The organism is Amycolatopsis sp. VS8301801F10 (assembly GCF_046195355.1).
In the GTDB taxonomy this organism is placed as follows: Bacteria; Actinomycetota; Actinomycetes; order Mycobacteriales; family Pseudonocardiaceae; genus Amycolatopsis.
In genome coordinates this window covers 4,082,352-4,528,266 of the sequence record NZ_CP176065.1, presented here as the reverse complement: position 1 = coordinate 4,528,266, position 445,915 = coordinate 4,082,352, and the positions used below count along the sequence as shown (strand labels likewise).

The window sequence follows — 445,915 nt, the reverse complement described above, 5'->3', positions numbered from 1 at the left end:
GCGCGGCGCTGGTGGTCGCCCCGATGCCCGATCCGATCGGATTCGCCCAGCACGACCGCGAGCGCTTCCCTGCGCACGCTGGCCGCGTCCTGGCCGCCTTCGAGCAGCACCACACGGACCTGATCAAGGCGGTCCTCGGCCTCCTTCTTCCGCTCCGCGAGCAGCGCCACCTCTCCGGCCAGCCCCATGCCCGCGCCGTCCTCGACGTTCGGGCCGAGCGCATCGTCGAGGATTCGATCGACGTTGAACCGGATCTTCTCGGCGTCCCGCAGCTTCGCCTCTGCGGCATCAGCGCGGGCGGTTGCGTCCTTCAACTGCTGCAGGGCGTAGGACAGCTCCATCTGATGGTGCTCACCAGCAATCGCCGCTCGGATTGCCGTTTCCTGGCCCGCATTCGGCCGCTCGCTGGCGTTCCCGGGCTGGTCAGGCATCTGATGTCCCTTCGGGGTTTCGGGGCTCCTGGCGGAGCTGGTCGGCGTCGAGAGTGGCGCGGCGCAACAGGTTCGGGGCGAGGTGCGGTTTGCACACGAGGCACGGGACGGCGGGGTCGGCGTCGCGGTCGAGCCATCCGTTGCGGCAGCGCGGGTCGTGGCCGTCCTCGTCGATCGGTTCGCCGGTGCGGTCGAGGCACCCGCTCACGACGACCCGCCTCGCCAGGCGTCGACCGCGTCGGTGACGAGCGCGATCCGCCGCGGCCCCATGCCGGACAGCTGCGACAGCGTCGAGCTGGACACGGTCGCGCGGTGCTCGTCGACCAGCTGCGCGACCGCTTCGGCGGTGTCGTGGCCGGCGGCCCGCAGAGGCGCGGTCTGGTGGAACGTGAGGCCGTGCTGGTGCAGCACGGTGATCGGGGTGGTCATGAATCCTCCCGGGCGATGTAGCGGGCGTGGTCGAGGGTGTGGTGGTCGCGCAGGTGGCGGTCGACAGCGGTGATGACGCGGGCGAACGGCGGGACGAACGCGCTACCGCGTCCGCGGTTCGACCACCACGACGCGCGGCCTCCCGTGTCGCAGCACGGGCAGTGCCAACGCCATCCGTCAGCACGTCCCCAACGGAGCCCGTTGGGGTTTCCGGGGCTGCGCCGGACACGGATGCGGCTCATGACGCCACGACCATCGGCCTGTGGTCGCAGGGGCCGATCGTGCCGCGGTGCTTCCCGGCCGGGTCCCAGCGCTGGCCTTCGCCGTCGCACAGGCGGCAGGCGCGGATCCGGGCGGCGTTCTCGCGGTCCCACTCGGTGCGAGCACGGCGGGCGTCCGCGCAGCGGCCGCACGGCGGCGGGCGTTCCTCGGTTGCGTGCTCGGAGCATCGGTCGAGGGGGCGTTTCGCGGACGCGCGCGTTGCCTTGGTGACCTCCCCTCCCAAGTCTCCCAAAGGGGTGTGGGTGAGGGTGAGGGTGAGGGAGTCGTGAACGTTCGCCGAACCTTCGGGCTCGGTTTGCGCGAACGTTCGCTCACTGTTCGGGCGAACACGACCCGCACGCACACGGGCCATACGGTCCTTGGCCTTGCGTTTCTCGTCCTCAATAGACGAACGAGACCTCTGGTAGCCCTCCCAATCGTGGAAGCGGAAACCCGGAGTACCGTCGCGCTGCTCCTCGACCCATAGCCCGACTTCGACCAATTTTTTCGCGAGTTTTTTGCCGCTACTCCAGCTTTGGACGTAGTGCAACGGCACCCAACCGTCCGTCAGATGGGCCGGGTTCATGCACCACGAACCGGCCGCCGTCCACAGTCCGAACGCGGCAAGCCCGGCGGCGCGCAGCTTCGGATGCTCGGAGGCGGTATCCGAGACGCGGAAGTCCGGCATGGGGTCTTTCCTTTCAGGTGGTGCACGGGCCCGGCCGTATCGGGAACGACCGGGCCCGCGGGATCAGGCGTCGGAGCGGGCGAGAGAGAAGACGGTCCGCAGCTCCGATGCGCGGACGCCGAGCTTCGCCAGCTCGGTCGGCGTGACCGTCTCGTCGGTGATCAGTTCGAGCGCCGAGCGAATGATCTGGAGATCGGCGCTCACGCCCTTCGGGCAGTCGCCGGGGTGCCTGGCGTCGAACGTGGTCCGGTGCCCGTACTCGGAGGTGGGAACGTCGTCGCGCGTGATCGGCTTGCCCGCTCGGACCTTGCGGCTGATCAGCCGCGCGGCCTGCGCCCACTGCTCGGAGTACTTCGTGACCCAGTTAGCCAGGTCGTTGTTGTACCGGGCAACGGCTTCGTCGTAGTACTTCTGGGCCACTACACGTTCGGCGGCGATCGCCTTGTCGGTAGCCTCGCGGAGCTTCTGAACGTCGTATCTCACTTGCTCTGTCCTTCCTGGACGGTGGTGGCGGCAGGGTGGCCGTCATCTTTTGCGGACACCGCATCGGCGGGCTCGTACGTCTCGGCGAAGATGTCGGGCTTGCACGGGTAGAACTCGCCATGGACGCCGCGGATGACCCAGTCGCCGGGGTTGACGGCCATGTCACCCTCAAGCGTGTGGATCTTGAAAGCGCAGTCGAAGGTGTGCAGCGGGTCCGTGAGCTTGCCGCCATTGCGGTCGACCCAGGCGGCGACGTCGTAGACCTGGTTGAGGTCGTCGAGCACCTGCATGGCCTCGATCTCGACAGGTTTCTTCCGGAAGATCTGCGGTGCAGGCACGGTGTTCTCCAGGGGTAGCGGGATCTGATTGGGGTCGACCGGGTGCGGGTCGTCGTGCAGCCAGCCGAGGCCGTGCACGCGGACGATGGTCCGCACGGGCTTCGGCGGCAGCGGGCCGAACTCGCGCTGGTAGCAGACCGGCCCGTAGCCGAGGCGCACGCTCTCGGCGTCCTTGAGCGGCCGGTGGCACTTCTCGCATTCGGGCTTGGTCATGACGCCCCCGGAAGGTCGAACAGCGCCAACGGCGGCAGCTCGGTCTCGGCGGTGAGCGGCCCGTCGTGGGCGAGCAGGTCCGGCCACTGCCGGACCGGGCTCACCCCGTGCCGGCGATACCAGAACAGACCGCCTTCGCTGCGCCCGTACAGAGCACCGGACGCGCCCCGGACCTGCCGCACCTCGTCGTTCGGCGGCTCCGGGTCACCCGCTTCCCAGCGGCGAGTCACGCCGACCTCCGCAGCGCGCGGTCGATCGCGTCCGGGCTCACGCCGAACCGTTGCGCCACCGCTTCCGGGCTGTCGGTTTCCAGCAGCCACCGCAGATCCTCGACCGGTGGGACCTTCCCGGACCGCCGCAGCGCAGCGCTGCGTTCGCGGTCCCGGACACGCTGCTCGCGCTTCTTGATCCGCTGGTACTCGCGTTCGCCCTCGACCACCCACGGCAGGCGGCTCCCACCCGAGTAGGCGGCGTGCGCGCGGCGCAGGTACCGGGTCAGCGGCGGCACCGACAGGTCGACCGGCAGCGGCATCGCCGCGGGGAGCTTCCCCGCCGGGCGAACCGGGTCACCGCCAGCGACAGCGGCGGCGAGCACGCCCAGCACCTCGACCACACGCGCCGGGTTCTCCCGCGCCTGCGCGACGAGCCCGGTGACGTGCCGGCCGAACCCGCCGTCCGCGGCCAGCTGCACGAGCACCCCGGCCTGGCGGCGCGCGGCTGCGCTGAACGTCATCGCTGCACCCGCTTCCGCTTGTTGCGCGAGGTCTGGACCCACGTGTGGTCAGGCGCGACGAGCCCGAGCATCTGCAGGATCTCGACCGCCTCGGCCGGACTGCGGGACTCCAGCTTCACCCGGCGGACACAGGCATCGACCTCCGCCTTGCTGCTCTTCGGGATCGGGCCTTCGAGCAGCGCCCGGGCCTGCTGGGTCGGGGTCGCCAGCTGCCCGGTGCGGCCGCTCACTCGACACCTGCCGGGGCCAGGACCGGGAGACCGACGACGTTGTGCCGCCGGTACTGCTCGACCTCGGCCAGCAGCACGCTTCCGTGCAGCGCGGCGCGGCGCATCCGCTCCCCGTCGCTGGTGACGTACACGTGCAGGACGTGCCCGGACATCAGGTGGCCGTGCGCGTGCAGCACACCCAACGTGCGGGCAGGGCTGGCGGACGCGGTGATGAGCGCGCCGTCGAGATGCCGCACCCAGTCGGCGAACAGGCCCAGGTCATGGTCCGGGAGCGTCAGGTTCGCCTGTGCCGCGGTGACGTCGAACTGCTTGAACCGGTCGCCGACCCGCCACCTCTTGGCGTGCTCGACGACGTGCAGCAGCATGTCCAGGTTCGTGATCATGCTGTCTGTCCTTTCTGGACGATGTGGATGACGCCGTCGTTCCCGAGCAGCACCCGGCCCCAGTTCGGGTAGTCCTCGACCGGCACGGCCGCCGGGTCTTCCTCGCGCGGCACGGTCCAGCCGGCCGCGGTCGCCTCGGTCGGGTTCTGGTGGATCCACCGGTGGCACGCCTGGCAGGTGTGCAGGCCGTTGGCGGGGTTCCACTCCCCGCCCTGCGAGCGGGCTTTCCGGTGCTGCCACTCGGCGGCACGGCCCTCGCACACGCCGAGGACCCGGACCTCGCAGGTGCCGCCCGAACGGGCGCGCACCACCGCGCGCCCGTTCGCCTCGCTCCACCCCGAACGCTGCTCGGCCTTCGTCCGACCGCGCGCCCGCTTCATCGGCGTGCGGGCCAGGGCGGCGTCGCGGGCGAGGAACCCGCGACGCTGCAACGGAGTCCGTCTAAGCATCGGCGTTGCCGCGCTTCTGCAGGTGCTGCTGGAACTCCTCCAGCACCTCGGCAGGGGCTGTGCGGAACTCCCGCTCGCCGCGGCACCATTCGTGGAACGCGCCCGCGATGTCGGCCAGCTTCATCTGCTTTTTCTTGCCGATGACGAGGATCAGGTTCCGCAGTTCCGCGGCCCTCTCCTCGGGCGACAAACCTCGAGGTTTCTCCGCGGACGCGGGCTCGGCGCGGGCGACGGTGTCGGCCGGCTCCTTCTTCCACAGGTCCAGCGCCACCCCGACCCGCATCGCGGCGTTGCGGATCGCGTCGCCGATCAGCTCCTTCACCGCCGCGCGTTTGCCGGGCGCGTCGCCGTAGCCGATCACGGTCTTCCCGCCGACGGTCATCCGGATCCACAGGCCGTTGCTGGCGTCGAGGGCGGGCAGGCCGCGCTCGTCGAGCGCGAACGGTTCCCACGACCAATCCGGGTCCACCTCGAGCAGCCGCTCGGTGACGTGCGCGTGCCCGACGTAGTCGAGGTGGATGTGCTTGCCCAGGAACCCTTTGCACACCCGGCACGTCGAGGGCTTGTGCTCGCCGCACGCCCGGTCCGAGCAGGGCTTGCAGGTGACGCGCGGCAGCTTCCCGATCTGGCTGTCCTCGAACGGGGCGCGGAGCTTGGCCAGCATCTCCGGAGTCACGCGGCATCACCGCCCGCCTCGATCGCGGCGACCGGCCGGGCGAGCAGTTCGAGCAGCGCCGCGTCCGCGCGCACCAGCTCGACCACCGACTGCCAACCGCCGTCGGCCGGGAGGCAGGACACGACCCCGTCCGGGTCGTCGACCGCCACCCCCGGAACGTCGACCTCCCCGCCCGGCCCGGTCGGGACGCCGGTCGCCGCGGACATCCGCTCGACCCGCTTCCGCAGGTCCCGCGACACCACCGTCACCGACTTCACCAGGTGCGGCGCGTGCGTGTACAGCGCCTCGTGCACCTCCTGCTCCGACCCGACGATCCGGAACGCGTACTCGGTGTCGTCCGGATAGTTCGCCGCAGCCCACGCGCCGAACGCGTTCTCATCAGCGATCCGAGCCCGCACTTTCGGCTCCGATTTGGACACCGTCCCGAGCTTCACCCCGTCCAACGGGGACACCACCGGCCAGCGCGCGCCCTTCGGCATCGCCTCGGCCTGCTCCGCGCGAGCCGCGTTGTACGCGTCGTCGATCCGATCCTTCAAGTGCTTGAGCGCCGCGACCCGCAGCGCCACCGTGTTCGGGTCGCTCACTCGGTCACCGCCGGGGCCTTCTCGTGCGGCATCGGCGTCTTCGACCAGTGCTCGACCTCGGCCAACTGCTCCTTGGTCAGGAACCCGGCGACGTTGTCGATCTTCTTGCCGGTCGCCTTCTCGTAGTCCTCGGTCCTGCACTGCAAGCGCAGCGACAGCGGGCCCATGACGGTCTCGACGTCGGAGAAGCGTTCCCCGTCGCTGTGCACGGCGTGCTCGACCTCCGCCTCGAAGAGCCCCGCGAAGCTGTCGAGCGCCGCGGCTTTCTCTCCGTTGAGGTGCTGGCCGATGCCCGGGCCCATGTACCACCCAGCGATCTCCGGGTGGGCGTCCACCATGTTCGCCAGCACGCGCAGCGCGGCGGCGAACTCTTTCGGGTCGGTGCTCACAGGGTTCCTCCGATAGATCCGGCTCCGTCGCGCGCGCCGACGAGCCTCAGGTAGATGGTTTTGAACTCGGCGGCGGTCGAAGCGCACGCCGCGGTGACCGCGTCCACGAACTCCGCGGAGCTGACATACGGCTCGTCGGCAGGTGCCCGCGCGGTGATCCCGGCGTAGAAGTCCTCGACCCGGTGCACGAATATGTTCCGCCGGTCGATCTCCGCCAGCTGCTCGCGGACCGCAGCCTCGTCGGCGGTCACCGCAGCAGCTCCGCCGCCGCGTCCTGCAGCGAGGCGCGGTACCCCTCCAGCATCGCGATCGTCATCTCGAGCGGGGCCAGCGACTCGCCCAGCCCGGTCAGCGCCTCGGAACCGGCCTGCTGCAGGCGGCTGTTCATCGGCGAATCCCCGAGCACCTGCCCGACCATCGCGACGGAGTCCGACTGCATCTGGTGCGCCTCCTGAACGAGCGCATGCACCTGCTTCGCCAAGGCCACAGGCACTTTCCCGCCGATCTCCATCAGCTGGGCGGCGAGGTCCTGAAGGTTGCTCATGATCAGTTCGTTCCTTCCGAAGAATGAGAGCGCGCGGTCATCGCGCGGTAGCGAAGAGGAGATAGGGCTGGGTGAAGCAGACGAGCGCTGTCATCAAGCAGCCGGCAACGACCGCGGCGACAGTCGCGCGCACCAGCGCGCGGCGGAGGACGCTCACCGGATCGGCACCGAGTCGACGTCGGCACGCCACGCCCGCAGCGCCGCGCCGAGGTCGTCCTCGGCGGCGAGCGCACGGTCGACCTCGTCCCGGACGCGGTAGGCGCGCCAGGCGAGCAGGAAAGCCGTGTAGGCCAACGCGATCAGCCCGCCTGCGACCGCGAGCAGCGTCCCGTCAGACGCCAACCGGAAGCTGTGCCCCGGGCCGGTCTGTTCGACCAGCGCCGCCGGGGCGACATAGACGAGCACGGCGAGCGTGATCACGAGCAGCGCGGCGGCCGCGCGGCGCTTCACTCGGCACCGTCCTCGACGACCATGGCCGTGATCGAAAGGTCTGACACCGGGAAGGAGTGGTCACCGGAATCTATGGATTCGCGGGCGGCCTCGTGAGTCGAGAACGCGCAGACGGCACCGAAGTCCTTGGCCTCGACGATGTAGACGATCTGCGGGTCGCTCATCGCTGCACCGCCCCGTCGCCCGGGCACCGCTGGTTGCCGTCGTACTGGCACTGGTAGTCCCGCGCGTCCGCGTCCTCCTGGTACGGGGCCCGCGGCGAAGGAGAACCGGCGACCGGCTTGCACCCGACCAGACCCACGACCGCAGCGACCGCGGTGACGGCGACGATCCCGGCGAAACCGATCCGCTCGCCGAGCGCCTGCAGCTTCCCCGACGTGCCGCCCTTGCCGCTCTCCTTGTTGTCCTGCTTCGGCTTCGCGGGCTTCTTGGGCTTCTTCTCCGGGCGCGGGGCTTCGAGATCACTGATCTCGTCGATCCACATCGACGCCTCGCGGATCTTCTTCAGCCACGGCATCACTCGCTCACCTCCGCAGCGGTCGCCGCTTCGCATTCGCCGACAAGGCGCTGCAGATCAGCGAGTTCCATCTGGAGCTGCTCGATTCGCTTCTGGCGTTCCTGGCACCGCTCGCACTTCGCCATCACTCGCACACCTCGATCACGACAAGCCGGTACGGACCGGCCTCGATCAGCGCCTGCCGCACCGCTCCGGTGCGCGGGTTGACCGCACAGCCGTGGCAGACCTCGACCGACCGCAGCGGGTTCAGGTGCTCCCGCTCCGGGGCCGGGTCCCCGAACACGCGGACCGTCGCCAGCGCGGGCCGGTCCGGCTTGCACCAGGTGCAGTCGCCCGGCGTGAAATGCGGATCGACCAGCACCCGCAACGGGCCGTGCATCTCCTCGGCGACCGCCTCGATCTCCGCGATCCGCTCGTCCCTCGACGGCATCCGCCAGCTCGCCGGGGTCGGCTCGACCGGGCGACGACAGCCGTGCAGCCACGCGCCAAGCGCGCGTCGGCATCTCTGGCCGGTAGTCTGTGCTGCGATCATGAGAGCCCTTCCTCTCGTGGTTGAGCCCGTTCCGGTGCCCTGCACGGCGCCGGGGCGGGCGTTCTTCTTTGGTGGGGATCCGGCGGGCCGAGGTGCTGGGGTCACCCGGCCCGCCGGAAGATCAGGCAGCCTGGGCTTTCGCGAGCCGGGCCTTGATCAGCTCGATGCCGCGCGCGGTCACGCGCAGCGTGTAGTGCGAGCACGTGCCGAACGTGTGGTTGACGACCGTTTCCTTCGCCACGAAGTGGTGCGCGTGCTGCGCGTAGAAGTCGTAGGAGACGTCCCCGCACGCCGCGTGCTTCGGGAAGATCAGCCGCTCGTTCACGAGGAACCGGCGCAGCTCGCCCTCTCGCATCCCGAGCAGCTTCGCAACCTCACGCACCAGACGCGTGCTGCCGTCCGCGATGAGGAAGGTGTCCGCCAGATCCGCCTTCGGCTCCAGCTCCGCGACCTTCGCCTCCGCCGCGTCCGCGCGGTCCTCGGCGTCGAGCGCCATCTGCAGGATCTCCCGCCGCGTCAGCTCCGGCGCGGTCTCCGCGCGCCGGGTCTGGACCGCGAAGTACTGCTGCGCCGCGGCGACCTGGGACTTGCGGGGGTCGCCGTTCATCGCGACCAGGTAAGCGGCGTAACGGGTCAGCTCGACGTCCTCCGCCGGACGACCGCCCGTGGACTTTTCGGTGACGCCAACGAAAAGCCCGGTGACGTCGGCACCAGTGTTCTCTGCCGCCAGGCGAGCGCGTTCGATCGCGTCGCGCATGTTGCGCCAGTCGACGTAGCCCATCAAGCTCTGCAGGCTGCGCGCCGACCAAAACTCTGATCCGTCGGCGCGAACCTGCTTGATCGCGTCGAACGGCGATGTCGCCGCGGCGGTGAAGATGTCCAACTCAGACACGATGATCCCCTGTCGACTCAAGCGGCGGCGTTCCGCCGACGGCGACGTGCTTCCACGCCTTTCCTGGAGAGCTCCAGGAAGTAGGCCTTCTTCGCGTACTCGGCCCGCTTCGCTCGTTCGACCGGATCAAGGACGCCTTCGGGGTCAACCTGGATCTCGAACCTGTTCGCCGCTGCCGCGCGGGCCGAGGCCGTCATCTCGGTCCGGTCTTCCCGAGCGAGCCGCGAGTACATGCCTGCCCGACCTGCCCTTGACCGCTGTTCCGGTGTCATGCCGCTGCTCCAGCAGCGCGCTTCGGGCCTTTTGTCGGCTCACGGTCCTGGCGCCTGGGCGGAGCAACGCGCTCGATCTTCGGCTCGGGCTTCTTCTCTGGCTGCTTTCCGGGCTCGACCGCAACGTCGAGAAGGTCATCGACAGGGATTCCGTAGAACCGCTCAGCGCGATATGCGAGAGCGAGAGAGACGGGTTTGACATTGGTTTCGATCTGCCGCAACGAGCCGCCCGCGATACCGAGCACCTGTGCGGCCTGGTCGGAAGTGATGCCCATCTTGGCGCGGCAGCGCCTCCAGGCGGTTCCGTTCGGTCGTGGCATGAGTTGATGGTGCACGATGGTGCACGATCTGTCAATGCATCATCTTGCAATGGTGCGCCATGGTGCACTAAGGTGCGTAGACGTGAGAGCTAACTACGCCTGCCTGGTGCGCCACAGGCGCCTTCAGCGACGTCGAGCCCACTGCGGGCCCGGGCCGCACACAGTGGTGCGCTATGGTGCACGGGTGGACGCCACTCGACCCCACACGAAGCAGTACGAAGAGTCCGCACGGGTCCGACTCGGGAAAGCGATCGCGCGCGGACGAGAAGCCGCCGGCCATCAGTGGCGCCCATCTTTCGCGGAAGAGGCTCACATCAGCGTGCGCAGCCTCGTCAAGCTGGAGCAGGGCAAGCCGGTCGGACCTCAGGTATACGAAGCGGTCGCCCGCGCGCTCCCGGGATGGAGCGAAGACACGCCACAAGAAATTCTCGAAGGCGGCCCCATTCCCGCCTCGCCAGAGCCGGCCGAGCCGCGCAAGCCCGTCAAGGAATTCCCGATCGAAGAGGGCGTCGTGTTCACCGTCACCAGGCAGGACCAGGAACGGTGGCGACGAATGACGCGCGAGGAGATCGCCGAAGAGGCTGCGATGCTCGGCCGGACGATAGGCCTGCGCGCGCAGGAGGCGTATCTGCGGGCCGCGATCGACGCGCGGGACGGCAGGCTAGACGGTGACGGCGCGTAGTTACAAACTGCGTGACACATCCGCAATCGTGCATGTCACACACATGGCGCAACTTCGACATAATGCCTGCTAGGCAGGTAACGGTGCCCCCGTTCGGACGGAAACACATGTGCGAACGTTTCTCTACCTGCCCGAACTGGGGGAACAGGAGTCACCGAATGACTACGCAGCGCATGGGAGCTAGCCGCTTCCCATCGTCTGATGCACCAACCGTCGCCCTCGTCTGTACGGCGACGATCCTGACCATCGCGAGCGCGGTGCTCTCGGTCGCCGCGTTCCGCAATGATTGGCCGCCATCGCTAGTCAACTTCACCCTGGCGTTGATGGTTCTCGCCTGGATCGTTGCGCTCGAAAGGCGGCGGACCGCCGCCAAGAAGCGGGATCAGCGGACAGCTGCCGATCAGATCGACCAACTGGAACGCTACCTGTGGAACAACCGATGATCCACTTTGGACGGTTGGCCGCTTCCCCCGGTCGGCCGCGACCGTCCTCGTAAAACTGCGGGGGGGGGGGCGTCCTTGCGCTTTTCCCCCGCCCCCGCCCACTACAGAAGCCGGTCGGTCAGGTTGGTCTTGCGGTGCGCATCGCGCGCGCGTTCGTCAGCGGCCGAGGCTCCATAGCGAGCGAGCATCTGGCGCGACTTCCAGCCGGCCAGTCGCATGAGGTCTTGCTCTTGCCCACCGTCCGCGAGCCATCGGTGCGAGAACGTGTGCCGGAACAGGTGCGGATGGATCGAGGGCACCCCGGCATCGGCAGCTCGACGGTTCAGCATCTGTCGGATTCCGAACTCGGTCAACGGGCCTTGACGCCCGACCCACGCCCTATTGGTCTTCGATCCATATTTGTGGCGAGCACGAGCACGGAAGTACCGGCGCAGCGCTTCTCCGGTTGTCGCGCCGAATGGCATCGCGCGAGCACGCCTTCCTTTGCCCATCACGTTGACCACCGCGGCATCGAAATCGAAATCGTCGACGTCCACAGGGGCGACCTCGCCCAGGCGGCTCGGAGTATCGACGAACAGCAACATGATCGCGCGGTCTCGTACGTTCTCGAAGGTTCGCCCCTCGGTCGTCGCCAATAGGTCGCGCAACTGGTTCTCTGTCAGCACTGGGACAGGCTGTTCCGGGACGTCGGGTGGAGAGGTCTTGACCATCGGCGACACGTCTACGACCTGTTCGGTCTCCGCGAGCCATCTCCAGAACTGCTGAAGGGATCGGTAGTGCTTGGCTACGTAAGCTGCGGACAAAGCCTTCCCGGTGCGGTGGTGTGTCCGCGTCTGCAGCTTGACGAAGTACTCCTCGATCACGCGGTAGTCGACATCCGGGGCCTCCGTCGATCGACCATCCTCGACGAGCCAGTCGACAAACTCTCCGGCGATCTTGCAGTAGGACTCGACAGTGTTCGGTGCCTTGTTTCGGGCCGTCAGATGCCGCCTGAAGTCCGACAGAAGGTCGCGAAGGTCATCCAGTCCGGCGGCTGCAGTTCGTGCGTTCTGGGCGCTCATGACGACCCACACTAATCACAGAATCCCTTACATCTCAACCGCTGCGAGGGACTGGAAAACTGAGTTTTGCCTGGTAGTGGGCCGGGTCGGGCTCGAACCGACGGCCAAGGGATTATGAGTCCCCTGCTCTAACCAACTGAGCTACCGGCCCCTGGGTTCGCTTCCGCAGGTCGATCCCCCCAGTTCTGGTCAACTTAGCACAGGCCCCGCGCGGACCGGGGGCGTAGGCCGATCGGGTCGGGGGGTCTCGCGGGGGCCGCCGGTCGCCTAGATTGCTGAGGGGGCGGGTCCCGAGAGGAGGCGGCCATGACCGTTCCGGGACGGGTTTCGCTCGCGGTTCTCGACGCGCTCGCCGCCGGGCTCGGGCTGGGTTATCTCGCTCGCGACTATCGTGACACGTTGCTTTCGCACGGGCCGGTTCTGTCGATCGCGACCGTTCTCGGGATTGCGGCAATCGTGGTGGGATATCGCAGTTACCGCGTGCTTCGGAGTGCGAACAGCCGGCTGGAGGCGATAATCGCGGACGAGTTGTCCCGGCGTAAGCCCTCGCCTCGGCCTCGGCGGTGAATGCCGGATCAGCTGCCCAGTTCGACAATGGCGCCGGACAAGCCCGGGGTGAGCACCGCGGCCAGGCCGCCTGGCGGGACCGTTTCGCGCAGAAGGTGCAGCCAGGCGAAAACTGAGCCGAGCAGCATCGCGTGCACTGCGGGCAGTTCGGGTCGCCGGGCCAGTTCGCCGCGGGCGATCGCGCGGTCCAGCACTTCGGTCAGGTAGGCGCGTTCGCGCACCAGGAACAGTTCGCCGAGCCGGGCGGCGGGCTGGTCTTCGGCGCGGAGGTCGGCGAGCAAGCCCGGCAGGGCGTTTCGCACTCGCGGTCCGTCCAAAGCGGACTGAATGTCGGCGAGAACAGCCGCGACGTCGCCGCGCAGGGTGCCGGTGTCGGGGGGCGCGGCGAGGGCGTCGTCGTGCACGACCGCGGCGAAGACGAGTTCCGACTTGGACTTCCAGCGCCGGTACAGCGCCGCCTTGCCGACCCCGGCGCGCGCGGCGATCGCGTCGACCGTGCAGCGCTGGTAGCCGACCTCCTCCAGCAGGTCGTTGACCGCGGTCCGCACCGCCGCGTCGATCCCCTGTTCCCGCGGCCGTCCGCGCCGGTTGTGCGTCATGGAGCACAGTTTACGAGACTGCCAGTTCCGTATATGTTCGGGGCATGACCTGGGACAGAACCTCCGTCCGCACCCTCGGCGTCGACCCGGCCGCGCTGTGGGACGTCCTCGCCGACGTCGAGAACTGGCCGCGCTGGGACCCCGACGTCGCGCGGGTCGTGCTGCACGGGCCGGCCGCGACGGGTTCGACCGGATTCCTGTACCCCAGCGGCAGATTCCGCGGCGGCGTGCACGGGAAAATCGCGGAGGACTTCACCTTCACGAGCTGGCGGCCCGGCCACGGGCTCGCGCTCTGCCAACCCGTTCCGCTCGGGCGGATGGACCTCAGCCTGAGCGTCGCGGCCGACCCCGGCGGGGCCGAGCTGACCCAGCGCATCGTGCTCGACACTCCCCTGCGGGCGGTCATGGTGCGGATCATCGGCGCGGACCTCGTGGCCAATTTCGGCCGGAAATGCGCCGCGCTGACCCGGCTCGCCGCCGCGAAAACGGGCTGACCGCCCTCGCGGCCCAGGCCGGACCGCGAGGACGGACCGGGCTAGTTCCGGTACCGGAACAAGATCCGGCCCCGGTCGAGGTCGTACGGGCTCAGCTCCACCAGAACCCGGTCGAACGGCACGATCTTGATGAAGTTCTTCCTGATCTTGCCGCTGATGTGGGCCAGCACGCGGTGCCCGTTCGCCAGTTCGACGGTGAACCGGGCGTCGCGCAGGCACTCGACCACGGTTCCCTCGGCTTCGATCCCGCCCTTACCGGCCATCGCGCATCAGCTCCACGTTGCTGTTCGCCCGCCGGGCGCCGATGCCCTCGAACAGCGCCGTCGCCGCATCGTTGGCCTCGTTCACCTCGGCCGCCGCGATCGGGATTCCCGCTCGGTGCAGGACGCCGAGCGTGTGGACCAGCAACGCGCGAGCGATGCCGCGGCGTTGCCGGTCAGCCCGGACCGCGAGGAGCCCGAGCCGGGGAAGGCGCGTCGCCTGAATCACCCGGAGCAGACCCACGTACTCGCCGTCCTCGACAGCGACGGCGTACTTCGACGGGTCCACGACGGTGTCTCCAGCCGGGCGCGGCAGCACCTCGGCGGGCATCTCCGACCAGCCAATGCTCGCCTCGACTTCGGCACGGAGGACGCGGTCCAGCTCGCGCAGCGGAGCCTCGGCCGCGGCTCCCACGGGCACGATCGTGACGCCCGGCGGCAGCCCGACCGGCCCGGTGACCTGCGGGTCCGTGGGCACGACGTACTCCCACTCGCGCCGCCGCACGGTGAGACCGGCCCGTCGCCAGCCGTCCAGCAGTTCGCGGTCGGTTTCGTCGACCACGGTGTGGAGGGGATCCGGCAGCGCGGCCAGCATCTCGCGGGCGAGCTGGTCGAAGACCGAGCGGTGCCAGGCGTCGACGCTCAGGAAGACCCGTCCGTCCGGCCGTGTGGTGGCTTCGCCGCGACCGGCGAGCCGGCCGTCGTCCCAAGCCTCCCAGAGTCCAGGTGCGACCCGGGTGATGCTCACCGCGGGTTCGCCCGCGGTGAAACGCACAGTGTCCATGATGGTCACCTTTCGGAGTGCCTTCGCTCACGGCGCTCCTGGCAACCCTCCGTCAGCCGCCCGACCGTGACGACACGGGGAGCACCCACATCGAAACAGCGTTCATGGGTCTCACCTCCGGGCGTCGAGTCACGGTCGAGGCGAACGATAGCGGCGCGGTCCGAACCGGGTCCACCGATTTAACGCGGCTCAGCCGATCCGCAGCACCACCTTGCCGCGACCGTGTCCGGCGGCCGTCTCGCGATGGGTGCTGGCGGCGAGCGGGTACTCCTTCCGCACGGCCACCCGGAATTCTCCCAGCGCGCACAGGTCGAGCAGTTCGCGGAGCCGCGGGGAGGACCGGTCGCTGGTGATCCGCTGTCCGCCGAGTTCAGCAGCCAACGCCGGCTCCACAATGGACCCGATCCGGCTGCGATCCGCTGGACGACCGTCCCGGCGAACTCGTTGCCCGGAATCCGCGGGAATTCGACGGTCGCGCCCGGCGATGTCCCGTCCAGAACCACGGACAGAGCACGTCGGCCCACACCCGCAGGGTCGTATCCGGCACAAGATCCCCTTCGTCCGCCAAGCGGTGCTTACAGTGGACTTCATCAAGCGGACTTGAGGTCAAGCACGGAAAGAGCTGCCATGCCCCAGATCACGCGCGAGGTCGTCTGGCTGAAGCCGGGACAGATCGCCGAACGCGCCGGTGTGAGCGTTCCGACGCTGCACTACTACGAGAGCCGCGGACTGATTTCGAGCCGCCGCACGAGCGGCAACCGGCGCGAGTACCGGCGCGACACGCTGCGCATGATCGCCTTCATCCGTACCGCGCAGCGCGTCGGGGTTTCGCTGGAAGAGATCAAGGAAGCGCTCGCCGAACTGCCGGAGCAGCGCGTCCCGACCAAACGCGACTGGGCGCGCATCTCCCGCCGCTGGCACGACCGGCTCACCGCGCGGATCGAGGAGCTGACCGCGCTGCGCGACCGGTTCACCGGCTGCATCGGCTGCGGATGCCTGTCGCTGAAAGCCTGCCCGTACTCGAATCCGGACGACATTCTCGGCCAGGGCGGCGCGGGGGCGCGCCGGTTTCCGCATTAGCCGCCGCTGGCCGGGAGGGGAACCCTGCCGGAGTCGGAGTCCGCGAAGGCGGCCCCGGGCGGCTAACCGCTGAGGGCGGCCCGGAAGTACCGGCCCGTCGCGCCGTCGTGCTCGGCGAGTCCCTTCGGCGTGCCGGTGTAGAGCACCTGGCCGCCGTTCTCGCCCGCGCCGGGGCCGAGGTCGAGCACCCAGTCCGCGGCGGCGACCACGTGCGGCGAATGCTCGACCACGACGAGCGTCCGGCCCTCGTCGACGAGCCGGTCCAGCAGCGCGACCATCCGCGAGGCGTCGCTGGGGTGCAGGCCCGCGGTGGGTTCGTCGACGAGCAGGTCGTCGCTGGTCGAGTCGAGCTGACGGGCGAGTTTCAGCCGTTGCCGCTCGCCGCCGGAGAGCGTGTCGAGCGGGCGGCCGCTCGCCAGGTGCCCGAGCCCCAGTTCGCCGAGCAGCGCGGCGAGCCGGACGACGTCCGGATGCGGCACGTACCGGGCCAGCGCCGACACCGGCGTGTCCAGCACCTCGAGCACCGTCCGCCCCTCGAGCCGCGTTCGCAGTGCCTCGGCGCGGAATCCGGTCGCGCCGCACTCCTCGCACGGCGTGTCGACGTCCTCCAGGAACGCCAGGTCGGTCCGCCGCACGCCGGTGCCGCGGCAGGCCGGGCAGCCGCCCTGCGAACGCGGGTTGAACAGCTTCGGCGACTCGCCGCTCACCTCGGCGAACGCGCGCTGCACCGGGTCGGCCAGGCCGAGCCAGGTGCCGACTGTCGACCGCCCCGTCGCGACGATCTGGCTCTGGTCCACGACGGTGAACCGCGGGTGCCGTTCGGCGAGTTCGCCCGCCAGCGTCGACTTCCCGGACCCGGCCACCCCGGTGATCACCGTGAGCACGCCCGTCGGCACGTCGACGTCGATGTCGCGCAGCGTGTGCCGGTCCAGCCCGCGCAACGGCAGCCAGCCGGCGGGTTCCCGCACCGTGTCCTTGAGCCGGACGCCGGTCCGCAAGGCCCGCGCGGTGGTCGTGTCCGCCTTCCGCAGCTTCTCGGGCGGACCGTGGAACACCACGCGCCCGCCCGCTTCCCCGGCTCCCGGCCCCAGGTCGATCACGTGGTCCGCGGCCAGCATCACCGCTTCGTGGTGATCCACCACCAGGACCGTGTTGCCATGGTCACGCAGCCGCCGTAGTACATCAACCAGGGACGCGACGTCGGCGGGATGCAGCCCGTCCGTCGGTTCGTCCAGGACGTAGGTGAGGTCGGTGAGGCTCGAACCCAGGTGCCGCACCAGTTTCAGCCGCTGCGATTCGCCGCCGGACAGCGTCGGCGTCGCGCGGTAGCAGTGCAGGTGCCCGAGGCCGAGCGTGATCATCGACTCCAGCCGCAACCGCAGCGCCGCCACGAGCGGACGCGCCCACTCGTGGTCCAGTCCGGCGCAGAATTCCAGCAGCCCGGCCGCGTCGCGGTACCCGAGGTCCACAATGGACACCCCGTTGATCCGGCTCTCCCGCGCGGCCGGCGCGAGCCTGCTGCCGTCGCATTCGGGGCACGGCCGCTGCCGGGTCACCTCCGCCAGCGCCGCCCGCACCGCCGGTCCCATCTTGGCTTCGCGCTCGACGAGCAGCCGCCGGATCCGCGGCACCATCGACTGGTACTTCGCGCTGGCCGGAAACCGCGGCAACGGGTTCGGCGGCTTCTGCGTGGGCCCGTGCAGCAGGAACTGCACCAGTTCTTCGGGCCATTCCCGCAGCGGCAGATCGTTGTCGAAGAATCCCGAGTAGACATAGCGCTTCCAGATCCAGCTGCCGACCGCGAAACTCGGGAAGACCATCGCGCCGTCGTTGAGCGAACGGCTGCGGTCGATCATCCGCTCGCCGTCGATGTCGGTGACCGTGCCGAGCCCCGCGCACGCCGGGCACATGCCGGAAGGGTCGTTGAACGAGTAGGCCGGCGAGTAGCCCGCGGACGGTTCGCCCAGGCGGGAGAACAACATCCGCAGCATGGTCCACACCTCGGTGGCGGTGCCGACCGTCGACCGGGAATTCGTCCCGAGCGGCCGCTGGTCCACCACGACGACGGTCGTCAGCCCGCTCAGCGAACTGGCCTCCGGAGCCGGATCGTGCGGCAGTTTGGTGCGGACGAACGCGGGCATGGTCGAGTACAACTGCCGCCGCGACTCGGCCGCGAGCGTCGCGAACGCCAGCGACGACTTGCCGGACCCCGAAACGCCGGTGACCGCGACCAGCTGGTGCTTCGGGATGTCCACGTCCACGTCGGCCAGGTTGTGAGTGCGCACACCGCGGAGGCTGATCACGTTCGACGGCATGCCTTGCAGCCTACGTCCCGGCCGGGGTGCTGTCGGGTCGGGTTGAGGCGGGCCGGGGTTCTGGCTGAGCCGGGCCGGGGCTCTGGCCGAGCCGGGCCGGGGCTCTGGCCGAGCCGGGCCGGGGCTCTGGCCGAGCCGGGCCGGGGCTCTGGCTGAGCCGGGTGGGCGGCGGGGTGGCGGGAAGTGGTTGGCGGGTAAGGGAAGTCGGGCTTTTCGGGGTGGATTATTCGGTGCGGAACATTCGGCTCGGGCTGCGGCGGCTCGTGGTGGTTGTTTGCTGATGCCGAGGTTTTCGGCAGGCTCGCGATGGACCGGGATCGTTTGTCGATGTCGGATTGTGCCGGTGCAGTGCGCTCGCTAGCACCGCATCGAGCGCGCGTCGGCTTGCTCCTATGCAGCCCCCGACTCCGCCAACGTCGATTTCCTCAGCGCGGCCCGATCCCCCAGCCGCCTCGGCCGAGGTCGGCTTGTGCCCGCCGCATCGCTCGAGCCGGCCCGTGGCGAACGGGTCGAGCGGTGCTTCCCCCTGAGTGCCGAACGCATCCGGGCGCCGTCCGCTGATTTTTGGACTTGCTGGTCCATTTTTCCGCGGGCACCCTGGCCGAGCCAGGCGGGGACGGCCCCGCGCGTGTTTCGGGAACGGAGCGAGGACCCCGATGTCTCTTGACCAGTACTACCTGCTCGGCCGGTCCGGATTGCGGGTCAGCCGGCTCGCGCTCGGCACGATGAACTTCGGCGTCGACGGGTTCCACGCCGCCTACGGGAAGTCCGAGGAGCAGGCGCGGCCGATCTTCCACAAGTACGTCGAGGAGGGCGGCAACTTCGTCGACACCGCGGGTTTCTACACCGCGGGCGAGAGCGAGCGGCTGCTCGGCAAGTTCATCGCCGAGACGGGCGGCCGGGAGCGGCTCGTGCTGGCGTCGAAGTTCACCAACAGCGTCGGCCCGGGCGATCCGAACGCGGGCGGCAACGGCCGCAAGCACATGATCCGGTCGGTGGAGGCGTCGCTGCGCCGGCTGGGCACCGAGTATCTCGACCTGTTCCTGCTGCACACGTGGGACCGGATCACGCCGGTCGAGGAGGTGCTGCGCACGTTCGACGACCTGGTGCGGGCGGGAAAGATCCGGTACGCCGGGCTGTCCGACGTGCCTGCCTGGTACGCGAGCCGCGCGCAGACGCTCGCCGACGCGCATTCGCTGCCGCCGATGATCAGCCTGCAGCTGCCCTATTCGCTGATCGAGCGGACGATCGAAACCGAGCACGTCCCGGCGGGTCTGGAGCTGGGGATGGGAATCACCGCGTGGAGCCCGCTCGGCAGCGGATTCCTGAGCGGCAAGTACCGCAGCTCGGCGGCCGGACTCACCGGCGAGGGACGGCTGACCGGGGAGGGCACCGCCGGGAACTGGACCACGCGCCAGTGGGAGCTGCTGAAAACGCTCGAGACGGTCGCCGGCGAGCTGGACGTGACGATGGCGCAGGTCGCGATCAACTGGGTGGCGACACAACCGGGCGTCGCGTCGGCGATCGTCGGGGCGAGCAGCGCGGAGCAACTGGACGCGACGATGCACGCGCTCGACTTCACCCTGCCCGCGGAGGCGCGCGACGCACTCGACCGCGCGAGCGAGGTGCCTCCGGCGGGGCCGTACCGGATGTTCACGCCGGAGTACCAGTCGTGGCTGGTCAACTCCGGGGCGAAGGTGGGCGACAAACCGGAGGGCTACCGGCCGGTGGTGCGGAACTGGGCGTCGGCGAAGCAGCCGTGAACCGCGCGGGATTCCGCGCTGGGTAAGAAATGATTTCCTCCGCCCTTTTCAAGATATAGCGCACCCCGGGGCTTGCCGCAAGCCCCGGGGGATGGCGCAGAATCGCTGCTCGATCGGGAAATCGAGCTGTCGGGGGCGGGCGTGCGGTTGGTGCGGGCGGGAGCAGGGCTGGGGGCGTGCGGGATTGTCGGGCGGGCAAGGGTTTTGCGGCGCGATCGTCGGAAGCCCATCGGGGCGTGGCACGACCTCGCTACGAATGCCTTGGTGTGGCACGTGATCGCTGCGGCGTTGCGGACCGGTGCGCTGGTTGCGCCGCTGGTCCACAGCGGCACGAGAGATCGCGCTCCGCCGGTATCGACGGTTGGCGGCCGGCATGCGCGCGGTTCGTTGTGCGCCCATGCGCGGGCCCGGTCGTTCGCCGCCCGGCTGGTCTCGTCGGTTTCGCTCTTGGTCGGCTTCCACGGCAGCACCGCACGCGAGTCTGCGGCTGGTTCGCGTGTTTCCGGCACCTTGAGGCTGGTTCTGGGTGCGACAGCGCGGCTTTTCGACACTGGCCACACCGCTGACGCCGTCGCGAGCCGGACGGACCCCGATCTGCGGCCCGTCCCGCGACGCCGCGTCAGGTCGGCAGGCTCGATCGCCAGACGATGCCAATCCGCCCGGTTCGACCCGCGCCCGGTTCGACCCGCGCCCTGTTCGGCTCCGCGCTCGCCTCCGCCCGGCCCGATTCGCGCAGCCGTCCGCGACGGCCCAGCCCGTTCGGCATTGCTTAGCCCATCGCCGGTAGGCGCGCCGCGCCAGGGGTTCGCCAGCCACAGCTGAACGCTCGCCCTTGGCCGAAGCCCGCTGCGCCACGGCACGGCACGGCACGGTCGTGGTGCACCACGGACTCGGCTCGGCCGCAAAGCTCGCCAGGTACGCCGCACCACCGCCTGGCACACGCACCGGCTCGGTTTTGCCCGCCGTTGCCTGACCTCCCCGCCCGACGAATCCAGTCTGCGCCTGGGCTCGGCTCGGCTCGGCTCGGCTCGGCTCGGCTCGGCTCGGCTCGGCTCGGCTCGGCTCGGCTCGGCTCGGCTCGGCTCGGCTCGGCTCGGCTCGGCTCGGCTCGGCTCGGCTCGGCTCGGCTCGGCTCGGCTCGGCTCGGCTCGGCTCGGCTCGGCTCGGCTCGGGAGAGCGTGCCACGCAACCCGCCGACCCACGCAACCCGCCGACCCACGCAACCCGCCGACCCACGCAACCCGCCGACCCACGCAACCCGCCGACCCACGCAACCCGCCGACCCACGCAACCCGCCGACCGTCGCCGCTCCAGGCCGGAAGCCGGAATAGCCGCCAAAGCCGCCAGAAAACAACCAGTCCACGCAGCCACTTGACAGAAGGTGGACAATAAAAAATCGACGCGTCTTCACCAGGCAATCAGAAGTTCGCGCCGAATCTGGTTTCAGATTAACACCAGCGAGGGGCACTTGTCAACTCAGGGGTACGAAGAAGAACTGCGGTCCGAACAGGACTACGTCGCCGGCCTGTACCGGCGGCTCGACGGAGAGCGCGAGCGGGTCAAGGAGCGCTACACCGCTGCCCTCAAACGAAACGACGAGACTCCGGGCGAGCGCGACGTCGAGGTGCGCGCGCTCGCTCGCGAAACGCGGCGGTTGTCGGTCGCGGACTCCGGGTTGTGTTTCGGGCGGCTCGACCCGCTCGACGGCGAGCATTTCTACATCGGCCGGATCGGGCTTTTCGACGAGGACGACGAGTACAAACCCGTCCTTCTCGACTGGCGTGCTCCGGCGTCCAGTGCGTTTTACACCGCGACCGCGGCCACGCCGGAGAACATGCGGCGGCGGCGGCAGTTCCACACGCGCGGCCGCCGCATCACCTCGTTCACCGACGAGGTTTTCGGGCAGCCTGGCGCCGGCGAGGTGAACGACGCCCTGCTGGCCGCGGTCAACGCGCCCCGCGGCGAGGGGATGCGGGACATCGTCGCGACGATCCAGGCCGAGCAGGACCGCATCATCCGGCTCGACCACCCGGGCGTCCTGGTCATTGAGGGAGGGCCAGGAACCGGGAAAACCGTCGTGGCGCTCCACCGCGTCGCGTATCTGCTCTACACGCAGCGCGAGCGGATGGAGCGCCACGGCGTGCTCGTCCTCGGGCCGAATCCGGCGTTCCTGAACCACATCGGCCGCGTGCTGCCGTCGCTCGGCGAGTCCGACGTGGTGTTCACCACCCCGGGCGGGCTGCTTCCGGGGCTGCACGCGCACGCCGAGGACGAGCCGGAAGCCGCGCGGTTCAAGGGATCTCTGCGGATGCTCGACGTGCTCGACGCGGCGATAGCGGACCGGCAGGAGCTGCCCGAGGAACCCATTCTCATCGAATTGCGCGACACCACCGTCCGGATCGACGCGGCCACCGCCGAGTGGGCCCGCGACGAGGCGCGGCAGAGCGGGCGGCCGCACAACGAGGCGCGGGCGGTGTTCGTCGAGATCGTCACGTACGTGCTCACCGAACGCGCCATGTCGCGCATCGGGCGCGGTTGGCTCACGCGCGACGACAAGGAGGAATGGGAGGACCTCCGTTCCACGCTCGTCAACGAACTCCTCGCCGACCCGGCCTTCGTCAAGGCTATCGACCGTCTCTGGCCCGTCCTGACCCCGGAAAGCCTCCTCACCACGCTGTACTCCTCCCCCGCTCGGCTCGACGCGGCCGGCGCCAGCCCGGCGCTGCTGCGCGAACCGGGCGCGCCCTGGACGGTGTCGGACGTCCCGCTCCTGGACGAGCTGATCGACCTCCTCGGCAAGGCGCCGGGCCGGGCGAAACAGCGCGAGGACCAGGCCGAACGCGAGGCGGAGGCCGAGTACGCGGCCGGCGTGCTGGACATCATGCGGCTCGACCGCGAGGAGATGGACGAGGACATCGGCCTGTCCGCGGAGCACCTGCTCTACGACACCGATCTGGCCGAGCGCTTCGTCGAGTCCGACACCCGCGACCTCGCCGAACGCGCCGCGGCGGACCGCGACTGGACCTACCGGCACGTCGTGGTCGACGAGGCGCAGGAACTGTCCGAAATGGACTGGCGGGCGCTGATGCGACGGTGCCCGAGCCGGTCGTTCACCGTGGTCGGCGACCTGGCGCAGCGGCGGTCGGCGGCGGGTGCGACGGACTGGGGCACGATGCTGGATCCATACGTCCCGGGCCGCTGGGCCTACCGTTCGCTCACCGTCAACTACCGCACCCCGGCGGAAATCATGGCCGTCGCGGGCGCGGTGCTGGCGGAGTTCGCGCCCGGGGTCGAGCCGCCGGAATCGGTGCGCGCGTGCGGGGTGCGGCCGTGGTCGCGGAAGGTCGCCGAGGACGAACTGCCCGCGGCGGTCGAGGAATTCGTCCGGGACGAGGCGGGGCGCGAGGGGACGAGCGTCGTCATCGGGCCGCCGGACGTGCCGGGTGCGGTGCCGCCGTCGGAGACGAAGGGGCTGGAGTACGACGCCGTGCTTCTCGTGGACCCGGACTGGATCCTGGCGGACGGACCGCGCGGCGCGGCTGAGCTGTACGTCGCGCTGACCCGGGCGACGCAACGGCTCGGCGTGCTGCACCGCCGCGCGTTGCCGCCGGTGCTGAACGGGCTGGAGGAACGGAGCTAACCGCCGACGGCACAGCTCTATCGCGACACCGGACGGCTCGCGGGCAGACCAAGCGACGCATCGCCGCTGCTCAGCGGGCTCGAGGAACGCCGAGCTAACCGCCGAGGGCACAGCTCTATCGCGACACCGGACGGCTCGCGGGCAGACCAAACGACGCACTGCCGCTGCTCAGCGGGCTCGAGGAACGCGGGCAACCGCCGTAGGCACAACTCGCGGACGGGCCGTTGCGTCGCACTCAACCCCGCGACGCAACGGTCCGGCGTACTGCACCGCCGCGCGTCGCCACCGTGCTGAACCAGGCTGAAAACGCAGGCAACCGTCAGGAGCGCAGCTCCGGCGCGAGAACGCTGCTGCGCTTCAACGCCTTCAGCACCACCCCGGTATGCACCGAATCCGCCTGCCTGGACCAGCCGGAGCTGCCGACGAACTCGTGCAACGCGGCGATGTCGGGCAAGGTCACGTCAGCCAGCAGCTGATACTCGCCGGTCATCGCCGCCGCGTAGCGCACGTAGCGCGAGCCCAGCAGGGCGCGGCCGATGTCGTCTACGTAGTGCGGGCGGCAGCGGATCCACAGCAGCGCCTCGACCGGCAGCCCGAGCACGGCTGGCTCCACGACTGCCCGGATGAACACCTTTTCCTCGCGCCGCAACGCTTCCAGCCGACGGCGGACGGTCGATTCCGAGATACCGGCGGCGCGGGCGAGTTCCTCGTGGCTTCGGCGGCCGTCCTCGCGCAGCGCGCGCACGATGGCGCGTTCGTCGCTGCTGAAGGCCACCCCGTCCGGCTGCCGGGGCTGCGGGGTCGGCTGCGGCAGCGACGAGATCGCCGTCGTTTCGGCTGGGCTGAGCAGGCCGGGCTGCCATTCGTGGATCGTGCGGTAGTAGCGCGTGACGGTATCGGCCGTCAGATCGTGCAGGCCGGGGATTGCGGCCATTTCGTCGAACATGAACGTCGGCAGCCGGTTGCGGTCGCAGAAGACCTCGGCGACCAGTTCGCCCTGTCCGGTGATGAGGTAGCAGAAGCTCGTCTCCGGCCGTCCGGCGAGCGCGGTGCCCGCGGGACGGCCGAGTCCGGCCCGGCAGCGGCCGCGCACCAGCAGCGGGACGCCGTGCGGCGAAACGGCGACCACCGTCACGACGCCGGTGCGCAGCAGGTGCGTCCCGCGCCGCGCCACCGTGCGTTCCGGTGCGTCCAGGACCTCGGCGATCCGCCGCCAGGACGCGCGGCCGTCGACTTGCAGCGCGCCGGCGATTCGGCGGTCGAGCGGGTCCAGCGTTGCCGTCATCAGCCAATACTCTGGCTGATTCCGTCATTTGTCGAGCAGGTCTTGTCCGAGGCCAGCACCAGGCGCGAAGCTGACGTCTCGAACGGACACCAGCGGCAGGAGAGGGAAAGCCCGTGAGCGCTGAGGAGATCTGCTACTTGCCCGCCCGCGAGCTGGCCCGGCGGCTGCGCGTCCGCGAGCTGTCCGCGCGGGAGGTGCTGCAGGCGCATCTCGACCGGATCGAGCAGGTCAACCCGCAGATCAACGCGATCGTCACGCTCACCGCCGAGCGCGCGCTGCGCGAGGCCGCGGCTGCCGACGAACGGCTCGCGCACGGCGAGGAAGCCGGTCCGCTGCACGGGATTCCGGTGGCGCACAAGGACACGCACGACGTCGCCGGCGTCCGCACCACCTACGGCTCCCCCATTTTCGCCGACCACGTGCCGGACAGCGACACGCTCGTCGTCGAACGGATCCGGAACGCGGGCGCGATCACGCTCGGCAAGACGAACGTGCCGGAGTTCGGGGCCGGTTCGCACACGATGAATCCGGTCTTCGGGGCAACGCGCAACCCGTACCGGCGGGAGCTGTCCGCGGGCGGCAGCAGCGGCGGGGCGGCGGCCGCGCTGGCCGCGGGCCTGCAGCCGCTCGCCGAGGGCAGCGACATGGGCGGTTCGCTGCGCAATCCGGCGTCGTTCTGCAACGTCGTCGGCTTGCGTCCGTCGCCCGGCCGCGTGCCGACCTGGCCGGCGACGCTGCCCTGGGAAGCGCTGGGCGTGCAGGGGCCGATGGGGCGGACGGTCGGCGACGTCGCGCTGTTGCTGTCCGTGATCGCCGGGTACGACGAGCGCAACCCGATCGCGCTCGACCAGCCCGCGGCGCCCTTCGCCGGGTCTCTCGAAGCCGACCTGACCAGCCTGCGCGTGGCGTGGTCGCCGGATTTGGGCGGCCTGCCGGTCGACCCGGCGGTCACCGCGGTGCTGGAACCGGCGGTGAAGGTGTTCGCCGACCTCGGCTGCCTCGTCGAACCAGCCTGCCCGGACCTCGCCGCGGCCGACGAGGTGTTCCGCACCCTGCGCGGATGGCTTTTCCACGCGGGATTCGGGAGACTGCTCGAACAACATCCGGACAAGATGAAGCAGACACTCGCCGGCAACATCGCTTTCGGCGCAACGCTTTCCGGGGCCGACCTCGCGAACGCGCAGACGCGGCAGCTGCAGCTCATCACCGGGATGCGCGAGTTTTTCACCCAGTACGACCTGCTGCTCGCGCCGGTGAGCCAGCTGCCGCCGTTCCCGGTGGAATGGGAGTACCCGGAAACCGTTGCCGGGCAACCGATGCACGACTATCTGGAGTGGATGCGCTCGGCGTACTCGATCTCGGCGACCGGCTGCCCGGCGCTGTCGGTGCCCGCCGGGTTCACCGGCGACGGCCGCCCGGTCGGGTTGCAGATCATCGCGCCGCTGCGAGGCGAGCTAGGGCTGCTGCGGGCCGCGCATGCTTTCGAGCAGGCTACCGGGTACGGCAGCCAGCGGCCGGTCTTCTGAGGACCCCCGTTCGCCGCCCGCGCGGAACTCGGCCGCGAACTCCGCCGCGCCGAGGATCTCGCTCGCGCGGGCGGTGATCCGGTCCACGTCTCCCCGCTCCGCCGCGGGCAGCGGGGCTCCGACCCCGGCCCGGCAGGCCGCGGCCGCGCCCAGCAGACGCGCGGCTTCGCGAGCCGCGCCGGCCAGTGCGTGCGCTCCCGCCAAACCCTCCAACGCCAACGCGATCGCGCGCGGATCCTCCGTCCGGCGGGCGATCTCGTAGCCTTCCCGCTGCCGCCGCAACGCGGTCTCCGGATCGCCGCGCAATTCGGCGACAAAACCGAGTTCGGCGAGGATCAACGTGTTGCCCGGCTCGAAATCGACCTGCTTGTTCCATTCGAGCAGCGTGCGCAAATGCTTCTCGGCGAGATCGAGGTCGCCCTCGCGCCGGGCGCCGAGGGCCAGCCCGGTCAGCGCATACATCTCCCCCGGCGTGAAGCCGTGCTCGGCGGCCACCTCGCGCGCCCGTTCGTGCAGTTCGCGGGCTGCGGGGAAATCCTTGCGCAGCAACGCGACCCGCCCCAGCCACGACAACTGGTACGACGCCTCCGGCCACAAGCCCAATTCCTCGGCGATCCGCAGTCCTTCGGTGTAGCCAGCCTCGGCTCGCGCGTAATCCCCGGAAAGCGTCCCTAAAATGCCTTGCGCGAAAATCGCCTGCAGCTGACCCCATTTGTCGCCGATTTCAGCGAACAGTTCCGCGCAGCGATCCGCGTACCGCCGCGCTCCCGCGACGTCGCCTCTCGCCAGAACCTGGCTCGCCCGGTCGCCGCTGGCCGAGGCGATCCCCCATCGGTCGTCGGCGGCTTCGAAGGCGGCGAGCGCGTCCAGGGTGAGCGGTTCGGCGCCGGGCAGATCGGCCACTGTGGACAGTGCGTAGCCGAGGAACCACTTGGCCCGTGCGCTCATCGGCTGCTCGGCCACGGGACGCCAGTCGGGCCGGTCGCCCGCGAGGACGCCGAGCGCGGTGAGCGTCGCCTGCGCTTCCGTGCGCAGGTCCGGGTCGCCGCCGGGCAGGCTGAGCGCGGCGCGCAGGGAACGCATCGCTTCGGCCATCCGGCCGCGCAGGAAGCGGTACCAGGCCAGCCGGTTCGCCAGCCGCAACGCGTCGTCGGCGCTCCCCCACCCGGCCAGATTCTCCGCCGCGGCACGCAGATTCGGCAGGTCCGCGTCAAGCCGCTGCAGCCATCGCCGCTGGTCCCGGCCGCGGAGACCGGCGTCCGCCGCCCCGGCGAGCTGGACGTAGTGCTCCGCGTGCCGTCGCCGCGTGTGCTCGGCTTCCCCCGCTTCGCGCAGCCGCTCCAGGCCGTATGCCGCCACCGATTCGAGCAGCCGGTACCGCGGCACGCCGGTGCTCGCGGGCACGACCAGCGAGCGGTCGACGAGCTTCGCCAGCAGACCGAGAACCTCGCCTTCCGCGACTCCGCCGCCCGCGCAGACCGCCTCGGCCGCGTCCAGCGAGCAGTCTTCGGTGTGCACCGACAACCGTTGCAGCACAAGGCGTTCCGGTTCGCTCAGGAGTTCCCAGCTCCAGTCGATCATCGCGCGCAGCGTCTGCTGCCGGGCGGGCACTCCGCGGCGAGTGGTGTCCAGCAGACGGAACCGGTCGTCCAGCCGGCGCAGCAGCTCCGGTACGCCCAGCGCGCGCACGCGGGTGGCGGCGAGTTCGAGCGCGAGCGGCAATCCGTCCAGCTTCCGGCAAATCTCGGCGACCGCGGCCGCATCGGAACTGTCCACAGTGTACCCAGTGTCGGCAACCCTGGCGATGAACAGCTGCGCGGCACTGTCGTGGTCCAGCGGCGGCACCGGGAACTGCGTTTCCCCGGCGAGCCCGAGCGGTTCCCGGCTGGTGGCGAGAATCCGCAGCCCGGGCGCGGCGGCCAGCAGCCGCCCGGCGGTCGCGGCGACCGGCTCGATCAGCTGCTCGCAGTTGTCCAGCACGATCAGGGTTTCCTTGCCGCGCAAGGATTCGGCCAGCCGTTCGGCCGGATCCGCCGGGGCGGGCGCCGCCGCGTCCCGGATCCCCAGCGTCGCGGCGATCGCCTCCACCACCCACTCGACCGGCGGGCACTGGCTCAGCGCGCATTCGTGGCGGTCCATGCCGGTCAGCTCCACGAGCCAGGCGCCCGCGGCGAACTCTCCGCCGAGCCGGTGCGCGGTCTCCAGCGCGAGCCGGGTCTTGCCGACGCCGCCGGGCCCGGTGAGCGTCACCAGGCGGGATTCGCGGACGAGCGTGCTGACCGCGCGGACCGCGGCGGTCCGGCCGACCAGTTCGGTCAGCGGCACCGGAAGCTGCGGGGCGACCGCGGTCAGAGCCGGATCCTGCGCCAGGATCGACCGGTGCAGCGCGGTCAGCTCGGGACCGGGATCGAGGCCCAGCTCGTCGGCGAGCCGGCGGCGGAGTTCGTCGTAGGAGGCCAGCGCTTCGCTCTGCCGTCCGGCCGCATACAGCGCGCGCAGCTGGAGAGCCCGCAGGCGTTCCCGCAGCGGATGCTGCCGGACGAGGTCGGCGAGTTCCGCGGTCAGCGCGGCATGTTCGCCCAACGCGAGCCGCGCGTCGGCGAGGTTTTCTTGCGCGACAAGGCGATCCTCCTCGAGGCGCTGGATCACCGGCTGCGCGAAGGCTTCGTCGGCGAACTCGGCGAGCGCCGGGCCCCGCCACAACGCCAACGCCTCGGTGAGCAGCTCGACCTTCGACCGCGGGTCGTCCGCCGCGCCCGCGTCGGCGAGCAACGCACGGAACCGGCCGGCGTCGACCGCCTCCGGGTCGAGCCGGAGGACGTACCCGGGCGGTTGATATGCCAGCGCGCGGCCGGAGCCGGGTTCGGCGCGCTCCAGCGCCCGGCGCAGCTGCGAGACCTTCGTCTGCAGGGTGTTGACCGGGTTGCCGGGCAGCTGCTCGCCCCACAGGTCGTCCGCCAGCCGGTCCGCGGACACCGGACGGCCCTCGTGCACGAGCAGGACCGCGAGCAGGGTCCGGACCTTGGCCTCGGGTACCCGCACCGGCCGTCCGTCGTCGCTGCTCACGGCCAAGGGCCCCAGGATGCCGAATCGCACGGATCCACCGTAACCGCCTCCGTGCGCGGACCCCCAGCGAACCGTGCGCGGCGCCCGGCACCGTGGTCGGCAGAGCGACGAACGGGAGGGACGACATGTCCGGGAACACGGCCTCGGCGACCGTGCTGGGGCTCGGGGCGATGGGCAGCGCGCTGGCCGGTGCGCTGCTGGGAGCGGGACGGCCGGTGACGGTCTGGAACCGCTCGGCGGACAAGGCGAAACCGCTGGTGGAGCGGGGTGCGGCGGCGGCGGGGTCGGCCGCGGAGGCGATCGCGGCGAACGAGCTGACGATCGTCTGCCTGCTGGACGACGCGTCGGTGCGCGAGGTGCTCGAGACGGCCTCGCTCGCGGGCCGGACGGTGGTGAACCTGACCAACGGCACCCCTCGGCAGGCCCGCGAACTGGGCGAATGGGTGGCGGAGCGGGGCGGGAAGTTCCTCGACGGCGGCATCATGGCGGTGCCGCCGATGATCGGGCAGCCGGGCGCGTTCGTGTTCTACAGCGGGCCCAAAGACGTGTTCGACGCGCACCGCGACGCGTTCGACACGTTCGGCGGCAGCAACTACGTCGGCGAAGACCCTGGGTTGGCCGCGTTGCACGACCTCGCGCTGCTGTCCGGGATGTACGGCCAGTTCATCGGCATCTTGCAGGCCTACGCGCTGATCCGCAGCGAGGGGCTCTCGGCGGTCGAATTCGCGCCGCTGCTGAGCGGATGGCTGACCGCGATGGGCAGCTTCGCCGAAACCGCCGCGGCGGAGATCGACAGCGGCGACTACACCCAGAACGTCGTGTCGAACCTGGGGATGCAGGCCGCCGGGTTCGAAAACCTGCCGCTGGCCGCCGCCGACCAGGGGGTCAGCGCCGAACTGCTCGCGCCGCTGCACCAGCTGCTCCTGCGCCGGGCCGCCGACGGCCACGGCGCGGAAAACCTCACGAGCGTCATCGAACTGCTGAAGAACTGAGGAGAATCCGGTGAATGTGACGATGATCGGCCTCGGCCCGATGGGCCAGGCGATGGTGCGAGCCTACCTGGCGGCGGGCCACGAGGTGACGGTGTGGAACCGCACCGCGAGCCGCGCCGACGGGCTGGTGGCCGAGGGCGCGAAGCACGCGGCGACCGTCTCCGAGGCACTGGCGGCGAACGAACTGGTGCTGCTGAGCCTCACCGATTACCAGGCGATGTACGACATTCTCGCGCCGACTGAGGACGCGCTGCGCGGGAAGATCGTGGTGAATCTCAGCTCGGACACGCCGGAGCGGACCCGCGTCGCCGCGGAATGGCTGGCCGCGCGCGGAGCGGAGATGATCGCGGGCGGGATCATGGTGCCCGCGCCGGTCGTCGGCACCGAGGGCTCGTTCGTGTTCTACAGCGGCGCGCAGCAGACGTTCGAGCGGGTCGAACCGGCCCTGCGCGTCATCGGACGGCCGGACTACCGGGGCGCGGACCCGGGCCTGGCGCAGCTGTACTACCAGTCGCTGCTGGACCTGTTCCTCACCACGCTGTCGGCGTTCCTGCACTCCGCCGCGCTCGCCGGCACGGCCGGGGTGTCCGCCGCGACGCTCGTGCCGTACGCGACGGAACTGCTGACGCTGGTGCAGACGTCGCTGGACGAGGCGGCGAAGAACGTCGACGGCGGCAGCCACCCCGGCGACCGGGCGAACGCCAAGATGATGGGCGCGACGGCCGACCACGTCCTCGCCGCGAGCCGGGACGCGGGCATCGACGTGGCCCTGCCGGCGGCGGTGAAGGAACACTACGACCGCGCCGTCGCCGCCGGGCACGGGCGGGACAGCTGGACCAGCCTGTTCGAGGTGCTGCGCAGCAAGGCGTGACCCCTTCGCGGTCTGGGAGCCCGCCAGTGGGGGCTTCCCAGGCCGCGATCCCGCACGCAGAGCCGCGCTGGGAAGGGCGTTTCCGCGGCCCGGTCGTCCGCCAAGATGGCGACCGTCCTGGTGGGCACCGGAGAACTGCACCTGCCGATCGGCACGGCGTCGCCGAGCGTCACGGGACGGGCGCTCCGGTTGCGGAGCAGTGCGGGTTCCTGCCCGGCTTGCCCAGTCCTATCCAGCCGCACCGGGCAAGCCGGGCAGCAGCTTGTCGAGCGTGATGGGCAGCTCGCGCACCCGGACCCCGGTCGCGTGGTGGACCGCGTTCGCGATCGCCGCCGCGGTTCCGACGATGCCGATTTCGCCGATTCCCTTGCTGCCCATGGGATTGAGGTGCGGGTCGGTTTCGTCGAGCCAGTGCGCCCGCAGGTCTTCGACGTCGGCGTTCGTCGCGATGTGGTACTCGGCGAGGTCGTGGTTGACGACGTGCCCGAACCGCGGGTCGAGGACGCTGTTTTCGTGCAGCGCCATCGACAGGCCCATGGTCATGCCGCCGAGCAGCTGCGAACGCGCGGTGACCGGGTTGACGATCCGGCCGACGGCGAACGTGCCGTGCAGCCGTGAAACCCGGACCTCGCCGGTGTCGGCGTCGACCCGCACCTCGGCGAACTGCGCGCCGAAGCCGTACATGGAGTACTGCTTCTCGGCCGGGTTTTCCGGGGTTTCCGCCTGTGCTTCGTCGCCGTCGCCGGGGTCGGAGCCGTACTTTTCCCGGAACGCCCGCGCGGCCGCGACCACGGCCGAGCCCCACGACGCGGTCCCGGTCGAGCCGCCGGCCACGGTGGCTTTCGGGTAAGCGGTGTCGCCGATCCGGAGGTCGATCGACTCGACGGGCACGTCCAGTGCATCCGCCGCGATCTGCGGCAGGATCGTCCACGCGCCCGTCCCCAGGTCAGCCGCGCCGATTTCGACGGCGTAGCGGCCCTTCTCGCAGCGGATCGTCGCGCTGGACCCGCGCATCCGCTTCGCCGGGTACACCGAGGCCGCGACGCCGCTGCCGACCAGCCACGGCCCGTCGCGGCGGACGCCCGGCCGCGGGTCGCGCTCGTTCCAGCCGAAGCGTCCGGCTCCGGTGCGCAGGCATTCGACCAGGTTCCGGCTGGAGAACGGGAGACCTGTCTCGGGATCGCGCTCCGGTTCGTTGCGCACCCGCAGCTCGATCGGGTCGAGTCCGAGCGCCTCGGCGAGTTCGTCCATCGCCACTTCCGGGCCGAACATCCCCGGGCACTCCCCCGGCGCGCGCATCCACGACGGCACCGGCACGTCGAGCCGGGCGAGCCGGTGGCTGGTGGCCCGGTTCCGCGCGGCGTACATCATCCGGGCGGGAGCCGCGGTCTGCTCGGCGAATTCCTTGATCCGCGAGGTCTGCTCGACGACATCCATGCGCAGCGACTCCAGCCGTCCGTCGCGGGCGGCGCCGAGGCGGACCCGCTGGATCGTCGGCGTGCGGTACCCGGCCAGGCTGAACATCTGCTGCCGGGTCAGCGCGAGCTTCACCGGGCGGCCGGGCACGGTCCGGGCGGCGAGCGCGGCGAGCACCACGTTGGCGTGCGGCAGGCCCTTCGAACCGAAGCCCCCGCCGAGATACGGGCAGATCACCCGGACTTGCTCGGCGGGCAGGCCGAACACCTTCGCGAGCGTGGACCGCACCGAGTGCACGCTCTGGGTGGAATCCCACAGCGTCAGCACGCCGTCGTCCCACAATGCCGTCGTCGTGTGCGGTTCGAGCGGGTTGTTGTGGTACATCGCCGTGGTGTAGGTCTGGTCCACGGACACGGCGGACCCGGCCTCGACGTCGCCCTCGCTCGTGTCGGTCGGGAAGCTCGGGTTGACCTTGTCCGGCTGGTACAGGTCCGGAGCGTCGGCCGCGAGCTGGACGGTGAAGGGATCGGTCTCGTACTCGACGTCGACGAGTTCCGCCGCGTGCCGCGCGGTCTCGGAGGATTCGGCGAGGACGAGCCCGATCACCCGGCCGCGGAACGGGATTTCGCAGTCCTGCAGCACCGCGAGTTCCGCGTCGTCGGTGTCGGCGAGCCGCTCGGCGGTGAAGGGAGTGATCAAGCTCTGGACGCCGTCGAGCGCTTCGGCTTCGACCGCGCTGATCCGCAGGCAGCGGCCGCGTGCGACGGTCGCCTGGATCGGATGGCAGTACAGCGGCGCCTCGACGGGGACTTCGTAAGCGTACGGCGCGGTTCCGGTGACCTTCGCCGGGCCGTCCCGGCGGGTGAGCCCGCGTCCGATCGCGCGCGGTTCCAGCAGTCCGGTCATCGGTCGCGCTCCTCGGCGGTCAGGTCGCGCAGCACCGCGGCCAGGGTGCGCGCGGCGAGCGGGATCTTGAACGCGTTGCCTCCGTCGAGACCGTCCAACGCCTTGGCCTCGGCGAGTTCGGCGTCGGCGGCCGCGCGGAAGACGTCGGCGCTGGGCCGGGCACCGCGGAGGACTTCCTCGGCCCGCCGAGCGCGCCACGGTTTGTGCGCCACGCCGCCGAACGCGATCCCGACGTCTTCGATTTCTCCATCCTTAATGGACAGTCCAACTGCGACAGAGACCAGCGCGAAAGCGTAGGAGGCCCGGTCGCGCACCTTGCGGTAGGCCGAGCGACGCGACCACGGGGTGGCGGGCAGCGTGATGTCGGTGATCAGTTCGCCGTGTTCGAGCACGGTGTCGCGCTCTGGGTGTTCGCCGGGCAGCCGGTGCAGTTCCGGGAACGGCACCGCCCGCTCCCCCGACGGGCCGATGACCTGGACCCGCGCGTCGAGCATCGCCATGGCCACCGCCATGTCCGAAGGATGCGTCGCGACGCACTGGTCGGACGCGCCGAGGATCGCGTGGTGGCGCGTGTAGCCGCCGAGGGCTGAGCAGCCGGAGCCGGGCGAACGCTTGTTGCACGGGGTCGTGACGTCCTGGAAGTAGACGCATCGGGTGCGCTGCAACGGGTTCCCGCCGACAGTGGCCATGTTCCGCAACTGCGGCGACGCCCCGGACAGCAGAGCCTCGGCCAGCGCCGGATACCGCTCCCGGACCCGCTGGTCGGCGGCGAGGTCGCTGTTGCGGACTCCCGCGCCGATCACCAGCCCGCCGTCTTCCTCTCGGATCTCGGTCGACAGCAGGCCGGTCAGGTCCACGAGCCGGTCCGGCCGGGCGACCCCGAGCTTCAAGTGGTCGACAAGATTGGTGCCGCCAGCGAGAAACATCGCCGACGGCTCGGCCGCCACGGCCAGCACCGCTTCGGCCGCCGTCGCGGGTTTGCCGTAGGAGAACGGTTTCATCGCTGTTCACCCGCCTCGCGGACCGCCGCGAGGATGCCCGCGTAGGCACCGCACCGGCAAAGGTTTCCGCTCATCCGTTCGGAAATCTCCTCGTCAGTCCACTGCGGAGAGTCAGCGACCGGCTTGGTGACGTGGCTGGGCGCGCCGCTGGCGAACTCGGTCAGCAACCCGGCGGCCGAACAGATCTGGCCCGGTGTGCAGTAGCCGCATTGGAACCCGTCGTGGTCCAGGAAGGACTGTTGCAGAGAATGCAGTTCGCTGTCCTGGGCCAGGCCAGCGGCGGTGGTCACCTCGGCGCCGTCGCAGGTCAGCGCGAGCGTGAGGCAGGACAGCACTCTGCGGCCGTCGAGGAGGACGGTGCACGCCCCGCACTGGCCGTGGTCGCAGCCCTTCTTGGGGCTGTAGTCGCCGATCTGCTCGCGCAGCAGGTCCAGCAGCGTGCGGCGCGGATCGACGGTGAGTCGATGCTCGGTCCCGTCGACGCGCAGCACTATCGCCCGGACCGCACCGGCGGCTTCCGGCCTGGTCTCCGTCTCGCCCGGTCGCATACCGCCGCCATACCCGCTCTTCCCGGCCCCAAACCTCCGCCTGGTCGCCCGGGGGTCGCCCGCCGGCGCCCGCTCATCGGCGGATCGCGGGCGGCAGCAGGAACGGGTAAGGACGACGGCGCACGGTGCGCTGCCAAAACCGGTCCGCCTTGCGCAGCCGCTGCACCAGCGCCCACATCCGGGCGTCGCCGGCGTAGTAGCGGGCCACTTCGCGGCTGCTCAGCGGATTGTCGAGGACCTCGTTCGCCTGCTCCAGGAAGACCGGCACCAGCGGCTCGAGCCGGTCCTTGTGCAGGTTTCCGAGGAAGTCGAGCACGATTCCGCGCGTCGAGTAGTACTTGTCGGTAGCGGCCTTGAGCAGGCACGCCTTGACCGCGCCGCGCAGGATCCACGGCAACGACGTGAGCAGCAAATCCACGTCGACCTGCTCGCGGCCGCGGCTGTCTCGCAGGAAGGGGGTGGTGACGTCGACGAACACGAGTTCGCCGTCGAGGTCGAACCAGTTGCTGGCCTGGGCGTCCAGTCCCAGCGTGGGGCCGGCCGCTCGCTCGATCGTGGTCAGGTATCGCGCGAAGAAGGACTTGGCCCAGCCGAGATCGCGGGTGTGCAGAAGGTTCGAGCAAAGCCGCGCTGGTGGGAGCGCTTCCTGCACGCAGTACGCCACGCCGCCGCTTCGGCCGTGCGGCAGGTAGCGCAACTCGGTCGGTGCCACCGTGATGCCGTGGGCGCGCAGGCGTCGGACGTAGTCGGCGAGTGTGTCTTGATACCGCTGGAACCGTTCGTAGTCCGGGAACGGCGGGAGCCGCTTGCAGGCGAAGGTTCCTTCCCCGGTGCGGACTTTGAGGACCAGCGTGTCCTCGCCGTGGCCGAGAACGTCGAAGTCGCGGTAATCGCCGGACCGCAAGGCGGCCTGCACCTGGCTTTCCAAGGCATCGAGATCGCGAGCCGCGAGCGCTAGGGACACGACGGTTCTCCCTTCTCCACCACAGCACGAAGGGCCGCGAGTTCGGCGCGGACGGCGTGCAGCACGCGAGGCCTGGCCGCGCCGGCGAGAAAGAAATGCCCGCCGGAGAACTCGCGGACCACCAGGGATCCCTCCGTGTAGGACCGCCAAGCCTCGACATGCGCGGCAGTGGCAAGCGGATCGTCGCTTCCGCGGAACGCGGTGACCGGGCAGCACAACGGTCGGCGCGGCGTCCATGCATAGCTGTCGCAGACGGCGAGATCGGCCCGCAGCACGGCGCTTGCGCAGCCCCCAGTGTCCAGAGCGAACAGTCGAGCGTCGGTGCCGTACAGATGCGGGGCCCGGCTGCCGGAGACGAAGAGATGCAGAGGTTCGGCGTGGCCTCGATCGCGCAAGCGGCAACTGAGTTCGTAGGCGAGCAACGCGCCCATGCTGTGGCCGAAAAGCGCGTACCGGTCGGCGAGCCCGTGTTCGATCAGTGTCGTGGCCAAGTCAGATACCAACGGTTCGAGGTTGGTATACGGACGGGCCGGGCGGTGGCGCCCGCGGCCTGGCAGCAGGACCGGAACGACTTGCGCGACCTCCGCCAGCGGTCGTTGCCAGCCCTCGTAGGTCGACGCCGTTCCCCCGGCATGGTGCAGGCAGACGAGCCGCACGGCGGCGTCCGTCTTTCCGCTGAAACCGGGCAGCCACGGGGACACCGGGCTCTCGCTATCGCTTGACGTGTCGCCGCCCCTCTTCCGACTGGAGCCAGTCGATCGTGCGCCGCATGCCCTCCTCGAAGCTCACCTCGCCGGGCAAGCCGAAGTCGCGCCGCGCGCTGTCGATCGGGAACAACTGGTTCCGTTCGAACAGATGCACCGCGTGCCGGGTCAGCATCGGGCGGCCATTCAGCCGAAGCGCACCGTAAACGGCTTCGAAGGCCAGCGCGAGCCCCGTGGCGACCGGCGCGGGCAGGTTCAGTTTCGGCTCGCCGACCCCCAATCCGCCGGCGAGCACCCGGAGGTACTCGCGCCAGGTGGTCTCCTCCCGGTCCCGCAGGTTGTAGACCCGGCCGGCCGCGGATCCGGCGGCCGCGGCGGCGATCATCGCGTCGGCCACGTTGTCCACATACGCCAGGCCAGCCGGCGCCCGGCCGCCGCGGACATACATCATTTGCCCCCGCAGCAACAGATTCGCGACCTCGATGACGAAGTCTTTGCTGCCCGGGCCGTACACCGACACCGGCCGCACGATCGTCAACGGCACGTCGCCCTCTTCAGCTGCCCGGCGCACTTCTCGTTCGCCCAGCAGTTTGCTGCGGTTGTACGGCAGCCCGACGTCCCGCGGCGGCGTGGTCTCGGCGCAGGGCCGCTTCGGATAGCCGTAGACATCGGTGGTGCTGACGTGCACGAAGCGGCGCACGGTACCGGAACGGGCGGCGGCCCGGACGAGGTTCGCCGCGCCTTCGACGTTGACCTCGCGGAACTCGCTCCACGCACCCCAGTCCGCGGATTTCCCGGCGCAGTTGTACACGCACTGGACCCCGTCCGCCGCCTCGGCCAGTGCGTCCACATCGGACAGTGCACCGACGTGGAACTCGACCGGCAGGTCCGCCAGCTGCCGCCGATCGCTGTGCTCCCGGACCAACGCGCGCACGCGATGCCCGCGTCCGGCGAGCCGGCGGGCCAAGCGGCCGCCGATGAATCCGCTCGCGCCGGCCACCAAGACGGTCTCGCCGGTCACTGCCGGGCTCCCGCCGCGCGCATGGCCTCGACCAGCCGGTCGAGGGAGTGCTCCAGGTCGTCCTCGCTGTGGTCGGCGTTGACGAAGAACCGCAGCCGGCACTGGTCGCGGTCGACCGCCGGATACCCGATCGGCATGGCGTTCACCCCCAGGGCGAGCAGTGCGTTCGACACCGCGATCGCCGTTTCCCACGCGCCGAGGAGCACCGGGATCACGGCCGATTCGCGGGACACCCCGATGTCCAGCCCCCGCGCTCTCGCCCCGGCCCGGAACAGCTCCGCGAGTTCCCGCACCCGGGCGACCCGCTCCGGTTCGTCCTTCACGACCCGGATGGCCTCCAGCGCCGCCCCGGCGTTGGCGGGCGAAATCCCGGTGCTGAAGATGTAGAGCGGCGCGGTGTGTTCGAGGTATTCGATCAGCGGCGCCCGGCCGGCGACGTATCCGCCGAGGCTGCCGAGCGCTTTGCTCAGCGTGCCCATCCAGAGGTCGACGTCGGTCCGGTCGACGCCGAAGTGCTCGCCGACGCCCGCGCCGGTGGCGCCGAGAACGCCGATCGAATGCGCCTCGTCGACCATGAGCAGCGAATCGTGCCGCTTGGCGACCTCGATGAACCGCGGCAGGTCGGGAATGTCCCCGTCCTGGCTGTACGCGCCTTCCAGCACGATCAGGGCCCGGCGGTGGCGATGGCGCGCCGCGCGCAGCCGGTCGTCGAGCGAAGCCCAGTCGTTGTGCGGGAACGGCTGCCGCTGCGCTCCGGACAGCAGGCAGCCGCGCACGACGCTGTCGTGGATCCAGCGGTCGTGCAGGACGAGGTCCGGCGGGCCGAACAGATGCCCGACGATGGCCACGTTCGCCGAGTGGCCGCCGGAGAAGACCATCGCGTTCTCGGTGCCGAGGAACGCGGCAATTTCGGCCGCGAGTTCCCGGTGCAGCGGCGTCTGGCCGCACAGCAGCGGCGTCGCCGACGCCGAGGTCCCGTAGCGGTCGACGGCGGCTTTGGCCGCTTCGCGGACCCGAGGGTGGTGCGAAAGGGCCAGGTAGTTGAACGCCGCGAAGTTGACCGTGCGCTTGCCGTCGATCGTCGCGTGCCCGGAATTGCCGCCGTCGTGGAGCCGGGCGTAGGGATTCGGGCCGCCGAGTTCGACCTGGCGCCGGCGTTGCCGCAGCGCGACGTACTCCGGCCACTGCTCGAATTCGGTCCGCTCCGCGGGAGATTCCGGCGGCTCGTCCTCGCCCGCCTCCAGGAGATCCGCCAGCTGCTCCACCGTCGGGTCTTCGGCCAGCGCTTGCCGCACCTGCTCGGCCTGACGCTCGGACAACGGGCTGAAGTGCCGCCGCAGCTCGGTCACCATCAGCGAGTCGAACCCGAGGTCCGCGCCCAGCCGGGCGTGCGGCGGGATCTGGTCGGGGGCGAATCCGGACACCCGGGCGAGGTGGTGCAGGAGTCTTCGCCGGGTCAGGACGGGGACCGCGGTCGCCGGATCGTGCCCGGCGGCGGGCTCCCGGGGCTCCCCCGGCGGTTCGCCCGCGGTGGCCGTCTCGAACCAGCAGGACTGCGGTTCGTAAACGGAATACGGGACGTCGACGGGTACGCGGATCCGATGCCGGTCGAGCGCCGCCCAGTCCACACTGCCGTCGGAGCAGTGCAGCCGTGCCAGCGAACGCAGCAGGGTCTCCCACTCGCGTCCCGGCCGCAGCGACGGCAGCCAGAGCGCTTCGGCCGGGTCGGAGGTCATTGCGCGGCCCAGCGCGAGCAATGCCGAATTCGGCCCGATTTCGGCGAAAGCGTCGCAGCCGAGCCGCTGCAACGCGGCGAATCCGTCCGCGAACAACACCGGGCTGAGCAGGTGGTCCGCCCAGTAGTTCTCGTCGACGCTGCCGACCGCTTCGCCGGTCAGGTCGCTGATCCACGGGGTCGTCGGCGCGGAGAAAGCCACCTTCTTGGCGGCATCGCGCAGAAGCGGAGCCGCTCCGGCCATCATCGGCGAGTGGAACGCGTGCGACACGCGCAAGGGCCGCACGTCCACCGAACGCGCTTCGAGTTCGCGCCGGACGGAGGCGAGCTGCGCGGCCGGTCCGGCCAGCACCAGACGACCGGGCGCGTTGACCGCCGCGACGACGACCTCGGGCCGCTGGAGCGCGATCGCCCGGACGACCTCCGCGTCGCCGAGGCAGGAGAGCATCCCGCCGCTCCCGCTTTGCGCCTCCATGTACTGCGCGCGCAAGGCGACGAGGGCGAGCACGTCGTCGAACTGGACCGCGCCGGAAACACACGCGGCGCTGTAGGCCCCGACGCTGTGTCCCAGCACAGCCTCCGGGCGCACTCCGGCGGACATCCACAGCCGGGCGAGCGCGACCTCCAACGCGACGAGAGCCGGTTGGCAGTACCGCGTCCGCGTCAGCCGGTCCTCGTCCGGCTCGGAGAACAGCAGTTCCGGGAGCGGGCAGCCGAGCAACGGCCGCAGCACCAGGTCCGCCTGGTCGATGGTCTCGCAGAACAACGGATGCGCCTGGTAAAGCTCGCGTCCCATTCCGGCGTACTGCGCTCCCTGCCCGCTGAACACGAACGCGACTTTCCGGCGCTCGGCCCGGTCGACATCCCGCACCACCGCGGTCGAGGGGGTGTTCGCGGCGAGGGCGGCCAGCGCGGCGTCGAGGTCTTCCGCGGCGGAACCGACTGCCGCACCGCGATAGCGCAACCACGCGCGTCCGGTGTTCGCGGCGCGGCACAGGTCGCCCAGCTTGGTCTCCGGGTTCGCGGCCAGGTACCGGCGGTAGTCGCCGGCCAGCGTCCGCAGCGCGGTGGGCGTGTGCCCGGAGAGGCACAGCACGTGCGCGGCCCGTTCCGGAGCCGGGTCGGCGGGCTCTCCCCGCGGGGCTTGTTCGAGGACCACGTGCGCGTTCGCGCCGCCGAATCCGAACGAGCTGACCGCGGCCCGGGCGGGGCCGCGGTTGAGCAGCTCGGTCCGCTCGGTGGACACGGTCAGTCCCGATCCGGCCCAGGCCAGCCGGGTGCTGGGGGTTTTCAGGTGCAGCTGCGGCGGCACCTCGCCGTGGTGCACGACCAGGGCGGCCTTGATCAAGCCGGCCACGCCCGCGGCGGCCTCCAGATGCCCGATGTTGGCTTTGACCGAGCCGACCAGGCAGGGCTTGTCCTCGGCGCGGCCGGTTCCGTAGACCGCGGCCAGCGTCTCCCATTCGACCAGATCCCCGAGTTTCGTCGCGGTGCCGTGTGCTTCGACGTAGTCGATCTCCTCGGCCGAGACTCCCGCCTTGTCCAGCGCGCGCCGGATCACCTGCCGTTGCGCGAGACCGCTCGGCGCGGTGAGCCCGTTGGTGCGGCCCCCGTGCGCGACGGCGGATCCGTTGATCGTCGCGTAAACGCGGTCGCCGTCCGCTATCGCCTGCGACAACGGTTTCAAGCACACGAGCCCGGCGCCCTCGCCGCGGACGTAGCCCTCGGCGTCGTCGTCGAACACCCGGCAACGGCCTTGCGGGGCAAGCATTTGCCCCTGCGCGAAGGCGATCGACGGCATCGGGGACAGCATGAGGTTGACGCCGCCCGCGAGCGCGAGACCGCATTCGCGCTCGCGCAGGCTTCGGCAAGCCAGATGCACCGCGACCAGCGACGAGGAGCAGGCGGTGTCGAGGGCCAGGCTGGGGCCTCGCAGGTCGAGCAGATAGGACAGCCGGTTGGCCGCGATCGCGTGCGCGTTGCCGGTCGCGGTGTACAGATCGGGAGCGTCCGGCCGGGCCGAACGCAGCGTCGCGTAATCGTTGCTGCTGATGCCGACGAACACCCCGACGTCGCGGCCGGCCAGGCTGGTCGGAGCGATGCCCGCGTCCTCGACGCACTGCCACGCGATCTCGAGCAGCAGGCGCTGCTGAGGGTCCATCTGCTGCGCTTCGCGGGCGGAAATGCCGAAAAACCGGGCGTCGAACTGGTCCGCGCCGTCGATGAACCCGCCGAAACCGGGGGCCGGGCACGACTCCGCGTCCCAGCGCTGCGCGGGCACTTCGGTGACGGCGTCCCGCCCGTCCAGCAGCAGTTTCCAGTAGGACCGCGCGTCGGCCGCGCCGGGCAGCTTGCAGCCGATCCCCACGATCGCGACCGGTTCCTCGCCGCGAGGATCCGCCGCGCGCTCCGGCGGCGCCGCTGGAGCCGGGCGGCCGAGCCGCTGCGCCAGCTCCCGGATCGTCGGATGGTCGAACACCGTGCCCGGCGTCACCTCGCAGCCGAGCCACGAGCCCAGCTCGTCGACGAGCGCGACCAGCTGCTGCGAGCCCACCCCGAGTTCGGCCAGCGGCAGCGCCGGGTCGATCGCCGCCGCCGGGAGGCCGAGCTGGTCGCCGATCCGCGCTCGCAGCCACTGCTGGAGTTCGGCCGGGGTCGCGCCGGCGCGCTGCTGCCGCCGACGGCACAAGGCGAGCAGAGTGTCCGTCCGGGGATCGACCAGGAGCGGCCCGATCGGCACGGCGATGCCCCATCGCGTTTCGATGGTCCGGACCAGTTCGACGAGCTGGGGGTACTCGAGGCCGAGTTCGGCGAAGCCGCGGCCCGCTACGTCGGTTCGGCCCGCCGCCTCGGCGAGCGCTTGGAGCACGGCCGGCGGGGCCGGCGGGACCGCGTCGGCGCGCGGGGCGGAAGTCCGCGTCACGCTCGCCGCCGAAACGGCCAGGCCGAAGCTCCGGAACGCCCGGCCGCACGCCTGTCTTCGCAGTTTCCCGCTCGTCGTCTTCAGCAGGCCGCCCGGCCGGAGCACGACGACGGCGTGCGGGGAAACCGCGTGTTCGGCTCCGATGCGAGAGCGGACCGTCGCGAGCAGACTGTCCAAGTCGTCGCCCGGCCGTCCGGCTGCTTCGAGGGCCACGACCATCTGCTCCGCGCCGTCGATCTCGGCGGAGAACGCCGCGACGCTGTTCGCTCTCGCCGCGCCGACCGCGTTCTCCACGGTCAGCTCGATGTCCTGCGGATAGTGGTTGGTCCCTTGCACGACCATGACGTCCTTGGCCCGGCCCACGACGAACAGTTCGTCCTGGTGCTGGAAGCCGAGATCTCCGGTGCGCAGGAAGGAAGCGCCCGGCTCGTCCGCGACGGCGGCCGCGAAGACCCGGGCGTTCTCCTCGTCCTTGCCCCAATATCCTCTCGCCACGCTCGGCCCGGCGACCCAGATTTCCCCTACCCGACCGGAAACCACCCGCTTCCGGGTTTCCGGGTCGACGATCGCGACAGTGACCCCGTCCGCGGCCGGACCGCACCCGACGAGCCGGGCAGTGCGGCCGGAGCGGCCGGTCGGCGGCGCGGGATTCCCCTCGGCCACCGTGCTCGCGTCGAAGGCGCGCCGCACCGGCTCGGCCGCCGAATCGGTGGCGGTCACCATCAGGGTCGCCTCGGCGAGGCCGTAACACGGAGAGAACGCGCGCCGGTCGAAACCGCACGGCGCGAAAAACTCGGCGAACCGTTCCAGAGTCTCGGATCGGATCGGTTCCGCGCCGTTGACGGCCACCCGCCACCGCGAAAGGTCGAGGGTGTCCCGCTGCTGCTCGGTGATCTTGCGCAAGCAGTGCTCGTAGCCGAAATTGGGGCCGCCCGAGGTGGTGGCTCCGGTCGCGGACAGCGTTTCCAGCCACAGCATCGGCCGCCGGGCGAACGCCAGCGGCGGCAGGAAATGCAGCGGTATCCCGGCGTAGAGGGCGGTCAGCACGCATCCGATGAGGCCGAGATCGTGATAGAGCGGGAGCCACGAGACGATCGCCGAGTTCTCGTCGTGCCCGAGCCGGCGATGGATCGCGGCGAGATTGTGCAGCACGTTGCCGTTGCTGACCATGACGCCCTTCGGCGCCGCGGTCGAACCCGACGTGTACTGCAGGAAAGCGAGCGAATCCGCGCCGGTTCCCGGATCGTCCCAGTCCCCGGCGAGCGCGGGGTCCACCTCGTCGGCGACCAGCCACCGGAGCGCGCCGAGTCCCGGTGCGGCATCGCGATTTCCGTTGCGCTCGACCAGATCCGCGGTCGTCAGCGCGTGCGTTGCCGAGCAGTCCGCGGCCATCAGCGCCAGCCGCCGCAGCGAATGGGCGGACCGGGCGGTGTCCGGCGGATACGCCGGCACCGCGATCGCACCCGCGTACTGGCAGCCGAGAAAACTGCCGACGTAGTCCAGTCCCGGCCGGTGCACCAGCAGCACCGGCTTGCCGCGCAATCCCTCCTGCCGCAGGCGAACCGCGACCGCGCGCGCGTACCGGTCGAGTTGCCGGTACGTCCAGGCTTCGCTCGCGTCCGAACCGGTGACGAACCGGTAGGCGAGTTCGTCCGGTCCGCACGCGAACCGGTCTCGCAGCAAAGCCGCCAGCGTCGCGGGCGAACCCGGACGCGCTTCGGTCGTCCTCGAATCCCGGCCCATGGCCGCTACCTCCCCCAAGGCGATCTGGACAAGCGGCGGCGAAAACGGGCGGGCGAGCCCGCGGACCGGCCCGCCGCACCGCGGGGCGGACCCCGCACACCATCCGGCTCCGTTGCGGAAAAGCTATCCCGGACGGCTCACCGCGACGAATTCGGCAATAGTGGCGGCAGCGCTGTCACGAATGCACTCGGACAAGGCGACCCCCCTTGAGTGGAACGGAACCGCGATCCGGCGCCGGCCGGGCGGATTCCCGTCACGCTAAGTCTCGTTCACCTGCCCGACAAGCCGAATTCGCCGCAGTTCACTCGAACAGTCCAGCACCGCGAAAACCCGTGGTGCGAACAGCCGGAAACGTTTCGCCCGAACGGTCGCGAAGCATGCGCTCGGTCAGCGGTCGCCGATTACCCGGCGTTCCTCTTCGAATCCCCTCCGGCAGCAGCTCGAAGGTCCACAGAGGACACTCGACCGCCGGGATTGTCGTTGAAGGACAATGGCGACAAAACACCTGCGCAGCCAATCTTCACCTGACCGGGCCGCACGCGTGTTACCTTCGCTCGATGGGCGAATATCAGCGCGCGCTCGTCACCGGAGCGTCCGCGGGAATCGGCGAGAGCTTCGCCGAGGAACTTGCGTCACGTGGATGTTCCCTCGTTTTAGTGGCCCGGCGCGGCGCCTTGCTGGAAGCCGTCGCCGAGCGCATCCGGGAGCGCCACCGGGTCGAGGTCGAAGTCCTGGTCGCCGACCTCGCCGATCCCGCCCGGCTCGAACTCGTGGAGAACCGGCTGGCCGACGACCGCAACCCGGTCGATCTCCTGGTCAACAACGCGGGCGTCGGCGAGACCGAGCCGTTCGCCGACTGCCCGGTCGACAGCGAGCAGCGGACCTTGCTGGTCAACGCGCTCGCGCCGACCCGGCTGTGCCACGCGGCGCTCGCATCGATGACGAAACGCGACCGGGGCGGGATACTCAACATCTCCTCGCTGGCGGGCCAGCTCCCGGCTTTCCGCAACAGCGCGACTTACGGCGCGACCAAAGCGTATCTCTGCTCGCTCAGCGAAAGCATCCGGCTCGAATTGAAGGCGAGGAATTCCCGGGTCGCGGTCACCGTGGTGTGTCCCGGCTATGTGCCCACCGACCTGACCGCCGGGATAACCTTGCCGAGAATCGCGTGGGTGAGCCGGGAAAAGGTGGTCCGGGATTCGCTGCGCGGACTGTCCCGGAACAAACCGCTGGTGATCCCGGGAACTCTTTACAAGCTGGCGGCCATCGGCTCCCGGACCCTGCCCCGGGCGCTCGTCCGGCCGTTCGCCGCGGATTCCCCGAAAGACGCCGATGCGGTATCGAAGACCAGCCGAGGGTGACCGCCCGCGCGGGGAGCCCATGAATTCCGCGCGGCGGCGCTGCACCCTGATCGCGGTGTCGCTCGCGACCTTCATGGCCTACCTCGACAACAACATCGTCAACGTGGCGCTGCCGTCGATCCAGGAAGACCTCCGGTTTTCCGTGTCCGGCCTGGAATGGGTGGTCAGCGCCTACATCCTGGTTTTCGGAACCTTCCTGCTCTTCGGCGGACGGCTGGGCGACATCCACGGCTGGCGGCCGCTGTTCCTGATCGGCCTCGGCCTCTTCACCCTGTCTTCGCTCGTGGCCGGCCTGGCCGCCAGCCCGGGAATGCTGGTGGCCGGACGAGCTTGCCAGGGCCTGGGCGCCGCCGCGGTCACGCCGACGACCCTGGCGATCATCTCGGCCGCGTACCCGGACGAACGCCAGCGGGCCAACGCGGTCGGCGTGTGGAACGCCGTCGGGGCCCTCGCGCTCGCGGTCGGCCCGCTGCTCGGCGGAGTGCTCAGCCAGCACCTCTCCTGGGGCTGGATCTTCTTCGTCAACGTCCCGGTCGGCGTCGCCACGCTCGCCCTCGGCGCTTGGGCGATCCGCCTGCCGAAGCCTGCCGGGCGGAAACCGCCGCTGGACGTCGCCGGAACGCTCGCGTCCGGCGGCGCGTTGTTCGCATTGACGTTCTCTCTGATCGAAGGACACGATTCCGGCTGGGGCTCCCCGGCGATCGTCGGCGGATTCGTCGCGGCCGTGCTGCTGGCCGCGGTCTTCGCCGTGGTCGAAACCCGGGTCGCGCATCCGATGCTGAACATCGGCCTGCTGGGAGAACGGGTTTTCGGCGGCGGCGTCGCCACGATGTTCATCTGGGCTTTCGGATTGTTCGGGATTTTCTTCTTCACTTCCCTTTACCTGCAAGACGTCCTGCGGTTCTCGCCGACCGAAGCCGGGCTCGCCTTCGTGCCGATGGCCGTGCTCATGATCGCCGGCTCGGTGCTCAGCGGCTGGGCGGCCGCGCGGTTCGGCGCGCACCGCTCGGTGTCGGGCGCGATGGCGCTGATCGCCGCCGGCATCGCGGGCGCCGCACTGCTCGACGCGAACGCGACCTTCGCCGAGGTGATGCCGCCGTTGCTGGTGATCGGCATCGGCGGAGGATTCACCACGTCGCTGACCGCGACCGTGCTGGCCGCCATGCCCGGCCGCCAGGCCGGAGTGGCCACGGCCGTCTTCAGCACCGTCCGCCAGATCGGCGGATTGCTGGGCGTCACCGTCATCGGAGCCGTGCTCACCGCGCGGCAAACGGCGGAAGCGCACCGCGGAGCCCCGTTCCGCGAAGCGTTCCTCAGCGGTTACCACCAAGCGTTGCTCGTGGCGGCCGTTCTGGTGGCAGTGGGCGCGGTTATCGCCAACTTCGCTTTGCGCGCCCGGCTTCCGGGAAACGATCCTCGGCCATTCAGCACCGAGGACTGAGGGGAATCCGCGCCGGAGCACGAGCACCCCGCTATTGGCCGTCCGCCAGTCCCGGCCGGAGCGCCTCGCGGCGACCCGTTCGCCCTGGTCACCGGCTTCTTCCGGGAAATTTCCGAGAAACTTCGGCCGAGCACGGTCCCTGTCCGGCGGTCGCGGTGGTTCTCCCGGTGACACTGTCCGAAGGGAGACCCCGGTGCCGATCGACCACCTTGAGACCGACTATGTGCGCATTCCCCGGCCGCGTAGCATCGCCCGGATGCTGCTCGATTTCCTGCGGGTCCGCGCGGACGTCGCGGCGCGCGCGATACGGGGCGAGACGATCGTTTCGGTCACCGAGACCTTGAGCGCCTCGGGGTGCTCGGGCCGGATCGCGAGCCGGGAGCCGGGAGGCGAGTGGTCGGTGACGGTCGTCCCGGCCGCGGCGGGCGGGCTGCCCGAAGCGCGGTGACCGACGGCCCCGATCCGCTGCGGGTGTTCTACGAGCGGCACCAGCACCGGGTCCTCAGGTATCTGCGCCGGATGCTGCCCTCGGCCGAGGCGGCCGAGGACGTCGCCCAGGAGGTCTTCCGGGTGCTGTGCGCGAAATGGCTGCAGGAGGACGGGGAGATGCACGAGCCGGAGAACTTCCTGTTCCAGCTCGCGCACCACCGGATGTGCAACTGGCTGCGGCAGCACTCCCGGCGCCGCGAGCAGATCACCGACTTCCTGTACCCGGGCAAGGAAACGGCCGAGGCGCTGGTCCGGCACTCCGGCGAGTTCGCCGACCGGACGGCAAGCGTCGTCGACCTGGCCCGCGCCCTCGCCGCGCTGCCCGTCCGCCAGCGCCAGGTGGTGGTCTTGCGGTTCTACGCCGGGCTGACCCTCGAGGAGGCGGCGGCGGTGATGTGCATGTCGCCGTCGGGGGCGAAAAAGGCGACCGCGGCGGGCATCGAGACGCTGCAGAAATCACCCCTGCTGACCGGTTACCCCCGGACGGAGGTGCGCGAGTGATGACCAGCCCCTACGGCACTCCCCCCGCCCTGGACTACGCCGCGGTCCTGGCCTCGGTCGCCTCGGCCGGCGACGGCGAACGCGCCCGCTTGCAGGCGATCGCCGACGAGTCCGAACTCGCGCACGACGCCTACACCCTCGGCGTCGACCATCTGCAGCGCGAAGACTTCCCCGCCGCGTTGCGCCGGCTGCGGATCGCCCTGCGGCACGGCCGCGACGACGTCCTGCCGCTGGTGGAGCACTGCGAGCGGCGCATCGCCGAAGACGAACGCGCCGCGGCGGCCGTCCAGGCGCCGCACGAGGAACCACAGGTCGCCGCGGCACCGGCGGTTCCGCACCGCCTTCCCGCGCGGACGACCGGGCCGGGAAGCGTTTCGGCCGACTCGCTCCGAGCCGGGGTCGCGCTCCAGGACTCGCACACGAGCCTCGCCTACGGAGCCGTCTCCTCGGTGCCCGGCACGCTGTTCGCGCTCGCCCTCACCGGCGGCTACGCGAGGGGGCCCGGGGAAAACCACCGGATCCTGTTCGGCCGCAACCGGCCCGAGGTGCACGTGTGCATCGGCGAGGACGACCCGCGGGTCAGCAGGCAGCAGGGCATCCTGGAGCACCACGCCGGCCGGTGGTTCGTGCGGAACACCGGCCGGGTCCCGCTGCGGGTGGGCGAGCTGCTGCTGTTCCCGGACGAGGACCCCCTGCCGCTCGGGAACGGCTTCACCCAGGTGTTCGTCCAGACTCCGCGGCGGCTGCACCTGATCGAGGTCTACGTCACCGGCCCGGGGAACGAACGGCCCGCCCCCCGGCACGAGGAACCGACCCAGGCGCCGAAGCGCTGGGCGCTCTCCCCCGCGGAGCGGCTGGCCCTGGTCGTGCTCGCGCAGCGGTATCTGGCGTCCGAATCGCAACCGCGACCGCTGACCATGCGCGCGGCCGCGGGTCAGCTCGCCGAACTGCAGCCGGAGGAGCGGTGGACGCCCAAGAAGGTCGAGCACCTGGTCACCGCCGTCCGGACCCGGCTGGCCCGTTCCGGCGTGGAGCGGCTGACCCGCGAGGAGGTCGGCGACCCGGTGGGCAACACCCTCAACCACAACCTGATCCAGGAGCTGATGATGTCGACCACCCTCATTCCCCGGGACCTCGCGTTGCTGGAGGACGGCTGCCTCAGCCCGGACCCCCGCTGACCGGCGGCGGCGCGGTCACAGCAGGGTCCCCAGCGGGCCCAGGTCGAGGTTCAGGTCCGCCGCGGAAAGCCCGTACCGGTCGCGGAGTTCGGTCAGCCGGTCTTCGAGCAGCATCAGGGTGAGCCCGAGCCGTTCCTCCTGCGCCTCGGTCAGCCCGCCCTCCTCGACGCGGCGCAGGGCCTGGCGTTCCATCAGCTGCCGGAGCAGTTCGACGACGGTCAGGACCAGCTTCATCAGGTCGCGTTCGACCGTGTCCGCGTCGGTTTCGAGGCGGGTGGGCAGCACGCCGGCCGCTGCTCCGAGCAGGCGTTCGGCCTCGTTCATCGTGGCTCCTTTCCCCAGGGCGCCGGGCGGTCTTCGCGGACCGAGGTGATCAGGGCGCGCAGGGAAATGTGCACCAGGTCGACCTCGGCGACCGACAGCACGAGGTCGCCGGTCAGCACCACGCCGCCGGCGAGCAGCCGGTCCAGCAGGTCGACCAGGGCGAGCCGGTCGGTTTCCTGCGCCGCGGCCGTCACGAGGTCCCCGCGAAGGAGTACGGCGCCCACGGGCCGGTGACCTCGACCTCGATGCCGGCGACGTCCGATCGCCGCAGGTCCGCGAGCCGGGCCAGGAACCGGTCCCGGCCGGTGTCGGGCACCAGGCAGGCCAGGTTGAGGATGTTGCGGTCGGCGCGGCCGGTCAGGGCGGGATCCTGGGTGCGGTGCCGGTGGACGTCCGCGGACAGCTGCGCGAGTTCCTTTTCGATGCGCTCGGCGACCTCGGCCGCTTCGGTGGCCCGGGCTTCTCGCGTCTGGCGTTGGCGAAGCCGCTGGCGCAAATAGGAACGTCCGTCCGCGGGCGCCTCGGCGGGAGTTTCCGGCGCCGGGGGACCGCCGAGCGAGGCGAAGACTTTCACCCCCCATTCGGCATGGCCCCGGACCCGGCGCAACGCCTCCGCGAACGACGCGGAATGCTCGGCGAGCATTTCCCGCACCCGCTGCTCGTCCTGGTAGATCGTCGCCATCCGCAGCGGAAGCACGCCGGTCCGGCGGCTCGCCTCGGCCACGACGGCGTGGTGCGCGCGGGCGATTTCCTCCAGCCACGGAAGGCTTTCCAGATTCTCCCGCAGCGCGGTTTCGGCGAACTCCTCGTCCGGGACCGGGCTGGCCAGCGCGGTCAGCCCGGTCCCGGAAATGGCGGAGACGGGAGAGCCGCGCAGCCCGGAAATGCCTTCCGCCGGGTTTTCCGCCGCGAATTCGGCGACCGCGTAGCAATACCAGCTCACTGTTCCGCTCGCTCTCCCCGCGCGAGTGCGAGTTGCGCGCGCAGTCGTTCGTTCTCCTCCAGCAGATTCTCGCGCCGCGTGCCGGACGACAGGGACGGATCGTGCTCCCACCAGTCGATGCCCATTTCCTTGGCGCGCTCGACCGACGCGACCAGCAACCGGACCTTGACGGTCAGCAGCTCGATGTCGAGCAGGTTGACCTGGATGTCCCCGGCGATCACGATGCCCTTGTCCAGCACCCGTTCCAGGATGTCGGCGAGGTTCGCGCCGCCGCCGGAGCCCGCCGGGCGGGACACTCCGGCCGGCCTCCCGGCGGACAGGCTGGACTCGCTCATCTGCTGCCTCCTCGTCACCGGGCCGCGACGGCCCGGCGGCTCCGCGGACGTTCGTCCTCGGGCTCGTCGTCGTCCTCTTCGTCCTCTTCTTCCTCGTCGAAGTCCTCGTCTTCGTCTTCCTCGGGAAGCTCCTCGTCCTCGGGCTCTTCGTTCTCGGGCTCTTCGTTCTCGGGCTCTTCGTTCTCGGGCTCGTCGTTCTCGGGCTCGTCGTTTTCGGGCTCGGGCCCGTCCTCGTCTTCGCGCACCTGCTCCGGGGTGCGCACGACCTCGCCGTCGCGGATCTCGCCGCGCCAGCCGTCGCCCGACGCCTCGCCCGCCATCGTGACGAACCGGCGGAAGTGCTTGAGGTCCAGCCGCGCCCGGCGGCCCTGCGCCCGCCAGATGTTGCCGGTCTTCTCGAACAGCCCGGCCGGGTAGTACTCGATGACCAGCAGGACCTTCGTCAGGTTCGGGGCGAGTTCGTGGAAGGTCACCACGCCTTTGATCGTGCCCTTCGCCCCGTCGGTGGTCCACGCGATCCTTTCGTCCGGGATCTGCTCGGTGACCGTGGCCTTCATCGACCGGTTCGACCAGAAGATCTTGAACCGCCACTGCGAGGTCGTGTCGCCGGTCTGCTCCGCGCTGACGACGCCCTTGGCGAAACTGCTGAACTTCTGGAATTCGGTCCACTGGTCGTAGGCCTCGCGGACCGGCACGCCGACGTCGATGTCCTCGACGATGTTGATGATCTTCTTGCCGCCGGAACCGCGTTTGCCGAACAGGCCGGACACGGAATTCTTGATCGCTTTTCCGCCCGCCTCGACCGCCGCCCGGACCGGAGACTTCCCTTCGGCGATCTTTTCGCCCGCGCTGAACAATCCCTTCAGCGAGCCGCTGCCGCCCGCGTCGGCCAGCCGCCGGGACGCTTCCCCGAGTTTGGAACCCGCCGAGGCCATCATCTGTTCGGCTTTCGCCTGCGCGTACTCCTCGCCGGCGTGCAGCAGCTGCTCCGCCGCGGGATTGCGCGAAGCCAGTTCCCGAAGTTTCGCCAGGGGACCGATTTCGTCGCTGTCAGAACGGGTTTCAGCCACGATTCACCCCCGCGGCACCGGAGGAACGCTTCTGCGTACGGCCTCCCGAGGAGGCCCGTTTCCGCGTCGTTGAGCTGCCGGAGGTCTTGCGCGCGGGCTTGCGCTCCCCTTGCGAAGTGCTGCGCGGCTTCTTGCGCGCGCGAGCCGGGGCGTCGCTTTCTTCCGCGCCGCTGTCCTCGGCGTCGTCGGGCTCGTCCGGTTCCTCTTCGTCCTTTTCGGACTTCTGGCCGGTGACCGCCGACGGAAGACCAGCGGCCTTGTCCCGCAGGTGGCCGGTGTGCTCCTGCAGCGAACCGGCCAGCCGCCCCGCCTGGTGGGCCAGGATGTCCGCGGCCAGGGTCTTGCCCGCGCCCAGCACCTCGTCCCGCACCTGATCGCGGACCCCGGCCAGCTCGGGCGACGAGGCCAGCTCGCGCGTGACGTCCGACAGCAGCTTCTTCGGGTCCAGGTTCAGTTTCTTCCCGACGAGCCAGGCGCCCATGGTGATGGCGAGTTTCGCCTTTTTCCGTCTCCCGAGCACGTAACCGCCGACCACGGCGGCGGCGATCTTCATTCCCGGTGTCATCTGTTCGCTCCGTTCATCCGGCAGCCCCCCGGTCGAATTCTTCGAGCAGATCGAGTATTTCGTCTTCCCTGCGGTCGAACTCCTCCTCGCTGATGCCGCCGGCCACCAGTTCTTTTTCCAGGGCGGCCAGCTCCCGCTGCAGCTGCGCGATCTGCTCCTGTTCGGCGGCCTCGACGACGTGCCCGGTGACCCAGGCGACGGCCCGCACCGGCGCCAGCGGAAGCAGAAGCAGTTCGCCGAGCAGTCCCACTATTGGTCCTCGGCAAAGCTGTAGGGCGGCAACGGTCCCTGTGCGCGGACCTCCGCCACTTCTTCGACCAGGGTCGTGAGCCGCTGCGCGGCGTCCTGGAATTCGGTCAGTTTCTCCTTGGGCACCAGGAATGAGCAGTTGAAGAAACACCCGTCGACCCGCGGGCCCGGGGAATGCTCGGCCGCCAGCGGAAGCAGGTAGCCGAGAATCGCGTCGGCATCCTCGCGCTCGCGCTGCTCCAGCCGACCGGCGACCAGTTCGCCGAACCGGACCTGTTCCGCCTGCCCCCGGCCGGCGTCCTCGCGCAAGGTCGCGGCCAGATTCCGGATTTCCTCGTCCCCCGCGAGAATCTGCCCCAGGACGACGTCTTCCCGGTGCGAGGCTTTGACGTTCATCTCCACGTGCCCGCGAACGCGTTGCAGAACAGCGGTGTAGACATCGGCTTTGGCCGCGATCTCTTCCGCCACCGCGGTATCGTCCTCTGCGACGACACCGAACCGCATCGGCAAGGTCGGGCCTTCTTCGCACAACGCCTGCAGGATCTCCTGGTGGGCAAGAAGATCCCGGCGTTTCGCCCGCAGTTCGCCGTCGACGTCGCCGACCACGGCGCGGAGCTTGTCCCCGGCGGGGAGCACCCGCGCGGGCGCCGCCGACGGTCCGACGCCGCGCAGCCCGCTCACCTCGGCGGGATGGTCGGCGAACGTGATGCCGTAAAGGTAAGTGCTCATTCGCTCGACCTCGCGGTGCTGCGGCGGCTGCGGCTGCGCGGCTTTTCCTCAGCCTCTTCGCCGTCCTTGTCGCTGGACTTCTGGAACTGCTCGGCGAACGTCTCGACCGCACCGGTCAGCGCGCCTTTGGACTTCCCTTTGGCGCCTTTCTCGGTCACCTCGCCCAGCAGGTCGGGCAGCGTCGTGGCGCTCGAAGCCCGGGTGAGGTCCAGCCGGTTGCACGCCTCGGCGAACCGCAGGTAAGTGTCCACACTGGCCACCACGATCCGCGCGTCCACGGTGAGCAGTTCGATGCCCACCAGCGAAACCCGGACGAACGCGTCGATCACCAGTCCCTTGTCCAGGATCAGTTCGAGAATGTCGTACAGGTTGCCGGTGCCCGGCCCGCGTTGCAGCTGACCGTTCGCACCGGACCGTCCCGTCGCCATGGTCATGAAATCGCCTTCCCTTCCTACACGTCGACCTGGCCGCGCGCGTACCGCCGGACCTGCTCGTAGCCGAGGAAGCCGCCCTGTGCGTCGACCCGCACGCAGTACGTGGCCATCAGGCTGGTGGTGTCCGGAACCCGTTCCAGCTCAAGCACTTCCACCAGCAGCTTCCATCCGTCGCCGTCCTTGGTGAACGCCGACACGGACTCGATGTCCTTTTCGGTCAGCTCTTCGAACACCGCGCGCGCCTCGCGCATCAGCCCGGCGGGCGATCGGCTCTCGTCAGCCATCGCGCCTCCGGCCGTCGTCGCGTCCGCTCTCATCAGGCCGAGGAAACATGTGGGGTCGGCTACCCGGGCCGCACCGGCCAAAACTGGCTACTCGTCAGGAAAATCGAAAATTGGGCCGAACAGCGCAATGCCGCCCCGCCAGACAGCGCAGGCGGCGAACCCTCAGTAGCCGACCGCTCGCGAAGCGCTTCGCCCCCAACGGAAGCGTCGTCCGTCCATTGAGGACTCAAGCGTCCTCAGTGGACGAATCACCAGCGCCACCGCATTCCGTGAATTCCCGGCCCCTGCCCGGTCCGGATCACGTGCGCCGGCACCCCGGGCCGCACCCGCGCCTCGGCGGTCTCCAGCTCGGGCCCGGTCGGCGATTCCTGCCGGTACGACACGCATTCCGCGGGCATCGCGGCCGGATCGAAGCGCACTTCCAGCAGGTGTTCCGCGATCGGCAGCCGGAAGCGCCGGTCGTAGCGCGAATCGGGCTCCTCGTCGCGGAACGCGAACCGGTACTCCACGATCCCCGTCTCGCCGGGAGCCAGCGGATGGTCCAGCACCAGCTCCGTCACCGAAAACGCCTGCTCCGGCGCCGTCCGCACGCAGCCGGGCCGGCAATAGCGCGCCGACACCAGTTCCGGCGACCGCCCCGGGGTGAACCCCCGCAGGGCCACGATGCGCACGAACGCCGGTTCGTCCAGCGCCCGCAGCACTTCCCGCACCCGCAGGCTGCGCATCCGTCCTCCGGCGTCGACGTGCAGAGTCTCGTGCACGCTGACCGATTCCGGCGAAGAGTCCTCGAACGAGTTCAGCACCATCGGCAGCAGGCTGCGGTTCTCCCACAACCGGTCCCAGCGCGCCGCGCGCGGGACTGGAGCGCTGGTGCGCGGCAGGTCAAGCAGCGCCCGCAGCGCGCCCGGCGGCACGTCCAGCACCGGTTCCAGCAAAGCCAGCGCCCGCAACGATTCCGGCCGTTCCGGACGGCTGCGGCCGGTGCGCCACGAGCTGAGCGTGGTCGTGCTGACCGGCACGCCGGAGGCCGCGAGCCGTTCGCGCAGCCGTGCCAGGCCGAGGCCGCTGCGCTCGATCGCGAGCGTGAGGGCGCGCTCGAAGGGCCCTTCGGCCAGCGCCTGGGCCAGCCGCTCCCCGCCCGGAGCCGGGGCGAACAACCGCATTGCGCTCTCCTGGAAAAAACGGACCGGTCTCGTCGGATTCTCGGCACCCGTTCACCGGTTGGCAACCCGCCGAAAGTCGCGTCGGCGCCGCTTGCCCGCTACGGGCGGTTCGGCGGATTCCGCCGCCCGTCCGCGCTGCTTACGTTCGAAAACGTCCCCATCGACACCACTTCCCCAAGGAGCGACATGCGCGCACTCACCCGGGCCCTCGCCGTGCTGACCGGTTCCTGCGCGGTGCTCGGCGCGTTCGCCGTGCCCCCCGCGTCCGCGAGCCCCTCGGCCCCCGAGGCCCAGCCTTCGATCATCGGCGGCAGCACCGCGCAGAACCCCGGCTACATCACGCGGTTCAACGGGCACGCGAACGGCTACACCTTCTTCTGCACCAGCACGCTGATCGGCAGCCGCTGGGTCCTCACCGCGAAACACTGCATGTACGACAACAACGGGCAGCGGCTGACCGACATCGACCTGTACATCGGCTCCAACAGCGCCAGCGGCGGCGTGCACGCCAAGGCCGCCTCCACCTATGTCTACTCCGGCGGCGACCTGGCGCTGATCGAGCTGAACACCGACGGCGGCAGCACGTTCGCCCGCCTCGCCAGCAGCTCCAACGACGCGCAGGAAGGAGACAGCGCGACTGTCTACGGCTGGGGTGCGACGCAGAGCACCGACGAGGGCCACCACCAGTCGAGCGTGCTGAAGAAGGCCGACGTCACCATCACGAACACCCAGGACAGCGACAACGCGGGCGGCCCCGCGATCACGGCGAGCACCCCGAACGGCGCGGTGGCCGGCGGCGACTCGGGCGGCCCGATGGTCGACAACGGCGTCCAGGTCGGCGTGTGCTCGACGAGCGACCGCTCCAGCGTCACGACCTACGGCAGCGTCGCCGCCGGGCGGGACTGGATCCAGCAGGTCTCCGGGGTCTGATCAAGCCGGCGGGTGCCGGAGGGGTAGTGCGCATCCCTCCGGCACTCAGCCTCAACCGAGCCTCTCCAACGCCTTCTCCGCCGACCCGGCGTCCTTCCCCATCTCCCGCCACGGATCGGCCTTGCGCGCCAGCCTCCGGTGCAGCTTCTCCGGCCCCCAGCCGTCCGGCTCGGCCTTGCCGAGTTCCGTCCAGTCCAGCGGGGTCGCCGAGGCCGCCCCGGGGCGGGCGCGCAGGGAGTACGGGGCCACGAAGGTCTGGGCGTAGCCGTTGCGGTTCGCGTCGACGAAAATCCGGTCGCCGCGCTGGTCTTTGCGCTGGGCGGTCGTCAGGCGGTCCGGGTCGGCGGAGGCGACGCGGTCGGCCAAGACGCGCGAGAGTTCCAGGACCACGTCCGTGGCCGCCGTGGCGTCGAGGGGGGCCACCACGTGGAAGCCGCGACCGCCGGTGGCCTGCAGATACGCGGCGAGACCGGCGTCGGCGCAGTGGTCCCGGACGCGGCGGGCCGCGGCGCGCAGGTCGGCGACGTCGGTGCCGTCCGGCGGGTCCAGGTCGAGCACCAGCAGGTCCGGCTTCTCTGGAGCGTCCACAGTGGACAGCCAGACGTGGAACTCCACGGTGCCCTGGCCGGCCAGGTACAGCAGGGAATCCTCGTCGTCGCACACGACGTAGTCGTCAGTGCCGCCGCCCCGGCGCGGCACGCGTGCGGTGCGCAGCCACGACGGGAAGTGCTCGCCCGGATGCTTCTGGAACCAGCCCTGCGCGTCGATGCCGTCCGGATACCGCCGCAGCGTGAGCGGACGGCCGCGCAGATGGGGCAGCATCGCGGGCGCGACCGTGCGGTAATGCTCGGCGACATCGCCCTTGGTGAGGCCGTCGCCGGGATAGAAAACCTTGTCGGGACGGGAAATCTTCACGGCTGCTCCCGGATCACGTCGGCCGGTTTCTTGTCCTCGCGCAGGCCGGCGAACCTCGGATGGCGCAACCGGCCGTCGCGCGTCCATTCGGAAAACCCGATCTGGGCGACCAGTTCGGGCCGCACCCAGTGCGCCCCCGGCTCGCGCACCGGATCGGCGAACGGCGAGCGGCCGGTTTCGCGCCGGGTCAGCTCGGCGTGCAGCGAGGTCAGCAGCCGGCGGTCGAAGCCGGTGCCGACCTTGCCCGCGTACCGCAGCCGCCCCTTTTCGTGGTAGCCCAGCAACAACGCGCCGAAGCCGATCCGGCTGCCCCGCGGAGCGGTGAACCCGCCGATGACCATCTCCTGTCCCTGCTGGCATTTGAACTTCAGCCAGTCCGGCGAGCGGCCATGGCGATACGGCGCGTCGGCGCGTTTCGCGATCACGCCCTCCCAGCCGCGACGGCACGCCTCCTCGAAGTACTTCTCCCCCTCGGTGTTGCGGTGCGAGGACAGGCGGAGCGGGTCTTTGAAAGCGAAGGCGGTGCGCAGGATCGACTTGCGTTCGCGCAGCGGGAGCGGCGTGGTGTCCTGCCCGTCGTAGTACAGCAGGTCGAAGAGGTAGTAATACACGCGCACGCCGGTCGCCCGGGCTCGCTCCGGATCGGTGAGGTGGATACGGGGCTGGAGCGCGGCGAAACTGGTCTGGTCGCCGTCGAACGCGACGATCTCTCCGTCCGCGACGAACCGCGGTCCGCCTTGCGCGGCAAGGGCTTCCACGATCTCCGGGTAAGCGTTGTCCATCGCCTTCTGGTTGCGGGAGTACAGCGTCGGGGTGCCGCCGTCGCGCACGCAGACCGCGCGCACCCCGTCGAGCTTGCGCTCGTAAATCCAGCCTTCGGCGGAAAACCGGCGGTCGGTGAGCGTGGCGAGGGTCGGCTCGCGCCAGCCGGGGCCGGTCATTCGAGGTCCTTCGAGGACATCCCACCACCTCCGCTCGCCCGGGTGCCCGCGCACCCGCGGCGCGAAACGTGATTGACGGCTCGCCGCCGGGGTAAGCGGACGGTTCCCGGCAGGCAGGAGCGACCCATGGCCCCCCTCGCGGACGACCTCGTCCTCGCGACCCGCACCGGCGACCTCGACGAGGTAGTCCGGCTGCTGGGCGAACTCGACGCCCTTCCCACACGGCAGCGAGTGCTGCGCGGCCTGGTGCACCGCTGCGCCGCGGCGGTCCATGACCGGTTCGGCCCGCGGCCCGACAAGGCGGTGTTCACCGCCGTCGCGGTGGGCGCTGACGTGGACGACCTCGCCCCCGGCGTGCGGGCGGCGTTGCGTGCGGTGCTGGCGGAGTTGAACGGCGACCTCGAGGCCCGCGAAGTACAGCTCAGCCTCGCCGCGCGGGAACCGCGGCTCACCGGGGTGGTGCACTGCCTGCTCTGGGCCGCCGACCTCCCGTGAACCCCGCGCTTCACCGCACGGTGAACCCGCCGTGCTCGCCGACGACCAGCACCCGGCCGTCCAGCTCGTCGGAGCTGGCCTGATCGAGGAACACCCGGGCGCCGGTCTCGTCGTCGGTCAGCACCGTGTCCGTCTCCGTGGCCAGCGCGGACACCGAGGTCGCCAAGTCCGCGGAACCTTCGCGGGCAGTGATGCGCAGCCCGCCCTCCGGCGCGACGCCCTGTTCGGTCGCGAGGCGCTGGATGGTCCGGGCCGCGTCGGGATCGATTTTCAGCATGGCCTCCGGGTTACCCGCCCGGTCCGCGGCTACCCGGGCCGTCCGTTTACCGCGCCGGGCAGCGGGTAAGCGGATTCCCGACCCCGATTCCGAGCAGTCCTGAGATGTGAGCGCTCCGATGACCGGATTTTTCCCGCCCGGGCAGGGAAACAGCCCGTTCGACCAGTTCCTGGCGCAGTTCTTCGGCCAGGCCGCGCCCGGCCGCCGCGGCTATTCGGTCGACGTGTCGCGGCTGCTCAACGACCCGGCGCGCGGGCTCGTCGCCGAGGCGGCGGACCGCGCGGGCTCCTGGGGCGGGCGGCACGTCGACACCCAGCACCTGCTGTGGGCCGCGACCCGGCTGCCCGCCACCGCGCGGGCGCTGACCCGCGCCGGGGTCGACCCGGCCAAGGTCGCCGAGCGCATCGAACGCGACCACGCCGCGACCGGCGAGACCACCGCTTCCGCGCTGGCCCCGGGCGCGAAACGAACGCTGATCGACGCCCACCAGCTCGCCCGCGGCCTCGGCTCTCCCTTCATCGGCCCCGAGCACCTGCTCGCCGCGCTCGCCGCCAACGAGGAGTCCGAAGCGGGCCGCATCCTGCGCGAAGAGGGCGTCACCCTCGACCGCCTCCGGCAGGATTCCCCCGCGGACAGTCCGGCGGCGACCCCGCTGCAGGACACCCCGACGCTCGCGCAGTACGGCGAGGACCTCACCGCCCGCGCCCGCGAAGGCCGGATCGACCCGGTCATCGGCCGGGACGACGAGATCGAACAGACCGTCGAGGTGCTTTCCCGCCGCACGAAGAACAACCCCGTGCTGATCGGCGAGGCGGGCGTCGGCAAGACCGCGATCGTGGAGGGCCTCGCGCAGCGGCTCGCCGACGACGACGTGCCCGACCTCCTCAGCGGCCGCCACGTCGTGCAGCTCGACCTCACCGCGATGGTCGCCGGCACGCGCTACCGCGGCGATTTCGAGGAGCGGATGTCCGCGCTGCTCAAGGAGATCCGCGAGCACCGCGACCAGCTGATCGTGTTCGTCGACGAGCTGCACGCGATCGTCGGCGCGGGCGCCAGCGAGGGCAGCGGCGGCCAAGGCGCGGGGAACATGCTGAAACCTGCGCTCGCCCGCGGCGAGCTGCACATCGTCGGCGCGACCACGCTCGACGAGTACCGCACCGGCATCGAACGCGATCCGGCGCTGGAACGCCGGTTCCAGCCGATCCTGGTGCCCGAGCCGACCGTCGAGGACGCCGTGTCGATCCTGCACGGCCTCCGCGACCGCTACGAGGCCCACCACCAGGTCCACTACACCGACGACGCGCTGCGAGCGGCCGTCGACCTGTCCGACCGCTACCTGACCGAGCGCTTCCTGCCGGACAAGGCGATCGACCTGATCGACCAGGCCGGAGCCCGCGTCCGGCTGCGCGCGCGGACCAAGCCCGACGGCCAGCGCGAACTGCAGAGCAGGCTCGACCAGCTGTTGCGCGAGAAGGACCAGGCGGTCGCCGAAGAGGACTTCGAACGCGCGTCCTCGCTTCGCGACGAGGTCGCCGAGCTGCGGGAACGCCTCGGACAACCCGTCGAGCGGCCGGGCGGCCCGGTCGAGGTCACCGACGCGGACATCGCCGAGGTCGTCTCCCGGCTGACCGGCGTGCCCGCCGCCCGGCTCACCGAAACCGAACGGGAACGCCTCCTCGGTTTGGAAGAGCACCTGCACGAGCGCGTGATCGGCCAGGACGACGCCGTGCGCGCGGTCGCCGAAGCGGTGCGGCGGTCCCGCGCCGGGCTCGCCGAGCCGGACCGGCCGTTCGGCAGCTTCCTGTTCCTCGGCCCCACCGGCGTCGGCAAGACCGAACTCGCGCGGGCGCTGGCCGAAGCGCTGTTCGGCGACCAGGACAGCATGGTCCGCATCGACATGAGCGAGTACTCCGAGCGCCACACCGTCAGCAGGCTGATCGGCTCGCCGCCGGGGTATGTCGGATACGAGGACGCCGGCCAGCTCACCGAGGCCGTGCGGCGCCGCCCGTACTCCGTGGTGCTGCTGGACGAGGTCGAAAAGGCGCATCCGGACCTGTTCAACGTGCTGCTGCAGGTCCTCGACGACGGCCGCCTCACCGACGGCCGCGGCCGCACGGTCAACTTCGCCAACACCGTGCTCATCATGACCAGCAACCTGGGCTCGGACCTGGTCGGCAGCTCGACGCACGGCGCGCTCGGCTTCGTCCAGCCCGCCGACGGCGACGGCGACCAGCTGCGCGAACGCCTGATGCGGCGGTTGCGCGAATCGTTCCGGCCGGAGTTCCTGAACCGGATCGACGAGATCGTCGTCTTCCGCCGCCTGGAAGCAGGCCAGCTCGACCGGATCACCGAACTGCTGCTGGAGCGCACGAAACGGCGGGCGCACGCCCAGGGCCTCACCGTCGAATTCACCCCGGAGGCGGTGCGGCGGATCAGCGAACTGGGCTACGAACCGCAGTTCGGCGCGCGGCCGCTGCGGCGGGCGATCCAGCGATACGTGGACAACCCGCTGTCGAGCAAGCTGCTGTCCGGCGACGTCGCGCCCGGCACCGTGGTGCGCGTGGACGCGGGCGGCGACGGCCTTCGCTTCGATCCGTCGGCGGCCGCCTGAGGTGCCGGCTCTCCCGGTTCTGTTCGGCGTAGCCGGACTCCTCGCGCTCGCCGCGGCGGTACTGCCGAAACTCGTCGCCGACCGGCCGTTCTCGACCCCTCTGGTGATGCTGCTCGCCGGGCTGCTGCTCGGCCTGCTGCCGCTGCCGTACCTCGGCGGCTGGGCCTCCCCCGCCGAGCACGAGGGCGTGGTGGAATCCTTCACCCAGCTCGGCATCGTGCTCGCGCTCGCGGGCGCCGGCCTGTCCGTGGACCGGCCGTTCGGGCTGCGCGGATGGATGTCGCCGTGGCGGCTGCTGTTCGTCGCGATGCCGCTGTCGATCGCGGCGGTCGCGCTGCTCGGCTGGTGGTGGCTCGGGCTCGCCCCCGCCGCCGCGCTGCTGCTGGGTTCCGCGCTGTCCCCGACCGACCCGGTGCTGGCCGGCGACGTCGGAGTCCCCGACCCCGGCGCGGAGCCGGATCTGGCGCGGGACAACGAGATCCGTTTCACCCTCACCACCGAAGCGGGCCTCAACGACGGCCTCGCCATGCCGTTCGTCCTCGTCGCGCTGCTGCTGGCCGGCACGCCCGTGTCGATTGGCGCCGACGTCCTGCTGCCGCTGCCGATCGGCGTCGTGGCCGGGCTCGTCGTCGGCAGGCTGCTGGCGTGGGCGTTCTTCCGCATCCCGTCGTCGCGTTTCCGCCTGGCCGAATACTCCGACGGGCTGGTCCTGCTGGCATTGGCCTTCCTGCCGTTCGCGGTCGCGGAACTGCTGCACGGCAACGGTTTCCTCGCCGTGTTCACCGCCGCGGTGTGCGTGCGGACCAGCGAGCGCTCGCACGGCTACCACGAGGTCCTGCACACCTTCGGCCGCCAGCTCGAACGGCTTTTCGTCGCCATCACGCTGCTGGGGCTGGGTTTCGCTCTCGGGGACGGCCTGCTGCGCGGCGTCACGCTCCCCGAAATCCTGTTCGCGGCCGTCGCCGTGTTCGTCGTCCGGCCGCTGACCGGCATCGGCTCGCTCCTCCGCTCCCCGGCCCGCGGACGCGCCGCGCTGGCGATCGCGTTCTTCGGCGTGCGCGGGATCGGAACGCTCTACTACCTCGCCTACGGACTCCACCAGGCCGGCCTGCCCGGAGCCGGGCGGCTGTGGCGGGTGGGCGCGCTGGCCGTGGCGCTGTCCGTGCTGATCCACGGGATCCTGGCCGCGCCGGTCATGCGCCGGGTCGAGGAGCAGGGAGCGCACGTGCCCCGGCGCCTCCCCGGGGAATCGGGTCATTGAACGAGCGGTAATGCGAAAGAATATTCCGCCGGACTTTTCCCGCGCGTCACCACATCGGGCGGGAATGGGGCGGGAGAAACCGGGAATCCAGTGCGGTGAAACCGGACCCGGTTTCGCTCGAAGAGTCCAGAAAGGAAGTCCACTATGAACAGGACTGTGCGCCGGATGCTCGCCGCCGGAGCAATCGCCCTCCCGCTGACGCTGGGAGCCGCCGGAATCGCCTCGGCCGACACGTACGCCGACAGCACAGCGGCGGCGGGCCCGTACGGCGCCTTCCACAGCGCGACCTACGCCTCGACCCACGGTTCGGCTGACGGCGACGAGGACTACGGCCAAGGCTCCGCCGCGGTCTATTACGAGGAAAACGCCGCCGCGACCGAGGACGGCTCGAGCAGCGACTACACCTACGCCGATTCGGATCACCGCGGCGGCGTCCGCTACGTCCACGGCGAACACGCCGCCGGACCGGAGGGTGCGTATTCGTCCCACGTCAGCGCGAACGCGGGCGGCGAGCACCATCACCACCATAGTCCGGGCCTGGTCGGAGACCGGGAACGGTAACCCCCCGCTCCGCGCCTGAGGCCGGCCGGCGGCGCCCCTCCCCGAAGGGGCGCCGCCGGATTCCCCCAGGCCGTTCCGGGAGCGAGCCCTGCGCCGTCCTCTCCTCGAGGGGCGGCGCAGGGCTTTTCGCCGTGGATTCTCATTGCCGGACAAGGAAAACCGCCAGCGCTCCCCCCATCGGGTTACGGAAATCCCGGTCAGGGAATCGCGACCCGACACGATGGTGGAACGAAGTGGAAACCGATTGCCTTCCGCCGCTAGGTTTCTCGACGCACCCGGGCGGACGGCACGCCCCGTTCGCCTGACGCGATCCTCACTTCCCCAAGGAGAACCACCCCATGCTGAAGAAAATCGGCTTCGCCGCGGGCGCGGTCGCGGCCGGCCTCCTGCTCGCCGGCGGAACCGCCTCGGCCGAGGACCCCGGCCCCCACGGCGGGGACGGCCAGGCCGGCCTCCTGAACCTGGACAACACCGACGTGCTGCACAACGTCAACGCCACCCTCGGCCTGTGCGGCAACGACGTGAACGTGCTCGGCGTCCAGGTCCCGGTCCGCCACTCGCTGAACGGCATCGGCGTCCCGATCCTGTCGCCGGGCGGCAACACCGCGGCCGGCGAGACCCCGTACAACTGCGCCGCGGGCGCGGTCGTCGACGGCGGCAGCGTCCAGCACCACTGAGCCTTCGCGCCCCGGCCCGCCCGCGGAAGCGGCCCGGGGGCGCGAAGTCCGGCGGTTCGCCGCACGCGTCGTGCGGGCCCGCCCGGGCCGGGAACGTGTCCGACATTCCCGGGCCTGGCCCAGGGAGGCCGCGACGCGCGGCGACCCCGGCACGGCGGGGCCGGTGCGCACTTGCCCAGGGGCGCACCGGCCCCGCCCGGATCACCCGTTTCCGCTGTCTCCGGCCGCCGCGCCCAATCCGCGACGGCCGTTCCCTTTCTTCCCGCCGAAGCGCGGCGGGTTGTTGTCGGCAAGGAGTTTCACCAGTGATCAAGCAGCTCGGTTTCGTCGCCGCGGCCCTCGCCGCGGGGATGGCCATCGCCGGCGGGACGGCTTCCGCCTCCGGGGTCGCCGTGTCGGACCACCCGGGCGTCGACGACGGCCAGGCCGGTCTCGCCAACGTGCAGAACCTGGACGCGGTGCACAACCTGAACCTCGTCGGCGGGGTGTGCGACAACGACGTGAACGTGCTCGGCGTGCAGGTTCCGGTGCGCCACGTCGCGGACGGCGTCAACGTGCCGGTGCTCTCCCCCGGCGAGAACGAGGCCGAGGGCAAGACGCCGCACAACTGCGCCTCGGGCACCATCGTCGACGGCGGTTCGGCGCAAGGCCACTGACGGCCGCGTGACCGCGGCCGCCGCAGGGAGCACCTGCCCGCGGCGGCCGCTTCGCTGGCATGCCTGGCTCCGGCATCGTGCGCCGGGGCCTTTTCGTTGTGCGCACTGGAGGATTCGGTGAACCTGCCACCGGCAGAGGCGCGCGGCCGCCTGTCCGTCGGTGTCGAGTACGAGCCGTCGGCCGTGACGCTGACCGCCGCGGGCGAAGTGGACCGGCTCACCGCCTCGACGTGGCGGGAAGCGTGGGACGGCTTGCGGCACGCCGGAGTTTCCGCGCCGGTCGTGCTCGCGGACCTCACCCGCGTCACCTTTTTCGGCTCGAGCGGAACCCGCGTGCTGCGGGAAGTGCTGGAGGAAAACCGGAAACTCGGCCGGACGCTGACGGTCGCAGCATCCCGCCCGGTGCGACGGTCGGCACAGATCGCCGGAATCGCCACACGGCTCACGCTGTGCGAGACGCTGGCCGAAGCACGCGCCCGCACCGGGGCGCCCCCGGCCGGAAAGCCGGGCAAAGACCCGGCAGACCTCGTCCGGTGCCTCCGCGCGGAAAACCAGCAGCTGCGCGAAGCACTGGAGAGCCGCGCGGTGCTGGAACAGGCCAAAGGCATCGTGATGGCCCGCCAGCAGGTCTCGCCGGACGAAGCGTTCGAGCTGCTGCGCCAGCTTTCCCAGCACACCAACGTCAAGCTCCGGGAACTCGCCGCGCAAGTGGTCAAGTCCGCCGCCTGCGCCAAGGTGCCCCCGGCCTACCTCAACCGAGCTGCGGCACGCCGCCAGGAAAACTGACCGGCAGCCAACAGAAACCGCGAGCCTCACGGCCGCCGTTGAAGCAGATGCCGCACGATGCTCGAACAAGCCAAAGGCATCGCGGTGGCCCGACAGCAAGTCCCACCGGACGAGGCCTCCGAGCTGCTACGCCAGTCTTCCCAGCACACCAACGTCAAACTCCGCCGCCCACACCAAAGCGCCCCCGGCCTACCTCAACCGAGCCGCGGCACGCCGCCGGGGAAACTGACCGGCAGCCAATAGAAACCGCGAGCCTGACGGCGGCCGTTGAAGCAGACGCCGCGCGATGCTCGAACAAGCCAAAGCCATCGCGGCGGCCCGACAGCAAGTCCCACCGGACGAGGCCTTCCAGCTGCTACGCCGCCCTTCCCAGCACACCAACGCCAAACTCCGCCGCCCACACCAAAGCGCCCCCGGCCTACCTCAACCGAGCCGCGGCACGCCGCCGGGGAAACTGACCGGCAGCCGATAAAGACCACGAGCCTGACGGCCGCCGTTGAGCCAGCCGTGGAAGTAGATGTTGCCGTCGACGACGTCGGCCCCGCCCGGTCCCTCGACGGCGCCGCCGAGGCGTTCGGTGGACAGGAACGGGGCGTCGGCCTTGACGAACGCGCCCGCGAGGGTCGGCGCCGTGGCGTAACCGGTGTGGTAGCCGGAGCTCTGGAACGTGTCGGCGGAGTAGAACAGCACATACCGGGACGGGGTCCGCACCATCGCGGGCGCCTCGACCACGTTCTTCTCCGAGCCGAGGTCGGCGCGCAGGAGTTCCGTGCGCGGGCCGGACAGCGACCGACCGTCCGGGCTCAGCTTCTGCGACCAGATCGCCGCCGGCGGGCCGGAGGCCGACCCGTTCGCCTTGTACAGCAAATACCGGGTGCCGTCGGAGTCCAGGAATACCTGCGGGTCGATGTCGCCCTGGTCCTCGGGCACGCAGACGAGCGGCTCCTCGCCGTCCGGCCGGTACGGGCCGGACGGCTGTGCGGACGTCGCCGTGCCGACGCACATCGGGCCGTTCGGCAGGCGGGTCGCGGCGAAGTACAGCACGAAGGTCCCGTCCGCCGCCGCGGCGACGTCGGGAGCCCAGAACCCGCCGTCCGGCTTCGCCCACTTCGGCACGGAGGCGAGTGCGTCGCCGACGACCCGCCACGGCCCCTCCGGCGCGGGCGCGCTCGCCATCGGGATCTTCCCGGAACCGGTGCTCGTCGAGAAGGCGAGGTATCCCGAGCCCGTCTTGACGACGTCGGGATCCGGGAAGTCCTGTCCCAGCAGGAGCTGCGGCGCGCTGGCCGCCGACGCGGCCGGGCAGTGGGCGAAGTTCAGGAGAACGGCGGCGAGCACGGCGCCGGCCCGGCGTAGCGAACACATGTCCTCGATTGTCTTTGCCCGCTAACGCCATCGCCCGCCGGCGCCGAGGTTGCCACTGGGAAGGGTGTACGCGGCGAATCCCGATCCGGTGAACCGCGGGGAAAAGCCCGTCACCCTGGCGGGAAAGCCGGTTTACCTTGCCGGGACAAGAGATTCCCAGGTGGACTCCGGTTTTTCGGTGCTGCCGGAAGGAACCGGCAGCACCCGGGCGGGCGGATCGCTTTCCGCGGGCGGCAATTCGGGCCCGGACCGGGGTAACGTCGATCCGGCCGTGCTAGCGCTCGTTCGCGACACCGCGTCTTTCACTTCGGGCGCTTTCCCCCTTCGGAAAGGAAACGAACTGTCATGTCGATGAAACGGACGTTGCTGTCCGGGTTGGTCCTCGCTCCGCTGTGCCTCGTCCTGCCCGGCACCGCCTCGGCCGCCGACGGCCGGGGCGAGCCGCTGCCGCTCACCACCGGCTGGTGGCCCGGCCACTCCAGCAGCGAGGAGGAGTCGGCCGTGTTCGCGGGCATCGGCGGCGCGGGCGTGCTCCACCGCGAGTCCGGCGTCGACGAGTGGGGCAACCGGTGGAGCGAGCACGACGGCAGCCTCGCGGGCATCGGCGGCGCCGCCGTGCTGCACGGCTCGCAGGAAACGAGCGGGGTCACCGCATGGCCCGCGCACGACACCTTGCGAAGCCAGGACGTGACCCCGGCTTCGCCCGTCGTCCACGCGGCGGCCCCGGCTGCCGCCTCGGCCCCCAAGGCCCCCGAGGCTCCCAAGGCCGCCAAGGCTCCGGAAGCCGCCAAAGCCGCGGCGCCGGTGAAGGCCGCCCCGGTGCCGCAGGCCAAGAAAGCGGCCGGGCGGACGCCTGAGGCGGTCCCGGTGCGCACGGTCGGCCATCCCACCGACGACTCGGAGTCGTCGTATCACGCCGGGGCGACTTCAGCCGGTCCGGAAGGGGCGACCTCGGCGCAGGTGAACAGCCACGCGGGCCGCGACCACGCCTGGTACAGCGCTTCGGCGCTCTCGGCGGGCCCGGACGGCGCGGCCTCGGCCGGAATCGCCGCGCTTTCGATCCCCGGCGCAGCGGGATACCGGGCCTGGGAGGTCGGGGCCGGTCCCGCCGGCGCCTACAGCCACTCGACCTCGGCCGCGGCGGACGTCCGCGATTCCGACCTCGACTGATCCGGGGAGCACGACCGGGAAATCGCCGCGGAGGGCTGGTGCGCTCGCACCAGCCCTCTGTCGTGCGCCGGGGCATTCGTTTGTTCCCCGGCCCGCGAACCGCCGAAACTCCCGATGCCACAGGTTCACCGTGCGCCGCGGCGCGGTCCGCTGCCGACGGACGGACGACCGAGCGGCAATCGCGATTGTCACCCACAGTAACCATGCATCGGACAAGCAGGACACCGGAAACCTCCGATCGTGAGGTTTGCCCACACCGGATCTGGGTAATCAGAGCCATTTCCTGAGGCGAAAAAAAGACACCCTTCGGAATGCATTTCCGGAAATCGAGTGCTTTTCGCCGGGCCGCTCGCTATTCTGGGGCGGCCGGGAGCGAACCGACCCCGAACCGGTTCGCTCCCGGCACTGGGGATGCGAACCCTGCCGCGCCGGAAAGCCCCGGCGGGCCATTCACCGGGACACTCTCGGCTCAGAGGAGATCGTGGTTCAGAATTGCGGCGCACTTCCCGCTGATTTCTCCGGATCCGGCGGCCACCGTGGCCCACTTCGACGTTTTCCGCAGCCGGGAGCGCTGCTGCCCGAAGCCGCGGCACTCCTTCCGGACGCCGGTTTTCCGTGCGCCGGGCCGGATTCCGCCGGATGCGGCGCGGCCGTACTATCGGCAGCGGTTCAGCCAGGAGCCGCGGAAGGACGCACCCGTGCGGTGCGGTCGCCCCCGGCCGTCCTTCCTCAGTAATGCCCAGCATTGTTCGCGCGGGCGGACGCCTCGAGCGTCCGGCCGCGGACTCGGGGGAGGAATGGACAGTCATCTGATGACCGGCGCCCCGGGCGCCACGTACACCCCGCGCCTGGTGGCCGTCACCGGCGACCGGCTCATCCACCCGGCCGATCCGCGCAACGACGTCGCGCGCATCGTGGTGCGCTGGGCGCGGGCGTGGGTCCCGGAAACGTGGGCCGCCCGGCAATACTTCGCCGCCCTTGGCATCGGCGACGACGAAGCGCCGCGCTACACCGACCAGGACGTCACCGGCTGGCTGCTGCTCCAGCCGCAGCCGGGTTCGCTGGCCGCGCGGGTGCGCTCGAGCGAGCTGGACGTCGCCACGGCGCTCGCGGCGGAAGCGGAGGCCTGGCCCGGGTAGCCGCCACGCTTTCCGGAAAGCCCTGCGCCGCCGCCCAAGCGGCGCAGGGTTCTTCGGCGTGCGTGGAATATTCCCCGTTCCCCGGGAATCTGAATATTCCACTCGGCGGCGTCGTGACCGGCCGGGAATCAGCGAGCGCTGTTGTTGTCGCCAATACAACAACGGGGCGGGAATAACCCGAAAGTGATCCCGGAGCCCGGTCAGAGAATCGGCGCCCGACACGATGGTGGACAGCGGTGGAAATAGTCCCCGATCGTCAGTACGTTTTGCTCATCCGGTCGCGGAGCACACACCTTCATTGCCGCGGCCGCTGGCGCAATCGTCAGAGTCGCGACCGGCCCCTCGCCGGTCGCCGAAATCCCAGAGGAGTTCTGAATGCTGAAGAAGATCGGTCTCGTGTCCGGCGCGATGGCGGCCGGCGCGTTCCTGTTCGGCGGCATCGCGTCCGCCACCCCGGCGGACGGCCACCAGCACGGGCACCACCACAGCGGCCCCGACCAGGTCGGCTTGGTGAACCTGAACAACACCGACGTGCTGCACAACGTCAACGCCACCCTCGGCCTGTGCGGCAACGACGTGAACGTCCTCGGCGTCCAGGTCCCGATCCGCCACTCGCTGAACGGCATCGGCATCCCGATCCTGTCGCCGGGCGAGAACACCGCGGCCGGCCAGACCCCGTACAACTGCGCCTCGGGCGCGGTCGTCGACGGCGGCAGCGTCCAGGGCGGCTGAGTCTCCTGCCGCGGCCGCCCGCTGTGTGTGCGGAAAGCCGGCCGGGGCATGAGGTCCGACGGTTCGCGCCAGCGTACTGAGGTGCACCCGGAGCGCGGAGAGAGCTGCACACTCCTGCTCCGCGCCCCCGGGTGCATCCGACGCCCAGCGACGTCGGCACGGGTGGGATCGGCGGCCTGGCCTGGATACCTCTGCCGGTCCCACCCGGCGTGCTCGACACCGTAACCCACTTCCGCCGTCCCGGCGACTGCTGCCCGGGGCGGCGTTCTTGCGTGCTCGGCACCGCTTTCCGGCGGCGGACCCGCTAGCCGCGCCGGTTCCCCGGGCATTCCCGCGTCTCTGCGAGCAGCATTGCCCGCGCCTTGCGCAGCGGCGCATGCCTTTTCGACTGCGCATCTCGCCGCGGCAATCCCGGTTCGGGAAGACTTCGCTCAGGACGCCGCGACAACCCACGCCTGCGCCCGGCAGACCTTGCCGTCCGCCTGAACCGGCGACGCACCGCCAGGATCAGACCGGTTGAGCTGCGCGAGATAAGTGTTCGACAGCCCGAAAGTCTGCTGCATCATCACCGGCGCGGGCGCCCCGGCGGCGGGACAGCCGACATGACCGTGGCCGAGCGCGTGCCCGACCTCGTGGTTGACGGCGTAGCGCCGATAACCCGGCAGATCGCCGTCGTAGGAATGCGCGCCGCGGACCCAGCGCGCCAGATTGATGACCACGCGCCCGCGTTTCGTGAGGTTGCACGAAGTGTCGTACGGGATCGCGAATCCGCAGAGGTCCGGACGGCGGCTGGTGCCCGGGCTGGTCAGGCTGACCCGGAAGTCCGGCTCCGCGCCGGGGTCGCCGAGCCTGCGCAGCGACACCTTGCCGAGCCCGGTCCAGCTGCGCGGATCCGCGAGAATCGTGTCGACCGCAGCGGCGAACGACGCGTCGTCGGCGGTCGGCTGGATGCCGTCCTCGACCTCGACGGTGTAGGTCAACAGCTTGGGCCCGGCGCCCGCCGTCGTCCCGCTCGCGCCGGGGACCACGTGCCAGGTTCCCGCGCCCGAAACGGCGAAGGGCACGCCGTCAGGCAGCGCCGCCGAGTCGACGGGGGCCGGAGGCGGCGGCCGATAAGCCGCAGCCGTCGGGCCGGCTTTGCCCGGCGCTCGCGGCGGGGACGGTGGCGCGGTCGGGATCAGCAGCACCGAACAGGACAGGGCCAAGGCGGACGCGACCGCGCACAACGGACGCCAAGCCACGGTTTGCGCCCGCAGCGCGGGAGGCACCGTCGCTCGACGCGGCCGGACAGGTTCAGTAGACAAGGGAAATCTTCGCGTAAGCGGGAGCGAGGGTCGCTTCTGAACGCGGATAGGAGACCACCGCCGGATCGCCGTCGGAGGTGTAGCGGTGCCCGGACGGCGAGGCGAGTTCGTCCAGCCAGTGCGCGGAACCGTAGTCCGCGTCCTTGCCCGTCGACTGCGAGCGGATCCGCGGGATCGAACCCGCGTCGAACCGGCTGGAATACGGCGACGGCGCGGGGCCGGCGCCGACGAGCAGGACGCCGGTGTAAGAGTAGCCGTCGCCGTGCTGCGCGAGGCCGTCTTGCCGAGGGTGCCTGCCGTACGGCAGCGCGAGAGTGGCGGGGACGTATCCGGGAACTGCCTTCTGGATCAGAGCGGCCTCGCCGCGGATCGCTTCCTGCACTGCCGCGGCGGAAACCGTGCGGAGATTGGTGTGCTCCAGCGTGTGGTTGCCGATTTCGAAGCCGTGCTGGTGCAGCCAGCCGAGCGTGCGGGCGCCGTCGGGGTCGCCGAACGGCCGCTGGTTGACGTACAGGCTCGCCACCGGCCGGAAACCGGGATGCCGGGCCGCGACCTCCAGCAGGATCCCGATCGCGGAGCCGGGCGCCGGATCGCCTTGCGGCGTCAGCGTGAACACGCTGGGGTCGCCGTCGTCGAAGGTGAGGACCACCGGGTGCGTGCCCGCGGGGAGGTCGAGCCTGCGGGCGGTCAGGTCTGCCGTGGTGACGGGGACGTAGCGTTCGCGGGCCAGCCGCTCCAGCTCCGCGGCGAAGTCGGCCGGGGTGCGCTCGTAGACCGACTTCGGGTTCGCGGAAAGCCGGTGGTACATCAGCACCGGGACCCGGCCGAGTTCGTCGGCGCCGGTCTTCCGCGCTTCGTCGGCGGTCAGCCGGGGGCGCGCCGCCGCCGGTTGCACCGCCGGGGACGGAGGCGGAACGGGATCGGCCGCCGGGGCTCCGCAGGCGGCGAGACCGGCGAGGGCGGTGAACACGGCCCCGAACCGCAGAAGTGCGCGCATCGCCCGATTCTGCTGCCGGAACGCGCTCGTCGCGAGCCGGTTGCGCCGGTCGGGTGAACGCGATTTCGTTGGCACACCGGGAAAAACCCCGTTGTCACAGGTAGGAGGCGCGCGCCCGCGGACCGCCCGGGCACGATGTGGTGATCGTCGGGAATCGCGTTTGTTCCGGCGCTGCGGGGGAACTCCTGCGCATGCTTCCGAATTCGGCCGCGCCGCGCCGGATCGCCCCTCGAAGGAGCCTGGATGCCCGACGCCCGGATGACCCGCCGAGCCGTACTCGCCCTCGCGGTCGCCGGTCTCGGCGCGAGCGCCTGCGGCGGTCCGTCGGCCGCGCAGATGCTCGCGCCGCCCGCGGCCGCCAAAGCCGCGAGCGCACCGCCGCCGCGCCCGCCGAACGCGCTCGCCACGAGCAGGCTGATCGGCTTCTGCGGAGCGCCCGGCAGCCGGGCCCTGGGAGAAATGACCGGCGATCTCCAAGCCGCGGGCCGGAAACTCGCCCGGCAAATCCAGGCCTTCCCTCAGGACCGCCCGATGACGCCGGTAGTAGAACTCGTCGCCACCACCGCGCATCCGTCCCCCGGCGCCGACGGGATGTACCGCAGCCGTTGCGCGGACCAGACCGTGCGGGACTATCTCGACGAGGCTCGTGCGCTGAAAGGCATGCTGCTGCTGAACATCCAGCCCGGCCGGGCCGACTTCCTGCCCGAGGTGCAGGCCTACGAGCACTGGCTGACCGAACCGGACGTCGGCGTCGCACTGGACCCGGAATGGGCCGTCGAGCCCGGCGACGTGCCCGGCCGGAAATTCGGCCGCACGACCGGAACCGAACTGGACGGCGTCGCCGCGTACCTCGGCAGCCTCGCCCAGCGCGCGCACCTTCCGGACAAAGTCATGGTCTACCACCAGGTCGCCGCGTCAGTCGTGCGCGATGAAGCGAGCCTGCGGCCGCATCCCGGCGTGTCGGTCGTGAAGGTCGTCGACGGAATCGGCAGCGCCGCGGCGAAAACCGCGACCTGGAAGACGCTGATGAAAACCAAACCGGTCCACGTGCTGCCCGGGTTCAAACTGTTCTTCCACGAGGACACCCGCCGCGGCAATCCTTTGATGACCCCGGCCGAGGTACTCGCGCTGACTCCTACACCGGCTTACGTCGTCTACGAATGAGCAGTACTGTTTTCCTTAAGCGACGCCGCCCGCCGGACGTGGCACTGCAGCAAACCCCCGCTCACGGTTTCCCTTCCCGCAGAACCACATTCCGGCACCGAAGGCGACGACGTCCGACGGCACGCCGCTCACCGGCGTCAGCGATCAGGCGAAGATGCGCCGCCCGCCACACCGAGCAACGCACCCGGCCGAACAACCGCCGGGCGGAGCACGTGCGGCAGAACCCGCGCTCGTCGGGCTCGTGCGCGGCCAGCAGGTCCCGCCATGCGCTGGTCAGCTGGGGTATCACGGTATCGGCCAAGGTGGACTTCGACGGGTCGTCGGCCTGGTCCACGAGAACGTCCAGATAGTCCAGGCGTTCCCGCACCGCCGCGCGCAGCGCCGAGTCCGGAACCTCGTCCACGGTCGTCCTCCTCGTCCTGGGTGCCCGAACTCGGCCGCGCCGGCGCCCCGGGCGGCGCCGGCGCGAGCGTGGCGGACTGCCGATCGCGATCCCCGGCGGCACCCCGCACCCGGTCCTCACGCCCCCGGCGGATTACGCCGCGGCCCGGCGGGCGGATACGTGTTGGCGGGCGGCGTCTGCTGCTCCGGAGCGGCCGGATACCCCGCCATCGCGCCCGGTTTGGGACCGCGCCGGGCGAGACCCGCGAGACCGACGAGGCCGAGCAATCCGAGCAGACCCCACAACCCGTTGTTGCCGTTGTCGTGGTCGTCGTTGTGGTTATTGTTGTTTCCGTTGTCGCCGTTGTTCTGCGTCTGCACCGGTTGCGCGGAGCCGGGCGCCGGAACAGCGGCGTCGGCGGCCCCGGCCGTCAGCAGCGGAATCACGACTGCGGCGCAAAGAGCACCGACCTGGCGGCGTACGTGGGCGGTCATCGGGAATTCCCCTTTCGGAAGATACGAGTGAGCGGCCCGCGGCGGTACTGGACCGTCCGCGCGACCAGGCGCCGAGCCGTCTCGCTCAGCCGCCGGCCGGGACTCCTTTCTTGCTGGGCGGGAGTGCTGGATTGCCCGGGAGGTTCTTTCTGGGGCAAATCGCTGGTCAAGGCCCCCGCTTTCCCAGGATCGTCGGGCTGAGCCGTTCGGTCCGGTGGCCTTTCCTGCGGAACAGTCGCGGTGTGGGAATCCCGATCGGGCCGCTCTTGATCCGGAGATTCGGGAATCTCCTGCGACAGGTCGCCGGTCAAGGCCCCGGCCTCGTGGTGCCCGGGGAACGACTCCGTCGCGCCCGCTTTCCGCACCGCCGAGGGCCGAGCCACTTGCCGTGAAACAGCCTGGGACGCAACGCTTTCGGACTTCTCCTCCGGCACCTCCGGTTGCCGGGAGGAAACGAGACCGGACCGCGATTCGGGCACCGCCATGGGTTGTGTCTCCGGCCCGTCGGGCGATGTCTCCTTCACCGCACCAGGCCGCCGCAAACGCCCCGCGGACGGCGGCGCCTGCGGACGGATCCCCGCAGCTGCTCGAACCGGACTGTCATGATCACCGGCCCGGGCCCGCGGAACGACCCCCGGAAGAGCCTCCGAACCGGCCCGAGGCAGCTCCTGCCCGCCGTCGCGGTGAAGCATCTCCGGCGTGACCCGGGGCGTCATCAAGGGGGTGTGCGCCGCGTCGGCGTTCGGAACCGCGGGTTCGCGCGCGACCGGATACCGAGCGAGCGGGTCCCGCCCAGCCGAGGCCCGAGCCCGGAGCAGGCCGAGAATCCCGGGCAGTCCGACCAGGCCCACCAGTCCCCACCAGGCAGTCATGGCGCCCTCGCTTTCCTCGCGTCAACCGGTCCGCGCTCGGATAACCGATCGACGCGCGGACAACCGCGAGACCACCTGGACGTGTGACACCGGAAATCTTCTCGGCACGACAGAACTGCGCAGAACACCAGGCCTGGGTAGCCGGGCAAAGAGAATTCACCGAATGCCTGGACCGCGGCGGAACCGGACGCAGACAACCAACGCTGCACCCGCTGATCAGACTCGCGAGTCCTACCCGGATTCGCGAGAAAGCTCAGCAAGCTTCCCCAGAAGCTCAGCCCCGTCCCCCAGCGAGTCGCGGTCCACCGGCGAGATGCGCCACCACACCACTCCCGAAACGACCCGGCTCGGCGGAAGAACCACAAGCTCTCCCGGCGCGACCACCTCCACCCCGGGCACCGGGTCATGGTCCCCGCAGGAGCCAGGCTCGACGAACAAGAACGCTCCGTGCGGCGACAACGCCATCGGACCGAGCGGGTGGCCGCCGTCGAACGCGGCGAGCACCCGTCCGCCGAGGCGCGTCGGAGCGCGCACGACGTCGAAGGCCCCGCCGACCGGTGCGAGGATCGTCTGCCGATGCACCGCCCACCACTCCGCGACAACGCGGCGGTCGACGGTGGCGTCGGCCGGGGACACCGTCGGCTCCCGGCCGCCCAGCAGCTCGAAGGTGACCGGATGCCAGGCCGTCAGCCCGTCGCACACCGGACCCGGCAGCACCGCCCAGCCCAGCTCGGCGTAATGCTCGGCGGCCGCGCGCAACGAGCGCAGCGCAGCCCCATGATCCCTGGCCAAGCAACGCGAACGGCTTCCGCGCGCAACAGCGGTCATCGCAAGAGTCCCTTCCGAGAGACAGCTCCGTCCGCGCAGGTCAAGCAACGACAGACGATGCGGGAATCGGCAGCCGGGGTACCGCCCGACCACCATGCGACGCCGCCGCGTCCCAGACCAGCCAGCGAACCGCCCGTGAACCGGGCGGAAACCGGCAGCGCGTCTCGCCGTTGCGCAGGGTGACGGCGGGTCTGGCTATGCCGCCGGATCTAGCTGAAAAGAGTGCTTCTCCCCTGCCGGTATTTGCCTCGCCGTGACAGTGCTGGAGGCTGATCGGGTGGCACCAGCAAGCAGCCGGAAAGCGATTCAGCCGAAAGCCCGACCACTGCGAGGATCAGCCTCCGCCAGCACCACGGCCCCCGCCACCCGGATCTGGTTGCGCCCGTTCCGCTTCGCCCGCAGCAGCGCGCCGTCCGCGGACATGAGCAGCTGATCGACGGAAGCCCCGTTCTCCGGATACGACGCGACCCCCATCGAGGTGCTCACCCCAGGCAGGGTGCGGGGCTGCCCGTCGGTGGTAGCGGTGAGCACCACCGGCGTGTGCAAGAGACGCGTGCGGATCCGTTCCGCGACGGCCAGCAGCTGGCCGGGATCGAGGCCTGGCACCAGGATCGCCAGTTCGTCCCCGCCGTAGCGGGCGACGAGGTCCTCGGACCGGACTTCGGCCCGGACGAGGTCGGCGACGGCGCGGATGGCCTGGTCGCCCGCGGGGTGCCCGTAGGTGTCGTTGACGGCTTTGAACTTGTCGACGTCCAGGAACACCACGCCGAGCCTGGTCTGGCTGAGTTTCGCGCGGTCGAGGGCCGCGGTGACGACGTCGGCCCAGTACGCCGGGGCCGCCAGTCCGGTTTTCTGGTCGGTCCGGGACGCGCGCAGGTACTGGGGCAGCAGCAGATCGCGGTGCACGCACAGCACGGCGATCATCGGAGCCGGCAGCGCCCACGGTTCGCGGACCAGCAGGACGGCCATCGTCGCGCCGAGTCCCAGCGCCGACGCGACGACCAGCTGGTCGCCCGGATGTCCCAAGGCCTGCCGCACCGGGAGTTTCTCGTGCGTGGACAAGCAGATCGCGACCACGACCAAGGCGTAGTTGACCAGCCACCACACGGCGGCCGCGGCGGCCACGAGCAGCAGCGACCACAGATCGTGCGGCAGCCGGGCGCCGGGGGAAACGTTGTTCAGGACAGCGGAGGCGGCGGCCGACGCGAGCACGAACGTGGCGGCGGAGTAGACCTTGCGGAACAGAATGGTCGGCCCGTAAACCCGGTACCAGCAATACGCGTAGGACACCGCGGTCAGGGCGAGGACGAGCGGCAGCGGCAGCACCAGCAGCGCGGCGAACACCCACAGGCTCTTGAGATTCGTGTACGGCGCTTTCTTCGACGCCTGCTCGCGGCGGCGTTCGATGGTGCGGACCGCCTCGAGATGCGCGACCGCGGCCGCGGCGAGGACGGCGAACCAAAGCCACTGCGTCCGGGTAATCTCGGCGGAGATCGACGAAAACACTCCGATCCCGACCGCGCCGGCGTCGACCGCGAGCACCAGGCACAGCGCGGGGCGCGGCAGGGACCGCAGCCCTTGCTTCGCCGTGCGTCCGCCACCCTCGCCAGTCACGCTGGTACCTGCCCCTGTCAACGAAGAGTAATCACGGTAACCGCAGCGGCGCCGGCCGTCGATACGCCGGTCGGACCAACCGCCCTTCGAGAAAGGCACCGCCATGAACAACGCACCCGGCAACGAATGGACCCGTTTCGGCCGCGGCAACGAGTGGACCCGCTGCCAGGGCAACGAGTGGGACCGCCTCCGCGGAAACGAGTGGGCCCGCTGATCCGCTACCCCGGTTCCGCGGCACGGCGGGCGCGGTTCCAAGCCGCGCCCGCCGCGAGCGCGGCCAGCACGCCGAGTGCCCCGCAGCAGGCGAGGACCGCGCTCGGGCTCGCCGCGGTCGCCGCGAGGCCGGCCACCGCGATCCCGGCGCCCTGGCTGGTCGTCAACGCGGTCGCGGCCAGACCGTAAGCCTGCGCCCGCCGGCTGTCGGGAACCGCCAGCGTGAACGCCGCCGACGCCGGCAGGTGATACGCGCTCGCCATTCCCGAAAGCCCCCACAGGACAGCCGTCACGGCCAGCCCGGGCTGAACCGCGCACACCACCAGCGGAACGCTGGCGGCCACCGCGAGCGGGCCGAGCAACCGCATCCGCACCCGCGACGGCAGCCGGGACACGATCAGCATCCCGAGGACCGTCCCGGCCGGACTCGCCGCGAGCAGCACCCCCACCGCCTGCGCGGACCCGCCGATCGACTCCGCATACGGCGCCGCCAGCCCCTCGACCGTGACGTAAAACCCGGCCGCACAAGCCAAACCCACCAGAGAACGCAGCCGCGGCGTCCGCGCGACCAGCACCGTCCCGGCGCGCAGATCGGCCCACCACCGCCCCGCCCGCGTCCCGGTCCCCGGGTCCGGCACGCCCGGCGCAGGCCGCGCCCGGATCCCGAACCGCACCGCCGCCGCGGACGCCACGAACGTCACGCCGTCCGCGACCAGTGCTTGGCCCGGACCGAAGAACGCGACCAGCGTCCCGCCCGTGGCGAACCCGGCCACCTGCGCCAGCTGGACCACCATGTCCAGCACGCCCTTGCCCAGCACGAACTCCTCGCCCGGCAGAACCGCCGCGGCGGTCGCCGCCCGGGCGGCGTTGCCCGGCGCCCCAGCCGCCTGCACCACGACCAGCAGCCCCGCGACGACCGGCAGCGGCAGCGCGGGAATCGCCATGACCGCGACCAGCACCGCGCGCAGCAGGTCAGCGGCCACCATGACGCGCCGCCGCGGCCACCGGTCCGCGAGCCCCGACAGCAACGGACCGGCGAAAATCGACGGCACGTAGGTCAGCGCGTAAACCCCGGCGGTCCAGCCCGCCGAGCGCGTCCGGTCGAACACCAGCAGCGACAACGCCACCCGGGCGAACTGGTCGCCCGCGACCGAAACCACCATGCTCGCGAACAGCGCCCGGAACTCCGGCCTGCCGAACACCTGCCGATACGTCGCCACCCGCCCAGCTTGGCCGATCATCGCCGCTCCGGCACACCCCCGCAGGTACGGGAAGCGGACTCCGGATCCGGCGGGGTTTTCTTCTCCGGTCAAGGCACCGTGCGGATTTCGCGGTGTCGCCCCGGGAGGGGTGCCTCCCGCAGCGCGAGGAATCGTTCGAGAATCTCTCTGCCGCGCGGCATTTCCGTACGAAGCTCCGCCCGAGTCGGAGATCCGAAACATCATCAGGCAGCGCGAGAAGTAGACCCCTGCCCCACCAGAACTGCCGCGCACCCGAACTGGACACCCGCTGAACGCCCACTGGACCACCCCCCACCCCATCTTGCGGCCCCGCCGGAGAGCCAAGAGATTGGGAGCACACGAAAACCAGGGGGTCGTCATGCTGAGAACCGGCGCACTCACAGCCGTCACAGCGGGATTGCTCGCCGCTGTCCCGTCCGGCACCGGCGTGGCGGCGGAAAGGCACGGGTGCTGGTCCACCGCACCCATCGAGCTGGTCAACGAAGGAGCATGGAAATACTCCAACCGGATCTCGTGGTGTGTGCAGAGCGCGAAAATCACGTCAGTCGAGCTGGCCATCACCCACCAGGTGCTCAACCAAGCCTGCCGTTGGGTGCGCGTCGTCGAGGAATACCGCGCCCCCGCGAAGGACGGCACCGGCCAGACGATCTACGACCGGGGCGAGTTCGCCTGCCAGGGGACGGACGGGGTGAACCCTTGGCTGGCCGTCACCGTCGAACCGGACGGCGCCTACACGGTGGACAAGAGCGGCATCCGCTGGTGAATCACTCGCCCCGGCTCAGCCGGGAAAGGAGCGCCAACGTTCGCGTCTCCCCCGGCCCGTGGCCCGTTTCCCGGTGCACCGCAAGCGCATTGCGGGCGTGCTCGGCGGCGGCCCCGGGTTCGCCGCGGGCGAGCAGGGCTCCGGCCAGCGCCGTCAAGGCCTGGCCCCGCAACGCCCGGTAGCCCGCTCCCTCGGCGAGCGCGAGCGCCTGCCGGGCCGGCTCCGGATCCGAGGTGACCGTCGCCAGGCCGATCAGCGCGTCGGTTTCCGGGTAGCGGTCTCCGGTTTCGCGGATGAGGTCGAGGGCCTGTTCGTACCGCCGGGTCGCCTCCGGCCGGTCGCCGAAACGGGCGAGCACGGCCGCCAGCGCGGCCAGCGCCTCCGCCTCGGTTCGCGGGTCGCCCGCCTCCCGGGCGAGCGCGAGCCCCGCGCCGGCGCATTCCAGCGCCATGGCCCGGTGGCCGCGCTCGCCGTGCGCCAAGGCCAGCCGGCTGCGGGTTTCCGCTTCGCCGCCCCGGTTTCCCGCCTCGCACTGCAGGTCCAGCGACTGGCAGAGCAGCTCCACCGCCTCAGCCGTCCGGCCGCGAGCGTGCTGTGCCTGCCCCAGGTTGGCGAGGCTGATCGCTTCGCCGTAGCGGGACCCGATCCGGCGGTACCGGCGCAGCGCCTGGGTGTAGTGCTCGGCGGCTTCGGCGAGCCGGCCCATTTCCCAGTGGACCAGCCCGAGGTTGCCGAACGCGACCGCCTCGCCGGCCGGCTGGCCGATGCGTCTGCTGAGGGTCAGTCCGCGGCCGAACCGGGACGCGGCGTCGGCCAGCCGCCCGGACTGCCAGTAGACGCACCCCAGATTGCCGAGCACCGCGGCCTGCGCCTCGGCCCAGCCGGCCCGGCGCGCGAGCAGCAGCGATGCCGTGTACTGCCGGACGGCCTGCCGGTACCAGCCCTGGCGGAAGTACAAGTCCGCAAGGCTGAGCCGGGCGACGGCCCGCGCACGAGGATCCCCGTCCGCATCGGCGGCGCGCAGGGCGGCTTCGGCGACCGCGAGCCACTCGACGCGGCGCATGCACATCCAGAAGTACCCGCGCAACGCGTCGGCCAGCCGCCACGCCATGGGCCGCGGCCCGACCTCGACCGCGAACCGCACGGCAGCGACGAGATTGCCGCGTTCGGTGTCCAGCCACGCCGACGCCTCGCCCAGCCCGGCGAACTCGGCTGGCACCGCGGAGCCCGGCAGCCGCAGCATGTGCGGGTACAGAAGGCGCGCGGCACCGTCCACCGATGCCAGGTACCAGTCATACAAGCGGCGCAGCGCCTGCTCGCGGGCCGCGGCGGACTCCAGCTGCCCGGCTTGCTCGGCGGCGTACCGGCGAAGCAGGTCGTGGAAGCGGTACCGGCCCGACGCGTGTTCGACCAGGTGTGCGGCGGCGAGCCGGTCCAGCAGGGCGACCGCCCGCGTCGTCTCGGCACCGGTCAGCGCGGCCACCGCCTCGGCGCCGAAATCCGCCCCGGGAACCGGTCCTCGTACGAGTCGATCGCGGAGGAACTGCTGCCGTTCGCGCGATCGGCGGGAGTCGCCGACCCGGACGAGGTGGCGCGCCGATTGGGCCGCGTGGTCATGGTCCACACCCTGGGCGCGGTGATGACCTCGGCGGGCAGCGCCGACGCGATCCGCGAGGAGATGGCCGGCATCCGGCAGGTCGTCCGCGACGTGATCATGTCCTCGGGCGCCGGTCAGCCCGGCTGATCCATCGCTGCCCGCTGGCGAGGACAGCGTCGCGATCACGGCCGGGGATCGGCGCCGGCCGCGGCCCGGCGCGTAGCCGGTGCTGGGCCCGGGGCCGCCGGCTGATTTCGGCCTGCCGCACCGAGGTCCGCATCGCCTCCGGCCGGACCCGGAGCCGGGCCGCGATCGGCTCGGCCGGGCCCGCCGGACGGAGCTGGCCCGCGCTGACCCGCGGCGAGACGGGTCAGCCGCCCGGCCCTCAGCCGCGGACGTCCCGGACGGGGATGCCGAAACTGCTGATGTCCAGCACCGATCCGGTCACCGTCTTCGACTGTGCCGGTGCGGCCAGCAATACGTAGGCGCCCACGTAGTCTTCCGGCGTGGGGGCGAAGCGGAGCGCGGAGCGCTGTTCCATGACCTGGCCAAGGGGAAACGCTTCCCCGATCGAGGTCCGCGAGAGGCCCAGCGATGCCGGGCCGCGCAGATCGGTCTCCATGCCCCCAGGCGCGACCCCGTTGACGCGGACGCGGGGGGCCAGCTCATAGGCGAGCTGCTTGACCAACCCGGCCCCCGCGTGCTTGGAGGCCACGTAGAGCGCACCGCCGCCGGCGGGATAGAAAGCGGCGTTGGACAGCGTGAGGATGATGGACCCGCCGGTGTCGCGCAGCGCGGCGAGCGCGGCCCGCGCACCCAGCAGGTACCCCTTGACGTTCACGGCGAAAAGTTCGTCGAACCCTGAAGACAGGCTGTCGGTCGAGGACTCCTCGAGCGTGCGGTTGAAGTCCCACAGGCCGGCGTTGCCCACGAAAGTGTCAAGCCGGCCGAAGGCCTCGACCGCGAGTGCGCAGGCGCGCTCGTTGTCCTTGCCGCTGCGAACGTCGCCGGCGAACGTGGCGACCTTTTCGCCGTGCTGGCCGCGCACCTCTCGGAGTTTCTCCTCGGATTTGTCGAAGGCGACTACGTTCGCGCCCTCGGCGACGAAGCGAGTGACGATCGCTCGCCCGAGGCCCGATCCGGCCCCGGTCACGAGGGCCGCCCGGTGGTCGAGCCAACCCATGGCTTTCACTCCTTGGTCAGGTAGGTGTCGGGAAGGGCGACGTAGACGTCGTCGCCGATCGCCGTTGCGGGATGGACCGCCACGGGGGCCGTAGCGGGAGGACCGGACGGGGCGCCCGTTCGGAGGTCGAACCGAGCGAGGTGGAGCGAGCACTCCACAACGCCGTCTCCCGCCCAGCCGTCGGTAAGGGGATAGGACGCGTGCGTGCAGCTGTCGTCGAGGCAGAAGTACTCGCCCTCGGAGGTGAAGACGGCGACCGGGGGCAGCGTGCCCAGGCGCAATCCCTCGTCTTCGAGGACGTCCTGGACGCGACAAGCCCTCCGCCAGGTGCGGCCCTCGTGGGTTTCGAGCTCCTCGGCGAGATCGTCCGGCTTCGCGCTCATAGCATGACGGAGATGCTCGGCGCCAGCAGAGTCGTCTGCTCCAGCACGATCTTGCGCGCGGCGATCAGGAACGGGTGCCCGGTGCTGTCTTCCGCGACGGGGCGCAGAACGTCGAAGCGCTCCCCGATGAACCAGTCCTGATGGCGTTCGAGCCGGCTGCGGTAGACGGAAAAGTTCGACGCGACGCCAAGCGAGTCGTCCTCGTTTCGCGTGACCCGGACGTTGGTGATGAGTCGCCGCGTGCGCGAGGGCGGCTCCTCGGCGAGGGAGACGCCGGAGGTCAAGCGACGGACGCGACCGCGGAGGAAACCGATGTCGTCGTCGAAGAACGCGGTCTCGTTGCCCGCCGCGACCTCCTTGTCCCGCTCGCGATGGGTCAGCGTGCGGCGCGTCGGCGCCCAGTAGCGGACGTCTTCGGAGAAGAGCGTGATCCACTCGTCGTACCGGTGCTCGTCGAGCAGTTGCGCCTCGGCGAAGAGAAACTGCTCGACTTGGTGCTGGGTTGCCACGTCCACCGGTCGGCGGGAGGCATGGCTGGCGATCGGCGCCCCCGGCCGGTGGCCTGGGGCGTCCGGGCGGGCGGTGGTCATGCTTTCTGCACCTCTCGTGGCAGGGCGGCGGGTTCGCCGGCGCGCCGGGCGGCCTCGCGCTCGCCGATCTCGGCCCAGGTGAGGCCGGACATCAACTCCAGCCATCGCTGGTAGAAGCCGCGGGCGGCCGTCTCGCTGTACACGTCGTTGGACAGCCCTGGAAGCCCGTGGCTGTCGCGCTCTTCATAGCCCAGGCCCATCTGGACGTTGAACGTGGTGGTTCGGGCCTTGTAGCCCCGCAGGACCAGCTGGATCTCGGTCCAGTTCTCGCCGTCGTCGGTCTCGAAGACGCCTGCCGGGCTGAATTGCCGCTGCGCGACGCGCCGGATCAGATCCTTGATGCGGTCGGGGGCGCCTGCCGGCACATAGGTCCATGCCCAGACCTCGATCTGTCCTGGTCCGCGCGGATGCCACACCCGCATCGTCGGGGTGAGCCCGAGCCAGGAGAAGTTCGGGAAAATCGTGTTGTGGGCAAGGACTTTGTCCGGGCGGTCGGCGCCCAGGTTGCGGTGGATCTCGTCCTGGTTGGCGGCCAGCCAGTCCCGGTACTCCGGCCCGAAGCTGAACTCGGCGTGCTCGAGATGCGACCTCCAGAAGCCGCCCGAGCCGTGTCCGTTGCCGGCGAACTGCCGCCCCGGAGCCTCGTCGGGAGGGTCGCCCGCGGCCCACGCCCGGGGATCCTCGCTGAGCGCGATCATCGCCGAGGCGTGGGAGATGGGCACGTGGTACATGTCGCTGGCGAACTGTTCGGAGGCGAACTTCCAGTTGGTGTCGATGACCCACTTGGCGGTGCCGCCGACGAACTCCAGCCCGTCGTCCCACGCGCCCGCGACGGCGTCGAAGTAGTACGCCATGTCGCCCAGGTAGTCCTCGAACTCCGGCACGTCGTCGGACCAGGTGCCGAAGTAGAAGCCCTTGTGCTCGGCGATTCTCGGGACCTTGAGGGCGCCCCACCGGGTCTTGTCGATCTCGTCGCGGTACGCGCGGCTCTCCTTGGGCACGTGGACGAGATTTCCCTCGAGGTCGTAGCCCCAGCCGTGATAGCTGCAGGTGAAGGTCTTGCTCACTCCCTGGTCGCTGCGGCAGATCCGCATCCCGCGGTGCCGGCACTGGTTGAGGAACGCCTTGACCGACCCGTCGCGCTGGCGGACCACCAGCACCGGGTCCTCGCCCATGTAGGTCTGCACGAAGCTGCCGGCCCGGGGCAGCTGGGAACGGTGCGCCAGGAACAGCCACGAGCGGCCGAAGACCAGCTCCAGCTCCTTCTGGTAGATCGCCGGATCGGTGTAGATGACCGGGTTCACGTAGCCGCGGTCCGGCTCGACCAGCTGCTGGAGCCCGCCCGGGACCGCCACGCCGGAGGACATCACCGGCCCCCTTCCGGCGCCGCGAGCCGCCGCGGCTCGGCGTCCGGCGGAGTGAGGTGGTGGCCCCAGACGCTCATCGCGTCGTGATGGGCGACCTTCCAGGTGGCGTCGTCGACGAGCAGCCCGTCGAATCCGTACTCGACGGCGAAGCCCGACGGGGTCTGGACGTAGAACGACGTCATCTTGTCGTTCGAGTGCTCGCCGATGCTCATCTGCACGGGATAGGGGCTGCGCTCGGCGAGGTCGAGGGCCCGGCCCACGTCCTCGAGGGACCGGACTTCCAGCATCAGGTGCCCCAGGCCCGCGGGGACGGAAGGCACCGCTGCGAAAGCGACGGTGTGATGGCGCGGATTGCAATGCAGGAAGATGCCGGCGTCCTCGCCGAAGGCGATGGTGTCGCTGAGCCGGAAGCCCAGCGCCTCCTGGTAGAAGGACGCCGAAGACGCCGGGTCGTCCGCGAAGAAGAACGCGTGCCCGACGCCCAGGTCTCCGCACACGAACCGGACGCCCCGCGGCGAGACGAAAGGCGTCGCGCTGACTTCCTGACCGACGCAGGCTTCGATCGTGTTGCCCGCGTTGTCGGCGAACTTCAGCAGCCGCCGCACTCGTCTGGTCTCGGCGAGCCCCGGGTCTTCGGCCACCGCGATCCCGCGGTCGCCCAGCCGGGCGGCCAGGGCGTCGAGCTCGGCGTCGTTCCTGACCTCGAAGCCGAGCGCGACGAGGGCATCCGGCCCAGGAGCGCCGTCCTCCACCATCAGCCGCGCGGCGCGGTCGTCGGTGCGGAAGATCGCCGTCGACGGGTCCTCGCCCTCGGCCAGTTGCGCGCCGAGCACCTCGGCGCCGAACGTTTTCCACTCTTCTACCGGGCCCCGGACGACCAGGTAGCCCAAGGCGGTGATCTCGCTCATCTGCCTTCTCCTTCGCGGTCGGGGACGAGCCGTCCCCGTGCCGAGGATGTACGGGCGCCCGCCGGGGAGCCGAAGAACGTTCCGGTCGCCGGAACCAGCGGTCAGGCCGAGGCCGGCGCGCCGCCGCGCGAGGGCGGATTCGCGGTTCCGGCGACCGGAACATCCGCTCACCCCGGTCCTCGGATGTCACCCACATTGAGCGCATGACCGTTTCCGAAACCAGCGTCGTCGCCGACCGCTACGCCGACGTTCCGCACTTCCGCGTCCACTACCTCGAGGCGGGCAGCGGCCACCCCCTCGTCCTCCTCCACGGCAGCGGGCCCGGGGCGACCGCCGCGACGAACTTCACGCCCAACATCGCGCCGCTCGCCGCCCGCTTCCGCGTGATCGCGCCCGACATGCCGGGGTGGGGCGAGAGCGACACGCAAACCGACGAGACCGGCCGCGACCATGCCGGCACGCTGATCGCGCTGCTCGACAAGCTCGGCATCGAGAAGGCCGCCCTCGTGGGCAACTCGATGGGCGGGATGACCGCGATCACGGCCGCCGTCCGGTACCCGGACCGGGTTTCCCATCTGGTCACCATGGGCGTCCCCTCGCCTTTCCCGCCGCTCTTCTCCGCGGCCGGCCACTCGGAGGGCCTGGCGATCCTGATGCGGGCCTACCGCGAGCCCACGGCGGAGAACATGAAGCGCCTGGTCCAGGTGATGTGCTTCGACCAGGCACGGGCCACCGACGAACTCGCCCAGGCCCGCTCGGCTGCCGCGCTGGCGCGTCCGGAGCACCTGGACAGCTGGAACGCCCAGTTCGCCGACGAGGGAACGCTCCCGCCGTACTTCCAGCTCGGCGACGCGGTCTCCCGGGTGACCGCGCCCATGCTGGCCATCCACGGCCGGGACGACCGCGTCGTGCACTACGAGCACAGTCTCCAGCTCGTCACCCGGATCCCCGACAGCCGCCTGGTCCTGCTCAACCGGTGCGGGCACTGGGCGCAGATCGAACACGCCGAGGAGTTCAACAGCTTGGTGACGTGGTTCGTCGGGTCGGAAGAAACCCGTGCCCGCCCCCGGGCCTGACGCGCGTCCCCGGTCCCACCCCCCGACATCGTCAGCTACCGCGCAGGAGGAACAAGTCGTGAGCACCCTCGTCATCCGCAAGGTCGTCTCCCAGATCGAGGAGACCAGGAGCGCCGCCGGGCGCGGCGACGACGGCGGCCCGCTGCGCAAGGTCGCAGTGTGCGCGGTCGTCGCCAACCCGTTCGCCGGCCGGGGATACGTCGAGGACCTGTCGCCGATCATCAACGCCTCCGGCGAGATCGGCGCCTTCCTGGGCAAGGAGGCGCTTCGGCTGCTCGGCGCCGAAGCCGCGAGCTACGGCAAGGCGGCCTTGGCCGGCACCGCCGGCGAGCAGGAACACGCCAACGCCGCGATCACCTCCGTGTACGGCAACGCGTTCCGCGACGCGATCGGGGGCGGCAAGGCCTGGATCACTTCGGTCACCAAAGTCTCCGCCGGCGACGCGGTGATCGACGTGCCGCTGGCCTACAAAGACGAAATCTGGGTGCGCAGCCACTACGACGCCCTCACCGTGCACGTGCCCGACGCGCCCCGCCCCGACGAGCTGGTCGTGATCGCCGCGGTGACGAACCGAGGCCGGATCAACGCCCGGGTGGGCGGCAAGACCGTCGCCGATGCCGCCGGGGACGCGTCGTGACCGGCAGCATCGCGGTGGTCGGCGCGGGCGTCGTCCTCTCCGGCGACCACACCGCGCCGGTCGTCGACGGCGCCGACACCGTCGTCGCCAAGGACGGGCTGATCACCGCCGTCGGCCGGGCCGGCGATCTCGCCGCCGAGGTCGCCGCGGCCGAGGTCGTCGTCGAGGCCCGGGGCACGACGGTCGCGCCCGGCCTGATCGACTCGCACTGCCACGTCGTGCTCGGCGACTACACGCCGCGGCAGAAGACCGTCGACTTCCTGGCCAGCTATGTGCACGGCGGCATCACCAGCGTCGTCTCACCCGGCGAGATCCACGCCCAGGGCCGGCCGCACGACGCGACCGGAGTGAAGGCGCTCGCCATCGCCGCCCGGTCCTGCTTCCGGAACTTCCGCCCGGGCGGCATGACCGTGCACGCCGGCTCGGTGGTGCTCGAGCCGAGCCTGACCGAGCCGGACTTCGCCGAGCTCGCGGCCGCCGGCGTGCACCTGGCGAAGTTCGGCTTCGGGCTCTACGCCGACCCCGCCGACGGCTACGACCAGGTCAAGTGGGCCCAGCGGCACGGCATCACGGTCATGTGCCACTCCGGCGGCGCGAGCATCCCGGGCAGCAAGCCGATCACCCCCGAGCATCTGCTCCATCTCGGCCCGGACGTCTGCGGTCACCTCAACGGCGGGCCCACCTCGCTCCCCGGCTCCGGGGTCGACCGGATCATCGAGGAGACCGCCATGGCGGTCCAGCTGGTGCAGGCGGGCAACCTGCGTTCCGCCGTGCGCATTCTGCGCAAGTGCGACGCCGAGGGCCGCTTCGACCGGGTCGTCCTCGGCTCCGACACCCCCACCGGCACCGGCGTGATGCCGCTCGGCGTGCTCAAAACCGTGGCCGAGCTCTCCTCCTGGTCGGGCATCGACCCGGCCCGCGTATGGGCCGCCGCCACCGGCAACAACGCCCGCACGTGGGGCCTGCCCGCCGGGTTTGTCCGCGTCGGCGCGGCGGCCGATCTGGTCGTCATGGACGCGCCGTGGGGCTCCACCGCCGACGACGCCGTCGGCGCCCTCGCCATCGGAGACATCCCCGGCATCACCGCCGTGGTCACCGGCGGCGAGCTCCGCGCCCTCACCAGCCGCAACACCCCCCGCGCCGCGCGCCTTGCCGAGGTCGTCCCCGCGATGCCGCACCTCGCCGCGGCCGGTCATTGAGGAGGCCGAGATGTCCTACGCAGTGCTGTTCGAGCCGGAGAAATGCCAGGGCTACGCGAACTGCCTCATCGAGGCGCCCCAAATCTGGGATTTCGACGAGGACGAGAACCGCGCCGTGCTGCGCGTCGCGGGCCCCGGCGACGCGCTCCGCCCCAAGGCGGAGGCGTCGGCCCGCTGCTGCCCCGCGCAGGCGATCCGGATCGAGGAGCCGTCGTGAAGCGCGTCGTCGTGGTGGGAGCCTCGCTCGCGGGAGTCAGCGCGGTCGAGGAGCTGCGCCGCCGTGGGTACGACGGCGAGCTGACGCTGGTCGGCGCCGAGCCGGGGCTGCCCTACGACCGGCCGCCGCTCTCCAAAACCGCGCTGGCCAGGATGCTCGCCGGGGACGAGCCGGACGACCTGCTGCTGCGCTCCGCGGACTGGTACGACGAGCACGGGGTCGCCTTGCGCCTCGGCACGCCGGCGAGCGGACTCGACGTCACCGGGCGCGCCGTGCGGCTCGGGGACGGCCGGCGGGTGCCCTACGACGGACTCGTCGTCGCGACCGGGTCGGCCCCGCGGCCGAGCCCGCTGGCGCGTGCGCTGCCCCCGGCGCACGAGCTGCGGACCGACGCGGACGCCCGGCGGCTCGCCGGAGCCCTTCGCTCCGGCGGCCACCTGGTCGTGGTCGGCGCGGGCTTCGTCGGCATGGAGGTCGCCGCCACGGCCGTCGAGCACGGTCTCGACGTCACCGTCGTCGACGTCGCCCCCGTCCCGATGAGCCGGGTGTTCGGCACGACCCTCGGCGACTGGTTCCGGGACAGGCACGAGAGTCGCGGCGTGCGCGTGCTCTGTTCCTCGGGCGTGGCCCGCGCGGAGACCCGGGGCGAGCGCACCGTCCTCGAACTGGCCGACGGCGAGCGGCTCACCGCGGACACCGTGCTCGTGGGAGTGGGGACCGTCCCGGCCACCGGCTGGCTCGAGGGTTCGGGCCTCGCCCTCGGCGACGGCGTCCGGTGCGAACCGAGCCTGGCCACGGCCGCCCCCGGCGTCGTCGCCGCGGGCGACGTCGCCCGCTGGGAACATCCGCTGCTCGGCGACCTCCGCGTCGAGCACTGGACCAACGCTGTCGAGCAGGGCCGCCACGCGGCCGCCACGCTGCTCGGGGACGCGACGCCGTTCGCGACCGTCCCGATGTTCTGGACCGACCAGCACGACGCGAAGGTGCGGTGCCTCGGCCGCCCCTGCGCCACCGACGACCTGGCCGTCCTCACCCTGACCGCGTCCTCCGTCGTCGCGGTCACCTCCCGCGACGGCGTGGTCCGCGGTGCGGTCTGCGTCAACGCCCCCCGCCAGCTCGCCCGGCTCCGCCAGGCGATCGCCGACCGCCGGCGGGTCGAGGACCTGCTCGCCGACCACGCCGTCGCCTCCTGACCGACCCGCCTCTCCGAGAGCCGAAGGACCCGACATGACCCAGACCGACAACGACGCGAACGCCGAGAACCGGGACGCGCTGTCCGTGATCGAGCTCTTCCCGCAGAACGAGGACTGGTCGCTGCAGACCATGCGGCTGCTGGCCCAGGTGGCTGTCGGCGGCGCCGACCTGTTCGAGTGCGCCCGGACCGCCGCCCGGATCGGCCGCACCACCACCGACGGGGAAACCTGGCAGGCCGAGTGGAGCCGGACGGCGAAGGAGGTCGCCGCGGCCGGCGAGGCGGCCCTCGAGCGCGGGGAGACCACCACCGCGCGCCGCGCGCTGCAACGCTCCTGCAGCTATTGGCGGCACTCCGAATTCTTCCTCGGCACGGACGACCCCCGGCGCGAGGAGGCGTACCGGGCCGGCACCGCGAACTTCCAGCGCGCCGCCCAGCTCTCCGGCGGCACTGTCGAGCGGATCCACGTCCCGTTCGAGGGCACCACAATGGACGGGTACGTCGTACGCCCCGACGATTCCGGCGCCGCCCGCCCGACCGTGGTGTTCCTCGGCGGCGCCGACTCCTGGGCCGAGGAGCTCTACTTCCTCGGCGGCACGGAATTCCCGGCGCGCGGGATGAACGTCGTCATGGTCGACACCCCCGGCCGCGGCAGTTCGCTGCGGTTCAAGAACCTCTACAGCCGCCCCGACTACGAGGTGCCGGTCGCGGCGGTGCTGGACCACCTCGCGCGGCGGCCCGACGTGGACATCGACCGGATCGGCCTGGCCGGCGTCAGCTTCGGCGGCTACTACGCCCCGCGCGCCGCGGCCTTCGAACCGCGGGTCAAGGCGGTCGCCGCCTGGTGCGGCACCTGGAGCATCCTCACCGACTTCTACGAGTTCTACCCGCCGCTCCAGAAACAGCTGCAATGGCTGTCGGGCTCCAAGGACGACGCGGAAGCGCGGGAGAAGCTCGCCGCGTTCACGCTCGACGGCGTCGCCGACCGGATCGACGTCCCGGTCTACGTCATGCACGGCACCGACGACATCATCATGGACGTCAAGGGCGCCCGCCGGTTCGCCGAGGCGCTCACGACCGACGACGTGACCGTCGACATCTACGACGGCGCCGGGTCCCTGCACTGCAGCTACGACTACTTCTCGGTGGCCACCGCGCGGCTCGCGGACTGGTTCGTCCGCAAGCTCGGCTGACGCCGTGTACGAGCTGCACCGCCTGCTCTGGGACGTGCGCCGGCACCCCGGCGTCAAGGACCGCTACCTCGCCGACCCCGACTCGGTGCTCGACGAGTACGGCGTCGGAGGCGAATTCCGCGCGTGGATGCGGGACCTCGACTTCAGATCTCTCCACGAGCACGGCATCAACCCCTACCTCCTGTACTTCTGCGCGATCCAGCTCCAGGTGGACCGCACGGAGTACTACGCGCGGATCCGAGGAGAGCTCTCATGACGGGCAACGGCCAGGTCGTCGGCGCCTTCGCCGCCTCGCACTCGCCCGGCATCACCGGCTGGCCCGAGCGGGCCGAGGAGAAAAGCCGGATCGCGGTCGAGTCGGCGTTCGGCGAGGTGCGGCGTCGCATCGAGTCGCTGCGTCCCGACGCCGTCGTCGCGGTGTCGGTGGAGCACTTCACGAACTTCCACCTGGGCAACCTGCCGGCGTTCGCGATCGCCACCGGCGAGGACTACCTCGGCCCGGTGACGCCGGAGATGGCGCGATTCCTCGGCGTGCGGCAGCGGCGCCATCCCGGGGCCGCCGCGCTCGGGCGGCACCTCTACCAGACCGCTCTGGAGTCGGAGTTCGACCCGGCGCTGGTCGAGGGCGGACTGGAGTTCGACGAGAACTTCTGCGTCCCGCTCAAGCACCTCGACCCCCAGGCGCGGCTGCCGCTGGCGCCGGTGATCGTCAACGGCGTCAACCCGCCGTGGCCGACGCCGCGGCGCTGCTACGACTTCGGCCGGATGGTCCGGCGGGCCGTGGAGACCCAGACGGAGTTCGAGCGGGTCGTGGTGCTGGCCACCGGCGGGCTCTCCCATTGGGTCGGCCTGCCGGAGTCCGGCGACATCAACGAAAAGTTCGACCGGGACTTCCTGGACCGGCTGGCCGACGGCGACCCCGGCAGGCTGACCGGCTACTCGCGCGACGAAATCGACGCCGCGGGCAACGGCGCCCACGAGATCCGGACCTGGCTGATCGCCGCCGGCGCGGCGGGCACCGGATTCGACGTCCTCGCCTACGAACCGGTGCGCGCCTGGCTCACCGGCACCGCCGTCGCCGCCGCCCGGCTGTGACGGCGACAACCCACCCACTACGAGGAGCACGACACACCATGAGCAACCGTCCCAAGGTCACCGGCCGCGACCTGCGCGGGGTCATGGCCTACCCGCCCACCCCCGCCCTTCCCGGCGCCGAGCGGGTCGACGCCGTCGACACCGTCGACCTCGCCGAGACCGAGCGGATGATCCGCGCCCTGATCTCCGACGGCGTCGACGCGATCGCGCTCAACGGCACTCTCGGCGAGTGCGCGACGCTGACGCTGGACGAGTGGAAGGCCTTCGCCGGCTGCGTCGCGGAAACGGTGAAGTCGGCCGACCCGGACTTCCCGGTCTTCATCGGCGCCACCACCCTCAACACCCGCGACACCGTCGCGCGCATGAAGTTCCTCTCCGGCCTCGGCGTCACCGGGACCCTGCTGGGCCGCCCGATGTGGGGCGAGATGGTCGCGCCGGTCATGGAGCGCTTCTACCGCGACGTCGCCGAGGCAGTGCCGGACCTCGCGATCGTCGTCTACGACAACACCGCCGCCTTCCGCGGCGTCATCCCCCGCCGGGTCTACCAGACCCTCGTCGAGCTGCCCCAGGTCGTCGCCGTCAAGTACGCCGGCGGCGCGTCGGTCGGCTTCCGCTACCACAACGACATGGCCCGCACCGGCACCAGCTTCCCCCTCATGCCGATCGAGACCGACTGGTATCCCGCGTGGGAGATGTACGGCGAGGAGCTCGTCGGCATGGCCTGGTCCTCGACCACCGCGATGGGCCCCGGCCCGGTGCTCGAGCTGCGCGACGCGCTCCAGCAGGGCCGGACGGACGACGCCCGCTGGCTCACCGAGCGCCTGCGCTGGGCGCACGAGCCGTTCCTGGTGGGCCAGGACTTCACGGAGTTCGCGAAGTACAACATCCCGCTGGAGAAGATCCGGGTGAACGGCGCGGGCTACCTCGACGTCGGCAAGTGCCGGCCGCCCTACACCGAGGATCTGGTGCCCGCCGAGCACGTGGCGAGCACGGCCGAGCACGTCGCCCGCTACGACCAGGTCAAGAGCGAGGTCGCGTCCCGGTTCGGCGCCCGCGCCCCGAAGCTGTCCCAGGCGTGACGCGATGAGCACGCCACCGGACACCGATCCCCTCGCCGCCTGGGTGGACCGGACCCGCGAGGGGATCGGCGAAGGGCGGTTCCCCGCCCGGGCGTTCAACGACCCCGCGGTGCACGCCCTCGAGCAAGAGCGGCTGTTCTCCCGGGCGTGGTGTTTCCTCGCGCACGAAAGCGAAATCCCGGAACCGGGCGACTACGTCACGCGGTACCTCGGCAACAACAACCTCATCGTCGCCCGCGACGAGGAGGGCGCCGTGCACGCGCACCTCAACATGTGCCGCCACCGCGGCAACGTGATGTGCAAAGCCGAGATGGGCAACGCCTCCCACTTCCGGTGCAGTTATCACGGCTGGACCTACAAGAACTCCGGCGAGCTGATCGGGGTGCCCTACCTGAAGGAGGGCTACCAGGAACGGCTGAAGCGCAAGGACTGGGGTCTGGTCCGGGTCAGGGTCGCGTCCTACGAGGGGCTCGTCTTCGGCTGCCTCGCCCCGGACGCGCCCTCGCTCGAGGAGTACCTCGGCGACTTCACGTTCTACCTCGACCTGTATCTCAAGCACGGCTCCGGCGGCGTCGAGGTGCACGGTCCGCCGGACCATTGGACGGCCGAGACGGACTGGAAGATCTGCGCCGAGAACTTCGCCGGCGACGGCTACCACACGCCGGTCGCGCACCAGTGGGGTTTCAACCTCGGGTACTTCCCGTCCTCCGGCTCCACCCACAGCCAGGGCTGGGCGGTCAGCATCCCCGGCCGGGGCCACGGCATCGGGCTGGGCCACAGCCCGGCCTTCCCGCCGTTCGGAGGGTTCCCCGACGACCTGGTCGAGGACATGAAGCGGACTCTCAGCCCCGAGCAGGCCGAGGTCTTCGCCCGCACCCGCACCGCGGTCGGCACGGTCTTCCCCAACCTCTCCTTCCTGATGCAGCCGTTCAGCCTGGTCCCCGGCGAGCCCGGGGTGCGGTTCGTGACCATGCGGCTCTACCACCCCGCGGGCCCGGGCCGGATGGAGATGTACTCGTGGTGCCTGGTGCCCAGGGACGCCAGTCAGGAGTACAAGGACCAGGCCTACCGCGCGTACACGCTGGCGTTCGGGCAGGCGGGAACGTTCGAGCAGGACGACTTCGAGAACTGGACGAAGGTCACCCGGTCCGCGGCGTCCACGATGGTCCGCGACGTCGACTTCCCCTACGTCATGGGGATGGGAAGCGATCCGGACCGGGACTTCCCGGGACCCGGGCACGCCGTCGTCCCCTACGTCAACGACACCAACTTCCGGAACCTGTGGAGCCGCTGGGGCGACTACCTGGCCGGGGAGGCCTGATGACCACGACACCTGCCGGCCAAGCCGGTCGCGTCGACCGGGACACCGCCGGCGAGATCGAGGAGTTCCTGTACCGCGAAGCGCGGGCGCTCGACGAGCGCCGGTTCCGCGACTGGCTGGCGATGCTGGCCGACGACGTCCGCTACGAGGTTCCGGTCCGGGTGACCCGCGAGGGCCTCGCCGAGTGGGAGCTCTCGCCGACGTCGCGGATCTTCGACGACGACCGGGAGACCCTCGAGGTGCGGATCCGCCGCCTGGAGACGGACTTCGCGTGGGCCGAGCAGCCGCCCTCGCGGACCCGGCACTACGTCGCCAACGTGATCGTCGACCCCGGCGAGGTCGCCGGCGAGTACGCCGTGGCCTCGAACTGCTTCGTCTACCGCAGCCGCGGCGACAGTCCCACGCCGAGCCTCTACTCGCTCGACCGCAAGGACATCGTGCGCCGCACGCCGGACGGCTGGCGGCTGGCCCGCCGCTGGGCGGCGTTCGACCAGTCGCTGATCAACGCCCACAACCTGTCCGTCTTCGTCTGACCCGGGAGGCGTCATGCAGATCCCCGAGCCCGTCGTCGAGGAGCCTCCGGCGGGGGACATCCCGGAGTACCCCTCGGCGTCGGCCGACGGCCCGATCGTGGTCGCGAACGAGTTCGTCGACGTCGTCGTGCGACGCGTCGGGACCCGCAACGGGATGCGGCTCGACATCTGGTCGCCGCGCCGGGGCACCCGGGTGCTCCTCGACGCGGTCGCCCTCGACTGCCTGAGTTATCAGGAGCCGGGGCTGATCACCGAGCTGCTGGCCCGGCGGCCGGCGCCGTGACCCGGCTGGCCGGACGGTCCGCGCTGGTGGTCGGAGGGGGGTCGGGCATCGGCCGGGCCGCCGCCCTTGCCTACCTGGGCGCCGGGGCCCGCGTCACGGTGGTGGAGCGTTCGGCCGAACTCGCCGCCGCCCTGCGGAAGGAGACCGACGACCGGGTCACCGTGGTCGTGGGCGACGGCACGAGGCCCGACGTCCTCGCCGCGGGCGTAGCGTCGGCCGGCGGCGGAGGCGGTCTGGACCACCTGACCTGCTGCGTCGGGGTCTTCGATCACTACGCGTCGCTCCGCCAGCTCGACACCGCGCAGCTGCTCGCCGCGGCCGAGGAGACCTGGCGGCTCAACGTGCTCAGCGCCCTGCTCGCCGCCCACGCCGCCTGGCCGGCTCTCCGCGAGACCGGCGGCTCGATCACCCTCACCCTGTCCGAATCGGCGTTCCGCCCGGTCGGAGGCGGCGTCCTCTACGGCAGCTCGAAGTGGGCGCTGCGCGGCGTAGTGCAGCACCTCGCCGCCGATTTCGCCCCTGCCGTACGCGTCAACGGAGTCGCGCCCGGCGGGACGACCGACACCCGTTTCTCCGGTCTGGACGCACTGGGACAGTCCGCTCGCTCAGTCGCCGACAGCGTCGGCCGGGCGGATCGGATCGCCGCGGGCACCCTGCTGGGGACGGCCCCTACCCCGGCCGACCACGCGGCTGCCTTCCTCCACCTCGCCGACCCCGTCGCGGCCCGCGTCGTCACCGGCCAGGTACTGCTCGTCGACGGTGGCCGGACGCCGTCCTGAGCCGCTGTCCGGCAGAGATGGGCCGACGCCGCATCGGCCGTCGGTGACGCCGCGGCGAGCGCGCCGGGGTTCCGGCGTTTTCTCGCCGCAGCGCGAGGACAGCGCACCCGGCCCGGGCCGGGACCTGGAGAGGTCTGTGCGGGAGGGTGCGCCGGTAATCTGAGCGAGTGACTCGCAACCCTGGCGATGGCGTCGCTCTTCCCCTGGAGGACGGTTTCCACCTCATGCGGCGCGTGCTGCAGGAGCACGCGGCGGAGTGGCAGGCTCGCGTGCCGGAGCTGACCAAGCCCCAGTTCGCGATTCTGAGCGTGATCGCCAGGGATCCGGGCGTCGACCAGGCCACCGCGGGCGAGCGGGCCGCCATCGACAAGTCCACCCTGGCCGCGATGCTGCGCCGGCTGGAGGAGCGCGGCCTGGTCGCCCGCAGCGTCGACCCCCAGGATCGCAGGCGCCAGTTGCTGGAGCTGACCGAGCACGGGACCTCCGCCCTGCACGCGGCCTCGCCGCTGGTCCGGGAGGCCGAGGAGCGGATGCTGTCGCGGTTGTCCGCCTCCGAGCGGCAGCGGTTGTACGCCTTGCTGCGCAAACTCAGCGCCGGGTGACGGCTCTCACTCTGACGGGCGAAGCCCGCGGCCTGGTAATTTAGTTCGTGTACACACTTTCCGTAGACGAACTAACTGGCGGGCCGAGGCCGGCCAGCACAGAAAAGAGGCGGCGATCGTGATCGAGCCGTATCGGGTCACCGGACTGGTGCCGACGTACTGGGCCGTCCATGACAGGTCCGAGATCCGGAAAAATCTGGACCACATCGAAGAATTGAGCCACACCGCACTGTGGCTGTCCGGTTTGGACATTCCGGTGCGGCTGCTGGCCGTCCCCGAAGGCGCTCTCCAGGGGTTCACCGACGAGATCGAGGACGTCGACCACTCCGACTACGCCCGCCACTGCGCGATCGACATCCCGGGCCCGGAGACCGACCGCCTCGGCGCGCTCGCCCGCAAGCACCAGGTTTACGTGATGGCACAAGCCAAAGCACGGCACCCGGACTGGAAAAACCTGTTCTTCAACGTCGCCTTCCTCATCGACCCCGACGGCGAAATCCTGCTCAAGCACCACAAACTGAACTCGTTGCTGCCCTCGGAACGGTCGGTCTCCCCGCACGACATCCTCGACTGGTGGATCGACAAGCACGGGCGCACGCTCGACGCCTTCTGGCCGGTCGCCGACACCAAGATCGGCCGCATCGGCGCCATGATCGCCATGGAGGGCAATTTCCCGGAGAACGGCCGCGGCCTGGCTCTGAACGGCGCCGAGGTGGTCTACCGCCCGTCGCTGCCGTCCGCGTTCACCGCCAACGACGTCTTCGAGATTTCCAACCGGGCCCGCGCGCTGGAGAACAACTTCTACGTGGTGGCGCCGAACATCGGCGGCGGCTGGAACTCGGGCAGCACGGCGGCCGTCGACACCGGCGGCGGCCGGTCGATGATCGTGGACTACCAGGGAGCGGTCGTCGGCAAACAGTTCGACACCAACGGTTCCGCCTACGTGTCCGGCGTGATCGACATCGAGGCGCTTCGCCACCACCGCTCGGCGGCGTCGGTGACCAACTGGCTCAAAGACGTGCGCACCGAACTCGCGCAGATCGCCTACGAACAGCCGATCTACCCGAAAAACCGTTATCTGGAGCGGATTCCGGGCAACCACGCCGAGTTCCGCACGCAGGTCCTCGAGCGGCAGATCGCCCTCATGCAGGAGCGTGGCGTCTACCAGCGACCGTCCCGGTAGCCCGACCGCGCCGACTCCCCGGCGCCCGGCCGCGGGAAGGTTTCCCGGAACGGCGCGGCACGGGCGTCGAGGACCGGCTGCTCGGACGTGGCGCCCGCGGTTCGGGCGCCACGTCCGTCCGGAACGCGGGAAAACCGCGCCAGACAAGGATTTGCCCGCCCCGCTCCCCTGCCGCGCTCGCCGGCGGCGGTTCGCCCCGGGAGGGCGAGGACGACCTGGGTGACGTGGTGCGCGGCTAGACAGCCGGCGAGATCGGTGTGGTGGAAGGCATCCCAGGAGTACTCGGTGACCGTCTTGTCTCCGGGCCGCCGGTTGAGCTGCGGCAGCAGATCGGTCCATCCGTCGGGGAACTCGTGGCCGCCGCCCCGTTCCGTGCGGCCGGGTGGGCTGGCGGCGTCAACGGCGGTGACGGGCACGGTGTTCTCCGGGTTCGGTTTCGTGCGGATCGGACCCGCGGCGGGCGCGCTCGGTTTTCGGGCGGGCGAACGAGATCAGGACCAGCACGACACTGATCCCGATCATGATCCAGGCGATGAGGCGGACTCCGCGGTCTGTGACGTCGGTGTGGAAGACGACACCGGTGACGGCGGAAGAGGCGATGGAGCCGACGTAGCCGAAGGTGCGCAGCAGTCCGGACGCGGTGCCGAGCTGCTCGGCGGGCGCCTGGGCGTAGAGCGCCGTTTGGTTGCCCGCGCCGGCGAGTCCCATGGCTGCCCCGATGACGACCGTGATCGCGACGACCCAGCCGATCCACGCCGAGCCGTTCAGCAGCAGGACGCCGGCGGAGCCGGCCAGGCAGGCGAGGGCGGCCGCGACGATCGGGCCGCGGACCAGATTGCGGCGCGAGACCGGCAGGATGACCAGGCCGCTGACCAGAGTCATGGGCAGCAGCAGCAATCCGGCCCCGGTTTCGCTGAGCCCCCGCACGGCCTCGACCCACTGCGTGATCCCGTACAGCACCAGGTACGCGCACAGTTGCACGAGGCCGAAGCGGAAGTAGGCGGCGGTCAGCGGCTTGTTCGAAACGAGCAGCCGGACGTCGAGGAAGGGGCTGCGGGCGCGCAGTTCCCAGGCCACGAGCCCGGCCCAGATCAGGGCCGAGACGCCCAGCAGGCCCCACTTCGGTTCGGGCAGGCCGAACAGGAACAGCAGCAGCGTCGCCATCGCGGCGGCAAATCCCGCGATCCCGCCCAGGTCGAGGTCGGAGGCGATTTCGCGCGGGCGCCGCGAGCGGTCGAGCGGCCCGTCGGGCGGGACCCAGGCCAGCGTGGCGGCGAGGGCGAGCAGCGCGACGGGGACGTTGACCAGGAAGACCGACCGCCAGCCGAGCGCACCGACCAGGACCCCGCCGACGGGCAGTCCCAGGGAGGCCGCGGCGATGCCCGCGATCTGCAGGCCGCCGAGCACGCCGCCGGGCGGGTGGTCCAGGCCCGCCTCCCGGGCGCGGCGGCGGACCATCAGCATCGCCGTCGGATAGGCGCACGAGGTGCCCAGGCCGATCAGCACCCGGCTGGCCAGCAAGGCGCCCAGCTCCTGAGCGACACCGCCGACGAGCCCGCCGACGGCCACGAGCACGATCCCGGCCAGGAACACCCGGCGCGCGCCGAACACCTCGGCGGCTTTGCCCGCGGTCGGCTGCGCGACGGCACAGGCCAGGTAGAGCGCGATCACCAGCGCCGCGGTCCGCCCCAGCGGCACACCGAGCCCCGTGGCGATGGGCAACAGCGCCGTCGCCAGCAGCGAGCTGTTGATCGGGTTGAGGGCGGAGCCGACGAACAACGGCGCGGTGAAGCGCCAGTCGAACGGCCGGCTGGGCGCCGTCGAAGGGTTGCCAGACATGGAAGTCCTCCGGACCCGCACGCGGGCGTGCGCTATCGCGCCGGCGCCGCGGCCGGCGAGTTCAGGGGTGCGAGGACTGGCGGGTCAGAGCAGCTGGGCGAGCCGTTCGAGCAGGGCCGCGCCTTCGCGGAGGGCAGCGACTTCTTCCGCGGTGAAATGCTCGTCCATCAGCTTCGCGTACCGCTCGGTCACCTCGTCGCGGACGCTGCGCACGAGGTGCGTCCCGGCGTCGGTCAACGACAGCAGCTGCCTGCGTTTGTCGGCCGGGTCCGGCGAGCGCCGCACGAGCCCGCGGGCCTCCAGCGCGGCGACCGTCGTCCCCATCGCCTGGGGCGTGATCTGCTCCCAGCGGGCCAGCCCGGCGATGGTGTCCATGCCGTTGCGGTCCAGCCGCGACAGCACCGACGCCTCGGGAAGGCTGAGCCCGGAGGAGGAGCTGTCGTGGGTGCGGCGCTTGACCAAGCTCACCGCGTTGCGCACCGCGGTGGCGGTCGCCAGGAGATCACTCTCGCCAGTCACAATGAGAAGACTAGACTTGCAAACCTAAGTTTGCAAGGTTGCCTTTCTATTCTGGTGCTGGGCAGTGCGTCCTGCGGGCCGCGGAAGACGACACGCACGTATGACAAGGTTGTTGGACGACCGCCCCTGACCAGGGGATAATCCCCGCATGGTGAGTGCAGCGGCCGAGCCGCCCCTGTCGGTAGTCGACCGCGTCGCCGCGGAGCTGCGGGAGCGGATCAAACGAGGCGAGTTCGTCGGCGGCCAGCGGCTCTTCGAGGCCGAGCTGACCAGCGACCTGGGCGTCAGCCGCGGTCCGGTGCGGGAAGCCCTCGGCCGGCTGGCGAGCGAGGGGCTGGTGGTCGTCGAGGCCAATCGCGGCGCGTTCGTGCGCCGGTTGCGGGCCAAGGACATCGTCGACCTCTACGAGGCGCGCGCGGCGATCGAGGGCCAGGCCGCCGCGCTGGCGGCCCGCCGCGCCGCGGACTGCGATCAGCGGGAGCTGCGGGAACTGCGGGAACTGCTGCGGGAGAACGAGGAATTCCTGCGCGGCGGGGAGTTCGCTCCCCATCTGCGGGTCAGCGAGCGGTTCCACCATCTCGTGCTGGAGCTGGCCGACAGCGCGATCCTGGACCGGCTCGGCCGCCAGCTGCACGTGCTGGCCCACCACCTCCAGACCACCAGGATCGTGCGCAGCACCCTGTCCGAACCCCAGCTCTCGGTCGCCGCCACCGCCCGGTGGCACCACGAGATCGGCACTGCCGTGCTGCGCGGGGACGACGACGAGGCCGGCCGCCTCATGCGGGCGCACCTGTTCGAGACCCGGGACGGGTTCCTCGCCTTGGACGGCCCGAAAGCCGGAGGGCAAAGCTGACCGCGGCGCCGTTCCGGCAGCCGCGAACCCTTGCCGGGCAAGGCAAGCGCGCCGTGGCTCGTGCCGGGTTCCAGCGGCACTGACCTGGTCTTGGCGACATCCGGCACCGGCGGGAGGCCGTCGATCGGCGCCGGGCTTTCCAGCTGTCCGCGAGCGTCGGTCGACGTCGCCATGGCGGCCGCCGGACCGGCGGGGGCCCGCGGGCGAACCCGAGTACGCGGGTGGTCCGCCCGCGGGCAGCCGTGAACCTGAGCCGCCGTCCGCCGGGGCATCCCCTGGCCGCATCGGCGGAAGTCCCGGCCGGTCGGCGTCGGTCAGCAAACCCGAAGGCCGCACCCGGGTCTACGAGCAACGCGGGTACCGCGAACGCGGCCGCCGCGGTACCGGGCGGGGAGCGCACCGGTTCATCCCGTCTCCGCAAGTCCGAGGAATCTGCCCCGGTGGAAGATCAGCGGATCCCCGTCGCGGCGTTCGGCGGCGACCACCCGGCCGACGAAGGCCGTGTGGTCCCCGAGATCCTGCGCGGTCTCGGTAACGCACTCGAACCGGGCCACCGTGTCGACGAGCAGCGGCGCGCCGGTGAGCCCGGCGCCGTAGCCCACGCCCGCGAACTTGTCGTCGCGCTTCCCGGCGAAGGTCGCGCAGATCTCGCGCGCCGCCGCGGTGTCCGGCAGGACATTGATCGCGAACAGCCCCGCCGCCGCGATCATGGGACGGGTCGACGAGGTACGGCCCAGGCAGGCCATCATCAGCGGCGGGTCCAGGCTCACGCTCATCACGGCGTTGACCACGCAGCCGTACGGCGTGTCGTCGAGGACGGTGGTGATCACCGTGACCCCGGTCGCGAACTCCGCCGCGGTCTTGCGCAACCTGGGCCCGTCGACGGCCCCAGGCGGGAAAGCAAGCGTCATCAGGCGTCCTCCTCACCAGGCAGTGATGCCGCCGTCGGCCACGACCGTGGCTCCGGTGACGAGGCTCGCGTCGTCGCTCGCCAGGAACAGGCACAGCGGAACCACCTCCTGCGCCTCGCCCAGCCGCCCCAGCATCGAACTGCGCGCCAGCTCCGACATCACCGCCTCCTTGCCGGGATGGTCCCGCAGGAGCTGGTGGGGCATCTGCGTGTCCAAGGGGCCGGGGCACACCACGTTGACCCGGCAGCGCGGGGCGAGTTCGGCAGCCGCCACCTTGGTGAAGGCGACCAAGCCGGCCTTGGAAACGCTGTAGGCCGACCACCCGGCACCTCCGCGAAGCGCGACCGAGGACGACACGTTGACCACTGCGGCGCCGTCGCCGAGCAGCGGCGCCAGGGCCTTGGTGAGCAGGAATGCGCCTCGGAGGTTGACCCCCAGCACTCGGTCCCATTCTTCGACGCTTGTATCGGCGATGGACGCCTGCTGGATGATTCCGGCCGCGTTGATCAGGACATCGACCCGGTCGAGCGTCCGGGCGAAGGCGGTGACCGCGCCGGGATCGGCGATGTCCACGCGCTCGAACGAGAAGGGCTTCCCCGCCGAGCGGGTCTCGGTCCGCAGCCGCTCCCCTGCCGCCCCGTCGACATCGATCCCGACGACGGTCGCCTTCTCGTCGAGCAGGGCATGGCACAGTCGCCGCCCGAGGTCCCCGGCGGCCCCGGCGACCACGGCGGTCTTCCCGGCGAACCGGGTCCCGGCGGTTCCTTCCGCGTTCTCGTGCGCCCGGTTCACGCGGTGGCCAGGCTGGGGCCGAGCGGTCGCCGGACTCCCGCGAGTTCGAGTGCGGGCAGGACCTCGGCGATGAACCGCGGAAGACCGGTCTCGTAGTTCATCCAGGTCAAGGCCACCCCGTCGACGCCCGCCGCGGCGAGGTCGGCGAGCTGTGCGGCGATCGTCGAGGAGCTGCCGATCAGCGGGTAACCGCCCATCGTCGCCGCGACCGACCGCTTGAGTTCGGCGCGCTGATCGGGCGCCAGATGCGCACCGCCCATGGTCCAGTCGAGGGCGTTGCGCACCGCGTCCTCGTCGGCGTCGACAGTGGCGTAGCGCTCGGCGAGGCGGCGCGCCTCCCCGTCGGTGTCCGCGCAGACGACCGAGCCAGTGACCCACACCGACAGCTCGCGGCCGTGCCCCGCGGCGAGTTCCTGGATCTGCCGCACCTTTTTCCCGGTCGCCGTCAGGTCGGTCGTCGCGACGAAGGCGATGTCGGCGTAACGGGCCGCCAGCTGGTGGCCGCGCGGCGAGAACGCGGCGTTCATCAGCGGCGGATGCGGCGCCTGGACGGGCTTGGGGCTGCTGTAGCCGCCGTTCATGGTCAGCCACCGGCCGTGGTAGTCGAAGTCCTCGGGCTCGCCCCAGAGCCGCAGCACGATGTCGAGCCATTCCTCGGAGTAGCCGTACCGGGCGTCGTGGTCGAGCGTCTCGACGCCGAACATGCGCAGTTCCTTCTCGAACCAGCCCGCGACGACGTTCAATCCGACGCGCCCTTGGGACACCGCGTCGATCGTGGCGATCTGTTTAGCCGCCATGACCGGCGGCACGGTGAGGCAGTGCGAGGTCGTGAAGACCGTGATCCGGCTGGTGCGCGCCGCCAATGCGGCAGCCCAGGTGTAGGGCTCGAAGCTGCTGCCCCACGGATTGGTGCGGCCCTCGAACCCGCGCCAGCGCGAGTACGGGATCACCGCTTCGAAACCCGCGTCCTCGGCCAGCCGGACCAGCCGGAGGTTCTGCTCCCAGCCGATCTCGTGGCGGTCCGGGAACGCCGTCACCCCGCCCGCCGAGGTGACGTTGATGCCGAACAATCCGAGCTTGAGCCCGGTATCGGCGAAGAGCGGCCCGGAATTGTTCCTGGGCACGGAAAAAGGGGCTTCTGGCACGGGGTCTCCTTCGACGGGGGATGCGCTCAAGCCGGCTTCAGGCAAGACGAGGTCCGGCGCGGGAAAGGATCGGGGAGGCCCCCGGCGCCAGGCCGGTCCCGCCGCGGTCGTCCGAGCCCGCGAACCACCTCGGCGGCGGTGCGCACCCGGCTGATGCCCGGCAGGATCTGTGTCAGCGAGAAGTCGTGGTGGGCGGCGGAAACACTGGACGTGGCATCGGACACCACCACGACCCCGAACCCGCGGGCCGCCGCTTCGCGGGCCGTTCCCTCGACCCCGAAGTTGGTGGCCACCCCGGCGAGCACGATCGTCTCGATCCCGCGCTCCCGCAGCAGCGCCTCGAGACCGGTGGACGAGAACGCGCCCCACCCCGCTTTGACGACACGGAGGTCGCCCTCTTCCGCGACCCCTTCGACGATCTGATCCCAACCCGGGGGCTGCACCTCGGGCATCGGCGGCCCTGGCGCGTCCACCGCCGGACCGCCGGAACCGGGAAACGCCACGGTCACAAGCACGACGGGCACTCCCGCCAGCCGCGCCCGCGCCGCCAGCTCGCGGGCGGCCGCCGCTACTTCATCCCCTGACAGCGGCGCGAGCGGCATCCCGAGCACCCCCGCCTGGAGGTCGACGAGAACGAGCGCCGTCGTCCCCGGGTCGAGGTCGAGCGGCGCGGTCACGACACGACCTCGTCTCGGCGCGAAGCGGCCTGGCCAGCGGACTTCGTCTGCATGTATTGTCCTACCATGTTGTAGGACAATATCAGCTTGGTCGAACTCGTCAACCCGTCGGACGCGCGTCAGCGCTCCCACCGCACGGCAGTCGGCCCCCAGGAAAGCCACTCGGCAACCTGCTCACAGTCCACAACAGACAGTCGACGCGCTCCGCACCCCGGCGAGGCGAAGTCCGTTGAGCGACCGAGGCGCGATCTTCGAGATGCGGTTCGCGAATTCCTCAGACGCCCGTGAGCCTTCGGCGAAGGCGGTCGCGGTGGTCCTGTCCGGAAGAGGGAGAGCAGCGGAAGGTTCTCGTCGGGTGCTGGCTAGCGGACCAGCACCCGCGGCGATCATGCGGCACGGCAACCCATATCGCGCGCCGACGCCCGCCAGTCTGCCCGGAATTTCGTCGGGCGCCGACAAGGGCTTACCAGGTTCAAGCAGCCGCTGGCGGTTTCGCGACTCGTCGAAGACTCCCAGCAGTGCGGCGGAGTTTTCCGGGACTTGGCCTGCGCAGACACGCTCGGCGCCTTTCGCTCACGAACCCGCCTGACCACTCGCTAGCAGGGGCGATCGCGCTCCGCCGCCGCTGGCCTTCGGCGAGTGTAGTGAAATGGGCGCATGCGGCTTCAGAAATGGCGCGGGGCAGGCGCGGCGGCGGCTACTGTCCTGGTGCTCGGCGCGGTGGTGTGGTTCTTCGGCGTGCCGGTGCCCGAATGGGCGGTCGGGCCGGCGGAAGGCCTGACCCGGCAAGAGTGGCTGACCGCGGTCGGCAACGCCAGATCCAGTCTGCTGACGGGGTTGAGCGTCGCCGCGGGGATCGTGACGGCCGGCCTCGGCGTGCGGCGGTATTTCCAGGATCGGGACAAGCAGCGGCTGGAAGAAGACAAACATCTCACCAGCCAGTTCGACGCCGCTTGGACCCGGCTGGCGTCCGAAGACCCGCTGATCCGCGCCAACGCGGTGCGCACCCTTTTCCGGCTGATGATCCGCTCGGAGCAAGACCGGCCGCTCGTCCTGCGATCGGTGTGCGACCTGCTGCGGCAGCGCGTCGGCGACGACGCTGATCTTTCCCGGCCCGCACCCGATGTGACCGCCGCGGTAGACGCCTTGCGCGAGCGGGCCCCGCGGGCGGAACCGGATCCTCTTGACCTGACCGGCGTGCGCCTGCCCGGCACGGACTTTCGCGGCGCTTCCCTGCGCGGAGCACGGTTCGGCCGGACAGCCGTCCTGTCGGAGGCCGACCTGACCGGAGCCGATCTTCGCGAGGCGACCTCGTCCGGGCTCGTCCTCAAGGACGCCGCTCTGCCGTCAGCGCTCTTGAGCCACGCTGCTCTGGACCGAGCCGACTTCCGGCACGCGAATCTGCGCGACGCCGACGCCCGTGCCGGAAACTTCGCCGAGGCGGATTTCCGAAACGCCGATCTCTCGGGTGCCGACTTCCGCGGCGCGGCTCTTCGCCGCGCCCGGTTCTCCGGCGCGAAGCTCGACCGAGCCGCCCTCGCCGGCGCCGACCTCACCGACACCGATCTCAGCGGCGTCGACCTGACCACGACGACGGGGCTCACTCGCGAAACCCTCTCCCGCGCAGTCGTCAAAGACGCGGTTCTGCCCGGCTATCTCGAGAAATGACCACCCCGACAGTGGTCGTCGCAGTGCACGACGGCTACTACGGCTGCGGCACCGGCGCCGGCTACGCGAACTACGGCTTTCTCAGCACTCTCGCCACCGTGCTTCCGTCGGACGTGCGGCTCGTCGTGCTCCCTCTCCGGCTGGCTCCCGGCAGTCCAGAACACCATCCTCGCTGGTACCGCCGCGCGCGGAAACTGCTGCGACGAGCCGCAATCCTGCCCGTCGACAACGGCACCGCCGGGCAGGACCGCTGGGGCACTCTCGACAACTTCCGCGCGCTCGTCGGCAGCACAGCCGACCGGCTGCGCGAGCTCCGCAAGACAGCCGGCCCTTTGCTCATCCTCGCGTTCGACGCACCGTTCCTCGGGCTCGGCGCCGCGCTGCCGCGCGACCTTCTGCCAAGCCTGGTGCTGGTGCCCCGTTCGAGCGCGAAAATCCACGCACCGCACGACATCGAACGGGTCCGGTGGGAACGGGACGGGTTGCTCGCCGCCGCGGCCGGCGGGGCACGAATAGCGACGATCTCCCCGTTTTTGGCTGAGCACCTGCGAAACGACTACCACGTCCCGGACGAATCGCTCGCGACCCTGCGCGACGGACTCGTGCCCGACGACTGGGCAAGGCTCCAGCCGGCGAGGGCTGCCGATCTCCCGCCGTTCGTACTCGCGATGGGCCGGGCCGAACCGTACAAAGGATTCGAAGACCTTCTCGACGCTTGGGAAATCCTGCGGCGCGCCGACGTCGCGCTGCCCCGGCTCGTCCTCGCCGCCACCAGCGAACAACCCGAACCGACGCCGTATCAGAGAAAGCTGCGGCGCCGAGCCGAGCGCCTCGGCGCCCCGGTCAGCTTGCCGACTCGCTTCACTCCGCGAGTGGCCCGACTCTTGGGACACCGAAACCTCATGGCCGTCGTGGTCCCCTCGCGCGCGGAACCTTTCGGACGGATCCCCATGGAGTCCTTCGCCGCGGGAGCCGCACCTGTGATCACCACGACACAGCACGGCCTCGCCGGGCAGATCATCGACGGCAGCACCGGCTTCCGCAGTGACACAGCGTCACCGCGGGCGTTGGCCACTGCCCTGCATCGCGCGCTGTCCCTCGGTTCCGACCAGCGCGCCGCCATGCGCAACCGAGCTCGCCAAGTCGCATTGCGTGACTATGACCATCCGGCTGCCGTGCGCGCCTTCCTCGACCGCCACGCGCCGTGGCTCGCGCTTCCCAACCCGGACGATCGGTTACGGTGGCTCAACGCCGCCGCCCCCACCCCGAGGAGCCCCGTGTCCACCGTGCCGCCGGTCAAAGTGCCGATCGGGCGCCAGGCGCCGCATTGGACGACGGTGCAGGCCGAACGGCGCGTCCTGGTCGTGGTCCACCACGTCACGTCGCTGCTGCGGCTGCTCGACGTCCTGCCGGTGTTCGGCTCGGACACCCGGATCCAGACCGTGTTCGCCTGGAACGGTTCGGACCCCTTCCGGCACGGACTGCAGTCCCACCTCGACCGCCTCGGCGCCGCCGTCATCCCGTGGGCACAGGCGATCGAGACCGAATTCGACCTCGTGCTGGCCGCCAACCACGGCGGGCTCACCGAAATCACCGATCCGCTGATTGTCCTGCCGCACGGCGCGGGATACACTAAGAATTCTCCCGGAAACCGGAAACCGGAAACCGGAAACCGGAAACCGGAAACCGGAAACCGGAAACCGGAAACCGTACCGTTTTCGGCCTGTCTCCGGAATGGCTGCTGTACAACGGGCAGCCGATCGCCACGGCGCAGATTCTCGCGCACGACGCCGAGCTGGAAAGACTGCGCCGGCTCACCCCTGCCGCGGCGGACACTGCTGTCGTGGCAGGGGATCCCGCCTACGACCGAATGCTGGCCAGCAGGCATCTCCGCGGCCGCTACCGCGAAGCGCTCGGCATCGCGCCGGACCAGAGACTGGTCACTGTCACCTCGACGTGGTGGCGCAACTCGCTGATGGGCAGCTGGCCCTCGCTGTTCCGGGAGATGCTCGGGAACCTGGACCGAGACCGTTACCGCGTCGCGGGGCTGCTGCATCCGAACATCTGGCACGGGCACGGCCCCTGGCAGCTGCACACCTGGCTCGCCGACTGCCTCCGCGCCGGGCTGCTGCTGCCGCCTCCGGCGGAAGGCTGGCAGGCAGTCCTCCTGGCTTCGGACGTGATCGTGGGCGACCACGGCGCCACGACTGTCTACGGGGCGTGTCTCGATCTCCCGGTTCTCCTGGCGACGTTCCCGGACGACGACGTGGCGCCGGGATCGGTCGGCGAGCTCCTCGGCCGGTCCGCCGCGCGGCTGAACCGGCACGAACCCTTGGACGTGCAGATCGAACGCGCACACCAGAACTACCGGCACGGCAGTCTCGACGACGTCGCGGCCCTGGTCACCTCCTGCCCCGGCGAATCGGCCGCCCGGCTGCGCCGGCTGTTCTACGACCTGCTCCAGCTGCCCGAACCAGCCGGCGGACCCGTCGTTCCCGCTCTCCCGGCCGAGGCCGTCGCCAGTCCCCCGCCGCCCGCCGAGCACGCGAACTTCGTCTTGTGCCAGCCGTGCGAACCCGGTCGTTTCCGGCTCCGCCGATACCCCGCTGACGTGAGTCTCGACCGCTCCGGTTCGGCTGCCTTCGCCGACGCTGTCCTCACCGCGCACGAACACCACCCGGACGACGCTTTGCGCCGCCGCGCCTCGATCGTGCTCTCCTCGGTCGGCGACCAGCGCGCTCTGACCGACGTTCTTCGCCGCCATCCGCAAGCGACTGTCGCCGCCGGCGCCACCGCCAAGGGCAGCCTGCTTCTCACCGCCTCCGGCCAATTCCTCGAATCAGCCTTCGAAGACCCCGAAATCGCCGCAGCCGTATTGTTCGAGCACCTGCTTCGAGATGCCCTGCCCCGCGAAACGACCGTCTCCTGCGGCGGCAAAGCGCTGCGCGGCCGCTTCGCCTCAGTCCCGCAGGTCGGCGCGTAAGGCCTCAGCGCGCTGGTCTGCCAGCAACTCGTACAGTTCCGCGGCACGGGCCAGCACCACGTTGCCTTCCTCCGTGCGTCCGGTTCGCTTGAGCAGCTTTCCCAGCACCTCTCCGGTGTAGGCCTCGAAGTCGACGATGCCGAGTTCCTTCTCCCACGCCAGCGCAGACCGCAGGTGCTCCTCCGCTCGCGCGTCGTCCACTCCGGACAGCACTTCGCCCAGATTCGCCACGGACTTGGCGTGATTGGCCTGATCGGTGTCAGCTCCGAAATGCGCTGCCGCGCGCTCGGCCGCCTCGATCCCCTCCGCGACGCGACCGGCCTTGGCGAGAATCGGCGCGCCGTTCATGTCGAGCAGTCGCTCTTCGCGCAGCCGCAGCCCGGCGGGGAAAGCCGGATCCGCGACCAGCTGGGCGGATCGCTCCAAGCACTCGACGGCGGTCCCGTACCGGCCGAGCCTGCTGTGCACCAATCCCTGCCACACCAAGGTCTTCGCCAGTACCGGGACCGCGACCGCCGCCTCCGCGATCCGATCGGTCCGCTCCGCCGCGAACGCGAACTGCTCGGCCGCCAGGGCGTGCTCGTGGACCGAGTAGTAGGCCTTGCCCAATTCCGTGTGCAGCACGACCAGGGGACGAACGTCGCCCGTCTCCTGGCACACCTGCCGCGCGGCCGCCAAGCCGAGAAGATGCACCGCGATCGCGTCCGCGTACCGGCCGCGCTGGAAGAGGAAATTCGCCACGGCCTCGGCCAGTTCCCAGGTCAGGTCGGAGAAGCCCTCTTCCGCGGCCATCGAAACGATCCGGCGCAGGTTCGGCATCTCGGTCTCGAGGTCGCCGACCGCCCGCCGGTAGCCGTCCTCCCCCGCATACGCCGGAGCGAGCCGGCCGTCGAACCGGGACCCGAAATGGAGACGGCTGGACAGCACCAGCTCCCGCGCGGAGGCGAAGTCCAGATACGCCTCGCCCAGAGCCCGGCGGAGGTTCCGGATGTCCGCCGGATGCTCCGCTTCGTCCGCGTGACGCTGAGCGTGCCGGTGGATGATCGAGTGCATTTCGTACCGGCCGTCGGCGAGTTCGCCGACGAGGGTGGCGCGAGACAACGCCAGCAAGGCGTCCTGGGCCGGCGTTCCCTCCCCGAGCAGCAGCGACGCCGCCCAGACGGGAAACTGCCTGCCGGGGAACAGGCCCAGCCTGCGGTACAGCATCTGTTCCCGCGGCTGCAGCGCCTGATACGACGCCTCGTAGACGAATTCCAGCTTCCGGTCGCGGTCCACCTGGAATTCGGCGAGGAAATCCTGAGCCGATTCGAGCCGGGCCAGCAGCGCGGAGGGCCGCTCATGCCGCCGCGCCCGCAGTTGCGCCCCGGCGATCGTCAATGCCAACGGCAGATACCCGGCCAATTTGGCGATGTCCGCCAAAGCCCGCTCTTCTTCGGCGGCCACCGCCGGGTCCAGCCCCTGGCTGAGCAATTCGATCCCGTACGGCTCGGACAGCACGTCCAGCCGCATGGTCGCGAACCCGGCGAACTCGAAGGCCTCCAGCCGCTGCCGGCTCGTGGCGAGCACGACCCCGGCGGGCGAGGCGGGAATGAGCTGCTCGACGGATTCCGCCGAATCGACGTCGTCGAGCACGACCAGCACGTCCCGCCGCGCGGTCTCGGCCCGGTAGACCGCGAGCTTGCCGTCGAGCGTCGGCGGCGTCACCCTCGGCTCGAGCTGCACCAGGAACACGTCGAGGATCTCCTCGACTGTTTTCGCTTCAGCGGACGCGCCCATCGAGACCTCCAGCACCAGGTCGAACGACGGCGCCAGCTCGCGCACACACCACAGCATCAGCGCGGTCTTGCCCACCCCGCCCATGCCTTGAAGAACGAAAACCCCCTGCTCGCGCTGAGCACGCGCGAGAGAAACCTGCTCGATCAGCTCGTCGCGCTCCGCTTCCCGATCGACAAAACGCCGCGGCGCGGACCTCAACATTTCGCCCTCCCCTGACCCGGCACAGCCCCTCCCCCGATCTGTATACGGACCCGGACACCCTACCGAGCCGGTGCACCCCCGTCACTCTCCGCAAGCTGGCGTGGCCGGAAAGCACCGGCGCGGCCGGGTCCCACGACTACCGTCGCCGGTCGCGTGGGTGACGTGTTGGCGGCCCCCACGAGGCGACGGTCGCCATAGCGCTGGGAACCTCACCGGCGAGTCCGAGTTCCGCGAGTTGGACGCCGCCGAAGAGGGCCAGGGAATCCAGCGGGTGGTGTGCCATCGCGTTGCCGAGCGAAACCAGGCTGTTGCCAATTCGGCTCGCCGTGTTCTCCAGCCCAGCGAGGACCGGGCCGAAGGGGTTGCTGTCGCGGTGGATCGGCGGAGTATCGGAACTTCACTCGCAACAGCTCCGCCGGTGGTGACATCCAGCCTGACGGCATCCTTCCCCTCGGCTAGCGCCTGGGGCACCCAATACGCTTCGGCGACCTGCTCGCCCACCACGGTCAGGCCACATTTTTCCCGGATATTCGCGGCGCATACTAGCTTTCCGGGCGAGCCGTTTCCAGCAGCTGAGAAACAGCTTTGGCGGATTGCCGAAACGGTTCGTCGCTGTCCGCCAGACGCGCCAGGGTATACGCGCCCTGGCGAATGGCCAGAATCGTCACCGCGAGCGCCCGGACGTCGACGTCCGGGCGCAGTTCGCCCTGTTCGACACCTTCGGCGAGCACCTCTTCCAGCCGCTCTTGAATCCAGCCGTACGTTTCGGCGATCGGGGCCATCAGCTCCGGATTGCCGGCGACTTCTTCCTCCTGGACCAGCCTGCCGAGCCGGCAGCCGCGCGTCACGACCCCATCGGGAGCCAGGTATGCCTCGATCCGCCCGAGCAACCGCCGCCGCCCGGCGAAACGCTGCTCCACCTCGCGTTTGAGATCCTCGCCCATGACGAGCTCGGCAGCGCGCGCCAACTCGGCTTTGCCCCGGAAAAAGTGGTACATGCTTCCCTGCCCCGCCCCCGCGCGCCGTTGCACCTCAGCCGGGGTAGCACCCGCGTAGCCGCGCTCCCAGAGCAGCTCCTGCATGCTTTGGACCAGCAACTCCCCCTTGTTCCGCCGCTTGCCGTTCGCGGCGTCGGCGCCCGGGCCGGTCTTCGCGTCCATGACCGCACAGTATCACTTTTGTACTTACAGATACAGTGTACCTTGAAGTACATTGTACTTCCAAGTACAGTACTCTGCCGACGCATGATGCCCGCCGCTCACGAGAAGGGACCGGAATGGGAACGGTCGAGCAGGCACGAGCCGCCGCGCCGCCGAAGCACGCGCGAGGAGCCGCGTTCGCGCTGTTTTCGGTGTGCCTGGGCTACTTCATGGTGCTGCTGGACGGCAGTGCCCTGAACATCGCGCTGCCGTCCATTCAGCACGACATCCACGGATCGCTGGCCACGCTTCAGTGGCTGGTGAACATCTACACGATCCCGCTGGCTTGCCTGCTGCTGTCGTCGGGAGTGCTCGCCGACCGCGCGGGGTCCCGCCGCGTGTTCATGGTGGCACTGACCGGATTCGTGCTGATGTCGCTCGCGTGCGCCCTCAGCGTGAACGTCGCCATGTTGATCGCCTGCCGGGCACTGCAAGGCATCAGCGCGGCCGGCGTGCTGCCGACGACACTGGCGATCATCGCTCGCAGCTACCCCGACCTGGCCGAACGCGCCAAGGCGATCACCGCGTGGGGAGCGACCGGCGGCATCGCGCTCGTCCTCGGGCCGATCGGAGGCGGCTGGCTGACCCAATCGCTGGGATGGCGCGCGATCTTCCTGGTCAACCTGCCGGTCGGTCTCCTCGCGCTGTGGCTTTCCTTCCGGTACGCCAAGGAAACCGAACGCCGCCACGCGGCCTCGTACGACTTGCCTGGCCAGGCGTGCGCGATCGCGGGCCTCGGCCTCGCCGTCGCCGCGCTGATCGAAGGCGGCGCCCTGGGCTGGGGAGACCCGGTCACCCTCGCGCTCGGCGCGGCGGGGGTTCTCGCGCTCGCCTTGTTCGTCTACGTCGAGAACAAAGCCGCGTCCCCGATGCTGCCGTTCGAAATGTTTCGCAGGCACGCTTTCACGGCCGCGGCGGTGTCCGGATTCGCCTTCCAGTTCGGCACTTTCGGACTGCAATTCATCGTCGCCATTTTCGTCGAAGAGGCATGGGGATACTCGCCGCTGCAGGCGGGGTTTCTCCTGCTGCCCTTCGCGATCCTGCTGACCATCGGAACCTCGTTCCTCAACCGGCTGTGGAAGGCACGCGGCATGCGCTGGCTGCTCATCAACGGATCCTGCGTAGCAACCCTGGGCGCCCTTGCCTGCCTTGCCGCTTCGACCCCCTCGACGTGGCCCGCGCTGACGATCGGCTTCGCCTTCACCGGCCTGGGCGCCGGGATCCTCGCACCCAGCATCAACGGCGCCGCACTGGCCGAAGTGGACAATCAGTTCGCCGGGCTGGCCTCGGGAGTGCTCAACACCTTCCGCCAGATGGGCCTCGCCGTCGGAGTCGCGGTGCTAGGCGCAGTTCTGAGCACCGCCGGCTCCTCAACCGGCCTGCGAATCGACCTCGTCGTCGGGGTCGTGAGCTTCGTGACCGTCATCGTCCTCGCCGCCAGGCACATCCGCCGCTGACTACGCGCTCGGCCACCACCCGGACCGCCCGAGTCCGCGAGAAGACTTCAGCCCGCCGACAGGCTTCCTTGACAGCGAGACGTCTGTCGGCGGGCCGCCCGGCAAGGCCGCGAGTCCGTGCTTCTCCTCTGAGGCGGCGAAGTCCCACGCGCGCGCGGCGTTGTCGTTGCCGGCGCTGGCCAACAGCCAGCCCGTGGTGTCGACGGCGATTTGACGGACCATTCAGCCGTAGCCGGGCAACGTCTCGGCCGGCTCGGCGATCAATCCGTCGGTCAGGTGCCAAAGCCGGACGAAGCCGTCGGCTCCGGCAGTGGCGAGCGTGTGCCCGTCCGGGCTGAGTAGGACGGCGTTGGCGTGGCGTGGTGCCTCGGTGACACTCCAGAGCTGGATCGGGTACCGCCCGGAATGCGGCCCCTCAGCGCGGCCGAGCAGCTCGAAACGGCATTCCAGCCGTCACTCCTGGCCGGTCACTTCCAGCTTGTTCGCACGGGCACGGGCGACCACGCGTTCCTTCGCGGCCGGGGTGACCGCTGCGACCAGCTCTCGGACACGAGACGCGTCAGCGTCGGCAATCGACGTCCACTCCGCTCGATCGCGGCCGATGAAAAGGACCGTGCCCGCGAAGACGTAGAGCACCTGCCGCAATCGGGCAAGCTCCATCGCCGCCGACGTGGCGTAGGCGTTGTACTGGTCCGGCTCAGGTTTCCCCTCCCACTCCCGGTGCACCATCACAAGGCCCGGCGACAGCTGGAACTCGTCGACGCATCCGGCGACCTCGCGCTGCAGAGCACGCGACAACACGTCGGCGTCGTCGCTGTCCGTGGCACACTCAGCGATCACGCCCAGTGGCGTCACGGTCAGGTACTTCACCACAGCCATGGTTGCCTCCGCCAATGCGACCCGGCGCGTACGGCCCCGCAGACGCAACCGGAATGCTGCCAACTGGCACATGGGGACACAACGCTATTGGCGCGGCAACCTGAGACGAAGGCCAGCCAGACGAATCTCCCGGCAAGCAGCAACGCGAGAAACAGACCCGAATTGGCGTGTTTAGAACCGCGGAAACTGGATAGGCGCGATCACCTGACGTGGCACGGACAGGGCTTTTGGAGGGGTGTTCCCCTCAGGCGTTGTCTCGATCAGGTGTCGTTGCTATACCAGAACACGAAGCGCCGTCACGTCGCGACGGCCACCGCCCAGCACTTGCAGAACGAGCGGGGTCAGCAAGGCTGCGAGCCCAGGGAGCACGAGTGTAAGGGGGAATCGGCGTGCGCAGGCCGCTAGGCAACTTCGTACTGATCGACTCGGGAGATTTCGACGAGGCCCGGACGTGCATGTCCGGCATCTGCGGCGCCGTCGAGTTCTGTTCTCGCCCTGAAGCGCCGGCACCCGGAATTCGAATTCACTCACACACAACGGGAAACCTTACGATTTCCTATGTCAGCAGCGCGGAGCCCTTTCGGATGCGTCTCACGAACTCGGAGAACCTCTTCCTGGTGTGGCTTTCCTGCTCGGGGCGCTCGACATTCGAGGCGACCCGCGCGCGGACGCTGGTCAGCGAGCAGCGGGGCTGGGTGAGCAATCCGGGCTCCGGCACCGAAATCAGCTGGTCGCGCGATTGTGCGCAGCTGATCGTCGGCATCGATCGATCGAGCCTGGAACGACGTCTCGGCAGCCTGCTTCGGCAAGCCCTTCCGCAACCGCTGGCTTTCGAGGGCCCGCTCGACACCGCAAGCCAGCCGCTGAGCGGCTGGCACGACGGAGTAAGACTCTTCGTGAAGTCACTCGACAGCCGAAACAGCGCGCTCGAACACCGCGCGGCAGCGGATTCGGTGGAGGATGCGATCATGACGACATTTCTCGTATCGCATCGGCACAATTACTGGGACGTACTCCGAGAGAGCGTGGACCTGGTGCCGTCACGGGCGGTCCGGGAAGCCACCCGTCTGATCGAGAGCCGCCCTGACCGTCAGCACTCGGTCGCCAGCCTGGCGCACGCGGTGGGCGTCAGCGTGCGTGTCCTCGAACGAGGTTTCCGCCGCTACCTCGACATAACCCCGCACAACTATCTGAGAGACGTCCGATTGCGCCGAGCACGGCAGGATCTCGAGGTCAGCGTCCCCGACGCCGTCACCGTTTCCGAAGTGGCGCGACGGCACGGCTTCTTCCATTTCGGACGTTTCGCGGCGACCTACCGCGACCGGTTCGACGAAGCTCCTTCGGACACTCTTCGGCGTGCGGGCGAGCTTTTGCGCTGATCGCCTTCGTGGTCGTGTGCGATCGGTTGCGGGACGGCCGAGCGAGCACTATGCAGGAATCATGACCGTCTGTCGACGCAGCCGCACTCCGACCGGCGCGCTGGTGGCGTTCGCGCCTGAAGACCGGATGCGCGCGCGTGGGTGAGGTCTTAGCGCTGCTGTCAGCTTTGTGTTTCGGCCTCGCCGATTTCTCCGGCGGTCTGCTGTCGCGGCGTTCTCGTGCCGAATTGATCGGCTTCATCGGCCAGGTCAGCGGGCTCCTCGCGACGGTCACAGCGTCGTTGCTGGTCGCCGCGCCGCACGTTAACGCGCCGAGCTTGCTGTGGGGTGCGCTCTCCGGAATCGGTACCGGAATCGGGGTGCTGTTCCTGTATCGCGGCATGGGCCGGGGACGAATGAGCGTGGTGGTGCCGCTCAGCGACGTCGGCGGCGTCGCTCTTCCCGTGCTCGCGGGGGTGGCGCTTCTGGGCAATCGTCCGTCGCTGCCCGCGTGGGCCGGCATCGTCGTCGCGCTGCCGGCATTGTGGCTCATCGCCCGGGAAGGCGGCGACAAGGGCAACGGATCCGCGAACGGAGCACTCGACGGGCTCCTCGCCGGAATCGGATTCGCTCTGCAGAACATCGCGCTCGGTCAGGTCGACCCGTCTGCCGGGATGTGGCCGATCGCGATCAGCAGGCTGCTTTCCGCGCTCACTCTCTTCCCCGCCGCGCTCGCGACGCCGGATCGATTCCGGATTCGGCCGCGGCTGCTGCTGCCCGCCGCCGTGACGGGAATCGCCGCCGCCGCGGCGATCGTGCTCTACACCTTGGCGACACGCCAGCAACTTCTCGCGGTCGCCGTTGTGCTTTCGTCGCTCTACCCCGCCATCCCGGTGGTACTGGGAATTCTGCTGCTCAAGGAGAAACTCCGGGCGTCGCAAGTGGCAGGACTCGCCGGCGCCGGAGTCGCGATCGTGCTCCTGGCCGTCTGAGGGACCGCGGGCTGTACGCATCTTGGATATGACGGGTCGCTGAGGTGATCGCGACGGACGCCGCCCGGCGCTAACGTCGTCGACATCCCAGATTGCGGCGTCACTCCCCCAAAGCGAGGGAATTGCTTCAAACAGAAGGCATTCCGGAGTGCCGTCGTCTTCGACGCCCTCAAGGAGTGTGTTGTGACTTCGGTGTCGTACGCGAAAACCGGCGGCCGCGAAATCGCGCGCCCCAGTCATCCTCTCGACCCGCTCACCGCCGACGAGATCCGCTGTGTCAGCGGAATGCTTCGCACCCGGCCGGAGGTGAACGACCGCACCCGGTTCGTGCATGGAACCTGCTGGGCAAATACGACTACCTGATGGTGCTGGAAACGCGGGACGATCCCCGCGCCGCCTTCGGCGCGATGTCGCTGATCGCCCAGTCCGGCTCGATGCGCACCGAAAGCATGGTGGCCATGCCGCTGACCGAGTATTTCGAACTGGCCGGCGAAGTCGCCGGTCAGACTCCGGCCGCGGCGGCGCGCCGAGCGGAGAACTTCAAGTAGGCCAGCGCTCCGGCCGCCACCATCGCCGGGAACACCAGATACCAGCCGGCGAGCACGAAGACCGCCAGCACCAGCACGACCGCCGCGAGCGCGACCCACCACTGGCGCCGGCGGGCCGGCAACAGGCGCAGGCCGGCGAGCATGGCGACGAGGTAAATGCCCGCGAGGCACGCATTCTCGGCCCGCAGAGCGGGCTCGAGCCGGAAGCCCGTCAGGGCAGTGACCACGAAGCTGACCGCGATGCCCGCCGTCACGACCAGCAGGCTCCGGCGCGGCACCTCGCCCGCGTTGCTTCCCTTGGCCAGCCACGAAGGCAGCGCACCGTCGCGGCCAAGGGCGGCGCCCAGCTTGGACATGCTCGCGACGAAAACGTTGAGCACCCCGAGCGTCACGACCACCGCGACAACCGCGGCGATCACCCGGACGGACGTGCCCAGCGAACGGCCCAGCAACTCGGCCAGCGGGGCCTGAGCGGAACCGGCTGCCGGACCGAGCACCAGGATCGTCATCCCGCCGACCGCCAGATACAACACGCCGATCACCACGATCGAGATCCCGGTCGCCAACGGCAGGTCCCGCCGCGGCCGGCGGAAATCGGGAGCCAGGTGCGTGACGGTCTCCCACCCGGTGAAGGACCACACCAGCAAGCTGACCGCCGTAGCCACGCCGCCGACACCATGCGGCGCGAAAGGCCGAAGATGTTCCGGCTGGGCATGAGGCGCCGAGAGGACGACCGCGCCGACCAGCAAGACCGCAAGGAACGCGGTGAGCACCAGTTGCACGCGTCCGGACAGCTCGACACCGACCGCGTTGACGCCGACCGCGACGAGCACGAGCGCCACGGCGACAACCACAGTCGTCGTGCGTCCGCCGCCGACCAGGTCAGTCACATAGGCCGCACCGAAAGCACTCGCCGCGGGCATCCCGGCCAGCGCACCGAAATAGAACCACCAACCGGCCACCGCGGAAGCACGGCGGCCAAAAGCGCGACGAGCGAACGTCGCAGGCCCGCCGGCGTCGGGATGGCGGCCCGCCAACGCCCCGAACGTCGCGGCCACCGGCGCCGAGACCACGACCAGCACGAAAAACGCCACCAGCGCCGCCGGCCCCGCTGCCTTCGCCGCCAGGGAAGGCAGCACGAGCAGGCCGGTTCCCAGCACCGCCCCGACATACAGACCCACCCCTTGCAGCACGGACAGCTGCCGTTTTTCAGTGTTCCGTTCAGCCCGCGCCGTCGATTGCCCTCCCATGGCCGTCTAGTACCCGGTCGTCGACGTCCGAACACTCCCGCCTTGAGCGCCGTCACTAGAACGAACCACTCCCCGCTGCCGGAATGGTGCACCGCCAGGGCTTCAGCACGCACGGGCCAGGCCGCCCAGCAGTACCAACAGGACGAGGACCAGACCCACGCGCGGCTGAAGCAGCTCGGCAAGCCCCTCGACGACCTCATGCTCGGCAAGCCGATACTCCGCGGCGGCGTCCGGGTCGGCGAACCGATGCCGCGCCGCGGCGTCGCCATCGGCGAGCCGGAACTGCCCGGACAGGAGCGCTGAGATGGCGGACAACCCCCCCCCCGTCGACAAGGGCGCGCATACGAATTTCCAGGACTACAACGTGCTGTCGAAGAACAGCGACGGCGGTTACTCGTTCACCCCGCTGACAGAAGCCCCAGGCGCGAGTGAGGAGAATCCCGGCTGGCTGTCCGGCCTGCCGATCCTCAGCGACGCCGAGAACATTTACCACGACCTCCAGAACAACGACAAAGTCGGCGCGGTCCTGGACGCCGCCGCGGCTTATGTCAGCGACGGCGCGTTCGCCGGGCAGCTCGCCGAGGACGTCGCGACCGGTAACGTCGGCGGCTTCGTCGGCAACCTGCTGGCCGGACCGCTCACCGCCTGGCTCCTCGACCACGTCAAACCGCTCCGGCTGGTGATGGACGAACTGGCCGGCAATCCGGGCACGGTCGCCGCCATCGGCGCCTCATGGTCGAACACGAGCAAAGCGCTCGCCGGGATGACGACCGATCTGCAGCACGCGGCGGCCGGGACGCAGGAGTACTGGAAGGGCGCCGCGGCCGATTCCTACCGCACCGGGAAGGCCGCGAACCTCGCCAAGGCGCTGGGCACCGCCAGCGTGCTGTGCGAGGCGTGGGGGCTGGCGGTCAAGCTCATGGGCGAGGTGGTCAAGGCCGTGCACGACGCGGTCCGCGACCTGATCGCGCAACTGGTGGCCCTGATCGTGGAAATCTGCATCAACCTCGTCGCCGAAACGCCGGCGGGCGCAGTGGCCGAACTGGCCCTCGATGCCGGGCCGGACATCACGAAGGTCTTCGCGATCGTGTTCAAGCTCCTGACGGGCGTGGGCGAAGCCCTGGAGACCCTCCTCGCGAGCATCGCGAGGATCGCCACCGTCATTTCGGAGCTGTACAAGCTGTTCAGCGGCGAGGCCGCCGCGCACCGCTGAACGCGGATCGGCTCGCGGCGGCCAGGACCGCGGTTTCCGCTGCCCGGCGCCAGCCCGGCTCGATCGGGCGGTTGAGGAACACCGGACGCCGACAAGGTCGGGCAGCCCCCGTGCCCGCGCTGCCTGGCCGAGCCAGGCTGGCCGTGCCGGTCCCGCTCCGGCGAGGTCGCCGGGACCTGCCATTTTGGACATGCGGCATCCCAGCGGCCGCCAGCAGTAGTGCCGTCGCCACGGCTGCGAGCCGATGGCCCTTCGACCGCAGCCTTCGCCAACTCACCTCGGCCTCCCCGCCGAGAGCCGCGTACGACCTGCCAAACATAACTAAGGCAAGCCGTCGTCACCCCACCTGCGAGGGCCATATCCATCGGCGCGTCCAGGACCGCCCCGGCCGCGTGTGTCGCCGTGAGGGGCGCTCGTCGGGCTGCGCTCGTTCCGCAGCGGGAGCCGCAGAACGCTGCCGGTCAGTGCTCGGCTGGCCAGAGCCCTGGGGAACCTCGCCGGCGAGTCCGAGTTCCGCGAGTTGGACGCCGCCAAAGAGGGCCAGGGAATCCAGCGGGTGCTGTGCCATCGCATTGCCGAGCGAAACCAGGCTGTTGCCAATTCGGCTCGCCGCGTTCTCCAGCCCAGCGAGGACCAGGCCGAAGGGGTTGCTGTCGCGGTTGATCGGCGGAGGTGCGCCGCCGCCTGCCAGCCACCGCAGGCAGCCGGCGATCTGTGGCTAGCGAATGCCTCGGCCCGCAGGGTCTCCAAGAGTGCGAAGACCTTGCAGTATTGCTCGTCGCTCTTGGCGATGATGGTGTGTTTGGCGGCGACGCCGCGCCGATGACGGGGAACTTGACGAGCATTTAAGTTCCCACAAGGACTTTCGGGAATATTCCTTCTCGCAGCTCGTCGTCAGCGGAAGCAGCGACGCCTGGCCTTTCTGAAGTCTGCCATCCATCCGTCAGTCGAAACGCCCTGCGCCGCTGCCGGCTAACTTGACACTGCGAGCGCAACCACACGACTGTCGGCAGGTTGTCAACGACGAAGCGCGGAGCATGCTCAAGCCCATCCGGTTGCCGCGCACGGCGATCGTCCGCCAGTGTCGCCGCAGGAAACCATTCGCGGCAACCGACGTGGCCACTAGACCGCCAGAGCTCGACTGCCGGCGGCGACACGGGCCCGGTCGCAGTTTCGGCGCGGAGAATTGCGCCTTCGAGTAGAACATCGTGCGAGATTTCAGTACATTCCGTGTCGTCGTGGCCGGATGCTCGGCAAGGGGGATTGATGAAAAATACGCGTCCGTCGCGCCTTAACGAAGCCGGGCAGTTCTTCGAGTTGATCGACGGGTTGGTGAGACGCCCTCGTGTCGACGACCGGCCCCGCAAAACGCTGCCGATGTTGTCCCTGCAGTGTCCGTTGCGGAACAGCGAGGATCTGCTCGACACCGTCGAACTGCACTTACTGTCGGCGCGGCCGGAACCAGTGCCGTATGCGTACGTGTCGCTCAGCGACGATCCGCAGAGCAACGGAACTGGCGTCACGAGGGTCGGGGTGACCGGGGTCCCGGACATCGCGGCCCTCTTGTGGGCGGCCAGCCGGCAGTTCACGCGGGTTCCCAGCCACTCCGGTCGGCTGCGGTTCAAGCTTTTCTCGCTACTGATGGTGCTGCTGACCCTGCGTTCAAACGACGACACGGATCTGGAGCGCACGCTGTACCGGCGGATTCACACGTGGGCGCTCACGTCGCGGCTCGGTCCAGGGCTCGCTCCTGTCGAAGGCGGGCTGCACCAGGCACCCTGGTGGATTTTGCCGCTGCGGATGATCACGCTGGTGTGGTTCCGGATCGCGGTGACCGGCCGTGTGCCACTGCTGTCCGGCCCGTATCGATGGTTCATGAGACAGCCCCACCTCGCGCCGGAGATGTCCGGTACCTTCGGGTGCTTCGCGCAGCGGCTCACCGACGGGGAATGGCAGAAGGAATCCCCCGAGCAGGTAAACCGACTGCTGGTCAACACCTTCCTGCAAGATCTACGCAGGGCATACCGGCCGCGGCCGTGGTTGGTGTGGCGCACACGCCGCACGACCCCCGTCGTTCTGATGCTGGGCAACCCCACTGCGGGCAACGGCGGCAAAAAGCTGGCACAAACGGTCAATGACGTCCGGAACCAGACGGGGCAGTTCGACCCTCTGCTGGTGATCACGGCCGGCCCTAATGTACTGCTCCGCAAGGAGCTAGAGGCGTCCCTTTATTCGTTCAGGAACGCGCTCGACGCCTATCAGGACTGGCGCGATCGTCTGCCGAACAGTCGCCGAAAGTACAGCGAGGCTGCCTGGCACCTCCCGATGCTGGTCCCTGCTGACGACGTCTCCTCGGAGGCAGATGCGCATTGGGATCTCCCCAGAGGCCGTCTCCCGCCAATCGTGACCACGCAGCCGTGGTGGATGTGGAGGTCGGTACGTCTTCTGGCGCTCATCGGTGTCGTGATCGGTGCTGCGGTCACGATCGCCTCCCTGTGCGCAACGGCCGAGACAGCCCGCCGCGTGACCGTGCTCGGCGCCTACACCGCGGGTGCTTTGTGCGTCGTCACGGCGCTGATAACGCTGGCTTCGGCTGCAGACCGTGTCTTCTCGCGCGCGCGAGAAGATCGGAATCGTGCGTGTGCGGCGGGAAGCCGCCCTCGAATGGACCTTACCCAGTTCGCCGACGAATATCTCGGCACCCGCGGAGGTACCTGCAGGGCAGCTGTCATCGCAGCTGACACGGCGAAAATCGCGAGGATTGAGCTTGCGCGGTTGGAGCCGATGTTGGCCGCGCGCCTTTGGCAACTGGTGGATACCGTGGAACCCACGGGCCCGGCGCGGTTGAGTCCGCTGCGGCAACGTCTGGCCGAAAAAGGTGTGTTCCCCGGGGTCCTAGCGAAGACGACCGAGATCATGGTGCCCCACAGCGATGGCCGGCGCTTCGACTTGGTGGTCTTCGACCCTGCACTCCCGCCCGGTGCCAAACCGGTCCGGGTCTCCGTCGACATGCCGGCCTTGTTGGCGCAGGTGCAGGATCGCCGCACCGATCTGCCCGAGAGATTATGGGGGCTGGAACCGCCCCCCGAAGTGTTCGTGCACGAGGCCAGCACCTGGCCGAGGCGTCTGCGCGAGTCCCTGATCGAAGCCAGCGAGATCAGAGACTACGCCGTACTGGTTGCCTCAGCACCGCGACTCGTCTCCACCGCCGGGCGGGGATCGGGATGCCTCTCCGTCGCCGCCGGAGCATCGACCGTGGGCACCGTCGGCGTCGCTGCCGTGACCGCCGCCGGCGAGGCGGTGCTCACCACAGCCCGGCACGCCGTCGCCGGACACGAGAACCTTGCCGTCAGCGGCCATCCCAGCCGGGTACTCGCCGAGCACGTCGTCGTCGACTGTTCCACGCTCGAGATCTCGACCACGCTGAAGCAGCACCTTCCCGACCCGCCGCACCAGGTACTGGCCCTGTCGCCGCGACTGTACGAGCAGGCCGTGTTCCACGGGGCGCGGTCGGGGACGAAGACGACGACTGTGACCGGGTTCGATCCCGTTCTCCTGTCCTACGGTTCCCACACTGCCGTGCGCGTCTACACCAATGCCGACACCGCGGGAGGCGACTCCGGCGCCGCGCTGCTGGACTCGGACGGACAACTGATGGGATTCTGCTGCGAACGCACCGCCTACGGTGCAGCCGTCCAGTTCACCAGCTGGATCTGGGCCCAGCAAGTATTAGATCTGATGGGGATCAATCTCTAGAACAGGAGAGTCCGTGGGCTGGTGGCCGACCGTCGTCAAATCCCGAGCTGAGCCGTGGGTGTTCCTCGAACTCGAGGCCGCACACGCGCTGCCTGAACTTCCGCGGGGCCCCGTCGTCGTCGACGAGCACTACCTCCACATCCGCTTACAGGCCATGCGGCTGCCGTTCCAGCGGCGCTGGACCTCGACCTACCATGCCTCGCTCAACAGCTACGTGCGGCTGGAACACGGCGGCCCTCCGCCCGGCGAATTCCTGCTCACCACAAGCCCCGCCCAACTGCGCAGCATCGGTGCCGGGGACCGGCGAAGGATCGCGATGGGGCCAACACGCCTGGCAGGCCCCGTCCCCTACCCCGGCGGCGGCCTGGAACTGGAAATCGGCCTGTTCGCCGTGAAAGACCGCGACTTGGCCGGGCCCTACCTCGACTTCCTGCAGTCGCTCGGCGAAACGGCCGGCGTGTCCTACGTCGGAGCTGCGGTCCACCTGATCCGCCCGCTCCAGCAAGGGCTCGCCGGCCTGCTGGGACTCGCCGACACCACTCTGGAGGCCGGGGCCGCGCGCACGATCGACCCCGTGCGCACCGGGGTGTTCGCGGTTCTCGCCATCACGCGCGATCAACTCGGCGAGCGTCGTCCACGCCTCGTCGACGACACCCTCTGCTGGAGCGACAGCACTCCGGTCGACGACATCGCCTACGTGATCTTCAGCATCGAAACCAGCATCCATCGAACCGACTGGCGAACAGTGCCCGGCCTCGCCGAGGCCTACACCGATCTCGCCGCCGCCGTCCGCGACGACCGCTACCCCGACGTCGCCGAGCGCTTGAGCCGACTCCGGCGCACCGCCGTGCTCAGCCCAGACCTGACTTCCCCAGACGCCGACACCATCATCGCCCACGTCACTGCCATGATCGACAGATCATTCGCCGCCTCCGGTCAGTCAACCGTACCGAGGCAAATCCCGCCCCTCGCCGAGCTTGAACTGTTCCCCGCCGCCCCCGACGAACCCGCCAACCACGACATTCGAACACCGCGCCTCCAGCGTTCGTCCCCCGCGGAGCAACGCGTCTGATTGAACGACGGGCGACGCACGGCGCACCGGACACGCCGACGCGGCAGGCCGTCGCCCGTCCTCGGAAGCCCGTCCACGGCCGGTGAGGGAGCCCTTGCTCGGGCCACCGTCACGTCTGGGCAACGACGGCAGCAGACCGTTCCGCCACCGCAACTCCGCTACCGCGCGGCACGACCCCTCTGCGAAAACACCGCAGCAGAAAGCATGAACAGTGCCGAATCGCCAACAGTCGTCGGAGAAACCCGAAGCCCCCGCGAAAGAACCGAAAGACCGAATCGCCACCTACGCGGCAACGTGTGCCGCAGTCGCGTCCGCACTCGTGGCCGCCCTCACCCTCGCGCGGAACGCGACCTGGTGGCCCTTCGGCGGGCCGCACTGGATCACGATCGTGTTCGCCGGAATGTTAGCCGTCGCCGGGTTTCTCACCGCTTTCCTGGTCAGGCGGGCCCGGCCCCGGCTCCCCGTCGGGGTGCTCGCGCTCGCGCTGCTCCTCGTGCTGGCCGGCGGAATGCTGGGCACGCAGGCGATCCTGAGCACCGGCACCACCGAATCGACCTCCGACCGCCACCAAAACCGGGTGATCGAGGAAAACCCGTTCTGGGTGACGATCCGCTAGACGCGACCAGGAGGAACGCGTGACTATGCCGGTGAGGACAGCGACCGCTGACCTGTACGTGGACTACGGGCACTTCTCCGTCACGGACTACGGCGCGGATGTCCCCGGCCTGGACCCTGCCTACGCCGACGGACTCGTCGGGGTGGATTCAGGCGGGGCGGCCGTCCTCACCGGCATCGCAACGGGCGATGTCACCGTGACCTTGCAACTGCTCGACGCCGAACCTGACTCGATCGAACTCGACGGCTGGGATGAAGTCTCCGAGGTCTCGTTGGACAGCGAAGAAGGCTACCTCCTCGTCCACAATATGATGGACGGTCCGCCGCGGGAACTCGACGAACTCGCCTACGTGGGGCCCGGCACCTACCGAGTGCGCGTGCACGCCCGCGGCCGCGACATCGCCCCCCGCTCCCGTGCCGACACCCCCCAAGAGCACTACAAGATCTCCGTATGGCCGGCACCGGAAACGCCGGCGACCGCCCACAAACGGACTGACAAGTACGGGCACGAAGTCCGAGCCCGAGCGACAGAGCTGTGACGGCTCGCCACGCATGCTGAAACAGCGAGACATGCCTGCGGAGGCTTGAACCCGACATCTAAGCGAAGAAGCGGCAGGTAATTGGCGCGCGGTCGTGCTGCTACGGCCAGCACGACGCCGGCGGGCCCCGCGCTTTCGCTGCAATAGCCGACGGCCGTGGAGAAACCGGAGTTCCGGCGTCGCAGCGTTCGGTTCCTGGTCGCCTCGTTGTCGTCCTCCCCCGGCAGCGCAGGCCGCCCGCCGCACGGGGGCTAGGCCACTTTGCCTGTCTACGCTGGGCCTGCCGTGCCGAGAAAGCTGCTTTCTCGGTGCTGGTCCGGACTTGCCGTCCCCGGTCGACGATCCGCCGACAGGCGGTGCGGTCTCTGACCGCTTCGGTCATTCACTCCTGTACCGTCGACGAGAGCGCCAGGACGGCGGGACGCGCGAAGCCGACGATTCCGTTGCTGAGCGAGGTCCCCCGGCGCACCCGTTCACACTCCAGGACTGGCTCGCGGCCGAGGATTCGCTGCGCCCCAGCGTCGTTCCCCTTAGCTGCAACCCGACCCCACAGGTTCTACCCCGGATCATCGAAGCCAAACGCGAACGACGCACCGGCAAGTCGAAGGACCGCACGTCAGCCTGACGAAGGCGAAGGACAAACGTCCAGATCAACGCCACACTCCAGAGTCGAACCAGTGCCGCCACGCTCGGCATGCTCCCTTCACCCAGCCCACCGGGCGGACGACATCAGCATCCCCGGTGACGTGACTGACGCACAATCGACGCCCGGCCCCCTGAGTTTCTGGCAACCTGGTCGCACGACCGCCACTGCCGACCCCTCCGCCCCATTGCAGTTCCTCGTAGCCCGAGCTCTGAACCCAGCCGACCGCTAACACGGCTATCCACTGACCGACAAAGAACCCGACAGCGTGTGCCGTTAGATCCAGAAGCCTGCGTCCGTCGCCCGATGCTGCACGCCGATCCGCACTACGAGACCCATCAATGGAACACCGTCGCCAAAAAAGCTGGCAAGCAAAACGAGGGCCTAGGGCTATAAGCCTTGCGCGCCGCTACCACCCAAACTGCCCAACCTTGACCACACACTGCGATGCCCCTTCCGCATCCCTGTCTTCCCTGCTCGATCGGAGGTGGTCCGTCCCACGACCGCAGCGCGCCCCAGAATCGTGTGACCTCAGCACAAGTGAATGAAAATCCACCAACCGCCAGATAAACTCCCAGGTCAAGAAGTGTTCTCCCCGCGCGAGCGGGGGTGGTCCCGGGATCACCGCCAGGTCGAAGTCGACGGCGCGGTTCTCCCCGCGCGAGCGGGGGTGGTCCCGACGTGGCGACCTCGGCGACGCCGAGGCCCCGTTCTCCCCTCGCGAGCGGGGAGGGTCCCGTGAACGACACCTTGTCGCCGACTGGGAACAAACCTGTGCCTGACAGTCCGGGAAGCCAACCCCGGACCGGGCGCGGCAGTGAGCATCGAGGGATGCGCCGGAAGCCCCGAGCAACGATGGTCCTTCGAAGGGAACGGCACGATCAAAAGCGAACTCGGCACCTGCCTGGACATCGACTGGAACAACGGCGGCCGAGGCACAGGCGTGAACACCTGGACGTGCTACGGCGGAGACGCCCAGCAATTCCACACAGAAGGAGCCTCGCTGCGCAACCTCGACAAGAACTGCCTGGACGTCTCGTTCGGCAACACCTGGTTGGGGGCTTCGGTGCAGATGTGGCAATGCGATGGCGGCGGCACCCAGGCATGGCGCGTCGGCTGACTAGCCCGCAGCCCCCGTCAAGGACGGCGGCAAGACTCTCGCGAGGCCACTTCACTGAATATGCCGTCGGCCGACTCAGCCGCACGGGGCAGGTGTCGTTCGCGGGACCACCGGTCGCGTCCCAGCCAGGCCCGGCGGTGACGGCTCGGTGACGACGGCGCGGTACGACAGACCGCGTCAACGGCAAACAGCAACAAACCGCAACGGCGTCCGGCAATACTCGAGGTCGGTGGGGATCAACACCGCGTGGGAAGCGCACGGGCATTCAAACCTATTGCGCTGGCAGGGCTTTCACGACATTGACTGGCGTAAGCGTCGTCCCCACCGCTGCTGGACATCGCGGCACCCCCGGCGATCTTCTCCGGAGCCGGGGCGGCCGACGCCGGTCCCTGGCTCGCGGTGTTGCTGGGCACCATCGGCCCGGTGGCGGCAACGTGGTCAACTGGACGCGGCAGCGGCATCTGGACACAACCGCGATCTTCGCCGTCGAACTGGGAGCCGGTCCCCAGGACGCATTTGATACTGTCACCGCGATTGGACATCGAGTTCAGGAGCCACTCTTGCGACGTGATCCAGTAAAAGAGCTCCAACGCGCCTACAAGCTGCGGGCCAAGTGGAAGAACGAGCGTGCGCTGTCTGCGTTCCGGCGAGCGGCCGAAAGCAGTGACCCGACGATAGCCGCAGAGGCTCGTTTCGGGCTTGCTGGTCTTCTTTGGGATCGCGATGATATTGACGGAGCGAGTAAGGCTTTCGCTGCCGTGCTTGACTCCGGCGTCCCCGGCTATGGACCTAATGCCGGTGTACTGCTGGGCAGAATTCTGATAGAGAACGGCGACTTGCCCGGCGCACAGGCGGCTTTCGAAAAAGCCATCGAGTACCGTGACGTGCCCCTGCGGAAAATACCAATCGATCGGCACGGAGATCCGTACCCAACCGCGCCGCGTGACGCCGTGAATTGGCCCTTCAAGGCAGCGGTTGGCCTGGAGGTTGTTCTGCAGCGTCGAGGCGACGAGCAGGGCGCCCAGCAAGCCAGGAGATTAGCCCGCGAACTGGCCGACACGGACGAGCCCGCCGCTGTTGACCTGTCCGTGGGCGGGGAACTCAAATCCTACGGGGACATGCCGGGTGCCAAGAGCGCCTACGGACGAGCGATTTCCGCTCGTCATCGTCGGTACAGCGGCCTTGCTGCGCACGCTCTCGGCGGCCTGCTCAAGGAACAGGGGGACATGGAAGGGGCACGCGCAGCCTATCAACATGCGATCTCCTGCGACGATTCCGCCGTGTCCCGCTCAGCTCGTTGGAACCTGCAAAACCTCGACCCAGACAGTCCAGGACCCCTGCATTGAGCCAGCGAGCAACCCGCTCCGACCGCGCATCTGCCATCCGATCGAACACAGACTTCGGAGACTTGTGCCAGGGCCAGTTCTCACGGCCCCAATCACGGTGGGAAAGCGGATGCTCGGCGAAATGGAGTTGTCCTGCATCAGAACCCGGCTCGACGACGGCTGAAATTGACCAGCGCTGCGCGCTTGATCAACGCGATACCGATGCAGCCGAAATTCTCAGACGCCCCTTCACGCAGCAGACCTCTTCGAACGGGCGCGGTGCCGCAGCAGCAACGGCCGGCGGCAGCCTTCGCCGGTGCTGGCGAGCAAGACCACCCCGAGCCCTGCCACCGCCGCGCCGGGGCTCAGACCGCGGCGTGCCCAGGTTCGAGCCGCTCGCCGGGCAGCAGGCGAGCAGCCGGCACGGCCGCCAGGGGTCGAGCAGCGTCAGGGCCGGCCGCGACCACGATAAGCTGCCCCGCGAATCGGCTGCTGGCCGCCCAGCTGCGCGGCGACCGCAGCAACCAGCGCCGCCCACAGCGGGGGCTGGCGAGGGCGTGCAGGGCACCGCGTTCGGCGAACGTCTTCAAAGCCACGAAGATGGGACGGCAGCGACACCCGCCGCGATACCGGCGGACGCGCCGCATGCCAGCGCACCGGCCGGGCCTCGACCCAGCCGGCTGCATATGCCGACCAGCAGCACGACCAGCGCCACAGCGAGGATGACGGCAACAGCGGAAGGCAGACGTTCGCCACTGCCGTCGGCAGGTCGGGCCGCGACCAGAAAGATCGCCAGGCAGCCGCCGGTGCACACAGCTCCCAGGAGTTCTCCACGGGTCGGCAGGCAGCGGTCGCGGACCGCCCGGACCGCCATCGCGACCACCAGCGACCCGCCAGCAACGGCTGCACGATCGCCACCGTCGCCAACGCCAGAGCCACCACCTGCAGGACCGTGCCGAGCGCGGTGCCGCCTTGCCCGATCTTCCATACCGGCCGCGGCACCAGCTGGCGCAGGTCGAGTCCCTTCGCGGAGGTGCTGCGCAACGCCGCTTCGTGCTGCAGCACCGAACCGAACGCAAACAGCAAAGCGGCGACCGCAGCCATCACGGTACCCGGTGGGAAGGCACCCACCCCAGCGGGGACGTGCACATGCATGGCATGCAGATACCCCTGGCGCCTCCGCGCCACACTCCCCCCTGCCCGGAACAGGCTTCCCGACTTGCCGGTCATTCTGGTGCCACAACGTGCGTGCGAGGTTGTGTGCCTGCCTGGTGATTGGCGGTGCAGCTTTCACCGGTGCTAGTGCCGTGACCGTATTTGCGCTCGTGCGATGTGGACTAGCCGTCGTCGGATGTGGTGATGCAGCCCAGAGACGTTCCGCGGCGAGGCGTGCTTCGGCGGGGCAGCTGGCCGAGGGCCGGGCTTCGGCGAGACTTCCCTTGTCGAGGAAAGGACATCGACATCGCCGAAATTACCCGCCGAGGCACGTGGGAACGGGCCGGACACCGACCCGTCAGCAGTGACGACCGCATGCAACTCCGAAGGGGCACCGTCCAACAACAACGGAAGCATCACCTCCCAAACACCTAACTGATCTGGCTCGACCAGGACAACCCGCGCGCGCCGCGCAATGAGACGGGTGCTGCCCGGGAATCCGGGCCCTGCCAGTCTCCGGAACCGCGAGCGGCCGCCCACTGCCGCTTCGAGATCCTCCAGGACGGGGCACCGCTGTCGGCGCACCCGCCGACAGCTTCGGTCCAGATCAGCTCCCCGGTTTACCCCCGGTTTTGGGCTGGGACGGTGATCCAGCAGCCCTTCCAGGGCCGTCGCCGTGACCGGGTGGCCGCCTTCCCTCCAGGTAGTTGTCTTGCGTCATCGACACCCGCGAGTGGCCGAGCTGGTCCGCGGTCAGCCGGGTCGGGATGCCCGCGTCGTCCAGCGCGGTCGCCGTCGTCTTCCGGAAGTTGTGCGACGTCAGCCAGATGAATTCACTGCCACCGCGGATCTCACGCATGCCCCGCAAATCAGCTCAGAATTCTTCTGTCGCACTATCTCAACTCGATCCGACTTAAGTACCGCATCAAAAAAGGAGCCGAAGGCCGAAATAGCCTTTTCCACGCGCGACAACGCGTCATAAAAAATTGCCTCCAGGCATTTCTTTGCCAATTGCACAGGGTTCTTCTTGCGAATACAGGCAGCCAGATCATCCGGATCCCGGCCGAGAACTAGTGCGTACAGCGCCAGAGATTCTCTCCACGCGGGCATGCTGTGGCCCATCGCGATGCAGTCGAGCGCAACGTCGGATGCTGGGGTGCGCCGAGTTCGCGAGCACCTTCATTGGCGAAAGTACGCAGGCACAGCGCAGCGCCTTCGACACCGTGCGTGAGGATCCCGAAATGCTTCATCTTGCCTCTCCGCCGTTCTTCCGCGTCGCGGGTGCGCGCCAAACCATGTCGGTCTGCCTCGCGGCGCGCCGAGGCCATGCTCCTGATCATCGACCTGGCCGGCAGCAACAACAATTTTCGCTCCGGCGCGCACTGCGCGGTGTGATAGTGCGACGTTTCATCAGATTTCATAGCTCCGTGCCACCGCGACGAGATCGCCGTCCTCGCGGGTCGACGCGACCACCCCAGGGGGCCTCGGCTGGAACCCCGGTGCGTCGGCGAGGCCGAAGGTCTCGTCGACAGCGGTGATCCGGACGCGGTCGGCGCCTGGTGTGCGCAAGGTGATGTCGGCTCCACCGGGCGGCAGGTCACGGAAACGGATCTCCGCCGGCCAGGTGTTGGCTCGCGTTCCGGTGACGGTCAGGGTCACCGGTGCCGCCCCCGGTATGGCCGCGGTTGCTTCGGCGATCTGGTGATCAATTCGAAGCGTCAACGATGTGGCCGCCCGCCTGGACGTCACGTGCACCGTGCGGGTGTCCCCGTCTCGGGCCCGTACCGAGACTTCCGGCCCCGCTGCGGCCATCGGCTTGGCGGCGCCGGTCCACAATCTGCCGCGAGCGTAGCCGGGCGGCAGGGTGGTGAGGTCGCGGCTGTTCACGTGCTTGCCGGTCCATGCGGTGGGTTCGTCCTCCCCGCTGACCCAGGCAGCGGTGCCCGTGTCGGCGTTCAGTACATAAGCGAGATGTGTGCGCTCGGGGTGCCGCACGTCGAAACGGTCGACGGCGAGTCCCGCTCCGACCAGGCCCACTGCCAGCGCCGCCGCGGTGAGCGGCACTGCCAGGGCGATACGCCTGCCGACGCCGCGGGCAGGGCTGGGGAACAACAACTCGGCGATCGGCAGCAAGGTCAGGCCGAACAGGGCCAGACATACCGTCCCGACACCCGCGAGTGCCAGTCCCATTCCGATGAAGGCGTTGCGGGCCAGCAGCGGGAGCAGCGCCGTGGGGATCAGGGTCCCGAGGGTCACCGCGACGACGGGCCAGGTCGCGAACCGTACCGGCAGCGACGCGAGAAGCAGTCCGAGCGCACCGGACATCGCGGTCAGGGCGAAGAGGAAGGACGCTCCCGGCGCCGACACCGCGCAGACCACGCCGAGCGCGGCAGGCCACATCATCGCGCCGATCGCGAGCGCGGCCGGCCCGAGCCGGCGTCGCAGCAAGAGGTACCAACCGAGCAACGCCAGCCCGGAGAGGGTGACGAGAGCCGCCTGATAGGCCAGCGGGCGGTGAAGCAAACCGCCCATCGCGTCGTAACCGGGACGCAGTCCTGCCAGCACGGTCCACAAGCCCTGCCCGAGCAACGCCGACAAGGCCAACGGCAGCACCGCGGACGCCGCACCGAGAAGCATCCGTGGCACGCTCGCCAACCGCCGCCGCCGCGCGCTCAGCACCAAGGCCGCCACTAACAACACCGCCAGGATCGCGATCGGCCAGACCAGGGCGTCGGAGTAGGTGATCATCGTCCCGAAGATCCGGAAGTAGGTCGCGTCGTGGCCGGAGGCGAGTGTGGGCAGGTTGGCGTCGCCGAACGCGGCGGAGAGACGGAGCATGTTCTCGCCCAGGTGCTGCAGGCTGCCGCGTTCGAGGTTGGCGATGGAGTCGTCGGCGGTGTGGTAGCGAGACGCCCCTTCGACGTAGGCGGAGTTCAGCCCGGTGAAGCCGGCTTGCGACAGAGCGGTGAAGTCACTGTTGTTCGGCAGCATCCGGTACATTTCAACCATCGACGAGTCACCCCGTGGATGGGGCACGGCGTCGGTGAACAACGAGACCAACTCCGAGTTGCCCCTCGACGTCTCGAACATCAGCGATGGTCCGCTGACCCCGCGCGCCTCCCAGTTGAGCACCACGCCGCCGCGGCGAGCCAAGGGGTGCTCCCGGACGAATGCGTTGGCCCCAGCAGTCCGTCCTCCTCGCCATCGGTGAACAACAGGACCAAGTCGTTGCGCAGCCGTGCCTGTCCGCCGAGCGTCCGCGCGATCTCCACCATGGCGGCGACCGCGGCGCCGTCGTCAGAGGCGCCGGGTCCGGCAGCAGCGGAGTCGTAGTGGGCTACGAGCACAACCGCTCCCGTGGAGCGCCGCCCGGGCAGCGTGGCCACCACGTTCTCGACCCTGCCGAAGGTCGCCAGTCCCGCCGCCGATCGTGAGCCGACCGCGTGCTGGATCTCCACCGCGAAACCCGCCGACCGGAGCTGCCGGGTCAGGTAATCCCTGGCGCGGTCACTGGCTGGACTGCCCAGCGGACGCGGTTCGGTAGCGAACCGTTCGAGATGGGATATCGCCCGCTCGGCACTGAACCGCTGCCCAGGCGCCGATGCGGGAACAGGTTGCTGGACGCTGCCCTCGGACAGGACAGTCAACGACAAAGCGGCGGCAAGAACCAGTAGAGCGGCTATCCCCGCGACGACCCGGTGTGGCACGTCGATCAATTTTTCGAGCACGTCGGAACCCTAAGCAGCCAGCACGATGCCGATAATGGCGTTTTCCGCACAAACAGGGTGCGGTTTTCCGCATCCCGCCACCGGCACCGGGCTTGCCGGAATGCCACCCACCCGGCTTCCGGCCCTTCTTGCCGTTCGTCGGAACCGATACCCGCTCGTCGGCATTACAGGAAGGTCAGCGATGGGATCAAGGACGCGCCCCGACGGCGCGCCCGCTGCGGTCCGTAGCCCCTCGCCTGGCAGCCGCCAGCGGCATCGGACCCCAGCGCTGCGCACCACCAGCACGCATGGCCCTCGCACCCAAATCGGACAACCCACCCATGCGCAGACAGGCACCGACCAGCCTGGACCTCGAAGCCTGCTCGTGACAACGATCGGCAGCACCGCGTCAGGCACCGCTACAGAGCGCGTCCGCGCCAGGTGAAGACCAAGATCGGCAAATGCCGAGAACCAGCCACTGACCTGGGCTTTGACTCCATAGGTTCTGGATTCGAACCCCAGGCGACCCACCCTTTTTTAGTGCTTTCACCAGCGCAGACACCGTTCAGAAGATCCACTTCACGGTTGAGTGTCCAGGCCAATGTGCTCCGTTTCGCCTCCGATTGCGCTGGCGTGCCAATTTCGCCAGGGCAAAGGGGCGGCAAGCAACCGCAACTGCTTGGAACGACGCTTACCTGCGTATGCCGCCGTCCCGCCCTCATGGGGACGAGACCGGTCAGCGCGTCGGTCACCACCCGGTGCGGCCTGTGCGCTGTGCACCGATCGCACAGGTACTCGTCCAGCGCGTGGTGGTAGAGCCGGCAGGAGGGCTGGTGGTCCCGGTCGTGCAGCCGCTCGATCAGGTAGTTGGCCGCGCCTTGGAACACCGCTTCCAATTCCCGCAGGTCTTCCGCCGAAGCGTCGGGCAGCCACACCTCCAACGTCGCGTTGGTCAGATCAGCACCGGTCAAGCGGATACCCCGCCCATACATCTGCACACTGGCACTGGCGAGGTCTGCGTGGGGGAAGCGGGCTCGTTCGAATTCGCCGGACATGGCGGCACCGCTCAACTCGGCGGAGTCGAAGACCGCGTCCGCAGCGAAAACCGAGTCCAGCTTCGTACCGCGCGCGTCGGCGCGCGTCAGGCGAGCACCCTTGAGAACCGCTCCCGAGAGATCGGCCCCGGCCAACCGGGCTCCGGTCAGCTCGGCCTGCTGCAAGCACCGCCGCGCAGATCCACGACAGTTCCGCCGTCACGGCCCGGGTCACGCCGGCCCACCACCGTCAGCGCGGCTTGCACATCGGCCACCATGCGGGGCTCGTTGCCTTGCACCGTGATGCTGCCGCGCTCTGGCAGAGAGCATCTGGTGCGGTCATGCTCAGTGGGCGTGCGCGGCGCGTGCTCGCGCACGAACGTCGTCAGCACCTGCAGCACCGCGGGCTGGTCCGGCGGCGAATCGCGGGCCACGCGCTCGAGCGCGTAAATCGCACCCAACCGGACGCTCAAACTATCACCTCCGAGCTGCTCCACGGCCTTGGCGAACCGATCAGTGACCTGCCCCTGCTTGGACAACCGCACCTGATCACGCGTGGCCTGCAACGACCATGCCGCGAACAACAACGCCCCACCGCCGTCAAACCCTGCGACACAGGGTTCACCCAACCCCAGGAGCGCCTACGCCAACCCGCACCATCTTCTTCGCTCGCACCGGCCAGTCTGACCGTCCACCACCACAATCGCACAACTAATGCCACTGGCCCACCCGGATGCCCAGCAGCCGACGATCTCGCTGGAAACGCCGGCTGCCCATACCTGGTGCCACCACTGCCCTCGATGGCACCAGGGTTCTAGACGGACTTTTATCCTCGACGTCCCGCTCGCCCAGTCGGTCGGGTGCCGACGCCGGTACGACGACGTCGCACCCGCCCCCAGGCACTACGCGAGCGCAGGATCCCAGGTTTCGGCGGAGCCGGGCAGGAAGCATCGGCTGCACACGTCGTCGACCCACAGTTCGATGACTTCGCTGTGGGGCGGCATGTCGCAATACCAGTCGCCCCAGATCCCCCTGGCGTGACCGTCATTGCCGGCTGCGACGCATTCTGTGAACGTCGCGAACGTTGCCTCTCTGTGGTCGCTCCTCGCCAGCGCGGGCAATGGTGCGCTGGCGCTCGCGTCATGCGTTGCACGCACGGGCGTCGCCTGGGCGGCGGCTGTCGCGAAGCAGACGCCGGCGGCTAGGAGAGAGGCTGCCATGATACGAAATGTTCTGCTCGAATGCGGCAGGATATACGTTTTCAGCATGAATCGAACCAATAATTTCATATTGCATCAATTCATGGTGATGTCGCGCCCGCGAGCAATCTCGACACCTCGAATGCTAGAAGAGAACCTCGGAACCGGTCCCGAGGTCCGGCCGTGCACGTCGATTCCGATTCGCGCGCACCCGTCAGACCAGGCTCCACAGCGTCATCCCGAAAGCTGTGAGCTCACGAGAGCGCGGTTCGAGCTCTCTTCTGCAGGGGCTAGCGCGCACCGCCGTCCCCCGTAGCTGGCGAATATCGCCTGCCAGTGCTGGACGACCGCTATCAGCGGAAGTGGTGCGGCGTCAGCGATGGCACGACGGCCGCAACCACGACGCGCCGTCGATGTTTGCACGAACACGGGAGTGCAGCCTAACGAATAGTCCGCTACACGGACGATTTTATCGTCCGTGTAGCGGCCAGTCAACGCCCCTGCAATTCGAACAGCGGCATCCTCGCTGTCGGGCGATATTATCTCACAAGACCCACATCCTACAGTATTGACAGCCGTGCGACGATAGAGCTGACAACCGAAGCGTATCTCGACGACAGAGTTCCTCAGGGGAGCGCGTATACGGATGCAAGCCCAGGTGGATGTCGCAGTTATCGGAGCAGGCCAGTGCGGGCTTGCAGTGGGAAGACAATTAAAAATGCGGAACTCTGACTTTGTGCTGATCGACCGATGTGCACGGGTCGGCGATTCTTGGCGCCGGTTCATGGATTCGTTGCGACTGGTCACGCCTGCAGGAGTCAGCGCATTGACAGGATTAGCATTTCCTGCTCCCGCGCGAGCCTTCCCCGGGAAGCTAGAACTTGCCGACTATCTGGAAAATTACGCCGACGCGTTTTCTCTGCCATGCGAACTCAACGTCGAGGTTCGCCGAGTGCGCACTATCGACGGCCGGTTCACTATCGACCTGTCTCCCACGGGTTCCGACAAAGGCGGACACGAAGAGCAGTCTTTGGTGGCGAACAGTGTCGTAGTGGCAACAGGATTCCTGCATGAGTTGCGAATACCCAATTTCGCAGAAGAACTAGATCCGACCATAAATCAGCTGACCATGTCCGACTACCTGGCACCCGATCAAGTATCCGGCCCTGTCTTGGTAGTAGGTGCCGGAAACTCTGGCGTACAAATCGCCCACGACCTTGCCCCCGCCCATGAAGTGTGGCTGTCCGGACCCAACCCTGGACATTTCCTCTTCGATCTCAGCAACCCAACCCTGTGGAACATCGCACACCGATTGTTCACTCCGCGAAATCCTGTCGGTCGCAGATTCATCGCCATGATTCAACGCAAGGAACCGCCCGTCATCAAAATCAGCGAAAAACGATTGCGCCAGATGGGCGTCATCCGCCTTCCGAAGGTTTCAGGAACCGAGAACGGGTACCCTGTCTTGGCTGACGGTCACACCGTCCGACCGGCGACGCTCGTCTGGTCTACTGGGTTTCGCAGCGACTTCAGCTGGATTCACCTACCTGTGTTCGATGCCGTCACAGGCTTGCCGAGACACACTCGAGGGATCACTGAAATAGAGGGACTATATTTTATGGGGTTACCGTTTCAATATGGTTTCACCTCGCACTTCATCCGAGGCGTCGATCGAGACGCCGCCAACATTGTCGAGCACCTCGCGCACCACAGGCTGGCTAACGCGGAGACGACGCTATCTGACAGATCCGATCATCCGCAATAAGCCACGGACCGAAGGTGGAGACCCCCATGCCCGACCCGCGCGCCCAGAGCGCAGTCCCGCAGGCAGTTCAGAACGTCGACAGCTTCCAGAACTGGTTTTCGACCTTGCACAGCGCCGGTCATGAGCTGCTGAGAGCTACGCGTGAGTGGGTATATCGACCAAGCGGTGAGCATGATTACGCTTTCTGCTGGGCGCTCCGGGTCGCCGTCCGAGTCTCCGGAGAAGATCGCATCAAGGACAACGAAGTCGTACTGGGGCGTCCCGACGTTGCTTTCGTGCTCGCCTATTGCCCCGCAGCGAAGTTACCGGACTGCCAGGTGGTGCTGATCCGGGAGTTCCGGTCCGCCGGCGCCAGCGCCGATGGGTTCGTCCACGAGCTTCCCTGCGGATCTGATGGGACAGGTTGGCTCAACGCTCGACAGGTGGCCCTCGCCGAACTCGCGGAGGAAACAGGCTTGCTCATCGACCCGGGCCGACTGGTCCGTCACCACGCCCGCCAACTCGCTGCGACCTTCTCCGTCCATCGGGCCCACCTGTTCTCCGTCGAGCTCAGTCCCGCTGAGCTCGACGTGTTGCGCACCGACGACACCCTGCATGGCGACCTCAGTGCATCCGAGCAGACCTACGTCGAAGTCGTCCGGGTCCGCGAGCTACTCGCCGCAGGTACTGCGGACTGGACGACGCTCGGCGCAATAGCCGAAGTCCTGCTCACAAATCGCTGAAACTCGGCAGATGGCAGCGAATCCATGGCAAGCGACCAGAACCCTGCGGCCACTCCCGCACCACGCATCATGACGCGAGCAGCCCCCGGAGCATCCTTGTACGTCGAAGCGCAAGGAACCGGACCGGTCCTCCTGCTCATCCCGGGCGGGCCGGCAGACGGCACTGTCTTCACCGCCATGCTCCCGGCTCTAAGCAGCCGCTACCGTGTTGTCACCTACGACCCGCGCGGCTTGTACCGCAGCACAATCGACGACGGTGGCGATATTGCCGTCCAGCGGCACAGTGACGACGCCTACCGGGTGCTCGACTCCGTCACCTCTGATCCCGCTTTGATTTTCGCCAGCTGCGGAGGCGCGATCACAGCGCTCGACCTCATCGCCACCCACCCAGGCCGAGTACGAGCCCTCATCGCACACGAGCCACCGCTGCTCGAACTCCTCCCCGACAAGGCGCGGCAGCACGCCGCAATCAGCTCACTTTGTGAAGTCGCACAAAACCACGGGGCACAAGAAGCGATGCTTCGCCTGATCGCCCACTTCGGATGGGAAGAAGACCGACGACTCTCCCACAGCCAACCCCGTCCGCGTGCCTCGGCGACCAACGCCGCTCGCCGAGGCAACAACATCGAACTGCTGTTCACTCGCATGCTCAGGCCGATGACGAAGTACCGACCGAACCACGTGGCACTGCGCTCCGCCGCGGCAACAATTATCGTTGCCAGCGGAACAGACTCGGCCGGACAACTCGCCTATCGCACGACTCAGACCCTAGCTGGCGAACTCGGCACCACCATCCGCCACTATCCCGGTGGCCACGGCGGATTCATCCAACAACCGCAACACTTCGCCGCCAAGCTCATCACCGACCTGGCTGAGGCCGTCGCACCGAACTGAGCAGACGCGCTCAGCCCGAACGCCCCACGTGGTAAGACTCGTAACTCGACGGCACCGGCGCGGATGTCAGCAACCGCGTGCGCGACACCAGGCACCGCGACGCGGCAGCATGGCTGTCGGTCTGCAGCACCCCGCGCCGCGGTGGGCGAGATAGCTCGGCCGGCCAGCGCGGCCCGAAACGCAGTGTTGTGCCATTGTCGGTCGGGTCATCGCCCACTCCCCCTACCGAGCCCGGCAGCTATCCCGGTGACCGGGGCCTGGAGAAAGCCTTCCCAGGGGACGACGAACCAATCCGTGCCCAATGCGGACTCGAACGGCGAGTCGGTGCCTCAGTCGACGTTGACCTGCGGCTCGGTGCGCACCAGCACCGGCTGCGCCGACCCGACCCGTTGATCAACCCGAAGTCACCGTCGGGAGCGGCCCCGCCTGCCGCTTCAAGAAAGGCCGGGGCCGCATGTTGAGCTCCGCCGGACTCACGCCTGCGACGAGGCCAACCACCCGATACCCGGGCAACCCCGGCATAAACAACACCCGCACGACCTGCCCGGCGGCGGGCTACGCCGCCCAACCCGTCCCAAACATTTGGCCCGCATGAGGCCGCTACCATTCAGGCACACCCTGCCGCCTGCATGTGGACAAACCAGCATTGGCACGCGAACAACCATGAAGTGCTTAAGAAAACCGATGACCAGCTAGTCAAGCTGACCGTAGTCTTCATTCATATTGTAATCGTCGGACAATACTTTTTGGAGCGGAGCAACGACGCCGGGGGCCAAGCGACATCGGTTATCCGACAATTCCACCATGGGAAGAAACTTGAATGCCGAAGAGACCTTATTAAAGAATTCTGCCAGGTCACGACGCTCCGAGGAATCCAACTCCAGTTCGCCAACCTCCAGGAGTTCGCGGATAAACTCGACTCGGTCTGCCGGCGTTCCGCCGACGAGATGCTTTAGCTCGATGCGAACCCTTGGAGTGTCCGCCCACGGCTCTTTCGGACTTGCAGTCTCACCCTCGTGATCGGAATCTGGCATTCAGAACGCCTCCCCGTGTGGACCCATGCTCCATTCTGGAACCTGATGCGATCATACGGCGTTGGCAAGCGCACGTCTTCCTGCCTCCGCTGCCGTTCGAGCGAGCGGCGGGGAGGCAGGGTGCCGTAGAATGTTCGAGGGTCAGAAGCTGCAGGTATGTTCCGAGCTACCGAGCAGCCCTCCCGAGGTGAAGAGGTAGGCCCCGACCTCACCTGATCCCCAGTTCTGCGGCTGTATCGACATACACCCCACCTCTCACTGACGATCACATTGACTAATTCGGAAATACCCCGACGCGATGATTTAGAACCCGGGTCGGCGGGCACTAAACCCACGGTGCCTCCGCGCGGATGCGTCGTTACTCGTGGGCACCTCGGGCGGTGTCCGATACGTTGAGGATGTGTCAGGCGGTGAACTCGAACCGCGCGGCGGCGGTGAAGTGGCGCGCGAGAACGAGCGCGCGTCCGATGCCGATCGCAACCGGGCGGTGGAACTGCTCAGGCAAGCTGTCGGCGACGGACTGCTCAGCCTCGACGAGTTCAGCAACCGGGTCGACGTCGTGCTCGCGGCAGAGACCTGGGGCCAGGTGGAATCGGTGCTGGCCGAGTTCCCCGGACTTTCGCTGATGGCGCCCGAAGCGCCCTTCCCCGACCCGCCTGCGCTCGTGCTCCGCACGACCAGCGGTTCGGTCAAACAGGAAGGCGAGTGGGCTGTGCCGCAGCGGATACTGGCGCAGTGCGGCTCTGGCCGGGTCCGGATCGACTTCACGCATGCCCTCTGCCGCCACAAGGAAATCCTGCTGGAGGTGGTCTGCACCGGATCGGGACAGGTGCACCTGACCGTGCCTCGCGGCTGGATGATCCGGATCGAGGAGCTGAGCACCACCAGCGGAAGGGTCGTCGACAAGGCAGCAGACCCGCACGTGCCGGGTTCACCGCTGATCCGGGTGTCCGGCGAACTGGCCAGCGGACGGCTCAAGGTGAAACACCCCCGCGACGCCTGAACGACCCGACGCCGAGAGCGGTCCGGTCAGTGGAAGTCCCTCCGGGCCTTCGCGGGCGGCTCGGTGCCTTCGGTCCCGAAGGCACCACAATTTCGGCTCGCCCGGCCGCAAGTGCGGACACCGGCAAACTCGTACCGGTCCTCGCCGAAAACAGTGACAACCCGAACAGAGACTCAGTGCATCCAGGTGGACCACAAGACTCAGCGAACGCGCTGCTCGACGACTATCTCCAGGTCTCGAGGAGCGTCCTCCTGCCTACAGCGGTGCTGTCGAGGCTTCACTCCACGATGTCTGGTAGCGCGTGGGGTCGTGGTCAAGTGCGGGTCCATCGGGATCGGGTCATGTCCCAGCTGTAGCGGGGCAGGGCGCCGACGCCGGTGACGAGACGGAAGGGCTTGCCGTGGCGGTCGATGAACGTGGCACCGCGTTGGCCGTGGATCACCCACTCGACCTGCAGGGCGAAAGAGCATTCACCTGGCGCGGCGCGGGACAAGTCGAGCTGGAAGACCTCGGCGTCGCGGCGCGAAATCTTCAACGGGAAGGGACGAGCGGGGATGGGGTTCCCGGTGAAGGCCTCCTTGGCCGCGATCGGCCTGATGTGGGGGTGCGGCTGGTCCAGATCAGCGGCGAAGCTCCGCATCACCACCTCGCCCCCGCATTGGCTGTTGGCGGCGAGCGCTCCTTCGACGGGCGGTGCCTCCTGGCGGAAGTCCACGAGTCGCATGCCGGTGAGAATGATCTCCTCGTCTGAGCGCGTCTGCGCGGTGATTTGGACGCTGAGCGTGTGCGAGTTCGGCGGGATCAGCCTCGCCTCGGCCGCCCGCGCCAGATCCAGGGGCCGTTCGGGAGCGTCCTGGAGTTGCCGCACGACAGCGGGTGAGACGTACGCGTCGCCACACGAGCCGTCCTTCCACTCGCCCTGGATCGCCACCGCCAGTCCTGCCGGGGCAACGCTGTTGTCGGCCGGGGCAGGAAGCACTGCGGTGCCGGCCCCCGCCGCACCGTTGGAGGTGCCGTCTGTTGCCGCTTCGCGCAGGACAAACACGCTCCCAGCCGCCATCACACTCGCGGCCACCCCCGCCGCCACCATGCGCGAGCGCCACCGCCTGGTCACGCCGAGGGCCTTCGGTTTCTCGCCTGCCGCGGCCATGGCCGCCGCAGTGGTCACCGGCGCCGACGAGTCGGCGCGGGGTTCCTCAACGGCGTCAGGACTGCCCGATGCCGCGGCTGTGGTGAGCTTGGCTCGCTGCCACTGCTGCCGACATTCCCGCGCCGCCTGCTGTCCGCCCAGCGCCCAGGCGATCGCTTCGGCCGTCTCGGATCTCGGCAATCGCTTGCCGTTGAAGATCTCCGACAACGTGCTCTTGCCCGGAGCCTGCCTCGGCTCCCGCGCCCGGATACGGGCGATGATCTCCTCGAGAGTGGGATGACCGGCGTTGACCCGAAGCGTGCGCAGCCAGGCCGCGAACTCGTCTTCCGGACCCACGGTGTCTCCCTTCCTCCCCGCCTTCGCCAGCGGCGCCCCACTGATGTTCGGTCGGGTTCGACGTCCTTCGGGAACATTCGGTTTCCTTGAATCCCCAGCTCAGAACCGATGTTCTGGCCACAGCCCCGATCACGGGGATCTCCAGCCGACACGGGAGCCCGCCACCATGAGCGCCGCACTCATCGTCACTTCCAGCATCCCGCTGATCTCGTTGCTGCCGTCCCTGCTCGCCACCGCCGTCGCCGTGCTCTCTTCTGATCCCCGCCGACGAGCCGACGCTCGCAAGGTGCTCGCACTCGTCCGCCGTCATGCCTCACTTCACCGCGACAACACCCGACAATAGCCCGGTGGGGTCAGGCATGTGCCGGGTTCGACGAAGGAAGCGCGGACGGCCGCCGTGGCCACTTGTCGCGAAAGCCACCGGCCGAATCCTTCGCCACACGGCTTCGGGTCCGACTGCGGTAGCCAGCGCACGGCACCGCTTGAGCGGTGGCTGTGGCCGATCGATACCGGGCGAACTCATCGACGCCGGGTGAGCTGCATTGACGGTATCGATGAATTGAGAAACTCCCGGTGCCGACGCCGAGAGATCAACGGCGCCGTGGCTGCGTTCGGTGCCGCGAAGTGGCTCGTCGTGCCAACCCACACGCGGCGATGGGTTATCCGTGCCCGGCGGGGTGGCGTGACCGGCACGGCCTGCACCCGCGACTGCGCGTCCCACGCACAACTTGATCGCGTTGTCCGGCGGCGCTAGATACGACCCGACCAGGTCTGCGGCGGAGGGCGTCCCGCGGCTGACACGTTTACTTCGCCATTCCGACATCCGATGACGAGCTGAACTGGCGATACCGCGCTCGGGAAACGTCCCCACCGACGCTCAAGCCCGTCCGGCACACCGAAAAGAAGACCGCCTCTGAACAGAAAAACCGTCCTTAAGCTGCCCGTCGCACTGCGGCGCGACGCCGAAGAGACAGCACTAATCGGGACAGTTCACAGCCAGTCTCGTTTCTTGAAAGAGAGCTACAGGCCTACGGAGAGCACAACGATCACGAGCGTGGACGTCCAGAAACCCGCGGTCGACTGGAATCCCGGGTAGGGCACGTTCTGGCCGTAAAACCCGGTGACCGCGGTAGGGATGGCGATGATCGCCGCCCAGCTGGTGACCTTCTTCATGATCGTGTTGAGGCGGTTGCCCTGGATGTTGAGCTGGGTCTCCCGGATCGTCGTCACCAGGTCGCGCAGGGACTCCGTCCATTCGGAGGCGCGGAGCACATGGTCGTAGACGTCTTGGAAGTAGGGTTGCAGTTCGCCGTCGACCACGTGCAGGTCGCGGCGCATGAGCGCGTTGACGACCTCGCGCATCGGCAGGACGACCCGCCGTACCTGCACCAGGCTTTTGCGCAGAGCGAAGGACCGCCGTTGCATGTCGGCGTACTGCGGGCGTTCGTCGAACACCAGGTCTTCGAGCTGCTCGATGTGCTCGTCCAGGGTTTGCACGACTTCGAAATGGCCGTCGATGACGTAGTCGAGCAACCCGTGCAGCAAAAACCCGACGCCGTTCTTGGCCAGCTCCCCTGCCGCATCCCAGCGCGCGATCACCGCGTCGATCGCGGAGCGGTCGTCTTTGCGCACGGTGACCAATGCCTGGCCGGTGATGAACGCTGCGAGTTCCGAGACGGTCAAGGCACCGGTGTCGTCGTCCAGTTCGGCGGAGTACATGGTCAAGAAGGCGTGGGAGTCGTAGCGGTCGAGCTTGGCGCGCTGGTGTTCGTGCACGGCGTCTTCGACCGCGAGCGGGTGCAGTCCGAGCTCTTCGCTGATCGCCGCCAGGTCGGCTTCGGTCGGAGCGCAGAAGTCCAGCCAGATCGTGGCTGCGGGATCGGCGAGGTAGTCGGAGATCTCCGCGACCGCGAACCCTTCAGCCTCGAGAACCCCGTTCCGGTATACGCGGGTGTGTGCCATGGCCGACCGCCGATCAGCGGGTCGCAGCGACGTGCGGGCCGCCGGCCCCGCTGAAGAGGAGGTGTCCGGCATCGGCGAACGGCACTGCATCAACTCCCGACGTAACTGGGTATGGCCCGTTCACGGCGGGCGGCGACTTCCGGCGTCCTCGCGACAGCTCGGCTAGCCGGACCGTCGTGCGGCACCCCTTCCCGCCGTCGGACAGAAACACGGTGGCGGTTCAGTAAGTGCCGCGGCACGCACCCCGCAGAGACAGGTGTGTCTGGACCGTGCGGCTCGACGATTTCGACGCGAAGCGGGCCGCTCGAGGCTGGGTCAGCGAGAACTGGCAGTGGGAGGCGGGGTGTAGCGGGCCTGACCGAACGCGAGGATGAGGTAGCCGATGAAGGAGAACAGGAACAGGCCGAAGAACCCGAAGACACCGCTCTTGCCGAACGCCTTGGCGACATCGAGCGACACGATGATCGCGATGACCAGGTTGACCACGGGGATGAAGAACAAGACGAGCCACCAGCCGGGACGGCCAGCGACTTTCAGCAGCGTGTAGACGTTGTAGAACGGGATGATCGCCGCCCAGCCCGGGCGGCCGGCTTTGGCGAACACCTTCCACATCGCGATGATGGTGAGCACCGCGACGACAAGACCGGCCCCGCCGAACCCGATGCCGACAGCGGGCGTGACGACCGAAGTCGAGTTCTCGTATTCCATGGACTGATGTCCTTCCAGACGCAGCCGACCAGGAGGCGACCTTAGCGTCAGGCAGATAAGCGCCTCGGGGCAGTACCCGCGTGCGGTACCCATTGGACAGACAGAACGAACCGAGCACGGTGAACGCCACACTGGCGTAGGCGATGCGCCCCGCCCGATGAGGGACATCACCTGCAAAAATAGTCAGCGCTGTCAATACGATCCGCGCCGAGATGCCACCCGCGCAGCGTGAGAACAACAGCAAATGCGGCAATGCGACCACGATCCCGACTGGCACGGCCTGATCGATCTGCGCCTCGGTGAGGCACGCCGTACCGCCCCCTGGCTCCGCGCATCGCTTCCGCCTTCTGGGCAACGCAGTCCTCGACCGCCGCCGACCCCGAGCCGACAGCGTCCCCGCCCGCCAGGTCCTGCCCGAGAGGCCCAGCTCATCGGCGAGGCCCAGACCGGCTGGCCGGTGTCCTCGGCCAACCACACTTGCGCGATCGGACCGACAGTTTCGCCGTAGGTGTCCAGGACTTCGCAGCGCAAGAGATGGTCTGCCTTGTGTGGCTCAATCATCGTGAGCGGCCTTTCCTTCGGGCACGGCGCGGGCCGAATGGAGCAACGAACGCCATGCGGTGTCACAACAGCAAGCGCCAATGCGGGTACCTGAGGCGCAGGCTGGACAAGCTGTCACCGCTTGCCTTTACCCCCTGGCCTGTGGCCTCAACCACCCGCGATGGTTCCCTTGCCCGGTCGGCACCTGGCCTCGCGGACAGGCGCGAATCTCGGCGCGGAACAGTAATTCCTTTCCTGCGCTTGAAAAACACCGGTGAGCGTGTCCATCAGCACGCCACCAACGCGCACGTGCGCGTTGGTGGCGCAACGTGGTTTTCTCGTCGGGCCCGTTCTCCTCCGCGCGCATCCCTGCTCCCAGGGCAACCGCCCGCTGACACCCGTCCGGGCCGACGGTGTCACGGTCGTGGGCAGGCAGCAATTGCGCTGAGGGTCCGGACGAACCTGGGATGCCGATCCACCCCACACAGTCGATCGTCAAGCGGCACAAAGGCCGTTCGCGACAAGGCCGTCGCGTCGCTACTCCGCCGCCATCTTCTTTCCGGCGTCATAAAGCAACTGGAAGCCGTCGGACCCGGCAACCGCGGTCAGCGCGGTTCCGCCAGCCGGGTGGTCCGGGACGCGAACACGAGACCCGCGCTCAGCCCGGTCGCGACCCAGAGCGCGAGGGCAGGTGGTTAGTTCCCCGACCGAATGCCGCGCCCCGCGTCCGCGTACTGACTCGTTCAGTTCGCCGCCGCCCGCCGGCTCTTCGTCCGCAAGGCGGCGCGAAGGTGATTGGCGGCTCCTCAGTACCTCTTCATCGTGACGAGCAGCGCTGACGGTCGCATAGTCGTCTTCTCAATATCCGCAGTGTCAGCGACTCGGGGTCAGGCCGAGCCAGCAAGACTTAGCCTGCCGAGCGCGACTGGGCCAGACAGAGTTGCCCGCGGACCGATCTGGGCGGGCTTGTCCTTGCCATCGTTGTAGCCGAAGTGCTCACCGGTCGGCGCCCGTCGTGGCGATGCCGGCCACGAAGTGCCGCTGGGCCAGGAAAAACACGATGAGCAGCGGCACCGTCGTGACGACCGTGCCGGCCAGCACGATCTCCCACCGCTGCTCGCCCGCCTGCCCGAATTGATCCGACAGCAGTTTCAGTCCGCGCGGCAAGGTGTACAGGGCCGGATCGCGGAGATAGATCAGCGGTTTGAGCAGGTCCGACCAGCTGGCCTTCAGCTCGAACACGAAACTCACCACCAGCGCCGGACGGCAGAGCGGAAGAGCGATGCGCCAGAAGATCGTCCAGTAGCTCGCCCCGTCGACTCGCGCGGCCTCGAACACCTCGCGTGGCAGGCCGAGGAAGAACTGCCGCAGCAGGAAGATGTAGAAAGCGCTGCCGAAGAGGTTTCCCGCCCAGAGCGGCACCTGCGTGTGGGCCAGGCCCACCGAGTTCCAGATCAGGTAGACCGGGATCATCGTCACCGCGCCGGGCAGCATCATCGTGCCCAGCACCAGGCCGAAAAGCGCGTTGCGCCCGGGAAACCGGAAGCAGGCGAACCCGAACGCCACCAGGGAGCTGGACAGCGTCACAGCGGCCGCGGCGGCAAGGGACACCACGACGCTGTTGAGAAACCACTGCGCGACCGGTGCCACGCGCCAGATTTCGGTGTAGTTGCCCCACATCCAGGATTCCGGCAGCGGAGTGTTGTCGAAGACCTGCGCCCGCGGTTTCAGCGAAGCGCTCAGCAGCCAGAGGAACGGGTAGAGAAACAGCACCGAGGCCAGCACCAGCGCGGCCCGGTAGGCGATCCGGCGCATGGTCATCGCCCCTCGTAGTGGACGTACCGCCGGCCGACGCGCACCTGCACCACCGTGATCAGCATGATCACCAGGAACAGCAGCCAGGCGAGCGCGGAGGCGTACCCCAGGTGAAGGAATTCGAATGCCTGCCGGAACAGGTAGACGAGGTAGAACAGCGCCGCGTCGTTGCTGTAGACCGCCGCGGCCGCGTTTCCGTAGAAAGCGGTGTAGGCCTCGTCGAAGGTCTGGAGCCCGGCGATGGTCTGCACGATCAGCGTGAAAAACAGCGCGCCGCTGATCATCGGCACCGTCACCCGCCGGAACCGCTGCCACGGCGACGCGCCGTCCAGCTCCGCGGCCTCGTGCAACTCGCGCGGCACGGCCTGCAGCGCCGCCAGGTAAATCACCACGGTGCTGCCGACCGACCACAAGTGCAGCAGCACCAGTCCTGGTTTGACCCACAGCGGATCGGTACTCCACTGCGGACCTTCGACGCCGAACATCCGCAGCACATGGTTGACCAGGCCGACCTGCCCGTTGAACAGCATCAGGAACAGCACGCCGACGGCGACTTTCGGGGTGATCTCAGGCAGATAGAACACCGTGCGGAAGAAGCCCGCGGACCGGCGTCCGGCCCGGGCCAGCAAGGAGGCGAGCGCGAGCGACACCGCCATCGTCGCCGGCACGGCAAGCACCGTGTACACGAGCGTGTTCAGCATGCTTTTACGTACCACCGGGTCGCTGAACAGCTGCCGGTAGTTGTCCCAGCCCACCGACCGTGCCGGGCGCAGTGCGTCGTAATCGGTGAAAGACAGCACGAAGCTGATCACCATCGGCGCGGCCATGAAGAGGAGGAAACCCGCCATCCAGGGGGACAGGAAGGCGTAAGCGGCCCAGGTTTCCCGCCGTCGGAATCCCGCGAACCAGGTCCGGACCCGGGCGCGGCTCACCGGTGTGCTGCCGCGGTGTCGAGGGCGTGCTGCGCCTCCTGCTGGGCCTGCGCCAAGGCTTGCGCGGGACTCTGCTGCCCGGACAGCACCCGGTTCACGGCGTTCTGCCACGCGGTCTTGAACTCCGAACCCGCCGGGGACGCCGGCATGGAAAAGGCCGAATCCTGCGCCTTCAAAACCACGTTGACCGCCGCGTCGAACACCGGGTGGTCCTTCAGCTGGACGATGCCGCCGAAGATCCGCTCGTCGGCGACCCGGTTGCCGGTGTAGACGCCGGTGAACGGCTTGCCCGCAGCCCGGCGTGCGTCGGCGCGAACCTGCGCCGCGGCGATCCAGGCGGGTGCGCCGGTCATCGTCTTGATCCAGGTGCACGCCTGGTCCTTGTGCTTGCTGCCGGCCGGGATGGCCCACGTGCTGCCGGTGACCCAGTCGACCGGCTTGCCTCCGGGGCCGGTGAACGGCGCGGCAGTCACCTTCACCCCGGGCGAGTACTGCGCGAGAACGTTGAGGTACCAGTCGTCCATCAGGGAGGCGCCGAGCTGATTCTTGGCGAACGGGTTTCCGGCGCCGAAGAAGTCGAAGGAATCGCGCAACGCCTTGACCGCGCCCCAGCCGCCCTGCTCGTTGATCAGGCTCACCGCGTATTCGAGCGCCTGGACCGCTTTCGGGTCGTCGAGGTTGGCCTTGAGACCGTCGTCGCTGAGGATTTGCACTCCGTTGGCCCTGGCCCACAAGGGAAAGAACTCCGGCAGCTTCGGGTCGAACCCGATCCGCGACAACGCGCCGCCGGGTACGCGGCCGGTGAGCGCCTTCGCCGCGGCGGTGAGCGCCGGACGATCGGCCGGATCGACCTGCGCGGGGCTGAGCCCGGCCTGCCGCACCACGGTGTCGTTCACCAGCAGCAGCCGGTTGTCGTAGGACTCCGGCAGCCCGTAGAGCTTGCCGCCGAGGGTGAGCTCGCCCAGCGCGGCGGGCCGGTACTGGGTCAGGTCGACCTGGTGTTTCGCGACGCAATCCGCCAGGGGCTCGAGCACGCCCCGCGCGGCGTAGGTCCCCACCAGCTGGCGGTCCAGGTAGATCAGATCGGGCGCCGTGCCGGACGCGACCGCGGAAAGGAACTGCTGAGCGTCGAACGCGCCCCCGGCGATCTTCACCGTCCCCGGCGCGATCGCCTTGTCCGCCAGGTCGACCCGGGTCCGGGCGATTTCGTCGCCGACGCCGAAGCCCATGGTGGTCAACTCCCCCGCGGCTCCGTCCCCCGCACCGGAGCCGACCCCGCCGCACGCACCGACCACGAGCGCTGCGGCCGCCATCGCGCCAAGCCGGAACGCGCGGGGCCGCCCCCCGTTGCCTTTCGCCACTTGACCTCCCCTCGCCGTAGAAAACTGCGCCGGGATACCCATTCCGGAGCGCGTCAAACCCCGGCAAGGAGAGAGCCTGGCCGGATCCGTGGAGACGCGGCACGCACGGGGCGAGTTACAGCGTCGTCTCCGCGCCCGGTGCCCGGAAGCTGGCCGGCGCCCGCCTTTCAACGGCGGCCCGGCCGGATCGGAAACCTCGGATCCCCTGTGGCCGTCACCCCTTGCGCGGCACACCGTTGCGCTGCCGCACTGGCAGCACGGCTCGGACGGACTGCCCGAGGCGACGGCGCGCGTCGAACGGCACCTCTACTCGGCGGGCACCACGGTCATCGGCGAAGTGCCGTCGAAGGCAACGCCGCACGACCTCCACCTGGTGGCCCCGAGCGTCGAATGGGACGACACCCTGCCCGCAGGCACCGAGGGCTATTTCCTGCGATCGCGCACCGGAGAGCGGCGGGGCTGGCCGGACGCGGTGAACTCGTTCCTGGCCCGCGGCCGCAACACCGGGGGCCGCTACTTCGCGGTCAACACCCTCGCCGCGCCGCAGCCGTACGTAATCCGGCATTTCCACCGGCGGCGCACCGAGAACTTCCTGTGCCTCTCCGGCCGGATCTGGCTGTGGGTCAACGGCGAGGAGATCCTCCTGACCCCCGGCGACTTCCTGCACGCGCCAGCCGCACCGTGCACAGCTTCGCCGTCGCGGCGCACAACACCCAGCTGCTCGGACTGCTCACCTCGGACATTTTCGAGCCGTTCTTCGACGCGACCGGGCTGCCGACTGACGACCACGTGCACACCGAAGGGCTCATCGATCCGTCGGTGGTCGCCGACGGCATCCGGGCGAACCCGGACCTGGACGTCGTCGTGGTCGGCGACCCCCCCGGACCGGGTCCGTGCCGCCGGGCTGCAGCCAGCGGGCGACCGCTGGCCGGCCACCAGACATCGGTGACCGGGCAGGTCCCCGCTCAGCCGGGCAGCGGTCCACCGACGACGGCCGCCCGGAGCTGGTCGGCGTCCCAGCCCGGCGGGGTCCGGCCCGCAGTGCTCGAGGTGATCGAGGCCTCGCAGCGGCGGACGGCCCCGGTGTCCGAATCGCGTCCGGTCTCACGAAAGCAGTACCAGTCCACCGGGCAAGGAGCGAGGCCAATCGTGAAGGTGTCGGCATCGACGGGAAACCGCGCCAACGCCGAGCGAGCCACGACCGGGTTCGCGGACGGCTGGTGGCCCTGGCCGGCTCGACACCGGACCGCGTCTGTTCGCCCGGCGCACGGCGGATTGATCGCAACGCGCCGACGAAACGTTTCTTTAGGCGCAGACGAAGCTGAAGTGCTGTCCGCGGTTCGGTTTCTCGCACCAGATAGGGCCAAGTTTCTCGGCTCGGTGCCGTTTTCGGCACGGCCGATTGGAGCAGACGCTCCGGTCACGCGTCGTTCGCCTGAGGCTCGGTTGCCGGTTGTCGCCCGCAGGCCAGCCGACCTCCGGATCGCCGAGCCTTCTCCCGGTCGAAGGCAATGGAGGTTCGTGGACACCGCAAGAGGGCTGCCGGAATGCATCGTGCCGTGGCGCGAGCCTGTCCCGATGGCAATCCGCTCGAGCGAATCTTTCGGTCGCACAGCATGGTTCACGGTATGCGCGGGTATGTTCTCCCGTGCGGGCCCGGTCGCACCTCCCCCTCGACGACCGGGCCCGTCTCACCGCCCGGAAAAGTTGCCACGGCGTACCCACAGCGCCGCGACCCACTGCGCAGCTCATTCGTCCCGGCTGAAGACCGGCTCCTGTGACGCACCGCGACCTATCTGTCCTGTCGTCACGGGCTGCGCCTACAGTGAACGACGCGAACGCCAACTCATCGAAGTCGATGCCAAAGGGCGCAGTTCGCCCAATCAGATATATGACCGGAGTCCGGTCGCCTACGTAATCAATCGCTGATCGGCGGCAGGTTCCCTTTCCCGGCCGCTGGGCAAGGCCCTCCGCAACAGCCGGAACCGTTTACCAGCAAACGGACAGGTCCGGCCAGGAATACCAGGTCCGGCATCGGCCATGCCGCGCAGACTGTCTCGCCCGCGGCGATCATGCCGACATCGACGGCGTCGTCCGCCTTGCGCTTCCTGACTTGCTAATACGGCTTTGTCCCGGGGCCGGCCGGCACGCAGCCCGGAGTGAACAGGCTTGCGGCACCGGCCGGCGGGACGCTGCCGCTGTAGCGTCCCCTAACGGCAAACCCCTCCCGGATCCGCCGTCAGACTGTGGCGGCACCACGGATTCCGAGCCCAGGCAGAGAGAGGCGGCCGCCGCGGGTATCAACAGGGCCGCGGCGGCCGCGGTTCCGGGCTCCCGCAAAGGAGGGGTGGGAGCCCGGAGGCTGGTGGCTACTTGTTCGTGCCCGGGGTGAGGACCTTGTCGATTACGAACACGGTGGCGTTCTTGGTCGGGATGTTGCCGCACAGGATCTTCGCGCCGTTGACGGTCATGTTGTCGCCGGAGCCCTCGATCTTGACCGGCCCGCCCGCGGTGTTGAGGGAGGTGACCGTGCCCGCGGCGGCGAGGCCCTTGGCGTCGTACCGCTTGCCGAGGACGTGGTACTGGAGGATCGGGGTGAGCTGGCTCGGGTTTGCCGCCAGTTCCTTGAACTTCGCGTCGCCGAGTGCGTCGAACGCGGAATCCGCCGGGGCGAACACGGTGATCGCGGGCTGGCTGTTGAGCGTGTCGACCAGGTTGGTGGCCTTCACCGCTGCGACCAGTTTCGTCAGCAACGGGTTCGTCGACGCCGCCGAGGCGACCGGCTGCGGGCCCATCGAGTCGAGCGAGCCCGGCGCGTTGCCCTGCGGCAGCTTCGAACAGGCCGGGCCGAACACGTCGGCGTTAGTGGTGACCCCGTCGCCCGCAGAAGGGCTGCTCGACATCGGCGCGGACATCGAACTCGACATCGGCGCACTGCTGGAGCCGCCATTGCCGGACGAGCTGTCATTGCCGCTGCACGCGGTCAGGGTCAACGCAGCTGCCGCTGTCAGACCGACGCCTGCGACACGGAACTTGTTCACGGTCATTCACTCCTCTGTAAGCGGCTGTGGCAGTTCAAGCGGAACTGCCTGACGCTGGTCATTCGGCACCGCGGCAGAGGCGGATTGGTCCTCGGCCGGAAAAACCCCGAAAGAGTGAAGAAACCACTGCGTCCGGCCACCGTGGGCCAGGCAGTCCAAACAGGACCGAGCTACCCTGCGGCAAGTCCGCGACCTGGCCCGGAGCGCCGTGTGGTCGAGTCGGTGACACTCGTTGTGTCCCCCGAACGCCGAGCTGCGGTCCCGTTCTCCGGAAACCCGGACGGGTGGCCGCCCTATCCGCGCGGCTTCCGGTGACGAATGCGAGGAGTCCACGAAGGTCGCTCCCGCGCGGGCAGTCGTCGGCGCGGGCACGTCCGGCGTACTGCCGGACGGAAAGGAGATCGCACGTGTTTGGCAAACGCTACGCCGCTTCGATGATCGCCCGGAGCGCCGAGAACTCTCAGGACAGGCGCAATTTTCCTGCAAGCCGCCGGGATGACCGGCCTCGGCCTGGTCGGGGCTGGCGCTCTCGCGGGGATCGGCGGGTTCGCGAGCCCAGCGGGCGCTGCAGTGCGCAAAGCCGCACCGGTCGCGCAAGAGTCCTCCGAGGTGAGCGACGGAGCGGTGCTCAACTTCGCGCTCAACCTCGAATACCTTGAGGCCGAGTTCTACCTGCACGCCGTGACCGGACAAGGGCTGGCGGACTCGATGACCACCGGAACCGGCACCCGCGGCGGAGTGACCGGAGGACGGGCCGTGCGGTTCGAGACCCGCGCAGCACGCCAGTACGCACAGGAAATCGCCCAGGACGAACAAGCCCACGTCGCGTTCCTCCGCTCCGCGCTCGGGTCCGCCGCGGTCAGCCGTCCGGCGATCGACCTGCAGGCCAGCTTCACCGCAGCCGCCCAGGCCGCCGGAATCGTGAAAAAGGGCCACCCTTTCGACGCGTTCGCGTGCGAGGAGAACTTCCTGCTCGCGGCTTTCCTGTTCGAGGACGTCGGCGTGACCGCCTACAAGGGCGCCGCCCCGTTGATCAGCAACAAAACCTATCTCGAAGCCGCGGCCGGGATCCTGGCCGCGGAGGCGTACCACGCGGGCAACATCCGCAGCGCCCTTTACGAGCGAGGCAGTGGGCTGCTCGGTGGCGGCCTGTTCAGCGACGACCTGCGCAAGGCATCGGTCAAACTGTCCGACGCACGAGACAGCCTCGACGGCCCCACCGACGACGACCAAGGCGTCATCGACAGCCACGGCAACGCGAACATCGTGCCCGCCGACGCGAACGGCATCGCCTACAGCCGCAGCCCCGGGCAGGTGCTCAACATCGTCTACCTGACCAGCAAAGCCGCGACCTCGGGCGGATTCTTCCCCAAGGGCGTCAACGGCACAGTGAATACCAGCGCCGACAACGGCTGAGTCGCCCGGGCGGGGGTGCTGTCAACCGGCTGCATCCCCGTCCGGAGCGGCCCGAGGTCCGGCCTGCGCCGCGACAGTCCGCAACGCGGCCCGCAACAGCCGCGCCACCTGAGCCGGAGTCCAGCCGGTCGTGGCGGCGACCTCGGCGACATTGCGGTGTTGCGACGCCGTCGCCCACAGTGCATAGCGTTGCCGGGTCGGCAGCAGGGCGAGCTCGTCGAGCAGGACCGCGTCGCATGTCGCGGATTCGAGCCTCGTCTCATCGACCCACGACGCGAGTTCGGCGTGCAGGGCCGCCAGCACCCGCGCGCGGAGGTCCCGCCGACCTGGGTCCCGGGGCGATACGGACGTGTCCACGCGGGTCAGCGCTCGCACGACACTCTCCCGAACGCGGACCCGGGACCGGCGGGACCGGCCTGCGGCCAGCTGTCCGACCCGACAAGTCAGAGCCAGCATCCGCTCGTCGACCGACGGTGTCCCCTCGAGCCAGGCGGGCACGGCATCCCGCGTGCCGGCGGTCATCGAGCCGCCCTTCGAAACTGCGCCCCGCGACGAAGGCGGTTCAGGAGCCAGATCAGCTCCTCGGCGTCGATGAGACCCGCGTCCGCGGCTCTGATGAAGACGTTCGCGGCTCGTTCGGCGAACGCCGGGTCTTCGGGTGGGGTCGCGACGGGTTTGACTGCGCTCATAGCCTGCCCCTGGGAAACGGTTCGAGGGGTCGCCTGGGTCTGGGGCTCGCACGCGCGGGTGCCCTTGGCTGCCCGATCGTAAACCTCGCCCCTCGCGCGACGGCAGAGCCCGGCCGCCGGGTCAGCGCAGGTCCACGCGGACGACGCCCGGGGTAGTCGGCTGAGGCGAGCCGGTGACGGGCTCGGTGGTGATCCCGATCCGGTCGGCGTCCGGCGGAAGCACTCCGGCCAACGAAGCCGGGCCGGTGCCGGGACGCAGCAGCCCGGCCGACTGCGGGCCGCGAGGCCCGATCAGCCACACCTGGTAGGCGTGCCGGGCATCGAGCACCGGCATTCCAGAGAGGGAGACCGACACCTCGGCCAGGGATCGGGAAATGGTGACACTCGCGCTGCCGGCGGTCGCGGCGCGCCCGGTCAGGGTGGCCGCGTCGGGTGCGTGTCGGAGCTGGACTCCTTCGGCGACGTCCGGCCGCCGTCCGGCATTCCGCTCGCCGAGGGCGATGCCGCCGGCCAGGGCTCCGGCGACCGCGGCCGCGGCGGCGAACACGACTGCGGCCCGAACCCGCCACCGGCGCTCGGCAGGCGGCTCGGCCACGGCCGGCGGGTCCTGTCGGATGACCGCGATCCGGGCCAGCACGTCAGCTCGCCCCCCGGGTTCCGGTCGGACGTCGACGGCGGCGCCCAGCCGGGTGGCTACCTCGCGCAGCTCCGCGGTCTCCACGGCACAAACCTCGCAGTCGCGCAGATGCCGTTCGAAACGGACGCGCTCGGCTCCAGTGACCGCGTCGAGCACGTAGGCGCCGATCAGCAAGTGGATGTCGGCGCTGCTCATCTCGATACTCCCGTGCCTCGGCGCAGGCGAGTCAGGTCTCCTCGGGTCCGCGATTCGCCGGCGATGACCCGAGCTTCCCTTGCCGTGCGGTCGCGGCAAGAGAAGCCTCGGAAATCGGCGAGTCGATGGCGTGGCGCCGACGTGCGTTCAACGTGCCGAGGACGGCCCCGCCCTCGGCACGCTCGCAGGCGAGCATCATTTCGTAGACGCCGCGCCGCTGATTGAAGCATCCGGCCCGGCTTTTCCGCTCGTCGGCCTTGCGCCACATTTCTTTCCGGGATTCCCGGGCGTTTTCTTCGGCCAGCGCACGTTTGCGAAGCACGTGCACCACCTTTGCCCGGACCGGCGTGCTCGACTTCCCTCCCGACGCGGCTGTTCGGTGTCGCAGGGCGGCCCAGCACGCGTGCTGGCACCGCGGCCCATGGAGTCCCGCTACGGCCCGTCATGTGGCTCCTTCACGGCCGGTCGACCGCGCACGAGGTCGGCAAGCATCTGGTCTGTCGCAAGGTATTCGTGCCCACTGGCGGCCAGTATTGGTCGGACCGGCCGGCCGACGCGGGAATCCCCCGTTCGGGCACCCATCCGCCGGGCCTCCGGTTCCGAAGACCCGATATGACCACCACCGACAGTCCCCGCACGGCACCATCACGGCTGCGGCTGCCTTCCGCGGCTCTCTGCGGGGTTCTCGCCCTGCTCGCCGCGCTGGCCGCGGGGCACCTGGTGGCGTCGTTCATCAGCATCAACGCCTCCCCATACCTCGCGGTCGGCAACGGCGCCATCGACCTCACCCCGGTGCAGCTCAAGGACTTCGCCGTCCGCACGTTCGGCACGTACGACAAACTCGTGCTGCTGAGCGGAATGGCCGCGGCCATGGTCGTTCTCGCCGCTCTGGCCGGACTGCTGTCGGTCCGCTCGGCACTGCCCGGAATCGGGATCATCGCCCTGTTCGGGCTGGTGGGCGGATTCGCCGTCTACGAACGGCCTGACCTGTCCGCCGTGGCGTTGCTGGCCCCGCTCGCCAGCCTCGTCGTCGGCGTCGCCGTCTTCGCGCTGTTGCACCGCATCGCACCCCGGAAGACGACAACCGCCCGCACCGGATCGACCGGCGCGTCCCGCCGCTCGTTCCTCCTGGGCGGCGCGGGAGTCGTGGTCGGAGCCGGAGCCCTCGGCGGCGGAGGGCAACTCGTCAGCGGTGCCCGGGACGCCACCGCATCCCGCGCCGCGGTCGGCAAACTCGTCCCCGCCACCAGCGCACCCGCGATCCCCGCCGACGCGGACTTCGCCAAACTCGGCACTCCCCCGTTCCTCACCCCGAACCCGAACTTCTACCGGGTGGACACCGCGCTGTCCGTGCCGCAAGTCCGCACGGAGGACTGGAGCCTGCGCGTCCACGGCATGGTCGACCGCGAACGCACCTACCGGTACAGCGACATCCGCGACCGGCCCCTTGTGGAACGCACCATCACCATGACCTGCGTGTCCAACGAAGTCGGCGGCGACTACGTGTCCACCTCGAACTTCATCGGCATCGACCTCGCAGACCTGCTCGCCGAGGCCGGCGTCCAGGCTGGCGCGGAACAGCTTTTCTGCACCAGCGTCGACGGCTGGACCTCCGGCACCCCAGTCGCCGCCGCCCTCGACCGCAGCCGCGGCGCGATGCTGGCCATCGGCATGAACCGGGAACCGCTCCCCCTCGAACACGGTTTCCCGGCGCGGCTGGTCACCCCTGGGCTCTACGGCTACGTCTCGGCGACCAAATGGGTCGTGGACATCGAAGTCACCACCTGGAAAGCACGCCAGGCCTACTGGCTCCGCCGCGGCTGGAGCGAACAAGCACCGATCAAGACCGAAGCGCGGATCGACACTCCCAAGGGATTCGCCACCGTGCCCGCCGGCACGGTCCGCCTCGCCGGGGTCGCGTGGTCGCAGCACAACGGGATCGAGAAGGTGGAAATCCGCGTCGACAACGGCGAGTGGCAGCCGGTCACGCTGTCCGCCGAGGTCAACCTCAACACCTGGCGCATGTGGTGGACCCAGATCACCGTGAAACCCGGCACCCACCAGGTCTTCGTCCGCGCCACCGACAAAACCGGCTACGCCCAGACCGACCAACGCGCCGGCACCGTCCCGGACGGAGCCACCGGATGGCACTCCACCACCTTCATCGCCACCTGAGAACGCTCCTTCGCCACCAAGGCTTTCCACCTCTAGTCCAATGTGGACCGTGGTATGGCCCGTGACAATCCCCGCACCGGCAGACACGTTGCGCCGTGGCTACCGCGCTCGACATGTCCACCTGGCCCGCCGAACGGGTCGCGGCCCAGCGCGGACTGCCCGGACTCCCGGACATCCGCAGCGCGGGCGCCGTCGCGATCGTGCCCGGCGGACCGCACGCGCAATTCCCGGACATGCCCCGCAACACGATCCTGGCCGACGGCGCTCAATTCATCGGCGACTGGATTCGCGAAGGAGTGGACTATGTGAATCTCCCGCGCCGCCGCGCAGAGTAGGGACGACCGCGACGAAACAGCGCTTCCGCAACCAGCGACCTTGGCTGCGTTCAAACCCCAATCGCCCCCGCCGTGAACGCACCGACGGGCAGTAGTCGGTCGACGCACGGCGGTCCCAATCGAAACCCCGCGAGAAACCGAGTCTCCCTCGATGGCATCGGGTGAGCGTCGGCTCGGCCGAAATAGCGGGCACCGAAACCAGGTCACCGCGCCAGCGGCATCTCCGGATTCGAGGGGACCATGTCCTGCACCATGTCTTCCATCAGACCGAAAATCTCCCGTGTGCTGCGCCGACCCGGCCGCACTCTCTGCCCAAGAACCCCGACCAGCCCGGATCGACCGCGACCGCGGGAAAGCCTGCGGTGGTCGCTGCGCCGCCCTGCGAAATCACCCCGTCACGAATTCGTTGCGGAGAAAGAAAACCCGCCCCCTCGAGACCTTGTTTCCCAGGATCAAGCCGCCCTCACGGCGGCTCGCTCTCGCCCGGATAACCAGTGACGAAACGCATTGAGAAGCCTGGGCCAAGATCAACGACCCTGGTCCCCGTCACGAACAGGCACGCCTAACTGCGGATTGTTCTCCGGCATGTGCCGGATGGATTCCCCGCCCTTGCGGTGGTCCGCCCGCCCGTATGCGGTCTCGAGCACACTCTCCAGCTTGCGGACGGCACCGTGGCACGCCTCGTCGACCGAGCCCGCGTGGTGGGTGACCGCCACCGCTGGCCTGCCCTCCGGGCGCGCCTCGATCACGCATCGCCGGTCAGCGACGCCTCCGCCGCTTGAGACCTCGTCGCTCAAGTAAACTTCCAAGCGGGTGAGGTGCCCGCTGAAGCGCGAGAGCGTCGACTGGAATTCGACTTTGAGCCGCTGAATCAGTTGCTCACTGCCATGGATGTTCTTGTCCGTGCTGATCTGGATCTCCACGCGATCCTCCTTTCACAGGCCGGTCTGACGTCGCCGGCGTTGAGCGGTTCGATAGCGCACTACGGTGCCACGGTGTCGGGATCGGCCGCCGGTCGCGGCACCCCCGGTCACGTGGCTGTGCGGGAGGTGCGCAGTGGCGCGCCGACGGCGCGCAGATGTGCGAGGACCTGGCGGTAGGAGTCGACGAGGCTGGTCTGGGCGTAGGGGATGCGGTGGGTCTCGCAGAATCGCTGGACGATCGGCTGCGCGTGGCGCAGGTGCGGCCTGGGCATGCTCGGGAAGAGGTGGTGCTCGATCTGGTAGTTGAGCCCGCCGAGCACGAAGTCGGTGACCCGTCCACCGCGGATGTTGCGGGAGGTCAGGACTTGTTTGCGAAGGAAGTCTATTTTGGACTCGGTCACGGTCGGCATGCCCTTGTGGTTGGGGGCGAACGAGCAGCCCATGTAGACCCCCCACAGCGCTTGGTGCACGACGACGAACACAGCCGCGAGACCCGGTGAGAGCACCAGGAACACCGCGGCGAGGTAGACGGCGAGGTGCAGGGTCAGCAGCGCGCCTTCGAGCCGCCGGGCGGGGGTTTCGCCCCGGATGACGGCCTTGATCCCGGAGACGTGCAGGTTCAGCCCTTCCAGGGTGAGCAGCGGGAAGAACAGCACGGCCTGGTGTTTGGCCATCCACCGGAGGAACCCGGTCTTCACTCGCGCCTGCGTGCTGGTGAAGGCGAGGGCGGGGATGTCGAGGTCCGGGTCGTGCTGTTCGTGGTTGGGGTTGGCGTGGTGCTGGTTGTGTCCGTGGATCCACCACTGGTAGCTCATGCCCACCAGGCCGCCGTGGACCGTGCCGAGCAGGTCGTTGGGGCGGCGGGTGCGGAAGATCTGCTTGTGGCCGGCGTCGTGGCCGATGAAGGCGAGCTGCGCGAAGACTATCGCGAGCGCGGCGGCGATGAACAGCTGCCACCAGGTGTCGCCGAGGAACGCGAACCCGACCCAGGTCCCGGCGAACACGGCGAGGTTGCCGGCGATTTTCGCCGCGTAGTAGCCGTGACGGCGGCGCAGCAGGCTGGCCGCCCGGATCTGGTGGGACAGGGCCGCGTATTCGCTGCCGGGCTGCGCGGGGGTCGTGGTCATCGCGACCGCGGCGTGGAGCCCGGCGCCGCGAACGCGACCCGGCGAGAAGGAAGGGCTCCGACGACGAGACGGGCGGGCGGCTGGCCTGCGTCGGGATGGCTGAACAGCACCGGCGACACGGCATACGGCCTCGGTGGGTGAACGGTGTTGCTCATGGTGGATCTCCTCAGGAAAAGTGGGATGGCGGCTCTGCGGTCGCGCAGCGGCTGCCCGGCGCGGCACCGGCGGTCGTCGTGGGCGGGCCAGTGGCGTGCGGTCGCGGCGGAAGTCTCGGCATATCGTGGGGAAACGGAGCGGCAGGCTCCCCGCCGACGGAGGTGGCTCGATGGTCCGGTTCTCGCCGTTCGGTGCTCCTCGCAACCGGCGTTCACGGCGTCCGGGACTTTCGGCCCTGCCCTTGACGGTACGCGATTCCGGTCCGCGGCGCGCGGCAGGGCGGCAACGCGCTCCCGATGCCGGGCCGGATCGACCTGCTCTCGGCCGGTGTGCTCCACTGACCGCGGTTGGAGATTTTTGTGTTCGTCATGTCGATCGCAAGAATGTCGAGCGAGCGTGTCCGGAGTCTTTTCTGATTCTTGATCCGCGAGCTCGCGACCCGGACTTTCTCGCCGAGGCGGCCCTCCACAGCTCGACGCGCAAGGAAATCCCGCATGGCTCAAGGCACTGTGAAGTGGTTCGACGTGGACAAGGGCTTCGGTTTCATCAGCCTCGACGACGACGGCGACGACGTTTTCGTCCGCTTCTCCGAGATCCCCGGAGACGGTTTCCGCAGCCTCGGCGAAAACGCGCGCGTCGGATTCGAAACCGGCCAGAGCGATCGAGGCCCGCACGCCACCGGCGTATCCGTCCTCTGACGTTCGCAGATCCTCGCTGCAGGGCACCCGCGCCCCGCGGGCACCCTGCAGCATTTCCCGTCGGCCGTCGAACGCGCGCGCAGTCGGGCTTCGTCGGCGGTGTGCCCCTTCGTGCCGGGCCGTGTCGGAGCCGGGGCATTTCTGCCCGCACTCGTCCGGCGCAATCTCACCGCAACCTGCCACGCGAGAGCGGACGTCTCGCTAGCATGCACTGCCCGACAAGGACTCCGAGAAACAGGTGTTGCCATGCGACTCAGGGTTTTCGCCGCCGGTGCGGCCGTCGCGGCGCTGGTTTCCGGCTGTGGGGTCGCGCCCGCGACCCCGCCGACCACGCCTCCCCGTCGCCGCCGGCCTCGGCGACCATAGCGCCGTCCGGACCGCCGCTGGAGATCACCGACGCCGAGGGGTTCCGGTTCCGGCTGGAAGGTGTGCGCACCGATGTCGAGCCACCGTGCCGAAACTGGAGAGATCACAGCAGAAGTCCGCCCCGCCGGGTCAGGTGTTCGCCTACGCCGATCTGGTGGTCCAACCTGCAGACCGACCGGCCGGCCATGCTGAACGACCTGGACAACTGGTACCTGCAGGTATCCAAGGCCGTCGAGACGGAATCGCTGCGCGGATGCGACAAAGCGGTTCCGAGGCTACTGCGGCGACCAGGTGGCTGCTACCGCACCGACGCACCCGCCGACAAGGTTGAAATCACCGCGCTGGACAAGGAGACCCACCAGATGCCCCCGGGCGAACGGTGGAACCTGCGCTGCGTGCTCGGCCGGGCCACCTTCGGCACGGAAACCGGAAACCGGAAACCGGGACACTTTCGGTCTTTCGCCGCAATGGGTCCTCTACGACGGTCGGCCGATCGCGGCCGCTGGCATTCTCCCACGACGAGCAAGTGGCGAGGCTCCGTGCCGCCGCTCCAGCAGCCGAATCCGTCGCCGAGGTCGTCGGAGATCGTGCTACGACAGGATTCTGGCCAGCCTGGACGACCGTGCGCGCTACCGGGACGCTCTCCGGACGGGAAACAGAACGCTCGTCTACGTGTCCAGCACGTGGTTCCGCAACGCATTGCTGGGGTCGTGGCCGGATCTGCTCCGCCGCCTGATGGCCGAATTGCCAATCGACAGCTACCAGGTGGCCGTCGCGTTGCACCCGAACATCTGGCATGGGCACGGTCCGTGGCAGGTGCGAAGCTGGCTGGCCGCTTGCGTGCGGGCCGGCATGATCCTGCTTCCCGAGATCGACGGGTGGCGGACCGGTCTCATAGCCGCCGACATCGTGATCGGCGACCACGGCTCGGTCACCGGATACGGAGCCGCGCTCGGACACCCCACCCTGCTCGCCGCGTTCGCCGACGAGGACATCGACCCCCGCTCGCCGCTCGCCGACCTCGCCGCGTCCGCCACCCGCCTGGACCGCACACGACGTCTCCGTCCGCAGATCGAGGCCGCACTCCGTGAGCACAACCCCCAACAGCTCGAACGTTTCCGGACATCGATCACCTCGGCCCCGGGACAGGCGCTGGACCGGCTCCGCACCGTGTTCTACCGGCTCCTCGACCTGGACCAACCGCCCGGCGAGCCCCCGTTGACCGCACTGCCGGAGTGGACCCCCGCCGAAGCCGCCCCTCTGGCGTTGCAGATCTCCAGCACCGTGGACCGGCGGACCCGCCGCATCCAGCTCACCCGCCGTCCCGCGATCGACGTGTGGGCCCCGGAACCAGTCGACGAAGCCGCCCCTCACCTGCTCTGCCCCTTCGACCATCCACAAAGTACACTGCGAACAGAAGCGGCGATCATCACCACCGAATCGATCGACGACTCCCGCCGAGCCGGCGATTGGGCACGCGCCACGCTTCGCCGACACCCGGGTGCCGTTATTGCCGCGATCCTGAGCCCGCACGCGGCGATCGCGGGATTCCGGGACGGAAGTGTCTGGCACGTCTCCGCACCCGACGCCCCCGCCGACGCCCTGCCGTCCGTGCTCTGTGCCTGGCACCTCGCCGGATTGCCGTTGGCAGACCTCGGCGACGCCTGCACTTTGCAGCTGGGCGAGACGATTTACGAGGTCGCCGTCCGACGCAGCACACTGTGATCTCCGATCCGCGCGCAGTCGCACTGGATGATTCGTTGATCCACGAGGCTCTTTGAGCGTTTGGCTGGTCTGGGAAAGAAAGCGGCGGCAGGACGGTGAGGTGTGCTCGGGCTACGGCCTCCCGCTTACTCCAGAAAGCCCGCATGGCGCTACCATCTCGCGGCCTGGCGGGGAGGGGTCCTCAGCGACGCCGCGGCTGCGGGAGGTGCACTCGACGGCGGTGCTTTGATCTACTAACTCCCGCACGTAGACGGCCAAGCGCAGCTGGGCACCGCGAATTACAGCGGTGGTGCCGGCTGATCGCTCGACGGTGAGCGAATCTCAACGGCAGTGCGCTGCCAAGGACGAGCCGGTTCTGTTTCTCCAGTTGCGCGCGAGCATCCAGTGAAGTCCGATGCTCAATCCGAGCCGCTCGTCAGCGGGTGATGGTTGTGCCCGGTGCCCGCGTAGCACGGTGTCCGTTCGGGGCCAGCACAGGAAATCTCGGCCCAGACGGTTTTGCCGCCCACGCCGGGAGCGGCGACCACACCCCACGCATCGGAAAGCTGGGCCACCAACAGCATTCCCCGTCCGCCAGCCCGGTCGGGAGAAGGTCTGGCGATCATGGGGCGGTAGGGGCTGCTGTCGTCGACCTCGATGCGTACCCGGCAGGGGTCCGGCGTGTGGCTCATCCGAAGTTGGATCGGGCGGTGTCCGTGGTTGAAGGCGTTGTCCACGAGTTCGGTCACGACGAGGTGTACGTCGGACAGGTGGTCGTCCCTCAGCGAGCTCAAGTTGCGCGACGCCCACCGACGTATTCGCGCCAGGTCGGGTGGCGCGGTGCCGTGCAGGTCAACGATCCACGGCTGAATTCCGTGCTGGCGGTCGTGGTCTGGCATGGGCCGGGCTTGCGTTCGCGTTCAGCCTCCTTGCTGCTGAAGAGGCTGCCGAGGAACGGTACCCCGAGCCGAAAGACGCAAACCCATCAGTAACCGACAGGCCCCGGCGATCCCTCGGTCAGCGCCCGAGCCCGAGGTGCGGGCCACTGGGTGAGCAGAACGTCGCAAACGAAGTCGACGTCTCGGTTGCGCTCGGAGACCGGTGCCGCCGGGAAGACGAGCGACGCGACGAGGAAGCCCAGGTCGCCCGCCAGATCATCGTGAAACGGCGCCGACCGGAGCGGACACCGGGTTGGTTCCGGGTCGTGATGCACAACCGGAGCGATGAGCCTGTGCTGAACGTCGAGCTCGAGGACATGACCGCCGTGGACCGGGCCGGGTCGGACAGCGCCGGTTCCCCCGGCCGGTTCCTCGCCGATTCGGCGACGACTTCATTGAGTGACTTCACCTTGGTGAACATGCGAATTACCACCCCAGACGATCGGTCCGAATTTTCGTGGCGAACGCGATGAGACGAACGGTGCTGCGCGAGCGGTCAGCCGGCATCGGGTCCCGGATGCGGCCTCGTGGGCCGGGAGCGCACGAGGTTCGCGATTTCCCTGAGCGCCATCGTGAGGGTGAGCGTCCCGAAAATCACCCCCAGCGCGGTTTCGTTCAGGGACAGGCCGATCAGCGCGCCGGCAACGGCCCCGGGGATAGCGCCGAGGTTGAGCAGCAGCGCCAGCCGTGGCCGGGCGGTTCCCTGCCGAAGGTGCACGATGGAGCCGGCGATCGCGTTGGGGAACATCAGCAGCGAGGTCCCTTCGGCAGTGTGCAGTTCGACCACGAAAAGCAGTACGAGCGCCGGGACCGAGAGCAGTCCGCCGCCCAGCCCGAGTGCGCCCGCCCACGCGCCGATGAGCACGCCCGCGACGAACGTGATCGGCACTGTGGTCCACGGATTGTGCAGCGCCGCGGGCGGGAGAGCCGCCGACCCGGCGAAGGGATCCACGCCCGCCGCGGTCGCATACAGTTTGAGACTGGTGAGCGACAAGATCAGCAAGAACAGGATGCGCAGTACGTTCTCGGGGATCCGTGCGACATAACGCGCTCCGTAAAAGCCGCCGAGCACGCCTCCCACGATCATGCCGCCGCCGTAACGCAGGTCGATCACGCCGCCGCCGATGGCGTAGGCGGCGGAACCGACGGCGGTCACCGCGATGTTGACCACTGTCGACGTGCCGTGCAGTTGAGGGCGCGGCAGCCAGGTGAAGTGGTCGCGCGCACGGCACCCGACGCCGCCGTCTCAGACAAGTGGTGCAGCACGTCGGCCACAGCCCTAGTCTGCTAGGTCGCGGCTGCTGAACAACCACGAAAGCGTCCTCCGGCCTCCGTCCCGCTGGAACTCGACCATGGCGTCCACCTTAGGTGCGCCTTCGCGCGTACGCCTGCGCGTTCGGACGTCGACCCCAGCGATGTCGCCGCCGGTGGGCGCGCGCACCGCAACGAAGAATCGGTCCGGAAGATCGACGACGAGATCGGCTGGGACGCCGCGCTGACGCTGGACAAGGCGGTGCCGTTCGAGCAGCTGTCGCAGGTGATCGAAGCGGCCGTGCTGCACAACCTCTCCCGGTACCGAGACGACAGTCATCGGCTTCCCGATCGGCGTCGGCAAGGTGCTCGACTGGTTCGTGCGCCAGCAGCCGACCAGGGGTGCCGGCGCTGCTCGGCATCCTGCAAAGGGAAGCGCAGGACCAGTTCGGCATCGCGCCGAAGCTGCTCAAGGAAGCCCTGCGGTCATCGCTGCAGATGGACGGAGGCTTTTCCGATTCCGAGCAGCTCGAGCAGCTCCTCGACCGGGCCTTCCCCCGGAGCGATTACCGGCACTCCCTGGGGGCCGTTCCCACCGCGGCGCACGCCGCCTCGTCGCTGTGCTGGCCAGGCGGTCCGCGCCCGCTCGCCGTCAGCCGACTGTGCTGAGACGCGGGGCTGGGACGTCATGCCCGGCTCTGCCGGAAAGCCCTAGAATAGCTAAATGGTGACTAACGATGTGAAAGGCGAATGGTACGCCGGGCGACCTTTCACGATCAGGGGCCGCCTCGTGCGCACGGGCGGGAAATTGATTCTGGATGAAAATTCGGTGCGCTTCATGCCGCTGTACGGGTTGGGCTTGCGGAGAAGATACGGCCTCGAGGACATCGTCGCCGTCGAGCCGGTGCAGAACGTTCCGCCCAAGCTGCAGCTGAGGTTGAGGGACGGATCATCCGCCGTGTTCGCTGTGTTCGTCGAACGGAGCTCTCCGGTCTGGTCGGACGACGCGTCGGCGCGGGACGAGGCGGTGGCCGCTATCTCGGCGCTCGTGGAAAACCGTTAAATCTGGGAATAGGACATGGGGCGGGGCGACCTGTATTCAGGCCCCGGAAATCTGCCAGTGCGCTCCCAGCGCTCCGCTGCCGCTCGTGCGGCCGTTGTAGACCGCGTTCACGGACAGGTCCAGCCCGGTGCCCTTGACCGTCAGCGCGCGGTCGGTGACCACCACGTTGCCGTTGGCCCGGTTGACCAGCAACTCCTCCCGGTCGGAAATCGCGTGGCGATCCATCGGGAACCACGGCTGGATGCCGTTGTTGGGACCCGTCGCGCAGGTGGCCGACCGCACCGACGGGCCCGTTTCGGGTCCTGCCTTCACCTGATCGGCCGGGACCCAAGTCCGAACAACCAGAACAATGCAGACGATCGTGACCACTCGGACAGCCCAGCTAGCTCTTGAACCGGATCCTCCATCTGCCTTAGAGCAAGAGGCCAACCGCCGATGCGACTACGGCAAAAACGAAGGATGAGGCAAAACGAACGGCAGGCGCCGACGTCTGAGCAGCTCGAGCAGCTCCCCGGCCCGCCGGAGCGGGAACCAGCGGCAGCTTTCTTCGCGCAGTCGTCGCGACACCCGCCCGATTCCGTCCTGTGAAACGACCCGATGTCTGGGGCATTGATCGGGAACCGGCTTCCCCGGGTGCGAGACGCCGGTTCCCGAGGCCTCGGCTCCGCCGGGTTCGCGTTCGTGCCCGTCGTCGGCATGACGTCTTCGGTCCTGTCCGGCCAGGGCCGCAGCGACTCGACCGCCCGCCCCAAGGACAGCACGAACGGCACAAACCCGGTGCAGCGTCGGGGTTCGCCGGTTCCGAGCGGCGTTCGCCGTGACTGGCCGCTGACCGTTCGTCGTAGGCACCACTTCGTTCGTCGTTCCGCCTGGGCATGCCGGGCCACGACGCACTGATTGCTCACGTCGCGTTCAACGCTCGGTACTACCCGGTTGTCGCGCGGGGGTTCTCGCCTGGTCTGGCGCGCTCATAGGCTGCGAATGCGGTTGTCATCCGGGTAGGCGGAGGGCGGCCTCCTCGGCCAGGAGGAGGCCGCCGCTGTGTTCGTCCGCCCGGGTGACGCGTGTTCCGACTAGCAAGAGCCACAACCGAATCGACCCGATTGGACCAACAACAATGACTGTAGGCAGAGACACCCGTTCGATTCCACCGCGCGACGGTCGGCGGACGCCTGGGCACGACGACGAGCAAGAGCGAGGGGCCGGATATTTGGCCCTGCCGAACGACGAACGGTCGACGGAGCCCCGGGACCTGATCCGCCTGGCCGGGCGGATCCTCGGCAGCTGGGGGCACACCGCACGGACCCTCGTGCTCACCGGCACGCTGCTGGCCGTGATCTTCGCCGGATTGCACCTGGCTTCCGCGGACATTTCCGTCGGCCCGGTACACCTACGGGGACGCGCGCACCCGGAGAGCGCTATCGCGCCCTGACGCCGCAGGGGTCGGGCCCCCGACAGACCGTCGCATCAGCTAACAAGGCTGTCGGCGTGACACGCTTCTCTCAAGGGATACGGGAAACAGTTGTTTCCTGTGCCGGTGGTTTGCGCGATCCGGCCCTACCGGCGCGGCTGAAGGCACAGCCCTCGCCGCGCTGATCAGGACGATCCCCGCGGCGGTTCACTCGTTGTGTCGTCGTCGCGCGGCAGCGATAGCGCGGGAGAACGCAGCAGCTGGGTCCGCTGCGGGTGCCGGCGCAGCTACCCAGTCGGCAGTAGTGCGCGTGTAGGGGTACCAGCGATCGTCGCGGCCGAGACGGATCTGGACGCCCACGACGGGGTAGGTGATGGTGTTGTCTCGGAGGACCAGTTCACGGTTGCGCATATCGGGCGTGGCGCGGATCGCGTCCGCGGCCGCCTCAAGGGTTCCGGGCGAGGGCTGATGCTGGTGCTGGGCGTTCGCGACTCCTTCTGCGCCGCCGAACTGGTAGGCGGTCCGCAGACGAGTCAGAGCTGCAGTGCTGATTCCGGCGCGTTGGGCGATCTCGCGGGCAGGCGACGCATCGGGATGTTGCTCGAGGAGCTGCAGCAGCTCCAGCCGCGGGTCCACGGCCTCATCGGTCCCGGAGAGAAGCGCTCGGGCACGGCGGGCGGCGGAAGCGGCGATCGTGGCGAGATGAGCGGGTGTGGGTGCCGGGAGCGGGAGGGGCGGCAGGTCCTGTCCGGACGGCGCCGGTCCAGCGGGGGTCGTCATCGACGGTCGTCCAGTTCGTAGAGGGCTGCCAGTTGAGCGGCGCTGAGGTTGGTGATCGTGTCATTGCAGGCGGGGAGAAAGATGCCGGAGTACCGGCGTTTGGCGGCGTGTTTCGCGGCGATGTGTTCCTCGATGCTGTTGGCGTGCATGAGGTAGTGCACCTGAACGTCGCGTTGTTGGCCGTACCGGTGAACACGTGCGCTGGCTTGATCCTCGAGGGCCGGGTTCCAAGGGCGATCGTAATGGATGACGTGGTTGGGACGGGTGATGTCCAGCCCGGTTCCGCCGCTGCCGACGGTGACGACGAGCGCGGAGATTTCGCCGGCGCCGGTTGCCTGCAGTGCTCGGCGCTTCTGTGAAGCCCGGAGCTGACCGTGGAAGAGCGCGCTGGCGACTCCGACGCCGCGGAGGTAGGCGTCGATGAGGCCAGCCATCACGGCGGACGGGCTGAACACGAGAGCGGACTCGTCGCGAGTCACGAGGTCCTCGATCAGCGCGCGCAGCAGCTTGAGCTTGGGCGCGTCGCGCTCCGCCGCAGCGGGGTCGGCCTCCACGGTCTGCGCAGCGTGGCCCAGATAGTGAGCAGGGCTGTTACAGATCTTGCGCTCCGCTTCGGACAGCCGCCACGCGGCCTGACCGCTGTTGCGGGTGGTGCCGCAGGCCCGGTACTGCATTCCGGTGTCTCGGGCCAACCCCTCCAACAGTCCGCGCTGAGCCTTCGACAGGTCGACAGTGTGGGTCTGGTCGCGGCGATGAGGCAGCTCCGGGGCAATGCCGGGATCTTGTTTGGTGCGCCGCAGGACGACAGGCGACATGATCGCGTGGATCTGCTCGCGGAGGGCATCGACGACGTCGGGTGAAGCGCCGTGTCGCAGGGGTGCGACGTAGCGGGACTCGAATCGCGCTCGGGTGTCGAAAAGGTCGGGGTTGAGCCAATCCAGCAGGGCCCATAGCTCCCCAGGATGGTTTTCCAGCGGGGTGCCGCTGAGCGCGATTCGAATCGGGGCACCGAGCTGGCGCATGGCGCGGGCTCCTCGGGTGGCGGGATTCTTGATCTTCTGCGCCTCGTCCGCGATGACGACTCCCCACCGTTGCCTGCCGAGGATATCGATGTCGGAGGCGAGAGTGTCGTATGTCGTGACGACGACCGGGTTGTCCCGCAGCGGCGGCAGCGTGCGTCGTGGGCCCCAGTACGTTCGGAGAGGGAGCCCGGGCAGGTGCCTTTCCGTGTCGGTGCGCCATTTCCTGACAAGCTCACCGTTCGGGCACACCACCAGGGTCGGCAGGTCCTGATGGAGCCGCTGCGGGGAGAGGTGAAACCCGAGCGCGGTGAGTGTCTTGCCGATCCCCATTTCGTCGGCGACGAGTCCGTTGAGGCCGAGACTGGTGAGCTGCTCGAGCCAAGTGACCGCGACGCGCTGGTGGGGATGCAAGCAGGCCGGGAGGTCTGGTCGATCGGGGCCAGTGTCGTCAGTCTGACTGCGGCGCAGTTGCTCAAGTCGTGCGGCGAGGCCGTCGGTCGGGCTGCAGGCGTAAGAGCGGCCGTCGACCACCTGCGTGCCCAACAGCGCCGCCAGGATTCCCGCCGGACGGGCGACCGGGGCGAGCCGCGGTGCGGCAAGTTTGTCGTGGGTGGGGCCGTCGAGCAGCACCCACCGGTTGCGAAGCCTGACCAGCGGGATCGCCGACGCGGCCAGGAGAGTCATCTCGGCGTCGGACAGCGCTTGCCCGTCGATGGTCAGCTGCCATCGCCGGTCCAGCAGCTGGGCCAAGCCGAGCGTGCCATCCGGTTCGGGATCCGGCGGGGCAACGCCGATCAGGACTCGCGCGTCGAGGTCTGCGACCCAGCCCTTGCTCCACTCGACGACGATTCCGAGTTCGCGCAGTGCTTCGCCGACAGGGCCGCGCAGCACTGCGGCCGACTGCAGCCCCATGTGCACGGACTCCGGGCGGTGCTGGCGACCGAGCGCGTACAGCGGTGGGAACAGGTGCCCGGCTCGGCGCAACAGCGAGCAGACCCGCAGCCGCAGCCGTGGATCGGAGGCAGAGGAAGCCGCTGTGTCGCCGTTCCAGATCTTCGCCGCGGGTACGGCGGTGTCAATACTGCCGGACACGCTGGTGAGCAGGAGCTCCGCTTGGACGGAGGTTGCTTCGGCGTCGTCGGCGGGTCCTTCGACGCGCAGGACGAGTCCGCAGTCCGGCTGTTCGTCGTGGTGGCGTTCGAGATCGTCGGCCCAGTCCTGCACGGCCGCGACGAGTTCGGGAGCGGCCCGGGCGGCGACGTAAGGGACGTCGCCGAGCAGCCATCGCATGGCCGGCGTGGGGACGAGACGGGCCACCGTGGCGTCGGCGCATGCCCGGACGGTCTCGGGCAATCGGTCGGGTTCGGCACGGCCGGTGCTGTCGGTGCGTGCGCATCGAGGGAGGGTGGCGAGGCGATCGGCCCAGTCGGCGATCCGGTCGAGGCCAGAGTTGCCAAGGGCCCCCAGCCGCCAGGTCGCCCGGCGGTCGGCCGGGTCGAAGGCGTCTCCGACTGTGGGCAGGATGCGGCCGGTGCTGACCCAGTCGAGTGTGCCGCGGGTGACGTCGCGCCACAGCTGCGCCGACGGGCTCCATCCTGATTGCGGTTCGGGAGCGGCCAGTGCGGACAAGGCACGCAGGAGGTCGACGCGGACGCAATCGCGGGTCGCGGTGGTTCCGTCCGCGTAGCGGACGGTCCGGCGAACCCAGTGCCGTTGCCCGAGACCGGTCGGCTTCAGCGGTGCCGGGAGATCCGGAGGGCCTTGGTCCGGCGCGCACAGCAGCCACTGAGGACGCGACGGGCAGATGTCGATATCGAACAGAAGTTCCCAGCCCATCTTGAGCAGCGTCTCGTTCGGTGCGGCATCGTCCAGCGCGGCGACGGCAGGGATCGCGACGGGGCGAGGCGGAGACGCCTTCGGTATCGGCGCAGACGCCGCAGGGGGCGGGGCCGGTGTGGGCCGGGACATGGCGATCCCGGTCAGTTCGCGCAACAGGCTCAGATAGGCGCGGTGCCGCGCGGAGTGCTCGTCGGTCTCCGCGCACCATGCCCCGGCTCGCAGTGTGTCGCCGACTTGCAGCGTCGCACGTTCTTCTCGGCCGGAATCGGCGCCGCCGGTCTTCGCACGTGTCGACACGGCCGGCATCGGCAGCCGAGCTGCGTGGGCATGTTCGTGGACGATGACAGTGGCAAGCGAGCACCGGCTTTCGAGCCAGTTGAGAACCTCGGCTTTCGACTGCTGCGCGCGGCGCCCTTTGAGCGTGTGAAAGAGCAGCATTCGAAGCTGAGAGGAGGTCAGCTCGTCCCTGCGCAACTCTGTAAGCAGACGCATCTGCGCTTTCTCGGTGACGACTCCGCTGCGCAAGATCTCGCGCAGCCAGTCCGGCAAACCCGCCGCCATGCACCCTCACTTAGATCGGCCCGCTGACCGTAAACTACATTAAGCAACTTCTTACATCGGAGGGTAGTCAAGTGGTTGAGGATCCGGGTGGCAGCAGCGCCGCCGGCCTGATGCGCCCGTCGGGTTTGCGGTGGGGGTCGGAGCCGCCGCACGAGGCACGCTATTACGTGTGCCGGAGCTGCAGCCGAAGCGAACACGGCTCGTTCGTTCCAGCAGGCTGGTATACCGTCCACCGCGCGCTTGGAGGCAACGTCAAGCAACGGCGTCTCGGGCTCTACTGCTCGCTGGCGTGTTTGATGAAGGCTCACCGCCAATTGCAGGCAGGCGCCGCCGAGCATGCTGATTTCCTTGGCCTGCCGGCAGATGACCGGGCGGTCCTCGACTCGCTTTTCGAGGAAGCGCACCGGTACGTCGTCGGCGACGGGCTCAGCCTCCGCGACACCGGAAACTTGCTCGGAGTTCCCACCGGGGTGTTGCGCGATTGGTTCCGCTCGGCCGGTATTTCCGTAGGCGAGGCGGTGTCCAGCCCGACAACTGAGCAGCCAGCGCCCGAGACGATCGCCAGCTTCCTGGCTGCCAACCAGCATCCCTCCGCCGTCGGCGCCATCGAAGAGCTCAAGGACGCCAAGCATCTCACGGACCTCGGCTGGGCGTACTCATCGACCGGCCCAGCACACCGGCCCACTTTCACGTGCACCGCGACCGTTGTCACCGCGGCAGGCGAACGCATCGTGCTGCGAGCGCAAGGCTCGAAAAAGCCGACGGCCAAAAATACGGCTGCAGAGCAGTTGATCGCCAGGCTTCTGGCAGGGCCGGACCCCGCGCCCGATAATGCCGAAAGCCTCGAAGCCGCAGACGGGCACATCGTGTAACCGCGGGCCTCCCCTGCTTCACGGGAATGACCCGGCACCAGAACCGCTCTCAACGGCCCATATTCATAGGTCCCCGTGTCGTCTTGTCTCGCTGGGAGACTGAGGGCGGCACACCCCTACGCCTGCGGAACACCGCGGCCATGAAGCCTGGCCGGTGCACTCGACCGGCAGCACAGTCTCGTCCTCGCTGTGCAGTTCGCCGAAGAAGCCCTCCTGCACGGCGGCGTCCGCGCCGTAGCCGCTGCGATCCGGCGACATCCGCGCGGTACAGCCGAATGCGACGTCCAGAGCCATGGCACGGAAGAAGAACCACTCCGTCGAACCCGGCCGCGTAGCCGTGCTCGACGGAGTGGTCTTCGCGGGAGACCTCGCACAGCAGATCCCGGCACGACGGCACCGCGTGGTACTGGCTCAGCCGCAGACCGTTGTCGTGGCGGGAATTGCCCTGCCCCCCGCCCGGTCGGGCGACGCCTGGTCATTCTCCGCTGCGGCGCCGCCGCGCTAGGCAGAAGCCGTCTTTGGCCGAGGAAGCTCGGCGGGCATGGGATGGGGAGCGCACTCGCACAGTCGAGGGTGGCGACGCTGATTCCCGCAAAGGGCCGGAACGCCAGCGGATCCAGAGCAGTACTCCGTCGGCAGCATGGGCGAACCGCGCGCGGATGAATGCCTCGAGCATCCGATCACAGCTTTGCCGTCATGGGGCGAGGCACAGCTAATTCGCCTGACTGAACCCGGTTGTATGTCACCCGAATGGGGACAGCTGGCGCCTGGACTACATTCTTCGCACGTTGACGACGCGCTGGCATCACGAGGGGCGGACCGAAGTTGCACAAGGACTTGCCGGGCGACTGCAAGCTAGACGTAGAGCCCGTCCGTGGCGTGGATGCCGATCTCGTGGAGATCGGCCTGCAGTACTGGTCGTTGGCTGGGGTTGATCAACGCGGCGAGCCGATGTGGAAGACATCGGTGAAGACGATCGACACTCGTGGCCGAGGGCCGGCGAACGTCGTGGCCGTCGCCGCGGTACGGGCGATTTTGCCCGACGTTCAGTGCGATGGTTGCGGAGACGCTCTTCGTCTTCGCAACCGGTCCAGCCTGGCCGAGGTGCTCTCCGGCCGGGCCACGCACTGCGTCAGCTGCGACCCGAAGTTGGTCCGACGTGCTGCGGCCCTCGTGGCACCGGAAACCGAGGAGATTCGGCAGCGCCGTGTGGCTCGTCAGCAGCAGAACGAGCAGGAGCAACTCCAGCGGCAAGCCTGTCGCCGCGCGCACGAGGTGTGGCTCAGCCACCAGCGCCACGTGGTCCGGACGGACTTCCCAGGAGACCAACAGCGGGAAGAGATTCCGTCGGCCGATGTGCGAGCGGAACTGGCAACGCTGACGCTGCTGCGCTTCGCGGCTCAAGTCGACCCGATACCGTCCATGCGACAGTGGCATCATCCCTTCCCTTTCCACGCCGGGACCGGAGTCGGCTCGCTGATCAGCGACGCACGAAATGCGGGCTTGCTCCTCACCGACGCCGCCACTCCGCCGAATGCGTTCGTCTGGGATCCACCCTCCTTCGACGCAGCGTGGGCAGAGTCAAATTGCGATCCGGACAAACTCCCACTGCCGAAGCGCACTGCCAGCTATTTCCCCTACGACACTCTTTTGCGGATACCCTTCGGGTCAAGTCCGGACACGGGTCGCGCACTGCTGGACAAGCATCTGGGCGAACAGCTTGATCCAGCAAACATGACCGCGCAACGGCAGGACGACCTGCTGAGCTTCGCACACGAGCTTTTGGTCGCCGAGGCGGTTCGATGGTTCGCTCGGCAGTTGGCGATACATAACATGCCGGAGGTCGCCGAAAATCACGCGCCGCGGCTGACCGAGTCCGTGAAGCATCTCGTCGCCGAGTACTCCCTGGGCTACGCCTACTTCCTGGGGTGGAAAGCGGCAAAGACTGCGGCGGCAGCCGCTCGGAAAAATCCGAGCGCACCTCTCCGGAATATGACGACCCATGGCGTGAACATGTTCGAACGGGAGGTCCGACAGTCGCTGGACCACCAGCCCGCTACCCTGCGGGAGTTCGACGAATCAAGCTCTCTTCCGCTGGCCGCAACAACGAAGACAGCATTCTTCGCGGTTCTGCAGATGGATCCGATGCGTACAAGTCTTGCCTCGGCACGTGCAGCCTTGCCTACACCGATTTCCACCACGGCGTCGAGCAGCCTCGATTCACCGGGCCCTCGGCCGGGAGCCGCAGGATTTCGTCGCGGGACCAGCAATTGGGTCGAGTTCGCAGGCGATTCGATGGCTGATCTGCTGCTGCGCGCAGCCGAATATCTCGTCCCGCTCGAACAGCAGATGCCGATCACGGCACCGTCGATGCACTGGGAAATGCTCCCAAGCGAGTACGACGCTATGTATTCTCTGCGCATCGAACTCGACGGCGTGAATACGGAGCAATTGCCGGAGGAGCTGCGAACCAATCTCGCCCTGAACGATAACGCTACAGCGGATCCCTCGGAAGTCGACGCCGCAGGCAGCACGAACGACGACGACCTCAATACTGGCGAGCCAGGCGAGGGATAGTCCCGGCTCGTCAACGGCCAGCCTCCCGCTGTTCCGGTCGCCGCGCAGGTGCCTGTGGCCGGAGGTCCGGCGCGGCAGGTGCCGGTCGATCGGGTCGCGGCGCGCACCGACCGCGACTTCGCTCTCGTACGGCTCGCCACGCCGGTTCCCGGCATCCGCACCGTGGAGTTCGACACCACACCGACGCCGGCGAGCGGGCAGATGACCGCACAAGCGGGGGTGGCCCGCGGTGTCGCGTGACCCCGGGCTCACCTCAGACCCCGCTCCATCCTGTTCGGCTTGCCTTCGTGCAGAGCGAGGTCGGCCGTCAGCCAGGCATCGACTCTCGACTCCACACAGGGGTGTTCACTACTAAGGTCATCGCCGAGCTTCATCCGTTCGAACCAGTGCAACACGATGAATTCAAGCTCGTTCTCTGCGAGGAACTTCCGCAGGAAAGATGCCCGAACAAGCAGCGCATGACTATCGTTCCCCTCCTCCTCGTAGTACGTGAAGACCGGGGTGGATGCTGCATCCTGCCAGCTCGGACCACGCACGTCGAAGGTCAGCCCAGCGGCCTGCTGAATGAACGTCGAGGGCAAGACGGTCCTCGCTGTTTCGCCGATGGAACAGTCGAGAATGGAGCCTTCCCAGACGTACTGTTCCACGGTGGCCACGACTCGAAAAGAGTTGTTGCCGATGTCTGCTTGCCGCAGCACGTCGTGCCGGTGATGGCAGGCCTGCCCAACCCGGCCGATCTCGCCGACGTAGCAGCAGTCGATGTGTCCGTGAGAATCGACGAGGTCGCTGATTTCGTAGCGTGGCTCGTCCGGCAGAGCGGAGAGGAACGCCGGAGCGTCGCCAACCGTGATGAGCAGCGTGTCGATGCCCGTGCGCTCCTGCATACCACGCCAACCCTCGTGAGCCAACGGATCGACCTTTTTCACGAAGCTCTCGAGTACCACCCAGTCGTTGCCGTCACGGTCACGGACGAACGTGGAGCCAGCGACAGTGGGCTCCGAGGCGACGTCAGCGAGGAAACGTTTGACGTCTCCCTGGTAGCGGCTGAAGTCGAGGCGCGCCGGAGGCCACTCGTCTAGCTTGATGACGGGCGGCCCCCAAGCCGTCGCACCGTTGGCATCGCGCTCGCTGAAGACCCGGAAGTCGATCGGCGGGAGACTGGGGTCGATCTCCCGATCACCGATGATCTGATGCAGCCCTTCGTATTGCCCATTGCCTCCGAAGGTCCGGGAAGTCTGAAAGTTGTCCGCGACGCGAGCCAGCAGCTCGTGATAGGCCATCCACTGATACTTCTTGCCCCAGCGCTCGGCCTTGTGCCCTTCCCGCCCGCGACCGTGCCCGATGCTGCGGTCCTTGGAGCCGAAGAGCTTCGGTGTCCAGCCGAGGCTGACTGTCCGGCGGAATATCCAGCGCCGAGCGCCGTCTGCTGGGTATTCGTCGTCGACCATCTTCGGGTAGACAAAAACGGCATCGAGCAGTTCGTGTTGCTCGTCATTGAGCGGGTCGTCTTCTCTCCGGAGCAGGAAGCTGAGACGACTCATGGTCGACTCTTCGGGGTTTTGCAACCAGTCGGCCAGCTCGTCCTTCTGGCCGTCGCCGAGCGCCGCGACGAATTTATCCCACCGGCTCTTGATGAACCGCGGCTTGCGGTCTTCGCGACGCGGGTAGTCCTGCCCGATGCGGTAGCGCGAGAAGTTGCGCAAGCCCGATTCGACGACATAACGACCGAAGTCGCCCATGCTCAGCAACGAGAAACTGATGGATGAGTAGCTCTCATCGTCCGGCTGGCCCTCGCGCCAGCCATACTTGGCCTCGATTGTTGCCTTGGTCGGCGGCGGTCCGGGAGGCGTTAGCCCATAGGGCCGCCGGATAGAGTTCAACGCGGCGTCGGGCAGCAGCCGGTGGGTCGCTGCCCACCGGACGATGCCCCGCGCGGCATCCAACATGAGCTCGTCAGCTCGGACCGGACGAGTGAACACACGCGTGTGCACAGCTTCGGCGAGCGCTTTCGCGTCCTCGGCCTGTTCCGACGCGCTGCGGAGCAACGCACCGTAGGCTATGGCGACAACACGTTGCACCACGTAGGGGTCGTCGACAGTCCAGAAACGCTCAACGAGCGCGCGCATGACGTCAAGATGACCGCGCAGCAGCTGCACAAGCGCCTTGGTGACCCAATCGCGCATGAAGCGGTTGGGAGAAGACAAAAGCCAGCACAAAGGAACACACGCCAGCTCGATCACCCCGGCGTCATACGACGGATACGGGCCGGCCGCCGCCCAGCGGGCAAGACGCGATGCGGGGCTGAACGGCTCGAACAACTCGTGATAGGTCGCAAACCCGAAATCGCTGTCCCGCTGAGGCATTCGTTGCCTGAGCAGGTATCGATGCAACCCGTCACCGTTCAACCGGCTGGCCGGCTGCGGAGCCAGCGTGAACAGCACTCGATAGAACTCATCACGCGAGAGATAGGGCTGCGCGTCGTTCAGGAGATCGATGGTGCGCTGGGAGATCGCTGCTGAGTCACGGTATGGCAAGGTCTCCACCAACGAGCGGTAGAGCCGGCGAGCGCGATGGCGGCGGTCCCAAGCGTCCCGGTCTTCGTCTCTCTGTGGTCCGGTGCCTAGCTTGATTCCCAGAAGATCCGGCATCTCGATGCCGTAGGCCTCCGGGAACAGGATCGTTGCAGCCTCGTTGATGCCCCAACTGCACTCCTCGGCCAACCACGACTTGACCGCAGGATCATTGAGCGGGTCGTCGGACAGTGTCAGACGTCGTCTCAAGAGCAGGAAGTCGGCGAAGGCCTGGAACACGATACGGACGCCCTCGTCGAAGTCGCCGCTGCCCAGGTAGAGGCGCTCACGAGTCAGGATCCCCTCTTCTTGTAGCAGGCCCAGGATTCTCGTCGCGTCGGCACCCGCGGCACCCAGCGACCTCTGGGCGACCGCCTCGGCTGCGCTGGTGCTCATGCTCTCACCGCCGAGCCGCGAGAGTTCGTCGAGCAAGCCCTCGAGGGCCCGGGTCACCTGCGACTTCGCCGCGTTCAGCTCATAGCTGGAAGTCGATGTTGGCCGGAAGCGCCGAGCGACCGTCGTAGTCTTGGCAGCCAGATAGCGCTCGAAGATGGCGACCCGTCCCTCATGGCCTTCCGGGATCGAACCAGCCTCGGACTGCGACAGGCTCTCGCAGTACAACCGCAGGAAGAGCGGCAGCGTGAACTCCGGTGTCAGCAGTGGAATCTTGGGGGCTTCGAGCTTGTAGTGCGCGAAGTAATGCTGAGTGGCTTCAATCTCCCTATCAGCGAATCCAGGGTGCGTCCGGCGGACGTAGTGAGATCCCTCAGCGCCCTCCAGAACGAGGTCCTGATAGGTGTCCCGGCAGGACACTGCAAGCGCAATGTGCGGGTGCTGGGCAATGGCCGCGCGCAACGTGGGCAGGTGAACACGCCAGAAGTCGGACAGCGTGGTCTCGTTGAGAGCGTCCACGAAGATCACGAAGCGACTTCCGGAGATCCCAGATGCCTCGCCTGCTGCGTCCATCGCACGCAGCAGCACATCCGCCCCGACCGCGTCCAGCCCAAGCTGATCCGCGATGCTCGCCCACAGGTTGCCTTGCCCGAACTGTGCGCCCGCCAGGAACACCGCAGGGCGGCCGGCATCGAGAGCACGCCGAGTGGCATCGAGCAGCAGGTGCGTCTTGCCTGATCCGGCCTGACCGCTGAGAAAGTAGGCTCGGCGCCGTAGCGAACGTCCCACCGAGGATTCAAGCCAAGAGATCAACTCGCCGATGGCGGAGGCCAGCCCGCGAACGCCATAGCTGCCGGCCTGCTCCGATGGCTTGTCAGCTTTCTTCGGGTCGTCGTCGGACAACTCCCGCCACGCCGCCTCAAGCTGGCGTTCGTGCTCCTCGGCAGCGTAGATGGCACTCCGGCAGGCCTCGACTTCAGCAAGCAGCGGATCAAGCGCGGCTGGCGGATCACCCGCTTGCAGTGTGAGCGTTCCGGCTGTGGCCTTCAGCGCCGCGGCCGTGTCCTGAATGGCCTGGTAGAGCATATCCCCCGTCGTGCCTTCGTCCCTCGCCCGGAGACGCATGTCGGTTACAGCCGAGACGACGTCGCGGACAAGACGGTGGAAGACCGTGAGGATTGATGGGTCGAAGCCCAGCGCGAGCAAGTCTTCCTGGATAGGAACGTCGACCTGAAGGTCGGGGCGGTACTTCTCGCTGGCCGCAGCGGACTGTTGCTCGTACCGCGTTAACAGCCATTCACGACCGAAGACGAGGTCGCCCCACCAGAACCAGCGCCGGCCGTTGTGCTCCGGCTTGGCCAACTCATCCAGCAGGTCGCTTTCCTGCACGAGGTCGAACTCGATCTTGTCCGCGCCGGGTATGGTCTGTTGCCAGGTCTTGATTTTGTCTTCGTACTTCTGCCGCTGAGACTTGCGCTTACCACCGCTCGTACCGGTCGCAAGGTTCCAGGAGATCGCAAAGGTCAGCTTTCGCAGTTCGGGGCGTTCTTTCGCGACGCGCTTGACCGAATCAGTCATCGCGGTCAGAAGTGTGTCGATGCCCTCGACGTGTTTGGCCTGCCAACCCCATTCAATGCCGCCCGGCAACGTGGCATACCACTCGACCCCGCCGTCAGGATTGCCGGTCCGGATCGCCTGCGTCCCAGACGGCACCTTGTCCTTGAGCAATTGAAACGAGAGCTCTTCGAAGGCCCTGCTCTGCTCGCCATTCCAGGTGCGCAGTGTGTCGAACCTCGACGCGGCTACTTCTGGCATCGGGCGTCCTCTGAGCCCGATACCGCCGAATTGAGCGCCCAGAGCACGACACTCAACAGTGACCCGAACCCGCGCGGGACACGGTGCGCGGCAGCGGATGTCGGAGCGCCAATGGTCTTGTACGGAGTCAAAGCAGCTTTCTCCAGTCCGAACGGCGGACGGCCAGCAACAACTATTGTCGTTGAACCAAGTTCATGACCTGCTTGTAGCTTTCAAGATCGCCAGCTTTGCTGGTTCACATGGTTTGAGTCGTTCCTTTCCAACAGCCACGCGGCCCCGGCCTCTCTTTCATGGTCGGCCCGCCCACTGTCATGTGTAAATCGCTGCCGGGGATGCGCATCGTTACGGGTGCGGAACAGATCGACCGGCACGTGGCGCCGAACGACCGGTTGCGCCTGGTCGATGGGTTGCTGCGGCAATGCGTCAACGGCGCTCAGGAGCGCTGAGGATTGCTTGATGGTGCTGATCAAGCCCGTTTCGTTTCACCGCCACCCGCAGGTCGAGATGGCGGGCATGACGTGTGCTAAGACCCGTCGCCAAGCCGTCCAAGCCAGCGGCCACGGTACAGCATGGGCCTGGATGTCGACGCTCTACCGCTCATTGTCACTGGGAGCAGGTCATGGATCCGGTCCGCGCCCTCAGGAGTTCGGCAGCGAAGCGGTGAGCCTGGTCCTCGACGATCCGACTGCATGAGGATCAACCGCAGCGGCCCCCAGACGGCCGACCCACTGGACGACCGTCAAAATCGACACTAAATCGCCCCTACTCACAGGTAACAAAAAAGCCCAGGTCCAAGACCTGGGCTTTGCTCCCCCGCTTGGACTCGAACCAAGAACCCTCCGGGTAACCGGAACCTATGAAGCCGTATGCCACCCGGCGTCACCTGGTGTCACCTCATGTCTCTGGGCTGCCAACTTGCGCCCTACGGCCCGCGTCGATTGTCCTCTCATGTCTCCTGAGTACACCTCATGTCGTGCCATAGCTGGACAGTGGCTGGACACCCGAGGCAGCTCCTCGCCTCGCTCGATGTCGTACACGCGTTCGAGCCGTGCCGCCCGGCGGTTGCGCAGTACCTGGTACTCGGCCTCGTCATCATCGCCGCGCTGGCGATTCTTGCCGGCGTTCCCATCTTGATCGTGGTGATGGTGAAGCGGTCGAACCGTCGAGCTGCAGCGGCACAACTCGCCGCGGCGCATTCCCCTGGCTGGTACCCGTCGCCACAGCAGCCGGGCCAGCTGCAGTGGTGGAACGGCACCGGGTGGACGGACAGCTTCGCGCCCGCGACCGCAAAGTAGACCGTTGGCAGCCCGTGCCGTACTCGGGTCTCTCGTAGTGACGGTAAGCTGGCACCGCACCTCTTCGCGGAGGGACGGCCCCGGCTGATCACCGGGGCCACGCGAGGAGGCGACTCCGCGAACGAGGGTGGTCGACATGGACTTGCCCGTGGGCAAGAGGATCAAGCACTACCGCGACCGTGCGGGCATGTCCCGGCCAGTCCTCGCTGGCCTGCTCGGCAAGAGCGCCGAGTGGCTCAAGGCTGTCGAGACCGGTCGTATCCAGACACCGCGGCTGCCGATGCTGCTGCGCATCGCGCAGGCGCTCGAACTCGACGATCTCGCCGACCTGACCGGCAACGGGCACGCGGTGCCGGTCAGCGTGTACGCCGGGCCGCGGCACGCGGCGCTGTCCGAGGTGCAGGCAGCGCTGACCGAGTACCGCGTCACCCGCGTCACTGCAGCCCCGGCGTCCGTGCCGCATCTGGCTGAGCGGCTGCGCATGGCGTGGCTGGTCCGTCATTCGTCGTCCGACCATCGCACCCAGCTCGGCAGCCTGCTGCCCGGTCTCATCCGCGACGCGCAGGCGACCGCGCGTGCTCTGCGCGGCGAGGAACGCCGCGCAGCGCGGGTCGTGCTCAGCGGCGTCTACCAGCTCGCCGACTTCTACGTGGCTTACCAACCGTCGCCTGAGCTGGTGTGGATGGTCGCCGACCGGGCCCTCACCGAGGCTCAAGAGGCGGACGACCCGTACGCCATGGCCGGGGGTTCGTGGGCGATGGTGCAGGCGCTGCGCGACGCGGGCAGGTGGGACGAAGCGATCACGCTGGCCACTGACGCGCGCGACCTGCTTCTGCCCTACCTCGACACCGCGCCCGACGACTGGCGCGGGATGGCGGGCGCGCTCGACGCGGAGATCGCCTACGTGCACGCGCGACGCGGGCGGCACGGCGACGCCTGGGCGCATTGGGAAGCCGCAGAACGGACCGCGCAACGCCTCGGTGCCGACTATCGCCATACCCAAACGTCGTTCTCCCGCAGCGTCATGCAGGCTCACGCGGTAACCCTCGGCGTCGAGCTGCGCCGGACCGGCGAGGCGCGACGCGCCGCCAACGCTCTCGACCCTGGCCTCATCCCCTCGCTAGCCCGCCGAGGTCGGCACCTGATCGAGGTTGCCCGCATCCATGCCCAGGAAGGCGACGGACCCGGGACGCTGGCGCTGCTCGACCGGGCACAGCGCGTCGCAAGCGAAACGATCTCCTTCAACGGTTACGCGCGCGACATGCTGATCGACCTGCACAAGCGCCCTCCAGCGGGGGAACGCGAAGCCGTACGCGACTTGGTCGGCCGGGTCGGACTCGCCATCGCCTGAGCCGATCGGGTGAGGGTAGGAACCCTACCCCTTCACCCGCCGATCACTCTTAGCGTTTTCCGCATGACAGTGCGGAATGCAATCGAGCAGCGACGCGGAGCTCCGCACACGTCGGAACTCGCGTTGCGGATGCACTCTGACCCGACCCTCGCACACAAGAGGACCGCGCACCGCTACTGGAAGCGGGACCTTGCCGACCCGTCGGTGCAGTGGCTAATCCCCTGGTGTTCGACCGGCGCCCCCTACCCAGATCGCCATGGGCGCGGCGAATTGGATCTAACAGGGTTCGTAGACGCCGAATGGTGCACCGGTTGCACGGGGTTGGCTGCGCAATGACCGCGGCAACGCCACAACGCCGAAGCAACACCTACCGGCGTCGCCACCACGCGGACGACGAATGCGGGATCAATCCCCTGTTCCTCTTCGCTGACTGGCTGCGTCGAGCGCCGGGGTTCGTCCGGCCGGGCCCGCCGCGCACGACGACGCGGATCCGGCTCGCCTGCAAAGCGTGCGGAGCTACCGCCACGGCGACAGATCGCAGGTGCGGCGAATGCGGCGAGCCCTTCTGGGCCTGCGGCAAATAGACCCCCGATGCCGCGACGGTAACCCCCGACACGCCGCGGCACCGGGTACGCCCCCGCTGGACGGGGTGCGGGGGCGGTGGCCTCTCCCGAAGACCACCGCCCCCATCCACAGACTGCGATGACAGGGGCACCGGATGGAAACGCCGGACGAGGCGCGCGCGAAACGGACCGAGCGAAACCGCCGGATGCTCGAATCCTGGCGTGCCGGTGAGTCGATCACCGCGATCGCCCGGGAACACGGGTTGTCGACGAGCTGGACCGGACGGTTGCTGCGGCAGGAAGGCGCAGTGCTGCCGGAGAGCCGTCAGGGCGTCAGGCGTACCGACTTGCCTGTCGCGGAGATCATCCGGAAGTACAAGCAGGGGGCGTCGATACAGGCACTAGCGGACGAAAACAACGCCGCGTACGGCACCATCCGCAGACTGCTGCTCCGCAACGACGTGAGGATCCGGCCGCACGGCGGCCAGAACGCGATCGCGCTATCGCCCTTGCTGACTCCCCGATTCCGCGGGAAACCGTGAAACTCCCGGCCGCCGCCCGTCTTCAGGTGGCGAAGCGGCCGGGGCTCGACCACCCGTCCGAGGGTGGGGCAGGGGCCGGTCCGTCCATCTACCCCGATCGGCGGCCGGCCCCTCGCCTGGCACGAAACGCCCGGTCGCCGCGCTTCCCCCGACGGCGCGGCGACCGGGCTGTCGGGCTGCCCACGTTTCGAGAGCGGAATGAGGACAGTTCAGATGGCGAAGGATCAGCCGCGCAACACCGCAGGCAAGAGCCCGACGAGTCAGGTATCGGGCAAGAACCACCGGACGACCAACCCAACGGAGAAGAATCGCACTCCGCAGCCGAGGCCGATACAGCCCGACCGCCCCGACCCGAAGCGGAAGCAGTAGCCGTGCCTGACCGCCGCGACGTGCGCAGCTGCCTGGCAGCCGGGCGGGAAGGCAATCGGGTCTACGGGTCTCCAGCGAGCCACCCGCCACGGCAGCCGACCGGGCCGACCCGGCCCGGCGGTGGCTACCGGTCGACCCGGTTCAGGTGGCTTCCAGACCCGCCGCCGTCGGAGGACGACGAGTAGGATCGAGGCCATGCGGACAGCTCGGGAGATGGACAAGCTGGCGACAGCCTTCCTCATCGGAGGCACCGACGCCCGCTTCACCGCCGCGAACCTCCGGCGCGACACCGGCTTGCGCAGTTCCCGGATGCTCCCGCTGCTGGACGAGATGAAACGGCTCGGTTGGATCGCCACCGAGTGGCCTGAAACCGACCCGACCCGGGCGCAGTGCTACTACGTGCTCACCGCACACGGCCGGGAAGAACTCTCTGACAGCTAGCAGGCCTGTGCAACGCAGAAAGCCCCCGCGCTCGACCGCTTCGCAGCGGGAGCGCGGGGGCTTTCTGCGTTGCCCGGCCGAGGGGCCGGGCGGGCGTGATCGGCTGGCGGGCGGGTTACGGGACGATCGTCGACTGGTAGGGCGCGTCGGTCTGAGACTGCATGTAGTAGGTCGCCCCGGCATCGTGCGACCAAGCGTCCGGATCCCGCTTGGACTGCCAGAGCTGTCGGCCGCCCGACAGCGACGACCGATCCACCCACTGATCCGGTTCGCTGGTCAGCGGGCTCAGGGGTTTGAACTGCAGCAGTGTCTGCACCTTCTGCAGCGCCGCGGCGCGGGCTTCCGGGTCGGTGTAGTCCGCGAAGTTGCCGACGATCGCGATAAGCCTCGCCCGGTCGGGGTCCGTGATTCCCTGGTAGTCGAGTTCGTAGACGGCGTGGTCGCCGAGATCGGACACGATCCCTCCCGGTTGTCAGGTGATTCGGAGTCGTCCGGCCGAGTCGACCGGCCGCTCGGGGGTGTCGGTGGTGCGATGCCAGACCGTGTAGTCGCCGCGCGCGAGGACACGGGGGTTGCTGCCGTATGGGCCGACGAGGACACCGACGACACCAGGCCGCAGGTGCTCGGCCGGTGCCCAGTCGCCCTCGAGCGGATCGCCCTGTGCGGTGGGGACAATCGCCAGGTCGACGGCCAGCGCGGCGACGTCGACCGGCGTGCCGTCCGCCGCGGTCGCGCCGATCCCGACCTCGACGTACTCGGTGGACAGGGCCGACTGCTCTTTCATCGAACCTCCAGTGCTGACCAGCGGGACGGGAGCAGCGTCGCGCGCCGGCGGCCGGTCAGGACGGTCGCGGCGACGGTGATGTCGCGATCCTGGCCCGGCTGCGTCTGTGCAGCCATCGCGGCGACGGCCGCGGCTTCGAGCAGTGCCCGGGTTTCCTGCTCGGGCACCGCGCCCAGCGCTGCCACGGTCACAACGTCCAGGGCCGGGGCCCTGTCGGCGTGCGCTGTCAAACCCGCCGCCGCGACAGCCGCCAGGTCGAGCAGCACGGTTCGTTCGGCGACCGCGTTCACGTCGGCCTGCGCGACCGCGACGGCATTCAGGGCAACGGAGGTAGTCCTGAACGCGGACGCGTCGGTACGAGCCATCGCGGCGACGTCGAGCGCGGCCGCCCGGTTCGCGAACGGGCTGAGGTCGCCGCGCGCCACGGCCGCGACGCCCATGGTGGCCTGGCGTTCGCCGGTTGCGGTGAGGCTGGTCTGCGCGGTCGCGGCGCTGGACAGTGTCGCGGCGCGCGCCGCGAACGCTCCGACGCTCACCGCCGCGGTCGCGGCGCACGTGAGGGTGGCGTTCTGGGTGCCGCCGAGCGGCGGGTCCGTGTCCGCAGCCAACGCAGTGGATCCTGCGGTCAGGGTCCGGCTGTTGCCGGATCCGTCGGTGAGGGCCGCGCCGGCGAAGTCCCACGACGCCCACGCACCCGAGCGGACTGGGGTGGCGCTCTGGCTCTCCGCCGCGATCTCGGCGTCGGTAAGCACCGCCGTCCAGATCCGCCAGTACGCCAAGCTGCCGTTCAGCCACTCGGACCCGTCCGACGGCGACCGGCCGAAGAACGTCAGCCCGTCCGGCGCGGTCCCGACGCCTACGGTGCCGGTCAGCTTGGTCAGCGAACCGGGTGTCGTGCCGTAGTAGAAGCTGCACGCCCCGGCGGAACCGAGGGTCGCGGCGACGTAGACCCACGTGTTCAGGCTGATCTCGGCGCCGATGAGGCCGGACGGGTTCGACGCCGAGTAGACCGCGACATTCCGGCCGTTGGCGGCCTTGAACCCGATGATCCAGGCGCTGTTGCCGCCGCTGCCGGAGTGCAGCCGCAGGCACGGATTGAAGGAGTTCGCGCCCGCAGACACGATCCGCGCCCAGCCGCCTATCGTCCACGCGGTCGACGACGGTGCCGAGCCGAGGCTGACGCGGTCGGTCGCCGCGTCCGAACGCGCCGCCATGGCCTACGGCGTGTTGTTCAGGGAGAAGGTCAACGCCCCGGGCGCGAAAGTGATCAGATCGCCCGCCAAGGTGGTGATACTGGTGCCAAAGGTGCCCCACCAGCTGTACCGCGGCGTGCCGCCGGAGTCTTTCGTGTTCGCGCCGACGACCGTCGCGGCCGGCATCGGGCCGAAGCTGATCGCGGCGTTGTTCGAGATCGAACCGGTCGCTGTGTCGCCGGACGTCGGGTAGGCCTGGTCGGCGTACGAGCCGCCGGTCACCGCGGTGCCGTTCGCGGTGGCGCTCGGCGCGGTGGTGGTCAGCTCGACCTTGGTCGCGCCGGTCGGCTCGACGTAGGCGGTGCCGCGGATCGAGGCGTTGATCAGTCTCGCGGCTTCGGCGGTCTTGAGTCCGCTGGGCATGTCAGTTCCCCTTCCCGAAGACCTGGTTGAGGACGTTCTCCGGCAGCGCCTGGACGGCCGCGTTGATCGCCTCGCCGTTGGCGACCAGGTGCTCGCGGTACTCGTCGCCGGTCAGGGTCTCCGCGCCGTCGCGGGCGATGGCGCAGACAGGGCAGCCGGCCAGGGCGTGGCAGTCGGTGTGCCAAGCGGCGATGTCGCCGGCTTTGGTGACGGCCTGGTGGCGTGGGTGGTCGTCGTGGATGGCGCAGCCGGGACAGGTGCGGTCGACCATGGTCAGCCCTCCTTCGGGGCGTCGGTCGGCGGTATGACGGTGAAGGCGTCCTGGCCGAGTTTCGCGACCGGAACGACCCGGCGGCGGGCGAGGATCGTGGAGACGACCGAGCCCGCGAACCCGACGACCGAGACGACGATGTTGATCGTGGTGTCGGGGATGACAAGCCACCCGGCGGTGACGATCGCGACGAGCAGTGCCCGCACGGCCTCAGCGATCGCAACCGGCTCGCTGCTGGGGGCGCTCATCAGAACACCAGCTGCACGGACGCGCCGTGATCAGGCCCGGCGAGTTCCCACCACAGCGAGCAGGAGAGCGCTCCCGCGGGAACCGGGACCACCCACGGGTAGTGGTCGGATATCGTGCCGTTCGAGGGAGACGCTTCCTTCAGCAGGTTCTTGTCACCCACCGTGCTGTACGGTCCGAAGAACACGCACTGGTGGATCTTCAGGTTGTCGTAGGCGACACTGATCACCAACTCCTTCGCGCCCTTGCACGAAATGGAGGTGGACTTGTTTCCGGGGGCGAGTTGCACAGGGTCCTCCTGATGATTGGCAGCGCGCGGGGCGCTCTGACCGCCTGTCGGCGCGTTCCCGAGGGCAGAGATACGGGCACGGAACGCGCCCATGTCGAAGTTCGGGTCCGATTTCCTGCCTCGCGGCGAGCAGACTTCCTTGTGACCGAGCACGGCCGAGATCGGCAGCCCGAATGCCGCGCACAACGCACGGCACAACCGGGCGTAGGCGTCGAGTTGTACCTCCGGCCACGCCGCGGTGCCGGTCGCCTCCGCCTCGATCCCGATGGCGTAGTTGTTCGACCAGTTGTTGTTCAACACCGCGCCGGCGTGCCAGCACAGGCCCGCGGCGACGACGTACACCGTGCCGTCGCGACCGAGGACGTAGTGCGCGAGCGGCCCGGCGAGATCGGATCGTCCATTCTGGACGACGCCGAGGGAGGGCGCGTTTCCCGCGGCGGGCCCGGCGGTGTGGTGGCAGACGACGGCTTTAACACCGGACATCTGACCGTGGCCTCGGGCAGTCCATCCGGGCTGCTCGACCACCTTGAGCCCGGCGGAGCGGGCGATCGTGGCGAGCGAGGTCAGGAGCATGGTTCAGCCTCCGGGTGCGGTCGGGGTGGTGGTCGGTGTCTGGCTGGCGGGAGCCGGGTAGGTCGCGACAATGCACTGCCAGGTGTCGGCCGCGCCGCCGTCCGCGAGCTGCACCCGGATCTGCGCGAACTGCCCGCCGTTCGGGCACAACGCCTCGGGATGCTGGTGCAGGTAGTCCGAGAAGATCGCCTGGATCTCATCCGCAGTCGGGGTGTGGCCGTCCTGCCCGTTCGCGCCGTCCTTGCCGTTGGCTCCGTCTTTCCCCTTCGCGCCGTCCGCCCCGGCCTTGCCCTCGGGCCCAGGCGGAGGCGGATTCGCGGCGTAGTAGGCAGCGATCGAATCGAACAACTGCTGCGGACTCGGCCCGGCCGCGGTGACCGGGTTCGCCGCGAAGTAGCGCGCGATCGCCGGACCGAGATCGGTGTACGGCACGTACCGGCCCGACAACGACGCGAGCACCTGCGCCGTCGCGGCCTGCGCGATCACGCTCGTATCCGGCACCGAACCCGGCTCCGGGATCGGCACCGTCGGCTGCCCGCGCGCCTGCAGCTCCCCGTTCGCCTTCTCCCCCGCGGCCTTCGCCGCCTGCGCCTGCTGCAGCGACGTGAGCGCAGCGGACGTCGCCGCGGACTTCAAGTACAGGTCGGTGATCGCGTACCCGCCGCCGATCACGATCAGCACGACAACCACCGCCACCGAGATGATCAGCTTGGGCCACCAGCGTTTCAGCTCTGCCCGCGCGACCCGCCGCGCCTCGGTCGGCGCGGCCTCGGCCAGCTCGTGCATGCTGTCGCGGACCTGACCGAGCGCGTCCTCAGTGCGGTGATCGTCCACGGATCTCCCCGTCCCATGTCGGATCCAGCCGGTACAGCAGCACCTTCAGCGCGGTGTTTTCCTGCACGAGCTTGGCGTTGGCTTTCAGCAGCTTCCGGTTCTCGTCCTGTGCCTCGTCGCGCTCGCGTCGAGCATCAGCCATCGCATCCCCCACCAGATCGAGCGCCTGGTCGGTGCGGCGCACCACCCCCGGCTTCGGCGAGGGAAGCACGGCAGCCGCGTCCGGACCGGGCTTGTCCTTGCCGCGCCGCTGTTTGATGCGCTCCAGCAGGATCGGCGAATAGGCCGTGACCAGGACGCCGATCAGAGTGAGGACGCCGAGCAGGATCGCGAGCCACGGAGGCCCGGCGGTCGGATCGACCTCGTCGGCAGCGAGCAGCACGCGACCCCCTCGTACTCGGCATCACCTCGATGCTGTCCGTTCATGCCGGTGTGCCGATCACGATCCATGCACCCCGCCGGCTGGCATCGATGTCGACGACGTCGCCGACCGTGGGCGTGTAGTGCTTGTATCGCGGCAGGGTCATCACGGCGTCATCCACGACGACTTGGACTTTCGTACCCACGAGCGCGATCACCAAGCCCTGCTTCTTCTGCGAGGCAACGAGATCCTCCAGCCGCTGCCACAGCACGTCGATCAGCCGCACAGGCACCTCTCACGATTCGGCGGGCAGCACGAGGTCCGACCGGGTCGAGCACGTCAGAGCCCCGCCGGCGGTGAGCGGGATCGTGAGCTTGTCGATGATGTGGTTCGCACGCCCGAGTTCGGTGTCGTCAAGTTCGACGACGTCGCCCGCATCGAGTGCCGGGTTCACGATCAGGCTGAAGTCCACTTTGCACGCAAGGCCCAGAGTTCTCGCGAGGAACGCTTCCCCCGCAGCCCATGCCTGCCCGGACGAGATGATCAGCGGTGAACTGTAAAAGCGGGTTCTGATTCCGAACGGGGACAGAACCCATGTCGGCGAGTTCGGATCGTCGTCCTCGACGACCTCGCGGACGGGCGAGGTGCCGTCCGACCGCTGGCCGTTGATCACCCAACGGTTCCAGACGTTGTCGCGGCTCCACTCCTCGTTCGTGGTGAGGACGTTCCCGCCTTCCCCGGTGCGGGCGTACCAGACCGGCGAGTCCCGCAGCGTCGGCAACGGCCGGACGACGACCCGCCCGATCTGGTCGAAGAAACACTCGGCCCCGATCGCGTCAGCGAGTTTCTCGACGCCGTCGTCCCAGCGTTCCTTCTCGATGTCCATCACCGGCGCGATGTCCGTGTTGCCGGTGAGGTCGACGACGGGATAGTCGAGGCCGAGCGTTTCCCAGATCAGTGCTTTGATACCGGCAATATAGGTCGCGCCCTCGGCGGTTTGCGTTGGAGCCGAAAACCGGTCCTCCGCGACCCGCTGCGACGGGTCGACGAGGTCAATTGAAACCGCGGTACGGCTCTCGGCCGACCGGCCGCGCTTCGACTTGTCGAGGTGGAATACACCGAGCGGGATCCACTCGGGCTCCGGCAGCTCCGGGATCACAATCCCGCGGTACAACGCGCAGGTCGACCCGAACGGAGTGAGCAACCCGCGCGGGTCGGCCGGCCACAGCTTCGGATCGGTGACCAGGGTCGCGGTACGCCGCACCTGACTGCCCGAGTCGACGGTCACCTCGCCGTCGAGCACCGGGACCGTGCGCGTACCGAAATACGGCGACTGCACCACGGCTTTGACGTCCACTGTGTGGCTGCCGCCGAGGATGTCCCGGGCCCGATCACTCAGATCCCACACCGCGACCGCCTTTCACACCGCAGGTGCGGCGACCTGCACCCACGCCGCACTGATCAGCAGGTACTTCTGCCAGTCAGCCGCGCCGTCGGGATCCTCGCCCGCGTCCGACAAGCTCAGCCAGATCCCGGGGCCCCAGTTGTGATCGGCCGGTGCCCGCAGCAGCAGCGGCTGGTTGTCCTCGAGCAGCGCCCACAGGTCCGCGGTCGCCTGCTCGTCGAACGTCCACAGCTTGATGTCCTCAGTGGATACCCACCCGGACCGTTTCCGCTGCGCCACAGTGATCGCGAGCGGGTCGTCGATCGCCTGGAACACCGTCTGCCCGGCCTTCCGGCCGCGCAGGGGCCGCTTCGAGCAGAAGATCTCCAGCGGCGCCGAAGGCGTCTTCGGGTGGGTGAGCCACACCCGACCCTGAGACGCGAGCGTCGCCCCGCCGGACGTCATCGAGCCGCCCTTGCGGGACGGATTCACCAGCATGTACCGGACGGGTTCGTCGACCGGGCATTCGCCGTCCTGGATGACGCACAGCGGAGCCAGCGCCGACGACGACAGATCCGGCACACCCAGCCACGTGGCACCGTAGGTCGCGCCGTCGTAATACGCTCCATCGGTGACCCGGCGTTCGATAGTGACGCCGTCGAGGCTGATCGATCCGCCCGCCGGAAGACCAGCCGCGACCAGCTTGACCGTCGCCGACACGCCCGCGGGGGGCGTCGTCAGCCGCACCACCTGTCGTGCGAACTGCCCGATCGACCGGTTGATGTCGTTGCCGGTGAGCGACGCGGTCGAGGTCGTGAGCGGCAGGCCGCCCGAGTCGACCCACTGAGCCTGGACGGTGAACCCGGACGCAGCGGCCGACAGCTTCAGGTCGAACGCGATCGTCAGGTCGATCCCGGGCGGGAGGTTGTTCGGGACGACGACACCGCACGACCCGGCCGACGCGATCGTCGCCTTCAGGTACGACTTCCCTTGCGTGGCTGTGCCGTCGCCGGTCACCTGTGCCAGCGTCGGCGTCCCGAGGTCGGCGAGCACGCCGTTCAGCCCGGCCTCGAACGATGGGTTCTGGCAGTAGTTGCGGCGCGTCACGCCGGTGACGGGCACCGGGCTTCCGCCGCGGACCGGTTCGAGCGTGCCGTCGGTCCGCAGCCGGACGAGGCTGAGGAACGGCGCGTCCGGCCACCATGCGGTGATCTCCATGACGCCGCTGACCGGCACAGGCCGGATGCTGATGCCGCCGCCCGGATACGAGACCGGAGACAGTCGGCCAGCCCAGCCGCGCAAACCGAACGCGAGCGTCCTGTTGGGAGTGTAGGTCCAGGTCGGCGTGCCACCGGGAATGGGCGGCGGCGCGGACTGCTGACCCGGCGGAACCGACGACCCGCTTCCACGCGCGGCCCACGCTTCGCGGGCACGTGCGCCTCGCGCCCAGGCCATTGGTCAGAACCCCATGCTGATGTACTGGAACGCCACCGCAACGCCGGAGCCGACATTGCCGCCGGTCGAAATCAGGAAGAACTGGACGCTGACCCCGGTCGCGGACTCCGCCGACACCGTCGCCACTGCCGGGACACCGGTGCTCGTGATGCCCAACGCAGTCGCGATCGTCCCGTTCGGGAACGGTGTCTGGTGCGCGACCGTGATCACGCCGTTCGCACCAGTCGTTCCGGTCTTCTGCCCGCCGCGCAACAGGATCGCCGACCCGTCCGGGATCGTCCCGCTTCGCCGCGGCCCGGCATCCGACGCGAACGCGACACCGACTGACGGCGCCCACAGCCCGTTCGCGCGCTCGGCGACGTCCTTCTTGTCGCCGCGCATCACCCGGCCGCCGATCGGCGCGTCCGACGGCAACGCCGACGACGTCCGCGCCAGCAGCGTGTCGTACGACGTCGGCGCGGCCTCGACACGAGTGCCCGCACCCCACGCCTGCGCGGTCGTGCCCTCCATGCCCCGCGAAACCGTCACCGTGTTCGAACCCGCTGTGTGACCGGTGACCCACACGATTTCGTATGCGCCGAGCGTGTCGTCGTGCAGCACCAACGGCAGGTACTTGCCAGTGGTGCCGCCACTGCCATAATCGGTGTCGAGCCCGACGAAGTCGACCGACTGCAGCGTCGAACTGCTCACGGTCGCCGCGCTCAGCAGCGCCGTCGAGAAATAGTCCTTCGTGGCGCGCTGCTCATTAGCCACCTGGTCCTCCTAAGTTCTGCGACCGCGGGCGAAATCAGTGCCGGACGCGTGGTCTGCTGCCTGGATCCGCGCGTCGATGAGCGGGACAAGGACCCCGCCGATGTTGAGCGATCCGGAGATCTGAAGCGGGCCGGACAACCGCCCCGCAGATGCCCCGCCACTCGCGGTTTGTGCCGCGATCCCGCCAGCGGCATACCGGCGCATCAACGCGAACCCCATGCGCCGCGCGGTTTCCTCGAGAAGAGCGAGCGACCGACCGGACCTGTTGATCGGGATGTACGCCTCATCATCCCGCACCCGATCCCCGATAACCCGCCACGTGTTCGGCGGCACGATGTCCGCGAGACCGGCGCGCATCGGACGCAGCCGCTCGAACCCGCCAGCCGCGTAGTGCTTCAGGATGCCGCCCGCCGCCAGCATCGCCCTTCCGCCCGCTGGCATGTAGCCGACCGGCAGGTTCGTTGTGCCGCCACCGACCGTCTTCACGGTGATGATGCTGGTGCGAGGCCGCGCCGCGTAGTCGATCGCGGAGTTCGCTGCACCAGTCTGCGCATCCACCGTAATTACGCCGACACTGCCGTCAGCGAACCGCACCACCTGCACGGTCTTGTCTCGCGCAGCCTGGTTGAACGCGTCCACGGTCATATAACCCCGCGCGCCGTTCGCGTACTGGACCGCGACCATCGTCTTGCCCGTGGCCGGGTCCTTGTTCGCGTCCAAGGTCATCACGCCGATGCTGCCGTCGGCGTACTGCACCGTGGCGTTGACCTTGCCGGTAGCCGGGTCGACGTTCGCGTCGACCGGCATGACACCCTTCACCCCCGCGGCGTACTCCGGCAGCTTGTCGATCGCCGACTGCGCCGCGACGACGTTCGCATCGACCTTGATTTCCTTGCCGTCCGGGAGCTTGTACACCGCCTCCCCGAGATCGTTGAACGACACGTGCAAACCGGCCGCCGCCGCACTCGACGCGTCCATCCCGGCAATGAATGTCCGCAACGCGTCCGGGATCTTGTCCTTGTACGTGCCTGCCAGTCGAACAGCCTCGGCATTTGCCGCCGCGACTCCTTCCTGTTGCTTGAGGATGTCGCTGCTGGCTTTGCTGTTCGCGGTCGCCTCGGCCTTCTTCGCAGCGATCACGTTCAAGATCGCGTGCTCCTCAGCGCGAACGGCGTTCTGATACTCCTCGCTCTTTTCACCGTGCGCCTTCAACGCATCCGTCGAACTCTGCTGCGCGGACTTCAACTGCGCCAACGCATCCCGGTACTGCAAATTCGCGTCCGCGGCGGACAACGAAGCCTGCGCCTGACGCTGCTGCGCCTCGTACAGCTTCACCGTTTCCGTCGACACGCCAGCCTCAGCCGACGCCAGCAACTCAAACGCGGCCTGCGCTTCCCGGTTCGCCTTGACCTGCTCGCCGAGCGCGCCGGTGCCATCCAGAATGTGCGTGATCAACGCCTTCTGATCATCCGAGAACTGCTGCTGCGCTACGGAACCAGCCTTACCCGCAGCAATGCTCGCCGACGAGAACGCCTTGACTTTCGCCTCGACGTCCGCGTACGCGCCTCCGTTCGCCAGCAGTTCGTGGTTGATGCCCTGCAGACCCTGGATCTGCTTGTCGTTCAGGCCGGCTTGCCGAGAAATGCGGTCGATCGCGGTGTCCGACGCCTTCGTTACCTCGTCCAACGCCGTCGCGTTTCCGTTCGCCGCAGCCGCGTACAGCGCGAAACTGCTCCCGGCGATCTTCGCGTTCTCCGCGACGTTCCGGTCCGCCAACGCCTTGTTGTTCGTGCTGATGACCGACTGGTCGATCGCACCGCCCGACTGCTTGTATGCGTTGGTCAGGTCGTCGACCTTCTGTTTATAGGCCGCGGCCTTGGCTGCTGCTTCCTCCTGTTTCTTGGAGAACAGCGACAGCACAATGCTCGCACCGGCCAGCGCGAGACCCCACGGACCACCGAGCACACCGACGAGACCAGAAGCCGCCGACTTCAGCAGGCTTCCGCCCGCCGCCGCGACACCCGCCACCTTGCCGAATCGTTCCGCGCCGCCCGAGGCGTTGTCGAACGCGGCGCGCGCAGCCGACAGCGCCGACGACCTCTCTACGATCGTGCCCATCGCCGCGCCCATCGTGCTGATCGGCGTCCCCGCCGCGGCAGCACCGTCCCGAATCGCACGCGTCTGCTCCACGAACCCGCGCGTCGCCGCGACAGCCGGAATAGCGGACGTGTTGAACGCCGCTGCCGCCGACCCCATACGGCCGATCGACGACCCGGCCTGCTCCGCGACCGCACGCTGAATCCGCGCCTCATCACCGAACTGGCGGACGACATTCACAGCGCTGCCAAGGCCCGACGCGACCGCGCGCGCCGGCGCGGTCAGCGTACCGAACGCGCTGCCGACCAAGCCGACCTTCCGCGATGCTCCGGCAGCTTCTCCTCCGAGACTCGAGAACCGGTCCCGGATGCTGTTGATGATCGGCGGACCGACCTTCAGCGCGAGCAGCGCGAGGGCCGCGGTTTGAATCGGGCCCGGCAGGCTGCCGAAGAACTGCGCCACCTCGCCGACGCCTTCGGCGAGAGGCTGCACGATCTGCAGCACCAGCTTCGCCGCGCCGTACCCGAGTTCGAGCGCCTCCCGCGCCGCGCCGATCGGGCCACCCGCAGTAGCGAAACCTTGGCCGATCTTCGCCGCGCCCTTCGCCAACGGCTCCGCGACGTCGACCGCTTCCCGGGCGACATCCACGAACCCCTTGACGATCGTCTTCCCGACATCGAGGCCGCGCGCACCGATCGCCTTCGCCGGGTCGACCAGCGGCGACAGCAACCGGTCCGCCGCCGAGGCGACCTCGGCTGCCCCGGACGAGACGCCCTTCGCGATGCCCGGCCCGAACTCCTTGCCAGCGTCCGCCGCGCCCTTGACCAGGCTGGCCAAACCGTCGGACACGACCGGCCCGTACTTCGAGACGGCGTCCGCGCCCATCCGCACGGCGGATTCGAGCGGGGGCCCGATCGACTCGAAGATGTCGATCGCCGTCGTCTCGAGCTGGCTCTTGAAGCCCTCGATCGCGCCGCCGAGCCCCCGGGTCTTCGCGGCAGCAACGTCGGCGGCACCGCCGGACTTGCTGACCGCGGTGGCCATCTGGTCCCACTGGTCCGCAGTAACGCCCGCGGCGACGCCAGCGAGCCGGACAGCGTCCGACCCGAACACGGTCGCGGTCGCCTGCTGGTACTGGGCGTCGGTCATCTTCTCGGACGCCGTGTGCAGCTGCTCGAACAGCGACTTCAAGCCCACGAAGCGTCCCTGCGCGTCGTAGACCTTGAGGCCGAGCTGCTCGATAGCTTTCTGCGCGGGCTTCGACGGGTTCGCCAGCGCGAGCAACGCCGACTTGAGGAGCGTGCCCGCGTCGCTGCCCTTGATGCCCGCGTTCGCGAACAGCGACAGCGCGGTCGAGGTTTCGTCGATCGACAGCCCGAACTGATGCGCCACCGCGCCGACTTGCTGCATCGCCTGCGCGAAGTCGGTGATCTCGCCGCTGGCAGCGTTAGCGCTGTTGGCGAGCACGTCGGCGACGTGCCCGGCCTGGTCCGCGCTGAGCCCGAAGGCATTGAGCGCCTGCGACTGGATTTCCGCTGCACTGGCCGCGTCGACCTGAGCCGCAGCGGCGAGCTGAAGCGTTCCCTTTGCCGCAGTCATCGCCTGATCGACGCTGAGCCCGCCCTTGGCAAGCTCGGTCATCGCCGCCGCCGCATCGGCCGCCGACGTGGCCGGCAGGTCCATGTCGGCACCGAGCCGCTTCGCGGTGTCGCCGACGAGCGCCATCTGCTCGCCGGTCGCGTGCGACACGGCCTGCAGGTCGTTGAGGCTCGACTGGTACTCGATGCCGATGTCGATGGCCTTCTTCAGGCCGACGGCACCGATGGCGGTGCCCGCAGCGACTGCGAGCCCTAGTCCTTTGGCGACGGTCCCGAGCGCACCGCCGGCGGAGCGGAGCTTGCCGCCGAGTTTCTCGGGGAACCCGCGGGTGTCCGGCTCGACGAGGATGTCGATCTTTCCACCGGCCACGTGATCACCCCCGTGGCTACTGGTGTTCGGTGACGATCCCCTTGGCGCGCTCGAACTCGTCGAGCGTGATCATTTGAGGTTCGGGTTTCGGCGGGTTCTGGTAGCGCTGCACCTCGGCCATGTACGCGTCCACCCGTGCCTGCGCGAGCTTCGGCGGCCGAATCGCGCTCGGCGGGATCATCGGAAACGGCGGCGGCTTGAGGCCGTTCTTTTTCGCGATGGCCCGTTCCTTGCGGAGTTCCGGATCGTCCGGGTCTATGGTCCGGTCGTTCCAGGTCAACTGCAGCGCATACTCCTGCGCTTCGAGCAGCCGCGCGGTGTTTTCCTCGTGCGGGCCCCACGCGGCCACGCCGTCGCTGAGCAGGTCACCGAGCGCGGAATCGGGGATTCGGACGAGGCGACGCACAAGCGCAGCCAGGTCGGCGGCGGGCATCGTGCGCCACGCCGCGCGCAGATCTTGGTGGAAGAACTGGTGGAAGTCGGTGAGGACGGCGTCCCACCACGGTCCGGCGACCGCGGTCAGGACGCCGAGGATTCCCCCACCGCATCCTCAGCGGGACCGGCTGAGCCTGCTGCTGCTTCGGCAGCGCGGTGTTTCGGCGTGTACTCCGGATCGCCGGACAGCGCGAAGTCCAGCATTGCCAGCACGAACGCGTTCTCTTCTTCTCCCGTCAGCGGGCTGCGCTGCCGTCGGAACGCGTCCCTGAACGCCTCGTCCTGATCTGGGTCAACGAGAAGCGCAGCGATTGCGCCGAGAATGTCGCCCTGCTCGCGTGCCTCGGTGTACGCAGCGAGCTGCTCGCCGGTTGCCGAGCGGACGATGTCGAACGGTTCTCCGTCGAGCCGGAGCCGCCGGGTGCCGATCAGGCCACGCTTCGCGAGCCAGTCGTTGAGGTCAAGTTCCTGGTCCGCGGCGGACTCACGCACAAGCGGGTTCGGCTTGGGCTTCGTCGTGCGGCCGGTGGTTTTGCGAGTGGTGGTGGTCTTGCGGGGGGCGCCCTGCGTCATGCTTCAGCTCCTGTTCAGGCGAGCGGGTTGGAAGAGGTGAACTTGCGGATGGACTTGCCGCCGGAGTCAGGGACGAGGTCGATGACCTCCAGGTCCCAGCCTTCGAGGTCTTCACCATCCATCGTTTCCGGCGGCTTGTTCGCGAGTTCGGACTTCTCCAGGTAGAAGCCCTTCCACTCGGTGCCATCCTTGACCCGGAAGATCAGCGCGAAAGTCTCGTCCTTGCCTTCGACCCACTCCCAGATCCCCGATCCAGTCGCGGTTTCGACGATCGACCCGCCGTTGAGCAAAGTCAGCGCGGTGGCCTTCGAGACGTCAACCGGACGGAACTTGATCGTCTCGGTTTTGACGCCCTTCTTCTGCCGGTAGGTGCCTTCCTTGTTCCAGATCGTGAGGTTGGTGTTGTCCTGCGACGGTTCCCGACTGAAACCGGCCTTGATGCCGCCGAACGCATCCCAACCGGGCAGCGCGGTCGCGAAAATGTCTGCCGGGAGCGGGGTTCCGGCGGGCGCGCGGAAAGCGTCGCCGTCCAGCCACAAGCGCGAATCGCTCGGGCTCGCGTAGTCGGACATTCGTCCTCCTGCTGTAGTCCCGCACGTCGCGGGGTCTGGGTAAGGAAAAGGGGCACCCTGCAAGAGGTTCCGGGGCAGTTCGCGAAGAAAGGCCCGACCCGCCGCGCAGGGCGCCCCACCCCAACGGCGGGCCGGGGGTCAGTGGGCGTGGATCGTCAGTTCGGCACGCACCTGCACACCGAACACTGGCATCGCGGTACCGCGGGTCTTGTCGATCGGCATCTCCATCGGGCCGTCCGTGACCCGCGCCGAGTACCGCACCTGGTCGTAGCTGGCGTTCCGGACGGTCGCGAACACCGCGGCCGCGCGGGCAGCGATGTCCCACGCCGCCGTGAGCGGTTCCTTCCCGGCGAACCGGATCGACGCGCACCCATTGAGCGCGAGGTCGCCGCGGTATGCACCGGCGGCCGCGTTGATCGGCGTGACGGACGTCAGCATCACCGCGAACGGCTTGGTGACGTCCGCAGGCGCGGCCGACGCCAAGCCGCCGGGCACGAGCGCAGCGAATGCCGAGTCAGCGAGCAGCAGAGCGCGGGCCAGTCCGGCGAGGTGCGGCAGGACGGGAGCGGTCACGATCACCTCCGCGGCTGGTATCCGGTGTAGCGGCCGTACGCCTTCGCTGCGTTGGTGAGCACCGCGTGCGCCGGGGTGTCGCTCGTCCCGTATTCCTTGTAGAAGCTGTCCTTGTCTCTGTCCACAAGCGACACTTGGTCACCGGAGACCTCAACGCCGATGCCGTCCCGGTATTCGCCGGTCAGCACCGGGGCCGCAGCTTGCGCGTCCCCAGCTGCCATGTGCGCGATCTCGACCCGTCCCGGAGTGGACAAGCGGCGCGCCTCGGCGACCGCTTGGTCCGGGTAGACCGTTACGCGGAACGACGCAGCCATGGCTACAGGCTGAACGCGGCGACGGTGAACCCGGCCGCCGACGGGGTCGCGATCAGCGTCGAACCGTAGTAGTTCACCGGCCAACCACCGATCACGCCGACCTGGTTCGCGGTGAACGTATAGCTCCTCGGCGTGACGGCCTGGCCGTCGACCTTGTCAGCGAACGCCACGGTGACGGTGCCGCCACCGGCCGGAGCGGTGATGCGGAGCCACAGCTTCCCGCCGTTGACGAACGAGTTGCCGTTGACGTTGTCCATCGCGGTCGGCGTCGGGTCCGTGAGCACGGACTTGTAACCCACCGGGGACACGGTTTTCGCGGTTGCGGCCATCGCCACACCCCTCCTACTGCTGCATGTCGGATACGAGCCGCGCGGACGCGGCGAGGAATTGCGGGCGGTGATTAGGGCGGCGCGCGACGTCGCCCTCAATCGCGTACTGCCGGCCGGACTCGTCGATCACGATCGTGGCCGAGGTGAGCGGCTTGTCCGGCGGAACCAGCACCGTCCACGCGGACACCACCGTCGTCTGCTGACCGGCGATCTCCGTCTGCGAACCCAGGTCCGCCACGCTCTTCTGAGACAGCCGCGCCGGGGAAACCGTGTCGACCGGATCAGGCGGAACTTCCGCCCCCGTCACCGGATCCACGGTTCCCGGACCGATTCCCGGATTTCGGAGCGTCACCTGCTGCGGGTACTTCGGGGGCATTCGAGGTCGCCTCCTCGTCCTGCCCGGACGACTCCGGGACGTCGTCGCCCTGTGCGGGCGGTTCCGCGGTGAGCGTGCCGTCGGCCAAGCCGTTCTCGGCGAACACGGAACCGGCCGCGGTGTAGTACTGGCGGCCGTCGGTGCCGTACAGCTCGACCGTGGTCGGCTCGATCACGATGTCGCCGGTGTGTTCTTCGGACATTCGGTTGGTCCTATCCGGGATGAACGGAGAACGCCTTGCCGCGCTGGTGACTCGCGTCCTGCTCGGTCGGGGTAAGCAGCTCGATCTGGCCGGCGGTCAGGTCTAGGTTCGCGGCGGTGGCGTCCTGGAAAACGATCGTGTACTCGGGATGCGCCTCCGACTTGACGCCTCGCTTCACCTCGACGGCTTGCGAGACGACATCGACGCACACACCCTCGGCGAGATCCGGCTCGATCGAACCGTCGGCGATGCCGGCGTCGAGGTCCGCGCCGACGCCGCGCAGGCGCTTGCGCATGATCGCGGAGACGTAGCGGAGCAACGCCTCGGCTTTCGCGGTCTCGGCGGCATTGAAGTCGACGAGGAGGACGGTGGCCACGTCAGCGGCCGTGGCGTACGACGTGGCCACCATGCGTCACTCCCCGGTCTTCTTCGCGTGTTCCGCGCGGTATTCGTCGACCGCCTTGACGATGTCGTCCCGGGTCGCGTCCGCCGGGATCTCCTCGAACCAGCCGAGCTTCTCGGCGTAGTCGCGCCACGCCTCGACACTGGACCCCTTGCCGGACCGCGGCGGTTCGACGAGGTCGTCCTCGCCGCCTCCGCCATCACCGCATGCGGCCGTTTCCGCCGAGTCTTCGGAGTCGGCCCACGCCTTCGGGTTCGTGATCGCCGAGCGCGCCCAGCCGGGCAGCTCGTCGCCGGGCCCGAAAACGCTGATCTGCCCGGCCTCGTCGGCCACGTGCACGTAAGTGCGCAGCTGGTTTCCCATGCTCGCCACCACCTACGCGACGTCCGCGACGAACGACAGGTCCGGGTTGATCAGCAGCGGCAGGCCGATTGCCGCTGCCTTGGTCCACACCGCGACCGGGTCCTTCGTCGAGTACGCGCCGCCGACAACACCCGGAGCGTTCTCGGTGCCGGCGAGACCGTACTCGGGCTCCAGGGACTCTGCAGTGGTGCCCCACTGAGTTTCGCCGAGCTGCGACGACCCGCCCGGCGACGGCAGCAGCAGAACCTTGTCATCGGCGATGACACGCTGCGCGGTGTTGTTCACCGACACCTGCGCGTCGTACAGCTCGATCGGCGGCAGGCCGAACGCGCGCAGCACGTTCATCAGCGCGTCCTGCGTCACGATGGCCGGCTGGTTCGCGCCCGGATAGACCAGGTTGCGCACCTGCCCGTTCTGCATCAGCAGCGCGAGCACCCGGTCGGAGGTGACCATGACGCCCGGCTGCTCGCCGTTCGACGCGACGAACGTCTTCTTCCACGACATCAGATCGGTGATCGGCGTCGCGGCCGGATCAGTCCACAACGTTGCCGCGGTGACCGTGTGGCTGCCCTTCCGGCCGAAGTCGACCGTGAAGTTCGCCAGCCCGTTTTCGTTGATCGTGACGGTGCCGTTGACGAGCGCGGCCGCGCGCGCCAACTCCATCCGGGCCGACAGCGACCGGGTCATCGTCAGCGCGTCGTTCAGGATCGAGTCCCGGATCCGGGTGTCCAGCTTCCGGGTGCGGAGCCGGTCGTACTCGCCGAGCCGGATCTTCCGCGACAGCGGCGGCAGCTCACCGGAGATCCGGGTGATCCCCTGGCGGGCACCGATCGGAGACTCCGTGTCGTACGACCGGAACTCACCCGCCTCAACGAGGCCAGCACCGCCGCGGACCGCGCGGAAGTCGATGTCGTCGACGATGTTGTTCGGCAAGTACCGGGACAGCGTGAACTGGTTGACCTGCAGATCAGCGAACGCCTGGCGGACGTACCCCGTCAGCTCGATCGGGGTGATGTAGTCGGTGTTGAGCAGCATCTATTTCACCCCTCTCAGACGTAGATGATCTGGCCCTTGACGTCGGCCTTGCCGTTGGCGTCGACCGCCCCGGCACCCGACGAGAACGGCAGTTTGGCGGTGCGGACGCGGCCGTGCTCGTAGAGCGCGGCCCCGACCGGAGTCGACGTGCTCGCGGGCACCTTCACACCGGTGAACAGATGCCCGACGAGGGTCTGCCGACCGTCGGTCTGCGTGTCGTCGTACGGGCCGTACTTACTGCTGGCCGTGATCAGGCCGAGCGCGGTCCCGGACGGGATGTAGCCGTTCGGGTAGTGGGTTCCGGCCGTGAACTTCGAGACGTCCAGGGTGATCGTGCGCGTCGATTCGGTGCCGTGCGCCGACCCCAGCCAGGACTGGTCGTCCTGCTGGAACGCCTCAGTCTTGATGCTGAGGTCCATGATTCCCCTTCCGGGATCAGGTGTTCTGAGTGTTCTGGTAGGGCGACTTGTAGAGCGCCGCACCGGCCGCCAACGTCGGCGTGACGGGCGTCGCGGGCGTGCCCTGGCCCGGCAGCGGCGCGGGTGCCGTCGCGGCGACACCGGCCTTCGTGAGCAGTTCCTGCACGGACGCGGCCTGTGCCTTCAAGGCGGCCTCGTCGGCCGCGGTCAGCAGGTGCAGGTGCGTCGCCGGGATCCCGTGGTCAGTCGCGGCCTTGAGCCGGAGTCGCTCCGTGCTCTCGGTCACGAGCTTCTGCTCCAGTTCGGCGACCTTGGCCTGTGCCTTCTGCAGGTCGTTCATCCCCGCCTGCTCGAACTCGGCTACCTTCTGGTTCGACGCGGCGAGATCGCGCTCGAGCTGCGCAACCCGATCCCGTTCGGCCTGCAACGCGCGCAGCCCAGCTTCGCCAAGCGGCTGATCCGCGGGGTTCGCCGGAGGCGTCGCGCCTCCGGTCGCCGCGGGCGGTGTCGTCGGCGGGCCGGCGGGCGGCGTGCCTGGTGCCGGGGTTCCGGCGGCGGGCGGGGCGGGTGCGGGCGGCGTGGGCGTCCCCGTCGCGGGTGGCGCCGCCGACGGAGCAGCCGGTTGGCTGCCGCCGGGGATCGGGTCGGACGCACCCATGACCGGCCACACAGGACGGCCTCCGACGATGCCGACAGCGCGCAGCGGATCGCCCGTCCGCGGGTCGACGATGCTCGGGTGGGTGGGCAGGGTGTTCGTGCGCATCGCGCGGTCCTCCGATGGGTCGTCCTCGCGCGTCGCGCGTCGAGGATGCGCCCTGCACGTCGCGTGTCAGAGCAGGTAGGCGAAGCGCCGCAGCTGGCGCAGCACTTCCGCCCGGTCCCAGCCGAATTCGTCGGCCAGGCGGTAGATCTCGTCCGGCATCAGCCGGGGAGCTTTAGTCCGCCAGTAGCGGCTGCCGCGGTCGCCGGTCCGGACTGTGCGGCGGAGCTCGCTGTCCGCTCGCTTCCGGAACCGGCCGTCCTCGAGGACTTCGTAACCGCCGAACACGGCTCGGCGCGTCGTGCCGACGGTGCTGACCTGGACTTCGCGGCCGTAGGCCATGCCGTTGGTGACGCCCTCGCGGACGTTGACGACCTGCGAGATATCCGCGCCGTCGCGGATCGCTTGTGCGCCCGCGGCGGTGAACACCCTGTCCTGGTCCTGTGTGGACAGCGACCGGAAGTAGTCCTTCGGGTCGACCGTCCAGTTCTTCGCCGGTTCCTCGGCGGCGGGCACCATGCGACAGTCGCATCGCGGGTGGCGCTGGAACGCCGACACCCGGTAGCGGCGGCCGGCGAGGACCGCGCACCGGGCGCAGGTGACGCCGTTCAGCACGCGCACGTAGTGGAGTGCGCCTTGCGACCACATCGCGGTGCCGATCGCGGCCCGGCCCGTGTCGCGGATGCCGGATAGGACGATCGACGTCGCGACCAGTTGCGCACGCCGCTGCGCCTCGACGACACCGAGGCTGCGGTTCGCTGCTCGTGTCGAGATCGGCGCGTAGATCAGGTTCCGCATCCACGAGCCGCCGCCGTCGGTGAGGTCGGCGAACCCTGCCGCGTTCACCTCGACGGCGCCCGCGGCAGGCCCCACGCCTTGGACTTGCAGCGCTTTGGCGACGTAGGCGTCCGCGACCCCGGCCACGTCGGTCTGAAGTTGCAGCAGCCGCGGCGCGATGTTCGCGATGGCGTCACGCCACGCTTCGGGAGACGTCGTGCTGCGAGTCGCGTCGGCCAGCGCTGCGAGTGCGTCACGGGTGGCGTTGTCGGTGACCGCCCCGTACCGGTTCGCGAGGTCAGAAAGCGGGGACGGGAGCACTGGGCACCGCCGGGTTCACGCCAGCACCGCCGCCGACGTCGAGGTTGCGGAGGTCGTCCGCGCTCTGGACGAACGTGGTCCGGTTCAGGCCCATGCGTTCGCGGAGACGCTTCTGCCGCTGGGGCGAGAAACTGAGGATGTCCCACGCTTCTTCGGCATCGAAAATCCCGCCCTGCACGCCCTTCACTGCCGCGTCCATCGCGGACGCAATCGTCGGCATCGCCGCGGACTTCCACTTCGGCGTCATCCCCGCGATCGCCTGCGGCTCGTTACCCATGATCGCCCAGGAAATCTGCGCCGCGCGGCGGGCAGAACCGCCGTACCAAGTGTGGTGCGCCTCGGTGCGCAGGATCAGCCGCTCCAGCGAATACATGATCGACTCTGCGCTCGGCGGATTGTCTGAGCTGTAGCCCATCATTGCTGGCGGCATCCCGTACTTCGACGCCGTGAACTGCGCGAGCACTTTCAGGCTCTCGTGGAAGTTCCGCAGGTCCGACGCGGAGAACTGGCCGATCTGCACCGGCAACGGGTTGTCGTTCCGGTTGTCGCGCTTCGGATGAGGAACCGCCCAGACGTCGCCCATGGCGACCTTCCACAGCGGGACCTGCTGGCCGTTCTCGTCGACAAAGTCCTTCGCCGACACACCTACCGCGTATTTCCGACTGACCGCGTGGTGCTCGCCGGCGGCCATCATGTTGGTCGCGAACTGGTTCGCGGCGTCCACGAGCGGTTTCAACGCGAACAGGTCAGATCGTCCTTCGCCGCGACGGGGCTTCGTGAGAATCGGAACGAACGGCACCGACGGCAGGCTCATGTCGTTCGCGATCGTCGCCGACCACTCTTCGAGTTTTCTCGACGACTCCACTTCGCCGTTCACGAACTCGTAAACCATGCCGCGGCCGAATCGGCGATCGGTGGCGCCCGGCCACCCCGGCAGATACAGCGCTCCGTAGAGCACCCGCGAGCTATCGCTCTGTTCCTCGTGCCAAAGCTTCAGACCGGCGATCGGCTGCCTGGTCCGCGGATCCAGCTCCACCGCGACCTGGTCGGCGTACTCAGTCGTCAGCATCGGCATCCCGCCGGGACCGTCCGGCCCGACCATGAAGAAATGCTCGCCGCCGGTGCTCGCCGCTTCCCACGCCTCCGGCGACTGCGTCGGCATGTCGTTCGCCGCCCACCACTTTCCGAGGTCGTCAACCGATTCCTCGTTGGTGAGCAGAAAATCCTCGAGCTTCATCCGCTCGACCACGGTCTCGACGACCAGCTCCGGCCACGGAAGCAGCAGCGGCGGGAACCGGTCGTCCTGCTCGGCGAGGATCCGCGCCACGTAGATGAGCGGCTGCTCGAGATCCATGTACTTCCACCAGTCGATTGCCTTTTCCCACTGGTGGCTGGTCTTCGCGGCGAGCCGGTCGTACCACTGCTTCGGGGTGAGGTCGGAGAGCTTCACGCGGTCCTCCCTCGGCTCGACACCACGATCTGGGCCTTCTGCGGCTCTTCGTCCACGAGCGGTTTGCGGAGCATCGCGTTGCACGCCATCGCCGCGGCGGGCACGCCGTCAATTCGTTTCCCGACCTTGCCGCGCTCCGGCTTGTCCGGCCGGATCAGATCCGGGTTATACGGTGCTTTTCGCACCTCGACGGAGTCGAAGCAGAACTCCGCGACCGGGTTCCCGTGGTGCAGGAACCGGTCCGTCTTCACCAGCGCCATCAGCTCGTTCATCCCGAGCGTCATCGACTGGAAGTCGTTCTTGTACGCCTCTATCTCCCACAGCCCGGTGTCCTGCTCGATCCGCTGGATCACCGGCGCCGACGACCACACGTCACAGTCCGCGGCCTGCAGGTCGAAGTCGTTCGCGTCCTCGAGGACGTCGCCGTAGATCTGCTCGTAGTCGACGACCGGGCCTGGAGTCGCGACGATCCAACCCTCTTTGACCCAGCGCGAAAACTTGTCGTCGTTCTTCTTGTCCAGCTCCTTCAGCGCGGATTCCGGGAGCCAGAACCGCCACAGCGCGTGGATCCATCGGCCTTCGGGGATCAGCGTGCACCACGCGGTCAGGTCCGAACGGGCCGCGAGGTCGAACCCCGCCCACGCCGGTTTACCGACGAGCCGGTCGCGGTGGTAGTCCGGCCGGAGCCAGATGTCGTTGGCGTCGCCGCCACACGCGCGGTACTGGTGCATCGGCATCCAGCGGAACTTCTGCGCGACCCTTTGGTTCACCTGGAACTGCCGGAACCCGTTTTCCTTCGCCGGATCGTTCTTCGCGTCCAACGCCTGCCGGCGCAGCGCGTCCCGCGACTTGAACTGGTCGAGCGCCGGGTTCGGCCACTTCCAGTTCCGCTCGTCGAACGGGTCCGTGCTGACCGGGAGGTGCGGGTGGCCGGGGAACGTCGCGCGCAACCGCTCGAGGTCGTCGTTGCTGTGCGGGAGCTTCCGAACGAAGCTGAAGACGTGCGGCGCCCGACTCGGGTCCTCCTGCGTCTTCTCCGCCTCGTCGATCAGGTCCGCGCCGAACGAGCTGTCGTCGTCGGTCTCGGTCGTCGTGGCATACATCAGTTCCTGCAACCGCGCGCCGGCCGCCGTGGTCATCGCTTCCCACATCGACCCGTCCGGCTGGGACAACACCTCGTCGAGGTTGAACGCGTGCGGGTTGTGCCCGAGTTCGCCCTCGGCGTCCGCGGTGAGGATCTCGTAGTGCGACCCGGACAGTTCGTCGACAAGCCGGCGCGCGTTCTTGATGTGCTTGAGCCGCTTGGAAAGCCTCGGCGACAGCTGAACCATCCGCAGCGCGGGCTCGAACACCTTCCCGGCCTGCTTGGTGTCCTTGGCCGCGCAGTAGATCTCGGCGGATTCTTCGTCGTCGCCGACGAGCATGTACAGCTGGATCGCCGCCGCGATCTCGGACTTGCCGTTCTTGCGGGCGACAACGATGTAGGCGATGCGGTAGCGGCGCGCGTAGGTATTCCACTCGCTCGACCACTGCACTTCGCCGAACAGCGGCCGGATGATCTCGTATTCCTGCCAGTCGAGCAGCAGGAACGGGGTGCGCTTCAGCGGTCCTTTGACGTGGACCAGCATCCGCGCGAAGAACGTGACGACGCGGTCGGCGCGCGGTTCGCAGTAGTGCGCACCGTTTTTCGGGCAGCGCTTGCCGCGGAACGTGTACCCGCACACGGGGCCGCTGTCGTCGTCCGGGCGCCAGCGGGCGTCGAGGTCGTAGTCAGCCGGTGAGGAGGTCGTCGTCTGCATCGTGGGACGCCTCCCCGATGGACAGGCCTGCTCTGTCGCTCGGGGTGAGCCCGAAGCGGGCGGCGTACTTCTGCATCTGGGCGTCCGCAGCGTCGAGGATCTGCTGCCACGGGTTCTTCCCGAGTCGGTAGCCGGTCTGCTCGCCGTTCTTGTTGAACACCGGCAGCTCGATCACTTCGCCGTGGGTCTGCACCTGCTTCGAGGCGTGGCGGCGGCGGACGACGGCGTCGCACCAGGCCGCGAACGCTTCGCAGTCCCAGGCGGTGAGCACGCCCTTCGCTTTCAGGTCGGGGGCGAGGTGCTGCCAGACCTCGACGGCCTGCTCGCCGAGCCACGACGGCGGCTCGACGGTCAACTCCGACGGCTTCGGCGTGTTGGCGTTGATGCGGTCCTTGCGGTCGCCGTGCAGGACAGCGAGCTGGGTCGGCTTCTTCGGGCGGCCAGTGGTGCCCACGGCGGTCACCTCCCGGCGGTCTGCGGTCAAGGGAGGTCGCGGGGCAGGCTGGCGAACAGCTCGCCGTAGATGTAGGCCAGCTGCTCTTCCCGCTCGCCGCAGTCGTCGCCGAGCCGGACGTCGCGGTCCACATTCATCCGGTAGATCTGCGCGGAGGCGTGCACCAGCTCGTGCGCCACGATCTCCGGACTGACATGCCCCTCGGCGAGGCGCAGGATCCCGGCGTAGCCATTCGCCGGCCACCGTCCGACCCAGGCTTCGCCATCGTGGCGTTCCCGGTAGGCGACGGGCTGGAAGCAGCCCAGGCAGCCGTCCCAGTACGCGGTCCCGTGCCACGGTGCTGTGCGGATCGCGGCGGCGCGGAAGTGGTCGAGGTCCGGGTGGACGACGACCCAGCACCAGCAGCGCGGGCCGATCCGATCGGTGGCGATCGAGAAGCGCTTCATCGAGGATGCCCTCCGCGTCCTGCCAGTGCGCTGGCCTGGGCCGAGGGCTGTACCGGGCTCTGTCCGGCACCCGATCATGACGAGGTGGCCGAGCATCGGGCGCGTGGAACCCGAGAAGCTGCCCGGCCGCGGGGCTCACCCACGCCAGCCAAGGGGTGGTTCGATGGTCGTCCGGCGACGTTGATCGTCAGCCGGTTACGACGGCCCCGGAGTTTTGTCGGCGCGCGATCCGCCCTTGCCCGGGGCGAATGTGGCGTTGACCGGGGGGGTGGGGGCTGCCCCCGGGGTGGTTGATCATGCACATGTTGATCACTTTTTGATCTTCATGTGATCGACTTCTGATGATCGACAACGCTGGTGGTGGTGCCTGCCCGTGCCCTGCCCTGCTCGGCCTTGCCGACTGGTCGCGTGATGATCTCGTACGCGGCACCGTGCTGGTCGACCGCGTGCAGGATGTCGTCGCCCTGGTCGTCGCAGCTGGGCGTGTAGCCGGTCACGCGGTAGGTGATCGTGTTGGCTTCGCCGGTCTCGCGGTTGATCGTGACCATCGCGAGGTGTCCGTCGGTGGTGATCACTGTCGGCTCCTCGGTCAGCGTGCTGCTTTGCGTCCGTTGCAGGATCGGCAGAGGACGGTGAGTGGTCCGTCGGGTGGGCCGCGTCGTGCGACGGGGGTGACGTGGTCGGCGGTGAGGTCGTGGCTTGGGTGGGCTGGGACGCGGTAGCCGGGACAGATCCAGCCGTGCTCGGCGACGTGGGCTTTGACTGCGGCGCGTCGGCGGTTGATCTCGGTCCAGTCGCGGTCGCGGTTGGTGGGGCTGGTGCGTGTTCGGTGGCGTTGGTCTTGCTGGGTGTGGCGTTGGCAGGGGCCGCGGTGTCCGGGTGTGGCGGATGGTTGGGGGCAGCCTGGTCGTGTGCAGGTCCATGTCGGCACGGGGTGGGTCCGTTCCGAAGGGGGTGGGGGTTCCTGGAATCGGCCAGGGGGTCAGGCTTCCCGGTCGGCGCGGCGGATGAGTTCGGCAGCGAGGAGGCGGGCGTCGTCTGGGCTGAGCAGGATCAGCACCTGCCGCCCGGCGCGTTCGCGGGCATGGATGCCGACGTGCTCCTCGTGGTCGATCACGCCGACGAACGCGCCGGCCATGGCGGCGTCGGGGTACATCGTCTCGGTCTCGCCGGTCGGACCGAGGGCCACAGGTTCGCGGAAGGCTGGCGGCTGGACGTGCAGGGCGCTGGGCATGGGGCGAACTCCGTTCGGGGCGGGAGTGTCGCGGTGGTGGTGGGAGCTACTGCTCGACCGACCCACTGATCCGCATGATGGCTGATCATTGCGTTCGCGCTGGTCGAGCGCAATCACCCGGTTTGATGATCCTTCGCCGGGCGCAGGTCGGGTCGGGCGTGGGGCGCATCGCGTGCGCGTGTGTACGCGCGGGCGTGTGTGCGTGCGCGACCCAGAAACTCAACCACCTCAGGAACGGAACAGAACCACTTCCCCTACCACTACCACTAGGGGTTCGCCGAATCCTTCCGTCGGGTGATGCCGGGAGAGGGTTCGGCGAAGGGTTCGCCATACCCTGCGCGTAGGGTTCGCGAAGGGTTCGACACCACAACATGTTGTGGTCAGGCTCGCCCGTTCGAAGGATTCCCGGAAGGGTTCGGCAAAGGGTACGGCGAACCCTCCACACAGCCCGACTGGCTCGGGTGCGCGGCCCACACCGCGACGTCGATGTCAGCGAACCTCATGTCCAACAACGCCATCCGGTGACGTGCCGCGCGCAGGTGCTCCACCTCGAGCGGACGCCGCTGATACCCCCGTGCGGCCCGCTTCTTCGTCGCCCGCCGAGGCGTGACGCCGAGCGCACGACTCCACTCGCCGGACCGCGGGTCGAACAGCACCTCCGGACGCGCATGCAGAACTTCGTTCCGCTCCTCGTCGAGCGCCGTCATCGCGTCGTTGAGCCACGCCAGAACCTCAGCACGTGCCTCGCTCGTCGGCCAGCGATCCAGCTCAGCCCGCGCCCTCTCGACGTACTGGCTCACCAGCAACCCCGGCTCCAGGTTCATCGTGATCACCATGCTGAGCTGGATCACAGCGTCCTCGAGATGCATCGCATCCCAGGTGAACCGGCCAAGCTCGAGGAGGACTTCGTCGCCCGCTTCGTAGGCCACGGCTAGCGCACGCTGCAGGTAGCCGTGCTGCTGGCCGAGAGCCCGCTCGTCCCGGCTGCGGGCAGCGCGCCGTCTTCGGCGACGACCTTCCCGGAGGCGTCCTTTACCACGCACGACGCGCCGTTCGGCAGCGTCGACTCGACGGTCAGAGTGAAGCTGCCGGCGTGGATGGTTTGCGTCGCGGCACCCGTGCTGACGTCGATGCTGCCCGCGCCGGTTCCGCTGTCGTTCCAGTTGGCGGAGATGTTGCCGCGGACGGTGACCTGGTAGTCAGTGGGCGCGGGGTCGCTGTTCGCGCGGACGAGCCAGATGACGCCGGCGACCGCGGCGAGGACGACGACGGCGATGAGCGCGATGGCGGGTTTGGTGAGTGCGGGTCTGCCTGCGGCTTGTGTCATGGCGGGGTTCCCCCTCGACTGAGTCTGGGGGTTGAGTCGCACCCGCGCCTATGGCTGTTACCGGGGTGTCCGGATTGTGATGGGGTGTCGGGCCCGCCTCGGGGTGGAGCGGGCCCGACTCACCCGACCGTAGAACATGTGTTCGACTCCGGGCAAGCTGTGGGGCATACTCCGATCGTGCACGACCAGTCCGACGCCCCACCTGTATCGCGCCTTGACCTGCCCATACGCCCAGCGTTGCGGCACGAGTGCTGTCTGAATGGGCACCGGCTCGACATCGCGGGCCGGAACGCGTCGTTCAACCCGAACCTGTGGGAGCACCACCATTCGTGCAACGTCTGCTCGGACCTGCACCTGCCGCGCACGAGCTGGCTCGAAGTCGATCTCACGCTCGCGCACGAGCAGGTCGGGAACGGCCGGTCACGGCTGCGATTGGTGGCGCGCCCGCCGTCGACCGCGGCCGGCGTCGGGCAGATCGCGCTCGAGGTGCGCGGCGAACCGGTCGGCGATGTGGACGTTCAGCTGTGCGCGGTGGACCGGCTCGGCGTGATCGAGCAGGTGCGGGTCGATGAGGACTGTCGTCGGCGGGGCGTGGGGTCGCTGCTCGTGGCGGCGGCGTTGTCGCGCGGGCCGGGCTATGGGTGGTCGACGACGGTGCTGGATCGCACGCCGCGGGCGCGGGCGTTCTGGGCTGCGTTGCGAACCGACGTGCCGATTCGGCTGGGCGAGCCGCAGTATTGCGGGCACATGCTGGACGCGAGCGCCAGGGATGCGTAGCCGCTACCGGTAGTTCCAGTCCCGGTTGTACTCAGGATGGGTGCACCATGCTCGGGCGAGGAGGAACGGGAGCCGGGTGTAGAGCGGGTCGGGTTGGTCGTGGTGCCAGCGGTTGGCTCGCCACACTTCGATGAGTTCGCGGCGGCCGTCGAGGTCCCGGATTCCTTCGGGGACGGATGCGGTGCGTCTGGCTTCGTTGATGCGGTCGATGGTGAAGCGGGCGGCTGCGGCGAGATCGTCGTCGGGGTGGTCCGATTCTGGTGGCTCACCTTGGCCGTCAGGGCTGGTCACGCTGCGGTTGCTGGGGAGCGTGAGTCCTTGTCGGAATACAGCGTCGGAGAGCGCTCGGCGTGCCGCGTCGTTTTGATCGTCCACCGGGCTGAGCCTGCCAGTCGTCCCGGTGGACATGCATCGACTCAAGGTGTGAACCTACGGCCGCCACTCCTCGCGGTAGTCCGGGTGATCGGCGTACGGCAGGGCCAGCAGGAGCAGTGTCGGGCACGGCCACTTGACGGTGTTGATGCAGTCCGTCCCCGCGAGCGCGCCTGCGCACGAGCACGTCTTGCAGTCCGGGAGATAGTCGCTGTCGGGCGAGTGCAGGTCGATGATCCGTCGTTTGGCGTCGATCTCGGCTGCGCGACGACGCCACATCCCCGGCGGGGTCCACTCGCGACGGGTGCCGTCCGGGCGCAGGCGGCGCCAGTAGCGTTCCTCGGTGTAGTCGAACCGCTCGAACGCATCCAGGTCGACGCTGGTCGTGTTCAGCTCCCAGCCCCCGCCCTCCGGCGGGTCGTCGACCTCGCGCCACGCCTTCCGCTGGCCCTCCAGGGTCTTGTATTCGTAGGCCGGGTGCGCATTCCGCTGGTGCAGCTCGTCGTCGCTGAGCCCGGCATACGGGTTCTCCAGGTGCGGTTCGATCTCGGCCTGCTCGTCGGTGACGCGGGCGCGGAGGAACGCGATCAGGTCATCCATCAGGGAAGCTTCCTCTCTGAAAGTCCGATGATGCCGAAGTCCAGCGCCTCGATCCACTCAGCCGGGCAGTTCCGGCAGCCAGTGCGCCCGCAGTGCCATCCGTCCTCGCGGCGCTCCCAAGCGATCGTGCCATCACGATGGAGGTACTGCGTGCCGACGGGCGGCTCCGGCGGGTTGTCCGGAAAGAACTCGGAGGCGTCCTTGAGCCGTTTCTCGGCGGCTTCGGCCCGGCCCCGCCAATACGCGACCTCCTGCTCGAGCTGGCTCGCCGCGACCGACACTGTGCCGCCGGTGCCGCGCTTCGCGAGTGCGGCGTTGCGGGCGTCGTTCGATCCTCCGTCGACCGGGACGCACAGGTCCGCGATCCAGCTCAGTTCGCCGCCGTCCGGCTGGACGATGTGGACAGTCGGCCGGTCGGCGTAGGCATACACGTAGCCAGTGGCGTGGACACCGCTGCCGGTGGCGTAGCGGGCCTCGACCCGCTGGCCGTCGGTGACCCACTTCGAGTAGTCGTTCACGCTCGATTCATCAGTCACGTCTGGGGCTCCTTGCCGGTGAGTGTCAGGCTGATCTCGGCCTCGGCGCCCTCGATGCGGAGTTTCACCGGTCCTCCTGGCGCAGGGTGTAGGTGGCGCGCTGGCGGTGGTCGATGACGACGATCTGGTGCTGGCGCAGGTCGGCGGCGATTCGCCGGATCACGGCGAGGTCCGAGACGTGCGGGCTGGTGAGCAGAACACCCGGCTCCTGGTGGGTCTGCGGGCCGTCTGGGAGCCGGCGCGCGGACATCAGCGTCACCGTCTGCACCGAGACGCTGTGCGCGCGGGCGCGGCGCAACGCCTGCTCAACCTCGCCGTGCTCGTGCACCGCAGCATCCGGGCTGTAGCCCTCGCGCAGTCCCATCGCGACAGTCACCGCACTGGTGGGTCCGACGACGATCCGCCTGGTCCATCCGCGGCGGCGGAAGAACGCCACCAACCCGCCGTGCACAGGGATCGACGGGGTGCCGTGGGTGACACTGGGGTGCCGGTACAGCACCATGCCGCGCACCCGGCCGTCGTCGCCCGGAACGACAGCCGCCGTCACCGGCACCCCGTTGCACGCCTCGGCGAGGCTGCCGAGGACGTCCTCGACGGTCAGGGGCCTGGCGGGTGCCAGCAGGCCGGCAATCCAGTCGCCGTCAATGGTCGCGCCCGCCTGGTACAAATCAGCCACGGCTGTCCTCCTCGCCGCGGAGGATGCGGGCGATCCGGCGTTCGTCGTCCGTGCCACCGCACGCGGCAAGGGCCTTTCCGATGCGGGCCTGCAACTGGTCCCGCTCGGCAGCGTTCTTGTCGCGTTCCTCGATCAGTACCTGAGTGGCACAGAACTCCCGAGCGCGTTCAACGATCGGCAGCGCGCTGTCGGCCGCCGGCTGGTGTTCCACCACCTGACCGAGTTCGGAGATCGGGATCGGCTTCCCTGCGTTCGGGTTCGGGATCATGATTGGTGCGAGGCGTTCCAACGCCGCCTGCATCTCCGGTGTGTGTTCGACCGTGCCCGCGACCTCCCACGGGCGCGGCAGCTGCTGCTTGTTGCGGAGCGCCCGCTCGGTGGCCTCGACGAAGTCCTCGCGGTGTTCCACCGCCTGACCGAAGTGGACGGGGCATTCGGGGTTGGGTTCCATCATGCTGCCCGGCTCAGTCGCGTCGTAGTGCTTGGTCCACAGCGATTCGGGGGTGACGAAGCACGAACACTCGCGGTGTTCCACCACCTGACCGTGAGCGTCGGCGAGCCGCTCGCGGATCACCTCGGCCAGCCGCGAGTACGGCTCGCCTGCCGCGAGCTTCATCCCGAGCGCGGCCTCGATCTCCTCCAGAGCGGCTTCTTTGCCCTTGAGCGCGGCGACCACCGACCGGTAGGCATCCAGCGCCACCACGTCCTCGCGGGGTTCCGCAGGGGCGGCAGCGGTCCACGAGACATCGCATTCGTCGCCCCGTTGGCAGTGGCCGAGAGTCAGGCACGACGCGCACGGTCGCTCAACCGAGCCGGCAGCGGGGCGGTCGAGTATGACGTCGATCTTTTCCAGCGTCTCCAGCGCGCTGGTCTGGTTCGCCTTGTCCAGCTGGCCGAATTCGACGATCACCTCGCGGATCTCGTTGAGCTTGTCGGTGTAGCTCATCGGGTCTCCAGCGGGTACGAGCTTCACGGCGTCGGCGGGCAGCTCGTCACTGGCCTTGACCGGGTAGTAGTCCGGGCAGAAGTAGCCGTCGTCGTCCTTCTCCCACAACGCCTTTTCGCTCGCGCTCCACCACAGTTCGGGCACGCGGAGTGTCTGGTCACTCATCGTCGGGGCACTCCTTGATCTCGTCGGCCAGCTCGATCAGGAAGATCGCGTCGTTCCGGGTCCACCGGTCGTCTTCTGCCAGCACATGCAGCACGGCGGCGACGTCGCGGCGAGCGCACTTCCACCCGTCGGCCGTCGGTGCGGACATCGCTGAATCGACAGCCGTTTTCACGAGCAGATCGGCAAGCTCACTCATGGTCGGGGCTCCCCTCGGGGCCGCCGCGAAGGTCGTTCCAGACCTCGCGGGTCAGCGGTGTTTCGGTGTACCGCTTGGTGTCGATGTGCACCCACGCGTCGAGACCGAGACCGCACCGGCAGAAGCCGGGGTCGCGCTCATCCGCGTCACTGGGATGACGTCCGGTGTAGTCAGCCATGGTCGGGGCTCCCCTCACGGCCGCCATTCAGGTAGTGCACGCGCTGCGCCGCCTCCTCTTCGGATCTGTGGTCGGTGGCCGGGGCAAACGACCCGTCCGGCCGGTAGAACCCGACCGTCCACAAGCCGGTCTCGAAACTCTCGTAGATCCACGTCATTGCTCGTGGCTCCCCTCACGGACACGGCGGGCGCGGGTGTCGACGGCTGGCGCGTAGGCGTGGGGCCGCGCGTAACTGGGCAGGAACGCGGGCGCGATCCGGGTCAGGCCGCGGTCGTTCTGGTTGCACTGCATCCAGCCGTGGAGCCCGATGCTGAACTGCTCGAACCGTCCAGTCGGTGTGCGCCGGTACGGCGGGTTGCCCGTGAGGTAGCGGTAGAACGTGAAGCCGTCAGCCACGGCTGTCCTCCTCGTCTTCCGGTTCGTCGATGTCGGGGTCCATGTCGTAGGCGGACCGCTCGGCGTCCACTTCCGCGGCGGCGGTTTCCTGCGCCTCGGCGAGACGTTCCTCGGTGGCGTCGCACTCGCGGGCCCACGCATCAGCGGCAGCCAGGGACGGCTGGTCGGTCTCCGTGGTGGTGCGCTCGACGACCTCGCGGATGCGATCGAAGTACACCGGCGGATTCGTGATCCAACGCTTCATCCGGATGCCCGTGGTCACCGGTATCACTTCGTACGCCTCGGCGATCACGGCGCGGATCTCGTCGAGCTTCGCCCGGTCGGCGTCACGCTCAGTGCAAGCTTGCTTGCACAACTCCAGGGCCTGAGCGAGCCGTTCTTCCGCCAGCTTCGCGCGGCGCTGGTGGTCGCCCCGATGCCCGATCCGATCGGATTCGCCGAGCACTACCGCGAGCGCTTCCCTGCGCACGCTGGCCGCGTCCTGGCCGCCTTCGAGCAGCACCACACGGACCTGATCAAGGCGGTCCTCGACGGCCTTCTTCCGCTCCGCGAGCAGCGCCACCTCTCCGGCCAGCCCCATGCCCGCGCCGTCCTCGACGTTCGGGCCGAGCGCATCGTCGAGGATTCGATCGACGTTGAACCGGATCTTCTCGGCGTCCCGCAGCTTCGCCTCCGCGGCATCGGCGCGGCGAGCCTGGTCGTTCTCCTGCAGCGTCCACTCTTCGAGCTGCGCCTTGACGTCCCGCAGCTCCGCCGCCGCGGCATCAGCGCGGGCGCGTTCCTGGCGCAGGTTTTCCTCCCATGTGCCCATGAACTCGGCAGCCTCGGCACGGCTACGCCGGTAGATGTCCTTCGCCGCTTCCCACCACGACGAGGCACGCTTCTCGGCTTGTTCGAGGTCGATCTCGTAGAGGTGGATGAGATGGCGGAGCACATCCGCGCGTGCCGTTTCCTGGCCCGCATTCGGCCGCTCGCTGGCGTTCTCGGTCTGGTCAGGCATCGGGCTTCTCCTCGCTGTCGGACGCTCCCAGGAACGTGTCGAGCCGCTCGCCGAGCTGCTCATCGTTCAGCGGCTCGCCCGGGACCCAGCCACGGCGGGCGAACGCTGACCGGGCGAGGTCAAGAAACGCCTCGGCCTGCTCCCGGGATTTCCCGGTGCCGTCGGAGATCGCGGCTAGCGCCTTCTCTCGTGGGCTGGGCTCTGTCGATTCAGGCATTTGGTGTTCCTTCGGGGTTTCGGGGCTCCTGGCGGAGCTGGTCATGACGCTTGCGGGATGGATTGCGCGGCAAGGAGATCGAGTACGTCACCCACCCGGTAGCGCGGCACTCGACGCCGCTCCCGACCGGACGAAGGCACGTCGAGCAGGTCGTCTTCCGACGGCTCAGAATCCGCGTGCTGCACCAGACGGCCCCGTGCCGCATAGCCGCGGATCATCGACGCCGTCACCTCCCGGTCCAGGTACGTCGGCAACGCCCGCGACAGCTCGGTCGCGGTCAACAACTGGTTCTCCATCGCGCGGAGCATCCAGTCCCGGCGCTCCTGGATGTCCCACTCCCACCCGCACGCCGGGCACACCACCGATGCCCGGTTCGGCAGGCCGTACAGGTCGCGGTCGCAGCGTTCGAGCTGCTCGGCGTCCGGGTCGAACTCCTCGACCACCCGGACATCAGCCGAGCAAATCCCGAGATAGACCCGGTCCAACGGGCCGGACACCATCCGCCGCGCGCTCTCCACACGCCACGTGATCTCAGCGAAAAGCTCAGCAGCATAAGCACATCCGGCCATCCACGACGGGTGCCGCAACAGCCACCGCGCCAACGGCAACGGGTGGACCGCCACGTCGATCGGCGTGTGGTCGACCGCGTAGTCCTCCCACAGGTTCTGCACCCAGCCGGCGAGGTTGTCGCGCAGATCGTCGGTGAGGCTCGACGCGCCGAGGTGCAACGGCATCGGCGACCCGCCCCCGCCGGTGACGAAGCCGACGCCGCCGCGCGTCGTCTTCGCCTGCCGGGTGATGGTCACGTCCAACTCGGGGTATAGCCATTCGATGTCCCGCAACGCTTTGGTGAGCGTGTCAAGGCAGGTACGACACAGCGCAGTGTCAGTCGGGCGGCCACAACCAGTCGCGCACGTGTTCATCGGGTCCTCCTCGCGTCGATGCGCTTCGGGGCGCGGGGTTGCTGGCGTGGCCCGGTGTTCCGGTGCCGGCGTGCTTCGAGCGCCGCCTGCATCCGATCGGCGAGGGACGGCTCGTTGAGCAAGATCTGCCCGAGTCGCGCGTCCTCCGCCGCGTCCTCGATTTCATTCGGCTGCGCTCCGGACATCAGGACCGGCAGCGGGATGTCGAACGCGCGGGACATCTGCGCGAGGTTCCGTTCCAACGCCTCTCGGAACGGATGAAGGTCGACGTTGAAGTCGTAGATGATCTCCGCTGACGTTCGCACGGGAACCGGTTCCGACAACGAATCGATGACCTGCGCCCTCAGCCTGTCCGTCGGCATAACCGGGTCTCTCCAAACGACCGACGCGTCCAGGAAGACCCCGTACCCGCACTCACCGCTTCCGACTAGCCGCTCCGAACGCTCAGCGTGCCAACGGGTATGGCAATCCTCCGTACAGAAGTCCAGCGACGCGCCATCCGACGACAGCGGCACCGAGCACCAGCCGCACACCGGGGTCGTCACCTCGTCGATCAAGTCCACGATGTCGGTCATTTGGCCGCGCCCCCATCCTCAACTGTGACGCCCGTCAGGTGCTCGTACGCAACCCGATACTGCTCGTCGGCAGGGCGCATCGAGGTCGCAATCGCGAGAACCCGTTCGAGGACAAGGTTCCAGTCTCGTTCGTCGATTTCGGGATAGTCCTCCCAAAGAATTTCCCCGCACGTCACGGCGAGCCGGAGCTTCCGGAACAGCGCATGCCGTGCGACGGTGTCGATCGCCTGCTTGCGTGTCTCAGCGTCCACAGTGGAAACCCCCAGCGGTAACAGGATCTGGTTCGGATCGACCGGGTGGTCGGCAGTGACCGGGCCCGACGGCACGGTCGGGTGCTCACGTCCCCAGCACACCGGGCCGTAACCGCGCTTCTTCGACTTCTCCGACCGGAGCGGACGACCGCACTTCGCCGCCTTGCACCGGGCCGTCATGTCATGACTCTCGGTTTCCGGCCGGATCCGTCGCAGCCGTCGCCACGACGCCCGTGCGCACGCACGCGACCATCGGTGCGGAGCGCGGTCATACGACCGCACACCGGGCACCGTCCGTGCCGGAGTCCGGGGATCTCCGGCAGCCAGGTCACCGCACCGCAGGACCAGGTGGCCGCGTGCTCGTACACGCGCATCACCTCGGTCTCGTGGCCGCGCGGGCACGGCACGGCGAGCACAGTCACCGTGTTCAGCAGGCTGCCGAAGTCGGTCGTCGTCACGCCGACCTCCGGAGCGCATTGTCGATCGCGTCCGGACGCACCCCGTACCTTTGCGCCACCGACAACCGCGACTGCTGGGTCAGCAGCCACCGCAGTTCATCCGCCGGCGGCAGCTTCGGCTGACCGCCAGGCCTACGACGCGATTCCTCGACACCGACCGGTTCAGCATCCGGGTCGTCGATCGTGTCGTCGTCCCACGCCAGCGGCGGCACCCAGCCGTGCCGTCGCGCGTAAGCGCGGGCGTGACGCGACGCGACATCATCGGCCGGAGGCGTGTCCCATAGTTCGTCGTAAAGCGCATTGATCTGGCGCTGCTTCGCGGCCGTGATCCTGGTCTGCCGCTGCATGACCAGCCAGAAATTCCCCGGCGTCATCCCGAGCCGATCGGCCAGATACTGCTGTGTGCGGCCAGTCGCGACGAGCGCCTGCAGCCGCCGCCGACTTCCAGTGATGTCCACGACCGCCTTGTCCGCCAACGCGTCGCCGCTGAACTTGACAGCGAAGATTCTCTCCGCGGTAGCGGCGCGGATCCGTTTGTTCGGAACGCGACCGGGCCTGCCGAACAGGATGCTCTTGACGATGGAGTCGTGGAGCCCGGCGAGTTTGGCGGCGCGACGCCACCCGATCCCGGCCTCGCTGAGCGCACGCAGATGCTGGCGCGCGGGCTCGGCGTCGATGTATGCCGGGCGGCCATAGGCGCGTTGCCGCTTCTGGTGCTTGTTGTAGTCGCGGTTCGCCTGGGTGCACACGTCACACTTGCAGTGCTCCATCACATACTTCGCACGCCCGTGCGGGCGTCCCGTGGTCGTCATTTCGCCTCCGGCGGTCTCTGGCCGGTGAGCAGCGCGGCGAGGTCGGCGACGGTGCAGGTGACGTACTGGCGTGCGGGCTCGGTGGTGCCGCGGCGCTTGTGGACGACGAAACCAGCGATGGCGTCGTCGTTCCCGCGTTCGATCTCGGCTTCGGCGGTCCAGCCCGCGAGGTCGGTGCGGGCGACGTCCTTGCATTCGAGGACGACCCGGCCGCCGCCGGGTGCGCGAACTCCGCTGATGTCGCCGCGGTCTTTGCCGCCGTTGCGGGCGCGGCGTTCGATCCGGTCGTCGACCTGCTCGGCGAGGTAGCCGGCGATGCTGGTTTCGAAGCGGGTTCCGGCGGCTTTGGCTGAGGCGCGGTTGCGGGTCACGGGGTCCTCCGGGCGCAGCAGGGTCCGTTGTAGCCGCTGTCTTCGCGTCGTTCGATGGTGTCGCCGGGCCGGTACTGTTCCCGGCAGACACAGCAGCGTCCGGGGTAGGACGCGGTGAAGATCTCGGATCGGCCGGCGATGGTGGCGGGTCGCCGGTTGCCGCCGGGTCGGCAGTGCGAGCACTGGTCGGTCGGGAGTTCGGTGAGGCCGCAGCGTTCGACCTCGGGTGCGGGTTCGGCAGCGCGCAGCCGTGCTTCGATCTTCGCGATGTCGACGCGGTCGGCTGCGGTGAGCGGGACGGCGCGGCCGGTGATCGCGTCGAAACGCTGGTGCATTCCGCGCCACAGCTGCTCGGCCCGCTCGTAGAACTGGTCGGTCACGTGGTGCTCCCGTGCAAACGTTCGATGGTGGTCCAGGTCGGGCAGGGCGCGGATGGCCAGTAGAGGGCGTCGCATCCGTCCTCGTCGTAGCCGTTGACCTGCTCGCAACCACGGCATTCGAGCCGGTTCTCGCCGTTGAGCTTCGGCGCGTGGTCGCGGATCAGGGCACGGATCACGCTGTTCTGTGGGACGTCCGGGATGGTCGCGAGGAGGTCGGCGTGCCGGTCGAGGACCAGCTGCCGTGCGAGGGCTTCCCGGGCTTCGCGTTCCTCGGCGCGGGTGCGGCGCTCGGCGACCTCCTCCGGCGTCGGCGGCTCGAACAACTTCCGCATGATCTCCGCGCCCCGGCCGGAGGAGTCCAGGATTGGTATGAACGCCTCAGGCTCGTCCCGCTGGTCGCCGAGCACGTGGACGCCTTCAGGGATGGGCACGACCGGCACGACCGGCAGGATCGGGATCGTGGGCGGGTCGAGGTAGTAAGGCCCGGACCGGCCGGGTGCGGCGTCGCTGTCGTCGGTCGGCCACAGCTCGGTCGGCGGGGCGAACTCACAACGCTTGTGGTCCCAACCCATTCCGGCGGCGGCGTGCGCACGACAACCGACACCGGCGTCGATGCATCCGGGGCACAGCAGGCGCGGGTCGTCTTCGCCGCCAGCGATGGTTTCGAGGTGGTTGGTGGTCGGTTCCTGACGGCCGCTGAAGCCGTTGCCGCACGCGGCGCAGGTGCGCCAGGCGTCGCCTCGGGCGACAGCGACAGCGCGCCGCAGCGACCGGCGCATGCTGGCGGCGGTCACGGTCTCGCCGCGCTTGTCTTCGGCGCAGAGGTGTATCGCGGCAGCTCGCCGTTGTCGTCCTTGGGATCGTTAACGCTGTAGTACGTCTTGCCGCCGTCGTTGGAGAAGCACGCCGAGTTGCGGCGGTTCTGCCACAGCGGTGTACCGGAGATCTCGCCGTGGTTGTGCCATTCGTCGGGGTCGTCGGTCAGCGGAGCCAGGTTGCCGAACGCGAGGAGAGTGTGCAGCTGCTCGCGGGCCATCTCAGCGGACCCTCCGCTGTGACCGAAGGAAGCGAACGCTGCGACAGCCGCGACCAAGGACGCGCTGTACACCGGGTCCTCGCCGATCAACTGCAGCTCACGGCGGGCGTGCTCTACCAAGTTGCTCATGATTCTTCCTCGTTTCGTTGGTGGCGCTCGCGTTCCTCACGAGCGCTGTCCTCGTACAGGCCGAACGTCTTCTGCCGCCGCAGGTGCGACGCGAGCTTCGGACGGCAGATAAGGCACGGACGCAACGGAGGATCCGCGTTGCGGTCCTCGAAACCGCCGTCGCACTCGTGCTCGTCGACAATCACCTCGTCGCCTGTCCGGTCCAGATGGCTCACGACGCCCTCCTCGGTCTCAGCGTCCGCGGCTTGTGGTCACACAAAGCGGTCCCCACGTAGCCGTCCTTGTCGCATCGGTCACAGCCGTCGATCGCGGCACGCCGCTCCGCTGCCTTCGCACGCGCCTCAGCCGTGCGCGCCCTGTCCTTCGCGCGGGACTGCTCCGCATCCCATTCCCGAGCCGCGTCCCGTGCCGAACCGCACGCCCGGCACGCCCGCGTCGTCGGATTCTCCAAATGCTTCGGACATCGAGACGGCGGCCGGCGAGTTGCCTCGACCCGCTCCAGAGCACCGGCCGCGTTGGCTGCCTGCACCGCGATCTCCTCGTGCATCGCCGGATCACCAGCGCCGCCGTCGAGCCCGTCCGCGGTCAGCAACATCTCGCCCGACAGCACCTGCCAGGTGAGGCCGTCGACCTCGTGCACGAACTCGGCGTGGATTCGGCGCAGTTCGTAGCCGAGTTCCTGCCTCAGCCGAGGAGACTCGATCTGCCGCGCGGCTTTCAACCCGGCCCGGAGGATTTGGGGTTGCCGCCACACCTCGTCGGAGCGGATGAAGCTGCGGAGCAGGAACTCGTCGGTCTCCCAGTCGATCAGTACCTTGCGTTTCTTGTCGAGTTCGTCGAGCGCGTCCCGCAACGTTTGCTCGGACCAGCCGAGGTTCTTCAGCCACCGGCCGAACCTCACCGGTCCCGATCCGCACTGGGTGGTGTGCGGTTCCGTCATCACCGCGAAGTAGGCGAGCTTCGCGGCATCAGTGTCCACATCTGACAGTCCTTGCCAGACGGTGAACAGCAGACGGGCATGACTACGCGCCACGGGCGTACGACTCCTTCCGCGCTGGGCGCGGGGCGAGTCCGAGGCGGTCGCGGATCCGGGCCGTTGTGTAGGTCGTGAGGCTGGTGTGGGTGGCGATCTCGACGTCGGTCCAGCCTGCGAACCACAGGTCGTAGATCAGGGTTTCTCGGTCGACAGGCGAGAGTTGTTCGGCTGGGAGGTCGCCGCGCCAGCACGCGGAAAGCACTCTGGTGTAGGTGATCGGTTCGACGCACGGCGGTTGCCCTGGCACTGGTCGGCCGTCAACTCGGTAGCCCATCTCGCCTCCTTTCGGGTGGTGCACGGGCCCGGCCGTATCGGGAATGACCGGGCCCGCGAGATCAGGCGTCGGAGCGGGCGAGCGAGAAGACGGTCCGCAGCTCCGACGCGCGGACGCCGAGCTTCGCCAGCTCGTTCGGCGTCACCGTCTCGTCGGTGATCAGCTGCAGTGCGGCGGAGATGATCTGCAGGTCGCTTGACGGGCCGCCGACGAACTTCCCGGGCTCGGTCTCGTCGAACGTCGCGTACCGCCCGTACCCATTGCGGTCGGTAGGGATGTCCTTCTGGGTGATGGGTTTCCCGGCCCGGATGCGACGACCGATCAGGACACCGAACTGCCGCCAGGTTTCGCTGTGCTTGGCGAGCCACCGGTCTTTCAGTTCGGTGTAGTTGGTGACGCGCTGCGTGTGGCGGGCTTCGAGTTCGCCACGCTCGTTCGCGATCGCGGTCTTGACGGCTTCGCGGAGCTTCTGGACGTCGTATCTCACTTGCTCTGTCCTTCCTGGACGGTGGTGACGGCAGGGTGGCTGTCACCAATTGCGGACACCGAATCGGCGGTGTCGATGAAGTTGGGTAGTGGCCGGGCGGGGCTTCTCGGCGGGAAGGGGGTGAGCCCGCCCCGCCCGGCCACGTCAGTGCCCGCCGCCGGTGTGCGCTTCCGCAGCAGCAGGCACTGGGCTTTCATCAACAGCAACCCGGACGTCTTCCAGAGGCAGCGCCGCCGCCAGCGCCGAATGCGCCTGCGACAGGCCAATCGCGACCTCCGCGCGCCGCAACTGCCCCGGGTTGCGCGGCTCGGTGTCGTAGGTGAACCGACGCCACAGCTCCTCACCGGTTTCGAGCCACGCCTCCGCGGCCTCAACGTGCTCCTGTGCGTTCATGCCTCACCGCCAGCGGTCAGGTCCGGGTCGTCCGGCAACGTCGGGTCCGTCGGATCGGTGCTCTCGACGATTCCGGCGTTCGTCAGCGCGGCGACCTCGGCTTCGATCACCTTCCGCCGCGCAGGAGTGGCGGTCTTCCACTCGCGCTTGAACTCGGCAACGCGGTCCTCGGTCGTCTCGACCAACGGCTGCACCACGAAGATCGCGGACTTGCCGCGCGTCACCAGCAACGGCACCTGTTTCTTCTTCTCCAGGTGGCTGAGGTGGCTGATGCGGGTACCACCCACTGCCTGCCCGCCGAACCGCACCTCGGGATCGCAGTACAGGGTCACGCGGCGACCGACGTAGGTGGACGCGTCGGGCCCCCAGCAGGCGACGAGCACGCGGCGCATGCTCTTCCCCGGCCGCCACACCCGCGGGAACTCGGTGAGCTTGATGTTGACGGGCTGCTCAGCATTGCCCTTCGACACCTTCTCGATCGTGAAGGTCCGCGGTCCTCCGAGGAGATCGACCGCGTCGAGCTGGTCGCTCGTCGGCGCGATGCTGTCGGTGAGGTCCATCAAATCCTCATTTCCATGAAGGTGATCCGTTCAGTGGCAGGCAGCCTCTCGGTCTTGGCCGCGTACTCCGCGACCATCTCGGCGGCCGTCGCCTCGAACCGCTCGACGGCGGCGACAATCGCGTCCTGCCACGCCGGGTCCGGGAACACCCGCTTATGCCACATCGGCATCCCGCCCGAGAAGCTGATGAAGTCCAGCCATTCGCGGCCGGACACGAGCAGCCCGGCCTGGCACTGCGCCATGTGCTCGGCGGGCACCTCGTCGGAAAGGATCGTGCGCAGGTGCCCTTTGGCGCGCGGGGCCTTCACCTCGATCAGCCCGTCGTCACCGACCAAACCGTCCGGCGAATAGCCGAGCTGCCAGGTTTCCTCCTTCCGCAGAAGGAACCCGACGTCGCGGACAGGCCGGTCGTACACCTGGGCGTACAGCTCACGAGCGCGCGGTTCGTCCTCGATGCCGCGCAGCATGTCGTCGCCGACGTAGGTCGGGTCCGTATATCCGGTGATCCGTTCCGCTACCAACTGCACGGTGATGCCACGGCTCGAATCGTTGTTCGCCGGCTTCAACGTTTTCGGCGTGACCAGCTGGCCGACGACGGACGCGGTGACGATGCCTCGGCGCTGGTCTAGCCATTCGTCGGAGCCTTGGATCACGTCCGGAAATTCGATGAGGGTCATCGGGCACCGCCGAGGATTCCTTGCTGGTAACCGATCGCGACGGCTTCGGCCCGGTCGCTGACGCCGAGTTTCTTGAACAGGTGCCGTGCATGCGTTTTCACCGTGTCCGTCGACAGGAACAGGGCGGCCGCGATCTGCGGGTTGGATCGTCCGGCCGCGATCCCTTCGAGCACTTCGAGTTCCCGCTCAGTGAGGGTGATGGGTGTGTCGGTGAGGTCGCGGCCGACGACCCGGTGGTGCGGGGTTTGGCTCGGCGCGGTCGGGATCGTGTTGAGGAGGTATCCGCCGTGCGCGAGGTGCGCCTGGAACGCTGGCCAGTCGGCGGAGGAGACGGTGACGGCGTGCATGGTGGGGGCGCTCATCAGCGGGCCTTTCGGTAGAGCGTGGATTCGGCGGCGATGCGCGCGTCGGTGATGTGGTTGAGGTCGCCGTCGCCGAGCCACGGCCCGCCGACGTGCGGCGGTTCGGGCTGGTCGTCGAGGTGTCGGATCGGGCGGCGTTTGTCGATCGCGAGGACAATGGCGAGCAGGACGAGCACGAGCCCGACACCTCCGATCGTCTGCTGCAGCGTGGTCACGCGATCACCCCCGCGCGCTTGAACAGCTGCCGCGCCGCGTCGACCTTCGCCCAGTCGGCCGGGTCACCACCGACGTCCGGATGCGCCTTGTGCGCGGCGCGGCGCAGCATCAGCGCCGCAGCATCCTTGACCGCGCGGTCGGTGTGTCCGGCGGTGGGCATGTCGGTGAAGTTGCCGAGCCAGCGGAGGGCGTCGTCGACCGACGCGAACCCGGCCGGGGTGGTCGCTTCGATCGCACGCCAGCCGGCGTACTGCTCGCCGCGGGCCGCAACCCCGTACCGATCCAACGCGCGCAGGTGCTTCAGGCCGAGGGCGATGGCTCGCAGGTTGACCTGCCAATCGGGATCGCCGTGCCAGCGGCCTTGGAACGCGTCGCACGGGTAGGTGAGCGCGCCGAGCTTGCGGGAGGTGAAGGAGATCGCGACGCCGGGATGGCGGACTTCGGCGCGGGCGCGGAGCATCCCGTCCCGTCGGACATCAGCCTCGGCCGCGACGACGCGGACCGCGACCGCGCCTTCGACCTTGAGGTGGTCGAGTTCGTCGGCGAGGAGTTCGAGGGTGGCGTCGAACTTCGCGCGGAACGGGTTCCACCGCCGCCCCGTGGTTTCGGGGTAGGGCCAGCGGGGCATGGGCTCGATCTGCCACTGCATCACGAATCACCGCCCAGGCGCTCCAGAAGATCCGGGCCACCGTGGTGAGCGAGCAACTTCAGCGCCGCCTGGCCGCCGTTGTGCCGGGCGACCTGCGCGGCGAGCTTCTCCCCCACCTCCAACTGTTCGCACAGCACGGAACCGCCGTTGAGGAGGTGCACGAGACGCGACACGTCATGCGTGCCGGACACGACCAGCACGACAACCGGATCCGGACCGAACTCGCTCGGCCGGTCGTAGGCGCGGGACTCGTACATCAGCCCTCACCGCCTGGCTTCGGCACCCACGAGGCACGCTTCCACTCGTCGAGGTTGAGCGGCCCGAACTCCGTCACCCGGCCCTCATCCACGAACACCGCCAGCCCATACGTCGTCGACTCGTCCGGCCGCACCGACGTCACCTTCCGACTCGCGCCGTCGCTCTTGCGCACAACCCGCATCCCGACCCGCGGCTCGAACGGCAGCGTCCTCGCGGGAGTCGACTGCACCACCTGATCCGCGTGGAACCGGCGGAACCCAGGCTCGTCGACAGCTGGCCACGGTTCCCGGCCCGGCCCGCGCAACACCCGGAAACCAGACGCGACCATGTCCCGCATCACCTGGTCCGCGAACTCCCCACGCGCCTCAGCGGTCCACCGCTCCGGCGCGGCAGCACGCAACACCTCGAACAGGACGTCACCGTCCACCGCGCCCGGACGAGCCGCCCATTCCTGGAAACGCTCCGCGGTGAGCCGCGCGACGTGACCGCGCAATTCGCCGATCGTCGCGGAAGCCTTGCCGTACGCACGATTACGGTCACGCAACTCGCGGGCGAGTCGTTCCTCACGCGACGGCTCAGTCGAACTACGAAGCCTCGACCGCAGCTTCCCCCGTCCGATCTCCTTGCGGTGTTCCTCCCAGCCCGCGATGTCTCCGACCTTCTTCCCGCACCCGCACACCCCGTGGTCAAAACGGTTGTGCGGTTCGGGGAACGCCGGGTGCGGGGCAAGCACAACGACCCCGTCCGCCTTGTACTCGACAGCAGCCTTGCTCATCGCGCACCGAGCCCTTCGACCGTGCCAGCCGCCACATACTCAGTCAGCTGCGCGAGCGTGATCTCGTGCTCGCGATCGCCAGACACCCAGCGGATAAGGTCGCCGCGATCACTACCCCAGGCGCGCACCGGAACGTCGCCGATCCGGGCGAACACATAGACACCAACCCAGTCGGCCACCTGCCGAATGGTGATCCGGGGGTTTTCGAGTGTCTTCGCCCAGACCAGCGCCCCCTGCGCGCGGTCCGGAACGCGGAGCTGCAGGTCCAATCCGCCTTCTTCGATGTACTTGCCCACGTCGACCACGGGCAAGTACGGGTGAGCACGCAGGTGCGCGACCAGCGGAACCAGCTGATCCGCGAACGCCAACGCGGGTGTTTCGATCGTCTCGGTCATCGCGGCGTGTCCTTCGGCTGCCCGGTCTTGTTGGCCTCGTTGGCTTTCTGCTCCCGCTTCGCGGTCTTCTCCCGGGCGACGTCGTCCTTCGCCCGTTCCACCGTGCGGTTGATCAACCGGTCTCCCCACGCCATCACGCACCCGCCTTCGCGGGCGCAAGAACCCGCTGCCGCGTCGCGACCACCGCGACAAAATCCTCAATGGACAGACAGAACGCGGAATGGCGGCTGTCAGGCAGGAACCGCTCTTGCACGTCCACCGCGATCGCCACCGGCTTCCCACACATGATCAAGCCCGTGACCGTCAACACCGCACGGTTACTTCCCGCCTCAATCCGGAGCCGGGGCTGCGAAAGGTGCTTCGCCCACGACCCGAACATCGCGACGTCGTCGTCACGCATCCGCACCACCGGAACCGGCGTGAACCGCATCGACTCCACGCGGTCATCCAGGCCCCACGCCTTCGCGTGCCGCACAATCCGGTCCAACGTGTCGAAGTCGTTCACGACCACACCCCCAAACCGGCCGCGACGCCAAGCACGCCCGCTGTCGCGAAACAACCCATCGCCACACCAGCCGCGCCCACCGTCGACACCCAACGCGCCACCGCCGCCACGCGCGGAAACCGCGGCTCCACAACGCGAACCGTCGGCTGCGGCGGCATGTAATCCACCGACACCGGCTCGCGCACCGCCGGGAACGGAACCGTCCCGACCTCATCGCGCCAGCAGCGGAGCATCTCGCCGAGCGCACCCGGCTCAGCGAGCACACCCTCGACCGTGAGCAGCTGCGTCGCCTCAGCCCACGCCGAATCGCTCACCGGAGACTGCGCGGCGCTCATCGGTTGATCACCTCGGCTGCCGCTTCCTGCAGCGACGCCCGGTACGCCTGCAGCATCGCGATCGCATTGCCGGCCATCTCCCCGGCCTCACGGATCGCTGCCTGCGCCTCCTGAGCGTTCTGCCACAAGCGACCGTGCAGTGCCGACGCCTCCCCCAACGCTTCCAGAACCGCTGCTGTCGCGTCGGCCTGCGGCTCGTGCAGCATCTGCACCTGAATCCGCGCCTGCTCGGCCTGCTCGACCGGCACCTGCCCACCGATCTCCATCAATTTGGCGGCGATCTCCTGCAAACTGCTCATTGCCCGCACCGCCAAACCGCGCGCACCACACCGAACAGGCCAGCCGTCGACAGCAGCACTCCGCGCTCACGCTGGTAAATCCGGTACACGTCCACCAAACCCACACGCGAACGGCAATGCCGCCCCGGTCTGGCAGAATGCTTCCTGGTCATGAGGGACCACTCCTCTTGATCTGGGCCCGGTGTTCACGGCACCGGGCCGACTTATTTGTTGGGTTGAGCGCGGTCAGGCCGCGCCGTCCAAGACCGCCTGCCTGAGGTAGCGTCGGAACTCGGCCTTGGGGATCCGGTAGTAGCGGCCGGTTTTGATCGAGCCGAGCTCCTTGATGTGGATCAATCGCATGACCGTCCGGTACGGAACGCTCAGTCGCGCCGCGACCTCATCCGGGCTGTAGGCCCCGTCGAGGTCGTCGTCGGGCTCCGTCACGTTGATCGCCTCGGAGTCAGAGCCGACCTCGGCGGCATCCTTCTGGACAGAATTGGTCACCGCGGCCTCCTTTTCGGGTCGGGCTTCGGGCTCGGTTTCGAGGGCTGCGCGGGAGCCGGTCCCCAGGGACGGGGCGGCGGCGCTGTCGGGCGCGGCGGCGGGACGGGGTGCGCGATCTCGGTCATGCCGCACCGATCCAGTCGCTGGCCATGACCTGGTCAATGGGCAGTTCCAGCACTCGGGCGATGCGGTACAGCAGCTCGGGCTTGGCGGTGTTCGCGCCGTTCTCGATGTTGCTGATGTGCTTGACCGACCGGCCGACCTTTGCAGCCAGCTCGGCACGTTCCATCCCCTTCTCGATCCGCGCTTGGCGGATGTTGTCTCCCAGGGGCTTGGCCATGCGAGACAGATTAGGACAGTTTGAAGGAGTTGGCAAGCTGTCAAAGGACAGAAGAGGACACATGACGACGCAAGGGGTTGCCAGAGGAGCGAAAAGGAGCTAGAAAGAGCCCAGGGAGGGAGACAGAATGAGACACCTAACGACCAGAAAACGCCGCCGAGCAGGGTGCGTTGTCGACAGGACTAGACCGTTGAGGCACACTTACCGTGTGTCTAACGGAGGAGACTGGAAGCACCTCGGCGAAACCGTGGGCACCTGGATCGGCCGCCTCGGCATCGACCGCGAAGAAGTCGCGCGGCGAATGGGCATGGACAAGAAGACCGTCGACCGCATCATCCAAGGCACAGCAGTCGCCAAGGCGACCCTCGGCCGCCTCGAGACTGCACTCGGCTGGATGCCGGGCAGCACTCAGGCAGTGCTCGCCGGCGGGCAACCGATCGTTCCGCAGCCGCTCGACGCCGAGACGCAACGGGCCCTGGCCAAGATCCAAGCTGAAGCAGCCGAGATCCGCCGGAAGCTCGAACTGGTGTCGGACATCTACGACGATTACGGCCGGGAGGCTGCTCGCGCAGCGATCGCCAAACTGTCTGCTGAACTCGCCGATCTCAACCGTCAGATCGCGGAGTTGACGACGTCCTCGAGCGACGAGGGTTTGTCGCAAACCAGCTGATCACTCCGATTTGCGTGGACTAGTCCATTCGGGCGCTGTTCGTAACACGCTGTGGTCACCGTGGGATTATCTGAATATTCGGGGATGCAACAGATGTACGACGCACGATAGGAGCACCCCCATGTCTCGACGCCTGTTCTGGTTCGTCATCTTCGCGGCAGGCACCACAGCCGTAGCTGTCGCAGACTCGGTGGTCCGCAACCAGGGCAACGGTTTTTCCGTCCTCCCGGACGAATACCAGACACTAGTCCGCGTCATCGCAGTCGGATTGTGGATGCTCGCGGGCATTTCCTTCGCGACCCGGGAGGTGATCGATCACATCGATCGCAGCACAGAAAAAGCGATGAAAGAACTACTCACCGTGGTCGGGGAGCGCACCCAGGAGGTACTGAAGGTCGTCGACCACCGGAAGCGAAGGGAACTCGACGCCATGTTCAAAGAGTTCGGGCTGCCCCCTCAACAGCGCGATGACGAACCGACGGCGCTCGACGCCGGCGGCACGATCGAACTGGCGTCCTACCGTCGCCGCGGCAACGACCGGAACTGACCGGTGGCCAGACGCCCCGCGCCGGTCGGAACAATCGGCAAGATCAACACACGCACGCTCGGCCGCAAGTGCGTCGAGGCGGACGGTCGGGTCCGTATCGCGAACGGTGAGTGGAAGCGCATGCGCGCACGCGGAACCTCCGCCACTGAAGCGAAGAACAACCTGACGGAGAAGCTGAGAGAAGCCGCCGAGGAAGCAACCAACGACGAGATCACCCGAGATACGCGGATCGAGGTTCTCGCGGAGATGTTCCTGGATGACCTCGAAACGGAGTACCGGCTCGCGAAGCGGTCTCCCGACACCGTGCGCCAGTGGCGCGGGTACGTGAAGAACTGGCTCACCCCGGAGTTCGGGAAGCTCCAGGCGCGCGAATTCGAGAAGGTCGCACGACGGTGCGACCAGCTCGTGAAGCGCTGCATGGAGACCCGCAGCTACGACGCTGCGAAGAGTCTGCGCACGGTGGGCATCAAGTTGGGCGAGTTCGGCATCAAATACGGGGCCCTGACGTCGAATCCCTTCCTCGGGATCAAGCTGCGTCGCGCCGAGAAACGCAGGATCCGAGCCTTGTCGGCAGAACAGCGCGTAGACGTGGTGGCCAAGCTGGCGGACAACGCGCGGAAGCGGAGCGTCGACAGCAAGGGCCGGTCCCTTGGCGACCGCGCACGGATCTGGTGGATGCTGCCGCTGCTCATGCAGGCGGTCCTGTCGACGGGCGTGCGCATCGGCGAACTTCTCGCGTTGACAGCGGCGGAAGTCGACCTCGCAAAGCGGCAGGTGACGATCCGCTGGCACCTTGTCCGACAGCCCGGAGTCGGCATCATCCGCATGCGCGGGCGCAAGGGAAACCCGGACGCCATCCTCACGCTCACGCTTCCCGAGTGGTCACTGTTCGTCTGGCGTCTCCTGGTTCAGGAGGCGACCGACGGCGGGCCGTTGTTCCGGGCGATGCGGTCGGAGTGGCTCGACCCGTCGACGGTGATCAACAGGTTGCAGGAAGCGTTGCTTGCCATCGGGTACGGATGGGTCACCTCGCACGTGTTCCGCAAGACGGTCGCACGGGCGCTCGACGAGGAAGGCGTGCCCACCAACTGGATCGCGGACCAGCTCGGCATCACGCCCGCGGTGCTGGAGGAGCACTACCGGGAGAAAGGCACGTCAAACACTCGAACGGCCGAATCGATGGAGTCGCTCGACGTGGGAACCACGGGCTGATGTCGCGTCCATAGTTGGACAGTTATTGGACACCTGAGCTTGTCGTTGGCACGCACGAAAAAAGCCCAGGTCGTTGACCTGGGCTTTGGCTCCCCCGCTTGGACTCGAACCAAGAACCCTCCGGTTAACAGCCGAATGCTCTGCCAGTTGAGCTACAGGGGATCGTGCTCTGCCGGTCCGGATCTCTCCGGGCTGACAGGAAGAACTTTAGCCCATGCCGTTCCGGCCCCGCACAGGGGGGGTGGGTTTTCGGCGGCCCCGCGCGGGAGCCGGTTGTGTTGGACAATGGACAGTCGGAAGTCCTGCTGAGGAAGAGGTGTGGCCGTCGATGAAGAAGTTCCTGCTGGGCGTGGGCCTGGGGTACGTGCTGGGCACCAAGGCCGGCCGGGGACGGTACGAGCAGATCGTGCGCACCTATCGCCGGCTGGCCGACCATCCGATGGTCCAGGGGGCCGCCGGGGTGGCGCGGGCGAAGCTCGGCGAGAAGTTCGGGCGGGGGAACAGCTGAACGGGAACGGCTGAGAAAGCCCAGCTCAGGACGGTTTTCGCCAGGTCAGCGAGTACCGGCGAAGCACGTGTCGCCGGTACCTCACCCCGGGCAGCAGCCGGGCCGCGGTCGTGCGGACTTCGCGGTAGCTCATCTGCGGCCGCAGCACCGGCATGCCGTCCGGGCCGTGTGCGCGGCGGAGCGTCTTCGTCACGCGCACAATCGGGGCGGTCGCGATCGTCGTCGCCCAGTCTGTCGCGCTCGCGTCGCGGGCCAGGCCGACGACTACCAGTGCGCCGCCTGGGTTCAGGAGGTCCCGCATCCGGGTGAGGGCTGCTTCGAAGTCCACATGGTGGACGGTGGCCACCGAGCAGATGAAGTCGTAGGCACCTAGGTCGGCAGTGAGGAAGTCTCCCTCTACAAAACAGTCACCAGACAACGAGCGGGCCTGAGCGACCATCTGCGGGGACTTGTCGATCCCGGTGACGGAAGGCACCACCGAAGCCAGTTTCCGCACCAGCAGGCCGTCGCCGCAGCCGACGTCCAGCGCGGTCGAGCATCCGGCGGGCACCGCGCGAAGGATGTCCGGATGGCGGGCCACGTTCGTGTTCCAGTACGGCATCAGCCGGGGATCCTCGCGACGAAGAAGATCCGCCGGAATTCGAACCAGGTGGTGCCGTCCGGACGTGGCGGGTAGGCCTCGTCCAGCAGCGGGGCGAGGTCGTCTTGGAAGGCCGCCCAGTCCTCGTCGCCCAGGGCGGCGCGGATCGGGCGGAGGGCGGTTCCGGTGATCCACTCCAGGACGGCGCGCGGGCCGGAAAGCTGTTGCACGTACGTGGTTTCCCAGGCGTCGACCAGGCATCCGGCGTCGGCGAGGAGGTTCGCGTAGTCGCGCGGCTCGCCGACGGCGTCTTCGGCGCGCAAAGCGACCGAGGACAGCCGCGAGGCCCAGGCCGGCGAGGCCGCCAGCTCGCGGCTGAGGGCGTGCGAAGGGGCGGAAAAATTGCCGGGGACCTGCACCGCCAGCACGGCTCCGGCGGGGAGTTCCGCGGCCCAGCGGCGCAGCAGGTCCTCGTGCCCGGGCACCCACTGCAGGACCGCGTTCGAGACGACCACGTCGGTGTCCGGTTTCGGCGTCCACGTCCGGACGTCGCCGACCTCGGCGGCCACCCCGCGCTCCCGGGCCGCGGCGACCATTTCCGGCGAGCTGTCGATCGCCTCCAGCACCGCGTCCGGCCAGCGCAGGGCCAGGTCGAGGGTCAGGGTTCCGGGGCCGCAGCCCAGGTCGGCCACCCGGCGGGGCGAAGCCGCCGAGATTCGCCCGATCAGGTCGTAGAACGGCCGGCCGCGCAGGTCGGAGTAGTCGAGGTACTTCGCCGGATCCCACACGAGCAGCCTCCCGCCAGTTAACAGTACAGCCGTACTGAGTACGAGCGTACTGCTACTCCGCGCGCTTGGCCAGCTTCTCCGCGACCTCCGCCGCGACCGCCTCGACCAGTTCCGGGTCGGTGCCCGGATCCGGCCGGACCTGCAGTTCCACGCCGTCGCGGCCGGGGACCTTGCGCTGGACGAACCACGCGCCGCCCTCGGGGAACTCGTGCCGGTGCCGTCCCCGCACCGAGCCGTCGACCCGCAGGCGCACCTGCTGCGGCACCTTCCCCGGCCGCGGCAGCCGGAAGCGCACCGGCTCGCGGTCGGCCAGCACCGCGACCGCGCCGGCCCGCCCGGTCTCCTCCGATTCGGTCAGCGTGAACACGCCGTCGGCCCAGGCCGCCTTGCCCACCAGGTGCCAGCCGACGCGCCGCGCGCCGCCGCCGGACGGGATCCACAGGCCCAGCGACGTCACGAGGAGGTGCCCGCCGCCCTCGACCTCCGCCGCGGCGACCGGGTCCTCGCCCTCGGCCAGCTCGCCGGGGAAACCCGGGGGCAGGCCGCCGCCGAAGAACCGGTTCAGCAGTCCCACGTCACTCCCACCCGCTCGCCGCCTGCTCGCGCAGCGACTTCCGGTACTGCTCCAGCGCGACCAGGTCGCCGAACAGGGCCCGGTAGTCGTCCGGGGCCTCGACCGGCGACAGCCGCTGCAGCTTCGACTTGATCTCGCCGATCTGCCTGCCGACGAGGTTCTCCTGCACGCCCGCGAGCACCCCGGAGATGTAGCGCGAGTCCACTTCTCCCAAGGCGCGCAACGGTTCCACCGCCAGTTCGCTGAGCACGCGCCGGACCGTCCCTTCCGGACAGTGCGCCGCCGCGGCGTCCAGCAGCGCGGGCCCGGTGAGCCCGGACGCCGCCCCGCCCGCCTTCAGCACGGCCTGGTGCACCGCGATGTACACCGGGTGCGTGAACGCCTCTTCCGGCAGCGAGTCGTACTCCGGACCGGCGATCGCGGGCTGCTGCAGCGCGGCCTTGAGCGCTTCGCGCTGGCCGATGAACCGCGGGTCGTTCGGAGCGGGACGCGGCAGATCCTGCTTCTCCGGCTCGGGCGCGGGGGCCTCCTGCCGGGCCGCAGACCGGCGCGGCTGCACTTCGACCGGCCCGCGCCGCGCCGCCGCTCCGGCCGCGCCGCGCACCCGGTTGACCACCTGCGCGACGTCCTGCCAGCCGACCCACCAGGCGAGCTTCGACGCGTACCCGTCCCGGCTCGCCCGGTCCTTGATCGCGGCGACCATCGGCACGGTCTTCTGCAGCGCGGCGACCTGGCCGTCGACCGAGTCCAGGTCGAACTGCTTCAGCATGCTCTTGATCACGAACTCGAACAGCGGGGTGCGGCGGGCCACCAGGTCGCGCACCGCGGCGTCGCCCTTCGCGATGCGCAGCTCGCACGGGTCCATCCCGTCCGGCGCGACCGCGATGTAGGTCTGCCCGGCGAAGGTCTGGTCGCCCTCGAACGCCTTGAGCGCCGCCTTCTGCCCCGCCTCGTCGCCGTCGAAGGTGAAGATCACTTCGCCGCGGAAGGCGTCGTCGTCCATCATCAGCCGGCGCAGGACCTTCATGTGGTCCTCGCCGAACGCGGTGCCCGAGGACGCGACCGCGGTCGGCACGCCCGCCGCGTGCATCGCCATCACGTCGGTGTAGCCCTCGACCACGACGACCTGGTGCCGTTTCGCGATCTCCCGCTTGGCCAGGTCGAGGCCGAACATGACCTGCGACTTCTTGTAGATCTGCGTTTCGGAGGTGTTGAGGTACTTCGCCGAGATCCGGTCGTCGTCGAAGAGCCGCCGCGCGCCGAAGCCGACCACGTCGTTGCCGACGTCGCGGATCGGCCACACCAGCCGCCGGTGGAACCGGTCCATCGGGCCGCGCTGGCCCTCCTTCGACAGGCCGGACGCGATCAGCTCCTTCACCTCGAACCCGCGGTTGAGCAGGTGCTTGGTGAGCTTGTCCCAGCCGCCGGGCGCGAACCCGCAGCCGAACTGCTTGGCCGCGGCGGCGTCGAATCCGCGCTCGGTGAGGAAGTCCCGCGCCGCGCGCGCTTCGTCGGTGCCGAGCTGCTCGATGTAGAACTCGGCCGCCGCGCGGTGCGCTTCGATCAGCCGGGACCGGGTGCCGCGGTCTCGTTGCACCGACGCGCCGCCGCCCTCGTAGGTCAGCCGGATCCCGACCCGGTCGGCGAGCCGTTCGACCGCCTCCACGAACGACACGAGGTCGATCTTCTGAATGAACTTGATGACGTCGCCGCCCTCGCCACAGCCGAAGCAGTGGAAGGTCCCGTGAGTGGGGCGCACGTTGAACGACGGGGTCTTCTCGTTGTGGAACGGGCACAGGCCCTTCAGGCTGCCCCCGCCGGCACGGCGCAGCGCGACGTACTCCCCCACGACCTCGTCGATCCGGTTGCGCTCACGCACCTCCGCGATATCGCTCTCCCGAATCCGTCCTGCCACGACACCACAATAGTTCTCCCTCCCGCCGCGCCGTGCGGCACACTCGGGACATGGGCACCACGACCGCGCTGGAGGAGTACGCCGCCGAGTTCGACCTCCACCGGCCGCACCTGATCAGAGCGGCCTACCGGCTCACCGGCACCCGCGCGGACGCCGAGGACGCGGTGCAGGAGGCCTGGCTGCGGCTGTCCGGGCTCGACGACGCGGGCCGCGCCGGGATCCGCGATCTGCGCGGCTGGCTGACCGCCGTGGTCGGCAGGATCTGCCTCGACCGGCTGCGGTCGGCGGCCGTGCAGCGCGAGAAGTACGTGGGCGAATGGCTGCCCGAACCGATCGTCACGCCGCTCGGCGCGCCGGCGAGCGAGGATCCGCTCGAAGCCGCGGTGCGCGACGACGGCCTGCGGATGGCCGCGATGGTGGTGCTCGACCGGCTCACGCCCGAGCAGCGCGTGGCGTTCGTGCTGCACGACGCGTTCGCGGTGCCCTTCGCCGAGATCGCCGGCGTACTGGGCTGCAGCCCGGCGGCCGCGCGCCAGCACGCCTCCCGCGGCCGCCGCGCGGTCGAGGACTCCGACCCGCCCGCCCGGCTCGACCTCGCGCAGCAGCAGCCGGTGCTGGAGAAGTTCGTGGTCGCGCTGCTGGCGGGCGACATCCGCGCGGTCACCGAGCTGCTGCACCCGGACGTGGTCATGATCGGCGATTCCAACGGCCGCTCGCGCACCAGCCGCCGGATGATCGTCGGGCAGGACAAGGTCGCCCGCTTCATCCTCGGCGTGCTGGCGAAGTACGCGCCGGGCACGATGGACAACGGGCGGCCGGTGCTCGTCAACGGCGATCTCGGCCTGTGGCTGCCGGGGCTGCCCGCGGCCGACGGCTACCTGGCCCTCGACGAGCGCGTGCAGACGTTCAGCCTGCGCGACGGCCGCATCGTCGGCGTCTACGACCAGGTCAACCCGGAGAAGCTCGCCCGGATCAGGCGGCCGGCCTCGTGAGTGCTGATCACGGTTCTAACCGTGCTCAGCACTCACGACGGTCACGGGATGGGCACCCGGCAGGCGTCGCCCGAGGTGAAGCCCTGGTCGACGATGCCGAGCGCGCTGTTCATCCGCGCCCGCGAGTTCTCCAGGCCGATCTGGTAGGTCAGCTCGACCACGCCCTTCTCGCCGAATTCGGCGACCAGCTCGGCGATCTGCTCGTCGGTGACGGTGACCGCCGGGCCGGACATCGCGTCCGCGAGCGCCAGCGCCAGCCGTTCCTGGCGGGTGAACAACGGCGACGTCGCGTACTCGTCGATGTGCTTGAGCCGGTCGATGTCCAGGCCGTCGTGCCGCTGCAGCATGGTGCCGAAGTCGACGCACCACGAGCAGCCGATCTGCGTGGCGACGCGGTACACGGCGAGTTCGCGCACGTTGGCGGGCAGGTGCTTGGACGCCTTCTCCGCCATCAGCTCGTGCGCGATGCTGGTCCGCAGCAGCCCGCGGTGGTGCGCCACGACGGCCATCGGCTCCGGCACCGCGCCGTACCGCTTGCCGGCGATCCGGTAGAAGAGCTTGAGCACCGGGCCGCCGTCGGTGGCTCGTTTGACCGGGATACGAGGCATGTCGGGTCCTCCTTCTGAGTGGTTCGCAGGAGGAACGGGACAGCCGCGCGAGATGTGACAGCGTCAGCGATGCCCGGTGATCGGGCGCACATCCCAGATCCACACGCCGTCGACGTACTGCGCGGGCTTGCGCAGCAGGAGGTCGACGGTGGCGCGGTAGGCGTCGCTGTGCTCGCGCGGGATCAGCACGAGCACGCTGGCGTTCCAGTAGCGCAGGTCCTCGATCGCCTGGTTCCGGTCGGCGTCGGTGACCTCCTGCGCCTCCTTGGAGTCGCGGACCCGGTCGAACAGCATCGAGGTCGGCCGCTGGTAGGAGCCGTAGCGGCCGCGTTTGTCGTCCGGGCCCTGCGGTCCGACGAAGTAGCCCTCGGGCATCGCGTACCGCAGGCCGGCGTCCATCTGCCAGTGCAGCGGCTCCGACTCCCCCGAACTCGGCAGCGGCACCGGCACGACGGTGCCGCCGGGCGCGACGTAGTTCTGCCAGGTGCCGTCGGCGAAGAACGCGGGCGTCGGCGGGCGTTTCTGCACGAGCAGCTGGGTCGGCGCGATCGGCAGCAGCACGGCCGCGACCGCGCCCAGCCAGATCAGCCGCACCGGCAGCTTCAGGTCGCCCTCCCGGGCCGCGGCGAACACCCGGTCGGTCGCGATCGCCAGCAGCGCGCCGATCGCGGGCACGCACGCCATCGCCAGCCGCGATTCCAGCAGCGATTCGAACAACGGCAGGTCCGCCAGCAGTTTCCACGGACCGGGCACGCCGGTGTTCTCGTGCAGCACGGTGATTTCGGAGCCGAGCGAAAGCCACGCCATCAGGAACATCGAGATCGCCAGCGAACGGGCCACGACCTCGCGCCACAGCCACGCGGTGACCACGACCATCAGCACGATCAGCGGCCAGCCGAAGAACGCGTTCTCCTCGGTGCGGTTCAGCGACACCGCGGCCGCCGCCTCCGGCTGCCCGGACACCGACTGGGTCGCGAACCGGGTCATCGCGGCGGTGTCGTTGCCGACCTGGCCGTGCTCCAGCCCGGTGTAGCTGTCCGGGCCGAAGAACTGCCACCACAACGGGAACGCGACGACCGCCAGCGTCAGCGCCACCGCGACGGCGCCGCCGAGCAGCACCGGCCGCACCATCGCCTTGACCTCGTGCCGCCGCGAAACGCAGTACGCGACCGCGAAGATCACGAAGCCGAGCGCGAAGATCAGCAGCGGCTCCTCGCCCAGGAAGATCTGGTATGCGGTGAGCACGCCGAGCCAGATCCCGTTGCGCACCGGGCGGTTGCCCCGCGCCAGCTGGATCACCTTGAGCGCGATGAACGGCAGCAGGAACCAGGCGACGAAGTTCGGATGCGCGTTGGCGTGCGAGATCATCGGCGGCGCGAACCCGGCGAACGCGCCGCCGATCGCCGCGGACACGCGATGGCGCACGAGGTGCCGCGAGAACACCCAGTACCAGGCCGCCGCGCTGCCGGCGAGGCTGCCGGTGAGCACGATCGCCCAGGTGACGGTGGGGCCGAAGGCGAGCGTGACCGGGGTGAGCGGGACGCCGACGCCCAGCATGGCCGTGTTGGCCATCATGTTCACGCCGAGCGGGTAGTTCTGCAGGCCGCTGGTGAGCGGGTTTTCCAGGTGCTGCACCGATTTCGCGGTGACCGCGAAGAACCACTCCCACAGGTTCTGGTCCGACGCGCTGTTCCACAGGTAGCCCTGGCCGAGGTCGGCCCACAGGCCGCCGAACAGCAGGACCGAGAACGCCAGGTACGCGCCGATGATCCCGGCGTCGGCCCAGGACCGGCGCATCCGCGGTTCGGCGGCGACCGCGGCCGGACCGGGTTCGCGGGGCGGTGCTTCGGGTTTCGCGTCGGGGTTGGCTTCGGGCTGGAACACGCTCACGCGGGGCGCACCACCCGGGCGAAGAAGTACACCGCGCCGGTCTCGGCGTGCCGCACCAGCAGCAGGAACGGCCGGTCGAAGCGGACTTCGAGCGGTTCGGCGGAGATGAGCGACATCGTGCGCATCTGGACCGCGGTGGCGGCCGCGCCTTCGAGGCCTTGTTCGTCCAGCCGGAGCACGGCCTGGTGCAGGATGCTGTCCACCCACAGCGGCCGGTACGGGGTGAGGCCGGTGAGGTCGGCGTCCTGGGTGAACAGCTCGCGCACGCCGAGGCCCTGCAACGCCCGTTCGAGGTCCGCGCGCACGTCGAGGGAGATCTTGGGCAGCGACAGCTGAATTTTGTGCTGCTTCGGGCTTTCCACGAGCGCGCGCAACGACTGGCCGTCGAGCGCGGCTTCGGCGCTCTCGAGGTCGCCGTCCGGCAGCAGGAGCACCGTCTCGACGCCGCCCTCGGCCGCCAGCCGGACGATCTGCCAGCCGTTTTCGTGCGCGTAGCCGACGGATTCGTCCAAGTGCATCGTCGGCACCTGACGCACGCCGTCGGGGGTGTGGAAGTCGGCGTCCGCGGTGGCGTGCTCGGGGAACGGGTGCCGCCAGGCGGTTTTCAGGTAGAGCGCGTTGACCAGGCTGGCGCGCGTGTACGGGTGGATCGAGCCTTCGGGCAGCAGCTCCGGGATCAGCCCGTGAGTGGTCTGGTCCACGTCGGCGTTGATCCGCTCGCGCGCGCCCTCGGGATCGGTCTCGAACGGCGCGGTTTCGGCTTTGCCGCCGGGCCAGCGCACGAGTGCGGCGTGGAAGCTGTCCTCGACGGTGATCAGGTCCGAGGCCCAGAGCGTGTTCGCCACGGCCAGCCGGACGTCGTCGCCCAGCTCAGCGGCGGCGTGCAGCAGCCCGCTCTGGTCCCGGCCGAGCACGGCGGCCAGCTCTTCCGCGGTGCGCCCGCGCGCGGCCTGTTCGGCCAGGCCGAGCGCACTCGCCGCCGAGTAGGGCGAGAAGCAGGCGTCGGTTGCCGGGGGCGCGGTCGCACCGTGCAACGCCAGGGTGAAAGTGAGGTGGCTGTCCAGGGCCATGCGGCGACCGTACCGGAACGGGTGGTTCCCCGGCTCCCGGTTCGGCTGGCGGGGCTGTTCCGTGCGGTCGGGTGCGCAGCTTTCGCGCCTCAGGGCTCAGCAGACTGCACGATTCCACGCCGCTGGCCGCGCCGGGTTCCGGATCGCACCGATCGCCGCCGCTCCACGCTGCCCGCGGCACCGGATTCCGCAGTTCACCGGTCACCAGGCGGCACTCGCTCAGTGCCACCCGCCGCACTCGCCGCGACGCGCCGCTCGCCAGGCAGCACCGCTCGACGCCACCCGCCTCGCCACGCTCCAGCACCTCACACCACCCGCCTCGCCACGCTCCAGCACCTCACACCACCCGCCGCGCCACGGCTCCCGTTTCACCGCGCAGCACGCGCCACCCCAAGCCCCACCTCACCCTTCAGCAGGCGGTGCCGTTCCACACCGCCCGTCGCACCACAGCTCCCTCACTCACCGCGCAGCACGCGCCGCCGCTCCACCCCAAGCCCCATCTCACCCTCCAGCAGGCGGTGCCGTTCCGTGCCGTCCGGTGTGCCAGCGGTGCCATTCGTACGCCTGCGCGTCGGTGAGCGACGCCACCTGGTCCACCACGACCCGCAGCCGGGCCGCGTCGTCCGGGGCCGCCTCCCACGCCGGTGCCAGCAGCGGGTCCAGTGCCTCCGGTGCGCGCCGGCACAAGGCCGCCACCAGTTCGGTGATCACCTCTCGTTGCCCGTCCTGCATCGCCAGCCTGCGGCGGTCGCTCATCACGTACCGCAGCGCCAGCGCCTTGAGCAGCGCCACCTCCGCCCCGACCTGCTCCGGCACCGCCAGCCGCGCCGCGTAGCGGGTGAGCGGGCCCTCGCCGTAGCCCGCTCGGGTGCCGGTGACCGCGGCCGACGCGAACCGGCCGACCAGTTCGCTCGTGAGCCGTTTCAGCGCGACCTGGGCGCGCAGCGAACCGTCCGGCTCCGCGCGCACCAGCTCGGCGACCACCGGCAGGTCGAGCAGTTCCTTCGCCGCACCCTCCAAAGTGGACACCGACAGCGTCGAGAAGTGCCGCGCCGCCGCCTCGGCGACCGCCGCGCGTTCCTCCGGATCGGCCAGCAGCCGCAACCGGATCCGCCCGGCCAGCACCCCGTCCTCGACGTCGTGCACCGAGTACGCCACGTCGTCCGCCCAGTCCATGATCTGCGCTTCCAGGCACCGGCGCAGGCCCGGCGCGCCCTCGCGGATCCAGCCGAACACGGGCAGGTCGTCCGGGTACACGCCGTATTTCGGCTCCCCGGACCGGCGCGGCCACGGGTACTTCGTGGCGGCGTCGAGACACGCCCGGGTGAGGTTGAGCCCGGCCGTCGCGCCGTCGGGGCCGACCGCCTTCGGTTCCAGCCTCGTGAGGATGCGCAGCGTCTGCGCGTTGCCCTCGAAGCCGCCGCACGCCTGGGCCGCCTGGTCGAGCGCGCGTTCGCCGTTGTGGCCGAACGGCGGGTGCCCGATGTCGTGCGCCAGCCCTGCGGTGTCGACCAGGTCCGGGTCCGCGCCCAGCTCCTCGGCGATGCCGCGGCCGATCTGCGCGACCTCCAGCGAATGCGTGAGCCGCGTCCGCGGCGCGCCGCTGACCTCCGCGCCCTCGCCCGGCCCGACCACCTGCGTTTTGCCCGCCAGCCGGCGCAGCGCGGCGGAATGCAGCACCCGCGCGCGGTCGCGGGCGAACGCGCTGCGCCCGTCCGGCCGCGCGCCGGCCAGCGCCGCGCCCTTGGGTTCCTCGGCCAGCACGCGGGCGCGGTCGTGCTCGCGGTAGCCGTCGCTCACCCCGCCAGCTTACTGATCCGACCTCAAGCAGGCCGACTCCCGCACGGCTGGTAACCGTTGCCACGAAAGCCATTCGGCCGTGGCTGTGGTCGGATCGGCAACGATCGGCACAGTGGCGCGGGGACCGACAATTCAGCCCATCGTCGTCCCGAACAGGTCGTCCGCGGGCGACTTGGTCAGCTCGTAGAACAGCAGCGCGCCGGTTTCGCGGAAGATGTAGCGGACCTGCGTCGAGCGTTCCTGCACGATCGGCCCGCTGTGCGTCGGCGCGGTCCAGGCCTCCAGCCCGAGGTCCTCGGTCATCGTCCGCGACCGGTAGGAGTGCCACGGATCGCTGACCAGCACCACCGAACGCCATCCGCGAGCCTTCACCTGGCCGGCGACCGCGCGGAGGCTGCGCAGGGTGTCGTTGCCCTCGCCGACCGGCAGCGTCGCGGCTTGCGGCACGCCGTGTTTGGTCAGCCAGCGGGCGCCCGCGGTCGCCTCGGTGTAGTTGTCTCGGGTCTTCTTGCCGCCGGCGGTGATGACGGTCTTCGCGACGCCGTCGGCGTAGAGCTGCCGGGCCTTCTCCAGCCGCGCGGTGAAGATCTCGGAGGGTTTGCCGTTGTACTGGGCGGCGCCGAGCACGACGATCGCGTCGGCCGGCGTCCGGTCGTTCTCGCGCGCGACCTGCCACACGCGGAACGCGGTGCCCCCGATGACCGCGACGAGGGCCAGCACCGCGCCGAAAACGACGCGGCGCACCCAGTTTCCCGCAGCAGGACCTGTCCACGCATCCATGGCGGCCATCCTCGCAGAACCGGGTTCCCGGGCCGGGAAGGCGCCCCGGCACCGGGATCGCGCCTCCGACGGGGCGATCGACGCGCTCCGCCACTGCGGAAAGCTAGAGCCAGCCGCGTTCCTCCGACAACCGCACCGCCTCCGCCCGCGTGCGCGCACCCGTCTTCCCGATCGCCGACGACAGGTGGTTGCGCACGGTTCCGTCGGACAGGAAAAGGGATTTCGCGATGTCCGCGACCGTGCTGCCGTCCTTGGCCGCGCTGAGCACGTCGCGTTCCCGGGCGGTCAGCGGGCTCGTCCCGGTGGCGAGCGACTCCGCGGCCAGCGCCGGATCGACCACCCGCAGTCCACTGTGGACCCGGCGCACCGCCTCGACGAGCTGTTCCGGCGGCGCGTCCTTCACCACGAACCCGGCCGCGCCCGCGGCCATCGCCCGGGCCAGGTAGCCGGGGCGGCCGAAGGTCGTGCAGATGATCACCCGGCACGCCGGGAGCGCGGTTTTCAGCTCCGCCGCCGCGGTGAGCCCGTCCATGCCGGGCATCTGCACGTCGAGCAGCGCCACGTCCGGCGCCGTTTCCTTGGCCGCGGCCACCACCTCGTCGCCGGCGCCGACCTGGGCCACCACTTCGATGTCGGCTTCCAGGCCGAGCACGGTGGCCAGCGCGCCGCGCACCATCGCCTGGTCGTCGGCCAGCAACACCCGGATCACGCCAGTCCTCCCGCGGGTTCGGCCCGCACCGCGACGGCGGATCCGCCCGGGCTCGGCTCCGGGACCTCCGCCCGGACGACCCATCCTCCCCCGGGCCGCGCCCGCGTCGTCACCGTGCCCCCGATCGCGGCCAGCCGCTCGGACAATCCCCGCAATCCGTTGCCCGGCACGACCTCCCCCGCGCCGCGGCCGTTGTCCTCGATTTCCAGCCAGTCGCGGCCCAGCCGCACCTTCACAAGTTTCGCGCCGGAATGCCGCAGCACGTTGGTGACCGCCTCGCGCAGCACGTAGCCGAACGTGCTCTGCAACTCGGTCCGGACGTTGTCCACCGCGTGCGGCAGATCGGCCTCGACCTCCGCCGCGCGCAACGCCGCCCGCGCCCCGGCGATCTCCGCGGGCAGCGACACCTCGCGATACTCCGACACCGTCGCCCGCACGTCCGACAGCGCCGAGCGGCTGAGCCCCTCGACCTCGCGGATCTCCTGGACCGCCCGGTCGACGTCGCCGGAGCTTTCCAGCACCCGCCGCGCCAGGCCCGCCTTGACCGTGATCGTGGTGAGGCTGTGCCCGAGCAGATCGTGCAGGTCGCGGGCGACCCGCTCGCGTTCGTTGGCGACCGCGAGCGTCCCGATCTCCTGGTTCGCCAGCTCCAGCCTGCGGATCACCCGGATCAGGTTGGACATGAAGAACAGCGCCGACGTGACCGAAACGACGGTGATGACGTCGGAGAGGTGCTCGGGCAGGTCTCCGCGCAGATGCAGGACCAGCACCAGCAGGCCCAGCGCCGTCCCGTTGAAGATCACCGACCAGGCGGCCGGGAACAGGAAGGCCAGCGTCGCGGTGGCGTAGAGCAGGACGTACGGGCTGGCGTCGGTGATCAGCGCGCACAGCAGGCCCAGCACCAGCATCGCCCCGCCGAACCAGAGCTTCGTCCGGCGGGGTTTGCCGAACACCGCGGGGAACACGGCGTAGCAGGCGCAGTAGGCGTAAATCACCACGCCGAGCAGCACCCGGAGCCACAGCGGCCCGGGGTCCACGAACAGGCCTCGGGTCGCCGGGAGCAGGAACGGCAGCAGGAATCCCACCGCGAAAATCGGCCAGCCGACCTTGTGCGGACCGCGTCCCGGGCGCACCGGCGGATCGTCCCACCAGGACGCCCGGTCGGCGAGCCCGAACCGGTGCTCCGGGGACTCTCCGGTCGTCGCCTCACGGCCGCGTGGCCACACGTCGTTCTTCCCTCCCCGCCCGGTCAAACCCGGGCGCTGTCTTTACGGTATCGCCTGACTACGACAATCCCGAGCGCGAGCGTCCACGCGCCCAGCACGCCGAGCGCGGCCGGCAGGCTCACCAGCAGCTGGTTCGCGACGACCGGGCGGACCAGTCCGAGGACCCAGTAGGTCGGCATGAGCTGCGCGACGTCGTGCATCCAGGACGGCATGCCCTCCAGCGGGATCCAGAGCCCGCCGAGGAAACCCATGCCGAGGGTGACGATCATGCTGATCGGCTGCATCGACTCCGGCGTGCCGAACTGGCCCAGCAGCAGCCCGAGCAGCACGAGCGGAATGGTGCCGAGGAAAATCCCGAGGAAGACCCGCAGCCAGCCCGCCGGGTCGAGGTGCACGCCCTGGGAGAAGGCGGCGATGACCGGCACCAGGATCAGCGCGGGCAGCCCGGCGAGCATCCCGGACAGCGCTTTGCCGCCGAGGTAGCCCGCGCCGGACAGCGGGGTCAGCCGCAGCTGCCGCTGCCAGCCGCCGGCCCGCTCGATCGCGAGCCGGGCGCCGTTGGTGATGGCCGCGGCGAACGTGCCGAACGTCATCATGTTGACCATGAGCACGCCCGCGACCGCGACGTGGTCCGCCGCGGACGGGTTGGTGAACACCGTGGCCTGCAACAGGAACATGAGGACCGGGAAGGCCACGACGAAGATCAGGAACCGCGGCGAGCGGAACAGCCTGCGGGTTTCGACGACCAGGTAGGCGGGATTCATCGGACTGCTTCTTCCGTTTCGTCGGAGGTCAGGGAAAGGAACGCGCCTTCGAGGCCGACCGCGCCGATCTCGATGTCGTGCACGGCCGGGACCGCGGCGAGCAGGGCGCGCAGGGTGGCGTCGGAGTCCGAACTGGACAGTGCGACGCGGTCGCCGCGCAGTTCGAAGGAGGTGACCGCGGGCAGCGTCGAGACCACCTCGTCGCCGGCCCCGGGCGGCAGCACCGCGCGAATCGTGCGGCCGCCGGCGAGGGCGCGGACCTCCGCGACCGAGCCGTCGGCGACGATCTCCCCGGCCCGCATCAGCACGACCCGGTCGGCGAATTCCTCGGCCTCCTCGAGGTAATGGGTCGCGAACAGCACGGTGCGGCCGGTGTCGGTGAACGAGTACATCGACTTCCAGAACTCGCGCCTGCTGCCGACGTCCATCGCCGCGGTCGGCTCGTCCAGCACCAGCAGATCGGGATCGGACACCAGCGCGACCGCGAACCGCACGCGCTGCTTCTGGCCGCCGGAAAGCTTGTTGGCCCGCCGGTCGGCGATGTCCTCGACGCCCGCGCGGCGCAGCGCGTCCCGCACCGGCATCGGCCGGCGGTGCAGTTTCGCGACGAGACCGACGGTTTCGCGCACGGTCAGGTCGTCCAGCAGCGTGCCGCCCTGCAGCATCGCGCCGATCATCCCCGCGCGCACCGCGTCGGCGGGCTTGCGGCCGAACACCGAAACGGCGCCCTCGTCGGGTTCGGCGAGCCCCAGAATCATGTCGACGGTGGTCGATTTGCCCGCCCCGTTGGGCCCGAGCAGCGCCACCACTTCCCCCGGCGCGATGGTCAGGTCGACCTTCTCGACCGCGCGCACGTCCCCGTACCGCTTGGCGATCCCACCCAGCCGGATCGCCGCCCCCGCCGCGATTTCCCGTGTGTTGTCCATGGCTTGAAGCGTGCCGCGCCGGGGCGGCCGGGACGCAGGCCGAGCGTCACGACCCGGCCGTGACAGGTGTCAGGGGTCCCTGGCGCCGAAACGCCGGACGGCCCTCCCCCGCGGTGCGGGAAAGGGCCGTCCGGAAGGGTTTCCGCGCCGGTCAGCAGCCGAGCAGGCGGCCGGCCAGGTACGACTCGACCTGGTCGATCGAGATCCGCTCCTGGCTCATGCTGTCGCGCTCGCGCACCGTCACCGCGTTGTCCTCGAGCGTGTCGAAGTCGACCGTGACGCAGTACGGCGTGCCGATCTCGTCCTGCCGGCGGTAGCGGCGGCCGATCGCCTGGGCGTCGTCGAAGTCGACGTTCCAGTGCTTGCGCAGCCGCGCGGCCAGGTCGCGCGCCTTCGGCGACAGGTCGGCGTTGCGGGACAGCGGCAGCACCGCGGCCTTGAACGGCGCGAGCCGCGGGTCGAGGTGCAGCACGGTGCGCTTGTCGGTGCCGCCCTTGGCGTTCGGCACCTCTTCCTCGTCGTACGCGTCGATCAGGAACGCCATCATCGAACGGCCGACGCCCGCGGCCGGCTCGATCACGAACGGCCGGTAGCGCTGGCCCGAGGCCTGGTCGAAGAACGACAGGTCCACGCCCGAGTGGTTCGAGTGCGTGGTCAGGTCGAAGTCCGTGCGGTTGGCGATGCCTTCCAGCTCGCCCCACTCCTGGCCGGCGTTGAAGGAGAACCGGTACTCGATGTCGACGGTGCGCTTCGCGTAGTGCGAGAGCTTTTCCTTCGGGTGCTCGAAGTGGCGCAGGTTCTCGGCCTTGATGCCCAGGTCCTTGTACCAGTCGGTGCGCGCGTCGATCCAGTACTGGTGCCACTGCTCGTCGTCGCCCGGCTCGACGAAGAACTCCATCTCCATCTGCTCGAACTCGCGCGTGCGGAAGATGAAGTTGCCCGGCGTGATCTCGTTGCGGAAGGACTTGCCGACCTGGCCGATGCCGAACGGCGGCTTCTTGCGCGAGGCCTTCTGCACGTTGAGGAAGTTCACGAAGATGCCCTGCGCGGTCTCCGGCCGGAGGTAGTGCAGGCCTTCCTCGGTCTCGACCGGGCCGAGGTGCGTCTTCAGCATCATGTTGAAGTCGCGCGGCTCGGTGTACTTGCCGCGGGTGCCGCAGTTCGGGCACGGCACCTCGGACAGGTCGTCCTCGGTGGTGGTCTTGCCGGTGCGCGCCTCGAAGTCCTCGGCGAGCTGGTCGGCGCGGAACCGCTTGTGGCAGGACAGGCACTCGATCAGCGGGTCGGTGAACACGTTCACGTGGCCCGAGGCGACCCAGACCTGGCGCGGCAGGATCACCGACGAGTCGATGCCGACCACGTCCTCGCGGCCCTGCACGACGGTCTTCCACCACTGGCGCTTGATGTTCTCCTTCAGCTCCACGCCGAGCGGCCCGTAGTCCCACGCCGACCTGGTGCCGCCGTAGATGTCTCCCGACGGGAAGACGAAGCCACGGTGCTTGCACAGACTGACGACGGTTTCGATTTTGTTGGCGGGCACTCCACGCTCCGGACGCATGCGGGGTCGGTTATCGGAAGGTCTAGCGTATCCGGCCGGGTCCCGGGGCCCCCGCGCAGGTCGCAGGTCACGGACGGGTGACCGGAGAGGCCGTCGCGACCCGGTTGTCGTCGTAGCCCTCCTGGCCGCCCACGTAGTCGCCGCCGCACGTGACGAGCACCAGCCGGTGCGGGCCCTCGGGGTCGAAGAGCTTCGCGGATTCGGCGGCGAGGTCCGATTTGTGGATCGTGCGCACCTCGTCGATCTTGTACTCCCACTGCTTGCCCGCAGCGTCGGAGACGGTGACGACCTGGCCGGGCTTCATCCGCCAGAGTTCCTGGAACGGCCCGGACTTGCCCGCCCAGTTGACGTGCCCGGACAGCAGCGTGACGCCCTGGGCGGCCCCGACGCCGGAGCCCCACCAGGCCGCTTCGGCGAGGCTCTTCGGGATCGGCAGCGCGCCGTCCGCGCCGACCTCCTCGGGGATCAGCTTCGCCTGCCCGCCGCCGGGCAGCTTGACGGTCGCCGGGGTCTGGCCCGGATCCGGCTGGGTGCCGCCGGCTTGACTGCTCCCGGCCTGCCCGGCGGTCTGCGCGGTGCCGGCCGGGTGCTGCGGCTGCGCCGAGTTGTCCTTGCCGGTGAAGAAAATCAGCACGGCGGCGACGATCGCCGCCACTGCTACGACGGCGCCTACGGCGATCAGTGCGCCGCGTTTGCGTGCTGGTTGGGTCTGTGTCCCCTGCATCGTGCTCCCCTGGTCCGGAGGTTTCTCCGGGGAGACATGCGGCCGGGGGTCGATCGGGTTGCACGGAGTTTCGGCGGAGGTGGTGTCTGGGTGAGGGATCGGTCGCTCGGTGGGGTTGTCGCGCGATTCGGTTCGGCCGGTTCGGTGCGGGCTGTTCAGTCCGGCCGGATCAGTCCCGCCCGTTCAGTCCGGCCGGATTAGTCCCGCCGGATCAGTCCCGTCGGTTCAGTCCCGCCGGATCAGTCCGGTCGGTTCGGTCCGGCCGGATCAGTCCGACTGGATCAGTCCAGCCGATCCAGTCCGGCTGGAACAGTTCAGCCGGGACAGTCCGGCCCGTTCAGTCCAGCCGATTCAGCCCAGCCCGTTCGATCCGGCCGGATCAGTCCGACTGGATCAGTCCAGCCGATCCAGTCCAGCCGATTCAGCCCAGCCGATTCAGTCCGGCCCGTTCAGCCCCGCCGGATCAGCCCAGCCCGTTCGGTCCGGCCGGATCAGTCCGGCCCGTTCAGCCCCGCCAGACCAGTCCAGCCGATTCAGTCCAGCCCGGTCAGTCCCCCCGGATCAATCCAGCCGGTTCAGCCCAGCCCGTTCAGCCCCGCCGGATCAATCCAGCCGATTCAGCCCAGCCCGGTCAGCCCCGCCGGATCAGTCCGGCCGGGAGACCAGGTCCGCGGTGACGATCCGGTTCTCGTCGTAGCCCTCGGTGCCGCCGACGTAGTCGCCGCCGCAGGTGACCAGGACCAGGCGGTGCGGTCCGGTCTGCGCGAACCAGCCGGGGGCCTGCGCGGGGAGCTGTTCCTTCGGGATCGTCGTCGCGCCGGTGACGCGGTAGAGCCAGCGGCCGCCCGAAGCGTCGACGATACTGACGTTGTCGCCGGTGCGGACGCGCCACAGGTCGTCGAAGGGACCCTTCGTGCCGGCCCAGTTGACGTGGCCGGACAGCACCGCCGCGCCCTGTTTCGCGCCGAGGCGGGCGCCCCACCACGCCGCGTCGCCGAGGCCGCGCGGGATCGGCAGGATGCCGTTCTGGGTGATCTCGGTGCGTTTGAGCCGGGCCTCGGAGCCGTCCGGGAGGCGGATGCTGCCGGGGCGCTGCAGGCCGATCGCCTGGCCGTCCGAGGGCAGTTCGGCGGGCGCGCCGTCCTCGCCCGGCAGCGAGCCGGGCGGCGGGTCGGCGACCGCGACCGGGGCCGGGGCCGGCACCCAGGTCAGGACGATCACGCCGGCCGCGATCGCGAGGACGGCGATCACCGCCGACGCGACCGTCAGCACGGTGCGCGGCACGGCCTACTCGCCGCGGCTGCGGACGACCCGCGCCGCGCGGCGCCGGCCGAGGACGATCGCGACGGCTCCGAAGAGCAGCCCGCCGCCGAGCAGGCCGAAGCCGAGCGGCAGGCGCACGTCGTCCGACGGCGCGGCGGCCTGCGGGCCGAGGTAGCCGGCCGGGACCTCGGTGGGCACCGACGGCTGCTGCACGGTGCCCCCGCTGCCCGAGCCGTTGCCGGCCGCGGCGACGAAGTTCTTCGGGATCGAGCAGCTGACGCCGCCGAGCACCACGGTGGTCTGCACGTCGCTCAGCTTGGTGTCCTTGGCGTCGCGGGCGTGCGTGGTGATCTCGACGCGCCAGCCCGCCTGCGCGGTGACGTCGCCGGAGCGCCAGCCGTCCTGCTTGATCAGCTGGTCGAAGGCGGAAACGCGGGACAGGACGAGGTCCGAGGTGGTCTTGCCGGGATCGCTCTGCGGCACGCTCGTGGGCGAGCCCATCCTGAGGCCGGTGACGCTGAGCGTCCCGTTGGCGGGCATCGGGACCTGCTTCAGCGCGTCGTCCTCGCCGCGCACCCAGACGCGGGCGGCGGTAGTGGCGCCGGTGGCCTTGCCGGGGCCGGAGCAGTCGACCGAACTGCGCGCGCCTTCGAGGACCAGCATCGTGTTGTCGAGCGCTTTGGGCTTGCCGCGGCCGTTGTCGCGCAGCGCGTAGTTGGTCTCCGCGACGGCGGTGGGCACGTGAGTGGTCTGCAGCGCGGCGACGACCTGGTGGTCGCGGCTCGCGATGCCCGCCGGATACGGGCTGGCCGAGCGGTCGGCGTACTTGCCGAGGTCGATCTCGTAGTTCGGGCCGAAGGTGGTGCGCTCGCCCTGGTCCTTGGGCACCGCTACCCGGTCCGTGCCGAGCTGCGACTGGCCGGGGGTGAGCGGGGACCGCTGGGTCTCGGTGATCAGCGCGCCGCCGTGCTGCGGGTCGGCGCCGAGGCGGACGGAAGCGACATTGGCGAACGACACCGGCCCGGTCTTCTCGTCGACGGCCTGCCCGGCTTGCCCCTGCGCCGCGGCGGCCGGGGCCAGCGCGGGCAGTGCCACCAGGGCCGCCACCGCGGCCTTAGTCACGAAACGAGTCATGTCTCCCCACTGCCCTCCGGCAACCCTCGAGCGGTCCGCCACTGTACGAGACGCGACGAAACGCCCCCGCGACAACCTTGCACCGTCCGCCGCGACTTGCGAAGCCGACAAGCCAAATCTTCACGAACTCACCCCATCGGGTCAATCCGGAACGCCGGTACCCGCACCCCGGCGATCACCGCGCCCGGGGAAGGGAACACTACGATGGCGGCGAAGGTTATCGGCAATGACATCCGGCTTCGGAAACGCCGTCCCCTGGTCGGCGCTGGCCCCGGGGTGCGGCGGGGCGAAGCGGGGCGGGACGGGAGTGGAGGCAGCGATGAGGTCGGCAGCTTCGAGCGCCCTGTCCGCCGGTTCGGGTGCTGGGCCTCTGGGCGAGGTCGCGGCTAGTTCGGCCGGGGCTGGCTCCGCGGCGGCCGCGAACCTCGCGCTGCCCGAGAACGACACCGCAACCACCGATGCGGGCGCAGCAGGTCCGGCCAGCCCGGGTTCCGCGGCGGCCGGGAACGCTGAGGTCTCCGTGTTGAACGACGTTCCCGCCACGGCAAGCTCGGCAGGCGCGGCCGAGGCTCCCGCTGCCGCGCGCGTCGCTCCTGCGGTCGCGGACGAGGCGACCGCGACGGCTCCAGTCGCGCCAGGGCGGGCCGAGGACGGCAAGGCTTCCGATGCCTCGGACGACGCGGCCGTCGACGGCGGGCAGGCGGAGCCACCCGCGGATCCGCCGCATCCGGTCGGTGCGGGTTCGGCTGGGCGGTCCGGCGGGTCCGGGCCGGCGGTCCTGCCCCCGGGCGTGCTCTCCGACGCGGGCGAACTGCTCCGGGCTCTGGCCGCTCCGGTGCGGATCGCTATCGTGCTCCAGTTGCGGGAGGCGGACCGGTGCGTGCACGAGCTCGTGGACGAACTCGACGTCGCCCAGCCGTTGATCAGCCAGCACCTCCGCGTTCTCAAGACCGCGGGCGTGGTCCAGGGCGAGCGGCGCGGACGCGAGGTCGTCTATCGGCTGGTGGACGACCACTTGGCGCACATCGTCGTCGACGCGGTCGCCCACGTGCAGGAAGGGAAGTGACGATGTCCTCGGTCCCCAAACCGGCCCCGGTGCCCGGCCGGCGGTCCACGAAGCAGCGTGCGGCGGTGGTCGACCTGCTCAGCACCGTCGACGACTTCCGCTCGGCCCAGGAGCTGCACGACGAACTCCGCAAACGCGGCGATGGCATCGGCCTGACCACCGTCTACCGGACGCTGCAGTCGCTCTCCGAGGCGGGCGAGATCGACGTGCTGCGCACCGACTCCGGCGAGGCCATCTACCGCCGCTGCTCGTCGCACCACCACCATCACCTCGTGTGCCGCGTGTGCGGGCGCACGGTGGAAGTCGAGGGTCCCGCGGTGGAGCGCTGGGCGGAGAAAATCGCGGCGGACCACGGGTTCACCGACATCAGCCACACCGTGGAGATCACCGGCACCTGCGCCGAGCACGCGAGCTGACTCTCGTCCGGGTCCCGGCTTGCTCTGTGCGGGCCCGACGCTGTGGCTTGCCGAGTATGCCGGGTGCTGAGCCTTCCGGCGGGGAATCTCCGCAGCTCGCCGGAGACGCATCCTGGGTTGGCGCGCCATCGGTTTCGCCGGGAACCGCTGCGCTGGCCGGGGCACCGACCGCGCAAGGTGCACTGAGCCCTTCGCCGGCCTCCTCCGCAGCTCGCCGGGATGCACCCGTGGTGGCATACCATCGGTTTCGCCGGGAACCGCTGCGCTGGCCGGAGCACCGAGTGCGCAAGGTGCACTGAGCCCTTCGACGGCCTCCTTCGCAACTCGCCGGTGGCTCTCCCCCGGTTTGTCGGCACGCCATCCGCATCGGCAAGACCAGGCGAACGCTGGCGAATCCACCTCGGGGTCCTCGATGGGGCTTCTGCACCTGACCGAACCTGCCGTTCGCCAGTCGACCGGCGAACCGTCCGCTTCGACGTGGCCGGGCGAAGGCCACGCGCCGGTTCGGGCCTCCCCAGGCTGACCGAGTCCCGGGCGGGGCCGGTTCGGTGGCCGACTGCCGAGCCATGTGCGGGGCTGCTCCGCGAGGGGCCGAAACGGTTGAGCGGGCGAACTGGCTCGGTTCAGCCGGGCCGCCGTTGGGAGCAGGGGCCCCATTCCACGAGGACCTGCGCTGGAGGCGGCCGGAGCCGCAGGTCCGTCGGGGACTGAGCCGACTCGGTATCCGGCGGCGGAACCGTTCCGGGGCTGGCCGGAGATGAAGGGTTCGCCAGGGGCGCGCTTTGGGCAAGCGGAGCCGCTGCGAGGTCTTCGGGCCGCAGGTTTCGCAACTCTGAGCAACTCGGACTGATCGCGGTAGGGGTTCGTTCGGGGGCCGTTCAAGCGGCGGGCTTGAGCGAGCACGGCGAAGCGGAACCGCTGCGAGCGTCAGTCGACGAAACTCAGGTGCACCGGGCGGGTGAAGGCGGCGGTCCGCGTGCCGAGGTGGTTGCGGCGGAAGAGTCGGCGGCGGCGTTCCTTTCAGTATTCATACGGATCCTTCGGTGTGGTGATCCGTTCGACGGTCACCGGGACTAGGTCCGGCGTGTAGCTGTTGGCCTCGGTCGCGGTGCCCGGGACGACTTGGCCTGCGACGCGCAGCCAGGTGTCGCTCGGGAAACGGTCGGCAGCACCGCCTTTGAGGTGCACCGTGACCGGGGCCGCGTCGGCGGCGCAGCAGCTGATCACCAAGCGGGCCAGCAAAGTTTGGCCTCCGGTGTGGACTACGAAGCCGGAGAGCTCGACGGTGCGGCCGTTGAGGGTTCCGTTGGCGTCCCAGCCCGCGCGCGTGACGACCTCGTTCATCGCCATCGGCACTACTGCTCCGGCGGGGAGCGGCGGGAACGCTGCTGCCGACGTAGTTGCGGCACTGGCGGGCAGGCGTGCTTCGGTGCGGGTGACCGAATCCGCGCCGAGTGCGGGCGGGGCTACCAGGAAGACCGCCAGCACCGGGACTACCAGCAGCCAGGCTGAGCGCGCGGGGTGATGGTGATGGCCGTGCGCGTCTGGACGTCCGGGGTCGGGAGCGGCTTTTGCGGCGGCGCGCGCGGTTGCGATGTCGCGGACGATGGCTGTCGCGCCCAGCAACAGCATCACCGCGCCACCGGCGATGATCCAGGGTTGCTGGGCTGGTTTTACGTAGCGCAGGTAGTCGCCGTTGAGTGCGATCTTCACGAGAGCACCGCCCAGCAGGATCAGCAGCACGTTTTGGGTTTCGCGCCTCATTGGACGCCTCCGAGGAAAATCACGCCCGCTACCGAGCCGCAGGCGATCGCCACGATGAAGGTGACTGGAGCGAATCGAGCGGCGAAGGAACGGCCGAATGTGCCGGTCTGCAGGGCGAAAAGCTTGACGTCGACGGCTGGGCCGACCACCAGGAATACCAGTTTCGGCAGCAAGGGCACGGCGGTGAGGGAAGCGGCGACGAACGCGTCGGCCTCGCTGCATAGCGCTAGGACTACTGCCAGGACCGCCATCACCACGATGCCGACGGTGATCTGTCCGGACAACACTTCGAACCACTTCGCGGGCACGAGAACGTTGAGCGAAGCGGAAATCAGCGCGCCGAGTACCAGGAATCCGCCAGCTTCCACGAGATCGGTGCGGGCGGTTTCGGCGAATACGCGCCATCGGTGTCCCGGCTGGACGTCGGGCAACCGGCGGAGCGCGCGCTCGGTGATCCAGGAGAGTTTGCCCCAGCGAGCCCAGATCCAGCCCATCGCCATCGCGGTGGCGAGCGAGCCGGCGAACCGGGCGAACACCATTTCCGGACGGCCCGGGAACGCGACCGCGGTGGCCACCACCACGACCGGGTTCACCGCGGGCGCGGCGAGCAGGAAGGTGAGCGCGGCGGCGGGCGCGACGCCCTGGCCGATCAACCGCCGTGCCACGGGGACCGACGCGCATTCGCAACCGGGCAGCGCGACTCCGGCCAACCCGGCGACGCCGACCGCGGCCGGCGCTTTCTTCGGCAGCACCCGTTCCAGCGCGCGGGCGGGCACGAAGGCGGCGATCGCACCGCTGATCAGCACGCCGAGCACGAGGAACGGCAGCGCCTGCACGCACACCGCGACGAACACGGTGGATCCGGTGCGCAGCGCGGGCACGTCGAAGAGGTCCTGGAGCTTGCTCTGCGCGAGGACGGCGACCAGCAGCACGGCACACAGGATCTCGATGGAGCTGATCCGGAACCGCCGCGTGCGGGGACGCTCCTCGGCGGCGTTGTTGGAAAGGGTTTCCACGAAGGCGATGATGCCAGCCGGGTCCGACAGAACCCAGCCGCCGGTGTCGCGAGGGGACCCCTCGTGCCGGTTTTGCGGGAATGTCACCCGATTGGGAGGGAGGAAGGGGCGGAATCGGGCGGGGCCGGGGCGCGAGGTGGGCGGGTTGAGCGGGAGAGGGTGGCGGCGGGCCAGGGAACCGGGCTGAGTCGGGCGGGGGGATCTGGCGCGAGCAAACCGGGCCGGTGACGGGGGCCGCGGCGAGGGGAGGCGGCGAACCAGAAAGACGAGTGTGCCTCGACCGGACGCATCCACCGCGAGCGGCAGAACCGGCGACGAGCGATCCGTGGCGAAGCATGCGGCGAACCAGGAAACGCGGCACAACGAACAGGAACAACCGCCCGGAGCGGCAAAGCCAGCAGCAGGACGCACGAAGCCAAACAGCAGGCACCGCAGCCGAAGCGAGCAGCGGACCCGCTCAGCATTGGAAAGTCAGCGAATCCCGGAAGGGATCGGCGGCTAAGTCACGAAGGTCCGATCCCCTAGGAAGCAGCCCAACACGAGCAACTCAGCCAGCACCAGGCAGGCTCAAGCCTCCACCCCAGGCAACTCAGCCCGCAGCTGCGAAGCAGTGGAGACCACCAGCATCAGCAACGTCCCCAGCGGCGAAGGGTCCATCCCCTCCGCCGGGAAGGCGTACCTCAGTGTCACGTCCATCCCGCGGTCCGTGTGGCCGACGCCCAGCGTTCCGAACAAACCCTGCCCTGCTCGTTCGGCGACCGCGACTGCCAGGGCCGGGTCGTCGGGGAGGTCCCAGGCCACTACGCAGGTCAGGCTGAGCACCGTCAGGCCGTCGGCGAGGCGGGTTGCCTGGACGACGCACGGGACGTCCGCATGGGAGAACGTGATCGCGCCGTCGTCGTCGACGTGGACTTCCAGGTAGCGTTCCAGCGCTTCCCGGGCGCGGGCGAGCAGTGCGCCGGTCTCGGCGGCTTCCGCGGTGCTCATTTCGTGCTCCCTGCCTGGTCCACCGCGCCGCCGAACCGGCGGTCGCGCTTGGCGAAGTCGAGGCACGCCTGCCACAGGTGCGTCCGGTCGAAGTCCGGGAACAGCGTGTCCTGGTACACCATCTCGGCGTAAGCCGACTGCCACAGCAGGAAGTTCGACGTCCGCTGTTCGCCGGACGGCCGGAGGAACAGGTCCACGTCCGGCATTTCCGGCTGGTACAGGTACTTCGCGACGGTGCGCTCGTCGATCTTGTCCGGATTGATCTTCCCGGCCGCGACGTCCTGGCCGATCCGGCGCATCGCGTCGCCCAGTTCGGCGCGGCCGCCGTAGTTGACGCACATCGTCATGTTGAGCTTCGTGTTGTTCTTCGTTTTCTCTTCCGCGATCTGCAGTTCCTTGATCACGCTCGCCCACAGCTTCGGCCGCCGCCCGGCCCAGCGGATGCGCACGCCGATCGAGCCGAGGTAGTCGACCTGGCGGCGGATCGTGTCGCGGTTGAAGCCCATGAGGAACCGGACTTCCTCGGGGCTGCGCTTCCAGTTCTCCGTCGAGAACGCGTACACCGAAAGCCATTTCACGCCGATTTCGACCGCGCCGCTCGCGACGTCGATCATCACGGCCTCGCCGCGTTTGTGGCCCTCGATCCGCGGCAGGCCGCGCTGGTTGGCCCAGCGGCCGTTGCCGTCCATGACGAGCGCGACGTGCTTCGGCACCAGGTCCGGCGGGATCTCCGGCGGTTTCGCGCCCGAGGGATGCGGGTCCGGCGCCCGCAGCTCGTACCCGGTCGAGCGGGTCTCCCGTCCCCTGCGCAGCACTCGCGGCCTCCTGAAGAATGGATTTCCTACCCGGCCGACCCTACTGGGCCTCCCCCGGCGGCCTCCCGGGCACGCCGCTCCACGAGCGGAAGCGACCGCAGCTGCCGTTCCAGATGCCACTGCAGATGCGCCGCGACCAGGCCGGACGCGTCCCGGCGGGTGATCCCCGGCGCCGATTCCGCGACCGCCCACTCCCCCTGCAGCAGCGCGTCCAGCAGGGTCAGCACCTCCGGCGCGGGATGCACCGAGCCGGCGATGCGGCAGTCCGGGCACATCGAGCCGCCCGCGGCGACGTTGAACGCGGCGTGCGGGCCGGGCAGGCCGCAGCGGGCGCATTCGGTGATCGCCGGGGCCCAGCCTGCGTAGGCCATGGCCCGGAGGAAGAACGCGTCGAGCACCAGCGACGCGTCCCGCTGCCCGCCGGCCAGCGCCCGCAGCGCGCCCACGACCAGCAGGTACAGCTTCAGGACCGGTTCGCCCTCTTCGGCCGAGAGCCGGTCCGCGGTTTCCGCGATCGCCGACGCCGCGGTGTAGCGCTGGTAGTCGGCCACCAGCGGCAGGGCGAACGCGTCGACGGTCTCGACCTGGGTGATGACGTCGAGCGACCGGCCGGGATAGAACTGCACGTCCACGTGCCCGAACGGCTCCAGCCGCGCCCCGAACCGCGACGACGTGCGCCGCACGCCCTTCGCGACGGCCCGGACCTTGCCGTGCCGCCTCGTGAGCAGGGTGACGATCCGGTCGGCCTCGCCCAGCTTGTGCGTGCGCAGCACCACCCCGGTGTCGCGGTAGAGGTTCACCACCCCGACATCGTCGCACTTGCCCGTCGATGCCGGGGCGGGACACCCTGGTTCAGCAGTAGCTGCCAGTGCAGTAGTAGCTGTGCACCTCGGACGCGGCCGCTAGGCTGACGATGAACACGATGATCCCGATGACCCAGCCGAGCGCCCCGAGGATGGTGGCGATGAGGCACAGCGTCTTCGTCGTCTGCGACGCCTGCTGGGCCATCGCGTAATTGCCCTGCATCTTGTACGACTGGACCTCGTTCGACTTCATGATCGCGAAGATCGCGAGGATCCACATCAGGAAGATGCAGCCGATCGCCCAGCCCTTGTAGTCCTTGATGGAGTTCAGGTCGCCGCCGGGCGCGCCGCCGAAGGCGGGCTGGCCGTACGGCGCGGGCTGGCCGTAGGGCTGCTGCGGGTACGGCTGCGCCGGCGTGGCACCGGACTGCGGGTACGGCTGCTGGCCGTAGGGCTGCTGCGGCTGGCCGCCGTAGGGCTGCTGGGGCTGGCCGTAGGGATTGGTCATCTGGGTTCCCCCGAGTTCCTCGTACTTACCGTGATCCGGTGCGGATCAGGACTGGGCCGGACCGGGCTTCGGCGTTTCCGGCGTGATCATCTGCGTCGCTTCCGGCTCGCCGGCCGGCTGCACGACCTGGGTGCGCTCGGCGTGGCCGGACGCTTCGGACGGTGGCGGGGGCGCGGGCGGGCGCACGACCTGGGTCGGTTCCGGCTGGTCGAACGGCGCGGGGCCCGGCTGGCCGAATGCCTGCTGCGGCGGCGTTCCCGGGACCGGCGGCTGGCCGAATCCCGGCTGCGGGGCCGCGAATCCCTGCGGCGCGGCGGGAAACCCGGCGTTCGGCGACGGCTGCCCGGGGAATCCGCCTGGGACTGGCTGGCCGAATCCCGGCTGCGGCGCGAGGCCCGGCTGGCCGAACCCGCCGGGCTGAGCGGGCTGACCCCATCCGCCGGGCTGGCCGGGAAATCCGGCTGCCGGACCCGGCTGGCCGAACCCGCCCGGTTGCCCGGGGAATCCGCCCGGCTGCCCGAAACCGCCGGGCCGGGCGAATCCGCCGCCCGGCGCGGCGGCGGGCTCGGCGGGCACCACGACGGTGCCGAGGATCTTGTCCGAGAAGGTCTGCGCCTTGTCGTCCCACAGCGGCCACAGGAAACCGAGCGCGAAGGCCATGCTGTCGAGCGCGTGCGCGAGGTCGCGGACGAACGCCATGCCGGCCCCGATCGGCTCGCCGGTGGCTTCGCTGACGAGCTTGAGGCCGACGATCCGCTTGCCCAGCGACTGGCCGGTGTTGCCGCCGTTGATCCAGCGGTTGAAAACCGTCCAGGCGAGAGTGCCGAGAACCGCGAGGAGATAGACGATCGTGCCCGCGGCGCCGGAGACCAGCGACACGAGCACGGCGAGCAGAAGCCCGGCGAGCAGCGGGGCGAAGTCGATGAGGTAGGCCCCGGCGCGCTGGCCCCAGTCCGCGTAGACCCGGGCGGGACCGTACGGCTGGGGGTATCCCGGCGGCGCGCCGAACGACGGTCCGCCTGGGGGCGGGCCGCCGGGCTGGCCGTAGGGATAGGTCATCGGGTGTCCCCCTCGTCGCGCATGCTGGGCCTGGCCGGTCCGCCGCGGACACGCCAGTGCGCGGGAGCGTACCTCGTCCGGCGAGGCGGGGACGAGCAGGTGTCCGCATCGGGCCACGCGTCCGACGCGACGGCCCGCGGACCGGTTCCGGCAACGGCGAAAACGCGGCCAGCTCAGACGGACAGGCCGGTGAACGGCGCGAACGGAAGGTTGCGCGCCGCGAACCACAAGACGAACACGACCGCGACGACGTGCGGCGTCCAGCGCCAGTGCAGCCAGGACCGCATCGCCCGGCCGCGCAGCCGTCCGAGCGTCCACGCGAGACCGCTCCACGCGAAGAGCGCGGCGAACACCAGAGCCACCGCGTTGTAGTGCAGTGCCGCGGGAAAATCGCCGTGCAGCACGCTGTAGGCCATCCGGAGCCCGCCGCAGCCGGGGCAGTCGATCCCGAAAAGCAGCTTCGTCGGGCACACCGGGAGCCAGCCGCCGGGGGTGGTCGGATCGCCGAGCCACACCGCGACGCACGCGAGGCCGATTCCGCCCGCCGCGGCCGCCGGGCCGGCGAGAGCCCTTGCCACCGCACGGGTTCCGCGCGCCGGCTGTCCGGTGTAGACGGTGCTCAGTGCCACCAAAGCACTCTTCCGGCGACCGCCACCACGATGAGCGCGACGATCACGTACAGCCCGATCAGGATGGCGACGCTGAGCGCCGACCACATCGCCCACTTGCGCGCCTCGTCCGCCGCGCGGTGCGCTTCGGCCGCGTATCCCTGATACCACAACGTGTTCACCTGGCTGGCCTTGACGATCGCGACGATCCCCAGCGGCAGGCAGCAGAACACCGTCGCCAAGATCGCCCACACCAGGTTGCTGTCCGGCGGCGGCGGGTACTGCGGCGGGTAGCCGTACGACGGAGGGTACGGGCCCTGCGGCGGATACGGGCCGGTCATGCGGTCCCCCTGGACAAATCGGGTGCGGTCCGGCCTGACGCTACCCGCCCGCGCCGCCGGGCACGATCACAACCGGTCAAAAACCCAGCCGGCGCAGCTGCTTCGGGTCCCGCTGCCAGTCCTTGGCCACCTTGATGTGCAGGTCGAGATACACCTTCGTGCCCAGCAGCCGTTCGATGTGCTTGCGCGCGGTGGCGCCGACTTCGCGCAGCCGTTCGCCCTTGTGCCCGAGGATGATCCCCTTCTGGCTGGGGCGTTCCACGTACAGCAGCGCGTGGATGTCGATGAGGTCGTCGCGGTCCTCGCGCGGGAGCATTTCCTCGACGGTCACCGCGATCGAGTGCGGCAGTTCGTCGCGGACGCCTTCGAGCGCCGCTTCGCGGATCAGCTCGGCGACGAGGGTCTGCTCGGGCTCGTCGGTGAGCTCGCCGCCCGGGTACAGCTGCGGTCCCTCGGGCAGCCGCCGCACCAGCAGGTCGGCGACTGTCTGCACCTGGAAACCGTCCACCGCGGACACCGGCACCAGGTCGGCGAACTCCATCACCTCTTGCAGCGCGACCAGCTGCTCGGCGACCTGCTCCGGCTTCACCAGGTCGGTCTTGGTGACGACGCCGATCACCGGGGTGCGGCGGGCGATCTTCTTCAGCTCGGCGGCGATGAACCGGTCGCCGGGGCCGATTTTCTCGTTGGCGGGCACGCAGAACCCGACGACGTCCACTTCGGACCAGGTCTCGTGCACGACGTCGTTGAGCCGCTGGCCGAGCAGCGTGCGCGGCCGGTGCAGGCCGGGTGTGTCGATGATCACCAGCTGCGCGTCGTCGCGGTGCACGATGCCGCGGATGGCGTGCCGGGTGGTCTGCGGTTTGCTGGAGGTGATCGCGACCTTCGTGCCGACGAGCGCGTTCGTGAGCGTCGATTTGCCCGCGTTGGGGCGGCCGACGAAGCAGGCGAAACCGGAACGGTGCGGTTCGGTCACGGCCGCAGCACCTCGACCACGGCGCCGGACGGGTCGGCGCGGACGATCGGCACCAGCTTCGCCACGTCGCGGACCGCGTGCACGGACGCCTCGGCGACCAGCGCGTCCGCGGTGACCACGGCGGCGGCTTCGAGGCCTTCGGCTCCGCTGGACAGCGCGGCGGCGACGGCCGCTTGCAGCGCGGTGAGCTTGAACGACGGCTGGTCGACCGTGGTCGCGGCGTAGGTGCGGCCGTCGGTGTCGCGGACCGCGGCGCCTTCGTCCGCGCCGGTGCGGGCGCGGGCCGAACGGGCCAGCGTGACCAGCTTCTGGTCCTCGGCGTCGAGGTCAGGCATGTTCGACTCTCCTGTCGTGCTCTTCGGGCTGGGGCGGGCGGGTGCGCGGGCGCGCCGACGACGGCCGGACGACCACGGACGTGATGCGCATCCGGCCGCGGCGGTCCTTGCCCCCTTCGGCGAACAGCCGAAGACCGGCGACCTCGGCTTCGGCCCCCGGCAGCGGGACCCTACCCAGTCGCTCGGCGAGCAGCCCGCCGACGGTCTCCACGTCGTGGTCTTCGAGGTCGATGCCGAACAGTTCGCCGAGGTCGTCCACGCCGAGCCGGGACGACACGCGGACCGAGCCGTCTTCGAGTTCCTCGACCTCGGGGCGTTCGTCGGCGTCGGATTCGTCGGTGATCTCGCCGACGATCTCCTCGAGGATGTCCTCGATGGTGAGCAGGCCGGCGGTGCCGCCGTACTCGTCCACGGCGATCGCCATGTGGTTGTGCGTGCGCTGCATTTCCTTGAGCAGCTCGTCGAGGCGTTTGGAGTCGGGCACGAAGCTCGCCGGGTTCATCACCGCGCCGACGACCGTGCTCGGTCCGTCCGGGCCCATGTACTCGGGCATCAGGTCCTTGATGTTGACCACGCCGACGATGTCGTCCACCGAATCGTCGATCACCGGGACGCGGGTGAAGCCGGTGCGCAGCGCGAGCGCGAGGGCCTGGCGCACGGTTTTCGTGCGTTCGATCCACACGATTTCGGTGCGCGGCACCATGACCTCGCGGGCGACGGTGTCGCCGAGTTCGAACACCGAGTGGATCATCTCGCGTTCGGAGTCCTCGACGACGCCGCGTTCCTGGGCGAGGTCGACCAGTTCGCGCAGTTCGACCTCGGAGGTGAACGGGCCTTCGCGGAAGCCGCGGCCGGGGGTGATCGCGTTGCCGAGCACGATCAGCAGCCGCGACAGCGGGCCGAGGACGGTGCCGAGGGCGCGGACCGGTCCGGCGACGATCGTGCCGACGCGGTACGGGTGCTGGCGGCCGATGGTGCGCGGGCCGACGCCGATGAGGACGTAGCTGACCACGACCATGACGACCGCGGACACCAGGATGGCGAGCCACAGCCGGTCGAACCAGGCGACGAAGGACACGGTGACCAGCACCGTGGCGGTGAGTTCGCAGGCGAGCCGCAGCAGGAGCAGCAGGTTGATGTGCCTGCGGCGTTCGGCGACGACCGCGGCGAGCTGGCGGGCGCCGACGCGGCCGTTGCGGACGAGGCCGTCGACGCGGGCTTGCGACACCGTGCCGACCGCGGCGTCCGCGGCCGCGAACACGCCCGCGAGCAGCACCAGCGTCACCGCGATGACGACCTGCGCCGGGGGGTTTCCCATCGTCGGAGCCTAGGGCGTTTCCCCGGGCGGCGGCGCGTCCAGCCCGGCGATGCCGAGGACGCGGTCGTCGACGTCGCGTTGCGCGTCGCGGGCCTGGTGCGCGGCGACCGCGGCCTGGAATTCGCCGAGGATCCGCTTCTGCAGCCCGAACATCTCGCGTTCCTCGGCGGGTTCGGCGTGGTCGTAGCCGAGCAGGTGCAGGCAGCCGTGGACGGTGAGCAGGTGCAGTTCGTCGATCAGCCGGTGGCCCGCGGTTTTCGCCTGGTCTTTCGCGAAGGCCGGGCAGAGCACGATGTCGCCGAGCAGCGCCGGGGACGCGTCGGGCGCGTCGGGGCGGCGGGAGGAGTCGAACTCGTCCATCGGGAAGGCCATCACGTCGGTGGGCCCGGGCAGGTCCATCCAGCGTTCGTGGAGGTCTTCCATCACCTCGAGGGTGACGCACAGGATGGACAGCTCGGCGAGCGGGCTGACCTCCATTTTCTCGAGCGTGTAGCGCGCGGCGGAGACGATGGACGCCTCGTCGACGTCGACGCCGGATTCGTTGGCGATCTCGATGCTCATCGGCGGGTGCCTTTCCAGCCGCCGGCCTGCTGCTCTTGCGCGTCCTGCACGGCCTGCCACTTCTCGTACGCGTCGACGATGTCGCCGACCAGTTTGTGCCGGACCACGTCCTGGCTGGTGAGCTCGGCGAAGTGCAGGTCCTCGACGCCGCCGAGGATGTCGCGCACGACGCGGAGCCCGCTGCGCTGCCCGCCGGGGAGGTCGATCTGGGTGATGTCGCCGGTGACGACGATCTTCGCGCCGAACCCGAGGCGGGTGAGGAACATCTTCATCTGCTCGGGCGTGGTGTTCTGGGCCTCGTCGAGGATGATGAAGGCGTCGTTCAGCGTTCGGCCGCGCATGTAGGCCAGCGGTGCGATTTCGATCGTCCCCGCCTGCATGAGCCGCGGAATCGACTCCGGTTCGACCATGTCGTGCAGCGCGTCGTAGAGCGGCCGCAGGTACGGGTCGATCTTCTCGTTCAAGGTGCCCGGCAGGTATCCGAGCCGCTCGCCCGCCTCGACCGCCGGACGGGTCAGCACGATCCGCGTGACCTGCTTGGCCTGCAACGCCTGCACGGCCTTGGCCATCGCGAGGTACGTCTTGCCGGTGCCCGCGGGCCCGATGCCGAAGACGATCGTGTGCTTGTCGATCGCGTCCACGTACCGCTTCTGGTTCAGCGTCTTGGGCCGGATGGTCTTGCCGCGCCGCGACACGATGTTGAGGCTCAGCACTTCCGCGGGCGAGCCGTCGCCGCTGGACAGCATTCCCACCGTGCGCCGCACCGTGTCCGGTCCGACCTGCTGTCCGCCGCCGGCGAGCTGCACCAGCTCGGTGAACACCCGCTCCGCGAACGCCACGTCCGCCGGGGTGCCGGTCAGCGTGACCTCGTTGCCGCGCACGTGCACGTCGGCAGCGAGCAGCTCCTCGGCCACCCGCAAGTTCTCGTCCCGGGACCCCAGCAGGCTCAGCTGGGCCGCCTCCGGGATCGGGAATCGAACCTGTGCCTCGGCCGACACCCGATTGTCGCCTCGGGCGGCTCCGCCCGTCTCAGTTCCGGCCACGTGGCCTCGGTCCTGCTTTCTGCGCACTTCGCAAGTCGACGTACAGGGACCCTTGAATGCTACTTGCCCTGCTCCCTGCCCCGCAGCCCGGTTTCAGTGCACTCCGGCCTGCGGCCGCCCGAACATCCCGAGCTGCTCGCCGCCGAGGACGTGGGCGTGCACGTGAAACACCGTCTGCCCGGCGTCGGCATCGGTGTTGAACACCACCCGGTACCCGCTCTCCGCGATCCCCTCGAGCTCAGCGACTTTCCGCGCAGCCACCAACACCCGACTCAACAACTCCGGATCCCCCTCCGCCAGCTCTCCCACGTTCCGATACCTCTTCCGCGGCACCACGAGCACATGCACCCGAGCCTGCGGATTGATGTCCCGGAACGCGAACGTGGCGTCGTCCTGATACACCACGTCCGCCGGAATCTCCCCAGCAATAATCCGCTCGAACAACGTCTCCGCCGCATCGCTCATAACAACACCCTACAAACAGCGCACCGACGAACCCACCCAACCGACGCGCGCACCCAAGGCAACCACCGAACGGCACGCACCCGACGCGCGCACCCAAGGCAACCAACGAACGAGCCGCAACCACCGCACCGTGGGGGTCCGGGGGGCTCGGCCCCCCGGGAGTAATGGCGGAACCAGCGGGGGCGAAGTATCGCGCCAGCGATACGAAGACGCCGCGGCGCGGTGGAGCCTGGGGGTCGCTCCACCGCCGCCGCGGCTCCGCCGGACCGAGGGGGGAGGTGCCCGGCGGGGCATGGGTTCGCGTACTCAAGGGTAATGCCCGCCCGCGGGCGGGCTGAAACCCTTGTGTTCGCACGTTGCGAAGCAGAGTAGCTGGCGGGGGTGCGGCGCGCCATCACCTGGTGCGGATGTTTAGGGGTTCTGCCGGGTTTTGCGGGTTTCCGGCGGTCAGTGCCAGCGGCCGGTGAGGACGCCCAGTGCGCCTAGTGCAACGGCGGCTGCCGTGGAGGTGCGCAGCACGGTCGGGCCGAGGCGGACCGTGGTGGCTCCGGCGTCTTCGAGGAGCGCGAGTTCCTCGTCGGTGATGCCGCCTTCGGGGCCGACGACGAGGAGGATGTCGCCGCCGTCGGGGAGGTTGAGGTCGGCGAGTTTGCTGGTGACGCCGGATTCGAGGACGAGCGTCGCGGACATCGTGGCGGCGAGGTGCGCGAGTTCGCGCGTGCCGACGGGTTCGGCGACGGCGGGCACGTGGGCGCGGCGGGCTTGTTTGGCGGCCGAGCGGGCGGTGGCGCGCCAGCGGGCGAGGGCTTTTTCGCCGCGGGGCCCGTCGTCCCAGCGGGCGACGCTGCGGGCGGCGCGCCAGGGCACGATCGCGTCCGCGCCGGCTTCGGTGGCGAGTTCGACGGCCAGTTCTCCGCGGTCGCCTTTGGCGAGCGCTTGGGCGACGTGCACGCGCAGCGCGGGCGGTTCTTCGTGCCAGCGCTCGAGAACGGTCAGGGCGACCGAGGCCGCCCGGCCCGTTTCGACGGCGTCCACGGCGCAGCGGGCCATCGCGCCGGCGCCGTCGGAGAGCACGAGCTGCTCCCCCACGCGCAGCCGGCGCACGGTGGCCGCGTGCCGGGCTTCCTCGCCGTCGAGCAGCGCCCGGCCTTCGGCGGGCACCTCGGAGGCGAGGAAGACCGGCAGTGTGGTTTCCGGCACAGTCAGCGGTTCTTCGCGCGCAGCTTGGAGAACAGGCCGCCGTGCTTGCTGCCGTTGGCGGCGAGCGTCGGGACTTCTTCGCCGCGCTGCTGGGCCAGGTCGACCAGCAGGTCGCGCTGGGCCTCGTCGAGTTTGGTCGGCACCACGACGTCGATGTGCACGTGCAGGTCGCCGCGGCCGTCGACGCGGCCGGACGAGCGCAGCCGCGGCATGCCCTTGCCGGTGAGCACCAGTTCGGTGTTGGGCTGGGTGCCGGGTTCGATGTCGAGTTCGTAGTCGCCGTCGACCAGGGTGGCGATCGGGACGGTCGCGCCGAGCGCCGCGGTGGTCATCGGGATGCGGAAGTTGCAGTGCAGGTCGTTGCCCTCGCGGACGAACACCTCGTGCGGGGCCTCGTCGATCTCGACGTAGAGGTCGCCCGCCGGGCCGCCGCCGGGGCCGACCTCGCCCTGGCCGGACAGCCGGATCCGCATGCCGTCGCCGACGCCGGGCGGGATCTTCGCGGTGACGCCGCGCCGCGACCGGATCCGGCCGTCGCCGCCGCACTGGCGGCACGGGTCGGGGATGACCTCGCCGAAGCCGCGGCACACCGGGCACGGCCGGGCGGTGACGACCTGGCCGAGGAACGACCGCTGCACGGACTGGACCTCGCCGGCCCCGCCGCAGGTGTCGCAGGTCTTGGTGCTCGTGCCCTCGGCGGTGCCCGCGCCGCGGCACAGGTCGCAGACGATCGCGGTGTCGACGGTGATCTCGCGGTCGACGCCGGTCGCGCACTCCTCGAGGGTGAGGCCGAGCCGGATCAGCGCGTCGGAGCCGGGCTGCACGCGGCTGCGCGGCCCGCGGCCCCGTCCGCCGCCCCCGCCCGCGGCGCCGAAGAAGGCGTCCATGATGTCGCCGAGCCCGCCGAAGCCGGCGAACGGGTCGCCGCCCCCGCCGCCGCGGCCGCCGGGGTCCATCGGGTCGCCGCCGAGGTCGACGATCTTGCGCTTCTGCGGATCGGAGAGCACCTCGTACGCGGTGGTCACCTCGCCGAAGCGGTGCTGGGCGTCCTCCGACGGGTTCACGTCGGGGTGCAGCTCGCGGGCCAGCTTGCGGTACGCGCGCTTGATCTCCTGATCGCTCGCGTTCTTGGCCACCCCGAGGATCCCGTAGTAGTCCCTCGCCACGTTGCTCTGCCTTCTCCTTCGTTTCCGCCCCCGCCGCCGGTCAGCGGCCGGACAGGATCTGCCCCACGTAGTTGGCGACCGCGCGGACCGCCGCGATCGTGCCGGGATAGTCCATCCTGGTCGGCCCGACGACGCCCATGCCCCCGAGCAGCATGTCGTCCCGGCCGTAGCCGATCGACACGACCGAGGTGCTGCGCATCTGCTCGTCCTCATTTTCCTCGCCGATGAGCACGGTGACCGCACCGGGGTTGCGGGCCGCGGCGAGCAGCTTCAGCACCACCACCTGTTCCTCAAGCGCTTCGAGCACCTGGCGCAGCGACCCGGGGAAGTCCGCGACGTTGCGGGTGAGGTTCCCGGTGCCGCCGAGCACGATCCGCTCCTCCGGGTGCTCGACCAGCGATTCGACCAGTGTGGTGCAGATCCGGGTGAGGTGGTCGCGCAGGTCCGGCGGGGCGGCTTCGGGCAGCTCGGCCACGTTCGCCGCGGCGTCGGACAGCCGCCGCCCGGCGAGCGCGCCGTTGAGCACGGTGCGCAGCCGCAGCACGGTCTCCTCGGTGACCACGTCGCCGAGGTCGACGGTGCGCTGGTCGACCCGGCCGGAGTCGGTGATCAGCACGAGCATGAGCCGCGCCGGCGTGAGCGGCACCACTTCGAGGTGCCGCGCCACGGTGTTGGTGAGCATCGGGTACTGCACCACCGCGACCTGCCGGGTGAGCTGCGCGAGCAGCCGGACCGACCGGCGCAGCACGTCGTCGAGGTCGGTGCCGGAGTCGAGGAAGCTGGTGATCGCCCGGCGTTCGGCCGCCGACAGCGGCTTGATCTCCGAAAGCCGGTCGACGAACAGCCGGTACCCCTTGTCGGTCGGGATCCGCCCGGCGCTGGTGTGCGGCTGGGCGATGTACCCCTCTTCCTCCAGGGCGGCCATGTCGTTGCGGACAGTGGCGCTGGAAACGCCGAGGTTGTGCCGCTCGACGATCGTCTTCGAGCCGACCGGCTCCTGATTGGCCACATAGTCGGCGACGATCGCGCGCAGTACCTCGAAGCGACGCTCCTCCGTGTTCGCCACCGGCACCTCCTTCGCGGTCCTCCTGCTCCTCACAACGAGTTTACGGACCCGGCGGTGCCCGGCGCCCGCTCCGGTCCCGCCGCCCCCGGGTAAAGAGGAGGGAAACAATTTTTAATAGCGACGAACCGGGCAACTCGGAACTTCGCTTGCACCGGGAACCGGAACCCGGTTTTCTGCCTCGGAAAGACCATGAACCACTCCAGCCGAAAGCAGTGGCCGACATGAACGCACTTTCTCCCGAAATCGCCGAAATCCGGCAGCGGGCCGCCGAGGCGCGAGAACGGCTGAAGCACGTGTCGGCGACCGCGACGAGCCCCGACGGCGCGGTCACCGCGACTGTCAACACCGCCGGTGCGCTGCAGGAACTCCAGTTCGGCTCCCGCGCCGACGAGATGCCGCGCGCCGCCCTCGCGGCCGCCGTGCTGGCCACCGCGCGCCGCGCCCAGGCCCAGGCGGCGCAGCAGCTGACCGCGATCATGGCGCCGGTGATCGGCGAGCACAGCGACGCGATGAAATTCCTCGAGGAACAAATCCCGGAACCGGAAATTCCGGAGGAACCGGCTCCGCCCGCGCCGCCGCAGCCGCAATTCTTCGACGCGCAGGACGATTCCGCCCCGCCGCCGTCCCGGCCCGCGCGGCCCTCCCGCCCGGCTCCGGACCCGGCTGACGACGACGACTACTACTACGGCGGCGGCTCGTTCCTGGGGAGGAACTGATGGCAGGCGGATCGAAGGTCGACCTCCCGGCGCTGCGCGCGCACCAGGGCGAGGTCGAGGACATCGCGGCGGGCGTGCACACCGCGGCGCAGGCGACCGAGTCCGGCCAGTCGTTCGGCGACGACGCGTTCGGCCTCGTCGGCCAGGTGTTCGCGATGCCGCTGCAGATCTGGATGTCGGTGGCGACGTCGTTCGTCAAGGACGTGGCGGACACCGCCGACGACCTCGCGGAGCGCCTGCGGCAGGCGCACGAGCACTACGACAACCACGAGAAGCAGACCGTCGGCCACATCAACGGTCTCGGCAAGGAGCTGCCGGAATGACCGAGACGCAGGAGAACCCGCTGGTCGCGAAGTCGGAGTCGCCGAGCGGGCCGACCGCGAACATGGGGTCGTCTTCGAACGAGCTGGACAACCTCAACGCCCAGACGTCCGGCTCCGGCATGCTCAACGACGTCGCGGCCACGCTCACCGACGCCCGGCACGGCGACTGGGGCAACTTCGGCGTGGACGTCGTCACCGACGGCCTCGACCTGCTCGGCGCGGCGATGGACCCGCTGGGCACCCTGGCCAGCGCGGGCGTCGGCTGGCTGATCGAGCACATCAGCTTCCTCAAGGAGGGCCTCGACCAGCTCGCGGGCAATCCGGAGGCCGTCACCGCGAAGGCCGTGACCTGGTCGAACATCTCGAAGCAGCTGAACGAGTGCGCCGACCAGTACGAGCAGGCCTCGGCCAAGGTCGCCCCGGACTTCCAGGGCCAGGGCGGAGAGGCCTACCAGAAGGCCGCGAAGGGCTACGCGGACACTCTGCGGGGCGCGGCCGGGCACGCGAGCAGCGCGTCCACCGGGATGAACGTCGCCGCCGCGCTGGTCGGCACCGAGCGCGGGCTGATCCGCGACATGATCTCGTCGTTCGTCGGCGAGCTGATCGTCAAGGGCCTCGCCGCGCTGGCGTCGTCGTGGTGCACCTTCGGCGGGACGGTGGCCGCGTTCATCGCCGACACCGTCGTCGAGGGCGGGATCCTCGCGGAGAAGATCGGCACCCGGATCGCGAAGGTCGTGGAGAAGCTGGACAAGCTCGCGGAGAGCGCGGGCAAGTCGAAGGCCGCGATCGAGCAGGCCGCGAACGCGTTGCGGAAGGCGGGCAAGGCGGCGGGCAAGGTCACCGACAAGAGCGTCGACCTCGCCGCCGGCCTGGAGAAGAAGGCCGGCGACCTCAAGGAGGCGGGCCGGGCGGAGAGCGCCGCGGAGAAGGCCGAGCGCTGGACCGCGAACGCCAAGGAGAAGGTGCCCGGCCGCGACCGCTTCGAACACGCCGGCGAGACGTATTCCGAAGACGGGCGGAAGTTCTTCAAGATCCAGGAATGGCAGAAGGAGGGCGGCCGGCCGCCGTTCACCACGGCTGACGGAGTGGGGCTCGGCACCGAAGCCCGGCGGCAGGAGAACGAGCAGTACGACCGGTACGCAGAAGGCTCCGAAGCCTACGAAAAGGAGCACGAGAAGGCAGAGGGCGGCTCCGGCGGCGAAGGCGGCACCGGAGAGTGAGCAGCGAAACCGTGCAGGCGGCCGCCGACCAGGCCAACCGGGAAGGCCGCCTGCACCCGTCTCAGCGGAAAATGGTCCTGAACGCGGGCTTCTCGATGGCTGTCGTGTGGATCATCCTGTTCGCCGCCGCCGCGGTCCTGGCGCCGATCGGCATCGGCGTGAGCAGCGACGAACTGCGGAACCTCAACGCGGTGAAGGCCGACCTCGGCGCCCCGCAGGTCTCGTACTGGTCGATGAACTGGCCGGTGTACCTGCTGACGGCGCTCTTCCTCGCGCTCGCCGTGCTCCCCGCCCGGATCATCTGGCGGCGGCTGGCAGAGGTGCGCAGCGGCAAGCTCGAGGTAGTCCGCGGGTGGACGTACGACTACGGCCACGTGCACAAGGCGCCGTCCGGCGGGCAGCACGCGATGTACATGTATGAAGTCACCGAGCGGATGACGTTCACCTATTTCGTCGTGCAGGGGAAGTCCCACCGGCTCGACTACGACCTGCGGCAGCGAGTGCTCGGCAACCGCACGAACGCCGCGATCCTCACTCCGCGCAGCAAAATCCTGGTCAACGTGGTCGCGGCATGACGGCCGGCGAGGTGGCCGCGGCCAATCTCGCCGGGCGGCTGCACCGGAGCCAGCGCGGGGCGGTCCTCGACGGGCTGTTCTGGGCGGTCTGGGTGTTCGCCGCGGCGATCGGCGCGGTCGGGGCCGTGGCGGTGGCCGAGTCCGGGTTCACCGCGTCCGCGCTGGTGGCGGCGGCGGTCGGCGTGGCGGCGATCGCGGGCGCGGTCCGGTTCAGCGTGCGCCGCCGCGCCGAGTTCCGCGAGCCGCTGACCGTGATCGCCGGGCCGGCGCACGACTTCGGCGCCGGCCCGATCACCGACGACTATCCGATCGGCCTCAAGCACACCCCGCGCGGACCCGGCCAGATCGAGCGGTGGCAGGTGCGCGCGGGCGGGCGCACGTATCCCGTCCCGCGCGCGCAGTGGGATCGCCTGGTCGCGGAGCGGATCACCGCCGTCTGCGTCCTGGCGAACGGACGGTGTCTGGTGAACATCGTCCTGGACGGCGATCTCCGGTGAACCCGGGTCAGGAGTTCTTCGGGAACCCCAGGTTCACCCCCGCGTGCGAAGTGTCCGGCCACCGGGACGTGACCACTTTCGTCCGCGTGAAGAAGTGGAATCCCTCCGGCCCGTACGCGTGCGTGTCGCCGAACAGGGAGTCCTTCCAGCCGCCGAAGGAGTAGTAGCCGACCGGCACCGGGATGGGCACGTTGACGCCCACCATGCCCACTTCCACCTCGTTCTGGAAGCGGCGCGCCGCCCGTCCGTCTCCGGTGAAGATCGCGGTTCCGTTGCCGTACGGGTTGGCGTTGACGAGCGCGAGCGCGTCGTCGAAGCTCGCCGTTCGCGCGACGGACAGCACGGGGCCGAAGATTTCGTCGGTGTACACCGCCATACTGGGCGTGACGCGGTCGAAAAGCGTGGGGCCCAGCCAGAATCCGTCGTCCGCGCCGTCCGCTTCCACGCCCCGGCCGTCCATCACGAGTTCCGCGCCTTCGGCGACTCCAGTGTCCACATAGGACGAAACTCGCTCGTGGTGCGCCCGGGTGACCAGCGGCCCCATCTCCGACGACGGTTTGCGCCCGTCTCCGACGCGCAGTTTCCGCATCCGCTCCGCGATTTTGGCGACCAGTTCGTCCGCGATCGGTTCGACGGCGACCACCACCGACACCGCCATGCACCGCTCCCCCGCCGAGCCGAACCCGGCTGACACGGCGGCGTCGGCGGCCAGGTCGAGGTCGGCGTCCGGCAGCACGACCATGTGGTTCTTCGCCCCGCCCAGCGCCTGGACGCGCTTGCCGCGGCTGGTGCCGGTTTCGTAGACGTAGCGGGCGATCGGGGTCGAACCGACGAAGGAGATCGCCTTGACGTCCGGGTGCTCGAGAAGTCCGTCGACCGCGACTTTGTCGCCCTGCAGCACGTTGAACGCGCCAGGCGGGAGGCCCGCTTCGGCGAGCAGCTCGGCGATGAACAGCGCCGCGGACGGGTCCTTCTCGCTCGGCTTGAGCACGACGGTGTTGCCGCACGCCAACGCGTTCGGGACGAACCAGAGCGGCACCATCGCGGGGAAGTTGAACGGCGAGATCACGCCGACCACGCCGAGCGGCTGGAGAATCGAGTACACGTCGACGCCGGTGGAGGCGTTCTCGCTGAAACCGCCCTTGAGCAGTTGCGCCGCGCCGCACGCGTATTCGACGTTTTCGATCGCGCGCGCGATCTCGCCCGCCGCGTCCGATTCGACCTTGCCGTGCTCGCTCGTCACGATCTTCGCCAGCTCGTGCTTGCGCGCCTGAAGCAGCTCGCGGAAGGCGAACAGCACGCGTGTGCGGCCGGCGAGCGACGTGCCCCGCCAGCCCGGCAGCGCGGCGGTCGCGGCGGCCACGGCTTGCTCCACCTCGGCTGGTCCGGCGAAGTCCACCTGCGCGCTGACCTGGCCGGTCGCCGGGTCGTACACGTCGCCGGTGCGCCCGGCGCCGGCGACCGGCTTGCCGTCGATCCAATGGCTGATGCGGTCGGTCACGACGTCCGCTCCTTCCGGTCGGGTGTCCCCGAGTCTCCGGGCGAGGCGCCCGGGTCCGCCATCGACAACGTGTACGTACTACCGCTGTCCGCCGTACAGTCTGTGCCCTGCCGGCCAGCAAGGGGGGACCGATGTACCCGACCGTCGCCGAGGCGCTCGCGTTGCCGGTGCTGCGCCAGGGGTGTCCGCGCGTGGTCGCGGGCAGCACCGGGCTCGAACGGCGGGTGCGCTGGGCGCACGCGGCCGAGGTCGCCGACATCGCGCACCTGCTGCGCGGCGGAGAACTCGTGCTCACCACCGGGGTCGCGCTTCCCGACGACGACGCGACGCTGACCCGGTACGTCGCCGACCTCGCCGAGGTGGGCGTCGCGGGCCTGGTGGTCGAACTGGTGCGGCACTGGAACGACCGGCTGCCGCGCGCGCTCGTCGCCGCGGCCGAGCTACGCGGGTTGCCGCTGGTGACGCTGTCTCGCGAGACGCGCTATGTCGCGGTCACCGAGGCAGTGAACGGAATGATCGTGGACGCGCAGCTGGCCGAGCTCCGGGCGGCGGAGCGGGTGCACGAGACGTTCACGTCGCTGACCGTCGCGGGAGCCGAGCCCGCCGCGGTATTGGCCGAGGTGGCGCGGCTGACCGAGCAGCCGGTGGTGCTGGAAACCCTGGAACACGAAGTCCTCGCCTACGACACGGCGGGCACGGATCCGGGCGAATTGCTGACCGGCTGGCCGGCCCGGTCGCGCGTAGTGCAGCTCGGCGAGCGCACCGGCTACCACTCGGCGGCGGGCTGGCTGGTCACCGTGGTCGGCGCGCGCGGGCACGACTGGGGACGGCTGGTGCTGGTGTGCGCCGAAGCGCCGCCGCACCGGTACCGCGTGGTCGCCGAACGGGCCGCGTCCGCGCTCGCGGTGCACCGTCTCGTCGCGCGCGACTCCGACACTCTCGAACGGCAAGCACACCGCGCGGTGTTGACCGAACTGCTGAATTCGCCCGCGCCCACCGCGGAAATCCTCGCGCGTTCTTCCGCGCTCGCGGTGCCGCTCACCGGACGACAGCTGGTCGGCTTGGCAGTACGGCCGCGCATCACCGCGACTACGCGTCCGACGCTCTCTACGCCGCCGCTGTTGCGCGAACTGGCCGAAGCGACCGCGCTCGCGACACGGCGGGCGAAGGTGTCCGCGCTGGTGTCAACGGACGAGACCGCCGTACGCGCGCTTCTCGCGCTCTCGCCGGAAGCCAATGCTGACGCCGTCCTCCAGCGCCTCGCCGCCGACATTCACGACGCGCGCGCTTCCGCTCCAGCCGCCATCGGCGTAGGCACGACTGTCACCGGACCCGCTGAAGCGCAACGCACTTTGGTCGAAGCCGCGCACGTCGCTGCCGCTGCCCTCGACGAGGACGACGGACAACCGTTGCACCGCCTGAAGGATGTTCGGCTACGCGGGCTGCTGCACCTTCTCGCCGACGACGAGCGCGTACACGCCTTCGCTGCGCGAGAGCTGGGTCCGCTCCTCGAACGCGACGCCGCTTCCGGAAGCCGTCTCGTGCCCGCGCTGCGGCATTACTGTGCGCACGGCGGCAACAAGTCCGCCGCAGCGGTCGCCGCCCACACCTCGCGGACCGCGTACTACCAGCAACTCGCGCGCATCGAACAGGTGCTGGGAGTGCGACTGGAAGATCCGGAGTCGATGTTGTCGCTGTACGTGGCATTGCTCGCGCACGACCTCGGCGCCGCCACCCGTCCGAGCGAGGAAAACCCACCCGGACGAGGAGCACAGTGATCGGGTCCGGACTGCCGATATCCGTCGTATGGTGTTCTCTTCCTTCGCTCCGGTCGCGGCCGCCCTGCTCGGCTTCGGCGGCCTGGCCGCGCCGCACGCCCCGGAGTCGATCCTGCAGCTGACCATGCACGAGACCTCCGGGCGCGTCACGAGCGCGTCCCTGACCTGCGACCCCACCGGCGGCACGCACCGCCACCGCGACACCGCCTGCGCGACCCTCGCCGCGGTCGACGGCGATTTCTCCCGCATCGCCCCGCACCGGCAGAAGTGCACGATGATCTACTCCCCGGTGGACGTCACGGCACTGGGCAGCTGGCGCGGCACGAGGGTGACGTACCGGGCGACGTACCCGAACAAGTGCGCGGCGGACAGCCAGTCGAACGGGGTGTTCGCGCTTTAGGCCGGACCGGCTCGGCGTCGTTCTCCGGACGTCAGCCCGGGACGGAAGCCCGGTCAGCGCACGGGACCTGGGACCGGACGATCTCCCGGGCCCGCGCGCGGCTCAAGTTCCAGGCAGGCCAGGCGTCGTCGGCGAGAGACCCGGCGAGCGGGCGCAGCAGGCAAGCCGCGTCCGGGCGGTGCCGTGCCACCACCGGGGCCACGTCGGCGGAGAACCGGCTCAGGTAGCGGACGTCGAGCGGCTTGCCCCGCGCCGCCCGGTCCAGGTTGGCGGCCGCGATCGCCGCCTCCGGGTTCGCCGCGGCCAGTCCCAGCAGCGCCAGCGCGGCGGTCGCGATCGCCGCGCGGGGCAGCCAGCTCGCGCGGAGCGTGCCCAGCGTCGCTCCTACCAGGACGAACACCACGCCCAGCCAGCTCTCGCACACTTCCACCAGCAGGCGCGGCACGGTGAACCCGTAGGCCTGCTGATAAGTCCACATGCGACTCAACGCGGACAGCACCACGACCAGGCTCAGCACGGTCAACGCGCCAAGCAGGACCCGCAGAACCGTCCGGTCGGCGCGCGTGGCTTTCGGAGCCCAGCGCAGTGCCGCGGCGAGGATGGCCAGCGTCAGCGCTGTGCAGGCGCAGAGTTGCCAGAAACCGCCGCGCGCGTAGTCCGCCGAGGTGAGGCCGTCGGTGCGGAGGACGTAGTCCGTGCCGCCGAACAGAGCGGCCGCTTGCACCCCGACGTAGGCGGCGAACAACACCCAGAGGGTGCCCAGCAAGGACGTCCACGACAGCCGGTCACCGACCGTCGTGGTCCGGTTTTCCCGTTCCGGCAAGGGCTCCGCGGCGATCAGGAAGACGGCCGCCATCGCCGCGAAGCCCACGGCGAACACCAGCGCGGACTGGACGGCCGAGCCCGGACGCACCTCCGGAACGAGGTCGCTGACGAACTCGGCGAACCGGGGATCCGCGCTGACCAGCAAGGGCAAGAAGACCACCAGGACCAGCCCCGACAGCAGCACCGCCCCGAGGACGCGCCCCTGGCGTTGCCCGGTGCGAGGAGTCCGGCGGAACAGCCACGGCACCGCGCGGAACGCTTCGAGCGGGACGGCGAGCACGTCGTACGTCGTGCCGTGCACAGTCCGCTTGCCGACCACCGCGAGCGACGCCGCGACCGCCGCGGCGAGCACACACAAGACGAACAGCCATTCAGCCGCTCTCCAGGCACCGACCGCGAGCAGCGCGATCGCCAGCAGCGCCCAGGCTGCCTGCCGCCACTGCCTCGGCGTTCCTCGCCGGGTGCCGGACAGCCGCGCGCACGCCAAGAGCACCGCGACCGCGACCAGCAGCGCCAGCACCCAGCCGATCCCCGGACGGTCCACCGGCACCACGACCGTCCCGACGACCGCGACCACCAGCGCGGCCAGCTTCGCCCCGCCAGGAACCGCCGATTCGGCCCGCTCGAACAACGGCCGAGGCCCCGGCTGCCGGACGACTCGCACCATCCCCGGCGGAACCGCGTGTGCCGGGTGTTTCTGGATCTGCTGGGACATGAACCCTCTCTTCGCTTTAGCAAACAGCCGCAAGTGCGGCAAGCTCAGCAGCGCCCATCCCGACGCGCGACGTGGCGGCCGGTGAGGGAATCTGATTCCTGCAGGGTTCCCCTCACGGACTTCTGCGGGAGCCAGGAAGCACGCCCTCGAAGCCCGGACCGACGACCGCAGTGCCCGAAGCCCGCCTTCAAGCTGGCCGCGTCATCCGACCGGACCGCGAGCCGGGGCTTAGCACCGCCAGCCGCCTCCGGAGTTCGACCGCAAGCGGGCCGCGTCACTCGCCTCCGGCAACTGCCCGCGCCGGAGCCCGAACCCGGTCAAGCCGCCGCATCGCCCGCTCCGGCACCCGGACCCAAACCCCGACCCACGCAGGTCAGATCCCCCGCCCGGCAACCGCCCGAGCCGAGGACCATTGCCCATCAAGCAGGCAGCGTCACCCGGATCCGGCACCCCGGCCCGCCACCGCCGCCCGCCGGACCGCCCGCCGGACCACCGCCTGCCGGACTTCCGCCGACCGGCACCGCCGAGGCCGGTTCCGGGTCGACCACCGCGACAGTTCCGCCGTGCAGTTCCACCACCCACCGCACGATCGCCAGTCCCAGTCCGGTCCCGCCGCCCCCGGCGCGTTCTCCCCGGGTGAACCGTTCGAACACCCGGTCCCGGTCCGGTTCCGGGATCCCCGGGCCCTGATCGTGCACCTCGATCCGCGCTTCCCCGGCCTCGATCCGCGCCAGCACCGCCACCTCTCCCCCGGCCGGGCCGTGCCGGGCGGCGTTCTCCAAGAGGTTCAGCACTACCTGGTACAGCCGCTCCCGGTCGGCGGGCACCGTCGCGCCCGGCGGGGCCACCGAGACCGCGAACCGGACCCCGCGGCCGGCCGCCGCGGCCATCGCTTCCGCCTCGGCGGCGACCTCGGCCAGCAGGTCCTCGAGGTCGACCGGCGAGCGGTCCAGCGGCAGCGTTCCGGCGTCGATCTGCGACAGGTCCAGCAGCTCAGTGACCAGCCTGCCCAGGCGTTCGGTCTGGTGCAACGCCGTGCGGAGCGTCGCGGGATCCGGCGAAGCGACGCCGTCCACCAGGTTCTCCAGCACGGCGTTCAACGCGGTGATCGGCGTGCGCAGTTCGTGCGAGACGTTGGCGATCAGTTCCCGCCGCTGCCGGTCCGCCGTGGACAGGTCGGCGGCCATTTGGTTGAACGCCGCGGCCAGCGAGCCGACCTCGTCGCGGGCGGTGGCGCGGATCCGGCGGGTGTAATCGCCTTTCGCCATCGCTCGCGCGGCCGCCGTCATCTCGCGCAGCGGCCGGGTCATCCCGTGCGCCAGGATCTGCGACGTCAGCAGCGCGATCACCACCGCGGTCACCGTCGTGCGCGGCGGCAGCCAGCCGATCTGGTAGCGGAAGAACGCGAACGCGATCCCGCCGGACGCGACCATCAGAATGGCCAGTTTCAGCTTGATCGACCGGATGCCGTCCAGCGGCCGAGGCAAAACCTCGACGGCTTTCGCGAAAAACGGCTTCACGCGGGGACCTCCAGCGCATACCCGACGCCGTGCACGGTCCGGATCAAGTCGGCTCCCAGCTTCCGCCGCAAAGCCTTGATGTGGCTGTCCACCGCCCGTGTGCCGGCCCCGGTCGCCTGCACGTCCCAGTCCCACACCTCGCTCAGCAGCCGTTCCCGCGGCTGCACCGCGCGCGGGCGGCGGGCGAAATGCACCAGGAGGTCGAATTCGATCGGCGTCAGCTGGGCGGGTTCGCCCCCTCGGCGCACCCGCCGTTCCGCGATGTCGATCTCCAGATCCCCCAGCACGATCCGCTCCTCCGCCACCGCCGACGACCGCTCCACCCGCCGCAGCAGCGCCTGGATCCGCGCCGACAGCACGCGCATCGAGAACGGCTTCGTGAGGTAGTCGTCCGCGCCGACGCCGAGGCCCACCAGCAGGTCGGTCTCGTCGGCGCGCGCGGTGAGCATCAGCACCGGCACCGGCCGCCGCGCCTGGATCCGGCGGCACACCTCGAGACCGTCGAAACCGGGCAGCATCACGTCGAGAACCACCAGGTCGGGGCTGGTCGCCGCCTCCGCGTCGACCGCTCCGGGACCGTCGTGCGCGACCGTCACGGAGAACCCTTCCGCGCTCAGCCGGGCGTCGATCGCCGCGGCGATGGTGAGGTCGTCCTCGACGACCAGCACCCGTCTTCCCCCGTTGTCCATGCCGCCGACCTTAAGCACTCGCCGTGGAGGCCATCCGGGCGAGATGTGGAGATCCGGTGGAGATGTTTCCGCCGTTTTGCCCGGACGTGACGACCAGGTTGTGACGTACGTCATGCACTCCGGCGCGGTCGCGCGCAATCGACAGACTGCGCCGAGGGCGTCCGAACAGTGAACAGTCTGTCTCTGCCCCCGGCCCCCGCCCGGCGCGCAGGATTCCGCAATGGAGCCGACGACACGTGAGCACAGCCGGGTGGACCTCGGCGACGTGCGGGCGCTGCGGGGCAGCCGGTTCTTCAACGACGAACTGGCCCCGGTCCCGGTCGAAAAACGGACCTGGACGACCTACAACTATTTCGCGCTCTGGATGGGGATGGCGCACAACATCCCGTCGTACGCACTGGCCGCGTCGCTCATCGCGCTCGGCATGAACTGGCTGCAAGCGCTGATCACGATCACCATCGGCAACCTGATCGTGCTCGCGCCGATGCTGCTCAACAGCCACGCCGGCACCAAATACGGCATTCCGTTCCCGGTGTTCGCCCGCGCGTTCTACGGCCTGCGCGGCGCGAACCTCGCCGCGCTGCTGCGCGCGTTCATCGCGTGCGGCTGGTTCGGCATCCAGACCTGGGTGGGCGGCGAGGCGATCTACGTGATCGTCGGGCGGCTCGCCGGGCCCGGCTGGCGCGATTCGGCGGTGATCGCCGGGCAGCACTGGACGCTGTGGCTGTCGTTCGCGGTGTTCTGGCTGGTGCAGATGCTGATCATCTGGCGCGGCATGGAGGCGGTCCGCAAGTTCGAGAACTGGACCGCGCCGCTGGTGTCGGTCGGGTTCCTGATCCTGCTCGGCTACGTGCTGGTGAAGGCGGGCGGGCTCGGCCCGATCCTGCACGACGGCGGGAAGCTCGGCTGGGGGCCGGGGTTCTGGAAGGTGTTCGCGCCGTCGCTGATGGCGATGATCGCGTTCTGGTCGACGCTGTCGCTGAACATGCCGGACTTCACCCGTTTCGGCGGCAGCCAGCGCAAGCAGATGCGCGGCCTGATCCTCGGGCTGCCGACGACGATGACGTTCATCGCGATCGTCGCCATCCTCACCACGTCCGGCGGGCACGTGCTCTACGGGCAGGACATCTGGGACCCGGCGCAGCTGGCGGACAAGTTCTCCAGCCCGGTCGTGGTGGTCGTCGCGCTGATCGCGCTGGTGCTGGCGACGATCTCGGCCAACCTGGCGGCGAACGTCGTCAGCCCGTCCTACGATTTCTCCAACGCTTTCCCGAAGCGGATCACCTTCGCGCTCGGCGGGCTGATCACCGGCGTGATCGGCATCCTGATCCAGCCGTGGCGGCTCTATTCCGACCCGGACATCTACATTTTCGCCTGGCTCGGCTTTTACGGCGGATTGCTCGGCGCGGTCGCCGGGGTGCTCGTCGCCGGATATTGGGTGGTGAAACGGACCCGGCTGAAGCTGGCCGACCTGTACCTGCCGAGCGGCGAGTACTGGTTCACCGCGGGCTGGCACTGGCGGGCGCTCGTCGCGACCCTGATCGGCGCGGTGCTCGCGGTCGGCGGCGCCTACGGCGGGCCGTTCCCCGAGGACGGGCTGATTCCGGTCCTGAAACCTTTGTACGACTACAACTGGGCAATGGGTTTCGTCGGCGCGTTCGTCGCCTACGTCCTGTTCAGCCTTCCCTTGAACGCGCAGCGGAATGAGGAGGAAACCAGTGTCTGACACGGTCCGAGCGGGCTTGATCCAGCAGCGGTGGACGGGCGACAAGGAGTCGATGATCGCGAACGCGGTCGACGCGATCGGCAAGGCGGCTTCGCAGGGCGCGCAGGTGGTGTGCCTGCAGGAACTGTTCTACGGCCCGTATTTCTGCCAGGTGCAGGACGCGGATTTCTATTCCTACACCGAGGCGATCCCGGACGGCCCCACCACGAAACTCATGCAGGAGGTCGCGGAGCGGCACGGCGTGGTGCTCGTGGTGCCGATGTACGAACAGGAGCAGCCGGGCGTCTACTACAACACCGCGGCGGTGATCGACGCCGACGGGAAATACCTCGGCATGCACCGCAAGAACCACATTCCGCAGGTGAAAGGCTTCTGGGAGAAGTTCTACTTCAAGCCGGGCAACCTCGGCTATCCGGTTTTCGACACCGCGGTCGGCCGGATCGGCGTGTACATCTGCTACGAACGGCACTTCCCCGAAGGCTGGCGCGCGCTCGGGCTGGCCGGGGCGCAGATCGTGTTCAACCCGTCGGCGACGAGCCGCGGGCTTTCGGAATACCTGTGGCGGCTGGAGCAGCCCGCGGCCGCGGTGGCGAACGAGTACTACGTGGGCACGATCAACCGCGTCGGCGTGGAACCGCTGGGCGACAACGACTTCTACGGGCAATCGTACTTTGTGGACCCGCGCGGCCAGCTCGTCGGCGAGGCCGCTTCGGACACCGAGGAGGAGATCGTGGTCCGCGATCTCGACATGGGCCGTCTCGCCGAGGTCCGCGATCTGTGGCAGTTCTACCGCGACCGCCGTCCGGACAGCTACGGCCCGCTCGCGGAGGCCTGATGACCACCCTCATCCAAGGCGGGCAAGTCGTTTCGCCGTCCGGCGCGGTCACCGCCGACGTGCTGGTGGACGGCGAAACCATCGCGGCGGTAGGCGCTCCCGGCACGCTGACCGGGGACGAAACCCTCGACGCGACCGGGAAGTACGTGCTTCCCGGCGGAATCGACGCGCACACGCACATGGAAATGCCGTTCGGCGGCACGCATTCGGTCGATTCCTTCGAGACCGGCACCATCGCCGCCGCGTGGGGCGGGACGACGACGATCATCGACTTCGCCGTCCAAGCCAAGGGGACGTCCCTGTTGTCCACACTGGACAAATGGCATTCCAAAGCGGACGGCAACTGCGCGATCGATTACGGCTTCCACATGATCATGTCGGACGTCAACGACTCCACGCTCAAGGAAATGCGGGCGTGCGTCGACGGCGGGGTCGGCAGTTTCAAGATGTTCATGGCCTACCCCGGCGTTTTCTACTCTACGGACGGGGAAATCCTGCGCGCGATGCAGCAGGCGCGCGAGATCGGCGCGACGATCATGATGCACGCGGAAAACGGCATCGCGATCGACGAGCTGGCCGCGCAGGCCGTCGCCGCCGGGCACACCGACCCGGTGCAGCACGGCCTGACCAGGCCGCCCGAACTGGAAGGCGAGGCGACTTCCCGGGCGATCCGGCTGGCCCAGGTGACCGGATCTCCGCTGTACATCGTGCATTTGTCGGCTTCCCAGGCGCTCGCCGCGGTCGCCGAGGCAAGGGACAACGGGCAGAACGTCTTCGCCGAGACCTGTCCGCAGTATCTCTATCTGTCCATTGAGGACCTGGCGAAACCCGATTTCGAGGGCGCCAAGTTCGTCGCTTCCCCGCCGCTGCGGGAGAAATCGCACCAGGCCGATCTGTGGCGCGGTCTGCGCACGAACGACCTGTCGGTGGTCTCGACCGACCATTGCCCGTTCTGCTTCAAGGACCAGAAAGAACTGGGCCGCGGCGATTTCCGGGCGATCCCGAACGGGATGCCGGGCGTCGAGCACCGGATGGACCTGCTGCACCAGGGCGTGGTGGCGGGCGAGATCTCGCTGGGCCGCTGGGTCGAGACGTGTTCCGCGACGCCCGCGCGGATGTTCGGGCTGTACCCGCGCAAGGGCGTGATCGCGGCGGGCTCGGACGCGGACATCGTGGTGTACGACCCTTCGGCAACCCAGACCCTGTCCGCGGCCACGCATCACATGAACGTGGATTACTCGGCGTACGAAGGCTTTTCGCTCACCGGGAAAGTCCACACTGTACTGTCGCGTGGCCGCGTCGTGGTGTCTCCGGACGGATTCCACGGCAGCCCCGGGCACGGAAAGTTCTTGTCCCGCGAACTCAATCAGTACTTGAATTGAGGCCCTGATGGATTTCGGGATCGTGCTGCAGACCGACCCGCCCGCGGCGGAGGTCGTGCGGATGATGAAGGCCGCCGAGGACGCCGGGTTCCGGTACGGCTGGACGTTCGACTCGTGCGTGCTGTGGCAGGAACCGTTCGTGATCTACTCGCGGATCCTCGAAGCGACGTCCGCGCTGGTCGTGGGACCGATGGTGACGAGCCCGGGCACGCGGGACTGGTCGGTGATGGCGTCGACCTTCGCGACGCTCAACGACATGTTCGGCAACCGCACGGTGTGCGGCATCGGCCGCGGCGATTCCGCGCACCGCTTAGTCGGGCGTCCGCCGTCCACTTTGGCCACTGTGCGGGACTGCATGCGCGTGGTGAAGGATCTCGCCGAAGGCCGCGAGGTCACGATGAACGACACCGCGGTCCGCATCCCGTGGATCCGCGGCGGCAGGCTGGAAATGTGGATGGCCGGGTACGGCCCGAAGGCGCTGCGAACCGTCGGCGAGCACGCGGACGGGTTCATCCTGCAGTGCGCCGACCCGGCCATCGCCCGCTGGACCATCGGCGCGGTCCGCGACGCCGCCCGCGCCGCCGGCCGCGACCCAGGTGGGATCACGATCTGCGTCGCGGCCCCGGCGTACGTCGGCGAAGACCTGGCGCACCAACGGGAACAGCTGCGCTGGTTCGGCGGAATGGTCGGCAACCACGTCGCGGACCTGGTCGCCCGGTACGGCTCGGCCGGCCCGGTGCCCCGCGAGCTGACCGACTACATCCGCGAGCGCGAAGGCTACGACTACTCCCACCACGGCCGCGCCGGAAACCCGTCGACCGCGTTCGTCCCGGACGAGATCGTGGACCGGTTCTGCCTGCTCGGCCCGGCATCGGCGCACGTCGCGCGGCTGGAGGAACTGGCGGAGCTGGGGGTGGACCAGTTCGCGCTGTACCTGATGCACGACGAGCGGGAGGAGACGATGGCCGCGTACGGGGAGCAGGTGATTCCGAAGCTGACCGCGTGATCGCGTGCGTTTCTCCTCGCCGAGATATCCGAACCTTGGCCGGACCGTCGCACGCTGCCTCGAAGCCGGAAACTCAGCCCAGCGACGGACAATCGCCGGCCGAGAACGGCGCCGCGGGACTCAGTCCACGATCGCCTGATACACCAACTGCCGCAGCTGCTGCCGGATCGGATGGGTCGACGACGGCAGCAGCTGGGTGTAGAACGCCACCGTCAGGTCCTCGTCCGGGTCCACCCAGAACGCCGTCGACGCCGCCCCGCCCCACGCGTATTCGCCTGGCGTAGCAAGGGTTTTCGCCTTCACCGAGTCGATCAGGACCGAGAAGCCCAGGCCGAAGCCGTATCCGTCGAACGGCATCTCCGCGAACAGCGGGCGGCCATAAGCCTCCAAGTCGACATGGCCCGGCAGGTGGTTGGCCGTCATCAGGTCCACCGTGCGCGGGCTCAGCACCCGCACACCGTCGAGTTCGCCTCGGCGCAGCAGCATTTGCGTGAACCGGTGGTAGTCCGCCGCCGTCGAGACCAGTCCGCCGCCGCCGGACAGACAGGCCGGGCGGGCCGTGCCCAGCGCGCCGAAGGCGTCGTTGCGCACCAGCCGTTTCGTCCCGGGCGCGGGCAGGTACAACGCGGCCAGCCGGTCGGTGTCCGACGTCCAGAACCCGGTGTCGGTCATGCCCAGCGGGCCGAAGATCCGCTCGGCGAACACCTCGTCGAGCGGCTTGCCCGCCAGCACCTCGACCAGCCGGCCGAGGACGTCGGTGGCCACCGAGTAGTTCCACTCCGCGCCCGGCTGGAACACGAGCGGAAACCGCGCCCACGCCTGGGTGCACTCCGCCAGGTCCAGTCCCCGCGGCGTCCCCCATTCGTACCCGCCGGCGCGGTAGATCGCGTCGACCGGGTGCGTGTGGTGGAAGCCGTAGGTGAGGCCCGCGGTGTGCGAGAGCAGGTGCCACAGCCGGATCGGTTCGGTCGCCGGCTCGGTGACCGGAGCCAGCGCCGAACCCTTGACGTACACCCGGGGCTCGGCGAATTCCGGCAGCCACCGCGAGATCGGGTCGGTGAGGTCGATCAGGCCCTCTTCGACGAACGTCATCGCGGCCACCGAGGTGACCGGTTTCGTCATCGAGAAGATCCGCCAGATCGTGTCGGTCTCGACCGGGGCGGCGGCCTCGACGTCCCGCGCGCCGTGCGCCGCGACGTGCACGATCCGGCCGTGCCTGCTCACCACCGCGAGGAAGCCCGGCAGCAATCCGTCGTCGACGTACCGGGCGAAATGCCGGTCGATCCGCCGCAGCCGTGCCCCGTCGAAACCCGCGTCGGCCGGATCGGCCTCCACCTTCACCTCGGTCGCCATGGCGGCGACCTTACGCCGGACTGGCCGCTTTCCGCTCCGCCGCCTTCTCCTCGCGCCAGGCCTCGTCGTTCTTGCCCTCGCGCCAGTACCCCGACAGCGACACCGCGTCCCGCGCGACGCCGCGCTCGTCGAACAGGTACCGCCGCAGCTCCCGCACGAAACCGGCTTCGCCGTGGACGAACGCGTGCACGTCCTGGTCCGGCCACGGCAGCGCCTTCACCGCCGCGACCAGGTCGTCGGACGCCGAACGGTGCAGCCAGGCGACCTGCGCGTCGGCCTTGGTCGCGAGCGGCTGGTGCTCCGATTTGTCCGCCACGAGCAGGAAAACGTGCGCCAGCGCGCCCGGCGGCAGCGCCTCCAGCGCGGCGGCGATGGCTGGCAGCGCCGACTCGTCGCCCACCAGCAGATGCCAGCCGGCGTCGGCGCGCGGCGCGTACGCCCCGCCCGGACCGGCCAGCAGCAGCTCGTCGCCCGGCCGCGCGCGCTGCGCCCACGGCCCGGCGAGCCCCTCGTCGCCGTGCACCACGAAGTCGAGCACCAGTTCGCCCGCCGCCTCGTCGTACGAGCGGACGGTGTACGTGCGCAGCCGCGGCGCGTGCTCGCGCGGCAGTTCCTCGCGGATCCGGTTCAGGTCGAACGGCTCCGGATACTCCACCCCGGGCACCTTGAAGATCACCTTCACGTACGCGTCGGTGAACTCGTTCGGGCGGAACTCCTTCAGCCCCTCGCCGCCGGCCACGATCCGGATCATGTGCGGCGTCAGGTGCTCCTTGCGCAGCACCTCCAGCCGCACCGCGGTCCTCCCCTTGCGCGCCGGACCTTCGGCCATCGAACACCCCTGTTTCAGTAAGGTTTACCTAAGTCGTGGCTCCCACGGTACGCGCCTTCACCCGTTCCGCCCAGTGCCGCCGCCCCCGATTTCGGCGAGCAGCGCCCGGAAGCCCTCCTCGGCCGAACCCCGGAATCCCCGGAAGAACCGGTTCGCCAGCAGCACTCCCCACCACTGCCCGGTCGCCGCGGGCGCCGCCGGAACAACGCCGGAGACCTCGACGATCGTTCTCATGCTTCCCACGGCCTCGACACCCGCGTGTTCTGGAACGCGGTGATCTGCCAGCCCTCGTCGCCCCGCACCAGCACGTAGGTCAACGTGCTCTCCCGGCCCTCGGCGGCCGGGTCGTCTCCCCCGGTCAGCGACGAACCGCCGCCGGCCACGACGACCGCTACGTCGTCCCGCGGGAACCGCACCCGCGGCTCGCCGAAGCCGGCGAGCTTCGAGCCCTTCAGCGGGCCCTCGAACAGCTCCCGATGCGAGTCCGCGATCGCCTGGCGGCCGACGAAGCGGAGTCCGAAGAACGTCACGTAATCGGCGTCTTCGGTGAACAGATTCCCGTAGGCGGTGGCGTCGCCGTTGTTCCAGGCGTCGGCGAGCCGGGTGAGGACGGACAGGACTTCTTCGCGCTGGGACATGCCGTTGCTCCTTAACGAACGTCGTTCGCGTATGAGTCCGTTGTACTCACGAACACTGTTCGCGTCAAGGGCGCGGCTCGATTAGGCTGCGGGCATGACCGCACCGCCCCCGCCGTGGCGCCGGACGCCGAGCCCGCGCCGGCGCGCCGCGAAGCAGATGTTGTCGCAGGACCTGATCGTCAAGACCGCGCTCGAAATCCTGGCCGCCGAGGGCATCGACGCCGTTTCGATGCGCCGGGTCGCGCAGCAGCTGGAGACCGGCCCGGCGTCGCTTTACGCATACGTGGCCAATAAAGAGGAACTCGACGAGCTGATGCTCGACGCGGCGCTGAGCGAGGTGCCGTGCCCGGAACCGGATCCGGAGCGGTGGACCGAACAGGTCAAAGAGCAAGTGCGGCACCAGATCCGGGCGATGATGGCGTATCCGGGCATCGCGAAGGTCGCGTGGCAGACGCCGATTCCGGTGACGCCGAATTCGCTGCGGCAGGGCGAAGTCATGCTTCAGCTGCTGCGCGCGGGCGGCCTGGACCTGAAGCAGGCGGCGTTCGCCGGCGACGCGTTGAGCACGTACGCCAAGGCATTCGCGTACGAGGCGAGCGGCTGGACGTTCGGCGACTACGACCCGGAGAAAATGAGCGAACGCGGACGGCAGATGGCGGAGTACATGCAGTCGCTGCCCGCGAGCGCGTTCCCGAACCTGTTGCGGGCCGGCGAGTTCTTCACCGCCGAGACCAGCCGGCCCCGCCTCGAATTCGCTCTCGAGGCGTTCGTGGCGGGGCTGGCGGCGATGGTCAGAAAGTGAGCACGATCTTCCCGCGCGAGTGGCCCTGTTCCAGTTCGCGGTAGGCGGCCTGGACCTCGGCCAGCGGGTACGTCGCGGCGATCGGGACGTCGAGCAATCCCTTGTCCGCCAACGCGACGAGGTCGCGCATCACCTCCGCGCTGGCTCCGGCGAGGTTGCCGTCGGTCTTCACCCGGTACTTCTCGGCGGCGGCGAAATCGACCACCGTGTCGATCCGGCCGGGGTAGACGCCGAGCCGCAGGGCGAGTTCGACGTAGCCGTCGCCGTACGTGTCGATGAACGCGTGCACCTGGTCGCCGGTCAGCTCGCGGAGCCGTTCTTCGAGCCCTTCGCCGTACGCGATCGGGACGATGTCGTGCTCGCGCAACCACTCGTGGTTCGCTTCGCTGGCAATGCCGATCACCGTCGCGCCGGTGAGCCTCGCCAGCTGCACGGCCAGCGAGCCGACCCCGCCGGCCGCTCCGGACACGACCACCGTCTCGCCCTCGCGCGGGCACACCGCGGCGACCGCGGCGTACGCGGTCGTTCCAGCCACGAACAAGCCGCCCGCGACCTCCCACGGCAGCCCGCTCGGCTTCGGGACGAGATGCTCCGCCGGGACCAGCACGTACTCGGCGTGGCTGGAGCGGGTGTGCACGAAGCCGACGACCTCGTCCCCCACCTGGATTTCTTCGACGTCCGCGCCCAGCTCCGCCACCACGCCGGCCAGGTCGCTGCCCTGCCCGGACGGGAAGGTGGACGGCCACCGGTCCGCCAACGCGCCGGTCCGGATCTTCGCTTCCCCCGGATTGATCCCCGCGGCCCGGACCCGTACGAGCACCTGCCCGGATTCCGGCGCCGGCCGGGGCACTTCGGCCAGCTGCAGCACTTCGATCCCGCCGTGTTCGCCGTATCTGACCGCTTGCGGCATACGCGTCTCCCTCGCTCGTATGGTTAGCCCAACGAACGATCGAGCGGAGTTATGCCCGGCGGGCGAAAATTCAGCCGGCCAGCCTCCGGACCACGGCGTCGGCGAGCAGCCGGCCGCGATCGGTCAGCACCGCGCGGCCCCGGCTGTCCAAATCGGACACTTCGAGCAAGCCCTCCGCTGCGGCCGCCCGGGCCTGCCGCAGCCCCGCCTCGTCGAGCGCGGACAGCGCCAGGCCGTCGGAGATCCGAAGCTCCAGCATGATCCGCTCCAGGTGCCGGTCTTCCTCGGTGAGCACCTCGCGGCCGGCTTCCGGGCTCTTCCCCTCCGCGAGCAGGCTGGAGTACTTGGCCGGATGCTTGACGTTCCACCACCGCACGCCGCCGACGTGGCTGTGCGCGCCCGGTCCGGCGCCCCACCAGTCGCCGCCCTGCCAGTAGCCGAGGTTGTGCCGGCACCGCGCGGCCTCGTCGCTCGCCCAGTTCGACACCTCGTACCAGGTCAAGCCCGCACCGGCGAGCACGGAGTCGATCAGCTCGTAGTAGCTGGCGAGCGTGTCGTCGTCCGGCGCGGGCAGCTCGCCGCGCCGCACCCGGCGGGCGAGCGCGGTGCCGTCCTCCACGATCAGCGCGTACGCCGAGACGTGATCGACGCCCGCCGAAAGAACCGCGTCCAGCGAAGCTCGCAGGTCTTCGACCCGCTCGCCCGGCGTGCCGTAAATGAGGTCGAGATTGACGTGCTCGAACCCGGCCGCCCGGGCTTCGCGCGCGGCGTCGACCGGGCGGCCGGGGGTGTGCACCCGGTCGAGCACCTTCAGCACGTGCCGGGCGGCGGACTGCATGCCCAGCGACACCCGGGTGTAACCCGCGGCCCGGATGCCCGCGAAGAACTCGGGCGAAGTGGATTCCGGGTTCGATTCGGTCGTCACCTCCGCGCCCGGCGCGAGCCCGAACGCCGACCGGACGCCGTCGAGCACCTCGGCCAGCCCGTCCGCGCCGAGCATCGAGGGCGTTCCGCCGCCGACGAACACCGTCTCCGCCTGGGGCGCGTTGCCGAGGACCTCCGCGCCCAGCTCCAGCTCGCGCCGCAGCGCGTCCAGCCACGACCGCGGCGAGGCGGCCGAGCCGAGTTCGCCCGCGGTGTAGGTGTTGAAGTCGCAGTATCCGCAGCGGGTCGCGCAAAACGGCACGTGGACGTACACGCCGAACGGACGGGTGCCGAGGCCCGCGAGCGCGGTCTCGGGCAGTCCGGCGGGAGGACGGTGGGTGTCGGGAACAGGCACGACGTCCATTCTCCCCCGCCCCGCCCGGTCCCCCGCGCGCCCCCGCACCGCCCGGAGAAAGGTTCGGCCGCCGAACGATGCACCGCCCGCCGCGCCCCCGGTTGACAACCGCCCGGAACCGTCCCACGATGCGTCCGAAAGCCGGGAAAGACCTGGCAGATCACCCGGCCAATGCACATTCGCGGCCGTTGCGCACCCCCGCAGTGAGCCTTCTCCCACGATCCGGACGCCCTTGGACGAGGTTCGGCCCGCGTGGCAATCTGAGCCGGTGAGTCCTGCCGGTGTCCTTCTCGTGGCGCGCCGCCACGTCGACCTTCTGCGGGTCGCGAGCGCGCTCTGCCGGCCTGTTCGCTGACTCCCGCGCACCGCCTGCCCAGCCCGCCACCTGGACCGCCGGCCCGCCCCGCACCGACGCCGCGGCGGAGCCGCCTCGACCACCCCGCCCGGAGGATCCCCATGTCCGCACCCCCGCGTGAGACGCCCGCGAAGGCCCGCGCGCCTCGGACTCGCCAGAAGCGCGGCGAGGGTCAGTGGGCGCTCGGCTACCGGGAGCCGCTGAACCCGAACGAACGCTCGAAGAAGGACGACAGCCCGCTCAACGTCCGCGCGCGGATCGAGAACGTCTACGCGCACCGCGGTTTCGACTCCATCGACCCGGGCGACCTGCGCGGCCGGTTCCGCTGGTTCGGCCTCTACACCCAGCGCAAGCCCGGCATCGACGGCGGCCGCACCGCGCTGCTGGAGCCCGAGGAGCTGGACGACCGCTACTTCATGATGCGCGTCCGCGTCGACGGCGGCGCGCTCACCACCGAGCAGCTGCGGGTGGTCGGCGAGATCTCGCGGGACCACGCGCGCGACACCGCCGACATCAGCGACCGGCAGAACGTCCAGTACCACTGGATCCAGATCGAGGACGTGCCCTCCATCTGGTCCCGGCTGGAGAACGTGGGCCTGTCCACCACCGAGGCGTGCGGCGACTGCCCGCGCGTCGTGCTCGGCTCCCCGGTCGCCGGCATCGCCGCGGACGAGGTGCTCGACGCGACTCCGGCGATCGAGGCGATCCGCGAGCGGTACATCGGCGACCCGCGGTTCGCCAACCTGCCGCGCAAGTTCAAGACCGCGATCTCCGGGCTGCCGGACATCGTGCACGAGATCAACGACGTCGCCTTCGTGGGCGTCGACCACCCCGAGCACGGCCCCGGCCTCGACGTGTGGGTCGGCGGCGGGCTCTCCACGAACCCGATGCTCGCGCAGCGGCTCGGCGCGTGGATCCCGCTGGACGAGGTGCCGCAGGTGTGGGAGGGCGTCGTTTCGATCTTCCGCGACTACGGCTACCGGCGGCTCCGGTCGCGGGCCCGGCTGAAGTTCCTGGTCAAGGACTGGGGCATCGAAAAGTTCCGGGAAGTTCTCGAAACCGAGTACCTCAAGCGGAAGCTGATCGACGGCCCGCCGCCGGAGAACCCGGACATGCCGGTCGACCACGTCGGCGTGCACCCGCAGAAGGACGGCAACTACTACGTCGGAGCCGCGCCGGTCGCCGGCCGGGTGTCGGGCAGCACGCTGGTCGCGGTCGCCGACGCGGCCGAACGGGCCGGATCGCGGCGGGTGCGGCTGACCCCGCACCAGAAGCTGGTCGTGCTCGACGTGCCCGAGGACAAGGTCGCGGCGCTGGAGACGGACCTGGCCGAACTGGGCCTGCAGACCAAGCCGTCGCCGTGGCGGCGCAGCGTGATGGCGTGCACCGGGCTGGAGTTCTGCAAGCTCGCGATCGTCGAGACGAAGGTGCGCGCGCAGCAGCTGGTCGCGGACCTGGAGAAGTCGCTCGCCGACATCAACGCGCAGCTGGAGACGCCGGTGTCGGTGCACCTCAACGGCTGCCCGAACTCCTGCGCCCGCGTGCAGACCGCGGACATCGGGCTCAAGGGCCAGATCGTCACCGACGCCGACGGCAACCAGGTCGAGGGCTTCCAGGTGCACCTCGGCGGCGGGCTCGGCCTCGACGCCGGGTTCGGCCGGAAGCTGCGCGGCCACAAGGTGACCGCGGGCGAACTGGTGGAGTACGTGGAACGCGTGGTGCGCGCGTACGTCGCGGGCCGCGAACCGGGCGAACGCTTCCCGCAGTGGGCGCTGCGGGCGGACGAAGGGGTGCTGCAGTGACCGCGGTGGCGGACTACCGGGCTCTGGCCGAACGCGCCGAGAAGGAACTGGCCGACGCGACCGCCGAGGAGGCGCTGCGCTGGACGGTCGAGACCTTCGGCGACGACTTCATCGTGGCGTCGAACATGCAGGACGCCGTGCTGATCGACCTCGCCACGAAGGTCAAGCCCGCGGTGGACGTGCTGTTCCTGGAGACCGGCTACCACTTCGCCGAAACCCTCGGGGTGCGCGACGCGGTGCAGACGGTGTACCCGCAGGTCCGGATCATCAACGCCCAGGCCGAGCAGAGCGTCGCCGAGCAGGACGCGGAGTACGGGCCGAAGCTGCACGAACGCGACCCCGGCCAGTGCTGCTTCCTGCGGAAGGTCGTGCCGCTGCGGCAGACGCTCGGCAAGTACTCGGCGTGGGTCACCGGCGTGCGCCGGGTGGACGCGCCGACCCGCGCGAACACGCCGATCGTCACCTGGGACGAGCGCAACGGGCTGGTGAAGATCAACCCGATCGCGGCGTGGACCGACGAGGAGTTCAACGGCTACCTGCACTCGAACGGGATCCTGGAGAACCCGCTGGTGTCGATCGGCTATCTCTCGATCGGCTGCGCGCCGTGCACCGCGAAGGTCGAGCCGGGGCAGGACCCGCGCAGCGGCCGGTGGGCCGGGCAAGCGAAGACCGAGTGCGGATTGCATGGCTGATGGCTGAGGAAGGAAGCATGACGACTTTGGAACCGGCGGCCGACGCCGCGGTAGACAATCTCGCCGCCCTGGAATCCGAGGCCCTCCACATCTTCCGCGAGGTCGCGGGCGAGTTCGACCGGCCGGTGATCCTGTTCTCCGGCGGCAAGGACTCGACGCTGATGCTGCACCTGGCGATCAAGGCCTTCTGGCCCGCGCCGGTGCCGTTCCCGCTGCTGCACGTGGACACCGGGCACAACTTCGACGAGGTTCTCGAGTTCCGCGACCGCGTCGTCGAAAAGCACGGGCTGCGCCTGGTCGTCGCGAAGGTGCAGGACTGGATCGACGACGGCCGGCTCGAGGAACGCGCCGACGGCCTGCGCAACCCGCTGCAGACCACGCCGCTGCTGGAGACGATCGCGGAGCACAAGTTCGACGCGGTCTTCGGCGGCGGCCGCCGCGACGAGGAACGGGCGCGCGCGAAGGAGCGGATCTTCAGCCTCCGCAACGCTTTCGGCCAGTGGGAGCCGCGCCGGCAGCGGCCGGAGCTGTGGAACCTCTACAACGGACGGCACCGTCCGGGCGAGCAGGTCCGCGTGTTCCCGCTGTCCAACTGGACCGAAGCCGACGTGTGGAACTACATCGCCCGCGAGAAGGTCGAGCTGCCTTCGATTTACTACGCCCACCAGCGCGCGGTCTACCAGCGCGACGGCATGTGGCTCAGCGAGGGACCGTGGGGCGGACCGCGTCCCGGCGAGGAAGTCCGCGAGCTGAGCGTGCGCTACCGGACCGTCGGCGACGGTTCGTGCACCGGCGCGATCGAGTCCACCGCGTCCACTGTGGAGGAAGTGATCGCCGAGGTCCAGGCTTCGCGGCTCACCGAACGCGGCGCCACCCGCGCCGACGACCGGATGTCCGAGGCGGCCATGGAAGACCGCAAACGGGAGGGCTACTTCTGATGTCGAGCCTGCTGAGGCTGGCCACCGCGGGCAGCGTGGACGACGGCAAGTCCACGCTGGTCGGGCGGCTGCTGTACGACACCAAGTCCGTCCTCGCCGACCAGCTCGACGCGGTCACCCGCGCGTCCGTCGACAAAGGACTGTCCACTCCGGACCTTTCGCTGCTCGTCGACGGCCTGCGCTCGGAGCGCGAACAGGGCATCACGATCGACGTCGCGTACCGGTATTTCGCCACGCCGAAGCGGTCGTTCGTGCTCGCCGACACCCCGGGGCACGTGCAGTACACCCGCAACACGGTCACCGGCGCGTCCACCGCGCAGCTGGCGGTGCTGCTGGTCGACGCGCGCAACGGCGTGGTCGAGCAGACCCGGCGGCACGCGGCCGTGCTGGCGCTGCTCGGAGTGCCGCAGCTGGTGCTGGCGGTGAACAAGATCGACCTCGTGGGCTACGACGAGAACACCTTCGGCGTGATCGCCAAGGAGTTCACCGCGCACGCGGAGTCCCTCGGCTACGACCCGGCGGCCGTCGTCGCCATCCCGGTTTCCGCGCTGGTCGGCGACAACGTGGCCGCCCGGTCCGAGCGAACCCCGTGGTACGACGGGCCTTCGCTGCTGGAGCACCTGGAAAACGTGCCGGTGGCCCCGGATCCGCACGATTCCGCGTTGCGGTTCCCGGTGCAGTACGTGATCCGCCCGCGCACGCCGGAGTACCCGGATTACCGCGGCTACGCCGGTCAGATCGCCGCCGGCACGGTGCGTCCGGGCGACGAGATCGTCGTGCAGCCGCACGGGATCCGCAGCCGCGTCGAGCGGATCGACACCGCGGACGGGCCGCTGGAAGAAGCAGGCGCCGGAACCTCGGTGACCCTGCTGCTCGCCGACGACATCGACATCAGCCGCGGCGACCTGATCGCGGCCGCCGACGCGCCGGCCGAGGTGACCGACGAGATCACCGGCACGCTGTGCTGGCTGTCGTCGAAGCCGCTCAAGACCGGCGCGCGGGTGCTGATCAAGCACGGCACCCGGACCGTGCAGGGGCTGGCCACCGAGTTGCACGCGCGGTTCGACGAGCAGACCCTGTCCAGTGTGGACTCTCCGGAAAGCCTGGAACTCAACGACATCGGCAGCGTCAGCCTGCAGCTGGCCGAACCGCTGCCGGTGGACGACTACGGCGTGAGCCCGCGCACCGGCGCGTTCCTGGTGATCGACCCGAAGGACGGCGACACCCTCGCCGCCGGTCTCGTCGGAGAGCGGTTCTCGTGACGCCTCCCCTGGTCGCCGTCGCGCACGGCAGTCGTGATCCCCGCTCCTCCGCGACGGTGCGGGCGCTGGTCGACGTCGTCCGCGCGCAGGCGCCGGGGCTGGACGTGCGCGAGTCGTTCCTCGATCTGTCGGAGCCGCGCGTCACCGACGTGCTGCGCGGGCTTTACGCCGACGGGCATCGCTCCGCGGTCGTCGTGCCGTTGTTGCTGGGCAGTGCTTTTCACGCCCGGGTCGACCTGCCCGCGCTGATCGACGAGGTGACCGCGGAGTGCCCCGGGTTCCGGATCCGCGTGTCGGACGTGCTCGGCGCCGATCCCGCACTCGAAGCCGTCGCCCTCGACCGGATCGCCGGAGCCCGCCGCGGCGGGACCGGAGTGCTGCTGAGCGCGGTCGGCTCCTCGAACCCCGAGGCCAACGCGGTCGTCGCCGGATTGGCCGCCCGCTGGGAAAAGCGGCTCGGCCTGCCGGTGAGCGAGGCGTTCGCCAGCGCGGCCCAGCCGGACATCCCGGCCGCCGCGGCCCGGCTGCGCGAGCGCGGCGTCCGGCATTTCGTGGTGGCGTCGTGGTTCCTGGCCCCCGGCCTGCTGCCGGACCGGATCGCGTCGCTGGCCCGCGAAGCCGACGCCGGCGCGTTCATCGCCGAGCCGCTCGCGGACGACCCGCGCGTCGCGGACGTCGTGATCGGCCGGTACGCCGCCGCGATCTCCGGCCTGCTGCGGACCGCCGCCTGAGTATCGCACCGGACAGCGCTGGGCCGAGCCGGCCTGGCTGGCCCTGTCGGACCACCGTCGGTAGGCCCGAACGGCCGATCGGGCCGCTCCTACCGCCACAAGGTGAGCGATATTCACATTCTCCGTCACAGTGCGCTCCTGTGAACGGTCACTCCTTGACGTACTACTTAACTTGCCGGTAACTCTCTAAGCGCTGCGCAGCTTTCTCTCTCCCCCGTGAAACCCGCAGGTAGGAGCACACAGATGAAAGCACCTCACTTTTACCGGCTGGCCGCGCTGACGGCGGTCGCCGCCCTCCCGCTCGCGCTGGCGGCCCCGGCCTCCGCCGCGACCGCGATCAATTTCGACTGCCAGGCCGACGCGCCGGTGGTCGGCCCGCAGCAGGTGTCGCTGACCCAGAACGCCGACGTCACCGCACCCGCGACGGTCGCGCCCGGCGGTGCGTTCGACGTCGTCATCGACCCCGCGCCCAACACCGTCCCGAGCGACGTGGGCGGCAACAAGGTCAAGAACATCAACACTTTCGCGCTGAAGTTCCCCGTCCCGGCCAACTCGACTTACGTCAGCGCCGACCTCGCGGGCGGCTCCGGTCTCGGCGACACCCCGCCGACGATCAGCGTCGCCGACGGCGTGGCGACGCTGAGCTTCCCCGGCCCGATCGCCGGCGGATCGACCTTCGAACTGCCGACCATCACCGCGCACCTCAAGGCGGGCGACTCCGGCACGATCGAGACGAAACTGTCCGGCACCAGCTACAGCGACCCCGGCCTGACCTTCAAGGCCGTGGCGAGCAGCATCATCGGCGACGTGACCGCGCCGACGGCCTGCTTCCCCAACCCCAGCCCGGTTTTCACCACCACGACCATCGGCTGACCCGGACCGCGGCCACCCGCTGCGCCCGGGTGGCCGCGCCCGGTTCACGGCAGCAGCAGTCCCCAGTAGACCGCCCACGGCACGAACACCAGCCCGGCCGCGAGCGGCGCGACCGCCCCGCGCCGCCGGTCCGGTTTCCGCAGGCCGATCACGGTTGCCGCCAACGCGACCACGGTCGCGACCGCCAGCGCTTGCACTGCCAGCCACGGCAACGGCCGCCCGAGGAACACCGGTCCGAGATCCTTCATCCCGGACAGCTGCGCCCAGCCGAGGATTCCGACGAACCCGGCGACCGTCGCCGTCCCGAGCCCGGCCAGCCACCGCGACGACCTGGTCCCCCGGCGGCGAATCAGCGCGACCACGCCGCCGACGGCGAACCCGCCGAGCAGCAGGGCGAGCGCGATCCCTTGCGCCCCAGCAGATTCCCACCAGGCCAGCGGACGGAGCGCTTCCGTCGGCCGCTGCGCGAAGGCCGCGGTCTCGACGTGCACGCCCTGCCGATTCGCCAGCCAGTCCCCGACCACCGCCGGATATCCCGGCACGACCCGAGGCAGCCGGTCGAACCCGGCGTCGCTGGTCGCGTACAGATCCGGCCCGCCGCCGACGACGAACCGGATCGCGTGGTTCGGGTTCGCGACCAGCGCGTCCGCGAAAATCCGGGAACTTTCGACCGGCGCGTGGTTGATGTCGAGGTCGCCCCACAACGCCAGGATCGGCTGCTTCAGCCGCCGCAACACCGGCACCGGGTCGTAGTCCGCCTCCGGGAACAACCCGGCCCCGATCGCGAACCGAGTCCCCCGCACCGGCAATGCCGTCAGCAGCGAGCCGGAAATCCCTTGGTGGCGAAGGACATTCCCCCAGTACCACGAGGTCTGCCGCGCTCCGCCCCATCCGGATCCGCCGACCGTGATCACGTACGAGATGTCCGCCGCCCGGGTCGCCGCGAGCGTCGCGACCCACGCGCCCTCGCTGACTCCCCAGACGCCGACGTCCGCGGCTCCCGAGTTCGCCCGCAACGCGCGGACCGCCGAGACCAGATCGTCCGCCAGCACGCCGTAATCGCGCTGGGTCTTGGAATAACCGCTGGTACGCCGGTCGTAGACGAGCGTCGTGACGCCGAGCCGCGTGAACGTCTCGGCCTGCAGCCGGAGATTGTCCCGGGTCCGCCAGTCCGACCCTCCTTGCAGGACGATCGCGGACTTCGCCGGTCCGTCCGGCCGGAATACCGTGCCATGCACCGTGATTCCGCCAGCGCCCGCGAAACTGACGTTCGCGGGCGGTTGTGCTTGTGCCGGCTGGGCGGTCGCCAGGACCGAACCCAGCACGAGGAGCGCGGCGGCGAGCCGCGATTTGCCCCAGGGCAGCATGAAGTGTTCTCCTTGCTTCGGGAGATCGTGCGACGTTTTCCCTTGTTCCTGGGTGCCGAGTGGCCGCTCGGCACCCAGGCCTTCCAGCTCAGTCCTGGCCGGCCTCCTCCCCGCCCGGAGCCGGGAACGCGAGCATCCGCGTCTCGACCCGGCGCGCCCCCTCCGGCGTTTCGCCGTCCGGCCGCTGATACCGCCTGAGCAAGGCGAGATACGCCTCGAAGAAGTCCCCCAGCTCGTCCAGCGTCACGGTGATCGCGCCGCGCGAGTACGGAATCGCGTCCGCCCACTCCCCCAGCCGCGGACGCTCGCGCTCGAACCGCTCGTACAGATCGGTGTCGCCCGCGAGCCACAGCCGGTGCAGCTCGCCGATCGCCGCCTTCGCCGGATCGTCCTGTTCCTGCGCGGGCGGCAGCCGCAGGTCGTAATCCGCCACGCGCCACCAGCGCTCCCGCCCGCGCGCGCGTTCGGGAAGCTCCTGGACGAACCCGTTCTCCGCCAGCACCCGCAGGTTGTAACTGGTCCCGCCGCTGGTCACGCCCAGCCGTTCGGCGAGCGTCGTCGACGTCGCCGGCCCGGACGCGGCCAGCAGCTCGAGAATCCGCTGCCGCAACGGGTTCGCGAGCGCCTTGAGCGCCTTCGAATCGGCGGTGCGAGGGTCTGCCATGCCCTCAAGGTAGCAGTGCACGAGTTTTCGTGCATGGGTTCTCGTGCACGCACTTCGCCCCTGTCCCCGGGGAGGCGGTGTGCGAAAGTGTCAGGCATGGCTGACGAACTGGTGCACTACGAGGTGGCGGCCGGCATCGCCACGATCACTCTGGACTCCCCGCACAACCGCAACGCCCTGTCGGCGCAGCTGCGGCGGGAACTGAGCGAGTCGCTGGACAAGGCCCGCGAGGACGACGCGGTGCGCGTGGTGCAGCTGACCCACACCGGCCCGGTGTTCTGCGCGGGCATGGACCTGAAGGAGGCCCGCGGCGCCGGTTCGTCCGACCAGGGCGTGAACGAGTTCCCGAAGATCCTGGACCAGCTGTGGACCAGCCCGAAGCCGGTCGTCGCGCGGCTGGCCGGCCCGGCTCGCGCGGGCGGGATCGGCATGGTCGCCGCCTGCGACATCGCGGTCGCGGTGCCGGAAGCGACCTTCGCCTTCTCCGAGGTCCGGATCGGCGTCGTCCCGGCGGTCATCAGCCTGACGGTCCTCCCGCGGCTGAACGCCCGGGCCGCGCACGAACTCTTCCTGACCGGCGACGTCTTCGACGCGAAGCGCGCGGTGGAGATCGGCCTGCTGAACGCCTGCGTCCCGGCGGAAGACCTGGACAAGACCGTCGAGGGCTACCTCACGTCGCTGACGCTCGGCGGCCCGAAAGCCCTGGCCGCCACGAAGGAACTGCTGGCCCGCCCGCGCCCGGCGACCCCGGCTGAGGGCTTCGCGGACATGAACGCCCTGTCCGCGGGGTTCTTCGCCAGCGAGGAAGGACAGGAAGGCATCCTGGCCTTCGCGCAGAAGCGCAAGCCGAACTGGGTCCCGCAGGACTGACCGCGGCCGATGAGATGGCCCCCGAGTCCCTCGGGGGTCCCCCTCACGGCTCGTCAGGAATCGACCAGGACCAAGGTCAGCCGCCGCGCGCCGGAGCCCATCGCCCGCTGCGCGTCCGACAGCACGCTCCGCACCGCCAGGTAAGCCTTGGGCTCGGCCGCCTTCAACGCGTCCGACCCGGTCCAGATCAGCACGTGCTCGCCGGGCGGCAGCCACGACAGATCGGTGAGCAGGTCGTACAGCGCGTCGAGATTCCGCCCGAAGTAAGACGGGAAAGACAGCGCCTCGCCGATCGCGTCCAATGCCGACAGTTTGTCGAGCGTCCGCGTCCCGTCGACCTGATGCGGGTAAGCCCCGCGCGCGAAAGCCGCGTCCGCCGCGGCCCGCGCCGTCTCCCCGCTCACCGCGCGGGGTCCACGACGACGAACGACGCGTAATGATCCGCTGTGTAATACAACTCTTTCCCCGCCCCCGTGATCAGCCGGCGCGCCCCTCGGTCCGGGCTTCCCGGCGTTTTCACGGTGTATTCGTGGTAATAGCCGTTCTTCTCCGCGGGAAGCACCTTTTCCCGGTTCTGGAAGACGACGTCGTCATTGCGCGGATACGGGTAGGGCCCGCCCTTCTGGATCAGGTTCCACGTGTCCTTCGCCTGCGGCGGCAGCGAGGACAGCGGCTTGACCGGCAGCTTCGAATCCGCTCCCGGCACCTTCCCGGAAGCCGAGGCGGGAGCGCTCGACGAGGACGCGGGCGCCGGCGAATCCGAGGAGCCCGCGGTTTCCTTGACGAGCCACCCGCCGAGCACCAGCACGAGGAGACCGACGAGCGCAGCGGTGATCCGCCTACGGTTGACCATGGTGTGCCAGCTTAGGAGCGGCCGGGACGCTCGTCGTCACGGGCCGTGCCGAACCGGCGGCCGAAGCGTTCGACCAGCTTGTCGATGGCCCACGCGGCGAGCAGGCACAGCGGCACGAGCACCGCCATCACCAGCACGAACTGCACGGGGAACCAGGCTTGGGCGAGCCACAGCTCGACCCCGTCCCACCAGTTGGCCAGGCCGTCAAACACGAGTGTGAGCCTACGCGCGCTCGCCTGCGGGACGGCGGGCAGGGGAGGTAGGTTGCTGCCATGTTCGCCGTATACGCGCAGGAACCCAACGCCGAGTCCCCGCTCGATTCGCTGGTCGTCGGCGAGCGGCCGGAACCCGAGGTGCCGCAGGGCTGGGTCCGGGTGCACGTGAAAGCCGCCAGCCTGAACATGCACGACCTGTGGACCTTGCGCGGCGTCGGCATCAAGGCAGACCAGTTCCCGATGATCCTCGGCTGCGACGGAGCGGGAACGCTCGACGACGGCACCGAGGTCGTGCTGCACTCGGTGATCAACGCGCCGGGCTGGCAGGGCGACGACACGCTCGACCCGAAGCGCACCCTGCTCACCGAAAAGCACCAGGGCACGTTCGCCGACCAGGTCGTGGTCCCGGCCCGCAACGCGGTGCCGAAGCCGGCCGGCCTGACCTTCGCCGAGGGCGCGACGATGGGCACCGCCTGGCTCACCGCGTACCGGATGCTGTTCGTGAAGTCGGGTCTGCGGCCCGGCCAGACGATGCTCGTGCAGGGCGCGTCCGGCGGCGTGTCGACCGCGCTGATCGCGCTCGGCCGCGCGGCCGGGTTCCGCGTGTGGGTCACCGGGCGCACCGAGGAGAAGCGCGCGCTGGCCGAGAGCGTCGGCGCGCACCAGAGCTTCGAGTCCGGCGCGCGGCTGCCCGAGCGGGTGGACGCGGTGTTCGAGACCGTCGGCAAGGCCACCTGGGGCCACACGCTCAAATCGCTGAAGCCGGGCGGCGTGGTCGTGGTGTCCGGGTCGACCAGCGGCCCCGACCCGTCGGCCGACCTGCAGCGCGTGTTCTTCCTGCAGCTGCGGGTCGTCGGCTCGACCATGGGCACCCGCGACGAGCTGGCCGACCTGCTCGCCTACCTCGACCTGAAGGGCATCAAGCCGCAGATCGGCGCCGAACTCCCCCTCACGGAGGCCCCCGCGGGATTCGCCGCGATGGCCGCCGGCGAGACCGCGGGGAAGATCGTCTTCACCCGCTGATCCCGGTCGCACCGCGCTGGCCTGGGCTTTTCCTCTTCGAGAGCGCCCGGGCCAGCGCTTGTACTCGTTCTCCAGTGAATCGTCAACACCCCTGCTTCGCAATCAGATAGTGACCCCCGAAGTTCCACCAGAAGTCGACCTTGGGCGGTTAACCTGAAGAACATGACCGCGACGCAGCGGCCCGCACCCGCCGACCGGGGCGGCCGGCACCCCAGCGACCCGGCGCCCGTCCGTGAGTCGTTCCGGCGCTTCGCCGGGATCCGCACGCGCGTGCTCGAGGTCGGGCCGTCCGTCGCCGAGGCGCCCGCACCGAAGCGCACGCGCCGCAAGGGCGCCGAGAAACCCCGCGCGCCCCGGCTCGTGTTGCTCCACGGGTATTGCGACAGTGCCGACACGTGGCGTCCGGTACTCGGAGAACTAGCCGCCGCGGGCATCGCCGCGATCGCGGTCGACCTTCCCGGCTTCGGCGACGCGCAGCCGCTGCGCCCGGGTCCGATGCTGCCGCAGCTCGACGCGTTCACCGCCGCGGTGGTGCGCGAACAGGCCGTGCTCGGCCCGGTCGTGCTCGCGGGCAACTCGCTCGGCGGCACGATGAGCCTGCGCGCGGCGCAGAACCACCGGCTGCCGACCACTGGCGTGGTGTCGATCGCCGCGCCCGGTTTCGTCGACTCGTGGCTGGTGCGCACGGTCGGGCGCAATCCGCTGCCGCTGCGGCTGTACTCCTCGCTTCCGTTGCCAGTGCCGGGTTTCCTGGTCCGCGCGGTCGCCGAACAGCTCGTGCCGCGGATCCTCTACGCCGACGCGAAGCACGCCGACGCGGGCCAGGTCCGCCGGTTCACCACGCTTTTCCCGGACTACCGGGCCACCACGTCCCGGCTCGAACAGGCGCGGCAACTCGTCGCGGAGCTGGCCGACGCGTACCGGCTCGACCAGATCACGATCCCGCTGCTCGCGGTCGCGTGCGGCAAGGACAAGCTCGTGACGGCCGCGTCCGGGCGGAAGCTGCACACCCTGGTGCCGCACAGCAGGCTCGTCGTGCGGGAAGACTGGGGCCACTGCCCGCAGCTGGACGATCCGGCCGAGGTCGCGGAGCTGCTCACGTTCTTCGCCGCGGGCGCGGTCCGCTCCGCCGCCCGCCCGGCGCCCACGGTCAGCGACGTCGAGGACGACTCCGCGACCGGGTGACCCAGGCTGCCGAAATCGTCACACAATGGAGTCGGTGACAGGCGCGGCGCCTCCGGGTACGGTGCCCTGCCAGGGCCCGGAACCCGGGTCCGGCGAACCACCAGTCTGAGGAGACACCGATGTCAGCTCCGCGCGGCCCTAACCTGGGCACCGGGTCCGGGATCTTCCGGCGGAAGCCGATCGAAACCATCGAGCAGGCCGGCGAAAGCGGGCTGCAGCGCACGCTCGGCCTGCGGCAGCTGACCGCGATCGGCGTCGGCGGCATCATCGGCGCGGGCATCTTCTCGCTCGCCGGCGCGGTCGCGAACAAGACCGCCGGCCCGGCCGTGCTGATCTCGTTCCTGATCGCGGGCATCGCGAGCGCCGCGGCGGCGTTCTCCTACGCCGAGTTCGCCGGCCTCATCCCGCGCGCGGGCTCCGCCTACACCTACGGGTACGCGGTGCTCGGCGAGATCGTCGGCTGGTTCATCGGCTGGGACCTGCTGCTGGAGTACACCGCGATCGTGTCCGTGGTGGCGATCGGGATTTCCGGCTACTTCAACGATCTGCTGGGCTTCCTGCACATCTCGCTGCCGCACTGGATGTCCGGCGCGCCCGGGACGGAACCGGCGGGCGTCGAACCGGGGTCGTACAAGATCAACCTGTTCGCGGTGCTGCTCTGCCTGCTGATCGCGTTCATTCTCAATCAGGGCATGAAGAACGCGGCGCGCTTCGAAACGCTGCTGGTGTACCTGAAGGTCGGCCTGGTGCTGCTGGTGATCGTGGTCGGCGCCTTCCACATCCAGAGCGGGAACTACAGCAACTTCTTCCCGTTCGGCCTGAGCGGCGCGTTCACCGGCGCGGCAACGGTGTTCTTCGCGGTCTTCGGCTACGACGCGATGTCCACCGCGGCCGAGGAGTCGCAGGACTCGCAGAAGCACATGCCGAAGGCGATCATCTACTCGCTGGCGATCTCGATGGTGCTGTACGTGCTCGCCTGCCTGGTCCTGACCGGCATGGTGAAGTACACCGACATCAACCCGGAAGCGGCGTTCTCGAGCGCATTCGCGAAGGTCGGCCTGGGCTGGCTGGGCGCGATCATCGCGGTAGGCGCGATCATCGGCATCCTGACGGTCCTGTTCACCTTCCTGCTGGGCGCGACCCGAGTGGGCTATTCGATGAGCCGCGACGGCCTGCTGCCGAAGTGGTTCTCGAAGACCCACCCGGTGCGCAAGGTCCCTTCGCGCATCACGTGGATCCTGGGCGTCGCTTCGGCGCTGATCGCGGGCGTGCTCCCGATCGGCGAGGCCGCGGAACTGACGAACATCGGCATCCTGCTGGCCTTCGTGGTCGTCTGCATCGCGGTGATCGTGCTGCGCTACAAGCGCCCCGACCTGCCGCGCACGTTCAAGACGCCGGGCATGCCGGTGGTCCCGGTCATCGGAGTCGTGTTCTCGATCTGGCTGATCACGTTCCTGAAGCCGGAAACCTGGCTGCGCTTCGCGATCTGGTTCGCGATCGGCATGGTGATCTACTTCGCCTACGGCAAACGCCACTCCGCGATGGAACGCGGCGAGGACGCCGGCGACGGCGAGCCCGGGGTCAAGTCCACTTCGGACTGATCCGGCGATGGAGCGGTTCAGACGCGGGGGACGCCTTGGGTGGCGTTCCCCGCGTTTTCTTTGCGTTGCTGGGCTTGCCGGGCTTCTCCTGGACCGCGGCCGCTCGGGGGCCTTCGGATCGCTGGGCTGCTCGCCGCTGGTCCGACGGCATGTCCGCTGGCCCTTAGTCGCGTGCGCTGTCGGGCGTTCCCAGCGCACGTCGCCTCGCGCTCGTTGCTCTTCTTGTGACCGGCGCACGCACGGTCATCCGGGCCGTTCCGCCGCTACCCGGTCAGCGCTAGAACTCCCTGCCCGCACCGGAACCCCGTGCGGGCAGCAAATCCCTCGCGCAACTAGGACAACCGCCCAACCCAATCAGGCCGTCACGGCTCCTGCCCGCACCGGAAACCTCAGCGCAGGCAGCAATCCGTCGCGCGACAAGAACAACCGGCCAACCCTCAGTCCCAGCGAACCTGCGCACAATCCAGTCACCCACTCGCGGCTCCTGCCCGCACCGGAAACCCCAGCGCAGGCAGCAATCCGTCGCGCGGCGAGAACAACCGACCAAGCCACAGCCTCCTGCGAACCTCCCCGCACGCAGTCACGCCGCCGCGGCTTCCGCCCTCTCCTCAGCGCAGCCGGTCGAGCCGTTCCGCCGCTGCCTTCGCCTCGGTGCGCAGGCGGGCCACGATCGAGGCCGCCGAACCGTCACTGGCGAGCGGGTAGGTCTGCCCAGCCCACAGCGACATCGCCTCCGGGTCACCGGCCTTGGCGGCCGCCGCGCGGACCGGTTTGCTCAGGTGGTGCAGCTGCGGGTAGGCAGCGGGCGCGTCCGCGGAGAGGTCGCTCAGGACGCGGTTCACCATGCCCCGCGCCGGACGTCCGCTGAACGCGCGCGTGAACGCCGTCGCCCGCCCGGCTTCGGCGAGCGCGCGCCGCTGGGTTTCGCCGGTGCCGGCCTCCGTGGCGAGCAGGAAGGCCGTGCCCAACTGCGCCGCCGACGCACCCGCCGCCAGCACCGCCGCGATGTCGGCGCCGTTGACCAGTCCCCCGGCCGCGATCAACGGCAGGCTCGTGCGCGCGCCGAGCAGCCGCAGCAGCGCGAGCAGGCCGTACTCCTCGCCGCCGGCCGGGTTGCCCGGGTCGTCGGTGAACAGACCGCGGTGCCCGCCGGCCTCGAAGCCCTGCACGACCAGAGCGTCGGCTCCGCGCGCGGCGGCGAGGTCGGCTTCCTCCGGGTTCGTGACGGTGACCGCGACCTTGCCGCCGGCTTCGTGGATCCGCTGCACCTCGGCGGACGTCGGCGCGCCGAAGGTGAACGACACCACCGGGACCCGGTGCCGCACGACGAGGTCGAGTTTCGCCGGGTACTCGTCGTCGTCCCAGACCGGGTCGCCGAGTTCGACGCCGTAGCGCACGGCTTCGGCGAGCAACCGTTCGCGGTGCGCGTTCAGGTCGGCCACCGACCGGCCGCCGGGGACGAACAGGTTGACGCCGAACCGCCCGCCGGTGAGGTCGGCGGTGTGCGCGATCCGGGCGTCGAGCGTCTCCGGGCTGAGGTAGCCGGCGGCGAGGAAACCGAACCCGCCCGCGTCCGTGACGGCGCCGACCAGCTGCGGAGTCGTCGGCCCGCCCGCCATCGGCGCCACGATCACCGGGAACTCGAGATCATCGAACATGTCCCCGAGCCTAGTGCCGCACCGGAAATGCGCCGGGCCGCCGCCGCGTTGCAGAAGAGCATGACGGCAACCCTGGAACAGCTCCGCGCGCTGTCGGTGCAGGAGAACGGCCTCGCCACAGTGGCCACGACCCGCGCCGACGGCACCGTGCACGCGTCCGTGGTGAACGCGGGCATCCTGGACGACCCGGTGACCGGCAAGCCGAGCGTGGGCTTCGTCGCCGTCGGCGGCGCGCACAAGCTCACCCTGCTGCGCCGCAACGGCCACGCGACCGTAACGTTCCGCCGCGGCTGGCACTGGCTCTCGGTGACCGGCCCGACCCGCCTGATCGGCCCGGACGACCCCGACCCGTCCTTCCCGGCCGACGGCCTCCCGCCCCTGCTGCGCGAGGTCTTCCGAGCCGCCACCGGCACCCACGACGACTGGGCGGAATACGACCGCGTGATGGCCGCCGAACGCCGGGCCGCGGTGTTCGTGGAGGTGGGCAGGATCATCGGGAACGGCTGAGCGTCCCGGCAGGCGTCGGACGCGAGAAGTTCGGCTCCGCTCAGCCCCTCTCGACAAGCATCTTGGGCACCACCCGGACCGGGAACGGCTGCCGCGCTTCGAAGGCCTCGGCTCCCGCGGCCTTGGCGACCTGCTGGTACAAGCCGTCCGCGTCCAGTTCGAACACAGTCAGTTCGGGCGCGGCCGGGTCGATCACCCAGTAACTCGGCACCCGCAGCCGTTCGTAGACGGCTCTCTTGGTGTTCAGGTCGTGGATCGCCGTGCTCGGCGACAGAATCTCGACGGCGAGCACGGGCGGCACCGGCAGATCCTGGTCGGTGAAGTCCTCGCTGCGGCCGACCAGAACGTCCGGTTGCAGCTCCGTCCGGTCGCCGACGTGCACGGCGAACGGTGCGCCGAGGACGTCGAACTCCGGCGGGCAGGCCGCTTCCAGCACGTGGTAGAGCCGGTACCCGATCTTCTGATGGCGGTACCCCGGCGCCGGAGTCACGACCAGCACTCCGTCGATGAGTTCGTAACGGCGGCCATCATCCGGCATCCCCTCGAGGTCCCGCACCGTCATGGGACCGGATCCGGGCGGAACCTGGCTTTCCATCATGACTGTCATGGTGCTCTCCTTTCCCTGTGCGCACCAGAGTTCCTGTCCGCAATTGAGGACACCACCCGCCACCGACAAAAAACGGCGGCTCCCGGAAACCCGGAGCCGCCGTTCACCCGAAGGTGGGACTACTTCTTGTTCTTCCCGTTGTCCTCAGTGGACAGTGCCGCGACGAAGGCCTCCTGCGGCACCTCCACCCGGCCGACGGTCTTCATCCGCTTCTTGCCTTCCTTCTGCTTCTCCAGCAGTTTCCGCTTCCGCGAGATGTCGCCGCCGTAGCACTTCGCCAGCACGTCCTTGCGGATCGCGCGGATCGTTTCGCGCGCGATGATCCGCGAGCCGATCGCGGCCTGGATCGGGACCTCGAACTGCTGCCGCGGAATCAGCTCGCGCAGCCGCGTCGCCATGCGGTTTCCGTAGGTGTAAGCAGCGTCCTTGTGCACGATCGCGGAGAACGCGTCCACCGTCTCGCCCTGCAGCAGGATGTCGACCTTCACCAGGTCCGCCACCTGCTCGCCGGACTCCTCGTAGTCCAGCGACGCGTAGCCGCGCGTGCGCGACTTCAGCGTGTCGAAGAAGTCGAAGATGATCTCCGCGAGCGGGATCGTGTAGCGCAGTTCGACGCGGTCCTCGGACAGGTAGTCCATGCCCAGCAGGGTGCCGCGCTTCGCCTGGCACAGCTCCATGATCGTGCCCACGAACTCCGACGGCGCGAGGATGCTCACCTTCGACACCGGCTCGTGCACCTCGGCGATCTTGAGCCCGGTCGGCCAGTCCGACGGGTTCGTGACGATCACCTCGCTGCGGTCCTCCAGCACCACCCGGTACACCACGTTCGGCGCGGTGGAGATCAGGTCCAGGCCGAACTCGCGCTCCAGCCGGTCGCGGGTGATCTCCAGGTGCAGCAGCCCGAGGAAACCGCAGCGGAAGCCGAAGCCCAGCGCGACCGACGTTTCCGGCTCGTAGGTCAGCGCGGCGTCGTTGAGCTGCAGCTTCTCCAGCGCCTCGCGCAGCTCCGGGTAGTCCGAGCCGTCCACCGGGTACAGCCCGGAGAACACCATCGGCTTCGGGTCGCGGTAGCCGGCCAGCGGCTCCTTCGCGCCGTTGCGCTCGGACGTCACGGTGTCGCCGACCTTCGACTGGCGCACGTCCTTCACGCCGGTGATCAGGTAGCCGACCTCGCCGACGCCGAGTCCCTTGCTGGCCTTCGGCTCCGGCGAGATGATGCCGACCTCGAGCAGTTCGTGCGTCGCGCCGGTGGACATCATCTTGATCTTCTCGCGCGGCGTGATCTTGCCGTCCACCACGCGGATGTAGGTGACGACGCCGCGGTAGGTGTCGTAGACCGAGTCGAAGATCATCGCGCGGGCGGGCGCGTCCGCGTCGCCGACCGGCGGCGGGACCTGGCGCACGCATTCGTCCAGCAGCTCGGTCACGCCCATGCCGGTCTTCGCCGACACGCGCAGCACGTCCGAGGGCTCGCAGCCGATGATGTGCGCGATCTCCGCCGCGTACTTCTCCGGGTCCGCCGAGGGCAGGTCGATCTTGTTCAGCACCGGGATGATGTGCAGGTCGTTCTCGAGCGCGAGGTACAGGTTCGCGAGCGTCTGCGCCTCGATCCCCTGCGCGGCGTCGACCAGCAGGATCGCGCCCTCGCACGCCTCGAGCGCGCGCGAGACCTCGTAGGTGAAGTCCACGTGGCCGGGCGTGTCGATCAGGTGCAGGACGTGGTCCTTGCCGTCCACCTGCCACGGCAGCCGGACGTTCTGGGCCTTGATCGTGATGCCGCGTTCCCGCTCGATGTCCATGCGGTCGAGGTACTGCGCGCGCATGGCCCGCTCCTCGACGACGCCGGTCAGCTGCAGCATCCGGTCCGCCAGCGTCGACTTGCCGTGGTCGATGTGGGCGATGATGCAGAAGTTGCGGATCAACTCCGGCGGCGTGAAGGTGGTGTCGGCGAACGTCTTGGGCGCTGTCACTCGGGCTGTCCTCGGGATGGTGGGGGATGTCCGTACCCCATCGTCCCATGGACCTCCGGGTGCGGGTGGGGGTCATCCCCGATGCGGCCCCGCGCGTCTCGTGATGACCTCGAAGCATGACCACTTCACCCTCCCCCTCGCCGCCCGGCCCCGGCGTCCTCGACGCCGCGCTCGACCGGGCCTTCGGCCACCCCAGCGGCCTGCTGGGCAGGCTCGGCGGCAAGCTGATGGCGATCGGCAACGCCGCGACCGAGCACCGCGTCGTCGACCTCGCGCGCCTCGAACCGGACGAGACCGTCCTGGTCATCGGCCCCGGCCCCGGCGTCGGCCTTGACGCGGCGAGCAAACTCGCCGGCGAGGTGATCGGCGTCGAGCCCTCCCCGCAGATGCGGGATCTCTGCACGGACCGCTGCGGCGACCGCGCCGAGGTGCGCGCGGGCCACGCGGCCCGGACCGGCTGCGAGGACGCGTCCGCGGACGTCGTGCTTACCGTGAACAACGTCCAGTTCTGGGAAGACCGCCCGGCGGCGTTCGCCGAGCTGTTCCGCGTGCTGCGGCCAGGCGGACGGCTGCTGCTCTCGGCGCACGAGAAATGGCTTCCGGTGACGCGGCACGAGCTGGCCGGCGAAGCCGCCGCGGCGGGATTCACCGACCTGCAGACCTGGACCTGGGACCCGCCGGGATTCGCCGCGCTCGCCGCCCAGCTGCGGGCCGTGAAACCGGGCTAGCGCTGGTCGCGGCGCAACGGGTGGTCCTCCGGGACCTCGACGAGCACGATCCGCAGCCCGTCCGGGTCGGCGATCCACGCCTCGTCGGTGCCCCACGGTTCGCGCCGGGCCTCGCGCACCGGTTCGACCCCGCGCCCGGCCAGTTCGGCCAGCGTCGCCGGAAGATCGCGGACCTGCAGGAAGAGGTTGACGTCCGGACCGGGCCCGGCCTCGCCCTCGCCGACCACCTCGATCGACCCGCCGCCGGCGAAAAACCGCGTGCCGCCAGGGAATTCTCGCTCGATCGCGAGGCCGAGGACGTCGCGGTAGAACGCGGTGGACACCTCGTGGTCGCGGGGGTGGATCAGCACCCGGCTGCTCAGTACGTCCATGGCTCCTGCCTACCCGAGCCGCTCAGGCGACCGCAATCGCGGCGATCCCGGCCAGCACGACCAGCGATCCGGCGAGCCGGCGGACCGCGTTGCGCTCGCGGAGCACGAGCCAGGCGGCGACCCCGCCGAAGACGATCGACAGCTCGCGCGCCGGAGCGACGAGGCTGACCGGCGCGATCCGCAGGGCGTACAGGACCAGCAGGTAGCTGGCCGGCGAGGCGAGTCCGACGATCAGCACCTCGCGCCGGTGGTCGCGCCACAGCCGCTTGATCTCGGACCGGCCGCGCACGGCGGCCGGCGCGAGCAGGATGCTCTGGCCGATCGCGCCGCCGCCGAAGTAGACGAGGGGAGGCACGCCGAGCGACGTGACCGAATGCGCGTCCCAGAGCGTGTAAGCCGCGATGACCACGCCGGTGGCGACGCCGTAGAACACCCCGGCGCGCCGGGCTTTCGCGTCGCCGGTGCTGCCGCCGAGGCTGATCACCAGGACGCCGGCGACAACCAGGAAAGCGCCGATCAGCCCGAGCACCCCCGGCCGTTCTCCCAGCACGGTGACGGCCACGAGCACCGAGACCAGCGGGCCGGTGCCGCGCGCCAGCGGGTAGACGATCGACAGGTCGCCGACCTCGTATCCGCGCTGCAGCACGATCCCGTACGCCACGTGCAGCACCGCAGTGCCCCCGGCGGCGAGCAGCCAAGTCCACTGTGGACGTTCCGGTTCGACGGCCAGCGCTGCCGCGATCACCGGGAGCATCGCGACCGCCGAGACCGTGTAGTACAGCCAGACGAACCGCGGACCGCCGGAAACCCGTTTGGCGGCGAGGTTCCACCCGGCGTGCACGACCGCGGCGACGAGAACCATGGCGAGGGCAGTGGTGTTCATCCGGACCCCTTCAGGTTTTCAGCGCACGCTGAAGACCGGGTCCTCCAGGCTTTTGTCCCGTCAGATGAACGGCAGGGCTCGGCGCCCCGCCGAAGGTGCCGCTCGGACCAGGCCCGCCCGCCCTCGTTGTCTTCGCGACCCGCTCCGCGGGACCACGGGCAGGCGACGGAACCCTAGGCACTACCGAAACCCACCGTAACGGAGCCGCCGCCGGGATGCCGCGCGATTTCCGGCTCCGGGGCCCTCGCCGGGGCCGCGAGCAGGGCTGTTAAGATTTCTGACTGTTGCCGTGCGGCATTCCGTCAGGGAGGAAACCCGGCTGGTCCCTCGGGGTCGGCTTGGAGCCACACGAACGCGGCAGCGACCTTCACCGAGTGAAAGAGGAACGCCTCCATGGCCAACATCAAGTCGCAGGTCAAGCGCATCACGACGAACGAGAAGGCGCGGCAGCGCAACCTGGCGATCCGGTCCTCGGTGAAGACCGCGATCCGCAAGTTCCGCGAGGCCGCCGAAGCCGGCGACAAGGACAAGGCCGTCGAACTGCAGCGCGACGCCGCTCGCAAGCTCGACAAGGCCGTCACCAAGGGCGTCATCCACGCCAACCAGGCCGCGAACAAGAAGTCGGCTCTCGCGAAGCGCGTGAACCAGCTCTGAGCGCAGTCTTTCCGGAAGGCCCGGCGGCTTCGGCTGCCGGGCCTTTTCCGTGCCCTGGGGACGCGGCCGCTGCGGATCCGGCCGGGTTCACCGGGTTGCCGACGGCTTCCGCCGAGCGGTCCCGTCGGCTGGGAGGCAGGGGTGCCCTTCGGCCGCAACCGCATAGCCCCGGCGGCGTTCACTGGCTTCCGACGACGACGCCCTCAAGACGGTCCCGCCTGGAATTCAGCAGCCCCGCGCCCACAACCACAGAGCACTGCCAGCGTTCACCGGCTTTCCCGCGACGACTCCGCCAAAGCCGTCCCGCCGGGAAGTCAGCGGTCTCCCCTGGCCGCGACCACGTCGAGGACCGCGCGCTGCAGGGCGTAGTTCGCATCCGCCGCCGCGCCCTTGACCTCGGCGTTCAGCCTCGCCACGACGCGCATCGCGGTCGCCAGGCCGTCCTGGCCCCAGCCGCGGGCCTGGCCCTGCGCCTTGCGGATTTTCCACGGCGGCATGCCCAGTTCGCCCGCCATCTGGTTCGGGTTGCCGCGTCCGGCGGCGGACACGCGGGCGATCGTGCGCACCGCGTCGGCGAGCGCGTCGGCCACCAGGACATGCGGGACGCCCAGCTGCATCGCCCACTGCAGCGACTCCATCGCGGCGGCCCGATCGCCGGCGACGGCCTTTTCCGCCACCGCGAAGCCGGTCACGTCGGCGCGTCCGGTGTGGTAGCGGCGGACCGCCTGCTCGTCGACGACTCCCCCGGTGTCGGCGACCAGCTGCGTCGCCGCCGAGGACAGTTCGCGCAGGTCCGAGCCGACCGAATCGAGCAGCGCCATCAGGCCCGCGGCGTCGATCTTGCCGCCTGACCGGCGCACCTCGTTGCGGACGAACGCCTCGCGCTCGGCCGGTTTGGTCAGCTTCGGGCATTCGGTGATTTCCGCGCCCGCTTTTTTCAACGCGCCCGGCAGCGCCTTGGCGGCCTTGCTCCGGCCGCCGCCGCTGTGCACGACGACGAGGACGATGCCGTCGGCCGGTGCCTTCGCGTAGGAGAGGACCGCGTCGGACAGCTCCTGCGAGATGTCCTGCGCCGACTCCAGCACGATCACCCGCCCCTCGGCGAACAATGACGGGCTGACCAGCTCGGCGAGCGCGGGCGGTGTGAGATCGGACACCCGCGTCCGCGTCAGGTCTGCCGTCGGGTCCGCGGCCCTGGCCGCGTCGAGGGACGCTCGCACAGCCCGTTCGATGAGCAGTTCTTCCTCGCCCGTGACGAGGTGCAGCGGCGCGGGTGCGGTGGTCACCCGGCCATCTTCTCACCCGGCCCGCGAACCGTCCGCTCCGGTGATGTGGGCCGCCTCCGTGGCACGAGCTGATCGGGATGTCGTACGGTGTAGCCGAGGACGCGCCCGCCGGCGCTCCGACAACCGAATACCGCTCATCCAGAGGGGCAGAGGGAACGGCCCGACGAAGCCCCGGCAACCGGCGTACAGCCTGTCATCCCGCGATCGCGGGGTAGCTGACGACCACGGTGCCAATTCCGGCCCGCTTCGGCGGGGCAGATGAGGAAAGGAACCTCGCGATGACTGCAGCCCTCAGCGCCACCTCCGCCAACAAGACGCTCGACCTCGGTCCGGCCGTCGAACTGGTGTCGAAGGAAGAAGGGCACCGGCAGCCGCTCGCTCCGGAATTCGTCTCCGTCGAAGACTTCTCGCCGCTCGAGGTCGCCTACGACTTCGGCCGCGTCCGCCGCGAGGACATCGAGGCGGGCCCGCGCAACATCTGGCGCTACAAGAAACTCCTTCCCGTCCCCTCGACCGTCGAGGAGACTCCGAACACCGAACCCGGCTGTACCCGGCTCGTGCGCGCCGACCGGCTCGCCAAGGAACTCGGCCTCAAGCGCGTGTGGGTCAAGGACGACACCGGCAACCCGACGCACTCGTTCAAGGACCGCGTGGTCGCCGTCGCGCTCGCGGCCGCCCGCGAGTTCGGCTTCGAGGTCCTCGCGTGTCCCTCGACCGGCAACCTGGCCAACGCGACCGCCGCCGCGGCGGCCCGCGCCGGCTGGCGGTCGGTCGTGCTGATCCCGAAGAACCTCGAGCGCGCGAAGATCCTCACCACCGCGGTCTACGACGGCGACCTGATCGCCGTCGACGGCAACTACGACGACGTGAACCGGCTCGCCACCGAGCTGGCCGCCGAGCACCCGAAGTGGGCGTTCGTGAACGTCAACGTCCGCCCGTACTACTCCGAGGGCTCGAAGACGCTCGCCTACGAGGTCGCCGAGCAGCTCGGCTGGCGCATCCCCGAGCAGATCGTCGTGCCGATCGCCTCCGGTTCCCAGCTCACCAAGGTGGACAAGGGTTTCCGCGAACTCGGCCAGCTCGGTCTCGTGGACGCCAGCCCGTACAAGGTGTTCGGCGCCCAGGCCACCGGCTGCTCGCCGGTCTCCACCGCGTACCGCAACGGCCACGACGTCGTCCAGCCGGTGAAGCCGGACACCATCGCCCGCTCGCTCGCGATCGGCAACCCGGCCGACGGCCCGTACGTGCTCGACGTGGTCAACCGCACTGGCGGCGCGATCGAGGACGTCACCGACGAAGAGGTCGTCGAAGGCATCCGGCTGCTCGCGCGCACCGAAGGCATCTTCACCGAGACCGCGGGCGGCGTCACCGTGGCGACCGCGAAGAAGCTCGTCGAAACCGGCAAGCTCGACCCGGACGCCGAAACGGTCCTCCTCATCACCGGCGACGGCCTCAAGACCCTCGACGCGGTCGAGAACCACATCGGCCCGAAGGCCACCGTGCCGCCGTCCGCCGAAGCCGTCTCCAAGGCGCTCGGCTACTGACGCACCGGCCCGGGGTCCGCCGCACTACCGCGGCGGACCCCGCGGCTCGCCTCGACGCGCCACCGCCGGACCGCTTGCTCCGGGCAGGACGGCGGTGTCACCGTCCACATCGGTCCGGGCGACCAGCACTCCCATCGTGCCGAGAACGTCCACTGTGGACTTGCTCGGATGCCCGTATCCGTTGCCCGCGCCCACACTGATCAGCGCCGTGCGCGGCCGCACCGCCGCGAGAAACTGCGGCAGCGAATACCTCGAACCGTGATGCGGCACCTTCAGGACGTCTGCTCGCAGGTCGACGCCCTCGGCCAGCAGATCCGCTTGCGCGGCCAGTTCGACGTCTCCGGTCAGCAGAACCCGGCCGGCGTCGGTGTCCGCGCGCAGGACGACCGAACTGTTGTTGATCATCGTGCCGTCCTGCAATGCCGGTGCCCGGGTGGTGGCGTAGCGCGGACCGAGCACCTCCAGCGCCAACCCCGGCCACTCCAGCCGTTGCCCTTCGCTCAGCTGCGCCAACGGCACGCCACGACGCCGCGCTTCGCCGGAAACCGACTGCCATGCCCACGCCGGAGCACGCCCTGGCCCGACCGCGATCGCGCCTACCGCCCGTCCGTCGAACACCGAGGCGAGACCGCCGATGTGGTCCGCGTGCAAGTGGCTCAGCACGAGCAACGGCACCCGGTCGACACCCAGCCTCCGCAGGCATTCGTCGACCGGCCCCGGCTCCGGCCCGGTGTCGACGACCACGGCGCGGCCGGGTTCGGCGGTGGCCAGGACGAGCGCATCCCCTTGTCCGACATCGCATTCCACCATCGCCCAGCCGTCCGGCGGCCAGCCAGGCATCAGGACTTTGGCCGGGACCACCGTCAGCAGCACGACGACCAGCCCGATGGCCACCAGCAACCGGAGCCGACGGAACCGCGCCGCCACCACGACTACGACCACCAGGGCGGCCGCACACAATCCGCCCCACCAGCCACCGGGCCAGGACAGCGCCGCACCAGGCGCTCGCGCACCATGCCGGGCGACTGTGAGCAGCCACCGGGCTTCCGGATCGGCCAGATGGATCAGCACCTGCCCTCCGCCTGGCCACCACGGCCCGACGACTGTTGCCAGCACGCCCAGCACCGTGACCGGCGCGACCACTGGTGCCGCAAGGACATTGGTGACGACCGAGACGAGGCTGACCGTGCCCGCCATCCCGGCGATGACTGGCGCGGTAACCACGAAGGCGGCTAACGGCACGGCGAGACCTTCGGCGTACCCGGGCGGAATCCCCCTTCGTACCAACGAATCTGCCCAGCGTGGCGCAAGCAGGACCAGCCCTGCCGTCGCGAGAACCGAAAGTGCGAAACCGAAATTTCCCGCCATCGTTGGGTCCCATGCCACCAGAACGCACACCGCGAAGGCCAAGGCGGGCAGCGCTGAACCGCGCCGTCCGAGGGCAAGCGCGAGCAAGCCGATACCGCCCATCACACTGGCCCGCACCACGCTCGGTTCGGGACCCACCAGCACGAGGAACCCCGCCAGACAGGCACCGGCCGCCGCGGCGGACAACCTCGGGCCTGCGCGGACCAACCGGCACAGCAACAGAACGGCTCCGCCGACGATGACGAGATTTCCTCCGCTCACTGCCATCAAGTGGGTGAGCCCGGAAGCCTTGAACTCCCCTTCGACCCGCTGCGGCAACGCGCTCGTGTCGCCCAGCACCAGTCCGGGCAGGAGGCCCGCTGGTTCCTCCGGGAGGATCGCGCACAGCGAATGCAAGCTGTTCCGCAGAGCCGCGGCGGCGCGCTGCCACCAGGGTGCTGGCCCGATACCGACTGGCGCGGCACGGACGGAGAGGACCGCGGCGGTCAGTTCGCCGCCGCGTGCGGGCAGGAGGCGACCGGACGTGGTTACCTGCTGGCCGGGCAGCAACCCGCTCCATCCCGCGACCGGTGCCAGCAACAGCACCCGGCCGGTCGATTCGACTGGCCGACCGTCCACTGTGGCCGTTCTGACTTGCGCGGGAATCGCCACTGACCGGGTGCCGGCCTGTTGGTCGGCATAGCCAGCTTGGTGGATTGAGCGCGGCCGCTCGCTGATCTCGACCCGCAACGTCGCTGTGCCGCCTCGGGTGGCAGCGGCTCCCAGCGGGTCAGCTGCTGCGTCGTGGATACGCAGGGCGGTCGGTACTGCGGCAACGAGCCCTACCAGCAGCAGCGCTCCCCCGGCACCGAGGTATCTGGCGCGGCCGCGCGTGAGCAGTACGACGGCACCGACGACCGCGGCGGCTCCGACCACGGTGGCGACCCACCAGCCGAGCTGCAGTCCGGCCAGAGTGGCCGCCCATCCGGCGACGGCGGCGGGGACGAGGCGGAAATCGTGGTCCCGTCGCGACTTTTCCTCGGTTTCCAGTCTCATCCGACGGTCACCTGCTCGCGGAGCTTCTCGAATTTGCTCTCGCCGATGCCGTCGACGTCGCGAAGTTGTTCGACGCTCGAGAATCCGCCGTGCTGGGTGCGCCAGTCGGTGATACGGCGAGCGGTGACCTCGCCGACGCCCGGGAGGCTGTCGAGTTGCTCAGCGGTCGCGGAGTTCAGGTCGATCTTGCTGGCCGCGGCTCCGGAGCCGACCGGTGCCGCCTGGGCGGCTGGGACCCCGACTGCCAATTGCTCGCCGTCGGCGAGTTTGCGGGCGAGGTTCAGCGTGGTCAGGTCGACGCCTGGGTTAGCTCCACCAGCTGCGCGGAGGGCGTCGGCGACACGGGACCCGGACGGCACGGTGACGAGTCCTGGCGAACGCACGTGGCCTACCACGCTGATTACCAGGTTCTCCTTGGCTTTGGACGCGTGCGGCACTTGCGCGCGGACGGTCGGGAGCGGCGGGGCGATCTCGGCTGCGGGTGCGCGGCCGAAGATTGCCAGGCCTCCGGCGATGACGGCGGCAGCGGCCAGCAGGGCCAGGGCGAAGATCATTCCCCGGCGGCCCAGAAAGCCGGGCAGGCCGGTCGATCCGGGGAGCCAGCGGCGGGCCAGGCGGTCTTCGGTGTGTTCCGGCAGCCAGCCGCGGACCAGTTTTCCGCCGGGCACTTGGCTTTCCGGCAGGGCTGGGTTGTCGGCAAGTGCGGACAATCGTGCTGTGCGGCCCGGTGTCCGCAACACCGGCGTACCAGCCGCGTCGGGCCCAGATCGGCCGTCCGGGAGCGGCGAACTGTCGGCAACTGCAGACAGCCCAGCGTCCGTGCCGCCTGCGCCTGCCAGCAGGCGACTGTCGGCGACCGCGGACAACGAAGCCTCCTCGTTCGGCCGTCGGCCGCGCACCGTCCGGCCAAGGGGCAGCCAGCGGCGTGCCGACCGGCTGCCGGGTCCGGCGGCATGCGGGATCGCGGCCAGCTGGTCGGCCAGCCAGGTGAGCCTGACGTTGACGGGAGTGCCCTGGCCTCGGGCGGACTGCTCGAACACACGATCGACGCTAGGCGTTGGCCGGCCCGGCGGCGAGAGGGTTCCGCGCGATCTGTGGACAACCCGCCCCTTGGGGACAACTCGGCCGTCATCGCCGGTGACGCGCCCGAGTCTGTCGGGGTACGCGGTCATACTGGCGGGTTTGGCCCGCGGCGCCGGTGATCGAAAAGCGTTCGCGCCCGCCGCCGGGCATCCGCTAGACGTGGTAGCCAGCCGTCGAACGAGAGCATCCCGCCGCCGTGGACCACACCGACCTGACCTTGCGCCCGATCTCCGAGCCGGACGAACTCGATCTCTTCTGCCAGCTCGCCGACGATCTCGCGGCTCGGCGGCGGAGACCGGAATGAAGGTGGGTCGCGCCCCGAGGCGGCGAACTCGTTGCCAGGGCTGCGTGGTGGGGCCGTGCCGAGGAGTCAGAGCCGTTTGTGCTGGGCGCTTTCGATCTTGAGGACGTGCCCGTCGGCGCGCGGCTGCTTCCGACCGCGATGGCGGAAGCAGCCGCGGACAGAAGGCCGTTCTACCACCGGATGATTCTCGCCGAAGGCACTCGAATCCTTGCCGCACAGGAGGTTCCTCGCGTCCGAGCGGCGACCGCGTTCCGGCACGCGGGATACGTCAATTTCGAACGCGCGATCACCATGGCCTGGCAGTGATCCGAATGGAGCCTTGGGAACGCGCGGTCGCCCACGTCGCCGCGTTGGCGACCGGCAGCCGGGCCGATCCGGCGTGGCGGGTCACGCTGCATTTCCACCCGGACCGGCTGGTCGACGGGGTGCCGATCCTGGAACGGATGGCCCGAGACGGCCGGTACCGCTCGCAGTTCGAGACCGGCGTGAGCAACGGCGGGCTGACCGCGCATCCGGGAGGAGACCGCTGGCGCTGGGAAAGCCGGTTGTTCGGCGGCGTCTACGACGAGGCCGCACCGGCGCACCGGCCGAAATACGGGTCGCTGAATTTCCGCGGCCGGAAGGCGGGCGGCTCGCCGAGATTCGGCTCGGCGCATCTGCGACTCGCCCGGCACACGATGTCGCGAACGACTTTCAGTTCTCGATCCATCCTATCGAGGGACGGAAATCGAGACAGCGGCACGAAAATTAGGCCCGGTCGAATGGCACGACGGGTTCCGGATCACCGCTGAAGAACTGCTTCGACACCCCGATTACCGCGGTCCGGAGTTCACCGCGCTCGGTGCCGAACTCGCCGAGAACGGGCGGCTCGACCCGCGCATTCTCGGGAAAGCCGCTGGTCACGACGAGCAAGACCGCAAGCACGTTTGGCACCTGCTCGCCCGGTTCGGCAACCGGGAACTCAGCTAGCTCGCTGTACGACCACGCCGAGCACGCCAGGTCCGGTGTGCGCGCCGATGACCGCGCCGATCTCCGACACCACGCATCCTCCGGCGCACCCCGGGATCGCTTCCTCGAGCCGGTTCGCCAATTCGACGGCCCGCTCCGGCGAGGCGAGATGGTGCACCGCCAATTCGACCGGTCCGGTGCCCGCCGCCTGCACGGACAACTCGACCAGACGCCCGATCGCGCGGTTCATCGTGCGCACTTTCTCCAGCGGCAGGATCCGGCCGTCGGACATGTGCAGCACTGGTTTCACCGCCAGCGCGGTGCCGAGCAACGCCGCGGCCGAGCCGATCCGGCCGCCGCGGCGCAGGTGTTCCAGCGTCTCGACCACGAACAACGTCGACGACCGTTCGGCGGCTTCCGTCGCCGCTGCTTCGACTTCGGCCGGGCTGGCTCCGGACGCGGCGGCGTCCGCGGCGTGCAGGGCGGCGAAGCCCAAACCCATCGCGGTGGTGCGGGAATCGACGACGCGAACCCGGTCGGAGCCGACTTCTTCCGCTGCCAGCACGGCGGCTTCCCAGGTGCCGGACAGTTCGCTCGACAAATGGACGGACACGACCGCGTCCGCGCCCGCGTCGAGCGCGGCCCGGAATTCGGCGGCGAACTCGGCCGGGGTGGGCCGGGAAGTGGTGACGATTTTGCGCTCCCCCAGCGCTTCCGCGAGCGCGGCGGGACCCATTTCGACGCCGTCGAGCGAGCACACGCCTTCCACGAGGACGTGCAGGGGCACCACCCGCACCGAGTGCCGCTCGGCGAAGCCTTCGGGCAGGTGCGCGGTGGAGTCCGTGACCACGGCGACCGACACGTCGTCAGCCTACGTTGCCAGAGCCGAGGTGCGGGGCAACGAGTTTCGCCATCGCCGTGCCGACAGCTTCGTGTCCCGCCCATCCCCAGTGCATGCCGTCGGGATTTCCCGCGCCGCTCAAGACATGTTCGCCGACTACGCCGGGCGTGTCGAGCAACGGCACTTCGCGGCGCGCGGCCCACGAAGCGAGTGCAGCGGCCGCTTCGGCGCGTCCTGTGTGTACGCGGCCGTACGCATCAGCGCGGTGCACCGAAGGCAGCATTCCGAAGATAGGCAACTCAGGCCGCAACGCGCGCAACGCTTCGACGGACTGGTCCAGATAGCTCACGCTCAGCCGCGCAGGAAGCACACGAGGACGTCCTCGCAGCAGGACAGACAACCGTGGCTGCGCAGCGAGATAAGCACCGCGTACGACGCGACGCACGCCGTCGGGGCGAAGGTAGCGAAGCCCCTGACGCAGATACGTCGGCAACGGCGACGGCAGTGTGTCCATGTGGCCGACTGCGAGCACGACAGCGTCGACGCGGCGCAGATCCGCCCACACGCGTGGGTCGCCGGTGAGAGACCACCACAAGTCGCGCGCGGTCCAGCCGATGCCAGCGACGAGGTCGGCGTGTCCGGACAGCGCGTTCGCGGCGACGTTGGGCCACAGGCGCGGATCGTCGGCCGCGCAAGGGCCCTCGGGGCCGTGGAAACAGAGTGAATCGCCGAAGACGAGCAGCTGCGGGCTCATCGGGTCAGCCGGTGATGCCCGCGTTGTACGCGTGCAGCCGCCACTTCCCCTCGCGATGGCCGAGTTCGACCCAGTGGCAGTTCATGATCCCGCCGAGCGACGGCCAGACCTCGACCGGCAGGCCGAGCAGCTTCGCCGTCAACGCGAGGATCAGGCCGCCGTGCGAGGCGAGCAGGACCGATTCCCCGGCGCCGGAGTTCGGCTGCATCAGGTCGTTGACCACCTCGGCGGCGCGTTCGGCCACCTCGACCCGGGACTCGCCGCCCGGCGGGGCCCACGCGGCGTTGGTGCGCCACAGCTCGCGGTCGCCCGGATAGCCCTCGTCGACCTCGGCCCCGGTCAGGCCCTGCCATTCGCCGAGGTGCGTCTCGCGCAGCCGCTTGTCGATCTGCAGCGGCACGCCGATCGCCTCGGTGAGCACGGTCGCGGTGTCGGTGGCGCGGCGCAGGTCGGAAGCGATCACCAGCTCCGGCGCGAAGCGCGCGAGCGCGGGAACGGCGAAGCGCGCCTGGTTCCAGCCGACCGGGGTCAGCGCCGAATCGAGGTGTCCCTGCATGCGGCCGGCGGCGTTGTAGTCCGTCTCGCCGTGCCGCCAGAGCAGCAGCCGCCGCGGGCTCACGCCTCCGGACCGTCCGCGTCGCCGGTGTCGTCGGCGGAGACCGTCGCCAGCCCTTCGACCTCGATCCGCGGGCAGTCCTTCCACAGCCGCTCGAGGCCGTAGAACGAGCGCTCGTCCGCGTGCTGGACGTGCACGACGACGTCGACGTAGTCGAGCAGCACCCAGCGGCCCTCGCGCGCGCCTTCGCGCCGCACCGGCTTGTGCCCCTCGATGCGGAGCTTCTCCTCGACGTTGTCGACGATCGCGCCGACCTGCCGCTCGTTCGCAGCGGACGCGATCACGAACGCGTCGGTGATCACGAGCTGCTCGGACACGTCCAGGACGACCACGTCGCTGGCCAGCTTGTCCGCCGCCGCGTGCGCGGCCGCCACCGCCAGGTTCCGTGCCTCGGACGTCGCTGCCACAGTGCTCCTTCAGATTTCGGGTGGACCCGGACGAGGGTACCCGGTCAGGCCTCGGCGTCCTTGCGGTAGAGGTCCTTCTTGGCGATGTAGCGCACAACGCCGTCGGGCACGAGGTACCAGACCGGCTCGCCGCGCTCGACGCGTTCGCGGCATCCGGTGGACGAAATGGCCATCGCGGTGACCTCGACCAGGCTCACCTTGCCGCTCGGCAGATGGTGCGAATTGAGCCGGTAACCCGGCCGGGTGACGCCGATGAAATGCGCGAAGTCGAACAGCTCGTCGGCCTTGTGCCAGGTGAGGATCTGCTCGAGGGCGTCGGCCCCGGTGATGAAGAACAGCTCGTCGTCCGGGTACTCCTCGTGCAGGTCCCGCAGCGTGTCGACGGTGTAGGTCTGCCCGCCGCGGTCGATGTCGACCCGGCTCACCGAGAAGACCGGGTTGGACGCGGTGGCGATGACCGTCATCAGGTAGCGGTCCTCGGCGCGCGTGACGCGGCGGCCGGACTTCTGCCACGGCTGCCCGGTCGGCACGAAGATGACCTCGTCGAGCGCGAACCGCGACTGCACCTCGCTGGCCGCGACGAGGTGGCCGTGGTGCACGGGGTCGAACGTGCCGCCCATGACCCCGATCCGGCGTGGTGACATAGCCGGTGAGCCTATACGCGCGGGCGCGCGAGGGCTTCCCGTCGCGACTGCGACCTAGGTTACTGTTGTGACATGAGTCACATAACTCTGCGTTTTCGGCTGGGAACTGTCCGTTCTGGCCCGGTCGGCTCCGGGATTGTCGGGGGCATGGGGTAGACCGGGGGACGTGGACACCACCGAAGCTCTACGGACCCGTGCGGAGACCCTGCTCCGCGCGCTCGCCGGAGACGACGCCGCCCTCCGAGAGGACCAGTGGACCGCCATCGAGGCGCTGGTCGCGCACCACCGGCGCGCGCTCGTCGTGCAGCGCACCGGGTGGGGGAAGTCTGCCGTGTACTTCCTGGCCACCGCGCTGCTGCGGGAACAGGGAGCGGGGCCGACGGTCATCGTGTCGCCGCTGCTCGCCCTGATGCGCAACCAGATCTCCGCCGCCGCCCGGGCGGGGATCCACGCGGCCACCATCAACTCGGCGAACGCGCAGGAGTGGGACCAGGTCCAGGCGTCGGTGGCCGCGGGCGAGGTGGACGTGCTGCTGGTCAGCCCGGAGCGGCTCAACAACCCGGACTTCCGCGACAGCGTGCTGCCGAAGCTCACCGCCAGCGCCGGCCTGCTGGTGGTGGACGAGGCGCACTGCATTTCGGACTGGGGCCACGACTTCCGGCCGGACTACCGGCGGCTGCGCACGCTGCTGGGCGACCTGCCCGAAGGCGTGCCCGTGCTGGCCACCACCGCGACCGCGAACGACCGGGTGGCCACGGACGTCGCCGAGCAGCTCGGCATCGGCGGCGAGACGGACACGCTCGTCCTGCGCGGTCCGCTCGACCGGGAAAGCCTGCGGCTGGCGGTGGCCGAACTGCCCAGCGACGAGGCGCGGCTGGCCTGGCTCGCCGAGCACCTGGCGGAGCTGCCCGGGTCGGGCATCATCTACACGCTCACCGTCGCCGCCGCGCACGACGTCACCGCGCTGCTGTCCGACCGGGGCTATCCGGTGGCCGCCTACACCGGGAAGACCGATCCGGCCGACCGCCAGGCCGCGGAGGACGACCTGCTGGCCAACCGGGTCAAGGCGCTGGTGGCGACGTCGGCGCTCGGGATGGGGTTCGACAAGCCGGACCTCGGGTTCGTGGTGCACCTGGGCGCGCCGTCGTCGCCGATCGCCTACTACCAGCAGGTCGGCCGGGCCGGTCGCGGCGTCGAGCGGGCCGAGGTGGTGCTGCTGCCCGGGCGCGAGGACAAGGCGATCTGGGCGTACTTCGGATCGCTGGCGTTCCCGGACGAGCTGCGCGTCACGCAGGTGCTCAACGCGCTCGCGTACGCCGACCGTCCACTTTCGACAGCCGCGCTGGAGCCGTCGGTCGAGCTTTCCCGGTCGCGGCTGGAGATGGTGCTGAAAGTGCTCGATGTGGACGGTGCGGTGCGCCGGGTGCGCGGCGGCTGGGAAAGCACCGGACAGCCGTGGGAGTACGACCGGGAACGGTACGAACGCGTCGGCGTCGCGCGGGCGGCCGAGCAGGAGGCGATGCTCGGGTACATCCGCACCGCCGGATGCCGGATGGAGTATCTGCGGCGGCAGCTCGACGATCCGGAGGCAGCGCCGTGCGGCCGGTGCGACAACTGCACCGGAGAGCACTGGAGCACGGCGGTGTCCGAGGAAATCGCGGGTGCCACGCGGGAACGGCTCGACCGGCCCGGGGTCGAGGTGGCGCCGCGCAAACAGTGGCCGAGCGGGATGAAAGGGCTCGACGTGCCGCTGTCGGGCCGGATCAAGACGGAGGAACAAGCCGAGCCGGGACAGGTGCTGGGCCGGCTCACGGACGTGGGCTGGGGCGGCCGGCTGCGCGAACTGCTCGGCCCGGGCGCGCCGGACGCCGAAGTCCCCGACTCGGTGTTCGACGCGTGCGTGAAGGTGCTCGCGGGATGGCAGTGGGCGCAACGTCCGGTGGCGGTGGTGGCGGTCCCGTCGGCGACGCGGCCGCAACTGGTCGACAGCCTCGCGCTGCGGCTGTCGGCGATCGGCAGGCTGGACTACCTGGGAGAGCTGGCGTCGGCCGGACCTCCGCCGCGGCAGGCGAACAGCGCGCAACGGCTGGCCGATTTGTGGCGACGGCTGAGCCTGCCGGAGGACGTGGCGGCGAGCGTCGCGCAGACCCGCGGACCGGTGCTGCTGGTAGACGACCTGATCGACACCGGCTGGACGATGACGCTGGCGGCCCGGCTGCTGCGCAGGGCCGGGGCGGAGGGGGTGTTGCCGTTCGCGTTGGCGACCACTGCTTGAGGTGGGATGGGGTCTGGTTGGCCGGGTTGGCCGGGTTGGCTTGGCGGCCGGGGTCGGCGGCCGGTGAGTGCGCTCGGGTCTTGGGTGGCTGGCGGGCTCGGCTGGGCGGCCAGACCGGATCGGCCTGGATGGTCAGGACCGGCGGCTGGCGAGCGCCTTTGGGCGTGCGTGGCTGGGCGAAGTCGGCTGGGCGCCAGACAGGATTGGCTTGGATGGCCGGGGACGGCGGCTGGCGAGTGTGCTCGGGTCTCGGTGGCTGGGCGGCCAGACCGGTTCGGCTTGGACGGCCGGAGCGGCGGTCGGCGGGCGCGCCCAGGCCTAGGCGACCGGGCGAGTCAGCTTGGCAGTCGGGATCGGCGGCGGCTGACAGGTGCGGCGGGCTGAGACCGGCGGGGCGGCCTGGTCAGGGCTTGCGCACACCGAGGCGTCCAGGCGGGTTGCGGCAAGCACGAGTCGTGGCACGGCGGATGCTGCCGGGGTGCGGCGGCCCACGGCGTGGTCGCTGGATCGGTGCTGCACCGGTGACGGCGCAGCGGCACCGGTGCTGCGGTGCGCCCGACGCGCGTCGTGCGACCGCCGACGTTCCATGCGGTCGCGAGGCGGCCGTGTGGATGCGGGGATGCCGCACGAACGAAGCGGGGCGGGGCGGGGCGGGGCGGGGCGGGGCGGGGCGGGGCGGGGACGAGCTTCCGCCAAGCAGCCCGGCGGTCAGCTTCGGCCAGAGCGGCTTCCGCATCCGTGTCGCCGGTCAGCCACCGCACGACGGCTGGCCATCGCGCGACGGCTGGCCGCTCCTCCGCTCGATCTCCGGCGGCCGCCGCCCGCGCCGCTTCGCACGGCAACCGCTCGCGCCGCCAGCCATCGCCCGGTGCCGCCCGTGCGCTCCGCACGGCAACCGCCCGCGCCACCGCCCAGTCTCCGGCCGCCACCCGCAGACCCCGCCACCCGCAGCCCGGCCCCCGCACCGCAACCGGCCGCGCAACCCGTCCCGGGTGCGGCAACCATCCGCGCCGTCTCCCGGGTCGCCGCACGATTCCCTGCGGCAAAAGCGATCCCGCGTCACCCACCGCAGTGGGACAAGCACCAACTGCCATCCTTCGCCGAGATCTACCGATCTCCGGGCATTTCTGGCAAAGTCCCGTTCCGCCCGTGCGGGCGTGTGGACGTGTGGAGGTTGCCGAATGCCCGGTTCTACGGCCGAAGGCGTCGCCCGGCATCGGTTGCCGGTGCGGAAGTTGTTCGCTGCCAGTGCGGGCAATGCGCTCGAGTGGTTCGACTGGACGATCTACGCGACCTTCAGCATCTACTTCGCCGGCGCGTTCTTCCCTCCTGGCAACGAAACCCTCGCGCTGATCAACACCTTCGCCACCTACGCGCTCGCGTTCTTCTTCCGGCCCCTCGGCGGCGTGCTGCTGGGCCGGTTCGCCGACGTGCACGGGCGCAAGCCCGCCATGCTCCTCACCATTTCGCTGATGGCGGGCGGGTCGGTCGCGATCGGGGTGCTTCCGACGTTCGCGCAGGTCGGGTGGCTGGCTCCGATCCTCCTCCTGCTCGCGCGGATCGCGCAGGGGCTTTCGCTCGGCGGCGAAGTGTCCAACGCTTCCGCGTACCTCGGCGAGGTCGCGCCCAAGGAGCGGCGGGGGCGGTACTCGTCCTTCTTCTACATCTCCACCGGGTCCGCGGTGCTCATCGCGACGGTGCTCGGGTTCGTCCTCGCCCGCACCATGGACAAAGCCCACCTCACCTCGTTCGGCTGGCGGATTCCGTTCCTGCTCGGCGGCGTGCTCGGGCTGGTCGGGCTGTGGCTGCGCCGCAGTCTCGCGGAAACCGAGCTGTACCACGAGAAAAAGGACGTCGCGCGGCGGGTTCAGCGGCCGCTGCTCACCACCGTCACCCAGCATCCGCGCGCGGTCGGGCAGCTCATCGGGTTCTCGATGCTCAACACGCTCTGCTACTACACCTTCTTCAGCGCCCTCCCGTCGTTCGCGGTCAAGGGACGCGGCGCGAACGACGTCGACACGTTCCTCGCGCTTTCCATCGCGACCGCGTTGTTCGTCGTCCTCCAGTATCCGATGGGCGCGCTCGCCGACCGGTACGGGCGACGGCCTCAGCTGCTCGTCTGGGCGGGGGCCACCGCGCTGGTGATCGTGCCGCTCTCCTACCTCGTGCGGCCCGGGATCGGGAACCTGCTCATCGTGTTCTGCGTCGGTCTCGCGCTCTACACCGCGATGACCTCGCTCGCGCCGGCGATCATGAGCGAGCTCTTCCCCACCGAGCTTCGCGGGCTCGGCATCGGCGCCTGGTACAACCTGACCGTCGCCGTGTTCGGCGGGACCGCGCCGCTCGTGCTCAGCGCGCTCTCCGCGGCGGGCGCGGCCACCGCCTTCTTCTGGTACGTCGCCGGCGGAGCCGTGATCGCGTTCGTCGTGATCCTCCGGATGCCCGAGACGAAGGGCAGCGAACTGCGGTAAACCCCCTCGCGCGCGGTCGGTAGGCTTCACCGATCGACTACGCGAAGGAGGGACACCGTGCGCAAGCCCGAGGTTAGTGAGGAACTGGCCCGACGCGTGGTGGCCGCGCTCCGCCGCGCGTTCGACGTCGACCTCGACCCGTCCGCCGCGCTCGTCGCGGTGTCCACTCGCGACGGTGTCGACTACCAGTGCAACCTGGCGATGAGCCTCGGCAAGCGGCTCGGCAAACCGCCGCGCGAGGTCGCGGCCGGGATCGCCGAGAACCTGGAGCTGGACGGCGTCGCCGACCGGCCCGAGATCGCCGGGCCCGGATTCCTGAACTTCGTGCTGCGCCGCGAATGGCTCGAGCAGCGCGTCGCCGAGCAGGCGCGCGACGACCGGCTCGGCGTCCCCGAAGCCGAGCAGCCGCGGCGGATCGCGCTCGACTACAGCAGTCCCAACGTCGCGAAGGAAATGCACGTCGGGCACCTGCGTTCCACGGTGCTCGGCGACGCGATCAGCAGGCTGCTGCGTTTCGTCGGGCACGAAGTGCTGCCGCACAACCACCTCGGCGACTGGGGCACCCCGTTCGGCATGCTCATCGAGCACCACCTCGACGAGCCGTCCGGCGACCGCAGCGACCTCAACGCGTTCTACCAGGCCGCGCGCCGGAAATTCGACTCCGACGAGTCCTTCGCGACCCGTTCCCGCGAGCGCGTCGTGAAACTCCAGAGCGGCGACCCGGACACGCTCGCCTTCTGGCAGGAACTGGTCGACGAGTCGACAAGGCACTTCAACGCGGCCTACCGCCAGCTCGGCATCACGCTCACCGACGACGACATCTACGGCGAAAGCTTCTACAACCCGTACCTGGGCGAGGTCGTCGACGAACTCGAGGCCGACGGGCTCACCGAGATCAGCGACGGCGCGGTCTGCGTCTTCCCCGAGGGCTTCACCAACCGCGAGGGCGACCGCCTCCCGCTGATCGTCCGCAAACGCGACGGCGGCTACGGCTACGCGGCCACCGACCTCGCCACCATCCGGTACTGGACCGCCGAACGCGGCGCGACCGACCTGCTGTACGTCGTCGGCACCCCGCAGGCACAGCACTTCGCGATGATCTTCGCGGTCGCGCGCGCGGCGGGCTGGCTCGACGGCGTGCACGCCGAGCACATCGGGTTCGGCTCGATCCTGGGCGCGGACGGCAAGGTGATGCGCACCCGCGCCGGCGAGACGGTCAAGCTCGCCAGCCTGCTCGACGAAGCGGTCGCGCAGGCCGCAGAAGTCGTTGCCGAGCGCAGTAAACTCAGCAAGGAAGAGCAGCGGGAGGTCGCGCGCGCAGTCGGAATCGGCGCGGTGAAGTACGCCGACCTGTCCAGCGACCGCGAACGCGACTACGTGTTCGACTGGGACCGCATGCTCGCCAAGGACGGCAACACCTCCGTCTACCTGCAGTACGCGCACGCGCGAATCGAGTCGATCCTCGCCAAGGCCGGCAACACCGACGACAACGCGCCAGTGCTGCTTGAAAAACCAGAGGAACGCACGCTCGCTCTGACGCTGCTGCGGTTCAGCGAAGCGATCAGCGCGGCGACGTCCGCGTACGCGCCGCACAAGCTCTGTACGTACCTGTACGACACCGCGGTCACCTTCTCGCGCTTCTACGAGGAGTGTCCGGTGCTGACCGCGGAGACGCCGGAGCTGCTCGCGTCGCGGGTACAGCTGGCGAAACTCACGTCGCGCACGCTCGTGCAGGGTTTGGCGTTGCTCGGCATCGAGGCCCCGCGCCGTCTCTAGAGCGGGACCGGTCCCCAGCCGCTTCCGTAGTTTCGGGCACGAGAGAGGGGAGAATCTCGTGTCCCGCAACGATCCCGACTACACCCGCGCCCTCGCGCTGGTCGAGGAGGCGCTGTCCCGGCTGCGCGGGCCGATCCGGCGCGAACGACTGCGGCTGCGCTGGGAGCAGTGGCGCCGGCGGCCGTACTACCGGTTCGAACCGGACGGCAGGAAACCGCAGCTCGTGCACCTCGCCGGGCTCCGCGTCACTCCACTGTGGACGATCGTCGGCACCGGCGTGTCCGATGTCGACGTGCGGTATCCGGTGACCGCGCGCCGGCGGTTCACGATCGGGTGGCGCTGGCTCGTGCGGCACGACTACGACGAGTACCGGGTGCCGGTCTCGCTGGTCGCCGACGCGAGCGGCCAGGCCGTGCTGATCGCGCCGGGCGGCCGGACGTACCCCGCGGACGAGACCGGCTGGCACACGCTGGCCGCGCTTCTGTACACGGAGTACGCCATGCCGCCGGGCGGGCGCTGGTACGGGGCGGGCTGACCTCAGCCGCGCAGCCTCCGGCGCAGCGAGAGGCCCGCTCCCAGCGCGGCCATCGACGCGCGCGTCGCTCCGCGGCTGAATCGGCTCTCGGTCACGAACTGCTCGGCGCTGCGCAGCGAACCCCGCACTTGCGGGTACGCGTACTTCCGCATCTGCCTTTCGTAGTCGGCGACCGCAGCGGTCACGTCGCCGCCGTGGGAAAGGTTGCGGCACAACACTTGTGCGTCCCGCAGAGCGATGTTCGCGCCGATGCCGCGGAACGGCGTCATGCTGTGCACGGCGTCGCCGAGCAGGGTGACCGGCCCGGTCTTCCACCCGCGGACCGGCACCGACGTGCGGATCGGCAGCATGCTCACCGTCGCGTCCGGCGAATCCCGCACCAGGCGGCTGAACGCCGGATGCCAGTCGCGGATCCGGTCCACGATCAGCGAACGGAGCGCGGGAGCGTCCAGTTCGGCGAGGTCAGCCGGGAAACGGGCGGCTTTCGCGCCGTAGGACCACATCACGTAGCTGCTGGTGTTGTCGAACAGCACCGGGTCGACGGTCGCGGTCTCGTCGTTGACCGAAGCCGCCGAAAATTCGTGCGGCGCGGTGAACATCCCGCTGCCCGGCGGGGGCAGCACGAGCGTCGGGGCCGTCGCCAGCCGCTCCGGCAGCTGCGCGCGGGACTCTTCGGTCAGCGGGAATTTGCCGATCACGGTCCGGATTCCGGTGTCCACTCGCTTCGCGTGCGGCAGCAGCTGCGCCCGCACCCGGGAACTCGCGCCGTCCGCGCCCACGACCAGATCCGCCTCAGCCGTGGTGCCGTCGGCGAAATGCAGGCCGACCCCCTTGGAATCGGTCTCGTAGCGCACGAATTCCTTGTCGTACCACAGGATTCCGTCCAATCCGGACGACAGCACCTGGTGCAGCGAAATCCGGCTGACCGAATGGTGCGCGGCGGCAGGGCCGGCGCTCGGCGGAGCGTCGAAGGCCGCCAGCTCGCGCATCTTCTCGGTGACGAAGCCGAACGTCGCCCCGCCGATCCCCGTCGTGGCCAGGAACTGCTCCCACGCCGCCGGCGGGAGACATTCGTGCAGCGCGGCGGACCCCATCGGCGCGATGTGCACGCGATAGCCCTGCAACCGCTCGGTCCGCGTCCGGCTGCGCTCGTACACCGCCACCTCGATTCCGGCCCGCGTCAGGCCGTGCGCCAGGCACAACCCTCCGGTGCCGCCGCCTACCACCGCCACCTTGATCTTCTTCACGGTCGTTCCCCTCTCGGTCGCCTGCGTCCATAATTATCCATACGGATGATTGTGTCAACCTTCAGGATGATTAACCGGTCGGTTAGGCTGCTCCGGTGTCCGAGACCAGCCCGCGCCGCGCTCCCCGACCCGGGGAGCGCCAGCGTGACCCCGAACGCACGAAGGCCCGCATTTTCGAGGCGGCCAAAGCCGAGTTCGGCAGCAAGGGGTACGCGGCCGCGCGGGTCAGCGACATCGCGCAGCGCGCCGGCGTGAACAAGCAGCTGATCTCGTACTACTTCGGCGGCAAGGAAGGCCTGTACGCCGAGGTCGCCAGCGAACCGTTCGCCGGGTTCGCCGCGATGACCACGCCGGACCGGCCGCTCGCGGACGTGCTCGCGGACTTCGCCAAGGGCGGGCTCGCCGACCAGAACCAGGCCCGGCTGTTCCTGCGGGAGAACATGGCCGAGAGCACCCCCGGCGACGCGGGCGCGGAGTCGCAGCGCGAATTCCTGGAGGGCCAGCTCAAGTACATGCGGGCGCGACAGGACGCGGGCGACTTCCCGTCCGATGTGGACCCGAAGACGCTGCTGCTGATGCTGATCGCGGCGGCGAGCGCGCCGACGTCGCTTCCCCGGGTCGCCGAGGCGCTCACCGGGGAGGACCCGTCGTCAGAGTCCTTTGTGGAGTATTACGCGGAGCAGCTCGCCCGCGTAGCGCGGCATCTCGCGGGTTCTTAGCGGCGGCTGCTCAGCGGCGCAGCGGGACGAGGTCGTCGGCGTGCACGACCTCCCGGCGGTGCTCCACCGGGACCTCGTGGCTCGACCGGCCGATCAACGCGGGCAGCTCCCCCGCGTCGAACCCGACCACCCCGCGCGCCACCGGCACGTCCGCGGAATCCACCAGGTCCACCACGTCCCCGGCCTCGAACTCCCCCTCCAGCCCGGTGATTCCCGCCGCCAGCAGCGAACGGCGGCGCAGGATCGCCCGCACCGCGCCGTCGTCGAGGCGGAGGCGGCCGGACGTGTCGGCGGCGTAGCCGAGCCAGAAACGGCGGGCGGACAGCCGGGTGTCGGCGGGTGCGAACGCGGTGCCGACGTTCGCGTCGCGCAACGCCTCCCCCGCGTCGGCGGCAGCGGCCAGCAGGACCGGGATTCCGGCGCCGGCCGCGGTGCGCGCCGCGGACAGTTTCGAGACCATGCCGCCGGTGCCGAGCCCCGAGGACGACATCCCGACCGCGATGCCCTCCACATCGGACTCGCCGCGCACCTCGGTGATCTTGCGGGTCGCGCCGTCGCGCGGATCGCCGTCGTACAGACCGTCCACATCGGACAGCAGGACCAGCGCGTCGGCTCCGACGAGGTGCGCCACCAAAGCGGCGAGGCGGTCGTTGTCGCCGAAGCGGATCTCTTGCGTGGCAACGGTGTCGTTCTCGTTCACCACCGGCACCGCGCCGAGCGCGAGCAGCCGGGAGAACGTGCGCTGCGCGTTGCGGTAGTGCGAGCGGCGGACGACATCGTCGGAAGTGAGCAGGACTTGACCGACGGTCAGGGAGTAGCGGCCGAACGATTCCGCGTACGCGTGCGCCAGCGCGAGCTGTCCGACGCTCGCCGCCGCCTGCTGCGTGGCGAGGTCACGCGGCCGCTTGCCCAGCTTCAACGGCGCGAGCCCGGCGCCGATCGCACCCGAGGACACGAGGACGATCTGCGCGTCGCGGGCCACGCGGTCCGCGATGGCGTCGACGAGCGCGTCCAGGCGAGCCACGTCGAGTCCGCTGCCCGCGGTGGTCAGCGCCGAGGACCCGACCTTGACGACCAGCCGGCGCGCTTCCGCGATCTCGTGCCGCGTGCCGCTCACCGGTCGCGCTCCGCCTGCTCCTCGTCGTCCCACACGTCGTCCAGCTCGGCGTCGACGGACGGGGCGGTCTCCTCTTCGACCAGGTCCTCGTCCTCGCCGGTGCCGTCGCGGCGGATCCGGCGGGCTTCCTTGCGCTCGGACGCGCTGACGCGGTCGTTGCGCTCCAGCCGGACGTCCGTGCCGCGGCCAGAAAGGTGCACCGCGACGCCCGGGGTCGAAGGCTGCCATTCGAACTGGATGTCGCCGATGGTGACCGGGCTGCCCGGGCGGGCGCCGTGCTTCGCCAGCGCTTCCTCGACGCCGAGCCGGTTGAGCCGGTCCGCGAGGTAGCCGACGGCCTCGTCGTTGGCGAAGTTCGTCTGCCGGATCCACCGCTCCGGGCGCGGGCCGCGGACGATGAACCCGCCTTCTTCCTCCGGATCGCGTTCGACGGTGAACCCGCTGTCGTCGATCGCGTGCGGGCGCAGCACGATCTTCTCCGGCTCCAGCACCGGCTGCGCCTCGCGGTAGGCCTCGACGACCTCCGCCAGCGCGAAGCTCAGCTCCTTCAGGCCCTTGCGCGACGCGGTGGAGACCTCGAACACGCGCAGGCCGCGCGCCTCCAGGTCGGGGCGCACGAACTCGGCCAGCTCGGCCGCTTCCGGGATGTCGATCTTGTTCAGCACCACCACGCGCGGACGTTCCTCGAGCTTGCCGCCCAGCCCCGGCGTGTAGCGGGCCAGCTCCTCCTCGAGCGCGTCCACATCGGACAGCGGATCGCGGCCCGGCTCCAGCGTCGCGCAGTCGACCACGTGCACCAGCACGGCGCAGCGTTCGATGTGGCGCAGGAAGTCCAGGCCGAGGCCGCGGCCCTCGGACGCGCCCGGGATCAGGCCCGGCACGTCGGCCATGGTGAACACCGACGACCCGGCGGTGATCACGCCGAGGTTCGGCACGAGCGTGGTGAACGGGTAGTCGGCGATCTTCGGCTTCGCCGCGGACAGCACGGAAATCAGCGACGATTTGCCCGCGGACGGGAAGCCGAGCAGGCCTACGTCGGCGACCGAACGCAGCTCCAGCACGAGGTTGCGGCTCTCGCCGGGCTCGCCGAGCAGCGCGAATCCGGGAGCCTTGCGGGCCTTCGACGCGAGCGCGGCGTTGCCGAGCCCGCCGCGGCCGCCCTGCGCTGCGACGAACCGGGTGCCGGGGGTGGTGAGGTCCGCGACGAGTTCGCCGTCCTCGGTGAACACGACGGTGCCCGGCGGAACCTTCATCTCCAGTCCCTCGCCGGCGGCGCCGTTGCGGTTGCTGCCCATGCCCATTTTGCCGTTGCCGGCGCGGGCGTGCGGGCGGAAGTGGAAGTCGAGGAGGGTGTGCACGTTGGCGTCGACGACGAGCGTCACGTCACCGCCGTTGCCGCCGTTGCCTCCGTCCGGGCCGCCGAGCGGCTTGAATTTCTCGCGGTGCACCGAGGCACAGCCGTTTCCCCCGTCCCCGGCGGTCAGATGGATGACCGCGCGGTCCACGAACCGGGACGCCATGGTTCTGCCTCACTTCACGTGCGAAAAAAGTATCCGGACAAAAACAAACGAGGGGCGGAGCCGGAGTTATTCCGGTCCCACCCCTCGCTTGGAGGTTCTGCTGCTGACGAGACCGAGAATCAGGCCTCGACTGGCACGATGTTGACCGTCTTGCGGCCGCGCTTCGAGCCGAACTCGACCGCACCGGCGGCGAGCGCGAACAGCGTGTCGTCGCCGCCGCGGCCGACGTTGACGCCGGGGTGGAACTTGGTGCCCCGCTGGCGGATCAGGATCTCGCCCGCGTTCACCTCCTGGCCGCCGAAGCGCTTGACGCCCAGTCGCTGGGCGTTCGAATCACGACCGTTGCGGGAGCTGGACGCACCCTTCTTGTGAGCCATCGCTCAAGCCCCTTCTGGGAAAGTTTCGGTTTTCGAAGATCCGGAGAACTACTTGGAGATGCCGGTGACCTCGACGCGGGTCAGCTTCTGCCGGTGACCCTGGCGCTTGTGGTAGCCGGTCTTGTTCTTGAACTTGTGGATCCGGATCTTCGGACCCTTGGTCTGCTCGACGACCTTGCCGGTGACCGAGACCTTCGCCAACGCGTCGGCGTCCGTGGTGACCTCGCCACCGTCCACGAACAGCACGGCGGGGAAGGTGTGCTCGGTGCCCGGCTCGCCCTCGAGCTTCTCGACCTCGACGACGTCGCCAACGGCAACCTTGTACTGCTTGCCGCCGGTCTTGACGATCGCGTACGCCGACACGGATGTCTCCTGCATTACTCGACAATGGGTTAGGGGGCTGGCGCGGCCGGCCCGCCCGGGGGCGGTCCAGGTGCTCGCGCAGCGGCTCATGCTTGCGATGAGCCGTACTACAGGTTACGGGAGGCCCCGGGCGCCGCTGCACCCGGGGTACCCGTGGTGGATCAACTCTGGTCCGAAGCCTTCACCGGCGGCCCTGCCGGACGCGAAGCGGCGCGGCGCGGACGGCGCCGGGTGCTGCGCACGGCCGGGGCCGGGACGTCGACCTCGGGTTCTTCTTCGGAGGCCGCCTCGGCGGTCTCCTCCGGGGCTTCCGCCACCGGCGCGGCCTGGCCGGCCGCGGGCTCCGGCCGCGTCGGCTCCGGCTGCTGGACGGGGGCCGGGGCCTCCGTCTTGTCCTCGGCCTTTTCCGGCGCGGCGGCCTGCTGCTGAACCGCTTCCGGCTCCTTCGCCTCGGCGGCTTCCGGAACGTGGTGCTCGTGCTTGGCCTTGGACGCGTTGGCCATCGCCTGCACCGCCGACACGACCGACTCGCGCTGTTCCGGGGTCGGGGCCGGGGCGGCCGGCTCCGGCTTGGGCTCGTGGTGCTGCTCCTCGCCCTTGCCGCGGCCGCGGGACCGCCGCGAGCTCTTGGTGTCGCCGCCGTGGCTGTGGCCGTTGTGCCCGTTGGCGCCGCTGTGGCCGTTCCCGTTGCCTCCGCCGCCGGTGCGCTGCGGTTCGGTGGACACGACGACGCCGCGGCCCTTGCAGTGCTCGCACGGCGTGGAGAACGCCTCGAGCAGCCCGGTGCCGATCTTCTTGCGCGTCATCTGCACCAGGCCGAGCGACGTGACCTCGGCCACCTGGTGGCGCGTGCGGTCGCGGCCGAGGCATTCGGTGAGCCTGCGCAGCACCAGTTCCCGGTTGGACTCGAGCACCATGTCGATGAAGTCGATCACGATGATGCCGCCGATGTCCCGCAGCCGCAGCTGGCGGACGATCTCCTCCGCCGACTCCAGGTTGTTGCGGGTCACCGTCTCCTCGAGGTTGCCGCCCGAGCCGGTGAACTTGCCGGTGTTGACGTCGATGACGGTCATCGCCTCGGTGCGGTCGATGACCAGGTAGCCGCCCGAGGGCAGCCAGACCTTGCGGTCGAGCGCCTTGGTGATCTGCTCGTCGATCCGGTGGTCGGCGAACGCGTCGCCGGTGCCGGTGTAGCGCTTGAGCCGGTCGGTCAGGTCGGGCGCGACGTGCTGCACGTAGCCGTGGATGGTCTCCCACGCGGTCGAGCCCTGGACCTCCAGCTTCGCGAAGTCCTCGGTGAACAGGTCGCGCACGACCTTCACCAGCAGGTCCGGCTCCTCGTACAGCATGGTCGGGGCGCCGCCCTTCTTGGCGGACCCGGCCGAGGCCTTCTCCTTGATGACGTCCCACTGCGCCTTGAGCCGCTGGACGTCCCGGTCGAGCTCCTCCTCGCTGATGCCCTCCGAGGCGGTGCGGATGATGACGCCCGCGTCCTCCGGGACGATCCGCTTGAGGATGTCCTTGAGCCGGCGGCGCTCGTTCTCCGGCAGCTTGCGGGAGATGCCGGTGGCCCCGCCCGCGGGGACGTAGACGAGGAAGCGGCCGGGCAGCGAGATCTGCGTGGTCAGCCGGGCGCCCTTGTGCCCGACCGGGTCCTTGGTGACCTGCACCAGCACGCTGTCGCCGGTGGACAGCGCCTGCTCGATCTTGCGCGCCTTGCCCTCCAGGCCGGCGGCGTCCCAGTCGACCTCGCCCGCGTAGAGCACGGCGTTGCGGCCGCGGCCGATGTCGATGAACGCGGCCTCCATGCTGGGCAGCACGTTCTGGACGCGGCCGAGGTAGACGTTGCCGACGATCGAGCCGGTGCCCGACGACGTCACGAAGTGCTCGACCAGCACGCCGTCCTCGAGCACGGCGATCTGCGTGGAATCGCCCTTCTCGGCGACGACCATGGTGCGGTCGACCGACTCGCGGCGGGCCAGGAACTCGGCCTCGGACAGGATCGGGGCGCGGCGGCGGCCCGCCTCGCGGCCGTCGCGGCGGCGCTGGCGCTTGGCCTCCAGCCGGGTGGACCCGCGGACGCTGCGCACCTCGTCGCGGGCCGGGCGCTCGGGCTCGGCGGCCTTGGCCTGGCGGACGTGCGTGACCGTGTTCGGCGGGTCGTCGCCGCCGGTCGTCTCGGCCGCGTCGTCGTCCCCGCCCTTGCGGCGGCGGCGACGGCGGCGGCGCTTGCTGCCGCTCTCGGACTCGGCGTCGTCGTCGGACTCCGCCTCGGCTTCGCCCGCCTCGTCCGGCTTCTCGGTCTTGTCCTTGCTGTCTTTCGACTGCGGGACCTGCTGGTCTTCGGAGGTTTCGTCCTCGTTCTCGGACTGGGCCTCGTCGCCGCCCTTGCCCCGGCCGCGTCCGCGACGGCCGCGGCGGCGCCGGCGGCGGCTGCCCGCGTCGTCGCCGTCCTCGTCGGAACGCTCGTCGCGGGTCTCCTCCGAGGTCTCTTCCTCGGCGGCGTCGGCGGCGCGCTCGGACCGGCCCGGACGCTCAGCCTGCGCGGGAGCCTCGCCGACGCCGAACAGCGGTTCGGGCTTGCTCCGCACCGGCTGCGCGGGCTCCGGCGGCAGGAAGACCGGCGACGGCGCGGCGAAGACCGGCACGTGCACCGGGCCGCGGGCCGGGGTGGCCTGCTCGGTTTCCTGCTGTTCGGCCGGGATCGCGGGCGCGACGGCCCGGCGGGTGCGACGGGTGCGGGTGCGCTTCTCGCCGGACTCCGGAGCGGCTTCCGGCTCGGCGGTCGCGGCGGAGAACGGGCGGGCCGGGGCGGTCGCCTGCGACGCGGCGCCGGTTCCCTCGGCGGCGGTGTCCGAACCGGCGGCGACTGCCTGCGCGGCAGCGTCCTGCTCGGCGGCGGTTTCCGGCGCGGTGCCCTGCTCAGCACCGGTTTCCTGAGCGGCGGTCTCCGGCGCGGTGCCGGCTGCCTGCGCGGCAGCGGCTTCCGAAGCGCTGGACTCGGGCGAAGCGGCACCCTCCGCGGCGGCGGGTTCCTGAGCGGCGGTCTCCGGCGCGGTGCCGGCTGCCTGCGCGGCAGCGGCTCCCGAAGTGCTGGACTCGGGCGATCCGGCGCCCTCCGCGACTGTGGTTTCCTGAGCGGCTTCCGCCGGGCCCGCGGTCTCCTGGGCAGCGGCAGCCGGGGCGGCCTCGCTGTCCGGGGTTCCGGCGGCTTCGTCCCCGGCGGGCGCGTCCTGCTCGGCGGATCCGGCGGCCTCCGCGTCGAGGATGACCGCGACGCGGTGCGCGACCTCCTTGGTCACGCTCGACTGGGCGCTGCGGGGGCTTTCCCCCAGCTCGGCGAGCTTGCCGAGCAGGTCGCGGCTGCTCAGGCCGAGCAGCTTCGCCAGCGCGTGCACGCGGATGCGCGGCGGCAGCTCGCCCAGCCTGCTGCTCGTGGGTGCGACGGTATTCCCGCCGGTCTGATCGGCGGGTGTGTCCGCGTTCGACATGTGTCTCCTCCGCCCCCGGGCGCGTCAGCCGGTTCGCACCGGTGGTGACGCGGCCGCGCAGGGGCCCTTTCTGTTCCGTGCCCGCCGTGGTGGTGACCAGCGGCGGGAATCCTGCTGGCAGCCGTGCGGTCCGCCGGGTCGGCGGCCGCTCGGTTCCTGGTCTGCTCGGCGGGGTGCCGGCCTGCTCGCGACCCCCGGGCCACCCGCCACGACATCGACCTTGGCCCGGCCTCCCGGGGGCGACGCGCGTGGTGCCGGTCCGGCACTCCTCCGGGCCGCTCACGACGCGGGCGGGATGCCCGTCGGCGCAGCGGCCAACGCGAGTATCCCACACCCGGGGGGACACCCGGTGTAGTCGGTGTCCCGCGGCAGGCGCCCGGGCGTGCCGCGCTCATGCGCCCGGGCGAACTTCCGCGGTCGGCTTGTCGCGCCGGGCCCGGGGTGGTTAGCGTGCGGGCTCGGGCGCTCGCGCGGGCGCCCGGTTCAGCCCCGCGCGCGGTGGGAGGTCCGGTGTCTCTGCTGGCGCGGCCGCTGCGGGCGGCCGTGTGCTCGCTGCTGGTCCTCGCCGGATGCGCGGCGGTCTCCCCCTCCGCCGCCGGCGCGAGTCCGGGATGCGCTCCTGGCGGCCGGGAGGTGCGCTACGTCGTCGCGTTCGACCGCGGGACCCCGGAATCTTCCGCCCGCCAGCAGACGAGTGCGGGCTGCGGGCAGCTCGTGGGCTACTACCCGCAGATTTCCGTGGCGGTCGTCACGTCAGCCGATCGGGCGTTCGCGGACCGGCTCGGCCCGGAGCGGGCCTTCAGCGCGCAGGCCACCCGCACCGCCGCCGAACAGCCGGGCGCGGCCGCCCAGCCCGCGCGCGCCTCGCTCCCGCTCAGCGACCCGGCGCGGGTGCCGGCCGCGGACCTGTCCTCGCAGCAGTGGGACATGAACCTGATCAACGCTCCGGCCGCGCACCAGGTGACCGGCGGCAGCCGCTCGGTGGTCGTCGGGGTCTTGGACTCCGGCGTCGACCCGAAGCACCCCGACCTCGCCGCGGCGATCGATCCGGACGATTCGGCGGGCTGTCTCACCGGCGTCCCGGACCCGGGCCCGGCCGCCTGGCAGCCGACGACCTCGGCGCACGGCACGCACGTCGCGGGCATCATCGCCGCGGCCGACGACGGCAAGGGCGTCACCGGCGTCGCGCCGGGCGTGCGGATCGCTTCGGTGAAGGTGATCGACGACCGCGGCTACGCCGATCCGGAGGCGGCGGTCTGCGGGATCATGTGGTCGGCGGCGCGGCATCTGCCGATCGCCAACAGCAGCTGGTTCGTGAATCCGTGGTCCCTGTCCTGCGTGCGCGGCAACGACCGCGGGGTGGTGCACGAGGTGCTGGCGCGGGCGGTGGAGTACGCGACTTCGCAGGGCACGCTGAACGTCGCCGCCGCGACCAACGAGGCGGTCGACCTCACTCCGTCGGCCCGCTCGGGTGCGCCGTCCGCCGCCGGGAAGTGCGAAGCGCTGCCCGCGGGACTGCGCGACGTGGTGACCGCGTCGGCGATCAGCCCGGAGCGGGTGAAGTCGGGCTACAGCTCCTACGGCCTCGGTGTGGTCGATGTCACCGCCCCAGGCGGCGACGACGACCGGTGCGTGGTTTCGACCGTGCCGGGCGGGTACGCCCCGATGTGCGGGACGTCGATGGCCGCGCCGCACGCCGCCGGGGTGCTGGCGTTGCTGAAATCGGTGCATCCCGCGTGGACGGCCGCCGAACTGCGCCGGGCGCTCGACTCCCGCGCGACGCCGATGCCGTGCCCGGACAACTACGACCTGACCGGAGACGGCGCCCAGGACGCCTACTGCTCCGGCTACGACGGATACAACGGCTTCTACGGACACGGCCTCGTCGACGCCCGCACCGCGGTGGCCTCCGCACAGACCGGACCGCCCAGCCCCGCCCGCTGACCAGACCCGGCCCCGTCCCGTTCAGGTAAGCAGCAGCTTCGCGATCCTCCTTGTCGCGCCCCAGATCCCGATCGCCGCCAGCACCAGCAGGTACGCCAGGTTGCCCAGCATGCTCCACGAGAAGATGCCGGTCGCGAGCCCGCGCATCAGTTCGATCCCGTGGTAGAGCGGGAAGCAGCGGACCAGCCACTGCAGCGCTTCCGGGTAGACCGTGATCGGGAAGAACGTGGTGGAGAACAGGAACATCGGCATCAGGACGAGCTGGATGTAGTCGAACTGCGACGTCGACTTCAGGAAGCTCACCAGCGCGATGCTGATGGCCGCGAACGCGAACGACACGAGCAGCGCGGCGGGCAGGAGCAGCAGCGCCCACCACGACGTGAGCAGCCCCATCACGCCGGTGACTGCCAGGAACGCCACCGAGTAGAGACCGCCGCGCATCATCGCCCACGCGATCTCGCCGAGCGCGACGTCGAGCGGGCCGATGGGAGTGGCCAGCATCGCGTCGTAGGTCTTGGCGTAGCGCAGTTTGAAGAACAGGTTGTACGTGCACTCGAAGACCGCGCCGTTCATCGCCGACGACGCCAGCAGCGCGGGCGCGACGAACGCGACGTAGCTCATCGGCTGCCCGTCCGGACCCGGCACGGTGGTGACCAGCTTGCCGAAGCCGACCTGGAACGCGAGCAGGTAGAACAACGGCTCGAGCGCGCCGGACGCCAGGATCGTCCACGAGCGTCCGTAAACGGTGAGCGCGCGTTCGATCAGCGCGGTGGCGCGCCCGCTGTACATGCCCGCGGGCAGGACGCGGAGCAGAATTCCCCGCCGCTGCGGGAGAATCGGAGCGGTTCGCAGGTCGGTCATCACGCCACCAGCCGTCGGTAGAAGCCGCGGTGCGCGATCGCCCAGCCGATCGCGACCAGCGCGGCCAGATACGCGAGGTGCCCGAGCACCGGGAGCAGTTCGCGCCCGCCGAGCGTGGCGGCGCGGGACAGCTCGGTGCCGTGCCACAGCGGGGAAATCCAGGCGAGCCAGCGCAGGTACAGCGGCAGCTGGGCGATCGGGAAGAACGTGCCGGAGAACAGGGTCATCGGGATGACGACGAAGCGGAAGAGCAGCCCGAACCGCTGTCCCTCGTCGAAGGTCCACGCGGCGAGCGCGGCCATCAGCGACCCGCAGGCGAGCCCGGTGAGGACGCCGACGAGGATCACCAGCAGCGCTCCCGCGTTGGCCCAGGCGCCGAACAGCAACGCGATGAGCGCGTAGACCGCGCCGGACAGGGCGAGCCGCAGCGCGGTCCAGATCTGGTGGCCGCCGAGGACCTGGCCCGGCGACACCGGCGTCGCGGTGACCGCCAGATAGTCCTTCTGCCATTTGAATCCGCTGAGCACCGGATAACTCGATTCGCTGACGCCCTGCTGCGCCGCGCCTGCCACGAGCAGCGCCGGGGCGACGTACATCAGGTACGACACGCCTCCGGTCGCCGGACCGGCTTGGACCTGCGAGCCGAAGCCGAGCCCCATCGCGGCGAGGAACAGCACCGGTTGCAGGCCGGTGGAGTAGAGCGTGCTGAGCCAGTGCCTGCGGTACCAGGTCCAGTGGCCCTCGACGCGCAGCCAGGCGCCGTGGAACCGGCCGACCACGCGGCCGGTGGCGGGAACGGTCATCAGTCCACCAACGTCCGGCCGGTGAGGCGGAGGAAGACGTCCTCCAGGGAGCTGCGGCGGACCAGGCTCGACAGCGGGCGCAAGCCGCGTTCGTGGGCGCGCTCGAGCGTGGCCTCGCCGGTCATCGTGTAGAGCAGCACCCGGTCCGGGAGGACTTCGACGCGTTCGGCCAGCCCGTCGAGCCGGTCGGCCGCGCCCTGCTGCTCCCCCGGCGCGAACCGCAGTTCGACGACTTCCCGGGTGGAATGCCGCGCGATCAGCTCGGCGGGCGAGCCCTCGGCGGCGATCCGGCCGCCGTCCATGACGACCAACCGGTCGCAGAGCTGTTCTGCTTCGTCCATGTAATGGGTCGTGACGATCAGCGTGGTGCCGCGCGCCTTGAGCCGGAAAAGCCTGTCCCACAACAGATGCCGCGCCTGCGGGTCGAGCCCCGTGGTCGGTTCGTCGAGCAGCAGCAGTTCCGGGTCGTTGACCAGGGACCGGGCGATGGTGAGCCGCCGCTTCATGCCGCCGGACAGGGAGTCGACCGGTTTCTCGGCCCGGTCGGACAGCTGCGCGAACTCCATCAGCTCGACCGCTTTCTTCCGCACGTGCGCGCGGGAGAGGCCGAAATAGCGGCCGTAGACGTGCAGGTTCTGCCGGACGGTCAGCTCCACGTCGAGGTTGTCCTCCTGCGGCACCACGCCCAGCCGCGCGCGGATCCGCGGCCCGTCGACGTCCGGGTCCATGCCGAGGACGCGCAGATCGCCGTCGCTGCGCGGGGACACGCACGCGATCATCCGCATCGTCGACGACTTCCCGGCGCCGTTGGGCCCGAGGAAGCCGAACGCCTCCCCCGGCCGCACCTCGACGTCGACGCCGCGTACTGCCTCGAATTCTCCGAACCTTTTGACCAGCGCCTTCGCTTGCACGAGCGCGGGTTCCGCTGCCGACTCTCCCACGAGGAACGACAGTAGAGGGAGGGACCGACAATTCTCGACCGGTTTGCTCAACCGCCGGACGGATCGAGCGCACCGATCGCCCGCCACAACGTCATCCGGCACCGGTCCAGCTCCTCGCGCCCCACCGCCTCGGCCATCCGGGATTCCAGCGCGCGAACGGCTTCCGCCGCCGCCTCCGCCAGATCCCGGCCCGCCGCGGTGAAATCGACGAGTTTCGCCCGGGCGTCGGCGGGGTCGTCGCGGCGAGCGAGATAGCCCCACGCGACGAGTTCGTCGATCACCGGCCCGGTCGTCTGCTTGGTCGTCCCGAGAAGCCGGGCGACGGCGACCGCTCGCGCCGGTCCGTCCTCCAGCGACGCGAACACCCGCAGATGGACCGCGCGGATCCGGGCGTCCCGTCGCTGCACTTCGGCGAGCACCCCGGCGGTCACCGCCTGGGCGAGCCGCCGGGCCAGCGCGCCGAGCCGCGACGAGCCGGTCAGCGCGACGAGGGCGGGCGGCTCCGGAGGGCTGCTTCTTGACACACCCGTCAGGCTACCTTACTTTTTTGGTCAGGTTACCTGACCGTTTGGAGGCTCGGCCGTGCTGCTCTCCCCCGCGGTTTCGCAGGCCCGTTCCCGGCTGCTCGGCTCGATCCTCGCCCTGTCGGCGGCGACCCACGTGAGCCAGCTGGCCGTCTACGGAACCGGTTCGGACACTGTCGGATCAGCGGCCTTCGGGCGGTCCTTTACGCGGCGATCGCGGCGGGAGTGTTCCGGCGAGCGCGACCGGCCTTCCTCGCGGCCGCGATCCTCCCGGCGATCGGCGGACTGCTGGGGCTCTACCGGCTGGTCGCTGTCCATCCCAACCCGTTCAGCGTGTTCCACCCGATCCTCGACGTCGTGATCGTTCCGCTCGCGATCAGCCTTTGGCGCGGCGCCACGCGGAAATAGCGGGGCGGCCCGAAGACCGCCCCGCCCGCGACAGCTCAGCGCACCGTCACCGGGACCGAGCGGGTCGCCCCGTTCACCGTCACCGAGATCTCCGCCGTCCCCGGGCGTAGGCCCCGCACCGTCCCGGTGGCCGGGTCGAGCGAAACCACGTCCCACGGCGCGGGCGGCCAGCTGCCGACGTGCACCCCGCGACCGCCCCACACCGCGCTCACCGGGTACGCCACCGGAACCGACCGGCTCTCCTGCGTCACCGCGGCGGTCACCTTTCCGGTCCCGCCCCACGAAAGAGTGCCGGGGCCGGTCACCGTCAGCGCGTCGACGTTCGGGCGCGTCTCGAAGCGCACCGGCTGGCTGCGGTCCGCGGGGTCGACCTGCACCAGGGTCCAGCCGACGAAACCGCCGTCGCCGGGGGCCGCGGCAGGGGTCTTGCCCGAGTTGCCGTTCACGAGGTACGGCACGCCGTCCGTACGCGACAGGCCGAACACTCCCGCGTGCGAAGCCAGCGAAGCAGCCGGTTTGCCGGACTTCTCCTCGAAACCGGTCAGCCACGTCTGCAGCAACGCCGCCTCTTTCCGGTCGCCCAGCTGCGAATTGCCGGTCGGGCTCGGGTCCTTTACCGGGTGGTGCATCGCGACGACCATGCCGCGCACCGAACGGTCCTGCGCCGCGTTGTCGAGCGCCTCGCGCATCATGCGCACCTGGTCGAAGCCGCCCGCGCGCAGCGAACCCCGCGAGGAATCCATCAGGATCAGCCGTACGCCGTGCACGTCGACCACGCGGTGCGTTTCCCCGAAGGCAGCCTGGAAGTTCTTCAGACCGTCGCCGCCCTCGGCCTCGTGGTTGCCGGGGACGTAGTACCAGGGGACGCGGCCGTCCAGTTCCTCCGTGATGATCTTGCGGGCCAGGACGAAGTCCGGCGCGGTGCCGCGGTCGACGAAGTCGCCGTTGAGCAGCACGAGATCCGGTTTCGCCGCGACGGCCTCGCGCAGTGCCCGGCGGGCTTGGGCGACCAGGGGGCCGTCCGGGGCGTCGGCGGTGAACTGGGCGTCGCTGACGACCGCGATCTTCAGTCCGCCCTTGCCGAGCGTGCCGTTGGCGACCAGAGCCGGGTCCGGAACGGCCGGATCGTGCGGCACCGCGGTGGTCGGCGCGACCTCGAAGGTGAGATCGTTGAAGACCAGCTTGCCCTCGTATTGCTTGCCTGCCACGGTTTCCACGGCATAGAACCGGGTGAGCCGCTGGCCGTCCGGCAATCCGGCGGGCACCGCGGCGGTCACGTACCGCCAGCCGGTCCAGTCGACGCTGCGCGAAAGGTCCACAATGGACGCGGTGTTGGCTCCGTCGCGGAGTTCGGCGCGGATCCAGGCGCCCTTGCCGTCGCCGTTGATCCACATGCCGATCTTCTGCGTGCCGGCCGGCACCGGGATCGGGTTGGCCGCGTTGACATACGCGGCGCGGGTTGCGGTGATGCCGGTGAGCCGGTAGTCGAGCGCCAGGCCCTTGCCGCCGTTGCGGCCGTCCGCCGACGACAGCGCGGCGCCCACGACCGCCGGGTACACGGTGGCGGACCAACCCTCCGGGCCGGCCAGCGGAGCCGCGACGCGCGCTTCAGCGCCCACCGAAGCCGCCAGGTGCATGGTCTTCCCGCCCGCGTGCACGGTGACCGCGGTAGCCCCGGAGGCGGTCTTCGCGGTGACAGCGAATCCCTTGCCGGACGGTTCGATCTTCACCACGGCGGGGTCGTATTCCAGCTTCACGTCCGACGGTTCGATCCAGGTGCCGTAACCGTCCGCGTCGTAGCCGTAGACCTGGAACTCGCCGCGCGCTTCCGCACCGGACAGCGCGACCTGCTTGGTGCTCGCGCCGAGACGGACCGGCTTGCCCAGCACGGTCAGCTTCGTGCGGCCGTTCACGAACTTCTGGTGCGCGGTGACGGTCACGTCGACCCGCGCGTCCGGGTGGAGGAAGTCGGGCTGCGCGGTGAAAATGTTCTTCGTGACGGTGCCGCGGAACGGGTTCGACGTAGTCCAGAACGGCCGCGACGCCACTGCGGCACCCGTCTCGTCGTGGCCGTTCGGCACGAGCGCACGGCTCAAGCCGGACAACACGCGGGTCGAGTTGTCGCCCTCCTGCGCGGGGGCGGGCGCGAAGCCGGTCAGCCGTCCGCTGCCGGGCACGGTCGCGATGCCGATGCCGTTGGGCACCAAGCGTTCCTCGCCGTCCGAAGGCGAGTTGCGCACCGCCGGCGCGGCTTCTCCTTCGCCACGCGCGAGCAGCGTCGAGGAGCCGCCGCCGTCGAGGTTGATCGCGTCGTCGGCACCGAGCCGTTTCAGCTGCCGGGCCATTTCCAGCTCGGTCATCCCGCGGCTGTCGGCCTGGCGGCCGTCGACCGTGACGAGCCACATCCGCTTGCCGTCAGCGGAAAACCCGACGCCGGTACGCGGGGCGAGGGTGACGTCGTCGAGCTGCTGGAGCTGCCCGTCCTTCAGCAGCGTCTTGTTCCCGCCGACCGCGACCGCGATCTTGCCCGCGTCGGTCCGCGGCGCGTACGAAACGCCCACGCGGTCACCGGCGTGCAGCGCCGACAACGCATCCGCGCCAGCTTCCCGGCCGAGCAGCAGCGTGCTGCCCGCCGGAATCGGGCCGTCGGCAGGCTTCGGACGCACCTGCGTCACGACGCCGTCGCGGACCTCGACCTCGGCAACCCGCTGTGCACCGGCAACCGATGTCGCGCGCGCCGAAGCTCCCCAGAGCGGCGTGTAGACGCCAAGCGCGTCCTTCGCGAGCACCGGGCTGTTGAAGTTCGTAGCCGGAACCGCACGGCCGTCCGGCAGCGTGACCGACGCTTCGAGGAAGATGTCGGCGAGCTTCGCGCGACCCTCGGCGGTGATCGCGGCAGTGGTGTTGTGCCCGGAAGCAGGCGCGTTGTGCAGCTCGCTGTTGTCGATGCCGACGCCGAGCGGCGCGCCGGAGGCGTTGATGTCGAAGAAATCGCCGTTGACGCCCGCGACCGCACCGGCGCGAGCGACCTGCTGGGACAGCGGGGTGCGCGCGGAAACGGTGCCCGGGCTGAGGTAGGTCGGCTTCAGGACCTTGCTGGTGAGGTCGACGCTCAGCGCGTCGCCGCGGATCCAGCCCTTCGGGTCGAAGCGGTCGAACTGGGTGAGGTTCAGACCAGGCGCCACCGCGTTGGTGGCGCTGCTGGTCTCGAGGCCGTCGTCGGCGGCGGGCGCCGCGGCGACGGCCGGGGCCTCCCGGGCCGAGGAGAAGGCGGCGGCGCTCTCGACCGGCGGCGGGCCGAGCGGAGCGGAGAGCGGGTCGGCCTGCGCCGGTGTGGCCAGCGGCAGCACCAGCAAGGCGCCGAGCAGCACGGATCTTGATCTTTTCACCAGGTACCCCACAGTCGCGAAAATGGCTCAGCTCAGCCAAATCCATCGGCGCGACCGCGGGAAGTCCCCGCGGTGAACGGGACCTGAATGGGCGCAGGATTATCCCCTCAAGGGGTCATGCGCGCGGCGAGGAACTCCTTCGCGACGGCCTCGTCGCCAGCGATCTCCGGCTGGCTGTCGGTGCGATTCCACAGCAGCACCAGCAAATCCTGCGCGGGTGCGGTGACGGTGGCCACCGCTTCGCCCTCGCCCAGCTCGGGCGGTTCGCCGGGCACGACGGTCCACGAGTGCCCGGTGTCGGCGGTGCGCAAGGTGATCGGCGCGGCCAGCGGAACCTCGTGCTTCCAGCGCGCGACGCGCGGCAGCATCGTGCCGAGCACCTCGTCGACGCCGTCGGCCGCGATCAGCGGATCGAGCCGCGGAGTTACGCCGCGCGCACCGAACAGATCGACCAGATGGACGGCAGTTTCGTGCACCTGACGGCGGAACCAGAACGCTTTCGTCTTCTCCGCGGCGCCGAAAACCCAGCACTCTGCGGCGGCATCGGCCGCGTCGAGCGCGTCCAGCAGTTCGGCGGCGCTCTCGGCGTACCAGGGCGCGAGGTCGTCGCCCGGCGAGACGTCGAATTCCTGCTTGCTCAGCTCGCCGGTGCGGACGATCCCGGCGGCCCACCGGTGCACGTTGCCCAGGTGCGTGACGAGGTCGCGCTTGGTCCAGCCGCCGCAGTGCGGGACCGGCTTGTCGAGGTCGCCCGGCGCTTCCTCGGCGAAGGCGGAGGTGAGCGAGCGCAGATAGGGCAGGTAGTCGCGCGGCGGCAGCGGAAGAGCAGTCACCGGTGGAGGTTAACCGATCTGCTGGGTTCCGAGCACCGGCAATAATCGCAGCGCCCCGGCGAGCCCGGAGCGGCGGCGAGTTCGTGGAGATGGTTCCGTCCGACAGCGTGGCTGCTGAGCGATCGCGTCCTACGCCACCGGCGCCGTCCCGCGAGTCGACGGCGGCGCCGGGGTCTGAGAAAACGCGAACGCCGGGCCGGGACCGAAGTCCCAGCCCGGCGTCGCGGGGGTTCAGCGCCGGATCACAGGTCCGGGAACCACAGCTTCAGCTCGCGCTCGGCCGACTCCGGCGAGTCCGAGCCGTGCACCAGGTTGTACTGGGTCTCCAGCGCGAAGTCGCCGCGCAGGGTGCCCGGGGTGGCCTTCTCGACCGGGTCGGTGCCGCCGGCGAGCTGGCGGAACGCGGCGATCGCGCGCGGGCCCTCGACGGCGATCGCGACGAGCGGGCCGGACGTGATGAACTCCAGCAGGTCGCCGAAGAACGGGCGCTCCTTGTGCTCCGCGTAGTGCTCCTCGGCGACGGAGCGCTCGACGGTGCGCAGTTCCAGCGCGGCCAGCTTCAGGCCCTTGCGCTCGATGCGCGAGACGACCTCGCCGACGAGGCCGCGCGCGACGCCATCGGGCTTGACGAGGACCAGCGTGCGTTCAGTCACGACGGTATTTCTCCTTGTGCGGATTCGTGTTATTCGGCGGTGAGCCTATCCGACGCCCTTTCCGGGCCGGTCAGCGCCGCTGCGGCCGCAGCGTCTTCGACCACAGCGAGGCCCCGGTCGCGTCGCGCAGGTCGACCGTCAGCTCGCCGCTCGCACCGTCCACATTCACCTCGCCGAAATGCTGGAATCCTTGCAGCGGCGAGGAATTCTGCGTCTGCGGGGCGTGCACGAACACCGCTTCCGGACCGAATGTCGGGTCGAGTTTGTTCGGGCCGAAGGCGCCGGCGTTGAGCGGTCCGGAGACGAATTCCCAGAACGGGTCGAAGTCCTGGAACGCGGCGCGCTCGGGCGAATAATGGTGCGCGGCGGTGTAGTGCACGTCGGCGGTCAGCCACACGACATTGCGCACGCGGTGCCGCGAGATCTGGCTCAGCACCCAGGCCAGTTCGGTCTCGCGGCCGCCGGGCGCGCCGGGCAGACCGTTGGCGACCGCCTCGATGTCCTTGCCGTCCGGGACGATCAGGCCGATCGGCATGTCCGCCTGGACGATCTTCCAGGTCGCGGTGCTGCGCCGGAGCGCGTCGGCCAGCCAGCGGGCCTGGGCCTCGCCGAGGATGTGGCCCGGCTTGGCCCGGTCGGAGGTGTTGGCGTCGCGGTAGGTGCGCATGTCGAGCACGAAGACCTCGACCCGGCTGCCGTAGCGGAAGTTCCGGTAGACCCGGCCGTCGACAGCCTGGCGGCGGTCGATCGGATGCCATTCGTGAAACGCCTGGAACGCGCGCCGGGCGAGGACGTCGGCCCGCTTTTCGGTGTATTCGGGGCGGTCGTTGAGGATTTCGCCGGGGTACCAGTTGTTGACTACTTCGTGATCGTCCCACTGGACATAAGCGGGCACCTCCGCGGCGAACCGGCGGAAATTGGCGTCGAGTCGGTTGTACGCGTGCTGGCCGCGGTATTCGTCGAGGGTTTCGGCGACCTTCGACTTCTCCGGCGTCACGATGTTGCGCCAGGTGCCCGCGCCGCCGGGCAGCGTGACGGTTTCGGTGAGCGGGCCGTCGGCGTACACCGTGTCGCCGCTGTGCAGGAAGAGGTCCGGGCGGCGGTCGGCCATCGCGGAGAAGATCGTCATGCCGCCGAGCGCCGGGTTGATGCCGTAGTTCTGGCCGACGACGTCGCCGCTCCACAGGATGCGGGTGTTCGCGCGGCCGGCCGGCGCGGTGGCGAACCGGCCGGCGACCGGTTCGCTCGCGCCGCGGCCGTCGAGGTCCACGGCGGTGACGCGGTAGTGGTACTCGGTGCCCGGGGCCAGCCCGGCGACGCGGACCTTGCCGGTGCCGCCGGTGGCGGGCGTGACGAACGGGCCGGGCACCCGGCGGGCGTGCCGGAACGACGGGTCGCGCGCGACCTCGACCATCAGCCGCGCCGGGCGGTCGGCCCGCGACCACACGATGCCGGAGCCGGTGGTCACGTCCCCGGACGCGACGCCGTGGGCGAGCACCGGACGGTCGCGGCGGATCAGCGGCGCGGCCGAGGCGGCGCCGGGCAGCAGCAGGCCGCCCGCCGCGGCGAGCGCGGGGACGGCGATCCCGGCTTTGAGCACGGAGCGCCGGGAAGGGGTCGTTTCGGTCATGGCGGCCGTTCTATCCGGCGACCGCGGCCAAGCGGCCAACTCGGGTTGGCCGCCGGGTGAACGGCTCACCCGGCAGGAGGAAGCTCACAGCCGGTCGTCACGCTCGGTGTGCTTCCCGCACCATCTCGTGCTCGCAGGGGCCTTCCTGGGCAGGACGCGCCACGAACCCGTGCCGCTCGTACAGGGCCAGCGCGTGCTCGTTGCCGCCCGCGACGCGCAAGGCCAGCTCGGCTGCCCCGCGTCCTTCGCTCCAGCGCACGACGGCCCGGACGAGCGCGTCCCCGACACCCCTGCCGCGCGCCGACGGGGCGACCCACATCGAGAGCAGCTCGGCTCGGTCGCCGCGTTCGGAAAGATGCGCGCTGACCATCCCGGCCGGCACGCCGTCGAGGTCGGCCAGGACGTTGAGCGCCACGTCGCGCAGCCGGGCCCGCCAGCGCGGTTCGGCGTCGTTTTCGCCTTGCCAGTCCGCGAGTTTCGAGCTGAACGCCTCCGGGTCCTCGCGCAGCGCCGCCAGCCGGAGGTCGCGCCACTCCGCCCAGTTCTCCGCGCTCAGCTCGCGCACCACGATCACACTTGCACCGTCGCCGTGGCGGCCCGGCCGTTACAGCGGAATAGGGTGAAACCATGCGCATCGACCGGCTCGACCACCTCGTCCTGACCGTCGCCGACCTGGCCGCGACGGTCGATTTCTACACCCGCGTCCTCGGCATGACCGAGGTGACGTTCGGGGCCGGCCGCACGGCGTTGGCGTTCGGCGCGAGCAAGATCAACCTGCACGAGGCCGGGCACGAGTTCGAGCCCAAGGCGGAGCGGCCGACGCCGGGCAGCGCGGACCTGTGCCTGATCACGGCCGATTCGCTGGAGCAGGTCGTGGCGGACCTGGCCGCGCACGGGGTGCCGGTCGAGGAGGGCCCGGTCGACCGCACCGGCGCGACCGGGCCGATCCGCAGCGTGTACTTCCGCGACCCGGACCGGAACCTGATCGAGGTCAGCGTCTACCGCTGAGCCTGCGGCTGCTGGCTCGGCAGGGTCCCGGCGGCCATCCGGCGCGCGACGTCGCGGCGCAGCCACAGGAACCACAGGAACGCGGCCAGGAAGATGATCCCGATGATCGCGATCGCCGGCTGCGTGACGCCGACCGCGATGATCGCCAGCTGCAGCAGCAGGATCACCGGCACTGCCCAGACGTGCTTGAGCATCCCGCACAGCACGATCAGCACCACGGCCAGCGCGATGACCGTCCAGCCGGTGAAGCTGGTGATGCCGCCGCCGAGTTTCGCGACGACCGGCAGCGCGAGCGCGACGGTGATCGCCTCCATGATCAGCGTGCCCGCCATGACCCCGCGGAAGCCCTTCATCGGGTCCTTCGCGGGCGGTTTGACCGGGGTTTCCTCGCTCATGCCGGTTCCTTCCCGAACAGCGTGCGCGCGTCGCCCGCGGTGACCACCGAGCCGGTCACCAGCACGCCGCCGCCCGCGAGCGGTTCCTCCGGGTCGTCGTTCTGCTCCACGAGGCCGATCGCGGTCTCGATCGCGGTCTCCAGATCTCCTTCGGCGAGCACGCGGTCCTCGCCGAAGATCGACACGGCCAGCTCCGCCAGGTCCTCGACCGGCAGCGACCGCGGCGACGAACTGCGCGTGACCACGACGTCGGACACCACCGGCTCCAGCGCGTCCAGGATGCCGCGCGCGTCCTTGTCCGACAGCACGCCGACGACCGCGACGAGCCGGCGGAAGTTGAACTCGTCGGCGATCGTCGCGGCGAGCGCCCGAGCGCCCATCGGGTTGTGCGCGGCGTCGACCAGCACCGCCGGGGCGGCGCGCACGCGTTCGAGCCGGCCCGGGTTCTCGACCTCGGCGAACGCCTCGCGCACCGCCTCGACCACGAGCTGCTTGTCTTTGCCCGCCCCGAAAAACGCCTCGACCGCGGCCAGCGCGAGCGCCGCGTTCGCCGCCTGGTGCGCGCCGTGCAACGGGAGGAAGATGTCGTCGTAGACGCCGCCGAGGCCCTGCAGTTTCAGCAGCTGCCCGCCGACCGCGATCTCGCGTTCGAGCACGCCGAACTCGCTGCCCGCGCGCGCCACCGCGGCGTCGACCTCGACCGCGCGCTTCAGCAGGACCTTCAGCACCTCGGGGTCCTGTTCGCCGATCACCGCGACCGATCCGGGCTTGATGATCCCGGCCTTCTCCGCGGCCGCGTCGACCGCCGTCGGGCCGAGGTATTCGGTGTGGTCCAGTCCGATCGGCGTGATGACCGCGACCTGGGCGTCGGCCACGTTCGTCGCGTCCCACGCGCCGCCCATGCCGGCTTCGAGCACCGCGGCCTCGACCGGGGCGTCGGCGAACGCCGCGAACGCCATCCCGGTGAGCACCTCGAACTTGCTCATCGGCACGCCGTCCTCGCTCGCGCCGTCCACCATCGCCACGTACGGCGCGATGTCGGAGTACAGCTCGGCGTAGCGGGCGGCGGAGACCGGGCGGCCGTCGAGCGCGATCCGCTCGGTGACGAGCTGCAGGTGCGGGCTCGTGTAGCGGCCCGAGCGCAGGCCCATGCGGGTCAGCAGCGAATCGACCATCCGCGCGACCGAGCCCTTGCCGTTCGTGCCCGCGACGTGCACCACCGGGTAGCCGCGGTTCGGTTCGCCGAGCAGCGTCACCAGCGCCTGGATCCGGGCCAGCGACGGTTCGAGCTTCGTCTCCGGCCAGCGCTGGTTCAGCTCGGCCTCGGCGGCCATCAGGTCGCGGCGGGCCTCCGGGCCGTTCTCGTCGCCGAACTCGGCGGGCGCGCCCTCGTCGTCCAGCTCGTGCAGCTCGGCGCCCTCCTCGGGACGCAGGTCCGGGACCGGGCCGAGAGCCAGGTTGTCGCCGAGCTGGCCGATGCCGCCGATCCCGCCGCGCGACCCGCCGCCGACGGTGTAGGCCGCGTCCGGCGCGTCGAGGTCCGGCTCCAGCTCGCCGCCGTCGTCGTCCTCGCCGTGCGCCAGCGCGCCCAGTTCGTCGACGCCCGCGAAACTGTCCGGATCGGCGAGATCCGGCCGCCGGGTCTCCTCGGGATCCTCACCGCGCGGCACTCGTGCACTCCTCGAAGTCGTTGTCCCGGCGCGGTCGCGCGACCGGGAAGACCAGGCGAAAGGTTCGGCCCGGCACACCGTCGAGCGTACCCGGGGCCGCCTCGCGCCCGGCGGCCCCGGGGCCTCGGCGCGATCAGGCCCGCGGCGATCCGTGGCAAGGTCGGGCGCATGCCCTTCGACCACAACCACCACTACCACCCGGCCCTGCTCCGGCTCGTGCCGCCGGGCCCCGGCCGAGCCCTGGACGTGGGCTGCGGCGACGGCCGGTTCGCCCGCAAGCTGGCCGCCGCCGGGATGACCGTCGAAGGCATCGACACGTCGGCCGAAATGCTCGCCCGGGCCACCGCCGCCGGTTCCCCCGGACCAGGCACGGTGGAGTACCGCCGCGCGGACGCAACCAGCGCATCCCTGGAACCCGAGTCCTACGCCTACATCTCCTGCCTGGCCTCCCTGCACCACGTCCCGTTCGAAACCGTCACCAGGCTGCGCGCCGCCCTGGCCCCCGGCGGCGTCCTCGCCGTTCTCGGCTGCGCCCGCCCCAGCCGCCCCGGCGACTACGCCCGCGAACTCGTCGCCGCCCCCGCGAACGCACTGGCGAGGCTCGTCGTCTTCGCCGGAGACCTCCTCAACGGCGGCCCGGACCCGGTCGCCAAGGCCCCGGTCCAGATGACGTTCCCGCCGCTGAACGACGTCCGCCGCGACGCCGCACGCCTGCTCCCCGGCAGCACAGTCCGCCCGCTGCTGTTCTGGCGGTACCTGCTGGCCTGGCGGAAGCCCGCGAATCACCCCGCAGCAGGGTGAAAACCGGCCCCGACCACCCGATCGGCGGAGAGCGGAAGCGCCCGCGGCGCCGAAAGCTAAAGCGGGTTCGTACCGCTAGGGAGGACGGGTTTCGCATGCGCATCATCCGAATAGTGCTGGCGGCGATCGCCGCGATCGCACTGCTTCTGTCGACGACGGCGGCCGCGAGCGCCGCGCCCCGGCACTACCGCCACTACGTCGCACTGGGCGACTCGTACACGTCGGGCCCACTCATCCCGCTGCCCCGGCTGGATCCGTTCGGCTGTTTCCGCTCGACGTCCAACTACCCGTCGCTGCTCGCGGACTCCCTCGACGTGGACCGCTTCACCGACGTCAGCTGCGGCGGCGCGAACACGTCGCACATGACCGCCCCGCAAAACGTCCCGCTGGGCCAGAACCCCCCGCAGTTCACCGCGCTGCGCCCCGAAACCGACCTGGTCACCGTCGGCATCGGCGGCAACGACTCGGGCCTGTTCGGCAAACTGGTGGACACCTGCCCGACCCTCCGGGACTCGGACCCGACCGGAAACCCGTGCCAACGGCACTTCACGGTAGACGGCGTAGACACGATCAAAGCACTGCTGCCGAAAACGCAAGCAGCCATCCAGCAAGTACTGGCCGGAATCCACGCCCGCTCGCCACACGCGAAGGTGCTGGCCATCGGCTACCCGCGCATCGCCCCCGCGGAAGGCTACTGCCCGAACGTCCTGCCCTTCGCGAACGGCGACTACGCCTGGCTCTCCAGCGTGGAAGAAGGCCTGAACGCAGCAGTAAGCAACGCAGTAGCAGCGGACGGCAAATCGTCCTATGTGGACACCTACACCCCGTCCCTCGGCCACGACGCCTGCAAACCCCAAGGCGTAGCCTGGATCAACGGCAAAGACCTGAACCTGCTGGCCGCAGCCCCCTACCACCCGTTCTACGCAGGAATGGCAGGCGAAGCACAAGTAATCCGCCAAAAACTCCGCTAAAAAAACGTGAGTGGCCCCGAGGGAATCAATTTCCCTCAGGGCCACTCACGTCCCTAAAAACAGGCACCGATGCACCCAAAAATCGAGGCACCCAGCCCCTCCCCCGCACCCCGATACGAAGCCCCCCTGCGGTTCGGGGGTGCTTGTCAAGGCATCTTTCCCGCCTTGACAAGCACCCCCGAACCGTCAGCACAATCAAGCTTCGGGGTGCCCCACGCAACCACTCAAGGCGCAATGTCGCCCGCCAGGGCGACGAGCCGCCGATGACCTCAAGAAGCAGGCAAAGCAGCCAACCGAGCCTCAATCCGCTCAATATCCGCCACCGCAGTCTCCCGCCGCACCTTGATCTTCTCAATCACCTGCTCAGGCGCCTTGGCGATAAACGCGTCATTCCCCAGCTTCCCCTCAGTCTGCGCCAATTCCTTCCGCGCAGCCCCGAGATCCTTCTCCAGCCGCTTCCGCTCCGCAGCGACGTCAATAGTGCCGGAAGTATCCACCTCGACCGTCACCACGCCGCCAGCCAACGCGACCTCCAACGAAGCGCTGGCAGAGAACCCCTCCCCAGGCTCAGTAAGCCGCACCAGCGACCGAATCCCGGCCTCGTGCCCAGCCGGAACCGCCTCCCCGACCAGCCGGGCCGCCACCTTCTGCCCCGGCTTCAGCCCCTGATCCGCCCGGAACCGCCGGATCTCGGTAATCAGCTTCTGCACGTCAGCGATCCGAGCGTCCGCCACCGGATCCGCATATCCCTCGACCGCCGACGGCCAAGCCGCGACGACCAACGACTCCCCGCCGGTCAAGGCAGTCCACAACTTCTCCGTGACGAACGGAATGAACGGATGCAGCAACCTCAGCACCGTGTCCAGAACCTGCCCAAGCACCTTCCGCGTAGCCTCGACCCGCGCGGAATCCCCTTGGTACAGCTGAACCTTGGCCAGCTCCAGATACCAGTCGCACAGCTCGTTCCACGTGAACTGGTACAACGCGTTGGCGACCTTGGCGAACTGGAAGTCCTCGAACAATCCGTCCACTTCGGACACCATCGCCGCGAGCCGCCCGAGAATCCACCGATCCGGCTCGGTCAGCTCGGCGGCCTCCGGCAGCGCCCCCTCGGCGGTCGCCCCGTTCATCATCGCGAACTTGCTGGCGTTCCACAGCTTCGTGCAGAAGTTCCGCGACCCGGCGGCCCACTCGTCGGCCAACGCCATGTCCGCCCCCGGGTTGGCCCCGCGAGCCAGCGTGAACCGGGTGGCGTCCGCCCCGTAAGCGTCCATCCACTCCAGCGGATCGATGACGTTCCCGCGCGACTTCGACATCTTCTTGCCGTTGGCGTCGCGAATCAGCCCGTGCAGGTACACGTGATCGAACGGCTGCTTGCCGTCCATCTCCTGCACGCCGAACATCATCATCCGGACGACCCAGAAGAAAAGAATGTCGTACCCGGTCGACAACACGCTGGTCGGATAGAACTTCGCGAGATCCGCGGTCTCCTCCGGCCACCCCATCGTCGACATCGGCCACAGCCCCGACGAGAACCACGTGTCGAGCACGTCCGGATCCTGCGTCCAGCCGTCCCCGGACGGCGGCTCCTCGTCCGGCCCCACGCACACGACCTCGCCGTCCGGCCCGTACCAGACCGGGATCCGGTGCCCCCACCACAGCTGGCGCGAAATCGTCCAGTCGTGCATGTTGTCGACCCAGTCGAAGTACCGCTTCTCCAGTTCCGCCGGGTGAATCTTCGTGCGCCCGTCGCGCACCGCGTCGCCGGCGGCCTTGGCCAGCTCGGCGACCTTGACCCACCACTGCAGCGACAGCCGCGGCTCCACGACCGTGTCGCAGCGGGAGCAGTGCCCGACCGCGTGCACGTACGGCCGCTTCTCCGCGACGATCCGGCCCTGCTCGCGCAGCGCGGCGACCACCGCGGGGCGCGCCTCGAACCGGTCGAGGCCCTCGAACGGACCGGGCACGGTGACCTCGGCGCGCTCGTTCATCACGGTCAGCATCGGCAGGTCGTGGCGGCGGCCGATCTCGAAGTCGTTCGGGTCGTGCGCGGGGGTCACCTTGACCGCGCCGGTGCCGAACTCCGGGTCGACGTGCCGGTCGGCGACCACCGGGATCTTCCGGCCGGTCAGCGGCAGCTCGATCTCGGTGCCGACCAGGTGCGTGTAGCGCTCGTCGTCCGGGTGCACGGCCACCGCGGTGTCGCCCAGCATCGTCTCGGCGCGCGTGGTGGCCACGACGATCGAGGCGTCGCCGTCGCCGTAGCGGATCGACACGAGTTCGCCGTCGTCGTCGCTGTGGTCGACCTCGATGTCCGACAGCGCCGTCTGGCAGCGCGGGCACCAGTTGATGATGCGCTCGGCGCGGTAGATCAGGCCCGCGTCGTAGAAGTTCTTGAACACCGTCTGGACGGCCTTGGACAGGTTCTCGTCCATGGTGAAGCGCTCGCGCGACCAGTCGACGCCGTCGCCGAGCCGCTTCATCTGCCCGAGGATCTTGCCGCCGTACTCGGCCTTCCACTCCCAGACGCGCTCGACGAACTTCTCGCGGCCCAGGTCGTGCCGCGAAAGCCCTTCGCCGGCCAGCTGGCGCTCGACGACGTTCTGCGTCGCGATGCCCGCGTGGTCCATGCCCGGCAGCCACAGCACCTCGTAGCCCTGCATCCGGCGGCGGCGGCTCATCGCGTCCATCAGGGTGTGGTTGAGCGCGTGGCCCATGTGCAGGCTGCCGGTGACGTTCGGCGGCGGCAGTACGATCGAGAACGGCGGCTTGTCCGACGAGGCGTCAGCCGTGAAGTACCCGGCCGCTACCCAGCGGTCGTACATCGGGGCTTCCTCGGCGGCCGGGTCCCAGGCACCCGGAAGGTCGGTTTTCTGCTGCGGAGCGTTCTCGGTCACAATGGACAAGTCTACGAACCCGCCGCGGCGGGGTTACGCAGGGGGAAAGGCGGTGCGCCGATGACTCGGCCGGAGGATCCGGACGACCGGATGGAAACCCATCCGGACCTCATGGACCCGGAGTGGCGCAAGCACGCCCAGCGGGACGCGTGGCTCGGCGCCAAGAAGGACCTGAAGAAGCGGCGCAAGCGCGAACGCCGCAACGCTCCGTCACCGGTGTACGGCCGCGGCGGCGCGGTGCCGAGCCGCTGGCCGGGCATCGCCGCGATCGTCGGGCTGGTGCTGCTGCTCGCCGCGGCGATCGTGGTGCACCAGGTGCAGCCGGTCGGCGTGAACGACGGGAAGATCGGGTACATCGTCGGGCTCGGCTCCTCCGCCGGGACCAGCAGCCAGCCGCTCTAGGACGCGGCTCTCACATCCAGGATCGCGGCGCCGATCCTCTTCACCGTCACCAGCCGCTTGACTTCCTTGCCCGGAAGGCAGCGTCGCTGCTGACGCGTACCGCCCTTTCACCGTGGCGCCCAGCTCGGGCCGGAGCGGGGACAGCCATGTCCATCTCGACGCTGTCGTCGTCGATCTTCCGCACCGAGGGGCCCGATGCCGCCCTGGTCACCGGGCTTGCCGGGACCAGCCTTCGGCCGAGGATGCACAGGCTGAACTCAACAGGCTAGACTGTGCTTATGTCCGAGGAGCCGTCCGTCCCGCCCCGCGTCGCCGAGTCCGCCGGCTGGATCCGCGGCGTCGTCGGCCAGCTGCACCGCAGGCTGCGGCAGGTCGACAACGCCGAGATCCTCACGCCGACCCAGACCGCGGTGCTCAACCGGCTGCACCGCGAAGGTCCCGGCACCCAGGCCGAACTGGCCGCCGCGGAGCACGTCCGGCAGCAGTCCATGGCCGCGACGCTCGGCGTGCTCGACTCGCTCGGCTACCTGAACCGCACGCGCGACCCGGCCGACGGCAGGCGCGTCGTGATTTCGCTGTCCGAACTCGGCGAGAAGACCGTCATCGGGATCCGGCAGCACCGCGACGAATGGCTCGCCGCCGCGCTGGCGGACGAACTCGCCGAAGACGAACTCGAAACGGTCCGGCGCGCGCTGCCGCTGCTGCAGCGGATCGCCCAGCGCTGACCCCGCCAACCCTGAGGAGCACTGACGAACACCGCGACCGCCCCCGCGAAATCCCGTTTCGGCGCGCGCCTGGTGACCCCGCTGGTCGCGAGCGCCGTGCTGAACCCGATCAACTCCACGCTCATCGCCGTCGCGCTCGTCCCGATCGGGCAGGCCTTCGGCGCCGGGCCGGGCCGCACCGCCTGGCTGATTTCCGCTTTGTACCTGGCCACCGCGGTCGGGCAGCCGGTCGTCGGACTGCTCGTCGACCGCTACGGCGCCCGGCGCGTGCTGCTCGGCGGCGCGTCCGTGGTGATGGCGGCCGGGATCGCCGGGATGATCCCGGTCTCGGTCGAATGGCTCACCGGCGTCCGGGCGGTGCTCGGCGTCGGCACCTGCGCCGGCTTCCCGGCCGCGATGGCGGTGCTGCGCCGGCGCGCCGACGAGATCGGCGAGGGCGTTCCCGCGCGGGTGCTGTCCGTGCTGGCGATGTCCGCGCAGACCATCATGGTGATCGGCCCGACCCTCGGCGGCGTGCTGATCGCGCTCTTCGGCTGGCCCGCGATCTTCGCGGTGAACCTTCCGCTGGCGGGCGTTTCCCTCGTGCTGACCCTGCTGTGGGTGCCGAAGGACACGCCGGCGGAGAAGCCGGCCGAGCGGATCGACGTCGCCGGGATCGCGCTGTTTTCCGCCGCGCTGCTGGTGTTGCTGTGCTACCTGATGGAGCCCGGCGTCGGCGATCTGTGGCTGCTGGCCGCGGCGATCGTGCTCGGCGGGCTGTTCGCGCGGGTCGAACTGCGCGCCCGGAAGCCGTTCATCGACCTGCGGATGCTGGCCGCGAACGGCCCGGTGCTGCGCACGTATTTGCGGCAGGCGCTGAGTTTCCTGGCGATCTACACGATCATGTTCGGCTACGTGCAGTGGCTCGAGGAGGCGCGCGGGTTCGCCGAATCCGCCGCCGGGCTGCTGCTCCTGCCGATGTCCGGGATGGCGGTGGGCGCGGCCGCGCTGTCCGGCCGGCCGACCGGCGTCCGGCTGCGGCTGCTGCTGGTCGGCGTCGCGCTCCTGGCCGGTTCGGTCGCGCTGCTGTTCGTCGACGACGGCACCGCGCTGATCTGGCTGCTCGTGCTCGCCGCGTTGTTCGGCCTGGCGCAAGGGCTCACCAGCGTCGCCAACCAGACGACGCTCTACCGCGAAACCCCGGCCGAAACGATGGGCACCGCGAGCGGGCTTTTCCGGACCGCGCAATACCTCGGCGCGATAGTCGCGGCCACGGTCATCGCCCAGTGCTACGGCGGGCACGCCGATTCCGGCGGGCTGCACCGGCTGGCCGTCGTGCTGGTCGTGACCAGCGGGTTGCTGCTGGTCGTGACCGCCGCGGACCGCGCGCTGGCGAGGGCCGAACGCCGCGAACGCGACCGGCGGGCGGCGGTGTGACGACCCCCGTCTTGGGTTCCGCGGCGCCAAGGCGGACGATGTCCGCATGACTCGCGAAGCTCCGACTGGTGACGTGGACGAAGCCCGCCTCGAAGTGGGCAAGCCGAAAGGCTGGGCGGCCGGAATCCCGGGAGTCGCGGTCTCGCTGGCGCGCGGGGTCGAGCAGATGGGCCCGGTCCGCACCGCGCGCACGCTGCGGCTGCTGAACCAGCGGGACGGCTTCGACTGCCCCGGCTGCGCGTGGCCCGAACCGCGGCAGATCGACGGCGAGAAGCGCAAACTGGCGGAGTTCTGCGAAAACGGCGCGAAGGCGGTCGCGGAGGAGGCGACGAAACGCCGGGTCGGCCGCGAATTCTTCGCCGCGCATCCGGTGTCCGAGCTGAACGAGCGCACCGACTACTGGCTGGGCCAGCAGGGCCGGCTCACCGAGCCGATGGTGCTGCGCGAGGGCGCCTCGCACTACGAGCCGATCTCCTGGGACGACGCGTTCGGCCTGATCGCCGACGAGCTGCGCGGCCTGGCGAGCCCGGACGAAGCGATCTTCTACACCTCCGGCCGCACCAGCAACGAAGCCGCGTTCGTGTACCAGCTGCTGGTCCGCTCGTTCGGCACGAACAACCTGCCGGACTGCTCGAACATGTGCCACGAATCGTCCGGCGCGGCGCTGTCGGCGACCACCGGCATCGGCAAGGGGTCGGTGTCGCTGGCCGACATCCACCAGGCCGACCTGATCGTGGTCGTCGGCCAGAACCCGGGCACGAACCACCCGCGGATGCTGTCCGCGCTGGAGCAGGCGAAGGGCCACGGAGCGAAGGTCATCGCGGTCAACCCGCTCCCCGAAGCCGGGCTGATGCGGTTCAAGAACCCGCAGAACGTGCGCGGCGTCGTCGGCAAGGGCACGCCGCTGGCCGACGAGTTCGCGCAGATCCGGCTCGGCGGCGACCTCGCGCTGTTCCAGGCGGTCGGGCATCTGCTGCTGCGGTGGGAGGACGCCGCGCCGGGGTCCATTGTGGACCGCGAGTTCGTGGAGAAGTCCACGCACGGTTTCGAGGACTGGGCCAAGCAGCTGCGCGAGATCGACTGGCCGGAGACCGAGAAGGCGACCGGTCTGGCCCGCGAGCAGATCGAGCGCATCGCGCGGATGATCGCCACGTCCGAGCGCACGATCTACTGCTGGGCGATGGGCTTGACCCAGCACAAGCACGCGGTGCCGACGATCGCCGAGGTGGTGAACCTCGCGCTGGTGCGCGGGATGATCGGCAAGCCGGGCGCGGGACTGTGCCCGGTGCGCGGCCACTCGAACGTGCAAGGCGACCGCACCATGGGCGTGTGGGAGAAAATGCCCGAGTCGTTCATGGACGCGCTCGAGGCCGAGTTCGGCATCACCGTGCCGCGCGAACACGGCTGGGACACCGTTGATTCGATCCGCGCGATGCTCGACGGCCGCGGCAAGGTGTTCTTCGCGATGGGCGGCAATTTCGCCTCCGCCACCCCGGATTCCGACCGGACCGCGGACGCGCTGCGGTCGTGCTCGCTGACCGTGCACGTGTCGACTAAGCTCAACCGCTCGCACGTCGTCCCCGGCCGCACCGCGCTGATCCTGCCGACGCTCGGCCGCACCGAACGCGACGAGCAGGAATCCGGCCGCCAGTTCGTGACGGTCGAGGATTCGATGTCGCAGGTGCACGCCTCGCGCGGCCGGCTGGCCCCGGCGAGCGACGAACTGCTGTCCGAGGTCGCCATCGTGTGCCGGCTGGCGGAGCGACTGCTGGGTGCCGACCATCCGGTGCCGTGGCGGTCGTTCGAGAAGAACTACGACCTGATCCGCGACCGCATCGCCGCGGTGGTGCCGGGCTGCCACGACTACAACCGCCGCGTCCGCGAACCGGACGGCTTCGTGCTGCCGCACGCCCCGCGCGACTCGCGGGAATTCACCGGCACGGCGACCGGCAAGGGCACGTTCACCGTGTCGGAACTGGAGTACCCCTCGGTGCCCGAGGGCCGGTTGCTGCTGCAGACGCTGCGCAGCCACGACCAGTACAACACCACGATTTACGGCCTGTCGGACCGCTACCGCGGCATCGAGGACGGCCGCCGGGTGGTGTTCGTGCACCCGGACGACCTGGCCGCGCTGGGGGTCGCGGACGGAGAGATCGTCGACCTGGTCTCGGAATGGCGGGACGGGGACCGGCGAGCGCCCAGCTTCCGCGCGGTGGCGTACCCGACGGCGCGAGGATGCGCGGCGGCGTACTTCCCGGAGGCGAACGCGTTGGTGCCGCTGGATTCTGTCGCGGAGAAGTCGAACACGCCGGTGTCGAAAGCCGTGGTGGTTCGGCTGGAACCGCATCGGCACGGGTGACCTGCCCGGGGGCGGCGGTTCGTGCCTTGGCCGTCGCCCACTCCGCGGCAGAAGCCCAGCCGGCTGCGATCGGATGGGCCTTAGGCGGGGTTACACCGGTGCCGAAAGCCGTGGTGATCCCGCTGGAACTGCACCGCCACGCCTGACCCGCTCGGGGCGGTCAGCACCTCGGCCGCCGCCCACGACACATCAGAAGCCCAGCCGGCTGCAGCTGGCTGGACTTTAGGCGGGACTGCGCCGGTGCCGAAAGCCGTGGTGATCCCGCTGGAACCGCACCGCCACGCCTGACCCGCTCGGGGCGGTCAGCATCTCGGCCGCCGCCCACGACACATCACAAGCCCATCCGGCTGCAGCCGGATGGACCTTAGGCGGGGCTGTGCCGGTGCCGAAGGCCGGTCAGCACCTTGGCGGCCGCCCACGACGCGGCACAAGCCCATCCGGCGCGAACCGCCCGGACCTGATGCGAGGCTGCGCCGGTTCCCAACTCACCCGGCGTCAGTCGATGCAGTTGTCGCCGTCGGAAGTGACGGGCGGCGGCTGGTCGGCCTTCGCCGGGGCGCCCGCCGCGGATCCGCCGTCTGACACTCCCGGTCCGGAGTAGACCTTCCCGAGCACCACCTGGATGTGCCCGGCCGGGACGTCCGCTGATTCCTTTGTGGACAGTCCGCCCAACGCCTTCGCCACCTCCGCGCCCTCGGCGGCCAGTGCGGCCGGGTAGCGCACGATCGACGTGCGCTGCGACGGTGCGTTGCCCGCGGCGGTCGCGGCGAATCCCTTGCCCTTCAGCACATCCGCGACCCGCGCCGCCAAGCCGGATGCTTCTCCTGCGTTGGAGATCTCCACCGCCGCCTTCGCCGCACCCGCTGGGGCGGCCGGCGGCGCGGCGCCGATCAGGCTGGCCGCGAACGCTTTCACCTGCTGCGGGTCCACCTGCACCGCGGTCGCTGTCGGATGGGACTTGTCGTAGCGGTAGTCCTGGTTGACCACCGGGATCGTCGTGAACTGGATGCCGCCGCCGGACACCCCGCGCATTTTCCCTACGAAGTCCAGGATGTTCCACGACTGGTCCAGCACCACCGACCGCTTCACCGCGTCGATGAGGTCGCTCAGCTTGCCCGGGTCGGCGAGCGTCCCGGCCGAGAGCACCTCGTGCGCCATCGACGCGAGGAACACCTGCTGCCGCCGCATCCGGCCGAAGTCGGTGCCGGGCAGGTTGTCGCGCTGCCGCACGAAAGCCAGCGCGGCGCCGCCGGAGAGCCGCTGTTTGCCCGCCGGGAAGTCCGCGCCCGAGTTCTCGTCCTTGGTGGCCTTCTTCAAGCACACCTCGACCCCGCCGACGGCCTTGCTGATCTCGGAAAAGCTCAGCAGGTTGACCTCGGCGTAGTGGTCGATGGTGACGCCGGTGAGGTCCTCGACGGCCTGCCGCGTCGCCTTGCGCGCCGCGGTCATCGATTCCTGCTCGATCTTGTCCTTGTCGGTTTCCCCGGCCGCGCGCAGCCTCGACGCCTCGGCCGCCTTGCCGCGGCCGAACGCGGCGTTGATCTTGCCTTTGCCGCCGGGCATCGAGACATACGAGTCACGCGGGATGGAGAACGCCTTGACCTCCTGCTGCCCGTCCGGGATCCGCAGCACGATCAACGTGTCGGTCAGGTCGTCGCCGTTCGCGCCCGCGCGCAGTTCCTGCAGCACGCTCTGCGGCAGCGGATTCCCCTGCGGATCCTTGCGCGCGTCCCGGCCGACCAGCAGGATGTCCATCGCCCCGTCGGCGTGCTTCTGGCCTTCGTCCACCGATCCGCCGCCGATCACGTCGCTGCGCGTGATGTCGTCCAGCGCGCTCAGGGTCGAAAACCCGTAAGCCGTTCCGGCGAACACCACCGTCGACAGCGCTCCGGCGATGACTTTTCCTGCGATCCGCACGCCCCTCTGGACGTCCGGCGGCCCGGATCTGCTGCATGCGTGACTCAGCTCACAGGTCAGCGCAGGTGCGAGGCTCCGTTCAGGTCCAGGATCGACCCGGACGCCCAGTTCGACTCCGCCGACGCCAGGAACACCACCGCTTCGGCGATCTCCTCCGGTTCGGCGACCCGGCCGAACGGGCTCTGCCGCCGCACCTCGTCGGTGACCCGGTCGGCGACCCGCTCGGTCGCGGTGAAGCCCGGGGCCACCGAGGTGACCGAGATGCCGTGCGGGGCCAGCTGGACCGCCAGCGACTGGCCGAACGCGTGCAGCGCGGCCTTGCTCGCGCCGTACGGCAGGTATTCCGGCTCGCCGCGGAACGCCCCGCGCGACCCGACGTTCACGATCCGGCCGGGCGCGCCGCGGGCGATGAGGTGGCGCGCGACGTGGAACGACACGTTGGCCGCGCCGAGGAGGTTGACGTCGAGCGTGTGCCGCCACGCCTCCAGCCAGTCCGCATAGGACATGTCGGCGATCGGCGTGCGCGTGGCCGGAACCGTGCCGACCGCGGCGTTGTTGACCAGCACGTCGACCCCGCCGAGCTGCTCCTCGGCCACGTCGGCGATCCACTGCGCGGCGTCCGGGTTGCCGAGATCGCCGGACACGAGCACGTGCCCGGAACCGGGCAGCGCCTCGAGCGTTTCGCGCGCGGCCTCCCGGTTGGATCCGCAGTGGACGGCGATCCGGTCGCCCCGGGTGGCGAAGGCGACGGCGATGGCGCGGCCGATCCCGCGCGAGGCTCCGGTGACGAGGACGTTCATTTCGCGAACAACTGCGTCTCGTCGCGGAAAGCCTTGAACTCCAGCGCGTTCCCGGCCGGGTCGTGCAGGAACATCGTCCACTGCTCCCCTGGTTCTCCGGCGAACCGCTGGTACGGCTCGATCACGAATTCGGTGCCCGCCGCACGCAGCCGCCCGGCCAGCTCGTGGAAGCCGTCGACGTCGAGCACCAGCCCGAAATGCGGCACCGGCACGTCGTGCCCGTCGACCGGATTGCGGCCCGCTTCGGCGCGCGCGCCCGGGACCACGTGCGTGACGACCTGGTGGCCGTGGAAGTCCCAGTCGACCCACGCGTCCGCGGAGCGGCCCTCCGCCAGCCCGAGCACGCCGCCGTAGAACTCGCGGGCCTTGGGCAGGTCGTCGACCGGAATGGCCAGGTGGAAGGCGGGACGGACAGCCATGCGGTGCTCCTTCGGCACGAGGATCGGTCTCTTCACCTTGACTCGCGGATGTCCTAATGTCAACATTAGGACGTGGAAGTCACCCCCCTGAGGAAGGCGGCGCGCCGCGGGCTCGCCGACGAGGCCGCCGACCGGGTGCGCGAAGCGATCTTCGCCGGGCATTTCCGGCCCGGCGCGCCCCTGCGCGAGGTAGAACTGGCTGCTTCGCTGGACATCAGCCGCGGTTCCGTGCGCGAGGGCATCGCCCAGCTCGCCCGGGAAGGCCTGGTCCGCTGCGACTGGCACCGGCCGACCACGGTGGTCGACGTGACCGCCGAGGACGTCGACGAGGTCTACTCGGTCCGCGCCGCGCTGGACCGGCTCGCCGCGGTCACCGCGCGCGCCAACGCGGCCGAAGCGGACCTGAACGCCTTGGACGCGCTGGTCGCCGACCTGGAGAAGGCGGTCCGGATCAAAGCCCCCGGACCGCAGCTGCTGGCGCTGGACATCGCCTTCCACGACCGCGTGTACGCCGCCGCGGGCAACGGCCGCCTGACCGAAGCGTGGCACGGGGTGCGCTCGCAGGTGTTTCTCTTTCAGCTGCAACGGGTTTCGCTCGGCCACGAGCACTACCGGGCCCGGGTGGTCGACGAACACCGCGAACTGGCGGAACTGATCCGCGGCGGCGACCGGGAACGGCTCGCCCGGGTGGCCGAACAGCACGTGGAGTCCGCCCGGGAAAGCCTGCTCGACCGCCTCCGAACCGAGTAGTTTCCCGCATCCGCCGAAGACCGCGGCCTGGCAGGATCAGGCCGTGCCCCTCGAAACCGGCCAGCCGAGCCGAGCCCGCGTCGCGCTCACCGGCGTCCTGCACGGGGTCAGCGCGCTGGCCGTGTGCGCCCTCGTGCTGTGCGGAATCTCAGCCGTGCTGCTGGCCGCCGGACAAGTCCTGAGCGCCCCGGGCCTGGTCGGCCTGATCGTGCTCGCCAGTTACCTGCACGTCGGGCTCTACCTGGTCCCGATCGCCGCCGGGATCGGGGCGCTCGCCGCTTCGCTCGGCTCCCCGGAGCGAGCGAAGCGGCGAGTGTGGATCACGCTCTCAGTGCTTTCCGTGCTGTTCCCGGCCGTCGTGTTCGCCACAGCGACTATGCAACTGGCGTAACCTCTTTCGCTCCGGCGAGGGCAGCTTCGCAGCCGAGATCGGCACCCGGCGCACGGTCTCCGTGCTTACCGTGCCGTCCCGATCGTCCTCGCGACGGCTATCCGATCGGCGCAGCCTCCTTCGCCCGCGCGAGAGCCGCTTCGATCTTCTTGTTGCTCGTCATGCTCATCGTCACCAGAGTCATCGACACGAGCACCACCGAAGCCGCCACGTACGGCACTCGCACTCCGGCCGTCGCGGCGAGCCAGCCGCCCAGTACCGCGCCCGCCGGTGCGGCCGAGGCCGAGACCAGGCGGGATGCCGCGGCTACCCGGCCCATCAGCCGCGCCGGGACGATGACCTGGCGCAGCGACGCGCCGAGCACCATGGTCGTCGCCATCGCGCAGCCGCACAGCGCGAACATCGCCCCGGCGAGCCACGGGTTCCCGGCGAGTCCGAAGGCCAGCACCGCACCGCCCTCGACGACCGCGGTGACGGTGAGCGCGGTGCCGGTTCCCAGCCAGTTTTCCAGGGGTCCGGCGAGCACCATCGCGCCGATCAGTCCCCCGGCGGCTTCGGCGGCGAGCAGGAAACCGTATCCGGCGGAATCCAGTCCCAGCGCGTCCTTCGCGAACACCACCAGCACCGCCGCGAACGCGCCGAACGCCAGGTTCCCGACCGCGGGCCGCAGCGCGAGGCCGAGCAGCAGCCGATCCTTGACCGCGTAAGCGAAACCCTCCTTCGAGTCCGCCCACACCGACCGGCCCGGCGCGCGCTCCGGCACCGGCGCCGGCGGCAGCGTCCGGATCAGCACCGCGCTGGCCAGGTAGGTCAGCGCGTTCACCCCGAACGGCAGCGTTCTTCCCACGGTGAAAAGGAAACTCCCGGCAGGCGGTCCGGCGAACTGCCCGGCGGCGGTGGACGCGCCGCGCAGGTAGCCGTTGGCCCGGCGGAGCAGGGTCTGGTCCCGCGCGAGCAGATCCGGCAGGTACGCCTGTGCTGCGGTGTCGAAGAACAACGTGCCGGTGCCGAGCAGGAACGCCACCCCGAGCAGCACCGGGATGCTGAGCCAGCCGAACGCGCCCGCGGCCACCGTCAGCGCCAGCAGCACCGCCCGCACCACGTCCGCGATCCACATCGTGCGCCGCCGGTCCCAGCGGTCGACCAGCGCGCCGGCGAACAGCCCGGCCACCGGATACGGCGCGAGCACCGCCACCGTCACCAGGCTGACCACCAGCGGATCGCTGTCCAGCAGCACCGCGAGCAACGGCAAAGCCGCGGAATACGCGCCGTCGCCGAGGGAACTGACCGTCGCGGCTGTCCACAAGCGACTGAACGCGGGAGGCATCTTCGGCTTGGTCATCTGGCCGCCCCCGGCCCCGGACGGAAGAACGCGACCGCGACGGTGGCGGCTTCCTCGTCGGCGTCGCGCGCGTCCCGCATCTCGTCGAGCAGCCCGGCCAGCCGGCGCTCGAACTCCTCGAACTTCTCCTCGCTGATCCGCGTGTGCTGCATCCGGACGTACCGGCGCGAGCCCTCGGGCGCGGTCGAAAGGTCGTCGAGCGCGTGCTGCAGCAGCACGTCCCGCTGCCCCGTGGCCGGTTCGGGCAGTTCGATGCTCTTCCCGACGTGCGCGTAGTAGCGCTCCAGCACGCCGCGCACCTTCCGCGTGCGCACCACGTGCACGATCCCGGCCCGCTCCAGCACCCGCATGTGGTAGCTGGAACTGCCTTTCGCGATCCCCAGCTGCTCGGCGACCTGCGTGATCGTCGCGGGCCCGTCGCGCAGCACCGCGAGCACTCGGTGCCGCACGACGTTGCTCACGGCGCGCAGCTGGTCGGTCGTCTCTACCTGGACAGTGTCTTGCGGCGGGACGTAGCCCGCTTGATCGTCCCCAGTCACGGGGACAATGGTCAACGACTCTTGACCATTTGTCCAGTGCTTATTTTCCCGGCGGTGCTCAGCCGCCGAACAGCCCGACCACCTTCCGGATCAGCTCGACCACGCCGTAGCCGAACGGCGCGAGCACCCACAGCCACACGAACACCAGAAGAAGGGTCCGGCGCCCGGAACGGCCCTCGGCACTCGTCATCACGCCTCACTCCCCACCGCGGCCTCGCCGGCCGGTTCGTGGAACTTCTCCTTCACCGGGCGCACGCATTCGTTCGCGACGAACCCGACCACCAGCAGGCCGATCATGATCCAGAAGGACAGCTGGTAGAGGTCCGGCCCGGTCTTGCCGGCGGCCTTCTGGCTGTCCGCGATCCCGTCCACGATCAGCGGCCCGAGCACGCCCGCCGCGGACCACGCGGTGAGCAGCCTGCCATGGATCGCGCCGACCTGATAGGTGCCGAACAGGTCCTTGAGATACGCCGGAAGCGTGGAGAATCCGCCGCCGTAGAAGGACAGGATCAGCATCGCGCACAGCACGAACACCAGCTTCGAAGCGTTCGTGGTCAACGCGATCACCAGGTACAGCAGCGCGCCGACGCCGAGGTAGAAGCGGTAGATGTTCTTGCGCCCCACCAGATCCGAGGCGGACGACCAGACGAACCGGCCCAGCATGTTGGTCAGCGAGAGCAGCGCGACGAACCCGGCGGCGGACGCGGCGCCGACCGGCGCGGAGGTGCCCTTGAAGAAGTCGGTGATCATCGGCGCGGCCTTCTCCAGGATGCCGATGCCCGCGGTCACGTTGAGGCACAAGACAATCCAGAGACACCAGAACTGCGGCGTCTTGAGCGCGTTCGCCGCCGAGACGTTCGCCGTGGAGATCATCGGCTTGGCCGCCGCCTGCTTCACCGCGCCCGCCGGACGCCAGTCGTCGGCCGGGACCCGGACGAGCAGCACCCCCATCGTCATGAACACCGCGTACACGATCCCGTGGACCAGGAACGCCGTCGCGATGTCGCCGGCCGCGGGCGACGAGCCAAGCATCGCCGACGACCACGGCGACGCGATCAGCGCGCCGCCGCCGAAGCCCATGATCGCGATCCCGGTGGCCATGCCCGGCCGGTCCGGGAACCATTTGATCAGCGTCGAGACCGGCGAGATGTAGCCGATGCCGAGCCCGATCCCGCCGACGCCGCCGTAGCCGAGCACGACGAGCCAGAACTGCCCGGTCGCGACGCCGAGCGCGGCGAGCAGGAACCCGGCGGAGAAACACCCGGTGGCGACCGCCATCGCCCAGCGCGGGCCGTTGCGCTCCACCAGGGTGCCGCCGAACGCGGCGGACAGCCCCAGCATCACGATGCCGAGCTGGAACGGCAGCCCGGATTGCGTGCCGGACAGTCCCAGGGTCTTCTCCAGCGGCGTCTTGAAGACGCTCCACGCGTAGGCTTGGCCGATCGACAGGTGGATGGACAGCGCGGCGGGCGGCACGAGCCAGCGGGTCCAGCCGGGCGGTGCGACGATGCGGGAACGGGCAAGGAAGCCGGGGACAGCCATCGGCGGTCTCCTCCCAACAGTGACGAGGTGCTGGGAATGGTTTACCAGATCCTGTGCGTTGCGCCGGATGACTGTCGAATGACCTGAGAATGTCTTGCTGGCGACGGCAAAAGACAGCGCCGAAAACGACAAAAGGAGCGGAGCGGGCGATGGGCAGAGTGACGGTGCGGCGGCCGGTACGGCGGATCTCCGCGGCCGGCGAACGGCGCCGGCCGGACTCGCTGGCCGCCGAGGAGCCGCTGGAGCTGCGGGTCGGCGGCAAGGCGCTGGCAGTGACAATGCGCACGCCCGGCCACGACGTCGAACTCGCGCACGGCTTCCTGCTTTCGGAAGGCGTGCTGGGGTCGCGGGAGGACGTCGCCGTGGCGCGTTACTGCGACGGCGTCGACGACCAGGGCCGCAATACCTACAACGTGCTCGACATCGCACTCGCCGAGGGCGTCGCCCCGCCGGACACCGGCGTCGAGCGGAATTTCTACACCACCTCGTCGTGCGGTGTCTGCGGCAAGGCCGCGCTCGACGCGGTGAAGCTGCGCAGCCGGTTCTCCCCCGCCGCGTCCGAGTTCACGGTGAAGACCGACGTCCTCTCGCAACTGCCGGACCGGTTGCGGGAACAGCAAAAAGTGTTCTCCTCCACCGGTGGCCTGCACGCCGCCGGACTGTTCACTTCGGACGGTCAGCTCGTCGTCGTGCGCGAGGACGTCGGACGGCACAACGCGGTGGACAAGGTGCTCGGCTGGGCCCTGCAGGCGGGCCGGATCCCCGCGCCCGACCTGGGCCTGCTGGTCTCCGGCCGCGCCTCGTTCGAACTCGTGCAGAAGGCCGCGATGGCCGGCATCGGCCTGCTCGCCGCGGTGTCCGCGCCGTCGTCGCTCGCGGTCGAACTGGCCGAGGAGAACGGCATGACGCTGATCGGATTCCTGCGCGGCGACAGCATGAACCTCTACACCGGGGACCGGCGCCTGCTCACCTGATCACGCCCCGGCGGGCACCCAGTTGCCGTGGAAACCGTGCGGGACCCGGTCCGGCAAGTGCACCGCGGCGACGGTTTCGAGCGTGCCCGCGTCGAGCAAGACAAGATCGCTGCGCGCCTCGGCCGCGTCGTAGACATAGCCCATCAGCACGCCTTCGTCCTCGGCGGCGTCCGGGCTGGACGGGACGAACACGAACTCGCCCGGCTCGCGCCCGGGACCGAACCGGTGCGCGTCGACCGAACCCTTGCGCAGGTCGTGTTTGTACACCGCGCCGACACTGCGCGACCGGTCGTCGAGCGCTGTCGCGTAGCCGTACCGGTGCGGCAGACCGACCAAGCGCTCGTCCACGCGCGGGAATTCCTGGCCGTGTTCGTCGATCCGTTCCTCGCTGACCTTTCCGAGCGCGAGGTCGACGGTCCACCGGTCGAGCGTCGGCTCGCCCTCGGCCGGGCCGTGCAGCGCGCGGTCGAACATCTTCGGGTGCCGGACCACGTCGAGCACGATCCGGTCGCCCTCGTCGTAGGCGTTGAGCGGGTGGAAGACGTAGCACTGGCCGACCTCGAACCAGCGGACGTCACTGTTGTCCCCTTCGCGCGGCATCACGCCGACGCGCGCCGGGTAGTCCGGATTCCACCGGTACGGCAAGGAACTCACGCCGCGGCCGGTGCGCGCGGTCAACGGATCGGGCACGTCCACCGGAACCGGGGCCTGGTCGGGCTCGAAGGTGACCGGCAGGTCGTAGAACACGACATAGCGTTCGGTGAGCGAGAAATCGTGCATCATCGGCGCCCCGGTGACCTCGACGTCGACCGTGCGCCGCGCCCGGCCGTCGGTGCCGACCACCGAATACCGCACCCGATTGCCGAGACCGAACTGGTACGAGACGGCGTGCAGTTCGCCGGTCCGCGGGTCGCGCTTCGGGTGTGCGGTGTAGCCGGAGAGGGTGCCGTCGAAGTCCCAGACGCCCAGGGTGTCCAGCTCCTCGCTGAGTTCCCACTGCGGCAGCCCGCCCTCGACCAGCGCGATCGTGCGCCCGGCGTGCCCGATGACGTTGGTGTTGGCCCCGCCTTCGTCGGTGCCGACCCGGCGGCTGCGGTACCACTCGGCCCGGCCGTCGCGCAGCCGTACGCCGTGCACCATGCCGCGGCCGAGGAACCAGTGGTGTGCCTCCGGGTCCGGATCGGACGGGTTCGGCCCGTTCCGCAGATAGCGGCCGTCGAGGTAGTCCGGCAGCGTGCCGGTCACCGGCAGCCGGGTGCTCGTGCACTCGCGTTCGACCGGCGCGAAGTTGCCTTCGAGGAAGAGATTGCCCATGACCCGCTCCCGTCCATAACGTGGTTATGCCCATCGGTATAACAGGGTTATGGGATACTGGCAAGCATGAGCGAGCGGACCCGGGGAGCACACGCGCGGACGGAACTGGTCGAGGCGGCGATCCGGCTGCTGGCCGACGGCGGCGCGGAAGCACTGCAGGCCCGCAAGCTGGCTGCCGAGATCGGCGCCTCCACGATGGCCGTGTACACGCACTTCGGCGGAATGGCCGCGCTCATGGATGCCGTTGCGCGGGAAGGGTTTCGGCGGCTGATCGCGAACATGGCTACGGTCGAGCAGACTGACGACCCAGTCGCCGACCTGTACCAGCTGGCGCTGGCCTACCGGCGCACCGCGGTCGAGCATCCGGAGCTGTTCACGCTCATGTTCCGCGAGGCGGGCGCGCAAGGACACCCAGTGAGCGACCTGATGAAGGACAACCAGGACGGCGAGGCCGCGACGTCGTTCCGGGGCGTGGTCGCCGCCGTCGGGCGCACCATCGAGGCCGGACGGCTCCGGGGCGAGCCGCTCGCCGTCGCCGCACAGGTGTGGAGCGCGGTGCACGGCTACGTCACGCTCGAACTGCTGGGCCACTTCGGCCGGGGCGACCGCGGGGTGACCGAGGTGCTCGCGCCACTCTGCGTGACGCTGATCGTCGGGCTCGGAGACCGGCCTGCCGCCGCCCGGGCGTCCGTGGGACTGATCACAACGACGGAGTGAAGATCTTCCGAAGGCAACGTTTCGCCCGTTCCTTACGTCTTACGCTATATGGGTGAGGGGGAACGGGTGACCGAGGAGACTGAGGGCCGAAGGCGGGTGAGCCGCCGGTCTTTGCTGATCGCGGGTGCTTCGGGCCTCGGCATCGCCGGGCTCGCGGTGGGGAGCGCGACCGGTGTGGTGCCGTTCAACCAGGCGATGCAGCGGGCTCTCGGCGTCACGTCCTCGACGCCGGTCACCCAGCTGGGCAGCATGCGGGTGGAGCGGGTGTACTCGCACGCCCGCGGCCGGGAAGTGGACCTCGTTTTCCTGCTGCCGAGCAAGAAGCCCCCGGCGGGCCTGCCGATGTCGCTGATGCTGCACGGCCTGCACGGTTCGGCGCGTTCGGCGGCCCCGAGCGGTCTGCTGAAGCAGCTGGGCAGCGACGTCGCGCGCAAGGCCGTGCCCGCGTACGGCTTCGTCGCGGTCGACGGCGGCGACAACTACTGGCACCAGGTCCGCCCCGGCGACGACCCGATGGCGATGCTCCTGGAGGAAATCCCGCAGTGGCTGCGCGCCCGCGGTTTCGGCGGCACGGACGGCGTGCCGTTCGCCTGCGCCGGAGTCTCGATGGGCGGCTTCGGCGCGCTGCTGTACGCCCGCCGCCGAGCCGAACGCCGCCAGCCGCCCGCCGCGGTCGCCGCGATCGCGCCGGCGCTGATCACGTCGTGGCCGGAAATGGCGAAACGCCGCATTTTCACCGGCATGGCGGATTGGACGTCGCTGGATCCGCTGCGCCACCAGTCCGCTTTGCAGGGCATTCCGACGGCGGTTTACTGCGGCACCGAGGACCCGTTCATCACCGGGGTGCGGCGGTATATCGCGGAAACGCGGCCGGCCATCGGGTACACGGCGCACGGGAAGCACAGCGACACGTTTTTCCGGACCACGGTGCCCAGCATGGTGGGGTTCTTGGGGAAGCACTTGCGGCAGAAGGTGTGAGCCTGCCGGTCTCGTGAGCGTGGCTCACGGGCCAAACCGGAATGCCGGAATGCCACGCCCAGTGGTCGTGCGCCAGAAGCCAGCGGCAGCCCCGCATTCGCCTGAGATCAATACGCCGCCGCGCGGAATCAAAAGGCAAGGGCGTCAGAGCATTACGAGACCCAGCGGGCCATAACCGACATCACCCAGAACCCCACCATCGCCGCCAGCGCCATCAGCAGCGACCAGCGCAATTGCTGCGCCCGGGTCTCCGCCGAGCGCAGGCGGCGCAGGAACAGCCACGACACCACGAACTCCGGGATCGGCAGCAGCGGCAGCGCTGAGAGCCGGGTGCCGACCGCGACCAGGCACACCAGCGTGCACAGCGCGAGCATGATCTCGGACGCGCGGAGCAGCCACGGGAAGCGCGCCAGCACGGACGCGGCGACCCGCTCGCTCAGCTCCACGAGGCCGACCGGAGCGGCGGGAGGCTCGGTTTCGACGGGTACCGCTTCGCCGGGGCCGGCAGTGTCGTCCCCCCGGGGTGCGGTCAGCGGCACGGTTGTCATCCTGTCCATTATCGCGCCTGCCGCCGACACCCGGGCAGCCGACTCCTGCTAACGCCCGGCGGGCCGCCGGGTCAGGCCGACTTCTCGCCGCGCTCGCTGCGGGTGCGGCGCGACGGCTGGCGAGCCACGATCGTGGGGTTGACGTTCTCCCGCACGGTCTGCTCGGTGATCACGACCTTCGCCACGTCCTCGCGGCTCGGGATGTCGTACATGACCGGCTGGAGGACTTCCTCCATGATCGCGCGCAGGCCGCGGGCGCCGGTGCCGCGGAGCACGGCCTGGTCGGCGATGGCCTCGAGCGCGGTCTTGGTGAACTCCAGCTCGACGTTGTCCATCTCGAAGAGCTTCTTGTACTGCTTCACCAGCGCGTTGCGCGGCTGCGTCAGGATCGAGACGAGCGATTCCTTGTCCAGGTGGTTCACCGTCGCCACGACCGGGAGCCGGCCGATGAACTCCGGGATCAGCCCGAACTTGATCAGGTCCTCCGGCATGGTCTCGGAGAACACGTCGCTGCCCTCGATCTCGGCCTTGGTGCGGATCTCCGCGCCGAACCCGAGGCCGCGCTTGCCGACCCGCTCGTTGATGATCTTTTCCAGCCCGGCGAACGCGCCCGCGACGATGAACAGCACGTTCGTGGTGTCGATCTGGATGAACTCCTGGTGCGGGTGCTTGCGCCCGCCCTGGGGCGGCACCGACGCGGTGGTGCCCTCGAGGATCTTCAGCAGCGCCTGCTGCACGCCCTCGCCGGACACGTCGCGGGTGATCGACGGGTTCTCGCTCTTGCGGGCGATCTTGTCGACCTCGTCGATGTAGATGATGCCGGTCTCGGCGCGCTTGACGTCGTAGTCGGCCGCCTGGATCAGCTTCAGCAGGATGTTCTCGACGTCCTCGCCGACGTAGCCGGCTTCGGTGAGCGCGGTGGCGTCGGCGATCGCGAACGGGACGTTCAGCAGCTTCGCCAGCGTCTGCGCGAGATAGGTCTTGCCGCAGCCGGTGGGGCCGAGCATCAGGATGTTGGACTTGGCCAGCTCGACCGGCTCGTCCTTGGAGTCCTTCGGCCCGGACTTGTCGTCGGCCTGGATCCGCTTGTAGTGGTTGTACACCGCGACCGCGAGCGTCTTCTTCGCCTCGTCCTGGCCGATGATGTACTGCTCGAGGAACTCGTGGATGTCGGCGGGCTTCGGCAGCTCGTCGAGCTTCACGTCGCCGGCTTCGGCCAGCTCCTCTTCGATGATCTCGTTGCAGAGGTCGATGCACTCATCGCAGATGTAGACCCCGGGCCCGGCAATGAGCTTCTTCACCTGCTTCTGGCTCTTGCCGCAGAAAGAACACTTCAGCAGGTCGCCGCCGTCACCGATCCGTGCCATGGCCGTTGACCTCGTCCCCTCCGGTGCGCGGGGCGCACCTGCACAACTGGATGGCGGCCCCGGGACTGCCAGCCGTTCCCGGAACCCGCACGCATTGCCATCGACGGTACCCGTCCGAAGGCGCGGTCGGGAACACCCGACCCCTTCGGGCACGTCGACGACCGACAGTAGACCAGCGGACCGGTGCGCGTCGCGGATTCGCCGCGCACCGGCCCGTCGCGGTCAGTTCGCCGAGGCCTTCCGGTACGGGAGCACCTCGTCGATCAGGCCGTAGGCCTTGGCCTCCTCGGCGGTGAGGATCTTGTCCCGCTCGATGTCGGCCTTGATCTCGTCCGGCTCCTTGTTCGTGTGCTTCGCCAGGATGACCTCCATCTGGCGGCGCACGCGCTGGATCTCGTTGGCCTGGATCTCCAGGTCCGAGACCTGCCCGTAGGTGCCCTCGGTGGCCGGCTGGTGGATCAGCACGCGCGCGTTCGGCAGCGCCATGCGCTTGCCCGGCGTGCCCGCCGCCAGCAGCACCGCGGCGGCCGAGGCCGCCTGGCCGAGGCACACGGTCGAGATGTCCGGGCGGATGTACTGCATGGTGTCGTAGATCGCCATCAGCGACGTGAACGACCCGCCCGGGGAGTTGATGTAGATGCTGATGTCGCGGTCCGGGTCCTCGTGCTCGAGGTGCAGCAGCTGGGCCATCACGTCGTTGGCCGACGCGTCGTCCACCTGCACGCCGAGGAAGATCGTCCGCTCCTCGTACAGCTTGTTGTACGGGTTGGACTCCTTCACGCCGTAGCTGGTGCGCTCGACGTAGGACGGGAGGATGTACCGCGACTGGGGAGTCTGCGGGGCCCGGAAGTCACCCGGGAGCCGGAAGTTGCTCATGACGCTCTCCTGTGTGCTTGCGGGCTCAGTTGCTCGAGTTCATGCCGCTGTCGCGGGTCAGCACGTGGTCGACGAAGCCGTAGTCCTTCGCCTCCTGCGCGGTGAACCAGCGGTCGCGGTCGCCGTCCTTGATGATCTGCTCGGTGGTCTGCCCGGTCTGCTCGGCGGTGATCCGCGCCAGCTCCTGCTTCCACTTGTTGAACAGGTCCGCCTGGATCGCGATGTCGGAGGCGGTGCCGCCGACGCCCGCGGACGGCTGGTGCATCAGGATGCGCGCGTGCGGGAGCGCGTAGCGCTTGCCGGGGGTGCCCGAGGACAGCAGGAACTGCCCCATCGAGGCCGCCATGCCCATCGCGTAGGTCGCCACGTCCGGGCGGATCAGCTGCATGGTGTCGTAGATCGCGAACCCGGCCGTCACCGAGCCGCCCGGCGAGTTGATGTAGAACCGGATGTCCGATTCGGCGTCGTCCGCGTCGAGCAGCAGGAGCTGCGCGGTGAGCCGGTTGGCGACCTCGTCGTTGACCTCGGAGCCGAGAACGACGATGCGCTCCTGGAGCAACCGCTCGAACACCGAGTCGGCGAGGTTGAGCCCCGCGGTGCCGGTCCGCCCCTCGGGCATGTGCTGCTTCACGTCTGCCTGCCTTTTCACCGGCGGCGGGCCGCCTGTGAGAGCCGCGCCGCCGCTGTCGTGTTCATGCTTGAGATCTTGCAACCGACCCTAACGAACTTGGGCGGTGCAGAATGCCTGACACCGCCCAAGTTCGCTCACAGCTTTACTCCGCGGGGGTCGCCGCCGCTTCTTCGGTGACCTGCGTCTCCTCGGCGGGGGCTTCTTCGTCCGCGCCGAACAGCTCGCTGAGGTCGACCTCCGCCCCGGACGCGTCCTTCACCGTGGTGCCGCGCACGACGGAGGCGAGCGCCTTGCCGCGGCGGACGTCGGCGTAGATGGCGGTCAGCTGGCCGGACTGCTGGGCCCGCTGCACGTACTCGTCCGGGCTGACGCCGAAGCGCTGCGCCTGGTAGATGATCCGCTCGGTGAGCTCGCCGTCGTTGACCGAGGTCTTCTCCTTGTCGGCGATGGTGTCCAGCAGCAGCTGCGTGCGGACGGCCTTCTCCGACTCCTCCTTGACCTCGGCGTTGAACTCCTCGAGGGTGCGCCCCTCGGCCTCGAGCGCCTTGGCGAACTTCTCCTCGTCGTGGTCGAACGGGTGGACCGCGTCGTGCTTGCGGTTCTCGATCTCGGCCTCGACGACCTTCTCCGGCAGCGGCACCTCGGTGCGCTCGAGCAGGATCTCGAGGACCTTGTCGCGCGCCTGGACGCCCTGCTGCATCTTCTTGACGCGGCCGAGGCGGGTGCGCAGGTCCTCGCGCAGCTCGTCGATCGTGTCGAACTCGCTCGCGAGCTGGGCGAACTCGTCGTCGGCCTCGGGCAGCTCGCGCTCCTTGACCGACTGCACGGTGACGGTGACCTCGGCGTCCTGGCCGGCGAACTCGCCCGCGACCAGCTTGGTGGTGAACACCTTGGTCTCGCCGGCGGTGGCCCCGACGATCGCCTCGTCGATGCCGTCCACGAGCTGGCCGGAGCCGATCTCGTAGGACAGGCCGGTGGTGGAGGCCTCTTCGACGGCCTTGCCGTCGACGGTGGCCGAGAGGTCGATCGACACGAAGTCGCCGGTCTGGGCCGGGCGCTCGACGCCGGTCAGGGTGCCGAAGCGGGCGCGCAGCTCGTCGAGCTGCTCGGCGACCTCGTCGTCGGTGGTCTCGACGTCGTCGACGCTGATCTCGAGGCCGGCGAGGTCGGGCAGCTCGATCTCCGGCCGCACGTCGACCTCGGCGCTGAACTCCAGCACCTCGCGGTCCTCGAGCTTGGTCACCTCGAACTCGGGCTGGCCGAGCGTCCGGACCTCGCCCGCGCGGACGGCCTCGATGTACTTGGCCGGGATGGCCTCGTTGACGACCTCGTCGAGCACCGGCGCGCGGCCGATCCGGCTTTCCAGGACGCGAGCGGGGACCTTGCCGGGGCGGAAACCGGGGACGCGCACCTGCTGGGCGATCTTCCGGTAGGCGGCGTCGAAGTTCGGCTTGAGCTCGTCGAACGGCACCTCGACATTGATCTTCACTCGCGTCGGGCTGAGCTGCTCGACGGTGCTCTTCAAGGTCTTCTCCTCGAGCGGTAAACGATGGGGGCGGACAGTCCCTCGGGACCGCCCCGGTCACCTGCTGACCGGGATATCCGAGTCTAGGCCAGAGGCTTGACAAGACTGGCTGCGGGGCACCCCGCCAGCGTCTCGATCAGCGGAGGCCCGCGGAGACCCGTAGCGTTCGGGCCGTGGTTTCCGGGCAGCAGAGCGAAGGTCCGGCCGGCGCCGCCGCGCGGCTCACCGGATTCAAGGCAGTCTCGCAGGGCTCCTCGGGTACGCTCAGCGAGATCACCCTAACCGACGGTAGCCAAACTTTCGACGCAGTGGTCAAACGCGGCCACGCTCCCCGCGCGACCCGCGCCGAAGCAGCCGGACTGCGCTGGCTAGCCGAAGCGAACGCTGTCCGAATCCCCCGGGTGCACGCCGCGGACGACACCTGGCTGGTCCTGGACCGGGTAACGGAGAGCACGCCAGCGCACGCCGAAGAATTCGGCCGCAACCTGGCCCGCCTGCACGCGGCCGGAGCCCCCGCGTTCGGCTCCCCTCCGCCAGACGGCTTGACCGACGCGTGGATCGGAACCGCCCCGATGCGCAACACCCCAGCCGACTCGTGGCCAGAGTGGTACGCCGAAGACCGAATCCTCCCGTACGTCCGAATGGCCTCCGAAATCCTCGACCCGGCGGTCTTCGAACGAGCCTGCGCGCGAATCCCGTCGGTAACGGGCCCTCCAGAACCCCCGGCCCGCCTGCACGGAGACCTGTGGAGCGGCAACGTCCTGTGGGACGCGACCGGCGCGGTCCTGATCGACCCGGCCGCCCACGGCGGTCACCGAGAAACAGACCTGGCCATGCTGCACCTCTTCGGCTGCCCGCACCTGGACCGGATCATCGCCGCCTACGACGAATACGCCCCCCTCGCAGACGGCTATCGAGAACGGATCCCCCTGCACCAGCTCTTCCCGCTCCTGGTGCACACCGTCCTCTTCGGACGCCCCTACGCCGGACAAGCAACCGCGGCCGCACGCTCCCTGGGCTGACCGAGCCACCTGCCTGAGCCACCTCACCGGGGCGCTAGCCCCGCCCTGGAACCGCCGCCGATGCACCCAAAAGGGATGCACCCGGCCCTCCAACCGCAACCGCTGCACCCAGAAAGCGAGGCACCCAGCCCCTCCCCCGCCCCCGATACAAAGCCGCCCTGCGGTTCGGGGGTGCTTGTCAAGGCATCTTTCCCGCCTTGACAAGCACCCCCGAACCGTCAGCACAATGAAAAATCGGGGTGCCCCACGCAACCACTAACCGGCAATGCCGCCCGCCAGGGCGACGAGCCGAACCACAGCCCCCTCACAGCACCCACACATCACCCCCACACCCACCCGCCGCACCCTCGACCCCATGCCCGCCCGCGCAAAGCCCCCTCCCCACCGGGGCCAGCACTCCCTGCGCGCCAAGCTCACCCTCTCCGCGATCACCCTCCTCTCCCTGGTCTGCCTGACCATCGGCGTGATCAGCGAACTGGCCCTCCGCACCTTCCTCCTGGCCCAAACCGACACCCAGCTCTCCGCAGCCGCCTCCCGCGCCCTGGACTACGCCACCCACCCAGCCCCTCCCGACGACCGCACCCCGCTCGACGCCCCAGGCCAAGGCGCGGGAACGATCACCGCCCACTTCTCCCCAGACGGCGCCAACGGGACCGGCGGCTGGCTCTCCCCGCACGGCCAGCGCCTGTCCCTCACCGAAGACGAACTGGCCGCCCTCCAAGACCTCCCCGCCGACGGCCGCCCCTACACCCGAGCCCTCGGCACCCTCGGCGACTACCGCCTGACCGCCTTCCCAGTCCCCGACGGCGTAGTCATCACCGGCGTCCCCCTGGCCCCCATGCAGCAGACGCTCCTCACCGTCGGCCTGATCCTCTTCGGCGTAGCCGCCGCCGGAGTGACCGGCGCGGCATTCCTGGGCGCCTTCGCCGTCCGCCGAACCCTCCGGCCCCTGGAACGCGTCGCCGAAACCGCCTCCCGAGTCTCCGAACTCCCGCTGGACCGAGGCGACGTCGACCTGTCCGTCCGAGTCCCCGCCGAAGACACCGATCCCCGCACCGAGGTCGGCCAGGTCGGCGCGGCGCTGAACCACATGCTCGGCCACATCTCCTCCGCTCTCGAAGCCCGGCACGCCAGCGAACTCCGCGTCCGCCGCTTCGTCGCCGACGCCAGCCACGAACTCCGCACCCCGCTCGCCGCCATCCGCGGCTACGCCGAACTCGCCGGACGCTCCGGCAGCCACGCCCCGCCGGACGTCGAGCACTCGATGTCGCGGATCGAGTCCGAAGCAGACCGCATGACGGCCCTGGTCGAAGACCTCCTCCTGCTCGCCCGCCTGGACGCGGGCCGCCCGCTCGACGCGGCCGAAGTCGACCTGACCCGCTTGGTCGCGGACGCGGTCGGCGACGCACACGTGGCCGGCCCGCACCACGTCTGGCAGCTCGCGCTGCCGGACGAACCGATCCTCGTGCTGGGAGATGTCCAACGGCTGCACCAGGTTTTGGCCAATCTGCTCGCGAACGCCCGCGTCCACACGCCACCCGGCACGACGGTGGTCACCACCCTCACTCGAGCCGCGGACGGCAGCGCCGTGGTGACAGTGACCGACAACGGCCCAGGCATCCCGCCGGAGCTGCAGCCAGCGGTGTTCGAACGCTTCGCGCGCGGAGATTCGTCCCGGTCCCGGGCAGCCGGTTCGACCGGGCTGGGCCTGGCGATCGCCTCCGCCGTGCTGACCGCACACGACGGCGCCATCGCGATGCGCAGCCGTCCCGGCCAGACGGAATTCTCCGTGCGGCTTCCGATCGCGGTCCCGGCGCAGCGCACCCCACGCATGGCCGACCGCAAGTCCCACAGCGGGCACACAGGGTAGGCACATCCCGGCTCCAGGTCGCGCCGCGAGGCTGGCCCGGTTGTTCGGAGACGAGCTGCCGGCCCGGTGGCCGACAACCACCGAGTGACCACAGTGGACAGTGTCCCGATGTATGACCTGACGGCCTGATTCGCAGTCACACAGCGCAGGCACAGGAGCACCACAAGGTGGCCAAAGCCCGGCAGACGACGGTGAACGCATGAACGCCACCGCCCCCTCCCGCAGCGGCGCCCCGCGGCCCGGGACGACTCCGGTCGGCCTCGGCGGCCCGCATCCCGTCCTCGACGTCGTCATCCCGGTCTACAACGAGGAATCCGACCTCGAACCGTGCGTCCGCAGATTGCGGGCGCACCTCGCCGAACGCGCCGGGTACCCGTACCGGATCACCGTCGCGGACAACGCGAGCACCGACAAAACCCTTGCCGTGGCCGAAGAACTGGCTCGCGAGTTTCCCGAGGTCGAGGTGCGCCACCTGGACGAGAAGGGCCGCGGCAACGCGCTGCAGGCCGTCTGGTCCTCTTCGGACGCCGCCGTGCTCGCGTACATGGACGTGGACCTGTCCACCGACCTCGCCGCGCTCGATCCGCTTGTCGCGCCGCTGTTGTCCGGGCATTCGGACGTCGCGATCGGCAGCCGGCTCGCTCGCGGCGCCCGGGTGGTGCGCGGGCCGAAGCGGGAGTTCCTTTCCCGCTGCTACAACCTGCTCCTCCGCGGCACGCTGGCGGCGCGGTTTTCCGACGCGCAATGCGGGTTCAAGGCGATCCGCGCCGACGTCGCCCGCGCGCTGCTCCCGCACGTGCGCGACACCGGCTGGTTTTTCGACACCGAACTGCTCGTGCTCGCCCAGCGCGCCGGGCTGCGGATCCACGAGGTGCCGGTCGACTGGGTCGACGACCCGGACTCGTCGGTCGACCTCGTCGCGACCGCCGCCGCGGACCTCAAAGGCATCGCCCGGGTCACGCGCGCGACCCTCACCGGCGAGATCCCCGTGCACCGGCTGCGCGAACAGCTCGGCCGCGAACCGATCGGCGTGGAGGCCCCCGGAGTGTCCCCGAGCCTGGTCAAGCAACTCGTGCGGTTCGCCGCGGTCGGCGTCGCCAGCACCGTCGCGTACCTGCTGCTTTTCCTGCTGCTGCGGACGATGGCCGGCGCGCAGGCGGCCAACTTCACCGCGCTGCTCGTCACCGCCGTCGCGAACACTGCGGTGAACCGGCGCGTGACGTTCGGCGTCCGCGGCCGGGCCGGAGCCGGGCGGCACCAGTTCGAAGGGCTGCTCGTGTTCGGCCTCGGGCTGGCGCTGACCAGCGGTTCGCTCGCGCTGCTCAACCACACCACCCATCCCGGAATCGTCTTGGAGACGACCGTGCTCGTGCTGGCGAACCTCGCCGCCACGGTGCTCCGTTTCCTGCTGCTTCGGGGCTGGGTCTTCAATCCGCGCCGTACCGCGAAGGAGTCGTCTTGAGCACTGTCCTGTCCGCCCGGCCCGCCGCCCCGGATCGCGCGCGGGCGCGCTGGGTCCGCCCGTCGGTGTTCGGCCTGCTGGCGCTCACCGCGGTGCTGTACTTCTGGAATCTGACCGCTTCCGGGTTCGGCAATTCGTTCTACGCCGCGGCCGTGCAATCGGGCACGCAAAGCCTGAAGGCGTGGCTGTTCGGTTCGCTGGACGCCGGGAACGTGCTCACTGTCGACAAACCGCCTGCCGCGCTGTGGGTCGGGACGGCCTTCGCGCGCGTTTTCGGGTTCTCCAGCTTCACCGTGCTCGCCCCGCAGGCGCTGATGGGTGTCGGCTCGGTCGGGTTGCTGTATCTGACTGTGCGCCGGGTTTCCGGGCCACTGCCGGGATTGCTGGCCGGGGCGATGCTGGCGCTGACGCCGGTCGCCGCGTTGATGTTCCGCTTCAACAACCCGGACGCGTTGCTGGTGCTGTTGCTGATCGCCGGTGCGTACTGCACGGTGCGGGCGGTCGAGCAGGCCAGTGCTCGGTGGCTGGTTTTCGCTGGCGTGGCAATCGGTTTCGGGTTCCTGACGAAGATGATGCAGGCGTTCCTGGTGCTGCCCGCGTTCGCACTCGCGTACCTGGTCGCCGCGCCGACCGGCCTGGGGAAACGCTTGCTGCACTTGGTTTACGCCGGGCTCGCGGTGCTCGGATCGGCGGGCTGGTTCGTGGCGCTGGTGGAGATCTGGCCGTCGGCTTCGCGGCCGTACATCGGCGGGTCGACCGGGGACAGCCTGCTGGAGCTGGCCCTCGGGTACAACGGGCTCGGGCGGATCTTCGGCGGGCAGGGCAACGGTGGTGGCGGTGTCGTCGGCGGCGGGATGGGCGGCGGGAACACCGCGTTCGGCGGCAGTTCCGGCCTCGGGCGGATGTTCGGCGCGAGCTTCGGCACCGAGATCTCGTGGCTCCTGCCCGCCGCGCTGATCGGGCTGACGGCCGGGTTGTGGTTCACCCGGCGGGCCGCGCGCACCGACCGGACCCGGGCATCGCTGCTGGTCTGGGGCGGGTGGCTGCTCGTGACCGGGCTGGTGTTCAGCTTCATGAGCGGCACCGTGCACCCGTACTACGCGGTGCAGCTCGCGCCCGCGATCGCCGCGCTGGTCGCGATTTCCGGGCACGCGCTGTGGCGCGGCCGGGCGCATACCGCACCGCGGATGGTGCTGGGCGGGATGATCGCGGCGACCGCGGTGTGGGACTTCATCCTGCTGGACCGGACGCCGGACTGGTTTCCTTTGCTGCGCTGGATAATCGTGGGGCTGGGGTTGCTCGTGAGCACTGTGGTGGTGGTCGGAGTCCCGCGCGTGCGGACCGTCTTCGCGGTGGCGGTCGTGCTGACGCTCGGGATTGGCACCGCCGGGTATGCCGTGGAGACGGTTTCGTTGCCGCACAATGGTTCCATCCCGACTTCAGGTCCGCGTACCGGCTTGCGCGTCTTCGGCATGCTGGACGAGACCAGCGGCGCCGTCGGCCAGCTATTGGGCGGCACGACGACGAAGTGGGCCGCCGCGACGACCGGATCGCAGTCGGCGGCGAGCCTCGAACTGGCCAGCGGCAAGTCGGTGATCGGCATCGGCGGCTGGAGCGGCAACGATCCGGCCCCGACGCTGGAGGAGTTCAAGCAGTACGTCGCGGCGGGCGAGGTGGCGTACTACGTGGACGGCGGCCGGGCCGGCGAGTCGAACGACATCGCCGAGTGGGTGGCCGCGAACTTCGCCGCGACCACGATCGGTGGCGAAACTGTTTACCAGCTCACCCGGTAGGCCCGGAAATCCTCAGCCTCCTCCCAGGAACGAGGCGCATTCTGGAGAGCACGGAGAGTCGTCCGCCGCGAACGTCCGGGAGGTCACGATGGCCGGATACCCACGCTGGCACACCGCGAGCGAACAGGGGCCGCGCGAGCGCAACGCCGACGCGGTGAGCGCCTACGCGGCCGCCGGGGCACGCGGAATCACCTTCGCGCTCGCCGACGGCGTCGGGGACGACCCCGGCGCCGGGCGGGCCGCCCAGGTCGCCGCCGCGGCCGCCGCGCGCACGCCGGTCGAATCCGGCCCGGTCACGGCGATTTTGGCGGCCCAGCAAGCAGTTCGCCGCCTGGGCGGCACCGGAGACGCGGTTCTCGTGGTGGCGATGCCCTTCGCCGGCGGATACCGGATCGCGTGGGTCGGCGACGCGCGAGCGTACTCGTGGGACGGGTCGATGATCCACAAACTCACGCAGGACCACACGATGGCGGAGTATTTCCGGTCGCGGCACCAGCCGTACTCGCCGCGGATGGAGCACCTGGTGACCACGAGCGTCCGCACGACGAAACCGGAGGAGATCGGCACGACGGAAGCCCCGAGCGGCGGCCTCCTGCTCACCAGCGACGGAGTGCACAAGGTCCTGCCGCCCGCGACGATCGACGAAATCCTCGCCGACCCGGCCCGCGGCGCCTCGGCGTTGGTCGCGACCGCCATCGCCCTGGGCGGCCGCGACAACGCGACGGCGCTGTTCGTGGAAGCCCCGGACGTGGCCGCACTGGCCACCGAGAGGTTTCCGACGGCCGCCTGAGCGAGGTCAGGCGCGCTCGCGTTTCAGGTTCCGGTACTCGCGATAGACGAGCACGATGATCACCGCGTCGAGCGCTGCGAAGAACGGCAGCGCGATCGAATGCGTTTCGAAGGCGCGGTAAATCTCGTACACGACGAACGCGGCGAGCACGACCATCGCGACCGGGTAGGCGCGCACCCACTTGCGCGCGAGCGCCCACACGAGGCCGAGCTTGAGCAACCCGTGGGCCAGCAGGTACGCGACGGCGAACGTCTTGGTGCCCCCTCCGGCGAAGTGCTCGGCCGCGGATTCGAGATGCCGCGCGAGCGTGCCGGAGGGGTCGCCCAGCAGGTCGCGGGTCACGATCGCGTTGACGACCCCGGTGACGACCGTCGCGGGGATGAACGCCAGGATCAGCGCCCCGATCAGCTGAAGGGCTCCGTCGAGGCCCTTCAGCGTGATCGCGATCTTGAACAGCCGCTCGGTGGAACGGGTGGAGGTCTCCTCGCTCATCGGTACAGGAAACCGGAAAAGGCCCGAGGCCGCTGGGTTGACGGCCGGGTTTCGGACGGCTGATCCGGTTTGCGTGGCCTGGTGGGCGCCTCCTTTCGCGCGGTCCCATGGTTCCGGCACCCGGCTCGGGTCGCAGGCTGCTGGTACTTATCCCGCAGCTCCAATCTCGCGGCACAACCCACGCCGAGCGGTTCGCGCACCGACACTCCCCTGACGGCACCTGATCCCCGTTCGCGTAGCCCTTCATTCGCGAAGCATCGCCGCACCGCCCTTGCTCTGGCATTCCGCGCACCGCGCGTACCGTTTCGTGTGATCGTGCGGATCCCGCCCGAACACCGGAAAACACGCGGCTCCGCACAGCCCGAGATACACCGGCCCGCAGCGAAGCGGACGGCGTCCGACCTGATGCGCGAGCCGCGCCGCGTTCGCCGGCGCGCCCGCCTGCGGCAGCCAGCCGTGCGCGGGCAGGCTCGCCAGGACGGTCTCGTTCAGGTGATCGGCCCGCCGGATCAACGCCCGGCCGAGGTCGAGAAGCCGCTCGCCGAGGTCCCGCACCGCGTCCGGGCGCGGACATCGTTCGTCGAGCGCCCGGGTCAGGAAGGTGAGATCGAGGGCCAGGGTGGCCTGCAGGTCGCGAATCCAGGTGACCAGCTCGGGACCGGTGAGCCCGACCGCCGAATTGCGCTGCTCCGGGAGCCTGCTCCAGTGCCCGGTCATGCGCCGGTCCTCGCGAGTGCCCTGCCGCCCGCGCGGGCTCCCACTGCGCTGAACGCCCGCCATGACCCCGAACTGGGTGCTCCGACTGCCAACTCTCGAACCGGAGCCACTTCCCAACGCGTCGCCAGCCGCAACGCCGGTACCAGCCTGGGCTCCACCGCTGGCGGTATCGGCACCACTCCGTGCTCCCGCCACGGCGTCAACGTCCAGCGCTCCGAGGCAGCTGCCCCGTCCGGCACCGCCGCGATCCGCGCGCGCGAGGCCGTCACCGCACTGCTCACGCCAGGCACCGTTCTTCGCTCGAGCGGTCCTGTCCCTGGAGGCGGCGCCATTCGTCCGCGCACTCAAGGCACGTCGGATCGAACCAATGCCCGCCGAGCTGCGGCACGTCCCGCCGGGCGACCGTGACTTCCGCTCCGCACAGCGCGGTGAACGTTTCGCCGGGTCGCGGCGCGAACGGTCCGTCCAGTGCGTGCCGTTTTCCTTCCGCCTGCTGCCATCTGAACACCGGACTCCTCCCCTTGTGGTGCTTGGAGTCCCATTTGGGATGTCGCCGCCGCGTAACGCAAGCCCCCGTTCCGGGTGATCATCGGAACCGGGTTTTTCCTGCGGCCACAAGGACTTTCCGCGTCCGTCCGGCGACTGGACGCGGGTTACCGACGGGTTAGCTGTCACCAGGTGGTGACACCCCGGAGGGCGGACGCCGCCGCGGCGGTTACGGCACCGGTGCTGCCTCAGCGATGCGAGGCGCGGCAGCAGCCACGGCGCCGCGAGGGGGAAGGGCGGCGGGCGTCCGTACGGGCATCACCTCGCTTTCGGGAGTGCGGTCGGCGTCATGACTGCTGTTGCCAAGCGCATACGCAACCCCCGCGCGAGGGTTGTCACACGACCGTGGCGCGAAAAGCCAGGATGCGGACCCGATCGCGCCACGATGGTGTGGTGGATGACTCAGGCGCTTTCGGGTCGGCCGCGCCACCGTGCTGTGCTCCGGGCAAGGTCCGCCGCACTCCTTGGCTGTCCGCCAGCGCCAGCCGCCGGAGTCAGACCGGAATCACGCCACTGTCGTGCGGCTGATCAACACGTCGAGACCCGGCCCGGTCAGGTCGTCCGCCGCCGCGCGACGGCCTGCCAGGGCTAGCAGCAGGGCCTCTGCCGGGCCGCGGACTTCGATGCCGTTTCCGGACGTCCAGTCCACGTCCGTCGCCACCGCGCGCAAGCCGGTCAGCCGCCGCGACACTCCAAGCGGCGGCGCGCGCAGCGACAGTTCCAGCGCCCGGCGCAGCCGCGCCGCCGGGATCGTTCGCGGCAGTCCCAGCGGGCGGCGGATGTCCTGCTGATGGATGAGGCCGTCGAGAAATCCGATCATTCCGCCGAACTTGCCCAGGAGCCGTCCCGGTTGCGGGTGCCGTCGCAGGACGCCGATCAGCTCCTCCGGCGCGCGCACCCGGTACTCGGCGAGGCCGATCTCGTTGGCCCGCTTCAGCGACAGCCGGGCGCGGACGAGCCGTCGCGCCAGCTGGCGACCGCTCAGTTCGTCATAGCTCACGACGTGCGCGACGACCGAACGCACGTTCCAGCCGGCACACAGCGTCGGCTGCTCCCATTGCTCCGGCGCGAGGGTCTCCAGGAAGTCCGCGAAGTCGGCCCGTTCCTCGCGCGCCAGCGTCCGTACGTCCATGTCCTCCCCGTCCGCAGCGGACACTCACCGTAGCAGCGGCCCGGTCGCGTTCGCCGGGTCGATCAAGGTGGAGACCCCCAAAGTGGACCTCGGCGCATCTTCACCTGATCGGGTCGAATATGCGTGACTTGATAACGCCCGGAATAGTTCGGCAGATCGCGAATACCCGTTTCCGGAAACATCAGGCAGGACGGCTCCGGCGAAGATTTTTCCGCCCCGGGTTAGCGCGATCGGCAGTGGGCATGCAAAGATGGCGTTGCCGCAGGCAGGAGGGGTTAAGAGGGTGGAATATTCCATTCCCCGGACGCCCGCCGCGGCCGCCGGAACCAGTTCCCCTCGGGGGCGGGCTGGGAACTGTGTTCCGGCACTTTTCCGGCGGACGAGAAAGGATGCGCAATGACCGTTCCTGGCGCGGACAATGCAGGCCAGGCATACCGTCGGACAGAAGAATCGGACATCCGCGACGACAGACCGTATGCCGTCGCCGTGAGTCAACGCCCCGGCCGGGTGACCGTGACGTTTCACGAACCGGGCATGCCGCAACCAGCTCCGACGGCGCCCTCGCCGCGACCGTGCACCCGCCCGGCCTATCCGTCGTGGAAGACCGCGCGGACGTCGGTCGAACTGGCCGCGCGACAGCCGGACGGCGGGACCCGGCCGTGGCAGCTGATCGCGCTCCTGCTGACGCTGCTCGTCGGGGCGACCGCGATCGTTTTCGCGACCGCCGGAGCCCCGGCCGGCCTCGCCACCGCGGGCGGAGTCGCCCTCGTACACGTCACCGGCGCGGTGCTGCGCAAGCGGCACACCGCGAACCGGGACGCCTGACCACCCTCGAAGCGGACGCCGGCGGCGGCTTACGGCCGCCCGCGTTCTGCGCTCCCGGTGCCCGGCTGGGCAGAGCCGGGCACCGGGAGACGAGGGATGTTTCCGGACTTGAGGCCAGGGCCGAGCACTGGCCGCAGGCGACGGCGGGCGGGCGGCAAGACCGGCATCGGGATCGCTGCCGCGCGGAGGCGGGGATGGCTCGCTCGTGCGGCTCGCGCTCAGCCCGGCTCCGGTTGGCCCCGACCGCTCGGCTCCGGCTGAGCCGACCGCTCGGCTCGGGCTTGGCCGCCCGGCGCTGCTCGGGCTGGGGTCACTCGGCACGGGCCGGGCCGCTCAGGTCGGCCGGGCTGGCTACTCGGTACGGGCTCGGCCGCCTGGCTTGCGCTTGGCCACTCGGCTCAGTCCTGGCAGCTCGACTCAGGCCTGGCCGCTTCGCTCGCGCTTGGCTGCTCGACCCCGGCGTGACCGCTCGACTAGCGCTGGGCCACTCGGCACGGGCTTGGCCGCTCAACTCCGGTGACCGCTCGGCACGGGCTTAGCCGCTCGGCTCGGCTCGGCTCGGCTCGGCTCGGCTCGGCTCGGCTCGGCTCGGCTCGGCTCGGCTCGGAGAAGCATCCCCGCCGCCGAAGATCCGCGCCCCGCTACCGAAGCAACGCAGGCCAAGCCGCAAATCCCAACGCAGCCGAACGTGGCAACCGCAGACAGCCCACCGGCCCACCCCAGCCCACCCCGGCCGCGCAGCATCACGAAGCGGCACAAGCGAAGCACCACCCACGCAGCCCACCGATCAACCGCTGAACAGGTATCACCAGCCACAGAAACCCCCAACCCCCGAAAAGCCACGAAAAAAGCAACCCCCACCCACAAACCCAACGAAATCCGCACCACCAATTCAGAATTGCACGTGCGAAAGCATTCCCGAATGCACGAGAAGTGTCCATTCAGGTGAAATCCCCGACGCACAGCGCCAGAGATCGACCAGCCCACTACCCTCAGGAATATTCCGAACACATTCCGTACTCCGCGGAATATTCCAATTCGCCGACCGAATACGAGAAAACGAGGGGTTGCAGTGGACACCTACGACCCGCACGAGCGCCAGCACGCGCAGCCGACCGACGCGCGCCGTTTCCCGGCCGCTGGGCCTGGTGCGCGGTTCCCGGACCACGCCTGGCGGAAGCCGTCGGCTTGCGGGCCGAATTCCGGGAACTGCGTCGAGGTCAACCTGGCCGCGCACGGGATGGTCGGGGTGCGGGACAGCAAGAGCGGCGACTCTCCCGTCCTGGTCTTCGACCGGGGCGAGTGGGCCAGCTTCGTCGAGGCCGTGCGGCGCGGGGAATTCGACTGCTGACCAGGCACGACCGCGAAACGCCTCGCCGGAGCCGCCGTCCGGCGGTGGCGAACCTCGCGCAAAAAGGCGCCGACCCGGCGGCCCATCCCCCGGGTCGGCGCATTATCATCGGAGGTTCTCACATCGGCCCCTGGACGAAATGACGGAGCCCCTGGTGACCTCGCCGATCCGGCAACCGCCGCCCTCCCTGCGGACCCAGCGTTCCCGGCTGGGCTCCCGGATCCTCCGGTGGCGCACCGCACGCGGGCTGACCCAGGTCGAACTCGCCGACGGGATCGGCTGCAAACAGCCCAAGATCCAGAAGATCGAGTCCGGCAAGGCGGGCACCCGGCCCGAGGATCTCGAGCGGATCGTCGAGGTCCTCGGCATCCCGCCCGCCGAGGCCGACCAGCTGCGGGAGCTCAACCAGGCCAACGATCCCTCCGCGCGCCGGGCCGAGCGCCGGATGATCACGCCGCAGTGGTTCCGCGAGATCCTGGAACGGGAACAGTCCGCCGCGGAAATCCTGAGCTGGACCGGCAATCGCATCCCGGGACTGCTCCAATCGGAGTATTACATGCTGGCCCAGTTCCAGGCCAGCCGCCAGGAGCGGGTCACCGACCGGGTCGCCGAACGCAAGGCGCGGCAACGGCTTTTCGACGCCTGCCCGGCTCCGCGGGCGGTCTTCATGCTGGAGTACAGCTGCATCGAGAAACTCGTCTACGGCACCAAGGCCAGCATCGCCACCGACCAGCTCGAGCACATGATCCGGCTCGTCGAAACGCATCCGTTCGTCGAGGTCCGGATCCTGCCGCGCGACGCGGCCGCGTACCCGGACGAGGATTTCACCATCCTGCGCTTCGCCCAGTCCGACCTTCCCGATTTCGCTTACCAGGAAAGCAAGGTCAAGCTCATCACCGTCCCGCGGAGCCAGGACGAGTTCGCCTCCTACGAGGAGTCGTGGGAAGCGCAGCTCGCCGCCACGCTGCCGCGCGAGGAATCCCTGCAGTACCTGAAGGAATGGGCGAGCCGCTGCGCGACCCCCGCCCGCTGACCGAAAACCGAAGCACCGAACGAAAGGAACCCCCGCCGGTGGCCGACGAACCCTTCCCGCCTCCCGGGGTCGACCTCGACCACCCGAGCGTCGCGCGCGTGTACGACTACTACCTCGGCGGCACCACGAACTGGACGATCGACCGGGAGTTCGCCGACGAGGTGATCCGCGAGTTCCCGCTGATCCGCCCGATCGCCAAGGCCAACCGGCTGTTCCTGCACCGGCTCGTGCGGCATCTGGTGAAAAAGGGCGTGCGGCAGTTCGTCGACATCGGCTCCGGCGTGCCGACGATGGGCCACGCGCACCAGGTCGCGGACGAACTCGCGCCGGGCGAGAGCCACGTCTGCTACGTCGACTACGAACCGGTCGCCGTCGCGCATTCGGAGACCCTGCTGCGCGAGTCGGGCGACCTCGACCGGCACGCGGTGATCCACGCCGACATGCGCGATCCGCGGCGGCTGTGGGACCAGATCGCCGCCACCGGCGTGATCGACGTCGAGAAACCGCTCGCGTTGCTGCTGATCGCGGTGCTGCACGTGCAGCAGCCGCCCGCCGAGGACAGCGGCAGCACCGAGGACCTCGGTCCGTCGATCGTCGCGCAGTACCGCGATCTCCTCGCCCCCGGCTCGTTCCTCGCGATCTCGCACATCACCGACCAGGGCGTGCCGTCCGACGTGGGCCCCGGGCTGGTCGAGCTGAAACAGCTGTACGACCGGTCGAGCAGCCCGGTGATCTGGCGGTCGCGCGAGGAGATCCAGGCGCTGTTCGGGTCGTTCGAGATGCTCGAACCGGGGCTGACCTGGACGCCGTCGTGGCATCCGGAGGAGTCCGGCGAAGGCGCGCCGCAGGTGGAATTCCCGACGCCGGCGCATTCGGTGATCCTCGCCGGGGCCGCGCGGAAACCGTGATTCGCGCGGACGCTGCTCACCGGAACGCGTCGACGCTGCGGCTGGCCCACGAAGCGAACGAAGTCGCCGGACGGCCCAGCACCTTCTCCACATCGGGGCTGACGCGCAGCTCGTCCGGGAGCGGCTGGCCGAGGATGTCGAGCGTGCCGTCGGCGACCGGTTCCGGCATCTGCCGCAGCATCTGCTCGCGGGCCCGCGCCCGGTCGAGTTCGACGAACTCCAGCGGTTCGCCGAGGGCAGCGCCGAGGATCTCCGCGCGCTGCCGCGGGCTCGTCGCCGCCGGTCCGGTGAGGACGTAAGTCCGCCCCGCGTGACCGGCGTCAGTCAGCGCGGCCGCGGCGGCTTCAGCGATGTCGAGCGGATCCACGGCCGGGAGCGCGACGTCGCCGAACGGCGAGAAAACCGTGCGCTGGGCCCGAATCGACGGGATCCAGGCGAAGCTGTTGGTCGTGAACCCGGCAGGCCGGAGGACTGTCCACTCCAGACCGGACGACCGCACCGTCTCCTCCAGCGCGGCGAGCGGCGCGTGCGAAACCGCCTCCGGCCGGGTTCCCGCGGCCTGTGACGACTGCAGAACGATCCGCGAGACACCAGCGTCGGCCGCGGCCCGCAGAACCGCCTCCCCGTCGACGTGCGCTCCCGCGCCGGAGACCAGCAGAAACAGTGCGTCCGCGCCCTTCAGCGCCGGAGCCAGGCTGGCCGCGTCAGCCAGATCCGCGACCATCGGGGCGACCCCGGGCAGCGACGGCGGCGGCGAACTCACTCCGCGGGAAACGGCGGTCACCGCGTGGCCGGCTCCGGTCAGGGACTCGACCAGCACGCGGCCGACGTTGCCCGTGGCACCAGTGACGACGATCATGACTTGCTCCTCGGCTAGGGGTCGAAAGCGACCCAGCGAGGCTAAAAGCCGTCCTACAGTAGGTTCCCCAGGGAAAGTATTGGAGCCGCATGACCACCACCGAGCGCACCGGGGCCGATCCGCTCGCCGCGTGCCGGATCAGCCCGGCCGTCGACCTGCTGTTCAGCCGGTGGACGACCCCGATCCTGTGGACGCTCAGCCAGTCCGGGCCGGTGCGGTTCGTCGAGCTGGAACGGCGGCTCGGCGCGACCGGGAAGGTCCTGACGCAGCGGCTCCGCCAGCTCGAGCGCGACGGCTTGGTGGAGCGGCGCTCCTACGCCGAGGTGCCGCCCCGCGTCGAGTACGAGATCACCGAACTCGGCCGGAGCCTGTCGCCGGTGTTCGCCGCGCTCGCCACCTGGACCGACGAGCATCTGCCTGCCGTGGAGAAGGCTCGCGACGCGTACACCGGGCCGCTTCCGCGCTGAGGCCTCGTGCGCGGCGATCCCGGTTCTCACCGGCAGCAGCACTCACGACGTCCTGGCTAACCGGCGAACTGCTCGTTGCCCAGCACGCCCAGCAGCTGGATCTTCTCGAACGCCTCGCTGCGCGGCGGCGCGGTCAGCACCAGCAGCGCCTGCGACTGGTCCTCGGTGAACAGCACCTGGCAGTCCACCTCGATCTCCCCCAGCTGCGGATGCACGAGCACCTTGTGGTCCTCGAACCGTTTGGCCACCTGGTGTTCTTCCCACAGCCGCGCGAATTCGGGGCTCTCGCGGGTCAGCGCGCGCACCAGTTCGCCCGCGCGCGAACGCGGCCCCATCGACCCGTGCACCACTCGCAGGTTCGCCACCAGCGCGCGGCTTTGCCGGTCCCGGTCGTGCTCGGGGTAGACGAGCCGCTCGTCCGGGTCGGTGAACCACCGGTAGATCTCGCTGCGCGCCAGTCCGGTGTAGTGCGACCGGTCGCCGTACAACGCTTCCGCGAACCGGTTCTGCACCAGCACCTCGCCGAGATTCGACAGGATCAGCGCGGGCGTGTCCGACAGCCGGTCGAGCACTCGCAGCAATGCCGGGGCGACGTGCGTCGCGGCGACGATCGGCGACGGCGCGTTGCGGCCGGCGAGGTGGAACAGGTAGTCGCGCTCGTCGTCGGTCAGCCGCAAGGCCCTGGCCAGCGCGGCCAGCATCTGCTCGCTCGGCTGCGGTCCGCGTTGCTGCTCCAGCCGGGTGTAGTAGTCGGTGGACATCGCCGCCAGCGCCGCGACCTCCTCGCGGCGCAGTCCAGCCGCCCGCCGCCGCGCGCCCGCGGGCAGCCCGACGTCCTCGGGGCGCAGTCCCTCGCGACGGCTGCGGAGGAAAACCGCCAGCTCAGCTCGATCCATGCGTCCAGTATCGGCTCGCTCCGGCCCGCCAGCCAGGGATCGCCGATCCCCCGATGTGCGCTCTCTGCCGCCGCCGCGGCGGCCGGCCGAAACTCGGTGGCATGAACATCACCGGAAACACCGTCTTCATCCCCGGCTCGACCAGCGGCATCGGCCTCGCGCTGGCCCGCGAACTGCGGGCGAAGGGCAACACCGTGATCGTCGGCGGGCGGCGCGCCGAACTGCTCGCCCGGATCGCCGCCGAGAACCCCGGACTCGACACCGTGCGGATCGACACCACCGACCCGGCGAGCATCGAGGCCGCGGCCAAGGAGGTGCTCGCGAAGCACCCGGACCTCAACGTGCTCGTGCCGATGGCGGGCATCATGCGCGTCGAGGACTGGCGCCGTCCGGAGTCCTTTTTGGACAGCGCAGAAGCGACGGTGACCACCAACGTCCTCGGCCCGATCCGGCTCATCGCCGCGTTCGTCGAGCACCTGCAGAGCCGGCCGGACGCCACCATCCTCACCGTCTCCTCGGGACTCGCCTTCGCGCCGCTGAAGGCCACGCCGAGCTACAACGCGTCCAAAGCCGCCATCCACCTGCTCAGCGAATCGCTGCGGCTGCAGCTGGCCGACACCTCGGTGAAGGTGGTCGAACTGGTGCCGCCGTCCGTGCGCACCGCGCTCCTGCCCGGCCAGGAGGAAAGCGAGTTCGCGATGCCGCTGGACGCCTTCGTCGACGAGGTCGTGGAGCTGCTCGAAACGCAGCCGGACGCCACCGAGATCCAGGTCGAGAACGTCAAATTCCTCCGGCACGGCGAGGCCCGCGGCGACTACCACCAGGTGGTGGCGATGCTCAACGCCGCGGACCCGCACGGGAAGTGAGCTACGCCAGGTACGTCGGCCTTCCCGCCACGATCGTCGCGGACACCGGCATCTCGCGGAGTTCCTTTGTGGACAGTCCACTCGGGTCGGCCGCCGTCAGCACCAGATCGGCCACGTCGCCGACCCGCACGCCGCGGCGGCCGCCCGAGGAGGCGGCCAGCGCGTCCGCGAGCGGAATGGCCTGCTCCGGATGCCACGGCGGCCGCTCATCGTCCGTTCGCCCGACCGCGGCGGCGATCCCGTCCCACGGATCGAGCGGCGCGACCGGCGCGTCCGAGCCGAGTTCCAGCCGGGCGCCGGATTCCAGCAGGGCACGGTAGGCGTACGCGCGGTCGGTGCGGCCGTGCCAATGCCGGTCGGCGACGTCGCGGTCGTCGGGCTGGTGCGCGGGCTGCACGCTCGCGACCAGCCCGAGCGCGGCGAACCTCGGCACGTCCTCGGGCCGCAGCAGCTGCGCGTGCTCGATCCGGCCCGGGCAGCCGACCTCCTCGAACGCGTCCAGCGCGATGGTGTTCGCGTGGTCGCCGATCGCGTGCACCGCCGGGATCAGGCCGTGTTCGAAGGCGCGGCGCATCAACGGCACCAGCTCCTCCGGCGGCAGCTCCAGCAAGCCCTTCTCGCCGGACCCCGGGTACGGCTCGTGACAGTAGGCAGTGCGGGTGTTGAGCGAGCCGTCGACGAACAGCTTGAACGGACCGACGGTGAGCAACCCCTCGCCCGCCTCGAGCACGTCGCCGGTCCGGTGTCCTCTTTGGATGGTCTCGTCCAGCAAATACCTCGCGATGACACAGGAAACCCGGGTCGCCGGCTTCGCCTTGGCGGCCCGGCGGGTCCAATCCGCGACCGTGTCCGCGTATTCGTAGTCGACCACTGCCGTCACTCCCCGCTTGGCCGCGGCGGCCAGCGCGTCGGCGACCCAGCCGTCCTGGACCTCGACCGGCGCGGCCGGCAACGCCGCCGTGGCGCTCATGCAGTCGTTCTCCAGCAGGACGCCAGTCGGATGCTCGCGGCCGATCAGCTTCAACGCCGCCGGACTCAGCCACAGCGTGTGCAAATCCGCGCTGAACAACGCCACCGCGCGACCCGGGAGCGCGCGCTGCAGCAGATCCTTGTGCGGCCGGTCCGGCCACAGCCCGTCCCGGAACCCGACGCCGACGACAAGGTCTTTCGCGGGCGCGTCGAGCAGCTTCTCCATCAGCAATTCGACCGCGCCCACCGCGGATCGCGCACTGTCCAGCGGGATGCGCCTGCGGAAACCGGCCCACTGAACGAGATGCACGTGCGCGTCGACGAGGCCGGGCAGGAGCGTGCCGCCGTGCCCGTCGAGCACGCGCGCGGCGAACCCGGTCCCGGCACCAGGTTCCTCGACAGCCGACACGACGCCGTCGCGCACCCGAACGTCCGCGAGCGGCCCGCGCAACCCGACCCGGACGCGGCGGAGGAGAAGATCGTCCATGCGCCCAGCCTGCCAGCCAGCCCCGTTCGGGTGAAGCGGGAATTCGGGTGCTGGGGCGGGCGTTGAAACGGGTATTCAGGAAGCATGGCAGCCGTCGCCCGCCGAAGGGTCAGGGCCGGTTCAGGAGCGCCGCCTTCACAAGCCGCGCAGGGTTCGACTCCCTCGGTTGCCGCTGAGTCTTGCTGAGCCGCGGCGGGGCGGCGTGGCGGGAGTTGCTCGGGCTGCGGGGACTGGCTTTTAACGCCGGACAGGCTTGACCGGAGGCTGACCGGACCGAAGCTGCGACCGCGGCTTCGGCGGACCGGTATCGCCGGATCGCTTCGACCGAAGCCGCCGGGCGGCTCTGATCACCGGGTGCGCCCCCCGAAACGCTTCGCCCCCGAGCATGCGCACTCTCCCGCACCCCGGTGCCTTCGCCTCCGCGGCCATCGCGAACCCCGGCCACCTCCGACTGCACGGGCAAGCACGCCGCACCTCCTCGCCGACCGTACAGCCCCCAACACTTAGCCCTTGCGCTAACCATCCCGCCGTGGCAATACTTAGCCCCATGGCTCAGTATTCATCCGCCCTCGACGGGGTCTTCGCCGCCCTCGCCGATCCGACTCGGCGGGCCGTCGTGCGGAGGCTCGGGCAGGGGCCCGCGAGTGTCGGGGATCTCGCGGGCGAGGCTCCGATGACGTTGCCGTCCTTCATGAAGCACGTGCGGATGCTCGAATCGCACGGCTTGATCCGCACCGTCAAATCCGGGCGGGTGCGCACGTGCGTGCTCAACCGCGACCGGTTCGCGCTCGTCGAGGACTGGCTCGCCGAGCAGCGGCGCGTCTGGGCCGGGCGCACCGACCGGCTCGAGCAGTTCGTCACCGGCCAGGAGGACCAGCCGTGAATCCCGACCTCGATCTTTCCCTCGACCGCGTCATCCGCGCGCCCCGCAAGCGCGTCTGGGACGCCTGGACCGACCCGGCCAGCCTCGCCCAGTGGTGGATTCCCGCGCCGCTGCGGTGCCGAGTCGAGAAGCTGGACGTGCGCGCTGGGGGTGCGTTCGTCACGCGGATGAGCGAGGACGGCCGGACTTTCGTCCCGCATCTCGACGCGTGCTTCCTCGTCGTGGAGGACTGCAAGCGGCTCGTATTCACGAATGCCCTCGACAGCGAATGGCGGCCGGCGAATCCGCAGCCGGTCGCGATGACCGCGGAAATCGTTCTTCGCGATCATCCGGAGGGCACGGATTACCGCGTGGTCGTCCGGCACGGGGATCCGGCGGCCCGGGAACGGCACGCCGACCTCGGGTTCGCCGACGGGTGGGGCACGGTCACCGGGCAGCTCGCCCGGATCGCGGAAAGCGGTGCCTGATGCGGATATCGCTCACCGCGTTCGTCACCCTCGACGGCGTCAGCCAAGGGCCGGGATCGTCCACAGAGGACACCAGCGGCGGGTTCTCCCGCGGCGGCTGGTTCGTCCCGCACCTCGACCAGGCCTTCGTCCAGCGTGCGTCCGAGTGGCTGGATCTCGCCGACGGGCTGCTGTTCGGCCGCCGCACCTACACCTCGTTCGCCCGCGGCTGGCCCGCGGTCACCGACCCGGACGACCCGTTCGCCGGGCGGATGAACTCGCTGCCGAAGTACGTCGTGTCCAGCACCCTTGAGATCGGCACCTGAGCGCCGGCCACTGTGCTGCGCGGCGATCCCGCGACCGCGGTGCGCGAACTCAAGGCAGCACCGGGCCGGGAGCTGCAGATTCACGGCAGCGCCCGGCTCGGCAACACCCTGCTGTCCGCCGGGGCCGTGGACACGGTCCGGCTGGTCGTGACCCCGACCGTGCTCGGCGCGGGACGCCTGCAGTTCCCGCATCCGGCGCCGGCGACCGGGTTGCGGCTCGTCCGGCACGAAGCCACGCCCAGCGGATTGGTGCTGCTGGAGTACGACGTCACCGGAGAAGCCGCGCTCGACGACTACGCCGGGGCGTCATGAAAGGTGCGCGGCGGACACCATCGCGCGGTAGACGTCGGTGTTGTCCAAAGTCCCGTCGAGCCGGTCCGAACCGGGGCCGGTCGCGGTGACCGGGGTCGGCACGCCGCTGTGGTCGCCGGTGGTCCAGTCGACAGTCAGCGAAAGTTTGGTGCCGGGCACGGGAAACGGGCCGTCCTCATTGCCCTCGGGAGCGCCGTCGGTGTCCTCGATGGCCAGTCCGCCGGTTTCGTGGTCGCCGCCGATGATCACCAGGGTGTCCGGGTGCGAGCGGGTGAAGCGAAGCACCTCGGCGACCGCCGCGTCGAGGGCCCGGCCCGCGTCGAGGACGCCGTGCGCGTTGTTTTCGTGCGACATTCCGTCGATGCCTTCTTCTTCCAGGAACAGGAAGAAACCGCGCGGGTTGGCGGACAGCGTGTCGAGCGCCTTCTTCGCCATCACCGGCAGCGCGACCTTCGGCTGGTACGCGCCCTTGCCGTCCGGGCCGTAGTCGACCATGTCCTCGTTCGCGAACAGCCCGAGCAGCCGCGGCGCGCGGGTCGCGGCGAGTTCGCCGGCGTTCCGCACGTAGGTGTAGCCGGACCGCTTCGCCTGCTCGATGAGATTTCCGTGCGTGCTGCGGCTTTCCTCGCCCGGCTTGTCCGGCCACGCGCCGGGATCGCCCTTCGGCAGCCACCAGTCCTCGCCGCCGCCGAGGAGGACTTCCGGGCGGCTTTCGGTGATGTACTGCTTCGCGATGTCGCTCTGCAGATCCCGCGAAGGCACGTGCGACGCGAACGCGGCCGGCGACGCGCCGGTGACCTGCGCGGTAGTGACCAGCCCGGTCGACTTGCCGGCGCGTTTCGCCTGCTCAAGGACGGTCAGCAGGCGACGGCCCTGCGCGTCCTGGCCGACCGCGCCGTTGCGGGTCTTGTGGCCGGTGGCCAGCGCGGTCGCCGCCGCGGCCGAGTCGGTGACGAGTTCTTCCGGGTCCGCGGGGTCGGTGTGCACCAGGCCGGTGACCGGGAGCCGGTTCATCACCAGGTCGCCCGCCCGGCCGGTCGTCGCGAGCCGGACGAACTCCCGTTGCGCCGCGCCCATGCCGTCGCCCTGGATGTAGACGATGTTGCGTGCTTTCGGATGCCAGCCGCCGGAATCCGCGGCCGGACCGTCGCCCGCCGTCGCGACCGCGGGCACTGCTCCGGCCACCGCGAGCACGGCCGCGGCGAGCACCATCGTCTTGCGCATCCGGATCCTCCTTTAGTTAGGAAGCTTTCCTAACATGTTTCCCGGAGCACCGCGAGAGGGTCACCTGAACGGACGTGTCCGCCGTCGGTGAACAGCACCCCGCCGGGCCGCGGCGCTCACTACGGTTGGCGCTCATGGAGACCGTCACCACGCGCACCGTCGAATACCCGGCCGACGGCCTCACCATGGTCGGGCACCTCGCGATTCCCGCGGGCACGGACCGGCGGCCCGGGGTCCTGATCGGCCCCGAAGGCACTGGTCTCAACGATTTCCAGCGCGCCCGGGCCGACGCGTTGGCCGAACTGGGCTACGTGGCGCTGGCCTTCGACCTCCACGGCGGCCGCTGGTTCACCGATCCCGACGAGATGCTGGCGCGCTGCCTTCCGCTGCTCGACGACCCCGACCGGTTGCGCGACATCGGCCACGCGGCGCTCGACGTGCTGCTCGCCGAACCTCGCACCGATCCCGGCCGGATCGCCGGAATCGGGTACGGCACCGGCGGCGCCGTGGTGCTGGAACTCGGCCGCGCCGGCGTCGAACTGCGTGCGATCGGCACGATCAACGGCCTGGTCACCGGCCGTCCGGGCGAGGCCGCGAACATCCGCTGCCCGGTGTGGGCGGGCGTCGGCTCGGAGGACCCGATCATGCCGCCCGCGCAACGGGACGCGTTCGCCGCCGAGATGCAGGACGCGGGCGTCGACTGGCGGCTCACCGTCTACGGCGGCGCCCAGCACGCCTTCCATCACCCGCCGGTCGGCCCGGAGCAGCGGCTGCTGCCCGGCGTCGGCTATCACGCGGTGCACGCCGAGCGGGCCTGGCGCGACGTCGTGACTCTGCTCGCCGACAACCTGGGCTAACGGGCGAGGAACGGTCCCGGATCAGCCAAAACGCCGTGGATGGTGCGACCCGCCGCGCCCAGCGTCGCGGCGGAATCGCCCAAGGCGGACGGGCTCAGCACCGGCACTGAACCACGCAGGCCGGTCAACCGTGCCCGCAGCACCGTTTCCGCGGCGGGAGCCAGCCAGGGGAACAACGGCCCGAACACCCCGCCGAGCACGACGCGGTCCACGTCCACCAGATTGACCGCCGACGCCAGCGCCAGCCCCAAAGCCTCCCCCGCCGCGGCCGCGGCCGACAACGCCGCGTCGTCCCCGTCGGCCAAGGCGGCGGACAGATCGTCCACTGTGGACACTCCGGCCGCGGTCAGCATCGCGTCCTGCCCGGCGTAAGTCTCCAGGCAGCCCACCGCGCCGCAGCGGCAGGACGGGCCGGACGGGGACACCAGCACGTGCCCCAGCTCGCCTCCGGTGCCGCGGAACAACCGGGAGTCCACCACCAGCCCCGCGCCGATGCCGATTTCCCCGGACACGTAAAGGAAATCCGCCGCACCCGCACCGAACCACAGCTCGCCGAGAGCACCGAGGTTGGCCTCGTTGTCCACCGAAACCGGGACCGGCAGGTCCAGCGAAACGGGCACGTCCCGCCACCCGAGGTTCGGCGCGCTCAGCACCACGCCGTCCCGCACCGGGCCGGACACCGCGAGCACCGCACCGGCGACCGTCAGGCCGAGTTCCCGCGCCTCAGCCAGCTCCGAAGAAGCCAGTTCCCGCACCGCCTCCAGCACGGTTTCCGCCGGCACGCCACGATTGTCCCGCTCGATCCGGACCGACCGGCGGACCGTGCCGGCGAGATCGAGCACGCACGCGGCGAGATAGTCCACATTGGCCTCAAGCCCCAGCGAAGCCATCCGCTTCCCGCTCAGCGACACCTCGACGCCGGGGCGGCCGCGCTCCCCCACCCGCACGGCGGCGGTCTCGGCCAGGAAACCCGCCTCCAGCAGCGAGCCGACCAAAGCGGACACGGTCGATTTGGTCAGCCCGGTCCGCTCCGCCAGCGCGGCGCGGGTCAGCGGGCCGCCGCGGCCGATCTCGCCGAGCACCAGCTCGAGGTTCCGCGCTCGCATCGCGTCGTGCCGAACCGGCTCCATCCGAACCTCCGCTCTTGACGGCCGGGGCGGCCGCGGCGCAGTATTTAGTCTACATCGTGAACTAAATGAAGGGACGGGCATGGCCGACTACGCCCCCGCGCCGGAGGACAAATTCTCGTTCGGGTTGTGGACCGTCGGCTGGGCCGCGGCCGACCCGTTCGGCGTCGCCACCCGGCCGCCGCTCGACCCGGTCGAGAGCGTGCACCGGCTGGCCGATCTGGGCGCGTACGGCGTCACCTTCCACGACGACGACCTGCTGGCCACCGAACCGGACCGCGACACCGCGATCGCCAAGTTCAAGAAGGCGCTGGCGGACACCGGCCTGCGCGTGCCGATGGCGACGACGAACCTGTTCAGCCATCCGGTTTTCAAAGACGGCGGCCTGACCAGCAACGACCGCGACATCCGGCGGTACGCGCTCGCCAAGGTCCGGCGCAATCTCGACCTCGCCGCGGAACTCGGCGCGCGGACCTACGTCCTGTGGGGCGGCCGCGAGGGCGCGGAATCCGACGCGGCGAAAGACGTCCGCGCCGCGCTCGCCCGGTACAAGGAGGGCCTCGACGTCCTCGCCGACTACGCGGTCGGACAGGGCTACGACCTGCGGTTCGCGCTGGAGCCCAAGCCGAACGAACCGCGCGGCGACATCCTCCTGCCGACCATCGGCCACGCCCTCGGGTTCATCTCGCAGCTGGAGCGGCCCGAACTGTTCGGGCTGAACCCGGAGGTCGGCCACGAGCAGATGGCCGGGCTGAACTTCGTGCACGGCATCGCGCAGGCGCTGTGGCAGGGCAAGCTGTTCCACCTCGACCTCAACGGCCAGCACGGCCCGAAGTACGACCAGGACCTGATTTTCGGCCACGGCGACCTCGCCAGCGCGTTCTTCCTCGTCGACCTGCTGGAGCACGGCGGCTACGACGGCCCTCGGCACTTCGACTACAAACCGCTGCGCACCGAGGATCCCGAGGACGTCTGGGTTTCCGCGGCGGCGAACATGCGCACTTACCTGATCCTGCGGGAGAAGGCGCGCGCGTTCCGCGCCGATCCGGAAGTCGCCGAAGCGCTCGCCGCGTCGCGGGTGCCGGAGCTGGCCACGCCGACGCTCGCACCCGGCGAGACCCTGGACGACCTGGCGGCCGACGAGTTCGACGTCGAAGAAGCCGGCCGGCGCGGTTATCACTTCACCCGGCTGAACCAGCTGGCCTTGGAGCACCTGCTCGGCGTCCGCTGCTGAGCCGATCGTTACTGATCCGACCACAGCCACGGCCTAACGGCTTCGTAGCAACGGTTGCGTGCCGGGCGGGGGGTCGGCCTGCTTTTGGTCGGATCAGTAAATCGGGCGACGCGGATGGCGGCAGTGTTTTACCGTTGCGGGCAACACGTTGACGGAGACAAGTAGCGCAGGGCCCCGCGAGGGACAGAGAGCTGCCGCCGGTGAGAAGGCAGCGTCGCGGCCCCGCGCGAAGACACTCCCGAGTGCGGGGAGGAAATGCCCCGCCGGCCCGGCCGCCGTCATCCGGCCAGAACGAGGCCGCCCACCGGCGGCGAAGGTGCGGTGGCACCGCGAGTGTCCCTTCTCGCCCGCACCCCCAAGGGGTCGCCGAGTGCGCTCAGGAGAAGGAATTGAGTACCCGCACCCCGGTGGCCTGCCTGCGCGACCGCGCGGGCTCCACCGTGACGATCGCCGGCTGGGTGCACCGCCGGCGCGTGCTGAAATCCGTGGCGTTCCTGGTGGTGCGCGACCGGTCCGGCACCGCGCAGGCGGTTTTCGCCGAGCCGCCGCCGGTCGCCGAGGAGACCGTCGTGCGGCTCACCGGGCAGGTGGCCGCCAATCCCCAGGCGCCCCAAGGGGTTGAGCTGCGCGAGCCGGAGCTGGAGATCCTGTCCGCGCCGGAAAAACGGCCGCCGTTCGATTTGTATCGCCCCGAGGTAGCCGCCGGTTTGCCGGTGGTGCTGGACAACGCGGCGGTCGCGTTGCGGCATCCGGTGCTGCGGCGGCGGTTCGAGGTGGCCGCGGGCAGCGTCGCGGCGTTTCGCCGAGCATTGGACGCCCAAGGATTCACGGAAATCCACACGCCGAAGATCGTCGCCACCGCGACGGAATCCGGGGCGAATGTGTTCCGGCTCGACTACTTCGGACGCCCGGCTTATCTCGCGCAGTCGCCCCAGTTTTTCAAGCAGGCCATGGTCGGCGTGTTCGAGCGGGTGTACGAGGTGGGACCGGTCTTCCGGGCCGAACCCCACGACACCGCCCGGCATCTGGCGCAATACACGAGCCTCGACGCGGAACTGGGCTTCATCGCCGACCACCGCGACGTGATGGCGGTGCTGCGCGACGTCGTCGCGGAAATGGCCGCTGCCGCCGGACCGGACGCGCCGGCGGTGCCGGAAGAAATTCCGTCGATCGATTTCGCGGCGGCACAAGAACTTCTGGCCCGCAACACCGGCGAAGACCCGCGCGGCGAACCGGACCTCGCGCCCGCGCACGAACGGTGGCTGTGCGAATGGGCCGAGCGAAAACACGGGTCGGAATTCTTGTTCGTGACCGGATACCCGATGGCGAAACGGCCGTTCTACACCCATCCGGACCCGGCGAACCCGGCCAGCTCGAACAGTTTCGACCTGCTCTTCCGCGGCCTGGAACTCGTCACCGGCGGCCAGCGGCTCCACCGCCACGCGGACTACCTGGCCGTGCTCGGCGAGGCGGCTGGACAGTACTCGGACTACCTCGACGCGTTCGCGTACGGCATGCCACCGCACGGCGGGTTCGCGATCGGGCTGGAGCGCTGGGTCGCGCGGGTGCTGGGCGTGGCCAACGTGCGCGGCGCGACGCTCTTCCCGCGAGACCTGCATCGCCTGCGGCCCTGACTGCCGGTGAGGGGAATCCTGAGGGACTCTGATTCCCTCGGGGTTCCCCTCACGTCACTTGGCCGCGAAGGTGAGCGCGCCCAATGCGGTGACCAAGGGAGCCAGCTCCGGAAGCTCCTCCGCCTCGGCGAGCGCGGCCGACAGCGCCGCGTCGTGCGTCGGGCGGGCGGCGGCCAGCAGCTTCTGCCCGGACGGCGTCACCTCGGTGTAGATGCCGCGCCGGTCGTCCTGGCACAGGTACCGCGACAGCAGGCCGCGCTCCTCCAGCCGCGTGACGAGGCGGGTGGTCGCCGACTGGCTCAGCACCACCGCGTTGGCCAGCTGGCTCATCCGCAGGTGGAAGCCGTCCTGGCGGCCGAGCACGTCGAGCACCGTGTACTCGCTCACCGACAGCTCGTGCTCGGCTTCGAGCGCGCGGTTCAGCCGGTCTTCGATCCGCGCGTGCAGCGCCGCCAGCGTCCGCCAGCCTTGCGCGCGCGCCTCGACAGCGTCGTCCGACACCGACATGGTGCACCTCCTCCAGGCGGCCCCGGTTGCGGGCGGCCGCGGCCCCGGGCATTATCGGCGCAGGTCAATGCGGTTGCAAGTATTGCGTGCGCCGGTAGTGCCCGTAAGCCACTCTACCCGCGAACCTCCGCGAGGGCCGGTGCCGCGGGTTTTCCGCGGCCGACTCCGCGTTTGCCGCCGCCCGGGGGCGGGTAAATTGACCGGGCTGCCCCGGCGGAAGGTGAACCGGCGATGACCGACTCTGGCGATTCGGACGCGGCCACGACCGCGAGACGGTTCGCGCTGGGCCGGTACGGGCCCGCTCCGCTGGTCCTGGCCGGCCGGTACGAGCTGGTCGAACGGATCGGCGAAGGCGCGACCGCCTGCGTGCACCGCGCCGAGGACCGCGAAACCGGGGCCGAGGTCGCGGTGAAGCTGTTCCACGCCGGCGCGGTCGAACTGGGCCGCAGCCGCCGGGACCAGGAGATCGCGGCGCTGCGCGCGGTGCGGCATCCGGGGCTGGTCGGGTTCGTCGACGCCGGGGTCGACGAGGGGCACGCGTACCTCGTGATGGACTTCGTCCCCGGGCCCAATCTGTCCGAATGGCTGCGCTCCGGGCCGCTGCCCGCCGACCGGGTCGTCGAACTGGGCGCGCAGCTGGCCGAGGCGCTCGCCCACGTGCACGCGCACGAGGTGACCCACCGCGACCTCAAGCCCGCCAACATCCTGATGTCCGGCGACGGCCCGCGGATCGCCGACTTCGGCGTCGCGCGCATCGTGGACGCGACCCGCGTGACCGACACCGGCGCGGTCGTCGGGACGGCGGCCTACCTCTCGCCGGAGCAGGTGCTCGGCGAGCACCCGGGCCCGGCCTCGGACGTCTACGCGCTGGGCCTGGTCCTCCTGGAATGCCTGACCGGCGTCCGCGAGTACCCGGGCACGGCGGCGGAAACGGCGGTCGTGCGGCTGCACCGCGCGCCGCGGATCCCGCCGGACGCGCCGGAGCCGCTGGCGAGGACGCTGCGCGCGATGACGCTGCGCGATCCGGAAGAAAGACCCTCCGCGACGGCCGTCGCGCGGGCGTTGCGCGGCACGGAATCGTTGCGGCTTCCGATCAAGACGCGGCTGGCGGTCTTCTGCCGCCGCCACGAGGTCTCGCGGCGGCGTGCGGTGCTCGCGGCGGGCCTGCCGGTGGTGCTGGTCGCGGTGGGGGCCGTGCTGCTCGCCGCGCCCCTCCACCCGGACACCGGCTCCGCGCCCGGCCCCGGACCGGCTCCGGTTTCCCCGTCTTCTTCCGCCGCGTCCGATGCGCCGGACCCGGCTCCCCGGCTTTCGCCGTCCGCGCCGCCGGTCCGCTCGACGAACGCGACCGCTCCCCCGCAGACCACGACGGTTCCGCCCGGCACGACGCCTCCGACCGCGGCGGCCCCGGACAATCCGGAAAGCCAGTCGAGCCCGGCGAGCCAGCCGGGCCGGACCCCGCCGAAAACCCCGCCGGGACAGACGAAACCGCCCCGCAACACGGCGACCGGCCCGCCGAGCGACAAGACTCCACATTAGACAGACCCGGACCGCCGCGGACCACCCGGTCGGCTGACGCCGGGCAATTCGGTGGCGAAGTCCGTCCCGGCGCGCGATCCTGGTGGCGAGCCGGGGAGGTGATGGCGATGACCGCACACGCGCGTCGATTCGGACGGCAGTGCCGCGAACACTTCGAGCGCCCGGAACCCGCCCGCGCGTCCGAGCCGGAACCGGACGCCGCGTCCGCACCGGCGCCGGAACCGGCCGCGGAACCGGAGCCGGAAGTCCAGCCGGGAAAGTAGTTTTCCCTTGCCGGGCAAGGAAATCCTGGGCTACTCCGCGCGCGGGGCGGCCTCGATCGCCAGCACCGCGATGTCGTCGTGGCCGGAATTTCCGAGCCATTCCCGCACGGCCTCGCGCAAGCGGCGCACGACTTCCCGCGCCGGCTGCCCGACGCAGTCCTCCAGCACCGTGTAGAGCCGTTCGTCGCCGAACAATTCGGTGGATTCCGTGCGGTTGCGGGCTTCGGTGACGCCATCGGTGTAGAGGAGGCAGACGTCGCCCTCGTCCAGGTGCGTCGTCGCCTCGGCGAAGCGCGCCTGCGGCGAGACGCCGACCAGCGTGCCGGGCACGCTGATCTCCTCGACCCCTCCCCCGCGCCGCAGCACGAGCGGCGCGGGATGGCCGCCGGAGGCGAGGGTGACGTCGAGGCCGGACTCCGCGGCCGCGACCGAACCGAGCACGAGCGTCGCGAACCGGTTGCTGCCGCCGGAGATCAGGAGTTCGTTGAGCAGCCGCAGCATCGTCCGGCCGTCGCGTTCGACCAGATGCAGCGCGGCCAGCGAATGCCGCACCCGGCCGGTCAGCGCGGCGGCCTCGGCGCCCTTGCCGCAGATGTCGCCGACGACCACGAACGCGCTGCCGTCCTCGCGGGAGAGGACGTCGTAGAAATCGCCGCCGACCCCGAGCACTCCGCCGGCCGGTTCGTACCACAGCTCGAAATTCGCGCCGTCGACCTGGGCGGGCGGCGTCGGCAGCAACGTCGATTCCAGCCCGCGCGTGGCTTCCTCCTGGCGCGCGTAGCGCTGCGCGTTCGCCAGCGCCGTGCCGGCCGCGTCCGCGAACGCTTCGACCGCCTCGCCTTGCGAAAGCCCGAACGCGGGCTCGCCGCGCCGGCCGAGCAGCACCGCGCCCGCCATGCCGGAGCCGAACGAAACCACCGAAACCTCGAGGTGCCCCTCGAACGGCTCGGCGACCGCCGCCGGAAGCGCCGCCACTTCCGCCGCGGGAACCGAGCGGACCTCGGGCCGGGCGACGTCGGTCACCGCGTCGGACACCACCGGCGCGAGCTGCGCCGGAACCCGCCGGATGCGGCCGTGGCCCGCCGCGCCGTGTTCGGTGCAGCTCCACCATTCCCAGCGGCCGCGGGTGGTCGGCAGCAGCACGAAAGCGCAATCGGCCAAAGCGGACGCGGCCAGTTCGGCGATCACCCGCGCGGTGCCGTGCCGTCCGCGCGCGAGCGCCAGTTTCGGACCGGTCTCGGCGAGGAACTCCTCGGGACGGCGGCGGCCGTCGTCGACCACGGTCCAGGCGCGCCAGCCGCCGGGCAGCGCGCGGACCTTGGCCGGCCGGTGGCCGACCTTGCCGGTGGTCTCGGTCACGCTGACGAGCTCGGCCGGGCCGAGCCGCTGCGCGGCCGCGTTGGCCCAGCGCAGGGCGCCTTCCGGGTCCTGGAGGTACACCGGCTCCCGGACGTCGTCGAGGACCGGGCGCCAGAACCCGGCGTGGCCGGGCAGCTCGGCGCCGGGTGGCAGGGCCGACGCCGGAGCGGGCCGTGACACCATGCACGAACCTCCTGCCTCCGGGTCGACCTGACGGTCCTGGTCCTTCCAGGTTGGCACAGTGTGCGCGGGCGGACTGGGTCGAAGTGTAGGGCGAACCGTGGCAGGCTGGGTCGACGACCATGGCTGGCACACGCGTGGTGGGAAGGTCGGCAGAGATGACAGAGACTCCCCAGGCTTCCGGGAGCCCCCGGAACTCCGGGGCCCAGGACCCGGAGTTCGTCCCGGCGAACGAGGCCGCGGCGCTGGAACGGCTGCTCGCCGCGGTCCACGACCTCGGGGACGGCAACTTCCGGCGGCGGTTCGTGGCGCACGGCGACGGGATCACCGCCCGGCTCGCGTCGGCGTTCAACGACATCGCCGAACGCAACCAGCGGCTCGTGACGGAACTCATGCGCGTGCGCGGCGCGGTCGGCCAGGAGGGCAAGCTCAACGAGCGCGTCCGCACCGAGATCGGGCCCGGCGGCTGGGCCACCGCGGTCGACACGGTCAACGGGCTGATCGAGGACGTCAGCCGTCCGGTCGTGGAGCTGGACCGGGTGCTGGGCGCGGTCGCCGAGGGCGACCTGTCGCAGCCGATGGCGCTGCAGCTGGACGGCCGTCCGCTGCGCGGGCAGTACGCCGAGCTGGCGAAGACCGTGAACGGGCTCAACGCGCAGCTGTCGCGGTTCGCCGCCGAAGTGATCCGGCTCTCCCGCGAGATCGCCGGCGAGGGCCGCCTCGGCGGGCAGGCCGAGGTCCCCGGCGTGGCCGGGACCTGGCGCGACCTCACCGACTCGGTCAACTTCCTCGCCGACAACCTCACCGAGCAGGTCCGCAACATCGCCTCGGTCACCACCGCGGTGGCCCGCGGCGACCTGACGCAGAAGATCAACGTCGACGCCCGCGGCGAGATCCTCGAGCTGAAGAACACCATCAACACGATGGTCGACCAGCTCTCGTCCTTCGCCGACGAAGTCACCCGCGTTTCGCGCGAGGTCGGTTCCGAAGGGCGGCTCGGCGGCCAGGCGCGCGTGCCGGGCGTCGCGGGCACCTGGCGCGACCTCACCGACTCGGTGAACCTGATGGCGGACAACCTGACCGACCAGGTCCGCAACATCTCGCAGGTCGCCACCGCGGTCGCGGCGGGCGATCTGACGAAGAAGATCGACGTCGACGCGCGCGGCGAGATCCTGCAGCTGAAGACGACGCTGAACACGATGGTCGACCAGCTGTCGTCGTTCGCCGACGAAGTCACCCGGGTCGCCCGCGAGGTCGGCAGCGAGGGCCGCCTCGGCGGGCAGGCGGAAGTCCCCGGAGCGGCGGGCACCTGGCGCAACCTCACCGACTCGGTGAACCAGATGGCCGACAATCTGACCGACCAGGTCCGCAACATCTCGCACGTGACCACCGCGGTCGCGAAGGGCGACCTGACGCAGAAGATCACCGTGGACGCGCGCGGCGAGATCCTCGAGCTCAAGACCACGATGAACACGATGGTCGACCAGCTCTCCTCCTTCGCCGACGAAGTCACCCGGGTGGCCCGCGAAGTCGGCACCGAGGGGCAGCTGGGCGGACAGGCCACCGTGCCCGGGGTCGCCGGCATCTGGCGCGACCTGACCGGCTCGGTGAACTTCATGGCGAACAACCTCACCGCGCAGGTCCGCAACATCGCACAGGTCGCGACCGCGGTGGCACGCGGCGACCTGACGAAGAAGATCGCGGTCGACGCGCGCGGCGAAATCCTCGAGCTGAAGACGACGCTGAACACGATGGTCGACCAGCTCTCGTCCTTCGCCGACGAGGTCACCCGAGTGTCGCGAGAGGTTGGCACGGAAGGGAAACTCGGCGGTCAGGCGACCGTGCCGGGCGTGGCGGGGACCTGGAAGGACCTCACCGACAACGTCAACTTCATGGCCAACAACCTCACCGACCAGGTGCGGAACATCTCGCAGGTCACCTCGGCCGTGGCGCGCGGCGATCTGACGCAGAAGATCACCGTCGACGCGCGCGGCGAAATCCTCGAGCTGAAGAACATCCTCAACACGATGGTCGACCAGCTGTCCGCCTTCGCGGACGAGGTCACCCGCGTTGCCCGCGAGGTCGGCACCGAGGGCCGCCTGGGCGGTCAGGCGCGCGTTCCCGGCGTCGCGGGGATCTGGAAAGACCTCACCGACAACGTGAACGTCATGGCGGACAACCTGACCGTGCAGGTCCGGAGCATCGCCACGATGGCGAGCGCGGTGGCGAACGGCGATCTGTCGAAGAAGATCTCGATCGACGCGGCGGGCGAGGTCGCGGCGCTGGCCGGGACGCTGAACGACATGGTCGAGACGCTGCGCGCGTTCGCCGACGAGGTCACCCGCGTCGCCCGCGAGGTGGGCACGGAAGGCATCCTCGGCGGTCAGGCGCGCGTGCCGGGCGTGGCCGGGACCTGGAAGGACCTGACCGAGAACGTCAACTTCATGGCGCACAACCTGACCAGCCAGGTGCGGAACATCTCGCAGGTCACGACGGCGGTCGCGCGCGGCGACCTGTCCCGCAAGATCGACGTCGACGCCCGGGGCGAGATCCTCGAGCTGAAGACCACGATGAACACGATGGTCGACCAGCTGTCCGCGTTCGCCGCCGAGGTCACCCGCGTCGCCCGCGAGGTCGGCACCGAGGGCAAGCTGGGCGGCCAGGCCGAGGTCGAGGGCGTGTCCGGCACCTGGAAGCGGCTGACCGAGAGCGTGAACCAGCTGGCGGGCAACCTGACCACGCAGGTCCGCGCGATCGGCCAGGTCGCCACGGCGGTGACCGCGGGCGATCTGACCCGGCACATCACCGTGGACGCGTCCGGCGAGCTGGCGGACCTCAAGGACAACATCAACCAGATGATCGCGAACCTCAAGGAGACCACCTCCGCGAACCGCGAACAGGACTGGCTGAAGACGAACCTGGCGCGGCTGTCCGGGCGGATGCAGGGCCACCGCGACCTCGCGTCGGTGGCGACGCTGATCCTGTCCGAGCTGGCCCCGCTGGTCAGCGCGCAGCAGGGCGCGTTCTTCATCGCGCACGACGACGAGGACGGCGACGGCCAGGACAAGCTGCTCGACTGCATCGCCGCCTACGGCCTCGCCCAGGCCCGCACCGGCCTGCGGTTCCGGCTGGGCGAATCGCTGATCGGCCAGGCCGCGGTGGACCGGCGGACGATACTGGTCAACGGCGCTCCCCCGGAGTACGCGCTGGTGTCGTCCGGGCTGGGCTCGGCCCCGCCGGTGAACGTGATCGTGCTGCCGGTGCTGTTCCAGGGCGAGGTGCTCGGCGTGCTGGAACTGGCGTCGGTCAACGAGTTCTCCGCGGTGCACCTGGACCTGCTGGAGCAGCTGCGGCACACGATCGGCGTCAACGTCAACACGATCCTGTCGAACTCGCGCACCGAGGCGCTGCTGACCGAATCGCAGCGGCTGGCCCAGGAACTGCGCGCGCGGTCCGAGCAGCTGCAGGCCCAGCAGGGCGAACTGCGCCGGTCGAACACCGAGCTGGCCGAGAAGGCGGCGCTGCTGGCCCAGCAGAACCGCGACATCGAGGTCAAGAACATCGAGATCGAGCAGGCCCGCCAGGAGCTGGAGGAACGGGCCGGGCAGCTGACGGTCGCGTCGCAGTACAAGAACGAGTTCATGGCGAACATGTCGCACGAGCTGCGCACGCCGCTCAACAGCGCGCTGATCCTGGCGAAACTGCTGTCGGAGAACCCGGAGGGCAACCTCACGGAGAAGCAGATCCAGTTCGCGAAGACGATCTGGGCGGCGGGCAGCGATCTGCAGCAGCTGATCAACGACATCCTCGACCTGGCGAAGGTCGAGGCCGGGAAGCTGGACCTGCAGATGTCGGACGTGACGCTGCCGGAGCTGGTCAACTACGTCGAATCCCTGTGCCGCCCGCTGACCGCGGACAAGGGCCTGGAGTTCGCGGTCCTGATCGACCCGCCGGTGCCGGGCAGCGTGCACACCGACGAGCACCGCCTGCAGCAGGTGCTGCGGAACCTCCTGTCGAACGCCGCGAAGTTCACCGACGAGGGCGGCGTGCGCCTGCACATCCGGATGGCCGACCCGGAGGAGGTCGAACAGGAGTCCCTGCGCTCGGCGGCCGGCATCATCGCGTTCGCGGTCGAGGACACCGGCATCGGCATTCCGGAGGAGAAGCTGGAGGTCATCTTCGACGCCTTCCGCCAGGCGGACGGCACGACCAGCCGCAAGTACGGCGGAACGGGCCTGGGCCTGTCGATCAGCCAGCAGCTCACGGAGCTGCTGGGCGGCGAACTGCGGGTCAGCAGCGTCCCCGGGAAGGGCAGCACCTTCACGCTGTACCTGCCGGTCGGCGCCGCGAACCTGATCGCCCCGACGACCCCGGTGCGTCCCACGCCGAAGCTGCCGGTCCTGCCGAGCACCATCACCGTGGCCGAGCCGAACAGCGCGCCGAAACGCTTCAACGGCGAAAAGGTCCTCATCGTCGACGACGACCTGCGCAACGTCTTCGCCCTCGCCGCGGTCCTCGAGCAGGCAGGCCTGGAAGTCATCTACGCCGACACCGGCGTGGCCGGAATCCGGGCACTGGAACGCCACGAGGACACGGCGCTGGTCCTGATGGACGTGATGATGCCCGAACTGGACGGCAACGCGACCATCGCAGCCATCCGAGCCGAAGCGGCCCACGAGGACTTGCCGGTGATCGCCGTCACAGCGAAAGCGACGGAGGAAGACCGCGAACGCACCCTGGCTTCGGGAGCGGACGACTACATCACGAAGCCGGTCGACACGGATCTCCTGCTGGACGTGATCGCCGCCCGCCTGGAGGCGGACGCGGCGTCGTCCTCGGAGAGGGAAAACTTGGAGCGGGTGACGGGAATCGAACCCGCGTAGCTAGTTTGGAAGACTAGGGCTCTACCATTGAGCTACACCCGCAGTGCTCTCGGTGACCCGGGAGCGAAGCCAGTTTAGCGTGCCCGCTAGGGTGGGTCGTACACCCCCCGGGTACTCCGGCTTCCAGGCTTCCGGACCTCGGGGTTTTCGGGGGTGCCGGGATGTGGCGCAGCTTGGTAGCGCATCCGCTTTGGGAGCGGAGGGTCGCAGGTTCAAATCCTGTCATCCCGACCACTAGGGGCTGGACCTGCGGGTTTGGCCCCTTTTTGGTGCCGTGGGGCGCGGGGTGGGAGCTAACACAGCGCTCAGTGACACTCCTATTCGAGGATTTTCACATGCGCACCCGAGCTCTGAAGCCCGCTCCGCCGGCCTGGCAGGCGCTGATCGACGAGTGGGCTATGTCACTCGAGGCAGAGAACAAGAGTGCCCGGACGATCCGGGCTACTGCGACTCCGTGCGCTTCTTCCACATCTGGCTCGCGGACCCGGTCGCGCCGGAAGCTGATGACCCCGACGCGTGGCTCGCCTCCGTTCCGCCGGAACCGGCCGAGCCCGCAGACTACGAACCGAACCACGTCAAACGGTGGATCGCCTACCGCATCGCCACGACCAGTCCGGGCAATGCGAACAACAATTACCGGGCACTGAGTGCGTGGTTCAATTGGCTCCTGGCCGAGGAAGAGATCGAGCACCACCCGATGGCTCGTATGAAACCACCGCACATTCCGGACCAGCCGATCCCCATCACTCCGGTGGAATTCATCAAGCAGGTGCTCCGGAACTGCCAAGGCCGCGACTTCCACAGCCGCCGGGACGAGGCGATCATCCGACTGATCTGGGACACCGGCGGCCGCCTCTCCGAAATCGCCAACATCGACATGGAACGCGACCTCGATCTGACCCGTCGCGTCGTCAATGTCCTCGGCAAAGGCGGGAAATGGCGCGCACTCCCCTTTAGCGCCGCTACCGGCAAAGCCCTCGGCCGTTACCTCCGCGTCCGTGCTCGCCACCCCTACGCCGACACGACTACCAGACTGTGGCTCAGCGACCACCGCCGCAGCACGCCCCTCTCGCCGAACGGCATCAAGATCATGCTCCGCCGCCGCGGCAACGACGCCGATGCGCACAGCGTCCTCGGCCGCAATCTCCACGCACACCTCGGCCGGCACTTCCAGTCGCACACCTTCCTCAAATCCGGCGTCAGCAAGGGCGACCTGATGCCCCTCAACGGCTGAGCCACGCCGCAGATGGCCCGGAAGTACGGGGCCGGCGCTGCCGCCGAACGAGCCCACGAGGCCGCCAGGAAAATTCGCGTTGGAGATGCACTGTGAATCAGTGGCCGTGACCGCGCACATCGCGCCGCTCCTTGCGATGCCGAGCCTGCCCGACGAGTTGACGGACTCGTTCTTCTCGATCACTCGTTCTGTGTTGTAGAACTTCGGGAGGGCAGTGCCGACCTCTTGGTCCTGCCGCTGCTTGTGCTCAGGCGGCCGAGCCATGTTCGCTGCCTGCCTTGATGTCTGTCAGCGCAGATTTGCCGGCTCGTGCTACGAGGGCGATGCGGACTTTGCCGACGCGTGGCCGACGATCCGCGGGGCGAGGTGGGCAGCGTCGTGGCCGACGTAGCCGATGAGCGCCGAGCCGGCGGTTCGTTGCCAGGGCTGCCCGAGGACGTACAAGCCGGGTGTGGGTGTGATGCCTTCGCGGTGGCGGAGTACTGATTCGTCGAGCGCGCCGGGGATGTCGACCCACGAGTGGTCCCGGCGGAATCCTGTCGCCCAGACGACCGCGTCGAGGTCGGTGCGCGTGTCGGCGGCGAAGACCGCAGTGCTGTCCAGGGCGTTCGTGAGCCGGGGTGCGAAGCTGATTCCGAGGCGGCGCAGGTCGCGGAGCGAGTGGCCGATCACGGTGCCTTCGCCGCGGCGCATCCAGCGACCTCGCCGGGAGGCCGCGGGTGCGGTGATCAGCCCGGCGCGGGTCTGCCACCAGAAGATGTCACGGCCCAGGATGCGTTGCGGGACATGGACATTGCGGGTTCCGGTCGAGAGCGCCACCGCGGCGACGTCCGGGTCGGCGGCGAGTTCGGCGGCGATCTGCACGCCGGAGTTGCCCGCGCCGACCACCAGGACCCGGCGGCCGCGAAACGGGTCCGGGTCCCGGTAAGCGCTGCTGTGCTGTTGCAGGATTTCGGGTGCGAATGCTTCCGAGAAGGCCGGGACGGCCGGTTGCTGGAACGGCCCGGTCGCGACGACCACCTGCCATGCCCACACCGGTCCGCGGCTGGTGGTGAGGTGGTAGCCGTCGTCGTGCCGTTCGAGTGCGGTGACGGCGGTCGACGTCTTGACAGGCAGGTCGAAGGTGCTGGCATAGGTCGCGAGGTAGTCGGCGACCTGGTCTTTCCCGGGGTAGGCATCAGGCGGGCCGGGGAACGCGAGGCCGGGCAGAGCGGCGTATCGCGCCGGTGTGAACAGGCGCAGGGAGGTCCAGCGGTTGCGCCAGACGTGGCCGACGTCCGGGCCCGCGTCGAGGACCACGAAATTCAGTCCTGTGTCGGCGAGTTCGTGTCCCAGAGCCAATCCGGCCTGGCCGCCGCCCACGATGGCGACGTCATAGCCGGTCATGTCGCCGACGGGGCGACGGCGCCCAGGATGAGGTCGGCGACGCGGACGAAAGCGGCCATGTCGTCAGGCGGCACGTCGCAGAGGACTGCCCGGGCACCGCTGCGCCGGCTGTCGTTGATCCACTGTGCGGTGGCGGAGCCTTTGGGGGTCAAGGAAACCGCGACGGCGCGCCGGTCGTGAGGATGGGGCAGCCGCCGCACCAGGCCGGCGTCCTGCAATTGGTCGACGAGGCTGGTGACGTGGCGAGGCGTGCATCGCAACGCATCGGCGAGCGCGCGCTGCATCAGCTCGCCGTCGCGGGCCAGCACGTAGATCACCTCCGCGCGGCTGGGGGTGAGGCCTCGCTCAGCCAATGCCCCCTGCATCGTCTCGGCCAGCCGGGCGGCCAGCTCGAAAGCCTTGTCGAACGCCTCCTCCGGACTGCCGGTCATCTCATCCCTCCTCCTTTTAGTGTCCAGAGTACATAGTGAGGTGAGTTCAGTAAATGTGCTGCCCGACTGTCGGCAGCGCTGGGCCCGACTCCTGTCGCAGCGGTCACAGTCGGCCTGTCGCCGCTGGTCACAGGCCACACGCGCGGGTGTCACGACGGAAGTTCGGACGCGCTTGCGGGCCGGAAGTGTGACACTATTGGCATAGATCCAGAAAGCTTTGGAGAAGCAGAACGGGACGGTGCCCCATGTCGGAGAACCCTGGGCCGCAAGAGGTGTTGTTCGAGCAGTTCGCCCGTGTCGGCAAGGCGCTCGGCAGCCCGAAGCGGCTGGAGCTGCTGGACGTGCTGGCTCAGGGGGAACGCAGCGTGGAGGTGCTGGCGCGACGCACCGGACTGAAGCTGACGACCGCGTCCGCGCATCTGCAGGCGCTGCGGCAGGGCGGGCTGGTGCGGACCCGCAAGGAGGGCACCCGGGTGTTCTACCGGCTCGCCGGGGACGAGGTCGCCCGGTTGTGCCTGAGCCTGCACGAAGTCGCTAAGGCGCACCTGGCCGAGACCCGGCAGGCCGCCCACGAGCTTCTGGGAGAAGACGAGGTCGAGGAACTCGGCCGCGACGCCCTGATGGACCGGATCGAAGCCGGTGACGCGCTCGTGCTGGACGTGCGCCCGGAGAACGAGTTCGAGGCCGGGCACATCGCCGGTGCGGTGTCGGTGCCCTTGGACGAACTGGAAGACCGGCTCTCGGAGCTGCCCGCGGATCAGGAGGTCGTGGCCTACTGCCGGGGCGAGTTCTGCGTGCTGTCCTATAAGGCGGTGCGGTTGTTGCGGGCGCGCGGGCGCAAGGCCCGCCGGATGTCGGGCGGGATGCTCGAATGGCGTTCGGAAGGGCGGGCGATCGCCGCGTAGACGCCGGGCCGGCGGGCCTTGTACGGGCAGGGTTTCGATTACATGAAGTTGCGGGTGTGCAAAGAGGACAGGTCCGCGGCTTCGTCGGCGGGGAAGCCGAGATGGACCAGCCGCCGCTGCCGGCCGTCGTCCATTTCGGACTGCAGTTTCATGACCTTGTCGTAGCCGCGGGCGATCGCCTCCGGCGTCCACTGCCCGGCGGCCATGACGACGAGCGAGTCGAAAACGTCCTGGTTGAGCCCGGACGTGTCGACCAGTGCGTCGTAGCGGCGTTCGACCGCGGACCGCAGCCGCCCCCGCAGGGCCGGGTCGATCTGGGACTGGTGCTGCAGGTGGGCAACCCCGAAAGCGACGTGCCGGGCCTCGTCGCGGCGGGCGAGGCGGGTGACCTGCCGGGTCACCGGGTCCGGGGCGTGTTTGTCCAGGAACTCGAGCAGGTTCAGGAAGCTGCCCTCGCCGAGGACCGACAGCAGGAACGAGGCGAGGGAGAATTCGGCTTCGGTCAGCAGCGTGGCCAGTGATTCCCGGCCGCTGGCCGAGGACGTGCCCATCTCGCCGCCGCGCAGGAGCGCGCGGCGGGTGAAGACTTCCATGTGGCGGGCTTCGTCGGCCGCTTGCACGGCGAGCAGCTGGAGCACTTCCCGGAAGTGGGGGTGGATCCGGCCCAGCAGCCGCGCGGGGATGACCAAGGCTGCCTGCTCGTTCTCGATGAGGTAGGTCATCACCTGGACGACCGCTTGTTCCACCTCGGGCGCGAGCGTGAATTCCGCTTTCCAGTCCACTTCGGTGTCGGGGTTCCATTGGGCTGAGACAGCGTGCGCGTAGAGCGAGGGCGCGATCTCGGCCCACACCAGGTCGCGGTGGGTGATGTCGAACGGCGGTGTCGGGCCGCCTTGCTCGATCAGCGCGCCGCGCGCGGCCAGGCCCCAGTCCGGAGCCGGGTCGCTGACGATCCCGCTGGGATGGGGCCCGCCGGCCCGCTGGGCGCCGGCCCACCGGTCGAGATCGGCGCGGCCCCGGATCACCCAGGCTCGGACGCCGAAGTCGGTGTCGAGGGCCGGGCGGACGCCGTGCCCGTTCTGGCGGCACCAGGTTTCCAGGTGCACGACCAGCGCGGGGTCGCCGCCGGTGACGCCCAGTTCGTCGCCGGGCCGCAGCCCGCGCAACGCCTGCTGCACGAGCAGGTGGGCGCCCCGCTCGAAGCTGAGCGTCTCCAGGTCGAGAATGCCGGGCGGCGCGGTCGTCATGGCCGGTACTCCCGGGCGGTGACCCGGCCTTCGGCATCGTAGAAGGCCTGTTCCTCCACGGCGGCGTCGAGCAGGGCGTACCCGCTGCTGCGGCCTTCGTGCCATGCGGTGAGCCCCTCCAGATCGAACAGGGGCCGGACCTCGGGGTCGGTGTACGACATCGACAGCAGCAGCTGGCCGAGCTTGCGGACCTCGTCTTGGGGCGCGTCGTCGACGACGCTGAGGTTGCAGTGGTCGTAGGCGGGGGTCTGGGCGAGCACGCGGGTGCTTCCGGCCGGGAGCGTGCCTTCCTTGCCGAAAAGCAGGTGGTTCATGTCGATGATCGCGGCCGCCTCGATCTCGCCGGCCAGCAGCGCTCGCGCGGCGTCGCGTTCGCCGCCGATGTGGTCGCCGTGCAGGCCGACGCCCACGTCGAACCGGCGGACCGTGAGGTTCTCGCCCGGGACGAGGCCCGCCTCCCGCAGGAACGAGCACGGGATCAGCGTGGCCTGCGGCGAGTCGACGGCACCGACCCCGACAGTGACGCCTTCCAGGTCGGCGACCTTCTCGTAGGGGGAATCGGCGCGGACGATGATGACCGAGGTCAGGTTCCGGTCGGTGTCGCGCATGACCAGCGGCGTGAGCTGCCTTCCGTTGGCGCTGGCCAGGCGTTGCGCGCGCAGCCAGGCCAGCGGCGAGTTCCAGGCGGCGTGGATCTTCCCGGCCGCGAGGTCCTCGACCTGGCGTTCGTAATGGGAGTACAGCACGAAATCGAACGAGAGCCCGCGGTTTTGCAACCAGGACCGGAACCCGTTCCAGATCGTGACGACTTTCGGGTCGTAGGCGACTGCGCCCATCAGCAGAGTCATGACATCCCCTCCGTAGTCAGAACAGCGGCAGGCCGAGGCTGGCCCGGCCGACGAAATCGCGCAGTGCTTCCGTGGTCGGCGCCATCACCCTGGCCGCCAGCGAGTCGCGGAATTGCCGTTCGACGCCCAGTTCCTTGCGGAACGCGGAGCCGCCGCACAGCCGCATCACGCCGTCGGCGACCTCCGAGGCGCCCTCCGCGGCGACGGCTTTCACCTGCAGCACCCGCAATGTCGCGTCGTCGCGTCCTTCGGCCAGCGCGGCGAGCGTGTCGCGCAGGAAGGCGCGGACCTCGTCGGTCCGGGTCAGCAACCGCGCGAACCGTTCGCGGTGCTGCGGCTGCTCGGCCAACGTCTGGTCGAGGTGGGCGAGGCGGGTTCCGGTCAGGTGAGCCGACGCCTTCGCGATCAGCGACTGCATCAGGCCCAGGGAGAAGGCCGCGTTCAAGACCAGGAAATGCGGAAGAGCCGACTGCAGCGCGAGGTCCAGGCCCGCGCCGTCGCTGCCGAGCATCGCCGAGGAAGGCACCTCCACCGCCTGGCCGGCGACAGGGTTGGAGGCGTTGCCGCGCAAGCCCAGCCCGTCGAACTTCCCCCGCACCGTCAGTCCCTTGGCGTCGCTGGAGACCAGCCACAGCGTCATCGGTCCCTCGGCCGCCACCGGGCGGCTCGACCACACGTAGCTGTCCGCCTCCCCGGCCGCGGTCACCCAGCTCTTCTGCGCGTCGAGAACGACCCGGTCGCCGCCGTTCGCGGTCGCCGACCCTTGCGGGGCCCAGAAATGGCTGCGGGAACCCGTTTCGGAGAACGCGAGCGTGCTCAGGTGGCGTCCTTCGCCGATGGCCCGGCGGGTGTCGCGGTCGCCGTGGGCTTCGATCAGCGCGGTGGCGGCGTAGTGCATCAAGGTGACCATCGCCGTCGACCCGCACGCGCCCGCCAGTTTCTCGATCACGTGCGCGGCGTCCGCGAGGGAACCTCCGGCCCCGCCGACGTCGCTCGCGCTGATCAGCCCGAGCAGTCCGGCCTTCCCGAGGGCGTTCACGCCGTCGCGGGGGAATTCGCCGGACCGGTCGACCCGGTCCGCTTGCGGGGCAACGGTTTGCTCGACCACGGAGGCAACAGCGGTCGCATGGTCAAAAGACATCAGGCTTCCTCCCCATCACGCCCTCGGACCGCAACGGCCTGCCGCGTGGCGCCCCCGGAGAGCGTCCGACCCGCCCCAGCCCTCAACGCTTCAATACTCCATGGTTATTTGGACAAAGGCCACGGTAGCGAGTTCCGACCCGGCATGTCCAGAGCCAGTTGGACGGTAAGTAATCGATTTTGCGTGCAGCGTCACGGGGCGAGCGCGTCGGCGCGCGGGCGGGGCGGCGCGACCCGGTCGAGTTCGATGCGCAGTCGCCGTTTGCCTGTGCCGCGGGACTGATTGGCGGTGACGCGCAGCGCGGCGACCTCGCGAGTGCTGGCGACGTGAGTGCCGCCGTCGGCTTGCCGGTCCAGGCCAGCGATCTCCACGACACGGATTCTGTCGAGTCCGGCGGGGACACGGTTGGTTTTCGTGCGGATCAAGTCGGGTCGGCTGAGGAATTCCTCCGGTGGCAGAAAGGACACGCTCACCGGCCGGGCCGCGGCGATCTCGCGGCGCAGAGCCTCTTCGAGACGGTCGCCGAAGGACTCGCCTGAGACGGTCTCGTCGGCGGCGGCCAGTTCGAAGTCGACTCGTCCGCGCAGCGGCTGCATGCTGCGGCTGAGGATGACGCCGCCGTAGTCGCGTCCCACCACGCCCGCGAGCAGATGCAGGCTGGTGTGCGTGCGCATCAGCGCGTAGCGGCGGTCCCAGTCGAGAACGCAGCGCACCTGTTCGCCCTCGCCGGGCTGCGGCCCGTCGAGCAAGACGGCTATCCCGTCGTCGTCGCGCCGGAAGCCGGTCACCTCGGCGGTTCCGGCCTGTCCGGTCACCGCGCCGGTGTCGGCGGGCTGCCCCCCGGCACCGGGAAAGAAGGCCATGCGGTCGAGGTGGACGCCGCCGTCGGTGCGCTCCAGCACGCGGGCGGTGAACTCCGCCAGATACGGCTCGGTCTGGTACAGCAGCGTCGTCACGAGGCGGCCCGCCGTCCCGCGCGCGACGCTGGTACCGACCAGCCGTCCGGCACCAGCAGCGGACCGCCTGGGAGCGGATGGCGGGCCATCGGCGCGGACCAGTCGCCGATAGCGGGACGGCCGCAAGCAGACCAGGCGGAGCACAGATCCGCCAGGTCGTCGGCCAGCGCGGCGGCGTCGGGGCCGGTCGCGTGCACCGCGCCGCCGCGTTGGACGACCGCCGCCCCGGCGGCGTCCTCGGCCAAGAGCGCAGCCGTTCCGTCGGCGGGATCGAGCCCGGCGAAATGTGCCTGTGTCATCCGGGTGCTGCGCGCGGCGAGGAAGAACCACAAGTCGCCGTAGTCGTCACCGGTCATCCGCGGCAGGACCTGCTTGCTCACGATCGGCTCGGGGAACGGGCCCTGGGCGAAGCGGGCCGGGTGCGCTCCGGGGAACGGCTGGTACAGCGCCCCGCCCGCGAGCATGAAGTCGGTCCAGGGCCCGACGCCCGTCGCGCGCAATCGTCCGCGTTCACGACGGAATCGCACGAGCGGGTGCGCGCCGCCGTGCGCGAAAGGAGCCAGGACGAACCCGCCTGGGGCGAGTTGCTCGCCCCAGGACGGAGGAACGCCGCGGATGCCGCAGCTGGCAAGGATGCGGTCGTAGGGGCCGCGCGCGGGATGCCCGTCGTAGCCGTCGCCCACTACTGTCACGACACCGTCGACGCCGCACCGCCGCAGCGCCTCCTCGGCATCGGCGATCACGTCCGGCTGCACGTCGAGCGAGACCACCTCGGCTCCGGTGACGGCCTGGATCAGGGCGGCGTTGTAGCCGATCCCGGCACCGATCTCCAGCACTCGCGTTCCCGGCGACAACTCCAGCGCGCCGAGGATCCGCGCCAGCAGGGACGGCCGCGTGGTCGCGCTGACCAGCTGCCCGCTGTCCTCGTCGATCTTGAACGCCAACGGGTTGTCTCCGTAGACCACGTCGAGAATTTCCTCCGGAACCGGCCCCTCGGACGGCATCTCGTGCCACTGCTGGTGCCGGAACCGGGCCAGGAAGAGGTGGCGGGGAACGGTTGCGAACGCGCGCTCGACTGCGTCGTCCCTGATCGCCCCGGCCCGGCGCAGCATCCGCGCGTAGTCCGCGAGCCGGTCGGCCGGTCCTCGCGCGAGTCGGTGCGGGGCCGCCGCGGCCGCAGCTGGTCGATCATCCATCCGTCCAGTCAAACCGACAATCCCGCAACAATCCAGAGATGTCTGGAATATTGCGAGAGAATCGGGGGCACGGGCCGAAAGCTGGCCGCAGGGAGCAGCGTGCGTGCCCGCCCGGACGCTCCGGGACTCGATCTGGGGGATGTTCACCAGGCTGTTGCGGTGATTCATGGAATTATGGTTTATCTCGTGCGGGACCCGTCGCGGGATTCCGCTCCCGCCGGAACCCGCCGAACCTCGAGGAGCCGTGGTGGTCACAGTGGTCGATGTCCGTGCCGTGCAGCGCCGGACCATCCGGGTCCTGATCGGGGCGCAGATGGTCTTCGCCGTCGTGATGGCGATGGCCTCGCCAGTCGCGGCGCTCCTCGCGCAGCAGATCACCGGGTCGGCCGGGCTGGCCGGGCTCGCCCAGGCGGCCACCGTCGCCGGAGGCATGCTGGCCTCGGTCCCGCTCGCCGAGTTCACCGCCCGCAGGGGCCGGAGGCTCGGGGTGGCCGCGGGGTATCTCGTCGGCGCCGTCGGGGCCGCGGCCGTGGTGCTGGGCGGGGTCGCCGCCAGCTATCCGCTCCTGTTCGCCGGGTCGCTGCTGACGGGCACCGCGGTGGCGGCCGGGCTGCAGGCGAGGTTCGCCGCGACGGACCTGGTCGAGCCGGAACGGCGCGGGCGGGCGATCGGGACCGTGGTGTGGGCCTCCACGATCGGGGGCGTGGTGGGCCCGTCCCTGGCCGGGCCGTCGGACTCGGCTTCGGCGGTGCTGGGCCTCCCGCAGTTCACCGGCCCGTTCCTGGTGATCGGGGCGGGACTGGTGCTGACCGCGGCCGCGACGTTCGTGTGGCTGCGGCCCGATCCCTTGCTGCTGGCCCGTTCCCTGCGCGGGGAAACGCACGGCCCCCGGGGGCAGGGCGTCCTGCGGACCGCTCGCGCACTGGCGGGCAACCCCGCCGCCCGGCGGAGCCTGGTCGCGATCGCCGTCGTGCACGCGGTCATGGTGTCGGTGATGAACATGGCGTCGCTGCATCTGCACCACGGCGGCAGCACCCTGCGCGTCGTCGGGTTCGCGATCAGCGTCCACCTGGCGGGGATGTTCCTGCTGGCCCCGCTGTTCGGCTGGCTGTCCGACCGGTTCGGCGGCCGCCGGGTGCTCGCCCTCGGGCTGCTGCTCCTGCTCGCCTCCGCCGCGGTGCTGCAGAGCACGAGCGGGCACGACACCGGCCTGGTGATGGCCGGCCTGCTGTTGCTGGGCCTGGGCTGGTCGGCGGGCTTCGTCGCGGGTTCGAGCCTGCTGACCGCGTCGGTCGAAGAGGAACTGCGTCCCCGGGCGCAGGGCTTTTCCGACCTGCTCATGCAGGCGGCCGCGGCGGCCGGCGGCCTGCTCGCCGGCAGCGTCGTCGAATTCTGGGGCTATCCATGGCTGGCGCGCATCTCCGCCGTCCCGGTCGCCCTCGTCGCGATCTGGCACCTCCTCGCCGGGCGGCACGCCGCCCGGACCGCGTGACCCGGCCGGTCGTCTTCCCTTCGACCCGAACCCCTGCTACGTTCCCTATATCTAATCCTCCATAAAACTTTGGAGAATAGTATGGTGGCTGCGTCCGAACGCGTGAGACTGACCGAGCTGTCCACGGGGGCCGGGTGTGCGTGCAAACTGCCCCTGGAGAAGCTCGACGACCTGTTCTCGTCGTTCCGCGAGGGCCTGGCACCGGCATCGGACGATCTGCTCGTCGGGGCGCTCGACGGCGACGACGCGGCGGTCCTGCGGCTGGACGCGGAGCGGGCGCTGGTGCTGACCACCGACTTCTTCACGCCGATCGTGGACGACCCCTACGACTGGGGCCGCGTGGCGGCGGCCAACGCGCTGTCGGACGTCTACGCCATGGGCGGGCGCCCGCTGATCGCGGTCAACCTCACCGCGTGGCCCGGCGAGGTACTCCCGATGACGCTGTTGAACGACGTGCTCCGCGGCGGCGCCGATCTCGCCGCGACCGCGCAATGCCAAGTCGTCGGCGGGCATACCATCGACGACGCGGTGCCCAAGTACGGCATGGCAGTGCTGGGCATCGCCCACCCCGAACGGCTGCTGGCGATCGACCGCCTGCGCCCCGGCGACCATCTGGTGCTGACCAAGCCGCTCGGCACCGGGGTGATCACCACGGCGCTGAAGAACGCCGCAGCCGACGACGCGGTCGTGCGCGCGGCCGTGGACTCGATGACCACGCTCAACGCCGCGGCCAGCGAAGTCGCCCTCGCGGCCGGGGTCCGCGCCGCCACCGACATCACCGGCTTCGGACTGGCCGGGCACCTGCACCGGATGTTGCGCGCGAGCGGCGCCGCCGCCGAACTCGACGCAGCGAGCGTGCCGCTGCTGCCGGGCGCGCTCGAACTGGCCGCCCGGTTCGTTCCCGGCGGCACCCGGGCGAACACGGCCTACCTCGCCCCGACGGTCGACGTCGACAGCGACGTGCCCCACGACCTCGCGGTGCTCCTGCACGACGCGCAGACCTCCGGCGGCCTGCTGCTGGCCGTCCCCGACGACCCGGCCAAGCTGATCGCGGCGCTAGCCGCGCGCGGGATCGACGCTCCGGTGATCGGCAAAGTCGTCGAGGGACAGCCCGGCCGGGTGCGCATCCGCGGCGGTGCCGCGACACGATGACCGGCCTCCGTTCGTCCCGACTGCTCGGTTCCGCGCTGCTGGCCGCGGCCTTGCTGACGTCCTCCGGGTGCGGCACCGCCCGCGCTCCGGGTCCCGCAGGCGTGCCCGACCCGCTGCGGATCGGGCTGAGCCCCAGCATCCTGCCCGCGCTGCAGCGCGAGACCTACCAGCCGCTCGCCCAGTATCTGCATCAGCGGCTCGGCGTCGAGGTGGTCTTCTCCGCTCCCGTCGACGAACCCGCGGCGTTGCGGGCGCTGCGCGACGACGCGGTCGACGTGGCCCGCCTCGACGCGCTGACCTACGCCGGAACCGATCCTCAGGATTCGCTAGCGCCGCTGGTCACCGAAGTCGACGCCGAGACCGGAAACCCGCGGTACCTCTCCGCGCTCGTCGTCCGGCACGGCAGCGGTGTGCGCAGCGTCGCCGACGTCGTCCGCGCCGGAGCCCGGATCGCTCTGGGCGGCCCGCACTCGGCGGCCGGCGACCTGTACCCCCGCGCCATGCTCCGCGACGCCGGCGCGGCGTGCCCCGGTCCGCCGCCACAGCAGTGCATCGCCGCGGCGGCAACGCTCGTGACTGGCACCGGCTACAACACCGCGCGCGCTGTGCTGGACGGCACGGCCGGCGCGGGCGGGCTGGCGTTGCGGACCCTGCACCGGCTCGAACGCGACCGCGCCGTCCCCGCCGGAGCATTCGACGTGCTCCGCACCCACCTGGTGCCGGGCAGTCCGTGGGTCGCTCGCCGCGGGCTCGGCGCCGCCGCTCAGAACGCGATCGCCGCCGCGTTCGAGTCGATCTCGGCCCCCAGCCTGCTGAACCTTCTGCAGGCGCGCGGCTACGTCCCGGCTCACCCAGCGGACTACCGGGAGCTGCGCGCCGACGCCGAACGCCTCGGAACCGGGGAGGCCACGCCATGACCGCACCCGACCCGCGCCGCGCACTGCCCAAAGTGGACACGCTGCTCACTCATCCGCTGCTGGCCCCGTATCGGGACGAGTGGGGCAGGGCACCGCTCGCGGGCGCCGCGCGGCACGTGCTCGACGCCTGCCGCACCGCGATCGGCCGCGGGGAACCGGCACCCAACGCCGATCTGCTGGCCCAGCGCGTCGTCGAGCACCTCGACCTCACCGGCGCGCGCCGAGTGCGTGCCGTCATCAACGCCACCGGCGTGGTGCTGCACACCAACCTCGGCCGGTCTCCGCTTTCCTCCGCAGCGCGCGAAGCCGTGCTCGCCGCCTCCGGATACTCCACTGTGGAATTCGATCTCGCGACCGGCGGGCGCGGCAAACGCGGCCAAGCCGCCCACGCGATGCTGCGCACGCTGACCGGCGCTCCCGGCGCGCTGATCGTCAACAACGCCGCGGCGGCGCTGCTGCTGAGCCTCGGCGCACTCGCCCGCGGGAAGGAAGTCGTCGTCTCCCGCGGGGAACTCATCGAGATCGGCGGGGAATTCCGGATACCGTCCATCATGGAGGCAGCCGGCGTCACCCTCGTCGAAGTCGGCACCACCAACCGCACTCATCTGCGCGACTACGCCGAGGCGATCACCGATCGCACCGCGCTGCTGCTGCTGGTGCATCCGTCCAATTACCGCATCGAGGGATTCACCGCCTCGCCTTCGCTGCCGGAACTGGCGGCACTCGCCCGCCAGCACCGGATCCCGCTACTGCACGACATCGGCTCCGGCCTGCTGCACGGAACGCTGGGCGAGGAACCCACCGTCGACGACAGCCTCCGAGACGGCGCGGATCTTGTCGTCTTCTCCGGAGACAAGCTCTTCGGAGGCCCGCAGGCCGGCATGGTCGTCGGCGCCGAGGACCTCGTCGCCGGGCTCGCCCGCCATCCGATCGCCCGCGCCGTCCGCATCGACAAGCTCACCCTCGCCGCGCTCGAAGCCACCCTCCTTGCGCACCTGTCCGGCAGGCGGGACCAGGAACTTCCCGTCTGGCGCTCGCTGCGCATGGGCTGGGACGATCTCCACCCGCGAGCGCAGCGACTCGCCGCCCGCCTCGGACCAGGCGCCGAGGTTCGGGAGGGGGCCAGCACCCCGGGCGGCGGCAGCCTCCCCGGCCAGACGATCCGGAGCCCGCTCGTGCATTTGACTCCCCGAAGCGACAGCGAAGCGGCGACGATGGCCCGGCTGCGCCACGGTGATCCCCCGGTTATCGCGCGTACCGAAAAAGGCCGTCTCGTCATCGACCTGCGCACCGTCGACGAAGACGACGACGACACGCTCGCCGCCGCACTGCTGCGCGCGCTGCAGACTCCGCCCGCGCTCGGCAACGGCTCCGGACCGGCGACCACCGCATCGACAGAAAGCGAGGACCGAACCCAGCACGCGACCTCGTGAGATCGCACAGGGAGGTGAGGAGTCCTGGTGGACTCTCCGCGGCCACGCCGCGGAAGGCGCTCTGCGCCTGGCGGGTTCGATTCCCGGCCACCTCCGCCACTCTCCCGATGGCGCAGAATCCGGAGAATTCTCCGTCCTGCACTGCGGAAATTGCCCCTCAGAACACCACGCGGAGATTCTTTTCCACCAGTCGCGCACAGGGCGCTACTCCTTTGCGGGCAACCCTGTTCGGGCGCTCTTCTCGCGCCCGCCGACCGCTGCTAACGTCCACTACTACCGAAATCCAGTTATTTATGGATAAGTCGCAGGCGGCGGGGCCGTCGCGCGAACCGTGGTGTCGCGAGGAGAAGTCCCATGAGCACACGGACCGACCCGACGTTCTACCGCACGGCGAGCCACGCCATGTCCGGCCCGCCTGAACGGCATGGCTACGTGGTCACGCTCGACCCCAGCGGAAACCGGCCGGACGCGTTGAGCGTGCTGGACCTCGACCCGGAGTCGGCGACCTACGGGCAGCTCACCGGACGGCTCGACATGCCGAACGTCGGGGACGAACTGCATCACTTCGGGTGGAACGCCTGCAGCGCGCACCTGTGCCCCGGTTCGCCGCACCATGACGTCGAGCGCCGATACCTGCTCGTGCCCGGCCTGCGCTCGTCGCGAATCCACGTGGTCGACACGAAGCCCGACCCGCATCGGCCGCGCCTGGCGAAAGTGATCGAACCGGACGCCGTCGCAGCGGGCTCTGGCTACAGCAGGCCGCACACCTTCCACTGCGGTCCCGACGGAATCTACGTCAGCGCCCTGGGTTCGCCCGACGGCTCCGGCCCCGGCGGCCTCTTCCGGCTCGACCACGAGACGTTCGACGTCCAGGGGCAATGGGAGACCGACCGGGGCCCGCAGTACCTCGCTTACGACTTCTGGTGGCACCTCGGGCACAACGTCCTGGTCAGCAGCGAATGGGGCACGCCGGAGATGGTCGAGAACGGTCTTGACCCACAACGGCTGCTCGCCCACGAATACGGCCACCGCATCCATCTGTGGGACCTGCGGACGGGACGGCACCTGCAGCAGCTCGACCTCGGAGCCGAGCACCAGATGGTGCTGGAGCTGCGCCCGGCGCACAATCCGTCGAAGACGTACGGATTCGTCAACGCTGTCGTGTCCACAAAGGACCTTTCGTCGTCGGTCTGGGCATGGCACCGCGACAACGGGAACTGGGCGATCCGCAAAGTGATCGAGATCCCCGCCGAACCGGCTGACGCGGACCGCCTGCCTCCGGCGCTGCAGCCGTTCGGCGCGGTCCCCCCTCTGGTCACGGACCTGGTGCTGAGCCTGGACGACCGCTATCTCTACGTCGCCTGCTGGGGCACCGGAGACCTGCGCCAGTACGACGTCTCCGATCCCTTCGCGCCGAAGCTGACCGGCACGATCAGACTCGGCGGCATCGTCTCGCGCGCCCCGCACCCCCGCGGCGGCGGCCCTCTCAACGGCGCGCCGCAGATGGTGGAACTCAGCCGGGACGGACGCCGCCTGTACTTCAGCAATTCGCTGTACTCGTCGTGGGACGACCAGTTCTATCCCGACGGCTTGCGCGGATGGATCGCCAAGGCCGACATCGCCGAGGACGGCCGCATGACCCTCGACGAGAACTTCTTCGTTCCCTTCGAAGGAGAACGGCCCCACCAGATCCGGCTGGAGGGCGGCGACTCGTCCTCCGATTCCTACTGCTACTCGTGAACGCGGCCCCGGCTCGTCCGCCTGCATCCTTTGTTCGCCGCAACGCAACGGAGCGTCTCACATGGACACCATCATCATGGTCGGGATTTTCGGGTTATTCCTCGCCGCGACGAGAAAATGGTCGCGGCCGAAACTGATCGGACTGTGGGCTGTCGCCGTCGTGGCCTGTCTGCTGCTGTTCTGGCATCACGCGACCTCGCCGCTCAACCTCAACTTCTGACCCGAGGGAGCCTCGCCATGACTGCGACAGCCACCGCGGCCGCGCCCACTCGCCCGGCAAACCGTCTCGGCTTCGTCCTGCTGCACATCTACGTCCTGGGCATCTGCGCGGTCCTGCTCGGCGGCTTCCTCGTCCAATTCGGACGCGGCGAATACCCGTGCCCGCTGTGCATCCTGCAACGGATGTTCATGATGCTGGCCGCGCTCGGACCCGTGTTCGTCATCGCGCGATCGCGCACCCAGGCCGTCTCCACCCGGGAATTCGCCGCCGGGTACGGGATGAGCGTCGTGGCCAGCGTGTGCGGAGCCGCGGTCTCGGCCCGCCACATCATGCTGCACATCAAGCCGCCGGACGCCGGATACGGCAGCACTGTCTGGGGCCTGCACCCCTACACCTGGGCCTTCATCACCTTCACCGTCGCGATCCTGGCCGCCGGCGGCAGTCTCGCGCTCGCGCGCGAACTCGAACCGTTGGACAGCCGCAGCACCGCCCTGTCCACGACCGTGCTGTGGATCTTCGGCGCGATCGTGCTCGCCAACCTGCTGGCGGTGTTCGCCCTCGAAGGACTGCACTGGTTCCTCCCCGGCGACCCCGTCCGCTACCAGCTGCTCTACGACCTCGGGATCGCCTCCTAGGCAAAAGGCGCGTCCGCGCAATCCGGGAACAGCCGCGTGGGAGCAACCGGGCAATTCGCCGCCCGGTTGCTCCCACATGCGGATTCGCCACCTGCGAATACCGCAGAAAATTTGATACGGCACAGCCTTACTGGAATCGCGACATGCCCCAAACGTAGGTACGGTCATTTATTTGCCGTGCGGGTTGCGGGGGCGGTGCACAGAGCGGCATACTGGCGAAAATCGAGCTGTCAGCTCACATTTTGATCACTGGGGTCTTGGGGAACATCCCGCACTGGTCTCGCCCGGAATCGCGGGCGGTCGCATTGAGGGAATGGGGGGAGGTGAACCACGTGAAGGTCATCATCAAGCCGGTCGCCAAGCCGCAGCTGTCGAAGATCGCCGGTTCCACCCGTTGTGGCTGACCCTCGCGGTCACTCGTGACCGGCCGCTGACGACCGGTCATCGCCGCTGCGGTGCGGGCATACCGCGCTCGCACCGCAGCCCTGCCGTCTCGCACTTTCCGGAGGCTCACCGTGACGTCCACACAGGACCTCGACTTCAAACCCAGGCTGCGGCACTGCACTTTCTTCCAGCCGGAGGAAGGCCCCGTCATCATGATCGTCGGGGAGCGGCACTTCGAGATCGAGCAGAAAGGCGCCGACTTCGACACCTTCCTCAACTTCAAGCGCTATCTCGACGGCCGCCACACGATCAAGGAAATCTCCGAAATCACCGGCATTTCGCCCGAGGATGCGATCGGGATTGTCAACGGGTTCGCCGAGCAAGAGCTGATTCGTGTCGAAGACGAGTCGCTCGACAAGATTCCGGTTCCGGTCTTCCTCGACCAGATCGACCGCTCCACCGGGATGTGGAGCGAGCAGATCGGCTTCCACCGGTTCTGGTCGAGCCTGGAGAACCAGCGTTACCGCAGAGAGGTCTTCCTCGGGTTGATTCTGGAGACCTACCACTACATCAAATCCGCCAGCCGCCACATCTCCACCGCGATCGCGCACTGCACGGACCCGGCATGGGAACACCAGCTGTCGGAGTACCTGTCGGAGGAATACAACCACGCGTGGATGGCGCGCGACAGCCTGCTGCGCATGGGCCTGTCGCGGGACGAGGTCGAGAACGCCCATCCCGTCATCGGGACCTGGTCGCTGATCAACAACCTGTGCGAGATCGCCCGCGGCGACACCCTGGGCTACCTCGCCTGCACCAAACTGTTCGAAGCACGGGACTCCGAGACCCTGGACGGCGCGAACGACCTGCAACGGCTGGCCGTGGCCTACGGCTATCCCGAAGACTGCCTGGAACCGTTGGTGTCGCACGTAGCCGAGGACGTCAACGCCAACCACACCGGCTTGCTCGAGGAAGCCCTGGAAGGACGCGACTACGTTCCCGCCGCCCAGGCGCACCGCGCGGTGAACAACCTGCACGACCTGAAACACTCGTTCGACCAGTACTACTACGGCATCGCGCAGTACTACTCCGACATCTCCAACTACATCCCCCGCCTGAAGGTCGACTACTTCAGCCTGTGAACGATCGCCGCCGCCCGCGTCCCGGACCCCCGCTCCGGGACCCGGGGAAACCACCGCGCACCGGCATGGGCAGCAGCTTCTGGCGGCTGTTCGGCGCATACGCGATCAACACCGTGGGCGACGAGTTCTACGCGCTCGCCCTGCCCTTGGTGCTGCTCGCATCCGGCTACCCAGGCGCGTCGGTCACGTTCCTGTTCGGCGTCCTGACCGCATCGACCGTCGCGGCCGGATTCGTGGTCGGCTACCTCGTCGACCGCTATCCGCCTCGCGGCATCCTGACCACCTCGTACCTCGCGTCCGCCGCGATCCTGTCCCTCGGCGTCGGCGCGGTGGCAGCGGGCGCAGACGGCTACGCGGTCGCGTTGGCCGGAGCAGCGATCCTCGGAGTGTTCGCCGCGCTCTCGGCCGCTGCGGTCGATGCCGGCATCCCCCGCACCGTGGCGCGCGAAGGCCAGGCCGGCCGCGGCTACTCCCTGGTCGAATCCGCGCGCACGGCCGCTCTCATCTTCGGGCCCGCCTGCGCCGGGCTGGTCACCTTGATCTCCAACCTGCTCTGGGTGCTCAGCGCCAACGCGGGCTCGTTCCTGCTCGCCGCCGCGATCTCCCACACGCGCGACACCGCCGCGCGCCGCCGTCGCGCCCCCAGCGAGCCCGTGTTCGCGATGATCCGCGACGGCCTCCGCGCGGTGCTGCGCAACCGCGCCCTGGCCATCGGCATCGGACTCAGCTTGCTCGCCAACATCACTCTCGGAGCCGAGCAACCGCTGTTCCTGACCCGGTTCGTCCGCGACTTCGGAGTCTCCGGCGTGCTGACCTCCGCCGTGGTCATCGCCGCGGGCCTCAGCGCCATCGCCACCTCGCTCGCGCTGCCCCACCTGGCACGACGGCTCACCGCCCGCACCGCGATGATCTGGTCGTGCGTCGCCAGCGCACTGGCCGCCGCGGGCATCGGACTGACCACCAACCCGCCGCTGGCCGCTGTCCTGTACTGCGTCCTGTGCGCCTCCACCATCAGCTACAACGTCTACTGGCGCACCTACCGGCAACAGGCCGTCCCTGCGGACCTGCTCGGCCGCGTCTCGGCCACCTGCCGAAGCCTGGCCTACAGCGGCATCGTCCTCGGCACCGCCCTCGTCGGCGCATTCCAGCAAGCCGGCGCCACCACCGGCCTCCTGTTCACCGTCGGCGGCCTCGCGTGCCTGACCGGCATGCTCATCGGAGCATTCCCGTCCCGGGCGCTGTTTTCCGCGAAACGACCCATCCGCGACAACCGCACCGAAAGTCCGCCGGCTCCAGGCGACCAGCGCCCAGAACAACCACGACACCACTGACCCGAGAGGCGATCCTCGACGAGCGCGCTGGCAGTTGCGATCCAGAGACCCCGCCGCTGGACCGTCGTACGCCGTCCCGGCGGCATGATCGACAGAAGTGGAGAGCCGTCGCACGTGTCCGATCCCGACCGCGGGCTGCAGGAGTACCTGTTCGGCGGGGTCGTCGGGCTCCGGGAGAAGGAACAGCTCGCCGGGTTGCTCTCGAGCCTCCGCGAAAGCGGCGCGTTGCCCACCGAGGTTCATGTCGACCCGCTTCCGACGTACTACCCTAAGCTTCGCGAGCTGATCACGAGGGTCATGCGTCGGCCTGATCGGGTCCTATCGGCGCTCCGGCTGCTCGAAGTACTGACCACGGTTACCGCGCTGGGTCAGCGTGTTGAACCAGCCGATCTCGGTTCGCTGCACGAAGACTTGGCCGCGAAGCAGGCCGCCGACGTTGTCCAGTTCCTCGTGAGCGTCACTGGCCTGCACGACGGTTTCCGAGCGCGCGCACGATCGTTGCTTTTCGGCGAACCGGTGCCGGGTTCGCCTGAGCACGCCTCGATCCCCATGTGATGCACGAACTATCCGGACATTGCTGGCATTCCACGGGAACCCGACGACGTTTCAGCTGCCGACAAATCTGCCTCGCGTGCCCGGCCCGAACAGCATGCCTCGAATAAGCACTGGCCGAGTACGGCCATTGGGGACACCGAAAGGACTCGCTCCTGACGAGTGCGAACTTTAGTGCCGGCCCGAACCGCGTTCGCATCCTGCCAGCCCATAGGGCCAAAGCCCGCTGCCAACTGCAACATCACGCTAAATGGCGGCTCGGTTGCTCGAACCTATTAGTCCGCACACCCGGCCTGCTGAAGGCTCGACGACGAGTCGGCTAGCAAATACCGGAACGTTTCTCGTCGCTGATCGCCTCCGCGAGGGCTGAGACGAGGAGTTCGGCGGCGGGCGGAGTGACGGCGTTGCCGTAGCCACATACTTGATCGCGGCTACGGCCACGCCACGTGCCAAGCAATCGCGCGACAAGTCATGAAGTTTTTTCGCCTGCCCTGACGAGCCTATTTTTCTATCAGTGCCCGAACCCGATTGTTCATCATAAAGACACGCCTGTGCATATAACCAGGCCACCGGACGTCTGTTTCACCAACGTAAACGTTCGTCAAAATTTCAACCGATTGACTAATTATTTCATAGTTCTGAGCCTCGATGTCAACAATCATGTCCTCAATATCATCGTTGAGCTCAGGCGTCTCCTTCCGAACACACATGTGAATAACAATAGAACGAGGCAATGCTTCTATACTCACCGCCAGAACCTCGGGCCCATAGCATGCCTGCGCCGCTTGCACGACCATTATTAACGCATGATTCTCCCAATCAAGGCCAGCCGGCGCATCCGGACTCCTGCTGATCACGGGATATTCGTCCGAACGACTCACAAGGCACCATCTTCCCAGCAAAAGAACTTAACCATCTTCTACCCGAGACAGTAACACAACGCAGATCCCGGCGCGACACTTAAGAGTCCAGGGCCGCGGCCTCTCCTCCGCGCCATTCACAACTAGCCGCCCCACATCGGATTAGCAGGAACAATACTCGGATGCTCACTACCCTTGATGAAGAACACGTTTGTAGGCTGATCCATATGACCAGTTCCCTTATTACTATTGTAACCAGTTACACCATTGTAACGCACCACAACATATCCAGCACTCGAGTACCCAATAACCTTGGCCTCACCGGAATGAAAGGCCGACAAAACCTTCCTAGCGTCATCAACCGACTTGACGTAACCACCACCAACGTGTTTGGGGTGACCTTCCAGGTGCCTGTCTTGTTTTTGCACGCTAAGCCTCTCGCTGATCCGCTGAAGATCACCCGTAACACCTCTTCCGTCGGTGATAAACCTTGGAATCCTGACGTTCTTCCCCAGCGCGGCGGCACCAGCGGCGCTGGCAGCGCCGAGCGCGACCGAAACCTGACACTTCGACCAGTCGGGGCATCCTTCTTCTTCGTTGACGGCGTACGAGAACCCCTGCATCCAGCTAACACAGTTGTATTCACTGACATTATTCTCATTGCATTGGTTCTTTATTTCTACAAGGCCGGCCATCGGGCCGTTTTCCTCGTAAGCTTCCAATGCCAGCTTCATGCGCTCCCGATACGATCCGCGACGCCGCTCCGCCAGACTTGAGACCGTCGGAGTGTAATCGATCGACTCCCGTTGCTTCGGAGTCTTTCGCTGCACACGCAGAGCACCCTTCCGCTCCAGTTGATCGTGCGTGTAGTGGCCGTTGATGTCCGCACCGTATCCGCCGCCCACGGTTCGAGCCGCCGGGTCGATTCCGCAGTCCCCAAGACGTCCGATGCAACGGCCGACATCATTGTATTCGTTCAGCCCGCTAGGATCGCTCTTCATGATCGGACTGTTGCTGGAGTAGCTGTACCCGTTGATCTGCTGAGGATTTCCCGGATCCATGACCGGGTCGGCAGACAGGAACCGCTCGAGGTCGGGGTCGTACTCGCGCGCGCCCAGCTGTACCAGTCCTGCGGATGAGTCGTTCACACCGCCGACAAAACCTCGCGTTCCCGGCATTTGCGCATCAGCGCCTCGCTGCGCCCCGAAGGGTTCCTGATACTTCAGGCGAACCGTCAGGTCCGTCGACTTGATCGCGATCTTCGAAGTGCCCTGATGATCTTCGGCGATCCAGTCGAGAACACCGTGCGCGCGCACCGCCACGGCCAGCCCGCCGTGAGCATAGTATCGGGTAGTCGACGCTTTGTCGGTCGTGCGGTCGACACGAACCTCCTGTTGTCCCAGGTACAACGTGGCACCTTCCGCGTCGCGGCGGATTAGGCGCACACCGTCAGCGTCATACAGGAAGCTGGTCTTGGACGTTCCCTCGGCTATCTCGCTCACCTGGTTTTCAAGAGACCATTCGAGCGTCTGCTGCGCACTGCTCCCCGGTCGGGTTTTAGTGTTGCCGACCTCGTCATAGGTAAATTGCGCGTCCTGCTGTCCGGCAGAGCTTCTCGTGTTCAGCAAGTGCGGCCGAGCAGCACCCGGCTCCGCATAGGTGTACTTCCGGATGACATCGCCGGACGTCGCGTGCCGAGTGTCGGTCAGCCTGTTGCCGGACTTGTCGTAGGTGAATGACTGCCAATAAGGAGCTGGACCCGCAAGGGCAGCAGCCGAAGGGTCGTTGCCGCACGCTGCGGCGGGCGGAGTCCAGGCGTCAGTAAGACGCTGCAGGTAGTCGTAGCGGAAGCATTGGGTGTCACCAGGCTGGTCTTGCGGAGTGTTGGAGATCGAGGTGACGTTTCCGGCCGGGTTGTAGGCGTAGTGGGTGTCCGCCTGCATCGGGTGCGGAACTTCCGCGTCGACGATGGACCGGTCGAGCCGCCTGGTGTGGTCGTCGTAGTAGTACGACTGCCACACCCGGTGGTCGCCTCGGCCGAGTTGCAGTCGCTGGATCTCGCCGTACCTGCTGTAGTTCGACTCGGTCACATAGTCGTCGGTGCCGGTGGTCGTGAGCGGGTGGCCGAGGTCGTCATAGACGTAGAGCATGCTTTCGGTGGCCAAATCTCCCGCTGCGGGGAAGCTGGAGCCGCCGAGGCTGCCGTCCGGGTTGTACGACAGGAAAGTCTGGTACGAGCCAGCCAGTTTAGGTCCTTCGCTGGCGGGAATGGTGACGGTTTGGATCGCCGGCTGATAGAGCGGCGAGTACGCATTGACTTTGTTGGTGTAGGCGTTGCCGTTGACCCAGCGGGTGGAGCTGGCCAGTTGTCCGATGCCCTTGAACGCCGTGTCGTAGGCCCACTCCGCGAGTTTGGTGCCAGCGGTGCTGTCCTGGTAGATGCCGGTCTTGCGGCCGAGGGAATCGTAACTGTAGGCGAGGGTGACGTTACGGGCGTCGGTGGCGCTGGTCTGCTGACCGAGCTGATTGTAGGTGTACTTCGCCGTGCCGCGGTCAGGGTCGTCAGCTTGCGTCAGCTGACCATGGAGATCGTAACTGTAGGTCCAGTGGTTGCCGCTCGAGTCTGTGACAGAGGCGAGCTGATCTCCGGTCGTGTAGGTGTAAGCGGTCTCGTCATAATCGCCTGTCGGCTGCGGACCGTGGTACTGACGCAGTGCACGCGTGTGTCCGCGGGCATCGGTGACTGTGGTCGTGGCCACGCCGCCGGCCGGTGGCGTCACACTGATCCGGTCGCCGCCGTAGGCGGTTGTAGTACGCCACTTCTCAGTGCCGCCCGCTTGGTAGACGGAGGCAATTGTTCTGCCCACGCCGTCGAACTCCTTGGTCGTGAAACCGGGGATTTCGGTGTCGCTTGCCACCCAGAGCTTCGTGTCGACGTTCTGGTCGTTGTAGAAAGGCTGGGTCGTCTTGTAAGCCCGGTTCTGGGAGTCATACCGGGTGTCGACGAGCGTGCGACCGCCGCCAGGAGCAGGTTCCTGCACCTGCCGCGGTCGGTAAAAGCTGTCGTAAATAGCGGTCGACGTAGTGAACCGGCCGTTGGCGGTCACATTCGTCGTCGAAACGGCGCTTGGCCCATCATTCCTGATGTCGTATGCGTAACGGATGCTTCCTTGCGGATTGTCGGAGCGCGGCCGATTCGGCTGCCACACCTCGGCGTCGCGCCCGAGCGAGTCGTAGGCGACCTCCGTGACACGTCCATTCGCGTCAGTTGTGGTCTTGGGCGCGCCCCACCCGGGCTCGAGCATCGTGGTCGTCTTCTGCTTGAGTGCGTTGGCGGTGTCCAGTTGGGTGACCGGCCCACCGGTCGCCGGAGTGTACGTGCTGGTAGCTTCGTGACCGGCGGCGTCGGTCACCTTTGTGGTGCGGCCATAGAGATCGTGCTCGGTCCTCGCGGTAGTCCGGTAGACCGGCTTCCCCGCGTTGTACGCGTCGAGATCTTGAGCGAGCGTGACGTCTCCGGCAATGGGTGCGGCACCGGGGGCTTGATTGTCGTACGTCGACACCGTGCCGGAAATAGCGTCGCGCGGGTAGACCGGAGGTGTTCCGCAAGCGATTGCGATGTTTTCGACCCGGGACGGGTAGGAGATCATCCACAGTGCGGTGTTTTGCGCGTACGTCGTCGTAGTGCAGCGGTCGTCGGCAGTGTCTTTGACATCGCCGAGATCGTTGACCTGGGTGGGCAGTCCGTTAGCGTCGTATGAGGTCGTCGTCTTCGTAGTCCGCCAGCCGCCAGCGGCGAGTGCCTTGAAGCTCCGCGAGGTACCCGGGCGCACAATGTAGGCGTTGAACGCGCCTCGGGTCGCCGTCGGGCCCTGCCAGCTGGGTTCGCTGATGGTCTTGTTGACGACGGGCCCGTTCGCGCCGTTTTTCGTGATGGTTTCGAGCGTGTACCCCTGCAGCCAGTCTTCGTCGAGATGGCTGCCGTTCTCGTCGTCGGAGACCGAGACCGAACGGGTGCCGTTGTTGGGGAGCTTGTCCCCATTCATCCCGCGGAAAAAGCGGGATTCGGCATAGGTCTGAGGTCCAGCCGGGTCGTCTGGTCGTCCGTTTCGGACGATCACCTTCCCGAAGCCGCGGAACTCGTTCCAGGTCTTCTTGTCATCCGCCGTGAACTCGGACGTGCTGTAGTGCCAGGCAGCGCCCTCCGGATACTCGTAGCTGGTGAGCTGCTCGGTGCTCGAACTGATCCGATCGGACTGGACGACCGACGAGACGACGTACTTCTGGAAGTAGTCAGTCCGCTCGGCGAAGTACCTCGGTGCCCAGGTCGTCGGGTAGCAACGTTTTGTGTTCGTCTCGGGATTCGCGGGCAAGGACGTCGCGGTGCAGTCCGGGTCGGCGTAGTTGACGGTCGTGACGCCGCCTGACTCGGAGACGATGGCTGATAGGCGATAGCGGTTGAGCGGTCCGATGCCATCGGCTTTGTCGACGCGGTTGGCGAGGTGCTTGCCTTCGAACGTCACCGGCGGGAGCGAGATCGGCGTGCCCACCAGACCGGTTCGGGTAATGCTCTTCAACCACAGCGCCGCTTTCTCGCCATCGCCAGGGTCCGGGAACTGCTGATCGAGGGACCAACTGTTCACGTCGGTATAGCCGGCGCCCGACCGTACCTGAGTCGTGATCTTGGCGAGGCGTTTCGTCGACCAGAACGTCGGGCTGGGGTGCTCTTTGCAGCTCGCGGTGTCGCACCGGTCGGAAAGCGGCACGTCCGGCCAGTTTTCGGGTTTGTCGAAGGTGCATTGGCTGCCCGGGACGCATCGGTCCGCCGTTGTGAAGACGACCTTGCCCACGGCCGGTGCGGAGACATGGGTGTTCAGTCCGTACTGGATCTCCCGCAGGGTTCCGCCGCGGACATAGGAAACCGGGGTGTCCTTGCCGTTCTGGCCGTAGTTGTTGGTCTCGACGTCGTAGGTGTAGAGGATCTCGTTGCCGTGCGGGTCAATGACCTTGTCGAGGTTCCAACGGTAGCCCTGGACGCAGGACGATTCCTCGAAATTGCCGCTCGCGGCATGACAGGGTTCGCCAGCATCGTCACCGTAGACCGGGACGGTCCAGGTGGAGTTCGCCGAGGCGGTCGAGCCGAAGAAGTACTGGGTGCCGTCAGTGGTAGTGATCTTCCAGGACTCGCCGTCCTTGGCGCCGTTTCCCGCACCGGTCAGGTGCTCGATCCGTGCGCCAGTGTCGCTCCGTTGCCGCCACACGTTCTTCGCTGTGTCGTGGATCAGCATGCCGCCGGAACCGTTGTAGGCCGCAGTTGCGTTGTCGGACTTCCAGCACAGGTCGCCGACCTTTGGCGGCGTGGTGCCGCCTTCCTTATCGTCGCGACACGAGCCGTAGGTGCGTTCGACGAACCCCGGTGCGAGGTCCCATCCGTCGCCGATCCACGATGCCTGGTTGTTCGTGGCGCTCGTGCGTCCGTCCACTGCGGACGATGAATAGGACAGTCCGAGGTTCGGGGTCAGGTCTCCGGGCACTGGCGGGACTTCGAGCGGGTAAGACCAGCTGAAGTCGCCGGTCTGCGCGCTCACGTCCCACGTCGCGGACGGGCTGAGGGAGGTCGCCTTGGAGTTTCCGCCGCCGTCCGGCGCGGTCGATCCGGCCGGCTGGTTTCCGCGCAGTGCGCGAGTGGATGCCTCGTCCGGAGCGCGGGGCGTCATTGTCTGCTGAGTCACGTTGGTGGACTTGACGTTCGGCAGCGGAACGCTGGGTCCCCCGGCCGCGCTCGCGATGTTCTCGGTGCTGACGGCGGTGAGCACGAGTGAGCAGATGAGCGCCGCGGTGATGCCGCGACGAGTGCGGTGCGTCGGCGACTTACGCATGGTTCCTCCAGGCTGGGCAGGACGAGGTCCTGGGAACGCGAGGCGGGCGCGACGGCGGGTGGCGGGACCACCCGCCGTCGCAGCGGTTCGGGACGGATCAACCAGGCGAAACAGCGGTCTTTTCCTGGACCGAGGCAGACTTCTCCGGAAGGAACAGTGCGGAACTTGCTCGAACGCCTGCGGGGAAGACCGGAGCCGGGTCGGGCACCTTGTCCAGTGTGTAGCCCAGCGGCTGGTCGACGACCCAGCCCTCGCAGTCGGCTCTCGCGCTCACCAGCGACTCGCCGGCGGGGCTGGAGCACCGATAGATCGCATGCGCCTCGACGCCTGCCGGGGCGGCCGTCCACAAGCGACCCATCGCGCCGATCACTGTCTTCCCGCCGCAAGCGGGATCGAGCGACGCGAACTGGTCAGTGTCCCTGCGGCAGCTGATGAGCGGCTGCGTACCGGAAGGAGAACCGAGCGACACAAAGCCCAGCGGTCCCTCGAGGAAGTATCCGGGTGCCACTCCGGCGGAAGTGCTGAAGTGGTCCTCAGTCGTCCTGTTGTTGTAGCGGAGAAGCGGCGCGTACGCGAGGGTGTAGCCCAGCACTCCTTCCACCGTGGCTCCTTCGCACGTCGCGTCCAGCGACTCGAAGTGGTCCGGACCGGTGTTGCAGCGGTAGACCGCGACGGTGTCGAGGTTCGTCGGCTGGACGGTGTACACCGATCCGATCGGGCCGCCGACCGACTGGCCTTCGCAAGCCGGGTCCGGCGAGGTGAAGGCGTCCACGCCCGCGTAGCAGGAGAACAGCGTGCGGGTGTTGGGCTGACTGTTGTCGATGAGCAGGCCCAGCGGCCGGTCG

Annotated in this window: 467 protein-coding genes, 5 tRNA genes, 4 pseudogenes and 1 riboswitch (2 of these 477 only partly in view); of the genes and pseudogenes, 177 read left to right on the top strand and 299 right to left on the bottom strand. The window is 69.6% G+C overall.

Annotated features, from left to right (window positions below):
- From F9C11_RS21625 to F9C11_RS21510, 24 genes are all read right to left on the bottom strand, one after another.
- Positions 1-431: the 5' portion of a hypothetical protein gene (locus F9C11_RS21625; RefSeq protein WP_409186692.1), read on the bottom strand. The gene continues 478 nt to the left of window position 1, outside the view; only the first 431 of its 909 coding nucleotides appear in the window; the start codon lies at positions 429-431; the stop codon falls past the left edge of the window.
- Positions 424-639, bottom strand: coding sequence for a hypothetical protein (locus F9C11_RS21620; RefSeq protein ID WP_409186691.1), 216 nt, complete (start codon positions 637-639; stop codon positions 424-426). The genes F9C11_RS21625 and F9C11_RS21620 overlap by 8 nt, the downstream gene beginning before the upstream one ends.
- Positions 636-860: a hypothetical protein gene (locus F9C11_RS21615; protein WP_409186690.1), complete on the bottom strand. Its 225-nt coding sequence runs from the start codon at positions 858-860 to the stop codon at positions 636-638. The genes F9C11_RS21620 and F9C11_RS21615 overlap by 4 nt, the downstream gene beginning before the upstream one ends.
- A gap of 238 nt (positions 861-1,098) precedes the next feature.
- Positions 1,099-1,809: a hypothetical protein gene (locus tag F9C11_RS21610; RefSeq protein WP_409186689.1), complete on the bottom strand. Its 711-nt coding sequence runs from the start codon at positions 1,807-1,809 to the stop codon at positions 1,099-1,101.
- A gap of 63 nt (positions 1,810-1,872) precedes the next feature.
- The gene (locus tag F9C11_RS21605; RefSeq protein WP_409186688.1) at positions 1,873-2,292 is read right to left on the bottom strand and encodes a hypothetical protein; all 420 of its coding nucleotides are present in this window, start codon (positions 2,290-2,292) and stop codon (positions 1,873-1,875) included.
- The gene (locus tag F9C11_RS21600; protein WP_409186687.1) at positions 2,289-2,843 is read right to left on the bottom strand and encodes a DUF6011 domain-containing protein; all 555 of its coding nucleotides are present in this window, start codon (positions 2,841-2,843) and stop codon (positions 2,289-2,291) included. The genes F9C11_RS21605 and F9C11_RS21600 overlap by 4 nt, the downstream gene beginning before the upstream one ends.
- On the bottom strand, positions 2,840-3,073 hold the full coding sequence (locus F9C11_RS21595; RefSeq protein WP_409186686.1) for a hypothetical protein: 234 nt from the start codon (positions 3,071-3,073) through the stop codon (positions 2,840-2,842). The genes F9C11_RS21600 and F9C11_RS21595 overlap by 4 nt, the downstream gene beginning before the upstream one ends.
- Positions 3,070-3,576 (bottom strand): hypothetical protein, encoded by a 507-nt coding sequence (locus F9C11_RS21590; protein ID WP_409186685.1) that lies wholly within the window; start codon positions 3,574-3,576, stop codon positions 3,070-3,072. The genes F9C11_RS21595 and F9C11_RS21590 overlap by 4 nt, the downstream gene beginning before the upstream one ends.
- Positions 3,573-3,806: a hypothetical protein gene (locus F9C11_RS21585; RefSeq protein WP_409186684.1), complete on the bottom strand. Its 234-nt coding sequence runs from the start codon at positions 3,804-3,806 to the stop codon at positions 3,573-3,575. The genes F9C11_RS21590 and F9C11_RS21585 overlap by 4 nt, the downstream gene beginning before the upstream one ends.
- Entirely contained in the window at positions 3,803-4,189 is a 387-nt protein-coding gene (locus F9C11_RS21580) for a hypothetical protein (protein WP_409186683.1), read from the bottom strand. Before F9C11_RS21580 ends, F9C11_RS21585 begins: the two co-directional genes overlap by 4 nt.
- Positions 4,186-4,638: a hypothetical protein gene (locus F9C11_RS21575; RefSeq protein WP_409186682.1), complete on the bottom strand. Its 453-nt coding sequence runs from the start codon at positions 4,636-4,638 to the stop codon at positions 4,186-4,188. Before F9C11_RS21575 ends, F9C11_RS21580 begins: the two co-directional genes overlap by 4 nt.
- The gene (locus F9C11_RS21570) at positions 4,631-5,314 is read right to left on the bottom strand and encodes a hypothetical protein (protein ID WP_409186681.1); all 684 of its coding nucleotides are present in this window, start codon (positions 5,312-5,314) and stop codon (positions 4,631-4,633) included. The genes F9C11_RS21575 and F9C11_RS21570 overlap by 8 nt, the downstream gene beginning before the upstream one ends.
- Positions 5,311-5,898, bottom strand: a complete 588-nt coding sequence (locus F9C11_RS21565; RefSeq protein WP_409186680.1) for a hypothetical protein — start codon at positions 5,896-5,898, stop codon at positions 5,311-5,313. The genes F9C11_RS21570 and F9C11_RS21565 overlap by 4 nt, the downstream gene beginning before the upstream one ends.
- Entirely contained in the window at positions 5,895-6,287 is a 393-nt protein-coding gene (locus F9C11_RS21560) for a hypothetical protein (protein WP_409186679.1), read from the bottom strand. Before F9C11_RS21560 ends, F9C11_RS21565 begins: the two co-directional genes overlap by 4 nt.
- Positions 6,284-6,538, bottom strand: coding sequence for a hypothetical protein (locus tag F9C11_RS21555; RefSeq protein WP_409186678.1), 255 nt, complete (start codon positions 6,536-6,538; stop codon positions 6,284-6,286). The genes F9C11_RS21560 and F9C11_RS21555 overlap by 4 nt, the downstream gene beginning before the upstream one ends.
- Positions 6,535-6,831: a hypothetical protein gene (locus F9C11_RS21550; protein WP_409186677.1), complete on the bottom strand. Its 297-nt coding sequence runs from the start codon at positions 6,829-6,831 to the stop codon at positions 6,535-6,537. The genes F9C11_RS21555 and F9C11_RS21550 overlap by 4 nt, the downstream gene beginning before the upstream one ends.
- Before the next feature lie 153 nt (positions 6,832-6,984).
- Positions 6,985-7,281 carry a hypothetical protein gene (locus tag F9C11_RS21545; protein WP_409186676.1) on the bottom strand — a complete coding sequence of 99 codons (297 nt, stop codon included), beginning with the start codon at positions 7,279-7,281 and terminating at the stop codon, positions 6,985-6,987.
- Positions 7,278-7,445 carry a hypothetical protein gene (locus F9C11_RS21540; protein ID WP_409186675.1) on the bottom strand — a complete coding sequence of 56 codons (168 nt, stop codon included), beginning with the start codon at positions 7,443-7,445 and terminating at the stop codon, positions 7,278-7,280. The genes F9C11_RS21545 and F9C11_RS21540 overlap by 4 nt, the downstream gene beginning before the upstream one ends.
- Positions 7,442-7,798 carry a hypothetical protein gene (locus tag F9C11_RS21535; RefSeq protein WP_409186674.1) on the bottom strand — a complete coding sequence of 119 codons (357 nt, stop codon included), beginning with the start codon at positions 7,796-7,798 and terminating at the stop codon, positions 7,442-7,444. The genes F9C11_RS21540 and F9C11_RS21535 overlap by 4 nt, the downstream gene beginning before the upstream one ends.
- Positions 7,798-7,923 (bottom strand): hypothetical protein, encoded by a 126-nt coding sequence (locus F9C11_RS21530; RefSeq protein WP_409186673.1) that lies wholly within the window; start codon positions 7,921-7,923, stop codon positions 7,798-7,800. Before F9C11_RS21530 ends, F9C11_RS21535 begins: the two co-directional genes overlap by 1 nt.
- The gene (locus F9C11_RS21525) at positions 7,923-8,330 is read right to left on the bottom strand and encodes a hypothetical protein (RefSeq protein ID WP_409186672.1); all 408 of its coding nucleotides are present in this window, start codon (positions 8,328-8,330) and stop codon (positions 7,923-7,925) included. The genes F9C11_RS21530 and F9C11_RS21525 overlap by 1 nt, the downstream gene beginning before the upstream one ends.
- A 121-nt stretch (positions 8,331-8,451) precedes the next feature.
- The gene (locus F9C11_RS21520; protein WP_409186671.1) at positions 8,452-9,222 is read right to left on the bottom strand and encodes a phage antirepressor KilAC domain-containing protein; all 771 of its coding nucleotides are present in this window, start codon (positions 9,220-9,222) and stop codon (positions 8,452-8,454) included.
- A 17-nt stretch (positions 9,223-9,239) separates the two neighbouring features.
- A complete protein-coding gene (locus F9C11_RS21515) occupies positions 9,240-9,494 on the bottom strand; it encodes a hypothetical protein (protein WP_409186670.1) in 255 nt (84 codons plus the stop codon).
- Positions 9,491-9,814: a helix-turn-helix transcriptional regulator gene (locus tag F9C11_RS21510; RefSeq protein ID WP_409186669.1), complete on the bottom strand. Its 324-nt coding sequence runs from the start codon at positions 9,812-9,814 to the stop codon at positions 9,491-9,493. The genes F9C11_RS21515 and F9C11_RS21510 overlap by 4 nt, the downstream gene beginning before the upstream one ends.
- Positions 9,815-9,998: 184 nt before the next feature.
- On the opposite strand from F9C11_RS21510, the gene F9C11_RS21505 reads away from it, so the two are divergent.
- Positions 9,999-10,496 (top strand): hypothetical protein, encoded by a 498-nt coding sequence (locus F9C11_RS21505; protein ID WP_409186668.1) that lies wholly within the window; start codon positions 9,999-10,001, stop codon positions 10,494-10,496.
- Between the two features lie 158 nt (positions 10,497-10,654).
- Positions 10,655-10,939, top strand: coding sequence for a hypothetical protein (locus tag F9C11_RS21500; RefSeq protein WP_409186667.1), 285 nt, complete (start codon positions 10,655-10,657; stop codon positions 10,937-10,939).
- Positions 10,940-11,040: 101 nt separating this feature from the next.
- On the opposite strand, the gene F9C11_RS21495 is transcribed toward F9C11_RS21500, so the two are convergent.
- Together F9C11_RS21495 and F9C11_RS21490 are read right to left on the bottom strand one after the other, a co-directional pair.
- Positions 11,041-12,000 (bottom strand): tyrosine-type recombinase/integrase, encoded by a 960-nt coding sequence (locus F9C11_RS21495; RefSeq protein WP_409186666.1) that lies wholly within the window; start codon positions 11,998-12,000, stop codon positions 11,041-11,043.
- Between the two features lie 77 nt (positions 12,001-12,077).
- A tRNA-Ile gene (locus tag F9C11_RS21490) sits at positions 12,078-12,151 on the bottom strand.
- A 155-nt stretch (positions 12,152-12,306) separates the two neighbouring features.
- Between F9C11_RS21490 and F9C11_RS21485 the strand changes: the two genes are divergently transcribed.
- Positions 12,307-12,567: a hypothetical protein gene (locus F9C11_RS21485; RefSeq protein ID WP_409186665.1), complete on the top strand. Its 261-nt coding sequence runs from the start codon at positions 12,307-12,309 to the stop codon at positions 12,565-12,567.
- 8 nt (positions 12,568-12,575) lie between these two features.
- On the opposite strand, the gene F9C11_RS21480 is transcribed toward F9C11_RS21485, so the two are convergent.
- Positions 12,576-13,166: a TetR/AcrR family transcriptional regulator gene (locus F9C11_RS21480; RefSeq protein ID WP_409186664.1), complete on the bottom strand. Its 591-nt coding sequence runs from the start codon at positions 13,164-13,166 to the stop codon at positions 12,576-12,578.
- A 44-nt stretch (positions 13,167-13,210) separates the two neighbouring features.
- Here F9C11_RS21480 and F9C11_RS21475 point away from each other — a divergent pair, with 44 nt between their 5' ends.
- On the top strand, positions 13,211-13,660 hold the full coding sequence (locus tag F9C11_RS21475) for an SRPBCC family protein (protein WP_409186663.1): 450 nt from the start codon (positions 13,211-13,213) through the stop codon (positions 13,658-13,660).
- Between the two features lie 41 nt (positions 13,661-13,701).
- Here the strand turns inward: F9C11_RS21475 and infA are convergent, their stop codons facing one another.
- From infA to F9C11_RS21460, 3 genes are all read right to left on the bottom strand, one after another.
- Positions 13,702-13,923, bottom strand: coding sequence for a translation initiation factor IF-1 (gene infA / locus F9C11_RS21470; protein WP_409186662.1), 222 nt, complete (start codon positions 13,921-13,923; stop codon positions 13,702-13,704).
- A complete protein-coding gene (locus F9C11_RS21465) occupies positions 13,913-14,704 on the bottom strand; it encodes a GNAT family N-acetyltransferase (RefSeq protein ID WP_409186661.1) in 792 nt (263 codons plus the stop codon). The genes infA and F9C11_RS21465 overlap by 11 nt, the downstream gene beginning before the upstream one ends.
- 189 nt (positions 14,705-14,893) lie before the next feature.
- The gene (locus tag F9C11_RS21460; protein WP_409186660.1) at positions 14,894-15,085 is read right to left on the bottom strand and encodes a zinc-binding dehydrogenase; all 192 of its coding nucleotides are present in this window, start codon (positions 15,083-15,085) and stop codon (positions 14,894-14,896) included.
- Positions 15,086-15,331: 246 nt separating this feature from the next.
- Here F9C11_RS21460 and soxR point away from each other — a divergent pair, with 246 nt between their 5' ends.
- Positions 15,332-15,784: a redox-sensitive transcriptional activator SoxR gene (soxR, locus tag F9C11_RS21455; protein ID WP_409186659.1), complete on the top strand. Its 453-nt coding sequence runs from the start codon at positions 15,332-15,334 to the stop codon at positions 15,782-15,784.
- Positions 15,785-15,846: 62 nt separating this feature from the next.
- Here the strand turns inward: soxR and F9C11_RS21450 are convergent, their stop codons facing one another.
- Positions 15,847-18,099, bottom strand: a complete 2,253-nt coding sequence (locus F9C11_RS21450) for an ATP-binding cassette domain-containing protein (protein ID WP_409186658.1) — start codon at positions 18,097-18,099, stop codon at positions 15,847-15,849.
- 656 nt (positions 18,100-18,755) lie between these two features.
- On the opposite strand from F9C11_RS21450, the gene F9C11_RS21445 reads away from it, so the two are divergent.
- Both F9C11_RS21445 and helR read left to right on the top strand, forming a co-directional pair.
- Positions 18,756-19,862, top strand: a complete 1,107-nt coding sequence (locus F9C11_RS21445; RefSeq protein WP_409186657.1) for an aldo/keto reductase — start codon at positions 18,756-18,758, stop codon at positions 19,860-19,862.
- Between the two features lie 1,468 nt (positions 19,863-21,330).
- Positions 21,331-23,502: an RNA polymerase recycling motor ATPase HelR gene (gene helR, locus F9C11_RS21440; protein ID WP_409186656.1), complete on the top strand. Its 2,172-nt coding sequence runs from the start codon at positions 21,331-21,333 to the stop codon at positions 23,500-23,502.
- Positions 23,503-23,821: 319 nt separating this feature from the next.
- Here helR and F9C11_RS21435 read toward each other — a convergent pair whose 3' ends face one another.
- Positions 23,822-24,787, bottom strand: coding sequence for an Lrp/AsnC family transcriptional regulator (locus F9C11_RS21435; protein WP_409186655.1), 966 nt, complete (start codon positions 24,785-24,787; stop codon positions 23,822-23,824).
- A gap of 113 nt (positions 24,788-24,900) precedes the next feature.
- Between F9C11_RS21435 and F9C11_RS21430 the strand changes: the two genes are divergently transcribed.
- Complete coding sequence (locus F9C11_RS21430; RefSeq protein WP_409186654.1) at positions 24,901-26,313, top strand: amidase; 1,413 nt, start codon at positions 24,901-24,903, stop codon at positions 26,311-26,313.
- Here the strand turns inward: F9C11_RS21430 and F9C11_RS21425 are convergent.
- Positions 26,242-29,409, bottom strand: coding sequence for a BTAD domain-containing putative transcriptional regulator (locus F9C11_RS21425; RefSeq protein ID WP_409186653.1), 3,168 nt, complete (start codon positions 29,407-29,409; stop codon positions 26,242-26,244). The two genes, F9C11_RS21430 and F9C11_RS21425, sit on opposite strands and share 72 nt — an antisense overlap.
- A gap of 95 nt (positions 29,410-29,504) precedes the next feature.
- Here F9C11_RS21425 and F9C11_RS21420 point away from each other — a divergent pair, with 95 nt between their 5' ends.
- A complete protein-coding gene (locus F9C11_RS21420) occupies positions 29,505-30,371 on the top strand; it encodes an NAD(P)-dependent oxidoreductase (RefSeq protein WP_409186652.1) in 867 nt (288 codons plus the stop codon).
- Positions 30,372-30,381: 10 nt separating this feature from the next.
- Entirely contained in the window at positions 30,382-31,242 is an 861-nt protein-coding gene (locus F9C11_RS21415; RefSeq protein WP_409186651.1) for an NAD(P)-dependent oxidoreductase, read from the top strand.
- Positions 31,243-31,470: 228 nt separating this feature from the next.
- Here F9C11_RS21415 and F9C11_RS21410 read toward each other — a convergent pair whose 3' ends face one another.
- The 7 genes from F9C11_RS21410 to F9C11_RS21380 all read right to left on the bottom strand — a co-directional run bounded on the left by F9C11_RS21410 (position 31,471) and on the right by F9C11_RS21380 (position 44,203).
- A complete protein-coding gene (locus tag F9C11_RS21410; RefSeq protein WP_409186650.1) occupies positions 31,471-33,564 on the bottom strand; it encodes a xanthine dehydrogenase family protein molybdopterin-binding subunit in 2,094 nt (697 codons plus the stop codon).
- Positions 33,561-34,565, bottom strand: coding sequence for an FAD binding domain-containing protein (locus F9C11_RS21405; protein WP_409186649.1), 1,005 nt, complete (start codon positions 34,563-34,565; stop codon positions 33,561-33,563). Before F9C11_RS21405 ends, F9C11_RS21410 begins: the two co-directional genes overlap by 4 nt.
- The gene (locus F9C11_RS21400) at positions 34,562-35,113 is read right to left on the bottom strand and encodes a (2Fe-2S)-binding protein (protein WP_409186648.1); all 552 of its coding nucleotides are present in this window, start codon (positions 35,111-35,113) and stop codon (positions 34,562-34,564) included. Before F9C11_RS21400 ends, F9C11_RS21405 begins: the two co-directional genes overlap by 4 nt.
- Positions 35,114-35,186: 73 nt before the next feature.
- Positions 35,187-36,077, bottom strand: a complete 891-nt coding sequence (locus F9C11_RS21395; protein WP_409186647.1) for a DUF6206 family protein — start codon at positions 36,075-36,077, stop codon at positions 35,187-35,189.
- Positions 36,068-36,778 carry a thioesterase II family protein gene (locus F9C11_RS21390; protein ID WP_409186646.1) on the bottom strand — a complete coding sequence of 237 codons (711 nt, stop codon included), beginning with the start codon at positions 36,776-36,778 and terminating at the stop codon, positions 36,068-36,070. Before F9C11_RS21390 ends, F9C11_RS21395 begins: the two co-directional genes overlap by 10 nt.
- 10 nt (positions 36,779-36,788) lie before the next feature.
- Positions 36,789-37,802, bottom strand: coding sequence for an NAD-dependent epimerase/dehydratase family protein (locus F9C11_RS21385; protein ID WP_409186645.1), 1,014 nt, complete (start codon positions 37,800-37,802; stop codon positions 36,789-36,791).
- Positions 37,799-44,203 (bottom strand): aminotransferase class I/II-fold pyridoxal phosphate-dependent enzyme, encoded by a 6,405-nt coding sequence (locus tag F9C11_RS21380; RefSeq protein WP_409186644.1) that lies wholly within the window; start codon positions 44,201-44,203, stop codon positions 37,799-37,801. Before F9C11_RS21380 ends, F9C11_RS21385 begins: the two co-directional genes overlap by 4 nt.
- A 557-nt stretch (positions 44,204-44,760) precedes the next feature.
- Between F9C11_RS21380 and F9C11_RS21375 the strand changes: the two genes are divergently transcribed.
- The 5 genes from F9C11_RS21375 to F9C11_RS21355 all read left to right on the top strand — a co-directional run bounded on the left by F9C11_RS21375 (position 44,761) and on the right by F9C11_RS21355 (position 49,173).
- On the top strand, positions 44,761-45,564 hold the full coding sequence (locus F9C11_RS21375) for an SDR family NAD(P)-dependent oxidoreductase (RefSeq protein ID WP_409186643.1): 804 nt from the start codon (positions 44,761-44,763) through the stop codon (positions 45,562-45,564).
- A gap of 19 nt (positions 45,565-45,583) precedes the next feature.
- The gene (locus F9C11_RS21370) at positions 45,584-47,005 is read left to right on the top strand and encodes an MFS transporter (protein WP_409186642.1); all 1,422 of its coding nucleotides are present in this window, start codon (positions 45,584-45,586) and stop codon (positions 47,003-47,005) included.
- A 193-nt stretch (positions 47,006-47,198) separates the two neighbouring features.
- Entirely contained in the window at positions 47,199-47,453 is a 255-nt protein-coding gene (locus F9C11_RS21365; protein WP_409186641.1) for a hypothetical protein, read from the top strand.
- A complete protein-coding gene (locus F9C11_RS21360) occupies positions 47,450-47,995 on the top strand; it encodes an RNA polymerase sigma factor (RefSeq protein WP_409186640.1) in 546 nt (181 codons plus the stop codon). The genes F9C11_RS21365 and F9C11_RS21360 overlap by 4 nt, the downstream gene beginning before the upstream one ends.
- On the top strand, positions 47,995-49,173 hold the full coding sequence (locus F9C11_RS21355) for an FHA domain-containing protein (protein ID WP_409186639.1): 1,179 nt from the start codon (positions 47,995-47,997) through the stop codon (positions 49,171-49,173). Before F9C11_RS21360 ends, F9C11_RS21355 begins: the two co-directional genes overlap by 1 nt.
- A 15-nt stretch (positions 49,174-49,188) precedes the next feature.
- Here the strand turns inward: F9C11_RS21355 and F9C11_RS21350 are convergent, their stop codons facing one another.
- From F9C11_RS21350 to F9C11_RS21335, 4 genes are read right to left on the bottom strand one after another with little or no spacing between them, the layout of a single operon-like run.
- Positions 49,189-49,497 (bottom strand): gas vesicle protein K, encoded by a 309-nt coding sequence (locus tag F9C11_RS21350; protein ID WP_409186638.1) that lies wholly within the window; start codon positions 49,495-49,497, stop codon positions 49,189-49,191.
- On the bottom strand, positions 49,494-49,721 hold the full coding sequence (locus F9C11_RS21345; RefSeq protein WP_409186637.1) for a gas vesicle protein: 228 nt from the start codon (positions 49,719-49,721) through the stop codon (positions 49,494-49,496). The genes F9C11_RS21350 and F9C11_RS21345 overlap by 4 nt, the downstream gene beginning before the upstream one ends.
- Positions 49,688-50,440, bottom strand: coding sequence for a GvpL/GvpF family gas vesicle protein (locus F9C11_RS21340; protein WP_409186636.1), 753 nt, complete (start codon positions 50,438-50,440; stop codon positions 49,688-49,690). The genes F9C11_RS21345 and F9C11_RS21340 overlap by 34 nt, the downstream gene beginning before the upstream one ends.
- Entirely contained in the window at positions 50,437-50,775 is a 339-nt protein-coding gene (locus F9C11_RS21335; RefSeq protein ID WP_409186635.1) for a gas vesicle protein, read from the bottom strand. Before F9C11_RS21335 ends, F9C11_RS21340 begins: the two co-directional genes overlap by 4 nt.
- On the opposite strand from F9C11_RS21335, the gene F9C11_RS21330 reads away from it, so the two are divergent.
- Complete coding sequence (locus F9C11_RS21330; RefSeq protein ID WP_409186949.1) at positions 50,776-51,192, top strand: pentapeptide repeat-containing protein; 417 nt, start codon at positions 50,776-50,778, stop codon at positions 51,190-51,192.
- On the opposite strand, the pseudogene F9C11_RS21325 reads toward F9C11_RS21330, so the two are convergent.
- The 7 genes and pseudogenes from F9C11_RS21325 to F9C11_RS21295 form a co-directional block, all read right to left on the bottom strand.
- A pseudogene (locus tag F9C11_RS21325) lies at positions 51,126-51,710 on the bottom strand (SRPBCC family protein); the annotation flags it as partial. The gene F9C11_RS21330 and the pseudogene F9C11_RS21325 overlap by 67 nt on opposite strands.
- Before the next feature lie 127 nt (positions 51,711-51,837).
- Entirely contained in the window at positions 51,838-52,410 is a 573-nt protein-coding gene (locus F9C11_RS21320) for a hypothetical protein (RefSeq protein ID WP_409186634.1), read from the bottom strand.
- 13 nt (positions 52,411-52,423) lie between these two features.
- Positions 52,424-52,660 (bottom strand): gas vesicle protein GvpG, encoded by a 237-nt coding sequence (locus F9C11_RS21315; protein WP_409186633.1) that lies wholly within the window; start codon positions 52,658-52,660, stop codon positions 52,424-52,426.
- Positions 52,660-53,388: a GvpL/GvpF family gas vesicle protein gene (locus tag F9C11_RS21310; protein ID WP_409186632.1), complete on the bottom strand. Its 729-nt coding sequence runs from the start codon at positions 53,386-53,388 to the stop codon at positions 52,660-52,662. Before F9C11_RS21310 ends, F9C11_RS21315 begins: the two co-directional genes overlap by 1 nt.
- Positions 53,385-53,822, bottom strand: a complete 438-nt coding sequence (locus F9C11_RS21305; RefSeq protein ID WP_409186631.1) for a gas vesicle structural protein GvpA — start codon at positions 53,820-53,822, stop codon at positions 53,385-53,387. Before F9C11_RS21305 ends, F9C11_RS21310 begins: the two co-directional genes overlap by 4 nt.
- 17 nt (positions 53,823-53,839) lie before the next feature.
- Complete coding sequence (locus F9C11_RS21300) at positions 53,840-54,139, bottom strand: gas vesicle protein (RefSeq protein WP_409186630.1); 300 nt, start codon at positions 54,137-54,139, stop codon at positions 53,840-53,842.
- A 215-nt stretch (positions 54,140-54,354) separates the two neighbouring features.
- Positions 54,355-55,269, bottom strand: coding sequence for a hypothetical protein (locus tag F9C11_RS21295; protein ID WP_409186629.1), 915 nt, complete (start codon positions 55,267-55,269; stop codon positions 54,355-54,357).
- A 186-nt stretch (positions 55,270-55,455) separates the two neighbouring features.
- Between F9C11_RS21295 and F9C11_RS21290 the strand changes: the two genes are divergently transcribed.
- Positions 55,456-56,199 carry a S1 family peptidase gene (locus F9C11_RS21290; RefSeq protein ID WP_409186628.1) on the top strand — a complete coding sequence of 248 codons (744 nt, stop codon included), beginning with the start codon at positions 55,456-55,458 and terminating at the stop codon, positions 56,197-56,199.
- A gap of 51 nt (positions 56,200-56,250) precedes the next feature.
- Here F9C11_RS21290 and ligD (F9C11_RS21285) read toward each other — a convergent pair whose 3' ends face one another.
- On the bottom strand, positions 56,251-57,114 hold the full coding sequence (gene ligD / locus F9C11_RS21285) for a non-homologous end-joining DNA ligase (protein WP_409186627.1): 864 nt from the start codon (positions 57,112-57,114) through the stop codon (positions 56,251-56,253).
- Positions 57,111-58,055 carry a non-homologous end-joining DNA ligase gene (gene ligD / locus F9C11_RS21280; RefSeq protein ID WP_409186626.1) on the bottom strand — a complete coding sequence of 315 codons (945 nt, stop codon included), beginning with the start codon at positions 58,053-58,055 and terminating at the stop codon, positions 57,111-57,113. Before ligD (F9C11_RS21280) ends, ligD (F9C11_RS21285) begins: the two co-directional genes overlap by 4 nt.
- Before the next feature lie 126 nt (positions 58,056-58,181).
- Here ligD (F9C11_RS21280) and F9C11_RS21275 point away from each other — a divergent pair, with 126 nt between their 5' ends.
- Positions 58,182-58,550 (top strand): hypothetical protein, encoded by a 369-nt coding sequence (locus F9C11_RS21275; RefSeq protein WP_409186625.1) that lies wholly within the window; start codon positions 58,182-58,184, stop codon positions 58,548-58,550.
- A 10-nt stretch (positions 58,551-58,560) separates the two neighbouring features.
- Here the strand turns inward: F9C11_RS21275 and F9C11_RS21270 are convergent, their stop codons facing one another.
- On the bottom strand, positions 58,561-58,827 hold the full coding sequence (locus tag F9C11_RS21270; RefSeq protein ID WP_409186624.1) for an adhesin: 267 nt from the start codon (positions 58,825-58,827) through the stop codon (positions 58,561-58,563).
- Positions 58,828-58,945: 118 nt separating this feature from the next.
- On the opposite strand from F9C11_RS21270, the gene F9C11_RS21265 reads away from it, so the two are divergent.
- The 8 genes from F9C11_RS21265 (at position 58,946) to F9C11_RS21230 (ending at position 65,851) form a co-directional block, all read left to right on the top strand.
- Complete coding sequence (locus F9C11_RS21265) at positions 58,946-61,438, top strand: ATP-dependent Clp protease ATP-binding subunit (RefSeq protein ID WP_409186623.1); 2,493 nt, start codon at positions 58,946-58,948, stop codon at positions 61,436-61,438.
- A 1-nt stretch (position 61,439) separates the two neighbouring features.
- The gene (locus tag F9C11_RS21260) at positions 61,440-62,699 is read left to right on the top strand and encodes a cation:proton antiporter (protein WP_409186622.1); all 1,260 of its coding nucleotides are present in this window, start codon (positions 61,440-61,442) and stop codon (positions 62,697-62,699) included.
- Positions 62,700-62,843: 144 nt separating this feature from the next.
- A complete protein-coding gene (locus F9C11_RS21255) occupies positions 62,844-63,260 on the top strand; it encodes a hypothetical protein (RefSeq protein WP_409186621.1) in 417 nt (138 codons plus the stop codon).
- A gap of 338 nt (positions 63,261-63,598) precedes the next feature.
- Entirely contained in the window at positions 63,599-63,937 is a 339-nt protein-coding gene (locus F9C11_RS21250) for a hypothetical protein (protein ID WP_409186620.1), read from the top strand.
- 305 nt (positions 63,938-64,242) lie between these two features.
- Entirely contained in the window at positions 64,243-64,593 is a 351-nt protein-coding gene (locus F9C11_RS21245; protein WP_409186619.1) for a hypothetical protein, read from the top strand.
- A 117-nt stretch (positions 64,594-64,710) separates the two neighbouring features.
- The gene (locus F9C11_RS21240) at positions 64,711-65,379 is read left to right on the top strand and encodes an ANTAR domain-containing protein (protein ID WP_409186618.1); all 669 of its coding nucleotides are present in this window, start codon (positions 64,711-64,713) and stop codon (positions 65,377-65,379) included.
- Between the two features lie 57 nt (positions 65,380-65,436).
- Positions 65,437-65,622, top strand: coding sequence for an ANTAR domain-containing protein (locus F9C11_RS21235; protein ID WP_409186617.1), 186 nt, complete (start codon positions 65,437-65,439; stop codon positions 65,620-65,622).
- 43 nt (positions 65,623-65,665) lie between these two features.
- On the top strand, positions 65,666-65,851 hold the full coding sequence (locus tag F9C11_RS21230; RefSeq protein ID WP_409186616.1) for an ANTAR domain-containing protein: 186 nt from the start codon (positions 65,666-65,668) through the stop codon (positions 65,849-65,851).
- Here the strand turns inward: F9C11_RS21230 and F9C11_RS21225 are convergent.
- Positions 65,803-66,744: a glycoside hydrolase family 43 protein gene (locus F9C11_RS21225; protein WP_409186615.1), complete on the bottom strand. Its 942-nt coding sequence runs from the start codon at positions 66,742-66,744 to the stop codon at positions 65,803-65,805. The two genes, F9C11_RS21230 and F9C11_RS21225, sit on opposite strands and share 49 nt — an antisense overlap.
- Positions 66,745-67,089: 345 nt before the next feature.
- Between F9C11_RS21225 and F9C11_RS21220 the strand changes: the two genes are divergently transcribed.
- The 3 genes from F9C11_RS21220 to F9C11_RS21210 all read left to right on the top strand — a co-directional run bounded on the left by F9C11_RS21220 (position 67,090) and on the right by F9C11_RS21210 (position 69,785).
- Positions 67,090-67,914, top strand: coding sequence for a hypothetical protein (locus F9C11_RS21220; protein WP_409186614.1), 825 nt, complete (start codon positions 67,090-67,092; stop codon positions 67,912-67,914).
- A gap of 812 nt (positions 67,915-68,726) precedes the next feature.
- Positions 68,727-69,053 carry a hypothetical protein gene (locus F9C11_RS21215; protein ID WP_409186613.1) on the top strand — a complete coding sequence of 109 codons (327 nt, stop codon included), beginning with the start codon at positions 68,727-68,729 and terminating at the stop codon, positions 69,051-69,053.
- Between the two features lie 375 nt (positions 69,054-69,428).
- Positions 69,429-69,785 carry a hypothetical protein gene (locus tag F9C11_RS21210; RefSeq protein WP_409186612.1) on the top strand — a complete coding sequence of 119 codons (357 nt, stop codon included), beginning with the start codon at positions 69,429-69,431 and terminating at the stop codon, positions 69,783-69,785.
- A gap of 431 nt (positions 69,786-70,216) precedes the next feature.
- On the opposite strand, the gene F9C11_RS21205 is transcribed toward F9C11_RS21210, so the two are convergent.
- Together F9C11_RS21205 and F9C11_RS21200 are read right to left on the bottom strand one after the other, a co-directional pair.
- Complete coding sequence (locus F9C11_RS21205) at positions 70,217-71,089, bottom strand: DUF3152 domain-containing protein (RefSeq protein ID WP_409186611.1); 873 nt, start codon at positions 71,087-71,089, stop codon at positions 70,217-70,219.
- A complete protein-coding gene (locus tag F9C11_RS21200; RefSeq protein ID WP_409186610.1) occupies positions 71,079-72,086 on the bottom strand; it encodes a polysaccharide deacetylase family protein in 1,008 nt (335 codons plus the stop codon). Before F9C11_RS21200 ends, F9C11_RS21205 begins: the two co-directional genes overlap by 11 nt.
- Before the next feature lie 243 nt (positions 72,087-72,329).
- Here F9C11_RS21200 and F9C11_RS21195 point away from each other — a divergent pair, with 243 nt between their 5' ends.
- The gene (locus tag F9C11_RS21195) at positions 72,330-73,250 is read left to right on the top strand and encodes a hypothetical protein (RefSeq protein ID WP_409186609.1); all 921 of its coding nucleotides are present in this window, start codon (positions 72,330-72,332) and stop codon (positions 73,248-73,250) included.
- Between the two features lie 61 nt (positions 73,251-73,311).
- Here F9C11_RS21195 and F9C11_RS21190 read toward each other — a convergent pair whose 3' ends face one another.
- From F9C11_RS21190 to F9C11_RS21170, 5 genes are all read right to left on the bottom strand, one after another.
- Positions 73,312-73,653 (bottom strand): hypothetical protein, encoded by a 342-nt coding sequence (locus F9C11_RS21190; RefSeq protein WP_409186608.1) that lies wholly within the window; start codon positions 73,651-73,653, stop codon positions 73,312-73,314.
- A 116-nt stretch (positions 73,654-73,769) separates the two neighbouring features.
- Positions 73,770-74,126: a WGxxGxxG family protein gene (locus F9C11_RS21185; protein ID WP_409186607.1), complete on the bottom strand. Its 357-nt coding sequence runs from the start codon at positions 74,124-74,126 to the stop codon at positions 73,770-73,772.
- A 1,103-nt stretch (positions 74,127-75,229) separates the two neighbouring features.
- A complete protein-coding gene (locus tag F9C11_RS21180) occupies positions 75,230-75,826 on the bottom strand; it encodes a bifunctional DNA primase/polymerase (protein ID WP_409186606.1) in 597 nt (198 codons plus the stop codon).
- Positions 75,827-76,132: 306 nt separating this feature from the next.
- Positions 76,133-77,440: a GGDEF domain-containing protein gene (locus F9C11_RS21175; RefSeq protein WP_409186605.1), complete on the bottom strand. Its 1,308-nt coding sequence runs from the start codon at positions 77,438-77,440 to the stop codon at positions 76,133-76,135.
- Positions 77,441-77,658: 218 nt separating this feature from the next.
- Positions 77,659-78,873: an MFS transporter gene (locus F9C11_RS21170; RefSeq protein ID WP_409186604.1), complete on the bottom strand. Its 1,215-nt coding sequence runs from the start codon at positions 78,871-78,873 to the stop codon at positions 77,659-77,661.
- Positions 78,874-79,252: 379 nt separating this feature from the next.
- On the opposite strand from F9C11_RS21170, the gene F9C11_RS21165 reads away from it, so the two are divergent.
- The gene (locus F9C11_RS21165) at positions 79,253-79,657 is read left to right on the top strand and encodes a hypothetical protein (protein ID WP_409186603.1); all 405 of its coding nucleotides are present in this window, start codon (positions 79,253-79,255) and stop codon (positions 79,655-79,657) included.
- A 1-nt stretch (position 79,658) separates the two neighbouring features.
- Here F9C11_RS21165 and F9C11_RS21160 read toward each other — a convergent pair whose 3' ends face one another.
- Positions 79,659-81,140 (bottom strand): tetratricopeptide repeat protein, encoded by a 1,482-nt coding sequence (locus F9C11_RS21160; protein WP_409186602.1) that lies wholly within the window; start codon positions 81,138-81,140, stop codon positions 79,659-79,661.
- A 117-nt stretch (positions 81,141-81,257) separates the two neighbouring features.
- Here F9C11_RS21160 and F9C11_RS21155 point away from each other — a divergent pair, with 117 nt between their 5' ends.
- A complete protein-coding gene (locus tag F9C11_RS21155; RefSeq protein ID WP_409186601.1) occupies positions 81,258-81,401 on the top strand; it encodes a hypothetical protein in 144 nt (47 codons plus the stop codon).
- A gap of 238 nt (positions 81,402-81,639) precedes the next feature.
- On the opposite strand, the gene hcaB is transcribed toward F9C11_RS21155, so the two are convergent.
- Genes hcaB through F9C11_RS21130 form a run of 5 tightly spaced genes read right to left on the bottom strand, consistent with a single transcriptional unit; the run spans position 81,640 to position 85,685 of the window.
- Positions 81,640-82,437 carry a 3-(cis-5,6-dihydroxycyclohexa-1,3-dien-1-yl)propanoate dehydrogenase gene (gene hcaB / locus F9C11_RS21150; RefSeq protein ID WP_409186600.1) on the bottom strand — a complete coding sequence of 266 codons (798 nt, stop codon included), beginning with the start codon at positions 82,435-82,437 and terminating at the stop codon, positions 81,640-81,642.
- 5 nt (positions 82,438-82,442) lie between these two features.
- Positions 82,443-82,820 (bottom strand): non-heme iron oxygenase ferredoxin subunit, encoded by a 378-nt coding sequence (locus F9C11_RS21145; RefSeq protein WP_409186599.1) that lies wholly within the window; start codon positions 82,818-82,820, stop codon positions 82,443-82,445.
- A complete protein-coding gene (locus tag F9C11_RS21140) occupies positions 82,817-83,410 on the bottom strand; it encodes an aromatic-ring-hydroxylating dioxygenase subunit beta (RefSeq protein ID WP_409186598.1) in 594 nt (197 codons plus the stop codon). Before F9C11_RS21140 ends, F9C11_RS21145 begins: the two co-directional genes overlap by 4 nt.
- On the bottom strand, positions 83,407-84,777 hold the full coding sequence (locus tag F9C11_RS21135; protein ID WP_409186597.1) for an aromatic ring-hydroxylating dioxygenase subunit alpha: 1,371 nt from the start codon (positions 84,775-84,777) through the stop codon (positions 83,407-83,409). Before F9C11_RS21135 ends, F9C11_RS21140 begins: the two co-directional genes overlap by 4 nt.
- Positions 84,777-85,685, bottom strand: coding sequence for a VOC family protein (locus F9C11_RS21130; protein WP_409186596.1), 909 nt, complete (start codon positions 85,683-85,685; stop codon positions 84,777-84,779). Before F9C11_RS21130 ends, F9C11_RS21135 begins: the two co-directional genes overlap by 1 nt.
- A gap of 203 nt (positions 85,686-85,888) precedes the next feature.
- Here F9C11_RS21130 and F9C11_RS21125 point away from each other — a divergent pair, with 203 nt between their 5' ends.
- The 15 genes from F9C11_RS21125 (at position 85,889) to F9C11_RS21055 (ending at position 98,074) form a co-directional block, all read left to right on the top strand.
- On the top strand, positions 85,889-86,761 hold the full coding sequence (locus tag F9C11_RS21125) for an alpha/beta fold hydrolase (protein ID WP_409186595.1): 873 nt from the start codon (positions 85,889-85,891) through the stop codon (positions 86,759-86,761).
- Positions 86,762-86,819: 58 nt separating this feature from the next.
- A complete protein-coding gene (locus tag F9C11_RS21120) occupies positions 86,820-87,398 on the top strand; it encodes an amino acid synthesis family protein (protein ID WP_409186594.1) in 579 nt (192 codons plus the stop codon).
- Positions 87,395-88,597 (top strand): amidohydrolase family protein, encoded by a 1,203-nt coding sequence (locus F9C11_RS21115; protein ID WP_409186593.1) that lies wholly within the window; start codon positions 87,395-87,397, stop codon positions 88,595-88,597. The genes F9C11_RS21120 and F9C11_RS21115 overlap by 4 nt, the downstream gene beginning before the upstream one ends.
- 10 nt (positions 88,598-88,607) lie before the next feature.
- Positions 88,608-88,814: a ferredoxin gene (locus F9C11_RS21110; protein WP_409186592.1), complete on the top strand. Its 207-nt coding sequence runs from the start codon at positions 88,608-88,610 to the stop codon at positions 88,812-88,814.
- Entirely contained in the window at positions 88,811-90,007 is a 1,197-nt protein-coding gene (locus F9C11_RS21105) for an NAD(P)/FAD-dependent oxidoreductase (RefSeq protein WP_409186591.1), read from the top strand. Before F9C11_RS21110 ends, F9C11_RS21105 begins: the two co-directional genes overlap by 4 nt.
- 34 nt (positions 90,008-90,041) lie before the next feature.
- On the top strand, positions 90,042-91,199 hold the full coding sequence (locus tag F9C11_RS21100; RefSeq protein WP_409186590.1) for an alpha/beta hydrolase family protein: 1,158 nt from the start codon (positions 90,042-90,044) through the stop codon (positions 91,197-91,199).
- 4 nt (positions 91,200-91,203) lie between these two features.
- The gene (locus F9C11_RS21095) at positions 91,204-91,455 is read left to right on the top strand and encodes a hypothetical protein (protein WP_409186589.1); all 252 of its coding nucleotides are present in this window, start codon (positions 91,204-91,206) and stop codon (positions 91,453-91,455) included.
- Positions 91,452-92,294, top strand: a complete 843-nt coding sequence (locus F9C11_RS21090; RefSeq protein ID WP_409186588.1) for a hypothetical protein — start codon at positions 91,452-91,454, stop codon at positions 92,292-92,294. The genes F9C11_RS21095 and F9C11_RS21090 overlap by 4 nt, the downstream gene beginning before the upstream one ends.
- Before the next feature lie 38 nt (positions 92,295-92,332).
- Positions 92,333-93,373 (top strand): dihydrodipicolinate synthase family protein, encoded by a 1,041-nt coding sequence (locus F9C11_RS21085; RefSeq protein WP_409186587.1) that lies wholly within the window; start codon positions 92,333-92,335, stop codon positions 93,371-93,373.
- 4 nt (positions 93,374-93,377) lie between these two features.
- Positions 93,378-94,694, top strand: coding sequence for an aromatic ring-hydroxylating oxygenase subunit alpha (locus F9C11_RS21080; RefSeq protein WP_409186586.1), 1,317 nt, complete (start codon positions 93,378-93,380; stop codon positions 94,692-94,694).
- The gene (locus F9C11_RS21075) at positions 94,694-95,227 is read left to right on the top strand and encodes a 3-phenylpropionate/cinnamic acid dioxygenase subunit beta (protein ID WP_409186585.1); all 534 of its coding nucleotides are present in this window, start codon (positions 94,694-94,696) and stop codon (positions 95,225-95,227) included. Before F9C11_RS21080 ends, F9C11_RS21075 begins: the two co-directional genes overlap by 1 nt.
- Positions 95,228-95,240: 13 nt before the next feature.
- Positions 95,241-95,510, top strand: coding sequence for a hypothetical protein (locus F9C11_RS21070; protein WP_409186584.1), 270 nt, complete (start codon positions 95,241-95,243; stop codon positions 95,508-95,510).
- A gap of 26 nt (positions 95,511-95,536) precedes the next feature.
- Positions 95,537-96,289 carry an SDR family oxidoreductase gene (locus F9C11_RS21065; protein WP_409186583.1) on the top strand — a complete coding sequence of 251 codons (753 nt, stop codon included), beginning with the start codon at positions 95,537-95,539 and terminating at the stop codon, positions 96,287-96,289.
- A gap of 167 nt (positions 96,290-96,456) precedes the next feature.
- The gene (locus F9C11_RS21060; protein WP_409186582.1) at positions 96,457-96,891 is read left to right on the top strand and encodes a MarR family winged helix-turn-helix transcriptional regulator; all 435 of its coding nucleotides are present in this window, start codon (positions 96,457-96,459) and stop codon (positions 96,889-96,891) included.
- 118 nt (positions 96,892-97,009) lie between these two features.
- Positions 97,010-98,074: a nitrilase-related carbon-nitrogen hydrolase gene (locus F9C11_RS21055; RefSeq protein ID WP_409186581.1), complete on the top strand. Its 1,065-nt coding sequence runs from the start codon at positions 97,010-97,012 to the stop codon at positions 98,072-98,074.
- Here F9C11_RS21055 and F9C11_RS21050 read toward each other — a convergent pair.
- The 3 genes from F9C11_RS21050 to F9C11_RS21040 form a co-directional block, all read right to left on the bottom strand.
- Positions 98,053-98,490, bottom strand: coding sequence for a hypothetical protein (locus tag F9C11_RS21050; protein WP_409186580.1), 438 nt, complete (start codon positions 98,488-98,490; stop codon positions 98,053-98,055). The two genes, F9C11_RS21055 and F9C11_RS21050, sit on opposite strands and share 22 nt — an antisense overlap.
- Positions 98,471-99,913 carry an MFS transporter gene (locus F9C11_RS21045; RefSeq protein WP_409186579.1) on the bottom strand — a complete coding sequence of 481 codons (1,443 nt, stop codon included), beginning with the start codon at positions 99,911-99,913 and terminating at the stop codon, positions 98,471-98,473. Before F9C11_RS21045 ends, F9C11_RS21050 begins: the two co-directional genes overlap by 20 nt.
- 84 nt (positions 99,914-99,997) lie before the next feature.
- Entirely contained in the window at positions 99,998-100,432 is a 435-nt protein-coding gene (locus F9C11_RS21040; protein ID WP_409186578.1) for a MarR family winged helix-turn-helix transcriptional regulator, read from the bottom strand.
- 148 nt (positions 100,433-100,580) lie between these two features.
- Here F9C11_RS21040 and F9C11_RS21035 point away from each other — a divergent pair, with 148 nt between their 5' ends.
- Complete coding sequence (locus F9C11_RS21035) at positions 100,581-101,285, top strand: GntR family transcriptional regulator (RefSeq protein WP_409186577.1); 705 nt, start codon at positions 100,581-100,583, stop codon at positions 101,283-101,285.
- A gap of 404 nt (positions 101,286-101,689) precedes the next feature.
- Here the strand turns inward: F9C11_RS21035 and F9C11_RS21030 are convergent, their stop codons facing one another.
- The 4 genes from F9C11_RS21030 to F9C11_RS21015 are packed head-to-tail and all read right to left on the bottom strand — an operon-like array spanning position 101,690 to position 104,810.
- The gene (locus F9C11_RS21030; protein WP_409186576.1) at positions 101,690-102,196 is read right to left on the bottom strand and encodes a flavin reductase family protein; all 507 of its coding nucleotides are present in this window, start codon (positions 102,194-102,196) and stop codon (positions 101,690-101,692) included.
- A 12-nt stretch (positions 102,197-102,208) separates the two neighbouring features.
- Positions 102,209-102,988: an SDR family NAD(P)-dependent oxidoreductase gene (locus F9C11_RS21025; protein ID WP_409186575.1), complete on the bottom strand. Its 780-nt coding sequence runs from the start codon at positions 102,986-102,988 to the stop codon at positions 102,209-102,211.
- A complete protein-coding gene (locus tag F9C11_RS21020; protein ID WP_409186574.1) occupies positions 102,985-104,133 on the bottom strand; it encodes an LLM class flavin-dependent oxidoreductase in 1,149 nt (382 codons plus the stop codon). The genes F9C11_RS21025 and F9C11_RS21020 overlap by 4 nt, the downstream gene beginning before the upstream one ends.
- 26 nt (positions 104,134-104,159) lie before the next feature.
- Complete coding sequence (locus F9C11_RS21015; protein ID WP_409186573.1) at positions 104,160-104,810, bottom strand: isochorismatase family protein; 651 nt, start codon at positions 104,808-104,810, stop codon at positions 104,160-104,162.
- A 657-nt stretch (positions 104,811-105,467) separates the two neighbouring features.
- Between F9C11_RS21015 and F9C11_RS21010 the strand changes: the two genes are divergently transcribed.
- Both F9C11_RS21010 and F9C11_RS21005 read left to right on the top strand, forming a co-directional pair.
- Entirely contained in the window at positions 105,468-106,478 is a 1,011-nt protein-coding gene (locus F9C11_RS21010) for a pentapeptide repeat-containing protein (protein WP_409186572.1), read from the top strand.
- Entirely contained in the window at positions 106,475-108,454 is a 1,980-nt protein-coding gene (locus F9C11_RS21005) for a glycosyltransferase family 4 protein (protein ID WP_409186571.1), read from the top strand. Before F9C11_RS21010 ends, F9C11_RS21005 begins: the two co-directional genes overlap by 4 nt.
- Before the next feature lie 983 nt (positions 108,455-109,437).
- Here the strand turns inward: F9C11_RS21005 and F9C11_RS21000 are convergent.
- Both F9C11_RS21000 and F9C11_RS20995 read right to left on the bottom strand, forming a co-directional pair.
- Positions 109,438-111,438 carry an NB-ARC domain-containing protein gene (locus F9C11_RS21000; protein WP_409186570.1) on the bottom strand — a complete coding sequence of 667 codons (2,001 nt, stop codon included), beginning with the start codon at positions 111,436-111,438 and terminating at the stop codon, positions 109,438-109,440.
- A 542-nt stretch (positions 111,439-111,980) separates the two neighbouring features.
- Positions 111,981-112,598: a TetR/AcrR family transcriptional regulator gene (locus F9C11_RS20995; RefSeq protein WP_409186569.1), complete on the bottom strand. Its 618-nt coding sequence runs from the start codon at positions 112,596-112,598 to the stop codon at positions 111,981-111,983.
- A 116-nt stretch (positions 112,599-112,714) separates the two neighbouring features.
- On the opposite strand from F9C11_RS20995, the gene F9C11_RS20990 reads away from it, so the two are divergent.
- Positions 112,715-114,094 (top strand): MFS transporter, encoded by a 1,380-nt coding sequence (locus F9C11_RS20990; protein WP_409186568.1) that lies wholly within the window; start codon positions 112,715-112,717, stop codon positions 114,092-114,094.
- Between the two features lie 453 nt (positions 114,095-114,547).
- Here F9C11_RS20990 and F9C11_RS20985 read toward each other — a convergent pair whose 3' ends face one another.
- Positions 114,548-114,973: a hypothetical protein gene (locus F9C11_RS20985; RefSeq protein ID WP_409186567.1), complete on the bottom strand. Its 426-nt coding sequence runs from the start codon at positions 114,971-114,973 to the stop codon at positions 114,548-114,550.
- A gap of 455 nt (positions 114,974-115,428) precedes the next feature.
- Here F9C11_RS20985 and F9C11_RS20980 point away from each other — a divergent pair, with 455 nt between their 5' ends.
- The 4 genes from F9C11_RS20980 to F9C11_RS20965 all read left to right on the top strand — a co-directional run bounded on the left by F9C11_RS20980 (position 115,429) and on the right by F9C11_RS20965 (position 117,871).
- A complete protein-coding gene (locus F9C11_RS20980) occupies positions 115,429-116,352 on the top strand; it encodes an AraC family transcriptional regulator (protein ID WP_409186948.1) in 924 nt (307 codons plus the stop codon).
- Positions 116,353-116,489: 137 nt separating this feature from the next.
- Complete coding sequence (locus F9C11_RS20975) at positions 116,490-117,323, top strand: EamA family transporter (RefSeq protein WP_409186566.1); 834 nt, start codon at positions 116,490-116,492, stop codon at positions 117,321-117,323.
- 183 nt (positions 117,324-117,506) lie between these two features.
- Positions 117,507-117,686, top strand: a complete 180-nt coding sequence (locus F9C11_RS20970) for a hypothetical protein (RefSeq protein WP_409186565.1) — start codon at positions 117,507-117,509, stop codon at positions 117,684-117,686.
- Positions 117,686-117,871, top strand: coding sequence for a hypothetical protein (locus F9C11_RS20965; RefSeq protein ID WP_409186564.1), 186 nt, complete (start codon positions 117,686-117,688; stop codon positions 117,869-117,871). The genes F9C11_RS20970 and F9C11_RS20965 overlap by 1 nt, the downstream gene beginning before the upstream one ends.
- Here the strand turns inward: F9C11_RS20965 and F9C11_RS20960 are convergent.
- Positions 117,826-119,064, bottom strand: coding sequence for an APC family permease (locus F9C11_RS20960; RefSeq protein WP_409186563.1), 1,239 nt, complete (start codon positions 119,062-119,064; stop codon positions 117,826-117,828). The genes F9C11_RS20965 and F9C11_RS20960 overlap by 46 nt on opposite strands.
- 99 nt (positions 119,065-119,163) lie before the next feature.
- On the opposite strand from F9C11_RS20960, the gene F9C11_RS20955 reads away from it, so the two are divergent.
- From F9C11_RS20955 to F9C11_RS20925, 7 genes are all read left to right on the top strand, one after another.
- Positions 119,164-119,424: a hypothetical protein gene (locus F9C11_RS20955; protein ID WP_409186562.1), complete on the top strand. Its 261-nt coding sequence runs from the start codon at positions 119,164-119,166 to the stop codon at positions 119,422-119,424.
- 1 nt (position 119,425) lies between these two features.
- The gene (locus F9C11_RS20950; protein WP_409186561.1) at positions 119,426-120,334 is read left to right on the top strand and encodes a WXG100 family type VII secretion target; all 909 of its coding nucleotides are present in this window, start codon (positions 119,426-119,428) and stop codon (positions 120,332-120,334) included.
- 1,266 nt (positions 120,335-121,600) lie between these two features.
- On the top strand, positions 121,601-124,090 hold the full coding sequence (locus F9C11_RS20945) for a hypothetical protein (protein ID WP_409186560.1): 2,490 nt from the start codon (positions 121,601-121,603) through the stop codon (positions 124,088-124,090).
- A gap of 13 nt (positions 124,091-124,103) precedes the next feature.
- Entirely contained in the window at positions 124,104-125,162 is a 1,059-nt protein-coding gene (locus tag F9C11_RS20940; protein ID WP_409186559.1) for a hypothetical protein, read from the top strand.
- 319 nt (positions 125,163-125,481) lie between these two features.
- Positions 125,482-125,778 carry a hypothetical protein gene (locus F9C11_RS20935; RefSeq protein WP_409186558.1) on the top strand — a complete coding sequence of 99 codons (297 nt, stop codon included), beginning with the start codon at positions 125,482-125,484 and terminating at the stop codon, positions 125,776-125,778.
- 19 nt (positions 125,779-125,797) lie between these two features.
- Complete coding sequence (locus F9C11_RS20930) at positions 125,798-126,316, top strand: hypothetical protein (protein ID WP_409186557.1); 519 nt, start codon at positions 125,798-125,800, stop codon at positions 126,314-126,316.
- Between the two features lie 1,403 nt (positions 126,317-127,719).
- Positions 127,720-128,079, top strand: coding sequence for an RICIN domain-containing protein (locus F9C11_RS20925; protein WP_409186947.1), 360 nt, complete (start codon positions 127,720-127,722; stop codon positions 128,077-128,079).
- Positions 128,080-128,315: 236 nt separating this feature from the next.
- Here F9C11_RS20925 and F9C11_RS20920 read toward each other — a convergent pair whose 3' ends face one another.
- From F9C11_RS20920 to F9C11_RS20885, 8 genes and pseudogenes are all read right to left on the bottom strand, one after another.
- Positions 128,316-129,107 (bottom strand): hypothetical protein, encoded by a 792-nt coding sequence (locus F9C11_RS20920; protein ID WP_409186556.1) that lies wholly within the window; start codon positions 129,105-129,107, stop codon positions 128,316-128,318.
- A 744-nt stretch (positions 129,108-129,851) separates the two neighbouring features.
- Positions 129,852-130,508 carry a hypothetical protein gene (locus F9C11_RS20915; protein WP_409186555.1) on the bottom strand — a complete coding sequence of 219 codons (657 nt, stop codon included), beginning with the start codon at positions 130,506-130,508 and terminating at the stop codon, positions 129,852-129,854.
- Between the two features lie 658 nt (positions 130,509-131,166).
- Positions 131,167-131,418 (bottom strand): tyrosine-type recombinase/integrase, encoded by a 252-nt coding sequence (locus tag F9C11_RS20910; RefSeq protein ID WP_409186554.1) that lies wholly within the window; start codon positions 131,416-131,418, stop codon positions 131,167-131,169.
- Positions 131,379-131,681: a hypothetical protein gene (locus F9C11_RS20905; protein ID WP_409187107.1), complete on the bottom strand. Its 303-nt coding sequence runs from the start codon at positions 131,679-131,681 to the stop codon at positions 131,379-131,381. The genes F9C11_RS20910 and F9C11_RS20905 overlap by 40 nt, the downstream gene beginning before the upstream one ends.
- 288 nt (positions 131,682-131,969) lie before the next feature.
- Positions 131,970-133,906 (bottom strand): annotated as a pseudogene (locus F9C11_RS20900) (M28 family peptidase).
- A gap of 779 nt (positions 133,907-134,685) precedes the next feature.
- Positions 134,686-135,486 (bottom strand): pentapeptide repeat-containing protein, encoded by an 801-nt coding sequence (locus F9C11_RS20895; RefSeq protein WP_409186553.1) that lies wholly within the window; start codon positions 135,484-135,486, stop codon positions 134,686-134,688.
- The gene (locus F9C11_RS20890; RefSeq protein WP_409186552.1) at positions 135,468-135,887 is read right to left on the bottom strand and encodes a hypothetical protein; all 420 of its coding nucleotides are present in this window, start codon (positions 135,885-135,887) and stop codon (positions 135,468-135,470) included. The genes F9C11_RS20895 and F9C11_RS20890 overlap by 19 nt, the downstream gene beginning before the upstream one ends.
- Before the next feature lie 315 nt (positions 135,888-136,202).
- Positions 136,203-136,568 (bottom strand): hypothetical protein, encoded by a 366-nt coding sequence (locus F9C11_RS20885; protein WP_409186551.1) that lies wholly within the window; start codon positions 136,566-136,568, stop codon positions 136,203-136,205.
- A 577-nt stretch (positions 136,569-137,145) separates the two neighbouring features.
- Between F9C11_RS20885 and F9C11_RS20880 the strand changes: the two genes are divergently transcribed.
- The 3 genes from F9C11_RS20880 to F9C11_RS20870 all read left to right on the top strand — a co-directional run bounded on the left by F9C11_RS20880 (position 137,146) and on the right by F9C11_RS20870 (position 139,880).
- A complete protein-coding gene (locus tag F9C11_RS20880) occupies positions 137,146-138,264 on the top strand; it encodes a flavin-containing monooxygenase (RefSeq protein WP_409186550.1) in 1,119 nt (372 codons plus the stop codon).
- Positions 138,265-138,290: 26 nt separating this feature from the next.
- The gene (locus F9C11_RS20875; protein ID WP_409186549.1) at positions 138,291-138,986 is read left to right on the top strand and encodes a hypothetical protein; all 696 of its coding nucleotides are present in this window, start codon (positions 138,291-138,293) and stop codon (positions 138,984-138,986) included.
- 96 nt (positions 138,987-139,082) lie between these two features.
- A complete protein-coding gene (locus tag F9C11_RS20870; protein ID WP_409186548.1) occupies positions 139,083-139,880 on the top strand; it encodes an alpha/beta fold hydrolase in 798 nt (265 codons plus the stop codon).
- 692 nt (positions 139,881-140,572) lie between these two features.
- On the opposite strand, the gene F9C11_RS20865 is transcribed toward F9C11_RS20870, so the two are convergent.
- Positions 140,573-140,914: a hypothetical protein gene (locus F9C11_RS20865; RefSeq protein ID WP_409186547.1), complete on the bottom strand. Its 342-nt coding sequence runs from the start codon at positions 140,912-140,914 to the stop codon at positions 140,573-140,575.
- Positions 140,915-141,314: 400 nt separating this feature from the next.
- Between F9C11_RS20865 and F9C11_RS20860 the strand changes: the two genes are divergently transcribed.
- The gene (locus F9C11_RS20860; RefSeq protein ID WP_409186546.1) at positions 141,315-141,917 is read left to right on the top strand and encodes a DUF1707 domain-containing protein; all 603 of its coding nucleotides are present in this window, start codon (positions 141,315-141,317) and stop codon (positions 141,915-141,917) included.
- A gap of 313 nt (positions 141,918-142,230) precedes the next feature.
- Here F9C11_RS20860 and F9C11_RS20855 read toward each other — a convergent pair whose 3' ends face one another.
- Positions 142,231-143,403, bottom strand: a complete 1,173-nt coding sequence (locus F9C11_RS20855) for a hypothetical protein (protein WP_409186545.1) — start codon at positions 143,401-143,403, stop codon at positions 142,231-142,233.
- A 166-nt stretch (positions 143,404-143,569) separates the two neighbouring features.
- Here F9C11_RS20855 and F9C11_RS20850 point away from each other — a divergent pair, with 166 nt between their 5' ends.
- Positions 143,570-143,746, top strand: a complete 177-nt coding sequence (locus F9C11_RS20850; RefSeq protein WP_409186544.1) for a hypothetical protein — start codon at positions 143,570-143,572, stop codon at positions 143,744-143,746.
- A 677-nt stretch (positions 143,747-144,423) separates the two neighbouring features.
- On the opposite strand, the gene F9C11_RS20845 is transcribed toward F9C11_RS20850, so the two are convergent.
- From F9C11_RS20845 to F9C11_RS20825, 5 genes are all read right to left on the bottom strand, one after another.
- Positions 144,424-145,365: a magnesium transporter CorA family protein gene (locus F9C11_RS20845; RefSeq protein ID WP_409186543.1), complete on the bottom strand. Its 942-nt coding sequence runs from the start codon at positions 145,363-145,365 to the stop codon at positions 144,424-144,426.
- A gap of 315 nt (positions 145,366-145,680) precedes the next feature.
- Positions 145,681-146,073 (bottom strand): DUF5684 domain-containing protein, encoded by a 393-nt coding sequence (locus tag F9C11_RS20840; protein ID WP_409186542.1) that lies wholly within the window; start codon positions 146,071-146,073, stop codon positions 145,681-145,683.
- A gap of 1,536 nt (positions 146,074-147,609) precedes the next feature.
- Positions 147,610-148,434, bottom strand: coding sequence for a carbohydrate ABC transporter permease (locus tag F9C11_RS20835; protein ID WP_409186541.1), 825 nt, complete (start codon positions 148,432-148,434; stop codon positions 147,610-147,612).
- Positions 148,431-149,360 carry a carbohydrate ABC transporter permease gene (locus F9C11_RS20830; protein ID WP_409186540.1) on the bottom strand — a complete coding sequence of 310 codons (930 nt, stop codon included), beginning with the start codon at positions 149,358-149,360 and terminating at the stop codon, positions 148,431-148,433. The genes F9C11_RS20835 and F9C11_RS20830 overlap by 4 nt, the downstream gene beginning before the upstream one ends.
- Positions 149,357-150,721 (bottom strand): extracellular solute-binding protein, encoded by a 1,365-nt coding sequence (locus tag F9C11_RS20825; RefSeq protein WP_409186539.1) that lies wholly within the window; start codon positions 150,719-150,721, stop codon positions 149,357-149,359. The genes F9C11_RS20830 and F9C11_RS20825 overlap by 4 nt, the downstream gene beginning before the upstream one ends.
- 88 nt (positions 150,722-150,809) lie before the next feature.
- Between F9C11_RS20825 and F9C11_RS20820 the strand changes: the two genes are divergently transcribed.
- A complete protein-coding gene (locus tag F9C11_RS20820; RefSeq protein ID WP_409186538.1) occupies positions 150,810-151,670 on the top strand; it encodes a cupin domain-containing protein in 861 nt (286 codons plus the stop codon).
- Positions 151,671-153,090: 1,420 nt separating this feature from the next.
- Here F9C11_RS20820 and F9C11_RS20815 read toward each other — a convergent pair.
- On the bottom strand, positions 153,091-153,762 hold the full coding sequence (locus F9C11_RS20815) for a fasciclin domain-containing protein (protein ID WP_409186946.1): 672 nt from the start codon (positions 153,760-153,762) through the stop codon (positions 153,091-153,093).
- A gap of 407 nt (positions 153,763-154,169) precedes the next feature.
- Here F9C11_RS20815 and F9C11_RS20810 point away from each other — a divergent pair.
- Positions 154,170-155,178 (top strand): annotated as a pseudogene (locus tag F9C11_RS20810) (ferritin-like domain-containing protein).
- A gap of 21 nt (positions 155,179-155,199) precedes the next feature.
- On the opposite strand, the gene F9C11_RS20805 reads toward F9C11_RS20810, so the two are convergent.
- The 3 genes from F9C11_RS20805 to F9C11_RS20795 form a co-directional block, all read right to left on the bottom strand.
- A complete protein-coding gene (locus tag F9C11_RS20805) occupies positions 155,200-155,553 on the bottom strand; it encodes a hypothetical protein (protein WP_409186537.1) in 354 nt (117 codons plus the stop codon).
- Positions 155,554-155,988: 435 nt separating this feature from the next.
- Entirely contained in the window at positions 155,989-156,699 is a 711-nt protein-coding gene (locus F9C11_RS20800) for an anti-sigma factor domain-containing protein (protein WP_409186536.1), read from the bottom strand.
- Positions 156,700-156,730: 31 nt separating this feature from the next.
- Positions 156,731-157,021 (bottom strand): hypothetical protein, encoded by a 291-nt coding sequence (locus F9C11_RS20795; protein ID WP_409186535.1) that lies wholly within the window; start codon positions 157,019-157,021, stop codon positions 156,731-156,733.
- 290 nt (positions 157,022-157,311) lie between these two features.
- Here F9C11_RS20795 and F9C11_RS20790 point away from each other — a divergent pair, with 290 nt between their 5' ends.
- Together F9C11_RS20790 and F9C11_RS20785 are read left to right on the top strand one after the other, a co-directional pair.
- Positions 157,312-158,874 (top strand): molybdopterin-dependent oxidoreductase, encoded by a 1,563-nt coding sequence (locus tag F9C11_RS20790; protein ID WP_409186534.1) that lies wholly within the window; start codon positions 157,312-157,314, stop codon positions 158,872-158,874.
- A 113-nt stretch (positions 158,875-158,987) separates the two neighbouring features.
- Positions 158,988-159,209 (top strand): hypothetical protein, encoded by a 222-nt coding sequence (locus F9C11_RS20785; protein WP_409186533.1) that lies wholly within the window; start codon positions 158,988-158,990, stop codon positions 159,207-159,209.
- Between the two features lie 527 nt (positions 159,210-159,736).
- On the opposite strand, the gene F9C11_RS20780 is transcribed toward F9C11_RS20785, so the two are convergent.
- From F9C11_RS20780 to F9C11_RS20770, 3 genes are all read right to left on the bottom strand, one after another.
- Positions 159,737-160,132 (bottom strand): HPF/RaiA family ribosome-associated protein, encoded by a 396-nt coding sequence (locus F9C11_RS20780; protein ID WP_409186532.1) that lies wholly within the window; start codon positions 160,130-160,132, stop codon positions 159,737-159,739.
- Between the two features lie 107 nt (positions 160,133-160,239).
- Positions 160,240-161,259 (bottom strand): fatty acid desaturase family protein, encoded by a 1,020-nt coding sequence (locus F9C11_RS20775; protein ID WP_409186531.1) that lies wholly within the window; start codon positions 161,257-161,259, stop codon positions 160,240-160,242.
- A complete protein-coding gene (locus F9C11_RS20770) occupies positions 161,256-161,414 on the bottom strand; it encodes a hypothetical protein (protein WP_409186530.1) in 159 nt (52 codons plus the stop codon). Before F9C11_RS20770 ends, F9C11_RS20775 begins: the two co-directional genes overlap by 4 nt.
- A 495-nt stretch (positions 161,415-161,909) precedes the next feature.
- Between F9C11_RS20770 and F9C11_RS20765 the strand changes: the two genes are divergently transcribed.
- Both F9C11_RS20765 and F9C11_RS20760 read left to right on the top strand, forming a co-directional pair.
- Positions 161,910-162,113, top strand: coding sequence for a cold-shock protein (locus F9C11_RS20765; protein WP_409186529.1), 204 nt, complete (start codon positions 161,910-161,912; stop codon positions 162,111-162,113).
- Between the two features lie 1,038 nt (positions 162,114-163,151).
- Positions 163,152-164,204, top strand: a complete 1,053-nt coding sequence (locus F9C11_RS20760) for a hypothetical protein (protein WP_409186528.1) — start codon at positions 163,152-163,154, stop codon at positions 164,202-164,204.
- A 398-nt stretch (positions 164,205-164,602) separates the two neighbouring features.
- On the opposite strand, the gene F9C11_RS20755 is transcribed toward F9C11_RS20760, so the two are convergent.
- Together F9C11_RS20755 and F9C11_RS20750 are read right to left on the bottom strand one after the other, a co-directional pair.
- On the bottom strand, positions 164,603-165,082 hold the full coding sequence (locus tag F9C11_RS20755; protein WP_409186527.1) for an ATP-binding protein: 480 nt from the start codon (positions 165,080-165,082) through the stop codon (positions 164,603-164,605).
- A 535-nt stretch (positions 165,083-165,617) separates the two neighbouring features.
- A complete protein-coding gene (locus F9C11_RS20750; protein WP_409186945.1) occupies positions 165,618-166,325 on the bottom strand; it encodes a sulfite exporter TauE/SafE family protein in 708 nt (235 codons plus the stop codon).
- A 449-nt stretch (positions 166,326-166,774) separates the two neighbouring features.
- Here F9C11_RS20750 and F9C11_RS20745 point away from each other — a divergent pair, with 449 nt between their 5' ends.
- The gene (locus tag F9C11_RS20745; RefSeq protein ID WP_409186526.1) at positions 166,775-167,041 is read left to right on the top strand and encodes a hypothetical protein; all 267 of its coding nucleotides are present in this window, start codon (positions 166,775-166,777) and stop codon (positions 167,039-167,041) included.
- Positions 167,042-167,096: 55 nt separating this feature from the next.
- A complete protein-coding gene (locus F9C11_RS20740) occupies positions 167,097-167,435 on the top strand; it encodes a hypothetical protein (RefSeq protein WP_409186525.1) in 339 nt (112 codons plus the stop codon).
- 36 nt (positions 167,436-167,471) lie between these two features.
- Here the strand turns inward: F9C11_RS20740 and F9C11_RS20735 are convergent, their stop codons facing one another.
- Positions 167,472-167,660 carry a DUF6531 domain-containing protein gene (locus F9C11_RS20735; protein WP_409186524.1) on the bottom strand — a complete coding sequence of 63 codons (189 nt, stop codon included), beginning with the start codon at positions 167,658-167,660 and terminating at the stop codon, positions 167,472-167,474.
- Positions 167,661-168,645: 985 nt separating this feature from the next.
- Here F9C11_RS20735 and F9C11_RS20730 point away from each other — a divergent pair.
- On the top strand, positions 168,646-168,867 hold the full coding sequence (locus F9C11_RS20730; RefSeq protein ID WP_409186523.1) for a hypothetical protein: 222 nt from the start codon (positions 168,646-168,648) through the stop codon (positions 168,865-168,867).
- A 186-nt stretch (positions 168,868-169,053) separates the two neighbouring features.
- Here F9C11_RS20730 and F9C11_RS20725 read toward each other — a convergent pair whose 3' ends face one another.
- Both F9C11_RS20725 and F9C11_RS20720 read right to left on the bottom strand, forming a co-directional pair.
- On the bottom strand, positions 169,054-169,482 hold the full coding sequence (locus F9C11_RS20725; protein WP_409186522.1) for a hypothetical protein: 429 nt from the start codon (positions 169,480-169,482) through the stop codon (positions 169,054-169,056).
- Positions 169,483-169,622: 140 nt separating this feature from the next.
- Complete coding sequence (locus tag F9C11_RS20720; protein ID WP_409186521.1) at positions 169,623-173,048, bottom strand: DEAD/DEAH box helicase; 3,426 nt, start codon at positions 173,046-173,048, stop codon at positions 169,623-169,625.
- Positions 173,049-173,119: 71 nt separating this feature from the next.
- Here F9C11_RS20720 and F9C11_RS20715 point away from each other — a divergent pair, with 71 nt between their 5' ends.
- The 4 genes from F9C11_RS20715 (at position 173,120) to F9C11_RS20700 (ending at position 176,737) form a co-directional block, all read left to right on the top strand.
- Positions 173,120-173,920 (top strand): double-stranded RNA binding motif domain-containing protein, encoded by an 801-nt coding sequence (locus tag F9C11_RS20715; protein WP_409186520.1) that lies wholly within the window; start codon positions 173,120-173,122, stop codon positions 173,918-173,920.
- Between the two features lie 292 nt (positions 173,921-174,212).
- Positions 174,213-174,425, top strand: a complete 213-nt coding sequence (locus F9C11_RS20710) for a hypothetical protein (protein ID WP_409186519.1) — start codon at positions 174,213-174,215, stop codon at positions 174,423-174,425.
- 374 nt (positions 174,426-174,799) lie between these two features.
- Positions 174,800-176,497 (top strand): hypothetical protein, encoded by a 1,698-nt coding sequence (locus F9C11_RS20705; protein ID WP_409186518.1) that lies wholly within the window; start codon positions 174,800-174,802, stop codon positions 176,495-176,497.
- Between the two features lie 78 nt (positions 176,498-176,575).
- On the top strand, positions 176,576-176,737 hold the full coding sequence (locus F9C11_RS20700) for a hypothetical protein (protein ID WP_409186517.1): 162 nt from the start codon (positions 176,576-176,578) through the stop codon (positions 176,735-176,737).
- A gap of 8 nt (positions 176,738-176,745) precedes the next feature.
- Here the strand turns inward: F9C11_RS20700 and F9C11_RS20695 are convergent, their stop codons facing one another.
- Both F9C11_RS20695 and F9C11_RS20690 read right to left on the bottom strand, forming a co-directional pair.
- Positions 176,746-181,275 (bottom strand): hypothetical protein, encoded by a 4,530-nt coding sequence (locus F9C11_RS20695; protein ID WP_409186516.1) that lies wholly within the window; start codon positions 181,273-181,275, stop codon positions 176,746-176,748.
- Positions 181,276-181,487: 212 nt separating this feature from the next.
- On the bottom strand, positions 181,488-181,745 hold the full coding sequence (locus F9C11_RS20690; protein WP_409186515.1) for a hypothetical protein: 258 nt from the start codon (positions 181,743-181,745) through the stop codon (positions 181,488-181,490).
- Between F9C11_RS20690 and F9C11_RS20685 the strand changes: the two genes are divergently transcribed.
- The 5 genes from F9C11_RS20685 (at position 181,732) to F9C11_RS20665 (ending at position 185,836) form a co-directional block, all read left to right on the top strand.
- Positions 181,732-181,968 carry a hypothetical protein gene (locus F9C11_RS20685; RefSeq protein WP_409186514.1) on the top strand — a complete coding sequence of 79 codons (237 nt, stop codon included), beginning with the start codon at positions 181,732-181,734 and terminating at the stop codon, positions 181,966-181,968. The two genes, F9C11_RS20690 and F9C11_RS20685, sit on opposite strands and share 14 nt — an antisense overlap.
- Before the next feature lie 296 nt (positions 181,969-182,264).
- Positions 182,265-182,570 (top strand): DUF2510 domain-containing protein, encoded by a 306-nt coding sequence (locus F9C11_RS20680; RefSeq protein ID WP_409186513.1) that lies wholly within the window; start codon positions 182,265-182,267, stop codon positions 182,568-182,570.
- 136 nt (positions 182,571-182,706) lie between these two features.
- Positions 182,707-183,921, top strand: coding sequence for a multiprotein-bridging factor 1 family protein (locus F9C11_RS20675; RefSeq protein ID WP_409186512.1), 1,215 nt, complete (start codon positions 182,707-182,709; stop codon positions 183,919-183,921).
- Positions 183,922-184,639: 718 nt separating this feature from the next.
- Positions 184,640-185,026, top strand: a complete 387-nt coding sequence (locus tag F9C11_RS20670; RefSeq protein WP_409186511.1) for a helix-turn-helix domain-containing protein — start codon at positions 184,640-184,642, stop codon at positions 185,024-185,026.
- Between the two features lie 564 nt (positions 185,027-185,590).
- Positions 185,591-185,836 carry a hypothetical protein gene (locus tag F9C11_RS20665; RefSeq protein WP_409186510.1) on the top strand — a complete coding sequence of 82 codons (246 nt, stop codon included), beginning with the start codon at positions 185,591-185,593 and terminating at the stop codon, positions 185,834-185,836.
- Positions 185,837-185,951: 115 nt separating this feature from the next.
- Here the strand turns inward: F9C11_RS20665 and F9C11_RS20660 are convergent, their stop codons facing one another.
- The 36 genes from F9C11_RS20660 to F9C11_RS20485 all read right to left on the bottom strand — a co-directional run bounded on the left by F9C11_RS20660 (position 185,952) and on the right by F9C11_RS20485 (position 212,629).
- Positions 185,952-186,293 carry a hypothetical protein gene (locus tag F9C11_RS20660; protein ID WP_409186509.1) on the bottom strand — a complete coding sequence of 114 codons (342 nt, stop codon included), beginning with the start codon at positions 186,291-186,293 and terminating at the stop codon, positions 185,952-185,954.
- A 15-nt stretch (positions 186,294-186,308) separates the two neighbouring features.
- Positions 186,309-186,620 carry a hypothetical protein gene (locus F9C11_RS20655; protein ID WP_409186508.1) on the bottom strand — a complete coding sequence of 104 codons (312 nt, stop codon included), beginning with the start codon at positions 186,618-186,620 and terminating at the stop codon, positions 186,309-186,311.
- Entirely contained in the window at positions 186,617-187,834 is a 1,218-nt protein-coding gene (locus tag F9C11_RS20650) for a LamG-like jellyroll fold domain-containing protein (RefSeq protein ID WP_409186507.1), read from the bottom strand. Before F9C11_RS20650 ends, F9C11_RS20655 begins: the two co-directional genes overlap by 4 nt.
- Before the next feature lie 3 nt (positions 187,835-187,837).
- Positions 187,838-188,236, bottom strand: coding sequence for a hypothetical protein (locus tag F9C11_RS20645; RefSeq protein WP_409186506.1), 399 nt, complete (start codon positions 188,234-188,236; stop codon positions 187,838-187,840).
- A 1-nt stretch (position 188,237) separates the two neighbouring features.
- On the bottom strand, positions 188,238-188,507 hold the full coding sequence (locus F9C11_RS20640) for a hypothetical protein (RefSeq protein WP_409186505.1): 270 nt from the start codon (positions 188,505-188,507) through the stop codon (positions 188,238-188,240).
- A gap of 2 nt (positions 188,508-188,509) precedes the next feature.
- Positions 188,510-188,755, bottom strand: a complete 246-nt coding sequence (locus F9C11_RS20635; protein WP_409186504.1) for a hypothetical protein — start codon at positions 188,753-188,755, stop codon at positions 188,510-188,512.
- Entirely contained in the window at positions 188,755-189,615 is an 861-nt protein-coding gene (locus F9C11_RS20630; protein WP_409186503.1) for an N-acetylmuramoyl-L-alanine amidase, read from the bottom strand. The genes F9C11_RS20635 and F9C11_RS20630 overlap by 1 nt, the downstream gene beginning before the upstream one ends.
- A gap of 3 nt (positions 189,616-189,618) precedes the next feature.
- Complete coding sequence (locus F9C11_RS20625; protein WP_409186502.1) at positions 189,619-190,449, bottom strand: hypothetical protein; 831 nt, start codon at positions 190,447-190,449, stop codon at positions 189,619-189,621.
- A complete protein-coding gene (locus F9C11_RS20620) occupies positions 190,430-190,831 on the bottom strand; it encodes a hypothetical protein (protein WP_409186501.1) in 402 nt (133 codons plus the stop codon). Before F9C11_RS20620 ends, F9C11_RS20625 begins: the two co-directional genes overlap by 20 nt.
- A 40-nt stretch (positions 190,832-190,871) precedes the next feature.
- Positions 190,872-191,096, bottom strand: coding sequence for a hypothetical protein (locus F9C11_RS20615; RefSeq protein ID WP_409186500.1), 225 nt, complete (start codon positions 191,094-191,096; stop codon positions 190,872-190,874).
- Between the two features lie 9 nt (positions 191,097-191,105).
- Positions 191,106-192,218 carry a DUF5047 domain-containing protein gene (locus tag F9C11_RS20610; RefSeq protein ID WP_409186499.1) on the bottom strand — a complete coding sequence of 371 codons (1,113 nt, stop codon included), beginning with the start codon at positions 192,216-192,218 and terminating at the stop codon, positions 191,106-191,108.
- Between the two features lie 12 nt (positions 192,219-192,230).
- Positions 192,231-193,430, bottom strand: a complete 1,200-nt coding sequence (locus tag F9C11_RS20605) for a hypothetical protein (protein WP_409186498.1) — start codon at positions 193,428-193,430, stop codon at positions 192,231-192,233.
- 222 nt (positions 193,431-193,652) lie between these two features.
- Positions 193,653-194,402 carry a hypothetical protein gene (locus F9C11_RS20600; protein ID WP_409186497.1) on the bottom strand — a complete coding sequence of 250 codons (750 nt, stop codon included), beginning with the start codon at positions 194,400-194,402 and terminating at the stop codon, positions 193,653-193,655.
- A gap of 9 nt (positions 194,403-194,411) precedes the next feature.
- The gene (locus tag F9C11_RS20595) at positions 194,412-198,467 is read right to left on the bottom strand and encodes a phage tail tape measure protein (protein ID WP_409186496.1); all 4,056 of its coding nucleotides are present in this window, start codon (positions 198,465-198,467) and stop codon (positions 194,412-194,414) included.
- Positions 198,468-198,483: 16 nt separating this feature from the next.
- Positions 198,484-198,900: a hypothetical protein gene (locus F9C11_RS20590; protein ID WP_409186495.1), complete on the bottom strand. Its 417-nt coding sequence runs from the start codon at positions 198,898-198,900 to the stop codon at positions 198,484-198,486.
- Positions 198,901-198,986: 86 nt separating this feature from the next.
- The gene (locus F9C11_RS20585) at positions 198,987-199,475 is read right to left on the bottom strand and encodes a hypothetical protein (RefSeq protein WP_409186494.1); all 489 of its coding nucleotides are present in this window, start codon (positions 199,473-199,475) and stop codon (positions 198,987-198,989) included.
- A 14-nt stretch (positions 199,476-199,489) separates the two neighbouring features.
- Entirely contained in the window at positions 199,490-200,047 is a 558-nt protein-coding gene (locus F9C11_RS20580; RefSeq protein ID WP_409186493.1) for a hypothetical protein, read from the bottom strand.
- A gap of 138 nt (positions 200,048-200,185) precedes the next feature.
- Positions 200,186-200,620 (bottom strand): hypothetical protein, encoded by a 435-nt coding sequence (locus F9C11_RS20575; protein ID WP_409186492.1) that lies wholly within the window; start codon positions 200,618-200,620, stop codon positions 200,186-200,188.
- A gap of 2 nt (positions 200,621-200,622) precedes the next feature.
- The gene (locus F9C11_RS20570) at positions 200,623-200,934 is read right to left on the bottom strand and encodes an HK97 gp10 family phage protein (RefSeq protein WP_409186491.1); all 312 of its coding nucleotides are present in this window, start codon (positions 200,932-200,934) and stop codon (positions 200,623-200,625) included.
- A 2-nt stretch (positions 200,935-200,936) separates the two neighbouring features.
- Entirely contained in the window at positions 200,937-201,263 is a 327-nt protein-coding gene (locus tag F9C11_RS20565) for a hypothetical protein (RefSeq protein ID WP_409186490.1), read from the bottom strand.
- A gap of 13 nt (positions 201,264-201,276) precedes the next feature.
- Positions 201,277-201,570, bottom strand: coding sequence for a hypothetical protein (locus tag F9C11_RS20560; RefSeq protein ID WP_409186489.1), 294 nt, complete (start codon positions 201,568-201,570; stop codon positions 201,277-201,279).
- Complete coding sequence (locus tag F9C11_RS20555) at positions 201,545-201,841, bottom strand: hypothetical protein (RefSeq protein ID WP_409186488.1); 297 nt, start codon at positions 201,839-201,841, stop codon at positions 201,545-201,547. Before F9C11_RS20555 ends, F9C11_RS20560 begins: the two co-directional genes overlap by 26 nt.
- A gap of 10 nt (positions 201,842-201,851) precedes the next feature.
- Positions 201,852-202,250, bottom strand: coding sequence for a Gp19/Gp15/Gp42 family protein (locus F9C11_RS20550; protein WP_409186487.1), 399 nt, complete (start codon positions 202,248-202,250; stop codon positions 201,852-201,854).
- Between the two features lie 3 nt (positions 202,251-202,253).
- A complete protein-coding gene (locus F9C11_RS20545; RefSeq protein WP_409186486.1) occupies positions 202,254-202,607 on the bottom strand; it encodes a hypothetical protein in 354 nt (117 codons plus the stop codon).
- A gap of 12 nt (positions 202,608-202,619) precedes the next feature.
- Positions 202,620-203,642 carry a major capsid protein gene (locus F9C11_RS20540; protein ID WP_409186485.1) on the bottom strand — a complete coding sequence of 341 codons (1,023 nt, stop codon included), beginning with the start codon at positions 203,640-203,642 and terminating at the stop codon, positions 202,620-202,622.
- A gap of 14 nt (positions 203,643-203,656) precedes the next feature.
- The gene (locus tag F9C11_RS20535) at positions 203,657-204,061 is read right to left on the bottom strand and encodes a head decoration protein (protein WP_409186484.1); all 405 of its coding nucleotides are present in this window, start codon (positions 204,059-204,061) and stop codon (positions 203,657-203,659) included.
- 16 nt (positions 204,062-204,077) lie between these two features.
- Positions 204,078-204,824, bottom strand: a complete 747-nt coding sequence (locus tag F9C11_RS20530) for a hypothetical protein (RefSeq protein ID WP_409186483.1) — start codon at positions 204,822-204,824, stop codon at positions 204,078-204,080.
- Between the two features lie 66 nt (positions 204,825-204,890).
- Positions 204,891-205,919, bottom strand: a complete 1,029-nt coding sequence (locus tag F9C11_RS20525) for a hypothetical protein (RefSeq protein WP_409186482.1) — start codon at positions 205,917-205,919, stop codon at positions 204,891-204,893.
- Positions 205,897-207,369: a phage portal protein gene (locus F9C11_RS20520; protein WP_409186481.1), complete on the bottom strand. Its 1,473-nt coding sequence runs from the start codon at positions 207,367-207,369 to the stop codon at positions 205,897-205,899. The genes F9C11_RS20525 and F9C11_RS20520 overlap by 23 nt, the downstream gene beginning before the upstream one ends.
- Positions 207,366-209,168: a terminase large subunit gene (locus F9C11_RS20515; RefSeq protein ID WP_409186480.1), complete on the bottom strand. Its 1,803-nt coding sequence runs from the start codon at positions 209,166-209,168 to the stop codon at positions 207,366-207,368. The genes F9C11_RS20520 and F9C11_RS20515 overlap by 4 nt, the downstream gene beginning before the upstream one ends.
- Positions 209,140-209,622 (bottom strand): phage terminase small subunit P27 family, encoded by a 483-nt coding sequence (locus tag F9C11_RS20510; protein ID WP_409186479.1) that lies wholly within the window; start codon positions 209,620-209,622, stop codon positions 209,140-209,142. Before F9C11_RS20510 ends, F9C11_RS20515 begins: the two co-directional genes overlap by 29 nt.
- A 26-nt stretch (positions 209,623-209,648) precedes the next feature.
- Positions 209,649-210,068, bottom strand: a complete 420-nt coding sequence (locus F9C11_RS20505) for a hypothetical protein (RefSeq protein WP_409186478.1) — start codon at positions 210,066-210,068, stop codon at positions 209,649-209,651.
- Between the two features lie 323 nt (positions 210,069-210,391).
- On the bottom strand, positions 210,392-210,643 hold the full coding sequence (locus tag F9C11_RS20500) for a hypothetical protein (protein ID WP_409186477.1): 252 nt from the start codon (positions 210,641-210,643) through the stop codon (positions 210,392-210,394).
- Between the two features lie 407 nt (positions 210,644-211,050).
- Entirely contained in the window at positions 211,051-211,302 is a 252-nt protein-coding gene (locus F9C11_RS20495; RefSeq protein ID WP_409186476.1) for a hypothetical protein, read from the bottom strand.
- Between the two features lie 380 nt (positions 211,303-211,682).
- Entirely contained in the window at positions 211,683-212,231 is a 549-nt protein-coding gene (locus tag F9C11_RS20490; protein WP_409186475.1) for a hypothetical protein, read from the bottom strand.
- A 2-nt stretch (positions 212,232-212,233) separates the two neighbouring features.
- A complete protein-coding gene (locus tag F9C11_RS20485; protein WP_409186474.1) occupies positions 212,234-212,629 on the bottom strand; it encodes a hypothetical protein in 396 nt (131 codons plus the stop codon).
- A gap of 177 nt (positions 212,630-212,806) precedes the next feature.
- Between F9C11_RS20485 and F9C11_RS20480 the strand changes: the two genes are divergently transcribed.
- Positions 212,807-213,406 (top strand): GNAT family N-acetyltransferase, encoded by a 600-nt coding sequence (locus tag F9C11_RS20480; RefSeq protein WP_409186473.1) that lies wholly within the window; start codon positions 212,807-212,809, stop codon positions 213,404-213,406.
- 3 nt (positions 213,407-213,409) lie between these two features.
- Here F9C11_RS20480 and F9C11_RS20475 read toward each other — a convergent pair whose 3' ends face one another.
- From F9C11_RS20475 to F9C11_RS20285, 39 genes and pseudogenes are all read right to left on the bottom strand, one after another.
- Positions 213,410-213,781, bottom strand: coding sequence for a hypothetical protein (locus tag F9C11_RS20475; RefSeq protein WP_409186472.1), 372 nt, complete (start codon positions 213,779-213,781; stop codon positions 213,410-213,412).
- 54 nt (positions 213,782-213,835) lie between these two features.
- On the bottom strand, positions 213,836-214,378 hold the full coding sequence (locus F9C11_RS20470) for a DUF6221 family protein (protein ID WP_409186471.1): 543 nt from the start codon (positions 214,376-214,378) through the stop codon (positions 213,836-213,838).
- Positions 214,378-214,914 (bottom strand): hypothetical protein, encoded by a 537-nt coding sequence (locus tag F9C11_RS20465; RefSeq protein WP_409186470.1) that lies wholly within the window; start codon positions 214,912-214,914, stop codon positions 214,378-214,380. The genes F9C11_RS20470 and F9C11_RS20465 overlap by 1 nt, the downstream gene beginning before the upstream one ends.
- Before the next feature lie 64 nt (positions 214,915-214,978).
- Positions 214,979-215,590: a hypothetical protein gene (locus F9C11_RS20460; protein WP_409186469.1), complete on the bottom strand. Its 612-nt coding sequence runs from the start codon at positions 215,588-215,590 to the stop codon at positions 214,979-214,981.
- The gene (locus tag F9C11_RS20455) at positions 215,583-216,680 is read right to left on the bottom strand and encodes a hypothetical protein (RefSeq protein ID WP_409186468.1); all 1,098 of its coding nucleotides are present in this window, start codon (positions 216,678-216,680) and stop codon (positions 215,583-215,585) included. Before F9C11_RS20455 ends, F9C11_RS20460 begins: the two co-directional genes overlap by 8 nt.
- Positions 216,681-216,693: 13 nt before the next feature.
- The gene (locus F9C11_RS20450; protein WP_409186467.1) at positions 216,694-216,897 is read right to left on the bottom strand and encodes a hypothetical protein; all 204 of its coding nucleotides are present in this window, start codon (positions 216,895-216,897) and stop codon (positions 216,694-216,696) included.
- Positions 216,890-217,075: a hypothetical protein gene (locus tag F9C11_RS20445; protein WP_409186466.1), complete on the bottom strand. Its 186-nt coding sequence runs from the start codon at positions 217,073-217,075 to the stop codon at positions 216,890-216,892. The genes F9C11_RS20450 and F9C11_RS20445 overlap by 8 nt, the downstream gene beginning before the upstream one ends.
- Positions 217,068-217,232, bottom strand: a complete 165-nt coding sequence (locus tag F9C11_RS20440; protein ID WP_409186465.1) for a hypothetical protein — start codon at positions 217,230-217,232, stop codon at positions 217,068-217,070. The genes F9C11_RS20445 and F9C11_RS20440 overlap by 8 nt, the downstream gene beginning before the upstream one ends.
- Positions 217,229-217,471 (bottom strand): hypothetical protein, encoded by a 243-nt coding sequence (locus F9C11_RS20435; protein WP_409186464.1) that lies wholly within the window; start codon positions 217,469-217,471, stop codon positions 217,229-217,231. Before F9C11_RS20435 ends, F9C11_RS20440 begins: the two co-directional genes overlap by 4 nt.
- Complete coding sequence (locus F9C11_RS20430) at positions 217,464-218,471, bottom strand: hypothetical protein (protein ID WP_409186463.1); 1,008 nt, start codon at positions 218,469-218,471, stop codon at positions 217,464-217,466. The genes F9C11_RS20435 and F9C11_RS20430 overlap by 8 nt, the downstream gene beginning before the upstream one ends.
- Positions 218,464-218,688 carry a hypothetical protein gene (locus F9C11_RS20425; protein ID WP_409186462.1) on the bottom strand — a complete coding sequence of 75 codons (225 nt, stop codon included), beginning with the start codon at positions 218,686-218,688 and terminating at the stop codon, positions 218,464-218,466. The genes F9C11_RS20430 and F9C11_RS20425 overlap by 8 nt, the downstream gene beginning before the upstream one ends.
- Before the next feature lie 41 nt (positions 218,689-218,729).
- Positions 218,730-219,494 carry a hypothetical protein gene (locus F9C11_RS20420; RefSeq protein WP_409186461.1) on the bottom strand — a complete coding sequence of 255 codons (765 nt, stop codon included), beginning with the start codon at positions 219,492-219,494 and terminating at the stop codon, positions 218,730-218,732.
- A gap of 113 nt (positions 219,495-219,607) precedes the next feature.
- Positions 219,608-220,186: a hypothetical protein gene (locus tag F9C11_RS20415; RefSeq protein WP_409186460.1), complete on the bottom strand. Its 579-nt coding sequence runs from the start codon at positions 220,184-220,186 to the stop codon at positions 219,608-219,610.
- The gene (locus F9C11_RS20410) at positions 220,183-220,617 is read right to left on the bottom strand and encodes a DUF6011 domain-containing protein (protein WP_409186459.1); all 435 of its coding nucleotides are present in this window, start codon (positions 220,615-220,617) and stop codon (positions 220,183-220,185) included. Before F9C11_RS20410 ends, F9C11_RS20415 begins: the two co-directional genes overlap by 4 nt.
- A complete protein-coding gene (locus F9C11_RS20405) occupies positions 220,614-220,895 on the bottom strand; it encodes a hypothetical protein (protein ID WP_409186458.1) in 282 nt (93 codons plus the stop codon). Before F9C11_RS20405 ends, F9C11_RS20410 begins: the two co-directional genes overlap by 4 nt.
- Entirely contained in the window at positions 220,892-221,707 is an 816-nt protein-coding gene (locus F9C11_RS20400; protein WP_409186457.1) for a hypothetical protein, read from the bottom strand. The genes F9C11_RS20405 and F9C11_RS20400 overlap by 4 nt, the downstream gene beginning before the upstream one ends.
- Positions 221,704-222,078 (bottom strand): hypothetical protein, encoded by a 375-nt coding sequence (locus F9C11_RS20395; protein ID WP_409186456.1) that lies wholly within the window; start codon positions 222,076-222,078, stop codon positions 221,704-221,706. Before F9C11_RS20395 ends, F9C11_RS20400 begins: the two co-directional genes overlap by 4 nt.
- Positions 222,075-222,458, bottom strand: coding sequence for a hypothetical protein (locus F9C11_RS20390; protein WP_409186455.1), 384 nt, complete (start codon positions 222,456-222,458; stop codon positions 222,075-222,077). The genes F9C11_RS20395 and F9C11_RS20390 overlap by 4 nt, the downstream gene beginning before the upstream one ends.
- Complete coding sequence (locus tag F9C11_RS20385) at positions 222,455-223,252, bottom strand: hypothetical protein (RefSeq protein WP_409186454.1); 798 nt, start codon at positions 223,250-223,252, stop codon at positions 222,455-222,457. Before F9C11_RS20385 ends, F9C11_RS20390 begins: the two co-directional genes overlap by 4 nt.
- Positions 223,249-223,623 (bottom strand): hypothetical protein, encoded by a 375-nt coding sequence (locus tag F9C11_RS20380; protein ID WP_409186453.1) that lies wholly within the window; start codon positions 223,621-223,623, stop codon positions 223,249-223,251. The genes F9C11_RS20385 and F9C11_RS20380 overlap by 4 nt, the downstream gene beginning before the upstream one ends.
- A complete protein-coding gene (locus tag F9C11_RS20375; RefSeq protein ID WP_409186452.1) occupies positions 223,620-223,838 on the bottom strand; it encodes a hypothetical protein in 219 nt (72 codons plus the stop codon). Before F9C11_RS20375 ends, F9C11_RS20380 begins: the two co-directional genes overlap by 4 nt.
- The gene (locus F9C11_RS20370) at positions 223,835-224,656 is read right to left on the bottom strand and encodes a hypothetical protein (RefSeq protein ID WP_409186451.1); all 822 of its coding nucleotides are present in this window, start codon (positions 224,654-224,656) and stop codon (positions 223,835-223,837) included. Before F9C11_RS20370 ends, F9C11_RS20375 begins: the two co-directional genes overlap by 4 nt.
- Positions 224,646-224,933, bottom strand: a complete 288-nt coding sequence (locus F9C11_RS20365; protein ID WP_409186450.1) for a hypothetical protein — start codon at positions 224,931-224,933, stop codon at positions 224,646-224,648. The genes F9C11_RS20370 and F9C11_RS20365 overlap by 11 nt, the downstream gene beginning before the upstream one ends.
- A 61-nt stretch (positions 224,934-224,994) precedes the next feature.
- Positions 224,995-225,420: a hypothetical protein gene (locus F9C11_RS20360; protein WP_409186449.1), complete on the bottom strand. Its 426-nt coding sequence runs from the start codon at positions 225,418-225,420 to the stop codon at positions 224,995-224,997.
- A 144-nt stretch (positions 225,421-225,564) separates the two neighbouring features.
- The gene (locus tag F9C11_RS20355) at positions 225,565-225,813 is read right to left on the bottom strand and encodes a hypothetical protein (RefSeq protein ID WP_409186448.1); all 249 of its coding nucleotides are present in this window, start codon (positions 225,811-225,813) and stop codon (positions 225,565-225,567) included.
- On the bottom strand, positions 225,810-226,373 hold the full coding sequence (locus F9C11_RS20350) for a hypothetical protein (protein ID WP_409186447.1): 564 nt from the start codon (positions 226,371-226,373) through the stop codon (positions 225,810-225,812). The genes F9C11_RS20355 and F9C11_RS20350 overlap by 4 nt, the downstream gene beginning before the upstream one ends.
- A complete protein-coding gene (locus tag F9C11_RS20345; RefSeq protein WP_409186446.1) occupies positions 226,373-227,050 on the bottom strand; it encodes a lambda exonuclease family protein in 678 nt (225 codons plus the stop codon). Before F9C11_RS20345 ends, F9C11_RS20350 begins: the two co-directional genes overlap by 1 nt.
- Positions 227,047-227,247: pseudogene (locus F9C11_RS20340) on the bottom strand (response regulator transcription factor); the annotation flags it as partial. The gene F9C11_RS20345 and the pseudogene F9C11_RS20340, both read right to left, overlap by 4 nt.
- 164 nt (positions 227,248-227,411) lie before the next feature.
- On the bottom strand, positions 227,412-227,627 hold the full coding sequence (locus F9C11_RS20335; protein ID WP_409186445.1) for a hypothetical protein: 216 nt from the start codon (positions 227,625-227,627) through the stop codon (positions 227,412-227,414).
- Positions 227,624-228,277 carry a hypothetical protein gene (locus F9C11_RS20330; RefSeq protein ID WP_409186444.1) on the bottom strand — a complete coding sequence of 218 codons (654 nt, stop codon included), beginning with the start codon at positions 228,275-228,277 and terminating at the stop codon, positions 227,624-227,626. The genes F9C11_RS20335 and F9C11_RS20330 overlap by 4 nt, the downstream gene beginning before the upstream one ends.
- A complete protein-coding gene (locus tag F9C11_RS20325) occupies positions 228,277-228,534 on the bottom strand; it encodes a hypothetical protein (protein WP_409186443.1) in 258 nt (85 codons plus the stop codon). Before F9C11_RS20325 ends, F9C11_RS20330 begins: the two co-directional genes overlap by 1 nt.
- Positions 228,534-229,310, bottom strand: coding sequence for a hypothetical protein (locus F9C11_RS20320; protein ID WP_409186442.1), 777 nt, complete (start codon positions 229,308-229,310; stop codon positions 228,534-228,536). The genes F9C11_RS20325 and F9C11_RS20320 overlap by 1 nt, the downstream gene beginning before the upstream one ends.
- Entirely contained in the window at positions 229,307-229,705 is a 399-nt protein-coding gene (locus tag F9C11_RS20315) for a hypothetical protein (RefSeq protein WP_409186441.1), read from the bottom strand. Before F9C11_RS20315 ends, F9C11_RS20320 begins: the two co-directional genes overlap by 4 nt.
- On the bottom strand, positions 229,702-229,839 hold the full coding sequence (locus tag F9C11_RS20310; protein ID WP_409186440.1) for a hypothetical protein: 138 nt from the start codon (positions 229,837-229,839) through the stop codon (positions 229,702-229,704). The genes F9C11_RS20315 and F9C11_RS20310 overlap by 4 nt, the downstream gene beginning before the upstream one ends.
- Entirely contained in the window at positions 229,839-230,210 is a 372-nt protein-coding gene (locus F9C11_RS20305; protein WP_409186439.1) for a hypothetical protein, read from the bottom strand. The genes F9C11_RS20310 and F9C11_RS20305 overlap by 1 nt, the downstream gene beginning before the upstream one ends.
- Positions 230,207-230,545, bottom strand: coding sequence for a hypothetical protein (locus F9C11_RS20300; protein WP_409186438.1), 339 nt, complete (start codon positions 230,543-230,545; stop codon positions 230,207-230,209). The genes F9C11_RS20305 and F9C11_RS20300 overlap by 4 nt, the downstream gene beginning before the upstream one ends.
- Entirely contained in the window at positions 230,542-230,844 is a 303-nt protein-coding gene (locus F9C11_RS20295) for a hypothetical protein (protein WP_409186437.1), read from the bottom strand. Before F9C11_RS20295 ends, F9C11_RS20300 begins: the two co-directional genes overlap by 4 nt.
- A gap of 225 nt (positions 230,845-231,069) precedes the next feature.
- Positions 231,070-231,330, bottom strand: coding sequence for an excisionase family DNA-binding protein (locus F9C11_RS20290; RefSeq protein ID WP_409186436.1), 261 nt, complete (start codon positions 231,328-231,330; stop codon positions 231,070-231,072).
- A gap of 121 nt (positions 231,331-231,451) precedes the next feature.
- The gene (locus tag F9C11_RS20285; protein WP_409186435.1) at positions 231,452-231,670 is read right to left on the bottom strand and encodes a helix-turn-helix transcriptional regulator; all 219 of its coding nucleotides are present in this window, start codon (positions 231,668-231,670) and stop codon (positions 231,452-231,454) included.
- A 247-nt stretch (positions 231,671-231,917) separates the two neighbouring features.
- Here F9C11_RS20285 and F9C11_RS20280 point away from each other — a divergent pair, with 247 nt between their 5' ends.
- The 3 genes from F9C11_RS20280 (at position 231,918) to F9C11_RS20270 (ending at position 234,099) form a co-directional block, all read left to right on the top strand.
- Complete coding sequence (locus F9C11_RS20280) at positions 231,918-232,340, top strand: hypothetical protein (protein WP_409186434.1); 423 nt, start codon at positions 231,918-231,920, stop codon at positions 232,338-232,340.
- Between the two features lie 121 nt (positions 232,341-232,461).
- A complete protein-coding gene (locus F9C11_RS20275) occupies positions 232,462-232,887 on the top strand; it encodes a hypothetical protein (RefSeq protein WP_409186433.1) in 426 nt (141 codons plus the stop codon).
- A 3-nt stretch (positions 232,888-232,890) separates the two neighbouring features.
- Positions 232,891-234,099, top strand: a complete 1,209-nt coding sequence (locus tag F9C11_RS20270; protein ID WP_409186432.1) for a tyrosine-type recombinase/integrase — start codon at positions 232,891-232,893, stop codon at positions 234,097-234,099.
- An 86-nt stretch (positions 234,100-234,185) separates the two neighbouring features.
- On the opposite strand, the gene F9C11_RS20265 is transcribed toward F9C11_RS20270, so the two are convergent.
- Positions 234,186-234,261, bottom strand: a tRNA-Asn gene (locus F9C11_RS20265).
- Between the two features lie 166 nt (positions 234,262-234,427).
- On the opposite strand from F9C11_RS20265, the gene F9C11_RS20260 reads away from it, so the two are divergent.
- Positions 234,428-234,607, top strand: a complete 180-nt coding sequence (locus F9C11_RS20260) for a hypothetical protein (RefSeq protein ID WP_409186431.1) — start codon at positions 234,428-234,430, stop codon at positions 234,605-234,607.
- A gap of 25 nt (positions 234,608-234,632) precedes the next feature.
- Here F9C11_RS20260 and F9C11_RS20255 read toward each other — a convergent pair whose 3' ends face one another.
- The 4 genes from F9C11_RS20255 to dnaG are packed head-to-tail and all read right to left on the bottom strand — an operon-like array spanning position 234,633 to position 238,464.
- On the bottom strand, positions 234,633-235,208 hold the full coding sequence (locus F9C11_RS20255; RefSeq protein WP_409186430.1) for a class I SAM-dependent methyltransferase: 576 nt from the start codon (positions 235,206-235,208) through the stop codon (positions 234,633-234,635).
- Positions 235,208-235,975: a trans-aconitate 2-methyltransferase gene (locus F9C11_RS20250; RefSeq protein ID WP_409186429.1), complete on the bottom strand. Its 768-nt coding sequence runs from the start codon at positions 235,973-235,975 to the stop codon at positions 235,208-235,210. The genes F9C11_RS20255 and F9C11_RS20250 overlap by 1 nt, the downstream gene beginning before the upstream one ends.
- A 52-nt stretch (positions 235,976-236,027) precedes the next feature.
- Complete coding sequence (locus tag F9C11_RS20245; protein ID WP_409186428.1) at positions 236,028-236,549, bottom strand: hypothetical protein; 522 nt, start codon at positions 236,547-236,549, stop codon at positions 236,028-236,030.
- 1 nt (position 236,550) lies between these two features.
- Complete coding sequence (gene dnaG, locus F9C11_RS20240) at positions 236,551-238,464, bottom strand: DNA primase (protein ID WP_409186427.1); 1,914 nt, start codon at positions 238,462-238,464, stop codon at positions 236,551-236,553.
- A gap of 50 nt (positions 238,465-238,514) precedes the next feature.
- Between dnaG and F9C11_RS20235 the strand changes: the two genes are divergently transcribed.
- Positions 238,515-239,456 (top strand): sigma-70 family RNA polymerase sigma factor, encoded by a 942-nt coding sequence (locus tag F9C11_RS20235; RefSeq protein ID WP_409186426.1) that lies wholly within the window; start codon positions 238,515-238,517, stop codon positions 239,454-239,456.
- A gap of 41 nt (positions 239,457-239,497) precedes the next feature.
- Here F9C11_RS20235 and F9C11_RS20230 read toward each other — a convergent pair whose 3' ends face one another.
- The 13 genes from F9C11_RS20230 to F9C11_RS20170 all read right to left on the bottom strand — a co-directional run bounded on the left by F9C11_RS20230 (position 239,498) and on the right by F9C11_RS20170 (position 253,908).
- On the bottom strand, positions 239,498-240,064 hold the full coding sequence (locus F9C11_RS20230) for a carboxymuconolactone decarboxylase family protein (RefSeq protein ID WP_116204669.1): 567 nt from the start codon (positions 240,062-240,064) through the stop codon (positions 239,498-239,500).
- Positions 240,065-240,127: 63 nt separating this feature from the next.
- Positions 240,128-241,861 carry a glycosyl transferase gene (locus tag F9C11_RS20225; protein ID WP_409186944.1) on the bottom strand — a complete coding sequence of 578 codons (1,734 nt, stop codon included), beginning with the start codon at positions 241,859-241,861 and terminating at the stop codon, positions 240,128-240,130.
- A gap of 89 nt (positions 241,862-241,950) precedes the next feature.
- A complete protein-coding gene (locus tag F9C11_RS20220) occupies positions 241,951-243,024 on the bottom strand; it encodes a serpin family protein (RefSeq protein ID WP_409186425.1) in 1,074 nt (357 codons plus the stop codon).
- Between the two features lie 501 nt (positions 243,025-243,525).
- Positions 243,526-244,824 (bottom strand): deoxyguanosinetriphosphate triphosphohydrolase, encoded by a 1,299-nt coding sequence (locus F9C11_RS20215; protein ID WP_409186424.1) that lies wholly within the window; start codon positions 244,822-244,824, stop codon positions 243,526-243,528.
- Between the two features lie 132 nt (positions 244,825-244,956).
- The gene (locus tag F9C11_RS20210) at positions 244,957-245,604 is read right to left on the bottom strand and encodes a YdcF family protein (protein ID WP_409186423.1); all 648 of its coding nucleotides are present in this window, start codon (positions 245,602-245,604) and stop codon (positions 244,957-244,959) included.
- Between the two features lie 103 nt (positions 245,605-245,707).
- The gene (locus F9C11_RS20205; protein ID WP_409186422.1) at positions 245,708-246,313 is read right to left on the bottom strand and encodes a response regulator; all 606 of its coding nucleotides are present in this window, start codon (positions 246,311-246,313) and stop codon (positions 245,708-245,710) included.
- On the bottom strand, positions 246,310-247,539 hold the full coding sequence (locus F9C11_RS20200; protein ID WP_409186421.1) for a sensor histidine kinase: 1,230 nt from the start codon (positions 247,537-247,539) through the stop codon (positions 246,310-246,312). Before F9C11_RS20200 ends, F9C11_RS20205 begins: the two co-directional genes overlap by 4 nt.
- Before the next feature lie 23 nt (positions 247,540-247,562).
- On the bottom strand, positions 247,563-248,303 hold the full coding sequence (locus F9C11_RS20195; RefSeq protein ID WP_409186420.1) for an ABC transporter permease: 741 nt from the start codon (positions 248,301-248,303) through the stop codon (positions 247,563-247,565).
- Entirely contained in the window at positions 248,300-249,229 is a 930-nt protein-coding gene (locus F9C11_RS20190; protein ID WP_409186419.1) for an ABC transporter ATP-binding protein, read from the bottom strand. The genes F9C11_RS20195 and F9C11_RS20190 overlap by 4 nt, the downstream gene beginning before the upstream one ends.
- 151 nt (positions 249,230-249,380) lie before the next feature.
- A complete protein-coding gene (locus F9C11_RS20185; RefSeq protein WP_409186418.1) occupies positions 249,381-250,769 on the bottom strand; it encodes a glycine--tRNA ligase in 1,389 nt (462 codons plus the stop codon).
- Positions 250,770-250,854: 85 nt separating this feature from the next.
- Complete coding sequence (locus F9C11_RS20180; protein ID WP_409186417.1) at positions 250,855-251,511, bottom strand: class F sortase; 657 nt, start codon at positions 251,509-251,511, stop codon at positions 250,855-250,857.
- 645 nt (positions 251,512-252,156) lie between these two features.
- Positions 252,157-252,795, bottom strand: a complete 639-nt coding sequence (locus F9C11_RS20175; protein ID WP_409186416.1) for a class F sortase — start codon at positions 252,793-252,795, stop codon at positions 252,157-252,159.
- A gap of 3 nt (positions 252,796-252,798) precedes the next feature.
- Positions 252,799-253,908 (bottom strand): hypothetical protein, encoded by a 1,110-nt coding sequence (locus F9C11_RS20170; RefSeq protein ID WP_409186415.1) that lies wholly within the window; start codon positions 253,906-253,908, stop codon positions 252,799-252,801.
- 778 nt (positions 253,909-254,686) lie between these two features.
- Between F9C11_RS20170 and F9C11_RS20165 the strand changes: the two genes are divergently transcribed.
- Positions 254,687-254,974, top strand: a complete 288-nt coding sequence (locus tag F9C11_RS20165) for an ArsR/SmtB family transcription factor (RefSeq protein ID WP_409186943.1) — start codon at positions 254,687-254,689, stop codon at positions 254,972-254,974.
- Between the two features lie 2 nt (positions 254,975-254,976).
- Entirely contained in the window at positions 254,977-255,390 is a 414-nt protein-coding gene (locus F9C11_RS20160) for a Fur family transcriptional regulator (protein WP_086024912.1), read from the top strand.
- Positions 255,391-256,410: 1,020 nt separating this feature from the next.
- Here the strand turns inward: F9C11_RS20160 and F9C11_RS20155 are convergent.
- The 18 genes from F9C11_RS20155 to hrcA form a co-directional block, all read right to left on the bottom strand.
- Positions 256,411-257,154: a TIGR03943 family putative permease subunit gene (locus F9C11_RS20155; RefSeq protein ID WP_409186414.1), complete on the bottom strand. Its 744-nt coding sequence runs from the start codon at positions 257,152-257,154 to the stop codon at positions 256,411-256,413.
- Positions 257,151-258,170, bottom strand: a complete 1,020-nt coding sequence (locus F9C11_RS20150; protein ID WP_409186413.1) for a permease — start codon at positions 258,168-258,170, stop codon at positions 257,151-257,153. The genes F9C11_RS20155 and F9C11_RS20150 overlap by 4 nt, the downstream gene beginning before the upstream one ends.
- Positions 258,171-258,737: 567 nt before the next feature.
- Positions 258,738-259,157, bottom strand: a complete 420-nt coding sequence (locus F9C11_RS20145; RefSeq protein ID WP_409186412.1) for a YbjN domain-containing protein — start codon at positions 259,155-259,157, stop codon at positions 258,738-258,740.
- Positions 259,154-259,972: an isoprenyl transferase gene (locus F9C11_RS20140; protein ID WP_409186411.1), complete on the bottom strand. Its 819-nt coding sequence runs from the start codon at positions 259,970-259,972 to the stop codon at positions 259,154-259,156. Before F9C11_RS20140 ends, F9C11_RS20145 begins: the two co-directional genes overlap by 4 nt.
- 26 nt (positions 259,973-259,998) lie before the next feature.
- Positions 259,999-260,775: a DNA repair protein RecO gene (gene recO, locus F9C11_RS20135; protein ID WP_409186410.1), complete on the bottom strand. Its 777-nt coding sequence runs from the start codon at positions 260,773-260,775 to the stop codon at positions 259,999-260,001.
- A 49-nt stretch (positions 260,776-260,824) separates the two neighbouring features.
- Positions 260,825-261,283 carry a CD225/dispanin family protein gene (locus F9C11_RS20130; RefSeq protein WP_009080946.1) on the bottom strand — a complete coding sequence of 153 codons (459 nt, stop codon included), beginning with the start codon at positions 261,281-261,283 and terminating at the stop codon, positions 260,825-260,827.
- 45 nt (positions 261,284-261,328) lie between these two features.
- Positions 261,329-262,342, bottom strand: a complete 1,014-nt coding sequence (locus F9C11_RS20125; RefSeq protein WP_409186409.1) for an RDD family protein — start codon at positions 262,340-262,342, stop codon at positions 261,329-261,331.
- A 173-nt stretch (positions 262,343-262,515) separates the two neighbouring features.
- A complete protein-coding gene (locus F9C11_RS20120) occupies positions 262,516-262,971 on the bottom strand; it encodes a DUF2752 domain-containing protein (protein ID WP_409186408.1) in 456 nt (151 codons plus the stop codon).
- On the bottom strand, positions 262,962-263,291 hold the full coding sequence (locus F9C11_RS20115) for a CD225/dispanin family protein (protein WP_409186407.1): 330 nt from the start codon (positions 263,289-263,291) through the stop codon (positions 262,962-262,964). Before F9C11_RS20115 ends, F9C11_RS20120 begins: the two co-directional genes overlap by 10 nt.
- A 76-nt stretch (positions 263,292-263,367) precedes the next feature.
- Positions 263,368-264,267 carry a GTPase Era gene (gene era, locus F9C11_RS20110; RefSeq protein WP_409186406.1) on the bottom strand — a complete coding sequence of 300 codons (900 nt, stop codon included), beginning with the start codon at positions 264,265-264,267 and terminating at the stop codon, positions 263,368-263,370.
- Positions 264,264-264,602 (bottom strand): cytidine deaminase, encoded by a 339-nt coding sequence (locus F9C11_RS20105; protein ID WP_409186405.1) that lies wholly within the window; start codon positions 264,600-264,602, stop codon positions 264,264-264,266. The genes era and F9C11_RS20105 overlap by 4 nt, the downstream gene beginning before the upstream one ends.
- Positions 264,595-265,920: a hemolysin family protein gene (locus F9C11_RS20100; protein WP_037813598.1), complete on the bottom strand. Its 1,326-nt coding sequence runs from the start codon at positions 265,918-265,920 to the stop codon at positions 264,595-264,597. The genes F9C11_RS20105 and F9C11_RS20100 overlap by 8 nt, the downstream gene beginning before the upstream one ends.
- A 9-nt stretch (positions 265,921-265,929) precedes the next feature.
- The gene (ybeY, locus tag F9C11_RS20095; protein ID WP_409186404.1) at positions 265,930-266,481 is read right to left on the bottom strand and encodes an rRNA maturation RNase YbeY; all 552 of its coding nucleotides are present in this window, start codon (positions 266,479-266,481) and stop codon (positions 265,930-265,932) included.
- A complete protein-coding gene (locus tag F9C11_RS20090; protein WP_409186403.1) occupies positions 266,478-267,524 on the bottom strand; it encodes a PhoH family protein in 1,047 nt (348 codons plus the stop codon). Before F9C11_RS20090 ends, ybeY begins: the two co-directional genes overlap by 4 nt.
- A gap of 93 nt (positions 267,525-267,617) precedes the next feature.
- A complete protein-coding gene (locus F9C11_RS20085; protein WP_409186402.1) occupies positions 267,618-267,989 on the bottom strand; it encodes a histidine triad nucleotide-binding protein in 372 nt (123 codons plus the stop codon).
- 447 nt (positions 267,990-268,436) lie between these two features.
- Entirely contained in the window at positions 268,437-269,189 is a 753-nt protein-coding gene (locus tag F9C11_RS20080; RefSeq protein WP_409186401.1) for a 16S rRNA (uracil(1498)-N(3))-methyltransferase, read from the bottom strand.
- A 2-nt stretch (positions 269,190-269,191) separates the two neighbouring features.
- Positions 269,192-270,355 carry a molecular chaperone DnaJ gene (gene dnaJ / locus F9C11_RS20075; RefSeq protein WP_037362451.1) on the bottom strand — a complete coding sequence of 388 codons (1,164 nt, stop codon included), beginning with the start codon at positions 270,353-270,355 and terminating at the stop codon, positions 269,192-269,194.
- Between the two features lie 40 nt (positions 270,356-270,395).
- The gene (hrcA, locus tag F9C11_RS20070; RefSeq protein WP_409186400.1) at positions 270,396-271,421 is read right to left on the bottom strand and encodes a heat-inducible transcriptional repressor HrcA; all 1,026 of its coding nucleotides are present in this window, start codon (positions 271,419-271,421) and stop codon (positions 270,396-270,398) included.
- 221 nt (positions 271,422-271,642) lie between these two features.
- Between hrcA and F9C11_RS20065 the strand changes: the two genes are divergently transcribed.
- From F9C11_RS20065 to F9C11_RS20045, 5 genes are read left to right on the top strand one after another with little or no spacing between them, the layout of a single operon-like run.
- Positions 271,643-272,137: a YbaB/EbfC family nucleoid-associated protein gene (locus tag F9C11_RS20065; RefSeq protein WP_409186399.1), complete on the top strand. Its 495-nt coding sequence runs from the start codon at positions 271,643-271,645 to the stop codon at positions 272,135-272,137.
- Complete coding sequence (locus F9C11_RS20060) at positions 272,137-272,460, top strand: type VII secretion target (protein ID WP_409186398.1); 324 nt, start codon at positions 272,137-272,139, stop codon at positions 272,458-272,460. Before F9C11_RS20065 ends, F9C11_RS20060 begins: the two co-directional genes overlap by 1 nt.
- Positions 272,457-273,680: a hypothetical protein gene (locus tag F9C11_RS20055; RefSeq protein ID WP_409186397.1), complete on the top strand. Its 1,224-nt coding sequence runs from the start codon at positions 272,457-272,459 to the stop codon at positions 273,678-273,680. The genes F9C11_RS20060 and F9C11_RS20055 overlap by 4 nt, the downstream gene beginning before the upstream one ends.
- Positions 273,677-274,255, top strand: a complete 579-nt coding sequence (locus F9C11_RS20050) for a hypothetical protein (protein ID WP_409186396.1) — start codon at positions 273,677-273,679, stop codon at positions 274,253-274,255. The genes F9C11_RS20055 and F9C11_RS20050 overlap by 4 nt, the downstream gene beginning before the upstream one ends.
- Positions 274,252-274,752 (top strand): hypothetical protein, encoded by a 501-nt coding sequence (locus F9C11_RS20045; RefSeq protein WP_409186395.1) that lies wholly within the window; start codon positions 274,252-274,254, stop codon positions 274,750-274,752. Before F9C11_RS20050 ends, F9C11_RS20045 begins: the two co-directional genes overlap by 4 nt.
- A 7-nt stretch (positions 274,753-274,759) precedes the next feature.
- Here F9C11_RS20045 and F9C11_RS20040 read toward each other — a convergent pair whose 3' ends face one another.
- Entirely contained in the window at positions 274,760-276,253 is a 1,494-nt protein-coding gene (locus tag F9C11_RS20040) for a CoA-acylating methylmalonate-semialdehyde dehydrogenase (protein WP_409186394.1), read from the bottom strand.
- A gap of 131 nt (positions 276,254-276,384) precedes the next feature.
- Between F9C11_RS20040 and F9C11_RS20035 the strand changes: the two genes are divergently transcribed.
- Entirely contained in the window at positions 276,385-278,031 is a 1,647-nt protein-coding gene (locus F9C11_RS20035) for a PucR family transcriptional regulator (RefSeq protein ID WP_409186393.1), read from the top strand.
- A gap of 28 nt (positions 278,032-278,059) precedes the next feature.
- Complete coding sequence (locus F9C11_RS20030; protein ID WP_409186392.1) at positions 278,060-278,431, top strand: SSI family serine proteinase inhibitor; 372 nt, start codon at positions 278,060-278,062, stop codon at positions 278,429-278,431.
- Between the two features lie 31 nt (positions 278,432-278,462).
- On the opposite strand, the gene F9C11_RS20025 is transcribed toward F9C11_RS20030, so the two are convergent.
- From F9C11_RS20025 to F9C11_RS20015, 3 genes are all read right to left on the bottom strand, one after another.
- Positions 278,463-279,971, bottom strand: a complete 1,509-nt coding sequence (locus tag F9C11_RS20025; RefSeq protein ID WP_409186391.1) for a DUF4153 domain-containing protein — start codon at positions 279,969-279,971, stop codon at positions 278,463-278,465.
- A gap of 419 nt (positions 279,972-280,390) precedes the next feature.
- The gene (locus tag F9C11_RS20020) at positions 280,391-281,491 is read right to left on the bottom strand and encodes an ATP-binding protein (RefSeq protein ID WP_409186390.1); all 1,101 of its coding nucleotides are present in this window, start codon (positions 281,489-281,491) and stop codon (positions 280,391-280,393) included.
- Complete coding sequence (locus F9C11_RS20015) at positions 281,488-282,159, bottom strand: response regulator (protein WP_409186942.1); 672 nt, start codon at positions 282,157-282,159, stop codon at positions 281,488-281,490. The genes F9C11_RS20020 and F9C11_RS20015 overlap by 4 nt, the downstream gene beginning before the upstream one ends.
- A gap of 241 nt (positions 282,160-282,400) precedes the next feature.
- Between F9C11_RS20015 and F9C11_RS20010 the strand changes: the two genes are divergently transcribed.
- Genes F9C11_RS20010 through F9C11_RS19995 form a run of 4 tightly spaced genes read left to right on the top strand, consistent with a single transcriptional unit; the run spans position 282,401 to position 287,129 of the window.
- Positions 282,401-283,906 carry an NCS1 family nucleobase:cation symporter-1 gene (locus F9C11_RS20010; RefSeq protein WP_409186389.1) on the top strand — a complete coding sequence of 502 codons (1,506 nt, stop codon included), beginning with the start codon at positions 282,401-282,403 and terminating at the stop codon, positions 283,904-283,906.
- Positions 283,899-284,741: a nitrilase-related carbon-nitrogen hydrolase gene (locus F9C11_RS20005; protein WP_037813646.1), complete on the top strand. Its 843-nt coding sequence runs from the start codon at positions 283,899-283,901 to the stop codon at positions 284,739-284,741. The genes F9C11_RS20010 and F9C11_RS20005 overlap by 8 nt, the downstream gene beginning before the upstream one ends.
- Complete coding sequence (gene hydA / locus F9C11_RS20000) at positions 284,741-286,123, top strand: dihydropyrimidinase (protein WP_409186388.1); 1,383 nt, start codon at positions 284,741-284,743, stop codon at positions 286,121-286,123. The genes F9C11_RS20005 and hydA overlap by 1 nt, the downstream gene beginning before the upstream one ends.
- 7 nt (positions 286,124-286,130) lie before the next feature.
- Positions 286,131-287,129: a TIGR03842 family LLM class F420-dependent oxidoreductase gene (locus F9C11_RS19995; protein ID WP_409186387.1), complete on the top strand. Its 999-nt coding sequence runs from the start codon at positions 286,131-286,133 to the stop codon at positions 287,127-287,129.
- A gap of 120 nt (positions 287,130-287,249) precedes the next feature.
- Here F9C11_RS19995 and F9C11_RS19990 read toward each other — a convergent pair whose 3' ends face one another.
- The 4 genes from F9C11_RS19990 to F9C11_RS19975 are packed head-to-tail and all read right to left on the bottom strand — an operon-like array spanning position 287,250 to position 289,949.
- Positions 287,250-288,482: a serine hydrolase domain-containing protein gene (locus F9C11_RS19990; protein WP_409186386.1), complete on the bottom strand. Its 1,233-nt coding sequence runs from the start codon at positions 288,480-288,482 to the stop codon at positions 287,250-287,252.
- 10 nt (positions 288,483-288,492) lie between these two features.
- Positions 288,493-289,311, bottom strand: coding sequence for a siderophore-interacting protein (locus tag F9C11_RS19985; RefSeq protein ID WP_409186385.1), 819 nt, complete (start codon positions 289,309-289,311; stop codon positions 288,493-288,495).
- Positions 289,312-289,368: 57 nt separating this feature from the next.
- Positions 289,369-289,545 carry a hypothetical protein gene (locus tag F9C11_RS19980; RefSeq protein WP_409186384.1) on the bottom strand — a complete coding sequence of 59 codons (177 nt, stop codon included), beginning with the start codon at positions 289,543-289,545 and terminating at the stop codon, positions 289,369-289,371.
- Positions 289,542-289,949, bottom strand: coding sequence for an SgcJ/EcaC family oxidoreductase (locus F9C11_RS19975; RefSeq protein ID WP_409186383.1), 408 nt, complete (start codon positions 289,947-289,949; stop codon positions 289,542-289,544). Before F9C11_RS19975 ends, F9C11_RS19980 begins: the two co-directional genes overlap by 4 nt.
- 94 nt (positions 289,950-290,043) lie before the next feature.
- Here F9C11_RS19975 and F9C11_RS19970 point away from each other — a divergent pair, with 94 nt between their 5' ends.
- On the top strand, positions 290,044-290,751 hold the full coding sequence (locus F9C11_RS19970) for a TetR/AcrR family transcriptional regulator (RefSeq protein ID WP_409186382.1): 708 nt from the start codon (positions 290,044-290,046) through the stop codon (positions 290,749-290,751).
- On the opposite strand, the gene F9C11_RS19965 is transcribed toward F9C11_RS19970, so the two are convergent.
- Both F9C11_RS19965 and hemW read right to left on the bottom strand, forming a co-directional pair.
- Complete coding sequence (locus tag F9C11_RS19965) at positions 290,741-291,661, bottom strand: NADP-dependent oxidoreductase (protein ID WP_409186381.1); 921 nt, start codon at positions 291,659-291,661, stop codon at positions 290,741-290,743. The genes F9C11_RS19970 and F9C11_RS19965 overlap by 11 nt on opposite strands.
- Before the next feature lie 70 nt (positions 291,662-291,731).
- Positions 291,732-292,949 carry a radical SAM family heme chaperone HemW gene (gene hemW, locus F9C11_RS19960; protein ID WP_409186380.1) on the bottom strand — a complete coding sequence of 406 codons (1,218 nt, stop codon included), beginning with the start codon at positions 292,947-292,949 and terminating at the stop codon, positions 291,732-291,734.
- On the opposite strand from hemW, the gene F9C11_RS19955 reads away from it, so the two are divergent.
- The 7 genes from F9C11_RS19955 (at position 292,873) to F9C11_RS19925 (ending at position 299,593) form a co-directional block, all read left to right on the top strand.
- Positions 292,873-293,295 carry a putative leader peptide gene (locus tag F9C11_RS19955; RefSeq protein ID WP_409186379.1) on the top strand — a complete coding sequence of 141 codons (423 nt, stop codon included), beginning with the start codon at positions 292,873-292,875 and terminating at the stop codon, positions 293,293-293,295. The two genes, hemW and F9C11_RS19955, sit on opposite strands and share 77 nt — an antisense overlap.
- Positions 293,296-293,396: 101 nt before the next feature.
- Entirely contained in the window at positions 293,397-295,097 is a 1,701-nt protein-coding gene (locus F9C11_RS19950; RefSeq protein ID WP_409186378.1) for a nitrite/sulfite reductase, read from the top strand.
- Positions 295,094-295,789 (top strand): phosphoadenylyl-sulfate reductase, encoded by a 696-nt coding sequence (locus tag F9C11_RS19945; protein WP_409186377.1) that lies wholly within the window; start codon positions 295,094-295,096, stop codon positions 295,787-295,789. The genes F9C11_RS19950 and F9C11_RS19945 overlap by 4 nt, the downstream gene beginning before the upstream one ends.
- A 17-nt stretch (positions 295,790-295,806) precedes the next feature.
- Complete coding sequence (gene cysD, locus F9C11_RS19940) at positions 295,807-296,727, top strand: sulfate adenylyltransferase subunit CysD (RefSeq protein WP_409186376.1); 921 nt, start codon at positions 295,807-295,809, stop codon at positions 296,725-296,727.
- Positions 296,727-297,989 (top strand): sulfate adenylyltransferase subunit 1, encoded by a 1,263-nt coding sequence (locus tag F9C11_RS19935; protein WP_409186375.1) that lies wholly within the window; start codon positions 296,727-296,729, stop codon positions 297,987-297,989. The genes cysD and F9C11_RS19935 overlap by 1 nt, the downstream gene beginning before the upstream one ends.
- Positions 297,986-298,720: a sirohydrochlorin chelatase gene (locus F9C11_RS19930; RefSeq protein ID WP_409186374.1), complete on the top strand. Its 735-nt coding sequence runs from the start codon at positions 297,986-297,988 to the stop codon at positions 298,718-298,720. Before F9C11_RS19935 ends, F9C11_RS19930 begins: the two co-directional genes overlap by 4 nt.
- 243 nt (positions 298,721-298,963) lie before the next feature.
- Positions 298,964-299,593 (top strand): cyclase, encoded by a 630-nt coding sequence (locus F9C11_RS19925; protein WP_409186373.1) that lies wholly within the window; start codon positions 298,964-298,966, stop codon positions 299,591-299,593.
- 44 nt (positions 299,594-299,637) lie between these two features.
- Here F9C11_RS19925 and F9C11_RS19920 read toward each other — a convergent pair whose 3' ends face one another.
- Complete coding sequence (locus F9C11_RS19920) at positions 299,638-300,960, bottom strand: alpha/beta hydrolase family protein (protein ID WP_409186372.1); 1,323 nt, start codon at positions 300,958-300,960, stop codon at positions 299,638-299,640.
- An 88-nt stretch (positions 300,961-301,048) separates the two neighbouring features.
- On the bottom strand, positions 301,049-301,624 hold the full coding sequence (locus F9C11_RS19915) for an ArsR/SmtB family transcription factor (protein ID WP_409186371.1): 576 nt from the start codon (positions 301,622-301,624) through the stop codon (positions 301,049-301,051).
- Between the two features lie 96 nt (positions 301,625-301,720).
- Between F9C11_RS19915 and F9C11_RS19910 the strand changes: the two genes are divergently transcribed.
- A complete protein-coding gene (locus F9C11_RS19910) occupies positions 301,721-302,494 on the top strand; it encodes an enoyl-CoA hydratase family protein (RefSeq protein WP_409186370.1) in 774 nt (257 codons plus the stop codon).
- A gap of 53 nt (positions 302,495-302,547) precedes the next feature.
- On the opposite strand, the gene F9C11_RS19905 is transcribed toward F9C11_RS19910, so the two are convergent.
- From F9C11_RS19905 to F9C11_RS19895, 3 genes are read right to left on the bottom strand one after another with little or no spacing between them, the layout of a single operon-like run.
- Positions 302,548-302,898 (bottom strand): barstar family protein, encoded by a 351-nt coding sequence (locus F9C11_RS19905; protein ID WP_409186369.1) that lies wholly within the window; start codon positions 302,896-302,898, stop codon positions 302,548-302,550.
- Positions 302,895-303,347, bottom strand: a complete 453-nt coding sequence (locus F9C11_RS19900; RefSeq protein WP_409186368.1) for a ribonuclease domain-containing protein — start codon at positions 303,345-303,347, stop codon at positions 302,895-302,897. The genes F9C11_RS19905 and F9C11_RS19900 overlap by 4 nt, the downstream gene beginning before the upstream one ends.
- An 11-nt stretch (positions 303,348-303,358) precedes the next feature.
- Positions 303,359-303,559 (bottom strand): hypothetical protein, encoded by a 201-nt coding sequence (locus F9C11_RS19895; protein ID WP_037714937.1) that lies wholly within the window; start codon positions 303,557-303,559, stop codon positions 303,359-303,361.
- A gap of 60 nt (positions 303,560-303,619) precedes the next feature.
- Between F9C11_RS19895 and F9C11_RS19890 the strand changes: the two genes are divergently transcribed.
- From F9C11_RS19890 to F9C11_RS19880, 3 genes are all read left to right on the top strand, one after another.
- Positions 303,620-304,585, top strand: a complete 966-nt coding sequence (locus F9C11_RS19890; protein ID WP_409186367.1) for a zinc-binding dehydrogenase — start codon at positions 303,620-303,622, stop codon at positions 304,583-304,585.
- Between the two features lie 162 nt (positions 304,586-304,747).
- A complete protein-coding gene (locus F9C11_RS19885) occupies positions 304,748-305,770 on the top strand; it encodes an alpha/beta fold hydrolase (protein ID WP_409186366.1) in 1,023 nt (340 codons plus the stop codon).
- A gap of 119 nt (positions 305,771-305,889) precedes the next feature.
- The gene (locus F9C11_RS19880; RefSeq protein ID WP_409186365.1) at positions 305,890-307,371 is read left to right on the top strand and encodes an amino acid permease; all 1,482 of its coding nucleotides are present in this window, start codon (positions 305,890-305,892) and stop codon (positions 307,369-307,371) included.
- A gap of 608 nt (positions 307,372-307,979) precedes the next feature.
- Here F9C11_RS19880 and F9C11_RS19875 read toward each other — a convergent pair.
- Positions 307,980-309,029 (bottom strand): NAD(P)H-dependent flavin oxidoreductase, encoded by a 1,050-nt coding sequence (locus F9C11_RS19875; protein WP_409186364.1) that lies wholly within the window; start codon positions 309,027-309,029, stop codon positions 307,980-307,982.
- 60 nt (positions 309,030-309,089) lie between these two features.
- On the opposite strand from F9C11_RS19875, the gene F9C11_RS19870 reads away from it, so the two are divergent.
- On the top strand, positions 309,090-309,536 hold the full coding sequence (locus tag F9C11_RS19870) for a pyridoxamine 5'-phosphate oxidase family protein (protein ID WP_409186363.1): 447 nt from the start codon (positions 309,090-309,092) through the stop codon (positions 309,534-309,536).
- 40 nt (positions 309,537-309,576) lie between these two features.
- Here the strand turns inward: F9C11_RS19870 and F9C11_RS19865 are convergent, their stop codons facing one another.
- Both F9C11_RS19865 and lepA read right to left on the bottom strand, forming a co-directional pair.
- Entirely contained in the window at positions 309,577-310,143 is a 567-nt protein-coding gene (locus F9C11_RS19865) for a Uma2 family endonuclease (protein ID WP_409186362.1), read from the bottom strand.
- A gap of 119 nt (positions 310,144-310,262) precedes the next feature.
- Positions 310,263-312,113 carry a translation elongation factor 4 gene (gene lepA / locus F9C11_RS19860; RefSeq protein WP_409186361.1) on the bottom strand — a complete coding sequence of 617 codons (1,851 nt, stop codon included), beginning with the start codon at positions 312,111-312,113 and terminating at the stop codon, positions 310,263-310,265.
- 116 nt (positions 312,114-312,229) lie between these two features.
- Here lepA and F9C11_RS19855 point away from each other — a divergent pair, with 116 nt between their 5' ends.
- Complete coding sequence (locus tag F9C11_RS19855) at positions 312,230-312,841, top strand: class I SAM-dependent methyltransferase (protein ID WP_409186360.1); 612 nt, start codon at positions 312,230-312,232, stop codon at positions 312,839-312,841.
- Here F9C11_RS19855 and F9C11_RS19850 read toward each other — a convergent pair.
- A complete protein-coding gene (locus F9C11_RS19850; RefSeq protein ID WP_409186359.1) occupies positions 312,838-313,212 on the bottom strand; it encodes a VOC family protein in 375 nt (124 codons plus the stop codon). The genes F9C11_RS19855 and F9C11_RS19850 overlap by 4 nt on opposite strands.
- Before the next feature lie 22 nt (positions 313,213-313,234).
- Entirely contained in the window at positions 313,235-314,095 is an 861-nt protein-coding gene (locus F9C11_RS19845; protein WP_409186358.1) for an EamA family transporter, read from the bottom strand.
- A gap of 393 nt (positions 314,096-314,488) precedes the next feature.
- Here F9C11_RS19845 and rpsT point away from each other — a divergent pair, with 393 nt between their 5' ends.
- On the top strand, positions 314,489-314,749 hold the full coding sequence (rpsT, locus tag F9C11_RS19840) for a 30S ribosomal protein S20 (RefSeq protein WP_409186357.1): 261 nt from the start codon (positions 314,489-314,491) through the stop codon (positions 314,747-314,749).
- 314 nt (positions 314,750-315,063) lie between these two features.
- Here rpsT and holA read toward each other — a convergent pair whose 3' ends face one another.
- A complete protein-coding gene (holA, locus tag F9C11_RS19835; protein ID WP_409186356.1) occupies positions 315,064-316,035 on the bottom strand; it encodes a DNA polymerase III subunit delta in 972 nt (323 codons plus the stop codon).
- A 131-nt stretch (positions 316,036-316,166) separates the two neighbouring features.
- A riboswitch (SAM riboswitch) is annotated at positions 316,167-316,300 on the top strand.
- Positions 316,301-316,313: 13 nt separating this feature from the next.
- Here holA and thrC point away from each other — a divergent pair.
- On the top strand, positions 316,314-317,579 hold the full coding sequence (gene thrC, locus F9C11_RS19830) for a threonine synthase (protein ID WP_409186355.1): 1,266 nt from the start codon (positions 316,314-316,316) through the stop codon (positions 317,577-317,579).
- A gap of 24 nt (positions 317,580-317,603) precedes the next feature.
- Here the strand turns inward: thrC and F9C11_RS19825 are convergent, their stop codons facing one another.
- Both F9C11_RS19825 and F9C11_RS19820 read right to left on the bottom strand, forming a co-directional pair.
- On the bottom strand, positions 317,604-319,982 hold the full coding sequence (locus F9C11_RS19825; RefSeq protein ID WP_409186354.1) for a ComEC/Rec2 family competence protein: 2,379 nt from the start codon (positions 319,980-319,982) through the stop codon (positions 317,604-317,606).
- A complete protein-coding gene (locus F9C11_RS19820) occupies positions 319,979-321,022 on the bottom strand; it encodes a helix-hairpin-helix domain-containing protein (protein ID WP_409186353.1) in 1,044 nt (347 codons plus the stop codon). Before F9C11_RS19820 ends, F9C11_RS19825 begins: the two co-directional genes overlap by 4 nt.
- A gap of 425 nt (positions 321,023-321,447) precedes the next feature.
- On the opposite strand from F9C11_RS19820, the gene F9C11_RS19815 reads away from it, so the two are divergent.
- From F9C11_RS19815 to F9C11_RS19805, 3 genes are read left to right on the top strand one after another with little or no spacing between them, the layout of a single operon-like run.
- Entirely contained in the window at positions 321,448-321,675 is a 228-nt protein-coding gene (locus F9C11_RS19815; RefSeq protein ID WP_409186352.1) for a hypothetical protein, read from the top strand.
- Positions 321,676-321,680: 5 nt separating this feature from the next.
- On the top strand, positions 321,681-322,160 hold the full coding sequence (locus F9C11_RS19810; protein WP_409186351.1) for a DUF3626 domain-containing protein: 480 nt from the start codon (positions 321,681-321,683) through the stop codon (positions 322,158-322,160).
- Positions 322,096-322,338: a hypothetical protein gene (locus tag F9C11_RS19805; protein ID WP_409186941.1), complete on the top strand. Its 243-nt coding sequence runs from the start codon at positions 322,096-322,098 to the stop codon at positions 322,336-322,338. Before F9C11_RS19810 ends, F9C11_RS19805 begins: the two co-directional genes overlap by 65 nt.
- Here F9C11_RS19805 and F9C11_RS19800 read toward each other — a convergent pair.
- The 5 genes from F9C11_RS19800 to nadD are packed head-to-tail and all read right to left on the bottom strand — an operon-like array spanning position 322,331 to position 325,579.
- Positions 322,331-323,179: a DegV family protein gene (locus tag F9C11_RS19800; protein ID WP_409186350.1), complete on the bottom strand. Its 849-nt coding sequence runs from the start codon at positions 323,177-323,179 to the stop codon at positions 322,331-322,333. The two genes, F9C11_RS19805 and F9C11_RS19800, sit on opposite strands and share 8 nt — an antisense overlap.
- A gap of 4 nt (positions 323,180-323,183) precedes the next feature.
- Positions 323,184-323,912, bottom strand: coding sequence for a diglucosylglycerate octanoyltransferase (octT, locus tag F9C11_RS19795; protein ID WP_409186349.1), 729 nt, complete (start codon positions 323,910-323,912; stop codon positions 323,184-323,186).
- A gap of 4 nt (positions 323,913-323,916) precedes the next feature.
- Positions 323,917-324,531, bottom strand: coding sequence for a histidine phosphatase family protein (locus F9C11_RS19790; protein WP_409186348.1), 615 nt, complete (start codon positions 324,529-324,531; stop codon positions 323,917-323,919).
- On the bottom strand, positions 324,528-324,935 hold the full coding sequence (rsfS, locus tag F9C11_RS19785; protein ID WP_409186347.1) for a ribosome silencing factor: 408 nt from the start codon (positions 324,933-324,935) through the stop codon (positions 324,528-324,530). Before rsfS ends, F9C11_RS19790 begins: the two co-directional genes overlap by 4 nt.
- Before the next feature lie 44 nt (positions 324,936-324,979).
- On the bottom strand, positions 324,980-325,579 hold the full coding sequence (gene nadD / locus F9C11_RS19780; RefSeq protein ID WP_078560899.1) for a nicotinate-nucleotide adenylyltransferase: 600 nt from the start codon (positions 325,577-325,579) through the stop codon (positions 324,980-324,982).
- Between the two features lie 166 nt (positions 325,580-325,745).
- On the opposite strand from nadD, the gene F9C11_RS19775 reads away from it, so the two are divergent.
- The 4 genes from F9C11_RS19775 to F9C11_RS19760 all read left to right on the top strand — a co-directional run bounded on the left by F9C11_RS19775 (position 325,746) and on the right by F9C11_RS19760 (position 332,636).
- Positions 325,746-327,854 (top strand): RecQ family ATP-dependent DNA helicase, encoded by a 2,109-nt coding sequence (locus F9C11_RS19775; RefSeq protein ID WP_409186346.1) that lies wholly within the window; start codon positions 325,746-325,748, stop codon positions 327,852-327,854.
- A gap of 1,181 nt (positions 327,855-329,035) precedes the next feature.
- The gene (locus tag F9C11_RS19770) at positions 329,036-330,325 is read left to right on the top strand and encodes an MFS transporter (RefSeq protein WP_409186345.1); all 1,290 of its coding nucleotides are present in this window, start codon (positions 329,036-329,038) and stop codon (positions 330,323-330,325) included.
- A gap of 57 nt (positions 330,326-330,382) precedes the next feature.
- Positions 330,383-332,101 (top strand): arginine--tRNA ligase, encoded by a 1,719-nt coding sequence (argS, locus tag F9C11_RS19765; RefSeq protein WP_409186344.1) that lies wholly within the window; start codon positions 330,383-330,385, stop codon positions 332,099-332,101.
- A gap of 58 nt (positions 332,102-332,159) precedes the next feature.
- Positions 332,160-332,636, top strand: a complete 477-nt coding sequence (locus F9C11_RS19760; RefSeq protein WP_409186343.1) for a hypothetical protein — start codon at positions 332,160-332,162, stop codon at positions 332,634-332,636.
- A gap of 2 nt (positions 332,637-332,638) precedes the next feature.
- Here the strand turns inward: F9C11_RS19760 and F9C11_RS19755 are convergent, their stop codons facing one another.
- The gene (locus tag F9C11_RS19755; protein ID WP_409186342.1) at positions 332,639-333,883 is read right to left on the bottom strand and encodes an FAD-dependent oxidoreductase; all 1,245 of its coding nucleotides are present in this window, start codon (positions 333,881-333,883) and stop codon (positions 332,639-332,641) included.
- Positions 333,884-333,978: 95 nt separating this feature from the next.
- Here F9C11_RS19755 and F9C11_RS19750 point away from each other — a divergent pair, with 95 nt between their 5' ends.
- Complete coding sequence (locus F9C11_RS19750) at positions 333,979-334,602, top strand: TetR/AcrR family transcriptional regulator (RefSeq protein WP_409186341.1); 624 nt, start codon at positions 333,979-333,981, stop codon at positions 334,600-334,602.
- Positions 334,603-334,612: 10 nt separating this feature from the next.
- On the opposite strand, the gene proB is transcribed toward F9C11_RS19750, so the two are convergent.
- From proB to F9C11_RS19725, 5 genes are all read right to left on the bottom strand, one after another.
- Complete coding sequence (proB, locus tag F9C11_RS19745; protein WP_409186340.1) at positions 334,613-335,719, bottom strand: glutamate 5-kinase; 1,107 nt, start codon at positions 335,717-335,719, stop codon at positions 334,613-334,615.
- Positions 335,716-337,239 carry a GTPase ObgE gene (gene obgE / locus F9C11_RS19740; RefSeq protein ID WP_409186339.1) on the bottom strand — a complete coding sequence of 508 codons (1,524 nt, stop codon included), beginning with the start codon at positions 337,237-337,239 and terminating at the stop codon, positions 335,716-335,718. The genes proB and obgE overlap by 4 nt, the downstream gene beginning before the upstream one ends.
- A 119-nt stretch (positions 337,240-337,358) precedes the next feature.
- Entirely contained in the window at positions 337,359-337,616 is a 258-nt protein-coding gene (gene rpmA, locus F9C11_RS19735; RefSeq protein WP_009081082.1) for a 50S ribosomal protein L27, read from the bottom strand.
- A 48-nt stretch (positions 337,617-337,664) separates the two neighbouring features.
- Positions 337,665-337,979, bottom strand: a complete 315-nt coding sequence (gene rplU / locus F9C11_RS19730; RefSeq protein ID WP_009081084.1) for a 50S ribosomal protein L21 — start codon at positions 337,977-337,979, stop codon at positions 337,665-337,667.
- 161 nt (positions 337,980-338,140) lie between these two features.
- Positions 338,141-341,470 carry a translation initiation factor IF-2 N-terminal domain-containing protein gene (locus F9C11_RS19725; protein ID WP_409186338.1) on the bottom strand — a complete coding sequence of 1,110 codons (3,330 nt, stop codon included), beginning with the start codon at positions 341,468-341,470 and terminating at the stop codon, positions 338,141-338,143.
- A gap of 510 nt (positions 341,471-341,980) precedes the next feature.
- On the opposite strand from F9C11_RS19725, the gene F9C11_RS19720 reads away from it, so the two are divergent.
- Positions 341,981-343,414 carry a S8 family peptidase gene (locus F9C11_RS19720; protein ID WP_409186337.1) on the top strand — a complete coding sequence of 478 codons (1,434 nt, stop codon included), beginning with the start codon at positions 341,981-341,983 and terminating at the stop codon, positions 343,412-343,414.
- Positions 343,415-343,435: 21 nt separating this feature from the next.
- Here the strand turns inward: F9C11_RS19720 and F9C11_RS19715 are convergent, their stop codons facing one another.
- Genes F9C11_RS19715 through F9C11_RS19700 form a run of 4 tightly spaced genes read right to left on the bottom strand, consistent with a single transcriptional unit; the run spans position 343,436 to position 346,543 of the window.
- The gene (locus F9C11_RS19715; RefSeq protein ID WP_409186336.1) at positions 343,436-344,275 is read right to left on the bottom strand and encodes an ABC transporter permease; all 840 of its coding nucleotides are present in this window, start codon (positions 344,273-344,275) and stop codon (positions 343,436-343,438) included.
- On the bottom strand, positions 344,275-345,078 hold the full coding sequence (locus F9C11_RS19710) for an ABC transporter permease (RefSeq protein ID WP_409186335.1): 804 nt from the start codon (positions 345,076-345,078) through the stop codon (positions 344,275-344,277). The genes F9C11_RS19715 and F9C11_RS19710 overlap by 1 nt, the downstream gene beginning before the upstream one ends.
- A complete protein-coding gene (locus F9C11_RS19705; protein ID WP_409186334.1) occupies positions 345,078-346,019 on the bottom strand; it encodes an ABC transporter ATP-binding protein in 942 nt (313 codons plus the stop codon). Before F9C11_RS19705 ends, F9C11_RS19710 begins: the two co-directional genes overlap by 1 nt.
- Positions 346,020-346,066: 47 nt before the next feature.
- The gene (locus F9C11_RS19700) at positions 346,067-346,543 is read right to left on the bottom strand and encodes a MarR family winged helix-turn-helix transcriptional regulator (protein WP_409186333.1); all 477 of its coding nucleotides are present in this window, start codon (positions 346,541-346,543) and stop codon (positions 346,067-346,069) included.
- A gap of 225 nt (positions 346,544-346,768) precedes the next feature.
- Here F9C11_RS19700 and F9C11_RS19695 point away from each other — a divergent pair, with 225 nt between their 5' ends.
- Positions 346,769-346,951 (top strand): hypothetical protein, encoded by a 183-nt coding sequence (locus F9C11_RS19695; RefSeq protein WP_409186332.1) that lies wholly within the window; start codon positions 346,769-346,771, stop codon positions 346,949-346,951.
- Between the two features lie 35 nt (positions 346,952-346,986).
- Here F9C11_RS19695 and F9C11_RS19690 read toward each other — a convergent pair whose 3' ends face one another.
- From F9C11_RS19690 to F9C11_RS19670, 5 genes are all read right to left on the bottom strand, one after another.
- Entirely contained in the window at positions 346,987-350,322 is a 3,336-nt protein-coding gene (locus F9C11_RS19690; protein ID WP_409186940.1) for a phosphodiester glycosidase family protein, read from the bottom strand.
- A gap of 125 nt (positions 350,323-350,447) precedes the next feature.
- Complete coding sequence (locus tag F9C11_RS19685; protein WP_409186331.1) at positions 350,448-351,173, bottom strand: maleylpyruvate isomerase family mycothiol-dependent enzyme; 726 nt, start codon at positions 351,171-351,173, stop codon at positions 350,448-350,450.
- Positions 351,174-351,415: 242 nt separating this feature from the next.
- Positions 351,416-351,826, bottom strand: coding sequence for a nucleoside-diphosphate kinase (gene ndk / locus F9C11_RS19680; protein WP_009081097.1), 411 nt, complete (start codon positions 351,824-351,826; stop codon positions 351,416-351,418).
- Positions 351,827-351,896: 70 nt separating this feature from the next.
- The gene (locus F9C11_RS19675) at positions 351,897-353,456 is read right to left on the bottom strand and encodes an alkaline phosphatase D family protein (protein WP_409186330.1); all 1,560 of its coding nucleotides are present in this window, start codon (positions 353,454-353,456) and stop codon (positions 351,897-351,899) included.
- A 97-nt stretch (positions 353,457-353,553) separates the two neighbouring features.
- Positions 353,554-354,030 (bottom strand): GNAT family N-acetyltransferase, encoded by a 477-nt coding sequence (locus F9C11_RS19670; RefSeq protein WP_409186329.1) that lies wholly within the window; start codon positions 354,028-354,030, stop codon positions 353,554-353,556.
- A gap of 53 nt (positions 354,031-354,083) precedes the next feature.
- Here F9C11_RS19670 and F9C11_RS19665 point away from each other — a divergent pair, with 53 nt between their 5' ends.
- On the top strand, positions 354,084-354,464 hold the full coding sequence (locus tag F9C11_RS19665) for a VOC family protein (protein ID WP_409186328.1): 381 nt from the start codon (positions 354,084-354,086) through the stop codon (positions 354,462-354,464).
- Here F9C11_RS19665 and F9C11_RS19660 read toward each other — a convergent pair.
- The gene (locus F9C11_RS19660) at positions 354,455-354,859 is read right to left on the bottom strand and encodes a DUF4233 domain-containing protein (RefSeq protein WP_409186327.1); all 405 of its coding nucleotides are present in this window, start codon (positions 354,857-354,859) and stop codon (positions 354,455-354,457) included. The two genes, F9C11_RS19665 and F9C11_RS19660, sit on opposite strands and share 10 nt — an antisense overlap.
- Positions 354,856-356,529 carry a bifunctional tetrahydrofolate synthase/dihydrofolate synthase gene (folC, locus tag F9C11_RS19655; RefSeq protein WP_409186326.1) on the bottom strand — a complete coding sequence of 558 codons (1,674 nt, stop codon included), beginning with the start codon at positions 356,527-356,529 and terminating at the stop codon, positions 354,856-354,858. The genes F9C11_RS19660 and folC overlap by 4 nt, the downstream gene beginning before the upstream one ends.
- Positions 356,530-356,697: 168 nt before the next feature.
- Here folC and F9C11_RS19650 point away from each other — a divergent pair, with 168 nt between their 5' ends.
- Both F9C11_RS19650 and F9C11_RS19645 read left to right on the top strand, forming a co-directional pair.
- Positions 356,698-357,330: a class I SAM-dependent methyltransferase gene (locus F9C11_RS19650; RefSeq protein WP_409186325.1), complete on the top strand. Its 633-nt coding sequence runs from the start codon at positions 356,698-356,700 to the stop codon at positions 357,328-357,330.
- A gap of 95 nt (positions 357,331-357,425) precedes the next feature.
- Positions 357,426-358,301: an SGNH/GDSL hydrolase family protein gene (locus tag F9C11_RS19645; protein WP_409186324.1), complete on the top strand. Its 876-nt coding sequence runs from the start codon at positions 357,426-357,428 to the stop codon at positions 358,299-358,301.
- A 269-nt stretch (positions 358,302-358,570) separates the two neighbouring features.
- On the opposite strand, the gene F9C11_RS19640 is transcribed toward F9C11_RS19645, so the two are convergent.
- Positions 358,571-361,198: a valine--tRNA ligase gene (locus F9C11_RS19640; protein WP_409186323.1), complete on the bottom strand. Its 2,628-nt coding sequence runs from the start codon at positions 361,196-361,198 to the stop codon at positions 358,571-358,573.
- 60 nt (positions 361,199-361,258) lie between these two features.
- On the opposite strand from F9C11_RS19640, the gene F9C11_RS19635 reads away from it, so the two are divergent.
- The 4 genes from F9C11_RS19635 to F9C11_RS19620 all read left to right on the top strand — a co-directional run bounded on the left by F9C11_RS19635 (position 361,259) and on the right by F9C11_RS19620 (position 366,100).
- Entirely contained in the window at positions 361,259-361,600 is a 342-nt protein-coding gene (locus tag F9C11_RS19635) for a hypothetical protein (protein ID WP_409186322.1), read from the top strand.
- Positions 361,601-361,878: 278 nt separating this feature from the next.
- A complete protein-coding gene (locus tag F9C11_RS19630) occupies positions 361,879-362,325 on the top strand; it encodes a MarR family winged helix-turn-helix transcriptional regulator (RefSeq protein ID WP_409186321.1) in 447 nt (148 codons plus the stop codon).
- Between the two features lie 72 nt (positions 362,326-362,397).
- Positions 362,398-363,741 (top strand): MFS transporter, encoded by a 1,344-nt coding sequence (locus F9C11_RS19625; protein WP_409186320.1) that lies wholly within the window; start codon positions 362,398-362,400, stop codon positions 363,739-363,741.
- Between the two features lie 46 nt (positions 363,742-363,787).
- Positions 363,788-366,100, top strand: coding sequence for an FdhF/YdeP family oxidoreductase (locus F9C11_RS19620; protein ID WP_409186319.1), 2,313 nt, complete (start codon positions 363,788-363,790; stop codon positions 366,098-366,100).
- A gap of 495 nt (positions 366,101-366,595) precedes the next feature.
- Here F9C11_RS19620 and F9C11_RS19615 read toward each other — a convergent pair whose 3' ends face one another.
- The 3 genes from F9C11_RS19615 to F9C11_RS19605 are packed head-to-tail and all read right to left on the bottom strand — an operon-like array spanning position 366,596 to position 369,236.
- Positions 366,596-368,017 (bottom strand): LCP family protein, encoded by a 1,422-nt coding sequence (locus tag F9C11_RS19615; protein WP_409186318.1) that lies wholly within the window; start codon positions 368,015-368,017, stop codon positions 366,596-366,598.
- A 56-nt stretch (positions 368,018-368,073) separates the two neighbouring features.
- Entirely contained in the window at positions 368,074-368,817 is a 744-nt protein-coding gene (locus F9C11_RS19610; RefSeq protein ID WP_409186317.1) for an SDR family NAD(P)-dependent oxidoreductase, read from the bottom strand.
- On the bottom strand, positions 368,814-369,236 hold the full coding sequence (locus F9C11_RS19605) for a VOC family protein (RefSeq protein ID WP_409186316.1): 423 nt from the start codon (positions 369,234-369,236) through the stop codon (positions 368,814-368,816). The genes F9C11_RS19610 and F9C11_RS19605 overlap by 4 nt, the downstream gene beginning before the upstream one ends.
- A 72-nt stretch (positions 369,237-369,308) precedes the next feature.
- On the opposite strand from F9C11_RS19605, the gene F9C11_RS19600 reads away from it, so the two are divergent.
- On the top strand, positions 369,309-369,986 hold the full coding sequence (locus tag F9C11_RS19600; RefSeq protein WP_409186315.1) for a GntR family transcriptional regulator: 678 nt from the start codon (positions 369,309-369,311) through the stop codon (positions 369,984-369,986).
- A gap of 43 nt (positions 369,987-370,029) precedes the next feature.
- Complete coding sequence (locus F9C11_RS19595) at positions 370,030-370,377, top strand: hypothetical protein (RefSeq protein ID WP_409186314.1); 348 nt, start codon at positions 370,030-370,032, stop codon at positions 370,375-370,377.
- A gap of 97 nt (positions 370,378-370,474) precedes the next feature.
- Here the strand turns inward: F9C11_RS19595 and F9C11_RS19590 are convergent, their stop codons facing one another.
- Genes F9C11_RS19590 through F9C11_RS19575 form a run of 4 tightly spaced genes read right to left on the bottom strand, consistent with a single transcriptional unit; the run spans position 370,475 to position 373,800 of the window.
- Positions 370,475-371,719, bottom strand: a complete 1,245-nt coding sequence (locus F9C11_RS19590; protein WP_409186313.1) for an MFS transporter — start codon at positions 371,717-371,719, stop codon at positions 370,475-370,477.
- Complete coding sequence (locus F9C11_RS19585) at positions 371,716-372,258, bottom strand: ArsR/SmtB family transcription factor (RefSeq protein ID WP_409186312.1); 543 nt, start codon at positions 372,256-372,258, stop codon at positions 371,716-371,718. The genes F9C11_RS19590 and F9C11_RS19585 overlap by 4 nt, the downstream gene beginning before the upstream one ends.
- A 58-nt stretch (positions 372,259-372,316) precedes the next feature.
- Positions 372,317-372,448 carry a hypothetical protein gene (locus F9C11_RS19580; RefSeq protein WP_409186311.1) on the bottom strand — a complete coding sequence of 44 codons (132 nt, stop codon included), beginning with the start codon at positions 372,446-372,448 and terminating at the stop codon, positions 372,317-372,319.
- On the bottom strand, positions 372,448-373,800 hold the full coding sequence (locus tag F9C11_RS19575; protein ID WP_409186310.1) for an OFA family MFS transporter: 1,353 nt from the start codon (positions 373,798-373,800) through the stop codon (positions 372,448-372,450). The genes F9C11_RS19580 and F9C11_RS19575 overlap by 1 nt, the downstream gene beginning before the upstream one ends.
- Before the next feature lie 149 nt (positions 373,801-373,949).
- Here F9C11_RS19575 and fdhD point away from each other — a divergent pair, with 149 nt between their 5' ends.
- Positions 373,950-374,774, top strand: a complete 825-nt coding sequence (gene fdhD / locus F9C11_RS19570; RefSeq protein ID WP_409186309.1) for a formate dehydrogenase accessory sulfurtransferase FdhD — start codon at positions 373,950-373,952, stop codon at positions 374,772-374,774.
- Here the strand turns inward: fdhD and F9C11_RS19565 are convergent, their stop codons facing one another.
- On the bottom strand, positions 374,775-376,088 hold the full coding sequence (locus F9C11_RS19565; protein WP_409186308.1) for a carotenoid oxygenase family protein: 1,314 nt from the start codon (positions 376,086-376,088) through the stop codon (positions 374,775-374,777).
- Between the two features lie 66 nt (positions 376,089-376,154).
- Here F9C11_RS19565 and F9C11_RS19560 point away from each other — a divergent pair, with 66 nt between their 5' ends.
- Complete coding sequence (locus tag F9C11_RS19560; RefSeq protein WP_409186307.1) at positions 376,155-376,805, top strand: TetR/AcrR family transcriptional regulator; 651 nt, start codon at positions 376,155-376,157, stop codon at positions 376,803-376,805.
- 48 nt (positions 376,806-376,853) lie between these two features.
- Complete coding sequence (locus tag F9C11_RS19555) at positions 376,854-377,783, top strand: alpha/beta hydrolase (protein ID WP_409186306.1); 930 nt, start codon at positions 376,854-376,856, stop codon at positions 377,781-377,783.
- Positions 377,784-377,935: 152 nt separating this feature from the next.
- On the opposite strand, the gene F9C11_RS19550 is transcribed toward F9C11_RS19555, so the two are convergent.
- The 5 genes from F9C11_RS19550 to tig form a co-directional block, all read right to left on the bottom strand.
- Positions 377,936-378,331, bottom strand: a complete 396-nt coding sequence (locus F9C11_RS19550; RefSeq protein WP_409186305.1) for a hypothetical protein — start codon at positions 378,329-378,331, stop codon at positions 377,936-377,938.
- Positions 378,332-378,402: 71 nt separating this feature from the next.
- On the bottom strand, positions 378,403-379,698 hold the full coding sequence (clpX, locus tag F9C11_RS19545) for an ATP-dependent Clp protease ATP-binding subunit ClpX (RefSeq protein ID WP_409186304.1): 1,296 nt from the start codon (positions 379,696-379,698) through the stop codon (positions 378,403-378,405).
- A 222-nt stretch (positions 379,699-379,920) separates the two neighbouring features.
- Positions 379,921-380,574, bottom strand: coding sequence for an ATP-dependent Clp protease proteolytic subunit (locus tag F9C11_RS19540; protein WP_009081146.1), 654 nt, complete (start codon positions 380,572-380,574; stop codon positions 379,921-379,923).
- Positions 380,575-380,599: 25 nt separating this feature from the next.
- Positions 380,600-381,205: a ClpP family protease gene (locus F9C11_RS19535; protein WP_409186303.1), complete on the bottom strand. Its 606-nt coding sequence runs from the start codon at positions 381,203-381,205 to the stop codon at positions 380,600-380,602.
- Positions 381,206-381,347: 142 nt separating this feature from the next.
- Positions 381,348-382,730 (bottom strand): trigger factor, encoded by a 1,383-nt coding sequence (gene tig / locus F9C11_RS19530; protein WP_409186302.1) that lies wholly within the window; start codon positions 382,728-382,730, stop codon positions 381,348-381,350.
- Positions 382,731-382,903: 173 nt separating this feature from the next.
- Between tig and F9C11_RS19525 the strand changes: the two genes are divergently transcribed.
- The 5 genes from F9C11_RS19525 (at position 382,904) to F9C11_RS19505 (ending at position 389,667) form a co-directional block, all read left to right on the top strand.
- A complete protein-coding gene (locus F9C11_RS19525) occupies positions 382,904-383,752 on the top strand; it encodes a fructosamine kinase family protein (protein ID WP_409186301.1) in 849 nt (282 codons plus the stop codon).
- 355 nt (positions 383,753-384,107) lie between these two features.
- Positions 384,108-385,622: a sensor histidine kinase gene (locus F9C11_RS19520; RefSeq protein WP_409186300.1), complete on the top strand. Its 1,515-nt coding sequence runs from the start codon at positions 384,108-384,110 to the stop codon at positions 385,620-385,622.
- A gap of 199 nt (positions 385,623-385,821) precedes the next feature.
- Complete coding sequence (locus tag F9C11_RS19515) at positions 385,822-387,084, top strand: glycosyltransferase (protein WP_409186299.1); 1,263 nt, start codon at positions 385,822-385,824, stop codon at positions 387,082-387,084.
- Positions 387,081-388,877, top strand: coding sequence for an ArnT family glycosyltransferase (locus tag F9C11_RS19510; protein WP_409186298.1), 1,797 nt, complete (start codon positions 387,081-387,083; stop codon positions 388,875-388,877). The genes F9C11_RS19515 and F9C11_RS19510 overlap by 4 nt, the downstream gene beginning before the upstream one ends.
- Before the next feature lie 88 nt (positions 388,878-388,965).
- A complete protein-coding gene (locus tag F9C11_RS19505; RefSeq protein ID WP_409186297.1) occupies positions 388,966-389,667 on the top strand; it encodes a PP2C family protein-serine/threonine phosphatase in 702 nt (233 codons plus the stop codon).
- Positions 389,668-389,673: 6 nt separating this feature from the next.
- Here the strand turns inward: F9C11_RS19505 and F9C11_RS19500 are convergent, their stop codons facing one another.
- From F9C11_RS19500 to F9C11_RS19485, 4 genes are all read right to left on the bottom strand, one after another.
- Complete coding sequence (locus F9C11_RS19500; protein WP_409186296.1) at positions 389,674-390,159, bottom strand: DUF2127 domain-containing protein; 486 nt, start codon at positions 390,157-390,159, stop codon at positions 389,674-389,676.
- A gap of 243 nt (positions 390,160-390,402) precedes the next feature.
- Positions 390,403-390,876: a hypothetical protein gene (locus F9C11_RS19495; protein WP_409186295.1), complete on the bottom strand. Its 474-nt coding sequence runs from the start codon at positions 390,874-390,876 to the stop codon at positions 390,403-390,405.
- Positions 390,877-391,153: 277 nt separating this feature from the next.
- Positions 391,154-391,384, bottom strand: a complete 231-nt coding sequence (locus F9C11_RS19490; protein WP_409186294.1) for a zinc finger protein — start codon at positions 391,382-391,384, stop codon at positions 391,154-391,156.
- Between the two features lie 543 nt (positions 391,385-391,927).
- Positions 391,928-392,554, bottom strand: coding sequence for a maleylpyruvate isomerase family mycothiol-dependent enzyme (locus F9C11_RS19485; RefSeq protein WP_409186293.1), 627 nt, complete (start codon positions 392,552-392,554; stop codon positions 391,928-391,930).
- 486 nt (positions 392,555-393,040) lie between these two features.
- On the opposite strand from F9C11_RS19485, the gene F9C11_RS19480 reads away from it, so the two are divergent.
- The 4 genes from F9C11_RS19480 (at position 393,041) to F9C11_RS19465 (ending at position 396,671) form a co-directional block, all read left to right on the top strand.
- Positions 393,041-393,379: a hypothetical protein gene (locus F9C11_RS19480; protein WP_409186292.1), complete on the top strand. Its 339-nt coding sequence runs from the start codon at positions 393,041-393,043 to the stop codon at positions 393,377-393,379.
- Between the two features lie 1,072 nt (positions 393,380-394,451).
- Positions 394,452-394,730 (top strand): DUF397 domain-containing protein, encoded by a 279-nt coding sequence (locus F9C11_RS19475; protein ID WP_409186291.1) that lies wholly within the window; start codon positions 394,452-394,454, stop codon positions 394,728-394,730.
- A 139-nt stretch (positions 394,731-394,869) separates the two neighbouring features.
- On the top strand, positions 394,870-395,763 hold the full coding sequence (locus F9C11_RS19470; RefSeq protein WP_409186290.1) for a helix-turn-helix domain-containing protein: 894 nt from the start codon (positions 394,870-394,872) through the stop codon (positions 395,761-395,763).
- A 38-nt stretch (positions 395,764-395,801) separates the two neighbouring features.
- Complete coding sequence (locus F9C11_RS19465; RefSeq protein ID WP_409186289.1) at positions 395,802-396,671, top strand: SAM-dependent methyltransferase; 870 nt, start codon at positions 395,802-395,804, stop codon at positions 396,669-396,671.
- Positions 396,672-396,687: 16 nt separating this feature from the next.
- Here the strand turns inward: F9C11_RS19465 and F9C11_RS19460 are convergent, their stop codons facing one another.
- Positions 396,688-397,530 (bottom strand): NAD(P)H-binding protein, encoded by an 843-nt coding sequence (locus tag F9C11_RS19460; protein WP_409186288.1) that lies wholly within the window; start codon positions 397,528-397,530, stop codon positions 396,688-396,690.
- A gap of 89 nt (positions 397,531-397,619) precedes the next feature.
- Between F9C11_RS19460 and F9C11_RS19455 the strand changes: the two genes are divergently transcribed.
- Positions 397,620-397,997 carry a winged helix-turn-helix transcriptional regulator gene (locus F9C11_RS19455; protein WP_409186287.1) on the top strand — a complete coding sequence of 126 codons (378 nt, stop codon included), beginning with the start codon at positions 397,620-397,622 and terminating at the stop codon, positions 397,995-397,997.
- A 56-nt stretch (positions 397,998-398,053) separates the two neighbouring features.
- Here the strand turns inward: F9C11_RS19455 and F9C11_RS19450 are convergent, their stop codons facing one another.
- Positions 398,054-398,893: a helix-turn-helix domain-containing protein gene (locus tag F9C11_RS19450; RefSeq protein WP_409186286.1), complete on the bottom strand. Its 840-nt coding sequence runs from the start codon at positions 398,891-398,893 to the stop codon at positions 398,054-398,056.
- Between the two features lie 101 nt (positions 398,894-398,994).
- Between F9C11_RS19450 and F9C11_RS19445 the strand changes: the two genes are divergently transcribed.
- Positions 398,995-399,759: an SDR family oxidoreductase gene (locus F9C11_RS19445; protein ID WP_409186285.1), complete on the top strand. Its 765-nt coding sequence runs from the start codon at positions 398,995-398,997 to the stop codon at positions 399,757-399,759.
- Position 399,760: 1 nt separating this feature from the next.
- Here the strand turns inward: F9C11_RS19445 and F9C11_RS19440 are convergent, their stop codons facing one another.
- On the bottom strand, positions 399,761-401,215 hold the full coding sequence (locus F9C11_RS19440; protein ID WP_409186284.1) for an amidohydrolase: 1,455 nt from the start codon (positions 401,213-401,215) through the stop codon (positions 399,761-399,763).
- A 547-nt stretch (positions 401,216-401,762) separates the two neighbouring features.
- On the opposite strand from F9C11_RS19440, the gene F9C11_RS19435 reads away from it, so the two are divergent.
- Genes F9C11_RS19435 through F9C11_RS19420 form a run of 4 tightly spaced genes read left to right on the top strand, consistent with a single transcriptional unit; the run spans position 401,763 to position 403,182 of the window.
- Positions 401,763-402,098, top strand: a complete 336-nt coding sequence (locus F9C11_RS19435; RefSeq protein WP_409186283.1) for an ArsR/SmtB family transcription factor — start codon at positions 401,763-401,765, stop codon at positions 402,096-402,098.
- The gene (locus F9C11_RS19430; RefSeq protein WP_409186282.1) at positions 402,095-402,565 is read left to right on the top strand and encodes an SRPBCC domain-containing protein; all 471 of its coding nucleotides are present in this window, start codon (positions 402,095-402,097) and stop codon (positions 402,563-402,565) included. The genes F9C11_RS19435 and F9C11_RS19430 overlap by 4 nt, the downstream gene beginning before the upstream one ends.
- The gene (locus tag F9C11_RS19425; RefSeq protein ID WP_409186281.1) at positions 402,565-402,870 is read left to right on the top strand and encodes a dihydrofolate reductase family protein; all 306 of its coding nucleotides are present in this window, start codon (positions 402,565-402,567) and stop codon (positions 402,868-402,870) included. Before F9C11_RS19430 ends, F9C11_RS19425 begins: the two co-directional genes overlap by 1 nt.
- 12 nt (positions 402,871-402,882) lie before the next feature.
- Positions 402,883-403,182 (top strand): dihydrofolate reductase family protein, encoded by a 300-nt coding sequence (locus F9C11_RS19420; protein WP_409186280.1) that lies wholly within the window; start codon positions 402,883-402,885, stop codon positions 403,180-403,182.
- On the opposite strand, the gene F9C11_RS19415 is transcribed toward F9C11_RS19420, so the two are convergent.
- The gene (locus F9C11_RS19415; protein WP_409186279.1) at positions 403,177-404,406 is read right to left on the bottom strand and encodes an alkaline phosphatase; all 1,230 of its coding nucleotides are present in this window, start codon (positions 404,404-404,406) and stop codon (positions 403,177-403,179) included. The genes F9C11_RS19420 and F9C11_RS19415 overlap by 6 nt on opposite strands.
- Positions 404,407-404,540: 134 nt before the next feature.
- Here F9C11_RS19415 and F9C11_RS19410 point away from each other — a divergent pair, with 134 nt between their 5' ends.
- A complete protein-coding gene (locus tag F9C11_RS19410) occupies positions 404,541-405,263 on the top strand; it encodes a dienelactone hydrolase family protein (RefSeq protein ID WP_409186278.1) in 723 nt (240 codons plus the stop codon).
- On the opposite strand, the gene F9C11_RS19405 is transcribed toward F9C11_RS19410, so the two are convergent.
- Entirely contained in the window at positions 405,260-406,393 is a 1,134-nt protein-coding gene (locus tag F9C11_RS19405) for an ROK family protein (protein WP_409186277.1), read from the bottom strand. The genes F9C11_RS19410 and F9C11_RS19405 overlap by 4 nt on opposite strands.
- A 79-nt stretch (positions 406,394-406,472) precedes the next feature.
- Between F9C11_RS19405 and xylA the strand changes: the two genes are divergently transcribed.
- A complete protein-coding gene (gene xylA / locus F9C11_RS19400; RefSeq protein ID WP_409186276.1) occupies positions 406,473-407,624 on the top strand; it encodes a xylose isomerase in 1,152 nt (383 codons plus the stop codon).
- Positions 407,625-408,013: 389 nt separating this feature from the next.
- A complete protein-coding gene (gene aspS / locus F9C11_RS19395; protein ID WP_409186275.1) occupies positions 408,014-409,258 on the top strand; it encodes an aspartate--tRNA(Asn) ligase in 1,245 nt (414 codons plus the stop codon).
- A gap of 54 nt (positions 409,259-409,312) precedes the next feature.
- On the opposite strand, the gene F9C11_RS19390 is transcribed toward aspS, so the two are convergent.
- Complete coding sequence (locus F9C11_RS19390; RefSeq protein ID WP_409186274.1) at positions 409,313-409,765, bottom strand: MarR family winged helix-turn-helix transcriptional regulator; 453 nt, start codon at positions 409,763-409,765, stop codon at positions 409,313-409,315.
- A gap of 231 nt (positions 409,766-409,996) precedes the next feature.
- Between F9C11_RS19390 and F9C11_RS19385 the strand changes: the two genes are divergently transcribed.
- Complete coding sequence (locus F9C11_RS19385) at positions 409,997-411,304, top strand: serine/threonine-protein kinase (RefSeq protein ID WP_409186273.1); 1,308 nt, start codon at positions 409,997-409,999, stop codon at positions 411,302-411,304.
- 107 nt (positions 411,305-411,411) lie between these two features.
- Entirely contained in the window at positions 411,412-411,567 is a 156-nt protein-coding gene (locus tag F9C11_RS19380; protein WP_409186272.1) for a hypothetical protein, read from the top strand.
- Positions 411,568-411,597: 30 nt separating this feature from the next.
- Here the strand turns inward: F9C11_RS19380 and F9C11_RS19375 are convergent, their stop codons facing one another.
- On the bottom strand, positions 411,598-413,109 hold the full coding sequence (locus tag F9C11_RS19375; RefSeq protein ID WP_409186271.1) for a PP2C family protein-serine/threonine phosphatase: 1,512 nt from the start codon (positions 413,107-413,109) through the stop codon (positions 411,598-411,600).
- Positions 413,110-413,264: 155 nt separating this feature from the next.
- Here F9C11_RS19375 and F9C11_RS19370 point away from each other — a divergent pair, with 155 nt between their 5' ends.
- The gene (locus F9C11_RS19370; protein WP_409186270.1) at positions 413,265-417,989 is read left to right on the top strand and encodes a HAMP domain-containing protein; all 4,725 of its coding nucleotides are present in this window, start codon (positions 413,265-413,267) and stop codon (positions 417,987-417,989) included.
- Here F9C11_RS19370 and F9C11_RS19365 read toward each other — a convergent pair.
- Positions 417,958-418,031: transfer RNA gene (locus F9C11_RS19365), tRNA-Gly, on the bottom strand. The two genes, F9C11_RS19370 and F9C11_RS19365, sit on opposite strands and share 32 nt — an antisense overlap.
- Before the next feature lie 115 nt (positions 418,032-418,146).
- Between F9C11_RS19365 and F9C11_RS19360 the strand changes: the two genes are divergently transcribed.
- Together F9C11_RS19360 and F9C11_RS19355 are read left to right on the top strand one after the other, a co-directional pair.
- Positions 418,147-418,223 (top strand) — tRNA-Pro (locus F9C11_RS19360).
- A 220-nt stretch (positions 418,224-418,443) separates the two neighbouring features.
- The gene (locus tag F9C11_RS19355) at positions 418,444-419,223 is read left to right on the top strand and encodes a tyrosine-type recombinase/integrase (protein WP_409186269.1); all 780 of its coding nucleotides are present in this window, start codon (positions 418,444-418,446) and stop codon (positions 419,221-419,223) included.
- Positions 419,224-419,535: 312 nt separating this feature from the next.
- Here F9C11_RS19355 and F9C11_RS19350 read toward each other — a convergent pair whose 3' ends face one another.
- Positions 419,536-420,609, bottom strand: coding sequence for a flavin-containing monooxygenase (locus F9C11_RS19350; protein WP_409186268.1), 1,074 nt, complete (start codon positions 420,607-420,609; stop codon positions 419,536-419,538).
- Entirely contained in the window at positions 420,606-421,040 is a 435-nt protein-coding gene (locus tag F9C11_RS19345) for a MarR family winged helix-turn-helix transcriptional regulator (RefSeq protein ID WP_409186267.1), read from the bottom strand. The genes F9C11_RS19350 and F9C11_RS19345 overlap by 4 nt, the downstream gene beginning before the upstream one ends.
- Positions 421,041-421,285: 245 nt before the next feature.
- On the opposite strand from F9C11_RS19345, the gene F9C11_RS19340 reads away from it, so the two are divergent.
- Positions 421,286-421,945, top strand: a complete 660-nt coding sequence (locus tag F9C11_RS19340) for an ArsR/SmtB family transcription factor (RefSeq protein WP_409186266.1) — start codon at positions 421,286-421,288, stop codon at positions 421,943-421,945.
- Positions 421,946-421,983: 38 nt separating this feature from the next.
- On the opposite strand, the gene F9C11_RS19335 is transcribed toward F9C11_RS19340, so the two are convergent.
- From F9C11_RS19335 to F9C11_RS19315, 5 genes are all read right to left on the bottom strand, one after another.
- Positions 421,984-423,192 carry a ferritin-like domain-containing protein gene (locus F9C11_RS19335; RefSeq protein ID WP_409186265.1) on the bottom strand — a complete coding sequence of 403 codons (1,209 nt, stop codon included), beginning with the start codon at positions 423,190-423,192 and terminating at the stop codon, positions 421,984-421,986.
- Positions 423,189-424,040, bottom strand: coding sequence for a phosphate/phosphite/phosphonate ABC transporter substrate-binding protein (locus tag F9C11_RS19330; RefSeq protein ID WP_409186264.1), 852 nt, complete (start codon positions 424,038-424,040; stop codon positions 423,189-423,191). The genes F9C11_RS19335 and F9C11_RS19330 overlap by 4 nt, the downstream gene beginning before the upstream one ends.
- Before the next feature lie 16 nt (positions 424,041-424,056).
- On the bottom strand, positions 424,057-425,181 hold the full coding sequence (locus tag F9C11_RS19325) for an acyl-CoA dehydrogenase family protein (RefSeq protein ID WP_409186263.1): 1,125 nt from the start codon (positions 425,179-425,181) through the stop codon (positions 424,057-424,059).
- 191 nt (positions 425,182-425,372) lie between these two features.
- A complete protein-coding gene (locus F9C11_RS19320) occupies positions 425,373-426,137 on the bottom strand; it encodes an alanyl-tRNA editing protein (RefSeq protein ID WP_409186262.1) in 765 nt (254 codons plus the stop codon).
- Positions 426,134-427,333 carry a methyltransferase domain-containing protein gene (locus F9C11_RS19315; protein ID WP_409186261.1) on the bottom strand — a complete coding sequence of 400 codons (1,200 nt, stop codon included), beginning with the start codon at positions 427,331-427,333 and terminating at the stop codon, positions 426,134-426,136. The genes F9C11_RS19320 and F9C11_RS19315 overlap by 4 nt, the downstream gene beginning before the upstream one ends.
- 247 nt (positions 427,334-427,580) lie before the next feature.
- On the opposite strand from F9C11_RS19315, the gene F9C11_RS19310 reads away from it, so the two are divergent.
- The 11 genes from F9C11_RS19310 (at position 427,581) to F9C11_RS19260 (ending at position 438,334) form a co-directional block, all read left to right on the top strand.
- Entirely contained in the window at positions 427,581-428,825 is a 1,245-nt protein-coding gene (locus F9C11_RS19310; RefSeq protein ID WP_409186260.1) for an MFS transporter, read from the top strand.
- An 81-nt stretch (positions 428,826-428,906) separates the two neighbouring features.
- Positions 428,907-429,977 (top strand): selenide, water dikinase SelD, encoded by a 1,071-nt coding sequence (gene selD / locus F9C11_RS19305; protein WP_409186259.1) that lies wholly within the window; start codon positions 428,907-428,909, stop codon positions 429,975-429,977.
- The gene (locus tag F9C11_RS19300; RefSeq protein WP_409186258.1) at positions 429,974-430,894 is read left to right on the top strand and encodes a phosphate/phosphite/phosphonate ABC transporter substrate-binding protein; all 921 of its coding nucleotides are present in this window, start codon (positions 429,974-429,976) and stop codon (positions 430,892-430,894) included. The genes selD and F9C11_RS19300 overlap by 4 nt, the downstream gene beginning before the upstream one ends.
- Positions 430,891-432,327, top strand: a complete 1,437-nt coding sequence (selA, locus tag F9C11_RS19295; protein WP_409186257.1) for an L-seryl-tRNA(Sec) selenium transferase — start codon at positions 430,891-430,893, stop codon at positions 432,325-432,327. The genes F9C11_RS19300 and selA overlap by 4 nt, the downstream gene beginning before the upstream one ends.
- 10 nt (positions 432,328-432,337) lie before the next feature.
- Positions 432,338-432,426: transfer RNA gene (locus F9C11_RS19290), tRNA-Val, on the top strand.
- A 255-nt stretch (positions 432,427-432,681) separates the two neighbouring features.
- Positions 432,682-434,067 carry a selenium-binding protein SBP56-related protein gene (locus F9C11_RS19285; RefSeq protein ID WP_409186256.1) on the top strand — a complete coding sequence of 462 codons (1,386 nt, stop codon included), beginning with the start codon at positions 432,682-432,684 and terminating at the stop codon, positions 434,065-434,067.
- Between the two features lie 61 nt (positions 434,068-434,128).
- Positions 434,129-434,287, top strand: a complete 159-nt coding sequence (locus F9C11_RS19280) for a DUF5993 family protein (protein WP_409186255.1) — start codon at positions 434,129-434,131, stop codon at positions 434,285-434,287.
- Between the two features lie 17 nt (positions 434,288-434,304).
- Positions 434,305-434,922, top strand: coding sequence for a disulfide bond formation protein B (locus tag F9C11_RS19275; RefSeq protein WP_409186254.1), 618 nt, complete (start codon positions 434,305-434,307; stop codon positions 434,920-434,922).
- Between the two features lie 515 nt (positions 434,923-435,437).
- A complete protein-coding gene (locus tag F9C11_RS19270) occupies positions 435,438-436,448 on the top strand; it encodes an iron-containing redox enzyme family protein (RefSeq protein WP_409186253.1) in 1,011 nt (336 codons plus the stop codon).
- A 65-nt stretch (positions 436,449-436,513) separates the two neighbouring features.
- On the top strand, positions 436,514-437,779 hold the full coding sequence (locus F9C11_RS19265) for an MFS transporter (protein WP_409186252.1): 1,266 nt from the start codon (positions 436,514-436,516) through the stop codon (positions 437,777-437,779).
- A gap of 114 nt (positions 437,780-437,893) precedes the next feature.
- Positions 437,894-438,334, top strand: a complete 441-nt coding sequence (locus F9C11_RS19260; protein ID WP_409186251.1) for a hypothetical protein — start codon at positions 437,894-437,896, stop codon at positions 438,332-438,334.
- 1,000 nt (positions 438,335-439,334) lie between these two features.
- Here F9C11_RS19260 and F9C11_RS19255 read toward each other — a convergent pair.
- Together F9C11_RS19255 and F9C11_RS19250 are read right to left on the bottom strand one after the other, a co-directional pair.
- Positions 439,335-445,070, bottom strand: coding sequence for an RHS repeat-associated core domain-containing protein (locus F9C11_RS19255; RefSeq protein WP_409186250.1), 5,736 nt, complete (start codon positions 445,068-445,070; stop codon positions 439,335-439,337).
- A 97-nt stretch (positions 445,071-445,167) separates the two neighbouring features.
- Positions 445,168-445,915 carry the 3' portion of a LamG domain-containing protein gene (locus tag F9C11_RS19250; RefSeq protein ID WP_409186249.1) on the bottom strand. 6,014 nt of this gene lie beyond the right edge of the window, so 748 of the gene's 6,762 nt are visible here — the last part of the coding sequence; its start codon lies beyond the right edge, outside the window; it ends in the stop codon at positions 445,168-445,170.

Excerpts from the sequence above, each read along its gene's own strand:
- F9C11_RS21615 (WP_409186690.1), bottom strand. The coding sequence starts at position 860 with ATGACCACCCCGATCACCGTGCTGCACCAGCACGGCCTCACGTTCCAC.
- F9C11_RS21610 (WP_409186689.1), bottom strand. The coding sequence starts at position 1,809 with ATGCCGGACTTCCGCGTCTCGGATACCGCCTCCGAGCATCCGAAGCTG.
- F9C11_RS21600 (WP_409186687.1), bottom strand. The coding sequence starts at position 2,843 with ATGACCAAGCCCGAATGCGAGAAGTGCCACCGGCCGCTCAAGGACGCC.
- F9C11_RS21590 (WP_409186685.1), bottom strand. The coding sequence starts at position 3,576 with ATGACGTTCAGCGCAGCCGCGCGCCGCCAGGCCGGGGTGCTCGTGCAG.
- F9C11_RS21580 (WP_409186683.1), bottom strand. The coding sequence starts at position 4,189 with ATGATCACGAACCTGGACATGCTGCTGCACGTCGTCGAGCACGCCAAG.
- F9C11_RS21575 (WP_409186682.1), bottom strand. The coding sequence starts at position 4,638 with ATGCTTAGACGGACTCCGTTGCAGCGTCGCGGGTTCCTCGCCCGCGAC.
- F9C11_RS21550 (WP_409186677.1), bottom strand. The coding sequence starts at position 6,831 with ATGAGCAACCTTCAGGACCTCGCCGCCCAGCTGATGGAGATCGGCGGG.
- F9C11_RS21540 (WP_409186675.1), bottom strand. The coding sequence starts at position 7,445 with ATGAGCGACCCGCAGATCGTCTACATCGTCGAGGCCAAGGACTTCGGT.
- F9C11_RS21535 (WP_409186674.1), bottom strand. The coding sequence starts at position 7,798 with ATGCCGTGGCTGAAGAAGATCCGCGAGGCGTCGATGTGGATCGACGAG.
- F9C11_RS21530 (WP_409186673.1), bottom strand. The coding sequence starts at position 7,923 with ATGGCGAAGTGCGAGCGGTGCCAGGAACGCCAGAAGCGAATCGAGCAG.
- F9C11_RS21525 (WP_409186672.1), bottom strand. The coding sequence starts at position 8,330 with ATGATCGCAGCACAGACTACCGGCCAGAGATGCCGACGCGCGCTTGGC.
- F9C11_RS21515 (WP_409186670.1), bottom strand. The coding sequence starts at position 9,494 with ATGACACCGGAACAGCGGTCAAGGGCAGGTCGGGCAGGCATGTACTCG.
- F9C11_RS21510 (WP_409186669.1), bottom strand. The coding sequence starts at position 9,814 with ATGCCACGACCGAACGGAACCGCCTGGAGGCGCTGCCGCGCCAAGATG.
- F9C11_RS21500 (WP_409186667.1), top strand. The coding sequence starts at position 10,655 with ATGACTACGCAGCGCATGGGAGCTAGCCGCTTCCCATCGTCTGATGCA.
- F9C11_RS21495 (WP_409186666.1), bottom strand. The coding sequence starts at position 12,000 with ATGAGCGCCCAGAACGCACGAACTGCAGCCGCCGGACTGGATGACCTT.
- F9C11_RS21485 (WP_409186665.1), top strand. The coding sequence starts at position 12,307 with ATGACCGTTCCGGGACGGGTTTCGCTCGCGGTTCTCGACGCGCTCGCC.
- F9C11_RS21480 (WP_409186664.1), bottom strand. The coding sequence starts at position 13,166 with ATGACGCACAACCGGCGCGGACGGCCGCGGGAACAGGGGATCGACGCG.
- F9C11_RS21475 (WP_409186663.1), top strand. The coding sequence starts at position 13,211 with ATGACCTGGGACAGAACCTCCGTCCGCACCCTCGGCGTCGACCCGGCC.
- infA (WP_409186662.1), bottom strand. The coding sequence starts at position 13,923 with ATGGCCGGTAAGGGCGGGATCGAAGCCGAGGGAACCGTGGTCGAGTGC.
- F9C11_RS21465 (WP_409186661.1), bottom strand. The coding sequence starts at position 14,704 with ATGGACACTGTGCGTTTCACCGCGGGCGAACCCGCGGTGAGCATCACC.
- soxR (WP_409186659.1), top strand. The coding sequence starts at position 15,332 with ATGCCCCAGATCACGCGCGAGGTCGTCTGGCTGAAGCCGGGACAGATC.
- F9C11_RS21450 (WP_409186658.1), bottom strand. The coding sequence starts at position 18,099 with ATGCCGTCGAACGTGATCAGCCTCCGCGGTGTGCGCACTCACAACCTG.
- F9C11_RS21445 (WP_409186657.1), top strand. The coding sequence starts at position 18,756 with ATGTCTCTTGACCAGTACTACCTGCTCGGCCGGTCCGGATTGCGGGTC.
- F9C11_RS21435 (WP_409186655.1), bottom strand. The coding sequence starts at position 24,787 with ATGACGGCAACGCTGGACCCGCTCGACCGCCGAATCGCCGGCGCGCTG.
- F9C11_RS21420 (WP_409186652.1), top strand. The coding sequence starts at position 29,505 with ATGTCCGGGAACACGGCCTCGGCGACCGTGCTGGGGCTCGGGGCGATG.
- F9C11_RS21410 (WP_409186650.1), bottom strand. The coding sequence starts at position 33,564 with ATGACCGGACTGCTGGAACCGCGCGCGATCGGACGCGGGCTCACCCGC.
- F9C11_RS21405 (WP_409186649.1), bottom strand. The coding sequence starts at position 34,565 with ATGAAACCGTTCTCCTACGGCAAACCCGCGACGGCGGCCGAAGCGGTG.
- F9C11_RS21400 (WP_409186648.1), bottom strand. The coding sequence starts at position 35,113 with ATGCGACCGGGCGAGACGGAGACCAGGCCGGAAGCCGCCGGTGCGGTC.
- F9C11_RS21380 (WP_409186644.1), bottom strand. The coding sequence starts at position 44,203 with ATGGGCCGGGATTCGAGGACGACCGAAGCGCGTCCGGGTTCGCCCGCG.
- F9C11_RS21375 (WP_409186643.1), top strand. The coding sequence starts at position 44,761 with ATGGGCGAATATCAGCGCGCGCTCGTCACCGGAGCGTCCGCGGGAATC.
- F9C11_RS21370 (WP_409186642.1), top strand. The coding sequence starts at position 45,584 with ATGAATTCCGCGCGGCGGCGCTGCACCCTGATCGCGGTGTCGCTCGCG.
- F9C11_RS21355 (WP_409186639.1), top strand. The coding sequence starts at position 47,995 with ATGACCAGCCCCTACGGCACTCCCCCCGCCCTGGACTACGCCGCGGTC.
- F9C11_RS21350 (WP_409186638.1), bottom strand. The coding sequence starts at position 49,497 with ATGAACGAGGCCGAACGCCTGCTCGGAGCAGCGGCCGGCGTGCTGCCC.
- F9C11_RS21335 (WP_409186635.1), bottom strand. The coding sequence starts at position 50,775 with ATGAGCGAGTCCAGCCTGTCCGCCGGGAGGCCGGCCGGAGTGTCCCGC.
- F9C11_RS21320 (WP_409186634.1), bottom strand. The coding sequence starts at position 52,410 with ATGACACCGGGAATGAAGATCGCCGCCGCCGTGGTCGGCGGTTACGTG.
- F9C11_RS21310 (WP_409186632.1), bottom strand. The coding sequence starts at position 53,388 with ATGAGCACTTACCTTTACGGCATCACGTTCGCCGACCATCCCGCCGAG.
- F9C11_RS21305 (WP_409186631.1), bottom strand. The coding sequence starts at position 53,822 with ATGACCATGGCGACGGGACGGTCCGGTGCGAACGGTCAGCTGCAACGC.
- F9C11_RS21300 (WP_409186630.1), bottom strand. The coding sequence starts at position 54,139 with ATGAGAGCGGACGCGACGACGGCCGGAGGCGCGATGGCTGACGAGAGC.
- F9C11_RS21295 (WP_409186629.1), bottom strand. The coding sequence starts at position 55,269 with ATGCGGTTGTTCGCCCCGGCTCCGGGCGGGGAGCGGCTGGCCCAGGCG.
- F9C11_RS21290 (WP_409186628.1), top strand. The coding sequence starts at position 55,456 with ATGCGCGCACTCACCCGGGCCCTCGCCGTGCTGACCGGTTCCTGCGCG.
- ligD (WP_409186626.1), bottom strand. The coding sequence starts at position 58,055 with ATGACCGGCCCCGGCTGGCGCGAGCCGACCCTCGCCACGCTCACCGAC.
- F9C11_RS21275 (WP_409186625.1), top strand. The coding sequence starts at position 58,182 with ATGGCCCCCCTCGCGGACGACCTCGTCCTCGCGACCCGCACCGGCGAC.
- F9C11_RS21270 (WP_409186624.1), bottom strand. The coding sequence starts at position 58,827 with ATGCTGAAAATCGATCCCGACGCGGCCCGGACCATCCAGCGCCTCGCG.
- F9C11_RS21265 (WP_409186623.1), top strand. The coding sequence starts at position 58,946 with ATGACCGGATTTTTCCCGCCCGGGCAGGGAAACAGCCCGTTCGACCAG.
- F9C11_RS21255 (WP_409186621.1), top strand. The coding sequence starts at position 62,844 with ATGAACAGGACTGTGCGCCGGATGCTCGCCGCCGGAGCAATCGCCCTC.
- F9C11_RS21250 (WP_409186620.1), top strand. The coding sequence starts at position 63,599 with ATGCTGAAGAAAATCGGCTTCGCCGCGGGCGCGGTCGCGGCCGGCCTC.
- F9C11_RS21235 (WP_409186617.1), top strand. The coding sequence starts at position 65,437 with ATGCTCGAACAAGCCAAAGGCATCGCGGTGGCCCGACAGCAAGTCCCA.
- F9C11_RS21230 (WP_409186616.1), top strand. The coding sequence starts at position 65,666 with ATGCTCGAACAAGCCAAAGCCATCGCGGCGGCCCGACAGCAAGTCCCA.
- F9C11_RS21225 (WP_409186615.1), bottom strand. The coding sequence starts at position 66,744 with ATGTGTTCGCTACGCCGGGCCGGCGCCGTGCTCGCCGCCGTTCTCCTG.
- F9C11_RS21220 (WP_409186614.1), top strand. The coding sequence starts at position 67,090 with ATGTCGATGAAACGGACGTTGCTGTCCGGGTTGGTCCTCGCTCCGCTG.
- F9C11_RS21215 (WP_409186613.1), top strand. The coding sequence starts at position 68,727 with ATGACCGGCGCCCCGGGCGCCACGTACACCCCGCGCCTGGTGGCCGTC.
- F9C11_RS21210 (WP_409186612.1), top strand. The coding sequence starts at position 69,429 with ATGCTGAAGAAGATCGGTCTCGTGTCCGGCGCGATGGCGGCCGGCGCG.
- F9C11_RS21200 (WP_409186610.1), bottom strand. The coding sequence starts at position 72,086 with ATGCGCGCACTTCTGCGGTTCGGGGCCGTGTTCACCGCCCTCGCCGGT.
- F9C11_RS21195 (WP_409186609.1), top strand. The coding sequence starts at position 72,330 with ATGCCCGACGCCCGGATGACCCGCCGAGCCGTACTCGCCCTCGCGGTC.
- F9C11_RS21185 (WP_409186607.1), bottom strand. The coding sequence starts at position 74,126 with ATGACCGCCCACGTACGCCGCCAGGTCGGTGCTCTTTGCGCCGCAGTC.
- F9C11_RS21180 (WP_409186606.1), bottom strand. The coding sequence starts at position 75,826 with ATGACCGCTGTTGCGCGCGGAAGCCGTTCGCGTTGCTTGGCCAGGGAT.
- F9C11_RS21165 (WP_409186603.1), top strand. The coding sequence starts at position 79,253 with ATGCTGAGAACCGGCGCACTCACAGCCGTCACAGCGGGATTGCTCGCC.
- hcaB (WP_409186600.1), bottom strand. The coding sequence starts at position 82,437 with ATGGGTTGGCTCGACCACCGGGCGGCCCTCGTGACCGGGGCCGGATCG.
- F9C11_RS21145 (WP_409186599.1), bottom strand. The coding sequence starts at position 82,820 with ATGAGCGCGAAGCCGGACGATCTCGCCGAGGAGCTCGAAACCCACGAG.
- F9C11_RS21140 (WP_409186598.1), bottom strand. The coding sequence starts at position 83,410 with ATGACCACCGCCCGCCCGGACGCCCCAGGCCACCGGCCGGGGGCGCCG.
- F9C11_RS21135 (WP_409186597.1), bottom strand. The coding sequence starts at position 84,777 with ATGTCCTCCGGCGTGGCGGTCCCGGGCGGGCTCCAGCAGCTGGTCGAG.
- F9C11_RS21130 (WP_409186596.1), bottom strand. The coding sequence starts at position 85,685 with ATGAGCGAGATCACCGCCTTGGGCTACCTGGTCGTCCGGGGCCCGGTA.
- F9C11_RS21125 (WP_409186595.1), top strand. The coding sequence starts at position 85,889 with ATGACCGTTTCCGAAACCAGCGTCGTCGCCGACCGCTACGCCGACGTT.
- F9C11_RS21110 (WP_409186592.1), top strand. The coding sequence starts at position 88,608 with ATGTCCTACGCAGTGCTGTTCGAGCCGGAGAAATGCCAGGGCTACGCG.
- F9C11_RS21100 (WP_409186590.1), top strand. The coding sequence starts at position 90,042 with ATGACCCAGACCGACAACGACGCGAACGCCGAGAACCGGGACGCGCTG.
- F9C11_RS21090 (WP_409186588.1), top strand. The coding sequence starts at position 91,452 with ATGACGGGCAACGGCCAGGTCGTCGGCGCCTTCGCCGCCTCGCACTCG.
- F9C11_RS21085 (WP_409186587.1), top strand. The coding sequence starts at position 92,333 with ATGAGCAACCGTCCCAAGGTCACCGGCCGCGACCTGCGCGGGGTCATG.
- F9C11_RS21080 (WP_409186586.1), top strand. The coding sequence starts at position 93,378 with ATGAGCACGCCACCGGACACCGATCCCCTCGCCGCCTGGGTGGACCGG.
- F9C11_RS21075 (WP_409186585.1), top strand. The coding sequence starts at position 94,694 with ATGACCACGACACCTGCCGGCCAAGCCGGTCGCGTCGACCGGGACACC.
- F9C11_RS21070 (WP_409186584.1), top strand. The coding sequence starts at position 95,241 with ATGCAGATCCCCGAGCCCGTCGTCGAGGAGCCTCCGGCGGGGGACATC.
- F9C11_RS21045 (WP_409186579.1), bottom strand. The coding sequence starts at position 99,913 with ATGTCTGGCAACCCTTCGACGGCGCCCAGCCGGCCGTTCGACTGGCGC.
- F9C11_RS21035 (WP_409186577.1), top strand. The coding sequence starts at position 100,581 with ATGGTGAGTGCAGCGGCCGAGCCGCCCCTGTCGGTAGTCGACCGCGTC.
- F9C11_RS21030 (WP_409186576.1), bottom strand. The coding sequence starts at position 102,196 with ATGACGCTTGCTTTCCCGCCTGGGGCCGTCGACGGGCCCAGGTTGCGC.
- F9C11_RS21010 (WP_409186572.1), top strand. The coding sequence starts at position 105,468 with ATGCGGCTTCAGAAATGGCGCGGGGCAGGCGCGGCGGCGGCTACTGTC.
- F9C11_RS21005 (WP_409186571.1), top strand. The coding sequence starts at position 106,475 with ATGACCACCCCGACAGTGGTCGTCGCAGTGCACGACGGCTACTACGGC.
- F9C11_RS21000 (WP_409186570.1), bottom strand. The coding sequence starts at position 111,438 with ATGTTGAGGTCCGCGCCGCGGCGTTTTGTCGATCGGGAAGCGGAGCGC.
- F9C11_RS20995 (WP_409186569.1), bottom strand. The coding sequence starts at position 112,598 with ATGGACGCGAAGACCGGCCCGGGCGCCGACGCCGCGAACGGCAAGCGG.
- F9C11_RS20990 (WP_409186568.1), top strand. The coding sequence starts at position 112,715 with ATGGGAACGGTCGAGCAGGCACGAGCCGCCGCGCCGCCGAAGCACGCG.
- F9C11_RS20985 (WP_409186567.1), bottom strand. The coding sequence starts at position 114,973 with ATGGCTGTGGTGAAGTACCTGACCGTGACGCCACTGGGCGTGATCGCT.
- F9C11_RS20980 (WP_409186948.1), top strand. The coding sequence starts at position 115,429 with ATGTCCGGCATCTGCGGCGCCGTCGAGTTCTGTTCTCGCCCTGAAGCG.
- F9C11_RS20965 (WP_409186564.1), top strand. The coding sequence starts at position 117,686 with ATGGTGCTGGAAACGCGGGACGATCCCCGCGCCGCCTTCGGCGCGATG.
- F9C11_RS20950 (WP_409186561.1), top strand. The coding sequence starts at position 119,426 with ATGGCGGACAACCCCCCCCCCGTCGACAAGGGCGCGCATACGAATTTC.
- F9C11_RS20945 (WP_409186560.1), top strand. The coding sequence starts at position 121,601 with ATGAAAAATACGCGTCCGTCGCGCCTTAACGAAGCCGGGCAGTTCTTC.
- F9C11_RS20915 (WP_409186555.1), bottom strand. The coding sequence starts at position 130,508 with ATGGCTGCGGTCGCCGCTTTGCTGTTTGCGTTCGGTTCGGTGCTGCAG.
- F9C11_RS20910 (WP_409186554.1), bottom strand. The coding sequence starts at position 131,418 with ATGCGTGAGATCCGCGGTGGCAGTGAATTCATCTGGCTGACGTCGCAC.
- F9C11_RS20905 (WP_409187107.1), bottom strand. The coding sequence starts at position 131,681 with ATGGGCCACAGCATGCCCGCGTGGAGAGAATCTCTGGCGCTGTACGCA.
- F9C11_RS20885 (WP_409186551.1), bottom strand. The coding sequence starts at position 136,568 with ATGCTGAAAACGTATATCCTGCCGCATTCGAGCAGAACATTTCGTATC.
- F9C11_RS20880 (WP_409186550.1), top strand. The coding sequence starts at position 137,146 with ATGCAAGCCCAGGTGGATGTCGCAGTTATCGGAGCAGGCCAGTGCGGG.
- F9C11_RS20875 (WP_409186549.1), top strand. The coding sequence starts at position 138,291 with ATGCCCGACCCGCGCGCCCAGAGCGCAGTCCCGCAGGCAGTTCAGAAC.
- F9C11_RS20865 (WP_409186547.1), bottom strand. The coding sequence starts at position 140,914 with ATGCCAGATTCCGATCACGAGGGTGAGACTGCAAGTCCGAAAGAGCCG.
- F9C11_RS20850 (WP_409186544.1), top strand. The coding sequence starts at position 143,570 with ATGAGCGCCGCACTCATCGTCACTTCCAGCATCCCGCTGATCTCGTTG.
- F9C11_RS20845 (WP_409186543.1), bottom strand. The coding sequence starts at position 145,365 with ATGGCACACACCCGCGTATACCGGAACGGGGTTCTCGAGGCTGAAGGG.
- F9C11_RS20840 (WP_409186542.1), bottom strand. The coding sequence starts at position 146,073 with ATGGAATACGAGAACTCGACTTCGGTCGTCACGCCCGCTGTCGGCATC.
- F9C11_RS20835 (WP_409186541.1), bottom strand. The coding sequence starts at position 148,434 with ATGACCATGCGCCGGATCGCCTACCGGGCCGCGCTGGTGCTGGCCTCG.
- F9C11_RS20800 (WP_409186536.1), bottom strand. The coding sequence starts at position 156,699 with ATGAGCAGCGCCGACATCCACTTGCTGATCGGCGCCTACGTGCTCGAC.
- F9C11_RS20790 (WP_409186534.1), top strand. The coding sequence starts at position 157,312 with ATGACCACCACCGACAGTCCCCGCACGGCACCATCACGGCTGCGGCTG.
- F9C11_RS20785 (WP_409186533.1), top strand. The coding sequence starts at position 158,988 with ATGTCCACCTGGCCCGCCGAACGGGTCGCGGCCCAGCGCGGACTGCCC.
- F9C11_RS20775 (WP_409186531.1), bottom strand. The coding sequence starts at position 161,259 with ATGACCACGACCCCCGCGCAGCCCGGCAGCGAATACGCGGCCCTGTCC.
- F9C11_RS20770 (WP_409186530.1), bottom strand. The coding sequence starts at position 161,414 with ATGAGCAACACCGTTCACCCACCGAGGCCGTATGCCGTGTCGCCGGTG.
- F9C11_RS20765 (WP_409186529.1), top strand. The coding sequence starts at position 161,910 with ATGGCTCAAGGCACTGTGAAGTGGTTCGACGTGGACAAGGGCTTCGGT.
- F9C11_RS20755 (WP_409186527.1), bottom strand. The coding sequence starts at position 165,082 with ATGCCAGACCACGACCGCCAGCACGGAATTCAGCCGTGGATCGTTGAC.
- F9C11_RS20740 (WP_409186525.1), top strand. The coding sequence starts at position 167,097 with ATGGTGACTAACGATGTGAAAGGCGAATGGTACGCCGGGCGACCTTTC.
- F9C11_RS20735 (WP_409186524.1), bottom strand. The coding sequence starts at position 167,660 with ATGGATCGCCACGCGATTTCCGACCGGGAGGAGTTGCTGGTCAACCGG.
- F9C11_RS20720 (WP_409186521.1), bottom strand. The coding sequence starts at position 173,048 with ATGGCGGCGGGTTTGCCGGACTGGCTGCGCGAGATCTTGCGCAGCGGA.
- F9C11_RS20710 (WP_409186519.1), top strand. The coding sequence starts at position 174,213 with ATGGCACGGAAGAAGAACCACTCCGTCGAACCCGGCCGCGTAGCCGTG.
- F9C11_RS20695 (WP_409186516.1), bottom strand. The coding sequence starts at position 181,275 with ATGCCAGAAGTAGCCGCGTCGAGGTTCGACACACTGCGCACCTGGAAT.
- F9C11_RS20685 (WP_409186514.1), top strand. The coding sequence starts at position 181,732 with ATGGTGCTGATCAAGCCCGTTTCGTTTCACCGCCACCCGCAGGTCGAG.
- F9C11_RS20675 (WP_409186512.1), top strand. The coding sequence starts at position 182,707 with ATGGACTTGCCCGTGGGCAAGAGGATCAAGCACTACCGCGACCGTGCG.
- F9C11_RS20670 (WP_409186511.1), top strand. The coding sequence starts at position 184,640 with ATGGAAACGCCGGACGAGGCGCGCGCGAAACGGACCGAGCGAAACCGC.
- F9C11_RS20665 (WP_409186510.1), top strand. The coding sequence starts at position 185,591 with ATGCGGACAGCTCGGGAGATGGACAAGCTGGCGACAGCCTTCCTCATC.
- F9C11_RS20655 (WP_409186508.1), bottom strand. The coding sequence starts at position 186,620 with ATGAAAGAGCAGTCGGCCCTGTCCACCGAGTACGTCGAGGTCGGGATC.
- F9C11_RS20650 (WP_409186507.1), bottom strand. The coding sequence starts at position 187,834 with ATGGCGGCGCGTTCGGACGCGGCGACCGACCGCGTCAGCCTCGGCTCG.
- F9C11_RS20645 (WP_409186506.1), bottom strand. The coding sequence starts at position 188,236 with ATGCCCAGCGGACTCAAGACCGCCGAAGCCGCGAGACTGATCAACGCC.
- F9C11_RS20640 (WP_409186505.1), bottom strand. The coding sequence starts at position 188,507 with ATGGTCGACCGCACCTGTCCCGGCTGCGCCATCCACGACGACCACCCA.
- F9C11_RS20635 (WP_409186504.1), bottom strand. The coding sequence starts at position 188,755 with ATGAGCGCCCCCAGCAGCGAGCCGGTTGCGATCGCTGAGGCCGTGCGG.
- F9C11_RS20630 (WP_409186503.1), bottom strand. The coding sequence starts at position 189,615 with ATGCTCCTGACCTCGCTCGCCACGATCGCCCGCTCCGCCGGGCTCAAG.
- F9C11_RS20590 (WP_409186495.1), bottom strand. The coding sequence starts at position 198,900 with ATGCCCGCCGCCGACCTGGCTGCGCTTGTGCGTCGCCTCGTCCGAATC.
- F9C11_RS20585 (WP_409186494.1), bottom strand. The coding sequence starts at position 199,475 with ATGACGCAGGGCGCCCCCCGCAAGACCACCACCACTCGCAAAACCACC.
- F9C11_RS20580 (WP_409186493.1), bottom strand. The coding sequence starts at position 200,047 with ATGTCCGACTACGCGAGCCCGAGCGATTCGCGCTTGTGGCTGGACGGC.
- F9C11_RS20570 (WP_409186491.1), bottom strand. The coding sequence starts at position 200,934 with ATGGCTGCGTCGTTCCGCGTAACGGTCTACCCGGACCAAGCGGTCGCC.
- F9C11_RS20565 (WP_409186490.1), bottom strand. The coding sequence starts at position 201,263 with ATGGCCGCAACCGCGAAAACCGTGTCCCCGGTGGGTTACAAGTCCGTG.
- F9C11_RS20555 (WP_409186488.1), bottom strand. The coding sequence starts at position 201,841 with ATGTCCGAAGAACACACCGGCGACATCGTGATCGAGCCGACCACGGTC.
- F9C11_RS20550 (WP_409186487.1), bottom strand. The coding sequence starts at position 202,250 with ATGGTGGCCACGTCGTACGCCACGGCCGCTGACGTGGCCACCGTCCTC.
- F9C11_RS20545 (WP_409186486.1), bottom strand. The coding sequence starts at position 202,607 with ATGGGAAACCAGCTGCGCACTTACGTGCACGTGGCCGACGAGGCCGGG.
- F9C11_RS20540 (WP_409186485.1), bottom strand. The coding sequence starts at position 203,642 with ATGCTGCTCAACACCGACTACATCACCCCGATCGAGCTGACGGGGTAC.
- F9C11_RS20535 (WP_409186484.1), bottom strand. The coding sequence starts at position 204,061 with ATGGACCTCAGCATCAAGACTGAGGCGTTCCAGCAGGACGACCAGTCC.
- F9C11_RS20530 (WP_409186483.1), bottom strand. The coding sequence starts at position 204,824 with ATGCGCACGAACACCCTGCCCACCCACCCGAGCATCGTCGACCCGCGG.
- F9C11_RS20515 (WP_409186480.1), bottom strand. The coding sequence starts at position 209,168 with ATGCAGACGACGACCTCCTCACCGGCTGACTACGACCTCGACGCCCGC.
- F9C11_RS20505 (WP_409186478.1), bottom strand. The coding sequence starts at position 210,068 with ATGAAGCGCTTCTCGATCGCCACCGATCGGATCGGCCCGCGCTGCTGG.
- F9C11_RS20495 (WP_409186476.1), bottom strand. The coding sequence starts at position 211,302 with ATGCCCAGCGCCCTGCACGTCCAGCCGCCAGCCTTCCGCGAACCTGTG.
- F9C11_RS20485 (WP_409186474.1), bottom strand. The coding sequence starts at position 212,629 with ATGACACAAGCCGCAGGCAGACCCGCACTCACCAAACCCGCCATCGCG.
- F9C11_RS20470 (WP_409186471.1), bottom strand. The coding sequence starts at position 214,378 with ATGGATGACCTGATCGCGTTCCTCCGCGCCCGCGTCACCGACGAGCAG.
- F9C11_RS20450 (WP_409186467.1), bottom strand. The coding sequence starts at position 216,897 with ATGAGTGAGCTTGCCGATCTGCTCGTGAAAACGGCTGTCGATTCAGCG.
- F9C11_RS20445 (WP_409186466.1), bottom strand. The coding sequence starts at position 217,075 with ATGGCTGACTACACCGGACGTCATCCCAGTGACGCGGATGAGCGCGAC.
- F9C11_RS20440 (WP_409186465.1), bottom strand. The coding sequence starts at position 217,232 with ATGACGTGGATCTACGAGAGTTTCGAGACCGGCTTGTGGACGGTCGGG.
- F9C11_RS20430 (WP_409186463.1), bottom strand. The coding sequence starts at position 218,471 with ATGCCTGACCAGACCGAGAACGCCAGCGAGCGGCCGAATGCGGGCCAG.
- F9C11_RS20425 (WP_409186462.1), bottom strand. The coding sequence starts at position 218,688 with ATGCCTGAATCGACAGAGCCCAGCCCACGAGAGAAGGCGCTAGCCGCG.
- F9C11_RS20415 (WP_409186460.1), bottom strand. The coding sequence starts at position 220,186 with ATGACCGACATCGTGGACTTGATCGACGAGGTGACGACCCCGGTGTGC.
- F9C11_RS20410 (WP_409186459.1), bottom strand. The coding sequence starts at position 220,617 with ATGACGGCCCGGTGCAAGGCGGCGAAGTGCGGTCGTCCGCTCCGGTCG.
- F9C11_RS20400 (WP_409186457.1), bottom strand. The coding sequence starts at position 221,707 with ATGACGACCACGGGACGCCCGCACGGGCGTGCGAAGTATGTGATGGAG.
- F9C11_RS20380 (WP_409186453.1), bottom strand. The coding sequence starts at position 223,623 with ATGAGCAACTTGGTAGAGCACGCCCGCCGTGAGCTGCAGTTGATCGGC.
- F9C11_RS20365 (WP_409186450.1), bottom strand. The coding sequence starts at position 224,933 with ATGGGCTACCGAGTTGACGGCCGACCAGTGCCAGGGCAACCGCCGTGC.
- F9C11_RS20355 (WP_409186448.1), bottom strand. The coding sequence starts at position 225,813 with ATGAACGCACAGGAGCACGTTGAGGCCGCGGAGGCGTGGCTCGAAACC.
- F9C11_RS20350 (WP_409186447.1), bottom strand. The coding sequence starts at position 226,373 with ATGGACCTCACCGACAGCATCGCGCCGACGAGCGACCAGCTCGACGCG.
- F9C11_RS20345 (WP_409186446.1), bottom strand. The coding sequence starts at position 227,050 with ATGACCCTCATCGAATTTCCGGACGTGATCCAAGGCTCCGACGAATGG.
- F9C11_RS20330 (WP_409186444.1), bottom strand. The coding sequence starts at position 228,277 with ATGCAGTGGCAGATCGAGCCCATGCCCCGCTGGCCCTACCCCGAAACC.
- F9C11_RS20325 (WP_409186443.1), bottom strand. The coding sequence starts at position 228,534 with ATGTACGAGTCCCGCGCCTACGACCGGCCGAGCGAGTTCGGTCCGGAT.
- F9C11_RS20320 (WP_409186442.1), bottom strand. The coding sequence starts at position 229,310 with ATGAGCAAGGCTGCTGTCGAGTACAAGGCGGACGGGGTCGTTGTGCTT.
- F9C11_RS20315 (WP_409186441.1), bottom strand. The coding sequence starts at position 229,705 with ATGACCGAGACGATCGAAACACCCGCGTTGGCGTTCGCGGATCAGCTG.
- F9C11_RS20310 (WP_409186440.1), bottom strand. The coding sequence starts at position 229,839 with ATGGCGTGGGGAGACCGGTTGATCAACCGCACGGTGGAACGGGCGAAG.
- F9C11_RS20300 (WP_409186438.1), bottom strand. The coding sequence starts at position 230,545 with ATGAGCGCCGCGCAGTCTCCGGTGAGCGATTCGGCGTGGGCTGAGGCG.
- F9C11_RS20295 (WP_409186437.1), bottom strand. The coding sequence starts at position 230,844 with ATGAGCAGTTTGCAGGAGATCGCCGCCAAATTGATGGAGATCGGTGGG.
- F9C11_RS20285 (WP_409186435.1), bottom strand. The coding sequence starts at position 231,670 with ATGGCCAAGCCCCTGGGAGACAACATCCGCCAAGCGCGGATCGAGAAG.
- F9C11_RS20275 (WP_409186433.1), top strand. The coding sequence starts at position 232,462 with ATGTCTCGACGCCTGTTCTGGTTCGTCATCTTCGCGGCAGGCACCACA.
- F9C11_RS20260 (WP_409186431.1), top strand. The coding sequence starts at position 234,428 with ATGAAGAAGTTCCTGCTGGGCGTGGGCCTGGGGTACGTGCTGGGCACC.
- F9C11_RS20255 (WP_409186430.1), bottom strand. The coding sequence starts at position 235,208 with ATGCCGTACTGGAACACGAACGTGGCCCGCCATCCGGACATCCTTCGC.
- F9C11_RS20235 (WP_409186426.1), top strand. The coding sequence starts at position 238,515 with ATGGGCACCACGACCGCGCTGGAGGAGTACGCCGCCGAGTTCGACCTC.
- F9C11_RS20230 (WP_116204669.1), bottom strand. The coding sequence starts at position 240,064 with ATGCCTCGTATCCCGGTCAAACGAGCCACCGACGGCGGCCCGGTGCTC.
- F9C11_RS20225 (WP_409186944.1), bottom strand. The coding sequence starts at position 241,861 with ATGCGCCGGTCCTGGGCCGACGCCGGGATCATCGGCGCGTACCTGGCG.
- F9C11_RS20220 (WP_409186425.1), bottom strand. The coding sequence starts at position 243,024 with ATGGCCCTGGACAGCCACCTCACTTTCACCCTGGCGTTGCACGGTGCG.
- F9C11_RS20210 (WP_409186423.1), bottom strand. The coding sequence starts at position 245,604 with ATGGATGCGTGGACAGGTCCTGCTGCGGGAAACTGGGTGCGCCGCGTC.
- F9C11_RS20195 (WP_409186420.1), bottom strand. The coding sequence starts at position 248,303 with ATGAATCCCGCCTACCTGGTCGTCGAAACCCGCAGGCTGTTCCGCTCG.
- F9C11_RS20190 (WP_409186419.1), bottom strand. The coding sequence starts at position 249,229 with ATGGACAACACACGGGAAATCGCGGCGGGGGCGGCGATCCGGCTGGGT.
- F9C11_RS20180 (WP_409186417.1), bottom strand. The coding sequence starts at position 251,511 with ATGCAGGGGACACAGACCCAACCAGCACGCAAACGCGGCGCACTGATC.
- F9C11_RS20170 (WP_409186415.1), bottom strand. The coding sequence starts at position 253,908 with ATGACTCGTTTCGTGACTAAGGCCGCGGTGGCGGCCCTGGTGGCACTG.
- F9C11_RS20160 (WP_086024912.1), top strand. The coding sequence starts at position 254,977 with ATGTCCTCGGTCCCCAAACCGGCCCCGGTGCCCGGCCGGCGGTCCACG.
- F9C11_RS20155 (WP_409186414.1), bottom strand. The coding sequence starts at position 257,154 with ATGAGGCGCGAAACCCAAAACGTGCTGCTGATCCTGCTGGGCGGTGCT.
- F9C11_RS20145 (WP_409186412.1), bottom strand. The coding sequence starts at position 259,157 with ATGAGCACCGCGGAAGCCGCCGAGACCGGCGCACTGCTCGCCCGCGCC.
- F9C11_RS20130 (WP_009080946.1), bottom strand. The coding sequence starts at position 261,283 with ATGACCAATCCCTACGGCCAGCCCCAGCAGCCCTACGGCGGCCAGCCG.
- F9C11_RS20125 (WP_409186409.1), bottom strand. The coding sequence starts at position 262,342 with ATGACCTATCCCTACGGCCAGCCCGGCGGCCCGCCCCCAGGCGGACCG.
- F9C11_RS20115 (WP_409186407.1), bottom strand. The coding sequence starts at position 263,291 with ATGACCGGCCCGTATCCGCCGCAGGGCCCGTACCCTCCGTCGTACGGC.
- F9C11_RS20105 (WP_409186405.1), bottom strand. The coding sequence starts at position 264,602 with ATGCCTGACCTCGACGCCGAGGACCAGAAGCTGGTCACGCTGGCCCGT.
- F9C11_RS20100 (WP_037813598.1), bottom strand. The coding sequence starts at position 265,920 with ATGGGAAACCCCCCGGCGCAGGTCGTCATCGCGGTGACGCTGGTGCTG.
- ybeY (WP_409186404.1), bottom strand. The coding sequence starts at position 266,481 with ATGAGCATCGAGATCGCCAACGAATCCGGCGTCGACGTCGACGAGGCG.
- F9C11_RS20085 (WP_409186402.1), bottom strand. The coding sequence starts at position 267,989 with ATGAGCGATGCGGCGGAGACGTTGTTCGAGCGGATTATTGCTGGGGAG.
- F9C11_RS20065 (WP_409186399.1), top strand. The coding sequence starts at position 271,643 with ATGAACGCACTTTCTCCCGAAATCGCCGAAATCCGGCAGCGGGCCGCC.
- F9C11_RS20060 (WP_409186398.1), top strand. The coding sequence starts at position 272,137 with ATGGCAGGCGGATCGAAGGTCGACCTCCCGGCGCTGCGCGCGCACCAG.
- F9C11_RS20055 (WP_409186397.1), top strand. The coding sequence starts at position 272,457 with ATGACCGAGACGCAGGAGAACCCGCTGGTCGCGAAGTCGGAGTCGCCG.
- F9C11_RS20045 (WP_409186395.1), top strand. The coding sequence starts at position 274,252 with ATGACGGCCGGCGAGGTGGCCGCGGCCAATCTCGCCGGGCGGCTGCAC.
- F9C11_RS20035 (WP_409186393.1), top strand. The coding sequence starts at position 276,385 with ATGTACCCGACCGTCGCCGAGGCGCTCGCGTTGCCGGTGCTGCGCCAG.
- F9C11_RS20030 (WP_409186392.1), top strand. The coding sequence starts at position 278,060 with ATGGTGTTCTCTTCCTTCGCTCCGGTCGCGGCCGCCCTGCTCGGCTTC.
- F9C11_RS20025 (WP_409186391.1), bottom strand. The coding sequence starts at position 279,971 with ATGTCCCAGCAGATCCAGAAACACCCGGCACACGCGGTTCCGCCGGGG.
- F9C11_RS20010 (WP_409186389.1), top strand. The coding sequence starts at position 282,401 with ATGGAGCCGACGACACGTGAGCACAGCCGGGTGGACCTCGGCGACGTG.
- hydA (WP_409186388.1), top strand. The coding sequence starts at position 284,741 with ATGACCACCCTCATCCAAGGCGGGCAAGTCGTTTCGCCGTCCGGCGCG.
- F9C11_RS19995 (WP_409186387.1), top strand. The coding sequence starts at position 286,131 with ATGGATTTCGGGATCGTGCTGCAGACCGACCCGCCCGCGGCGGAGGTC.
- F9C11_RS19990 (WP_409186386.1), bottom strand. The coding sequence starts at position 288,482 with ATGGCGACCGAGGTGAAGGTGGAGGCCGATCCGGCCGACGCGGGTTTC.
- F9C11_RS19985 (WP_409186385.1), bottom strand. The coding sequence starts at position 289,311 with ATGGCCGAAGGTCCGGCGCGCAAGGGGAGGACCGCGGTGCGGCTGGAG.
- F9C11_RS19980 (WP_409186384.1), bottom strand. The coding sequence starts at position 289,545 with ATGAGAACGATCGTCGAGGTCTCCGGCGTTGTTCCGGCGGCGCCCGCG.
- F9C11_RS19975 (WP_409186383.1), bottom strand. The coding sequence starts at position 289,949 with ATGTCCCAGCGCGAAGAAGTCCTGTCCGTCCTCACCCGGCTCGCCGAC.
- F9C11_RS19970 (WP_409186382.1), top strand. The coding sequence starts at position 290,044 with ATGACCGCACCGCCCCCGCCGTGGCGCCGGACGCCGAGCCCGCGCCGG.
- F9C11_RS19965 (WP_409186381.1), bottom strand. The coding sequence starts at position 291,661 with ATGCCGCAAGCGGTCAGATACGGCGAACACGGCGGGATCGAAGTGCTG.
- hemW (WP_409186380.1), bottom strand. The coding sequence starts at position 292,949 with ATGGACGTCGTGCCTGTTCCCGACACCCACCGTCCTCCCGCCGGACTG.
- F9C11_RS19950 (WP_409186378.1), top strand. The coding sequence starts at position 293,397 with ATGTCCGCACCCCCGCGTGAGACGCCCGCGAAGGCCCGCGCGCCTCGG.
- cysD (WP_409186376.1), top strand. The coding sequence starts at position 295,807 with ATGACGACTTTGGAACCGGCGGCCGACGCCGCGGTAGACAATCTCGCC.
- F9C11_RS19935 (WP_409186375.1), top strand. The coding sequence starts at position 296,727 with ATGTCGAGCCTGCTGAGGCTGGCCACCGCGGGCAGCGTGGACGACGGC.
- F9C11_RS19925 (WP_409186373.1), top strand. The coding sequence starts at position 298,964 with ATGAAAGCACCTCACTTTTACCGGCTGGCCGCGCTGACGGCGGTCGCC.
- F9C11_RS19920 (WP_409186372.1), bottom strand. The coding sequence starts at position 300,960 with ATGCTGCCCTGGGGCAAATCGCGGCTCGCCGCCGCGCTCCTCGTGCTG.
- F9C11_RS19915 (WP_409186371.1), bottom strand. The coding sequence starts at position 301,624 with ATGGCAGACCCTCGCACCGCCGATTCGAAGGCGCTCAAGGCGCTCGCG.
- F9C11_RS19910 (WP_409186370.1), top strand. The coding sequence starts at position 301,721 with ATGGCTGACGAACTGGTGCACTACGAGGTGGCGGCCGGCATCGCCACG.
- F9C11_RS19900 (WP_409186368.1), bottom strand. The coding sequence starts at position 303,347 with ATGGTCAACCGTAGGCGGATCACCGCTGCGCTCGTCGGTCTCCTCGTG.
- F9C11_RS19890 (WP_409186367.1), top strand. The coding sequence starts at position 303,620 with ATGTTCGCCGTATACGCGCAGGAACCCAACGCCGAGTCCCCGCTCGAT.
- F9C11_RS19885 (WP_409186366.1), top strand. The coding sequence starts at position 304,748 with ATGACCGCGACGCAGCGGCCCGCACCCGCCGACCGGGGCGGCCGGCAC.
- F9C11_RS19880 (WP_409186365.1), top strand. The coding sequence starts at position 305,890 with ATGTCAGCTCCGCGCGGCCCTAACCTGGGCACCGGGTCCGGGATCTTC.
- F9C11_RS19875 (WP_409186364.1), bottom strand. The coding sequence starts at position 309,029 with ATGTTCGATGATCTCGAGTTCCCGGTGATCGTGGCGCCGATGGCGGGC.
- F9C11_RS19870 (WP_409186363.1), top strand. The coding sequence starts at position 309,090 with ATGACGGCAACCCTGGAACAGCTCCGCGCGCTGTCGGTGCAGGAGAAC.
- F9C11_RS19865 (WP_409186362.1), bottom strand. The coding sequence starts at position 310,143 with ATGACAGTCATGATGGAAAGCCAGGTTCCGCCCGGATCCGGTCCCATG.
- F9C11_RS19855 (WP_409186360.1), top strand. The coding sequence starts at position 312,230 with ATGACCACTTCACCCTCCCCCTCGCCGCCCGGCCCCGGCGTCCTCGAC.
- F9C11_RS19850 (WP_409186359.1), bottom strand. The coding sequence starts at position 313,212 with ATGGACGTACTGAGCAGCCGGGTGCTGATCCACCCCCGCGACCACGAG.
- F9C11_RS19845 (WP_409186358.1), bottom strand. The coding sequence starts at position 314,095 with ATGAACACCACTGCCCTCGCCATGGTTCTCGTCGCCGCGGTCGTGCAC.
- rpsT (WP_409186357.1), top strand. The coding sequence starts at position 314,489 with ATGGCCAACATCAAGTCGCAGGTCAAGCGCATCACGACGAACGAGAAG.
- thrC (WP_409186355.1), top strand. The coding sequence starts at position 316,314 with ATGACTGCAGCCCTCAGCGCCACCTCCGCCAACAAGACGCTCGACCTC.
- F9C11_RS19825 (WP_409186354.1), bottom strand. The coding sequence starts at position 319,982 with ATGAGACTGGAAACCGAGGAAAAGTCGCGACGGGACCACGATTTCCGC.
- F9C11_RS19810 (WP_409186351.1), top strand. The coding sequence starts at position 321,681 with ATGGAGCCTTGGGAACGCGCGGTCGCCCACGTCGCCGCGTTGGCGACC.
- octT (WP_409186349.1), bottom strand. The coding sequence starts at position 323,912 with ATGAGCCCGCAGCTGCTCGTCTTCGGCGATTCACTCTGTTTCCACGGC.
- nadD (WP_078560899.1), bottom strand. The coding sequence starts at position 325,579 with ATGTCACCACGCCGGATCGGGGTCATGGGCGGCACGTTCGACCCCGTG.
- F9C11_RS19770 (WP_409186345.1), top strand. The coding sequence starts at position 329,036 with ATGCCCGGTTCTACGGCCGAAGGCGTCGCCCGGCATCGGTTGCCGGTG.
- obgE (WP_409186339.1), bottom strand. The coding sequence starts at position 337,239 with ATGGCGTCCCGGTTCGTGGACCGCGCGGTCATCCATCTGACCGCCGGG.
- rpmA (WP_009081082.1), bottom strand. The coding sequence starts at position 337,616 with ATGGCTCACAAGAAGGGTGCGTCCAGCTCCCGCAACGGTCGTGATTCG.
- F9C11_RS19725 (WP_409186338.1), bottom strand. The coding sequence starts at position 341,470 with ATGTCGAACGCGGACACACCCGCCGATCAGACCGGCGGGAATACCGTC.
- F9C11_RS19715 (WP_409186336.1), bottom strand. The coding sequence starts at position 344,275 with ATGACCGACCTGCGAACCGCTCCGATTCTCCCGCAGCGGCGGGGAATT.
- F9C11_RS19710 (WP_409186335.1), bottom strand. The coding sequence starts at position 345,078 with ATGACCGTTCCCGCCACCGGCCGCGTGGTCGGCCGGTTCCACGGCGCC.
- F9C11_RS19675 (WP_409186330.1), bottom strand. The coding sequence starts at position 353,456 with ATGACCGAAACGACCCCTTCCCGGCGCTCCGTGCTCAAAGCCGGGATC.
- F9C11_RS19665 (WP_409186328.1), top strand. The coding sequence starts at position 354,084 with ATGCGCATCGACCGGCTCGACCACCTCGTCCTGACCGTCGCCGACCTG.
- F9C11_RS19660 (WP_409186327.1), bottom strand. The coding sequence starts at position 354,859 with ATGAGCGAGGAAACCCCGGTCAAACCGCCCGCGAAGGACCCGATGAAG.
- F9C11_RS19650 (WP_409186325.1), top strand. The coding sequence starts at position 356,698 with ATGCCCTTCGACCACAACCACCACTACCACCCGGCCCTGCTCCGGCTC.
- F9C11_RS19645 (WP_409186324.1), top strand. The coding sequence starts at position 357,426 with ATGCGCATCATCCGAATAGTGCTGGCGGCGATCGCCGCGATCGCACTG.
- F9C11_RS19635 (WP_409186322.1), top strand. The coding sequence starts at position 361,259 with ATGACTCGGCCGGAGGATCCGGACGACCGGATGGAAACCCATCCGGAC.
- F9C11_RS19630 (WP_409186321.1), top strand. The coding sequence starts at position 361,879 with ATGTCCGAGGAGCCGTCCGTCCCGCCCCGCGTCGCCGAGTCCGCCGGC.
- F9C11_RS19620 (WP_409186319.1), top strand. The coding sequence starts at position 363,788 with ATGACTCGCGAAGCTCCGACTGGTGACGTGGACGAAGCCCGCCTCGAA.
- F9C11_RS19610 (WP_409186317.1), bottom strand. The coding sequence starts at position 368,817 with ATGAACGTCCTCGTCACCGGAGCCTCGCGCGGGATCGGCCGCGCCATC.
- F9C11_RS19605 (WP_409186316.1), bottom strand. The coding sequence starts at position 369,236 with ATGGCTGTCCGTCCCGCCTTCCACCTGGCCATTCCGGTCGACGACCTG.
- F9C11_RS19590 (WP_409186313.1), bottom strand. The coding sequence starts at position 371,719 with ATGACCAAGCCGAAGATGCCTCCCGCGTTCAGTCGCTTGTGGACAGCC.
- F9C11_RS19580 (WP_409186311.1), bottom strand. The coding sequence starts at position 372,448 with ATGACGAGTGCCGAGGGCCGTTCCGGGCGCCGGACCCTTCTTCTGGTG.
- F9C11_RS19575 (WP_409186310.1), bottom strand. The coding sequence starts at position 373,800 with ATGGCTGTCCCCGGCTTCCTTGCCCGTTCCCGCATCGTCGCACCGCCC.
- fdhD (WP_409186309.1), top strand. The coding sequence starts at position 373,950 with ATGGGCAGAGTGACGGTGCGGCGGCCGGTACGGCGGATCTCCGCGGCC.
- F9C11_RS19565 (WP_409186308.1), bottom strand. The coding sequence starts at position 376,088 with ATGGGCAATCTCTTCCTCGAAGGCAACTTCGCGCCGGTCGAACGCGAG.
- F9C11_RS19560 (WP_409186307.1), top strand. The coding sequence starts at position 376,155 with ATGAGCGAGCGGACCCGGGGAGCACACGCGCGGACGGAACTGGTCGAG.
- F9C11_RS19555 (WP_409186306.1), top strand. The coding sequence starts at position 376,854 with ATGGGTGAGGGGGAACGGGTGACCGAGGAGACTGAGGGCCGAAGGCGG.
- F9C11_RS19550 (WP_409186305.1), bottom strand. The coding sequence starts at position 378,331 with ATGACAACCGTGCCGCTGACCGCACCCCGGGGGGACGACACTGCCGGC.
- clpX (WP_409186304.1), bottom strand. The coding sequence starts at position 379,698 with ATGGCACGGATCGGTGACGGCGGCGACCTGCTGAAGTGTTCTTTCTGC.
- F9C11_RS19540 (WP_009081146.1), bottom strand. The coding sequence starts at position 380,574 with ATGAGCAACTTCCGGCTCCCGGGTGACTTCCGGGCCCCGCAGACTCCC.
- F9C11_RS19520 (WP_409186300.1), top strand. The coding sequence starts at position 384,108 with ATGCCCGCCCGCGCAAAGCCCCCTCCCCACCGGGGCCAGCACTCCCTG.
- F9C11_RS19515 (WP_409186299.1), top strand. The coding sequence starts at position 385,822 with ATGAACGCCACCGCCCCCTCCCGCAGCGGCGCCCCGCGGCCCGGGACG.
- F9C11_RS19505 (WP_409186297.1), top strand. The coding sequence starts at position 388,966 with ATGGCCGGATACCCACGCTGGCACACCGCGAGCGAACAGGGGCCGCGC.
- F9C11_RS19500 (WP_409186296.1), bottom strand. The coding sequence starts at position 390,159 with ATGAGCGAGGAGACCTCCACCCGTTCCACCGAGCGGCTGTTCAAGATC.
- F9C11_RS19495 (WP_409186295.1), bottom strand. The coding sequence starts at position 390,876 with ATGACCGGGCACTGGAGCAGGCTCCCGGAGCAGCGCAATTCGGCGGTC.
- F9C11_RS19485 (WP_409186293.1), bottom strand. The coding sequence starts at position 392,554 with ATGGACGTACGGACGCTGGCGCGCGAGGAACGGGCCGACTTCGCGGAC.
- F9C11_RS19470 (WP_409186290.1), top strand. The coding sequence starts at position 394,870 with ATGACGGAGCCCCTGGTGACCTCGCCGATCCGGCAACCGCCGCCCTCC.
- F9C11_RS19460 (WP_409186288.1), bottom strand. The coding sequence starts at position 397,530 with ATGATCGTCGTCACTGGTGCCACGGGCAACGTCGGCCGCGTGCTGGTC.
- F9C11_RS19455 (WP_409186287.1), top strand. The coding sequence starts at position 397,620 with ATGACCACCACCGAGCGCACCGGGGCCGATCCGCTCGCCGCGTGCCGG.
- F9C11_RS19450 (WP_409186286.1), bottom strand. The coding sequence starts at position 398,893 with ATGGATCGAGCTGAGCTGGCGGTTTTCCTCCGCAGCCGTCGCGAGGGA.
- F9C11_RS19445 (WP_409186285.1), top strand. The coding sequence starts at position 398,995 with ATGAACATCACCGGAAACACCGTCTTCATCCCCGGCTCGACCAGCGGC.
- F9C11_RS19440 (WP_409186284.1), bottom strand. The coding sequence starts at position 401,215 with ATGGACGATCTTCTCCTCCGCCGCGTCCGGGTCGGGTTGCGCGGGCCG.
- F9C11_RS19435 (WP_409186283.1), top strand. The coding sequence starts at position 401,763 with ATGGCTCAGTATTCATCCGCCCTCGACGGGGTCTTCGCCGCCCTCGCC.
- F9C11_RS19425 (WP_409186281.1), top strand. The coding sequence starts at position 402,565 with ATGCGGATATCGCTCACCGCGTTCGTCACCCTCGACGGCGTCAGCCAA.
- F9C11_RS19415 (WP_409186279.1), bottom strand. The coding sequence starts at position 404,406 with ATGCGCAAGACGATGGTGCTCGCCGCGGCCGTGCTCGCGGTGGCCGGA.
- F9C11_RS19410 (WP_409186278.1), top strand. The coding sequence starts at position 404,541 with ATGGAGACCGTCACCACGCGCACCGTCGAATACCCGGCCGACGGCCTC.
- F9C11_RS19405 (WP_409186277.1), bottom strand. The coding sequence starts at position 406,393 with ATGGAGCCGGTTCGGCACGACGCGATGCGAGCGCGGAACCTCGAGCTG.
- xylA (WP_409186276.1), top strand. The coding sequence starts at position 406,473 with ATGGCCGACTACGCCCCCGCGCCGGAGGACAAATTCTCGTTCGGGTTG.
- F9C11_RS19390 (WP_409186274.1), bottom strand. The coding sequence starts at position 409,765 with ATGTCGGTGTCGGACGACGCTGTCGAGGCGCGCGCGCAAGGCTGGCGG.
- F9C11_RS19385 (WP_409186273.1), top strand. The coding sequence starts at position 409,997 with ATGACCGACTCTGGCGATTCGGACGCGGCCACGACCGCGAGACGGTTC.
- F9C11_RS19380 (WP_409186272.1), top strand. The coding sequence starts at position 411,412 with ATGACCGCACACGCGCGTCGATTCGGACGGCAGTGCCGCGAACACTTC.
- F9C11_RS19375 (WP_409186271.1), bottom strand. The coding sequence starts at position 413,109 with ATGGTGTCACGGCCCGCTCCGGCGTCGGCCCTGCCACCCGGCGCCGAG.
- F9C11_RS19370 (WP_409186270.1), top strand. The coding sequence starts at position 413,265 with ATGACAGAGACTCCCCAGGCTTCCGGGAGCCCCCGGAACTCCGGGGCC.
- F9C11_RS19350 (WP_409186268.1), bottom strand. The coding sequence starts at position 420,609 with ATGACCGGCTATGACGTCGCCATCGTGGGCGGCGGCCAGGCCGGATTG.
- F9C11_RS19345 (WP_409186267.1), bottom strand. The coding sequence starts at position 421,040 with ATGACCGGCAGTCCGGAGGAGGCGTTCGACAAGGCTTTCGAGCTGGCC.
- F9C11_RS19340 (WP_409186266.1), top strand. The coding sequence starts at position 421,286 with ATGTCGGAGAACCCTGGGCCGCAAGAGGTGTTGTTCGAGCAGTTCGCC.
- F9C11_RS19335 (WP_409186265.1), bottom strand. The coding sequence starts at position 423,192 with ATGACGACCGCGCCGCCCGGCATTCTCGACCTGGAGACGCTCAGCTTC.
- F9C11_RS19330 (WP_409186264.1), bottom strand. The coding sequence starts at position 424,040 with ATGACTCTGCTGATGGGCGCAGTCGCCTACGACCCGAAAGTCGTCACG.
- F9C11_RS19325 (WP_409186263.1), bottom strand. The coding sequence starts at position 425,181 with ATGTCTTTTGACCATGCGACCGCTGTTGCCTCCGTGGTCGAGCAAACC.
- F9C11_RS19315 (WP_409186261.1), bottom strand. The coding sequence starts at position 427,333 with ATGGATGATCGACCAGCTGCGGCCGCGGCGGCCCCGCACCGACTCGCG.
- selD (WP_409186259.1), top strand. The coding sequence starts at position 428,907 with ATGGTGGCTGCGTCCGAACGCGTGAGACTGACCGAGCTGTCCACGGGG.
- F9C11_RS19300 (WP_409186258.1), top strand. The coding sequence starts at position 429,974 with ATGACCGGCCTCCGTTCGTCCCGACTGCTCGGTTCCGCGCTGCTGGCC.
- selA (WP_409186257.1), top strand. The coding sequence starts at position 430,891 with ATGACCGCACCCGACCCGCGCCGCGCACTGCCCAAAGTGGACACGCTG.
- F9C11_RS19285 (WP_409186256.1), top strand. The coding sequence starts at position 432,682 with ATGAGCACACGGACCGACCCGACGTTCTACCGCACGGCGAGCCACGCC.
- F9C11_RS19280 (WP_409186255.1), top strand. The coding sequence starts at position 434,129 with ATGGACACCATCATCATGGTCGGGATTTTCGGGTTATTCCTCGCCGCG.
- F9C11_RS19275 (WP_409186254.1), top strand. The coding sequence starts at position 434,305 with ATGACTGCGACAGCCACCGCGGCCGCGCCCACTCGCCCGGCAAACCGT.
- F9C11_RS19265 (WP_409186252.1), top strand. The coding sequence starts at position 436,514 with ATGGGCAGCAGCTTCTGGCGGCTGTTCGGCGCATACGCGATCAACACC.
- F9C11_RS19255 (WP_409186250.1), bottom strand. The coding sequence starts at position 445,070 with ATGCGTAAGTCGCCGACGCACCGCACTCGTCGCGGCATCACCGCGGCG.